Source organism: Marinobacter sp. CA1, from assembly GCF_020546665.1.
In the GTDB taxonomy this organism is placed as follows: Bacteria; Pseudomonadota; Gammaproteobacteria; order Pseudomonadales; family Oleiphilaceae; genus Marinobacter; species Marinobacter xestospongiae.
Window position 1 is genome coordinate 2,909,775 of record NZ_CP071785.1, and the last position, 461,373, is coordinate 3,371,147.

Annotated in this window: 404 protein-coding genes, 8 tRNA genes, 3 rRNA genes and 3 pseudogenes (2 of these 418 running past the window's edge); 174 read left to right on the plus strand and 244 right to left on the minus strand. The window is 60.1% G+C overall.

Features of this window, described 5'->3' with window-relative positions; all coding sequences use genetic code 11:
- The 8 genes from J2887_RS13290 to J2887_RS13325 all read left to right on the plus strand — a co-directional run.
- Positions 1-31, plus strand: the end of a protein-coding gene (locus J2887_RS13290; RefSeq protein WP_227171598.1) for a PolC-type DNA polymerase III. Its footprint begins 674 nt before the window's first position; the window shows 31 of its 705 coding nt (coding positions 675-705); its start codon lies off the left edge, out of view; the stop codon is at positions 29-31.
- Positions 32-271: 240 nt separating this feature from the next.
- Positions 272-535: a DUF4212 domain-containing protein gene (locus J2887_RS13295; protein ID WP_227171599.1), complete on the plus strand. Its 264-nt coding sequence runs from the start codon at positions 272-274 to the stop codon at positions 533-535.
- Positions 536-541: 6 nt separating this feature from the next.
- Positions 542-2,308: a sodium:solute symporter family protein gene (locus tag J2887_RS13300; RefSeq protein ID WP_227171600.1), complete on the plus strand. Its 1,767-nt coding sequence runs from the start codon at positions 542-544 to the stop codon at positions 2,306-2,308.
- Between the two features lie 99 nt (positions 2,309-2,407).
- Positions 2,408-2,911: a hypothetical protein gene (locus J2887_RS13305; RefSeq protein WP_227171601.1), complete on the plus strand. Its 504-nt coding sequence runs from the start codon at positions 2,408-2,410 to the stop codon at positions 2,909-2,911.
- A gap of 93 nt (positions 2,912-3,004) precedes the next feature.
- Positions 3,005-6,523 carry a NahK/ErcS family hybrid sensor histidine kinase/response regulator gene (locus J2887_RS13310; RefSeq protein WP_227171602.1) on the plus strand — a complete coding sequence of 1,173 codons (3,519 nt, stop codon included), beginning with the start codon at positions 3,005-3,007 and terminating at the stop codon, positions 6,521-6,523.
- 3 nt (positions 6,524-6,526) lie between these two features.
- Positions 6,527-8,167 (plus strand): response regulator, encoded by a 1,641-nt coding sequence (locus J2887_RS13315; protein ID WP_227171603.1) that lies wholly within the window; start codon positions 6,527-6,529, stop codon positions 8,165-8,167.
- A complete protein-coding gene (locus J2887_RS13320; protein ID WP_227171604.1) occupies positions 8,160-8,888 on the plus strand; it encodes a sensor histidine kinase in 729 nt (242 codons plus the stop codon). Before J2887_RS13315 ends, J2887_RS13320 begins: the two co-directional genes overlap by 8 nt.
- 177 nt (positions 8,889-9,065) lie before the next feature.
- Positions 9,066-9,818 (plus strand): response regulator, encoded by a 753-nt coding sequence (locus J2887_RS13325; protein WP_227171605.1) that lies wholly within the window; start codon positions 9,066-9,068, stop codon positions 9,816-9,818.
- A 109-nt stretch (positions 9,819-9,927) separates the two neighbouring features.
- Here J2887_RS13325 and rrf read toward each other — a convergent pair.
- The 9 genes from rrf to J2887_RS13370 all read right to left on the minus strand — a co-directional run bounded on the left by rrf (position 9,928) and on the right by J2887_RS13370 (position 18,499).
- A 5S ribosomal RNA gene (rrf, locus tag J2887_RS13330) occupies positions 9,928-10,043 on the minus strand.
- Between the two features lie 77 nt (positions 10,044-10,120).
- A 23S ribosomal RNA gene (locus J2887_RS13335) occupies positions 10,121-13,010 on the minus strand.
- Between the two features lie 296 nt (positions 13,011-13,306).
- Positions 13,307-13,382, minus strand: a tRNA-Ala gene (locus J2887_RS13340).
- A 127-nt stretch (positions 13,383-13,509) separates the two neighbouring features.
- A tRNA-Ile gene (locus tag J2887_RS13345) sits at positions 13,510-13,586 on the minus strand.
- Positions 13,587-13,830: 244 nt separating this feature from the next.
- A 16S ribosomal RNA gene (locus J2887_RS13350) occupies positions 13,831-15,370 on the minus strand.
- Together the 16S, 23S and 5S rRNA genes with 2 tRNA genes alongside form the textbook arrangement of a ribosomal RNA operon.
- A gap of 497 nt (positions 15,371-15,867) precedes the next feature.
- The gene (gene purT, locus J2887_RS13355; RefSeq protein ID WP_227176126.1) at positions 15,868-17,061 is read right to left on the minus strand and encodes a formate-dependent phosphoribosylglycinamide formyltransferase; all 1,194 of its coding nucleotides are present in this window, start codon (positions 17,059-17,061) and stop codon (positions 15,868-15,870) included.
- 54 nt (positions 17,062-17,115) lie between these two features.
- The gene (locus J2887_RS13360) at positions 17,116-17,298 is read right to left on the minus strand and encodes a DUF1289 domain-containing protein (protein ID WP_227171606.1); all 183 of its coding nucleotides are present in this window, start codon (positions 17,296-17,298) and stop codon (positions 17,116-17,118) included.
- 1 nt (position 17,299) lies between these two features.
- Positions 17,300-17,827, minus strand: a complete 528-nt coding sequence (locus J2887_RS13365) for a gamma carbonic anhydrase family protein (protein ID WP_227171607.1) — start codon at positions 17,825-17,827, stop codon at positions 17,300-17,302.
- Positions 17,828-17,914: 87 nt separating this feature from the next.
- Positions 17,915-18,499 carry an NUDIX hydrolase gene (locus J2887_RS13370; RefSeq protein WP_227171608.1) on the minus strand — a complete coding sequence of 195 codons (585 nt, stop codon included), beginning with the start codon at positions 18,497-18,499 and terminating at the stop codon, positions 17,915-17,917.
- A 99-nt stretch (positions 18,500-18,598) separates the two neighbouring features.
- Here J2887_RS13370 and J2887_RS13375 point away from each other — a divergent pair, with 99 nt between their 5' ends.
- On the plus strand, positions 18,599-19,144 hold the full coding sequence (locus J2887_RS13375; protein WP_227171609.1) for an NUDIX hydrolase: 546 nt from the start codon (positions 18,599-18,601) through the stop codon (positions 19,142-19,144).
- 17 nt (positions 19,145-19,161) lie between these two features.
- On the opposite strand, the gene J2887_RS13380 is transcribed toward J2887_RS13375, so the two are convergent.
- Together J2887_RS13380 and purL are read right to left on the minus strand one after the other, a co-directional pair.
- Entirely contained in the window at positions 19,162-19,476 is a 315-nt protein-coding gene (locus J2887_RS13380; protein ID WP_227171610.1) for a YqfO family protein, read from the minus strand.
- Between the two features lie 477 nt (positions 19,477-19,953).
- Complete coding sequence (purL, locus tag J2887_RS13385; protein WP_227171611.1) at positions 19,954-23,856, minus strand: phosphoribosylformylglycinamidine synthase; 3,903 nt, start codon at positions 23,854-23,856, stop codon at positions 19,954-19,956.
- A 514-nt stretch (positions 23,857-24,370) separates the two neighbouring features.
- On the opposite strand from purL, the gene mltF reads away from it, so the two are divergent.
- Positions 24,371-25,828, plus strand: a complete 1,458-nt coding sequence (gene mltF, locus J2887_RS13390; RefSeq protein ID WP_416381918.1) for a membrane-bound lytic murein transglycosylase MltF — start codon at positions 24,371-24,373, stop codon at positions 25,826-25,828.
- A 39-nt stretch (positions 25,829-25,867) separates the two neighbouring features.
- Here mltF and J2887_RS13395 read toward each other — a convergent pair whose 3' ends face one another.
- Positions 25,868-26,374, minus strand: a complete 507-nt coding sequence (locus J2887_RS13395; protein WP_227171612.1) for a regulatory protein RecX — start codon at positions 26,372-26,374, stop codon at positions 25,868-25,870.
- Between the two features lie 310 nt (positions 26,375-26,684).
- Between J2887_RS13395 and J2887_RS13400 the strand changes: the two genes are divergently transcribed.
- The gene (locus J2887_RS13400; protein WP_227171613.1) at positions 26,685-29,105 is read left to right on the plus strand and encodes a DUF349 domain-containing protein; all 2,421 of its coding nucleotides are present in this window, start codon (positions 26,685-26,687) and stop codon (positions 29,103-29,105) included.
- 5 nt (positions 29,106-29,110) lie between these two features.
- On the opposite strand, the gene J2887_RS13405 is transcribed toward J2887_RS13400, so the two are convergent.
- Complete coding sequence (locus J2887_RS13405) at positions 29,111-29,389, minus strand: late competence development ComFB family protein (RefSeq protein WP_227171614.1); 279 nt, start codon at positions 29,387-29,389, stop codon at positions 29,111-29,113.
- A gap of 247 nt (positions 29,390-29,636) precedes the next feature.
- On the opposite strand from J2887_RS13405, the gene J2887_RS13410 reads away from it, so the two are divergent.
- The 4 genes from J2887_RS13410 (at position 29,637) to J2887_RS13425 (ending at position 36,373) form a co-directional block, all read left to right on the plus strand.
- A complete protein-coding gene (locus J2887_RS13410; protein ID WP_227171615.1) occupies positions 29,637-30,845 on the plus strand; it encodes an acetyl-CoA C-acetyltransferase in 1,209 nt (402 codons plus the stop codon).
- Between the two features lie 32 nt (positions 30,846-30,877).
- Complete coding sequence (locus tag J2887_RS13415; protein ID WP_227171616.1) at positions 30,878-33,028, plus strand: 3-hydroxyacyl-CoA dehydrogenase NAD-binding domain-containing protein; 2,151 nt, start codon at positions 30,878-30,880, stop codon at positions 33,026-33,028.
- Between the two features lie 370 nt (positions 33,029-33,398).
- Complete coding sequence (locus J2887_RS13420) at positions 33,399-35,573, plus strand: carboxy terminal-processing peptidase (RefSeq protein WP_227176128.1); 2,175 nt, start codon at positions 33,399-33,401, stop codon at positions 35,571-35,573.
- A gap of 20 nt (positions 35,574-35,593) precedes the next feature.
- Entirely contained in the window at positions 35,594-36,373 is a 780-nt protein-coding gene (locus J2887_RS13425; protein ID WP_227171617.1) for a helix-turn-helix domain-containing protein, read from the plus strand.
- Positions 36,374-36,440: 67 nt separating this feature from the next.
- Here the strand turns inward: J2887_RS13425 and mtnA are convergent, their stop codons facing one another.
- Complete coding sequence (gene mtnA / locus J2887_RS13430; protein ID WP_227171618.1) at positions 36,441-37,547, minus strand: S-methyl-5-thioribose-1-phosphate isomerase; 1,107 nt, start codon at positions 37,545-37,547, stop codon at positions 36,441-36,443.
- Positions 37,548-37,952: 405 nt separating this feature from the next.
- Between mtnA and J2887_RS13435 the strand changes: the two genes are divergently transcribed.
- The 8 genes from J2887_RS13435 (at position 37,953) to rdgC (J2887_RS13470) (ending at position 43,948) form a co-directional block, all read left to right on the plus strand.
- Positions 37,953-39,311 (plus strand): TRZ/ATZ family hydrolase, encoded by a 1,359-nt coding sequence (locus J2887_RS13435; RefSeq protein WP_227171619.1) that lies wholly within the window; start codon positions 37,953-37,955, stop codon positions 39,309-39,311.
- Between the two features lie 51 nt (positions 39,312-39,362).
- Positions 39,363-40,112 carry a bifunctional 2-polyprenyl-6-hydroxyphenol methylase/3-demethylubiquinol 3-O-methyltransferase UbiG gene (gene ubiG, locus J2887_RS13440; RefSeq protein ID WP_227171620.1) on the plus strand — a complete coding sequence of 250 codons (750 nt, stop codon included), beginning with the start codon at positions 39,363-39,365 and terminating at the stop codon, positions 40,110-40,112.
- Entirely contained in the window at positions 40,109-40,774 is a 666-nt protein-coding gene (locus J2887_RS13445) for an HAD family hydrolase (RefSeq protein WP_227171621.1), read from the plus strand. Before ubiG ends, J2887_RS13445 begins: the two co-directional genes overlap by 4 nt.
- Positions 40,775-40,835: 61 nt before the next feature.
- Entirely contained in the window at positions 40,836-41,588 is a 753-nt protein-coding gene (locus J2887_RS13450) for a YciK family oxidoreductase (RefSeq protein ID WP_227171622.1), read from the plus strand.
- Between the two features lie 13 nt (positions 41,589-41,601).
- Entirely contained in the window at positions 41,602-41,838 is a 237-nt protein-coding gene (locus J2887_RS13455; protein ID WP_227171623.1) for a glutaredoxin family protein, read from the plus strand.
- 37 nt (positions 41,839-41,875) lie between these two features.
- Positions 41,876-42,646: a peroxide stress protein YaaA gene (gene yaaA, locus J2887_RS13460; protein WP_227171624.1), complete on the plus strand. Its 771-nt coding sequence runs from the start codon at positions 41,876-41,878 to the stop codon at positions 42,644-42,646.
- Positions 42,647-42,687: 41 nt separating this feature from the next.
- On the plus strand, positions 42,688-42,888 hold the full coding sequence (locus J2887_RS13465) for a DUF2788 domain-containing protein (RefSeq protein WP_227171625.1): 201 nt from the start codon (positions 42,688-42,690) through the stop codon (positions 42,886-42,888).
- Between the two features lie 130 nt (positions 42,889-43,018).
- Positions 43,019-43,948: a recombination-associated protein RdgC gene (gene rdgC, locus J2887_RS13470; RefSeq protein WP_227171626.1), complete on the plus strand. Its 930-nt coding sequence runs from the start codon at positions 43,019-43,021 to the stop codon at positions 43,946-43,948.
- A gap of 11 nt (positions 43,949-43,959) precedes the next feature.
- Here the strand turns inward: rdgC (J2887_RS13470) and J2887_RS13475 are convergent, their stop codons facing one another.
- On the minus strand, positions 43,960-46,704 hold the full coding sequence (locus tag J2887_RS13475) for a GNAT family N-acetyltransferase (protein WP_227171627.1): 2,745 nt from the start codon (positions 46,702-46,704) through the stop codon (positions 43,960-43,962).
- Between the two features lie 258 nt (positions 46,705-46,962).
- Here J2887_RS13475 and J2887_RS13480 point away from each other — a divergent pair, with 258 nt between their 5' ends.
- Complete coding sequence (locus J2887_RS13480) at positions 46,963-47,889, plus strand: histone deacetylase family protein (RefSeq protein WP_227171628.1); 927 nt, start codon at positions 46,963-46,965, stop codon at positions 47,887-47,889.
- A 46-nt stretch (positions 47,890-47,935) separates the two neighbouring features.
- Here J2887_RS13480 and J2887_RS13485 read toward each other — a convergent pair whose 3' ends face one another.
- Positions 47,936-48,844, minus strand: a complete 909-nt coding sequence (locus J2887_RS13485) for a flagellar protein MotY (protein WP_227171629.1) — start codon at positions 48,842-48,844, stop codon at positions 47,936-47,938.
- Between the two features lie 259 nt (positions 48,845-49,103).
- On the opposite strand from J2887_RS13485, the gene pyrC reads away from it, so the two are divergent.
- From pyrC to J2887_RS13510, 5 genes are all read left to right on the plus strand, one after another.
- Positions 49,104-50,144, plus strand: coding sequence for a dihydroorotase (pyrC, locus tag J2887_RS13490; RefSeq protein WP_227171630.1), 1,041 nt, complete (start codon positions 49,104-49,106; stop codon positions 50,142-50,144).
- Positions 50,145-50,203: 59 nt separating this feature from the next.
- A complete protein-coding gene (rnt, locus tag J2887_RS13495; RefSeq protein ID WP_227171631.1) occupies positions 50,204-50,860 on the plus strand; it encodes a ribonuclease T in 657 nt (218 codons plus the stop codon).
- 114 nt (positions 50,861-50,974) lie between these two features.
- On the plus strand, positions 50,975-53,746 hold the full coding sequence (locus J2887_RS13500) for a hypothetical protein (RefSeq protein ID WP_227171632.1): 2,772 nt from the start codon (positions 50,975-50,977) through the stop codon (positions 53,744-53,746).
- A gap of 11 nt (positions 53,747-53,757) precedes the next feature.
- Positions 53,758-54,456, plus strand: a complete 699-nt coding sequence (locus tag J2887_RS13505; protein ID WP_227171633.1) for a helix-turn-helix transcriptional regulator — start codon at positions 53,758-53,760, stop codon at positions 54,454-54,456.
- Between the two features lie 97 nt (positions 54,457-54,553).
- A complete protein-coding gene (locus tag J2887_RS13510; protein ID WP_227171634.1) occupies positions 54,554-55,183 on the plus strand; it encodes a glutathione S-transferase family protein in 630 nt (209 codons plus the stop codon).
- A gap of 509 nt (positions 55,184-55,692) precedes the next feature.
- Here the strand turns inward: J2887_RS13510 and J2887_RS13515 are convergent.
- Positions 55,693-56,235, minus strand: a complete 543-nt coding sequence (locus tag J2887_RS13515; protein ID WP_227171635.1) for a flavodoxin family protein — start codon at positions 56,233-56,235, stop codon at positions 55,693-55,695.
- Between the two features lie 182 nt (positions 56,236-56,417).
- Here J2887_RS13515 and J2887_RS13520 point away from each other — a divergent pair, with 182 nt between their 5' ends.
- Entirely contained in the window at positions 56,418-57,056 is a 639-nt protein-coding gene (locus J2887_RS13520; RefSeq protein ID WP_227171636.1) for a glutathione S-transferase family protein, read from the plus strand.
- A gap of 105 nt (positions 57,057-57,161) precedes the next feature.
- On the opposite strand, the gene J2887_RS13525 is transcribed toward J2887_RS13520, so the two are convergent.
- Together J2887_RS13525 and J2887_RS13530 are read right to left on the minus strand one after the other, a co-directional pair.
- Positions 57,162-57,764, minus strand: a complete 603-nt coding sequence (locus J2887_RS13525) for a peroxiredoxin (RefSeq protein WP_227171637.1) — start codon at positions 57,762-57,764, stop codon at positions 57,162-57,164.
- 278 nt (positions 57,765-58,042) lie between these two features.
- Positions 58,043-60,028, minus strand: coding sequence for an SDR family oxidoreductase (locus tag J2887_RS13530; RefSeq protein WP_227171638.1), 1,986 nt, complete (start codon positions 60,026-60,028; stop codon positions 58,043-58,045).
- A gap of 487 nt (positions 60,029-60,515) precedes the next feature.
- Here J2887_RS13530 and J2887_RS13535 point away from each other — a divergent pair, with 487 nt between their 5' ends.
- Together J2887_RS13535 and J2887_RS13540 are read left to right on the plus strand one after the other, a co-directional pair.
- Complete coding sequence (locus J2887_RS13535) at positions 60,516-60,815, plus strand: hypothetical protein (protein WP_227171639.1); 300 nt, start codon at positions 60,516-60,518, stop codon at positions 60,813-60,815.
- Positions 60,816-60,835: 20 nt separating this feature from the next.
- Positions 60,836-63,697 carry an insulinase family protein gene (locus J2887_RS13540; RefSeq protein ID WP_227171640.1) on the plus strand — a complete coding sequence of 954 codons (2,862 nt, stop codon included), beginning with the start codon at positions 60,836-60,838 and terminating at the stop codon, positions 63,695-63,697.
- A 63-nt stretch (positions 63,698-63,760) separates the two neighbouring features.
- Here J2887_RS13540 and J2887_RS13545 read toward each other — a convergent pair whose 3' ends face one another.
- Both J2887_RS13545 and J2887_RS13550 read right to left on the minus strand, forming a co-directional pair.
- Positions 63,761-64,432, minus strand: a complete 672-nt coding sequence (locus J2887_RS13545; protein ID WP_227171641.1) for a TIGR04282 family arsenosugar biosynthesis glycosyltransferase — start codon at positions 64,430-64,432, stop codon at positions 63,761-63,763.
- Positions 64,419-65,117, minus strand: coding sequence for a TIGR04283 family arsenosugar biosynthesis glycosyltransferase (locus J2887_RS13550; RefSeq protein ID WP_227171642.1), 699 nt, complete (start codon positions 65,115-65,117; stop codon positions 64,419-64,421). The genes J2887_RS13545 and J2887_RS13550 overlap by 14 nt, the downstream gene beginning before the upstream one ends.
- A gap of 91 nt (positions 65,118-65,208) precedes the next feature.
- On the opposite strand from J2887_RS13550, the gene J2887_RS13555 reads away from it, so the two are divergent.
- The 3 genes and pseudogenes from J2887_RS13555 to J2887_RS21855 all read left to right on the plus strand — a co-directional run bounded on the left by J2887_RS13555 (position 65,209) and on the right by J2887_RS21855 (position 66,955).
- A tRNA-Arg gene (locus J2887_RS13555) sits at positions 65,209-65,285 on the plus strand.
- 356 nt (positions 65,286-65,641) lie between these two features.
- Positions 65,642-66,559: pseudogene (locus tag J2887_RS21725) on the plus strand (potassium channel family protein).
- A 3-nt stretch (positions 66,560-66,562) separates the two neighbouring features.
- Positions 66,563-66,955, plus strand: coding sequence for a DUF4236 domain-containing protein (locus tag J2887_RS21855; protein WP_227171645.1), 393 nt, complete (start codon positions 66,563-66,565; stop codon positions 66,953-66,955).
- Here the strand turns inward: J2887_RS21855 and J2887_RS13575 are convergent.
- Positions 66,865-68,027, minus strand: a protein-coding gene (locus tag J2887_RS13575) for an IS3 family transposase (protein ID WP_227171646.1) whose coding sequence is annotated in 2 segments (ribosomal slippage) — positions 66,865-67,772 and positions 67,772-68,027 — 1,164 coding nt in all. Because the reading frame shifts where the segments join, the coding sequence is not laid out codon by codon here. The two genes, J2887_RS21855 and J2887_RS13575, sit on opposite strands and share 91 nt — an antisense overlap.
- Before the next feature lie 221 nt (positions 68,028-68,248).
- Here J2887_RS13575 and J2887_RS13580 point away from each other — a divergent pair.
- Positions 68,249-68,779: a hypothetical protein gene (locus J2887_RS13580; RefSeq protein WP_227171647.1), complete on the plus strand. Its 531-nt coding sequence runs from the start codon at positions 68,249-68,251 to the stop codon at positions 68,777-68,779.
- Between the two features lie 293 nt (positions 68,780-69,072).
- Here the strand turns inward: J2887_RS13580 and J2887_RS13585 are convergent, their stop codons facing one another.
- On the minus strand, positions 69,073-69,918 hold the full coding sequence (locus tag J2887_RS13585; RefSeq protein ID WP_227171648.1) for a DUF547 domain-containing protein: 846 nt from the start codon (positions 69,916-69,918) through the stop codon (positions 69,073-69,075).
- Between the two features lie 232 nt (positions 69,919-70,150).
- On the opposite strand from J2887_RS13585, the gene J2887_RS13590 reads away from it, so the two are divergent.
- Both J2887_RS13590 and rhtB read left to right on the plus strand, forming a co-directional pair.
- Entirely contained in the window at positions 70,151-70,798 is a 648-nt protein-coding gene (locus J2887_RS13590) for an MBL fold metallo-hydrolase (protein ID WP_324197213.1), read from the plus strand.
- A 12-nt stretch (positions 70,799-70,810) separates the two neighbouring features.
- Complete coding sequence (gene rhtB, locus J2887_RS13595) at positions 70,811-71,431, plus strand: homoserine/homoserine lactone efflux protein (RefSeq protein WP_227171649.1); 621 nt, start codon at positions 70,811-70,813, stop codon at positions 71,429-71,431.
- Positions 71,432-71,445: 14 nt separating this feature from the next.
- On the opposite strand, the gene J2887_RS13600 is transcribed toward rhtB, so the two are convergent.
- Together J2887_RS13600 and J2887_RS13605 are read right to left on the minus strand one after the other, a co-directional pair.
- Entirely contained in the window at positions 71,446-72,501 is a 1,056-nt protein-coding gene (locus J2887_RS13600) for a lipid A-modifier LpxR family protein (protein WP_227171650.1), read from the minus strand.
- Positions 72,502-72,734: 233 nt separating this feature from the next.
- Complete coding sequence (locus tag J2887_RS13605) at positions 72,735-74,063, minus strand: alkane 1-monooxygenase (RefSeq protein ID WP_227171651.1); 1,329 nt, start codon at positions 74,061-74,063, stop codon at positions 72,735-72,737.
- Positions 74,064-74,241: 178 nt separating this feature from the next.
- On the opposite strand from J2887_RS13605, the gene J2887_RS13610 reads away from it, so the two are divergent.
- On the plus strand, positions 74,242-75,471 hold the full coding sequence (locus J2887_RS13610) for a hypothetical protein (RefSeq protein WP_227171652.1): 1,230 nt from the start codon (positions 74,242-74,244) through the stop codon (positions 75,469-75,471).
- Here the strand turns inward: J2887_RS13610 and J2887_RS13615 are convergent.
- The 4 genes from J2887_RS13615 to J2887_RS13630 form a co-directional block, all read right to left on the minus strand.
- Positions 75,435-76,676 carry a hypothetical protein gene (locus J2887_RS13615; protein WP_227171653.1) on the minus strand — a complete coding sequence of 414 codons (1,242 nt, stop codon included), beginning with the start codon at positions 76,674-76,676 and terminating at the stop codon, positions 75,435-75,437. The genes J2887_RS13610 and J2887_RS13615 overlap by 37 nt on opposite strands.
- Positions 76,673-77,869 carry a methanobactin export MATE transporter MbnM gene (locus J2887_RS13620; RefSeq protein ID WP_227171654.1) on the minus strand — a complete coding sequence of 399 codons (1,197 nt, stop codon included), beginning with the start codon at positions 77,867-77,869 and terminating at the stop codon, positions 76,673-76,675. The genes J2887_RS13615 and J2887_RS13620 overlap by 4 nt, the downstream gene beginning before the upstream one ends.
- A gap of 12 nt (positions 77,870-77,881) precedes the next feature.
- The gene (locus tag J2887_RS13625) at positions 77,882-78,808 is read right to left on the minus strand and encodes an MbnP family copper-binding protein (protein WP_227171655.1); all 927 of its coding nucleotides are present in this window, start codon (positions 78,806-78,808) and stop codon (positions 77,882-77,884) included.
- Between the two features lie 136 nt (positions 78,809-78,944).
- The gene (locus J2887_RS13630) at positions 78,945-79,361 is read right to left on the minus strand and encodes a hypothetical protein (RefSeq protein WP_227171656.1); all 417 of its coding nucleotides are present in this window, start codon (positions 79,359-79,361) and stop codon (positions 78,945-78,947) included.
- Positions 79,362-79,569: 208 nt separating this feature from the next.
- On the opposite strand from J2887_RS13630, the gene J2887_RS13635 reads away from it, so the two are divergent.
- Positions 79,570-80,205: a hypothetical protein gene (locus tag J2887_RS13635; protein WP_227171657.1), complete on the plus strand. Its 636-nt coding sequence runs from the start codon at positions 79,570-79,572 to the stop codon at positions 80,203-80,205.
- A gap of 31 nt (positions 80,206-80,236) precedes the next feature.
- Here the strand turns inward: J2887_RS13635 and J2887_RS13640 are convergent, their stop codons facing one another.
- On the minus strand, positions 80,237-80,860 hold the full coding sequence (locus J2887_RS13640; protein WP_227171658.1) for an L-threonylcarbamoyladenylate synthase: 624 nt from the start codon (positions 80,858-80,860) through the stop codon (positions 80,237-80,239).
- Positions 80,861-80,870: 10 nt separating this feature from the next.
- Positions 80,871-81,203, minus strand: coding sequence for a BolA family protein (locus J2887_RS13645; protein ID WP_227171659.1), 333 nt, complete (start codon positions 81,201-81,203; stop codon positions 80,871-80,873).
- 250 nt (positions 81,204-81,453) lie between these two features.
- Between J2887_RS13645 and J2887_RS13650 the strand changes: the two genes are divergently transcribed.
- The 5 genes from J2887_RS13650 (at position 81,454) to J2887_RS13670 (ending at position 89,514) form a co-directional block, all read left to right on the plus strand.
- The gene (locus J2887_RS13650) at positions 81,454-83,607 is read left to right on the plus strand and encodes a DNA topoisomerase 3 (RefSeq protein ID WP_227171660.1); all 2,154 of its coding nucleotides are present in this window, start codon (positions 81,454-81,456) and stop codon (positions 83,605-83,607) included.
- A gap of 196 nt (positions 83,608-83,803) precedes the next feature.
- Complete coding sequence (locus J2887_RS13655) at positions 83,804-84,526, plus strand: response regulator transcription factor (RefSeq protein WP_227171661.1); 723 nt, start codon at positions 83,804-83,806, stop codon at positions 84,524-84,526.
- A gap of 1 nt (position 84,527) precedes the next feature.
- On the plus strand, positions 84,528-86,186 hold the full coding sequence (locus J2887_RS13660; RefSeq protein WP_227171662.1) for a FecR family protein: 1,659 nt from the start codon (positions 84,528-84,530) through the stop codon (positions 86,184-86,186).
- Between the two features lie 38 nt (positions 86,187-86,224).
- Positions 86,225-88,822: a CHASE2 domain-containing protein gene (locus J2887_RS13665; RefSeq protein WP_227171663.1), complete on the plus strand. Its 2,598-nt coding sequence runs from the start codon at positions 86,225-86,227 to the stop codon at positions 88,820-88,822.
- 56 nt (positions 88,823-88,878) lie between these two features.
- Positions 88,879-89,514, plus strand: a complete 636-nt coding sequence (locus J2887_RS13670; RefSeq protein WP_227171664.1) for an FMN-binding negative transcriptional regulator — start codon at positions 88,879-88,881, stop codon at positions 89,512-89,514.
- 197 nt (positions 89,515-89,711) lie between these two features.
- Here the strand turns inward: J2887_RS13670 and J2887_RS13675 are convergent.
- Together J2887_RS13675 and J2887_RS13680 are read right to left on the minus strand one after the other, a co-directional pair.
- Positions 89,712-89,788, minus strand: a tRNA-Met gene (locus J2887_RS13675).
- Positions 89,789-89,937: 149 nt separating this feature from the next.
- Entirely contained in the window at positions 89,938-91,284 is a 1,347-nt protein-coding gene (locus J2887_RS13680) for an acetyl-CoA C-acetyltransferase (RefSeq protein WP_227171665.1), read from the minus strand.
- Between the two features lie 291 nt (positions 91,285-91,575).
- Here J2887_RS13680 and J2887_RS13685 point away from each other — a divergent pair, with 291 nt between their 5' ends.
- A complete protein-coding gene (locus J2887_RS13685; protein WP_227171666.1) occupies positions 91,576-92,985 on the plus strand; it encodes a 3-oxoacyl-ACP reductase in 1,410 nt (469 codons plus the stop codon).
- Positions 92,986-93,172: 187 nt separating this feature from the next.
- Here the strand turns inward: J2887_RS13685 and J2887_RS13690 are convergent.
- The 6 genes from J2887_RS13690 to J2887_RS13715 all read right to left on the minus strand — a co-directional run bounded on the left by J2887_RS13690 (position 93,173) and on the right by J2887_RS13715 (position 95,991).
- Positions 93,173-93,248: transfer RNA gene (locus J2887_RS13690), tRNA-Val, on the minus strand.
- Between the two features lie 14 nt (positions 93,249-93,262).
- Positions 93,263-93,339: transfer RNA gene (locus tag J2887_RS13695), tRNA-Asp, on the minus strand.
- A gap of 58 nt (positions 93,340-93,397) precedes the next feature.
- Positions 93,398-93,473: transfer RNA gene (locus J2887_RS13700), tRNA-Val, on the minus strand.
- Between the two features lie 191 nt (positions 93,474-93,664).
- Complete coding sequence (locus J2887_RS13705) at positions 93,665-93,940, minus strand: hypothetical protein (protein ID WP_227171667.1); 276 nt, start codon at positions 93,938-93,940, stop codon at positions 93,665-93,667.
- 106 nt (positions 93,941-94,046) lie between these two features.
- Positions 94,047-94,907 carry a DUF2846 domain-containing protein gene (locus tag J2887_RS13710; protein ID WP_227171668.1) on the minus strand — a complete coding sequence of 287 codons (861 nt, stop codon included), beginning with the start codon at positions 94,905-94,907 and terminating at the stop codon, positions 94,047-94,049.
- Between the two features lie 124 nt (positions 94,908-95,031).
- A complete protein-coding gene (locus tag J2887_RS13715; protein ID WP_227171669.1) occupies positions 95,032-95,991 on the minus strand; it encodes a hypothetical protein in 960 nt (319 codons plus the stop codon).
- Between the two features lie 289 nt (positions 95,992-96,280).
- On the opposite strand from J2887_RS13715, the gene purE reads away from it, so the two are divergent.
- The 6 genes from purE to J2887_RS13745 all read left to right on the plus strand — a co-directional run bounded on the left by purE (position 96,281) and on the right by J2887_RS13745 (position 103,887).
- Positions 96,281-96,772: a 5-(carboxyamino)imidazole ribonucleotide mutase gene (gene purE / locus J2887_RS13720; protein ID WP_227171670.1), complete on the plus strand. Its 492-nt coding sequence runs from the start codon at positions 96,281-96,283 to the stop codon at positions 96,770-96,772.
- 60 nt (positions 96,773-96,832) lie between these two features.
- Positions 96,833-97,939 carry a 5-(carboxyamino)imidazole ribonucleotide synthase gene (locus J2887_RS13725; RefSeq protein WP_227171671.1) on the plus strand — a complete coding sequence of 369 codons (1,107 nt, stop codon included), beginning with the start codon at positions 96,833-96,835 and terminating at the stop codon, positions 97,937-97,939.
- A gap of 182 nt (positions 97,940-98,121) precedes the next feature.
- Complete coding sequence (sodB, locus tag J2887_RS13730) at positions 98,122-98,700, plus strand: superoxide dismutase [Fe] (protein ID WP_227171672.1); 579 nt, start codon at positions 98,122-98,124, stop codon at positions 98,698-98,700.
- A 487-nt stretch (positions 98,701-99,187) separates the two neighbouring features.
- The gene (locus tag J2887_RS13735) at positions 99,188-101,248 is read left to right on the plus strand and encodes a putative bifunctional diguanylate cyclase/phosphodiesterase (protein WP_227171673.1); all 2,061 of its coding nucleotides are present in this window, start codon (positions 99,188-99,190) and stop codon (positions 101,246-101,248) included.
- 53 nt (positions 101,249-101,301) lie between these two features.
- On the plus strand, positions 101,302-101,889 hold the full coding sequence (locus J2887_RS13740) for a LemA family protein (protein ID WP_227171674.1): 588 nt from the start codon (positions 101,302-101,304) through the stop codon (positions 101,887-101,889).
- 30 nt (positions 101,890-101,919) lie between these two features.
- A complete protein-coding gene (locus J2887_RS13745) occupies positions 101,920-103,887 on the plus strand; it encodes a M48 family metallopeptidase (RefSeq protein WP_227171675.1) in 1,968 nt (655 codons plus the stop codon).
- 113 nt (positions 103,888-104,000) lie between these two features.
- Here the strand turns inward: J2887_RS13745 and gspD are convergent, their stop codons facing one another.
- The 6 genes from gspD to J2887_RS13775 all read right to left on the minus strand — a co-directional run bounded on the left by gspD (position 104,001) and on the right by J2887_RS13775 (position 110,546).
- Positions 104,001-105,968 (minus strand): type II secretion system secretin GspD, encoded by a 1,968-nt coding sequence (gene gspD / locus J2887_RS13750; RefSeq protein ID WP_227171676.1) that lies wholly within the window; start codon positions 105,966-105,968, stop codon positions 104,001-104,003.
- Positions 105,969-106,079: 111 nt separating this feature from the next.
- Positions 106,080-106,919, minus strand: coding sequence for a type II secretion system protein N (locus J2887_RS13755; protein WP_227171677.1), 840 nt, complete (start codon positions 106,917-106,919; stop codon positions 106,080-106,082).
- The gene (gene gspN / locus J2887_RS13760) at positions 106,919-107,713 is read right to left on the minus strand and encodes a type II secretion system protein N (protein ID WP_227171678.1); all 795 of its coding nucleotides are present in this window, start codon (positions 107,711-107,713) and stop codon (positions 106,919-106,921) included. Before gspN ends, J2887_RS13755 begins: the two co-directional genes overlap by 1 nt.
- Before the next feature lie 148 nt (positions 107,714-107,861).
- On the minus strand, positions 107,862-109,514 hold the full coding sequence (groL, locus tag J2887_RS13765) for a chaperonin GroEL (protein ID WP_227171679.1): 1,653 nt from the start codon (positions 109,512-109,514) through the stop codon (positions 107,862-107,864).
- Positions 109,515-109,603: 89 nt separating this feature from the next.
- Complete coding sequence (gene groES / locus J2887_RS13770; RefSeq protein ID WP_227171680.1) at positions 109,604-109,891, minus strand: co-chaperone GroES; 288 nt, start codon at positions 109,889-109,891, stop codon at positions 109,604-109,606.
- Positions 109,892-110,057: 166 nt separating this feature from the next.
- On the minus strand, positions 110,058-110,546 hold the full coding sequence (locus tag J2887_RS13775) for an FxsA family protein (protein WP_227171681.1): 489 nt from the start codon (positions 110,544-110,546) through the stop codon (positions 110,058-110,060).
- Between the two features lie 174 nt (positions 110,547-110,720).
- On the opposite strand from J2887_RS13775, the gene J2887_RS13780 reads away from it, so the two are divergent.
- The 4 genes from J2887_RS13780 (at position 110,721) to J2887_RS13795 (ending at position 113,353) form a co-directional block, all read left to right on the plus strand.
- A complete protein-coding gene (locus tag J2887_RS13780; RefSeq protein ID WP_227171682.1) occupies positions 110,721-111,482 on the plus strand; it encodes an SDR family oxidoreductase in 762 nt (253 codons plus the stop codon).
- 10 nt (positions 111,483-111,492) lie between these two features.
- Positions 111,493-112,332: a helix-turn-helix transcriptional regulator gene (locus J2887_RS13785; RefSeq protein WP_227171683.1), complete on the plus strand. Its 840-nt coding sequence runs from the start codon at positions 111,493-111,495 to the stop codon at positions 112,330-112,332.
- 74 nt (positions 112,333-112,406) lie between these two features.
- Positions 112,407-112,976, plus strand: a complete 570-nt coding sequence (locus J2887_RS13790; protein WP_324197214.1) for a YbhB/YbcL family Raf kinase inhibitor-like protein — start codon at positions 112,407-112,409, stop codon at positions 112,974-112,976.
- Positions 112,977-113,044: 68 nt separating this feature from the next.
- Positions 113,045-113,353, plus strand: a complete 309-nt coding sequence (locus tag J2887_RS13795) for an MGMT family protein (RefSeq protein ID WP_227171684.1) — start codon at positions 113,045-113,047, stop codon at positions 113,351-113,353.
- On the opposite strand, the gene J2887_RS13800 is transcribed toward J2887_RS13795, so the two are convergent.
- Together J2887_RS13800 and J2887_RS13805 are read right to left on the minus strand one after the other, a co-directional pair.
- Complete coding sequence (locus tag J2887_RS13800; protein WP_416381864.1) at positions 113,350-114,726, minus strand: AmpG family muropeptide MFS transporter; 1,377 nt, start codon at positions 114,724-114,726, stop codon at positions 113,350-113,352. The genes J2887_RS13795 and J2887_RS13800 overlap by 4 nt on opposite strands.
- Before the next feature lie 33 nt (positions 114,727-114,759).
- Entirely contained in the window at positions 114,760-115,242 is a 483-nt protein-coding gene (locus J2887_RS13805; protein ID WP_227171685.1) for a YajQ family cyclic di-GMP-binding protein, read from the minus strand.
- A gap of 237 nt (positions 115,243-115,479) precedes the next feature.
- On the opposite strand from J2887_RS13805, the gene J2887_RS13810 reads away from it, so the two are divergent.
- Together J2887_RS13810 and J2887_RS13815 are read left to right on the plus strand one after the other, a co-directional pair.
- The gene (locus J2887_RS13810; RefSeq protein WP_227171686.1) at positions 115,480-116,448 is read left to right on the plus strand and encodes a response regulator; all 969 of its coding nucleotides are present in this window, start codon (positions 115,480-115,482) and stop codon (positions 116,446-116,448) included.
- Between the two features lie 471 nt (positions 116,449-116,919).
- Entirely contained in the window at positions 116,920-117,957 is a 1,038-nt protein-coding gene (locus tag J2887_RS13815; RefSeq protein WP_227171687.1) for an AraC family transcriptional regulator, read from the plus strand.
- An 81-nt stretch (positions 117,958-118,038) separates the two neighbouring features.
- Here J2887_RS13815 and J2887_RS13820 read toward each other — a convergent pair whose 3' ends face one another.
- The 7 genes from J2887_RS13820 to J2887_RS13850 form a co-directional block, all read right to left on the minus strand.
- The gene (locus J2887_RS13820) at positions 118,039-119,253 is read right to left on the minus strand and encodes an argininosuccinate synthase (RefSeq protein WP_227171688.1); all 1,215 of its coding nucleotides are present in this window, start codon (positions 119,251-119,253) and stop codon (positions 118,039-118,041) included.
- Positions 119,254-119,420: 167 nt separating this feature from the next.
- Complete coding sequence (locus J2887_RS13825; protein ID WP_267461602.1) at positions 119,421-120,068, minus strand: substrate-binding periplasmic protein; 648 nt, start codon at positions 120,066-120,068, stop codon at positions 119,421-119,423.
- A 190-nt stretch (positions 120,069-120,258) separates the two neighbouring features.
- A complete protein-coding gene (fliS, locus tag J2887_RS13830; RefSeq protein WP_227171690.1) occupies positions 120,259-120,654 on the minus strand; it encodes a flagellar export chaperone FliS in 396 nt (131 codons plus the stop codon).
- A 24-nt stretch (positions 120,655-120,678) separates the two neighbouring features.
- Positions 120,679-122,091, minus strand: a complete 1,413-nt coding sequence (gene fliD, locus J2887_RS13835; protein WP_227171691.1) for a flagellar filament capping protein FliD — start codon at positions 122,089-122,091, stop codon at positions 120,679-120,681.
- Positions 122,092-122,247: 156 nt separating this feature from the next.
- Positions 122,248-122,697, minus strand: coding sequence for a flagellar protein FlaG (locus tag J2887_RS13840; protein WP_227171692.1), 450 nt, complete (start codon positions 122,695-122,697; stop codon positions 122,248-122,250).
- 86 nt (positions 122,698-122,783) lie between these two features.
- A complete protein-coding gene (locus tag J2887_RS13845; protein ID WP_227171693.1) occupies positions 122,784-123,614 on the minus strand; it encodes a flagellin in 831 nt (276 codons plus the stop codon).
- A 174-nt stretch (positions 123,615-123,788) separates the two neighbouring features.
- On the minus strand, positions 123,789-125,858 hold the full coding sequence (locus tag J2887_RS13850) for a 6-hydroxymethylpterin diphosphokinase MptE-like protein (RefSeq protein ID WP_227171694.1): 2,070 nt from the start codon (positions 125,856-125,858) through the stop codon (positions 123,789-123,791).
- A gap of 408 nt (positions 125,859-126,266) precedes the next feature.
- Between J2887_RS13850 and J2887_RS13855 the strand changes: the two genes are divergently transcribed.
- Positions 126,267-127,430: a flagellin gene (locus J2887_RS13855; RefSeq protein WP_227171695.1), complete on the plus strand. Its 1,164-nt coding sequence runs from the start codon at positions 126,267-126,269 to the stop codon at positions 127,428-127,430.
- Between the two features lie 26 nt (positions 127,431-127,456).
- On the opposite strand, the gene J2887_RS13860 is transcribed toward J2887_RS13855, so the two are convergent.
- Positions 127,457-128,359, minus strand: coding sequence for a methyltransferase domain-containing protein (locus J2887_RS13860; RefSeq protein ID WP_227171696.1), 903 nt, complete (start codon positions 128,357-128,359; stop codon positions 127,457-127,459).
- Positions 128,360-128,470: 111 nt separating this feature from the next.
- Between J2887_RS13860 and J2887_RS13865 the strand changes: the two genes are divergently transcribed.
- Complete coding sequence (locus J2887_RS13865; RefSeq protein ID WP_227171697.1) at positions 128,471-129,277, plus strand: hypothetical protein; 807 nt, start codon at positions 128,471-128,473, stop codon at positions 129,275-129,277.
- 4 nt (positions 129,278-129,281) lie between these two features.
- On the plus strand, positions 129,282-130,472 hold the full coding sequence (locus J2887_RS13870) for a class I SAM-dependent methyltransferase (protein WP_227171698.1): 1,191 nt from the start codon (positions 129,282-129,284) through the stop codon (positions 130,470-130,472).
- 4 nt (positions 130,473-130,476) lie between these two features.
- Here J2887_RS13870 and J2887_RS13875 read toward each other — a convergent pair whose 3' ends face one another.
- The 13 genes from J2887_RS13875 to pseB form a co-directional block, all read right to left on the minus strand.
- Positions 130,477-131,754 carry a polysaccharide pyruvyl transferase family protein gene (locus J2887_RS13875; protein WP_227171699.1) on the minus strand — a complete coding sequence of 426 codons (1,278 nt, stop codon included), beginning with the start codon at positions 131,752-131,754 and terminating at the stop codon, positions 130,477-130,479.
- Positions 131,747-132,709: a class I SAM-dependent methyltransferase gene (locus tag J2887_RS13880; RefSeq protein ID WP_227171700.1), complete on the minus strand. Its 963-nt coding sequence runs from the start codon at positions 132,707-132,709 to the stop codon at positions 131,747-131,749. Before J2887_RS13880 ends, J2887_RS13875 begins: the two co-directional genes overlap by 8 nt.
- Positions 132,710-133,693 (minus strand): mandelate racemase/muconate lactonizing enzyme family protein, encoded by a 984-nt coding sequence (locus J2887_RS13885; protein ID WP_267461603.1) that lies wholly within the window; start codon positions 133,691-133,693, stop codon positions 132,710-132,712.
- A 111-nt stretch (positions 133,694-133,804) separates the two neighbouring features.
- Positions 133,805-134,773: an NAD-dependent epimerase/dehydratase family protein gene (locus J2887_RS13890; RefSeq protein ID WP_227171702.1), complete on the minus strand. Its 969-nt coding sequence runs from the start codon at positions 134,771-134,773 to the stop codon at positions 133,805-133,807.
- Positions 134,770-136,623: a cytidylyltransferase domain-containing protein gene (locus J2887_RS13895; protein ID WP_227171703.1), complete on the minus strand. Its 1,854-nt coding sequence runs from the start codon at positions 136,621-136,623 to the stop codon at positions 134,770-134,772. The genes J2887_RS13890 and J2887_RS13895 overlap by 4 nt, the downstream gene beginning before the upstream one ends.
- Complete coding sequence (locus J2887_RS13900) at positions 136,620-137,132, minus strand: GNAT family N-acetyltransferase (RefSeq protein WP_227171704.1); 513 nt, start codon at positions 137,130-137,132, stop codon at positions 136,620-136,622. The genes J2887_RS13895 and J2887_RS13900 overlap by 4 nt, the downstream gene beginning before the upstream one ends.
- Positions 137,125-138,225, minus strand: a complete 1,101-nt coding sequence (locus J2887_RS13905) for an N-acetylneuraminate synthase family protein (RefSeq protein ID WP_227171705.1) — start codon at positions 138,223-138,225, stop codon at positions 137,125-137,127. The genes J2887_RS13900 and J2887_RS13905 overlap by 8 nt, the downstream gene beginning before the upstream one ends.
- 60 nt (positions 138,226-138,285) lie before the next feature.
- A complete protein-coding gene (locus J2887_RS13910) occupies positions 138,286-139,374 on the minus strand; it encodes a Gfo/Idh/MocA family protein (RefSeq protein WP_227171706.1) in 1,089 nt (362 codons plus the stop codon).
- On the minus strand, positions 139,371-141,011 hold the full coding sequence (locus J2887_RS13915; RefSeq protein ID WP_227171707.1) for a M20/M25/M40 family metallo-hydrolase: 1,641 nt from the start codon (positions 141,009-141,011) through the stop codon (positions 139,371-139,373). The genes J2887_RS13910 and J2887_RS13915 overlap by 4 nt, the downstream gene beginning before the upstream one ends.
- On the minus strand, positions 141,008-142,792 hold the full coding sequence (locus tag J2887_RS13920; RefSeq protein ID WP_227171708.1) for a PIG-L family deacetylase: 1,785 nt from the start codon (positions 142,790-142,792) through the stop codon (positions 141,008-141,010). Before J2887_RS13920 ends, J2887_RS13915 begins: the two co-directional genes overlap by 4 nt.
- On the minus strand, positions 142,789-144,027 hold the full coding sequence (locus J2887_RS13925) for an ATP-grasp domain-containing protein (protein WP_227171709.1): 1,239 nt from the start codon (positions 144,025-144,027) through the stop codon (positions 142,789-142,791). The genes J2887_RS13920 and J2887_RS13925 overlap by 4 nt, the downstream gene beginning before the upstream one ends.
- Positions 144,024-145,178 carry a UDP-4-amino-4,6-dideoxy-N-acetyl-beta-L-altrosamine transaminase gene (pseC, locus tag J2887_RS13930; protein WP_227171710.1) on the minus strand — a complete coding sequence of 385 codons (1,155 nt, stop codon included), beginning with the start codon at positions 145,176-145,178 and terminating at the stop codon, positions 144,024-144,026. Before pseC ends, J2887_RS13925 begins: the two co-directional genes overlap by 4 nt.
- Positions 145,175-146,176, minus strand: coding sequence for a UDP-N-acetylglucosamine 4,6-dehydratase (inverting) (gene pseB / locus J2887_RS13935; protein WP_227171711.1), 1,002 nt, complete (start codon positions 146,174-146,176; stop codon positions 145,175-145,177). The genes pseC and pseB overlap by 4 nt, the downstream gene beginning before the upstream one ends.
- Before the next feature lie 284 nt (positions 146,177-146,460).
- Between pseB and J2887_RS13940 the strand changes: the two genes are divergently transcribed.
- On the plus strand, positions 146,461-148,461 hold the full coding sequence (locus J2887_RS13940; protein WP_227171712.1) for a tetratricopeptide repeat protein: 2,001 nt from the start codon (positions 146,461-146,463) through the stop codon (positions 148,459-148,461).
- 5 nt (positions 148,462-148,466) lie between these two features.
- On the opposite strand, the gene sbcB is transcribed toward J2887_RS13940, so the two are convergent.
- Positions 148,467-149,912 (minus strand): exodeoxyribonuclease I, encoded by a 1,446-nt coding sequence (gene sbcB / locus J2887_RS13945; protein WP_227171713.1) that lies wholly within the window; start codon positions 149,910-149,912, stop codon positions 148,467-148,469.
- A gap of 173 nt (positions 149,913-150,085) precedes the next feature.
- Positions 150,086-150,955 (minus strand): DUF6160 family protein, encoded by an 870-nt coding sequence (locus J2887_RS13950; protein WP_227171714.1) that lies wholly within the window; start codon positions 150,953-150,955, stop codon positions 150,086-150,088.
- 547 nt (positions 150,956-151,502) lie between these two features.
- Between J2887_RS13950 and J2887_RS13955 the strand changes: the two genes are divergently transcribed.
- The 3 genes and pseudogenes from J2887_RS13955 to J2887_RS13965 all read left to right on the plus strand — a co-directional run bounded on the left by J2887_RS13955 (position 151,503) and on the right by J2887_RS13965 (position 154,249).
- The gene (locus tag J2887_RS13955; protein ID WP_227171715.1) at positions 151,503-152,603 is read left to right on the plus strand and encodes a response regulator; all 1,101 of its coding nucleotides are present in this window, start codon (positions 151,503-151,505) and stop codon (positions 152,601-152,603) included.
- Between the two features lie 48 nt (positions 152,604-152,651).
- Positions 152,652-153,116: pseudogene (locus J2887_RS13960) on the plus strand (PAS domain-containing protein); the annotation flags it as partial.
- A 137-nt stretch (positions 153,117-153,253) separates the two neighbouring features.
- Positions 153,254-154,249 (plus strand): CobW family GTP-binding protein, encoded by a 996-nt coding sequence (locus J2887_RS13965; protein WP_227171716.1) that lies wholly within the window; start codon positions 153,254-153,256, stop codon positions 154,247-154,249.
- 291 nt (positions 154,250-154,540) lie between these two features.
- Here J2887_RS13965 and J2887_RS13970 read toward each other — a convergent pair whose 3' ends face one another.
- The 6 genes from J2887_RS13970 to J2887_RS13995 all read right to left on the minus strand — a co-directional run bounded on the left by J2887_RS13970 (position 154,541) and on the right by J2887_RS13995 (position 161,389).
- Positions 154,541-154,909, minus strand: coding sequence for a histone-like nucleoid-structuring protein, MvaT/MvaU family (locus J2887_RS13970; protein ID WP_227171717.1), 369 nt, complete (start codon positions 154,907-154,909; stop codon positions 154,541-154,543).
- A gap of 290 nt (positions 154,910-155,199) precedes the next feature.
- Complete coding sequence (tviB, locus tag J2887_RS13975) at positions 155,200-156,462, minus strand: Vi polysaccharide biosynthesis UDP-N-acetylglucosamine C-6 dehydrogenase TviB (RefSeq protein ID WP_227171718.1); 1,263 nt, start codon at positions 156,460-156,462, stop codon at positions 155,200-155,202.
- A gap of 133 nt (positions 156,463-156,595) precedes the next feature.
- Complete coding sequence (locus J2887_RS13980; protein ID WP_227171719.1) at positions 156,596-157,597, minus strand: MraY family glycosyltransferase; 1,002 nt, start codon at positions 157,595-157,597, stop codon at positions 156,596-156,598.
- A 20-nt stretch (positions 157,598-157,617) separates the two neighbouring features.
- Positions 157,618-158,643 (minus strand): NAD-dependent epimerase/dehydratase family protein, encoded by a 1,026-nt coding sequence (locus J2887_RS13985; protein ID WP_227171720.1) that lies wholly within the window; start codon positions 158,641-158,643, stop codon positions 157,618-157,620.
- A complete protein-coding gene (locus J2887_RS13990) occupies positions 158,607-159,407 on the minus strand; it encodes a glycosyltransferase family 2 protein (RefSeq protein ID WP_227171721.1) in 801 nt (266 codons plus the stop codon). The genes J2887_RS13985 and J2887_RS13990 overlap by 37 nt, the downstream gene beginning before the upstream one ends.
- Before the next feature lie 29 nt (positions 159,408-159,436).
- Complete coding sequence (locus J2887_RS13995) at positions 159,437-161,389, minus strand: polysaccharide biosynthesis protein (protein WP_416381865.1); 1,953 nt, start codon at positions 161,387-161,389, stop codon at positions 159,437-159,439.
- 549 nt (positions 161,390-161,938) lie between these two features.
- Between J2887_RS13995 and J2887_RS14000 the strand changes: the two genes are divergently transcribed.
- The 7 genes from J2887_RS14000 (at position 161,939) to J2887_RS14030 (ending at position 171,989) form a co-directional block, all read left to right on the plus strand.
- A complete protein-coding gene (locus J2887_RS14000; protein WP_227171723.1) occupies positions 161,939-165,517 on the plus strand; it encodes a glycosyltransferase in 3,579 nt (1,192 codons plus the stop codon).
- Positions 165,514-166,320, plus strand: coding sequence for an ABC transporter permease (locus tag J2887_RS14005; protein WP_227171724.1), 807 nt, complete (start codon positions 165,514-165,516; stop codon positions 166,318-166,320). The genes J2887_RS14000 and J2887_RS14005 overlap by 4 nt, the downstream gene beginning before the upstream one ends.
- 67 nt (positions 166,321-166,387) lie before the next feature.
- Complete coding sequence (locus J2887_RS14010) at positions 166,388-167,635, plus strand: ABC transporter ATP-binding protein (RefSeq protein ID WP_227171725.1); 1,248 nt, start codon at positions 166,388-166,390, stop codon at positions 167,633-167,635.
- Positions 167,632-168,546 carry an NAD-dependent epimerase/dehydratase family protein gene (locus J2887_RS14015; RefSeq protein WP_227171726.1) on the plus strand — a complete coding sequence of 305 codons (915 nt, stop codon included), beginning with the start codon at positions 167,632-167,634 and terminating at the stop codon, positions 168,544-168,546. Before J2887_RS14010 ends, J2887_RS14015 begins: the two co-directional genes overlap by 4 nt.
- 77 nt (positions 168,547-168,623) lie before the next feature.
- Complete coding sequence (locus J2887_RS14020; protein ID WP_227171727.1) at positions 168,624-170,540, plus strand: hypothetical protein; 1,917 nt, start codon at positions 168,624-168,626, stop codon at positions 170,538-170,540.
- Complete coding sequence (locus J2887_RS14025) at positions 170,540-171,598, plus strand: glycosyltransferase family 2 protein (protein ID WP_227171728.1); 1,059 nt, start codon at positions 170,540-170,542, stop codon at positions 171,596-171,598. The genes J2887_RS14020 and J2887_RS14025 overlap by 1 nt, the downstream gene beginning before the upstream one ends.
- The gene (locus J2887_RS14030) at positions 171,585-171,989 is read left to right on the plus strand and encodes a GtrA family protein (RefSeq protein ID WP_227171729.1); all 405 of its coding nucleotides are present in this window, start codon (positions 171,585-171,587) and stop codon (positions 171,987-171,989) included. The genes J2887_RS14025 and J2887_RS14030 overlap by 14 nt, the downstream gene beginning before the upstream one ends.
- A gap of 30 nt (positions 171,990-172,019) precedes the next feature.
- Here J2887_RS14030 and J2887_RS14035 read toward each other — a convergent pair whose 3' ends face one another.
- The 13 genes from J2887_RS14035 to J2887_RS14095 all read right to left on the minus strand — a co-directional run bounded on the left by J2887_RS14035 (position 172,020) and on the right by J2887_RS14095 (position 192,039).
- Positions 172,020-172,820, minus strand: a complete 801-nt coding sequence (locus tag J2887_RS14035; RefSeq protein ID WP_227171730.1) for a SapC family protein — start codon at positions 172,818-172,820, stop codon at positions 172,020-172,022.
- Positions 172,821-172,916: 96 nt separating this feature from the next.
- The gene (locus tag J2887_RS14040; RefSeq protein WP_227171731.1) at positions 172,917-173,612 is read right to left on the minus strand and encodes a DUF1566 domain-containing protein; all 696 of its coding nucleotides are present in this window, start codon (positions 173,610-173,612) and stop codon (positions 172,917-172,919) included.
- A gap of 314 nt (positions 173,613-173,926) precedes the next feature.
- Positions 173,927-174,682 (minus strand): SapC family protein, encoded by a 756-nt coding sequence (locus J2887_RS14045; protein ID WP_227171732.1) that lies wholly within the window; start codon positions 174,680-174,682, stop codon positions 173,927-173,929.
- Positions 174,683-174,772: 90 nt separating this feature from the next.
- On the minus strand, positions 174,773-176,395 hold the full coding sequence (locus tag J2887_RS14050; protein WP_227171733.1) for a DUF4214 domain-containing protein: 1,623 nt from the start codon (positions 176,393-176,395) through the stop codon (positions 174,773-174,775).
- Between the two features lie 311 nt (positions 176,396-176,706).
- Positions 176,707-178,323 (minus strand): DUF4214 domain-containing protein, encoded by a 1,617-nt coding sequence (locus J2887_RS14055; RefSeq protein WP_227171734.1) that lies wholly within the window; start codon positions 178,321-178,323, stop codon positions 176,707-176,709.
- 153 nt (positions 178,324-178,476) lie between these two features.
- Complete coding sequence (locus tag J2887_RS14060; protein ID WP_227171735.1) at positions 178,477-179,577, minus strand: DUF4214 domain-containing protein; 1,101 nt, start codon at positions 179,575-179,577, stop codon at positions 178,477-178,479.
- 566 nt (positions 179,578-180,143) lie between these two features.
- Positions 180,144-183,500, minus strand: a complete 3,357-nt coding sequence (locus J2887_RS14065) for a DUF4214 domain-containing protein (protein WP_227171736.1) — start codon at positions 183,498-183,500, stop codon at positions 180,144-180,146.
- 452 nt (positions 183,501-183,952) lie between these two features.
- Positions 183,953-184,972 carry a GDP-mannose 4,6-dehydratase gene (gene gmd, locus J2887_RS14070; RefSeq protein ID WP_227171737.1) on the minus strand — a complete coding sequence of 340 codons (1,020 nt, stop codon included), beginning with the start codon at positions 184,970-184,972 and terminating at the stop codon, positions 183,953-183,955.
- Between the two features lie 189 nt (positions 184,973-185,161).
- Positions 185,162-186,496, minus strand: coding sequence for a glycosyltransferase family 4 protein (locus tag J2887_RS14075; RefSeq protein WP_227171738.1), 1,335 nt, complete (start codon positions 186,494-186,496; stop codon positions 185,162-185,164).
- Between the two features lie 531 nt (positions 186,497-187,027).
- Complete coding sequence (locus J2887_RS14080; protein ID WP_227171739.1) at positions 187,028-188,341, minus strand: TolC family outer membrane protein; 1,314 nt, start codon at positions 188,339-188,341, stop codon at positions 187,028-187,030.
- A gap of 4 nt (positions 188,342-188,345) precedes the next feature.
- Positions 188,346-189,851 (minus strand): HlyD family type I secretion periplasmic adaptor subunit, encoded by a 1,506-nt coding sequence (locus J2887_RS14085; protein WP_227171740.1) that lies wholly within the window; start codon positions 189,849-189,851, stop codon positions 188,346-188,348.
- A 2-nt stretch (positions 189,852-189,853) separates the two neighbouring features.
- The gene (locus tag J2887_RS14090; protein WP_227171741.1) at positions 189,854-191,605 is read right to left on the minus strand and encodes a type I secretion system permease/ATPase; all 1,752 of its coding nucleotides are present in this window, start codon (positions 191,603-191,605) and stop codon (positions 189,854-189,856) included.
- Positions 191,606-191,778: 173 nt separating this feature from the next.
- Entirely contained in the window at positions 191,779-192,039 is a 261-nt protein-coding gene (locus J2887_RS14095; RefSeq protein WP_227171742.1) for a hypothetical protein, read from the minus strand.
- 190 nt (positions 192,040-192,229) lie between these two features.
- On the opposite strand from J2887_RS14095, the gene J2887_RS14100 reads away from it, so the two are divergent.
- Both J2887_RS14100 and J2887_RS14105 read left to right on the plus strand, forming a co-directional pair.
- Positions 192,230-192,433, plus strand: a complete 204-nt coding sequence (locus J2887_RS14100) for a hypothetical protein (RefSeq protein ID WP_227171743.1) — start codon at positions 192,230-192,232, stop codon at positions 192,431-192,433.
- A gap of 38 nt (positions 192,434-192,471) precedes the next feature.
- Entirely contained in the window at positions 192,472-192,816 is a 345-nt protein-coding gene (locus J2887_RS14105) for a DUF6447 family protein (RefSeq protein WP_227171744.1), read from the plus strand.
- Between the two features lie 214 nt (positions 192,817-193,030).
- On the opposite strand, the gene J2887_RS14110 is transcribed toward J2887_RS14105, so the two are convergent.
- The 6 genes from J2887_RS14110 to J2887_RS14135 form a co-directional block, all read right to left on the minus strand.
- Positions 193,031-193,270 carry a fibronectin type III domain-containing protein gene (locus tag J2887_RS14110; RefSeq protein WP_227171745.1) on the minus strand — a complete coding sequence of 80 codons (240 nt, stop codon included), beginning with the start codon at positions 193,268-193,270 and terminating at the stop codon, positions 193,031-193,033.
- A gap of 287 nt (positions 193,271-193,557) precedes the next feature.
- Complete coding sequence (locus J2887_RS14115; protein WP_227171746.1) at positions 193,558-195,324, minus strand: SLC13 family permease; 1,767 nt, start codon at positions 195,322-195,324, stop codon at positions 193,558-193,560.
- 27 nt (positions 195,325-195,351) lie between these two features.
- Positions 195,352-195,951, minus strand: a complete 600-nt coding sequence (gene cysC / locus J2887_RS14120) for an adenylyl-sulfate kinase (protein ID WP_227171747.1) — start codon at positions 195,949-195,951, stop codon at positions 195,352-195,354.
- A gap of 142 nt (positions 195,952-196,093) precedes the next feature.
- Positions 196,094-197,377 carry a fibronectin type III domain-containing protein gene (locus J2887_RS14125; RefSeq protein ID WP_227171748.1) on the minus strand — a complete coding sequence of 428 codons (1,284 nt, stop codon included), beginning with the start codon at positions 197,375-197,377 and terminating at the stop codon, positions 196,094-196,096.
- Positions 197,378-197,789: 412 nt separating this feature from the next.
- Positions 197,790-198,569 (minus strand): 3'(2'),5'-bisphosphate nucleotidase CysQ, encoded by a 780-nt coding sequence (cysQ, locus tag J2887_RS14130; RefSeq protein ID WP_227171749.1) that lies wholly within the window; start codon positions 198,567-198,569, stop codon positions 197,790-197,792.
- 77 nt (positions 198,570-198,646) lie between these two features.
- Complete coding sequence (locus J2887_RS14135; RefSeq protein WP_324197215.1) at positions 198,647-199,081, minus strand: pilin; 435 nt, start codon at positions 199,079-199,081, stop codon at positions 198,647-198,649.
- A 180-nt stretch (positions 199,082-199,261) separates the two neighbouring features.
- Between J2887_RS14135 and J2887_RS14145 the strand changes: the two genes are divergently transcribed.
- Positions 199,262-200,485 (plus strand): glycosyltransferase, encoded by a 1,224-nt coding sequence (locus tag J2887_RS14145; protein ID WP_227171750.1) that lies wholly within the window; start codon positions 199,262-199,264, stop codon positions 200,483-200,485.
- Positions 200,486-200,513: 28 nt separating this feature from the next.
- Entirely contained in the window at positions 200,514-201,668 is a 1,155-nt protein-coding gene (locus J2887_RS14150) for a glycosyltransferase family 4 protein (protein ID WP_227171751.1), read from the plus strand.
- Positions 201,669-201,702: 34 nt separating this feature from the next.
- Here the strand turns inward: J2887_RS14150 and J2887_RS14155 are convergent, their stop codons facing one another.
- The 9 genes from J2887_RS14155 to J2887_RS14195 all read right to left on the minus strand — a co-directional run bounded on the left by J2887_RS14155 (position 201,703) and on the right by J2887_RS14195 (position 211,457).
- A complete protein-coding gene (locus J2887_RS14155) occupies positions 201,703-203,046 on the minus strand; it encodes an oligosaccharide flippase family protein (protein ID WP_227171752.1) in 1,344 nt (447 codons plus the stop codon).
- 36 nt (positions 203,047-203,082) lie between these two features.
- Positions 203,083-204,288 carry a CDP-glycerol glycerophosphotransferase family protein gene (locus J2887_RS14160; protein ID WP_227171753.1) on the minus strand — a complete coding sequence of 402 codons (1,206 nt, stop codon included), beginning with the start codon at positions 204,286-204,288 and terminating at the stop codon, positions 203,083-203,085.
- Complete coding sequence (locus J2887_RS14165) at positions 204,289-204,705, minus strand: adenylyltransferase/cytidyltransferase family protein (RefSeq protein WP_227171754.1); 417 nt, start codon at positions 204,703-204,705, stop codon at positions 204,289-204,291.
- The gene (locus J2887_RS14170) at positions 204,699-206,228 is read right to left on the minus strand and encodes an asparagine synthetase B family protein (protein ID WP_227171755.1); all 1,530 of its coding nucleotides are present in this window, start codon (positions 206,226-206,228) and stop codon (positions 204,699-204,701) included. Before J2887_RS14170 ends, J2887_RS14165 begins: the two co-directional genes overlap by 7 nt.
- 29 nt (positions 206,229-206,257) lie before the next feature.
- Complete coding sequence (locus J2887_RS14175) at positions 206,258-207,088, minus strand: glycosyltransferase family A protein (protein ID WP_227171756.1); 831 nt, start codon at positions 207,086-207,088, stop codon at positions 206,258-206,260.
- A 49-nt stretch (positions 207,089-207,137) separates the two neighbouring features.
- Positions 207,138-208,022, minus strand: a complete 885-nt coding sequence (locus J2887_RS14180; protein ID WP_227171757.1) for a glycosyltransferase family 2 protein — start codon at positions 208,020-208,022, stop codon at positions 207,138-207,140.
- A gap of 36 nt (positions 208,023-208,058) precedes the next feature.
- The gene (locus tag J2887_RS14185; RefSeq protein WP_227176133.1) at positions 208,059-208,913 is read right to left on the minus strand and encodes a glycosyltransferase family 2 protein; all 855 of its coding nucleotides are present in this window, start codon (positions 208,911-208,913) and stop codon (positions 208,059-208,061) included.
- 45 nt (positions 208,914-208,958) lie between these two features.
- Positions 208,959-210,884, minus strand: a complete 1,926-nt coding sequence (locus J2887_RS14190) for a hypothetical protein (protein WP_227171758.1) — start codon at positions 210,882-210,884, stop codon at positions 208,959-208,961.
- An 84-nt stretch (positions 210,885-210,968) separates the two neighbouring features.
- Complete coding sequence (locus J2887_RS14195; protein WP_324197216.1) at positions 210,969-211,457, minus strand: pilin; 489 nt, start codon at positions 211,455-211,457, stop codon at positions 210,969-210,971.
- Between the two features lie 336 nt (positions 211,458-211,793).
- On the opposite strand from J2887_RS14195, the gene pilB reads away from it, so the two are divergent.
- The 12 genes from pilB to J2887_RS14260 all read left to right on the plus strand — a co-directional run bounded on the left by pilB (position 211,794) and on the right by J2887_RS14260 (position 225,843).
- A complete protein-coding gene (gene pilB, locus J2887_RS14205; protein WP_227171759.1) occupies positions 211,794-213,512 on the plus strand; it encodes a type IV-A pilus assembly ATPase PilB in 1,719 nt (572 codons plus the stop codon).
- Between the two features lie 2 nt (positions 213,513-213,514).
- Positions 213,515-214,732: a type II secretion system F family protein gene (locus J2887_RS14210; protein ID WP_227171760.1), complete on the plus strand. Its 1,218-nt coding sequence runs from the start codon at positions 213,515-213,517 to the stop codon at positions 214,730-214,732.
- Between the two features lie 6 nt (positions 214,733-214,738).
- Positions 214,739-215,608: a prepilin peptidase gene (locus J2887_RS14215; protein ID WP_227171761.1), complete on the plus strand. Its 870-nt coding sequence runs from the start codon at positions 214,739-214,741 to the stop codon at positions 215,606-215,608.
- On the plus strand, positions 215,605-216,222 hold the full coding sequence (coaE, locus tag J2887_RS14220; protein WP_227171762.1) for a dephospho-CoA kinase: 618 nt from the start codon (positions 215,605-215,607) through the stop codon (positions 216,220-216,222). The genes J2887_RS14215 and coaE overlap by 4 nt, the downstream gene beginning before the upstream one ends.
- Complete coding sequence (locus J2887_RS14225; RefSeq protein ID WP_227171763.1) at positions 216,200-217,354, plus strand: hypothetical protein; 1,155 nt, start codon at positions 216,200-216,202, stop codon at positions 217,352-217,354. The genes coaE and J2887_RS14225 overlap by 23 nt, the downstream gene beginning before the upstream one ends.
- Entirely contained in the window at positions 217,351-218,187 is an 837-nt protein-coding gene (gene tsaA, locus J2887_RS14230) for a tRNA (N6-threonylcarbamoyladenosine(37)-N6)-methyltransferase TrmO (protein WP_227171764.1), read from the plus strand. The genes J2887_RS14225 and tsaA overlap by 4 nt, the downstream gene beginning before the upstream one ends.
- A gap of 91 nt (positions 218,188-218,278) precedes the next feature.
- Positions 218,279-220,618, plus strand: coding sequence for a response regulator (locus J2887_RS14235; protein WP_227171765.1), 2,340 nt, complete (start codon positions 218,279-218,281; stop codon positions 220,616-220,618).
- Positions 220,619-220,680: 62 nt separating this feature from the next.
- Positions 220,681-220,875: a DNA gyrase inhibitor YacG gene (gene yacG, locus J2887_RS14240; RefSeq protein ID WP_227171766.1), complete on the plus strand. Its 195-nt coding sequence runs from the start codon at positions 220,681-220,683 to the stop codon at positions 220,873-220,875.
- 116 nt (positions 220,876-220,991) lie between these two features.
- Positions 220,992-221,549, plus strand: a complete 558-nt coding sequence (locus tag J2887_RS14245; protein ID WP_227171767.1) for a YfaZ family outer membrane protein — start codon at positions 220,992-220,994, stop codon at positions 221,547-221,549.
- Between the two features lie 163 nt (positions 221,550-221,712).
- Positions 221,713-223,845, plus strand: coding sequence for a hypothetical protein (locus J2887_RS14250; protein WP_227171768.1), 2,133 nt, complete (start codon positions 221,713-221,715; stop codon positions 223,843-223,845).
- 120 nt (positions 223,846-223,965) lie between these two features.
- On the plus strand, positions 223,966-224,853 hold the full coding sequence (locus J2887_RS14255; protein WP_324197217.1) for a glucosaminidase domain-containing protein: 888 nt from the start codon (positions 223,966-223,968) through the stop codon (positions 224,851-224,853).
- A gap of 39 nt (positions 224,854-224,892) precedes the next feature.
- Entirely contained in the window at positions 224,893-225,843 is a 951-nt protein-coding gene (locus J2887_RS14260) for an acyltransferase (protein ID WP_227171770.1), read from the plus strand.
- 30 nt (positions 225,844-225,873) lie between these two features.
- On the opposite strand, the gene J2887_RS14265 is transcribed toward J2887_RS14260, so the two are convergent.
- The 5 genes from J2887_RS14265 to zapE all read right to left on the minus strand — a co-directional run bounded on the left by J2887_RS14265 (position 225,874) and on the right by zapE (position 234,992).
- Entirely contained in the window at positions 225,874-228,573 is a 2,700-nt protein-coding gene (locus J2887_RS14265; RefSeq protein ID WP_227171771.1) for a LuxR C-terminal-related transcriptional regulator, read from the minus strand.
- A 373-nt stretch (positions 228,574-228,946) separates the two neighbouring features.
- Complete coding sequence (locus J2887_RS14270; RefSeq protein ID WP_227171772.1) at positions 228,947-230,308, minus strand: DUF1329 domain-containing protein; 1,362 nt, start codon at positions 230,306-230,308, stop codon at positions 228,947-228,949.
- Between the two features lie 31 nt (positions 230,309-230,339).
- Positions 230,340-232,205 carry a DUF1302 domain-containing protein gene (locus J2887_RS14275; RefSeq protein ID WP_227171773.1) on the minus strand — a complete coding sequence of 622 codons (1,866 nt, stop codon included), beginning with the start codon at positions 232,203-232,205 and terminating at the stop codon, positions 230,340-230,342.
- Between the two features lie 431 nt (positions 232,206-232,636).
- Positions 232,637-233,818 carry a thiolase family protein gene (locus J2887_RS14280; RefSeq protein ID WP_227171774.1) on the minus strand — a complete coding sequence of 394 codons (1,182 nt, stop codon included), beginning with the start codon at positions 233,816-233,818 and terminating at the stop codon, positions 232,637-232,639.
- Between the two features lie 76 nt (positions 233,819-233,894).
- The gene (zapE, locus tag J2887_RS14285) at positions 233,895-234,992 is read right to left on the minus strand and encodes a cell division protein ZapE (RefSeq protein ID WP_227171775.1); all 1,098 of its coding nucleotides are present in this window, start codon (positions 234,990-234,992) and stop codon (positions 233,895-233,897) included.
- A gap of 463 nt (positions 234,993-235,455) precedes the next feature.
- Between zapE and J2887_RS14290 the strand changes: the two genes are divergently transcribed.
- Complete coding sequence (locus J2887_RS14290; protein WP_227171776.1) at positions 235,456-235,890, plus strand: YhcB family protein; 435 nt, start codon at positions 235,456-235,458, stop codon at positions 235,888-235,890.
- Positions 235,891-235,971: 81 nt separating this feature from the next.
- On the opposite strand, the gene J2887_RS14295 is transcribed toward J2887_RS14290, so the two are convergent.
- The 11 genes from J2887_RS14295 to J2887_RS14345 form a co-directional block, all read right to left on the minus strand.
- Positions 235,972-236,715: a Nif3-like dinuclear metal center hexameric protein gene (locus J2887_RS14295; RefSeq protein WP_324197218.1), complete on the minus strand. Its 744-nt coding sequence runs from the start codon at positions 236,713-236,715 to the stop codon at positions 235,972-235,974.
- The gene (hisC, locus tag J2887_RS14300) at positions 236,715-237,770 is read right to left on the minus strand and encodes a histidinol-phosphate transaminase (protein ID WP_227171777.1); all 1,056 of its coding nucleotides are present in this window, start codon (positions 237,768-237,770) and stop codon (positions 236,715-236,717) included. Before hisC ends, J2887_RS14295 begins: the two co-directional genes overlap by 1 nt.
- On the minus strand, positions 237,763-239,091 hold the full coding sequence (gene hisD, locus J2887_RS14305) for a histidinol dehydrogenase (RefSeq protein ID WP_227171778.1): 1,329 nt from the start codon (positions 239,089-239,091) through the stop codon (positions 237,763-237,765). The genes hisC and hisD overlap by 8 nt, the downstream gene beginning before the upstream one ends.
- Before the next feature lie 32 nt (positions 239,092-239,123).
- On the minus strand, positions 239,124-239,777 hold the full coding sequence (gene hisG, locus J2887_RS14310) for an ATP phosphoribosyltransferase (RefSeq protein ID WP_227171779.1): 654 nt from the start codon (positions 239,775-239,777) through the stop codon (positions 239,124-239,126).
- A 59-nt stretch (positions 239,778-239,836) separates the two neighbouring features.
- Entirely contained in the window at positions 239,837-241,099 is a 1,263-nt protein-coding gene (gene murA / locus J2887_RS14315) for a UDP-N-acetylglucosamine 1-carboxyvinyltransferase (RefSeq protein WP_227171780.1), read from the minus strand.
- A 30-nt stretch (positions 241,100-241,129) separates the two neighbouring features.
- A complete protein-coding gene (locus J2887_RS14320; protein ID WP_227171781.1) occupies positions 241,130-241,372 on the minus strand; it encodes a BolA family protein in 243 nt (80 codons plus the stop codon).
- Positions 241,373-241,434: 62 nt separating this feature from the next.
- Positions 241,435-241,812, minus strand: a complete 378-nt coding sequence (locus J2887_RS14325; protein ID WP_227171782.1) for an STAS domain-containing protein — start codon at positions 241,810-241,812, stop codon at positions 241,435-241,437.
- Entirely contained in the window at positions 241,809-242,405 is a 597-nt protein-coding gene (locus J2887_RS14330; RefSeq protein ID WP_227176136.1) for an MlaC/ttg2D family ABC transporter substrate-binding protein, read from the minus strand. Before J2887_RS14330 ends, J2887_RS14325 begins: the two co-directional genes overlap by 4 nt.
- 164 nt (positions 242,406-242,569) lie before the next feature.
- Positions 242,570-243,019, minus strand: a complete 450-nt coding sequence (mlaD, locus tag J2887_RS14335; RefSeq protein ID WP_227171783.1) for an outer membrane lipid asymmetry maintenance protein MlaD — start codon at positions 243,017-243,019, stop codon at positions 242,570-242,572.
- An 18-nt stretch (positions 243,020-243,037) separates the two neighbouring features.
- The gene (gene mlaE / locus J2887_RS14340; RefSeq protein ID WP_227171784.1) at positions 243,038-243,820 is read right to left on the minus strand and encodes a lipid asymmetry maintenance ABC transporter permease subunit MlaE; all 783 of its coding nucleotides are present in this window, start codon (positions 243,818-243,820) and stop codon (positions 243,038-243,040) included.
- The gene (locus J2887_RS14345) at positions 243,817-244,620 is read right to left on the minus strand and encodes an ABC transporter ATP-binding protein (protein WP_227171785.1); all 804 of its coding nucleotides are present in this window, start codon (positions 244,618-244,620) and stop codon (positions 243,817-243,819) included. The genes mlaE and J2887_RS14345 overlap by 4 nt, the downstream gene beginning before the upstream one ends.
- A 195-nt stretch (positions 244,621-244,815) precedes the next feature.
- Between J2887_RS14345 and J2887_RS14350 the strand changes: the two genes are divergently transcribed.
- From J2887_RS14350 to yjgA, 12 genes are all read left to right on the plus strand, one after another.
- The gene (locus J2887_RS14350; protein WP_227171786.1) at positions 244,816-245,784 is read left to right on the plus strand and encodes a KpsF/GutQ family sugar-phosphate isomerase; all 969 of its coding nucleotides are present in this window, start codon (positions 244,816-244,818) and stop codon (positions 245,782-245,784) included.
- A complete protein-coding gene (locus J2887_RS14355) occupies positions 245,784-246,341 on the plus strand; it encodes a KdsC family phosphatase (protein ID WP_227171787.1) in 558 nt (185 codons plus the stop codon). Before J2887_RS14350 ends, J2887_RS14355 begins: the two co-directional genes overlap by 1 nt.
- Entirely contained in the window at positions 246,341-246,940 is a 600-nt protein-coding gene (gene lptC / locus J2887_RS14360) for an LPS export ABC transporter periplasmic protein LptC (protein WP_227171788.1), read from the plus strand. Before J2887_RS14355 ends, lptC begins: the two co-directional genes overlap by 1 nt.
- Positions 246,941-246,977: 37 nt before the next feature.
- A complete protein-coding gene (gene lptA, locus J2887_RS14365) occupies positions 246,978-247,460 on the plus strand; it encodes a lipopolysaccharide transport periplasmic protein LptA (RefSeq protein WP_324197219.1) in 483 nt (160 codons plus the stop codon).
- Positions 247,461-247,472: 12 nt separating this feature from the next.
- A complete protein-coding gene (gene lptB, locus J2887_RS14370) occupies positions 247,473-248,198 on the plus strand; it encodes an LPS export ABC transporter ATP-binding protein (RefSeq protein WP_227171790.1) in 726 nt (241 codons plus the stop codon).
- A 290-nt stretch (positions 248,199-248,488) separates the two neighbouring features.
- A complete protein-coding gene (locus tag J2887_RS14375; RefSeq protein ID WP_228752882.1) occupies positions 248,489-250,003 on the plus strand; it encodes an RNA polymerase factor sigma-54 in 1,515 nt (504 codons plus the stop codon).
- A 117-nt stretch (positions 250,004-250,120) separates the two neighbouring features.
- Entirely contained in the window at positions 250,121-250,429 is a 309-nt protein-coding gene (gene hpf / locus J2887_RS14380) for a ribosome hibernation promoting factor (RefSeq protein WP_227171792.1), read from the plus strand.
- Positions 250,430-250,516: 87 nt separating this feature from the next.
- Entirely contained in the window at positions 250,517-250,981 is a 465-nt protein-coding gene (gene ptsN, locus J2887_RS14385) for a PTS IIA-like nitrogen regulatory protein PtsN (RefSeq protein WP_227171793.1), read from the plus strand.
- A 31-nt stretch (positions 250,982-251,012) separates the two neighbouring features.
- Positions 251,013-251,891: an RNase adapter RapZ gene (gene rapZ / locus J2887_RS14390; protein WP_227171794.1), complete on the plus strand. Its 879-nt coding sequence runs from the start codon at positions 251,013-251,015 to the stop codon at positions 251,889-251,891.
- Positions 251,888-252,157: an HPr family phosphocarrier protein gene (locus tag J2887_RS14395; RefSeq protein WP_227171795.1), complete on the plus strand. Its 270-nt coding sequence runs from the start codon at positions 251,888-251,890 to the stop codon at positions 252,155-252,157. The genes rapZ and J2887_RS14395 overlap by 4 nt, the downstream gene beginning before the upstream one ends.
- A gap of 220 nt (positions 252,158-252,377) precedes the next feature.
- Positions 252,378-253,739, plus strand: a complete 1,362-nt coding sequence (gene mgtE, locus J2887_RS14400) for a magnesium transporter (RefSeq protein ID WP_227171796.1) — start codon at positions 252,378-252,380, stop codon at positions 253,737-253,739.
- Between the two features lie 29 nt (positions 253,740-253,768).
- Positions 253,769-254,296: a ribosome biogenesis factor YjgA gene (gene yjgA / locus J2887_RS14405; RefSeq protein ID WP_227171797.1), complete on the plus strand. Its 528-nt coding sequence runs from the start codon at positions 253,769-253,771 to the stop codon at positions 254,294-254,296.
- A 5-nt stretch (positions 254,297-254,301) separates the two neighbouring features.
- Here the strand turns inward: yjgA and J2887_RS14410 are convergent, their stop codons facing one another.
- The 7 genes from J2887_RS14410 to J2887_RS14440 form a co-directional block, all read right to left on the minus strand.
- Positions 254,302-255,150 carry a carbon-nitrogen hydrolase family protein gene (locus J2887_RS14410; protein WP_227171798.1) on the minus strand — a complete coding sequence of 283 codons (849 nt, stop codon included), beginning with the start codon at positions 255,148-255,150 and terminating at the stop codon, positions 254,302-254,304.
- 71 nt (positions 255,151-255,221) lie between these two features.
- On the minus strand, positions 255,222-259,280 hold the full coding sequence (locus tag J2887_RS14415; RefSeq protein ID WP_227171799.1) for a YhdP family protein: 4,059 nt from the start codon (positions 259,278-259,280) through the stop codon (positions 255,222-255,224).
- Positions 259,281-259,309: 29 nt separating this feature from the next.
- Positions 259,310-260,788: a ribonuclease G gene (rng, locus tag J2887_RS14420; RefSeq protein ID WP_227171800.1), complete on the minus strand. Its 1,479-nt coding sequence runs from the start codon at positions 260,786-260,788 to the stop codon at positions 259,310-259,312.
- Positions 260,789-260,856: 68 nt separating this feature from the next.
- A complete protein-coding gene (locus J2887_RS14425; RefSeq protein WP_227171801.1) occupies positions 260,857-261,462 on the minus strand; it encodes a Maf family protein in 606 nt (201 codons plus the stop codon).
- 9 nt (positions 261,463-261,471) lie between these two features.
- Positions 261,472-261,948 carry a rod shape-determining protein MreD gene (gene mreD / locus J2887_RS14430; RefSeq protein WP_227171802.1) on the minus strand — a complete coding sequence of 159 codons (477 nt, stop codon included), beginning with the start codon at positions 261,946-261,948 and terminating at the stop codon, positions 261,472-261,474.
- Positions 261,948-262,829, minus strand: a complete 882-nt coding sequence (gene mreC, locus J2887_RS14435) for a rod shape-determining protein MreC (protein ID WP_227176137.1) — start codon at positions 262,827-262,829, stop codon at positions 261,948-261,950. Before mreC ends, mreD begins: the two co-directional genes overlap by 1 nt.
- A 154-nt stretch (positions 262,830-262,983) precedes the next feature.
- Positions 262,984-264,024: a rod shape-determining protein gene (locus tag J2887_RS14440; RefSeq protein WP_227176138.1), complete on the minus strand. Its 1,041-nt coding sequence runs from the start codon at positions 264,022-264,024 to the stop codon at positions 262,984-262,986.
- A gap of 264 nt (positions 264,025-264,288) precedes the next feature.
- Between J2887_RS14440 and gatC the strand changes: the two genes are divergently transcribed.
- From gatC to gatB, 3 genes are read left to right on the plus strand one after another with little or no spacing between them, the layout of a single operon-like run.
- Positions 264,289-264,576, plus strand: coding sequence for an Asp-tRNA(Asn)/Glu-tRNA(Gln) amidotransferase subunit GatC (gatC, locus tag J2887_RS14445; RefSeq protein WP_227171803.1), 288 nt, complete (start codon positions 264,289-264,291; stop codon positions 264,574-264,576).
- 44 nt (positions 264,577-264,620) lie between these two features.
- Entirely contained in the window at positions 264,621-266,066 is a 1,446-nt protein-coding gene (gene gatA / locus J2887_RS14450) for an Asp-tRNA(Asn)/Glu-tRNA(Gln) amidotransferase subunit GatA (protein WP_227171804.1), read from the plus strand.
- A 26-nt stretch (positions 266,067-266,092) separates the two neighbouring features.
- Entirely contained in the window at positions 266,093-267,541 is a 1,449-nt protein-coding gene (gene gatB, locus J2887_RS14455) for an Asp-tRNA(Asn)/Glu-tRNA(Gln) amidotransferase subunit GatB (protein ID WP_227171805.1), read from the plus strand.
- Positions 267,542-267,610: 69 nt separating this feature from the next.
- Here the strand turns inward: gatB and J2887_RS14460 are convergent, their stop codons facing one another.
- Positions 267,611-268,558 carry a LysR family transcriptional regulator gene (locus J2887_RS14460; RefSeq protein WP_227171806.1) on the minus strand — a complete coding sequence of 316 codons (948 nt, stop codon included), beginning with the start codon at positions 268,556-268,558 and terminating at the stop codon, positions 267,611-267,613.
- Between the two features lie 212 nt (positions 268,559-268,770).
- On the opposite strand from J2887_RS14460, the gene J2887_RS14465 reads away from it, so the two are divergent.
- From J2887_RS14465 to J2887_RS14475, 3 genes are read left to right on the plus strand one after another with little or no spacing between them, the layout of a single operon-like run.
- Entirely contained in the window at positions 268,771-270,186 is a 1,416-nt protein-coding gene (locus J2887_RS14465) for an acetyl-CoA carboxylase biotin carboxylase subunit (protein WP_227171807.1), read from the plus strand.
- A 19-nt stretch (positions 270,187-270,205) separates the two neighbouring features.
- The gene (gene oadA / locus J2887_RS14470) at positions 270,206-272,011 is read left to right on the plus strand and encodes a sodium-extruding oxaloacetate decarboxylase subunit alpha (RefSeq protein WP_227171808.1); all 1,806 of its coding nucleotides are present in this window, start codon (positions 270,206-270,208) and stop codon (positions 272,009-272,011) included.
- A 15-nt stretch (positions 272,012-272,026) separates the two neighbouring features.
- A complete protein-coding gene (locus J2887_RS14475) occupies positions 272,027-272,692 on the plus strand; it encodes a carbonic anhydrase (RefSeq protein ID WP_227171809.1) in 666 nt (221 codons plus the stop codon).
- A gap of 80 nt (positions 272,693-272,772) precedes the next feature.
- Here J2887_RS14475 and rimO read toward each other — a convergent pair whose 3' ends face one another.
- The gene (gene rimO, locus J2887_RS14480) at positions 272,773-274,119 is read right to left on the minus strand and encodes a 30S ribosomal protein S12 methylthiotransferase RimO (protein WP_227171810.1); all 1,347 of its coding nucleotides are present in this window, start codon (positions 274,117-274,119) and stop codon (positions 272,773-272,775) included.
- 430 nt (positions 274,120-274,549) lie between these two features.
- Here rimO and J2887_RS14485 point away from each other — a divergent pair, with 430 nt between their 5' ends.
- The 5 genes from J2887_RS14485 to J2887_RS14505 all read left to right on the plus strand — a co-directional run bounded on the left by J2887_RS14485 (position 274,550) and on the right by J2887_RS14505 (position 279,770).
- On the plus strand, positions 274,550-274,948 hold the full coding sequence (locus J2887_RS14485) for a PilZ domain-containing protein (RefSeq protein WP_227171811.1): 399 nt from the start codon (positions 274,550-274,552) through the stop codon (positions 274,946-274,948).
- Between the two features lie 153 nt (positions 274,949-275,101).
- The gene (gene cysD / locus J2887_RS14490; protein ID WP_227171812.1) at positions 275,102-276,010 is read left to right on the plus strand and encodes a sulfate adenylyltransferase subunit CysD; all 909 of its coding nucleotides are present in this window, start codon (positions 275,102-275,104) and stop codon (positions 276,008-276,010) included.
- Positions 276,011-276,021: 11 nt separating this feature from the next.
- On the plus strand, positions 276,022-277,680 hold the full coding sequence (cysN, locus tag J2887_RS14495) for a sulfate adenylyltransferase subunit CysN (protein WP_227171813.1): 1,659 nt from the start codon (positions 276,022-276,024) through the stop codon (positions 277,678-277,680).
- A 107-nt stretch (positions 277,681-277,787) separates the two neighbouring features.
- On the plus strand, positions 277,788-278,801 hold the full coding sequence (locus J2887_RS14500) for a nucleoid-associated protein (protein ID WP_227171814.1): 1,014 nt from the start codon (positions 277,788-277,790) through the stop codon (positions 278,799-278,801).
- A gap of 177 nt (positions 278,802-278,978) precedes the next feature.
- On the plus strand, positions 278,979-279,770 hold the full coding sequence (locus J2887_RS14505) for an enoyl-CoA hydratase (RefSeq protein WP_227171815.1): 792 nt from the start codon (positions 278,979-278,981) through the stop codon (positions 279,768-279,770).
- Here J2887_RS14505 and trmH read toward each other — a convergent pair.
- Positions 279,767-280,471: a tRNA (guanosine(18)-2'-O)-methyltransferase TrmH gene (trmH, locus tag J2887_RS14510; protein ID WP_227171816.1), complete on the minus strand. Its 705-nt coding sequence runs from the start codon at positions 280,469-280,471 to the stop codon at positions 279,767-279,769. The genes J2887_RS14505 and trmH overlap by 4 nt on opposite strands.
- A 289-nt stretch (positions 280,472-280,760) precedes the next feature.
- Between trmH and miaB the strand changes: the two genes are divergently transcribed.
- From miaB to lnt, 5 genes are all read left to right on the plus strand, one after another.
- Positions 280,761-282,107 carry a tRNA (N6-isopentenyl adenosine(37)-C2)-methylthiotransferase MiaB gene (gene miaB / locus J2887_RS14515; protein WP_227171817.1) on the plus strand — a complete coding sequence of 449 codons (1,347 nt, stop codon included), beginning with the start codon at positions 280,761-280,763 and terminating at the stop codon, positions 282,105-282,107.
- A 91-nt stretch (positions 282,108-282,198) separates the two neighbouring features.
- Positions 282,199-283,182 carry a PhoH family protein gene (locus tag J2887_RS14520; RefSeq protein ID WP_227171818.1) on the plus strand — a complete coding sequence of 328 codons (984 nt, stop codon included), beginning with the start codon at positions 282,199-282,201 and terminating at the stop codon, positions 283,180-283,182.
- On the plus strand, positions 283,179-283,667 hold the full coding sequence (gene ybeY, locus J2887_RS14525) for an rRNA maturation RNase YbeY (protein WP_416381868.1): 489 nt from the start codon (positions 283,179-283,181) through the stop codon (positions 283,665-283,667). The genes J2887_RS14520 and ybeY overlap by 4 nt, the downstream gene beginning before the upstream one ends.
- Positions 283,664-284,509 (plus strand): HlyC/CorC family transporter, encoded by an 846-nt coding sequence (locus tag J2887_RS14530; RefSeq protein ID WP_227171819.1) that lies wholly within the window; start codon positions 283,664-283,666, stop codon positions 284,507-284,509. Before ybeY ends, J2887_RS14530 begins: the two co-directional genes overlap by 4 nt.
- Positions 284,499-286,028, plus strand: coding sequence for an apolipoprotein N-acyltransferase (lnt, locus tag J2887_RS14535; RefSeq protein ID WP_227171820.1), 1,530 nt, complete (start codon positions 284,499-284,501; stop codon positions 286,026-286,028). Before J2887_RS14530 ends, lnt begins: the two co-directional genes overlap by 11 nt.
- Positions 286,029-286,042: 14 nt before the next feature.
- Here the strand turns inward: lnt and J2887_RS14540 are convergent, their stop codons facing one another.
- Positions 286,043-286,594, minus strand: coding sequence for a zinc ribbon-containing protein (locus tag J2887_RS14540; protein WP_227171821.1), 552 nt, complete (start codon positions 286,592-286,594; stop codon positions 286,043-286,045).
- Positions 286,595-286,779: 185 nt separating this feature from the next.
- Here J2887_RS14540 and leuS point away from each other — a divergent pair, with 185 nt between their 5' ends.
- The 5 genes from leuS (at position 286,780) to J2887_RS14565 (ending at position 292,060) form a co-directional block, all read left to right on the plus strand.
- Positions 286,780-289,368 carry a leucine--tRNA ligase gene (gene leuS / locus J2887_RS14545; protein WP_227176140.1) on the plus strand — a complete coding sequence of 863 codons (2,589 nt, stop codon included), beginning with the start codon at positions 286,780-286,782 and terminating at the stop codon, positions 289,366-289,368.
- Positions 289,369-289,956: an LPS assembly lipoprotein LptE gene (lptE, locus tag J2887_RS14550; protein WP_227171822.1), complete on the plus strand. Its 588-nt coding sequence runs from the start codon at positions 289,369-289,371 to the stop codon at positions 289,954-289,956.
- Positions 289,953-290,954 carry a DNA polymerase III subunit delta gene (gene holA / locus J2887_RS14555; RefSeq protein ID WP_227171823.1) on the plus strand — a complete coding sequence of 334 codons (1,002 nt, stop codon included), beginning with the start codon at positions 289,953-289,955 and terminating at the stop codon, positions 290,952-290,954. The genes lptE and holA overlap by 4 nt, the downstream gene beginning before the upstream one ends.
- A gap of 149 nt (positions 290,955-291,103) precedes the next feature.
- On the plus strand, positions 291,104-291,370 hold the full coding sequence (locus J2887_RS14560) for a hypothetical protein (protein ID WP_227171824.1): 267 nt from the start codon (positions 291,104-291,106) through the stop codon (positions 291,368-291,370).
- A gap of 60 nt (positions 291,371-291,430) precedes the next feature.
- Entirely contained in the window at positions 291,431-292,060 is a 630-nt protein-coding gene (locus tag J2887_RS14565; protein ID WP_227171825.1) for an endonuclease, read from the plus strand.
- 97 nt (positions 292,061-292,157) lie between these two features.
- Here the strand turns inward: J2887_RS14565 and J2887_RS14570 are convergent, their stop codons facing one another.
- From J2887_RS14570 to thrS, 8 genes are all read right to left on the minus strand, one after another.
- Positions 292,158-292,523, minus strand: coding sequence for a MerR family transcriptional regulator (locus J2887_RS14570; RefSeq protein ID WP_227171826.1), 366 nt, complete (start codon positions 292,521-292,523; stop codon positions 292,158-292,160).
- The gene (gene ihfA, locus J2887_RS14575; protein WP_007151838.1) at positions 292,504-292,806 is read right to left on the minus strand and encodes an integration host factor subunit alpha; all 303 of its coding nucleotides are present in this window, start codon (positions 292,804-292,806) and stop codon (positions 292,504-292,506) included. The genes J2887_RS14570 and ihfA overlap by 20 nt, the downstream gene beginning before the upstream one ends.
- Positions 292,807-292,809: 3 nt before the next feature.
- Complete coding sequence (pheT, locus tag J2887_RS14580; protein WP_227171827.1) at positions 292,810-295,182, minus strand: phenylalanine--tRNA ligase subunit beta; 2,373 nt, start codon at positions 295,180-295,182, stop codon at positions 292,810-292,812.
- 57 nt (positions 295,183-295,239) lie between these two features.
- Positions 295,240-296,238 (minus strand): phenylalanine--tRNA ligase subunit alpha, encoded by a 999-nt coding sequence (pheS, locus tag J2887_RS14585; RefSeq protein WP_227171828.1) that lies wholly within the window; start codon positions 296,236-296,238, stop codon positions 295,240-295,242.
- A gap of 172 nt (positions 296,239-296,410) precedes the next feature.
- Positions 296,411-296,764 (minus strand): 50S ribosomal protein L20, encoded by a 354-nt coding sequence (gene rplT, locus J2887_RS14590; protein WP_091814168.1) that lies wholly within the window; start codon positions 296,762-296,764, stop codon positions 296,411-296,413.
- Between the two features lie 34 nt (positions 296,765-296,798).
- Positions 296,799-296,987, minus strand: a complete 189-nt coding sequence (gene rpmI / locus J2887_RS14595; protein WP_227171829.1) for a 50S ribosomal protein L35 — start codon at positions 296,985-296,987, stop codon at positions 296,799-296,801.
- A gap of 93 nt (positions 296,988-297,080) precedes the next feature.
- Positions 297,081-297,620 carry a translation initiation factor IF-3 gene (infC, locus tag J2887_RS14600; protein ID WP_227176141.1) on the minus strand — a complete coding sequence of 180 codons (540 nt, stop codon included), beginning with the start codon at positions 297,618-297,620 and terminating at the stop codon, positions 297,081-297,083.
- Between the two features lie 15 nt (positions 297,621-297,635).
- A complete protein-coding gene (thrS, locus tag J2887_RS14605; protein ID WP_227171830.1) occupies positions 297,636-299,549 on the minus strand; it encodes a threonine--tRNA ligase in 1,914 nt (637 codons plus the stop codon).
- Between the two features lie 205 nt (positions 299,550-299,754).
- On the opposite strand from thrS, the gene J2887_RS14610 reads away from it, so the two are divergent.
- Complete coding sequence (locus J2887_RS14610) at positions 299,755-300,501, plus strand: ParA family protein (RefSeq protein ID WP_227171831.1); 747 nt, start codon at positions 299,755-299,757, stop codon at positions 300,499-300,501.
- 93 nt (positions 300,502-300,594) lie between these two features.
- Here J2887_RS14610 and J2887_RS14615 read toward each other — a convergent pair whose 3' ends face one another.
- The 11 genes from J2887_RS14615 to J2887_RS14665 all read right to left on the minus strand — a co-directional run bounded on the left by J2887_RS14615 (position 300,595) and on the right by J2887_RS14665 (position 316,735).
- On the minus strand, positions 300,595-303,192 hold the full coding sequence (locus J2887_RS14615; protein WP_227171832.1) for a TRAP transporter permease: 2,598 nt from the start codon (positions 303,190-303,192) through the stop codon (positions 300,595-300,597).
- An 80-nt stretch (positions 303,193-303,272) separates the two neighbouring features.
- Positions 303,273-304,256 (minus strand): TAXI family TRAP transporter solute-binding subunit, encoded by a 984-nt coding sequence (locus tag J2887_RS14620; RefSeq protein WP_227171833.1) that lies wholly within the window; start codon positions 304,254-304,256, stop codon positions 303,273-303,275.
- A gap of 186 nt (positions 304,257-304,442) precedes the next feature.
- Complete coding sequence (locus J2887_RS14625) at positions 304,443-306,827, minus strand: efflux RND transporter permease subunit (RefSeq protein ID WP_227171834.1); 2,385 nt, start codon at positions 306,825-306,827, stop codon at positions 304,443-304,445.
- Between the two features lie 48 nt (positions 306,828-306,875).
- On the minus strand, positions 306,876-308,021 hold the full coding sequence (locus tag J2887_RS14630; RefSeq protein ID WP_227171835.1) for a WD40/YVTN/BNR-like repeat-containing protein: 1,146 nt from the start codon (positions 308,019-308,021) through the stop codon (positions 306,876-306,878).
- Between the two features lie 149 nt (positions 308,022-308,170).
- Positions 308,171-309,559 carry a DUF1329 domain-containing protein gene (locus J2887_RS14635; RefSeq protein ID WP_227171836.1) on the minus strand — a complete coding sequence of 463 codons (1,389 nt, stop codon included), beginning with the start codon at positions 309,557-309,559 and terminating at the stop codon, positions 308,171-308,173.
- 158 nt (positions 309,560-309,717) lie between these two features.
- Positions 309,718-312,363 carry an aminopeptidase N gene (gene pepN / locus J2887_RS14640; RefSeq protein WP_227171837.1) on the minus strand — a complete coding sequence of 882 codons (2,646 nt, stop codon included), beginning with the start codon at positions 312,361-312,363 and terminating at the stop codon, positions 309,718-309,720.
- Between the two features lie 65 nt (positions 312,364-312,428).
- On the minus strand, positions 312,429-313,226 hold the full coding sequence (locus J2887_RS14645; RefSeq protein WP_228752883.1) for a DUF2797 domain-containing protein: 798 nt from the start codon (positions 313,224-313,226) through the stop codon (positions 312,429-312,431).
- A gap of 47 nt (positions 313,227-313,273) precedes the next feature.
- The gene (locus J2887_RS14650) at positions 313,274-313,534 is read right to left on the minus strand and encodes a YeaC family protein (RefSeq protein ID WP_227171839.1); all 261 of its coding nucleotides are present in this window, start codon (positions 313,532-313,534) and stop codon (positions 313,274-313,276) included.
- Positions 313,535-313,968: 434 nt separating this feature from the next.
- Positions 313,969-314,829: a rhomboid family intramembrane serine protease gene (locus J2887_RS14655; RefSeq protein ID WP_227171840.1), complete on the minus strand. Its 861-nt coding sequence runs from the start codon at positions 314,827-314,829 to the stop codon at positions 313,969-313,971.
- A gap of 2 nt (positions 314,830-314,831) precedes the next feature.
- Complete coding sequence (locus J2887_RS14660) at positions 314,832-315,848, minus strand: metallophosphoesterase (protein ID WP_227171841.1); 1,017 nt, start codon at positions 315,846-315,848, stop codon at positions 314,832-314,834.
- 2 nt (positions 315,849-315,850) lie between these two features.
- Positions 315,851-316,735 (minus strand): NAD(+) kinase, encoded by an 885-nt coding sequence (locus tag J2887_RS14665; protein ID WP_227171842.1) that lies wholly within the window; start codon positions 316,733-316,735, stop codon positions 315,851-315,853.
- A gap of 112 nt (positions 316,736-316,847) precedes the next feature.
- Here J2887_RS14665 and J2887_RS14670 point away from each other — a divergent pair, with 112 nt between their 5' ends.
- A complete protein-coding gene (locus tag J2887_RS14670) occupies positions 316,848-317,825 on the plus strand; it encodes a DUF1853 family protein (protein ID WP_227171843.1) in 978 nt (325 codons plus the stop codon).
- On the opposite strand, the gene J2887_RS14675 is transcribed toward J2887_RS14670, so the two are convergent.
- Complete coding sequence (locus J2887_RS14675; protein WP_227171844.1) at positions 317,716-319,002, minus strand: DNA repair protein; 1,287 nt, start codon at positions 319,000-319,002, stop codon at positions 317,716-317,718. The two genes, J2887_RS14670 and J2887_RS14675, sit on opposite strands and share 110 nt — an antisense overlap.
- Positions 319,003-319,226: 224 nt before the next feature.
- A complete protein-coding gene (locus J2887_RS14680) occupies positions 319,227-321,299 on the minus strand; it encodes an FAD-dependent oxidoreductase (RefSeq protein WP_227171845.1) in 2,073 nt (690 codons plus the stop codon).
- Positions 321,300-321,419: 120 nt separating this feature from the next.
- Here J2887_RS14680 and J2887_RS14685 point away from each other — a divergent pair, with 120 nt between their 5' ends.
- Positions 321,420-322,472, plus strand: coding sequence for an AraC family transcriptional regulator (locus tag J2887_RS14685; RefSeq protein ID WP_227171846.1), 1,053 nt, complete (start codon positions 321,420-321,422; stop codon positions 322,470-322,472).
- Positions 322,473-322,881: 409 nt separating this feature from the next.
- On the opposite strand, the gene J2887_RS14690 is transcribed toward J2887_RS14685, so the two are convergent.
- Both J2887_RS14690 and J2887_RS14695 read right to left on the minus strand, forming a co-directional pair.
- Positions 322,882-322,958: transfer RNA gene (locus J2887_RS14690), tRNA-Asp, on the minus strand.
- A gap of 235 nt (positions 322,959-323,193) precedes the next feature.
- Positions 323,194-324,225 (minus strand): AraC family transcriptional regulator, encoded by a 1,032-nt coding sequence (locus J2887_RS14695; RefSeq protein WP_227171847.1) that lies wholly within the window; start codon positions 324,223-324,225, stop codon positions 323,194-323,196.
- A gap of 285 nt (positions 324,226-324,510) precedes the next feature.
- Here J2887_RS14695 and J2887_RS14700 point away from each other — a divergent pair, with 285 nt between their 5' ends.
- A complete protein-coding gene (locus J2887_RS14700) occupies positions 324,511-325,380 on the plus strand; it encodes a MaoC/PaaZ C-terminal domain-containing protein (protein ID WP_227171848.1) in 870 nt (289 codons plus the stop codon).
- Positions 325,381-325,507: 127 nt separating this feature from the next.
- Here J2887_RS14700 and J2887_RS14705 read toward each other — a convergent pair whose 3' ends face one another.
- From J2887_RS14705 to J2887_RS14715, 3 genes are read right to left on the minus strand one after another with little or no spacing between them, the layout of a single operon-like run.
- A complete protein-coding gene (locus J2887_RS14705; protein ID WP_227171849.1) occupies positions 325,508-327,079 on the minus strand; it encodes a response regulator in 1,572 nt (523 codons plus the stop codon).
- A 45-nt stretch (positions 327,080-327,124) separates the two neighbouring features.
- Entirely contained in the window at positions 327,125-327,751 is a 627-nt protein-coding gene (fixJ, locus tag J2887_RS14710; RefSeq protein ID WP_227171850.1) for a response regulator FixJ, read from the minus strand.
- Between the two features lie 20 nt (positions 327,752-327,771).
- A complete protein-coding gene (locus J2887_RS14715; protein WP_227171851.1) occupies positions 327,772-330,183 on the minus strand; it encodes a Lon protease family protein in 2,412 nt (803 codons plus the stop codon).
- Between the two features lie 291 nt (positions 330,184-330,474).
- Between J2887_RS14715 and J2887_RS14720 the strand changes: the two genes are divergently transcribed.
- Entirely contained in the window at positions 330,475-330,759 is a 285-nt protein-coding gene (locus tag J2887_RS14720; RefSeq protein ID WP_227171852.1) for a hypothetical protein, read from the plus strand.
- 150 nt (positions 330,760-330,909) lie between these two features.
- A complete protein-coding gene (locus J2887_RS14725; RefSeq protein WP_227171853.1) occupies positions 330,910-331,284 on the plus strand; it encodes a PilZ domain-containing protein in 375 nt (124 codons plus the stop codon).
- A 57-nt stretch (positions 331,285-331,341) separates the two neighbouring features.
- On the opposite strand, the gene J2887_RS14730 is transcribed toward J2887_RS14725, so the two are convergent.
- The gene (locus J2887_RS14730) at positions 331,342-332,028 is read right to left on the minus strand and encodes a DUF6901 family protein (protein WP_227171854.1); all 687 of its coding nucleotides are present in this window, start codon (positions 332,026-332,028) and stop codon (positions 331,342-331,344) included.
- Between the two features lie 187 nt (positions 332,029-332,215).
- On the opposite strand from J2887_RS14730, the gene J2887_RS14735 reads away from it, so the two are divergent.
- From J2887_RS14735 to J2887_RS14745, 3 genes are read left to right on the plus strand one after another with little or no spacing between them, the layout of a single operon-like run.
- Positions 332,216-334,912 carry an EAL domain-containing protein gene (locus J2887_RS14735; protein ID WP_227171855.1) on the plus strand — a complete coding sequence of 899 codons (2,697 nt, stop codon included), beginning with the start codon at positions 332,216-332,218 and terminating at the stop codon, positions 334,910-334,912.
- Positions 334,913-334,939: 27 nt separating this feature from the next.
- Positions 334,940-336,280 (plus strand): HD domain-containing phosphohydrolase, encoded by a 1,341-nt coding sequence (locus J2887_RS14740; protein WP_227171856.1) that lies wholly within the window; start codon positions 334,940-334,942, stop codon positions 336,278-336,280.
- A gap of 11 nt (positions 336,281-336,291) precedes the next feature.
- A complete protein-coding gene (locus J2887_RS14745) occupies positions 336,292-336,831 on the plus strand; it encodes a response regulator (RefSeq protein ID WP_227171857.1) in 540 nt (179 codons plus the stop codon).
- A gap of 16 nt (positions 336,832-336,847) precedes the next feature.
- Here the strand turns inward: J2887_RS14745 and J2887_RS14750 are convergent, their stop codons facing one another.
- From J2887_RS14750 to J2887_RS14780, 7 genes are all read right to left on the minus strand, one after another.
- Positions 336,848-337,264: a hypothetical protein gene (locus tag J2887_RS14750; protein WP_227171858.1), complete on the minus strand. Its 417-nt coding sequence runs from the start codon at positions 337,262-337,264 to the stop codon at positions 336,848-336,850.
- Positions 337,251-339,500, minus strand: coding sequence for an EAL domain-containing protein (locus J2887_RS14755; protein WP_227171859.1), 2,250 nt, complete (start codon positions 339,498-339,500; stop codon positions 337,251-337,253). The genes J2887_RS14750 and J2887_RS14755 overlap by 14 nt, the downstream gene beginning before the upstream one ends.
- Positions 339,501-339,639: 139 nt before the next feature.
- On the minus strand, positions 339,640-340,110 hold the full coding sequence (locus J2887_RS14760; RefSeq protein WP_227171860.1) for a flavodoxin family protein: 471 nt from the start codon (positions 340,108-340,110) through the stop codon (positions 339,640-339,642).
- Between the two features lie 114 nt (positions 340,111-340,224).
- Positions 340,225-341,277 (minus strand): recombinase RecA, encoded by a 1,053-nt coding sequence (gene recA / locus J2887_RS14765; protein ID WP_227176142.1) that lies wholly within the window; start codon positions 341,275-341,277, stop codon positions 340,225-340,227.
- 479 nt (positions 341,278-341,756) lie between these two features.
- Positions 341,757-342,251 carry a CinA family protein gene (locus J2887_RS14770; RefSeq protein ID WP_227171861.1) on the minus strand — a complete coding sequence of 165 codons (495 nt, stop codon included), beginning with the start codon at positions 342,249-342,251 and terminating at the stop codon, positions 341,757-341,759.
- A gap of 37 nt (positions 342,252-342,288) precedes the next feature.
- A complete protein-coding gene (locus J2887_RS14775; protein ID WP_227171862.1) occupies positions 342,289-343,026 on the minus strand; it encodes an enoyl-CoA hydratase-related protein in 738 nt (245 codons plus the stop codon).
- Positions 343,023-344,624 carry a fatty acyl-CoA synthetase gene (locus J2887_RS14780; RefSeq protein ID WP_227171863.1) on the minus strand — a complete coding sequence of 534 codons (1,602 nt, stop codon included), beginning with the start codon at positions 344,622-344,624 and terminating at the stop codon, positions 343,023-343,025. The genes J2887_RS14775 and J2887_RS14780 overlap by 4 nt, the downstream gene beginning before the upstream one ends.
- 204 nt (positions 344,625-344,828) lie before the next feature.
- Between J2887_RS14780 and J2887_RS14785 the strand changes: the two genes are divergently transcribed.
- Entirely contained in the window at positions 344,829-345,881 is a 1,053-nt protein-coding gene (locus J2887_RS14785; protein WP_227171864.1) for an AraC family transcriptional regulator, read from the plus strand.
- A gap of 555 nt (positions 345,882-346,436) precedes the next feature.
- Here the strand turns inward: J2887_RS14785 and J2887_RS14790 are convergent.
- The 20 genes from J2887_RS14790 to J2887_RS14885 form a co-directional block, all read right to left on the minus strand.
- A complete protein-coding gene (locus J2887_RS14790) occupies positions 346,437-346,745 on the minus strand; it encodes a hypothetical protein (protein WP_227171865.1) in 309 nt (102 codons plus the stop codon).
- 1 nt (position 346,746) lies between these two features.
- Positions 346,747-346,968, minus strand: a complete 222-nt coding sequence (locus J2887_RS14795; RefSeq protein WP_227171866.1) for a hypothetical protein — start codon at positions 346,966-346,968, stop codon at positions 346,747-346,749.
- Entirely contained in the window at positions 346,961-348,946 is a 1,986-nt protein-coding gene (locus tag J2887_RS14800) for a hypothetical protein (protein WP_227171867.1), read from the minus strand. The genes J2887_RS14795 and J2887_RS14800 overlap by 8 nt, the downstream gene beginning before the upstream one ends.
- A gap of 6 nt (positions 348,947-348,952) precedes the next feature.
- A complete protein-coding gene (locus J2887_RS14805) occupies positions 348,953-349,801 on the minus strand; it encodes a LamG domain-containing protein (protein ID WP_227171868.1) in 849 nt (282 codons plus the stop codon).
- A gap of 3 nt (positions 349,802-349,804) precedes the next feature.
- Positions 349,805-350,278 (minus strand): hypothetical protein, encoded by a 474-nt coding sequence (locus tag J2887_RS14810; RefSeq protein WP_227171869.1) that lies wholly within the window; start codon positions 350,276-350,278, stop codon positions 349,805-349,807.
- A gap of 16 nt (positions 350,279-350,294) precedes the next feature.
- Positions 350,295-353,624: a hypothetical protein gene (locus tag J2887_RS14815; RefSeq protein ID WP_227171870.1), complete on the minus strand. Its 3,330-nt coding sequence runs from the start codon at positions 353,622-353,624 to the stop codon at positions 350,295-350,297.
- Positions 353,625-353,627: 3 nt separating this feature from the next.
- Positions 353,628-354,023: a hypothetical protein gene (locus J2887_RS14820; RefSeq protein WP_227171871.1), complete on the minus strand. Its 396-nt coding sequence runs from the start codon at positions 354,021-354,023 to the stop codon at positions 353,628-353,630.
- Entirely contained in the window at positions 354,020-356,887 is a 2,868-nt protein-coding gene (locus J2887_RS14825; protein WP_227171872.1) for a phage tail length tape measure family protein, read from the minus strand. The genes J2887_RS14820 and J2887_RS14825 overlap by 4 nt, the downstream gene beginning before the upstream one ends.
- A gap of 26 nt (positions 356,888-356,913) precedes the next feature.
- Positions 356,914-357,846, minus strand: coding sequence for a hypothetical protein (locus J2887_RS14830; RefSeq protein ID WP_227171873.1), 933 nt, complete (start codon positions 357,844-357,846; stop codon positions 356,914-356,916).
- Between the two features lie 3 nt (positions 357,847-357,849).
- Entirely contained in the window at positions 357,850-358,305 is a 456-nt protein-coding gene (locus J2887_RS14835) for a hypothetical protein (protein ID WP_227171874.1), read from the minus strand.
- Positions 358,305-358,919 carry a phage tail protein gene (locus J2887_RS14840; RefSeq protein ID WP_227171875.1) on the minus strand — a complete coding sequence of 205 codons (615 nt, stop codon included), beginning with the start codon at positions 358,917-358,919 and terminating at the stop codon, positions 358,305-358,307. The genes J2887_RS14835 and J2887_RS14840 overlap by 1 nt, the downstream gene beginning before the upstream one ends.
- Positions 358,916-359,212 carry a hypothetical protein gene (locus J2887_RS14845; protein WP_227171876.1) on the minus strand — a complete coding sequence of 99 codons (297 nt, stop codon included), beginning with the start codon at positions 359,210-359,212 and terminating at the stop codon, positions 358,916-358,918. The genes J2887_RS14840 and J2887_RS14845 overlap by 4 nt, the downstream gene beginning before the upstream one ends.
- On the minus strand, positions 359,196-359,465 hold the full coding sequence (locus J2887_RS14850; protein ID WP_227171877.1) for a hypothetical protein: 270 nt from the start codon (positions 359,463-359,465) through the stop codon (positions 359,196-359,198). The genes J2887_RS14845 and J2887_RS14850 overlap by 17 nt, the downstream gene beginning before the upstream one ends.
- An 8-nt stretch (positions 359,466-359,473) precedes the next feature.
- On the minus strand, positions 359,474-359,779 hold the full coding sequence (locus J2887_RS14855; protein WP_227171878.1) for a hypothetical protein: 306 nt from the start codon (positions 359,777-359,779) through the stop codon (positions 359,474-359,476).
- A gap of 25 nt (positions 359,780-359,804) precedes the next feature.
- The gene (locus J2887_RS14860) at positions 359,805-360,128 is read right to left on the minus strand and encodes a DUF2190 family protein (protein WP_227171879.1); all 324 of its coding nucleotides are present in this window, start codon (positions 360,126-360,128) and stop codon (positions 359,805-359,807) included.
- Positions 360,129-360,168: 40 nt separating this feature from the next.
- Positions 360,169-362,178: a ClpP-like prohead protease/major capsid protein fusion protein gene (locus tag J2887_RS14865; protein WP_227171880.1), complete on the minus strand. Its 2,010-nt coding sequence runs from the start codon at positions 362,176-362,178 to the stop codon at positions 360,169-360,171.
- A gap of 132 nt (positions 362,179-362,310) precedes the next feature.
- Complete coding sequence (locus J2887_RS14870) at positions 362,311-362,535, minus strand: hypothetical protein (protein WP_227171881.1); 225 nt, start codon at positions 362,533-362,535, stop codon at positions 362,311-362,313.
- 63 nt (positions 362,536-362,598) lie between these two features.
- On the minus strand, positions 362,599-363,462 hold the full coding sequence (locus J2887_RS14875; protein WP_227171882.1) for an antA/AntB antirepressor family protein: 864 nt from the start codon (positions 363,460-363,462) through the stop codon (positions 362,599-362,601).
- A gap of 131 nt (positions 363,463-363,593) precedes the next feature.
- Positions 363,594-364,403: a KilA-N domain-containing protein gene (locus J2887_RS14880; protein ID WP_227171883.1), complete on the minus strand. Its 810-nt coding sequence runs from the start codon at positions 364,401-364,403 to the stop codon at positions 363,594-363,596.
- Positions 364,400-364,552 carry a hypothetical protein gene (locus J2887_RS14885; protein WP_227171884.1) on the minus strand — a complete coding sequence of 51 codons (153 nt, stop codon included), beginning with the start codon at positions 364,550-364,552 and terminating at the stop codon, positions 364,400-364,402. Before J2887_RS14885 ends, J2887_RS14880 begins: the two co-directional genes overlap by 4 nt.
- A gap of 87 nt (positions 364,553-364,639) precedes the next feature.
- On the opposite strand from J2887_RS14885, the gene J2887_RS14890 reads away from it, so the two are divergent.
- Complete coding sequence (locus tag J2887_RS14890; RefSeq protein WP_227171885.1) at positions 364,640-365,065, plus strand: Arc family DNA-binding protein; 426 nt, start codon at positions 364,640-364,642, stop codon at positions 365,063-365,065.
- 271 nt (positions 365,066-365,336) lie between these two features.
- Positions 365,337-365,852, plus strand: coding sequence for a recombinase family protein (locus J2887_RS14895; RefSeq protein ID WP_227171886.1), 516 nt, complete (start codon positions 365,337-365,339; stop codon positions 365,850-365,852).
- 5 nt (positions 365,853-365,857) lie between these two features.
- Here J2887_RS14895 and J2887_RS14900 read toward each other — a convergent pair whose 3' ends face one another.
- The 17 genes and pseudogenes from J2887_RS14900 to J2887_RS21860 all read right to left on the minus strand — a co-directional run bounded on the left by J2887_RS14900 (position 365,858) and on the right by J2887_RS21860 (position 377,335).
- The gene (locus J2887_RS14900) at positions 365,858-367,378 is read right to left on the minus strand and encodes a phage portal protein (protein ID WP_227171887.1); all 1,521 of its coding nucleotides are present in this window, start codon (positions 367,376-367,378) and stop codon (positions 365,858-365,860) included.
- The gene (locus J2887_RS14905; RefSeq protein WP_227171888.1) at positions 367,378-367,608 is read right to left on the minus strand and encodes a hypothetical protein; all 231 of its coding nucleotides are present in this window, start codon (positions 367,606-367,608) and stop codon (positions 367,378-367,380) included. Before J2887_RS14905 ends, J2887_RS14900 begins: the two co-directional genes overlap by 1 nt.
- A gap of 34 nt (positions 367,609-367,642) precedes the next feature.
- Positions 367,643-367,972: a Mor transcription activator family protein gene (locus tag J2887_RS14910; RefSeq protein WP_227171889.1), complete on the minus strand. Its 330-nt coding sequence runs from the start codon at positions 367,970-367,972 to the stop codon at positions 367,643-367,645.
- Complete coding sequence (locus J2887_RS14915; RefSeq protein ID WP_227171890.1) at positions 367,969-370,053, minus strand: phage terminase large subunit family protein; 2,085 nt, start codon at positions 370,051-370,053, stop codon at positions 367,969-367,971. Before J2887_RS14915 ends, J2887_RS14910 begins: the two co-directional genes overlap by 4 nt.
- Complete coding sequence (locus J2887_RS14920; RefSeq protein ID WP_416381869.1) at positions 370,053-370,517, minus strand: DUF1441 family protein; 465 nt, start codon at positions 370,515-370,517, stop codon at positions 370,053-370,055. The genes J2887_RS14915 and J2887_RS14920 overlap by 1 nt, the downstream gene beginning before the upstream one ends.
- A 337-nt stretch (positions 370,518-370,854) precedes the next feature.
- Positions 370,855-371,250: a DUF2570 family protein gene (locus J2887_RS14925; RefSeq protein ID WP_227171891.1), complete on the minus strand. Its 396-nt coding sequence runs from the start codon at positions 371,248-371,250 to the stop codon at positions 370,855-370,857.
- Positions 371,247-371,477 carry a hypothetical protein gene (locus J2887_RS14930; protein WP_227171892.1) on the minus strand — a complete coding sequence of 77 codons (231 nt, stop codon included), beginning with the start codon at positions 371,475-371,477 and terminating at the stop codon, positions 371,247-371,249. The genes J2887_RS14925 and J2887_RS14930 overlap by 4 nt, the downstream gene beginning before the upstream one ends.
- On the minus strand, positions 371,477-371,746 hold the full coding sequence (locus tag J2887_RS14935) for a hypothetical protein (RefSeq protein WP_227171893.1): 270 nt from the start codon (positions 371,744-371,746) through the stop codon (positions 371,477-371,479). The genes J2887_RS14930 and J2887_RS14935 overlap by 1 nt, the downstream gene beginning before the upstream one ends.
- A gap of 1 nt (position 371,747) precedes the next feature.
- The gene (locus tag J2887_RS14940; protein ID WP_227171894.1) at positions 371,748-372,062 is read right to left on the minus strand and encodes a hypothetical protein; all 315 of its coding nucleotides are present in this window, start codon (positions 372,060-372,062) and stop codon (positions 371,748-371,750) included.
- Positions 372,059-372,448: a nuclease domain-containing protein gene (locus tag J2887_RS14945; protein ID WP_227171895.1), complete on the minus strand. Its 390-nt coding sequence runs from the start codon at positions 372,446-372,448 to the stop codon at positions 372,059-372,061. The genes J2887_RS14940 and J2887_RS14945 overlap by 4 nt, the downstream gene beginning before the upstream one ends.
- Positions 372,445-373,278, minus strand: coding sequence for an ATP-binding protein (locus J2887_RS14950; RefSeq protein WP_227171896.1), 834 nt, complete (start codon positions 373,276-373,278; stop codon positions 372,445-372,447). Before J2887_RS14950 ends, J2887_RS14945 begins: the two co-directional genes overlap by 4 nt.
- Complete coding sequence (locus tag J2887_RS14955) at positions 373,259-374,368, minus strand: HNH endonuclease (RefSeq protein WP_227171897.1); 1,110 nt, start codon at positions 374,366-374,368, stop codon at positions 373,259-373,261. The genes J2887_RS14950 and J2887_RS14955 overlap by 20 nt, the downstream gene beginning before the upstream one ends.
- Positions 374,368-375,120 (minus strand): hypothetical protein, encoded by a 753-nt coding sequence (locus tag J2887_RS14960; protein WP_227171898.1) that lies wholly within the window; start codon positions 375,118-375,120, stop codon positions 374,368-374,370. The genes J2887_RS14955 and J2887_RS14960 overlap by 1 nt, the downstream gene beginning before the upstream one ends.
- Before the next feature lie 67 nt (positions 375,121-375,187).
- The gene (locus J2887_RS21780; RefSeq protein WP_324197266.1) at positions 375,188-375,433 is read right to left on the minus strand and encodes a DNA translocase FtsK; all 246 of its coding nucleotides are present in this window, start codon (positions 375,431-375,433) and stop codon (positions 375,188-375,190) included.
- Positions 375,425-376,348 (minus strand): annotated as a pseudogene (gene rdgC / locus J2887_RS14965) (recombination-associated protein RdgC); the annotation flags it as partial. The gene J2887_RS21780 and the pseudogene rdgC (J2887_RS14965), both read right to left, overlap by 9 nt.
- Before the next feature lie 13 nt (positions 376,349-376,361).
- The gene (locus J2887_RS14970; RefSeq protein ID WP_227171900.1) at positions 376,362-376,796 is read right to left on the minus strand and encodes a hypothetical protein; all 435 of its coding nucleotides are present in this window, start codon (positions 376,794-376,796) and stop codon (positions 376,362-376,364) included.
- 293 nt (positions 376,797-377,089) lie between these two features.
- Entirely contained in the window at positions 377,090-377,335 is a 246-nt protein-coding gene (locus J2887_RS21860) for a YdaS family helix-turn-helix protein (protein ID WP_227171901.1), read from the minus strand.
- On the opposite strand from J2887_RS21860, the gene J2887_RS14980 reads away from it, so the two are divergent.
- The 3 genes from J2887_RS14980 to J2887_RS14990 all read left to right on the plus strand — a co-directional run bounded on the left by J2887_RS14980 (position 377,334) and on the right by J2887_RS14990 (position 379,609).
- A complete protein-coding gene (locus tag J2887_RS14980) occupies positions 377,334-377,882 on the plus strand; it encodes a helix-turn-helix domain-containing protein (RefSeq protein WP_227171902.1) in 549 nt (182 codons plus the stop codon). The two genes, J2887_RS21860 and J2887_RS14980, sit on opposite strands and share 2 nt — an antisense overlap.
- Positions 377,833-378,702, plus strand: coding sequence for a hypothetical protein (locus J2887_RS14985; protein WP_227171903.1), 870 nt, complete (start codon positions 377,833-377,835; stop codon positions 378,700-378,702). Before J2887_RS14980 ends, J2887_RS14985 begins: the two co-directional genes overlap by 50 nt.
- A 178-nt stretch (positions 378,703-378,880) precedes the next feature.
- Complete coding sequence (locus J2887_RS14990) at positions 378,881-379,609, plus strand: hypothetical protein (RefSeq protein ID WP_227171904.1); 729 nt, start codon at positions 378,881-378,883, stop codon at positions 379,607-379,609.
- Here J2887_RS14990 and J2887_RS14995 read toward each other — a convergent pair whose 3' ends face one another.
- From J2887_RS14995 to J2887_RS15010, 4 genes are all read right to left on the minus strand, one after another.
- Positions 379,610-379,987: a helix-turn-helix domain-containing protein gene (locus J2887_RS14995; RefSeq protein ID WP_227171905.1), complete on the minus strand. Its 378-nt coding sequence runs from the start codon at positions 379,985-379,987 to the stop codon at positions 379,610-379,612. It abuts the gene before it with no gap.
- Entirely contained in the window at positions 379,984-380,241 is a 258-nt protein-coding gene (locus J2887_RS15000) for a type II toxin-antitoxin system RelE family toxin (RefSeq protein WP_227171906.1), read from the minus strand. Before J2887_RS15000 ends, J2887_RS14995 begins: the two co-directional genes overlap by 4 nt.
- A gap of 96 nt (positions 380,242-380,337) precedes the next feature.
- Positions 380,338-380,643, minus strand: a complete 306-nt coding sequence (locus J2887_RS15005) for a BrnA antitoxin family protein (protein ID WP_227171907.1) — start codon at positions 380,641-380,643, stop codon at positions 380,338-380,340.
- Entirely contained in the window at positions 380,627-380,911 is a 285-nt protein-coding gene (locus J2887_RS15010; RefSeq protein WP_227171908.1) for a BrnT family toxin, read from the minus strand. The genes J2887_RS15005 and J2887_RS15010 overlap by 17 nt, the downstream gene beginning before the upstream one ends.
- 152 nt (positions 380,912-381,063) lie before the next feature.
- Between J2887_RS15010 and J2887_RS15015 the strand changes: the two genes are divergently transcribed.
- From J2887_RS15015 to fdxA, 18 genes are all read left to right on the plus strand, one after another.
- Positions 381,064-381,453, plus strand: a complete 390-nt coding sequence (locus J2887_RS15015; protein ID WP_227171909.1) for a response regulator transcription factor — start codon at positions 381,064-381,066, stop codon at positions 381,451-381,453.
- A gap of 29 nt (positions 381,454-381,482) precedes the next feature.
- Entirely contained in the window at positions 381,483-381,785 is a 303-nt protein-coding gene (locus J2887_RS15020) for a hypothetical protein (RefSeq protein WP_227171910.1), read from the plus strand.
- The gene (locus J2887_RS15025) at positions 381,782-382,087 is read left to right on the plus strand and encodes a hypothetical protein (RefSeq protein ID WP_227171911.1); all 306 of its coding nucleotides are present in this window, start codon (positions 381,782-381,784) and stop codon (positions 382,085-382,087) included. The genes J2887_RS15020 and J2887_RS15025 overlap by 4 nt, the downstream gene beginning before the upstream one ends.
- Positions 382,081-382,263, plus strand: a complete 183-nt coding sequence (locus J2887_RS15030; RefSeq protein WP_227171912.1) for a carbon storage regulator — start codon at positions 382,081-382,083, stop codon at positions 382,261-382,263. Before J2887_RS15025 ends, J2887_RS15030 begins: the two co-directional genes overlap by 7 nt.
- A gap of 383 nt (positions 382,264-382,646) precedes the next feature.
- The gene (locus J2887_RS15035) at positions 382,647-382,985 is read left to right on the plus strand and encodes a hypothetical protein (protein WP_227171913.1); all 339 of its coding nucleotides are present in this window, start codon (positions 382,647-382,649) and stop codon (positions 382,983-382,985) included.
- Complete coding sequence (locus tag J2887_RS15040) at positions 382,982-383,299, plus strand: DUF7673 family protein (protein WP_227171914.1); 318 nt, start codon at positions 382,982-382,984, stop codon at positions 383,297-383,299. The genes J2887_RS15035 and J2887_RS15040 overlap by 4 nt, the downstream gene beginning before the upstream one ends.
- Entirely contained in the window at positions 383,296-385,017 is a 1,722-nt protein-coding gene (locus J2887_RS15045; RefSeq protein ID WP_227171915.1) for a DNA cytosine methyltransferase, read from the plus strand. The genes J2887_RS15040 and J2887_RS15045 overlap by 4 nt, the downstream gene beginning before the upstream one ends.
- A complete protein-coding gene (locus J2887_RS15050) occupies positions 385,014-385,370 on the plus strand; it encodes a hypothetical protein (protein WP_227171916.1) in 357 nt (118 codons plus the stop codon). Before J2887_RS15045 ends, J2887_RS15050 begins: the two co-directional genes overlap by 4 nt.
- Positions 385,367-385,708 carry a hypothetical protein gene (locus tag J2887_RS15055; protein ID WP_227171917.1) on the plus strand — a complete coding sequence of 114 codons (342 nt, stop codon included), beginning with the start codon at positions 385,367-385,369 and terminating at the stop codon, positions 385,706-385,708. The genes J2887_RS15050 and J2887_RS15055 overlap by 4 nt, the downstream gene beginning before the upstream one ends.
- Positions 385,701-386,222 (plus strand): hypothetical protein, encoded by a 522-nt coding sequence (locus J2887_RS15060; RefSeq protein ID WP_227171918.1) that lies wholly within the window; start codon positions 385,701-385,703, stop codon positions 386,220-386,222. The genes J2887_RS15055 and J2887_RS15060 overlap by 8 nt, the downstream gene beginning before the upstream one ends.
- 63 nt (positions 386,223-386,285) lie before the next feature.
- Positions 386,286-386,552, plus strand: a complete 267-nt coding sequence (locus J2887_RS15065) for a hypothetical protein (RefSeq protein ID WP_227171919.1) — start codon at positions 386,286-386,288, stop codon at positions 386,550-386,552.
- On the plus strand, positions 386,552-386,842 hold the full coding sequence (locus J2887_RS15070) for a hypothetical protein (RefSeq protein WP_227171920.1): 291 nt from the start codon (positions 386,552-386,554) through the stop codon (positions 386,840-386,842). Before J2887_RS15065 ends, J2887_RS15070 begins: the two co-directional genes overlap by 1 nt.
- The gene (locus J2887_RS15075; protein WP_227171921.1) at positions 386,842-387,186 is read left to right on the plus strand and encodes a hypothetical protein; all 345 of its coding nucleotides are present in this window, start codon (positions 386,842-386,844) and stop codon (positions 387,184-387,186) included. Before J2887_RS15070 ends, J2887_RS15075 begins: the two co-directional genes overlap by 1 nt.
- A 49-nt stretch (positions 387,187-387,235) precedes the next feature.
- A complete protein-coding gene (locus tag J2887_RS15080) occupies positions 387,236-387,739 on the plus strand; it encodes a hypothetical protein (protein WP_227171922.1) in 504 nt (167 codons plus the stop codon).
- A gap of 194 nt (positions 387,740-387,933) precedes the next feature.
- Positions 387,934-388,119: an excisionase family protein gene (xisR, locus tag J2887_RS21865; protein ID WP_227171923.1), complete on the plus strand. Its 186-nt coding sequence runs from the start codon at positions 387,934-387,936 to the stop codon at positions 388,117-388,119.
- Positions 388,092-389,354: a site-specific integrase gene (locus tag J2887_RS15090; protein ID WP_227171924.1), complete on the plus strand. Its 1,263-nt coding sequence runs from the start codon at positions 388,092-388,094 to the stop codon at positions 389,352-389,354. The genes xisR and J2887_RS15090 overlap by 28 nt, the downstream gene beginning before the upstream one ends.
- Positions 389,355-389,356: 2 nt before the next feature.
- Positions 389,357-391,987 carry a DNA mismatch repair protein MutS gene (gene mutS, locus J2887_RS15095; protein ID WP_227176144.1) on the plus strand — a complete coding sequence of 877 codons (2,631 nt, stop codon included), beginning with the start codon at positions 389,357-389,359 and terminating at the stop codon, positions 391,985-391,987.
- Positions 391,988-392,258: 271 nt separating this feature from the next.
- On the plus strand, positions 392,259-392,582 hold the full coding sequence (fdxA, locus tag J2887_RS15100; protein WP_227171925.1) for a ferredoxin FdxA: 324 nt from the start codon (positions 392,259-392,261) through the stop codon (positions 392,580-392,582).
- Between the two features lie 128 nt (positions 392,583-392,710).
- Here fdxA and J2887_RS15105 read toward each other — a convergent pair whose 3' ends face one another.
- From J2887_RS15105 to J2887_RS15150, 10 genes are all read right to left on the minus strand, one after another.
- The gene (locus J2887_RS15105) at positions 392,711-394,180 is read right to left on the minus strand and encodes an IS1182 family transposase (protein ID WP_227171926.1); all 1,470 of its coding nucleotides are present in this window, start codon (positions 394,178-394,180) and stop codon (positions 392,711-392,713) included.
- Between the two features lie 131 nt (positions 394,181-394,311).
- Complete coding sequence (locus tag J2887_RS15110) at positions 394,312-394,791, minus strand: hypothetical protein (protein WP_227171927.1); 480 nt, start codon at positions 394,789-394,791, stop codon at positions 394,312-394,314.
- Positions 394,792-394,794: 3 nt separating this feature from the next.
- Entirely contained in the window at positions 394,795-395,436 is a 642-nt protein-coding gene (locus J2887_RS15115; RefSeq protein WP_227171928.1) for a hypothetical protein, read from the minus strand.
- Between the two features lie 306 nt (positions 395,437-395,742).
- Positions 395,743-396,456, minus strand: a complete 714-nt coding sequence (locus tag J2887_RS15120) for a cation-transporting P-type ATPase (RefSeq protein ID WP_227171929.1) — start codon at positions 396,454-396,456, stop codon at positions 395,743-395,745.
- 213 nt (positions 396,457-396,669) lie between these two features.
- The gene (locus J2887_RS15125; protein WP_227171930.1) at positions 396,670-397,308 is read right to left on the minus strand and encodes a LysE family translocator; all 639 of its coding nucleotides are present in this window, start codon (positions 397,306-397,308) and stop codon (positions 396,670-396,672) included.
- 49 nt (positions 397,309-397,357) lie between these two features.
- Positions 397,358-398,395 carry a hypothetical protein gene (locus J2887_RS15130; RefSeq protein WP_227171931.1) on the minus strand — a complete coding sequence of 346 codons (1,038 nt, stop codon included), beginning with the start codon at positions 398,393-398,395 and terminating at the stop codon, positions 397,358-397,360.
- A gap of 99 nt (positions 398,396-398,494) precedes the next feature.
- Positions 398,495-399,445, minus strand: a complete 951-nt coding sequence (locus tag J2887_RS15135) for a DegV family protein (protein ID WP_227171932.1) — start codon at positions 399,443-399,445, stop codon at positions 398,495-398,497.
- A gap of 156 nt (positions 399,446-399,601) precedes the next feature.
- The gene (locus tag J2887_RS15140; RefSeq protein ID WP_227171933.1) at positions 399,602-400,468 is read right to left on the minus strand and encodes a metal-dependent hydrolase; all 867 of its coding nucleotides are present in this window, start codon (positions 400,466-400,468) and stop codon (positions 399,602-399,604) included.
- Positions 400,469-400,671: 203 nt separating this feature from the next.
- Positions 400,672-402,051, minus strand: coding sequence for a solute carrier family 23 protein (locus tag J2887_RS15145; protein ID WP_227171934.1), 1,380 nt, complete (start codon positions 402,049-402,051; stop codon positions 400,672-400,674).
- A gap of 108 nt (positions 402,052-402,159) precedes the next feature.
- Complete coding sequence (locus J2887_RS15150) at positions 402,160-403,788, minus strand: acyl-CoA synthetase (RefSeq protein ID WP_227171935.1); 1,629 nt, start codon at positions 403,786-403,788, stop codon at positions 402,160-402,162.
- A 228-nt stretch (positions 403,789-404,016) separates the two neighbouring features.
- Here J2887_RS15150 and J2887_RS15155 point away from each other — a divergent pair, with 228 nt between their 5' ends.
- A complete protein-coding gene (locus J2887_RS15155) occupies positions 404,017-405,864 on the plus strand; it encodes a PAS domain-containing sensor histidine kinase (RefSeq protein ID WP_227171936.1) in 1,848 nt (615 codons plus the stop codon).
- 27 nt (positions 405,865-405,891) lie between these two features.
- Positions 405,892-406,554 carry a response regulator transcription factor gene (locus J2887_RS15160; protein WP_227171937.1) on the plus strand — a complete coding sequence of 221 codons (663 nt, stop codon included), beginning with the start codon at positions 405,892-405,894 and terminating at the stop codon, positions 406,552-406,554.
- Positions 406,555-406,570: 16 nt separating this feature from the next.
- Here J2887_RS15160 and J2887_RS15165 read toward each other — a convergent pair whose 3' ends face one another.
- A complete protein-coding gene (locus J2887_RS15165; protein ID WP_227171938.1) occupies positions 406,571-407,986 on the minus strand; it encodes a PLP-dependent aminotransferase family protein in 1,416 nt (471 codons plus the stop codon).
- 176 nt (positions 407,987-408,162) lie between these two features.
- On the opposite strand from J2887_RS15165, the gene J2887_RS15170 reads away from it, so the two are divergent.
- A complete protein-coding gene (locus J2887_RS15170) occupies positions 408,163-408,504 on the plus strand; it encodes a hypothetical protein (protein WP_227171939.1) in 342 nt (113 codons plus the stop codon).
- On the plus strand, positions 408,501-409,313 hold the full coding sequence (locus J2887_RS15175) for a PhzF family phenazine biosynthesis protein (RefSeq protein WP_227171940.1): 813 nt from the start codon (positions 408,501-408,503) through the stop codon (positions 409,311-409,313). Before J2887_RS15170 ends, J2887_RS15175 begins: the two co-directional genes overlap by 4 nt.
- Here J2887_RS15175 and J2887_RS15180 read toward each other — a convergent pair.
- Entirely contained in the window at positions 409,298-410,647 is a 1,350-nt protein-coding gene (locus J2887_RS15180) for a sensor domain-containing diguanylate cyclase (protein ID WP_227171941.1), read from the minus strand. The genes J2887_RS15175 and J2887_RS15180 overlap by 16 nt on opposite strands.
- Positions 410,644-411,738: an ABC transporter substrate-binding protein gene (locus tag J2887_RS15185; protein ID WP_227171942.1), complete on the minus strand. Its 1,095-nt coding sequence runs from the start codon at positions 411,736-411,738 to the stop codon at positions 410,644-410,646. Before J2887_RS15185 ends, J2887_RS15180 begins: the two co-directional genes overlap by 4 nt.
- Before the next feature lie 128 nt (positions 411,739-411,866).
- On the opposite strand from J2887_RS15185, the gene J2887_RS15190 reads away from it, so the two are divergent.
- Positions 411,867-413,072 (plus strand): NAD(P)/FAD-dependent oxidoreductase, encoded by a 1,206-nt coding sequence (locus tag J2887_RS15190; protein WP_227171943.1) that lies wholly within the window; start codon positions 411,867-411,869, stop codon positions 413,070-413,072.
- Positions 413,073-413,118: 46 nt separating this feature from the next.
- On the opposite strand, the gene J2887_RS15195 is transcribed toward J2887_RS15190, so the two are convergent.
- Together J2887_RS15195 and J2887_RS15200 are read right to left on the minus strand one after the other, a co-directional pair.
- Positions 413,119-413,487, minus strand: a complete 369-nt coding sequence (locus J2887_RS15195) for a helix-turn-helix domain-containing protein (protein WP_227171944.1) — start codon at positions 413,485-413,487, stop codon at positions 413,119-413,121.
- Positions 413,477-413,626, minus strand: a complete 150-nt coding sequence (locus J2887_RS15200; RefSeq protein ID WP_416381870.1) for a type II toxin-antitoxin system CcdA family antitoxin — start codon at positions 413,624-413,626, stop codon at positions 413,477-413,479. The genes J2887_RS15195 and J2887_RS15200 overlap by 11 nt, the downstream gene beginning before the upstream one ends.
- A 252-nt stretch (positions 413,627-413,878) precedes the next feature.
- Between J2887_RS15200 and J2887_RS15205 the strand changes: the two genes are divergently transcribed.
- Complete coding sequence (locus tag J2887_RS15205; RefSeq protein WP_227171945.1) at positions 413,879-414,487, plus strand: GNAT family N-acetyltransferase; 609 nt, start codon at positions 413,879-413,881, stop codon at positions 414,485-414,487.
- Between the two features lie 55 nt (positions 414,488-414,542).
- Here the strand turns inward: J2887_RS15205 and J2887_RS15210 are convergent, their stop codons facing one another.
- Complete coding sequence (locus J2887_RS15210) at positions 414,543-415,292, minus strand: choice-of-anchor E domain-containing protein (protein WP_227171946.1); 750 nt, start codon at positions 415,290-415,292, stop codon at positions 414,543-414,545.
- Positions 415,293-415,513: 221 nt separating this feature from the next.
- On the opposite strand from J2887_RS15210, the gene J2887_RS15215 reads away from it, so the two are divergent.
- On the plus strand, positions 415,514-416,794 hold the full coding sequence (locus tag J2887_RS15215) for an MgtC/SapB family protein (protein ID WP_227171947.1): 1,281 nt from the start codon (positions 415,514-415,516) through the stop codon (positions 416,792-416,794).
- Positions 416,795-416,819: 25 nt separating this feature from the next.
- On the opposite strand, the gene J2887_RS15220 is transcribed toward J2887_RS15215, so the two are convergent.
- The 4 genes from J2887_RS15220 to alkB all read right to left on the minus strand — a co-directional run bounded on the left by J2887_RS15220 (position 416,820) and on the right by alkB (position 421,770).
- Positions 416,820-418,004, minus strand: a complete 1,185-nt coding sequence (locus J2887_RS15220; protein ID WP_227171948.1) for an SO2930 family diheme c-type cytochrome — start codon at positions 418,002-418,004, stop codon at positions 416,820-416,822.
- An 80-nt stretch (positions 418,005-418,084) separates the two neighbouring features.
- Positions 418,085-419,575, minus strand: coding sequence for a parallel beta-helix domain-containing protein (locus J2887_RS15225; protein ID WP_227171949.1), 1,491 nt, complete (start codon positions 419,573-419,575; stop codon positions 418,085-418,087).
- A gap of 217 nt (positions 419,576-419,792) precedes the next feature.
- Positions 419,793-420,920 carry a helix-turn-helix transcriptional regulator gene (locus tag J2887_RS15230; RefSeq protein WP_227176145.1) on the minus strand — a complete coding sequence of 376 codons (1,128 nt, stop codon included), beginning with the start codon at positions 420,918-420,920 and terminating at the stop codon, positions 419,793-419,795.
- Positions 420,921-421,116: 196 nt separating this feature from the next.
- Positions 421,117-421,770 carry a DNA oxidative demethylase AlkB gene (gene alkB / locus J2887_RS15235; RefSeq protein WP_227171950.1) on the minus strand — a complete coding sequence of 218 codons (654 nt, stop codon included), beginning with the start codon at positions 421,768-421,770 and terminating at the stop codon, positions 421,117-421,119.
- 169 nt (positions 421,771-421,939) lie between these two features.
- Between alkB and J2887_RS15240 the strand changes: the two genes are divergently transcribed.
- Positions 421,940-424,792, plus strand: coding sequence for an HD domain-containing phosphohydrolase (locus tag J2887_RS15240; RefSeq protein WP_227171951.1), 2,853 nt, complete (start codon positions 421,940-421,942; stop codon positions 424,790-424,792).
- 128 nt (positions 424,793-424,920) lie between these two features.
- Entirely contained in the window at positions 424,921-425,715 is a 795-nt protein-coding gene (djlA, locus tag J2887_RS15245; protein ID WP_227171952.1) for a co-chaperone DjlA, read from the plus strand.
- Between the two features lie 52 nt (positions 425,716-425,767).
- Here djlA and J2887_RS15250 read toward each other — a convergent pair whose 3' ends face one another.
- On the minus strand, positions 425,768-427,645 hold the full coding sequence (locus tag J2887_RS15250) for a sensor domain-containing diguanylate cyclase (RefSeq protein WP_227171953.1): 1,878 nt from the start codon (positions 427,643-427,645) through the stop codon (positions 425,768-425,770).
- Positions 427,646-428,086: 441 nt separating this feature from the next.
- Between J2887_RS15250 and J2887_RS15255 the strand changes: the two genes are divergently transcribed.
- Positions 428,087-429,955 (plus strand): putative bifunctional diguanylate cyclase/phosphodiesterase, encoded by a 1,869-nt coding sequence (locus J2887_RS15255; protein ID WP_227171954.1) that lies wholly within the window; start codon positions 428,087-428,089, stop codon positions 429,953-429,955.
- Positions 429,956-429,981: 26 nt separating this feature from the next.
- Here the strand turns inward: J2887_RS15255 and J2887_RS21730 are convergent, their stop codons facing one another.
- The 15 genes from J2887_RS21730 to J2887_RS15335 all read right to left on the minus strand — a co-directional run bounded on the left by J2887_RS21730 (position 429,982) and on the right by J2887_RS15335 (position 445,351).
- On the minus strand, positions 429,982-431,010 hold the full coding sequence (locus tag J2887_RS21730) for an AgmX/PglI C-terminal domain-containing protein (RefSeq protein WP_267461604.1): 1,029 nt from the start codon (positions 431,008-431,010) through the stop codon (positions 429,982-429,984).
- A complete protein-coding gene (locus J2887_RS15270) occupies positions 431,010-431,510 on the minus strand; it encodes an ExbD/TolR family protein (protein ID WP_227171955.1) in 501 nt (166 codons plus the stop codon). Before J2887_RS15270 ends, J2887_RS21730 begins: the two co-directional genes overlap by 1 nt.
- 9 nt (positions 431,511-431,519) lie before the next feature.
- Entirely contained in the window at positions 431,520-432,020 is a 501-nt protein-coding gene (locus tag J2887_RS15275; protein WP_227171956.1) for an ExbD/TolR family protein, read from the minus strand.
- 27 nt (positions 432,021-432,047) lie between these two features.
- A complete protein-coding gene (locus J2887_RS15280) occupies positions 432,048-432,746 on the minus strand; it encodes a MotA/TolQ/ExbB proton channel family protein (protein ID WP_227171957.1) in 699 nt (232 codons plus the stop codon).
- A 139-nt stretch (positions 432,747-432,885) separates the two neighbouring features.
- Positions 432,886-433,260, minus strand: a complete 375-nt coding sequence (locus J2887_RS15285) for a hypothetical protein (protein ID WP_227171958.1) — start codon at positions 433,258-433,260, stop codon at positions 432,886-432,888.
- A gap of 14 nt (positions 433,261-433,274) precedes the next feature.
- On the minus strand, positions 433,275-433,859 hold the full coding sequence (locus tag J2887_RS15290; RefSeq protein WP_227171959.1) for a tetratricopeptide repeat protein: 585 nt from the start codon (positions 433,857-433,859) through the stop codon (positions 433,275-433,277).
- Positions 433,846-436,803, minus strand: coding sequence for a tetratricopeptide repeat protein (locus J2887_RS15295; RefSeq protein ID WP_227171960.1), 2,958 nt, complete (start codon positions 436,801-436,803; stop codon positions 433,846-433,848). The genes J2887_RS15290 and J2887_RS15295 overlap by 14 nt, the downstream gene beginning before the upstream one ends.
- Positions 436,796-438,766 (minus strand): tetratricopeptide repeat protein, encoded by a 1,971-nt coding sequence (locus tag J2887_RS15300; RefSeq protein ID WP_227171961.1) that lies wholly within the window; start codon positions 438,764-438,766, stop codon positions 436,796-436,798. Before J2887_RS15300 ends, J2887_RS15295 begins: the two co-directional genes overlap by 8 nt.
- A gap of 7 nt (positions 438,767-438,773) precedes the next feature.
- Positions 438,774-439,322, minus strand: a complete 549-nt coding sequence (locus J2887_RS15305) for an AraC family transcriptional regulator (RefSeq protein ID WP_227171962.1) — start codon at positions 439,320-439,322, stop codon at positions 438,774-438,776.
- Between the two features lie 37 nt (positions 439,323-439,359).
- The gene (locus J2887_RS15310; protein ID WP_227176147.1) at positions 439,360-440,466 is read right to left on the minus strand and encodes a DUF3570 domain-containing protein; all 1,107 of its coding nucleotides are present in this window, start codon (positions 440,464-440,466) and stop codon (positions 439,360-439,362) included.
- Between the two features lie 28 nt (positions 440,467-440,494).
- Positions 440,495-440,722, minus strand: coding sequence for a DUF4266 domain-containing protein (locus J2887_RS15315; protein ID WP_227171963.1), 228 nt, complete (start codon positions 440,720-440,722; stop codon positions 440,495-440,497).
- Positions 440,723-440,774: 52 nt separating this feature from the next.
- Positions 440,775-441,272, minus strand: coding sequence for a TlpA disulfide reductase family protein (locus J2887_RS15320; protein WP_227171964.1), 498 nt, complete (start codon positions 441,270-441,272; stop codon positions 440,775-440,777).
- A 24-nt stretch (positions 441,273-441,296) separates the two neighbouring features.
- Positions 441,297-441,947 (minus strand): outer membrane beta-barrel domain-containing protein, encoded by a 651-nt coding sequence (locus J2887_RS15325; protein WP_227171965.1) that lies wholly within the window; start codon positions 441,945-441,947, stop codon positions 441,297-441,299.
- Complete coding sequence (locus J2887_RS15330) at positions 441,917-442,753, minus strand: SH3 domain-containing protein (RefSeq protein ID WP_227171966.1); 837 nt, start codon at positions 442,751-442,753, stop codon at positions 441,917-441,919. Before J2887_RS15330 ends, J2887_RS15325 begins: the two co-directional genes overlap by 31 nt.
- Before the next feature lie 9 nt (positions 442,754-442,762).
- Positions 442,763-445,351: a hypothetical protein gene (locus J2887_RS15335; protein ID WP_227171967.1), complete on the minus strand. Its 2,589-nt coding sequence runs from the start codon at positions 445,349-445,351 to the stop codon at positions 442,763-442,765.
- 435 nt (positions 445,352-445,786) lie between these two features.
- Here J2887_RS15335 and J2887_RS15340 point away from each other — a divergent pair, with 435 nt between their 5' ends.
- Genes J2887_RS15340 through J2887_RS15350 form a run of 3 tightly spaced genes read left to right on the plus strand, consistent with a single transcriptional unit; the run spans position 445,787 to position 451,168 of the window.
- Positions 445,787-447,058, plus strand: a complete 1,272-nt coding sequence (locus J2887_RS15340; protein WP_228752817.1) for a hypothetical protein — start codon at positions 445,787-445,789, stop codon at positions 447,056-447,058.
- Positions 447,059-449,602 carry a LamG domain-containing protein gene (locus tag J2887_RS15345; protein ID WP_227171968.1) on the plus strand — a complete coding sequence of 848 codons (2,544 nt, stop codon included), beginning with the start codon at positions 447,059-447,061 and terminating at the stop codon, positions 449,600-449,602.
- 12 nt (positions 449,603-449,614) lie between these two features.
- Positions 449,615-451,168 (plus strand): general secretion pathway protein GspF, encoded by a 1,554-nt coding sequence (locus J2887_RS15350; protein WP_227171969.1) that lies wholly within the window; start codon positions 449,615-449,617, stop codon positions 451,166-451,168.
- A 9-nt stretch (positions 451,169-451,177) separates the two neighbouring features.
- Here J2887_RS15350 and J2887_RS15355 read toward each other — a convergent pair whose 3' ends face one another.
- Positions 451,178-452,161: an FAD:protein FMN transferase gene (locus J2887_RS15355; RefSeq protein WP_227171970.1), complete on the minus strand. Its 984-nt coding sequence runs from the start codon at positions 452,159-452,161 to the stop codon at positions 451,178-451,180.
- Positions 452,158-452,922, minus strand: coding sequence for a pseudouridine synthase (locus J2887_RS15360; protein WP_227171971.1), 765 nt, complete (start codon positions 452,920-452,922; stop codon positions 452,158-452,160). The genes J2887_RS15355 and J2887_RS15360 overlap by 4 nt, the downstream gene beginning before the upstream one ends.
- Before the next feature lie 185 nt (positions 452,923-453,107).
- Between J2887_RS15360 and J2887_RS15365 the strand changes: the two genes are divergently transcribed.
- The 6 genes from J2887_RS15365 to J2887_RS15390 all read left to right on the plus strand — a co-directional run.
- Positions 453,108-453,881 (plus strand): ABC transporter ATP-binding protein, encoded by a 774-nt coding sequence (locus J2887_RS15365; protein WP_227171972.1) that lies wholly within the window; start codon positions 453,108-453,110, stop codon positions 453,879-453,881.
- The gene (locus tag J2887_RS15370) at positions 453,871-454,893 is read left to right on the plus strand and encodes an ABC transporter substrate-binding protein (RefSeq protein ID WP_227171973.1); all 1,023 of its coding nucleotides are present in this window, start codon (positions 453,871-453,873) and stop codon (positions 454,891-454,893) included. Before J2887_RS15365 ends, J2887_RS15370 begins: the two co-directional genes overlap by 11 nt.
- Positions 454,883-456,892 carry a Fe(3+)-hydroxamate ABC transporter permease FhuB gene (gene fhuB / locus J2887_RS15375; protein WP_227171974.1) on the plus strand — a complete coding sequence of 670 codons (2,010 nt, stop codon included), beginning with the start codon at positions 454,883-454,885 and terminating at the stop codon, positions 456,890-456,892. Before J2887_RS15370 ends, fhuB begins: the two co-directional genes overlap by 11 nt.
- The gene (locus tag J2887_RS15380; RefSeq protein WP_227171975.1) at positions 456,879-457,679 is read left to right on the plus strand and encodes a (2Fe-2S)-binding protein; all 801 of its coding nucleotides are present in this window, start codon (positions 456,879-456,881) and stop codon (positions 457,677-457,679) included. The genes fhuB and J2887_RS15380 overlap by 14 nt, the downstream gene beginning before the upstream one ends.
- Before the next feature lie 390 nt (positions 457,680-458,069).
- Positions 458,070-459,695, plus strand: a complete 1,626-nt coding sequence (locus tag J2887_RS15385; protein ID WP_227171976.1) for a methyl-accepting chemotaxis protein — start codon at positions 458,070-458,072, stop codon at positions 459,693-459,695.
- A gap of 268 nt (positions 459,696-459,963) precedes the next feature.
- Positions 459,964-461,373 carry the 5' portion of a neutral/alkaline non-lysosomal ceramidase N-terminal domain-containing protein gene (locus J2887_RS15390; RefSeq protein ID WP_227171977.1) on the plus strand. 318 nt of this gene lie beyond the right edge of the window, so only the first 1,410 of its 1,728 coding nucleotides appear in the window; its start codon is at positions 459,964-459,966; its stop codon lies beyond the right edge, outside the window.

Genomic DNA, 461,373 nt, shown 5'->3' on the forward strand with positions numbered 1-461,373 from the left:
CCGCCGTCTGAACGCCCTGTCACGTCACTGATTCCACCCGTAAACGCCCCTTCGTCAGCGCGCTTTCCCGCCTGATCCAAATCAAATTTTTTGCCAGTTTTTGTCATTCCATCTACGGCGAAAGTAGGTATAGACCTTTTGCCAATAGCTCGCGAACGGTTGACCAGTAAAGTTAGATAAGACAACAGTCGAAAAAACGAACAACAACAAACCATGCCTTTTAAAGCACCGAATCCAACGGTATCTACAAAAACAAAACGGGAGTGCTGTTATGTCTGGTCATAGCTACGATTCCGAGAAGTACTGGAAAGCGAATCTAAGGCTGATCATCGGAAGTCTGGTGGTCTGGGGACTCGCGTCCTACGGCTTCGCAATCCTGCTCCGCCCCATGCTCGCCGGTATCCACCTGGGTGGCACCGATCTGGGCTTCTGGTTCGCCCAACAGGGCTCGATCCTCACCTTCATCGCGCTGATCTTTCACTACGCCTGGCGTATGAACAAGCTCGACAAGAAATTTGACGTCCACGAGGAGTGATCGGGTATGAGCCAATTTGCAGTCAATCTCATTTTTGTGGGGGGCTCGTTCCTCCTCTACATCATGATTGCGGTGTGGGCCAAGGCCGGTAGCACCAAGGACTTCTACGTCGCCGGCGGCGGCGTTCATCCGATCACCAACGGTATGGCGATCGGTGCCGACTGGATGTCTGCGGCATCCTTCATTTCCATGGCGGGCCTGATCGCCGCCGGCGGTTATGCGAACTCCACCTTCCTGATGGGCTGGACCGGCGGGTATGTGCTGCTGGCAATGCTGCTGGCGCCATACCTGCGGAAGTTTGGCAAGTTCACGGTACCGGAATTCATCGGTGACCGTTTCTACAGCAAAAGCGCCCGACTGGTGGCAGTGGTCTGTCTGATCGTGGCCTCGGTCACCTACGTTATCGGCCAGATGGCCGGCGCCGGTGTCGCCTTCTCCCGCTTCCTGGAAGTGGACGCCACCATGGGCCTGATAATCGCCGCCGTTGTGGTGTTTGTGTACGCGGTACTCGGTGGCATGAAGGGCATCACTTACACCCAGGTGGCTCAGTACTGTGTGTTGATTGTGGCCTACACCATCCCTGCCGTATTCATTTCACTGCAATTGACGGGTAACCCGCTGCCTCCGCTGGGTCTGTTCTCCACCCACGCCGATTCTGGCCTGCCGCTGCTGGAGAAACTGAACCAGGTCATCACCGAACTGGGCTTCAACTCCTACACCGATGACGTTCACAACAAGCTGAACATGGTGCTGTTCACCCTGTCACTGATGATCGGTACCGCCGGTCTGCCACACGTGATCATCCGCTTCTTCACTGTACCCAAGGTCGCAGACGCCCGCTGGTCCGCTGGCTGGGCCCTGGTGTTCATTGCCCTGCTGTACCTGACCGCACCGGCGGTTGCCTCCATGGCTCGCCTGAACCTGATGACCACCATCTACCCGGAAGGCACGGCGGCCCAGCCGATCGAGTACGATGAGCGTCCCAATTGGGTGCGTGAGTGGGAAGTCACCGGTCTGATCAAGTACGAGGACAAGAACAACGACGGCCGTATCCAGCTCTACAACGACACCGAAGCCTTCAAACCGCAGGCTGACGCCCGTGGCTGGAACGGTAACGAGCTGGAGGTCAACCGGGACATTCTGGTTCTGGCCAACCCGGAAATCGCCAATCTGCCCAGCTGGGTCATCGGCCTGATCGCAGCCGGTGGTCTCGCCGCCGCCCTGTCGACCGCCGCCGGGCTGTTGCTGGCGATCTCGTCGGCGGTGAGTCATGACCTGATCAAGGGGGCCATCAACCCCAGTATCTCGGAGAAAGGCGAACTAATGGCGGCACGGATCTCCATGGCCGTCGCCATCGTGGTGGCCACCTATCTGGGGGCCAATCCACCCGGGTTTGCCGCCCAGGTGGTCGCCCTGGCCTTTGGTATCGCGGCAGCATCGCTGTTCCCGGCGCTGATGATGGGGATCTTCTCCAAGCGCGTGAACAATACCGGCGCCATTGCCGGCATGCTGACCGGTCTGGGCTTCACCCTGGTGTACATCTTCGTTTACAAGGGCTGGCTGTTCATTCCGGGCACCAACAACCTGGCTGATACCCCGGAAAACTGGGTGCTGGGCATCTCCCCGCTCTCCATCGGTGCGGTGGGTGCCATCATCAACTTTGCGGTCGCCTTTGGTGTCTCCTACGCCACCGAAGAGCCGCCGGAGGAAATCCAGGACCTGGTGGAAAGCGTGCGCTATCCCCGCGGTGCTGGCAGTGCCTCTGATCACTGAGCGATAATGCAGCCTGTTGCAGAGAAGGTTCTGTAAAAGGTTGTCCCAAACGGGCTTCCTCAATGAGGAAGCCCGTTTTTTCGTTAAGGAAACAAGCTTATGTTCTGGAACTTCGTAGCCACGGTTTTCGCCGGGCTCGGCGCCGCCGGCATTGCCATGGGTATCCGCACGTTGACCATGAAGCGTGCGCCGCGCTGGATCATTCCGGTCGCCGGGGGCCTGGGAATGCTCGCCTTTCTGGTGTTTCGTGAGTACACCTGGTTCGATGAGAAACGCGCGGAACTGGCTGAAGGCATGATCATCGTCAGCCAGGAAGAAAAGCAGGTACCGTGGCGGCCCTGGAGTTACCTGGTCCCCCAGGTGATGGCCTTCACGGTGCTGGACACCAAGGAGATCAAACCCAATCAGGACAACCGGGATGTGCTGGAGTTTTACCTGTACCGTTTCGAACAGTCCTATACTGATACCGTCAACTACCAGCATCACCTCCTGAACTGCGCCACCCAGGAACTGGTGCCACTGGATGACGACAAGACACCGGTCATGTCAGGACTGCGCACACTGACGGACGATGATCGACTGTTTATTGCCGCCTGTTTCTAGGCGCCCGACACAGCACCACATACCATTGGCCGGACGGGCACTCGCCCCGTGCCGGCCTTCATTCATTTCACAGGGTCATGAGAACGCCACACTATGCTCAGCGGTTGGCTACTGGTACTGATATCCATCACTTACATTTCGCTGCTGTTCGCCATTGCCTGGGCGGGTGACCGGCACCCCACCCTTTACCGCCATCGAATCGCCCGTACCCACGTCTACGCCCTTTCACTGGCGGTGTATTTTACGTCGTGGACGTTCTACGGCGCTGTTGGCCGGGCGACCCAGGAGGGTATCGGTTTCCTGCCCATCTACCTGGGCCCGCTGCTGGTTTTCCTGTTCGGTGCCTCGCTGATCCGTCGCATCATCTATATCAGCAAACGCAACAACAGCACCTCCATTGCCGATTTCATCGCCTCCCGTTATGGCAAGTCCCAGTCCCTGGCCGCGCTGATCGCTCTGGTCGCGCTGATCGGCAGCGTGCCGTACATCTCGCTCCAGCTGAAGGCCATTTCCATGGGCTTCAATGTGCTGGCCGACAACCACCAGGTCGGCATCGGCTCGGCCCAACCCGCCTGGACCGACTCCGCCTGGTACATCACCCTGGTGCTGGCGGTGTTCACCGTACTGTTCGGCACCCGCCACCTGGAGTCCACCGAACACCACCGCGGCATGATCCAGGCTGTGGCGTTTGAATCGCTGATCAAGCTGACCGCCTTCATCGCGGTGGGCCTGTTTGTCGGTTTCGGACTCTACAATGGCTTTGGTGACCTGTTCCGGGCCGCCAGCGAGGCTGACCTGGTGGGCGTGCTGACCACCGAGAATTTCGAACCCATCCCGTTCGTGACCCAGACCCTGATCGGGATGCTTGCGATTATCTGCCTGCCCCGCCAGTTCCACGTCATGGTGGTAGAGAACACCGACCACCGGGATTTCAACGTCGCCCGCTGGGCCATGCCCGCCTACCTGATCATTGCCAGTGCGTTTGTGATTCCCATTGCCGCCGCCGGCATGCTTCACCCGGGCGTTCAGGGCAGCAATCCGGACATCATGATTCTCAACCTGCCGATCCAGGCCGGCGAATACTGGCTTGCGATTCTTGCTTTCCTCGGCGGTGGCTCGGCCGCCGCGGCGATGGTCATTGTCTGCTCCGTGGCCATCGCCACCATGGTCAGCAACGAGATCATCATGCCGGCGCTGCTGAAGTTTTTCCGCCCAAGGATGAACCAGCAGGAAGACCTCAGCCACCTGCTGCTGAGCATCCGCCGGGTCGCCATCTTTGTGGTGATGCTGACCGCTTATGGTTTCTATCGGCTGGCCAGCGAGGATTACAGCCTGACTGCGTTCGGTCTGCTCTCCTTCGCCGCCGCCGCCCAGTTCGGGCCGGCCCTGGTGGGAGGCATCCTCTGGCGTCGTGGCAATCATACCGGCGCCTTCTGGGGGCTGGTGGTCGGTTTCGTGATCTGGATCTATACCCTGCTGATTCCCGCCCTGGCCTCCACTGGCTGGCTCGACCCGGGACTGATTGAACAGGGTCTCTGGGGCCTGAGCTGGACCCGTCCTACGGCACTGATGGGGCTGGAGATGGACACGGTCAGTCACGGCACCATCTGGAGCCTGGGCCTGAATACACTTACCTACATCTGTCTGTCGTTGCTGACCCGCCAACGGGTACGGGAGAAGATCCAGATCGCCTCGTTCTTCCATGATCCGGAGCCAAAAGCCGAAACACCCCAACAGCAAGCCTGGGAAGGTGAGGTCCTCACCGCCGATCTGCAGGCCCTGGCCGACCGGTTCATGGGTGAGGAGCGCGCCGACGCGCTGTTCCGCAACTACGAACGCCGCAATGCCATCCGGTTATCACCGCAACGCCCAGCCTCTGCACACCTGATGAAGTACATCGAGCGACAGCTGGCATCGGTGATTGGCGCGTCGACCGCCCGGGTGGTGCTGGAATCCACCCTGACCGGCCGGGACATGCAGATAGAAGACGTCGTCAGCATTGTCGATGAGGCCTCGCAGGCCATGACCTTCAGCCGGGAATTGCTGCAATCGGCAATCGAGAACATCAGTCTCGGGGTGTCGGTGGTGAACCACCAGCAGCAGTTGGTGGTGTGGAACCAGAACTACCTGGAGCTGTTTTCCTATCCACGGGGGTTTGTGCGGGTGGGTCGCCCCATCGAAGATCTGATGCGTTACAACCTCACCAGCTCCAATCTCCCTGCCCGCAAGATCGACGAGATCATCGACGATCGCTGTAGCAGCATGCGCAAGGGGGAGCGGATGTCCTATGAGCGTCACCGGCCCGACGGTACCGTGATCAAGATCGACGGCAGCCCCATTCCCGGCGGTGGTTATGTCACCACCTTCCAGGACATTACCGCCATGCGCCGCACCGAAAAGGCGCTCAAGGAAACCAACATCTACCTGGAACAGCGGGTCAAAGAGCGCACCCAGGAACTGCAGATCATCAACGAGCAGATGCTCAAGGCCAAGTCGGTGGCGGAACAGGCCAACCAGAGCAAAACCCGCTTTCTGGCTTCCGCCAGCCACGACCTGCTGCAGCCGCTGAACGCCGCCCGTTTGTTCACCTCAGCCCTGGCCGGCAAGCCTCATGACCAGGAAACCAACGAGCTGGTAGAGCACATCGACAGCTCACTGAGTGCGGCGGAGGAGATCATCAGTACCCTGCTGGACATTTCCAAGCTGGATGCCGGCGCGCTGGAGCCCCAGATCACCCGCTTCCCTATTAGCGATCTGTTGCGGACACTGGCCAACGATTTCTCCGCCATTGCCGCGGATTCGGGACTGGAGCTGCATGTAATCAACAGCTCCGCCTGGGTACGGTCCGACATCAAACTGTTGCGGCGAGTGATCCAGAACTTTCTATCCAATGCCATCCGTTACACACCCAAAGGCCGTATTCTAATGGGATGTCGGCGATTACGGGGTTTTCTGCGGATTGAGGTCTGGGATACCGGGCCAGGGATCCCGGAGGACCAGCTCGCTCAGATCTTCGAGGAATTCAAACGGCTTCAGCACAACCAGGATAAGAAAGGCCTGGGGCTGGGCCTGGCCATCGTCGATCGGATCAGCGGTATGCTGGACCACCCGGTGAACGTCAATTCCGTACAGGGCCGAGGCAGTGTATTCAGCATTACCGTTCCGCTGGCGCCGGCGGATACCAGCAAACCTGCCGATACCACACCACGGCGCAGCGCCCGCAGTGTGTCCACTCTTCGGGATCTGCATGTGCTATGTATCGATAATGATGCCAAGATTCTTCAGGGAATGGAGGCTTTGCTGAACAACTGGCAATGCCAGGTAACGGCCGCCGCCAGCCTGGAGGACGCCGTGGCCAAGCTTGAGGGGCGACATCCCGCAATTATCCTGGCGGACTACCAGCTTGACGATGACAAGAATGGACTCGATGCCATGGACGCCATTCGCCAAACCTGCGATTCGGCGATTCCAGGTATCCTGATCACCGGCTACCTGGGCGCCGAGGTCAAGGAGGATGCCCTGGAACGGGGCTATCAGATCCTCTATAAACCGGTTAAACCAGCGGCCCTCAGGGCGCTTGTCAATAAACTGCTGAAACAGCGACGATCATGAACCATGACTGCCAATAGCGCCCATGACAACCCGTTCAGGAAACTCCGATATCTGATAGTCGACGACTTCGAGAGTTTCCGGCTCTCCATGCGGCAGATGCTTCGCAGCTTCGGGGTGGAGCACATCGACGTGGCCAACACTGGCGCCGCGGCGATCCAGCGCTGTACTTATGAGCACTTTGATGTGGTCCTGTGTGACTACAACCTGGGCGATGGCAAGAACGGCCAGCACGTACTGGAGGAGCTACGCCACAAGAAGCTGCTGAAGCGGGCCTCCCTGTTCCTGATGGTCACAGCCGAAACGTCCCGGGAAATGGTCATGGGAGCGCGTGAGTATCAGCCCGACGCCTACCTGACCAAACCGATAAACCGGGCAATGCTCGAAAAGCGCCTCGGCAGTCTGGTGGAACAGCGCAAAGCGCTGCTACCAATCAACCGGGCCATCGATCTGGAGAACTACCCCGAAGCCATATCCCTCTGCCTGCAGGCCCTTCCCAAGCAGCCCCGTTACAAGACCTGGCTGCTGAAAACCCTGGCGGATCTCTACCACCGGGTGGGCGATTTCAGCCATGCCCAGAAGATCTATGACGATGTGCTGTCGCAGCGGGACCTGTCGTGGGCCAGATTGGGGCGGGGCAAAGTGCTGCTGGCCCAGAAACACTACGATGACGCCGTGACCGAGCTGAAATCTCTGGTTGAGGATCATCCGGACTTTATGGAGGGCTACGACCTGCTGGCGGCCGCCCTGGAGCATCAAGGCAAACTCGCCCAGGCCCAGCAGGTGCTGGGCAAAGCGACAGAACTGTCGCCAAATGCGCTGTTGCGCCAGAAGCACCTGGCGAGTGTGGCAGAAGCCAACCAGGACCTGGAGACCGCCTCCGGCGCCTGGAAGCGTACCGTTCAACTCGGAGTTCTCTCCATTCACGACAATGCGGACAACTACCTGGCCCTCGGGCGAACGCTGAGTGACCTGAGTGATGGTGATCAGACGGACACCGGCAAGCAGCGTGCCGAGGAGGCTCTGAATACCCTCTCACGCATGGAACGGCGTTTTGACGACGATCCCGAGTTGGTGGTTCGCAGCCGCCTGGTACAGACCCGGGTTCATGCCGGTCAGGGTCGGGCGCGAGACGCCGAGCGCTGCCTGCAGGACATCAGCGCAGAACTGGAAGGCAATGAGGGAATGAGCGCCGACACCGGGCTCGACTATGCCCGCACCCTGTTCCGTCTCGACCGACAGACCGACGCCAAAGCCGTACTCGCCCAGCTGGCGCAGGCGCACGAAGACGATTCCGATGTTCTGCAGCAGATCGAAACCCTACTGGATGAACCGGTGAGTTTCCGGCAGCGGATGCAGGCTCGTAACCTCAACCGGGCCGGCATCAAGGCATTTGAGGACGGTCAGTTGGAGGAGGCCGCCAGTGCCTTCCGGGAGGCTCTGAACGTCGTGCCCAACCATACCGCACTGAACCTCAACCTGGTCCAGGTACAGATGAAGCAGTACCACAACGACACCAGCCGACGAGCTCTGCTGGCCGACTGCCGGCGCCTGCTTAACAACCTGGCAGGCCTGCCCGAACAGCATCGCCAGTATCGTCGCCTACTTGCCCTCAAGAAAAAGCTGGAGAGCCTGCAGCATGACTGATGCCCAGAATCCATCTGCCTTATCTGCCAAGAACACGAGCCAAGCGGATCAGTCCATCGACTTTTCGATGGTGATCGCCTCGGCGGTGCACGACATGAAAAATTCGCTGGGCATGCTGCTGAATTCCCTCGATGAACTGCGCCAGGAGCACGGTGAGCAGCTCAGCGGTACCCGGGGATTCAATACGCTCCAGTACGAAGCTGAACGCGTCCACAACGACCTGGTTCAGTTGCTGGGCATCTATCGTCTGGGGGAGCAGACACTGTCTGCACACATTGAGGAACACTTTGTCCCTGACTTCCTGCAGGAGAACCTGGCTCGACACACCCCGTTGCTGGACGGACTGGGCATCCAGTGCTCCGTTGCCGCCGACGACCTGCTGGGCTTCTTCGATGAAGACCTGTTAACCGGGGTGCTCAACAACACCATCAATAATGCCATTCGCTATACCCGAAGCCGCATCCATCTCACGGCGCGACAGCAGGATGACTATCTGGTGATTGGGGTAGAGGATGACGGGCGAGGCTATCCGGAAAGCATGCAGCACTCCGGCCCGGTCAGCTTTGGTTCTCTCGATTTCAACAGCGGCAGTACCAGCCTGGGGCTGTTCTTCGCCTCGACGGTGGCTCAGCTCCACAACCAGGGTGGCCGCAAGGGGGAAATCCGGCTGCGCAATGGCGGCCAGTTTAGTGGCGGCGTTTTCGAGATCTGGTTGCCCTGAAACCCTTGTCGGGAAAACCTCGGGAGCGATTGGGGAACCCTATCCAGTACCAGGTCTCATTTCCCTTCCTGGTGCCAGGAAGTGACTTGAATCTGTCCGCCCGGGACGTTAGTTTTCGATACTAATTATAATCGCACGGATGTTGAGGGGTCGCCGTGATCAGTGCAAGGAGACCCCATGTCCCGTGGACGCGCCCTGATAGTTGAAGACTCCGCAACCGCGCGGATTATCCTTACTCGCCTGCTGGAGCGAGCCGACGTCGCCGCCATCGGTGTCGCAACCGCAGAAGCCGCTCTACCCCTGTTGAAACAGGACGTCTTCAATGTGGTCTTTATGGACCATCTGCTACCTGGTATGAACGGACTGCAGGCCCTCGCTGAAATCAAGCGTCATCCCGAGACCCGGGACATTCCGGTCTTTATGTACACCTCCCAGTCCGCCGAACGGTACCTGCAGGAGGCAAAAGCGCTAGGGGCCTCAGGGGTGATTCGCAAGCAGGTCGACCGCCATCAGCTGCTTCACGCCCTCGACACCATCTTCACCCGACAGGATGCCCTGCCCGCCACAGCGGACCCGGTAGCGACGCAGGAGCCTGCCCTGACAATACCGATGCCTGAAGACTCAAACCATAGCTGGTCCGGGCGACTGGCAACCCTGGAGGTCGCCTACGAAGAAACCGACGATGCCCTGACCCAGCTGCGCCGGGCGATGTTGAGTCTGGAGCTGCGTCACCAACAGCAGATTCAGCAACTCCAGAAACGCCATCGTCGATTGACCTTGTACGGCAGCCTGGCGTTTGTGGCGGTGCTGGTACTGACCTTCTGGCAGTACCAGGCAACGTCCGATCTTGGTCAGCGCTTGGACAGCCAGGTAGCCTTGATACACCGGATCCTGGGGGGCGTGCTGGAATGGATGAATGGCGTACAGTAGCCGGTTTCAGTCCGTTCGCTCAGCCTGCCTTGATGGCGTTATGTCGATGGATTTTTGCAGGCAATAAAAAACCCCAACATCAAAGATGCTGGGGTTTTCGGTATTAAGAGCCTGACGATGACCTACTCTCGCATGGGCAAGTGCCACACTACCATCGGCGCAGGTCTGTTTCACTTCTGAGTTCGGGATGGGATCAGGTGGTTCCAGACCGCTATGGTCGTCAGACAAAAAGGTTGATCACTGGGAAGGATGAGAAAGCGAGATATTGATTTCAGGTTATCCGCAATTGTCTTGGGTGTTATATAGTCAAGCCGCACGAGCAATTAGTACTGGTTAGCTCAACGCCTCGCAGCGCTTACACATCCAGCCTATCAACGTCCTGGTCTTGAACGGCTCTTTAGGAGGCTCGAGGCCTCGGGGAGATCTCATCTTGGAAGGGGCTTCCCGCTTAGATGCTTTCAGCGGTTATCCTGTCCGAACATAGCTACCGGGCAATGCTTCTGGCGAAACAACCCGAACACCAGAGGTTCGTCCACTCCGGTCCTCTCGTACTAGGAGCAGCTTTCCTCAAATCTCCAACGTCCACGGCAGATAGGGACCGAACTGTCTCACGACGTTCTAAACCCAGCTCGCGTACCACTTTAAATGGCGAACAGCCATACCCTTGGGACCGGCTTCAGCCCCAGGATGTGATGAGCCGACATCGAGGTGCCAAACACCGCCGTCGATGTGAACTCTTGGGCGGTATCAGCCTGTTATCCCCGGAGTACCTTTTATCCGTTGAGCGATGGCCCTTCCATACAGAACCACCGGATCACTATGACCTGCTTTCGCACCTGCTCGACGTGTCTGTCTCGCAGTTAAGCGGGCTTGTGCCATTACACTAACCGCATGATGTCCGACCATGCTTAGCCCACCTTTGTGCTCCTCCGTTACGCTTTGGGAGGAGACCGCCCCAGTCAAACTACCCACCACACAGTGTCCTCATCCCCGATAAGGGGACCAAGTTAGAACCTCAAACATGCCAGGCTGGTATTTCAAGGTTGGCTCCACCAGAACTGGCGTCCTGGTTTCAAAGCCTCCCAGCTATCCTACACAAGCATGCTCAAAGTTCACTGTGAAGCTATAGTAAAGGTTCACGGGGTCTTTCCGTCTAGCCGCGGATACACCGCATCTTCACGGCGATTTCAATTTCACTGAGTCTCGGGTAGAGACAGCGCCCCCATCGTTACGCCATTCGTGCAGGTCGGAACTTACCCGACAAGGAATTTCGCTACCTTAGGACCGTTATAGTTACGGCCGCCGTTTACCGGGGCTTCGATCAAGAGCTTCGCACGAGTGCTAACCCCATCAATTAACCTTCCGGCACCGGGCAGGCGTCACACCCTATACGTCCACTTTCGTGTTTGCAGAGTGCTGTGTTTTTAATAAACAGTCGCAGGGGCCTGGTATCTTCGACTGGCTTCTGCTCCACCCGCAGGGGTTTCACATACAACCAGCGTGCCTTCTCCCGAAGTTACGGCACCATTTTGCCTAGTTCCTTTACCCGAGTTCTCTCAAGCGCCTTGGTATTCTCTACCTGACCACCTGTGTCGGTTTGGGGTACGGTCTCGAATCACCTGAAGCTTAGAAGATTTTCCTGGAAGCATGGCATCAATGACTTCATTCCCTAGGGAACTCGTCGTCGCATCTCGGAATTGAGGACCCGGATTTGCCTAAGTCCTCTTCCTACTTGCTTAAACCGGGACAACCGTCGCCCGGCTCACCTAGCCTTCTCCGTCTCTCCATCGCAGTGATCCAAGGTACGGGAATATTAACCCGTTTCCCATCGACTACACCTTTCGGTCTCGCCTTAGGGGCCGACTCACCCTGCGCCGATTAGCGTTGCGCAGGAACCCTTGGTCTTCCGGCGTGGGGGTTTTTCACCCCCATTGTCGTTACTCATGTCAGCATTCGCACTTCTGATACCTCCAGCATGCTTCTCAACACACCTTCGCAGGCTTACAGAACGCTCCCCTACCCCGCATACAAAGTATGCAGCCGCAGCTTCGGTGACCAGTTTGAGCCCCGTTACATCTTCCGCGCAGGCCGACTCGACTAGTGAGCTATTACGCTTTCTTTAAAGGGTGGCTGCTTCTAAGCCAACCTCCTAGCTGTCTGAGCCTTCCCACATCGTTTCCCACTTAACTGGTACTTGGGGACCTTAGCTGGCGGTCTGGGTTGTTTCCCTCTTCACGACGGACGTTAGCACCCGCCGTGTGTCTCCCGGATAGTACTCACTGGTATTCGGAGTTTGCATGGGGTTGGTAAGTCGGGATGACCCCCTAGCCCAAACAGTGCTCTACCCCCAGTGGTATTCGTCCGAGGCGCTACCTAAATAGCTTTCGGGGAGAACCAGCTATCTCCGGGCTTGATTAGCCTTTCACTCCGATCCACAAGTCATCCCCTGGCTTTTCAACGACAGTGGGTTCGGTCCTCCAGTGCCTGTTACGGCACCTTCAACCTGCTCATGGATAGATCGCCCGGTTTCGGGTCTAATCCCAGCAACTATACGCCCTATTAAGACTCGGTTTCCCTACGGCTCCCCTAGACGGTTAACCTTGCTACTGAAATTAAGTCGCTGACCCATTATACAAAAGGTACGCCGTCACAGAACAAGTCTGCTCCGACTGCTTGTACGCATACGGTTTCAGGGTCTATTTCACTCCCCTCACAGGGGTTCTTTTCGCCTTTCCCTCACGGTACTGGTTCACTATCGGTCAGTCAGGAGTATTTAGCCTTGGAGGATGGTCCCCCCATGTTCAGACAGGATATCACGTGTCCCGTCCTACTCGATTTCACTGAACTCAGGTTTCGGATACGGGGCTATCACCCACTATGGCGGCTCTTTCCAGGGCCTTCTCCTACCAGTCGTCCAGCTTAAGGGCTGGTCCCCGTTCGCTCGCCGCTACTTAGGGAATCTCGGTTGATTTCTTTTCCTCGGGGTACTTAGATGTTTCAGTTCCCCCGGTTCGCCTCTTACACCTATGGATTCAGTGTAAGATACCGACCCGAAAGTCGGTGGGTTTCCCCATTCAGAGATGTCCGGATCACAGCTCGTTTGCCAGCTCCCCGAACCTTATCGCAGGCTTCCACGTCTTTCATCGCCTCTGACTGCCAAGGCATCCACCGTATGCGCTTAGTTGCTTGACTATATAACCCCAAGACAACTGTGTTCGTGCTATCGATCTGTTGGCGAACCAGCAGAGGACATAACGAGACAGTTTCCTTGAAGCGATAGAACAACCACTTCAACGACAACACCGGATAACGCTTGAAATCGCTATCACTTTGAGCGCATTGATCCTGGAGATAAATTGGATCAATACATCTCGATATTGCTTTCTCATCCGAATTGTTAAAGAGCAATTCTGACCCAGTGATCAGAAAGAAGGATTTCATCAAAGTGAAACACTTGTTTCTGCACACTGACACAAGTCAGTAGGTTATGGTGGAGCTAGGCAGGATCGAACTGCCGACCTCCTGCGTGCAAGGCAGGCGCTCTCCCAGCTGAGCTATAGCCCCATCTAATGTCACCCAAGTTCGCTAGTGCACGACGCATCAGGCTATAGAATTTTACTGATCTAGGCGTTTCAAGGTGTAGCGTGCGACAAGCACGTGAGCCTTGGAACAACGACGAGCAGTGAAATTCTGGTGGGTCTGGGTGGACTTGAACCACCGACCTCACCCTTATCAGGGGTGCGCTCTAACCACCTGAGCTACAGACCCGGTTTCGCTTGTCTTCGGCTCACCTGGACGGCGTTGCAGCTTTCGCTCAATTGGTCACGTACGTAAGTACGCTCCCGCTTTCGCTCAATCTGCGCCTTGCCAGCTGATCCGAATCCGGCGCCAAACCCTGAGACTGTCTCAAGTGATTGACTAAAACCGACATCGGGTCTGAAAGACCCAATTGCTCTCTTCGCAAGTTAACCAAGTAATTCGTGTGGACTCTGACCGAGGCTTCGGTTTCGTTTAAGGAGGTGATCCAGCCGCAGGTTCCCCTACGGCTACCTTGTTACGACTTCACCCCAGTCATGAACCACACCGTGGTGATCGTCCTCCCGAAGGTTAGACTAACCACTTCTGGTGCAATCCACTCCCATGGTGTGACGGGCGGTGTGTACAAGGCCCGGGAACGTATTCACCGCGACATTCTGATTCGCGATTACTAGCGATTCCGACTTCACGGAGTCGAGTTGCAGACTCCGATCCGGACTACGATGCGTTTTGTGAGATTAGCTCCCCCTCGCGGGTTTGCAGCCCTCTGTACGCACCATTGTAGCACGTGTGTAGCCCTGGCCGTAAGGGCCATGATGACCTGACGTCATCCCCACCTTCCTCCGGTTTGTCACCGGCAGTCTCCCTAGAGTTCTCAGCCGAACTGCTAGCAACTAGGGATAGGGGTTGCGCTCGTTACGGGACTTAACCCAACATCTCACGACACGAGCTGACGACGGCCATGCAGCACCTGTCACTGCGTTCCCGAAGGCACCAATCTATCTCTAGAAAGTTCGCAGGATGTCAAGGCCAGGTAAGGTTCTTCGCGTTGCGTCGAATTAAACCACATGCTCCACCGCTTGTGCGGGCCCCCGTCAATTCATTTGAGTTTTAACCTTGCGGCCGTACTCCCCAGGCGGTCTACTTAGTGCGTTAGCTGCGCCACTAAGACTTCAAGAGTCCCAACGGCTAGTAGACATCGTTTACGGCGTGGACTACCAGGGTATCTAATCCTGTTTGCTCCCCACGCTTTCGCACCTCAGTGTCAGTGTTGGTCCAGGTAGCCGCCTTCGCCACTGGTGTTCCTTCCTATATCTACGCATTTCACCGCTACACAGGAAATTCCACTACCCTCTACCACACTCTAGCTTGCCAGTTCGAAATGCCGTTCCCAGGTTAAGCCCGGGGCTTTCACATCTCGCTTAACAAACCACCTACGCGCGCTTTACGCCCAGTAATTCCGATTAACGCTTGCACCCTCCGTATTACCGCGGCTGCTGGCACGGAGTTAGCCGGTGCTTCTTCTGCGAGTGATGTCTTTCCTAGCGGGTATTAACCGCTAGGCGTTCCTCCTCACTGAAAGTGCTTTACAACCCGAAAGCCTTCTTCACACACGCGGCATGGCTGGATCAGGGTTGCCCCCATTGTCCAATATTCCCCACTGCTGCCTCCCGTAGGAGTTCGGGCCGTGTCTCAGTCCCGATGTGGCTGATCATCCTCTCAGACCAGCTACGGATCGTCGCCTTGGTAGGCTCTTACCCCACCAACTAGCTAATCCGACTTAGGCTCATCTAATAGCGCAAGGTCCGAAGATCCCCTGCTTTCTCCCGTAGGACGTATGCGGTATTAATCCGGGTTTCCCCGGGCTATCCCCCACTACTAGGCAGATTCCTAAGCATTACTCACCCGTCCGCCGCTCGTCAGCGGGTAGCAAGCTACCCCTGTTACCGCTCGACTTGCATGTGTTAAGCCTGCCGCCAGCGTTCAATCTGAGCCATGATCAAACTCTTCAGTTTAAATCAAGCAGATGCCGAAGCATCTAATTTTTGCTCAAGACAAAACTCAAATTCATCACTCTCAAAGAGAGTTCTGACAGGTCACTGTCTCGATATTTCGTATCCGAAATACCTCAGCCAGCGCCCACACGAATTACTTAGTTAACTTTTTAAAGAGCGTTGGGCCGTTGCCCGATCAAGGCCGCGTATTCTACAGCGAACCGCGAGCTTGTCAACCGTTTATTTTCAGTGGCTTTCGAAGCTTTTCGAAACCGCCGAAACCTCCCGGCTACCTCATCAAGGTGGCGCGCATTTTACAGCGTTGAACCACCTTGTCAACCGCTTATTTGAAGATCTCTCAAAGCCGAAAACTTCAACAAAACCAAACAGTTGCCTTTCGATTCTGAGCCCGCCTGACCGGCCTGCCCCTCGAAAGAGATGCGCATTCTACAGACTTCTCGGACGCCGTCAACAAGGTTTTTGAAGAAATCTCAAAAACCTTGTTGAGTGAGCATGCCTCAGCCCAACGAGACCTTAATAGCGGCGGCGCTGCGCATCGCTTTATCCTTGGCCTCCTCTACGGAATCCCCTTTCGCCAGGGCCACTCCCATCCGACGACGACCAGACAGTTCCGGTTTACCAAACAGCCGCAGTTGTACATCGCTTTCGCTCAGCGCCTGCTCAAGCCCGGAATAGGCAGGAGCCGTCGACTCCCCTTCGGGCAATACCACCGCAGACGCCGCCGGCCCAAGCTGGCGAATCGACGGAACCGGCAACCCAAGGATCGCCCGGGCATGAAGCGCAAACTCCGACAGGTCCTGGGACACCAGAGTGACCAGGCCAGTATCGTGTGGTCGCGGCGACACTTCAGAAAAGTAGACATTATCGCCCTGCACAAACAGTTCAACCCCGTATATCCCATAGCCACCGAGGTTCTCTGTTACCGCTGCGGCGATCTCCCGGGAACGAGCCAGCGCCTTGTCGCTCATGGGTTGAGGCTGCCAGGACTCCCGGTAGTCGCCATCTTCCTGACGATGGCCGATGGGGTCGCAGAAGCTGACGCCACCACGATGGCGCAACGTCAACAGCGTGATCTCATAGTCAAAAGGCACAAACCCTTCCACGATGACCCGTCCTTTACCCGCACGCCCACCGGTTTGAGCATAATCCCAGGCGACCTTGAGCTCACCTTGGTTCTTTACCGTACTTTGTCCCTTACCGGACGAACTCATCACCGGCTTAACCACCAGAGGCAGACCAATGGCTTCCGCCGCTGCCATGAAGCTCTCTTCGGAATCCGCAAACTGGTAGGGCGACGTCGGCAGTCCCAGCTCTTCCGCTGCCAGCCGGCGAATGCCTTCACGGTTCATGGTCAGGTTCACCGCCCGGGCGGTGGGCACAACGTTGTAGCCCTCTTCCTCCAGGCGCACCAGTTCGGGTGTTGCGATAGCCTCAATCTCCGGCACGATCAGATTGGGCCGCTCCTGCTCGATGACCTTCCGAAGCTGCTGCGCATCGAGCATATCGATCACATGGCTATGATGGGCCACCTGCATGGCTGGCGCATTGGCGTAGCGATCCACCGCGATCACTTCCACCCCCAATCGCTGCAACTCGATGACCACTTCCTTGCCGAGCTCTCCGGAACCGCACATCAGTACCCGATAGGCGTTGCCTTTCAGTGGCGTTCCCAGGCTGACCGTTGAATCCATGCTCACGATGCTTACTCCCCTATTGATAGATGATCTGTTGCCGGACTGACGCGATCAGAGCGAGACCGCCCGCTCCCGCTGGGCGACCTTGACCAGGACTTCCCGCTTTTCGTCATTGCTCATCTGGGTCCAGCGCAGGATTTCATCGCCAGTGCGATGACAACCAATACAGACGTCCTGCTCATCCAGCGCGCAGATACTGACGCAGGGTGAAGCCACCCGGTCCTGTCGATTCACTTCAGTCTCCTATTACCTTCAAGCTGGAACGATAACGCTCACCATTCTGAACATAGTGGGCAGCGCTCAGTTCCAGCATTTTCTTCTGGTTATCGTTAAGCTCTTTTTTGATTCGCCCCGGTGAACCAATCACCATCGATCCATCCGGCACGACCATACCTTCGGGAATCAGGGCGTTGGCACCGATCAGGCAGTGCTTGCCAATCCGGGCCCCATTCAACACCACCGCATTGATGCCAATCAGCGAATAATCGCCAATTTCGCAGCCATGGAGCATGGCCTTATGGCCAACCGTGACACCACGACCCAGCGTCACCTTGATGCCGGCATCGGTATGGATAACGGTCCCGTCCTGCACATTGCTTTCAGGTCCGATGGTAATCAGATCGTTGTCACCGCGGATCACAACGTTGAACCAGACGCTGCTGCGCTCCTCCAACACTACGCTACCAATAACGGTGGCGTTCTCCGCCACAAACTGCCCTTCGCCGCGAAACTCAGGACGGCGATCCGCCAGTTCGTACAACATACAGTCTCTCCTCATCGTTATTTTTATGACGCGGGAACCCCCGTGGCCGCCCGAGCTGGCCAAACCATGCCGATTGGCAGCCGCCGGTCAGGGGCGCCTTGGCTCCAACAGGTCGATGCCGGCATCGTACACAGCATTCAGGAAGTCGACCAGAATGATCGCTGACAACCCCCAGATCTGATAGCGATCCCAGCGGTAGCAAGGCACATGAAGGGTGTGATTCAAAAAGGTAATGACGTCGGTCCGCTCACGCTCATCAGCAAGGAAGAACTCGATGGGCACCTGGAAGATGCTTTCAATCTCCGCCGGGTTGGCCATCAGCTCCGAGTGTTTGGGAATCACGCCGACAAACGGCGTCACCAGAATGCCATGACGGGACATCACCTGACTCAAGGGCGCCACAACCTGCACCAGATCCGGAGCCAGCCCGATCTCCTCATGAGTCTCCCGCAACGCGGTCGCTGTCAGGGAGGCGTCATCGCTGTCCCGTTTACCACCGGGGAAAGCCACCTGACCGCGGTGGGTCTTGAGGTTGGCAGAACGCAGCGTAAACACCAGCTCGGGATTGCCGGGGTTATCCGTTACCGGGACCAGAACTCCAGCTTCAGGGTAGTCCAGCGCCAGCTGTCGGGGGGCATAGCCAGCCAGGCGTTCGGTTAGAAGGTCTCGCAATTCACAACTCCCTAATGCAGAAAAGGAACAGATGAGACAGCGGCGGATGAGGGGGATACACTGTTCCGGCATCCACCGGAACAGTATACGAGGAACTCAATGAAATACTGCAGCAGTTGCGGCCATACCGTCGAGCACCGAATTCCGGAGGGCGACAACCGTCCCCGCTACGTATGCCCCAGCTGCGAGACCATACACTACCAGAATCCCCGTATCGTCGCCGGTACCGTGCCCATCTGGAATGGCCAGATATTGCTGTGCCGACGGGCTATCGAGCCCAGGTACGGTTACTGGACCCTGCCTGCCGGTTTCATGGAGAACTCGGAGACCACCCTGGAGGCGGCGGCGCGGGAAACCTGGGAAGAGGCCCTGGCTGACGTCAATATTGACGACCTCTACACCATCATCCACGTTCCCCACATCGACCAGGTCCATATGTTCTACCGGGCCACGCTGAAGAATGGCGAATATGGGGTGGGAGAGGAATCCCTGGAAAGCCGGCTATTCGGGCTGGACGAGATCCCCTGGGATGACATCTCGTTCCCCACGGTCAAACGGACTCTGGAGCTGTTTATTGCCGATACCGACAATGAACACTTTCCCGTCCACGTCAGCGATATCCGCTTCCGTCTGGGCAAAAAGTAATCATCGCAGACCGACGATCAGGGTAACTCTTCCAGACGATACACTTCGTAGGCCGGTTCCTCGTAAGGGTGCGCGGCCTTCAGGGCCTCAACCGCGCGCGCGATCAGCCCATCCTCACAAACCAGCTCAACCTTGTACTCGCTGACGACTTCCAGCTCGCCGCGCTCGCCCAGAAACGGCTGACTACCATCCAGCGGCCGAAACTGGCCCTGCCCCAGAGTTTGCCAGGCGCAACAATCGTAATCGCCAATACGACCCGCCCCCACCTCAAACAATGCTCGCTTGGTTTGTTCCAGGTGAGATTCCGGCACAAAGAAACACAGCTTGAACACACACGCCTCCGTTGGCTGCCTGGACGGTTCGCATCCGTCGTCTATATTTTGTACAAACCAATCAACCAGAGAGTTACCCACAGATTCTGTGGATAAGTCTGTGGGAAAATTTGGGGTAGAGCCTCTAATCCCCCAGAATTACTGGCATCAAGACAAATTGGCGACAAATTCACCTAATACAATAAACCCATTATTTTCAATAGGTTACTTGATCGCCCCCGGCGATGACCAGAAACGGGCGCAATCAGGCGACAGACGCCCTAACGGCGGGATGGAATGTGCATAAAAATCGCGAGTCAAGTAAAAAATCAACGTTTATGACCAATTTTTCTATTGATTTTTGACGCAGGACTGCATCAAACCGCGACACATTTCCTCTCCCTGGTAATGAAAACAAAAAAACCGGTCATGGAAGGTGCCTTGCCCGCACCGCCCATGACCGGTTTTAGTTCAACCGCCGGAATCCGTCAAACCGGATCAGCCAAGCCAGCGCCGGGCATTGCGGAACATCCGCAGCCAGGGACCGTCTTCACGCCACTCGTCTGGACGCCACGAGAACTGAGGTGCCCGGAATACCCGCTCTGGGTGGGGCATCATGATGGTGACCCGACCGTCCTGGCTGGTCACACCGGAAATACCTGCCGGCGAACCATTGGGGTTGTACGGATAACGCTCGGTCACCTGGCCTCGGTTATCAACGTAACGCAACGCCACCAGTTGGTCGCCGGCCAGCTGTTCAGCCGACCCCGAGGCAAACTCGGCACGCCCCTCACCATGAGCCACAGCAATCGGCATGCGGGAGCCGACCATGCCATCCAGGAACGCCGAGTTGGACTCTGCCACCTCAACCATCGCCAGGCGCGCCTCGAACTGCTCAGACTGGTTACGCACGAAGCGCGGCCAGCCGTCGCTGCCGGGGATCAGCTCGTGGAGGTTGGACAACATCTGGCAGCCATTGCACACACCAAGGGTCAGGGTGTCATTGCGATCAAAGAACGCAGCGAACTGGTCACGTACCCGATCGTTGAACAGGATCGACTTGGCCCAGCCCTCGCCCGCGCCCAATACATCACCATAGGAGAAGCCGCCGCAGGCAACCAGAGTCTTGAAGCCGTCCAGACTGACCCGACCGGACAGCAGATCGCTCATGTGAACGTCGACTGACTCGAAACCGGCCCGATCAAAGGCCGCGGCCATTTCAACCTGCCCGTTGACACCCTGCTCTCGTAACACGCCCACCCTTGGACGCTGTCCGGTGTTGATGTATGGCGCTGCCACGTCTTCGTTGACATCAAAAGTCAGCTCAGCGTGGAGACCCGGGTCTTCGGCATCCAGCAGATTATCAAACTCTTCCTGGGCGCAATCGGCGTTGTCTCGCAGCGACTGGATGCGATAGCTGGTCTCTGCCCACAAACGCTGGAGCTCAGCACGGGGTTCGTCAATCACCGGATCGTCGCCGAAGGTAAAGCGCACCCGGTCATCCACATTCAGCGTGCCGATCACCGAGGTATGCTCCCCCAGACCCGCTCCAGAGAACTGCTGCAGCACAAATTCGGTGTCTTCCCGACGAACCTGAATCACCGCGCCCAGTTCCTCGTTGAACAGCTCACGGGCAAACTGGGACGATTCTTCCGCCAGACCATCCAGCTTGGCATCAATGCCAACGTGGCCGGCGAACGCCATCTCCGTCAGGGTGACGAACAGCCCGCCATCCGAACGGTCGTGGTAGGCCAAAAGCTTGCCATCACTGTTGAGACCCTGGATCACGGCAAAGAAGGCTTTCAGGTCTTCAGGATCGTCCAGGTCCGGCGCAACCGCACCCACCTGGCCGTAGACCTGCGCCAACGCGGAACCACCCAGACGGTTCTGGCCGGCCGCCAGGTCCACCAGGATCAAATCGGTTTCACCAGCGTCAGAGCGCAGCTGCGGAGTCAAAGTACGACGCACATCAGTCACCGGCGCAAAGCCACTGACGATCAGTGACAGCGGCGAGGTCACGCTCTTCTGCTCACCGTTGTCCTCGTCCCAGACGGTCTTCATGGACATGGAATCCTTGCCGACCGGGATGGCAATTCCCAGCGCGGGACACAGTTCCATACCAACCGCTTTTACGGTTTCGTAGAGGTTTTCGTCTTCACCCGGGTGACCGGCCGCCGCCATCCAGTTGGCTGACAGGCGAATATCGGCAATCCGCCCAATAGGCGCTGCCGCCAGGTTGGTGATGGTTTCACCCACCGCCATGCGACCGGACGCAGGCGAATCAATCGTCGCCACCGGTGTGCGCTCACCCATCGCCATGGCTTCCCCGGTGGTGACATCAAAAGATGTCGCCGTAACCGCCACGTCACTCACCGGCACCTGCCAGGGACCAACCATCTGGTCACGGGCGACCAAACCGGTGATGGTGCGATCACCGATGGTGATCAGGAAGCTCTTGCTGCCCACCGAAGGCAGCCGCAACACGCGCCGGATGGCGTCGCCCAGATCAATCTCGGAACTGTCAAAGATCGGCTTGGTAAACGAAGAACGAGCGACACTGCGGTGCATTTTCGGCGGCTTGCCGAACAGCACGTCCATGGGCAGGTCGACCGCCTTGTCGTTGAAGTAGGAGTCGGCCAGTTCCAGATGATGGGTCTCGGTTGCCTCACCAATCACCGCGTACGGGCAACGCTCGCGTCGACAGATGGCGTCGAAACGCTCCAGCTGGTCTGGAGCCACCGCCAGCACGTAGCGCTCCTGGGACTCGTTGCACCAGATTTCCAGTGGTGACATGCCAGGCTCGTCGTTGGGAATATCCCGCAGCTCGAACTTGCCACCACGGCCACCGTCCTTCACCAGCTCAGGCATGGCGTTGGACAGACCGCCGGCGCCGACGTCGTGGATAAAGCTGATCGGGTTGGTCTTGCCCATCTGCCAGCAGCGGTCAATCACTTCCTGGCAGCGACGCTCCATTTCCGGGTTGTCCCGCTGGACCGATGCGAAGTCCAGGTTCTCATGGCTGGAACCGGAATCCATGGAGGACGCGGCGCCGCCGCCCAGGCCGATCAGCATCGACGGTCCACCCAGCACAATCAGCTTGGCGCCAACCGGGATGGTGCCCTTCTCAACATGGTCGGCACGGATGTTACCCATGCCACCGGCAATCATGATCGGCTTGTGGTAGCCACGCACTTCCTCGCCTTCCGGTCCGGCCACCTTCTCTTCAAAGGTACGGAAATAACCAGCCAGAGCTGGACGACCAAACTCGTTGTTGAACGCAGCGCCCCCAATCGGCCCCTCGATCATGATATCCAGGGCCGAAGCGATGCGGTCCGGCTTGCCGTAACCGCCTTCCCAGGGCTGGGGATCGTTTGGCAGATTCAGGTTGGACACGGTAAAGCCAGTCAGACCCGCCTTGGGTTTGGCGCCACGTCCGGTTGCGCCCTCATCACGGATCTCACCACCGGAACCGGTGGCAGAACCGGCAAACGGCGAGATAGCGGTGGGATGGTTGTGGGTTTCCACCTTCATGAGGATGTGAACATCTTCCTCATGGTAGCGATAAACACCGGAATCGGCTTGCGGGTAGAAGCGCCCCGCGCGACTGCCCTCGATCACCGCGGCATTGTCCTTGTAGGCCGACAACACGCCTTCGCCGTTCATTTCATGGGTATTGCGTATCATCGCAAACAGCGACTTTTCCTGAGCCTCGCCATCAATATCCCAGGACGCATTGAATATCTTGTGACGACAGTGCTCCGAATTGGCCTGGGCAAACATCATCAGCTCGACGTCGGTCGGATCACGCTGCAGGCCCGTGAAGGCCTCAACCAGGTAATCCACCTCATCGTCCGCGAGTGCCAGTCCCAGCTCACGGTTCGCCTGCTCGAGCGCCTTGCGACCGCCAGCCAGAATACTCACCCGATTGAGGGTCCGCGGCTCCTCACGATGGAACAGCAACTCGGCGCCGCCCATTTCATGGAACACCTTCTGAGTCATACGGTCATGCAGCAGGGTAGCGATCTGCTCACGCTGCTCCAGTCCCAGCTTGGCAGACGCCTGAATATAGAACGCTGTGCCCCGCTCAATACGACGAATCTGCTTGAGGTTGCAGTTACGGGCGATATCGGTTGCCTTGCTGGACCAGGGTGATACCGTACCCGGCCGCGGAACAACCAGGAACAGAATACCCTCCGGCTCTTCCACCGCCACGCTCGGGCCGTAGGTCAGCAGTCGGGTCAGAACCTGCTCTTCCTCGGGCGCCAGCGGCGCATCGAGGTCTGTGAAGTGCATGAATTCCGCATAGACATGAGCCACCTCAGGAACAGCAGCCTGGAGCTGGGCAAGGAGTTTCTGAGAACGGAAAGGCGAGAGCGCCGGAGCGCCGCGAAGTTCCAGCATGGTTTAAACCTGTATCGCGCGAGTCTGGGAATCAGGCGTGTCCCGCCAATTGAGCCGGAACACCTGTCGATCTGAACGGCGGCCATAATACTGGAAAGCGCTGCGTGGATACAGAGACCAACGGCGGGGAATCCGACCAATGCAGGATTTGTAAATCGCCGCCCAGCCCCCACACTGGTGTTATCAACTGGCCACGCGGACCAAACACGTCAATGCAGCCACTTCAGTACCGTGGATACCACGTACAATACGCCAAGTTTTGCACAGTTTTTAATCAGCGCAATTGACCCGACGTGACAGCTGGGCGAGTATTCAGTCAGGCAAGGATCGCCTACCCGCGTGCTGTCCGGGGCGACCAACCAGGCATCCGTGAGGAAACCAGGGGTTGGACATCACGATCGTTTCGGCCTGAGTGAGGCACCATCACCTCGGTACCGTCGTACGGGAGACTATGGATTTGGCAACAATTCAACACCTGCTGAGCGGGCAGTACTGGCAGGCGCGCCTGTTCTGGCTGACGCTGTTCAGCTCGCTGCTGATTGGTGGCTGCTCACGCCCCACGACCCTGGCTGAAATCCGGTCCGAGGGTGTGTTGCACGTCATTACCCGCAATGCGCCCTCCATCTATTACGAAGACCGGGATGGCCCCGCAGGCTTCGAGTACGAGCTGGCCAAGCGCTTTGCCGATCACTTGGGTGTGGAACTCCGGGTTCGGGTCGCCGACGACAACACCGAGATCCTGTCGGTGCTTGATCGCAACTACGCCCACATTGGCCTCGCCGGCTTTGCCGACAACCCGGTATACAGCGACCGATTCCGAGCCGTGCCCATTGGCCTGAGCGCGGAATCAGTAGTGATCTACAATCGCGATACCCCGCGCCCGGAATCCGTGGCTGATCTGGCCGGCACGCCGCTGCATCTCATTGCCGACAGTAATCACTTGCCTCACCTCGAAGCACTGAAAGCCGAGGTACCTGGGTTGGAATGGCAACAGCACCCTGAGCTGGATGCCGCCGGTATCCTGGAACGGGTGGAATCGGGAGAGTTGCCGGTGGCCGTGATCGCCTCCAACGAATTGGCGATCAACCATGTGTTCTTTCCTGCCGTGAAAAAAGCGTTCAGTCTCAATGAGCCCGAGAACCTGGCCTGGCTGCTGCCAGCGGAGCAGGACCCATCCCTGGTCGAGGCGGTTGAAGGCTTTCTTGGTGAACTGGCCAGCGATGGCACCCTGGCCCAACTGAAAGAGCGCTACTACGGCCATCTGGATCGTCTCAATTACGTCGGCGCCCGCACCTTTGTTCACCACGTGCGCAACCGGCTGCCCCGTTATGAAGACCTGTTCCGGGAGTTCGCCGGTCGTCACGATCTGGACTGGCGACTGCTGGCGGCCATCGGCTATCAGGAATCCCACTGGCGCCCCAATGCGGTCTCGCCAACGGGCGTTCGAGGCCTGATGATGCTGACCCGCAACACCGCCAGCTACGTTGGCATCGACAATCGCCTGGACCCAAAACAGAGTGTGGAGGGTGGCGCCCGCTACTTCACCATGGTTTACAACCGCATTCCCGATCGCATCCCCGAGCCGGACCGGACCTGGTTTGCGCTGGCATCCTACAACGTTGGCTTTGGCCACCTTGAAGATGCCCGCCGCCTCACCGAGGGCGCCGGCAAAGATCCTGATCGCTGGATGGACGTGAAGGAGTTCCTGCCATTGCTGGCCCAGAAAGAGTGGTACAGCAAGACCCGGTTTGGTTACGCCCGAGGCTACGAGCCGGTGATCTATGTGCAGAACATTCGCCGCTATTACGACGTGCTGGCGTGGATGCGGGACCCGGCCCAGAACACGGAACACCTGGCCAGCCAGGAGGTGCCCTCGCTGTCGGAAGACATGGTGATCGGCGAGGGCCAGACACTGGATGACAGCCATCCCAGCCTGCCCAAATCCCTTGGGGTGACCCCTCCCACGCTGTAGTCGGCACTGGTTGCCAGTACTGTTCGCCGGTATCGGCAGTCAGTGTGGGTAGTCAGCCAGGCCCAACTCATCGTCTTCAGGCCCGGTGATCTCCAGCGCCTGTTCCACCTGCTCGCCGCTGAAGCCCCGCTGGGAAAGGAACCGGGCCTGGCGCCCCTTCTCTTTCCAGTCGTCCCGAAGGTCCGTCAGCCCAAACCGTCGCCGCCGGACAGCAATTGCCTGTTGCCGCCAGCGGTGCTCGGACACATCGTTTATACACGCCGGAGTGAAACGGATGCCTCGCTGTTGCAGTTCGCTGCGAATCCGTAATGGTCCATAGCCCAGTTCAAAGCGCTGACGAGCGTACACATCGGCGAATCGCTCGTCGCTGAGCCAGCCTTCAGCCTCGAATTCATCCAGAACCGGATCAATCACACGGCTGTCCACCCGCCGTTGTCGCAGCTTGGTGGCCAGCTCGAACCGACTGTGTTCACGCCGCGCCAGCAGGCGCAGGGCGATGGATTTTGCCAGCTGTTCCGGATCCTCCGGTTTACCCCGATTTGCCAATTGACTCTTCCCGCCCGCACGAACAAAGCGCTAGACTAGCGCGCGATCACTCCCCCAACCGGACTCCGGCGCAGCCGGCAGGACCGATGAGTGGTGCCGGCCACAATGGCCGGACACCGATGTCTGGGGAGCCTCTGAACCATCCCGGATCGTCCTGGACGATCAGCGCGGTTCACCAATAAGCCGCGACTTTGCAGCAATGGCCGAGGCCTTTCAAGCAGTTGCGACACAAGCGTGAACGAGGCTGGTTATCCGCGGGCAATGTGGTGTGGCGCAAGGGCTCCCGGGTTTCAACATTAAGGATACCGCTATGGCCGCATTCATCCAGAAGCTGTTCAAGAGTCGCAAACAACCGACTGCCCCGGCCCCCAAGGCCGCCGTACCAGAGGCCGAACCGCAACCGGATCGACAGGATGAACTCAGGGCCGAGCAACAACGCCAGTTATCGGCCTCTCCGTCAATTGAGCAATTGGAAACACTGGCCAGTCAGGGGGTGACAGCGGACATCCGTCGTCAGGCTGCCCAGGCCATCGACTCTCCGGACGCCCTGCAACGCCTGCAAAAACTGGCCAAAGGGAAAGACAAAGCCGTCTTCCAGATTGCACGCCAGAAATTGCAGGACCTGCGCCAGAGCGAAGAGGCGGAAGCCAGGCTTCAGACCCGCATTCAGGCACTGATCCAGAGTGCCCGGGATCAGGCCCGCAGTGATGATACCAAGCTGTTCCAGGCCCGGCTCGAAGCACTGCATCAACAATGGCAGGAGGTTAACCAGCAGGCCAGCCCCCAGAACAATACCGACTTCCTCAGCGCCTTCCAGGCATGCCGCGAACGTGCTGACGCCCTGAAGGCGGAAGCGGCAGAGCAGGCACGCCATATCGACCAGGCCCGCGAGCGGGCGGATACCCTGGGCCTGCTGGAGGACACCCTTTCAGGCCTCCGCCAGCCCGGCGAATCCTCTCCCTCCGTTGCGTCACTGGATGCGCTGCAGAAAACCCAGGAGAACCGCTGGCTGGAAGCGACCCGGGAGACCAGCGTCGACAAGACCGAACAGAAGCGCTACGAATCCGCAATGCAGGCTCTCAAAGCCTACCTGGCAGCAGCCCGACGGTTGAGCCAGAAAACCGCCGACATAGAGGCCCTGACCTCCCGCGAGGATGGCGATGAGCAGAGTGATGCCATCAAGGCGCTGCTCAACGAGATTGACTGGCCGACTGGCTTCCCTCGCCCGGAACCTATTGAGACCTTGGTGGCTCAGCTTCGGGCCCGCCAGCCAGCCCCGGCCCCGGTGCAGCCCGCCGATGACCAGAAAGCCCTGGTAAAGGAGCTGAAGGCCACTCTGGATACCCTGGAGCAGGCCCTGGAAGCGGACTGCCTGAAGGACTCCCGCCAACTGTTCAAGAAAGCCCAGCAACAACACAAAACGCTGTCTCAGCACAATGGCAGGACACTCAACGCCCGCCTGCAGCTACTTGGCGGTCGCCTGCGGGAACTCAATGACTGGCAGGGATTTGCAACCCAGCCCAAGCAGGAAGCACTCTGCGAGCAAATGGAATACCTGGCGGAACAGCCCATTGAGCCTGAAGCCAAGGCTGAGCGTATCCGCGAACTGCAACACGAATGGCGCAACCTCGGCGGTTCGTCAGATCGCAACCTGTGGACCCGGTTCAAGCAGGCTTCTGATCGTGCCTATGAGCCGTGCAAGGCCTATTTCGCGGCCAAGTCCGGCCTGAAACAGAACAACCTGCAGAAACGGGAAGCCATTTGCGACGAGCTGCAGGTATTCGTCGACAACGCCGACTGGCAGAGCGTCGACTGGAAAGCCGTCGACCAGATCCTGCGGACCGCCCGCAACGAATGGAAAGCCGCCTGGCCGGTGGAGTTTCGCGACAACCGGTCGGTGCAAAAACGTTTCGATGACCTGATCCAGCGTATTGAAGCGCCACTGAACGAAGAACGTGGCCGTAACGAAGCCCTGAAGCAGGACATCGTTGACCGCGCCCAGGCACTGATCAGTCACGAGCCCCTGCGGGATGCCATGGATCAGGCCAAGGCCCTGCAAACCGAGTGGAGTGACATTGGCGTTACCCGTCACCGCGAGGACCGCAAGCTCTGGCGCGCCTTCCGCCAGGCCTGTGACGACATTTTTGCCCGTCGCGAAGCTCAGCGCAATCAACAGGAACAACAGTCCCGGGAAGCGGAAGACCAGTTGGAAACCCTGCTGACAGAGACCGCTGCCCTCGATGGCCTGGCGCCCGAATCTGCGCTGGTGGACGCCCGCAACCGTCTGCAAACCCTGCAGCAGTCGCCACTGTCGAAGGCCATGGCTGAACGCGCCCGTTCGGAACGGGATCGGCTCACGGTGCTGCTGGAGTCCGCCAAATTCAGGGCTCGTGTGGAGCAATGGATGGATCTGGTCAGCGGCGACGGCGAACCGGAGCAGCAGAAGAAAGACTGGCAGAAACGCAGTACGGAGCTGCAAGCACTGTCGGCCCAGGACATCGTGATCCGCGCCGAAATCCTCACCGAGACGCCGTCACCGGACAGCGATCAGGCCCAGCGCATGGAGATCCAGGTACAGCGCCTGTCCGAAGGACTCGGCGGTGGTTCCAACTCCGGCAGCACCAGCGACCAGCTGGAATCTCTGGTCGCCGCCTGGTGCCTGACCCAGGCCTCGGAACAGCGAACGCCTGAGCTGCAACAGCGCCTGTTGCAGGCACTGAAGAACCTCTAACGCCCCTACTCGTCCGTGCCCGGCTCCCGCTGGTTGGTACGAACGAACGCGTAGGCCCGGTCAACCTCGGACCGGGCCCGCTCCTTCATTTCCTCCAGCTCCTGGTCGGACAGGTAAAATCTCATGTCAATGGTGTGACGGTAGTAACGCGGCGGCAGCTGGTTAAGCGCAACACACATGACATCGGCCAGAAACGCCGGATCATCCTCCGGCTGTCGCGCCGCCTCAAGCGCATCGGCGACCAGGCGCTCGTTAAAGTTATCTATCGCATCAAGTAACGACATCGGCTTGCTCCTCCCGACCACACCACTGGTTAACCTTCTCAGCTGGCCAACCTACCGGAATCGCGCATCTCGCACCGGAATGTCAACGCAGCCTCCCTAACCATAGCCTCCAGACCCCACCGCAACCAGTGCGGACTGCCCGACCTGAGCGCTTTCGCCAATTGGATTGGCAGAGCCTGTCATTACACAGCCAAGGAACGAACCGCTATGGTTAGCGACCAAGACTAACAACACCAGAGGAAACAACATGAGCACCGAGGCCTACATCTTCGATGCAGTGCGCACGCCCCGAGGCCGTGGCAAGAAAGACGGCGCCCTCCACAGCGTCAAGCCCATCACCCTGATGACCACCGTCCTCAACGCGTTGCAGCAGAGAAACAGCCTGGACACCGCTCAGGTTGATGACATCGTCCTGGGCTGTGTCACCGCTGTGGGTGACCAGGGTGCCGATATCGCCAAGACCGCCGCACTGGCCGCCGACTGGGACGAGGCGGTTGCCGGCGTCACCCTCAACCGTTTCTGCGCCTCTGGACTGGAAGCCGTAAACCTGGCGGCGATGAAGGTCCGCTCCGGCTGGGAAGACCTGGTGGTTGCAGGCGGCGTGGAAGCCATGTCCCGGGTGCCGATGGGCTCCGACGGCGGAGCCTGGGCAATGGACCCGGCCACCAATCTGCACACCGGCTTCATGCCCCAGGGCATTGGCGCCGACCTGATCGCCACCATCGAAGGCTTCAGTCGCGAGGATGTCGACCAGTTTGCCGTGCGCTCCCAGCAGAAAGCCGCAAACGCCTGGGAAAAGGGTTATTTCAGCCGCTCCATCGTGCCGGTAACGGACCAGAATGGCGTCACTATCCTGGATCGCGACGAACACGTCCGTGGCAACACCACGACGGAGTCCCTCGGCCAGCTCAAACCGTCGTTCCAGATGATGGGAGAGATGGGCTTCGATGGTGTCGCGCGGGAAAAATACCACTACGTTGAGCATATCAACCACGTCCACCACGCCGGTAATTCCTCCGGCATTGTCGATGGCGCGACAGCCATGCTGATTGGCAGCGAGGCCAAGGGCAAGGAGCTTGGTCTCAAACCCCGCGCCCGGATCGTCGCCACCGCGGTCACCAGTACCGACCCCACCATCATGCTCACCGGTCCGGCCCCCGCCGCCCGCAAGGCGCTGGCAAAAGCCGGCATGACCGCTGACCAGATTGACCTGTTCGAGGTCAACGAAGCCTTCGCATCGGTGGTCATGCGGTTCCAGCGGGAACTGTCCGTGCCCGATGACAAAGTCAACGTCAACGGCGGCTCCATTGCCATGGGCCATCCCCTGGGCGCCACCGGCGCCATCATTCTCGGCACCCTGCTCGATGAGCTCGAGCGACGCGATCAGCGTTTCGGCCTGGCCACCCTGTGCGTGGGCGGCGGCATGGGTATTGCCACCATCATCGAACGCTGCTGAGCCGACGACCGAACCTGACAGGAGAACCGATTATGAGCGCTATTCGCTACGACTTGGGTGCTGACCAGATCCTCACCCTGACCATCGACATGCCGGGCCAGTCTGCCAATACCATGAACGCGGAGTTCCGCACCGCCCTGACCGAGACCGTAGAGCGTGTCCGCGCTGATCTCGAAGGCATTCGCGGCATTATCATCGCCTCCGCCAAGAAGACCTTCTTCGCCGGCGGCGACCTCAACGAACTGCACCAGGTAACCCGCGACCAGGCCCGGGAATTCGAGGCCATGGTGGACGGACTGAAGGGCTCCATGCGGGCACTGGAAACCTGCGGCAAACCAGTGGTCGCCGCCATCAACGGTACTGCCCTGGGCGGCGGACTGGAAATCGCCCTGGCCTGTCACCACCGGGTCGTGCTGGACGATGACCGCATCCAGCTGGGTCTGCCAGAAGTTACCCTGGGCCTGCTCCCGGGCGGTGGCGGCACCCAGCGTCTGCCGCGAATGATCGGTCTGGAAGCGGCTTTCCCGTACCTGATGGAAGGCAAGAAAGTGGCTCCCAAAGCGGCCCTTAAAGCGGGCATCGTCGATGACCTGGCCACCTCCGCCGATGAGCTGATCAGCAAGGCGCGGGCCTTTATCGATGCCAATCCCAGCTGCCAGCAGCCCTGGGACAAGAAAGGCTTCAAGCTGCCCGGCGGCGCCCCCCATCATCCGGCCATGGCCCAGAAACTGGCCATCGCACCGGCCATGCTGAAACAGAAAACCAAAGGCTGTTACCCGGCACCGGAACGTATCCTGTCGGCCGCGGTAGAAGGTTGCCAGGTTGACTTCGACAATGGCAGCCGAATTGAAACCCGCTACTTCGCCGAACTGGTGATCGGCCAGGTTGCCAAGAACATGACCGGCACCTTCTGGTTCCAGCTCAACGCCATCAAGGCCGGAGGCAGCCGCCCCCAGGGCATCGACCTGGCTCGCTTCAGCAAGGTGGGCATTCTGGGTGCCGGTATGATGGGTGCAGGAATTGCTTACTCCACCGCCACCCGCGGCATCGACGTGGTGCTGAAGGACATCTCCGCGGAGAACGCCGAGAAAGGCAAAAGCTACTCTGAACAGTTGCTGGCCAAGAAAGTCAGCCGCAAGCGGATGACCGAAGACCAGAAAGCGGAGGTACTGGCGCGAATCACTGCGACAGCCGCAGCCGACGATCTGGCCGGCTGTGACCTGATCATCGAAGCCGTGTTCGAGGACAGCGACCTGAAAGCCAAGGTTACCCAGGAAGCTGAGCCTCGACTCACCGACAACGGCATCTTTGCTTCCAACACCTCCACCATCCCCATCACCCAGTTGGCAGAGGCCTCCGGCAAGCCGGAGAACTTCATTGGCCTGCACTTTTTCTCACCGGTGGACAAGATGCAACTGGTTGAGATCATCGTGGGCGAAAAGACCTCCGACGACACCCTCGCCCGGGCCTTCGACTATGTGCTGCAGATCGGCAAGATCCCGATCGTGGTGAACGACAGCCGTGGTTTCTTCACCTCGCGGGTGTTCGGCACCTTCGTCAACGAGGGCATCGCCATGCTGGCGGAAGGCGTTCACCCGTCCAGCATCGAGAATGCCGGTGTGCTGGCAGGCATGCCGGTCGGGCCCCTGGCGATTTCCGACGAGGTCAGCCTGACGCTGATGCAGCACATTCGTGCCCAAAGCCGCAAAGACACCGAGGCCGCCGGAGGCACCTGGGTTCCCCACCCCGCGGAAGCCGTGATCGACCAGATGGTCGAGAACCAGGGCCGCAAGGGCAAGGCCGCCGGTGCCGGCTTCTACGAGTACCCGGAGAAAGGCAAGAAGTTCCTCTGGCCGGAACTGGAAAATCTGTTCGTCGACCAGGAAAAGGCTCCTCAGGTCCAGCTCCAGGACCTGAAAGACCGCATCCTCTTCATCCAGGCCATTGAAACCGTTCGCTGCCTGGAGGAGGACGTGCTGCGCTCGATCGAGGACGCCAACATCGGCAGCATCTTCGGCATTGGCTACGCCCCCTGGACCGGCGGTGCCATTCAGTTTATTAACCAGTACGGCCTGCGTGATTTCGTCAACCGGGCCCGCGAACTGGCCGACCAGTACGGCGACCGCTTCAGCCCTCCGGCGCTGCTGGTGGAGAAAGCCGAGTCCAACACCCCCTTCAAGTAATCTGATCCCTGCCAGCTTCCCGACCGGGGAGCTGGCCCCTTCCCTCCCCAATTTGCAACCCCTTGTTTTCACGAGATCTCTCTGTATGCTCGGGGGCGGCGACAACCGTCACCATTGATGTACAGATTGTCACCTGACAGCCGTTGTCGACTATGGCAACCGGGTAGGCGCTTGCCTACAATGAATGAAGGGTCTTTGAATATCCCCAACCGTCTGTGCCTGGTGCCAGCGGACATCCCGGGGGTATCCAAAGGCGTCTTCAAAGATTGTCGCTCGGGGTCGTGGCGTGGCATCTGAAACAGTCTCAGGAGCGTAACGGTCAAGGAAGCTCCCCGGCGGGGTCCACCCCCAGAATCAGGTAATTACAATGATGAAGATTACGGAACGTAGCAAAGCCCGTCGCGGATACACCCGGTCAGGAGGACTGGGCAAACTGGGACGGGGCGTGGCAATTGCACTGATGACCGGCATCGCCCCGCTGGCGTTGCATGCCAGCATTGATCGCGAAGCCAGTTATGAGCCCGTCTCACCGACGGTGGATCAGGCCCGCGCCAACATTCTGATCGCCCGCCAGCTACAGTTCACCCACTTCCGTGATCTGTCCATCGACGACAGCCTGTCGAGTGAGGTCTTCGACGCCTACCTCGACTATCTGGATGGTCAGCGGGTCTATCTGACCCAGCAAGACCTGGAGCGTTTTGAACCCCTTCGTTATGGTCTGGGCGCAGCCCTCAAGACCGGTCGCCTGCAACCGGGTTTCGATATCTACAACACCGTGCAGCAACGTGTGATCGAGCGGCTGGAGTTCGCACTCGAGCTGGTGAATCAAGGCATTGACCAGCTCGACTTCGACCGAGACGAATCGCTGCTGCTGGACCGCTCCGAGGCCAACTGGGTCGCCAATCAGCAAGAGCTCGACGAACTCTGGCGCAAGCGTATCAAGAACGCCGTGCTGGCACAGCGCCTTTCCGACAAGAGCGATGAAGACATCGAGAAGAGTCTCAAGCGTCGCTACGAGAGCCAACTCAACCGCTCACGTCAGGCCCGCAGTGAAGACGCCTTCCAGGCCTACATGAACGCCTTCGCTGGCATGTGGGACCCGCACACCTCCTACTTCTCGCCACGCACCTCGGAGAACTTCAACATCAACATGAGCCTGTCCCTTGAGGGCATCGGCGCCGTGTTGCAGGGCGACAACGAATACACCAAGGTGGTTCGCCTGGTCCCCGGTGGACCGGCCTCCAAGCAGGGCCAGTTGCAGCCGGCAGATCGCATTGTCTCGGTGACCCAGGAAGACGAAGACACCCCGGTCAACGTCATCGGCTGGCGCCTGGACGAGGTGGTGGACCTGATCCGTGGCCCGCGCAATTCCGTGGTCACCCTGGAAGTCATCCCCGCCAGCGCCTCCGATGACAGCATGACCCGCACCATTGCCATCAAGCGTGACCAGGTCAAGCTGGAGGAGCAAAGCGCCAGCAGCGAGGTGATTCAGCTCCAGCGCGACGGCAGCAACTACCGTATCGGTGTGATCACCATTCCCACCTTTTACGCCGATTTCCGGGCCATGCAGAAAGGCGACCCCAACTACAAGAGCACCACCCGCGATGTCCGTCAGCTGATCGATGAGCTTGAAGACGACGGCATCGATGGATTGGTGGTGGACCTGCGCAACAACGGCGGCGGCGCCCTGCACGAGGCCAACGACCTGGTGGGCCTGTTCATTGATGAGGGTCCGACGGTACAGATCCGCAACGCCAATAACGACGTGCAGGTGCTGACCGACCAGGACCCGACCGTGTCCTATGACGGCCCCATGGTGGTTATGGTCAATCGCATGAGCGCATCCGCCTCGGAGATTTTCGCCGGCGCCATCCAGGACTACGGCCGCGGCCTGGTGGTGGGCTCCCAGACCTTTGGCAAGGGCACCGTACAGGCCGTGCGACCGCTCAACCACGGCCAGCTCAAGATCACCCAGTCGAAGTTTTACCGGGTTTCGGGGGGCTCCACCCAGCACAAGGGCGTGGTGCCGGACATTGAGATTCCGTCCCGCGTCGACTTCTCCCGCATCGGTGAGGACGCCCTTGATCACGCCCTGCCCTGGGACCAGATCGAGGCGGTGCCCCACACCCGCTACTTCGATTTCAGCGGAATCATTGACCAGCTTCGCAAGAATCACGACGAGCGTTTTGCCACCGATCCGGAGTTTCAGCTGCTGCAGCAGGAGATCGACTTCCTCACCGAGCAGCGCGCCCAGGACTACGTCAGCCTGAATGCCGACGTGCGCGCGGTTGAATTGCAGCAGATCGAGGATACCCGCCTGCGCATCGCCAATGCCCGCCGGGAGATTCAGGGCGAAAGCACGTTCGAGACCCTGGAGGAGCTGGAAGACTGGCAAACCGCCCAGGCTGCCGATCCGGACGGTCAGGAAGACGAGCTCGACTTCATCCTCCGCGAAGGGGGCCACATCATGGCCGACATGCTGGAACTGGATCGCCGACTGGCTTCCATTGGCGCCATGGAAACCATAGCCGCCCAGGCCAACTGACCGGCTCGGGGAACCGACTCATGGCCAAAGACGACAGCCGGAACCGGGCCCGTGCCATCGAAAGCCTGCTGATGGACGCCATGCACGCCATGACGTCCATGGAACAGGTGGAGCGCCTGGACGATCCAGCGCTGTCACCGCCCCCCACCGGCCCGGATCGTTCCGGGCCGGCCTCCAGCCACGAAGACTCCCTGTTTGATCGGCTCGCAGGCCTCACCGGTTCGGCCCTGCGCTTTGCCTCCCGATCCACCGATACCTCCATCCGCCTCGGCAAGGCGCTGATGAAATCCCAGGACCAGCTCCGCATGATGCTGGCAGCGGGTCAGTCCCTCAGTGATATCCGTCAGGTGCTTGGGCTGACCCTCAACGAGATGAGCGACGCCCTCAACCTCCGGGACAAGTCGGTGCTGGAGGCGATCGAAAACGGCACCGCCACCCTGTCGTTCGAGCTGATTCTGCGACTGGCCGCGTTGGTAGCCCGTAACGACCCGATTCCATTCATCCTGCGTACCGCACGCACCTACAATCCGGAAGTCTGGCAACTGCTGAACGACTGGGGTGTGGGCCGGCTGCCATTGCAGTTCGAACGGGAACGCCAATTCATCAACATTTTCCGCAGCCACGACGATGCCAGAAACCTCTCCGACGAGGGGTTCCAGAAGGTACTGGAATTCACCCGCCAGAGTTTCGAGATGTCACTGCATTTTGTCGAAGAGCAGGAACAGGAAATGGCCCGCTGGCGGAACGCTCAGGGCGGCGAAGACCCGTCCGAGAACAACGAGCCCCCGACGGGAAAATAGTCCCTAAAAGCCCCCTTAAAGCAGACGCCTGAAGCAGTTCCCAAGAGGCGTTTTCAGCAAACGCCGGTCAGTGTGCCCCGAATACCGCCGCCATGGCGGTCGGGCCAGGCTGCTCGATCACCCCCTTCTCGGTAACGATGGCATCAATCAGCCCCGCGGGTGTGACGTCAAACACCGGATTGAACACATCCACCTGCGCTGGCGCCAGCGGCTGCCCCTGAACCTGACGGACCTCATCGCCCCCGCGCTCTTCGATGGGAATCGATTCTCCGGACTGCAACGACATGTCCACGGTGCTCGACGGTGCCACCACCATAAACTTCACGCCGTGATGGCGCGCCAGCACCGCCAGGCTGTAGGTGCCAATCTTGTTGGCGACGTCGCCATTGGCGGTAATGCGGTCAGCGCCCACCACCACCCAGCGGACGTCCCCCCGGGCCAGGACCCAGGCGGCAGCCCCATCGGCATTGAGCGTGACCGGAATGCCATCGCGGGTCAGCTCCCAGGCGGTCAGCCGACTGCCCTGAAGCCAGGGACGGGTTTCATCGGCGTACACCCGTTGCAGCCGGCCACACTCATGAAGGCGACGAATCACCCCCAGCGCGGTACCGTAGCCTCCGGTCGCCAGGGCACCGGTGTTGCAGTGTGTGAGTACTGAGAACGGAGCCTCCTCCGCCATCACCGAAAGGGCGTGATCCGCCATCGCCAGGTTCGCGGCCAGATCTTCCCGATGGATGGCCTCGGCGGTCTCGGTCAACCGTGCCCGGGCGGCGGCCAGATCCTCACAGTCATCCAGTACGGTGGCAATCCGCTTCAAGGCCCAGAACAGATTAACGGCGGTCGGGCGTGACGCCGCCAGTACCCGCGATGCCTCGGCCAGGTCGTGGCGCCACTGGTCCGCCCGCGCCTGTTGCGCGGCCAACGCCATGCCATAGGCCGCGCTGATGCCGATGGCCGGTGCACCACGCACCACCATGTCACGGATACAGCTGGCCACCTCGACGGCGGAAGCCAGGCTCAGCCACTGCTCCTGTCCCGGCAACAGACGCTGATCCAGCAGTTCCAGGCGATCACCAAACCAGCGGATGGCCACGGTACCCAGAGTACGGTTCTGGGCATCGCTCTGCGCACCGCCCTGGGAAGCGAGGGCCAAGGCGGGATTGAATTCGGACATGGGCAAACTCCAGCTCTGGGGGAAAGCCGTCAGTATACGCTAGTGTCCCGTCTGGTTGATTCGTTGACTTACTGAGCCACTGACAACCCGAAGAGCTAGGCGTACTGGTGAAGGTTTGGTGGTTCCAAATCGAGACAGTACAACGACGCTATTCGGGTTGTCAGTGGTTCCCTAAGGGCTTGTCTCTGAGGGCTCTGAGCCTATGTTGCCACTGTTTGATGTGGAACCACCACATCGGCACAGCGGCGCCTTGGTCAGAACCCTCAGAGACAAGCAGTAAGTCAACGAATCAACCAGACGGGACACCAGGCTGGAGGCCATTCCCCGCGACCGTTATACTTTCCAGCCTGATGACGGACAGGCCACGGTGAACTCGGCCGGCACGCGACAACAAAAGGGTATGCAATGACGTCAGACTCCGGAGTCTCCCCCAAAACCATCCATGCCGCCGATCTGCGCATCGACGCCCGCTGGGTAATCCCCATCGAGCCGGCCGGTGTGGTGCTGGAACATCACGCCGTGCTGATTCAGGGTGATCGCATTGCCGCGGTGATTCCCCAGCAGGACGCCGACACCGGGTACCGCGCCAAGGAAACCATCCGCCTGGACAGCCACGTGGTGATGCCGGGGCTGATCAACCTTCACGGCCACGCCGCCATGTCGCTGTTTCGGGGGCTGGCGGATGACCTGCCGCTGATGACCTGGCTCAACGACCACATCTGGCCCGCCGAGGGCCGCTATGTGGACGAGTCCTTTATCTTCGACGGCACCCGGCTGGCTATCGCCGAAATGCTGCGTACCGGCACCACCACCTTCTCAGACATGTACTTCTTTCCCGAGGTGGTGGCGGAACTCGCCCACGATACCGGCATCCGCGCCCAGGTATGCTTCCCGCTGCTGGATTTTCCCACCATGTGGGGCAGCGGTCCTGACGACTACCTGGCGAAAGGCACCGCACTGATTGAGCGCTGGCAGGGCGACGACTACGTCGCCCCGGCCATCGGTCCCCACGCCCCTTACACCGTTTCGGATGAGCCCCTGAGACAGTGCCTGGCGCTGGCTCAGGACAAACAGGTGGCCATTCAGATCCATCTTCACGAAACCGCCTTTGAGGTTTCCGACGCACTGGCCAAGACCGGTCGACGACCGACCGAGCGCTTGGCGGAACTGGGGCTGCTGGGCCCGGGGCTCCAGTGCGTACACATGACCCAGATCGACGATACGGACGTTCGCCTGCTCCGGGAGTCTGGCGCCCACGTGGTTCATTGCCCGGAATCCAACCTCAAACTGGCCAGCGGGCTTTGCCCGACCGAACGCCTGCGTCAGGCTGGTGTCAACGTCACCATCGGTACCGACGGTGCCGCCAGCAATAACGATCTGGATCTGTTCGGCGAAATCCGCACCGCCGCCATGCTCGCCAAGGTGGTGGCGGATGACGCCGCCGCACTGTCCGCCCACCAGGCCCTGGCCATGGCCACCCTGAATGGCGCCAAGGCGCTGGGGCGGGACCACGAACTGGGCTCACTGGTTGCCGGCAAACGTGCGGATCTGATCGCCGTCGACCTGGGCGATCCGTTCCTGCAGCCAGTGTATGACCCGGCTTCACATCTCGTATACAGTAACCACAGCCGCCAGGTGAGCCATAGCTGGATCAATGGCGTACCTCAGGTTCAGGATGGCCGGTTAACCCGGATCGATGTCCCGGACCTGATGTTCAAGGTCCAGGCCTGGGCTGACACCATACGCTCCGGCCAGACCGGCTGACACCGCTATCCGAATCGCGGCCCCGGCCCGATCGCCCGACTGGAATCGACCATGACCAATCAGAACGTAGACCGCAACGAAGTCGCCAAGTTTGAAGCCCTGGCCAGCCGCTGGTGGGACCCCGGCAGCGAGTTCAAGCCGTTGCACGACATCAACCCGCTGCGCCTCAATTACATTGACCAGAAAGCGCAACTGGCCGGCAAGAAAGTGTTGGATGTTGGTTGTGGTGGTGGCCTGCTTTCCGAAGGCATGGCTCGGCACGGCGCCCACGTGACCGGCATCGACATGGGCGAGGCGCCCCTGTCGGTGGCCAAACTCCATGGCCTGGAGAGCGGCGTCAAGGTTGACTACCAGCGCATCACGGTGGAGGAACTGGCCGCCGATCCTGCCCATGCCGGCCAGTACGATGTGGTCACCTGTCTGGAAATGCTGGAGCACGTGCCCCAGCCGGACTCGGTGATTCGGGCCTGCGCCGCCATGCTCAAGCCCCGCGGCCACCTGTTCGTCTCCACCATCAATCGCAACCCGAAGTCGTTCCTGTTTGCGATTGTGGGCGCCGAGTACGTCCTCAACATGCTGCCCAAGGGCACCCACGAATGGCGTAAGTTCATCCGGCCATCCGAGATGTCCGACCACCTCCGCCACGCTGGTCTGGAGATCCGTGATCTCACCGGCATGACCTACAACCCGATCACCAAAAGCTACCGCCTGGGACGGGATGTCGACGTCAACTATCTGATGCACGCCGTCGACCCGCGCGATCCCGCTGCCGACAGCAACAACCCGGAGGCCTCGGCGTGAGCCGCCGGCCGTCCACGGTGCTGTTCGACCTGGACGGCACCCTGATCGACACCGCGCCGGATTTTATCCGCTGCCTCAATCTGCTGCGTCAGCAGCGGGGGCTCCCCGCGCTGCCGGCGGAGCAGATCCGCCGCTCGGTCTCCAACGGTGCTCGGGCAATGATCGACGTGGGCTTTGGGCTTGGCCCCGATGATCAAGACTATCTGGAACACCACAGCGCGTTCCTGGACCTCTACGAGGACGGTGTCGCCGAGGAAACGACCCTGTTCCCCGGCATGGAGGAACTGCTGGTCTGGCTGGAGGGGGAAGGCATCCCCTGGGGCATCGTCACCAACAAGCCCGCCCGCTTCACCACCCCCCTGCTAGCAGCCCTGGCGCTGGATGACCGCTGCGCCGCGGTGGTCTGCCCCGACCACGTCAGCCAGCGCAAGCCCCATCCGGAGTCGATACTGTTGGCCTGTCGCCAACTGAACGTGGTGCCGGATCACGGCATTTACGTAGGCGACCACCGTCGCGACATCGAGGCGGGCCGCAACGCCGGTATGACCACCATTGCCGTGCGTTATGGCTATATCGAGCAGCCTGAGGAGGTTGATCTCTGGCAAGCCGACGAGGTGGCCGCCACGGTCGACGAGCTTGCAAAGCTGATACAATACCGCTGATTGACGGTGGGACGTTGACCGGACGGCCCGCTTCACCGAATTCCGACCACGGAGACCCTCTATGCACGACTACCAAGCGCCGGCTGACCTGCTGAAGGATCGAGTCATCCTGGTAACCGGCGCCGGCAGTGGCATTGGCCGGGCCGCCGCCCTGGCCTACGCCGCCCACGGCGCCACCGTCATCCTGCTGGGCCGCACTACCTCGAAACTTGAGGAGCTCTACGACGAGATCGAGGCTGCCGGTTACCCGCAACCCGCCATCGTTCCGATGAATCTGGAGGGCGCGGCGGTCAAGGAATACGAAGAGATGGCGATGACCATCGAGGAAACCTTCGGGCGCCTTGACGGCATCCTCCACAACGCCGCCATCCTCGGCACCCGCAGCCCGGTGGAACTGTACGATCCGGAAACCTGGAACCGGGTAATGCAGGTGAACGCCACCGCCCCCTTCCTGCTGACCCGGGCATTGATTCCACTGCTGCGCCAGTCCGACGGCGCCTCGGTGATTTTCACCTCCTCCGGTGTGGGTCGTCAGGCCAAGGCCTACTGGGGGGCCTACGCAGTGTCCAAGTTTGCACTGGAAGGGCTCAGCCAGCTGCTGTCCGATGAGCTTGACGATGAACGCCACAACGTCCGCGTCAACAGCCTGAACCCCGGCGCCACCCGCACCAACATGCGAGCCCACGCCTACCCGGCGGAAAGCCCCCAAAAGAACCCGGCACCGGAAGAGCTGATGCCGATCTATCTTTACCTGATGGGTGCGGACAGCAAGGGCGTCAACGGCCAGCAGCTGGACGCCCAGCCCAAGCCGTAACACCAGATCGCCCATGGAAATCACGTTCTACACAACTGCCCAGTGCCACCTGTGCGAGCAGGCCGAAGCGCTGCTGGTGGCCACCCCGCTGCCGGGTCCGATCCCGGTGGAGGTGGTGGACATCGCCGAATCCGCCGAGCTGGTGACGCGCTATGGCACCCGCATTCCGGTGCTCCAGCGCAGTGACACCGGCGCCGAGCTGGGCTGGCCCTTCAACCAGGCCCAGTTGATCACCTTCCTGCAATCCTGACGCCCACGCTACCGAACGATTGAGGACTCTGTTTCCCATGTTGATGGTTATTTCCCCGGCCAAGACCCTGGACTACGACAGCCCACTGGCCACCGATCGCCATACCCAGCCGGACTTTCTCGACGACGCCTGCGAACTGATCGATCAGCTCAAGGAACTGGAGCCCCATCAGGTCAGTAACCTGATGCACATCAGCGACAAACTCGGCCAGCTCAATGCCGAGCGTTTCCGCAACTGGCAACTGCCATTCACTCCCGATAACGCCCGCCAGGCGGTCCTCGCCTTCAAGGGCGACGTTTACACCGGGCTGCAGGCGGAAACGTTCAGCGACGACGATTTCGACTTTGCCCAGGATCACCTGCGAATGCTGTCCGGCCTCTACGGCCTGCTGCGACCGCTGGACCTGATGCAGCCCTATCGCCTGGAAATGGGCACCCGGTTCGAGAACCGGCGCGGCAAGGATCTCTATGCCTTCTGGGGAGACCAACTGACCGAGGAAGTGAACCGCCTGCTGGCAGCCGATGACGGCGTACTGGTCAACCTGGCCTCCAACGAGTACTTCAAGAGCATTCGCAAGAAAGCCCTCGACGGCCGCCTGGTCACGCCCCAGTTCAAGGACTGGAAGAACGGCCAGTACAAGATGATCAGTTTCTACGCCAAGAAGGCCCGCGGTCTGATGTGCCGCTACGCCATCCAGAACCGCATCCGCCAGGCGGAGGACCTCAAAGGCTTCGACCTCGAGGGTTACCGTTTCAGTGAGGAACAGTCGGATCAGAACAACTGGGTATTCCTGCGCAAGGAAGACTGACCCTTTGATGTTTCAGAGCTTAGCGTGCAAAAGGTGACTACATGAGTGAAGCAGTATTCTCCCAGATCGCCATGGTGGTGATGCTGACCGGCCTGATCGGCTGGATGGGCTTCATCGTCTGGGATCTGGCCAAGAAATCCCAGGCCGGCCGTTTCGGCACCATCGCCCTGTTCATTGTGCTCGGCACCGGCGTCATGGGCTTTCTGATCAAGACCGTGCTGGTCGAAGTCATGAATCTATAGTTAGCTTTTTCCTTTCCCTTTACGGTCACCGGTGGTGGCCGTATCATCCTCCCCCCAGTAAATTTGCCAACCCAGCTACCGGCCAACCCCGGTTGCGGCTCGGCCGCCAGACCGATGAGGACCCGATACCATGTGGTTTCGTAACGCCCGTGTATACCGTTTCAGCAAACCTTTTGAGATCAGCGCCGAGTCGCTGGAAGAGCAGTTGCAGGCCGACGCCTTTCAACCCTGCGGCCCCCAGGAGATTTCCCGCCAGGGCTGGGTTGCGCCCCTGGGCAAGCACGGCGATCAGCTGGTCCACAGCGCCGGCGGCTATCACCTGATTACCCTGCGCAAAGAAGAGAAGCTGCTGCCAGGGCCGGTGATCAAGGAGCTGGTGGAAGAGCGGGTGGAGGTGATCGAAGCGGAACAGCACCGCAAGGTCCGCCGCAAGGAAAAAGACGAAATCAAGGAACAGGTCACCCTGGAAATGCTGCCCCGGGCATTCTCCAAGAACCGTCGTTGCTACGCCTACCTGGCGCCCCAGGACGGTCTGCTGGTGGTGGATGCCAGTTCCGCCAAACAGGCGGAGGATCTGGCCTCGTTCCTGCGCAAGAGCCTGGGCTCACTGCCGGTGCGGCCGCCGGCGGTAGAACAGGCACCGGCCTTTACCCTCACCGGCTGGCTCACTGAAAGTATCGATCTGCCTGCCACCCTGACACTGGGCGACGAATGCGAACTCAAGGACCCGTCCGAAGACGGTGGCGTGGTGCGCTGCAAGGGCCTGGACCTGCAGGGGGATGAGATTCGCAGCCATCTCGACGCCGGTATGCAGGTCACCAAACTGGCCCTGACCTGGGAGGACAGCCTGTCCTTTATCCTCGACGAAGAACTGGGCATCCGCCGGCTCAAGTTTGGCGATACCCTGCAGGAAAAGCTCGACGACGTGGAAGCCGACGACGCCGTGGCCCGCTTTGACGCCGCCTTCTCGCTGATGACCCTGGAGGTTTCACGGCTGGTGCCGGGCCTTCTCGAGGCCCTTGGTGGCGAGGACCGCTCCGCGATCATCGAATCGGAGTAAACGGTCCGATGTCAGTGGGAGTCGCTGCTCAGGCGCTCCCGCTGCCAGTCTTTCTCCGGCTCGTTGAGCACCAGCCGCAGGTCCATCACTTCCTCCTCCCGGTTGTAGCTCACCTCAAAGCCCAGATGTTCCGCCAGCGCCAGCATTGGCCGGTTGTCCGGCAACACGTTGCCCACCATTTCCATGGTGCCCCGGGAACGGCAGTAGTCGATCATCTTCTGCATCAACGCCACTCCCAGGCCCTCGCCTTTCATCTTGTCGTGCACCATCACCGCGAACTCGCAGCGCAGGTTGTCGGCATCAGTCCAGACCCGAACAGTACCGAGAGTTTCCTCGCCCTCGCCGTCCTCTTTCGGCGCGTTGGCGATGAACACCATCTCCCGGTCGTAGTCGATCTGTACCATCTGCGCCACATCCTCGCGGGAGAAGTGCTTGCGGAACTGGAAGAAACGATAGCGGATCGACTCCGGTGACTGGATCTCGTGGAAGGCCCGGTGGGCCGGTTCATCTTCCGCCAGTACCGGTCGGATAATCACCCGGCGACCAGACTTGGGCAGAACAATCCACTCCTCAAGCTCACGGGGATAGGGCTGAATGATCGGGCGTCCCGGGGTATCGGAGACATCGATGGCCACATCCACCGCGACCGTGCCCTGCTCGTTGAACAGCAGTGGTGAAATCTCCAGTCCCTTGATTTCCGGGTTGTCGATGACGATCTGGGACAGCGTCACCAGGGTTTCCGCCACCGCCCGGATGTCCTCTTCCGGTCGCAGGCTGTACTCCTGCAGCAACTTGTACATATAGGTGCGCTGCAACAACTGCCGCGCCAGCACCATGTTCAGTGGCGGCAACGCAATCTGCCGGTCGGTCATCACGTTGATCTGGGCACCGGCGGCACCACACACCACCAACGGGCCAAAATTGGCGTCCCGGGTGATGCCGACGCTGAACTCAATGCCCCCCACATGCTGGTAGGAGTGCTGGACCGCAAACCCGAGGAAGCCGCTGTCAGCGTAGAAACGCCGGTACTCCTCCATCAGGATCTTGCAGGAATCCAGAATCGCTCCCTCACTGTTCAGGCCCTGGATGGTGGATTTATAGCGCCCACGGCCGGTGCGCTGCTCCATGAAAGGGTGACAGGACAACTCGTGAATCAGGGTGACATCCACTGGACGCCGCTCGACAGCAAAGGCTTCCAGCACCTCCTCAACGTCATCGCAGTAGTAGGTCTCGATGGTGTTAAGACCATAGTCACGGATCACCTCCCGCGCCTCCCGGTTGGACAGGTGGCGACGTTTTGATCGCAGCGTGCGCAATACCAGCTTGCGGGTGTGGCTGTGATCAGCGAAGTGATCGGTAAACGACTCCGGAGTCTCCGACAACAATCGTTGTACCCGCTGGTGATTGACGTGCTGCATGAAGGCCTTGACGGCCTTCTCCGGAGAAAAGAACGATGGGATGCCAGCGCGATAGAACTCATCCCGGGCTTCCATCACCGTGCTCTGCCCCAGCCAACAGGTGAACACATTGAGCCGGGTGCCCTTCACCGCCTGCACCACCGCATCGGCAATCTGCAGGTTGTCTTCGGTCAGGCTGGGGGAATACATCACCAGTACATTGGCCACTTCCGGGTCCCGGGCCAGAATCTTGACGGCCTTGGCGTAGAGTTCCGGCGATGCATCGTAGTTGAGATCGATGGGGTTGCGGCGGGTCCAGTACTGGGGCAGCAGGTCGGCCAGTTCATCAATGGTGCGATCCGACAGCTTGGCCAGCTGGCCGCCGGAACGGGCCAGCCGGTCCACCGCCAGTACGCCAGGGCCAACGCCGTTGGACATGATCGCCAGGGACTCCTGGCGCAGCGGCCGCATCCGGGTCAGGGTTTCCAGCGCGTCGAACATCTGGCCCAGGCCATCCACCCGCAACACACCGGCCCGCTGCAGCACCGCGTCAAAGATCGGGTCAGTACGGGTCAGCCCCACCGGCAGGTCATAGGGGAACCACTCTGATTCCGGCACCCGCCCACTCTTGACCGCGATCACCGGTTTGGTACGTGATGCCACCCGAACCGCCGACATGAAACGGCGGGCATTGGGGATGTTCTCGATATGCAGAAGGATCGCCCGGGTCTTGCTGTCCTGGGCCAGGTAATCGATCAGGTCATCGTGATCGATGTCCATACCATCACCCAGGGTCAGGAAGTAGGAGAAGCCGACACCGCGGGCAAACGCCCAGTCGATCACCGAACTGGCGATGGTACCTGACTGCCCCACGAACGCGACCTTGCCGGGAATCGCGCCCATGTGCGCGTAGGTGGCGTTAAGGCTCCTGGCCGGCACCATCAGCCCGATGGTGTTGGGGCCAAGCACCCGGATACCGGTATCCCGGGCAGCATCGCGCACCGAGTACATCAGCGGCTGACCGGTCTTGCTGTGGGCCCGGGACATCCCCCCGGTCATCACGATGGCGGTGCGCACGCCCTCCTCCCCCAACCGGCGGATCATCTTCGGTACCGTGTCCGGCGGCGTACAGACGATGGCCAGATCCGGCGTGAAGCCCATGCGTGATACTTTCTTGACGCAGGGCACACCGTGAACATCGTCGTAATCGCTCTGGTTGATCACCAGCAGGCGGCCGGGATACCCGCCCCCCATCAGGTTACGCAAGACCATACCGCCCAGGCTGTCGGCCCGCTCTGAGGCCCCGACAACAGCGATGGATGACGGATTGAACAGGTTTTCCAGATAACGGGTACCCAAGCTCGGGACTCCTTGCGGCGATGACTTCAAGGCGTTGTTTTACACTATCTTAGGCGCTCGGGATTTGATGTAAAACGGATTTATGCGTGATTGCAGATGAATGGCGGAAAAGCCGCCGACAGGCGATGCCAGAACGGTCCGATTGCGCTGGCCAGGTCATGACAATGCGACGACCGATTACGACCAAAGAAACAGAGCAGGCTATCGATATCCTTGATAACATGAGATAAACAAAACCGCCGGCAAGCCGGGACAAACATGACCACAGCCTTCTTCTCACACGACGATTGCGCCAAACACAACATGGGAGCGGAGCACCCAGAGTGTCCTGAGCGGCTTTCGGCGATCATCAGTTATCTCGGTGACACCGAGCTGATGGGTACCCTGGATTGGATCAAACCCGAAGAAATCACCCGCGACCAGTTGCTGTCCGTGCATCCTGATCGCTACGTCCAACAGCTCGACATGATGCAACCGACACACGGCCGCATCTTCACCGATCCGGACACCGCGATGATGCCCGATACCCTGCGCGCTGCCCGGCTGGCCGCCGGCGCCAATGTGCAGGCGGTGGACATGGTGATGAGCGGACAGGTCACCAACGCCTTTGTCTGCGCCCGGCCCCCCGGTCATCACGCGGAACGCTCCAAGTCGATGGGGTTCTGTTTCTACAACAACATCGCCCTGGCGGCGATGCGGGCTCTCAACTTCCATGGCCTGGAACGGGTTGCCATCGTCGACTTTGATGTCCATCAGGGCAATGGCACGGTCGACATTGTCCAGGGCGATGAGCGCATCCTGATGTGCTCCAGTTTCCAGCACCCCTTCTACCCTCACTCCCACGTTTACCGGCAGGCCGACAACATCATCAACACCCCGATTGAGGCGAACACTTCAGCGGTGGAGTACCGTAAGCGGGTGGAAGCCGACTGGCTGCATCGGTTGCAGGACTTTCGCCCCCAACTGGTGCTGGTATCGGCGGGGTTTGATGGCCACCGGCTGGACCCGATGGCCGAACTGAACCTGGAAGCGGAAGACTACCGCTGGCTCACCGACCTGCTCACCAGCGTCGCAGCGGATCACGCCAATGATCGCCTGGTGTCGACGCTGGAAGGTGGCTACCACCTCAAAGGTCTGGCTGAAAGCGTAGCCGCCCACCTGGAAGGTCTGGCCAGCATTCGCTAGCGCCGCAGCCCTTCCAGTACACCGACATCAATTCGAGGACCGGCGATCAGCCGTTGCTGGGGCTACCGCCGTAACCGTTGGCCTGCTGCAACTCAGGCCGGTCGCCCTGACGCTGCAAGCGGATGGTGGTGCGGCGGTTTTCAGACAGTCGTGACCCCGCCGGGAAGCGGTCGCCGTGGGCACGGGAGGTAATCATGTCCTCGGGCACACCGCGGGCCTTGAGGTATTCCACCACCACCTCGGCGCGTTCTTCCGACAACGCCCGGTTGTGGATACGACGACCGGTGTGGTCGGTGTGACCATCTACAAAAATCCGCTCGACCGTGGGATCGGCCTGGATATAGATGGCAATGTTATCAAGCAGGGTGCGATCAGCCTGGGACAGTCGGGCACTGTCCACCGCAAACGGAATTCGCGAGCGCTTGATCTGGTCATAGTTGACCGGCAGCAGCCCGCCCGCACAGCGGCGATAGCCATCGTACTGGTTGGCAAAATTGATGTTGGACACCCGTACCCGAACCGGGTCCGGACCATACCAAGCCTCACGGGTGACCGTGGGTGCCATACCCCGCAACAGTCCCTGAACCAGCTGCATGGTGTGGCGAGGCCCCAGCGACAGCGGCCGCTCACTCTCCTCCACCTTCACCCGGGCGACTGGCATTGGCCGCGCGCCCGGTCGCCAGGACGGCGCTTCCACCGACACCGAGGCCAGTCCCGGCTTCATCATCGGCAGCTGCGGTTCCAGGTAGAAACGCAGGGATTCGCCGGCACGATGCTGGAAGATGGCCTTGCCATAGCCCGGCACATCGTGGCTCAGGGTGCAGTCAAAGACCGACTCCGACAGATACCATTGGCTGTTCTCGATGCCGGCGCCAAAGCTGCCCGCCGATACATTTCCCGACACCCCAAGGGCGGTCAGGGCAATGGCTGCTGTGATGGTGGAAATCCTGAGCATGGTCGTATCCGCTGGATGCCTGTCCGTTGTCCTTGTACTCGTATCGGCTGCTGACCCGCGTTCTTTAGCCATCCATCACCAGGATTTTGAATAATGTCTCAAGGAGTACGTGGCAGTGGAATCCCAGGTTGAGCAAGGCGCCTCCGGTCTGTTCTGGTATACTCCCGCCCACGAAGTAATCAACACACATGGGCATCGATACCCACGGCTCCATCCGCCAGGCCTGGCGGAAAGGCGCCCTGCGACCAGGACACCGGACATGACCAACACCCTCACCCTGACCCGTCCCGACGACTGGCACCTGCACGTACGCGATGGCGACATCCTGAACGACGTGGTACCGGCAACGGCGCGCTGTTTTGGTCGAGCCATCATCATGCCCAATCTGGTACCGCCGGTGGTCAATGTCGAACAGGCGATGGCCTACCGGGATCGTATCCTTGCCGCCAGCCCGGGTGACAGTGGTTTCGATCCTCTGGTGACCCTGTACCTGACCGAGACCACCAGCGCCGAGGACATTCATGCCGCCCGGGCCGCCGGCATTGTGGCCGCCAAGCTCTACCCGGCCGGCGCCACCACCAATTCCGCCTCCGGGGTCACCGACATCCGCAACATCGACCCGGTGCTCGCCGCGATGGCGGACTGTGGCATGCTGCTGCTGGTGCACGGTGAAGTGACCGACGCCGAGATTGATATATTCGATCGCGAGAAGGTATTCCTCGACCGGGTACTGGCCCCCACCCTGGAGCGGTTCCCGAACCTGAAGGTGGTGCTGGAACACATCACCACCGCCGATTCCGCCGAGTTCGTACAGCAGCACAGCGGCGACAACCTGGCCGCCACGCTGACCCCCCAGCACCTGATGTACAACCGCAACCACATGCTGGTGGGAGGCATTCGCCCGCACCTGTACTGCCTGCCAATCCTTAAGCGCAATCGCCATCAGCAGGCACTGCGGGACGCGGTGGTCAGTGGCAGCCCGCGCTTCTTCCTGGGCACGGACTCCGCCCCCCACGCCCGTGACCGCAAAGAAGCAAGCTGCGGCTGCGCCGGTTGCTACTCCGCCTACGGCGCAATCGAGCTGTACGCCGATGTGTTCGAGGAGTTGGGCATCCTCAACCAGCTGGAAGCCTTTGCCAGCTTTAACGGCGCTGACTTCTACGGCCTGCCCCGCAACACCGATACCATCACCCTGGTGCGGGAACCCTGGAACATGCCGGAACGTCTGCCTCTGGCCGGAGGTGAGATCGTGCCACTGAAAGCCGGTGAGACCCTGAACTGGCGCCTGGCCGAGGCCTGAAGACGGGGCGAGAAGGACGCCCCATATTCGTCAACGACATTTGAAACCTAGGAGTCCCAGTGACTGACGACAACAACGCCCCCCACCCCCTGTCCGCCCGATTTCGCGGATTCCTGCCCGTGGTGGTGGATGTGGAAACCGCTGGCTTCAACGCCCGCACCGATGCCCTGCTGGAAGTGGCTGCGGTTCTGCTGACCATGGATGATGACGGCACCCTGCGACGGGGCGAAACCCACGTCCAGCACCTCGACCCCTTCGAGGGCGCCAATCTGGAGCAGTCGGCGCTGGACTTTACCGGCATTGATCCCTGGGATCCCAACCGGGAAGCCGTGCCGGAGCGGGAAGGTCTGAGCGAGATCTTCAGCCCGATCCGCAAGGCGGTGAAACTGCACGACTGCAAACGTGCGATCCTGGTTGGTCACAACGCCACCTTTGATCACAACTTCCTGTTTGCCGCCGCCGCCCGTGCCGACATCAAGCGCAATCCGTTCCATCCGTTTTCCACCTTTGACACTGCTACCCTGGCCGGCCTTGCCTACGGCCACACGGTACTGGCCCAGGCCTGCAAGCTTGCCGGCATTGCGTTCAGCAACAAGGAAGCCCACGCAGCGGCTTACGACGCCGAGAAAACGGCCGATCTGTTCTGCGGTATCGTCAACCGCTGGCGTGACCTCGGCGGTTTCCCACCGCCCACCCTGGATCCGACCGACGTCTAAACTGAACACCGCGGCGTCCCATCCGACGGGGCGTTGCGGTCATCCTTCCCGGTCAATGCCACGCGCTGCTGCTTGTGTGCTATAACAGGCCTTTTCAGCCAGGGAGGGAGTTCCATGGGGGTGCAGTTCCCGGCACGCCGGTATTCACCGTTTGTCGCCTTGTTGGCCAGCCTGTCCATCGCCACCAGCCATGCCGCCCCACTGGTCACGCCAAATCCTACCGTGGTGGCCGGCGATCAGCCCTATTACACCCTCGACGTGCGCAACACCCGGCTGATCTACACCGAACAGAACCAGGCCTTCGCGGCCCGGGTGGCGGAACTGCAAGCCACGCTGCAACCGCGATATGAAGCCAGCTTCGGTTTCTCCCTGGGGGAGCGGCTCTACGTCGCTCTGGCGTCGGATTACAACCAGGTTGCCAACGGTTTTTCGACCCAGTTTCCGGTCAACCGCCAGGTCAATTACGGCGGTGGTGCGCTCAGCGTCGACCGGTTCGCCACCACCTCCTGGCTCGATACCCTGATCCACCACGAGACCGCCCACAACTACCAGACCAATGCCCGTAATAACCCGGTATCCCAGGGGCTCTACGAATTACTGGGCGTCGGAGCCCTCTACACGCCAGTGGTGCCGGCAATCACCCCCAACCTGTTCGAGTCCTCGTTCATCCTGGAAGGCAACGCGGTGCTGAACGAATCCTGGCACGGCAATGGTGGCCGACTCTACAACGGCCGAATGAAGGCAATGACCCTGCTGCAGGCCAGGGCCGGTCAACTCACCCCAGAGCGGCTGTACAACGAACCGCTGGCGTTCCCCTATCGCGAGGCCCACTACGTCTTTGGTGGTTATTACCAGTACTATCTCGCCGAGCGATTCGGGCTCGACCGTACCAACCGCTACTTTCTAAACCGCTCCGAGTACTGGCACTGGCCGCTGCTGGTCAATGCGCCCACCCGGGACACCTTTGGCCACAGTTTCAACACCCTGATCAATGACTGGAGCCGAACCCTGGCCAACGAGGCCGCCACCATGAACCTGGTGTCTGGTCCTCCCCTGGCCCACTCGCAAAGTGCCGGCTACCTCAACCGCAACGACAATGAGGTGTTCTTTCTCGCTCAACCCGACGGTGTCAGGGCACCGGAGCTGGTGACCATCAACCGCAACAGCGGCGCGGTTCGCAAGCAGCGTCAGTCCTATGCCCTCGGCAAACTGATCGAGCATCAGGGTGAGCGCTATGTCCAGGGCAGTCGCCACACCTCGCCCAACCGCATTCACCAGGGACTGTTTGATGCCAGTGCGCAGCTCCTTGCTGGCACCGAGGGCCGTATCGTTCAGGGCTATCTATCCGATGGCCGGGCGGTGTACTTTGATGTTCCCAGCTCTTTCAGTAAGCCCCAGCTTTACGTTGGTGACCGTTTCTACCGCGAAGTGAATTCCTCGGTACTGATCGGAACCGATGACGCGCTCTACTACTTTGTGCAGGATGGCCGTGAGCGAACGCTTTACCGTAATCACGAGCCACTACTCAGCCTGGACAGTTACTACGGCCGCCTGGCAGACATCGACAGTCGCGGGCGGATCTACTTCATCACCAACACCAGGCACGGTTCCGGGCTGTTCCGCACCGACGGCCGCCAAATTGAACAGGTCCTGGCCGGCGACAACGTGGCCGACGCCCGGCTGCTGGACGACCACAATGCGGTGGTCATGGCCGTGGCCCTGGACGGTTACGAGTACACCCGCCAGCCACTGCGCCCCGTGGCAGGACAGCCACATACACCAAAGCTGTTTTGGGACCGCCAGCCAGTGCCAGAAACTGACAACGTGGCCGCGACATCCGTCACCAATGGCAGTAATCCGGGGGTTGAGCATCGCTACCATCCCCTCGGCAACCTGCACTACCAGGGCACCGAAATCTATCTCTCCACGGTCTCCACCCGCCATCGGGATGGCGAGGACGACGACCACTGGCTCTACACCCTGAACGCCCAGTTTGCCGACCCACTGACCCAGAATCGCCTTGGCGTGTTCGCATTGCGGGACGGTGACCTGTCTCACCTGGCCGGCGTGAGTTACACCAACAGCCAGTATCCGGTGCTGGCGGGCGTGCGCGGCTACGGCGTGCTGGACGAACAACTGGAAGACCTGGACGTGCCCGACGATTCCCGCGGCTTTGGGGTACGGGCGGAACTGCGCTGGCCGTTCCTGCGAAACGGCTACTGGTACGGCGAAGCCAGCGGCTTCCATTATCTGGACTACCGCAAGCGGGAACGGGAGCCAACCGGCGGACAGCTTCAGGTCAGCCGCACCGAACAGTTCGGTCACAGCTTCTACCCCAACAGCCGCAGCTTTATTCAGGGCTTCGCGGTGAACGACCGCGGAGACAGCGTGAGCGGCGGTGCCTTGGCTCTGGCCACCGATTTCCCCGCACAATTCTATGCCGGTGTCAGCGGCAAGTACGCCCGCAGCGACGCCAGCGTGGACCATGGCCAGCGCCGCGGGGTCTTTCTCGACAACGCCCCCGATACCCTCAGTGACGACCCCAGCCTGCTGGTTATCCCCGGCCTGGTGGGCGCCACCTATGCCCGGGAGGCCAACTATGGTGAGGCTCACTTCGCCAAGGTCCTCAATCTGGACGCCTATTCCTTCCATTTTCCCCTGAGCCTGCGGCGGGAGGCCCTGTCGCTGCGTTACCGCCATGTTGATACCCGCGACGCCACCCGGGGCGGAGACGTCAGCTTCAACCAGTTTGGGGTGGGCCTGACGCTGGAACTGGTGGCATTCAATATCGCCCCGATCCGGGTGGGGGTGGAGTACACCCGCAGCGACGATACGCCGATGACCGACCGGGACAGTGTCAGCGCCCTGCTGCAGTTGGGATTGTAAAGGTCTTTGCCATGTCACGAACGGAGCGCCTGCTCGACATCCTGCAGATCCTGAGACGCCACCGCAGGCCGGTGAGCGGGGAGGTATTGGCGCAGGAAACCGGCGTATCCCTGCGCACACTCTACCGCGACATCGCCACACTGCAGTCGATGGGCGCGGAGATCGACGGCGAACCCGGTATGGGCTATGTCCTGAAACCGGGGTTTCTGTTGCCACCACTGATGTTGTCACCCACAGAAATCGAGGCCCTGGCCCTGGGTCTGAAATGGGCCAGTCAGCGAACCGATGCCCCCATGGGCGAAGCCGCCCGCAACGCCATGGCCAAGGTCGGGGCGGTGCTGCCACCGGAGCTGCGCCATCGCTTCGAAGATGACGCCCTGGCGGTAATTCCCCGCTGGGAAGCCGCGGAGCGGGAAGACCTGCCAGTGATCCGTCAGGCCCTGGGCGAGGAGCGCAAGCTGTTGCTGGGCTACGCTGACCAGCACGGCGCCCGGAGCGAGCGCGTGGTCTGGCCGGTCACCGTTGGCTACATGGACGCCACCCAGATCCTGGCCGCCTGGTGCGAACTGCGTGGTGACTACCGCCACTTCCGGGTCGACCGCATTGAACACGTCACCCTGTTACCGGCAAGGATGCCAAGGCGGCGCCGGGACCTGCAGAAAGAGTGGCGGGACACAATCCTGCAGAACCATCCTGCAGAACCGTCCTGAAACACCCTACTGACAAAAACTGACAGTAGGCCAGAGTACAGTCTCTCCACACAAGCGGCGTCAGTCACCGACGCCCAAACACCGCAAGGAGACCGACATGACCAAGGAACTGCAGTTCTATACCAACCCTCAATCCCGCGGCAACATCGTGCACTGGATGCTCGAAGAGCTGGGCCAGCCCTACACCACTCATGTGCTGCACTATGAAAACACCATGAAAGCACCGGAGTATCTGGCCATTAATCCTATGGGCAAAGTCCCCGCCATCCAGCACGGCGATGTGGTGGTCACCGAAGCGGCGGCTATCTGTGCCTACCTGGCAGACGCTTTTCCAGAGGCTGGGCTGGCTCCCGCCAACCGCGGCGAGTACTACCGCTGGCTGTTTTTTGCCGCTGCCTGTGGCGAACCCGCGATGAGTGACCATGCCACCGGCTGGGACGCCAACACGCCGGAACTGCAGAAACGCTTTGGCTACGGCAGCTTCGAGCAGACGTTTGAGGTCATGGCAGACTGGCTGAGCGACCGCACCTACGTGGCAGGCGACCAGTTCAGCGCCGCCGATGTCTACGTGGCCTCACTGCTCAACTTCGGCATCCTGTTTGATCTGATTCCCAGGAAGCCGGCGTTTGAGGCCTATCTCAAACCCCTGCTGGCACGCCCCGCCAAGCAGAAGGCGGAAGAACAGATCCTGCAGTTGATGGCGGCTGAAGCCGACGTGGCCGGTTAGAAAAGGAAAGATGCCAGGACGGCACGGCAGCGAGCCGTCCTGCTCGTTCAAACAAAGCCTGGCGTGTGAATACCGAGCAGCAGGCCGGCTGCTTCAGTCCGAGTTTCCGGCACTCGAAGGTAGCCGTCTGAACAACGCGACCAGAAGCAACCCAATTACCAGCCCGATGAAACTCCAGGGGTAGGCATCGCCAACAAAATAATCCCCGAGCACCGCACCAAAACAGAAACCACCAAACCCGAACCGGAAGCACTGACGCCGGAGTTGTCTGGCTCGTTTCTTTCTCTGCCTCATCGCCCGCTCACGACGGTAGGGCTCCAGTATCGCTTCGGCAACGTCGTCTGCCTGTTCTCTGGATATCACTACCACCTCCCTGCTCTCTTGCATGATGATCGAACGCTTTATCGGATCTAATGCCGGCACCTACCCTGTGGCGGCGATGACGTCTGCATTGTAATGCCTAAGAGCACGGACTTCCTGCAACAGCCGCGCCCCATTCCACTTTGGCTCTACTCCACCCAGGCCGCCCTGCGGTCAACCAGCGCTGGGAGCTTCCGCCACCAAGCCTGCCCGGGAGCCGGTTGTCGACGAACCTCATCAGGGGTTTTGTCGCGGGCGTGATAGTGGTGTACGAACTCCATTCCCAGATAATTTACGGTATGGATGAACGGGTCCACAAAGGCATGGGGCGCATGCTTGGTGTAGCTGGTTGACAGCAAAGACGCCTGTTTTCGGCGCAGTTGCCTCAGTTGCTCCCGCAGCTCGGGCTGATCCATGTACTCGGTCAGGCGGTCAAAGAAGGCCTTCATCTGCGGTGTGGTGTTGTACCAGTAAACCGGGGAGGCAAACACCCAGTGCTTGAAAGCCAGCAACTCGGTGACCAGGGGCCTGAAATCATCGGCCTGGTCCGGCAGGTCGTAACGGTAGGGATTGATACGATAGTCGTTGAGCACAATGACCCTGGCGTCCAGTTTGCCAGCCAGAATCTCTGCGGCCTGGCGGGTATTACCATCGGGTCTCGCGCTGGAAAAAATGATGACATGCGGGTTCATTTCGCCTTCCTCTCAGATCAAGTCAGGCACAGCCTAGGGCCTCAAGCCAACTTGAGGTCAAGAGCCTTTATCAGCATGCCCGCAGATCGGGCAAGTACTCCAAATCCGCCTGGCCCGCCAGCGAAATTCCAACCATACTGCCGGAACGTCAACAAAACGGTTCAAGCGAAAGGAGACGCTGTATGACCGAACTGATTCTGACCACCTTCGACTGGGTGCCCGACATTCCCCGTGGGTATGTTCGGGATCTACGCGTGCGTTGGGCACTGGAAGAGGCCGGACTTCCCTATCGGGTGGAATCCACATCCTTCAGCGAACGGGGAGAGGCACATTTCGACCACCATCCGTTTGGTCAGGCTCCCTGGCTGACCGATGGCAATCAGTCGATCTTCGAGACGGGCGCCATCCTGCTCCACCTGGGTGAACGCAGTGAAACTCTGCTGCCATCCGACCCGGCCGCTCGCAGCGATGCGATCCAGTGGGTATTCGCCGCTCTCAACTCGGTTGAGATGGCCACCCTGCCCTGGTCCCTTTACAAGTTCTCCGGTGACGAGGAAAGCACCCCCGGACGCGACGCCCTGGAGGGATTTCTGGCATCTCGCCTGGAGCATCTGGAAGGCATTCTGGCCAACCGTGACTGGCTTGCTGGTGGCTTCTCGATTGCCGATATCCTGATGGCCGATGTGTTACGACTGGTTGACCGGTTCGATGGCCTGGCCGAGGCTCCACACTGCCACGACTACGTGTGCCGGGCCACGGCGCGGCCGGCCTTCAAGAAAGCCTACGCCGACCAGATGGCACACTTCGCAGCGGCGGACTGAGTCGCCAGATTGGTGATCCCCGTGTGACTGAAAGCTCAGCCCTGTTTCTGACGCCATAAAAAAACCCCGCCGAAGCGGGGTTCTCTGAGTCAGCCGAAACCTGTCTTACAGGCCTTCAACTTCCTCACTCAGGTACTTGGCCACGCCTTCGGGAGACGCGTTCATGCCCTTGTCGCCCTTGTTCCAGCCAGCCGGGCACACTTCACCGTGCTCTTCGTGGAACTGCAGGGCATCAACCAGACGCACCAGCTCGTCAATGTTACGGCCCAGCGGCAGGTCGTTGATGATCTGGGAACGTACGATGCCGTTCTTGTCGATCAGGAAGGCGCCACGGAACGCCATGCCACCTTCGGATTCCACGTCATAGGCCTTGCTGATGTCGTGGTTCATGTCGGCGGCCATGGTGTACTTCACTGGGCCGATGCCGCCATTGTTGACCGGGGTGTTACGCCAGGCGTTGTGGGTGAAGTGGGAGTCGATGGACACGCTGATCACTTCCACGCCACGCTCTTTCAGAGCGTCCATACGCTTGTCCAGGGCAATCAGTTCAGACGGGCACACGAAGGTGAAGTCCAGTGGGTAGAAGAAGATGATTGCCGGCTTGCCCTTGATGGTATCCGCCAGGTTGAATTCATCGACGATGCTGCCATCGCCCAGTACGGCAGGAACGGTAAAGTCGGGAGCCGGTTTGCCTACGAGTACGCCCATGGTGTGATCTCCATATGATCTGAGTTGGGGTGTTGCCGGGTCCAGCCCGGCGTAATGATCTGTTGCTACGGGGATATTGCGGCAGACGACTGCAAATTCAACCCGTCATCGGCGCACTATACCGAGGGTTTTGTCACAGCGTGATGAACGTCAGGCAATGGTCACGAACGTCCGGCGTACTCCCCGGTTTCTGGTCGTTCTGGCAGGCAGCAAACAGCCAATAAAAAACCCCGACGCCAGCGCCGGGGTTTCTTTACAGCCGGTTGAATTGCCCGCCGTTACCAGTAGATTCCGCGCATGATGGCCGCAAACGCCACCTGCTCGGTGGACACCTTGGGCTTCTCGCCGGATTTGGTGCCAGCCGCCGCGGCGGTATCCGGGAACATCCGGTAACCGGTGTTCATCACAATCTCACCCATCTTCGGCGCCAGGGCGTGGAGCACCTGGGCGAAGATCCCCAGCCGGGTAGCGATGCGCTTGGGCCGATAGACGATGGCGTCTGCCACCATCTGCGCCGCTTCCTCTGGCGTCAGGGTGGGCACCGAGTCATAGATCTTGGTGGGCGCGATCATCGGCGTCTTCACCAGCGGCATGTTGATGGTGGTGAAGGTAACGTTGCGATCCGACCATTCCGCCGCCGCACAGCGACTGAACGCATCCAGCGCCGACTTGGAGGCGACGTAGGATGAGAAGCGGGGCGCATTGGTGAGGACACCAATGGAGGAAATGTTCACCACATGGCCCCGGTTGTGCTCCAGCATCGACGGCGCAAAGCCCATGATCAGCCGCACGGCCCCGAAGTAGTTGAGCTGCATGGTGCGCTCAAAATCGTGGAAACGATCAAACGACAGCGCCAGCGAACGACGAATGGAACGGCCGGCGTTGTTCACCAGAACGTCCACCTTGCCGTGGTTGTCGAGCACGGTTTTAACGAACCGGTCGCAATCATCCATGTCAGCGAAATCACACTGGTAGGCGTGGACGTTGCCACCCAGCTCTTCCAGTTCCGCCACCACTTCATCCAGCTTTTCCTTGGTGCGGGCACCAATCACCAGCACCGCACCGGCTTCGGCCAGCTTGCGGGCCGTGGCCAGACCAATACCGGACGTGGCACCGGTCACCACACACACCCGCCCTTCTACCGTGCCCTTGAGGGTACGGTCCTTGAACAGGTCCGGGTCCAGGTGACGTTCCCAGTAGTCCCAGATCGCCGGTGCGTAATCCGGCAGCCGGGGCACCTCGATGCCGGAGCCCTTCAGCACCCGCTCGGTTTCCCGGGCGTCAAACCGGGTGGGGTAGTTGATAAAGGACATCACCGAAGGCGGAATGCCCAGATCGTCCAGCACCGCGCCCGTCAGGCGTTTGACCGGCGGCAGATTTTTCAGGCTCTGGCGGATAAACGGCGGCACAAAGCCAAACATGCGGGAATCGATCCGCATCGCCATCCGCGGTGCATGGCCGGCATCGGAGAAGATATTGAGAATCTCCCCAACCTTGTAGGGGTCGGTGTCCACCAGATGGAAACACTGGCCATCTTCACCTTCGGCATGGGCAATGTAATCCAGCGCATCAACCACAAAGTCCACCGGCACAATGTTCAGGCGGCCACCTTCAATGCCAATGGTCGGCACCCACTGGGGAATGGCATGGCGGATTTTCTGGATCATTTTGAAGAAGTAGTAGGGGCCGTCCACCTTATCCATTTCACCGGTGCTGGAATGGCCGATCACCATGCCCGGGCGGTAGATCCGGAACGGCACCTTGCAGCTTTCCCGCACCACCCGTTCGGATTCGTGCTTGGTCAGCAGGTAAGGATGGTCAAGCTTTTCCGCTTCCTCGAACATGTCTTCGCGGAAGGTGCCCTTGAAAAGCCCGGCCGCAGCGATGGAGGAGACGTGGTGGAAGCAGCCGGCCTGCATCTGCTCGGCCGCCTCCAGGGCATGACGGGTGCCTTCAATGTTGGCCGTGCGCTGGGCATCTTCGTCGGCGCCCATGTCGTAGACTGCCGCCAGATGGAAAAAGTGATCCACCTTGCCCCGCAGCGCTTCCAGTTCGGCACTGGCAATGCCCAGACCGGGACGGGAAAGATCGCCAATCACCGCCTTCACCCGATCCGAATCGGCACCCCAACGTTCCCGCAGACGCTCCAGCTTGTCCTGGGACTGCTCCCGCACCAGCACGTGCACCGTGCCACCCCGGGCAAGCAGTTTTTCCACCAGAAAACGACCAATGAAGCCGGTACCACCCGTCAAAAAGTAATTCATAGCTTGTCCATCCTGCTTGGGGAGTGCGGGAAGGTTCGCCTGGGCAGCTTCCGGCTCGGACGCCCTCAGGCCTCACCACCTCACTCCATTGATTCTGTTGTTATGTCCTTGCTGTTCAGGGCTGCCATGGCGTCACGCGTAGCCGGCACCAGTGCAGCAACCGGGTAAGGCGCCCCAAAACGAGTAGGATTGTACTTTAGTATGACTGACAAGTATTCCACTTTATTAGAGTCTTTACTCTTTTATCTTATTGATTTGAATAGAGTATCTGCTCTACATCCCTGTGACACACTGCACACTTCCAGAGCCTGGGATCATCGCTGAAACGGTGACATCCACCAGGCACATTGCCAGAGACTAGCACAGCAGCTGGCGCTGACCGCAGCCACCCGCCACGCCATTACAAACCAGACATGCAAGCCCCCGCCGGCAGTGCGATAATCCGGAGCATCACATTCCCGATTACCTGCAACCGACGGATACCGACATGTCCCAGCAAGATCCCAACGCCCAACGTTATATCGCCATCGCCCGGGCCTGCCTGAAAGCCATCAACGACACCGCCGCCGGAGACAGTTCCCGGGAGCAGAAAATCCAGGCGGTGTACCAGGCCATCGACGACGCCTTCCAGGCCGAGTTCGCCGAGTATCGCCAGTCTGTCGCGGTGATGGCTTCAGTGCTGGAGCGCATTGGTTCCGGCCAGTTGGACGCCGATGCCGCCGCCAAGCTGGCGCGCAAGACCCTGGACCAGCAACCGGAAAGCACCCGCAACGCCATCATCCACTGACCCGATCGCGAGAGCCGAGCATGCCGAGAACCGCCTCTTTCACCCCGGGCCTGCCCCGGGCCCTACGCTGGCTGCTGTTGACCCTGACCATGACTCTGTTGACCTCCCCTACCCTGGCCGCGCAAACGCCGGTCAAAAGCAGTAACGATCGCAACCACTACCGTCACCTGAGCCTTGAGAACGGCCTGCAGGTACTGCTGGTTTCCGCGCCAGGTTCAGAGAAGGCTGCCGCCTCGCTGAACGTGGCCATCGGCAGTGGTGATGATCCCGCAGATCGCGCCGGCCTCGCCCACTTCCTTGAGCACATGCTGTTCCTGGGTACCGAAAAATACCCGGAGCCGGGCGAATACCAGCAGTTCATCAGCAGCCACGGCGGCCATCACAACGCCTTTACCGCGTTCCGGGACACCAACTACTTCTTCGATGTACAGGCCGAGCACCTGCAGCCGGCGCTTGACCGCTTTGCCCAGCAGTTTTCCGCACCGCTGTTCACCGCCGATCTGGTGGAACGGGAACGGCGGGCGGTGCACTCCGAGTTCACCGCCAAAATGCGGGAAGACGGTCGCCGCTTTCACGCCGCCAAGAAAGAGGCCTTCAATCCGGACCATCCCTACACCGGTTTTTCCGTTGGCAACATGACCACCCTGGAAGACACCGAGACCAACCCGCTGCGGCCGGACCTGGTGCAATTCTGGCGCGAGCACTACTCCGCCGACCGGATGACCCTGGCGGTGTACGGCCCCCAGTCTCTCGACCAGCTGGAGGCCATGGTCCTGCCACGCTTTGGTGCCATCGAGAACCGTCAGCTGGGCAGCGGCCGTGACCACCCACCGATGTTCCGGGACGGCGACCTGCCAGCCCTGCTGCAGGTTGAGGCCCTGCGGGACCTGCGCACCCTGACCCTGTCTTTCCCGATTGCGTCACAGATCGCCAACTACCGCACCAAGCCTGCCAGCTACGTCGCCTCCCTGCTGGGGCACGAAGGTCCGGGCAGTCTGTTCGATGTGCTCAAGACCGCGGGCTGGGTGGAGTCCCTGTCCGCCGGTTCCGGTACCGATGACGGTCACCAGGCCACCCTGGAGCTCAACATGTCGCTGACGCCCAAGGGCCTGGAGCATCGCGATGACATCCTCGGCCTGACCTTCGCCTACATCGACCAGGTGCGGCAGCACGGCATCTCCGAACAGCGCTTTGAGGAAATGCAGCAACAGGCCACCATCAATTTCCGTTTCCAGGAGAAACAGGAGCCGATACACCGGGTCACCCGGCTGTCGATGGAATTACGCCACGTTGCCCCGGAAGATGTCTTGCGGGCGCCCTGGATGATGGAGCGCTATGACCCGCAAGGGTACCGCGCCGTACTGAACCAGCTGACCCCGAACAACGTGCTGGTGTCGGAGCTGTCGCAGCAGGACCTGGGCGACGATGCCCCGACCACCGCCTGGTACGACACTCCCTACCGACTGGTTCCGCTGGATACCGAAGCACTGACCACACCGGCCGGGATGGCCGATCAACTGGCACTGCCGGAGCCCAATCCCTTCCTGCCGGAGAACCTGGAACTGGTGGCCGGCGAGACCATGGACCAGCCGGAAATCATTGCCAGTGACGATCTGCTGACCACCTGGTACGCCCGCGACACCCGTTTTGATACGCCCAAGGCCAACGTCTTTCTCAGCCTGCGCTCGCCTGTTGCCCGGGATACCGCCCGCGACGCGGTGTTGTCGAAGCTGCTGGTGGACGCCATCAAGACCAACCTCAATGCCTGGGCCTACCCCGCCCGGCTGGCCGGGCTCGACTACAGCCTGTATGCCCACCTGCGGGGATTGACGCTGCGGATTGGCGGCTACAACGACAAACAGCATCGCCTGCTCACCCGCATCCTGCCCCAGATCGCCAACCCCACCCTGGACCCACAGCGGTTTGCCATTGCCCGGCGCAACCTGCTGGACGCCCTGCGCAACAAGGCCCAGGCCCGGCCGGTTCAGCAACTGGCAGACTTCATCCAGACCAGCCTGATCCAGGGTGCCTGGCCCACCGACGCCCAGATTGCCGCAGCAGAATCGGTCACCTTTGAGGAACTGCAGGCCTATGCCCAGCGCTTTACTCAGGCGCTCGATCCGGTGCTGATGGTGCACGGCAACGTCACCGAAGCCTCGGCCCTGAACCTGGCGGCGCTGGTGAATGCCCTGCTGCTGACCGATACCCGACCGGCGCAGGTTGCCAGCCGTAACGTCCGAGCCCTGCCCGACGGTGAAACCCGGGCTGCGGTGGCCATCGAGCACCCGGATACCGGCTACACCCTCTACAGCCAGGGCGAAGACAGCAGCTTCCGCGAGCGCGCCCGCTTCCGCCTGCTGGCCCAGGTGATCGGCAGTCCCTTCTACGAGGAAATCCGTACCCGCCGACAGCTCGGCTACATCGTCTACGCCACGTCGTTTGAGATGCTGGAAACCCCGGCTCTGGGGCTGGTGGTGCAGTCACCGGAGGCCTCGGCAGATGACATCGAGGTGGCCGTCACCGACTTCACCGAAGCCTTCGATCAACAGCTGGCGGAACTGACCGAAACCAAGTTGGCGCGGGAGAAACAGGCGGTGATCAGTGGCCTGCTGGATCAGGACCGCAAGCTGGGCGATGCCTCACAGCGGTTCTGGCGGGAAATTGACCGGGAGCAGCTGAGTTTCGACTCACGTCAGCGCCTGGCCGATGCGGTGCGGGCCATTTCAGCTGAGGAGTTGCACCAGACCTTCCGTCGGGCCTTGCTGGAGCGCGCCCGGGCCCTGCGGGCGGTCTCCACCGACCAGCCCAGCGACGACCAGTCCAAGGCCATCCAGCAACTGGTGGAGCAACTCACCAGTCAGCCGGCGGTGCCTGCCAGCTGATCGACATACCGGGGCGTCCCAGGATGACGCCCCGGTATCACCAACCGCTCTTCCCCGAAACGCTCACCTCTCCGGGGCTTCCGCCAGCTCCCGCAGAAATCGCTGCCAATCCTCCGGCTCGTCCACATCCCAACGCGGCTCCAAACTGGCATGGCTCAGCCCCAGCCGGTCGAGCCGGTCACGGGTCTGCGCCAGAACCCGCCCGCTGCCCCACTCAATGTCATCGAGCATGGCCGGTACCGTCCGTTTCGCCGCCAGCAAAACATAGCCACCGTCGTCCGACGGCCCCATGACCACATCGTGCCGATCCAGCAGCGCCAGAGCCGCCTGCACATAGCGGGCCTCCACCGACGGGCAGTCACTGCCCACAATCACGGCCTTATCATGCCGCTGCAACGCCAGTTCCAGGGCGCCATGCATTCGCTGCCCCAAGTCATTACCCTGCTGGATGCACTGGCTGACTCCCAGGGTTTCCAGGTCGGCCAGAATCGGGCCGGCCGCCACCGGAGGCGTCACCAGAGCGCGGTCCCACCAGAATTGCAGGGGCAGCCCGGCCTCCGCCAGGTTCGCCAGCACCCGCCGCGACAGCCGGACATGGGCGTTCATCGCGCCCTCATCCCCCAGCAGGGGGCTGAGTCGGGTCTTTACCCGGCCGGGCACCGGCCACTTGGCAAACTGCATGACCACCGCTTCGGGCGAAGCGCATTCAGGACGGGGGTTCTCAGTGTCGGACATCGGATCGGTAGGCTCGTGCAAGGGATTCCGGCGATTCGCCGCGCCAGTAGCGCCAGCGCAACCGCCACATTAACAGGATGGTCCGCCAGGCGCCCTGCTGTTCCCAGCGGCGACTGTCGGTGATCACCGGAGGGCGGACACACCGGGGACGGGACACCAGCCGCAGTCGCCGGCTCAGTTCCACGTCTTCCATCAGCGGGATCTCCGCATAGCCGCCGAGCGCCTCAAACACAGACCGGCGGACGAACAGCGCCTGATCCCCGGTGGCGATGGCTGTCAGCCGGGAGCGCAGGTTCATCAACAACGCAATTACCCGGAACAGGGCACGCTGGCCGCTGAGGCGGACATCAAACCGACCCCAGACCTGCTGACCCGCAGCCACGGCAGCCGCCTGCGTCAGCGCACCATCGGGAAGACAGGTATCGGCATGGAGAAAAAGCAACACCTCGCCGCAGGCCACCTTCGCGCCGGCATTCATCTGCCGCGCCCGGCCCGGCTCAGCAATCAGCAGCCGGTCGCACCAGGGCTGCGCCAGCGCCGCCGTATCGTCATCGCTGCCGCCATCCACCACAATCAGCTCATGACCTTCGGCACGAAGAGGTTGCAGCAACCGCAACGTCGCCTCAATCCCGGCGGCTTCCCGCCAGACCGGCATCACCACACTCACCTTGCAGCGTTGCGACAAACCTTTCTCCAACCTCCGCACCGACGATCATTCACCGGGCGCCTTGAGACCCAACGCCGGTATCGCTATCATACCGCGGACTTTCCCCAATGCCCCCGTAGCTCAGTAGGATAGAGCGAGCGCCTCCTAAGCGCTAGGTCACAGGTTCGATTCCTGTCGGGGGCACCAAAGATTCTTGAAATTCCCCTCAATACCAACGACTTGACTGATACCAAATAGGCTCACTGTGAAACAAAACGGTAACGGAGTGTGGCACAACCACGCCTTTACCGGTTCCCTACTTACAGTGGGAAGTCCAAGACACCTCCTGAATCGCTCTGCTGGACCCGCGATTGAGTAAAAACAGCTCTCAATCAGGGCACAAAAGTCTCCTTTCTTATCGAGTCGTTCAACCCCGCCCAACTCAGGCTATTTGCCCCTTACGAACTGCTCCGGTAACCTCAATTTGAACATCACATCCCAGCCACACCCTTAGCCCAAGACCTTTGGCTGAAAAGCGACTGGCACTTCCGGAAAATACAACAATGCGCCGACTTCTCTACAGGCATGTAGACGCCACTGCTTGGAACCGAAAGGGACTATCCCCCTTCAACTTCGTAATATGCGCCCTGATTATTGTCTCAGTTTTGCTGGCAGTTATTGAGACCGAGCGCCCCATCAGAGAGGCCTACCCGTACATTTTCTTGATATCTGAACGGGTTCTGTTCGTTTTTTTTGTCATTGAGTATGGTCTTCGGGTGTACGTCGCTCCGGAGAATCCAAAGTACTCCGGTACATTCGGACGACTCCGTTACATTAAATCCGGATGGGCCATTTTTGATTTACTAATGCGAAACTTTGTATCCGAACACAGCTCAACACAATGGCCGATAAAGGCAGGATAACCATAAGTAATTGATATTTTTTGACTTTATTTTTTGATTGACGATGCATTACCGAAATATTTAAGTGTTCGACTACTTTGTTCCCCATTAGTACTTGCACTCCTATCGTTCATGGCACCTTTCGTCTCCAACTCCCTGGCTTTCTATATCCGGCTGACGAGAATATTCAGGATACTTCGAGTATCCCGACTCGGACGTTTCACACAGGCTTGGGACCTTCTCTGGGAAGCTACAGCCAGACGCAAGTTCGAGCTACTTATGAGCGCAACGATAGCCTTTATTCTGTTGCTAGTCTCCAGCGCTTTTCTTTATCTGTTCGAAGCTGATTTGCAGCCGGAGGAATTCGGAAGCATCCCCAGGGCTCTGTGGTGGAGCGTGGCCACATTAACAACGGTAGGGTACGGAGACGTCACGCCAATCACTGCTGCCGGTAAGTTTTTTGCGAGCTTAACAGCCATTTCAGGTATCGGTATTGTGGCAATGCCGACCGGGATACTTGCTGCTGCTTTCAGTGATGCCTTCCAAGCACGACGGGACGTAGATCAAAACAAGGAGTAACTCATGGCTTTTCGATTTCAGCGTCGTCTCAAGGTTGCCCCCGGTATTCGCCTGAACGTCAGCAAAGGAGGAGTTGGGCTCTCTGCAGGGCCGAGAGGTGCGTCAGTAAGCATGGGTCGCCGTGGCGTATATGGGAACATGGGCGTCCCAGGCACTGGGCTGAGCTTCCGGGAAAACTTGAACAAGGGCCAGAAAAATAATACTACGAGAAATAAAGTGTCTCCGGGTGGACAGGTCAATTTACAGATCAGCATAGATGATGATGGCCAAGTTACCCTTTTATACCCTTCAGGGGAGTGTAGTGGTCAACTAATCCCGGACAGTATTTTAAGTTTTTCCTCTGCAGCAACCGGAGACATGCCACCGTTGAATGAGTGTGGTCGCTGCTGGTTGTAGTAGCCCATCAGATAGCCACCAACATCCTTCTCTGCCTCCAACCGGCTTCGATACCCCAAGACTGGCACCCACTCCGATTTCAGGCTTCGGAACAGCCTTTCCATCGGAGCATTGTCCCAGCAGTTGCCACGCCGACTCATGCTTTGGGTCATCCGGTAGCGCCAAAGCCGCTGACGGAACTTGCGGCTGGCGTACTGGCTTCCCTGATCCGAGTGGAACATGACTTTTTCTGGTCGACTACGCTGTTCCCAGGCGTGATCCAGAGCTTTTACAACCAGATCAGCATCCGGATTGGAGGACATGGCCCAGCCAACAACCCGGCGAGCGTACAGATCCAACACGACCGCCAGATAGCTCCAGCGTTGGCCACTCCAGATGTAGGTGATATCACCACACCAGACCTGGTTGGGTTGGTCTACCGCAAATTCACGAGCCAGATGGTTCGGGATATCCGGACGTTCAACAGTGGCCTGTTTGTAGGCGTGAGGGCCTGGTTGCTTGCAGATCAGCCCCAGTTCGTTCATCAGGCGGCGAACCTTGAAGCGGCCAACGGGGATGCCTTCGTCGCTGAGCATATCCTTAATCGTCCGGCTGCCAGCAGAGCTGCGGCTCTTGGTGAACAAGCGGTTTACCTGAGCCTTCAGGGCCAGACGCTCAACGTCAATGTGGCTCCGCCGTTGGCGGTACTCGTAATAGCTGGAACGACTGATATCAAACGCTTCACAGACCAATTCCGTAGACTCCTGCTCCCTCAATCGGTCTATCAGCGCGTACGATTCATCTCGTCCGACATCAAGAGAGCGGTAGCCTTTTTTAGTATGTCCTTCTCCCGTTCCAGCCGATTACAGCGGGCTTCCAGCTCTTGGATACGGCGCTGCTCCGGGGTTAGGGCCTTGCCCTTCGGAGTGATCCCTTCGCGCTCATCCGTTAGCTGTTGAACCCATCGCCGGAGGGCACTTTCACCCACGCCCAGGGACGTACTCGCCTGGGCAATGGTGTAACCTTGATCCAGCACGAGACTGGCTGCTTCCTGTTTGAATTCAGGAGTAAAGGAACGTCGTTTTCTGGTCATCAGACACCTCGTTTATGGTGGCGATCTTACCACCTACGTTGGTGTCCGGAATCATTGAACCACTACAGCTTGCCAAACTCTGGGCATTGATCTTTCCTCCCTTCCGCCGAAAGCTTAAAGAAGCGCACGATCATTAGCGCTCTGCCAAAGCTGCCCATGATCAGCCCGAACAGGAACGCAAGACTCTCGAAGAGACCCAGGTCCTCTCTGATATAGATGCCATGGAGCGGGTGCTTGAGACATATCTTGGAGATATAGAGTGGCCCAAGGCGTCAGCAATAGACTTTGATATCGGCGAGAACAATACAACCCTGGCGCTCGATATCCAGTTCCCAGATGAAGACGAGATGCCGGACAAGGAGTGGTCTGTCCCAGCCACCCAATATAAGCTCACACTCAAGAAAGTGAGCGCAACCAAAAAGCGGCAAATTTACCGGGACTATACTCACTCAGTCATGATGAGAGTTGCCGGAGAGACCTTCGCACACCTCCCCTCAGTGGAGCATGTGCTAATTTCTGGATACCGAGAGGTCATCAATTCATCAAATGGTCACACAGAAGACCAATACATCATCAGCATCATAATCCATCGGGATCAATGGGCCTCTATGGACTTCGCTCGGCTCCGGCAGATCGACCCCACGGAAGTCTTCACCGGTCACACCCTCGCACGATCAATGACTAAGACGGGGGTTTTCAAAGGGATCTCGCCTTTCTCGCCCAGCGACCTTGAAGAACGCAGCGGTGCTTAGGATTACCCCAGTACTTCATGGAGGGGTACGGGGGTTATAGGAGAAACGTCCTCCACTCAGATGGGAGACAAAAATGTTGCCCGATATATTCACCGATACGAGATTACTGTCGTCTTGGCTTGCGGGCTGAAGGGGCTCCCGTGCGGTACAAGCTGTGATAGCAAGTGTGATGCATTCACCTCAAGCAGTCACCGGGAACTCTTATTAATTAGAAGGTTAAGGAATACCAGGGAGTAGACCAAATCCTGTCGGGGGCACCATCAATATTCTTGTATCCATTTGCTCCCAGTATCTCACTGCAAAACCTCAAAATTTTCCGGCCGGTTCAAGCGCCAGTCGTAGTCGATGTAGCGGATGGATTCGGTTTGCTTCACTGCCTCGGCTACGGCAGGGGTAGCCCACTGACTGATGAAGGCCTGCTCGGAGCCGGCGGCCTGGATGAAGTCGTCTTCGTACCACTTGAACAGTTCGGTCAGGTAGAGCGTGCCCCCCTCTACCCGCAAGTGCCGGCCGGTGTTGAAAGCGCGGCGGGTGTTCTCCGCGAGCAGGGTTTCCAGGTTGTCGGCAGTGTAGACACGGGCTCTGAGTGGCGGGCAACCAACCGAGGCGCAGTTGACGGCGAAATGGACCCGGGCATCCTTCCAGCCTTTGTCGGCGTAGGCCTGACCCAGCAGGATGCCCTTCTCGATGTCGTTGAGGCTGTAGTTTTGGCCACCCACATTAAAGAGCTGCCGCTCAAACACGTTGTCAACAAAGGGATTCAACCGGCCACCGTAATCCCAGACGGATGACACCAGAGCCCCCTCCGGCTGCTCGCTCAGGATCTGGGCCAGCATGAAGAAGTTGTAGGCGTTGATCCAGAACGCCACTGACGCCTCACGGCCTTCCAGCTCACCTGGGTTGAACTCCCTCAATGCCTGCTTCTGAGCCGACAGCCGCTCCATCAGCCCCTCGCCAGTCAGGGCCGCGTCGTAGTCGAAGGCCGACACCAGACCGTTTTCCGGAAGGGTTTTCTCCACCAGATGGTCCGACAGCAGAACCTGGTAATGGCGGTAGACCGTGGCGTTCACATCGGCTGCGCTCACAGCCGGCCAGGCCAGCAGCACGGTGAGCAGGAGCAGAATCTGTCGATATCCCATTGGAATTCCTTTCGCAGGTGCATAGACGGCTTGAGTGAGCCGTGGTTTAAGGTGTTTGGCGATCGCAGACGCGCCATCACGCTCCGGATTCGTCACTTCAGACACGGCCAGACAGCGAATGTTACACCGACTGGCGTCGGATGCCCCATCGCCGGTTTTCCACCGCTGCGCTTGGGAGTACCATAATTGGTCCCCTACCGTTAACACTGCATCACAACACCGGGTTTTCGTTATGTCGCTGAAGTACCGCATTATTCCTGTCACGCCGTTCCAACAGAACTGTTCCCTGCTATGGTGCGAGGACACCCTGAAAGCTGCCGTTGTCGACCCCGGTGGCGATCTGGAACGGATCCAGGCGGCGATCAACGCCGAAGGCGTGACGGTGGAGAAGATCCTGCTGACTCACGCCCACATTGATCACGCCGGCGGCACCGCCGAACTGGCGCGGGAGCTCACCGCGCCGATTGAGGGTCCGCACCGGGAGGACGAATTCTGGATCAAGGGTCTGCCGATGCAGAGCCAGATGTTTGGTTTTCCCGAGCCGGATGTGTTTACCCCGGACCGCTGGCTCGACGATGGCGAGGAAGTGACGATCGGCAATCAGACGCTCAAGGTATTGCACTGCCCCGGCCATACCCCGGGGCATGTGGTGTTCTATCACCCGGAGTCGCAACTGGCACTGGTCGGCGACGTGCTGTTTCATGGCTCCATTGGGCGGACCGACTTTCCCAAGGGTGACCACCCTACGCTGATCCGGTCGATCCGGGAAAAGCTGTTCCCGCTGGGGGATCAGGTCAGCTTCATTCCGGGCCACGGCCCAATGTCGGACTTTGGCACTGAGCGACAAACCAACCCATTTGTGGCCGATCACCGGGGATAACGGAGGCGAACAATGACAACAAGCGTATGGCTGGCATTCCTGGTGGCAGCGGTGCTGATCAGCATCTCCCCCGGCGCTGGCGCGGTGAATACCATGAGCAGCGGCCTGCGTTACGGTGTCCGCAACAGCCTGCCGGCAATCCTCGGCCTGCAACTGGGCTACGGCGCCCAGATACTGCTGGTGGGGTTGGGACTTGGTGCCATCATGGCCTCGTCCGCCTGGGCATTGGTCGTCATCAAATGGCTGGGGGTTGCCTACCTGGTGTGGCTGGGCTGGAAGAAATGGCACGAGAAACCGGTGACCTCCGGCGATACCGAGAACGCCAGCGAGGCTGCCAGCCGCCGGTTCTGGCAATCGGCGCTGGTCAACCTCACCAACCCCAAGGCGACGGTGTTTCTGGTGGCGCTGTTTCCCCAGTTCCTGCACGCTGGAGAAGCGCACGGGGAACAGTTGGCGATCATGGGGCTGACGCTGATCGTCGTGGACTGTATGGTCATGCTGGGGTACGCCCTGCTGGCCAGCCAGTTGTTCGGCTGGATGACCACCCCGGAGAAACAGCAGTTGATGAACCGAGTGTTTGGCAGCCTGTTTGTGGCCGCCGCCGTCGCCCTGGCCAGTTTCCGCCGCGCCTGAGGGCCGGCGGTCATCTACCGCAGGGTATGGCTGAACACCAGTCCGCCCCACAACATCACCCGATCGGCCTTGCCACCTTCCACTTCCGATGACTGCGCCCGCAACACGTAACTCAGCCGCCAGTCCCGGGCGACCGACAGGGTGTACCCTACCCAGGCTTCCATCAACGTCGACCGAACCCGGCTGCGATCGATGGTATGGCGACTGTCGCGAAACTGACCTTCCAGGAAGACGTTGTAGGCACGGGCCTTTAGCGCCACGCCTGCCCACAGATAACTCTCATCACCCGAAGCCACGCCCAGGCTGGATTCATTGAGGCGTTCGCCGTAGGCCGTCAGTTCCGGATTGAACCGGTGGTCCGGTGACGAAATCAGGCCGTTGCGGTAACTCAGTGCCATGCCCGCCTCGGTGAGGTATCCCAGCGAGAGGTAATAGGTGGTCTTCCACCGTCCCCGCCCCTGGTTGCGACCGTGAAGATCGTGGTAGCCGAGGTGGTAACGGAAGGTTGGCTCGCCACCGTCGGACACCTGGTTGTTCCATCCTTCGGCCCGGAAGTTACTGAGAACTCTGTGGGTCTGGCGCTGCCCGGCCTCAAACAGGTCCAACCCCAGCAGGCCCAGGGTCAGGGACGAGGTCCAGGCATCACCACTGCGCGGGTCCCAATAGATGCGCCCGGCCGCGAGATACAGCAGGCTGGCGTAAGGTCGGTCGTTCAGGACCACCCGGGACGTGGTGATCAGGTCCGGGGTAAAGCCATAGATACCTAGCTCGATGGAGGGCACATTGCGCGCCTCCTTCGGCAGGTAGCTTGCCAGTGGCCCGGTACGATCGAGCCAGCCCAGGCCATCATCGAGTGGCCCCCAGAACCGTCGTCCACGGTGGCCGGTGTAGGTCAGGGCCATGCCTGCGGTGAAGTCCCGATCGTCCTGATCCGGCCCAAACAAGTCGTTATCCATCGACAGCGCCCACACCGAGGTATCACCGTCCTGGCCGGCAGCAATAGCGCCGGCGGATGCGGCCAGCAACAGCCAGATCCCCCCGTGCCACAATGCCTTAATCGCTGCCTTCATCGCCACGCTCTCGCCGCGCTCCTGCCGCCTTTCTGCCGCACGTCTGCCACCCCCTTGCCGCCAGCCTGCCACCGGCCGGCCGGCCGGCCGCATCCGCTGCGGCCGGTCAGTCACCACTATCGAGTCCCGGAGAACCCGCTGTCCCGTCTGGCGAACGCGACGGCGTTACTGTCACTATGGTTGAGGGTGGCGAGGCTGTCACGACAGCGACTCGGCCGAGAGCGCAGCCAACGTCAGGCCGCCTGCGAACCGTCCTCCTCGACACTGGCGTTGTCCGTATCCCCGGCCTGATGGCGGGCGGCCACTTCGGCGGCAAAATCGCGGTACTTGGCCATCAGTTCCTCCTTGCGGTCCGGGTCCCAGTTGATTCGGCTGAGGTCGCCCTTGTAGTGCTCGATCACCCGCTTGTCCATCATCTCGTACCACCAGGTCGGCACGTAGGCCGGCATAATCATCGACGCGTAGCCACCCGGCAGCTCCGGCACATTCTCGAAGTTACGCAGCGCCTGGAAGCTGCGGGTCGGGTTGGCGTGATGGTCGGAATGACGCTGCAACTGGTAGAGGAACAGGTTGGTCACCACATGGTTGCTGTTCCAGCTGTGTTCGGGACGGGTACGCTCATACTTGCCGTTGTCGTCCTGCTGACGCTTCAGGCCGTAGTGCTCCAGGTAATTGACGGTCTCCAGCAGGCTGGCGCCATAAACCGCCTGGGCCGCCAGGAACGGCACGGCGCGTGGGCCGCAAAGCAGTGTGGTGGCACCAAAGAAGCCGGCACTCATCGCCCACCCCTGCAACAGCTCGTTGTCCGTTGACCAGAACGACTTGCCACGGCGCTTGAGGCGGGCCTTCTCGATCTTCACCGCGGATTTCATACCGCCCAGCACAGTACGCGGCAGGAATTTCCAGAAGCTCTCTCCCATCCGGCTGCTGGCGGGGTCCTCCGGGGTGGCGACACGGCGGTGGTGGCCATAGTTGTGTTCCACCACAAAGTGGGTGTAACCGGTGGGCGCCAGTGCTGCCATCGCCATCAACTTGTTCAGCTTGCTGGATTTGTGGCCCAGTTCATGGGCGGTGTTGATACCGACGCCATTGATGGCACCAACGGTCAGGGTCAACCCCACCTTGTCCGCCAGCGGTGTTTTCTTGCGACTGGCCAGCCAGGCCCCGAGAACGGTCATGGCGTACTGGGTGGGGATGAAGGCCTTGACGATGCGGTCGTAGTACTTGTCATTTTCCAGCACCTTCACCGCAGCCTCTGGAGGATTACTGGAGTCCTCGCCGATCAGCTGGTCCAGCGACGGAATAATGCCGTGCACCAGCGCCGGGCCGGTCCAGGCCAGGGCCCTCAGCTTCTTCGGCGCAATGGCATAGCCCGTCAGCGCAGCCAGCCCAATCACCGGCAACCCCGGCCCCAACAGCCACAGGTAGCGTTTGGGGTCCTTCCAGTCACTGCCATCCTGCGATTCAGCCCGCGAAGACGGCGCCGGCCCCGGCTGAAACTCGTCGGGCTGGAGGGTTTCGGCCGTTGGCTCAACGGATGATTGGGACACCTTGGCATTCATGATTTCTCTCCCATTATTCAAAATTGACCTATTGTCTGACAATATTACAGTAGATCAATAAATCAGCCCCTGTCCAGTGGTCGATGCCACTTTTGCCAACCAATACTCCCAACGCCCTTGCCAGGAACACCGCTATTGCTGACTATGCCGGTCTCCCCCACACCAGACCCGTGATCTGATGCCAACCTCATCCGTGATGCCAGTACTGCTGGCGCTCTACATCGCCCAGGGCCTGCCCTCCGGGCTGTTCGCCCATGCCCTGCCAGTGTTCTGGCGACAGGCCGGTGTCGATCTGGCCTGGATCGGCGCACTCAAGCTGCTGGCTCTGCCCTGGGTGCTGAAGGCGCTATGGGCACCGATGGTGGATCGTCGGCTTCAGCACGGCAGCCCACCGGGCCGGTGGGTGGGCGTCCTGCAACTGACCGCCGCTTTGCTGCTGGCCACTCTCGCCCTCTATGGCATTGCGCCATCAGGCCCGGGCATTGCGCCGGTGCTGATGCTGATACTGGCCATCAACCTGCTGCTTGCCACCCAGGACATCGTCACCGACGGTCTCGCCGTCCGCGCCTTGCCCGCGCGCTGGCGCGGGTACGCCAATACCCTCCAGGTGGCAGGCTACAAAGTGGGGATGCTGGCCGGCGGTGCGCTGTTACTGGTACTGGCGGATGTGCTGCCAACAACCCAGGCGGTGTTGATGCCCGCACTACTGCTGGTGGTGCTGTTTCTGGCGATCCGCAACGGTCGGCTGCTGACACAGCCGGTGCCTCGCCAGGACAGTGAATCCGGTTGGCGGGCTGGCCTGGTGGGCTTGGTGAGTATGCCCGGCATGGTGACCTGGCTGGGGCTGATGGCCAGCTACAAGGTAGCGGACGCCCTAGGCTCAGGCATGGTTCGCCCGCTGCTGACCGATGGCGGCTGGAGCAGTGCGGCGATTGGCGAATTCACGCTCTGGACATCGCTGGTGGGTCTGTTGGGCGCAGCCCTGGGTGGCTGGCTGTATCAGATGCTGGGCAGCCGCCGCAGCTTGATCGCAGCCGGGCTGGCCCAGGCCGTGACCATCGCCGGCTGGGCGCTGGTGGATCAGGCCAGTGCGGACCCGCTGCGGGTCTATACCATCGGCATGCTGGAGCAGTTGGCCGATGGTGCCTCCACCGTGGCCCTGTTCGCGGTGATGATGAGCCTGTGCCGGCGGGGCTGGGAGGGCACCGACTTTACCGTGCAGGCGTCGCTGCAGGTGGTGGCAGCCGGTCTGTTCGGCGTTGCCGGCGGTCTGTTGGCGGAGGTTGCCGGCTACAGCACGCTGATGCTGGTCGCCGGCGGTTGTGGCGGTGTGGCCGTCGTTGCCCTGGCCGTGTCTGGACGCCGACTGGATCAGTTACCCGCCGGCCAGAGCGCGCCGGACCAGTAGAGCCCGGCCGCCAGGTAATTGACCGGGGCTGCCGTGGCACGATTGCGGGTCCATTCCAGCCGCAGACCGAGGCCGTCCTGCAGTTGGTAGCGGTAGCTCACGGCCCATTGGTCAGGGTCATGGCCGGCGTGATTGAGTCCGGCCAAGGCCGCCAGATCCGGGCCGGCCACTCCGGTCAGATGGTTGTCCAGTACCAGTTTGGTGTAACGCAAGGTCAGTGCCTGACGCCGCCAGCGCAGCTCGGGCTGCAACCACCAGCCCCGGTAATCCCCTGACAACGCTGCCTGGCGGGTTGTGTCCCGCAGCGTACCGGACACATCCACCCGAACAAATTCCGCGGCCAGCCCCGCAAACCAGTCACCACTTTGCCAGGCCAGTCTTGCCCCGGCACCCTGGCTGTCCTGATCACCATCAAACCGCAGCGCATCGGCGGCGGTGTCGCTATCACCACCGTGACTGTGACCGCCGGTGTAGCGGCTGTCGCTCCGGTCCCGGGCCTCCGCCCACTGCGCCCAGGTGCCCAGCTCCACCTGCCAGGCGCCATCTTGCCAGCGCCATTGCAGGAAAACATCCCGGGCACCGCCATCGTCTCCCGCCGTCGCCGGGAACTGGCTGCCGCGCCAGCCTTCCACCCCCAGGGTGATTCCCGCCCACGGCGTCACCATCAGGCGCGCGCCCTCATCAACAACGTGGCCGCCGTAGAAGGCGTCGTACACCAGGTTGTTGTCACTGAAGGGCCGGGCGTAGGCATGGCTCAGGTTCTCCGTTGAAAAGCGGGCTTTCATGCGGCCGGCCTCGATCTGAAGGCCCAGGGAGTCCGCCAGCCGATAGCCCACCAGGGCCTCTTCCAGTTCGATCTCACCGGCATGATGGGAACCGATATCCAGTCGGACATGGGTCCGTTCCCCCGCGCGCCAGTCCAGATGGACGCTGGCGGCATCCAGGGTAAATCCCTGCTCCGAGCCCAAAGCCTCGCCGCCCATCAGCACGCCTGGCACCTGCCAGCGGCCGCTGTCGGCAATCACCGAATCCCAGCGATGACTGGCGGAGACACCAGCGCCAACACTGAGCGGGGAATCCTCCCGCTCGCTGGACACGATGCCATGAGCCGTTGCCACGGCAGGCAGCGCCAGAGCCATGGCAGCCACCAGGCGACCGCGTCGACAGCGGCGTTTGGACAGGATGGAGAACACGGGTGTGGTCATGGGGTCGCCTCCCAGGGATTGGAGAATCGGGGGTCTGCGATGAAGCTGAAATCGGTCAGGCTGTTGAGAAAAGCGATGAGATCCTCCTGATCCTGCTGGCGCAGCTCAAAGCCGTTCACAAAGCTGTCCTTGAACGGGTTCAGGCGGCCATCGCCCGCCTCGGGGCCAACGGCAATCTGGCGCCCACCGGCGGCGTAGAATTCAATGACTTCAGCCAGATCCGCCATGCTGCCATCGTGCATGTACGGCGCCGTGAGGGCGATGTTACGGAGGGTGGGAGCACGGAACTTGCCCATGTCCGAAGGATCACCGGTAATCTCGAACAGTCCCTGGTTGTCCTCCGGATAATCACCGCGACCGCCGATGTTGAACAGCCCGGTGTTGTGAAACGGCCGCTCGATAAAGCTCATGGTGCGATCCAGGGTGGAATCGCTTAGGTGGTAGCCGCCATGGCAGTGGAAGCATTCGAGCTGTTCGCTGAAAAACAGCGCCCGCCCCCGCCGTGCACTGGCGTCCAGGGCCTGCAGGTCCCCACGCTCATAACGATCAAAGGCGCTATCGAACGACACCATACCGCGCACAAACGACGCCAGCGCCTTGACCACGGCGGCCATGCCAATCACTGAGCCCCGCCCCGGGAAAGCCGCCTCGAACAGCGGTGGGTACACCGGATCGTCCCGCAGCCGCGTCAATACCGTTTCCAAGTTGTCGTCGTTGATACCCTGCTCTACCGGCGTCTCACCAAACAGCGGCACCAGGATCTGCTGTTCCAGCGTCAGCAGCGACGGGTTGGCCCAGGTCAGCGTGGCATGGTAGGCCACGTTCAGCAGCGGCTGGGCATTGCGGGGATGGACCTCGCCGGTGGAGCCCGTAGGCGTCACCAAGCCGTCACTGAACCCCTGAGCCTGCAAGTGACAGTCGGCACAGGCCTGCGTGCCATTGCCGGATAACCGGCGGTCGTAGAACAGGTGACGACCAAGCTGGAACTTGGCCTCGGTCATGGGATTGTCCAGGGGCTCCAGCGGCAACGGCGTGCCGGCTGGCAGGTGCCAGTCGAACGCGGTGTCGGTGGCCCCCTGGTCGTCAAACGTGGTTTCGCCCTCGCCGCCACAGCCGGCCAGTGCCAGCAGCCCGCAAGCCGCCAGCACCATGTTCAGCCATGGTCGACGATGGCGACGGATACAGCGCCGCATCGTCCGGTTCCCCTACTTCAGGCGGAAAGCCACCTGGTTGAGTTGGGAATCCGGTGTCCCGGACGCCAGATCCAGCCCCAGAGCGGCAAACACCCCGGCACACTCCGGATCACTGACTCCGGACATACAGCCCGGCGCACCACCATCGTCAACACCATCCAATGCGGTGGCCACCATCGCCGCGTAGTCGATCACGATGGTGTCCTGGCCCAATGTGAAGGTGTCGAACCGGACCTCGGGTCGGTTGCCCCGGTCGCAGCTCACGCTGTCTCCGGCTTCCGGATCGCCCGCACAGTCGGTACTGCCAAGGTGCAGTTTGAAATCGTCGCCACCGGCAACGGTGACATCCAGCCGCATGAACTTGTAACCGCTCTGCCAGCTCCAGTGCATGGTCGGCACGTTCAGCGGCGTGGCGGCATCTACCAGGTTGGTGTGGTTGAGCGACTCCGGCAGGCCGATCTTGAACTGGACGCCGTCGATGCGCTCACCCTCGTTCAGCGCCACGGTGCCCGTGACGTCGGTGTTGGGCGTCTGCGGCACCGAGCCGCAGGAGACAAAATCGCGGAAATCGAGCAACGCCACGCCACTGCCCTGCCACAGGGTATCGTCCAGGGTCAAGGGCAGCTCACGCTGCTGGCTGGTGGTTACCCGGACGTCGTGCAGGTAAAGCCGGAAATCTTCCAGTTGCACATCCACCCCGGCACCCAGTCCGCTCAGCGTACCGTCACAGGTCACCGGGTCGTTGCTGCTGTTGTAGACCGCTTCAAACGGCAGCGACACAGTGGTGTCGGTGGGACCGCGATCGTCGGACGACGACGATGAAGAACCACCACAGGCCGCGAGCGTGCCGGCCAACGCCAGCACAGCAGTGACCGGCAGGCGGCCTCGGACAGCGTCAGATGGTTGGCAAATGGCGTGGACAAAGGTCATTTTTTTCATTGGGTTATCCTGATGCTTTGATTTTCTGGCCCGTCGCCAGCGCCGCCAGGCCTGAAACCCCAGACCCGGGGCGGCTTAAACGGCAGATTGGCGAACACTCGGGCAATGGCGAACCCACACACAAGCAGGGTTCGGACTAGCCAATCAGGATGGCAGGTGGCGCTCGGCAGTCCGGCAACAGGCGGTCCGGCCTGGAGGCGCTTTGATGAAACGCTGGCGGCAGCCGCAGAGACTGGCCAGCGGCGTGCTCAGAGAACGCCGGCAGGGCCGCCAAAGCCGCCACCTGGCCGCCCACCGAGAACAGGCAGTGAGTCTGGCTGTGCTCCGGGTCTGCCGGGGCGTCGGACGGGGCAGCGGCGAAGTCCGCCAGATTGAACAGTTCCGTGGCCCCCGGGATGGGGTCACCACAAAAGCCCAGGGTTGGCAGCCCGTCGTCCCGGGCCATGGGCATATAGCCCCTGGGAGCCAGGCTCTGGACCAGAAAACAGCACAACACCAGCAACAGCCAGAGACGCTGTCGGTTAAGCAATGGTGTGAGTGAGTGCGATTCCATGCCACGGCTGTCCATTCAGCGGCCGCCCACTCAGGGACAAACCGTTCAGGGTTGGAATAATGAGCGGATTAAGCCACAACCACTGGCCATCGGCAACCGTCGGCCGGCGGCGCCAGCTCCCCCGGAATTGGCCGGCACGGAGTTTGCTTAAACCCTTCTCAGTACTGTTTTTTGGCAGGATTTCCGTCGACACCGGAGGACAATTGCCGTGTCCCTACTCACATCCCTGGCGCGGATGAGCGCCAGCCTGCAGCAGGCCGCCAGCCAGCGTACCCAGCCCCAGGCCAGCGCACCGGCCGAAGCCAAAGGCGCGGAACGCGACAAATCGCCGCAGGACGACGTTACCCTCACCGGCGGACCCTTGCCGCGGGCGTCCAGCAAGCTGGCCATTGCCCAATACAAGACCAGTATCAGTGAGGATTCGGGATTCGTGAAAGAGACGCTGCGGCATAAAGTTGCCGAGTACGGCATTCACCCTGGCACCCGGATTGCCGTCAGCAGGGGCGACGATGGCCGGCTGCAGCTACAGGCGGCCATTCCGGCGGAAAAACGCCAGCAGATTGAGCAGGACCTCAACAACAACCGCGGCTTTCGCGAGGCATTCCAGCGACTCAGCACCCAGGAGCCGACGGTGGCCTTCGTTGACACCGCGCTGAAGCTCAATCAGGCCTACGGCGTCAACAACCCCCTGCTCGATTCTCTGGTCAGCGAAAACCAGCAGTTCAACGGTCTCAACGATCTGGTGCACCGCTATGACAAGCTGCGCCAGACCGTCAGCGCGCAGCAACTGGAAGCCGCCGGTCAGCGAGCCGATGCGGGCTACAGCCTGAATACCCGGGCCTGAAGCACCGCACTCCCCGGCAACGGCTGATGATTCAGCTCTGGAACGGCGCCGGGTCCCCTTTGCCAACCCGGGTGACTTCCGGCACGTCGTCCTGCATGTTGACCACCGTGGTGGCTTCCAACCCGCAAAACCCGCCATCAATGATCAGATCCAGCTCATGCTCCAGGGTATCCCGGATGTCGTAGGGGTCGGTCAGCGGCTCCGATTCCCCAGGCAGGATCAGCGTGCTGCTCATGATCGGCTCGCCCAGCTCACTCAGCAGCGCCTGGACGATGGCGTTGTCCGGCACCCGCAACCCGATGGTGCGGCGTTTGGGATGCAGCAGCCGGCGCGGTACTTCGCTGGTGGCATCAAGAATGAAAGTGTAGGGCCCGGGGGTGTAATTCTTCAGCAGACGGTACTGGGTATTGCCGACCTTGGCGTAGGTACCAATATCTGACAGGTCACTGCACACCAGGGTGAAGTTGTGTTTGTCGTCAAGACGGCGAATCCGTTTGATGCGATCCGCTGCCTGCTTGTCACCCAGGTGACAGCCAATGGCGTAGGCGGAATCGGTCGGGTAGACGATCACCCCGCCTTTGCGAAGAATCTCCACCGCCTGGTTGATCAGCCGCTTCTGCGGGGTTTCCGGGTGTATCTGGAAAAACTGACTCATAATGATTGCCCTATTCCTTGAAGGCCGGATCGCGCTTGGACCCACCCATACAGTTTGGCGATGCCGGTGACACGCCATCCTGGGCCGCCCATTCGTCGGGGGTATACAGGTGCAGCGCAAGGGCGTGGACGCCTGCCGCCATTTCCTCCGCCAGCAGGCGGTAGATGGCCTGGTGCCGCTTGACCTTGCCCTGACCGGCAAAAGCCCCGGACACCAGGGTCACCTTGAAATGGGTCTCCGAGTTGGCCGGTACACTGTGCATGTGGCTTTCGTTCTCGACGCTCAGCTCCTGAACGTCAAAACCCTGCTGCAATTTCTCTTCGATGGTCTGCTGAACGGACATGGACCGTCTGCCTCCTCCCTCGAACTCAGTTAAATCATTTACCCGATCGGTGTTCGGGTTAGTCTACGTTCTTCCCGTCAGTCTACTACAGCGGCCCCCTTCCCGGCTTGACAGTTTCCGGCCAAGAGGCCATCTTCCCTCCCCCAGACAGCTTCCGATCCCCCCGTGAACAGCGCAATGGCGCGGTTTTCGCCATCGCCGCACGGATCGGCAGCCAGCCAATCCGTCCTTACCCTGGTCCATCACGCCCATGCGCCTCTACATCGCCGAAAAACCCAGTCTTGGCCGAGCCATCGCCGACGCCCTGCCCGGGCCGGTGGAGAAAGGCCCTGGCTGGTTGCGCTGTGGCAATGGCGAAGACCGGGTGACGGTGAGCTGGTGCATCGGCCACCTGCTGGAACCGGCAGAACCGGGAAGCTACGACCCGCGCTGGCAGGGCTGGCGCCTAGAAGCGCTGCCGGTGTTTCCGCAGCAGTGGCAACTCAGCCCCCGGGAATCGGTCGGACAGCAGCTGAAGGTGCTTGGCGCCCTGATCCGCAAGGCCACCACCATCGTCCACGCCGGTGACCCGGACCGCGAGGGCCAGCTGCTGGTTGATGAGGTCCTGCGTTACTTTGGCGCCCAGTGTCCGGTAGAGCGGGTGCTGATCAACGACCTCACGCCCAAAGCTGTTGCACGGGCCCTCGCCAGCCCCCGGGACAATCGCGAGTTTCGTCGTCTGTCCCACTCGGCCCTGGCCCGACAGCGGGCAGACTGGCTGTACGGCATCAACCTGACCCGCTTCTATACCCTGTCCTGGCAACAGCAGGGCGAGAGCGGTGTTTACTCGGTGGGTCGGGTGCAAACGCCGGTGCTGGGGCTGGTGGTGCAGCGGGACAAGACCATCGCCGAGTTCGAACCCAAGCCGTTCTATCGCCTGCAGGCACTGGTGCGTCACCTCGATACCGAGCCGGGCAGCCCCACCTTCGCCGCCCGCTGGCTGCCGGATGAGCGCTACCGGGACCACCTCGACGAAGAAGACCGGCTGCTGGACGAAGGCATCGCCCGCACCATCGCCAGCGAGGTGGAGGGCCGGCCGGGCCGGATCACCGAATCCCGCTTTCGCGACCGCAAGGAATCGCCGCCACTGCCGCTGTCGCTGTCGGCGTTGCAGATCGAGGCCGGCAAGCAGTTCCGCATGGGCGCCAAGGCGGTGCTGGATACCGCACAGGCCCTCTATGAGCGCCATCAGCTGATTACCTACCCGCGCTCCGACTGCCGCTACCTGCCGGAGGAACACTTTTCCCAGGGGCCTGCGGTCATGCAGGCGATTGGTCGGGTACAGCCCAACCTGGCAGATGCCGTCTCAGGTGCCGAGGCCAGCCGTCGCTCCGCCGCCTGGAATGACGCCAAGGTGGATGCCCACCACGCCATCATTCCCACCGCCCGGGTGGTGCAGGCATCACGGCTGACAGACGCGGAGCAGAACGTCTACAACCTGATCGCCCGTTATTACCTGATGCAGTTCTACCCGGCCGCGGTTCACCGGGAAGGCCGCCTGACCCTGGCGATCGGCGACCACCGCTTCCGCGCCACCGAAACCGCCGTGGCAGAGCCTGGCTGGAAAACCCTGGAGCTGCGCCAACAGGAGGCCCGGGGCGAATCGCCCAAGGCGCCGCTGCCAAGGTTGCAGGAAGACGACCCGGTGATCTGTGACAGCACCGACATCAAGCAACGGATGACCCAGCCGCCGCAGCACTTTACCGACGCCACCCTGCTGTCAGCGATGACCCACATCGCCCGCTTCGTTAGCGACGCCGAACTGCGCAAGACCCTACGGGACACCGATGGCCTGGGTACCGAAGCCACCCGCGCGGCGATCATCGAAACCCTGTTCAAGCGGGACTACCTGCACCGGGACAAACGCCACATCAAGGCCACGGAAAAAGGCCATAGCCTGATCACAGCGCTGCCGGAGGCCATCACCCAACCGGACATGACCGCCACCTGGGAAGCCACCCTGGACCAGATCCGTCAGGGCGAAGGCGATCCACGACAGTTTCTGGAACAACTGAAACAGCAGATCCAGCAATACCTCAATACTCCCCTGGCTCCGGAGGGCGACCAGATCGGCACTGCGGTACACTGCCCGAAATGCCGGGCACCGATGCGGATTCGCGAGGGCAAGTTTGGCCGTTTCCACGCCTGCAGCCGCTTTCCCCGCTGCCGGGGCACTCGTCCCATCGAAGACAGTCAGCCCCAGGACGGCACCGGTGAACGACCTATCCCCTGCCCCCACTGTTTCTCGCCACTGGTGCGTCGCAAGGGTCCGAAAGGCTGGTTCTGGGGGTGCAGCAACTACCCGGCCTGCCGCCAGACCGTCAGTGACGACAATGGCAAGCCAGCGCTGCCGCAACCATCCTGAGCAGTCTTCAATTGGCTCTCAAGGGCCGGGCATGAAAAGATTGCGCTACAGCAAGCTGGACGCGCTTTTTAACGCAACTCTACACTTTGCAACTGACCCGGAAGTAACAATTTGTCAGAATACAGTCAGGCTGAGGGCATCCGCGTCCATATGATGGCGCCAGCCACCGGCCTGACGAGCAACAGGAGATACAACAATGCACATCGCTCTGCTGGAAGATGAGCAGGAGCAGGCCCAGCATATCCAGGCCCTGCTGACCGAGAACGGCCATGCCTGTGAGGCGTTTGGTACTGGTCAGGCGTTCCTGAGTTCGGTGCTGCACCGGAGCTACGATTTGCTGATCCTCGACTGGCAGATTCCGGACATGACCGGCATCGATGTGCTGCAGAATGTGCGGGCGCAGCTCAACTGGCGTATCCCGGTGGTGTTTCTGACCCAGCGGGACAGCGAGCAGGACATCGTGCGGGCGCTGGACGCCGGCGCGGATGACTATCTGTCCAAACCCGCCCGCCAGGCGGAGCTGCTGGCCAGAATCAACGCTCTGGCCCGGCGCACGGGCCCAGAGTCCGAACGGGAGAGCCTCCAGTTCGGGCCATTTACTATCAATACACAACAGCGGACCATCACCCTGCACGGTGAAACGCTGACACTGACCGACAAGGATTTCGACCTGACCCTGTTCCTGTTTCAGAATCAGGGCCGGCTGCTGACTCGAGAAATGCTGCTGGAAAGGGTTTGGGGGCTGACCAGGGATATCAACACACGCACCGTGGATACCCACATGAGTCGGTTGCGCCGACGCCTGGGCCTGAATCCGGACAATGGCTTCCGGATCAAGACCATTTACCAGCGCGGTTACCGCCTGGAGGCGCTCGATCCGGCATCAGGGGAGCCCACGGTACAACCTGAGCAGAGCTAGTATGACCGCCAAGTCGGCGTCCTGGAATCGATCACGTGTTGCCACCCTGACCCTGCTGGGTAGCCTGCTGATGCTGGCCGCCGGACCATTGCTGGCAGAGTGGTCCATTGCCCGCGGCTCAAACGTGCAGGGCGCCACCAATGCGGCCCCAGCGCCCCGCGGCACCGACTGGCTGTATACCCTCAAAGCCGGCGAGCAACTGGATACGCTGGTGAGTGAGCTGCTCAAGGAGCGCTACACCGCCCGCCAGCTGATGCGTCACAACCAGCTGACACCGGATGCCCGGCTCGCCCAGGGCGACACCCTGCGTATTCCCCTGGCCTGGCTCAAACAGCAGCCCGATCCGGCAAGGGCCCTCGCGGTCAGCGGCAATGTCGGCGTAGTCTCTGCCAGTGACGGACGTCAGCGTCCGCTTTCGGTCAACAGCCTGATTCGCGCCGGCGATGAAATCGTCACTCGCAATGGTAACGCCACCGTGGAACTTGCCGATGGCTCGGTGATCCGCATCAGCCCCAACTCACGGCTGATCTTCAACAAACTCACCCAGTACGGCAAGGCCGGCATGGTGGACATTCGTCTGCGTCTCGACCACGGCGGTATCAGCACCCAGGTGGAACCGCTGCTGGAAGGCGGTGCCCGCTTTGAAGTGGAGACCCCGTCTGCGGTCGCCGCTGTGCGCGGCACGGTCTTCGCCATGCAGTCCCGTCCGGGGATGACGGCGCTACAGGTTACCGAAGGTACGGTGACCTTTGGCCCCCATGGCCAACCCCAGAATATCCCGGCCGGATACAGCGCATCCGTCGACAGCACCAGCCCCGGCCAGGTCCAGATCCGTCGACTGCCTCCGGCGCCGCAGGCGGAATCCCTGCCGCCCAACCTGCAAAGCCTGCCGGCGGAGCTGCGCTGGGCCAACAATGGCGCCAGCCGCTACCAGGTTGATGTCTTTGACACCGACAGCGGCGAGTGGCTCAAGAGCACCACCGTAAGCCAGACCACCTACAACCTGGATTATCTCGACAACGGCAGCTACGACATACAGGTCGCGGCCCTCGATGCCCGCGGCATTGCCGGTATGCCGGCCAGCCAGACCGTCGACATCGACCTGCAGGCCCGCGCCGCCCAACTGCTGAGCCCGGAAACCGGCACTGCCATCGATGACGACATGCCGGAGTTCAGCTGGCAGTATCGAGGCAGCAACGAAGTCGCGCGGGTCGAGATCTCCGGCAGCGAGGACTTCAGCAACCTGATCGCCACCAGCGAGTGGGCGCCGGACAGCACTGCCCTGGCCAACAAGCCATTGCGCCCGGGCCAGTACTACTGGCGGGTGGTGACCGAAGCCGGCGGCAACTCTGTGGCCAGCAGTGACGCGCGTCAATTCGTGATCAACGGCACCCTGCCGCCAGTGCGCATCCTCAGCGTCAACTACATCGACAGCCAGGTTCGCATCTTCTGGCAGTCGGTGGATACCGCCACCGGCTACCTGCTGCAACTGGCCGAAGGTCCCGAATTCCGCAACATCGTCAAGGAAGCCTCGGTGGACGACACCACCGCAGCCTTGCGCTTGATTCCCGGTAGACGGTATTTTGTCAGACTCAAAGCCCTGTCTGACGGCCCGCTGGCCAGCCGATGGGGGCCGGGCAGAGAGCTGTTTATCGAATAGCTCGTGCTGACACTCACACCGCTCGATACCCACGCTACATGACGAGAGACAGGCTTCCGCAACGTAACGCTTTCTGGACCCTCAGCCTGTCTCTGCTTCTAGCCCTGCTGCTGCTGCAGACCACCACCATTCCCCAGCGCATCAATTTCTGGCTCTACGATGCGCTGATAACCACCACACCGCTGGCGGCAGACCCCAACGTTGCCATTGTCGCCATCGATGAGCACAGCCTCGACCAGTTGGGCCGGTGGCCCTGGCCCCGCCGGCGCCACGCCGAACTGGTGCGCCAGCTCACCGCGGCCGGCGCCGACGCCGTGGTGTTTGACGTGCTGTTTCCGGAACCCTCGGCGGATGATCTTGCCCTGGCCGACGCCCTGCGCAATCACGGTCGGGTGGTACTGCCCGTACACCTGTCGCCACCAGCGGAGGACGATCCCATTGCCGAGCACCTGCCGACCTCCCGACTGGCGGGCGCGGTGGCGGCACTGGGCCACGCTCACGTTGAGCTGGACACCGACGGTCTGGCCCGCGGGCTCTACCTCTACCACGGCCTGGGGCGGTCGCTGTGGCCCAGCCTGGCGCTGGCGGCGGCGCAGCTTCAGGGCCAGGGGCCCGACCCAGAACCCGGAGATGCCGGCAACGCCGCCCCCTACGTCAATGTCCGGGCGCAATTCGTCGCCGTGCCCCTGGCCGGCGGTGCCGGCACCTTTCCCACCTATTCCTACGCCGACGTCCTCAGCCAGCCTCCGCAACCGGGCCTGTTCCAGGGCAAGACGGTGTTCGTGGGCGCCACCGCCTCCGGCTTCGGCGACATCCTGCCGACGCCATTCTCCAGCCTTGCCCGGCCAATGCCGGGCGTGGAGTACCACGCCAACAGCTACTCGGCACTGACCCAGGACGCGATGATCCACCCGGTCACCGAGCTGGTTCCCAACCTGCTCTGCCTGCTGGTACTGGTTGGCGTCGCCCTCACCCTGCCACGCCTGAGACCGGCCCAGACCGTCGCCTTCACCATTGCGCTAACCGCCATGCTGGTGGGGCTCTTTGCGCTGTTTCTGCTGGGGCCCCGACTGTGGCTGCCGGTGGCCAACAGCCTGCTGGTGCCGATACTGGCGTTTCCGGTCTGGAGTGCCCGCAGGCTGGCCATGACCAACCGTTTCCTCAACCGGCAACTCGACGAGCTCGGCCACAGCCCACAGCTGTCACTGTCAGAACCTGCGACCCGTCACCCGGCGACCCTGCTGGACCAACTGAAAGCCCTGCTGGCTCCTGATGGCTGGTATCTGGCCCACGCGGAGTCAGCGGAAACCCTCAGCGCCCACAATCTGGACGCCAGCCAGCGGCCACCACTGACGGCTCCGGGGCAATGGGTGCACACCAACAACCAGAGTTGGGTACGACTGGTGCGCGGCGACCAGGCCTTTGATCTGGGGCTCAAGCTGCCGGAAAACCTCGGCCGGGGCGCCAGCCAACGCTACCTCCGCCGGCTGACACTCGACCCGAACTACACCCCCAAACCCATCGCCGGGCCCAAGGAAAACATCTCCGCCCGCATCGAGCGGGTGCGGCAAGCCACCGAGCGCATGAACACCATGCAGCAGTTCATCCGTGAAAGCTTCGAACGCATGCCCGACGGCGTGATTGTGACGGATGAGCTGGGAGTGATTGTTTTCGCCAACGGCCATATCGAGGAGTGGTTTCACGAACCCCGCCCCAGTCTCGACGGTCTGCCTCTGGCCCGGTTGCTGCAAGGCCACGACCCCCGTGACAACCCACCCTGGCAGGAAACCGTGTCCGAAACCCTGACCCAGCGTCAGAGCCGGACGGTGGATTTGCGGGTGCACGGGCGGGATTTCCTGATCCACTTTGCCCCCTTTGAGATTGACGACACCGCCCAGAACGGCATCATCGCCAATATCTCGGACATCTCCGAACTGAGGGAGCAACAGCGCCAGCACCGCGAGGCCATCGACTTCATCTCCCACGACGTTCGCTCGCCGCTGGTGTCACAGCTGGCGCTGATCGAACAACTTAAACGCAATCCCAGCGAAATCCAGCCGGAACAGCTCGACCAGTTGGGTCGCCTGGCCCGTCGCAGCTATCAGTTGGCGGAAGAGTTCGTACAACTGGCCCGGGCGGAACAGCTCTCAGAGACCCGTTTCTATGAATGCGAGTTTCTGGCCATTGTCGAGAACGCCCGGGACAGCGTCAGCGAACAGGCCTTCGACAAGGGCATCCGACTGGCCCTGCAGGGCAGTGAGGATCTGTGGCTCAACGGCAACCCGGAACTGCTGGAACGGGCCGTGATCAACCTGCTGACCAACGCGGTGCAGTACAGCCCAGCCAACTCTGTCGTAACTATCCAGGTGTTCGAAGCCGGCCACCAGGCCTGCCTCACAGTCAGCGATGAGGGCTGCGGCATTGCCCCGGACGAACTTCCCCACCTGTTCGATCGCTACCGGCGCCAGAAAAGCAGCGAGCTGTCAGGCAATCGTGGTGCAGGGCTAGGCCTGTCGTTCGTTCACGTGGTGGTGGAAAAACATCGCGGCCAGATCGAGGTGCAATCCAGCGTCGGCCACGGCTCCACCTTCACCATTCGGCTGCCGGTTGCCAATCCGTTGCCGCACGGACCCTAGTGACTCAAGGACCCTAGTGACTCAAGGACACTAGCGACATAAGGACCCTACTAACGATGTATGTGCCGGAGCATTTTCAAGAGAACGACCAGTCCCGATTGCTGGAACATATCGAAACACTGGGCTTTGGCATTCTGGTGCTGGCGGACAGCCAGGGCATTGAGGCCAATCACCTGCCGTTTCAGCTCGACCGACCACCCTCAGGAGGACCGGTCAGGCTTGCCTGCCATGTCGCCCGCAACAATCCGGTCTGGCAGCGACTGACACCTGAGATGAAGGTGCTCGTAGTCTTTCAGGGTCCTCAGGCCTATATCTCGCCATCCTGGTACCCAACCAAGGCCGAGCACGGCAGAGCTGTTCCCACCTGGAACTACCTGGCAATACATGCAGAGGGCCCGGCGAGAGCAACCACCGATCCATCCTGGCTCCGCCACCATCTCAGTCAGCTCACCGATCATCATGAGCGCCACAGGAGCACTCCCTGGCAGCTCAGTGACGCACCGGAGGCCTTTACGAACCGGCTTATGCAGAACATTGTCGGCATCGAGATTACCATCGACACCCTCGTCGGCAAGACCAAGGCCAGTCAGAATCAGCCAGAGAAGAATCACGCCGGGGTAATGGCGGGTCTGAACCAGGAACCATGCAGCAATGCCCACGAGATGGCTCGGGTGATGGCCGATGAGAACTGATTGCGGGTAAAGCAGTCACTGCAGGAAAGCAGGGTTGATCGCAGGAGAAGCATTAGAACTTATGACGCCGGGAGCAAAAGCGCCTCAGCTGCACCTTCTGCAGCGGCAACCCGCCCCGGCTGGCACAAATAAAGGGTCGATCATAACGCCCCAAGCAGGAACGAAAAAAGCCGGTCAGAGACCGGCTTTTTTCAAATTGGTAGCGGGGGCTGGATTCGAACCAACGACCTTCGGGTTATGAGCCCGACGAGCTACCAGACTGCTCCACCCCGCATCAAAACTTGTTTCGCCCTGTTGTGAGCCAGCGGCATTTGCGCTGATTCGGGGTAGGCGTCACCCCATCGAGGACGCGCATATTAAGGAGTAACCCGGCAAAAGTCAAAGCTTTTTTGGTAGAGAATCCATTTATTTATGGCGACGCGGTCAATCGCGCTCCAGGATTGCCGTCACCCCCTGCCCGCCGGCCGCGCAGATGGAGATCAGACCACGGCCACTGCCCTTCTGCTCCAACAGTTTGGCCAGAGTGGCGATGATTCGTCCACCGGTGGCGGCGAACGGATGTCCGGTGGCAAGGCTGCTGCCCTTGATGTTCATTTTGGCGCGATCAATGCTGCCCAGCGGCGCCTCAAGTCCCAGGCGCTGCCGACAGAACTCCGGATCTTCCCAGGCCTTGAGCGTCGACAGCACCTGGGCTGCGAAGGCTTCGTGAATCTCGTAAAAATCGAAGTCCTGCAAGGTCAGGCCGGCACGCTCCAGCATGCGGGGTACTGCATAGGCCGGCGCCATCAGCAACCCTTCCTTCTTCTCCACGAAATCCACCGCGGCAACCTCGGAGAACGTCAGGTAGGCCTGCACCGGCAGATTGTGGGCCTTGGCCCAGTCCTCACTGGCCAGCAACACGCAGGACGCGCCATCGGTCAGGGCCGTGCTGTTGGCGGCGGTCATGGTGCCATTGTCGCGATCAAAACAGGGTTTGAGACCGGCAAGCTTCTCCAGTGAGGAATCCGGCCGGAGGATATTGTCTTTGTCAAGACCTGCCAGCGGGGTGACCAGATCGTCGAAGAACCCCTCCTCGTAAGCGGCCGCCAGCTTGTGGTGACTCTCCACCGCCAACTGATCCTGCTCGTCACGGGGGATGGCCCACTCGTGCGCGGTCACCTGACAGTGATCTCCCATCGACATGCCCGTGCGGGGCTCACCGTTCTCGGGAATCGTGGGTACCAGGTGGCTGGGCCGGAACCGGCTGAGAATTTTCAGACGCTCGCCGTTGGTCTTGGCGCGATTCAGATCCAACAGAATCTCACGCAGCCCCTCACCGAGACCGATCGGGGCATCCGAAGTCGTATCAGTGCCGCCGGCAATACCACAGTCAATCTGGCCCAGGGCAATCTTGTTGGCCACCAGAATCGCCGCCTCGAGGCCAGTCCCGCAGGCCTGCTGGATATCATAGGCACTGGTCTCCGGGGCCAGGCCGGAGCTGAGCACTGCCTCCCGGGTCAGGTTGAAATCACGCGAGTGCTTGATGACGGCCCCAGCTACGACCTCGCCGAGACGCTGCCCCTGGAGCTCGAATCGATCCACCAGTCCCCGTAAGGTGGCGGTCAACAACTCCTGGTTACTCAGTTTGCTGTAGGCGGTGTTGGAGCGGGCGAACGGAATGCGATTGCCACCGATGATCGCCACCCGGCGCACCGCCCCATTAGCGGCCGATGTCTGGCGGCGGTTCGAGGTGGATGCCTTGCGGGAAGTCGTTCCTTTGCTTTGAGCCATGATCAAGTCCTGCGTTTGGAAACGTTCGAATAAGATAGCAGCCAGTCTAGCGCCCACCCGCATCGCCTCATTGGCAGGCCTGACACCCCCCGGGTCCGGTTGAGTCAATCCAAAAAAAGTCAGGAGCCTTAACCTACGGGGCAAGCACGGCGACCAATCTGGCCAAACCGGTGACCGAACAACGCTCCGGCGATCACCAGCCAGCGCCGCAATCCGGCTGTCCGGTGCCATAATGGCGGAAAGCCGTTTCACTCTGATCATCCATCGCAAGTCACGGAAGAGGAAGACTCCATGTCCGACCTGTACCTGAAGTTCGTCAACACCCCGGTGGGCAAGACCGCCGCCCAGTCTCTTGGGCTGCCCTCCCCAATCCCCCTGAAACGCTGGCAGCGGGCCGACCAGCCTTTCCTGGAAGGCGATGTGCTGGTCGGGGCAGCCAATGGCGGCAAGGCAATTGCCGATCTCGGCGCCATTCTCAACGCCAGCCCGGCCCGGGTATTTCACGTCTCTGGCGCCGAGCGTCTGGAGGATTCTGCCAAGGCCGGCAACAAGGCCAAACCCCTGGCGCTCGATGGCGAAACGGACACCCGCTTCAGTGCCCTGGTGTTCGATGCCTCCGGCATCAAGGACACTGCCGATCTGCGCGCGTTGTATGATTTCTTTCACCCCAGCATCCGCAAGCTCGGCCGCAATGGCCGGGTGCTGATTGTCGGCCAGGACCCGGCGAGCTGCCGGGCCGCCCCCTACGCCGCCAGTCAGCGTGCACTGGAGGGCTTTACCCGCGCCATCGGCAAGGAAATCGGCAAGAAAGGCGCCACCGCCAATCTGCTGTGGCTGGCCCCCAATACGGAGCATCAGCTGGAATCGAGCGTTCGCTTTTTCCTTTCGCCCCGCTCAGCCTATGTGTCCGGTCAGGTGGCGCGAATTGGCAAGTCCACCGTCACCGCCAGCGCCACCAACCCCGTGGCCCCTTTAACCGGTAAGGTTGCGCTGGTGACCGGCGCATCCCGCGGCATTGGCGAATCCATCGCCGACACCCTGGCTCGCGATGGCGCCACCGTGATTGGTCTGGACATCCCCGCCGCGCAGGAAGAACTGCAGAAGGTGGTCAGCCGGATTGGCGGCAAGGCACTGACCTGCGACATCACCGACAGCCAGGCACCGGCCATGATTGCCGGGTTCATTCAGGAGACGTTTGGCGGGATTGACCTGGTGGTCCATAACGCGGGTATCACCCGCGACAAGACCCTCGGCAAGATGCCCGAGCACTTCTGGGATATGGCCATTGCGGTCAACCTCACCGCCGAGGAACTGATCGACGAAGCACTGCTGAAGCAGGATTTGTTGCGGGAGAACGGGCGGATCGTCTGCGTCTCGTCCATCAGCGGGATCGCGGGCAATTTTGGCCAGACCAACTATGCCTGCGCGAAGTCCGGCGTGATTGGGTATGTGGAAGCCATGGCCAAGCAACTGAAGAAGGGCATCACCATCAACGCGGTGGCCCCCGGTTTCATCGAAACCCAGATGACCGCAGCCATGCCCCTGACCATTCGCGAGGCCGGGCGGCGGATGAACAGCCTGTCCCAGGGTGGACTGCCGGTGGACGTCGCAGAGGCCATCGCCTGGTTCTGCAACCCGGCGTCGGTCGGCGTTAACGGCAACGTGGTGCGGGTCTGCGGCCAATCACTGATTGGTCGATAACGCGCTCGCCATCACAGGCCAGCCGGGAGTTCGCCTTCTAGCTGGCCCAGTGTTTACCGGCCACTCAGACCCTTAAGAGACGCTGGAAGCGATCTTTCGGCGGAAAAGTGAGGAAAACAGAAAACCCAGACACGACAAAACCCCGCCAAAATCATTCAGGCAGAGTAAGTAAAGAAATGCGGGAAAATGGTGGGTGGTACTGGGATCGAACCAGTGACCCTCGCCTTGTAAGGGCGATGCTCTCCCAGCTGAGCTAACCACCCAGACAACAAGGAAATGGCGGAGCGGACGGGACTCGAACCCGCGACCCCCGGCGTGACAGGCCGGTATTCTAACCAACTGAACTACCGCTCCGCAGCGATACCAAATTGTGCTTGCCTTTGAGCTCAGATGAACTCAAAAGCTCCGGAATTGGTGGGTGGTACTGGGATCGAACCAGTGACCCTCGCCTTGTAAGGGCGATGCTCTCCCAGCTGAGCTAACCACCCAGTCCCGGAATCACCCGGTTGAGATGTGTTGTCTCAACCAGATGAGTTGCGCATTCTAAGGATTTTTTCGGGCCTGTCAAACCTTTTGCCAAACTTTTTTCAAAAAACTGAAAAAAAGCCAAAATCGTCTATATTTCAAACACATCGAGCAAAAACCAGACAACCAGAACCGCTCCGAACAGCATCAACAGCTACTCGGTCGCCGACCTCCCCGTATGCACCTGCCGGCGCACAACCTTCATGCCATTGCGCCGCTGGGCGGCCAACCGGTTCTTACGCTCCAACACCAGCCGGCTCACTCGTGCCCGCCGGGCGTCCGGCAACGCCTGACTGGCGAGGGCGCGATTCCACTCGTCCAGCCGCTGACGCAACGACTCGGCATTTTCCGTTACCTGTTGCTGCCATTCCGGCAGCCGGGCTTTCAACCAGTACCGCAGCTCATCCCAGCGGGAATGTCTCTCAAACATGCTGTGTTCCTTGCCTTACTTCAGCATGGGATCAGTCTAGTCACAGATCTCCATGCCAACAACGTTCCCTGTCATCTACTAGCAGGTGCCTCTTGACCCTCGGTCTTCAGAATGGCCACCAGCCCCCGGACTGACGGGCATCCTCACGCTCCCTTTCTGTTTCCAGCCGGGCATAGGCCTCCTCACGGGCTTCAATACGCTGATCCGCCTCCAGTTCGGGCTCATCGCCTCCAAACGGCCAGTACCAGGGCGCAGGCTCATAAAGGCCGGTGGACACCAGACGGGCGAGTTCCTCGTCTCGCTCTTCCTCAAGTCGGGCGAGATCACGCTCAAAATCGGTGTCCTCATTCTCCCGGACAATGGACGTCGCTGCGTGATTGGGAGCCAACAGATCGCTGTTCAGGAAACGGGTGGAGACCAGTTCATCCGCCGCCATGGCGACCTCTCGGGTGACCAGCTGCAGGTCGCCGTTTGCCAGTGGGTGCTCCGGATCAAGATCGGGGTGGCGGGTCTCAGGCTCGGTCAGTTCGTTGTAACGCAGGTAATAGATGCGGCCGGGTTCGACCGTCAGGGTGGCGTCGGCGATCAGACTCAGACTGAAGTGGCCCAGCCCCTCCAGTCCGAGCAAGGGACGTCGCATCGCGATATGACGCTCTCCCGGGCTCACCTCCAGCCAGGTAAAGCTGTCATTGCGAATGTTGAAGTAGTGCTGGTTGTCAACGTAAACGCTGGGCGCCTCAATCTCGTCCGCCGCCCACTGGGAATGGGTGCGATAGAAGTAGATCAGCGCGTTATTCTGGCTCCAGGCGTCATTGTCGATATGCACGAAGTCCGGTCCAGATACCGGATGCAGAAAGGCTCCGGTGCTCTTACCAATGGACTGGTACACCTGACAGCCAGAAAGCAGGGTCAGCAGCAGGGCAAGGGAAAGCGCTGAGGCGGCGCGGGTCAACCTGGGCATATTCATTGTTATCAATCTCTTGTGCCAGTTTGCGTGCCCCGACATGGTAGCAGCACCGGGGTCCGGGAACTGAGAGCTACCGCAAGAGATGACTACGTTTTGTTACATGGCCCAGGATGACACGGTTAGGCTATGGCTGTGCCACCTGTGCCCGCAGGGAACTGACCTCGTCCGACAGTCTCACCAGCCGCGACGTCAACTGAGCACGGGAAGCATCAATTGCCTTGACGGTCTGCTCCAGCTCCGCGATCCGTGCTTGCGCACGCGACAGGTCGCCAGCGCCCGCCTGTTGCTGGCCCTGACGCTCCAGCGCCTGAAGCCTACTCTGGACTTCGGCATCAGCTAACTGGCGCTCCTGCCGGAAGCGCTGCAGACGCTGCTCGATGGCCTGGGCCGTCTCGCCCTCGAGTTCCGACACCTGCTGCGCCACGGCAGCGAGCTGCTGCTCCAACGCTGACTGCTGACTGGCCAGCTGCGTTTTCAGTTCCTTGAGCTGATTGGTAAAACGCTGTGAGGCCGTGTTGGCCTGCTGCTCCAGATCGGTCAGTTGGTCATGCTGGGACGCGAGCGTTCCTTTGAGGCTGTCGATGGCAGTGCTGTGTTCAGCCAAAGTTGCCTTGTTACGCTCATTGGCGACCACCCACAGCTTTCGGATCTCGCTGTCGGTGGTGTCCAGCCGCTCGCCATGGGAAGCCAGCTGCTCTTCCATGGAAGCGCCGGTCTCCGCCAGGCTCTCGCCGGTTTCACTCAGTTCCCCTTCAAACCGGGCCAGAGCCAGCTTGCTTTGCCGGGCCCAGTAATCCGCCTCCTCCAACTGCCCTTCCAGGGCCGCAATCCGTTGTTGCTGCTGCCAGCCCAACGTCCCGCCTGCCGCGATCGAGGCCAGGACCAGCCCCCACAGCACCAACGGTCGTCCGGCCGGTTTTGTCGGAGACGCTTTGGTCTTGGCGGCAGGTTTTGCAGACTTGGCGCCCGCCTTGGCCGGCTTTTCACTCTTTACCGGCTCGCCTTCCCGCAGTGTCGGTGGCGACTCAGCCTTATCGGGTTGCTTGCCTCTGAGTTCATCGTCATCGGGACGAAGGGATTCCATACGGGCCTCGGCTCCAAAATTTCAACAGCTTGTGGGCTTCTGATGATACCCGCCGACCCGCCACCAACCAAGCAGCATGGAGAAGCGCTAATAAATGCGGGATGCTCTAACCATCAGCCGTGATCGCAATGTCACATGGATGCACTAGTGTCTGGTCCTTCTATTACCGCCATACTTTTCACCGCCGGCATCCAGGTACCGCCAGCGCCGCCGCTCAGTGCTATTTGCAAGCATTCACGGCAGTACCTACAATGGCCGGCTTTCTTGACAAGCTTCGGGACTGCTTCTTATGCAACCGCTGGTAGGACTGATCATGGGTTCCAAGTCGGATTGGCCGACCATGGAACACGCTGCTGTAATGCTCGACAAACTGGGCGTACCTTACGAAACCCGTGTGGTATCCGCTCACCGAACCCCTGACCTGCTGTTTGAATACGCCAAGACAGCCGCCGACCGTGGCCTCAAGGTGATTGTCGCAGGTGCCGGGGGAGCAGCCCACCTGCCGGGTATGGTTGCCTCCCAGACCGCGCTGCCGGTGCTGGGCGTCCCGGTACAATCGAAGGCGCTGAACGGACTCGACTCGCTGCTGTCCATAGCCCAGATGCCGGGCGGAATTGCCGTCGGTACGCTGGCCATTGGTAAGGCAGGCGCCACCAACGCTGGCCTGCTGGCCGCGCAGATTATCGGAACCCAGGACGACGAGGTTCGTCAGGCCATTGAGGCATTCCGGGCAGACCAGACCCAGACGGTACTGGACAACCCGGACCCGGCGGCCGACTGAGTCACGCCCGGGTATCCAGTTTACCGACTTATTGGATACTGATAACTGTTGGAGTCCCCAATGCGTATTGGAGTGTTAGGCGCCGGCCAGCTCGGCCGTATGTTGGCCCTGGCTGGCTACCCGCTGGCCAAGTCCTTTGTGTTCTATGATCTCTCCGGTAGCCCCAGCGCCGGCCTCGGAGAGGTGATTGTCGACCGTGAAGGCGACTACCTGGATGACTTCCTGAACCGGGTTGACCGGGTTACCTACGAATTCGAACACCTCCCTGTAGACGTCGCCGAACAGATAGCCTCCCTCAAACCGGTACATCCATGTCCCCGGGCACTGAAAGTGTGCCAGAACCGGGAAGCGGAGAAGACTCTGTTCGGCGAACTGGGCATCCCCACCCCCCAGTGGCGCATTGCCGACAGCGCGGACAGCTTGCGCCAGGCTGCCGAAGAACTGGGATGCCCGGTGGTCGCCAAGTCCAACACCGAAGGCTATGACGGCAAGGGCCAGGCGGTGCTGCGGGATCCCTCAGACGCGGAATCTGCCTGGACTGGCATTGGCCATCCGCGCCTGATCGTGGAGAAGTTTGTCGAGTTCTCCCGCGAGGTATCGATCATCGCAACTCGCGGTGAAGATGGCGAAGTCGCCTACTACCCTATTGCCGAGAACAGCCACCACGAAGGCATCCTGCGCTATTCCGTGGCACCGGCGCCAAAGATGGCCGCCGATATCGATGATCAGGCCAAAAGCTACATCCGCGCCCTGCTCAACGAGCTCAATTACGTTGGCGTCCTGACGCTGGAACTGTTCCAGACTGAGGACGGCCTGGTGGCGAACGAGATGGCCCCCCGGGTTCACAACTCCGGTCACTGGACCATCGAAGGCGCCATGACCAGCCAGTTCGAAAACCACATCCGAGCCGTCAGCGGCCACCCCCTGGGCAATACCGATGCCCGCGGCTACAGCTGCATGATCAACATCATCGGTGAGCATGGTGACCTGGACGCGATCATGCGGTTGCCCTATGCCCACCTGCACCTGTACAACAAGGCGGAGCGGCCTGGCCGCAAACTGGGGCATGTCAACATACTGGCCGACAGCTATGACGAGCTGCGCTGGCGCGTCAAAAACTGCGCCAGCTTCCTGCCGGGCTGTCCGGAGTTCGACGTCGACCTTTGAGGGAGATGAGCCGTTTTTGACCAAACGGGTTGAAATGGTATTTTTCATCCCAATATTGCAGCCTTAGAGGGCCCACCAGCTGTATCTGGAAGGTTGGGCCGCTGACTGAATGGCTAATAATACCGTTGTCGGTGACCCTGGATGTCGCCGATCCATTGAGAGAAACCTGGGAGAACGACCTCATGGCATTTGAACTTCCTGCACTGCCTTACGAAAAAAACGCACTGGAACCGCACATCTCCGCAGAGACTCTGGAATACCATTACGGCAAGCACCACGCCACTTACGTCACCAAGCTGAATGGCCTGGTGGAAGGTACTGACGATGCCAACAAGTCCCTGGAAGACATCATCAAGACTTCCAGTGGCCCGCTGTTCAACAACGCAGCCCAGATCTGGAACCACACTTTCTACTGGCACTGCCTGAGCCCGAACGGTGGTGGTGAGCCGACCGGCGCCGCCGCGGACGCCATCAACGCCGCGTTCGGTTCGTTCGAGAACTTCAAGAAGGAGTTCAACGACAAGGCCGCCAACAACTTCGGTTCCGGCTGGACCTGGCTGGTCAAGAAAGCCGACGGCAGCGTCGCCATCGCCAACACCAGCAACGCCGAAACTCCGCTGACCACTGCGGACAAGCCGGTGCTGACTGTCGACGTTTGGGAACACGCCTACTACATCGACTACCGCAACTCCCGCCCCAACTACCTGGAGGCATTCTGGAACCTGGTGAACTGGGATTTCGTTAACGAAAACCTGGCCTAATCCCCACGTTCCAGCCGATCGTTGATCGGTTGTCGTGACAAACGCCCGCCTTTGCGGGCGTTTTTTGTTTTATTCGCCCCGTTTATCCATCCGCTCCGCCTCACCCGCCCATCCAGACGACCACTGTTACTACAAAGCTACAATTTGAAATATGCTTCCGCCCCAAAATCTGGCACAAATACCCCTCTATTATGTATGGGGAATCAAGTGTCCCGCCTGGCCGGGCTATCGCTGTCACTTATTTGTGCGATGCGCTAAAGTGCTTTAATGAACTTTTTCTGGTTATTCAGGCGTCTTTGGTCAACCAATGGGGCCTCTGACTAACCGGCAGGGGGTTCCGGGGACGCAATGATCCGCCCCACCCTGGACCTGAAAATCACACCGACTCTCTGGGACGACACTTGACTGCAAACCGGCTCATCGAATTTCATGTGTTCCGTACGCCAGTCTTTATCGGGCGGGAAATAACAACAATGAACGGTACTCGATGAACACTTCCTTCAAGATCGAACATCGTCTCGGCTACCGCATCCTTCGTTGGGTACTGTCTATCGCCCTGGTCTCAGGCATCCTGCTGAGCGCCAGCCAGATTGTTTTCGATGCCCAACGGGTCTCGGAAGACCTGGATCGTCAGGCGGAACAGACCATGGCCCTGGTCCGGGACGCCGCCACGCAGGCGGTTTTCAGCATTGACGACGACCTCGCCCAACAGGTGGTTGACGGCCTGTTCCAGCAACAGTCAGTGCGACTGGCACGTATCTGCCATCCCGACGGCGAGCCGCTCGGCGCCCACAGCCGACCACTACTGAAAGCGCCCTATCGACCACTGACCGACACCATCTTCCAGAACGAGCGCACCTATCGTATCGATCTGGCACGCAGCGAAGAGCCCGACATCAGCTACGGCTATCTGGAACTGCGTTACGACACTGGCCCCACGGCGGCCAGTTGGCTGGAACGGGCCACCATGACCTTTGGCTCTGGTGTCGCCCGCGCCATTATTCTGTCGTTGGTGCTCTACATGGTGTACCACCTGTTGCTCACCAAACCCCTGCTGAAGATCATCCATTCCCTCACCCAGGTCGACCCCTCCCAGCCCGATGACCGCCTGATCGACCCGCTCCCCGGCCACCGCCGGGACGAGCTCGGCCTCTGGGTGAATGCCACCAACAACCTGCTGGTGGCGATTTCAGACAGCCAGAACAAACACCGGGAAGCCGAAGAGCGGGTTAATCGACTGTCGCGATTCGACCAGTTGACCGGCCTGCCAAGCCGGGAATACATGCTGGGCCTGCTGCAGTCCGCCATTGAGGAAACCCGTCAGCAGGGCAAGGTCCTGGCGGTGTTCTGTTTTGGTATCGATGACCTCAAGGGCATCAACGAACAGTATGGGTACGACTCCGGTGACCAGATTCTGCAGAGCATAGCCGACCGTCTCGAAGGCAGCTTCAGTGACGCCCGCTTCCTCAAGGCCCGGCTTGGCAGTGACCAGTTTGTGGTGATCGAGAAGAACCTGCGCGATGACTACCAGGCTACCATCACTGCAGATCGACTGCTGAGCCTGTTTGCCCAGCCCATTGAAGCCAACAACCAGCGCATTCCTGTCACCGCCACCATCGGCGTGGCGCTGTTCCCCGACGACGCTTCCGAACTGGATCGCCTGCTCCAGCTGGCGGAACAGACCATGACCCTGGCCAAGACCGGCACCCGCAACAGCTTCCAGTTCTACGTCGCCAGCGTCGACCAGGAAATGCGGGCACGGAAGAAACTCGAAAAAGACCTCAACATCGCCCTGCAGAAAAACCAGTTCTACCTCGTCTACCAGCCACAGGTGAACCTGGAAACCGGTCGGGTGATCGGTGCCGAGGCGCTGATCCGCTGGCAACACCCCGAGCGCGGTCTGGTGCCACCCGACGACTTCATCCCGCTGGCCGAACTGAATGGTCGCATTGTCCCCATCGGCGAATGGGTGCTTGATCAGGCCTGTCGCCAGGCCGCCGAGTGGGCCGATCAGGGCACACCGCTGCGCATTGCCGTCAATCTGTCCGCGGTGCAACTGCGTCAGGACACCATTGTCGACACCGTTCTCAGCACCCTGGTGCGTCACCAGATTCCACCCGGTCGGCTGGAGCTGGAAGTCACTGAAACCAGTGTGATGACCAACCTCGAGGATGCCATCGGCAAGCTGCAGCAGTTCAAGCGCGAAGGCATCCAGATCGCCGTTGACGATTTCGGCACCGGCTACTCCTCACTGACCTACCTCAAGCGCATGCCGGTTCAGCATCTGAAGATCGACAAGCAGTTCGTGCGTGATCTACTGGTGAACGAAGAAGACACCCGCATCGCCAATACCATCATTGATCTTGGCAAGAGCCTCAACCTGTCGGTTATCGCCGAAGGCGTGGAAACGGCCGAGCAGGAGTACTACCTGCAACAACGGGGTTGCCAGCTCGCTCAGGGCTACTACTTCAGCAAGCCATTGCCAGCCGGGGAATTCCAATCGTTTGTCGCGAGCTTCCACGGTAAGATGGCGGAAAGTAACGGTTAGGGTGGCCCGGTGGCGCCCTGCCCTGTCCACTCCCAACGACTCGAGGACCGCCTATGACTTCCACCCTGATTGGCATTGCCGTCATCGCCCTGGTGGTGTTCTACCTGGTATTCATCTACAACCGCCTGGTCGCCCTGCGCAACGAATTCAAGAACGGTTTCGCCCAGATCGATGTGCAGCTCCAGCGTCGCCACGACCTGATCCCCAACCTGGTGGAATCCGCCAAGGCTTACCTCAGCCATGAGAAAGAGACCCTCACCAAGGTCATGGAAGCCCGTAACGGCGCCGTGGACGCCCAAAAGGTAGCCGCACGGGACCCTGAGAACGGCGGCAATATCCAGCGTCTGGGTGCGGCGGAGAACATGCTGACCAAAGCCCTGGCCAACTTCTACGCGGTGGCTGAAAACTACCCGGATCTGAAAGCCAACGAAACTATCCAGCAGCTGATGGAGGAGCTGACCAGCACCGAGAACCGAGTGTCCTTTGCCCGTCAGGCCTACAACGATGGCGTAATGACCTACAACACCTTCCGCGAACAGTTCCCCAACAACTTCATCGCCGGCTTCTTTGCGTTCAAGCCGACTGCGCAACTGCAACTGGAGAACCCGGAAGCCCGTCAGGCACCGACTGTTTCATTCTGAGCAACCTGACTGGAACGGAGTTCTGCTGACATGGCCAGTCCCGGCTTTTTCCAGCGCCAGGCTCACGCCCGGCGCAATACCCTGCTGCTGGTATCACTGTTTCTGGTGGCGGTGGTGCTGATCACCCTGGCGGTGTGCCTGGTGGGTTACCTGGTGACCAGCGGTGAAGGCGCTCGCCCATCCCTGCTGTCCTGGTTTGGCAGCGTCCACGGCGTGGTCACAGCCGGCACGGTCTCCGGCCTGATTCTGCTGGTGTCGCTGTTCCGTTGGCTCGATCTGTCCCGCGGCGGTGCCCGGGTGGCAACCATGGTCGGCGCCCGCGCGATCGACCCATCGACCCGGGACGGCGACGAGCGCCGTTTCCGTAACGTGGTGGAAGAAATGGCTATCGCCAGCGGCGTGCCCGTTCCCCAGCTTTACGTGATGGATCATGAAACCGGCATCAATGCGTTTGTCGCCGGCTACAGCCCCGGTGAAGCAGTGATGGTGGTGACCCATGGCGCCCTGACCCAGCTCTCCAGGGATGAACTCCAGGGCGTGGTCGGCCACGAGTTCAGCCACATCCTCAACGGCGACATGCGTATCAATGTTCGCCTGATTGCGATCCTGGCGGGCATTCTGATGATCGGTCAAATCGGCAGTCACCTAATGCACAGTGCCAGCTTCCGTTCTTCCAGTCGCAGCAATGAACGTGCCGCCATCGGCATTTTCGGCCTGGCGCTGCTGGTCATTGGTTACGTTGGCGTGTTCTTTGGTCGGCTGATCCAGGCCGCGGTCTCCCGGCAGCGGGAAATGCTGGCGGATGCCTCCGCGGTGCAGTTCACCCGTAACCCGGAGGGCATTGCCTCCGCCTTGTTCAAGATTGGCTACAAAGGCAGCTTTCTGGAAACCACCAGCCATGCCTCCGACATGAACCACATGTGTTTCGGCGAAAGCGCACGGATGAAACTGACCAGCCTGCTGGCCTCTCACCCCCCGATTGACGAACGCATCAATGCCATCGAAGCCGGCATGCTGGCACGACTGAAGAGTCGCCACCGCGATACCCGACCATCCGCCAGCCTGGACCCGACCGCGCAATCCGGCGCAGCAACCGAAGGTACGGCCGCCCTGGCCGGGTTCCAGCCCGTCACTCCGAGAACCGGTCAGCGCAACCTGTCCGCCATCGCCACAGCATCCGTGGCCGCCCCCGTCGAGCCGTTATCGAACCAGGTCGGTACCGTCACCACCGGCGGTGAGCAGTTTGCCGAAGCGCTGCTGAAACAGCTGCCCGCCACCTTCCGGGAACTGCTCTACACCCGTTCGGGAGCGGTTCAGCTGTGCTATGCACTGCTGATTCACGCTCGGGATGAGACCGACCGAAGCAAGCATCTGGCGGCATTGCCTACCCATCCTCTGTTCGGAGCCCAGCCCGATCTGCAGGACAAGCTGATACCAACCCTGAACACACTGGGGGCGGTGGTCCGCTTTCCGGCCCTGGAACTGGCCATGCCCGCCCTGCGGCGACTCGATCCCCAGGAGCGCCAGGAGCTGATCCAGGCCGTCAATCTGCTGGTTCGTCAGGATGGCCGGGTCACCCTGTTCGAGTTCGCCCTGGTGAGTTTTCTCCAGCGCCACCTGGCCAACGATGCCGAACGACTGGTGAAAACACGCTTTCGCAGCTATCGTCCGGTGGAAAATCACTTGCGGACCCTGTTCGGCCTGCTGGCACGGGCCGGAACCGCTGACGCCAACGAAGCAAACCGGGTCTACCGGGAAGCCATGGCCGGGTTCGTCTCCGTGAACGAAGACGAGACGCCGGAGTCCAAAGTGTCCATCCGCGACCTGGCCAGCGCCCTTACCCACCTCAACGGCCTCTCGCCGCTGCTCAAGCCGGCCATTATCGATGCCTGCGGCCACTGCGTTACCTTTGATGGCGAGGTAAAAGCCATGGAGTACGACATGCTGCGGCTGGTGGCGGATCAACTGGACTGCCCCATGCCGCCCATCCAGATCTGATCTTTCGGGACTGAAAAGGCGACTCTCCCAGAACGACAAAAGCCGCACAGGTTACCCTGTGCGGCTTTTTGCTGTCACCGGCAGCCCATTGTGCAGACTGCCACAGCGTCACCTCAGTCGGTGGCGGCCTCAGTTTCCAGGCGGGCCCGACGGGCCGGATCAAACAGGCTCTCAATGTCTGGCGACTCCACCTCAGGCAGGCCCATCTTGCGACGGATTCCCAGATCCACTTCCCACAAGCTGTTGAACTTGTCGGCCGTGGCCTCAACCGCTTCCTGTTTGTTGAACATGATGGTTGGCCGCAGGAACACCAGCAGGTTGCGCTTGACCCGCTTCTCAGACTCGGACGAGAACAGACGACCGATGAAGGGAATATCTCCCAGCAGGGGCACCTTGCTGCGATTGACGGTGTAGTCGTCCTTGATCAGACCACCCAGCACGATGGTCTCGCCATCGTCGGCCAGCACGGTGGTCTTGATCTCACGCTTGTTGGTGACGATGTCGGAGGCGTCGTCGATGCTGTCCCCAACATTTTCCGTGGTCTGCTCGACCACCAGACGCACCAGGCCGTCACCACTGATGGTGGGGGTCACCTTGAGAGTCAGACCCACGTCGCGACGCTCGATGGTGGTGAACGGGTTGGCACTGCTGTCGCCGGCGACAACAGACTGACCGGTTCGGAACGGCACGTTCTGACCAACAATGATCTCGGATTCCTGGTTATCCAGCGTGATGATGCTGGGCGTGGACAGCAGGTTGGCCGCTGCCGAAGACGACAGCGCCTGGATCAGAATCCCCCAGGACAGGCCATCCTCGTCCCGCTGGCCACCCCCGATGGTGATGCCACCTGGCGCCGGGCCAATGAAATCATCATTCACGATGCTGCCAATGACGTTGCTCAGACTCACGCCAAGGTTGCTGAAGTTGGTCCCCAGCACCGGCGTGGAGTTGCCGGATTCATCAGCCACCGCCAGCTGCACGCCCAGATCTTCGCCAAGCTCGTCGTTGATCTCCACGATGGCCGCTTCGATCAGCACCTGGGCGCGGCGCACATCAAGTTCGCCAATGATCATCTCCGCTTCCTGCATCATCGAGGGCTCACCCCGCAGGACCAGGGCATTGAGCCCTTCGTCGGCAAACACCGAGAAGCTGCTGTTGCGACTGCTGGTATTGCCCGATGCATTGCCGCCCGGCGCTTCCGCCGCGACGTCGCCCATCACCCCCTTGATGATCTCCACCAGATCCTTGGCCACCGCATGGTTGAGCCGGATCACCTTGGTGGTGCCGCCAGTGGCAGAGGGCTGGTCAAGCTGCTGGATCAGGCCGCGAATCTTGTCCCGGAACGATTCGTCACCACGCAGGATCAACCGGTTGCTGCGCTCGTCGGCAGTGACGCTGTACTTGCGAGAGGCATCCTGGCCACCGGCATTGCCAAGCTCCGCTGGCGCCAGCTCCTGCAGCAGGGTCACCATGTCACCGACCCAGGCTTCCTGCAGCTGGATCACTTCCACTTCGTATTTGGAGGGGCTGTCCAGCTCCTGGACGATCTGCTGGATACGGACAATGTTGGACTGGTGATCGCTCACGATCAGCGCGTTGGCGGCCGCCACCGCCGCCAGGTGACCATACTTGGCGACCAGGGGGCGCAGGATGGGCACCAGCTCGAGGGCATTGGCGTTGTCCACCTGGATAACCTGGGTCACCAGCTGTTCCGACGGTATCTCGGTGAAGCCATCCAGATCCTCCGCCAGCTGTTTGGCGTCCACCTGCTGCACCACCTTGATCACTTCCTCGCCGGGAATGGCGGTGAAGCCATGAACGTGGAGCACCGCCAGGAACAGGTCGTAGATCTCGTCACGGTTCATCGGGGCACTGGAGAGTACCGTCACCTTGCCCTTGACCCTGGGGTCCACCACAAAACTGTAACCGGTGATGTCGGCTACCTGGGTGACAAATGCCCGAATATCGGCGTCCTTGAGGTTCAGCCGCCAGGTTCCCTCCTGACCATGGGCCACCGACATCAGTGGTAGCAGCAGGACCAGCAAAAAGGCCCGAACGAAGGGAGTCTTAAGCTTGTTCATGCAACGATCGCATCCTGTACCGATGAAACCCGATCCCGGGCCCCGAAAAGTTTCCTGTTTTCATTGCCGGACCATCCTGGCCAACCCTTGCCTCAGGCACCGGTTGGAGGCTCAACGCCACTGCGCCGGCAACGCATAGCTGACGGTAAACCGGGCACCGTCCCGCACAATCTCGATTTCGACCTGGGACATACTGCGCCAGCTGTCGAGCAACGCTCGATCCTGCTGATAGTTGCCCAGGGTCTGGCCGTTTACTGCCGTGATAATGTCCCCTTTCTTCAGGCTGGCTGCTCGCAGCATTGGGTTGGAACCATCGAACTCGTAGCCCGGGGCGCTCCCATCCTGTACCGGTCGCAGACCGAAAGCAACCAGTGCCTGGGCTCCCTGGGCGTCCAGCCTGGACTGCACATCCGCCATGAAGCGATCGGGAGAGGAGGTATTCACCGGCTCGGATTCGGTCACCAGCTCCTGCTCGGACTCTTCAAAGGTCAAAGTCTCAAACAGACCGTTACGCTTGATCAGAATACGCTGGGGTTCCACCTCCACCAGCTCGGCATTGCCCGGCAGGGTATCCCCCACCCGGTAATGCTCTGTCGTGCCGTCCGCTCCTGCAACTATAGCACCGGAGTCCTCGGCACGCTCTGCCACCAGAACCCCCTCCAGGCGCAGCCTGAGCCGGGTTTCCGGGGCGGACTTACGTACCGATTCGGCCACCGGCTCGGCGCGGGAAGCACGGCCAAACAGGTCAAACGCGGCCAGGGGCTGGGACATCAGCTGGCTATCCTGCTGCGACGTCGCCCCGTCCATGGTCTGAACGCCGGTATTGACCGGGTCCTGCCAAAGCACCAACCAGGTCATTCTGGCCAGCACCCAGGCGAAGTACACCACCAGCGCCAGCAACAGCAGATTAGCCAGCCGACGACTCCAGCGTTCCGTCTTTGACGCTACCATCAGAACCGGCCTCCAGGCAGCAACGGTTGCTGCACCTTGAATACCACATCGCCAGGAGCCGCTGCACCGGACCAGGGCTGGCCCGCCAGATCGATCAACCGTTTGTAGACCTGAACCCGCAACTGACCATTTCTCAGAATATCGGCTTCAGCCGCCGGAGCCTGTTCGCCCTGCTGGCGAATCTTCAGCGACACCCCAGCCTCGGACTGGTTGAGATCCGCCTCCATGGCCGGGAACTGGGCGCTCTGCCGCGTGTCCCCCATGGGCCAGGTCACCTGACCACCAGGCCAATATCCCATCCCACGCGCTTCGGTGAGGCGATTATCAGCCCAGGCCAGTTGCAGCCGATTAATGCGGACATCGCCCTCCAGAATGGCACCACCGCTCTGACGGATAAGGTCTTCGAATTCAGCAATATGGAGACGGCCTCGGGCATCCAGCGACGCCGAGAGTGGCCACCCCAGGGTGACATCGCCACTGAGCTCGGAGGCGGCGGTCGCCAGCTCCAGACGCACCGGCAGTGCCATTGCCGAAAGGCTTGGCAATCCCAGGGCCCAGTCTGCACTCAGCGCCCGCCCCTGAAAACGAAGGCTGACCTGACCATCCCACACCGTGCCGGTGACGGCCTGTACTTCTAGCCCCCGGGGCAACCGGATCTCCTGGCGAGCCTGCTGCCACACCCAACCGGCCGGCACGGTCAGGACCAAGCCAATGCCGTAAACCAACAACGCCAACAGCACCAACAGCACGACTTTGCCGGGACGCAGAAAGGAAGACGGGCGGGATGAGGACATAGTCTATGGGACGGAGCTGACAGATGGCCCCCGAGTCTAACAAAGCCTGTCGGTAAGTCCATGGACAAGATACAAAAAACCCCGCGTGAAACGCGGGGTTTTTCAGGGTGTGAAGCCCGGCACACCGGGCTTCGGATGGCTGGCGAGCTTACATCATGCCGCCCATGCCGCCCATACCACCCATGCCGCCCATGTCAGGCATGCCGCCACCGGCTTTCTCGTCTTCCGGCTCGTCGGTCACCATCGCTTCGGTGGTGATCATCAGACCAGCTACGGAAGCCGCTGCCTGCAGGGCAGAGCGAGTCACCTTGGCAGGGTCAAGGATACCCATTTCCAGCATGTCGCCGTAGGTTTCCTTGGCCGCGTTGAAGCCGAAGGAGCCTTCGCTTTCGCGGATCTTGGCGACAACCACAGAGGCCTCACCACCGGCGTTGGTGACGATCTGGCGCAGCGGCGCTTCCATCGCACGACGCAGGATGTTGACACCGGCCGCCTGCTCGTCGTTTTCGACTTCCAGGTTTTCCAGAGCGTTCAGGGCGCGAACCAGCGTCACACCACCACCGGCAACGATGCCTTCTTCAACGGCAGCGCGGGTAGAGTGCAGCGCATCTTCAACGCGAGCCTTCTTCTCTTTCATTTCCACTTCGGAACCGGCACCAACCTTGATCACGGCAACACCACCGGCCAGCTTGGCAACACGCTCCTGCAGCTTCTCCTTGTCGTAATCGGAGGAGCTTTCTTCGATCTGCTTGCGGATCTGCTCAACACGCGCTTCGATGTCGTTCTCGGCACCAGCACCATCAATAATGGTGGTGTTTTCCTTGGTGATGTTGACACGCTTGGCGGTGCCCAGATCGTCCAGGGAAGCGTTTTCCAGGGTCAGACCCACTTCTTCGGAAATCACAGTGCCGCCAGTCAGAATGGCGATGTCCTGCAGCATTTCCTTGCGACGATCACCAAAGCCCGGCGCCTTCACGGCAGCGACCTTGACGATACCGCGCATGTTGTTGACGACCAGGGTCGCCAGCGCTTCGCCTTCGATGTCTTCGGCAATGATCATCAGCGGCTTGCCAGCTTTGGCAACGGCTTCCAAAGTCGGCAGCAGCTCGCGGATGTTGGAGATCTTCTTGTCCACCAGCAGGATGAACGGATCTTCCAGTTCAGCGGACATGTTGTCCTGGTTGTTGATGAAGTACGGAGACAGGTAGCCACGGTCAAACTGCATACCTTCAACCACGTCCAGCTCGTCTTCCAAGCCACGACCTTCCTCAACGGTGATCACGCCTTCCTTACCTACACGCTCCATGGCGTCAGCGATGATCTTGCCGATGGTTTCGTCGCCGTTGGCGGAAATGGTGCCAACCTGAGCGATGTTGCGGCTGTCGTCGCAAGGCTTGGACATGTCACGGATGGCCTTAACGGCGGCCTGGGTGGCCTTGTCGATGCCGCGCTTGAGGTCCATCGGGTTCATGCCGGCAGTGACGGCCTTGATACCCTCGTTAACGATGGACTGGGCCAGTACGGTAGCGGTGGTGGTACCGTCACCGGCGGTGTCGTTGGTCTGGGAAGCAACTTCCTTGACCATCTGGGCACCCATGTTCTCGAACTTGTCTTTCAGCTCGATTTCCTTGGCGACGGACACACCGTCCTTGGTCACGGTCGGCGCGCCGAAGGACTTGTCCAGTACCACGTTACGGCCTTTCGGGCCCAGGGTTACCTTGACGGCGTCTGCCAGGATGTTAACGCCCGCGACCATACGCTTGCGTGCACTATCACCGAATTTAACGTCTTTAGCTGCCATAGTTCCTAATTCCTGTTCGTAAAACCGAATTGTCTGGTTTCAGCGGGCCCCGGCTGTGGGGACCCGGCAACGTCAGTTAGCTGTGCGGATCACTCAATAACGCCGAAGATGTCGTTCTCGCTCATGATCAGCAGATCTTCGCCGTCAACCTTTACGGTGTTGCCGGCATACTGACCAAACACCACGGTGTCCCCTACCTTGACGGCCGGTGCACGGGTTTCGCCGTTATCGAGAACACGGCCCTCACCCACGGCGATCACTTCACCCTGGGAAGGCTTTTCCTTTGCGTTACCCGGCAGCACAATGCCACCCGCAGTCTTCTCTTCTTCTTCCTTACGGCGCACGACGACTCGATCGTGAAGCGGACGAATTTTCATTGCTCGATATCTCCAATAGTCAGGTTGTCTTTGGCAATGACATTTGCGTTAAAAACCGGAGTGCATAACCAACTGTTTTTCCAGCAGGATTAAGCACCCGCGGTGATCTTGTGGAGTTTATCTGGGGGTCAGGCCACGGTTTTCAATCCCCCCAAATGGAAAAAAATCACTTTTTTTCGATGTAGTCACGGTCGCGCTCGGTCTCATCGCGGAACTCACCCTCGATGATGTCACTGTCATCCGGTCGGCCAGGACCAAACGGACCCGGACCCATACCGAACTGAAATGTCTGGGCCTGACCACGAACCTGCATGCGCTTGAGCGCCTGGGCAGCGAGCCAGTGGCGGGAGCCTGGCAACAGGCAGAGAAAACCAACGGTGTCGGTCACAAATCCCGGCGTTAACAACAAGGCGCCGCCAACCGCCAGGATCAGGCCCTCAGCAACCTCCCGCGCCGGCAACTCACCACTATTGAGGCGCTGATTGGCACGCAACAGCGTTGCCAGCCCTTGCTGCTTCAGCAACGCCGCACCAACGACCGCCGTCAGCAACACCAGGGCAATGGTGTTCAGCGCGCCAATGGCCGCCCCGACCTTGATCAGTATCGCCATCTCAACGATCGGCATAATGATGAAAAGCAAAAGAAAAACGCCCATAGATCGGCCTTTGGTTGGAATAGGAAAGGGGGGTGGGTCTGATATACTGCCAACACCCCGTTTGTTAGGGAGCTTCCGAATGCACCCTGGAACCATGCCGTCCAACGACACGACCGGGGCCGGTAATAAGGGCACATTCGGAGACTCTCTCCATTTCTACAGTTAGGGCGAACCATGAAACTTCAAGATTCCGTGATTGCAATTACCGGCGGCGGCCAGGGCCTTGGCCGCGCCATGGCTGAGTACCTGGCCGCCAAAGGCGCCAGGCTGGCACTGATTGACCTGATGCAGGACAAGCTGGACGACGCTGTTGCTGCCTGCCAGCAGGCCGGTGGAGAAGCCCGGGCCTATGTCTGCAACGTCGCCCGTGAAGAGGACGTCGAGAAGACCTTCGCCGCCATCAGTGCCGATTTCGGTCAGCTTAACGGTTTGATCAACAACGCCGGCATTCTCCGCGATGGCCTGATGGTCAAGGCCAAAGACGGCGAAATCACCAAACGCATGAGCCTGGCCGAGTGGCAGGCCGTCATTGACGTCAACCTCACCGGCGTATTCCTGTGTGGCCGGGAAGCCGCCACCCAGATGATCCAGAACGGCGACCAGGGTGCCATCATCAACATCTCCTCCATTTCCCGCGCCGGCAACATGGGTCAGAGCAACTACTCGTCGGCCAAAGCCGGTGTGGCGGCGCTGGTTCCGGTTTGGGCGAAGGAACTGGCCCGCTACAACATTCGGGTGATGGGCATCGCACCGGGCTTCATTGAAACTGAGATGACGGCCTCGATGAAACCGGAAGCTCTGGAGAAGATGACCGCGGGCATTCCCCTCAAGCGCATGGGCAAACCCGAAGACATCGCATCGGCCGCAGCCTTCATCTTTGAGAACGACTATGTCTCGGGCCGGATGATTGAAGTCGACGGGGCGTTACGCCTGTAAGGAGCACGTCATGCGGACAGCGCTCGCCAACTGGCTTCATGACACCCTGGACCGGGGGCAGCAACCGACGTTGCCCCCACCGGTGGCTCTGTTTCATTGCCAGCAGCCCCAGCACATACACAATGTGCCCCTGCACTACCCTTCGCTGATCTTTGTTCTGGACGGCGTCAAGCAGCTGCATCTGAACGGCGAGCTGCAGGAGGCGCAGGCGGGCGAGGTCATCATGCTACCGCCCGGCCACATTGCCCTGGCCAATCTGCCACCGGCCGATGGTCGCTACCTGGCGCTGACCCTGGCCCTGCCGGAGCCTCCGCCAGCCGCCGAACCACAGGTCCCCCAGCAGGCCCGTTGGACTCACCCCGCACCGGCTCCCATCTGGTTGATGCTGCAGCAATGGATTGATGGCCACCACCAGCACTCTTTGCCGGAGAACTGGCACGCCGGGCGCAGCCGCGAGATCCGCGATCACTTGCTTGCCAGTGGCAACGCTGACCACCTGACCCGCTACCAAACCTCCGCGCCACAACAGGTGCTGTCACTGATCTACGGTAACCTTAGCAAACCCTGGCGGCTGGCAGATGCCGCCCGCCAGCTCTGCTGCAGCGACTCCACCCTGCAACGGCAACTGGCCCGGGAGGGCACCAGCTTCAGCGCCCTGCTGGAAGAAGCGAGAATGGTGTCAGCATTGGGCATGCTGCAAGGCAGCCAGCAGCCGATCCAGTTGATTGCCGAGAACGTCGGTTACCAGTCCGCCTCCCGCTTCGCGGAACGCTTTCGCGACCGCTTTGGCCTCCTGCCCAGCACCCTGCGGGACACTCATCAGCGCCAGGATGAGGTGAACGAGCGATAACATGAGGTCAGCAGGCGACTGAACGCCGGCAACAACCGGCACACTGTCTTCCTCACTCACCAAGGGAGACCGTCATGACTGACCGATCACGCTTTTTCCGTCACCACCGCCTGCTGCCGCTGATGCTTGGCAGCGTGCTGTCCACATCCGCCCTCGCCGACAGTTTCCAACTGCACAGCCCGGATCTGGGCGAGCCGGCCACCATGCAGTCCCGATTCGTCTTCAACGGCTTTGGCTGTCAGGGTGACAACGTCTCGCCGTCCCTGCGCTGGGACAAGGCGCCAGACGCCACTCAGAGCTTTGCCGTCACCGTATACGACCCGGACGCCCCCACCGGCAGCGGCTGGTGGCACTGGGTCGCCTTCAATCTGCCCGCCGACACCCGCTCTCTGGCCAGTGGCGCCAGCAGTCAGGGCGCCTTGCCGGAAGGCACAGTGCAGAGCCGAACCGATTACGGCAAACCCGGCTATGGCGGCCCCTGCCCGCCCGAGGGCCATGGTCCTCATCGTTACCAGTTCCGGGTCTACGCCCTGAACGTTGAAAACCTGCCGCTGGATGAAAACGCATCTGCTGCCATGGTCGGGTTCATGCTCAACCATCACGCTCTGGCCACCGCCGAACTGGAAGTCACCTACGAGCGGTAGCACAATGACACACCGCTGCCGCCCAACGCCGCAGCGGTGTGTCATCAGCAGAGAATCAAGAGGAGAGGATGGAACCCAGTCGCGAAGAGAAGATCTGGCAGGTTGTATTTGCCATTCCACCCGGTTGCGTTGCCAGCTATGGCCAGGTGGCCGACATGGCGGGTCTTGGACGACAGGCACGACTGGTGGGACGGGTCCTCAGCCAACTGCCGGATGGTCACGCCCTCCCCTGGCACCGAGTGCTCCGCAGCAATGGCCAGATCGCCTTTCCAGAAGGTTCGGAACGCCATCTACAGCAGGTGGCACTGTTACAGGCCGAAGGCATCGACGCGGGCCGCGGCCGGGTCACCATGAGCCAGTATCGGTGGCAACCCTAGGAGGTCTCAGCCACCGCTGCCCCGGACTTGTCTGGCGCCATGGCATCCAGTATTCGGCCGTGGCGAATCAGGTACAGCGCCAGCAGGATGGCCGGGATGCCCATCACGCCCGCCAGCAGGAAGAACTCGGCGTAGCCATAGCCCTCCACCACCAGCCCCGAAAACCCGCCAAGGAACTTGCCGGGTAACGTCATCAATGAGCTGAACAGGGCGTACTGGGTCGCGGTAAAAGCCGCGCTGGTCATAGAAGACAGCCAGGCAATCAGTGCCACGTTGGCAATACCACCACTGAGATTGTCGGCGCTGATCACCAATGCCAATGCGCTGACGCTGGGAGGATATTGAGCCAGCACCACAAACAACAGATTGGTGGCCGCCGTCATAACCGCCCCCACCAACAGAATTCGCCGCACGCCATACTTCACCACCAGGATGCCACCCGCCATGGAGCCGGCAATGGTCATAAAGAAGCCGAACAGCTTCGACACATTGGCGATCTCCACCTTGGTGAAGCCCATGAAGTTCAGGTAGAACGGGTTGGCCATCACCCCCATGGCGATGTCGGAAATGCGATAGACCGCTACCATTACCAGGATGATCAACGCAAACTGGCGATAGCGCCGGAAGAAATCCAGGAATGGACCTGCCACCGCTGCGGAAAACCAGCCAGCCGCCCGCGCCAGCCAAGGCTGCAGGTGAGCGCGCTGGAGAATCTCTTCCTGCACCCGCTCGGCGATGTCCTCCGCCGCCGTAAAGTGATTGACCCGGGGCTCCGGCACACTCAGCACCGTCACCACACCAATCCCCATCAGCAGCGCCATGACTTCGTAGGACACCTGCCAGGACCACAGCTCGGCTATGTAGAGCGCTCCGGCCCCCGCCACCAGCAGGGCCAGCCGATAGCCAAAGATATAGGTTGCCGCCATGGCGGCCTGAAGGCGCTCACTGGCGATCTCAATGCGATAGGCATCGATCGCAATGTCCTGGGTGGCGGAGGAGAATGCCACCACCAGACCAAACAGCGCCATCATCTCCGGAGCCCTGCCTGCATCCACCTGGGCCATACCATAGAGTCCGGCGGCGATCCCCGCCTGGGCCAGCAGCATCCAGCTGCGACGTTTGCCGAACCAGCGATCCAGTAACGGTAATCGCAGCCGGTCCAGCACCGGTGCCCAAAACACCTTGATGGAATAGGTAATACCAAGCCAGCTGAAGAAGCCGATGGTGGCGATCTCAACCCCGATGTCGGCAAGCCGGGTATTCAGCGTCGAGAACACCAACAGGAAAGGCAGACCCGCGGAAAACCCAAGGAACAGCAGGGTAAGGACCTGCCAACGGGAATAGATCTGGAACCAGGCCTGGACGTCAGGCAAGCGGGCCTTGATGCGGATAACGGTGTCTCCGGGTCAGTCGCGGAAGTTGTTGTACTGCAGCGGAATGTCGAGCTCGGCTTCCTTGAGCAGGGCAATGGCGGTCTGGAGGTCGTCCCGCTTCTTGCCGGTTACCCGGACCTTGTCGCCCTGGATGCTGGCCTGCACCTTCAGCTTGGCGTCCTTGATCATCTTGACGATCTTCTTCGCCATGTCCGTTTCAATGCCCTGTCGCAGGGTGAAGTGCTGCTTGACCAGCTTGCCGGCCTTGCTGTCACCATCCTCGGCGAGGGCTCGACTGTCGATGTTACGTTTGGCAAACGCCATCCGCACCATATCCTGAAGCTGCTCCAGCTGGAAATCCTGCTCCGCGCTGATGGTGATGCCCTTGTCGTCGTGTTCAATCTCGGCTTCGACGTTCTTGAAGTCCCAGCGATTGCCCAGATCCCGCCTGGCCTGATCGACCGCGTTGGTCACTTCGTGCATGTCGATCTCGGAAACAACGTCAAAAGATGGCATAGTCCTAACTCCCAAAATGCGGAGACCGTCACGCTCAGGAAAGCCGACCCGGGTCGAATCCGCAGGTTTTACAATTGTGCACAGCAGGGATGCGGCGATTGGCTATAATGGCGTCTTTAATTTAATGCGACCAGCAACCGCGACCGGCGGCGCCCCTAGGCTCTGTGCAAAGGTGCCCAAGCATAGCAAGACCAGCCGGGTACCGCATCTGAACAATGGATTGGTGAGCCGTAAACAATGCCTAACCTAGAACTTCCGATTCTCGTCGTGGACGACGCCAAGTTCAGCAGCATGGTGGTCAGTCGCGCACTCCGCCAGGCTGGCTATCGTGACGTCCGTGTCGCCAACAACGCCCCCGCAGCCATCCAGCTGATGGAACAGCGTCCGGTCAGCATCCTGATCGCCGACTGGCTGATGCCTGAAATGGACGGACTGCAGCTGACCGATCGGGTCCGCCAGCTGGATGAACAGACCAATCATTACACCTACACCATCCTGCTGACCGCCAAGGAAAGCATGGAGGCCCTGACAGAAGCATTTGATCGCGGTGTCGATGATTTCATCTTCAAGTCCGACATGAGCAAGCAGCTGATCCCCAGAGTGTTTGCCGCCGATCGGATTGCCGATCGACAGAACGCCCTGCTGAGGGCCAACTCACTGTTGGTAGAGAACAATCGCGAGCTGGAAGCCAGCAACATCATCGATCTGGAAACCGGCCTCTGCAACAATCGCTACGCCCGCGAACGACTGGGCAAAAGCCTGCGCCAGGCAGAGGCCCGCGGCGGAGCCTCAGGTTATGTGCTGTGCGGCATCCGCAACTGGCAGGAACTCAAACGCCGGCACACCCCAGCCATCATGAGCGAGCTGGCTGTCGGCATCGCCCGGCGCCTGGGCCACCTTATCCGCCCGATGGACGCGCTGTGCCGCGTCGGTGACAACCAGTTCGCCATCGTTGCCCATTTCAGCAACGGCGATCAGTGCTCAACCACCACCTTTCGTCGCATCTTCGACGGCATCAACCACAAGGCGCTGAAAACCACCACCGGCTACCTGTCGGTTGAAGCGGGCATGGTGCTCTGCAAGGCCGATGCGCAATTTGGCACGCCATCGGTGCAGGACATGGAGCGCGCCGCGGTCCAGGGTCTGATGGAAGCCTACGAGACCCGGCGCTTTACTGAGACCCGCCCAGACGCCATCGCCCCCTGACCAACGGCCTCGAGCCAAACTAACGGCAGCCGGTACCGGGCAACATCACGACAGATGACGCCACATTCTGTAACAGTGGGACACAGATCACACACAGACAGTCAGCCCCACCCGACGTATTCTTAAATTGTGGATTCAAGCAGTATCCCCCCATGGCGAGGGAGTTCGAAGTCCCCTCGCCGCATTATGGGCGGCGCTTCCACAGAATTCAGGATTTTCAGGCAAATTTTGTTTATCCTTATTGGATTGAGGCCGGCCACGTTGTCGGCCTTTTTGTTTTGCCTGCCGCCCTCCACATCCCCATCGACACCACCCTGAATTCGCTATACCCTTAGCCGACGCCCTCAGAAAGACAATCATTATAATCAGTGGGTTAAGAAGTCTTGCACGGCTCTTGCGCAGTTGGCATACCGACACACTTTCGCGCATTAAAGCGTTTCTGAAACCCACAACCAGCACAAGTGGTGTGGTATGAACCCTCTTGGAACCGTTTCTGTCGCGGCCTTGCGCCAATACGTCCGCGCCGCCCAGGCCCACCAGCTGCCGGTGGAAGACCTGCTGCAGGCTGCCGGCATCCCCTCAGCCACCCTGGACAGCGATGACGGCCGAATAGACGGCACCCAGTTGCAGGAATTCCTGTACCGGCTATGCCAGCACAGCCGCGACCCTCTGCTGGGACTGAAAACCGGCGATTTCGTGCAACCCGGCTCCTACAGTGTGCTTGGCTACATCACCATGAGCTGCGCAACCCTCGGGGAAGCCGTCCAGCGCATCGCGCCCTTCGAAAAACTGGTGGGCGACATGGGCACGACCACCCTGGAAGATCGGGGCGAACAAATTCGCCTGACCTGGCACTGCACCTACCAGAACCCCATCGTCCGCCCACAGCTGGTGGATAACGTCTTTGCCTCCTGGATCAACTACGCCCGCTGGCTGGCGGAACCCACCCAGGCCTCCCCAACCGCCGTGTATCTACAGCGCCCGGAGCCGCGCGGGGATTCTCTGCGGGAATACCAGCAGCGCTGGGACTGTCCGGTGTTTTTTGAGACCGGCGAGGATGCCATCGAGTTTGACAAAAGCCTGCTGAAAACCCCATTGCGCCAGCCCGACCCGGTGCTCCGCAGCACCCTGGAGCGACATGCCCAGCAGCAATTGGCCAGCCTGCAATCGGCGAGCGAACTGGTCAACCAGGTGCGCAACAGCATCTACCAGAACCTGCTTGAAGGGATTACCCGACAGGACATGGTGGCAGGCAGCCTGGGGATGACGAGCCGGACACTGCAACGCAAGCTGAGCCAGGAGGACACCTCCTACCAACAGCTTCTGGACGACGTACGACAGGACATGGCGGAAGACTACCTGAGCCGCACGACGCTTCCGATACCGGACATTGCGTTACGCCTGGGTTTCAGCGAAACCACGTCGTTTCACCGCACCTTCAAGCGCAGGGTCAACATGACACCCGGAGAGTATCGGCAGAAAACAGCAGAGCAGAAAGGAAAGGATTGAAGAATGGGAGGGAAGAAAAGTGCCACTCAAGAAGCGAGCGGCACAGGGCAGACCAGCCACCCTGCGCCATGATTCACCGCGTTACAGCAAGTTACGTCCTTTGCCAGCGGCAATCCGCAGGCGCAACGCGTTCAGCTTGATGAAGCCTTCGGCGTCTTTCTGATCGTAGGCACCCTGATCTTCCTCGAAGGTAGCGATCTTCTCATCAAACAGGGAATCCAGAGACTTACGGCCAACCACTTCCACGTTGCCCTTGTAGAGCTTCAAACGCACGGTTCCGTTAACGTAGGTCTGGGTCTGGTCGATCAGCGCCTGCAGCGCTTCCCGCTCCGGTGACCACCAGTAACCGTTGTACACCACCTCGGCGTAGCGCGGCATGATGCTGTCCTTCAGGTGCGCGACTTCACGGTCCAGGGTGATGGACTCGATTGCCCGATGGGCACGCAGCATGATGGTGCCACCCGGGGTTTCATAACAGCCACGGGACTTCATGCCAACATAGCGGTTCTCAACAATGTCGATACGGCCGATACCGTTGTCTCCGCCCACCTTGTTCAGGTGCGCCAGAACCTCATGAGCCTTCATGGCTTGACCGTCGATGGCGACGATGTCACCCATCTCATAGGTAAGCTCAATGTAGGTCGGCTGATCCGGCGCCTTCTCGGGCGACACACTCCAGCGCCACATGTCTTCTTCGGCTTCCGCCCACGGGTCTTCCAGGACCATACCTTCGTAGGAGATGTGCAGCAGGTTGGCGTCCATGGAGTAAGGCGACTTGCCTTTCTTCTTCTCCACCGGAATGTTGCGTTCCTCACAGTACGCCAGCAGCTTCTCGCGTGAGTTCAGATCCCATTCCCGCCAGGGCGCAATCACATGGACGCCAGGCTTGAGGGCATAGGCACCCAGCTCAAAGCGAACCTGGTCGTTACCTTTACCGGTGGCACCGTGGGAAATCGCATCTGCGCCGGTTTCGTTGGCAATTTCAACCAGTCGCTTGGCAATCAGCGGACGGGCAATGGAGGTGCCGAGCAGGTATTCGCCTTCATAGATGGTGTTGGCACGGAACATCGGGAAGACGTAGTCACGCACGAACTCTTCGCGCAGGTCTTCGATGTAAATCTCCTTGACGCCCAGCGCTTCCGCTTTGGCGCGTGCCGGTTCCACTTCCTCGCCCTGCCCCAGGTCGGCAGTAAAGGTGACCACCTCACAGTTGTAGGTGTCCTGCAACCAACGGACGATGACGGAGGTGTCCAGGCCACCGGAATAGGCCAACACAACCTTTTTAATATCAGACATACCTTGCTCCAGACTGAACAGGATGGATTATTTGAAGCCACGCTCACCGTTCCTGACCGACAGAACAGCGACCAGGAAACGCAGGGCTTTAAACATAAGGGGCATTATTGTACGGCAGTCAACGGCTTCCGGCCAGACAGCCAAAGGGGGAAGACCAAGCCAGCCATTTAAGGAAGGTGGAAGATCTCGGCCAGATCGCCATTCCGCCTCATGGTTTCCACCGCGCGGCGTAGCTCCGGCACCAGATCATCCCGGGATGAAGCCCGCGACAGGTAGAGCGCCCCATCCTGCTGCTGCAAGGCCACGCTCAGCCGAAACCGCTCAGCCCCCAGCCCCATCTCATGCAACGTGCTGAAAAATGACTGATCACTGGCGACCAGGGCATCCACCCGCCCCCGCAGCAGCATTTCAACCGCCTGCCGCAGATCCTTGACGGCCACCTTGCGGATGCTGTCATCCCGCTCGAAAGCCTCGCCGTAATAGGTGCCACGAATGTAGGCCACGGTCCGGCCGGCCAAGCCGCCCCCCAAGGACAGACTCAACTGAGAATCAGCCAGCCCCGCAAGCAATACCCGAACCTGGATGACAGGCGCCACCAGAATGCCCGCTTGTTCTGTGGTCGGGCTTTCATACAGCACCGCAAGATCCACCCGCCCGGATTCCAGCTCCCGGATCACTCGACGATGGGGTCTTAGGACGTTGTGAAAGGTCTTGCCGATCAACACAGACAGTCGATCGTAGAAGGTGACGAGGGTTCCGGCCAGTTCGCCGGATTCGGTGCGGTAGCCCCAGGGCCAGACATCCGCGGAAGCCACTCGTAAATCGATCTGGGATGCGGCATCGCCGGGAAGATCCCCATACCGCGCCGAGTCGTCAGCCCTCGCCTGTGAAAAGGGCAGGGCCAACATAAGTGCAAAGACAAGCGTACCGATCAGGCTAAACACAGTACCTCGAATTGCCGAGGCGCGCCCCGGGCAAAACGACCCTGGGCACGCCAATCCCTGTTCAGACGGCCTGCTGCTGTACCACTTCCTCGCGAATGCCGTCCCATCCTTCCTTGATGGAGCGTAACAGCTCAATCACCTCATCCAGCCGGGCAACATCGTTCGTCAGACTGGCGTCCAGCAGGGCCCGCTCCATATACTCGTAGAGCGAATCCAGCCGCGGGGCGAGATCACCGCCCTGATCAAAGTCCAGAAAACTGCGCAGACCACCAATGATCTCAATGGCTTTGTTGATCAACCGGGCCTTGCCCTCGTAATCCTTGACCTGAATGCGGGCCTTGGACATGTTGATGCGCTCGATGGCGCCATTGTACAACAACTGGATCAACCGGTGCGGATCAGCATCGGTGATGCTGGTCTGGGTATTGATACGCTGGTACTGTTGAAGCCCCTTCATCGTTACCTCTCCAAATTCACTCGGTTAACCGTTGCCGCCGCTTTGCTGGGGCGCAAGGGACGCCAGCTGCTGACTCACAAAATCACCGGTACTGTTAAGCTGGGCAATCAGCGAGTCCGCTGCGGAAAACTGGGAAACCAGTCGCTCCCGATAGGTTTCCATCCTTAGATCCAGATTCAGCCGCTTGTCCTCAATGTCTTCCAGAGACTTATTCAGACCGTCGGTACGGCTGGCCAGTGTGCCATCACTGCCCAGATGGGTCTCCAGAACATCCAGTGCCTTGGTAGCGATCCCATCAACACCGTCTTCCGCACCAAACAGTGCAGCGACGGAATCGGGGTACTCGTCCAGCTTCTCCTTGAAGACCTCTTTATCAAATTCCAGTTTACCGCTGTCCGGGTCGGTCTTGATACCGATATCCGCCAACATCCGCACCGGGCTGTCCTCTAGGCCTTCTGGCACGTCCACCAGCAGGTTACGCAGGTCCCGCTGGATGGAGCGGATCGCCGAGTCCCCGGTTAACACGCTGCCCTGCTCAGTTTCAGCGTTATAGCCCGATGCCTTTTTAACAATATCCTGAAAGGCGTTGTACTTGTCGACAAACGCCTGCATCCGATCAGCGACCTCATCCGGGTTCTCCGTCACGCTGATGGTGGATGTGCCCGTTGACTTCAACTCGAACGTCGCCCCGTCGACGACCCCCTCCACCGAATTGCTGGAACGGCTGATGGCAATGCCGTTGACTTCCAGCAGCGCGTCCTTGGCCGCCACGGTTTCATTCATGTTGGACGCCGAGCCGTTGAAGGCGAGCTGGGACAGCCCACTGGCGTCGGTGTCGCTGCCGTCACCGTCACCGGAAACGGACACTTCGATGGCATTGTCCAGCCCGGACTCCTCAGAGGACATTACCAGGCGGAAGCCTGACCCGGTGTCGACGACGCCTGCGGACACACCGGCGCCCGCATCGTTAATGGCTTCGGCAATGCCTTCCAGGGTGTTGTTGGAGCTGTCTATGGTGATGTCGGTGGACTCACCGCCAACATTGATGGTCAGCGTACCGGTACCAACCGCGGTAGTATCCCGATCAGCAAAGTCATTGGAAGCGAGCGATTGCGCCTGGGCCAACTGGGTGACGTTGATGTTGTAGCTGCCGCGGATGATTTTGCTCTGATCGACATCGAGACCAACCACGTTTTCGTCACTCGACGCCGCCGTAAAAGCCCGAAGACCATCCGGCTTGCTAAGCGCCTCCAGAGGTGATTTCAGGCCTTCCAGAGCGCTGCGAAGGGCACCGTAGGCGGAAATCTTGGTTTCATACAGCTGCTGGTTACGATCCAGCCGGGCCTGTGTCGGCGTGCGCTCGGCAGCGACCAGCTGGTCGACCAAATCCATGCTGAACAGCCCGGACCCGGCTCCCAGTGAAGTGATACCTGCCATGCCTGTACCTCCCGACGTCGTCGTCTTCTTGATCAGCTAATCCGTGTATCGGCACCTGGCGGCAAAACTTTACCGCCCCAACTGCATTCCTTGCCGTTCCATGTTGTGCGCCGTTGAGCAGGCCGGCAATCTCCCGCCCATTTTTCGGCGGATTGGTCAGACCTTGATGTCAAACAGCGTCAATGGTTCGTCCTGCTGCAATTTCTCGGCCAACCTCATAGCAACTTCATCCGGAATCTGCCGGATAACCTCATCGGTCTGCCGGTCCATGACTTTCACCACCGTCTTGCCGGAATCGTCATCGACAGAGAACCGCAGGTCACGCTGGACACTCTGCACGTAATCGTTCAGTCGGGAGACCGCTTGGTCGACCCGCTCACTGTCCTGTTCCTGCTCTGCGGCCCGCTTCTCCTGCGCGACAGCCTGCTCGCGTGCAACGGCAGCTGCTGACGCCGCTGATGCATTTGAGGGTTGCTCTGAAGCCGTCGATCCCTTCTGAGGCGACCTCACACCAGCTTCCGCCGTACCGGCATTGCTGGCGCGGGAAGACTCCCCGGAGGACTGAACCATCTTCAGATCCAGGTTGTTTAAACCCACTTCGTTCATAGCACACCCCGCTATTCCCTAACGGCAAAAGACCGGCCTATCCCACTGGACAGGCCGGTCAATTTTAACCCGTTACCCGGCCTCGATTACTGAAGCAGGGACAGGACCTGGTTCGGACGGGCGTTTGCCTGTGCCAGAACCGAAATACCAGCCTGTTGGAGCACGTTCGCTTTTGCCAGCTTAGCACTCTCGGCGGCAAAGTCCGCGTCGAGAATTCGGCTGTTGGCAGCGCTGGCGCTCTCGATGTTGGTGGCCAGGTTGTTAATGGTACTCTCGAACCGGTTCTGCAACGCACCGAGGTCGGAGCGGAAGGAGTTTACGGTATCGATGGCAGTGTCCAGGGTTGCCAGCGCACTGGAAGCGCCAGATGCGTCGGAAATATCAACACCGTCAACACTAAGGCCGGTGTCACTCATATCCTGGTTAAAAGCGAAGGTAATGGTCTCGCCAGACTGGGTACCGACCTGGAAGCTTACTGCGTTACCACTGTTCAGACTGCCATCGAGTACGGACTGACCGTTGAACTTGGTTTCAGAGCTGATCCGACCAATCTCACTCAACCGCTGAGTCACCTCATCCTGCAGCAACGCACGATCATCATCGGTCAACGAGCCGTTGGCCGCCTGCACCGCCAGCTCACGGATACGCTGGAGGTTGTTGATGGTTTCATCCAGACCACCTTCAGCGGTCTGCGCCATGGAAATGCCGTCGTTGGCGTTACGCTGGGCGACTGTCAGGCCACGAATCTGGGTATCGAACCGGGTCGAAATAGCCAGACCAGCAGCGTCGTCCTTGGCTGAGTTGATACGCAGGCCGGAAGACAGACGGGTCAGAGACTCGTTGGACAGGCTCTGGGAACGGTTCAGCTGGTTCTGAGCACTGATGGAAGCAATGTTGGTGTTGATACCGAGAGCCATAATGCATCTCCTCAAACAATTCAGGTATTGGTAAGAGGTCTGGCGCCCTGTCAATGTTTGGGGTACGCCGCCCTGCTGTAATGCTTAACGGCGCCCCTGAGAATTCCTTTAGAAAAAAGTACTGCCAGATTTGTTAACAAATGTAATATCCATCAAACTCGCTGGCACCCGCCCTCAACCAAGAGCCCTGTTCGACGATTCAGGTTCGGGATCGATCAGTTGAGCGGATACCCAGGGATCATCAGTAACCGATGGACGCTGAACGAGAACCTGATGGAAGTGATCTGGTAACTTAACCAGAAAATCTAGGAATCCCTGCTTCCAGATCTTCAGATATGGCACGAGATCCTGCTCCTCACATGCCATACCATGACATAGCCCGACATAGATGAAATGCAAAATACTGCCGCCCAGCAATTGGTACACATAATATTGGATCGCCGTGGGCTGCGCCTGGCCGCGGGGAGGCCTTAAGGATGTCACTGCACTACGCAGCCGATTAGCCTGAAGGCAGAGATCCTTGCGCCCCCCCATCCGAGCCTCTCGCAACAGCTTGTTGAACTCCTGAACCCGCCGCTTGAGCTCAGCCTCAATCTCTGGCACCTGATCTTTAAGTATGTTGCCAGGAGCGGGTGCTGACAGGGTCCTTAGCAGCATCTCCAGCAGGGAAGGCTCCACAACCTGACTTGCCGCGACTTTCGCCATGAATTCCTCCGAAGACAGCCAACCAGCGCCTTCAATTACCGCACCGTCTGAACAGTTGGAGACAGCTAACTGCGCCGACTGTGCTTGTGCAGATTGAATAAACACCTCAACAGCCCGCTTGGCAGCGTAGTAACCGTTGATGGTGCGCACCGTTCCGCCATCCACTGCTGGAATCTCAAACTCACTCCGACGTTTTAGCTTTCTCCGTTCCTGGATAACCCTCGAGAACTCTGTCTCCGCTTTACGACCGTAAACCGATGTTTCGGCATGGTCGTGCTCTGAATCTCGGAAACCGTAGTCAGTGCCGAACAGGTAGAGATCGCGGAAGCCCAGACTAAAGGCAATCGAAAGGGCAGAGTTGGTACAGGTCGGGTTACAGTGATTAAACGCGTCACTGGTTACCTGCCCTAATGCCGAAAGATTATGGTCGGTTTTGAAAAAGTAAAAGGTTTCGCGAAACAGCTCACTGACCAATGGGTTAACTTCATGGACCGCGAGCAGGCGAATTTCGCTCAACGCTTCTTTATCAAGGTCGTTTAGAAATTTATAGACAATATAGTCTGGGTCCAGCTCAACATGGAAATCTGGCCGAATACCTGCCGCAAGCAGAGGACGAAGCCCAGTACCGGAGCTCACAATGACCACCTTGTCCCGAACCGCTTTCAACCCTCCTATTCTGCCATCCAGGGACGGGCCACTACCCACCACCACCAGCGGTCGAGCATGCTCTGGCTGCATGATATTGCGCAGGTATCGAGCATCCTCATCAAGGTTGTGCAGCGTGTATAGCAGGCGCCGGAGCTCATTGTCGTAGTTACTCCAATGCGAGGCCATAACGGCAATATCTTTACTGACCTCAATCGCTGTCCTGGCCAGCTCAATGTCAGCCAAGTGGTTATAGTAGGTCGTAAAAAACGGATGGAAGGGAATGTTCTTGGAGAGGTTGCTTGAAAGCAGGTTACGAAGACTCTGCGGGTCCTGACCTGAGCCTATGGCAAACTGGAGAGTGTGACCTTTCTTCTGGAACCGGGAACAGATCTTTTCCCAGTCCACGGTAAACAGACTGACCGCGAACTTTTCCGGTTCACGCTCGACAACAATGGCATTGATGATGGTCGCTTTTTCAACCAATGCCTCAATGTGGTAACCGAGACCACAGCCAAGGAACACCACTGAAGGGAACACATTCCCGCGCTCATACCCCTGGAAATTGTCACGATTGATGGGGCTTTTTTCCGCCAGCGAGCGCACCGCCAGAGTTGCAAACCGTGGGTGACGATAGGACTCCGGCCAGGGAGGCGCAAAAGTATGGATCTTTTTGCCTGGCGGGTTCTCCTTGAGAAACCGCTCGGCTTCATCCACTGAATATTCTTTTGCCAGCCCCCGATAACAGGACTTGCCATCGACGGTCATATCCACATCCGTCGCGCCCGGGGTAACAACCAACTCCACCCGGGACAGCATCATATTGGCAAAAATCTGATAAATGGCCGGCTGCGTGCGCTTGAAAAAATTCAGGTTCTTTTCTTTGCGCTTCAAGAACGCCTCTGCGGGGTCAATTTCTCGCCTGGCCACAAATCGTCTCCCATTCCCAATCATTTTTACTGAATGCTGCAGCGCCCAAACCCAGGCAGCAGCCGACATTCCGGCATGTTAGCAGAGAATTCAACAACTCGGGCAGCCAGATGCCATGAGATGAGGCCGGCAAAAAAAACGGCAATCCAATGCCACACCTCGCCGCCAAGTATTTGGCAGAACACACCTAAACACCGCTCCCAAACGAAATATTATTCTTTAATTTTCAAAAAGATAAAACAGCAATTGAGTTTCTGGCACAGACTTCGCTTAACCCCGGGAAACTGAACGTTTGCGTATTTTTGCCGGCACTGTGTGTCTCTGGAAGACAGGGCTCTGGGGTACCGGCTCCTCTAAGCAGGGAGAATCAACATGCCGCAGATCATCAATACCAACATCGCGTCACTCAACGCGCAGCGAAATCTGAACGCTACCCAGCGCGATGCCGATACCGCCCTTCAACGCCTGTCATCCGGCCTGAGAATCAACTCTGCCAAGGATGACGCCGCTGGCCTGGCCATCTCTGAGCGTTTCCAGTCCCAGATTACCGGTCTGAACATGGCCCGACGAAACGCCAACGACGGCATTTCCCTGGCACAGACCACCGAAGGTGCGCTGGATGAAATCACCGCCAACCTGCAGCGGATTCGCGAGCTGGCGGTACAGGCGGCCAACGCCCCCAACAGCAATACCGACCGCGTCGCACTGAACCGGGAAGTGGAACAACGCATTCAGGCGATCAACCAGATTGCCAGCCAGACCTCCTTCAACGGTCTGCGGGTGCTGGATGGATCGCTGCCAACACAAACATTCCAGGTTGGCGCCAACACCGGTGAAACCATCAGCGTCAACGGACTGGATGCGCGGGGCAGCCAGCTCGGCTCCATCATCGGCGCAACCTCGGGCCTGTCCGCCGCTCTGGTCAGCGGCCAGAGCGTTGCCGACATTTTTGCCAATGGTGGCACCGTCGACTTCACCGTCGACCTGCCAGTGCCACCCTCTGGTACCACGACAGTACAGATAAACGACGCTTCGTCTCTTGAAGATGTGCTTGGCCAGGTCAATGCCGTCAGTAGCGAAACGGGTGTTCGGGCCTTCCTGGACAGGGGCAATAATGAGATTTTCTTCTCATCCGAATTTGATCAGGCCTTCAGTGTCGATATAACCGTGGCCAGTGGTGCTACATTTAACGTGGCGACGACGGTGCCTGGAGACCAGGTGTCCGTGAACAATCTTGACGTCTCGACCCAGGATGGTGCCGACCTGGCAATGATCTCAGTGGACTATGCGTTGGATCAGATCAACAGCCTGAGGGCTGAGCTCGGTGCGGTGCAGAATCGATTTGAGTCCACCATTGCCAACCTGTCGACCACTGCAGAAAACCTGTCGGCCTCAAACAGTCGAATCCGGGATGCAGACTTCGCGGCTGAATCGGCAGAACTGGCTCGAACACAGGTGCTCCAACAGGCTGGCCTCTCGGTCCTTTCGCAGGCAAATGCCCGACCTCAGCAGGTATTGCAGCTTTTACAGGGTTAAACGGAACTAAGGTCTTCGGGGGCTGACTAGAGCCCCCCGACCACTTCCTCAAACTTGCTCGCAAGTATGCCATTCTCGATTCGCAGACAGGGAATGCCATCCAGAACCGGGTAGACCCGCAAGGCTTCCCGGCTGAACAGCATTCCACCGATGCTTTGCAGTGGTGACCGGAATTGCGGACAGGCAAGAATGTGTTCTGGAGTACCTTCACCACCTTGCTTCTGGACGATGGTTATTGCAGTTGGATTCAGCGGGTTGGACGAATGCGGAAAGCGTTCATTAACCAGCATGGGGTAGCCCAACTCCCGGATATACCCAGGAATGTTCCGGCAGTAGCCATGGCTAGTCATTCTCTGACGAGCCTCGTCATCGGCAAACTCGTATCCCGGCTCGAGTAGCACCAGATAACGCCGGGCGACCCGGTACAATTCCTTCAAAATGGCTGGCTCCTGGCCACCATTGGGCTCTATGGCGTGGGAGGTAAAGACCACATCAACCGAGTTATCTGCAAAAGGAATGTTGAACAGATTGCCCGTACACAGTCTGACCTCATCGTGACCCCGCCCGTCCAGCCAGCGCCGGGCATAGGCAACCCGGGACCAGCTAAGATCAAAACCATAGGACTGAACGCCCGCAGGAAGTGAGTCCAACACACCAGAAAGGGTCGTCCCCTCCCCCACACCAGCTTCCAGAATCGACTCGGGACGACACAAATCCAGGATCGTTCTGGCCAGCTCACCACTGTACAACCGTTTATGCTCCCTCATTTTTGGCCGTTGAGCGGCTCGTGTATAAGCTCCGGTTTGCAGGTCATAGGACAGCTCAATGATGTCCTCGGTATTACCTGTTACCCCATAGGCCCCCCTCAGATAGGCACTGATGTTGGTTCCCTTACGATAGAGGGTCTGCAGTTCACGGGGGCTTTTCAAAATCGGGACTTCCTTTGGGTCTGTATCAACTGGATATTCACCATACAGTGGCGGTGTCAGAACTCTGTTAGCATAGATTCTAGTTTGCAAGATTATTCAGCAGGAAATCCTATGACGTGGCATGCTCCCCCAAACAGCTGTGACCACCGCACAGCGGCTATTCACTTTCTGGATCGGCTTGAAAACGCCAGGATCGCACTCAAACCCTATCCGCACTTCTACATCGATCAAGTCTTCCCTGACGAGTACTATGCCACCATGCTCGAGCTGTTACCCACGCAGGATGCTTATCGCAAATGGACAGACGTAGGCAAGGTAAAACTGGAGCAGTATAGTCGACGCGACCAGTGCTACCTTGAACCAAGCTGGTTGGAAACGCAGCCTCCCCGGCATCGACGGTTCTGGCAGGGATTTGCCGAATGGTTTCTGAGCGAGGACACCGCACGGCGCGCCATGACAAAATTCGAGACTACTCTGACTGAGCGCTTCCTGTGCCAACGGGAACTGTGGCCTACCGTTTACCCTCAAGCCCTTTTTCTGCGCCACCGCTCCGATTACTTTATAGGCCCGCATACGGATATTCCGTCAAAGATCGTGAATATACTGCTCTATCTGCCAGAAGACGACCGCCATGAAGAGCTTGGCACTTCAATGTTCGCACCCAAACAAATGGATTTCAGTTGTCCCGGCACCCAGCACCACCAGTTTGAGGACTTTCACGAAGTCGATTTCGCGCCCTATCGACGCAACACTGCCTTTGGTTTTGTCAAAACGGATAACTCCTGGCATGGCGTGAAACCAATCAGCGAAGCCAGTGCCAGTCGCAGCCGTCGTGATGTCATTCAGTACATGGTGTATGACAACCCGATGCGCGCTCCCCGGAAAAACCAGACTCCCAATTCAGCGGCAGAGCAATAGACTCATGGAAGCCTGTCATTGTGACCTGTGCAGTGCCAACGACTTTGATGTAGTTCGAATGGATCGCTGGAATGCGCCAGACGGCAGCCACTGGTACCCGGTACTAACCTGTCTGTGCAATCGATGTGGGCACGTATTCAACAACCCAACCCTAACCTATTCCGAAATAAAGGCGTTCTATCAGGGGCAAAAACGGGAGTCTTTCCAGGTCGCCAGAGGGGAATCAAAGGGGCTCAATGCAGCCGATGTGGAGCACCTTACCAGCCTCACCGGTCCGGGCAACAGACGTCGAGCTCTGGAGATCGGCTGCTATACCGGCTACCTCTCCAGCCGCCTCATCAAGGCTGGCTGGCAGGTCGAAGGATTGGAACCCAACCCTGAGTCAGCACAAAAAGCCCGAGAGCTGCATGGCATTAAGGTCCACGAGAGTCTGTTCGAATACTATCAACCCAAAGCTTCCTACGACCTGATTTTCCTAGGCGGAGTACTGGAACATGTGCGTAGTCCTACGAACTTCCTGCTCAGAATCAACCAGCAACTGTCGCTCCAGGGACTGGCATACATCAGGGTCCCCCGCCTAGATGACCTGGGCTACGACACCGCTGCCGACTTGTTTATCCTTGAACATCTGCATAATTTTTCTGCAGCCGCCATGTCGATGCTATTGGAGAAAACAGGATTTCAGCTCCTTGACAGCCACGTTCACAAGCGCTTTCCGCGCTCGTTCGTAAGCATCGCCCGAAAAATTGCCCACTGCGACACACCGAAGCCATTCACGATCACCTCCCAGACGGACCGGCTACGTGCCGACATCCAAGCGTATTCGGCCATTGTTGAGCATCAAAGGGCCAGACTCGATGCCATATTCCAGGCCCTAGCTCTGGAGACGCCCCCACCACGCACCGCAGTCTACGGGGTCGGCAGCCATACCGACATGCTGATGCAGCACACTCTGATGAATCAACTGCATATCACCGCTGTGATCGACTCCAACCCATCCAAGCACGGTGAGCTGGCCTTTGGCCACACAGTCCAAAACCCCGAGCAGTTGGATCTAAGCCAGATCGATGCCGTTGTGATTTCCAGTCGCGCCTTTCAAGAAGAAATCTATCAAAGAATCCAACACTGGGAGCAACGAGGGGTAAAACTGATCAGACTCTATGACCTAACCCAATCCCGTTACGCTCATGAGTAGATGCCTAACCGAAGAGTGATCTGGCCCAGCATTGCCGCTCGCCGGCACCTCCTCCCTGCGTCAGATGGGCAAGCGCCTTTTTCGCATACTGTCGACTGGTCGCTTGGTTTTCGGCGATGGAGGTCCTAATGTCGGCGGCCAGCTCACTGCGATTGCGGAGAAAGTGTTCCAATTGGTCGGCAATCTCAGCAGCATTGGCGTCAAGGTCTATCAGACAGTTTTCCTGGCCGATGCGCCGAAAAAAGCCCCGTGATTTATCCATAAATGCCAACATAACCGGGGGCGTTCCCTGCTTACAGGAAAACACCGCTCCGTGCAGCCGAGAACTAAGCGTCACGTCTGCCAGACCGTATATGCTTTCCAGGGCCTCCGCTGGGTATTTTCCTTCGATGGGATATATACGCTTGCGCAGCGAGTCCGGTAACTTCGCCAGGATGCGTCTAGCCTCAGCACGGTCATCGTCACGGTCACCATCTACGTCATACACATTCTGTGGCACCATGATGATATCCCGTCGAATATCCGCTTCCAGCCATAATGCCATTGTATCGGCCATTTTCTGGCGATGGGTTTCCTGATCCAGGCCAAGCCAGTATATATTCCGTGCCGCCACAGCAAGCCGGTCTCCGGCCCTTGCTGGAATTCCCTCGTTGTCCAGCAAGTCCCGAGCTGCCGAGGCCGGAGCCGGATCCCCCGCGAGCGCCAGATCACCCAACACCTGATAGCTTGGCAGTTGAATCCCAGCGCGAATCAGGTTTTCAACACTACGAGGGTCCCGAAACGTCCGTTCACACATTCCCTCAAGCAATGACTGAGCAACCAACTTAGCCCAGGGTGACTCCAGGTCTTCGCACGCGAGAGCCAAACCGTAGACCGGGGTATGGACCAGGCGTGCAGCAGCCACAACCGCGAGAGCTTGGCCAAGGGCGCCTTTGAGCATACCGGCGGTTCCAGTTTCAACCAGAAACTGTCCCGGCCCAAGCACAACAAGATCCACTTCGGCCACTTGGCGAACAAACGCCAGGTAATGCTCTGAGTCGTCAGGATTCAAGCCCCGAAGCCAGCGACCGGCCGCCTGCTGACGGCTTTCGTATTCAAAATTAGGAACGGTGGTAACGCCATAGCTGGCATTGTATTCACCGTCTGGGTGCCGGGATGCCACGACAAACTCTACATCACCTTTGAGGGCTTGCCTGATCGGCTCGCAAAATGCCCGTAACATCGCCTCGTTGCCAGCATTGGCGATGCCATAGAATCCATACAGCAATATCCGCTTAGTCATAGTCGTCCCCAGTTTCAGTCACCACTCCAGCCACTCGAGGCTGTTTTCTGGCAACGACGGTTGCATGCCGCCCCAGGCCGCAGCCCGCCAAGGCGTCATACAAGTCCTCAAGGGCTTTTCCATGCCCGCTTCGAGTCAGACTGTCTTCAAAAGCTATGCGTTTTTTATGGACCTCTCGACCAAGTTCGGGATTACCGACGTAAACATCCCCAAAGTGCAGAAACATCTCCAAAGGAAACTGAGTGGACCGGCCGACGGGCTCGCAACCGACACTCCGACACAACCGCTCCAGAGCCTCGAAATCAAAGTAATTGATATGGAGCGGACTGATCCACCACATCGGAATATCCTGTGAAACGACTGCTGCCAGCTGAAACTCATTGAAATCATTTGGGCACTCAATCACCAACAGACCACCTGGCCGCAATGCCTTCTCTACAGCGGACAGAATTGCACGAGGGTCGCGCACATGCTCCAGGAACTGGGACATGTTGATCACATCAAATTGCCCTAACTGGGACCAGTCATCGTCACTGATATCTTCCACCAGTTTCGGCAACACAGGCACAGAACGCTGAGCAAGTTCTCCATGGAAAGACTCACTGGGTTCGATACCATAGACCTCCCAGCCTTGGCCACTCATAAAAGCGAGATAATCTCCAACACCGCATCCGACATCCAGAATCCGTCCTGGCTTTTGCCCTCGGTGTTCTCGGATCTGGCCGAGCCGACGTTGGAAAACCCTTTGCCAATGCTCTGCATCCTCACGCTTTTTCTCCACAAAGTGCGACCGGATGCTACCACCGAACCTTCGCTCGTAAGTCTCGCGTACTTCCTTTTCAGAAGGTATTGGCCAGAGATGTCGATAACCGCAACACTCACAATCAATCACTTCCAAGTTGCCATTTCGATAGCTGGCCATGGCTTTATGGTTACTGGAATGGGCAAAACTCATTCAATCAATCACCTTTTTTCGATAGCGTTCAATCACGTCCATTGCCAATTGAACGCCCAGGCCCGGGGCGGTCGGCACCTGAATTCGCCCTTGTTGGATCACGAACGGCTCAGCGATGATGTCTGCTTCCAGTCCGTGATACGTGGTATCACTAGCAAGCGAAAATGCCGGTAACGCGCTGACAAGGTGAGCCATCGCGGCGGTCTTGACCCCAAAATCATGCCAACAGTGAAAGGCGCAGGGCAGTCCAACTGCCTCGGCCACAGCGGCCAGATCCTGTACCGCTAGAATTCCGCCGGCGTCCGGAATATCGACAACCAGGGCATCGGCCGCAGACTGTCGGGCGATTGCCAGTACGGACGCTGCGTCGGTGACACTCTCATTCAATGCGATTGGCACGCCACTCTTCTCTCGCAACTGACGATAGGACCCCAACTGTTGCCGCGACACCGGCTGCTCAACGTACTCTAAATTGACCTGGCGGTACGTTGCGGCCAGTGCTATTACGTCTTCAGGCTGATAACTCTCATTGGCATCAAATCTCAGTAACGCTTGGAGGCCAACGCGCTTATGTATTGCCTGAGCGATTGCCACGTCCTCATCGACACTGCGTCCGGCTTTGGTCTTGATGGAAGCAAACCCCCATGTCCGGACATACTGCTCGGCAGTGTCGGCCGCTCCATCCGGCGCTTTTACCCCCATAAGTCCGCATAACTTCACCCGATCACGTATACAGCCGCCCAGCAACTGAAACAGGGGAAGACCACATGCTTTTCCTAAAAGATCCCACATTGCCATCTCAACACCTGAAATGGCTGCCGGCCGCTCTCCCCTCGCCTTAAGCTTCGCAACATTCTGTCTAATGGCAAGTGGGTCACAGCCAACCAGCGCTTCCGCACAGCGTCCATGATGTTCAAGAGCTTCACGCCCGGCTGTTTCACCAATTCCTACCAGACCTTCATCAGTATGCATCTCGATCAACACACCATGGGCTCCGTAGCAGGGCGCCTGCCATCCCCAATATGGGGCCACCGGGGCAACGTAAGGGACGTAAACGTAGTGACGGACAATTTGTGTAATTCGCATCTCTATCCCTCAAACCTCCGACAATAGTTCAGGCCCGAGAAACCAGGATGCATAATCACGAATGCCCGCTTCCAGGTCGAAGGCAGGAGCCACCCCCAGTTCCTCTATCATTCGCCGGTTATCCAAAGGGAACTGCCAACCGCCCCGATCACAGTGATCCAGAGTGACCCGATTTCCCGGATACAGTCGATCAAGCGCTGCCTTTATGTCATATATGCCCATACATTTTCCGTAGGACACGTTGTATGCAAAACTTGGCAGCGAATCTGCCATCAATGCAGTAACTGCCGCCCTAGCAACATCTTTGGCGTATACCCAATCCAGTCGGTGTTCAGGATGCCCCACCAGTGAAAAAGACTCACCAGACATCGCTGCATTAAACATGGCCTGCCAGTAAATCGGCTCTTCTCCCGAACGGGATGCCACTGGGCCAAAAATTTCTCCAGGTCGAATCACCCTACCATTGATACGGCCTGCCAATGTCAGCTCCTTCAAAAGGTATTCAGCCGCTGCTTTTGAGTTGCCATAGGAGTTATGAACCCCCAACCCTGTCGGATAATTCTCCGACACCGGCTCAGTGACGCCATACTCCCGGAACTGGTAAACCCCATTGGTGCTGAACATCACGAAGGTATCCACCGCTTGCTCCAACGCCGCAAACATCACCTGGGAAGCACCGTGAACGTTCACCTCAAAAAAACCAGGATGCGGAGCGTGTCCTACCCTCATGGGCAGTATCGCAGCACTGTGGGAAATCCTACGCACACCATAATCGCCCATTACCTGCCGTAATAGCTGGCTGTCGAGGACAGAGCCCTCCACCGCAATAAAGCTGTCACGATCCACCACCGTATCGAGGTACGACCAATCGAACTGAATGTCCAGGACCACTGGTTTAATGCCATAGTCACGGTTCAGAAGTTGAATCATCTGAGCGCCTACCTGTCCTGCACCAGTCAGTAGCACTTGGTCCGTCATTGTTTTACGCCTTTGTTAGTCATCAGGTCTCTGAAAGCCTGGACAATTTCATCTTTGCCAATACCGACCACACGGTCAGCAGACTTGCCGTCCCGTTCGTCGAAATCTGCCGAACTGTTTAGCGACATAGCATCCCGAACCGCCGAAGCAATCTCAGCCACTGTCACCGAAGGCCAGAAGCCTACCAGTCGCGCTCCGGAATACTGACGGCAATAGCCTGCGGCGACCTCTGCGTTGAAAGGAGAATTGGCGACTATCACGGTGGGTAGTTCAAGGGCGGCCATTTCGTAAGTGGTCAATCCCAGAGCACTCAACCCTATATCCGCCATCCGCATACGCCTTGGCAGGTCAGAAACATTAACACTGACTTCGCCGCACAGGTTAAGCCTCTCCAGCGATTGCTGCAGTTGCTGAACTGTCCCAGCTGGCGCGGCCAGTCCCACCACAATATCCACAAAACCACCGACTCCAGACTCTGCAAAAGCCTCCAAAACCCTCTGCGTAAGACCATTGAGGTTTCCACCGCCCATAGCAACCAGTATCCGGGGGCCTGATCCATGGTTCGTCTCCAGCTTTTCATCACCAGGGACTTCGTTCGGCCTGAGAAAATATTCCAGGCCGTCCAAGCAATTGGGATGGTGCCCGGGATCGTACCCCGGATAATCCGGATGCGGTAACGCGTTGATCAGCAGGTCTGATTCGTAGCACCCTGGCGGCAACGGGTTATCCATGAATACCAGCGGCAAGCCGGCCTTGCGTATGTCGGCAAACATTCCCTGGCGGTTTTCCAGGCCCTGACGGTCGAAGTTCATGACCACAGCGGACCAGTCGGATTCAGAGGCTTTCTCGATCAGCCTCCGAAAATCGTGAGCCACAGACTGGCCGGAAGGCAACTGCTCGACGGCGAAGCCTTCACTCTGGATCAGTTCCCTGACCCCCGGCTCCTCATAAACCAGAAATTCTGCGCCCCAACCGAGCTCGTCCGCCAGCAGGCGAGCCAGTCGCAGGCACCCCACCACATGCCCCATCCCCAGTGAGGCGCCCCCGTCACAACGAAAGCCGATTCGCACCGGCTCGTGCAGGGCGCTCTTGCGGCCGCTATCTGCGTTGATAGCCGGTAATTCCGGACAACCGGCCAGAATGGCAATCACCTCCGGCAATGGGGTGTTCATCAACCCATTTGGGCACTTATCTGCCAGCGCCCGAAAGAACGCCAAATCCGCCGGGGTATCCACAGTCAACCGCAGATCACCACGTCTCAGGTCGGGATCACTGTCGATGTAGGCAATCCGGTAGTGTTGCGGGGACCGATAGAATGCACTGGTGACATGTTCAGCATCGTGCGCTGTCAGCGTGGAGTCCCTCGCCAACGCCTGCAACGCGGCCGCAGCCACGACTTCAACGCCCTTGTCGACGTACTCGAAGCCAGGGCGGTAGTTCACGATGTCGGCACCTTGCTGTTGCTGAGCCAACAACATCTGTCGGATTCCGTTCAGGTTGATCACCGGGCAGTCGCCCGTCACCCGCACCACGACATCAGCCGCCGTTCGTTGAATGGCATCGACAAATCGCAGCAACACGCGCTGTTCCTGCCCCCGGACCAATGTGACGTCTGGCCAACGCTCGGCCACGTGCGCCGCCAACGGGTCATCCGCAGCCTCGTTGGATGTCGCCAGTACAACCGCATCCAGCTCGCCGGTCCGACGAAGCATCATCAGCCGGTGTAGCGCATGATCCACCAACGGCGCGCCATCCAGTTCTGCCAGCATCTTGCCCGGCAAACGACTGGACCCCATACGCGCCTGCACCACGGCCACAACCCTGGGCGTGCCAGCCATCACCGTAGTCATTCTAAGCCTGCCTGGCCGAGCACAACGCCCATGCAGTAGTGGGTCAATCCCCACCAGTGCTGCGGATGCACTCCTTCGCAGGTCATGCCACAACGCTCGTAGAATTGGCGTGCGCTCTCAGTCTCGGTATACAACACCACCTTGTGAGCCCCCCGATTCCGATAACTGGTCAGAGCGCCTGCCACCAGTTGCTGGCCCAGGCCCTGTCCCTGATGGCCTGGCGCCACCACCACCCAGTCCAGCGATGCCACACCGCCGTTGGGAGCCCCGCCAATCACCAATCCGATCACCTGTTGATCCAGTATCATCGCGGCGATGACCGCGTCATGAGCAGCGACCCGTTGCTCGAACAGTGCCCGATCGTATTTCTCCCGGTAGGCCTGGATCGCGTCTGCCGAAAAAGTGGAAGAGAACTGCTCGGTCAGCATACGGCAAAAGAAGTCATCGGCCTGTACCGCCTCAGAGGCGGATGCCAGTTCCTGATAGTGGGGGGATTGAAGATCAGTCATCACGTTCACCCGAACGCGGCAGAATGTCATCGGCGACCAGTGGCTCGCCGGCCGCCAGATCCCTCGCCGCCGTTGCCCCCACCGCTTTGCCCAAGGCACTGGCCGGCAGCCCCTGCGACGGTCGCAACACCGCCAACTGATCCCGCCTTATCACCGAGCCAGCGGTAATCGGCCCGGTGGTCCAAAGCCCTCGCCGCACCCAGTAACGTTCGATTTCCTCCGCGTCCGCCCACTGCTTAACCCCCGAGCCAAGAGCCAGTTCGGCATGCCGGATATCCCTCACCAGTTGCGCCAACTCCCCCATTTCCAGAGCGAAATGGTGGTCCAGACCAGGCTGCTTTCGGTCCAGCGTTACATGCTTTTCAACCACACAGCATCCCAATGCCAGGGCCGCAACAGGCAAGATCGAGCCCGGAGAGTGATCAGACAGGCCCACGGGCACCTGAAAACGCTCCGCCAGGGCAGTGATTGCCAACAGGTTGGCGTCCTCCCAGCGGGGTGGGTAGTTCGACACACAGTGCAACAGGATGATCTGGGTACAGCCAGCCTCCCGGGCCTGGACAACAGCTTGCTCTACCTCCTCCAGGTCGGACGCACCGGTGGAGATGATCAGCGGCTTTTTGGTTGCGGCTGCGGTTTGAACCAGTTCATGCCAGGTGAGGTCACCTGAGGCGATTTTCCAGGCTGGCACTCCCACATGATTCAGTCTCGCTACCGCCTCCAGGCTGAATGGTGAACACAGGAAATCGACGCCTACCTCGCTGGCCAGCTCTGCCAGCTCCGGCCACCAGTCCGGGTTCGCGGTATAGTTTGGCAACAGTTTCCAGCGTTTGGTCAACAATGCCTGACGCGCCTCCCACTCCGGTGTTCGCTCTGGCGGTAACGCCGGCACGAAGAGATCCTCCCGGGAGAAATCCTGGAACTTGACGGCATCAACCCCAGCTTCGGCGCAACGCTTGACCAGATCAACCGCCACCCGATAGTCGCCATTGTGGTTGGAGCCGATTTCAGCAATGACATAGCACGGCTGACCGGGGCCTACCGGCCGACCACCAATATGGAGTTCAGTATGCGTGCACGCGGGTTTGGTCATCTGAAAAATCCTGAATAACACGTGTTTCCGGGCTGGGAAGGGTCATCAATACACATGGTTTCATCCAACCACCTCACCCGGTCGCTGAACGGTAACACTGCGGCCACCGTTAGCCAGTGACTGGTCCACGGCCGAAGCCAATGCCGTCGCCCACCAGGCGTCCGCGAGATCGGCCAAAGGCACGGAGGGCCGGTAGTCGTCCATCAGCAGACTGTAGATCGCATCCTCCAGGTAGCTGGCGCCGTATCCCTGGAGCCCCTGATCAGTGCTACGCATGAAATAGGGATTCACATCCCGGTACTGGCCAACGCCAAACTCGGCGAAGCCGCGGCGAGTACCATCCAGCTCGAGTTCACCCCGCTCGAAATGCAACTGCATGGCCTGCTTGGTCAGTGAGGTGGACGGATCGGGAAGGTTCCAGGACAGCATCAATGAAACCGACGCCACCTCGTGCTGACCGGGTCTCTGAAACAGCACGTCGGTTTTCACCGAGTCCAGAGTATCCACACCGTGCTCGGGCAATACCTTGCGGTGGCCGTAGGCACGGACTTCCACGGGATCGCAACCGGTCATGTACCGGAGCAGGTCGTAAAAGTGGGTTCCCAGAAACCAGTTTGGACTGCTCTGGGCGGCCAGCTCCGAGCTGAAATAGCCGCCAGCCGGAACGGCCAGCGGGTTCTGGATACTCGCCAGGGCCATCTGGAGGTGACCATACTGGCTAGCAAGAATGCGCTGCCGAGCCTCCGCCCACAATGGGTCTGACCGTTTGTGGAACAGGGTCAGCACCTGGCGCTGACTGCTTTTTGCTGCCTGATCGATGCGCTGGCAATCGTCCCACGACAGTGCCAGGGGCTTCTCGACCAGCACATGGGCCCCAGCCTCCAGGGCCATCACAACGTATTCAGTGTGGGCGTGGTCCGGGGTGGTGACGGCCACAAAGTTTGGCTGAATCTCCGCCAGCATCGCAGCGAAATCATCGTAACCCTTGGCAACCCCAAATCGCTGACACCACGCTTTCGCCCTGCTGAGATCCCGACTGCACAGGCCGGCGACCTCCAGGTACGGTGCCAGGCGAGGGCCCTGATACACCGGCAGATGCCCCTGCGCAGCCCAGGTACCCAGGCCTACCAGTGCCAGTCTCGCTTTCAACGCGTCTCCTCCCGATCCTGAAGAACCGCATGGACAACCGTTGCCGCCATATCCAGGATGTCCTGCAGCTCTATGCCCTCCCGATTGCTGTGGGCAACCTCAAGAGCACCAGGGCCAAAGGTCGTGACGTCGGGACAATGGCGGGCAAAAATACGGGCATCGCAACTCGCCTTCCAGCCCTTGAGACTTGGCGCCTCACCACCGTTCAGAGACGCCAACGCCGAACGCAGCCGGTGGCCGCCAGGTGCATCCTCCGCGCTACAAAACGCCGCGTTGTGAAGTTTGTCGAAGGTGATGTCAGCATCGATGGCACTTTCGTCGACACCGTAATGCAACGCGGCCCGGGCAACACCGTCCTTGAACGCCGATCTCATCCGTTGTTGCAGATCCGCAAGCGATCGATCGGGTAGGAACCCCTGGCCACCCTCAAGTACGATTTCGTCATAACCTTGCGGCCACTCAGGCTCGCCCCAACCGGCGTCCATCATCGCCAGGATGATGCCGCTTGCCTTGGCCAGGGCATCACTGTCCCGTTCATGGGACCCCATGTGCCCGCCAATCGCAGAGATGGTTGCTTCGATGAAGCAACGCCCCTGCACCTCCACCAGCTGGATCTCCGGGTCCCGGGTATCGTGACTCAGGCGCCCCTCGAGAATGGCGGAAGCCATGGTGGACTGGATCACCTGCTCAGCCCGCTCCAGGTCCTCGGTCTCAGCCCCGCTACCCGGCAGGGCCCAGCGCAGGGTGACCTCATCGCAGGCCGACGAGGGATGCAGCCCAAACGGCCCCAGCATGCCAAAACAGGTCTGGGCATCCTTGTGGGCGTTGAACATCGGGTGCTCGCTTTCTTCTCGCAATGCCTGCCCTGCCGCCATTAACGCCTGCGCAACAAATGCGAAGACACCGTATCGTCGTTGCTGCAGAGCCGGGTGCCCGGTCGCCAACCGGGCTGCAAACCACACCGCGCCACGATTGGCCGGGTAAGGCAGCAAGCTGGATGGCTCAGCAACCACAATATGGGCTTGAGCCAGTTCAAGCTGGCGTACCGCTCCCAGGGTGCCGTTGCCCCCCATCTCCTCATCAATAGAAACCAGGTAACGCACCGGCCAGGCTGGACGCTCCCCGTGCTGCTGGTACCATTGATGCAACAGCTTCTGAACCAGTGCCATCGCCACCAAACCGTTTTTGTCATCCGCGGTGCCACGCCCATTCATTCGCTCAGGTGATGGCCTGGATGGCGGTATATGGGGCGGGACCGTATCAACATGGGCATTCAGCAGCCAATAATCCCCCGGTTCACCGGGCTGAGGGTCCAGCCACCAGTTGTGCCTTCCCCGATAAACCGCTTCGACATCGCCAGCCAATTCGCCCGCGTAGTAGGGCTGGGTATAGTAAGGGTCCTCGGCAATCTCACCTGGCACCGGCAATCCAGCTTGCTCTGCGCCTGCAGACAGGTCCTCCCGCATGGCATCGTGAAGCAGTTCAAAGCAGCGCTGTTCGTTCCGCCGCAACCGTTCCAGGTCATCACCGAGAGACGTGTCCTCCTTACACAGCGCCCACAGCAGGTCGCCAGCCCAATCCCTGAGTTCTGAGTCCTGTCGGCGTTCGTTCAGCCATGTCACTAGCTCGGACGTCATGATTCACCTTGTCGTTCTGAATGCTTTTGCCCGCGGGGAGTCGCGGCGAGATGTCGCTGCAGGACGAACGCTTCGGCACTGGGCACACCAATGCGTCGTCCCCAGTAGCGCGCCTGGTCGGCCACTGCAGCCAATGATCGCGGATGCGGGTCGTCGCGAAGTTCGGACTGGTATAACTCAAGCAACGCCAGCTTGCGTTCCAGGGTGGATGCCACTGGCTCAAACCAGTTGGGCTGGAAAACACCATGCCCCAGGGCACTGCCCCAGTCAGTGGAGGACGGGGTTTCAATACTGTAAACCGTAGTCACCGGACACTCCGGCTGCGGCCGTGTTGCCGTGATAACTGCTTCAAAACACAGTCGGTGGTCAATGTTCAAATCGGCGGGGTGATGAGTGTAAACCGTGTGGGGACAATGCCGTCGAATCACCGACTCCACAACTTTAACGAGGTCCAGGCGATCATGGCCGTCAAACCGGTTATCCTCGAAACGGTAGTAGTACCAGGCACTGAGACCCAACTGATCGGCCACCTGCTGCAATGCGGTTTTCAGGCCGCGCTGGGCCAGCTCACGATCCTGGCTTGGGCCGGGCTCGTTCCAGCGGCTGGCGCTCCCCTCGCCCAACACTACCAGACCAACCCGCAAACCTTCATCGATCTGACGTATCAGGGTGGCGCCAGCGCCCATCAGTTCATCGCCAGGATGAGCAACCACGTAAAGCAGATCCAGCTGGCGATCACGGGTTTCCTGAGCGTAAGTCTGGAGGAGATCCGCCACCCGGCAGGCCCCCCGGCCATCCACCAGGGCCTGGCCCTTCTTTGCCATGGCAGCCATAGCGTCTCGGTCAGCCAGCAGCTGACGTACCTGCTCCGCAATCCGGCGGCAGGACAGCACCGACTCGGCACACCCGAGATACCGGATCGCCCCCAGCGACTCGAAGCGCTGCGCCGACGCTTCCTGCCAGCTGTAATGGGTAAAGGCTGCTGCAACCCGTCCTAATGCCATCAACTCGTACGCGGTGGTGCCGAAGGCCACCAGGGCCAATGTGCTCTGCCGCATCAGGCGAGCCATATCGTTGGCCCCCAAATCACGATGCACCGTCAGCTCCAGCCCCGCCGCAGTCGCTTGCGTCTGCCAAGCCTGAAGATCACCGCAATAGCCACTTCCGATGACCAGATCGACAGACATCGTCACCCCCGTGTCAATGAGCGCCTTGATCGCGGTACCCGTCAGATCCTGGGGATCACTGCCGCCCATGGAGACCAGTACGCGGTTCGCCTCACACTGATCAGAGAAAGCGCCATCAGCAATATCGGATGCCGCGAACTCCGGCCGCAGAATCAGGTATTCCGGCCCCTCCAGGTAGTTCACCGCGTGAACGGTGCGAGATGGGTAGAGATCGATCACCGCCCGAAAACAGTCAGCACTGGCGGACACATGACCGAGGGAAACCACTGAAACCCCGGCACGGTCCGCCTGGCGAAGCTGGCCAATCCAGTCGGGATGCAGGCTGAGCTGCTCGTCGGTTTTCGGCATATCAATAACGACAACCGCAACGTCATCGATTAAGTCGGCAAACAGGCACCCGGGGGCCACAAAGTGGACGGACAGGTTGGCACTGCTGAACGCCAGCGAACGGGCGAGAGGGTTGCCCTCTGTCACAATACCGACCGAGGCACCGCGCGCCACCAACTCCCGAGCCAGAGTGAGACAACGGCGTAGGTGTCCGGTACCTTCCTCACGGCTACAGGCAGCACGAAACAGTACGCGAAACCCCGTCATGAGACGCCCCGGGTTTCAATGCGAATGGTGGCCACAGCCTGTTCGGCACGATGGACCGCCTCTTCGCGGTCCCTTCCCCAGGCCATCACCGACATCACCCGTTCCCCCATGGACGTGGCCGGTTGTAGCCTGTCGCCAGGCGCCAGTCCCTGCCAGCGAGGCTCCAGTCGGACAAAGTGAATTCCTTCCTGGGCCCGGGCATCTTCAACCCCGTTGATGGCCGTGACGATGCCGGGTTCCGGCCAGACATACCGCAGCGCCACGCCCCTGGTGCTGGTCGCTTGCAAACGCTCAGCCGAGACAGTCTGCCCAACCGCCATGTCCATCACGATATCCAGCAGATTGATGCCATTGTGCAATGGGATGGTTTCATAGCAGAAGTAGTCGCCGGAGAGCCTGGCTGCCATTTCCAGAACCAACGGTCCCCGGTCAGTTACAATCAGATCGCCCTTCACCGGTCCCCACTGAATCCCCAACGCTCGAACCGCCTGGGCCGCAGCCTGCCTCATCGATGTGGCAACAGCATCGAAAACCAGCGACGGCAAGGTATCGCCGTCCTCCAGAAAGTAAGGGGGATGGCGGTGCTTGTTATCGTAGTTACGATCAGAAATGGCCGCCCAATGAATCTGGCCATCAAGCACCACACCTTCAATACTGTGCTCACTGCCTTCGAGGTACTCTTCCACCAGATACTCGGCCCGGTCACTGACGCCCCGGATTTCGGCAACGGCAGCTTCCAGTTGATGCTCATCCTGCACCAGCTGGACGCCTCGGGAGCCAGCGCTGTCTACGGGTTTGACCACAACGGGCCAACCCAGGGCCCTGGCAGCGGTCAGGCCATCCTCAAGCGCCGACGCGGAGCGAAAGTGGGGAGCCGGCACCCCGGCCTCCCGGAAGGCTCGCTGTCGATCAACCTTATGGGTCGCCAGCCACGCCGATTCGACCGAGATCCCGGGCAATCCCAGGGCTTCGGCTACCGCCGCCACCGCCAGCGCGCTTTCCGATGCCAGAGTCATCACACCGTGAATAGGCCACTGTTCGTGCGTCCGTTGTGCAAAAGCCACCGTTCCATCCGCATCGCGGGTACTGATCACGCCATGGTGATCCGCTTCGGCAAAGCCCACCGCCTCAGGATCAAAATCCGTCACGGTGACCTGGTAGCCCTTTTGCCTGGCCAGACGAATAGCCGGTAGCTGATTGGGCCCCGCCCCAATGACCAGCAGATGAGGGGTCATGTAAGAGCCTCCACGTGGTAAAGCAGGCGCTCAATCACCAACCCCTGGTCACTGTCCGAAAGACGAGTGTGCAGGGGAATACTGAGCTCCGACTGATAGAACGCTTCCGCACGGGGGCAATAGCCTGGCGGGAACCCCAGTTGCTGGTAATACGGTTGTCGATAGATTGGCAGGTAATGGACGTTCACCCCAATACCGTCCTGCCGCAGGCGACGAAACACCTCGGCCCGAACACCCGCAGGAACCAGGACCGACATCAGGTGCCAGGCACTACGAGTCGCAGCCAATTGGTGCAAGGTCGAAACCGGGGTACCTTCAAACGCACGCTGGTATCGCTGGGCCCGTTGGCGGCGCTCGGCCAGGAATGCATCAAGCCGTACCAACTGCGACAGCCCCAGGGCGGCCTGCAGATCCGTCATCCGATAGTTGAAGCCCAAGGCATGCTGCTCATACCGCCAGGGCTCCGCCTCCAGGTTGTCCACGCGTGCGGGGTCCCGCGTCACACCATGGCTACGCAGCAGTTTGGCAGACTCCGCCAGCTCAAGGCTGTTGGTTAACAACGCACCGCCTTCGCCACAAGTGATCATCTTGACAGGATGGAAGCTGAACACGGTGATATCGCTGTACCGGCCGCATCCCACGGGAGTGTCTTCATAGTCTGCCCCCAAGGCATGGGATGCATCTTCAATAATGCGAACGCCGTAGGGGTTGACCAGTCGGGCAATCGCCCGCATATCACAACTCTGACCGGCATAGTGAACCGGAATCAGTACCGTCGGCAGGCGACCATCCAAGGCGGCATCCGCCAACCGGCGCTCAAGCGCCTCGAGGTGAAGGTTGCCAGTGCGGGGATCGATATCGACGAAATCAACCTCGGCACCGCAGTAGCGAGCGCAGTTTGCGGATGCAACAAAGCTGATCGGCGATGTCCAGACCCGGTCTCCGGGTCCTACCCCAAGCGCCAGACAGGCCAGATGCAGGGCCGAGGTCCCACTGTTTACCGCAATGGCTTCACGGGCCTGCACCCGCCGCGCCAGGGCACTTTCGAAAGCAGGCACCTGAGGTCCCTGGGTCAGGAAATCGCTTGCCAGTACCTGCGTTACTGCCTCAATGTCCGTCGAATCAATATCCTGACAGCTGTAGGGAATCAAAAACCGGCCTCTTTATTCAACGAACGGATGTCATCGGTACTCAGGAACCAGCTGTTGTTACCGGAGTTGTAGGAGAAGCCCTGTTTCACCGGCTGGCCGGTTTCGCCCAACCCATTGGTGGTGTAATCCATATTGCCGCCATAGAACTTGATGGTCGGTTTGATCACATAATGGTCGTCAAAGGCCAGGGTCACATGGCTGTCATCCCGGGGACACATGGTTTCATGCAGCTTCTCGCCAGGCCGGATACCTACCACCTCCTGGGGCAGGTCAGGCGCCATTGCGGTCGCAACATCAGTGATCCGAACCGACGGAATCTTGGGCACGAATATTTCACCGCCCTGCATGCGCTCAAAACTGCGCAGCACAAACTCCACCCCCTGCTGCAGGGTGATCCAGAACCGCGTCATTTGTGGATCGGTAATGGGCAGCGCCGTCGCGCCCTCCGCAATCCGCCTGCTGAAAAATGGCACCACCGACCCCCGGGAGCCCAGTACGTTCCCGTAGCGCACAACCGAGAATCGGGTCGGTCGATGGCCGACGATGTTGTTGGCGGCCACAAACAGCTTGTCTGATGCAAGCTTACTGGCGCCATACAGGTTCACGGGGTTTGCAGCCTTGTCCGTTGACAGCGCCACTACCCGGCGTACCTCATTGGCCACTGCCGCCCTGGTAACGTTCTCTGCCCCATGAACATTGGTGCGGATGCATTCCATCGGGTTGTATTCCGCCGCAGGCACCTGCTTCAGGGCTGCCGCATGAACAACGTAATCTACATCCCTCAGAGCAAATGCCAGGCGCTCCCCATCCCGAACATCGCCCAGGAAATAGCGCATACAGGACTGTCCGAACACCTGCTGCATATCAAACTGCTTCAACTCATCCCTTGAGTAAATGATGACCCGCGCTGGCTGGTACCGTTCCAGCAGGGTCTTCACGAACGCCTGGCCGAAGGAGCCGGTACCGCCAGTGATCAGAATGGATTTGCCATCAAACATCGCTATCGCCGCTGTCAGGAAAGCCGGGGCGGAGTGCTCGCACACGCCCGGAGCTTGTTATGAGTCAAAGTGTTGTATTTCCCAAAGATACTCTCCCAAAGATACTACACAGCCGGTGGTCCTTCACCTAAGTCCTGGTAACAGTGGGTTTCGGGCAACCTCGGAGTAGCAGCACCATGTTCTGGCACGGCTTTCGCAACCCACCGATTCAGACCGTATTTTTGCAGCAACCCTGCAGAGTTTTGCCGCCCCATTGCCGCGGCTCTATACAACGAGGTGGAACCATGCACGCAACGCAGTCTTCCCAGCATTCCGCAACCAACCGGGCCGACATCGCCAGGCAGCTGCTGGCGGCGAATGAAAGCTACCGCGATTCCAACAATCCACGCTGGTCGCTGACGCTGCGGTTGGAAGCCCGTGCCGAATGCCGGCAAAAGCTGGAAGCACTGCTGACGGAGGTGCCGGAACAGCCGGCGGCATTGGGGTTGCTGGGCCGGGTGGCGATGGATGAAGGAGACTATGACCAGGCGCAGGTACTGTTCAATCGCAGCCTGGATCTGGACGACCAGCAGCCCCAGCAATACACCAATCTCGGCTACTGGGCCCTGGCCACGGAACGCCCGGTGCTGGCGGAACAGTACTTCATCGAGGCGCTGGAGCTGGACCGGCAATCCGCCGCCGCCTTCTGCGGCATTGCCCATGCCAAGCGTACCCGCGGCCAGTATGACCTGGCCTTCCTGCATTACCGCAAGCTGCTGGCCACCGGCCTGGAGTGGCCCTCAATCTACAGCGGCATGTTGGCCTGCGCCGAGCACCTGGCCGTCGACAAGGCTGATCCAGAACTGATACGCGATGCCACCGCGCTGTTGCGCCGGGACGAGCTACCCCACCAACAGATCGGCCGTTTCGTCGGCGCCATCATCCGCGAGCACTACCAGCTCACCGCCGAGGACACCCGTATCGACCTCGACGTCGCCAGCCAGGACGAGCTGCTGGTGCTGGCCCTGGAACAGACGCTGATGCCGGAACCCACCGTCGAGGAACTGGTGACCCTGCTGCGCCGCGCCATCCTCACCGAGGTGGCCCATACCGCAGAACTGCCGGAGCAACGCCAACGCCTGGCCATGGCCATCGCCCTGTACGCCGACCGCTGTGGCCATGCCCTTGCCGCTGAAGATGATGAACTGCGCCTGATCACTGCAATCAACCACAGCATTACCGGCCAGTTGGTGATGGCGGAATCTCTGGAGTCCGTTGCCGGCTCGCTGATTATCAGCGCAATGTATGGTGCCCTGTTCCACCAACGTTTTGCCATGGAACTGGGCCGCTGGAGCCTGATGGACTGGCCCGTAGCGACCCAACCGATGATGGCCGCGAGCTATTACGACCGCGCCACCGAAGAGGCCATCAAGCAGAACTTCGAGGAGAAGGCCGAGGAACTTTGCCTCGACAAGCCCGACGTACCCCAGGCCTGGCCAAGCTGGTCCCAACTGGCCTACCGTAACCAGACCAGTCTGAGGACACTGATTGCCAAGGAGCTGGGCCAGCCCACCGAGCACCTGCTCGACACTCTGCGCATCATGATCCTGGGCGCCGAATCCGGCCAACGGGCACTGGAACTGGCGCATTACCTGGAAGACGTGGAAGTGGTGGCGGTGGACGAATCCCTGGCCAACATCGCCAAGGCCTCCCGCCGGGCCGAAGAGCTGGGGATGACCAACGTGGTGTTCTGGCCCTGGTCCATCGCCCGCTGCTTCATCGACGATGGCCAGACGGTGCAGTGGATTGAAATCGGCCGCCTGCCTTCTCCGGCCATGACCGATGTGAATCTTGCGGATGTGGTCCGGCGGGCCAGTCACGCCGGCTCAGTGGTGCACCTGCATACGGCGGTGGCGGAGCAAACCCCGGGCGACCGTCAGATTCGCCGCCTTATCGACGAACACGAGCTTCAGCCTACCCGCAACAACCTGCTGAGACTGCGCCGGATGGTGCTGAACAATCGCCAGGACCCGATCTGGCGGGAACTGCTGAACGAAGCCGATTTCTACGGTCTGGGTGGCTGCCGTGATCGCTGGTTCAGCCCCCAGGACCCGCAACAGCTCAAACGCCTGATCAGCCTGATGAGCAGCGAGGTGAGCTGGAAACTGGTGAAGGCCAAGGACAGCGACGGCCACTCCCTGGCCACCGCCCCGGTGCAGCAACAGCTTCAGGCGGAGGCCCTGGGCAACGAGGTTCAAAGCCTGATGGGGCAGACCCTGAGCGTCTATTTCGTCAAGCGCCGCTGAGTAGGTCAGGCGTACGGAATCAGCGACTCGCCGTACAGGTGTAACTCTTCCAACAGATGTCGCCTGGCGGGCGTCAGATTGGGGTCTGCAGCCAGCTGCTGCAGACTCTGGAAGTAAGCTTCCATCGACCGCCAGCCGGCCTTGGGGCTCATCAGCCGCTGCTGGCGAAACGCTTCCCACTGCTCCTGCTCTTCCGCCAGCAGCGTGGTCGGATAGTTCCTCGCCCGATAGCGGAACAGCAACGTCTCCAGGCGATCATCTTCAAACCGCGGCGCCTGCTCACCCAAGGTTTCGACCGGCTGCTGCAACAGCCAGTTGAGCTTCTCCCGGTCAGTGCGGCTGATAAATCCACCGGCGTAAAGCTGCTCATCAGGGTCGCTCAAATCGGATTCATGGGGCTGATCGAACGCCGCCGCAATACGGGCGGGCAGCCCATCGGCCTGACGCAGCATCGCCAGGTTCGACCGCAACCGGTCACCGTCCAGCTCCAGTTCCTGCAGCCGTTCGGGACTCAGGGTCTTGAGCATGGTGGCAGGCGCCAGAACCGGGCACTTGTTGAGCTGGATACCTTTCAGTGGAAACCGGGCACGATCCTCCCCAAGCTCTGCCTGGGCGGTAAACACCCGCTCACGAATCTCCTCCACCGACGCAGCGATGAGTTCCGACGGATCTTCCCGCAGGTCGTAGGCAATCACCAGATTCTTGTTGCTGCTGTGCTCGGCAACCGGCGCGATCATCGCGCAGCAGCCCCGGGTCGCCGGGTACTTGGAGGAAACGTGGAACACCGGCTTCATCGCAGCCGTGTCCAGCATCGCCCGGGCGGAGTGCTTGTCCTTGTTCTGCAGGACAAAATCGAACAGCTTGGGCTGTTTCTCCCGGATCAGCCGCGCCAGGGCGATGGTGGCTTCCACATCCGACATGGCGTCGTGGGCGGCCTCATGGCTAATCCCATTGGCGGCGGTCAGTTCCTCAAGGCGGAAGCTGGGACTACCATCCTCCTTGCGGGGCCATTCGATCCCTTCCGGTCGCAGGGCGTAGGTCAGCCGTACCATATCGATGATGTCCCAGCGGGAATTACCGTTCTGCCATTCCCGGGCGTAGGGGTCTCGGAGGTTTCGATAGAGGGTATGGCGGGTGACCTCATCGTCAAAGCGGAGGCTGTTGTAGCCGACCACGCAGGTGCCTGGCTGGCTGAAGGCTTCGTTGATCTGAGCGATGAACTCCGCCTCCGGGAAACCGTCGGCCAGGGCCTTCTGGGGCGTGATCCCGGTGATCAGACAGGCCTCCGGCGACGGCAGATAGTCGTCCGTCGGCTGGCAGTAGATCACCAGCGGGTCTTCGATGATATTAAGCTCGGCGTCTGTGCGGACACCGGCAAACTGGGACGGTCGGTCGTGGACCGGGTCCACACCGAAGGTTTCATAATCGTGCCAGTAAAAGGAACGGATCACAGCATCTCCTACGCTCTGGGCACCGTCCCCGTTACCGGCCCAGGCGGATCTGCGGGCCTGGACGGGAGGGCGGGCACGGTCTGCCTGCCAAAATCCCGAGCAGTCTAGCAGATACCGCGCCGTCGTTGACCCGTCCCCCGCCGCAACGCCCTGGAGCGCTTCCGCAAGGGGCCTCAGAACAGCCCCATGCCCCGATCAATGTACTCTGTCCTCGCCCGGGGGATGCCCTGCTGCAGCGTGGGCAGGTCCATCGTCATGCTGGTGGGCAGATTGAAGTGGACGCCGGGGCCGGCCTGGATCATCCGGCTGCCATCCAGCGACTGCCAATCCACCGCCTGCTCCTGGAAGGACAGGAAAAAGTCCTTGGCATAGTCCACGCTGCCATCGGCCTGGGCCTCGCCGACCGCCAGGGTCTGCAGGTTCGACAGCGGTGCGCACTGGACACCGGCGGCACAGTCGGTGGCGGCGTCCTGAAGCCCGATATGGCTGGCGCGATAGCCAGTGGCCTGGGTATTGGCATCGAACAGGGTCGCCGCCGTGACGTTACCGCTGCCGTCGTCCAACTGCAGGCCCAGATTGCCGGAAAACTGGTGAATGTTGCCGGAGACGGTGCCGCGAGCCTGGTTGAGACCAACTCTGATACCAACGATCTCACCGTTGGATTCCGCCAGCTCGAAATAGGGATCCATGGCCTCGAAGGGGACGATGTCTCCCACCGCATAGGTGTTGCCGTCCAACTGTATGCGGGCGGCATCTTCCGAGATGTGGCCCAATGCCATCTGTTCAACGTCCAGGTCGGCACCGGCGGCCCCCTCCCCCAACGCCATCCGGTCGAGGTTGGTCTGGATTTCTGAATCCATGCCCATGGCGATGCGGGTAAACTGCTGGTTGGCCCCCACGGTTCGATCAACCGCTATCATGGCCTGACCTTGCACCTGTCCCATCTCCCGGTCGGAAATGGGCTGCAACTCGGCGTGGACCTCGAGCGGTCCGGCCAGGCAGCAGGCGGCAAGGACGGCGCTTCCAATCGCATCCTTGTTCATGTGTTGATGTGTCTCTGAACCAGTCAGTGTCTGCTGGCAGGCGACAACGCCCCGCAGGGCCTGCCAATGCCAGCGCGTGTGCCTGCAAGCCATCCCCGTGGTTATTGTTTTTGGGGTGACCTGCTTTGTTGTTTTTGACTGCGACTGCTTGGGTCAGGGGGTCTCTGAGGTCCCCTGGAGATTTCCGGACGCACACGTCTGTGTCGCGCGGCTGTCCGGCTGCAATACTGCTTTCTTTCTGTTCCGGTGAAGGGCGCTGCCCCGTCGGGGAAACAGCATCCTGCCCGGTTACACAAAGCGACTGTTTGTAATTTTTTGTTGCCGCAGGCGCACTATACCCAGGTCACCAGGGCCAAATGAGTGAGGCAGATCACAGCAAGCCTGCTCGTGACGGTTTTCCGTCGAAATCATGACTCACGTCTCATTCCCCATAAGTTTCATGGACTTGGCACATATGTACCGTTGCGGGCAGAATCCTTTCAGGAGCACCCGCAGGCACGGCTGCTATACTCGGGAGAAATTCAGACAGTCACCGGCGTGGGTGGGTATGGCGCTTCGAATCCTGATATGTGACGACTCCGCAATGGCCAGAAAGCAGATGGCCCGGGCCCTGCCCGCCGACTGGGCAATGGATGTGCACTTCGCCAAGCACGGCGTCGACGCTCTGTCGCAATTGCGGGGCCAGGAGTGGGATCTGCTCTTCCTGGATCTCAACATGCCGGAGCTGGACGGCTATGGCGTGCTGGAAGCCATCGCACAGGAAGACCTCCCGGTGATGACCGTGGTGGTCTCCGGGGACATCCAGCCCGAGGCGCGGGCAAGGGTGTTGAAACTGGGGGCGCTGGAGTTTATCCGCAAGCCCACCGACCCTGAACGTATCGCAGCCCTGCTCCAGGATTACGGCATCTACCGGCCTGACGAGGACGCTCCGGAGTCAGCACCGGAGATACCTTCGCAGCCAACCCCTGAGTCACTGTCCGCCGAGGCATCGTCCACCAAGACATCCTCCAGCGAGACAACAGCCCCCGAGATACAACCCAACGATGCGGATGGCGCCGGCTCCGTCGACCTGAACGGCTACCTTCAGGAGATCGCCAACGTTGCCATGGGTCAGGCGTCGGACCTGCTGGCGCGATTACTGGGCACCTTCATTCGCCAGCCCATTCCCAAGGTTGACCGTCTCGCCCGTTCAGAGCTGTACATGGCCATCTCCGCCGCTGACGACAGCGACACCTATTCCGCGGTGTGTCAGGGCTTTACCGGTGCCGGACTTGCAGGCGAAGCGCTGCTGCTGTTTTCAGACAGCAGCATCCAGAACATGGCGTCGCTGCTGGGCTACCGCGACAGCGGTCAGACCGTTGCCGTAGAGGTGTTGATGGACCTGTCCGGCATTCTGTTCGGCGCATTTCTGAAAGGCTTTGGCACCCAGCTCAACCTGTCACTGGGGCTGGGCCACCCGACACTACTGGGCCAACACCAACGGATCAACGAACTGCTGGAGTATCACGGCCAGCATCAGGAGCACCTGCTGTGCATTGAGATCCGCTACGAGATCGAAGGCCATGATCTGCACTGCGATCTTCTGGTGGTCCTGACCGAAGACTCGGTACCGTTTCTGGAACAATCCCTGCAGTACCTAAGCGATTGAACCGCAAGACAGCCAAAATACAGCCCCAGAACAACGACGAGGCGCATCATGACCACACCTTCATCTGAACTGCAGGACTTCCACTGGCTGGCAGACATGGTGGAATCGATTGAAGTGGGACTGGTGGTGGTGGATCTCGCCGGTCAGGTTCAGGCCTGGAATGGATTCATGGAGCATCACAGCGGCTTTACTGCCAGCCAGGTTCACGACCGCAGCCTGTTCGAGCTGTTCCCCGACCTGCCGGAAACCTGGCTCCGCCGCAAGATTGATACCGTGGTCACTCTGCGCACTCGGGCGTTCACCTCCTGGGAGCAGCGGGCCTGGGTCTTCCCCTTCCGCAATCCCCGCCCCATCACCGGCACCGAACCGCTGATGTACCAGAACCTCACCATCAGTCCCCTGTCCGGCACCGATGGCCAGGTCCAGAAAGTCTGTCTGATGGTGTACGACGTCACCGACGTGGCCTCCACCAAACTCGCGCTGCAACAGGCCAACGAGAAACTGGCGGCGCTGGAGAGCCGTTGATTCGGGAGCCACGTATGACGAGCCTCTGATTAACTCCAGCTCGATTCCTTGAAGCGAGCCATACTACTGCACCCACGAAAATGTTATAACGTTTCAGTTTTAGTGATAGGCGCAATAGAGCATTCATGGCAACCTCCCCCATTCCAACCAATCTGATCTTCGGCACCCTCGGTGTTGGCAAGACCACCACCATCCAGCATCTGCTGAAACAGAAACCTGATGACGAACGCTGGGCCGTGCTGGTCAATGAGTTTGGCGAAGTCGGTATCGACGGCAGCCTGCTGGCCGAGCAAGGCGCCCACATACGCGAGGTGCCTGGCGGCTGCATGTGCTGTGTCGCAGGCCTGCCTATGCAGATCGGCCTCAACCGGCTGATCCACGAGGCACAACCAGACCGGCTGCTGATCGAGCCAACGGGCCTGGGCCATCCCCATCAGATTCTGCAGATTCTCGGCAACGAGCATTATCAGGATGTGCTCAGGCTCGGCCCGGTGATTACGCTGGTGGACCCGCGCAAACTGGATGACCCACGTTTTCAGGACCACGAACTGTTTCAGGCCCAGGTGCAGGCAGCGGATATCCTGGTCGCCAACAAAACGGACCAGTGCACGCATCAGCAACTGAACAGCTTCGAACGTTGGGCAGCAGATCAACTCCCCGCCAAACGCCAGTACCTGAGCACTCGCCAGGGACAGCTTCAGCCACACTGGCTTGAGGGGCGCCACGGCGATGCCTTGCTGCCGCCCCCCAGCCCACACCACCACGGACACAGCCATCACAACCACCACGAACCCGAACCACTTGCCAGTTTGCAGGTGCAGCCCTGGCAAGTCCGACACAACCAGGGGCAGGGTTACTTCAGTGTGGGCTGGTACATCGCCCCCGAGATCCAGTTCCGCGAAACCGAGCTGCTGGCCTGGCTGCGGCAAGCCAGGGTTGAACGCTGCAAAGGCCTGCTACACACCTCCGGCGGCTGGTGCAGCATCAATATGGCGGATGGGGCTCTGTCAGTGGCACGCCTGGAACAGTCCAAGGCATCGAGGCTGGAATTGATTACCCATCAGCAACTGGATGCGGAAGCCCTGGACAAGGCTCTGCGGGCATTGAGCGTGCCAAACTGACAACCCTTACGGGGTCAGGGCAAAAGATCAGAGAAGAGAAGAACAGAACAGAACAGAACAGAATAAAAAAAGGGCGCCCTCAACAGACGCCCCTTTTTCGTTTAGCTCGCAGAGTCAGTTCGGCTTGCTACCTGGTTGAACCTTACCCGGGTATTGCACAAATCGGTGCTCCGGGCTGCAGCTTCCGAGATCGGAACGCTGCTTTCAGGTTATAGCACCCAAGCCACAGAGCCCAGGTTCAGGCGCCAGGCAAGCCAAACCTTCGGCAATGCATTATTGCCGATCTCACGCTCAGGCTTCCTGCCAGCTGTGAACCGCGTCTTTACCGTACTTGTCACGCCATTCATTCAACGTCTTGTGGTTACCACCGCGGGTTTTTACGGTTTCGCCAGTGTGCGGGTTACGGTAAGTCTTCATCGGACGCTTGGCACGGGTGCCGGTACCAGCGTCTGCTTTACCGCCGCCAATGGCCGGATCGATGGCGTTGAGAATCTGAAGTACGTGCTTCGGTGACTTTTCATATTCCTTCATGAGATCCCGAACCTTGTCTTCGAACTCCAGCTCTTTTTTCAGAGCCTGGTCCTGTTCCAGTTGACGCAGTTCTTCGGAGAGCTTTTCCATAAGCTGTTTCTTTTGATAGTAGTCGTTAATCTTAGCCATTGAAGGAAACCTTATCCAAAGTGATTATAGAATTTACTCTCAACGGCAGTAATTATAGAAAGACTTTCTTGAAATAAAAGTCCTAAGGTTCAAAAAAATGAAGATTGGTAGATTAAATTCTGTAAATCGGTAACACAAAGTATCTGGTTGTACGTAGTTAGGCGCATATCTGAAATCCCATTTCACGGGACAAATCCAGTCAGCCTGATCCAGCACCATCATTCTCAATTGGCACCAAACTGGGCGGACCGACTGAAACGGTCGATCCGAAACCAGTAGCGGTTGGCTGATTACAAACGCAGATCCGCCATACCTAACGGGTAGATGCCTTTCATATCATACAGAATGCCATCGTTCTTTAGCAGCCTACGCAATGACTTCGGTGACATCTCTGCGTAATCCTGATGGGGGACCGCAACCACCACGGCGTCATAGTCTGCCTCGTCAGGCAACGGCTTCAATTCGATGCCATATTCCTGCTGCGCCTCATCCGCATCGGCCCAGCTGTCAACAACATCAACCTGACACCCAAATTCACGGAGTTCATTAACCACATCAATAACACGGGTATTACGAAGATCGGGGCAATTTTCCTTGAAGGAAAGTCCCATGATCAATACCTGCGCATTGGCTACGGCCTGCCCAGCACGAATCATGCTCTTTACCAGAGCCGATGCCACATAGGCTCCCATGTTGTCGTTAACACGTCGTCCGGCCAATATGATCTCGGGATGGTAACCAACCGCCTGGGCTTTGTGGGTGAGGTAATAAGGGTCAACCCCGATGCAGTGCCCTCCCACCAGGCCCGGCTTGAAAGGCAGAAAGTTCCACTTGGTGGCGGCCGCAGCGAGGACTTCCTGGGTATCAATGTTCAGACGGGAGAAAATCATGGCCAGCTCATTCATCAGGGCAATGTTGAGATCACGCTGGGTATTCTCGATAACCTTGGCTGCCTCGGCGACTTTAATGGAGCTGGCTTTGTGGGTGCCCGCGGTAATCACACTGGCATAAAGCGCGTCCACTTCCTCAGCTATTTCTGCGGTAGAGCCAGAGGTCACTTTGAGGATATTGGTAATACGGTGTTCATGATCACCCGGATTGATGCGCTCAGGACTGTAACCGACAAAGAAATCCTGATTGAACTGAAGCCCGGATTCCCGCTCAAGTACCGGTACACAGACTTCCTCCGTCGCACCCGGGTATACCGTTGACTCAAAGATCACAATGGCACCTCTGGGCATGACGGCACCAACGGTTTCACTGGCACGTACGAGCGGGGTCAGATCAGGCGCTTTGAACTCATCGATGGGGGTAGGCACCGTCACGATGAAAATATCGCAGTCAGCCAGCTCCTGAACCTGATCGGTAAACGTCAACTGATCCGCAGCGGCCAATTCGGCGGCAGCAACTTCGAGGGTGTGATCCTTACCGGAGCGGAGTTCGGCAATACGCTGCTGGTTGATGTCAAATCCTACCACCGGTCGATGGCCACCAAACGCCACGGCCAGGGGCAGGCCCACATAGCCCAGCCCGACTACCGCAATCTTCTTCATGAAACGCCTCTACTGTCTCAGCCCATTGCCCACTCCAGGTTCGGGGAGACTCGAAACACAGTCAGACGTTCCCCGGGAATGGCATCAAAGCGCGAATCATAGCATGGGCCTTAAACAGACGGGAAAGCGCGTTTCAGGGAGCTTCCGGCATCTCCTGTGCGGCTTCATTCCCTGCCTTCAACAGCCAGGCCAGCACCAACAGCGGCACGTACGCCAGAGCCAGAGCGACCGGCCCGGTCAACCACTGCAACTGAACCGCGGCCGCCAGGGGCAGCAACCAGACAAAGTTGATGACCAGCACCGCCACCACCACTGGGCGGTGGCCACCAAAGCGGCGGGACGCGTACTGATAGGCATGGCTGCGATGGGCAACGTGGGGCGGCTTGCCGGCCAGCACACGGCGAGCGAGGGTCAGGCTGGCATCGGTCGCAAACACTGCCGGCAGGATCAGACAGGCCCAGAACAGCGACTGGCCGAACAGCGGGACGCCGAGGTCCAGCTCCCGCAGCAGCAAAGCGCCCAGCACCAACCCCAGCAAGCCACTGCCAACGTCGCCAAGGAACAGCCGCGCAGGCGGCGCATTCCAGGGCAGGAAGCCACCGACACAGAACCCCACCAGAAACGCCACCAGCGCCAACTCCGGGGCTCCTGACAGCAGCCCCAGAAGCCCGATTCCACAGCACAGGAACACCGCTTCGGATGCCGCCAGGGCATCAATACCATCCATGAAGTTGTACAGGTTCAGGAACCAGACCAGCGCCACCACCGCCACCAGTCCCTGCCCCCAGGACAGCAGGGATGAAGGCGGGGCCAACCCGGCAACCAGCCAGATAACTGCGGAAAAGTGAACCAACAACCGCCAACGGGCCGGCACGTGGTGGTGATCATCCCACCAGCCAATCGCCGCCACGGCAAACGCCGGTGGCAACAGCCACCGCAACCAGGCAACATCAGCACTGCCCTGCCACACCAGCCCCGGCAACCCCAGGAACAGGCCTGCCAGGATGGCAACGCCTCCACCCCGGGGCGTGGGAATCGCGTGGGAGCTGCGTTGGCCGGGGATGTCGATAATATTGCGGGTCAGTGCGTAATGCCGGACAAGGCCGGTCAGCACCACCACAACGAAGGCAGACATCGTAAAAAGCGTAACCACACTCAACATTCCGATCCCTTGTCGTTACTGCCCAATGCCAGTAATGCATTTTCCTTGGTTATCGGAGGAGTCCACCGCAAACATTCCCGGAAGTAACTTCCATCCACTTCAAGTGACCCAAGCAACTGCTCCGCCTGCCCGGATTTACCCAAATAAGTCAAACCACCACGTATCCACTTCGGAGGGAATGGAAATAGCGCAAACCTGCGTTCACCAGCTAAAGCTCGCACCAGGTGCGCCGTCGATAGAGTAAGATCATCGGCCAGAAGAAAAGAACGGTTATCCGCGTTACCATGCACCAACGCCAACATTAGGGCATCAACGAGATTGTCGATGTATATAAAGCTGCGCCGGTTCTTTACCGTCGCCAGTGGCAGAGGCAGGCGGCGGTGAATCCAGGTCCGCAACAGTCGAATGTTGCCTGGCGCTTCAGATCCAAGAACCAAAGGCGATCGGAGGACAACGAACCGGGTTGACGAGCCCCGACAGGCCGCACGAACACATTGCTCCGCCTCCCATTTGGACACTGAATAGGGATCATCCGGTGCTGCAGCGTCAGTGTCTCTCAGCACATCACGATGACGCCCCAGAACCCCCACGGTACTCAGCAGAACAAACTTGCGCACGCCGGATTGCACACAACTTCGAATTAATCCCTCCGTTGCATCCCGGTTCACAGCCTGGCATAGACTGGCATGGTTTACGCCGACTTCGCGACCAATCCTGTGTGCACGGGCGGCCAGGTGCATCACCCCATCAACGCCTGAGAGCACAGCTGCCCAATTGGTATGAGCGTTGAAGTCGCCGACAACCACCTGCTCAATCTCCGGGGAAAGCCCAGAGATAGTGCGCCGGACGGCTACACGGATTCGGGTCTGCGGGAAGGCGTGCTGCAACGCTTGCAGCAACCGACGACCAACAAAGCCGCTGGCACCAGTGACAAGAAGGCTTGAAAAAGCCTCAGCATCGTCCAGCGACAGCGCCGACCACCTCACAGAGCCCGGCGATACTTGTTGCGGGTGTTCCATGCATATCTCAAACAATAGAAAAAGGACGTTGCCACTCCCAACTTCTCCTGGTCACGATAGATCCGCCAGAAGAACCCCAACACCCGCCAGGCAGACGAGGAAACCGATCCAGCACGTACGCAATATCGCGCCAGTGGCTGCGAAATGCCCCTGATCTCGTGGCCTTTGGATGTCAGGGACAACCAGAGCGCATAATCTTCATGGCCACACACTGGAAACCGCGCATCGGCAAACAGCGAGCGATCAAACATGACCGTCAAACACCCTGCGGTGTTTTCCGAAAGCAAATCAGAATGACCTGCCTTGTCCGGCGGCACAAAACACCCGGTCTGGTTACCGAAGGTACGATAGGCCGTACAGCTGATCGCCCACCCTTCCCTCTCCATCGCGGCGACTTGCGTGGCCAACTTCTCAGGGAGCCACTGGTCATCGGCATCCAGAAACGCCTGATAGCGTCCGGAAGATTCCGCCATGGCATGATTACGAGGAATCGCAGGCCCTCCCGAGGGCGACGCCAGAGCAATGACTCGAATGCGCTCATCTTGGCTGGCCTGGGCCTTGGCTATCGCAAGGGTCTGATCGCTGGAACCATCATCAACAATCAAAAGCTCCCAGTGAGGATAGGTTTGCGACCGCACCGACGCGACGGCCTCCGCCAGAGTCTCCTCAGCGTTATAGGCCGGCATGGCGATGCTTACCAGAGGCTGTTGTTGGGATAGGGGTTTGGGAGCGGCGTTCATGGCCGCAAGGATATCAGCAGTCAACCGACAAGTTCACTCCCGGCATTCACACGTTAACCGGCCGCATCGCGCCCAGCTTTAAACGGTCGCACATTGTCGGGTAATCCATTCGCCAGCGCTGCCAGCTCAGAGGTCGTACTTTCAGCGGAATCGGGTCTGGACGCTGGTGCATACCCCAGAGGTGCATCCACCAATAACTGAATGATTCGCGCCACATCAAAGCCATGGCTGGCCTTACTCAACTGCTCCAGCAGATCAGCCACAAAGTGCCAGGACTCTGCGTGCTCCCGAGCCATCATAATTCGGGGATGGCGGGTTCCCTGGGGGTCGTTGCCGATGAGCAGCTCTTCGAACAGTTTTTCCCCGGGACGCAGCCCGGTGTAGACCACCTCGATATCGCCGCCAGCGTTGGCCAGTGAGACCTCGGTCAACCCCATCAGGTGAATCATCTTGCGAGCCAGATCCGCAATCTTGACCGGCTCGCCCATATCCAGCACAAAGACTTCCCCTCCGTTGGCCATGGTTCCGGCCTGCAACACCAACTGGGCGGCCTCGGGGATGGTCATGAAATAACGGGTAATATCGGGATGGGTAACAGTGACTGGGCCACCTTCGCGAATCTGCTCGCGAAACAGCGGCACCACGGAACCGGACGACCCGAGCACGTTACCGAACCGCACCATCGTAAACACCGTGCTCTGCTGCCTGGCCGATAACGCCTGCAACACCAGCTCCGCCAGTCGTTTGGTGGCCCCCATCACATTTGAGGGTCGTACCGCTTTATCCGTGGAGATCAGCACAAATCGCGACACGCCAGCTTCAATGGCCGCCTCCGCCGTGTACCAGGTACCGAACACATTGTTCTGCACCCCTTCAATCACGTTCTCTTCCACCAGCGGCACATGCTTATAGGCCGCTGCGTGATAGACCACCTCAACGTCATATTGACTCATCACCGACACACATCGGCGTCGGTGCAGGACACTGCCGAGCACGGGCTTGAGTTCAATATCCACACGCTCGGAGTCCGCCAGCCCCTGCAACTCCCGCTCAATCTGATACAACGCGTACTCAGACTGCTCAAACAGCACCAGGGTTCGCGGACGCTGTCGAATAATCTGCCGGCACAACTCGGCACCGATGGAACCTCCCGCCCCGGTTACCATCACCGAGCGCCCCTGCAGGCCTTCGGAGAGCAGCGCTTTATCGACGGCCACCGGTGATCGCCCAAGCAGGTCCTCAATGTCCAGATCCCGGATGTCGCTGACCCGAACTCGCCCCGACACCAGGCCAGACACGGAAGGCACCGCCTGAACCGGCACCGAAAGCGTTTCCAGACGATTGAGGATTTGCTGCCGGAACCTGAGGCCACTTAGGCCGTCTTTCTCGGATGGGCTGCGACGCTCTGCGTCTTCCGAATCCAACGCCAGCAGAACCTTTTTCAGGCCAAGTTCACGTACCACACGTTCTGCGTGGCTGATATTGAACACGGGAATGGCAGATACCAGGGAGAAATGGCCGGATGGTTCAAGCGTAAAAAACGCCGCCGGCCGAAACTCGGTGCCGTGCGCCAACGCGGATGCCAACTGCCGTGCGGTTTCACCGACGCCGACGATGCCTACGGGCTCTTTATTGCGATTCCCGGGCCGGTTGATCAAAGCTCTAACGCCCAGCCTGGTGCCACCAACAAACAGAAACGCCAGGGCTCCATATACCACCAGCACAATCGAAGGTAGCGGCGTGCCAACAACCTTGCTGAATGCCCACAGCCAAGCCACGGATGTCAGGGCGCCGGCACTGATGGTGAGGATGGCACGATCGCTGAGAAATCGCAGAACGGCCCGATAGAGCCCGAGCCTGACAAACACCAGCACAGTAGCAATGACGGTCAGACCATAGACGGCCGCACCTTCCCAGTCGGGGGGCAAGTAGAAAATGCCATGATGAAGAGAAACCGATGCCCAGAGAGCAAAGCCCAGAGCCACCGCGTCGGATGCGACCGTCAATAACCTTTTGGTCAGCCTGGGGAGCTGAAGAAACCGTTCGAACATGGATACCCTTGTAGACCCGCCTCGTTCCTGACGACAAACGCTGCCGCTCTCAGTTGCAAAAAACTGACATCAGAGAAAACAGCGGGGAAAACGCATTTTTGGGAATATTATCACAAATACCCCCCAAAACATCCGCAAGGTGATCAAACTACAGCCAATTTAGTTACATTTCAGCAAGATTTCGAGAAATTTCTTCAAAATGACTGATGTTTTCGTCGCAATCGCAGCGATTTATTTCACACGGTCAGCCTCACTCCCTTCCCCCTGCAGCCTACCGCCAGGGTCATCAACCTGTTGGTCAGGAAGTCATTTCCTGAAACCGGGCGGTCAACGCCATCAATAGTGGATTAAACGTCATTATAGCAACTTACCGAAACAACCTCGGATCATCGCCTGTGCCGCCAGAAGCGGTTATCGCCGGAACCGCATCAATGGTAATATGCACCGCTTTTCAGCCCCCTAGTTTCATATGGCTGCAACATCTTTGGAGTAACCGGAATCCCCATGACCACTGGCTTCTACAGGCAATTCGAAGAGTCCCATCGCGGAAGCGAGGATACGATTACCGAGAAACTTTCGGTGTATGCGCCAGCGTTGGAGTTACTGGAGGAGCTACTTCCAGGTAGCGCTGCGGTTGATCTCGGATGCGGTCGTGGGGAATGGCTTAAGTTAGTTGGGCAATATGGATTAAAGGCCCGGGGTATCGACACAGACCGCGATATGCTTGCAGCCTGCAAACAAAAGGATCTCGACGTCGTAAATGCTGATGCCATCGATTTTCTTAAGAGCACAGAGGACAATTCTCTTGGTCTGGTTTCAGCTTTCCACCTGGTTGAGCACATACCCTTCGATGCGCTGAATGACCTGCTCCAACAAGCCCACAGGGCTCTGAAACCCGGTGGTTTACTGATTCTGGAAACGCCTAATCCGGAAAACCCGCTGATTGGGTCCTGCTATTTCTACATGGACCCGACTCATATCAAGCCCCTCCCGCCCGCACTACTGAAGTTCGCAACAGAGTTCAGCGGGTTTGAAACCACCACGGTTTGGCGCCTGAATGAAGCAGACAACCTGAGGCACCAGGCACCCTCGCTATACACAGTCATGCGAGATGCCAGCCCAGACTATGCCATCCTTGCCCAGAAACCCGGCCATGAGGGAGCGGAGAACGCCTTTCTGCCATTAGCTAAAGAAAGTAAAGGCATCACACTTGAAGAGCTCGCAACACGCTTTGATAACCATCACCGCGAAACAACTGATCGACTCGCCAAGGAAACCACGCATCTGGGCCATCAATTAACGGCCAGCCTCGAGGGTCTGCTGGAACGACAGAACCAGCAGACCAAGCGAGACGAGGAACACAGGCTACTCACCGCAGAGCACCAGAAACTGATGGCGCACCATGCGCAGCTGCTGCAAGACTACCGTCACCTGTTGGATAGCCATGAACAGAAATTGCGTGCACTGTCGGTACTGACACGGATACTGCAGCCCCTGCATTACCGATATGTCCGGGAGCGTGAACGGTTTCGTCAGCTTCGCCACTCTGCCAGGACCAGGCTTTTCTACCAGTGGCAGTTGATCAAGCTCATGCGCCTGTTCGGCATGACACATCAGGCCAGTCGCATGGCCAAACGTATCGGACTGACAGCGAGCGGCGACTCACTTGGTGGCTTCGGTGGCAGCGATGAGACCCCCACGGGCCCGATGCCAGACAGTCTCAAACCCGCTACGATTCGGTCAATCACCCATGAATTTAGCGACAGAACAGCGCCTTCATCAGATCAGAAGCTGGCCATCTGCATAGAAGGCCACTTCAGTGGCTCCTACAGCCTGGCAGCAGTCAATCGTCACCTGGCAGTAGCGTTGCTTGAAACCGGCCACACCAAGTTGTGCCTGCTGCCCAGGGAAGGCGAACGCACCGATGCCATCCAAGATGCTCCAAGCCAACAACTGAGCCGATTGCAGCCTCTGGTCAGCACATCCGGGTGTGAGGGTGATGTGGCGATCTACCATCACTTCCCGGTCGTGGAGAATCCCGACCCTGCTCAGGGCCTGCCAGTTCTGGTGTTCTTCTGGGAGGAGTCTCGCGTCCCTCCTGAGACCATTGAACAGATCAACGAGAATTATCGAGGTGTGCTGGTGATGAGCTGGCTGGTGCGAAAAGCACTGATCGACTCCGGATGCTATCGTCCAATTGCCTTGGTACCACTGCCACTGGACGATGGCCGCGCGCAACCGCTGCCGGCGAAGACCGATGCTCCGCTGCGATTCCTGCACGTCTCTTCCTGTTTTCCACGCAAAGGGGCCGACGTCCTGCTGGACGCTTTTGCCACGCTGCTGGAGCGCCACAAGGATCTGGAACTGGTCATCAAAACCTTTCCCAATCCCCACAACGATACCGAGGCGCAACTGGCCGAACGGGTACCGGCGGCGCTTCAGTCCAGAATCACCCTGATTCAGGAAGACTACGACGACAACGCCATGGAGTCCCTGTATCAGGAGGCCTCAGCGATGGTATTGCCAACCCGAGGCGAGGGCCTGAACCTGCCGGCGATTGAGGCTATCCGGCATGGGCTGCCGGTTGTTACCACTGGCTATGGTGCACACACCGACTTCCTGACTGGCGATGGCGCCAGACTGGTCAATTATCGCTTTGCCCCCTCCGGCTCACACCTCAAAACCCCAGGCTCGTTGTGGGTGAACCCGGACGTCAACGACCTCATTGCACAGTGCGAAACGGTCATTGAACAGCTTCGAAATAATCAGTTGCCAGCGTCAATGGCCGAAACCCAGGCACGGATCACCGAGCAATTCTTTAGCGACAATGCCCGCCACCGACTGCATGCTGGGCTGCAACACCTGCTGGATTTTGACGCCCAGGCAGAAGCACCAAATCCATCCGTCACCCTCATCAGCACCTGGGGCGAAGCCTGCGGAATCGCGGAGTACAGTCGCTATCTGGCACAGACCCTGATAGCACAGGGAACGCCGGTATCAGTCCTCGCTCCCAGCCATCTGCTGGCACCCGGTGAAGCCCCGCTTGCCGACCAGCTCCAGAGCCTGAGGCCTGCCTGGGAACAGCAAGGCACCTTGCGCCTGGCGGAACTGTCCCAGGCACCAGAAGCCCTGTGGCTGCAGTACCACCCCGGCTTCTTCCCGCTGGACGAGAGCGTCAGCCGGGCGATCGCCGAGGCGACCCGGCAAGGCCGCGCTCGCTTTATCACCCTGCACGCAACCCTGCCGCTGCTGGACTTGCCAGAGGAACGCCGTCGCCAGACCGCCGACACCCTGAATCAGTTTTATCGGGTGATCGTGCATACACCTTCTGACATGAACAACCTCAAGCAGCTCGGCGTTATAGACAACCTCGCCCTGCTACCCCAGGGCGTCGCGCGAGTCACCAAAACCCGGGAAGAATCCAGCGACGCACGTCCCTTTACCGTGGGCGGCTTTGGCTTCCTGTTTCCCCACAAGGGCATTCTTGAGCTCATCGATGCTTTTGCAGCTTTTGTGAAGCAGACTCCCGATGCCAAAGATGCTCGCCTGCTGCTGCTGAACAGCGAACACCCCAGCCCAGGTTCGGGCCACTATCGCCAACTTTGCCAGCAACGATTGCAAAAACATGGCCTGGAAGATCGAACAGAATTCTGCACAGAGTTTCTGGAAGAGGCCGACATGACCCAACGGCTGGCAGGCTGCGACCTGCTGATTCTGCCTTACCGCGAAACCCCGGAGTCCAGCAGTGCCGCAGTTCGTACCGCGGTTGCCAGTTGTGACACGGTTGCGGTCACCCCGGCGCGGATATTCTCGGAAGTCCGGCAGGCAACTCTCACGCTGCCCGGATTTGACAGTCACGACATCACCCAGCTGATCCAGGCTACCTGGCATGGCGATAACGCAGATCAACTGAAAGGGGTCCACCAAGCCCGCGCCAACTGGCTTGCCGAACACGACTGGCACCGGGTAGCCGGCCGCCATCGCGCCTTGCTGCAAGCGGCTGACACCGACTGCCGCTGGCTCACGGGGCTCCGCGACGTGAGCGTTTCCACCGCAACCGAAATCGAGGATACCGGCGCATGACGGACCGTTTGTTCGCCGTCGCGCGCTACTGGTGGAGCTATCGCTACTTCGTCCGCAGCGCCATTCGAAATGACCTGAAAGCACGGTACGCCCGCAGCAAGCTGGGTTTGCTGTGGGCACTGGTGCAGCCGCTCGCGATGGTACTGATCTACACCCTGATCCTGTCGCATCTAATGGCGGCCAAGCTCCCGGCAACTTCAACGGTTTACGCCTACCCCATCTACCTGATGTCCGGCATGTTGGCATGGACATTGTTCTCAGAGTCGCTGGCGCGCGGGCTTGGAATCTTCGTTGAGCAGGGAGAACTGATCAAGAAGGTCGCATTCCCCCGAGCCTTGCTGCCAATCATCGCCTTCGGCAGCGCCAGCATTAATGGACTGGCCCTGCTTTCGATGATGCTGGTGGTGTTCCTTTTTCTTGGCCACTGGCCAACCCTTCACAGCCTGTGGATACCGGCAATGTTCGTGCTCACCGTCTGGTTTGGCCTGTCCATCGGGCTATTGCTGGGCCTGATGAACGTGTTCTTCCGCGACATCAACCAGGCAGTACCCGTTATCCTGCAGTTTCTGTTCTGGCTGACGCCCATTGTCTACGCCGTTCCCATGCTCCCGGTGGAATACCACGGCTATTTTGACTGGAACCCTGTCGCCAAGCTGACCGCCGCCTTCCAGGAGGTGATTCTTTACCAGGGCAACCCGGCCGAATGGCACCTGCTCATGATTGCCGGAATCGCCTTGCTGTTCACTGCCCTCAGCGCGGGCCTGTACCTGCGGGTACGCCATGAACTGGCGGACCACCTATGAGCAGATTGTCAGCACCCTACGGCCGCAGAACGACAATGGCATTTCAGAACCATCAGGCACTAGAAGCATGAGCGTACTCATCAGCGTTGAAAATCTCGGTAAGGCCTTTCGTAGCTACCCCAACGCCAGGCAGCGCATCAAAAGCTGGCTGGGCCTGCCCACTCACAATGTGCAGGATGTGTGGGTTCTTCGACACCTGAACTTTGAGGTCTACTCCGGGGAAGCTGTCGGCCTGATTGGGGAAAACGGCGCGGGTAAAAGCACGTTACTGAAAATGATCGCCGGCACCCTGGCGCCAACTGAGGGGCAAATTCAGTTGTTTGGTGAGGTTCGGGCCATTCTGGAGTTGGGCATGGGCTTCAACGGCGAGTTCACCGGTCGCGAAAATGCCCGCCATGGCCTGAGCATGATGGGGCTGAGTGCCGAAGAGGCTGAGGCTCTGGTACCTGAGGTTGAAGCCTTCGCCGAGGTTGGCGAGTATTTCGACCGCCCCCTTCGCACCTACTCCAGCGGAATGCAGATGCGGGTAACGTTCGCAGTCGCCACAGCCCGACGCCCCCAGGTGTTGATTGTCGATGAGGCCCTGGCGGTAGGTGACGCCTATTTCCAGCACAAAAGCTTCGAGAAGATTCGGGAGATGCAGCAGGCTGGCACCACCCTACTGATCGTTTCACACGACCGTGGCGCCATCCAGCGGATCTGTGATCGGGTGATCCTGCTGGAGAACGGCCAGATCAGCCGGGAAGGCGAGCCAGAAGCCATCATGGACTACTACAATGCCATGCTCGCGAACAAGGGAAATGAACGCCACAGCGTCGAGAGCGAGATGCGGGAGGATGGCCGTGTCGCCACCACCTCTGGTACAGGGGAGGCTGAGATTACCACCGTCGAACTGCGAGACGCCGACGAGGGAACGCCAGTGGAAGTGGCAACCGTCGGCCAGACCCTGGAACTGGTGGTGACTGTGGCCATCCATGAACCCGTGGAAGAACTGGTCATCGGCTACGTCATCAAGGATCGCCTGCGCCAGGACGTGTTTGGGACCAATACCCACTACCTCAAGGCGGTGCGTTCAGACCTGAAGCCAGGTCAAACGCTCAACTACCGCTTTCGCTTCCCCTGCCACCTGGGCGAAGGCAGCTACTCGTTCTCGGTTGCGGCTCACGCCGACGATACTCACGTCCGCCAGAACTATCACTGGCGTGATCTTGCCTGCACCTTTGAGGTGGTTAACGCCCAGCAGGACCGATTCCTTGGCGTGGCCTGGCTACCTCCGGCATTGAGCATCGAGCAGAACCATGGAGACTCACAATGACTGACGCACCCCATGTAATGGTCACCGGCGCCAGCGGTTTTACCGGTGACCACCTGATACCCGCCCTGCAACAGCGTGGCTACCGGGTGACCGGCACGGGCCATCACGATCTGCCTGCCGCGCAGATTCGGGCAATGGACCTGACCGACCCGGCGCAGGTCCGTGAGGTCGTCAATGAGGCCAAACCGGACTATGTGATCCATCTCGCGGCGCTGTCATTTGTTGCTCATCCAACCCCGGAGGATTTCTACCGGGTCAATACTCTGGGCACCGAACACCTTCTGGCCGCATTGTCAGAGCTGCCAACAGCTCCTCGCAAAGTCATTCTGGCCAGTACCTCCAACGTCTATGGCAACCGCGACCTGCCGGTGCTGGATGAAAGCCTGTGCCCTGCCCCGGTCAATCACTACGGCATCAGTAAACTGGCCATGGAACATCTGGCGGCCAACTGGTTCTCGCGATTGCAGATCCTGATTACCCGACCATTCAACTACACCGGGCCGGGACAACACCCTCGCTTTCTGGTGCCCAAGATGGTCCAGCACCTGGCCGAAAGAGCCCAGACCATCGAACTGGGGAACCTGGACGTCGCCAGGGACATCTCCGATGTACGCGACATTGCCCAGGCCTACATCGCCCTGCTGGAAAGCGACGCCCACAGCCAGGCCGTCAACCTGTGCTCAGGACGGACAATCCAGCTGCGCCAGTTGATGGAGACGTTATGCGGGCTGGCAGGCTACCAGATCAACATTGAGGTCAATCCGGCGTTTGTTCGTCGCAATGAGATTCCCAGCCTGCAAGGAGATCGTCGTCGGCTGGAATCGCTGATCAAAGCGCCCTCACTGCGCCCGCTGGAAGACACGCTCAAAGATATGCTGCACACGGCCATCAGCAAAAACACAACCCCATAACCCAAACCGGTTTATCAGAACCGCCCAGAATCCAGGCGATTATGGGGCTACCCGCAGACTCGTAACAGGTACATCAGGTGTTAGGTAAAGGAAAGGACGCTCGCTGGCCAATCACCGGCGGCATATTGCTGTTGGTTATTGTTCAGGTCACCCAGTTTGCCATTGGCTATCGGCTCACCGCCGACGATGCCATGTTCCTGCAGTATGTCTGGCAGGGATGGGACCATGTCTGGGCTGAAGCCGCACGGATGGCCGAATTCAGCGGTCGAATTGGTCACTACCTGATGACACCGCTCAATGTCCTGGGCGCCCTCTGGGCGGGAGATCCGGTCAGCCGCTGGCTGATGGTGCTGGGGCATTTTGGGGTGATGGCCCTGTTCGCCTGCTATTTCAGCGCCTTGGTGGCGCGAGGCAGTTGGCGCGTCTGTGCATTGTTGATGCTCACCTTCCTGGCCCTGCACCCGCTGGCCTATGAGCACATGCCGCCAAACGCCTATCCGCTCCAGAACACGGTCCCGTTTGTGACTGTCCTGTTTGCACGGTTACAACTCTGGCGAAGACCGAACCTCTCACTCGGTGCGCAGTTCGGCCTCTGCCTTGTCAGCGGTCTCGCCATGCTGGTCAGCGAGTTCGTGTTCCTGTTAACAACGGCCTTGCTGGCCGCCGAGCACCTTGCCAACACGGCCTTTCCCCAGCCGGCCTCACCACAGCAACGCCTTTTGGGGATTCCTGTGCGAACTCGCGCCCTGGTCCGGGACCTCGTCCTGGTCATCACCGTATTCGCCATCTATCTGGGCTACCGCTTCCATCACCCATCCCAGTATGAGGGCAATACCCCGAGCGGACTGGCCCATCCCTATCGGTTCTGGCTGACCTCGGTCTATCACGTTTTTGCCGGTACCGCCTTCTTCCGACTGCCAGATATCGAACTGGCCTCCGTGGCCCGGTTCAGCTGGGCCATCGCCACTATCGTGGGCATTGTCAGTGCCACCTGCTCAGCCTGGCTGCTCCGCCGGCTGCCACTTCGCTCGGCCAGGGCAGCCTTGGCAATGATGATCATTGCCTGCTGCCTGATGCTTTACATCGCGTTTCCTTTGGCTTCAACCGCACGCCAACAACTCTGGTGCCTGGAGCTAGGTACCTGTGGCTATCTGGATAGCCGGGTTTCCTATCTTGGCATTGGCGCCATTGCCTATGCCCTGGCGATCTTGCTGCTCAGAACCGCCGATGGCCATCCCCGGCTCAGACGGGGAATCATCGCCCTTATGGCTCTGTTCATTGGCGTTGCCGCGGCCATGAACCACGCGGCCAATTCGCGGATTGCCGAAAGCATGGCCCAGCGAGTCCAGCCCTGGCAGCAGGCCAACCAACTGGCCTGCCAACCACGTAGCAACACGGCCCTGACAACTCAGGAAATGGCTGCCATTGACCCAAACAACCACGTAGCCATGCACACGACCATGAATCCGAGAGTATTCTGGCTGCAGTACATCAATGACCGAAGGGCCTCAGGCGGCTGCGAAGTCGATCAAGACCGATTACCGGCACTCACCGATCCCTCCTACATCAGCTTCGGTGAGGGATCGCCTGTGCCCGACGGTACCTTGGCCAATGGCTGGTCTCACCGCGAAAACTGGGGCGTCTGGAGCGACGGTCAGGCCTCGGTGCTAAGACTGAAGGCCGGCCAGGCTCGCCCTCGAACGCTACGTATTCGCTTCCAGCTCTACTGGGGCCCTTCAATCGACGAACAGCACCTGCAAGTGGACATCAATGGCCAGCCCTTTGCTCAATGGCCAATGACCCCCAATGCCCAGAACTGTTGTGTTCGGGACATCCCGTTGTCAGAGGAACAAATAAACAGTGAATCTGGCCACCTGGATATTCGCCTGAACTACAGCAAAACCCGTAATCCCGCGTATCCCGGCGAGGGAGCAGACCCCCGACACCTTGCGCTGGGACTCCACTCCCTGGAATGGATAGAAGAGGAACCATAATGTCGGCAACGAGCCCAGACTCGGTCACCATCAGTCTGGTGGTACCGGTATTCAATGAAGAAGCCTCCATCCCGCTGTTCATTGACGCCTTCCTGAACGCCCGCAGCGCCTGGCCGTTCCACAGCGAGGTCACCTTCGTGAACGACGGCTCATCAGACAGCTCACTGGCCCTGATGCGGTACTTTGCCGCACAGCATGAGTTTGTCCACTATGTGTCGCTGTCGCGAAATTTCGGCAAGGAAGTTGCCCTTTCCGCCGGCATGGACCATGCCCGAGGCGACGCTGTCATCCTGATGGATGTGGATCTCCAGCACCCGTTCAACGCCATTGAGAGCTTTGTGGATGTGTGGCAGAACGAAGGCGTTGAAATGGTCTACGGCGTGCGCAATCAGGACAACGAAGAAACGCCACTGAAACAATGGACGTCCCGCCAGTTCTACCGGTTCTTCAACATGATGGCACACACTCCCCTGCCGGAAGGCGGTGGCGATTTCCGGCTGTTGGACCGCCGTGTGGTCGAAGCGCTGCGCAGTCTGCCAGAACGAAACCGCTTTATGAAAGGCTTGTACGCCTGGGTTGGTTTCACGACCCGTGCCGTACCCTACCAGCAGCCCGCCAGAGTCGCTGGCACCACCACCTTCAACTACTGGAAACTCTGGAACTTCGCCCTCGATGGCATCGTCAGCTTTTCCACCTGGCCATTGCGGGTCTGGTCCTACATTGGTGTTGGTGTCGCCCTGCTGGCTTTCCTTTACGGACTCTACGTGGTGCTCAGCACCCTGCTCTGGGGGAGCGACGTGCCAGGCTATGCCTCACTGGCCGCCGGCGTGATGTTCCTGGGGGGGATGCAACTGATGTCCATTGGGGTGCTGGGTGAGTACCTGGGACGGCTCTTTATTGAATCCAAGGCACGCCCTCTTTACATCGTGGCGGAAAGCAGCCCTGCCAATCATTCAACCCCGGTTTCTACGGATGACAACCGCCACGCCCAACCAGCCAGCCCAGCCGGCAAGCAACCTGTCGTTAACAACAGTGAAAAACAGCATGCAACTGAGTAATCTGCGTGAAAGATGGCAACCTCTGGCCGCGCAATTGATGCGCTTTGGCCTGGTTGGCCTGGCCGCCACGGCAGTGCATCTTGGCATGGCCTGGTTGGCCCTGTGGCAGTGGCCGGGCGCCTCCCCCTTCCTGGTCAACCTGGTGGCATTCCTGGTGGCCTTCCAAGTGTCGTTCTGGGGGCACTCCCGCTTTACCTTTCGTCAGAGTGGAAGTCCCTGGCGATTCTTTGCGGTCACGTTGGGGGGATTTGGAATCAATAACGGATTGCTCTGGGTATTTCTGAGCCTGGGGATCACATCCGCGTTTGTGTCGATTTGTCTGTCGGTACTGCTGGTACCGCTGTTTGTGTTTGTGGCCTCGCGCATGTGGGTATTCTCAGGCGCCCGGTAGAGTCGGGCGCCTGAGAAGGCGACGTCCGGATTAGAACGTCAGATCATCGTCATCGTCGTCAGCAAACAGGCTTTCTACATCAAGTTCGTCTGCAGCAGCGCTCTGACGCTTGGCTTCCCCACGTAGATTGTGAAGACGGGCGACGGTCTGCAGCCGATGCTCTGACAAGAGCTGTGAAAAAGCTATCGAAAGTGCACCACTCCTAAGCAGTTTAACAACCCGCTCAGGCTCCAGAGCTTTCAAAGCAGCCTCATCAATATGATAAAGCCCCTGCACATCGTAACCGGTTTCACCTTTCGCCTTCCTCGCTGAAATTTCCCAGGGCACGATCAGGCCCTGTTCGGCAAGCAGGGCAACGGCCGCATGGGTTACTTCCTTACCTTTCTCGAGTTGCTCAAGAAAGTTAACAAGGTGACGGGTTTTCTCGGTAGGCTCTCCATCTGGACCAAACAGGGTTGGCGTATCCGGACCAGCCTCATTTTCGAACGCTTCGGCCTCTTCATCAACGCAAACAACCCGCCTGGAGCCACTCTCATCAGGAATCAAACGGAACGGATGAGCACGGTACCAAGCAGGCTTATAGCCTCCAATCCAACGTCCGTCCGTATGAACGTATACGTTCATGCCTGGTTGCAACGCCTGCAATGCCACAAGCTCAAAACCTTGACCACTGGGCGCATTTACGAAGGCCAGAGGCATGGTAGGCAACACCCGCGGTACTTCTTCGGCAACTACGGGCACGACTGCCTGTTCAAGCGCATAAGCCGTATTGCTGGGGCGCACTCCAGCACTGCGATGGGCCGATTTACTCAATGCAACGTAATGGGGCATGACTACCTCTATCCTTCATTAAATTGGCGCAGATCATAACATATTCGCCCAGGCTCCCCCTGACGGCATAAGTCAACGGGAACCCGGGACCGCACTCTATGATTCGTTCTGTTTACGTGGGCGAACCCCGTTAGCCGCGCTGGGCTCGTCGCCATCCGCAGGATCACGCACAACGATCAACCGGTATGGAGAAGACTCACTATTGAAATCACTCGCCACACCACTGACGAAGTTCAGGCCCAGTTTGAGCGTCTCTGAGTTGGGGCTGTCGTCGCTGGTCCATACCGTGACCTGGCCGATGTCCGGGAATGCCTGAGGATCGATGGTTGGGCTAAGTGTAGGTGCACCGCAGCCTTCAAAGATATCCAGCTCACCAATCTGATCCGGCCCATTGTGCAGGTTGTTGCAGTAGACCAGGGACTTCAGCTCATCCATCGAGGCCAGACGAAACCCGTCGTCGTCCACCAGCCCCATGGAAGCATCCCAGGTCACCGGCTTGGCACTGCCCTCACAGCGTCCCAGGTCTGCACTCCAGGTCTGACCGTAATGGCAACGCTTCCACGCCAGGTTGGTTTTGGTATCCAACACAATGGCACCGTCTTCTCCCAAGACCTGGTAGCGCTCACTGATCACCTCTCCAGTAGCGTCCGGTAACGGGGGAAACTCCTTGAAATCACTGTCGTCACTGGACGAACTGCCGCCACCGCCACAGCCAGCCAGAGCTAACGAGCCAACCAAAGCACCCAGCAGCAGCGGACGCCCGGGCAAAGAAAACGCACGAACTTCAAACATCGGAAAATCCTTTCTGGAATAGTTATCAGGTTTTTATTCCTCAGTAACCGCAGAACCCCAAGGCCAGGAAAAAGGTCACAGAGTGAAAATCGCGCGGAAAGCATACCCTCTACAAAAAGCGGCTGTCGCTTACAGAGTCTCCATTGTCTTCACCGACTGAAGGTAATCCTATCTCTCCGAGAGTACTTTAAGGCCCAAATTTAGAAGCTACAGAGATTGCTGACTCAAGAACGGCGGTGCTTTCGCATTTGCAAAAATGCTGTGTGTCAGCAGTATGTGCAGCCAAACAAAGTCAAACTTCTGCAACTTGCAGCCTATGAGTCAAAACTCAGATTTCCGTCCTCTTCACCAAACAGGTCATCCAATGAGAACCGTTTCTCGTTAACCGCATTCATGGGAAGCGAAGCCCGTTGGGAAAGCTGTTTAACCTGGGACATTGAGAATAACTGGGCGTAAGCGATCTGGATCGGCGCCCCCCTTAACGCCGCAAAAGCGCTTTCATCCAATGCATTCAGCGCGCGTTCATCGATACGCTTCAGGCCCCTCACCTGCCGACACACCCCACCAACTGGAACGTCCAATACCCAGTCCGTCAACACACCGGCCTGCTGAAGCGCTTGACAGGCATTTCCGGTGGCCTGCCGATCAGAGTCACAGTGCGTAAGAAAGGTGACGACATCCGACACCTTCGCACTCAATACACCTTCCTCGAACAGAGGCTCACCCTCTGTACTCAGATGCCCCCTATCAATGGCCAAGACCTTTCTACCCATCCCATCGTCAATCAACGCAAAGGGGTGAGAGCGAAACTCCGCTGGCACATAACTGGCCAACCAGCGGCCATCGCTGTTCAAATAAAGGTTCTGGTTATTCTCAATACCCAGTATCGCGACGGGAAAGACAGCGTCCTCAAGCGCCAAGAAGCCAATCACATAGTGTGGCAACATCGCCGCCAACTCAGACAACAGTGCCACCGAAACAGCACTCCGCTCCGTATGGTAGAACCCTTTTCGCGGAACATGCGCCATATCGCCATGAAGACTCCGAGATACTGCCACCCACTCAGACATTTAACCTCCGTCTTATGCAAAAAACCCCTGGCCTAGACCAGGGGTTTCTCGTTACCTATACAGAATAGGCTGGAACCAAACCAACTCAGATCAGGCGATCGTAAAGTCAGCGGCAACCAGGGTGTCTGCATTGACGGTACCAACCGTCACGACGCCGCCCGTCCAGTCGCCGTCGGCATCGTAGTAAACGGTTCCGGTGTCAGAGGCCACAGCCCAGTTTGCATTGGAAGCTCCGCCAATATTCATCGCCGATGCCCCCAAGGCCGCAGCGGTATCAAGCACCAGTGTTTCGCTGCCATCCTGGCCAGCGACACTCAAAGCGATTGCGGCAACGGCACCTGCAACACCTCCGAGTGCCACGGTATCTTGTGCAGACACAAAGCTGTTCACCGTTACACCGGTATCGGAACTCAGCAGCGCGAAGGTGTCATTCGCACCATTACCTGTGACCGCAGCACCGTTCATTGTATCGACAATGATGTTGTCACCACCGCTCGTATCAATCGACCCTGTCAGAGTGTTGTAGTCTGCAGCACTCAGGGTTGTTTCGCCGTCAAAGAAAGCGATTCGGGTAGCAGCGGCATCAGCGCCCAACTGGTCAAAGGTAACGACCTCATTCAAGTCTGTCGCCGTGATTGTTGCAGCGTCGTTAAGGCCATTTTTATTTGCAGCGCTAGCATCTTGCGCCGCAGTAATAAGGTTAGCGGAAGTGCCTTCGACACTGTAAGTCGTCGTGCCGGTGTTGGTCGCGTCCGCAATCGTTTCAGCTTGAGCCAAATTTGCAGCATCGCTAGCAGTAACATTGGTAGCACTATTCAGAGTGCCTCCCGCGGCTGCCAGTGCGGCGGCCGTGTCGTTCAGATTGTATGTCGTGGTACCGGTGTTAGCTGCAGCAACAAGGATGTCGCCTTGAGCGACAGTGGCAGCATCAGTAGCCGTCACGTTTACAGCACCATCAACGGTATTGGCGGCTCCAGCGTCAACCAAATTGGCCACAGTGTCGCTCAGGCTGTAGACATAGTCAGCGGAATTCTCGGCGCCCGCGATAACAGTCATCGTGTTGGCATCGGTTACGTCCGCAATAGTCGCTGCAGCGTGAACAGTCGCGATGTCAGAGATTGTGTAAGTATCAGGCAGATCCGTCGCGGCCAGTGCCTGCTGCAACGTAAAGGAATTGTCATCCCCGTTGTCGTCGCCGCCATCCCCTTGATCATTCGGATCGTACAGATCGGATGGTTCTTCAGCGGAATCCGCTACAGAACCACGAGTAACCGCACTAACGGCAGCGGCGGCGGCGGATGCACTGTAGTTGTCATCACCGTCCAGGCCATCCAGGTACTGAGTGGCAGCCAGAAGACGACCATTGATCACCAGAGCGTCATTGGAGTTGCCGGTTTCAGCACGGGCACCGGCCAGCAGGCTCGGGATCAGGTTGCCCAGATCAACACGACCGGCGTTCATTTCATTCAGCCAGTAATTCAGGCCAGTGTTGTCCGGCAAGCGGCCGAACAGGTTCTGGTAGGCATTAACCAGAATAGCCGTGTTATTCACGCCAGCGATGCGTCCAACACCACCCAAATCAAACATGATTTCTTCAGCGATAGCGGACAGCTCAGTGCCGCCCTCCAAGTCTGCCAGCCAATTTGTCAGCTCTTCCGGGGACGGGGCCCGGCCAAGGGTTGCGGCTACCAGTTCAATCAGCTGCGCTCTCATAATCTCTCCTAGACATTCAATAAACCGGGACTAAGCCACCCCCGGCGAACAGGTTGGTGATGACACCAAAATTAATCAATGTACGGTCTCAATACAACCGGGACAACAGCGATAATTGTGATATCTCTGTAAACATTCATGGTTTTGGCGTTCAATGACCCTGGTACACAGGCGACAGGGGCTTGTGTCACCAATTCAGGGCCTTATCGGCAACATTGTACACACTACAGGAAAATGTGTCCCCAAGTTACGACTCAGGTCATCCCAAAGCCTAAGCGGTAGATGGAGTGTTGTCGAACAATGATCTGCGCTCACCCCAGCCCGGCACTGGCTTCCGCTAACCATTCTGTGGAGCCAACCAGCGAAGCTTCCATATCCAACTCATTGGTCGACAGCGGTGCGCCAAAATCCAGGACACCGATCAACTGGGCATCGGCATCGAAGGCCCCGGCCTCCCCTTCGTCGGCGCGAGTCGACGTCACATGGAAAATTTTGTAGGTGCCTGCATTATCGTCACTTTCCACGAGGAATAGGTGGTTGTTGGTGTCGCCGTAAATGCCACCCAGATAGCCCGCCATTGTCGAATCGCTATTCCCGGCATCGTAACCACCAAACTCGGCAATGTTGGCGGTATCACCGTATGCAGCCGTCCCATTGAGCAAAGCAACCAGATCCATTGCATCCAGCCCCTCCCAGTCTTGCCCGGCATTCTCCCCGGCGCCCTGGAAAGTAATGACAGACACTGTATTGCCGATCAACTCTTCGGTCTTGCCAACAAACTCCACGGGAGTACGAGACATGGGCTGACAAACAGAGTCCAGCTCACCCCGGGTAACCAGGTAATCGCTAAAATCCAGGTGATCGATCCCTGGCACGCTGTTGCCAGCCTGACCATCGGTGTCCTGTACGAAATTTCTGATGGCGACCTCACCATTGCCGTAACCTTCATAGACAAGCCTGATCTGCTCTCCCCGGCCGAAGTCCAGATCCAACGCCTGATCGACAAACTCACCCAGATACAGGGTATCTTCAGCAGGATGCTCTGGCAGTGGATCATACACTGGCCCAAAGATCTCGCCGGTCGGTTCAAGATCAAAGGTACCGTCAACCAATCCATCCTCAGAAGCCGCGTACAGTACAGCGGTGTTCTGGAAATGCATCGCCACGGCTCCCCTGCTAAGCCCCTGTACACCGTCTAGCTCCAGATAATGACTCCAGAAATCCAGGCCATCAGGATCCGGCTCACGACTCAATAAGTTTTGGTAAAGCATCTTGACGAACTCGGCATTACTGAGCTCGGAACTTCCAGCCGCTAGATCATAGCAAAGGCTCTGCAGACCAGAGCAATCATCAAACACGGCTTCAAGCTCGGCCTGGGTGGGCGGTTCGCCAGTCAGGGCAACGTACGACCGAATTACCGCGCGCTCATCACCACTGAACTCGACCACATCGCCATCGCTGAGCATGGTTTCGATTTCAACAGAATCGTCGTGAAGCGATCTGAGACCGCTTTCGGTATCTTGACCACTTCTGAGGTCTGCCATGGCCGAATCAATATAGCCAACAAACGCCCCGTCAACGGGGTTCAACCCTGGCGTTCCGTCCACCAGCCCTGGCTCATTGGCTGCATTGAGTGCGGCTGAATTCTGAAACTCAGTCGCCAATTTTGATTGACTAAGCTCGCCCCCATTCATCAACGCTGTCCAATACTCAAACCCTTCCGCGTCAGGCGCTCTATTCAGCAACTGTTCGTAAAGATCGGTCAAAAAGGCACTGTTGCTCTGCGCGGGCCTGGCACTGATCAACTCTGAGGATAACGCCCTGAGCCCGGTATGACTAAACGCAGCCTCAAACTGCGCTTGAGTGGGGGCTTCGCCTGTGATGGCAATATAAGTGCGGATAACCGCGTGTTCACCAGGGTTAAACATCTTTGGTTCCCTCCTTTAAGCCGCTAATCCCGGCTATCGTTCATTCGTCCATTGATGACGGTAGGTCTTTTGTTCGAAAAGAGCGTCCAGTTACTCTGAACGCTCAGATCCGACTTCTCTTTGAACAATTCAATCAAACAGCGAGCGCATCTACTACCAACTGCTGGAGCCCATCAACGAGTCTTCCATATCAAATTCATTGGTTGATAGCGCGCTACCGAAATCCACGACACCTATTTTATGGGCCCGCGCGTCGAAATCACCGGTCTCATTCTCTGCCATTCCGGTTGAGGTGACGTGGAAAAGCTTGTACTCGCCAGCATTCGAATCGTTCTCGACCATAAAAATGTGGTTGCTGGCGAACCCGTCACCCAAGGCATCGTTATCCGCATCATAAGCATCAAACACCACCAAATTGGCAGCATCACCGTAACCAGCCACTCCGTTCAACAGCGCGACAAGATCATCAGCGGCCAGGTTGTCCCAGGTTTGGCTGTCGCTTTCACCCGCCCCCTGAAATGTCACGATTGAAACGGTATTACCCTTTAAACTGCTGGCTGAACTTTCGAACTCCACCTGCATGAACTCGACCCGACCTTCACCACCCGGCAGCAGAGTCTCGGAGGTAAGGTAGTCCAGAAAGTTCAGGTAGTTCAAATCAGACCGGTCGCTTCCGGCCTCACCGTCAGAGTCCTGTACAAAGTTGAGAATTGTGACTTGGTTTTCGTGATCACAACCACTGAAGCTCAGCCCAACCCGATCATCCAGGTTTCTATAGTCTGCGAGGTCAACCACCTGTTGGCCCGCTTGAAATACCTTGACATCTCCCAACCCCGGCCCTGGGTCAACCGCTATGTCCCCGTAATCAAGCCGAGTGGGGTACAACCAATCGGTATCTACCACCAACCCCGGTTCCTGATTCGCGTTCATCGCAGCGGAATGCTGAAAGTGAACAGCCAACGTCGCCTGATCCAATGAATCAGAACCCGATGCCAGCAACGAAGACCAGTAGGCCAGGCCCTCAGCGTCCGGAGCCCGATTTAGAAGATTCTGGTACAACTGGGTGACAAACTCGTCGCGCCCCATACCGGCACTGCATTTGGCCAGATCCTGGGCACGACTCCATAGATCATAGAACCCAAAAGAGAATTCTAGCTGGGTTTGGGTTGGCGGTTTACCGGTGAGCGCAATGAAGGTTCGAATGAGTGAAAGCTCGGGGTGACTGAACTGTGGATCAAGACGGCTAGATAGCATTGGGGTCCCTCCCTGGGTGCCCAGTGTTTTTGTCGGGGTTAACTCCATTGATTAATGAAACAATCTGTTACGTATTAAACATCCTGATCTTACACCGTTACGAATAACAGATTCAACGGATCAGTCAATGAGAACTTCCTAGCCGTCAATCGCTCAGTTAGATGCCCTCTTTAGCCGCAGTTCGGCGCAATTCCCATTGGATTCTACGAATCAAGTAGGATGAGTAGTTTCCTCCCTCGCCCTCTCGCACCACCAGGCATGCGGTTCCGTATAGAGGCAGTTAACGATTAGCGTTGAAGCCGAGCTATTGTATCCAGCCATCCAGCGCCTCCTGTGTTTTCCTTCAGATTCCACCTCGCGATAGACATCCTTGCCGACCGGTTAGTGGTTTCTTTTTGGGCTTATAGGGGGCTTCCCCCCAAAGTCGTCCAGCCAACTGGAACAGCGCCCGTCAAGGCGCTACGCGCCATACCTGGCGCACCAACAAAAAAGGCCCCAGCTTACGCTGAGGCCTTTCGGAACACTAACTCAATGGAGGAAAGATCTCCTCACATTACCTCAGTAGCTTAGGCCACCAGGTTGTTAGTGAAGGTAGCTGCATCAAGCTCATGACCGAAGTCGATGACACCCAGCAGAGTGGCTGAGCCGAACTGATCTTCAGTCGCAGCACCAGCAGTAACAACGTCAGTAGTAACTTCGTACACACGGTACTCACCGCGGTTGTGATCGCTATCAACCAGTACGATGTTCTTCATGCTGTTGCCAATGAAGGTCGCGCCTGCAGTCTGTGCGTTAGCGTAGGCATCAACCTCGGTGCGGGTGTTGTTAGCATCAACAGCAGCGAACCCGCCGAGAGCAGCCCAAGCATTCGCATTGCCGTTCAGAGCGTTGATCAGGTCAGCACCGCTCAGTGCATCCCAGGTCTCGTTCTGTGTAGCGTCTTCAGCGAAAGTCAGGATAACCACCTGATCCGCGTCGATAGCATTTGCCTGTGCCACTGCATCACCGAGGTCAGCAGTCGAAGCACCGCCAGCGGTACCGTTAGCGCTCACATCGATCTGGCCAGTCAGGTAGCTGTTGAAGCTCACGAAGTCGCGACCGGTTTCAGCGCCATCAACGAAGTTCACAACAGTGTTGTGGCCAATCGAAGAGCCGGTTACAACCAGCGTGTCGTTGCTATCAACACCGGTGCCCATGACAACGACGTCGTTACCAACGCCCAAGTCGATGACGTTGTTACTCTCAACACCACTGTCCGCACCGGCCAAAGCGTTGCCGCCTACGTCAGCCAGATCAGAGTTGTTGTTGCCAGCGCCAGTGCCACCTTTGCTCAGGCCTTCATAACCAGGCGCAACACCACCGTTTACTGCAAGGATTGCGTCAATCTGGCTATCAACCTCAGCTAGAACAGCAGCTCCGTCGGCAAAGGCTGCAGAGCTATCGCCGCTGAAGGCCTGCCACGCAGTGTTGATCGCGCTTACCTCGGTGCCGGTCGGTGTAGAGTCCGGGTTATTCAGGTCAATACGCAGATCGCTGTCGGCAAACGCACCGTCGATTTTGGAACGAACAATCAGAGTATCGTTCGGACCATCAATGGCTTCCAGCAGCTGGCTCAGAACGGCGTCGCCGTTGATCGCAGTTTTGATCGCTTGGTTGATATGACGTTCGGTGGCTGCGTAGTTCGCGCCAGTCGGCACGTCAACAGTGGCCTCGAAACCATTTTCCAGAGCCAGAGCCTCACCTGTGGTGATGTTCATGGCAGCAGCCAGAGCAGCACCAGACAGAGTAACCGTCAGCGTGGTGTCGTACAGGAAGTAAGGACCAGACTCGCCGGTGGTACCCGGCAGCGGGCTACCAGTACCACCCAGCAGTTGACCCAGCTCTTGGGTTTCTGAGTTGAATGCCCAGATAGCTTTGCTGGAACCATCAACAGTACCAACCGGGGCACCCGTCGCATCGCGCGGAATGTCCAGACCCAGGAACTCAGCGGTTTCAAGGCCAGCAGCAGTTGTTACGTCGAGGGTAAAGTTCTGAACACCAACGTTGTCAGTGTACACAACGTCGTTGCCGGCACCGGTCAGAATGGTAGCGTCGCCAGCACCCTGAGTTTCAACAACGTCATTACCGGAACCAGTGTTGATCACGATGTTCTTCTGATCCTTCTGGTTGGAGTACCAGTTGCCAGGTGCCACATCGTCATTATCCAGAACCAGAACAATCTTATCATTGCCGGAGCCGGAGGTGATGCTCAGCGCAACGTCTTCGTGGGCAATAACCTGCTCGCTGAAAGACAGGAACAGCTGGTTGTCACCGTTACCCAGGTTGTAAGAGAAGGTCTGGTTATCGCCAGCCGGGTTGTCCTGGCCGTCACCCAGGTTCAGATCGCGAGCTACAACGTTGTCAGTTACTTCAGCGTTGATGCGAACGTTCTGGGCGAACTGAGAAGCGTTGAAAACGCGTACGTCAGTGATACCAGCGAACTCTTTACCGGCACGCACGGAGCCGCCATCAACATTCTCGGCAGACGTCTGCTCGATACCCACGTGGAAGTAGTCAGCAGCACCGGTCAGGTTGATCACTTCCAGAGTGTTCAGAGCGCGGTTCTTGAGCGGCTGGGAGGACAGCTCAGTCAGCCATACACCCAGACCCAGTGCGTGGTCTTCTGCTTTGATGTCAAACTGCTCAACACCACGGTCAGACAGAGACTGACCAGAGACGTTTACGCTACCGCCCTGAGAACCGTAACCAACGTTCTTGAATTCCAGGTTGGTGGTAACCAGGTCAGTTTCGGAACCCAGTACATTGGTGTCCTGACGACCAGAGGGGTCAACGTTACGGTCAGAGCCTGTGCGCTCACCGAAGGAGAAGCCGCCACGCTCGATCTGGTTGGCACCAGTTGCGGTGATGACGATCTGGGTACCCAGTACGTTTGCGCCTGTGGTTTCCAGAGTGTCGGCATCAACCTGTTGACGGGTGAAGTCAGCACCCAGATCAACCGATACGTTTTTCAGGGCTTCGTTGTCTTCTGCCAGCTCAGTGATACGAGCTTCGATAGCAGCTTCCAGCTCTTCGTAGGTAGTTGCGTTCAGAATGTCATCGGAACCAACAACCACTTCCTCACCGTTCAGACGGAAGCTGAAAGACTGGATAGCAACCAGGCTCAGAGCCGCGTCTTTGTTGTTGGCCTCAGCCATACGGTCGATAACTTCGATGGTCAGCGTGGTGCCCAGGTTGGTTGTCACGTTGTCCAGGATCGGAGACAGGAAGTAGGCTTCGTAATGGCCGTGGTCTCCCAACTGGTTCTCAGTGCGGAAGGTGTAATCACGGGAGATGGAAGCAGTGCCCTGATCAATTGCGTTCATACCCACGTTGTAGATTTTGTGGGTGTTGGACATGTATGTGTCGGCACCGGTCTCATCGCTGACTTCACCAGTCTCGTCGGACTTGGTGTGAGTCCAGCCCGTAACGTCTGACGCACCCTTGGTGGTGTCAAAATCGAACCTGAAGTCGAGGACAGGCGGCGGCTCAACGATAGGACCGTCAAATACACCATCAACAGAGGTAAGCCCAGGAGTACCGTCAACCAGACCTGGCTCGTTCTCAGCGTTCAGCGCCGACGCATTCTGAAACTCAACAGCCAGACGGGCTTTACTCAGCTGAAGCTGACCAGCGCTGGCACTCAGCAGAGAGGCCCAGTATTCCAGTCCTTCCTGGTCCGCTTCACGGCCCAGCAGGTTCTGATAAAGACCTTCAACAAACGCTTGGTTGCTCTGCTGAGGACGACCTTCCAGCAGCTCAGTAGCCAGAGAAGGCAAACCTGAATTTTCTTCGAAGGCTGCGGCAAACTCGGACTGAGTCGGCGCGTCGCCTGTGATTGCAATGTAGGTGCGGATAACACCAAGCTCTGCACTGTTAAAAGCCATGTGCTTTCTCCATCTTTGTATTGCTAATAAATTGATCAATTTATAGCAGGTAAAATAACACGAACCAGCGACACGCTGGGGCCGTGCCATTCTAGCCACTTCACAACAATTGCGCAGATCCCACTGCGCAAGCCCGGATTCTAATCCGTAGCCTTTCTCCCTGTAAAGCCTGAAGCCTTACAGCAATCCGGTGATCGGGTCATGCTAGTGACCGCAGGTGACACTTCCATGACACCTGTAAAGGCCGGCAACCTAACCAACCACCGCAGTTGTCACCTACCTGAAAACGAAAAAACCTGCCATACAGACTACGATGGCATTCATTTCTCAGGCCGATTCCAACCCATATCGCCCAACCACCACCAGTGAATGGCGGGCAATCAGGGAAGCTCCTGTATAATACATACAGGCTGAAAAATCTACAACATACCCCTACTAGCTCATACCGCAATTTAATTTGTAAGGTTATGTAACTCTTTCGGGCGCCATTTTGCTTGCGCAGACAGCCTTTCAAAATCGGCCTTGTACATCTCCTGAATCATCGACTCCAGCGATGTCTCCGGCTCCCAGGCCAGCTTTTCCCGGGCCTTGCCGGCATTCCCCAGCAGCACATCCACCTCTGCAGGGCGGAAGAACGCGGGGTCGATCACCAGGTGCTTGTCCATCTCCAGCCCGGCAGCATCGAACGCAATCCGACACATGTCCCGCACGGTGGTGGTACGGCCGGTGGCGATCACAAAGTCGTCGGCTTCGTCTTGCTGCAGCATCAGCCACATGGCCTTCACGTAGTCCCGGGCATGCCCCCAATCCCGCTTGGCATCGATGTTGCCAAGTCGTAGCTCATCGGCCAGCCCTAGTTTAATGCGAGCCACGCCGTCAGTGACCTTTCGGGTCACAAATTCCAGCCCGCGCAGTGGAGACTCGTGGTTGAACAGGATGCCGCTGCAGGCAAACATGTCAAAACTTTCACGATAGTTCACCGTCATCCAGTGGGCGTAGAGCTTGGCGGCGGCGTAAGGAGAACGGGGGTAGAACGGGGTAGTCTCGCTCTGCATCGGCTCCTGGATCAACCCGTACATCTCAGACGTCGAGGCCTGGTAAAAGCGCGCATTGGGCTTGGCGATTCGCAAAGCCTCCAGCATATTAACCGCACCCAGACCGGTTGCCTGGCCAGTCAGTATTGGCTGGTCCCAGGAGGTTTTGACGAAGGATTGGGCGCCGAGGTTATAGACCTCATCCGGGTCTGCGAACTGCACACAACGAATCAGGCTGGCCAGGTCGGTCAGATCGCCATCCATCAATTCCACTTTGTCGGCGACACCCAGCCACTCCAGGCGGGCAAGGTTGGTATCCGTCGAGCTGCGGCGGGGGGCAAGGCCAACCACACGATAGCCTTTCTCGAGCAACAACTGGGCTAGATAGGCCCCATCCTGGCCGGTAATACCGGTAATGAGCGCGCTTTTGGTAGTCATAGATGTGAGGAATCCGGTTAGAAAAGATACAGACAAGAATCAAGCGCGAGAGCATAGCAAATTTGGTGAGCCGTTAGCAGCATTGCCAACCAAATCTCCCCTTACCATCCTTTTACTAAAGATTAATGACGCCACGCGACACATCCGCCCCAAACCCCGTCGCCCAAACTGATTCAAAGTTGCGCCAGGTCAATCCCGGGACAGCGCTTCCCAGAGCGTTTTCGCGCTTTCTTCCCAACTCACCAGCCCCGGTGGTGCTGGTGCAGGCACCCGGCCAGTCTCTCTCAAAGACCGCCAACGCAAAACCACCTCTTTGATGGATTCCGGCTTCATGCCTGAGAAGTAGATCGCGCCGCCCCCGGCCACTTCCCGCAAGACAGGCAGGTCACGGGAGATGATCGGTAAACCCTGCCGGGCGGCTTCAATCAGCGGCAAACCGTAGCCTTCGCCCTCGCTGGCGCACAGTAGCGCATCGCAAACCTGATACAGCCACGCCAACTGGGCGTCGCTGACGTGCTCAAGCCAGTAAAGTCTGGCAGCAGGCCCGCAGGCCGCCTTGTGTTCCCGCAGCGTTTTAGCCAGCCCGCCCATTTGCGCACCGGCCCGACCGACGATCACCAGCCGGACATCGTCACCGGCCCGCCACAGTTGCTCGAACCCCTGGAGTACCTGCTGATAACCTTTACGACCATCCAGCGTACCGACCATCAATAGGGTCAACGGCGATGAGTCGTTGACTGTCAACTGCGGCAAGGGCACCAGAGCTTCTGAAACGCCTTCCGGATCAGCCCCCAAGGGGAAGTGCCGAACCCAGGGCCTGCCCCCTCTCAGCAAATTGTTTGCAACCAACCATTCACTCACCTCTTGAGCAACTGTCCGGGAAATACAAAGCAGCCCTTCTCCTAGGGTGGCGATGTCGTTCAGCCAAACTTCCATCTCATCCTGAAAGTCTCTCGGAAAATACTGAGGGATCTGGAGGGGCAAGAGGTCATAAACCACAAAAAACCGCTCAACTCCAATCGTCTCCCAGTGCTCGAGTGTCTCCCTCGCCCGATGCACCATCGGCTGGGCCCAATCGAGCCCAAGGAATCGATCACCAGACACGGGCTTCGCTTCTGCATCAGGACGCCAATTCGGCTCCGGCAACGCCAGTCCCAGCAGGTCATGGGTAAATCGGCGGGCGAGGAAGTACCGCCCTTCCCGCTCGTACACGGGCTCCACACGCCAACCGGGAGGCGGCGCCTTCAGGAACTCCTCGGTGATTCGTCGCACGACCCTCTGTATACCGGTTTTTAGGTCCATTCGGACAATGTCCGAGACATCCACAAACAGTGTTCGCAGCACAGGACAACTCCTGCACCGGGGATTTAACAGGCTCTCCAGAACGGCGTCGGCATCTTCGGCGAAAACTGACGCCAAGTGCCCTATCAGGAAGCGAACGGCTCTGTCGGCCTGCAACGGGTCATCAACCAACAAACCACTGGCGCCAGATGCCATGAAGCGGACATCATCCAATGTCGGCACAGAGACATCCTGAAAGCCAGCCTGCCGATCAAACTGCGACCACTCACCTGCCCAGTCGCGCTCAGCCGATAGCGCCAAAACAGGAATACGACGAGAAATAAGTACGCGAACAAGCCAGGATGAATACTGGGACGAATCACCCAGGCAAACCACCGCGGACGCCGTCAAAGGACTGGCAAGAAAGGCCTGTGGTGATATCCACTCAACGCTAACGCCTCTTGTCTCCAATTCATTACGGAGACGCCGAAATGGTGCTGAGTCCCGCTCTTGCGAAGAGCAGCACTGAATGAAAACACACTGGGCGAGGGGCAGATCCGGGGTCCTCTGGGCCGAGAGCAGCTGCTCCACCCCATCCAGATTACTGCCCGAAGGAAAAGGTGCTGTGGCGGACTCCACCCAATCGCGGAGTCTCGCCCTCAGCCATGGAAGCCGATTCACGACCCCCATCAAGGCAGGAAACAGCCAGGGATGGCTGCGAACCCATGTTAAGACCTTTTTTAACATGGCTTGAGATTACGATAACCGGCCAATCTAAAGCGTCAGCCCCTGAAGATCTTCCTCGCTCAGAACCCCGGCAATTTGCTTCAGTTCGAACTGCATGCGCAGGTTCCTGTAGACTTCCCGAACCAGATCCCTTTCTGTACGGGACAGGCGGTTTCGCGCTTCAAGCAGGTCGGTAAGGCTGCGTACGCCACCCTCAAATCCGCGCTCGGCCGCTTCCAGAGACTGGCCTGCCGACGTTCTTGCCGTTTTCAACGCATTGATCTGCTCGTGACTGCCCTGAAGCCCTTCTACGAGGCGGGTAATCTCCACTCTGACCAACTGCTCTTGATGCTGCAGAGCCAGTATGGAGGCCTCTTTACGATAGGCCGCCTGCCGGGACCGCGCAGACGTCGCGCCGCCCTTATAGATCGGGAGACGGAACTGCAACTCAACCCGAGTTTCTTCACGCAGATTGGTCGCGAAGGTGTCGTTTTCGGTGTAGCGCGCGTTCAAATAGAGCTCCGGAAAATGGCCGGCCCGCTCATAATCCTGGGTCTCTTCATTGAACTGAACGTCCGCCCGGGCCACCTTAAGATCGCCCGAATTCTTCAGTGCAACCTCCAACCAGTCGGTTTTCAGCAAATCAGGCACTTGCTGCCACTTGCTTTCATCAACTGGCGCCAGGCTTGATTCTGAGAGATCCAGCCCCGTCACCGCCACAAACTGCTGGCGAGCCGCCAGTAACTCCGTGCGAAGCCCTGCCAGCTCAGCAACGGTCTGGTCCACCGAGGTCTGCGCATCCAGGACATCCGCCCGGGTAGCAAACCCTCGTTCCTGTTTCTTCTGCATCTGCAGCAGTCGACGACGGTGGCTCTCCAACTCCTGCTCGAGCACCGTGGTTTCTCGCTTGATGGATGCCGCAGCAAGGTACGCCTTAACGGCATCGAAACCGGTGTTCACAACACTCAGATTGAACTGCGCCCGAGTTCGATCTTCCCCGGCACTGGCACGACTGATGTTATTGAAGCTCTTGTGAGAGTAGATAACCTGACTGAGACTCACCTCATAACGGGTATGCTCGTCGGTATCTGTTACGGACGTATTAACGTTGAAATCCCGAGTGAATCGGGACTCACCGTAACTGGCTGTTGCAGTAACCTGAGGCAGCACACCCGACCAGGCCTCTCTTGTGGCTTCGCCTTCCGCGCTCAGGGATGCCTGCTCACTGCGGAGTTGGTAGTTATTGAGCAAGGCACTCTCATAGGCCTGAGGCAAGGTGATCACCCCTTGCGCCACCCCCATGCCCGGGGCGGCAGCCAATCCCAGGCACAATAGACTTCTCTGTACGGCATTCTTGAACATCACTTCACTCCTCTCGGAACGCCCGCAGGAACATTCTGGTCATCGGCTCCATCAGGTACTGAAGCATAGTCCGCTCGCCAGTTTTGATCAGGACACTGGCCGGCATGCCTGGCACAAGGTACATGCTCTGCTCTTTCATTCGCTCCATGCCCTTTTCAGTCACTCGAACTCGAGCCTCGTAAAAGCTCTCTCCACTCTGCTGATCAGTAATTGCATCCGCCGAGATTCGCGTCACCTCGCCTTCAATAACCTGGGCCATCTGCTGATTGAATGCTGACAGCTGCAACGCAGCCAACTGCCCCACCGCAACACGGTCGATATCCTGCGGCTGCACCCGCGCCTTGATAGCGTATTCCTGATCTGTAGGCACCACCTCAAGCAGTGGATCGCCTGGGCGCACAACACCACCTATGGTATGAACAGTCAAACCAACCACCGTACCGGTTGCCGGCGAAGAAATTGTTGTGCGTTTTAACGTATCCTCCAACGCAACCTTGCGTGCCAGCAGGTCAGACTTGCTCTGCTGTGCCACCCGAAGTTCCTTGGCAACCTCTTCCGCGTACTGCTGCTTGGCAACCAGCATCTCTGAGCGAGTTTCACCAACCTTGACTTTCAGTTCACTGATCTGGGCAGCAGTAGAATCTTTCTCGCCCTGGAGGCGGAACAACTGCCTTTGCATCTCATTGATTTGCGTTCTATCGGCCAGTTCCTCATCGTAAAGCGCCTGCCAATTCGCCAACTCGTCCTCGTAGCTTGCAATCCGGTTTCTGAGGTTATCCCGCAGCGACTCCAGGCCTCGCATTTGCTCGTTCAGCGCATCGACCCGCTGATCGTAGATGGCAAGCCGACCTTCCAAGCCTTCACGTCTTGACCTGAACAGCTCTTTCTGCCCTGAAATGATGCTGTTGATTGTCGGCTGATCCTGCCTGCTCACAAGGCGCTCAGGAAAGTTGATGGACTCCGCCCCAACACGCTCAGCCAGGAGACGAGCCTCTTTACCCAGCACTTCATCCAATTGAGAATCGACGATCGCCAGATCCGCTTTCGGACGAGTGTCCGACAACACAATCAACGGCTCACCAAGCTGAACCTGATCGCCATCCTGCACGCGAATATCCGCTACGATGCCGCCTTCAAGGTGTTGAACCACCCGATTCTGTGATTCCACCATTACCTGGCCCGTCGCAATCGCAGCGCCATCCAACGGTGCAAAAGCGGCCCAGCCCCCAAAACCGACAAAGGTCACCAGGAGAATAATAATCCCTGTGCGCACCCGAGCCGACCAGCCAGTCGGAATGGCCTTCAATGCATCTTGATCGAGGCCATCGTTCTCACGACTGAACTCCCCAGGCAGGTCAGTTGACTCATCAACCTCTTCCCATTCCTGTTCTTCCGACGCGGCAACTTCGCCCGGCTGCAACTGACCTTTGTCTGCAGAGCCAGAGCGCACTTGCTTCTCGCTTTCACCCACGCCCTCTACACCTTTTCCTGTCTTTTTCTGATCTGACACAATTACGCTCCCCCGCCCTGAAGTGCCGCACGACCGGCAGGCTTATTGCCAATGGCGATTGAACCATCCTGAAGCCCGCGCATGACATCGTCGCGCCCACCAAAGGCAACTGCGCGACCGCCGGAAAGAACCAGCATCTTGTCTACAAGCCGGAGAATTGGCTTACGGTGGGAGATAAGAATGACGGTCACTTTACGGCGCTTAAGCTCCTGCAACGCCGTCAACAACGCCTGTTCACCCTGATCATCCAGGTTGGAATTAGGCTCATCCAGTACAATCAAACTGGGATTACCGTAAACAGCGCGGGCAAGACCGATACGCTGACGCTGGCCACCAGAAAGAACACCGCCAACCACGGATATCTGAGTGTCATAGCCGTTCGGTAGCTGGAGGATCAGTTCGTGAACACCCGCAAGCTTGGCCGCTTCCACAACCTTCCCAGGATCTGGCTGCCCGAAACGGCTGATGTTTTCGCTGATGGTTCCCGAGAACAACTCGATATCCTGAGGGAGATAACCGATGTGCGGCCCCAGCTGGGATTTATCCCATTGATGGATGTCGGCACCGTCGAGCCGTACCGTACCGTTGGCCAAAGCCCAGATGCCCAGCACCGATCTTGCCAGGGTGGACTTGCCAGCCGCACTGGGACCCACAACCGCCAGCATGTCACCTTTCTCCAAAGCGAAACCGACGCCAGACAACGCTGCACTCTGTCCACCCGGAGGTACTACAACCATGGACTCAACGCTCAGATGACCCTCTGGCGCAGGCAGCGGCATGCCAGGCTTTTGGGTGTGATATAAGTCGAACAAGGAATTCAACCGGGTATAAGCGGAACGTGCGCTGCTGAACCCTTTCCACGACGCGATCATCAGATCCAGTGGCGCGAGTGCCCGCCCCATCAGAATGGAGCCAGCGATAACCATACCCGGGCTAATTTCTTGCTGAATCGCCAGATAGCCGCCGAGCCCCAGCATCAGGGACTGAAACAGCATCCGCAGGGTCTTCGAGCTGTTGCTCAGGATACCGGCCCGGTCACTGGCATTGGCCTGGTTGTTCAGGAAACTGAGGTGACGCTGAAGCCATTTGCTGCGGAGGTTGTTTTCCATCCCCATCGCATGAACAACCTCGGCATTACGCAAGCAGGAACCGGCATACTCGGTTGACTGGATGTTCGCCTGGCCGGCTTCCGTCAGCAATTTGCCAGTGAACTTCTCATTGGCATACGCCAGAGCCACTAGGATGATGGCTGCTATGATGGCAAACACGCCATACCAGACGTGAAACATGAACATCACCGCGATGTACACTGGCAACCAGGGCCCATCAAAGAAAGCAATCGGCCCCTGTCCGGTCAGGAACTGGCGAAGTGACGTCAGGTCATTGAGAGGCTGGGCGCTTTGCCGCTCCGGCCTATCAATGGCCTGTCGAAACATGGCGGAGAAAATTTTCTGGTTCATGCTTTGGTCAATGTTGTTACCAACCCGAACCAGGATGGCAGAACGCACCATCTGCAAAAGCGCCAGCGTGATAAACAAGCCCACCAGGATCACGGTCAGCATGATCAGGGTTTCAACGCTGCGACTACCCAACGCCCGGTCGTAGACCTGGAGCATGTAGATCGCAGGAACCAGCATCAACAAGTTGATGAACAGACTGAAGACGCCCGCAGAAATGAAGCCGCTTTTGCAGGCCTTTAAGGCGTCCTCCAGCTCTGTGGCGTCACCTTTCTGGGTGGGTGCTTTCTTAAACATTGGAAGCGATACCGATATGGTTGGTTATAAAAGGCATGAACAAGCCGCCAGGAGGCCCGAGGATTGGAAGGCAGCCATTCTAGGCACCGCCAGAAGGGGTGTCAAACCCGCTTGTGACGCGGCCTGCAGGCACCTGAGAATTACAACCAAACGGGCAAAACCTGACAGAAAATTCATAGATAGGGCCAGAGCAGAATCACACCGAGGCCAATCCCCAAACAGTTGGCGACAATGTCGCCCCAACTGAACCCGGCGCCATAGAGAGCGTCCCAGGTTTCCTTGACCAGACCGATCAAGAAAGTGACCAGCACCGATAGCCAGATTGAGGTCCAGGGCAACATGCTTTGTACCAGAGCGAGACTGATGATGATGTGCTGCAACTTGTCTGGCTCATGAAACCAGGCGATCAACCGGTCTCGAATGGCTCTACTCATAGTACTGCGCCTTGTCGATTGGAACCCCCTACGTGGTTGCCCCACGCCCTGATTGCAACCCCGGCGGAGAAAATTTTGTTTTGTTAATGGGCCCGCACGCCTTGTGGTACTGACCGCTGCATTCTGTATAATCCTTGCTTTTCGGCACGACCCGGCACAACAGAAACCAAATCAGCGGATTTGACGTTATATGGAAAAGTTTACTCTTGATGGCAAGACGTACTCCCTGAGCGACCTTCCAGAGGAAGCCCAGCGCCTTGCCCGGCAGGCCGCGATGACCAGCGAGTTGATCCAGAAGCTGGAAGCGAGAACCGCAATTGCCAAGACCGCACAGGCGCGCTACCTCGACAGCCTCAAGGCCACCATCGAAAACCAGCCTGGCAACAAGAAATAATTGCAGCGCCGACCATTTTTACCAGGAGTCCCTAGATAATGACCGACACCAAGAAGTCCGCATCCACCACCAAGAGCACGACTCGCAAAACCACCGCCACCAAAACTGCCGCGAAAAAGGCTCCGGCCAAAGCTCGAGCCACCAAAGCGGCAGCTAAAGCCGCGCCGAAGGCCGCAGAGTCTCAGAAGGTGACGATTGACGGAAAAGAGTACGCGCTGGATGCATTGAGCGAAAACGCGCAAGCGCAGGTACGCAACCTGCAGGCAACCGATCGCATGATCGAAGAACTGGAACTCGAACTCTCAATTGCCCGCACGGCGCGCAGCACCTACGCAGGCGAACTGGAGCGCGAGCTGGAAGCTCTGAACACAACGCTTCAGTGAAAGATCCAGTGAAAGCAACGCGTTAACAGAAAGGCCGGAAATTGCAGATCAATTAACGAATCTGCTTGACCACCAAGCAGACTATCGGTAGCATGTGTCTTGAATTGATCAATTTTAAGCCAGCTCGATTCTGTTAATTGCTAGAAGGTCGGCATTCGTGTCGGCCTTTTTTTATGCCTATTTTCCCTCAGGCCAAGCCAATCGGCGCATCCAGTTAATTAGCCACGATCTCCTTGCCCACAATCTCGGACCACGGTCCTGCCCGCCCTCGACGATCAACCGCGCGGATTGAAAAATACCACGTTCCCGGCGGCAACCCCGTCACCCGAAACGCCATCCCCTGCCCGTCCTGAATCATCACATCGGTGGACGAGGTCTCAGAAAGATCGCTCTCCTGACCATACCTCAAGCGATAGGACTCGATATCAGCCATTTTCAGTGACTCGCCACTCATGCGCTGTCCCGGTGCCTGCCAACGAAGCGTAGCAACACCCTCTCCCTTCCCGGAAGCGCCAGCTACATGCTTATGCTGAGGTATGCCAGATGAACCGCCTCCGCCACAAGCTGCGAGCAGCATGGAAGCCAACACCCCAACCCCAATGACCATCTTCATGAGTTTCAACCGAGCCTAATCCAAACGCCTGCCAGCACACGCCAGCGAAACTGAAAAATGACAAAGTCAGTTTACCAGCTTTCCTGCCGCTCAAAACCCGAAGCCCGCCAGGATTAACTAGGTCGCCCCTAAAAAGGCCATATCCAAGGAATCAACGAAACAACCACCACACCCGCCAAAAGGCTCAATACGCTCCCCAAACGAACATAATCCATGAACCGATAACGCCCAGGCCCATACACCATCAGATTGGTCTGGTAACCCAGCGGCGTAACAAACGAAGCGGAAGCGGCGAACATGACCGCAACCGCAAAGGGCAACACACTGACTTGCAATTCATGGGCCAGAGCAGCGGCGACCGGAAACATGAGCACCGCGGCAGCGTTGTTGGTAATCGCTTCGGTAAAAAGCACCGTCGCCAGATAAACCAGAGCCAGTGCCAGCCACGGTGCCGCTACGCCCAAATCCGCGATGTTGCCTGCCAGCCACTGTGCTGCACCTGTTACCGCCATCGCATTGCCCAGAGCAAACGAGGCCGCAATCACTACCAACACCGGGAGATCGAGACTTCGTCGGGCACGGCTTGCCGTTAATGCACCAGAAAGGATCATCCCGCCCGCTGCCAGAAACGCCGCCTGAAGAATCGGCAGCAATCCGGTCGCACTGAGCAGCACCATTACTGCCAGAATCGCAAGGGCACGAGGCGCGCGGTGAAAATCCGGCGGCGTGGAGTCGTTCAACGCGCTGACCAGGAGAAAATCCCGTCGGAACCGGTACTGCTCCACAAACTGATGGCTCGCCTCCAGCAACAGGGTATCCCCCATGCGAAAGGTCAGATCCCCTAGCTTGCCGGGCACCCGTCGCCCCTCCCGGGACAGGGATAAAATAACTGCGTTGAAGCGGGTACGGAAACGGCTGTCGCGAATGCTTTTACCAAGCGCCGGAAACTCCGGCCCCAGCACCACTTCGACCAGACAGCGCTGGTGGTTGGCCACTTCCAGTTTATGGATGCTACCGGCCGTGGGCTTCAGTCCCTGGATGCGCCGCAATTCACTGGCACACTCAGGCGCTCCTACAAAATACAACCGGTCCTTTTCCTGCAGGGTTCGATCAGGCTCGACTGCCGTGATCAATCGGCCCTGGCGATCGATTTCCGTCAGATAGCCATAAGCCAGTGCCCGAAGGCCGGCTTCCGCGATGGTCTTGCCAACCAGAGGGCCGCCGGGAACCACCTCCATTTCCACACCGTACTCGCGAACCTGACTGAGCGCTTCGTTAACGTCACCCCGATCCGGCAACAGCCGGTCCGCAAAAATCACCAGGTACACGGTTCCGACCAACAACAGCGGCACCCCAACCCAGGCCAGCTCGAACAGCCCCAACTGGATACCCTGAGTGCTTTGCAGCATGCCGTCCACCACCAGATTGGTACTGGTTCCAATTAGCGTGCAGGTGCCGCCCAGAATGGCGGCGTAACTCAGAGGCAGTAGCAGCTTGGACGCCGGTATCCCGAGACGCTGCGCCCAACCCTGGACGGCCGGTATAAACATGGCAACCACCGCGGTGTTGTTCATGAAACCGCTGAGCAGGCCCGTTGGCAGCACCAGGCGCAGTAAGGCCGATCTCTGGGTGGGCGGATGCCCCAACAAGTGTCGCGCAATCCATTGCACCGCCCCGGTCTCTTTGAGCCCTGCGGCAACCACGTAAAGCGCCGCAACGGTAATAACACCCGGATTGGAGAAACCCACCAGGGCCTGCTCAGGCGTCAGGACGCCGGAGATCAGCAAAACCGCGAGCGCGGCCATCAGTACCAGGTCTGCGGACACCCGGGTACACACCAGGGTCGCCAACACCAGCACCAGCAGCAGAAGGGTAAAAAGCGCGGGAAATTCCATTGCTAATAGGTCGGGACGAAAGGAGCGTTAATGCGCAATGAGGCCACGCTCCAGCAAGTAAGCCAGCAGCCGCTCAACACAGGCATCCACCGACATGACCGACGTGTCGAGCCGCAGCTCCGCGCGGGCCGGCACTTCATACGGAGAGTCAATGCCGGTGAACTCCTTGATCACGCCTTCACGGGCTTTCTCGTAGAGCCCCTTGGGGTCACGTTCCTCGCAAGTGGCCAGAGGGGTATCCATGAACACTTCGATAAACTCGCCGGCAGGGAACAGATTGCGGACCAGGCGCCGGTCGCTGGCGAATGGCGAGATGAAGGCACTCATCACGATCATCCCGGCATCACTGAACAGCTTACAAACTTCACCAATTCGGCGAATATTCTCTACCCGGTCCTGTTCTGAGAAGCCCAAATCCTTACACAGGCCATGACGGACATTATCGCCATCCAACAGGAACGTGTGGTAACCGCGCTCAAACAGCGCTGTGTCCAAGGCATTGGCAATGGTGGACTTGCCTGAACCGCTTAACCCTGTGAACCACAGCAGGCACGGCTTCTGCTTCTTGATAGCAGCCCGTTCTGCCCGCGTCACCCGATGCTGATGCCAAACGATGTTGTCGTCCAATGCCCTGTTCCTTTATGTGGTTATTCCTGCACTGAAGGGTAGGACAACTCGCGGTGATCCCGCAATGTAAACCGAGACCTTGGGGACCGGTTCCGGCAAAAAGATGAAGTGCGGCACCAAGCCGCACCTCTACCTCTCTAGGCTAAAGCAACTCCGTGCTGACCAACTCTGACCAGGGCCCGTATTGCCCCTGTGTATCGAGCGTCCGGATGGAGAAGTACCAGGTACCGCCATCCAGGCCGTCCAAAGTAACGCTCATGGCCTGACCATCCGTCACCTGTTCGCTGTGGAGCATATCCTCCAGGAACGGCACCTGACCATAACGAACCTCATAGCCCGCAATCTCGCCCATTGCAATGGAGTCACCGTCCGTTCGGGTACCCGGCGCCGTCCAGCTCAACCTGACGTCCTGATCAGGCTCCGGCTGTGGCTCGGGATCTGGCCTTGGCTCCGGTTGCGGGTCTGGGTCTGGGTCAGGTTCGGGCTGTGGATCTGGCTCCGGTTGCGGGCCTGGTTCCGGTTGGGGGTCTGGTTCCGGTTGGGGATCAGGTTCCGGTTGCGGGTCTGGTTCCGGCTGTGGATCTGGCACTGGAGGGAGGCCGGGATAAGGATTCGGGATTGGCTGTGGCTCGAAGTTTCCGGCGTAACCACCAGCAAACAGCGTATCAACGATCTCCCCACCAGCAACTTCAAACCCCGCTCCATTCCGCCCATCCGCGGCAAGACTGGACACCTGATCTTCCGCCTGTACGTTGGCAGCCAGCAACAGCAATTCAGCGCTGACGCCGAAGGAGTAATCTGTCAGGAACGGCAGTTCACCGGAGACCACCAGCTCACGCCGAAAGGCGTCAAACACCTGCCCCATCGTATTCCAGCGCTCATCGCCCACCAACGCCAGGAAGGCTACGTTCAACAACGCGGATTCCAGCAGAGACTCTGACACCGTAGCTGCAGTATCGACCGAGAGATCCACCTGGGGCTGTGAGAGCACCCCACTCTCCAGGCCGAATTCGTTCTCAAGCAACCGAAGCGCCTGGGAGTAACTGCTTTCAGACACCGCGCCACTCTGACGCAACGACAGATCGTAGGCCAGCGAGCCCAGTGGGCTCAGAATGACGCTGACCTCAGACGCGCTTGCGGTACCAACCACCGACGTCAGCCGAAGGTCGTTCCCCGGCCAGAACCATTGACCAAACGCCACCTGGCCGCCGCCCGGTGTATGGCACGCTGGTCGTACGTCACACTTCATTTGGGTGGCGCTGTCGGAAGTCAGAACGACTTTCAGGGTCTCGGCATCCACATCGTCAGGCAGCCGAACCCGGAACCGGCCATCCGCCCCGGTGCGAACCGGCTGACCCATTGCCACCCAGCTGTTGCCCTGATTGCCGGAGGCCTGATAAAGCTGGACTCGCCCATCAAAAACCACACCTTTGACCGCGCTGCCCTCGATCCAACCGGGCCGGACGTCGCCTCCGCCGGAATCACTTGATGAAGAGCCACCACCCCCACAAGCCGTCAGTACGGCGCACAAGGCAGCCGGGAGTAACCCACGAGGGAAAACAGATAATGCAGATGGTTTACAGCGAACGGCGGAATGCTGTTCCGACAACGTGCCTGACAGACCGCTGGGGCCGTCAGCCTGGCAACATTCCCCGTTTGCCGATGGGACACGGGCGTTTGAGAACACACGGGACATTCGGGGAAACATAGTGACTCCATTCAGAGAAGACTCGAATGGTATGTTAACCACGGTGAATGTCAAAAAATGTTATATGCGTCGACTTTCTGCCGGAAATTACGACCAAAAAGTGACGCTACGCCGTCACAAAAAGACAAACTCAACCCCGATACCACGCTGCCGAGGCAATAAAGTGTGGATTCAGCACATCCTCCTTGCCATACCGCAGCGGCGAACCGTCCAAACGCGTCACCTTGCCACCAGCTGCACTGAGCACAGCATGCGCTGCACCGGTGTCCCATTCACAGGTTGGCCCGAGGCGCGGGTAGATATCCGCCCGCCCCTCCGCGATTCGACAGAACTTCAGCGAACTGCCGGCCTGCACCAACTCATGATCACCAAGCGACTCGATGAACGCTCGGGTGTCATCGTTCAGATGATTCTTGCTCGCCACCACGCGCCTGCGGACCGGAGGCACCACCACCGAGAGGCGCCTTATGCGCCCATCTGCCTCTCGCTTCCAGGCACCTTCACCTTTAACACCCCAATAGGCTTCACCCAGAGCCGGCGCCGTAACCACACCCAGAACGGGCTCGCCATGCTCAATCAGCGCAATATTGACGGTGAACTCACCGGAGCGTTGTGTGAAATCGCGGGTACCATCTATAGGATCAACCAGCCAGAAGCGGTGCCAGTGACGGCGCGTGGACCAGGGAATCGCCGCGGCCTCTTCGGACAGCACGGGAATATCTGGCGACAACTCGGCCAGAGCCTGGTCGATGACCCTGTGGGCAGCCAGGTCGGCGGCTGTGACAGGTGACTCGTCTGCCTTAAAGTTGACCTCGAAGTCAGTTTGGTAGATTTTCATAACCGCCTGACTGGCGCAATCAGCCACACTCAGAACCTGCTGGACCAACGCCATGCTGGGGTGGGTAACCATACGACCTCCAATAAGTGATGCAGATATCTATGGAACGGGCCCGCATCCTACCACGCAGTGCGAGCACCAAGTCCAAGCTACCGACAACTGCTTGGGACAAATAGATCCGCTCCGCTAAAAGAGCAGGACCAAGCTATCCCGCGGTCAGAAACTGTTGCCGGAGTGAACGTCACACGATCACCAGTGATGAAGGTGTTCGCCCGGTTACCCATCGTAACAATCACCACTCCATCCTGAACATCAATACGAGTAACATAGCTGCCGGACATACTGGTTGGTGCAGGCAATTGAAGCGCAGTGTTGTCCAGGCCAGTAAACGCGTTACCATTTGCGGAATAGCTTTCCACAATGTGAGCCTTGAGTCCCGAACTCAGATTGAAAGCCTCGGAGAACTGGGCTTTTGAAACGTATACGTAATAGCTTGGAATGGCCACGGCGGCCAGAATGCCGATGATCGCAATGACGATCATGAGCTCGATGAGGGTTAAGCCGTTTGCTCTAGATAGCTGCATATCAATACCTGCTAAGTAGTCGATCAAACCGCAAAAGCAAGAACTACGCCAAAAAATAATGTTCAAAAGTATCAACAGGATAGAAAGCTAATCCGATACGCTCTAAACAGATGGATCGGCAGATCAGGACTAATTTTCGTCAGCTTGTGACGCCATTCGCGACTTATTCATGGCCAGCGCATGACTAACAGCAGTAATCGCAATTATAGCAACCAAAAACCAACACTACTGGTTCTAGCTTCAACCTATCCCAGGTGGAAAAACGATCACGAGCCAAATTTCGTTCACAAGCTATGCCAAGAGCTTTCAGAGCAATACGACATAACAGTTGTAACCTCTCGCTCACCCAGAGCAGAGAAGTTCGAGCAGCTTGATAATATTAACGTTAGGCGTTTCATCTATGCTCCCGCCGGGCTGGAAACTCTGGTGTATGGGGGAGGAATTCTAACCAACCTACGACGCCGCCCATGGAAATGGATCTTGGTTCCGTCCTTCCTGGTAGGGATGGGGCTTTCCACTCTAAAAACGATTGCTGAGATAAAGCCACAAGCGATACATTGTCACTGGCTGATACCGCAAGGCCTGGTTCTCTGGGCACTCTCCCTTTTCAAGAAATTACCTCCAGTACTACTAACATCACACGGAGGAGACTTGTTCAGTCTGAGGGGGAAATTAGGAAGCAACCTAAAGCGAAAGGCGCTTTCCAAAGCATCAGCGGTCACGGTCGTCAGCACACCGATGAAGCCCATCGCGTTGGATTTGGGCGCGTCCAACAACAGCACCTACGTGGCTCCAATGGGCTTTGGCTTCCGCAACAAGGGGCAAACAACACAGAAGGAGAGAACTCCAGGACAGATCCTATTCGTTGGTCGCTTGGTAGAAAAGAAAGGTGTGGAACACCTGATAAAAGCCCTGCCAGCCGTATTACAGTCAAACCCAGCCTGCGAACTGGTGATTATTGGCGACGGCCCTGAGCGAGAACATTTAGAGCGCCAAGCCAAGGAGCTGAGTATAGCCTCTTCAGTACACTTTCTAGGCGCCCTTCCCCAAGACGAGCTTCCAAAGTTCTACCAAACCGCAAGCCTGTTCTGCGCCCCCTTTATCGAAGCAAAAAATGGTGATGTTGAGGGCCTTGGTCTGGTCACCGTTGAAGCCATGAGCTTCGGTTGCCCAGTACTTATTGGCAATGTTGAAGCAGCGCTGGATGTGATTCCGGAGAAGTACAGAGCATCCTGCCTTATTTCACCCAAGGACTCAGTGTGTTTCTCAGAAAAAATCATTGAAGCACTCAACACCCCTATTGACGATGAACAGCAGTTGGAACTCCAGAATTTTGTATATACCCGCTTCTCTTGGTCAGAAGTTAAGAATAATTACTCAGAAATCATTAAAGGCCTGAAGTAATGAACTCGAGATTAGAGATGTATATTAAATGAAGATACTAGTACTTTCTAAAAGGCTGTATACCGGGAAAGATCTAATAAATGACCGTTACGGGAGATTATTTGAGATTCCCTCCGAGCTCTCAAAAGTAGGACATGAAGTTAAAGGCGTAGCACTTAGCTATAGACTCATAGAGCAAGGGGTATTCGAGTGGAGCGAATATCCGAATATGGAATGGCATTCCATAAACGCGATTCCCTCGGGCCTTGTAAGATACTACAAAAAACTAGACCGCTTAACAGATAACTGGAAACCAGACATTGTATGGGCCAGTTCAGACGTATTGCACATTTGCCTGGCATATCAGTGGACGAAAAAGAACTTAGTGCCATTGGTCATAGATCTTTACGATAACTATGAAAGCTTTGGCATGGCTAAACTGCCCTTGCTAACATCGAAGTTTAGAGAAGCCTGCAAAAACTCCGCCGGTCTTACGGCGGTTACGCAAACTCTAATAGACAAAGTGGAACGTGACTCTGGCAGGAAGAAAAGCTCCCGATTGATTAACAATGCTGCAAGAACAGATATCTTCTTCAAAAAAGATAAAATTCAGTGCAGAAAAATGCTAAACCTACCACTAAATGCAAATATCATTGGTACAGCCGGTGCAATAACAGAGCACCGGGGAATCAACGATCTCTTCAGAGCTTTTGAGCACCTGTCTCAACAAGATCCTAACCTCTGGCTTGTCGTTGCGGGACCCAAAGATCGGGTATCGATGAACTTCAAGCATCCTCGCTTTATTGATTTGGGCACGCTAGATCTGAAAGGGGTCTCGCTTTTACTTTCATCTCTGGATGTTGGGATTATTTGCAATAAAGACTCTAGCTTTGGTAGATACTGCTTCCCACTAAAGTTGGCAGAGTTTCTAGCCTCCCAAACTCCATTCGTCGCCGCAGATGTTGGGGAGGTTTCCGTACTTCTTAGTGCTCGTAGAGATTGTCTTTACGAGCCAGGTAGCGCTATTCAGCTTGCACGGAAAATTAGTAAACATCTGGGTCATTTTGATGGAAAGAATCTACCTCCTTCATTGAGCTGGAAAAATGTAGCGAATGAAATATCGAAGTATTTTCATCAAACAAATGATAACACTTCATATCAAACATCAAGCCATCTAAATAAACCGAACATCAATCTTAAGTAGCCAAAACCGTAACGCACTGCCGTAAAAAATTACGTTATATTTTAGGATATATTATGCTCTTTAGCTTAGCAACAACCTTTCGCACCTCAAGCTTGGAAGGGACTAATAGACGTAAAACCGATACTTTCTCAAACCTACAATAAAGAAAGTACCTCATTATAAATGTAACACTGTAGGTAAAGGACGTTGCAATCGCAGCTCCATGCACACCAAGCTCTGGTATAAGCATAACATTTCCCAAGACATTCATAACCAAGGCCGCCAAGGAAACATACAAATTATATTCTGGCTTTCCTCGAGAGGCGATATCATTTGCAATAACTCGCGATGGTGCTCCGAAAATAATCCCAGGAATAAGAAGAAGCAAAATTAAATATGATACAGCATACTCTTCTCCAAAGACCAAGGTTATGAAGGGGTAACCCAAAGCTATTAAAGCAACTGCACAAAGAAGCGTTAAAACAAAAACCCAGCATGATACTGTGACTGTTATATCCCTTCTCCCCTTCTCAAATTCGTCAAGACTGGATAGCGTAGGAAGAAGTATCGTTCCGGAAGATTGGGATATCATCCACAACCGTTCACCAATTTGAACAGCTACAACATATAGACCTGCTTCTAACGCACCTAAAAAAAAACCAATTAAAAGCAAATCGATTTTGTAGTTAAGAAATGTCACAATACTGCTCAAATGTGATTTCAAACCATAGAATAATAAATTCTTTCGGTAGGCGAGAGAGTGCTGGCTTTTCGTGCATTTCCTAGATGAACGCATGAGATCGGCAATCATAACCAACCCCAACAATGAAGAAATAGAAAACGAAGAAAAATATATAAAAAGCACAACCAGAAAATTAGACTCAAATAAAAAATGAAAAATAGACAAAGAGAAAAAAGCAACAGCAGGAGAGACCAAAAGAATAACATTCAATCTATTGAATAGTTGCGCCCCTTGAAGAAAAGAGGAAACAAAGCTAACAAACAGCATTAGTGGAAACAAGAATATCGAAAACACCAAGTACTCATAATCGATACCCCTAAGTAAGTAATCAAAAAATAACAGAGGCACGACTTGAAAAACACACCCCAAAAACACCAAAATAAAATAGATCTTTTTCGTCAGCTGCCATGCGTTTTGAACGCTAACTCGCCCGGAGCTTATATAGTATACATTTGCAGAACCGAGACCTAGATTTAAAAAGCTAGTCAGCAGCTGCGGTACAAGCAGAGCCATCGCTAAAGTCCCGCTACCCTCAGGCCCGTAGACACGAGCAATTAAAACTATGGTTAGCAGCTGAAGTCCACCTTCTAATAGCTGACGGCCCAAGTTAGTAAACGATTTTCGAAAAAAATCTGAAAGGCGAAAATTGCCATTCATCATCTCTTCCTTAAGGGTATGAGTTTTCAATATCTATTAATTCACTAAACTTCTCAAAACACTTTCAACTCTTTCACAGGATTTCTCATCAGAATATCTAAAAAAAAGTTTTCTAGTTTGCTCTCTCTGCGTACTCCAAGCTTCCATTCCAAATCTGGCCGCATTGATGCCGGCAACCATTTCTTGAAAATTGAGCACTTTAGGCCCTGGAGCAACTAGATCATAATCTAACACAAAGCCTCTCTCAGTTAGATACTCCTCATAATCAAAGGAGACAAACAAACACGGAACATCCGCAAGCAGTGGTTCAAAATGAATTGAGGAATAATCTGAAATCACCAAGTCAAATATATGCAAAATGGAATCGATATCATCCAACTTATCCGACGATAAGTCCACTACCCTGCCTGGAAAAACTTCTGCCAATGTTTTAACTTGAGAAGAAGACTGTATATCATTTGGGTGAGGTCTCAGATAGAAAATGATATCAGGTTTCTCTTCCAAATAGTTTTGAAAGTCCTCAACATTAAAATCCTCAAAAGGAAAAAAAATTGGAAATTTCGTTTTCTTACCCCTAAACGTTGGAGCATAAAGAATATTAAATTCGCCAGTTCTGGCCTGCAAAAAAGACCGTCTACTGGACAGATAAAGATCAATTCTTGCATCACCCGTCACATGAATCTTTCTAGCATCTACCAAGTGGCTAGCGCAAAAAATATATCTAAAAATATCAGAAGCCACCGTTACCGCATCATAATACGAACTCTCACGCTTTATATAGTGATCCCCCTCTTTTATATTAATACTATGATCTAAAAGCATTACACCTTTAATTCCAGACCCATGCCATACATTAAGTACAAGCTTATGCTTTACTAAACTTGAAAAAACACCGAAATCAGATAGGCCATGTGAAATAACAACAGCCTTACAGAAGAGGTGCAAGTATAAAGATTTTAATGTTTTTCTATATACAGCTCTTTTTCTGTAGCGAGCGGGGATTTTTTCTAACTGGCTTGAAGATGCACATATCCAATAGACTTTCCAATCCGAGTCAAAAAGGTACTGATATAAAAACTTTGAATTCCCGCAATATCGACTATTAGCCTGAGAGAAAAGAATATATTTTTTCTTTGATGGAAGGAATTTAAAAAAACATCCCAAAACGTCAAGAAGTCCTTTAAGGAAAGTCTTTACTGTTAAGGGAGTCTTAAGCGAAGACCAACATGAAAAACCAAACAATTAGTCTTCCCTCAACTTTTCAAGCGTGGAGTTAATTATTGTCGAAGATGTATTTTTTGTATACGGAAAGTAAATTATCCTCACACCCTCATTTTTTAGCTGTTTCTCATACACAGCCCATTTTTCTGTTCGATACCAATCATCGCCGACAAACATAACGTTAAAACGATAACGACCAAATGCATCCAGTTTATTCATCGACTCCTGAGGAACTGCCAAATCCACGTATCTACATGAACGGACAATCTCGATTCGTTCCTCGAAAGGTATCACCGCCCGCTTATTCTTGTACATTACCAAATCATCAACGGAAACACCTACAATCAGCCGGTCGCACATCGACTTAGCGTTACGAAGAATATTAACATGTCCGATGTGAAAAAGATCAAAAACACCAGAGGTATAGCCAATTACCATCCTAACGCCTCCTTAATAACTGATTGAAATACTTCGTAGTCACCTAAACGACTACTGTTGGTGGTCAGCTTTGTACTAAACCCAACTTTTTGTACTTTAAGCGAGTTTTTTATACCCAAACTCCCAGCTAATGTTCTCACCGGTATTTTAGAAACATTTGAATCAATCTTTATGGTAGCGGGTTTTCGGTAAAGATAAGCTATTAGGTGCTTTTCAACAAATGGGACTCTCGCTTCCTTAGATGCTGCCATAGAAGCAAAGTCCATTCGACGTAGCAAGCCTGGGAGGTGCACCCTAAGAAAAAAATCTTCTAATGCATCGACTGCTTTTTTTCCAAACACCAGATCAGCAAAGAAGCCCTCCAGTCTATTTGAACGAACATTAGAAGAATAGCCATACTGGGCCATAAATTCATTATAATTTAAATAATTTAGCGTAAGCCCCCACCTAAATAGTCTATCATAACCAAACAATATCTCATCTGCGCCTTCCCCAGTGAGAATGACCTTTTCAGAAGGCAGCATTTTTTGACAAACCAAGTATATTAACGCTTCGTTCGGAACCGAAATAGGTTCACCTTTTAGCTTAGTCAGTTCACGCCAAGCGGTTTTGACCTCATCCGGTTTAAATTCGAAAGACTTTAGACTAGCACCAATTTCTTTTGCAGTTATTTTTGCAGGCACGCTCTCATTATCGTTAATTAGCCCCACCGTATATGATTTCTTTACCGTCTTTGCTAGTGAAGTTATAATAGCACTGTCAAGCCCACCGCTTAGCAAAGAAACAGTGCTGAAATCATTTAATTCATGTTTACGAATAGAGTTTAACAATAAGCTTTCGAAAGCTTGTTGATTAAACGAACTCTCTTGGTCTTGCCAACTCCAGAATATCTTTTTTTCGCCAGAAGATTTTATTATTTGCCCTGGAAGTGCTTCATAAACACCTTCAAAAAAGCTGAAACCAGGAACCGGCCGACGAATGACTTCCCACTCACGAATAGATTCCTCACAATAGGGTGCCGATATAATCTTAGCTATAGCTGATGCCTCTGATGCAATCGCTTCACCCTTAGGTCCGGAGTAGAAAAACAGAGGCTTTATACCAAAGGCATCCCTTGCTAGAACCCAGTCATCGCTATTTTTATTATAAATAAAAACAGAAAACATACCATTAAGCCTAGAAAAAACCTCATCGCCTAATAATAGGTAAGCCTCTCCCAAGGTTTCAGTGTCTGACATAGTCTTGCACTGAAGACCTAACTCCGCTCTTAGTTCAAGATGATTATAAATTTCTCCATTAAATAGAATAAAACTTTCTTTATCACTCAACAGCATTGGCTGATTGGCGAGTTCGCTGGCATCGAGAATTGATAATCGATGATGCCCCAGAAAAACCCCTCTTTCTTCTATCTCGATGACTGAACTGTTATCAGGTCCTCGCCATGAAAATGAGTCAAAGCAACTGTACAAAGATTCGTTATCTATACTTAGGCTTTCACTCTTATAGAACAAAAATCCACACATACACAGCAGCACCTAACCTAGAAATTTAGTTATCTAATACCAACTTTACTGAACTTCTTTGATATAAGTTTCCAAACTCGGTCATTTTCTGTTACGGAAATACCAAAATAGCACTTGGAAAAGTAAATTAAACGCTCAATGAACGTCATCAACACTTGCCCCTTTGAAAATTTCCAAGCTTGTTTGGCATTAATGTCGTATAGTTTCGCTGGAGCATCTATAGCGAAAATCTGCTGATTCACACCAGGAGCAACGAACACGTATGTATCCATTCGATAGCTGCTCAATTTGAACCACAAATCATCTTGCTTAGGGGCATATTTCAGATAATATTTACTATTGAGCAAGTCGGAGTCCAAAAGAGATTTCCGATAAACTACCCCTGCAATCCCTATGGGTAACGACTTTAAACTTCTAGAACCCTCGTCACAAAATATCCAGTTATTGTATGATTGAGTCAGTCCAAAAAAATTCTTTACTGGCCGTCTCGCCCGGCCACAAATGATACAGTCCGGATTCTCTCTCGCGAATCTCAATAAAACTCCCAACCACTCAGGCCCATATATAACATCATCATCACAAGTAACTATCAAATCATCAAACTGTGCCATTCCAATAGTAGGTATAAGCTTTCTGTACGGCCCCTCATTAGGGACCCAGTTTATCGTCACCTTTGTAGAATCGATATTTTTAAGCCAATCAGGAAGGCTTTCTATACCTTCATCAAAAAGGTAAGGCTCTGAAGATAGGTTTAAAACTATCTCGTCCGGCGGGCAGTTTTGATCCAACAGTGATATCAGCGTATACTTCAATATTGGAAGACGAACCCTAGTGCTTGTTAGTGACACAAGTACCCTCATCTTTTCTCCAACTAATATTCCCGGAACCATACTACTAAAAGCTACCTAATCATCGTCGCTCTCTCTCAAAGCCTAGATTTAATCTGACTTTCTCGCTGAGTCGTATAGAAAAAAGCACAATAGCCACACAGAGCACTTTTAGCCTCATCGTTAAAGAGAATCTTTGATCTTTCAGAATTAAACCTAGCTTTTCTGAGATACCTTTTGGGGGCAACAAGCTATCCTTTTTGTTATTTACTATATTGATATCCTCCATAAGCGAAGAGCGCCCTCCTACAACCCTTCGAGTTTGAATAATCGCCGCTTTTAGAGAGTGTCGGGGAGAGGTAAGAACTACTGATTTTTTGGCAAAGTGGGTTGGGTACCCTTTCTTTGCGGCTCGCCAACACCACTCTCGATCACCACCGGACAATAGCGTGTCTTCGAACGCTCCTACGCTCTCAAATACAGAGCGCCATACAAAGAGGTTCGCAGTGGCGGAAAAACCTCTACTATAGATATTAAGCTCTTGTCCAAAACCAATCATCAGTTGGTATGCCTCGGTCGGCGTTGGCATCTCCACAGTATGGAAAAGCACTTCTCCCCCAATGTTTACCCTCTCAGAAGTACTTGTAAGCACTCCAACTCCCTTATCCAACCAATCGGGTTCCGGAACACAATCAGAGTCAAGAAATACGAGCACATCAGCTACTGACCTAGAAGCTCCTGCATTACGCGCTGCATATGAACCTGGCGTACGACAATATACCGTAGAGGCAAAGGGAAACTCTGAGGAAAGATCAGGCAATTCAGGGGAGGAGCCATTATCTACCACAGTAACGGTCAGAGGACATTCATCAAAGGTTTGTCTACCAACTGCCTCCAAGCATTGACGTACTCCCTCTGGATTATTATAAACAGGGATAATTATTTCAATGCTAGAAATATCTTTCATGCAGGCCATACCAGTAGATGATAAATTGTTAGTTAGTTATCTTTTCTCAGTATCCCGATACATCAGAGCTGTTATTTGCTCTGAAACAAGCCCCACCATAAAGATAACTAACGATGTAGTAAACATTAACGCGCTCATATTCGTAAATCGGCCAGCTAAAAAGTACGTAAAAGCATAGTAACCTAGACCTATTGAAAATATAAAAAGAGCTATTGGAAGAAAGAGCTTTAATGGTGAGTATAACGTTCCAATTTTAAAGATAATCAATAAAAAGCGTATCCCATCTTTAAGAGGACGAATATGGCTAACACCTACTCTTTCATGAGCAGTGATTGGTACGTAGGCCACTGAGTAACCGGCACGGAAAAATGCCATTGTACTTGTCGTTGGATAAGAAAAACCATTTGGAAGCAGATACAGAAACTCCAGAAACTTGTCTCTTCGGACAGCCCGAAACCCAGACGTTAAATCCTTAACCGGATGACCTGTCATGTAGGAGGCAAGCTTATTATACAATCCATTGGCTAGGCCTCGTCCTACACTCGCCTGTGACTCACGTCCTCGAGCTCCGACAACAAGGTCATACCCCTCTTTAATTTTCTCTAATAAACGAGGAATATCCGCTGGATCATGCTGCCCATCACCATCCATAAAAATGATGATATCGCCCTCCGCGGCCCTGGCACCCGTTTTAATGGCTGCTCCGTTGCCCTTGGAGTAAGGGTGGCTGACAACTTTGGCTCCAGCTTCGCTTGAGATACGAAATGTATCATCTTCAGAGCCATCATCAACGACAATAATTTCATCTATGCACGCTACGGATCGTAGTTTGGGAATCAAGCTCTTTAAATTATTGGCTTCATTTTTTGCCGGGATCACGACACTAATCATATTAATCACTACCCTGTATCACGTCGGCAGGGCTACCCTGTCATTCTAGAAGCGGTTTTCCTCACTCAGCTCCTTAAATCCGGATAGCTCTTGTTTGGTCAGGCTTAGCTGGCGCAGTTTCTCAAATACCTCCGGCTCTTCTTCTTCCTTACCCGAGAGCAAAAGAAGGTATGCGAAATTAACAATGTTCTGTCGATCATCAGGTCGATACTGATAGGCCGTGTAGGCATAGAATAGAGCCATTTCCAGACTATTGAACTTCAGCGCTACCCCTGATGCAGCCCCAGCAATGGCGGATTTATGGGTCCTGCTAAGATCTGGATTTCCCAATGCCGATGCCACCAATTCGCTAAGATCGTCTGATTTTAGTTCACAATTCCCTTTTGTTTGGCAAATCAGAATATCGACAAAGGCTCGCCAATCGTAGGGACGTCCTTTTCCACTACTCAGCTTTTGCTTAAGTGATGAGAGCAATAGTGGCTCTGGATAGAGGCCCACATCCTGCCTCAGAATAATGAGATGAGACCAACCAGCCACACCGCCCTGAGGAACAATGGACGCACGATTCAGGAAATACTCAGCAGCTTTGTAATCGTCATTAGACGGAACGGCCTGTCCTGTAGAATTCATTCGATCCGCAAAATACGCACCAGCATCGAGATTGGCACGCGGGGATAGAGGGTGGCGCTCTACTTCAGTCAGTAGCAAGCTTTGCATGGAACGCCATTCATAGGCTCTTTGATATGTCACTGTCCCGAGGTACGCGATGGCTACAAGCGCGACCACGACAACCGCTCCCTTTCTGGAGGCATTTCGGGCCTTAAGAAGACTGACAATCCCAAAGGCAATCGCTATATAGAAACCGATCGATGGGAAGTAGTTCCGATGCTCATGGACCAACTCCAGCCCAATGAATGTCGACTCTATAGAGTGGGCCGCAAAGAACCAGAAGACGGCCATTGTAATCATAGGCAATTTTCTTTTGGCAAGAAAAGCAATAAATACCAGACAGGAAATCCCAACCAGGGAGGCAAGTACAACAGGATCAAAGGCAGATGTTCTGACTACCTGATCGTCATGATACAAAGCATACTGACTGATTTCAGGTATCAACAATAGTCGGAGATACCCTATTAGAACCTCACTCTCCGTAAACAAACGCCCATACATTGTGAAAGGACGGCTTGGAAAATCCACATCCCCCCCTCCGACTTTAAACAATGCATAACACAGAGCGATTAGGGCATATGCGACCAACCCGAAACGGAACAATCGGCCAAGGGTTGAGCACGCAGCCCTCTGTACTTGCGACACACCAGCCACCCATACCCTGTCAATGAGCAATGAAACCAGGGGAAGAACCAGCGTGTTCTCTTTAGAGAACATGCCAAGTACAAAGAAACCGCCATACCCAAGAAGCCAGTAAAACGGCTTGCGAGAGGCCTCTATTGGCTGGCGGTAGAACTGCATCTGACAATACAGGGCCAGTAACATGAATAAACAGGCTAACGATGTCATCCGCTGAACAACATACAGCACTGAAGTCAGATTAAGTGGATGAATAGCAAACAGTAATGCAGCCAACAATGAGGTGAAGAATACCGAGCGAGTAAGGTCGTATCGATAACGAAGAAAGGCGAAGCAGAACAACCCAAGCGCCATTGAACACAACCAGTGTATGATGATGTTCAACCACTTGAATGAATATGGGGAACTACCGAATAGCTGGACGTTCGCGATAAAAGAAGCAACCGCAATAGGTCGCTTTAAGGGACCTGCATTTCCTGAAAACGCATTAGCAATAAACTGCTCGGCAGAGTGAGGCGATTCCAAGACCGCATGCGATTCTACGATGTTTGAGAAATCGTCGAAAACGAACGGGCCATTTGCTCCGGGAGCGTACAGGAAAAATATAACAGTTCCTAAAAGGGCCACGCCAGCTATGTAACTTACCGTCCAGTTCTTGATCATCGATTATCGTCAAGGCTAACAAAACAAAAGAGCAGCCAGAAGGCTGCTCTTCACATTACATACGAAGCGCTAGAAAAGTAGCGTTTAGATGCGGCAGTTGGTCGGCAGGTACTTGCCTTCGATGGTATTGCTAGCGTTGCTATCCGCTGTGGTGTTTTTGGTCACACCATTTGGAGTCGCTGCGGTACCACAAACCCATACCAAGCTACCAGCTTCGTTTGTACCGGGAACCAGCGACAGCTGATCACCAGCAACAGAGGCATTCACACGATTGCCAAAGGTGATGGTAATTACACCGGACTGAGCTACGGAAATAGCTGACACATAATTACCTTTATAGCTACCGGCCTGTGCCACTCCGAAATCGCCTTCGTTGTCGCCCAAGAACCCACGAGCCGCATGGAAGTCCTGGACGGCTGTCTTGATGCCAGACGCCATGTTCAGACCTTCAGAAACCTGCGCACGGATGGTGTAGTCCTGGTACGCGGGGATTGCGACTGCTGCCAGAATACCAATGATCGCCACAACGATCATCAGTTCAATCAAAGTAAAGCCCTGTTGTACTCGTTTCATAGTTCATCTCCACAATTTTTAACAGTCACACCCATCTCCATGAGCGGCCTGCGGGAACTTTAGCATTGACCATGCCAAATGCAAGAGAAAGTAAAATTTGGCTATTATTCCAATCACTTGAGATTTTCGACGATTCGTCGAAAAGCTTACGAAAGGGTCACCGAGTTACCCAAAAGGGCAAGAGCTGACGAATTTTGTCACCGCGCCCTAATCTAGACTCGAGAGCGCGCCAAGCGAAGCCCATGGGCGCGCTTTCAAATCTCCGCCCGGCCAACTAAACTCTGCAGATCGCAAGGAAAATGGTTTCAGCAACTTAGGGCGGCTTTTTGAACTTCTATGGCTACTAGCACTCGCAACATCACCCTCACAGGCCTCGCCCGTCGCTTCGTAGACGACGAATTGATCGATGAGGAAATGGCCAAAGAGGCCTATCTGCAGGCCTCCGAGAACAAGATCCCGCTAATTTCCTACCTGGTGCAAAACGATCTCGCTGACAGCCAAGGGCTTGCGTTTTCGGCAGCCATGGAGTTTGGGGTATCCGTCCTGGACCTAGAGGCATTCGCGCCAGAGATGATGCCCGACAAGCTAGTTGACGAAAAGCTCATTAGAAAGCACAGCGCCCTCCCCTTGTACCGACGGGGTAATCGGCTCTTCATTGCGGTTTCTGATCCCACCAACATCCAGGCACTTGATGAAATCAAGTTCAACACGGGCCTCAGTACTGATCCCATTCTGGTAGATGACCAGAAGCTCCGCAATGCCATTGAGCGCTTCCTTGAGTCTCAAGACACCACAATGGGAGACTTGGAGGATTCGGACCTAGAGGCAATAGACACCGATGGCGGAGAGAGTGACGATGAGGAAGGAGCTACCTCAACGTCCGAGGTTGACGATGCACCTATTGTCAAATACGTAAACAAGCTCCTGCTTGATGCCATTCGCACCGGCGCCTCTGATATCCACTTTGAACCCTATGAAAAGGTATACCGAGTGCGGTATCGCACCGATGGCATTCTGAAAGAAGTTTCAAAGCCTTCGATCAAGCTGGCGCCGAAGATATCTGCACGGGTGAAGATTATGGCCCAGTTGGATATTTCGGAACGCAGGGTTCCTCAGGATGGCCGCATCAAGATGAAGCTATCCAAAACGAAGGCCATCGATTTCCGAGTCAACACCCTGCCAACACTCTGGGGCGAGAAAATCGTGCTTCGGATTCTTGACCCCAGCCAGGCCAAACTCGGTATCGACGTGCTTGGTTACGAAGAGGGTCAAAAGCAGCTGTACCTGGATGCTCTCGAGCAACCTCAGGGAATGATTCTTGTCACGGGCCCCACAGGGTCCGGCAAAACGGTTTCTCTGTACACCGGCCTCAACATTCTCAACACAGCCGAGCGCAACATTTCGACAGCGGAAGATCCCGCCGAGATCAATCTTGAAGGCATCAATCAGGTGAACGTGAACACCAAGGTTGGCCTTGGTTTTGCCGAAGCGCTCCGAGCATTCCTCCGACAAGACCCGGACATCATCATGGTTGGGGAGATCCGAGATCTCGAAACCGCCAATATCGCCATTAAAGCGGCTCAAACCGGTCACCTGGTACTTTCTACTCTCCACACCAACAGTGCCGCAGAAACGCTTACCCGGATGATGAACATGGGGGTTCCTTCGTTCAACATTGCGACATCCGTCAGCCTGATTATTGCACAGCGACTAGGTCGCCGGCTCTGTAGCAATTGCAAAGAACCCGCAGATGTCCCCAAGGAAGCACTTCTAGCGGAGGGGTTCACAGAGGCACAAATTGAAACAGGCTTCACGTTGTACCGCCCTAAAGGCTGTGATAAATGCAATGGAGGCTATAAGGGCCGCGTCGGTATCTACGAGGTGGTCAAGATCACAGACAAGCTGGCGAACATGATCATGGAGGAGGCAAGCTCCATCGCGATTGCCAAGCAAGCGCACGAGGAAGGCTTTGCGAACTTGCGGCAGTCGGCGTTGGAGAAAGTCATTCAGGGGGTCACCAGCCTTGAAGAAGCGAACCGAGTAACGAAGGATTAAGCATGGCAGAGAAAACTCAAAAGCTGTCCACTTTCACGTGGGAAGGCAAGGATCGCAGGGGCAGCAAGGCCAAAGGTGAAATTGCGGGCGTGAGCACTTCGCTTGTGAAAGCCCAGCTCAGAAAGCAGGGGATCACACCGGAAAAGGTCAAAAAGAAGGCCAAACCGTTATTTGGTGGCTCCAGCAAAATTACGCCCTTTGACATTGCGATGCTGACACGGCAAATGGCAACAATGATGAAGGCCGGGGTACCGCTGGTACAGAGCTTCGACATTGTGGCGGACGGCCTGGATAACAAGGGGCTTCAAGACCTGATACTGACGATCCGAAACGACGTTGCCTCCGGCGCCAGTTTTGCAAGCGCGTTGAGTAGGCACCCAAAGCATTTCAATGAGCTCTATTGCAACTTGGTTGACTCCGGTGAGAAAGCTGGTGCTCTTGAGCAAATGTTGGACAGAATCGCGACCTATCTTGAGAAGACAGAAACTCTCAAGAAAAAGGTCAAGAAAGCAATGACATATCCAATTGCAGTGATCGTGGTCGCAATTATTGTGACGGCCATTCTGCTGATCAAGGTCGTGCCACAGTTTGAAGATCTGTTTCACGGCTTCGGCGCCGAATTGCCGGCGTTCACTCAATTCATTATCAAAATATCGAACTGGCTCCAGGAATGGTGGTTTATCGTTCTGTTTGCTATTGTGGCTTCCATTTTCCTCTTCCGAGAAATGAAAGCCCGATCCAAAAAGTTTTCGGACCTTGTTGACAAGTATGTACTGAAACTACCTGTCGTAGGTGAGATTCTTGATAAATCCGCAGTTGCGCGATTTGGCCGCGTACTTTCAACGACCTTTGCGTCAGGGGTGCCGCTCGTTGATGCTCTCGAATCGGTCGCAGGTGCGACCGGGAATGCGGTCTATCGAGATGGTATTACCCGAATTCGCGATGAAGTTTCCGGTGGTACCCAGCTCCAGGCATCGATGCGCTCGACCGGTATTTTTCCCGTAATGGCAGTACAGCTTACAGCTATCGGGGAAGAGTCCGGTAACCTCGACGCGATGCTCGAGAAAGTTGCCGACCATTATGAATCTGTCGTTGATGACATGGTCGACAACCTGACCGCGCTGATGGAGCCCATGATCATGGCAGTCCTGGGCGTACTGGTCGGCGGTCTCATTATCGGTATGTACCTCCCAATCTTCCAGATGGGTCAGGTGGTCTAACTCCTGATGCCCGTCGTCGACCATATCCTGTCTACCGCATGGCTGGTTTATCCAGCCATTGCTGTTCTTGCCCTTTGCATCGGCAGCTTCCTGAACGTCGTTATCCTTCGGTTACCGAAGATGATGGAGCAGGAGTGGCGGTGCCAGTGCGAGGAGTTTCTTGAACTTCCCGAAAAGGAGCGCAAGGACGCCCAACGCATCACACTGGCCAGCCCCAACAGCACTTGCCCCAGCTGCGGCCATGAGATCAAGCCCTGGGAGAATATCCCGGTGGTGAGCTATTTGCTGCTTCGGGGTAAATGTTCGTCCTGCAAAACGCCGATCTCGCCACGCTACCCCATTATTGAGGCGCTGACGGCGATCCTGTCGGTAGCGACCCTTTGGCTCCTGGGCCCATCCGTGGCCACGCTGTGGACGCTGGTGCTGGTGTGGACGCTGATTGCGCTGACCGTGATTGATCTGGATACCCAACTGCTGCCAGACAGCATGACGCTGCCACTGATGTGGCTTGGGCTGATCCTCAATCATTTTGGCCTGTTCACCGACTTCAGCAGCGCGTTCTGGGGGGCAATTGCCGGCTATCTGTCCCTGTGGTCTGTCTACTGGCTGTTCAAGCTGGTCACCGGCAAGGAGGGCATGGGCCATGGTGATTTCAAGCTTCTGGCGGCACTCGGTGCCTGGCTGGGCTGGCAGATGCTGCCCATCATCATCCTGCTGTCCTCCGTGGTGGGCGCGGTTGTCGGCATCGCGCTGATCCTGTTCCGCCAGCATGGTCGTGAAGTGCCCATTCCCTTTGGTCCCTACCTCGCAGGCGCTGGTCTGCTGGCGCTGTGGTTTGGGACCACGCTGCAGGGCTGGTGGCTGGGTTACCTATGACAGCGATCCTGGGCCTGACCGGCGGCATTGGCAGTGGCAAATCCACCGTCGCCCGGATGTTCGCCACACACGGCGTGCACTGGGTGGATGCGGACGATGTTGCCCGCGAGGTGGTGGAACCCGGTACGCCGGCCCTCGCCGCCATTCGCGACCACTTTGGGGACGAGATCATCACCCCCGAGGGCGCCCTGGACCGCGCCGCCCTGCGCCAGATCGTGTTCAGTGACGACAGCCAGCGCCAGTGGCTGGAGGCCCTGCTGCACCCCCGCATCCGCCAGGAACTGGTGCGCCAGCTAACGCCGGATCACTATGCCCTGCCCTACGCCCTGCTGGTTTCTCCGCTGCTGCTGGAAACCGATCAGCATCAACTGGTCGAGCAGGTGCTGGTGGTGGACGTGCCGGAGGAAGTCCAGATCGAACGGACCATGGCCAGGGACACCAACGACCGCGCTCAGGTGGAACGGATCATCGCCGCGCAGATGCCGCGCCAGGAACGGCTTAACAAAGCGGACCGGGTGATCGACAATAGTGTAGGTGTCGATCAGGTCCAGCATCAGGTCGATGAGTTACACAGACAGTTCCTGGTGGCGTTTGAACCGTATTCCAAGCCGTAGACGGCTTCGCTTTTCTGATCCTTCAGCAGCTCAGCAACCGGCAACCGTCAGCACCTGCAACCGCAGGCGATGTTCCGGCCTGCTGGCGTTGCCGCTGCTGCTCGCCCTAGGTAGCGCCCGCTGCCTGGGGGACAGCATCATCGACACCCACGAGGTGCCGCTGAGAGAACAGCTCTCGGTGGAAGCCCTGCCGGCCGACTTCTATACCTTCAAACGCGACGAGTACTGGCGCGAGCCCAACGATACCTACTGGTTACAGTTTTCCAACTGGGTGCTGGGCAACCAGCGTCGCAATGCCGAACTGGTGCGGAAGTTCGGCGAGTGGGCCGACCGCACTCTGTCTGGCAGCGGTCAGGTCCTGCCGGCCAACGAGAGCTACCTGCGCCTGGGGTTCGTAGCAGCCTCGGAATACGGCGACGCCCTGCAATTCAAACCCGAAGCCAGGTTCCGGCTCGACATCCCCACGGTGGAAGAGAAACTGCGGCTGATCGTGGAAAGTGAAAGCGACGAACTCATCCCGCTGCAGGAGCGCCGGCGCAGCCGCCAGCTGTCCGCGGACGAGCGCTCCGACACCGATGCCACCGGTGCCCTGCGGCTGCTTTCCCAAATTGGTGATGCCATTAACCTCAGCAATGACGTCGGGGCACGACTGCGATTTCCTACCGACGCGTTCTGGCGCGCTTCGGCACGCAAAAACTGGGAGCTGGACGCCGAGTGGAGCCTGATCCTCAACCAGCGTTTTTATTACTTCCATCGCCGCGGCTGGGGCGAGCGGACCTGGCTGGGGCTGACCCGATCCTTCAACAGTGGCTGGCACCTGCTCTCCGCCACCGAACTGGAGTGGGTTCATCGGGATCGCGAGTTTGTGATGTCCCAGACCCTGAATACCTACAAGGAGCTGAACAACCGCGCGTCCGTCAACCCCCGCATCGGCGTCGTCGGTGAGAGCCAGCCCGGCTGGCGAACCACCAGCTATTTTGCCGACATTACCTATCGCTACCGGCTCTATCACAACTGGCTCTATGGTGAGATCATTCCCGCCATTGAGTATCCCCGAGACAAGAGCTTCAAAGATCAGGCGTCGATTGTGGTGCGCCTGGAAATGTACTTCTCCGGAAATCTGGACCGATGATCCGCCATCGCGCAAAGCCCGCCGACGAGGCTCTCACCCTGACGCCCATCGCCTTCACCCGCTCCTGCTTTCAAGATAAGTTCGGTGTGCCTCGGCAACCGGGGCTGACCCGCCACGCCTGGGCTGACCTGGTGATCTGCTCACCGTTTGACCGGGAGGATGCCTTTCGGGGCCTGGAGCAGTGCAGCCATCTCTGGCTCACCTTCCAGTTCCACCAGGCCGTACGTGCCGAGTGGCGACCAGTGGTGAGACCGCCCCGGCTCGGAGGCAACCGCAAGATGGGAGTCTTTGCCAGCCGCTCGCCGTTCCGCCCCAACAGTCTTGGTCTGTCGGTGGTCAGCAACCAGGGGTTACACCGGGAAGGTGATCGACTGATCCTGCGGATTCGCGATCACGACCTGATCGACGGCACGCCGATTCTGGACATCAAACCGTACCTGCCGTTTGCGGATTCGGTGCCGGACGCTCACCTGGGCTGGGCCGACTCGCCGCCTACGGATCGGTTGCCGGTCTGGTTCAGTGAGGAGGCGGAACAGCAGTTGGCCGCCCTGGACCCGCAACACTACCCGGACTTTCGTGGCTTGATCACAGATGTGGTGGGCTATGATCCCCGCCCTTCTTTCCGGCGCGGACGCCAGGAAGAACGCATATACGGCGCCCACCTCTACGACTGCAATGTGCGCTTCCGTTTTGTATTCGATGATGCTCTGCCCCATACTGCCGCCTGCGACGACACTCCATCTCAGGCGACAGACCAGGCTGGGCATTCACCCGCACAGGGGAATCAGGCCAAGGTCGCCGGCTATGGTGTCGAGGTGCTTTCTGTCTGCTAAACTGCGGCGACCCCTGATACGGTCGTTTTACCCCTTGCTGGCGAGACTGTAATCGCCCAAGGTACATTCACAGGGAACTAGTGCGTACCACATGACCAGGATGCTGAAAAAGCTGGGTGTCAGACCCCTCGCGGCGCGATTGCTGATCTACGTGCTGCTGTTCAGCGTTGTCCTGTCGCTGTTGGCCACCGGACTGCAACTGGTTGGCGAACTCGACGCCCGCACAACGGAGCTCAACGCATCCCAGAAAAGGGCCGCGGATCTGGTCAGTGGCAGCCTCGCCAACAACATCTGGCTGCTGAACTACAGCGAGGTCTCCAACACCCTGGACACCCTGGTTCGGTTGCCGGACGTTGCTCATGCCCAGGTCACAGTGACCGATGGCGAGGTCTACTCCGCAGGCCAGCACCCTAATGGGCACGCGATCCAGAACAGCTTCCCGCTGACCTACCAGCGCCCCGACAGCCGCGAGAACCTTGCCCTGGGCACCCTCACCCTGGTCACCTCGGCAGAGTACGCCTACCAACAGTTGATGGATCGGGCCAAGCTCACCCTGCTGTTTCAATCCATCGTGGTGATGTTTGGCACTCTGGGCCTGCTGATGATCGTGCGCCTGACCCTGTCCCGGCATCTGGAAACCATGGCCCGTTACGCCTCCCGGCTGAACCTGGACGCCCTGATCGAACCACTTCAGCTCAAGCGCAAGCCCCTGCGTGAACCCGATGAGCTGAGCGAGATGGAAAACGCGCTCAACACCATGCGGCTGCAGCTGCTGGAAGACACCCGTAATCTCCGCCAGAACTCGATCCGGACCCGGGACGAGCGGGACGAGGCGGTCAAGGCCAACCACGCCAAGAACCAGTTCCTGGCCAATGTCAGCCACGAGCTGCGGACGCCTCTGCAATCGGTGCTGGGCTACGCCAGCCTGCTGTCCGACACTCACTTGGACCAGGAGCAGCGGGAGTATGTCCAGACGTTGCAGAACGCCTCGGAAAATCTCTCTGCCATCATCAATGACCTGCTGGACATTTCCAGCATCGAAGCCGGCAAGCTGATCCTCGAGCCCGTGCCCTTCAATCTACGGGACACCCTCAACGACCTGATCAACATGCTGGGCAACCGTGCCCGGGAAAAGGGTCTGGCTCTGGAGCTGCGGGTCGACGAAAACCTGCCCTTCGGGCTGGAGGGCGATCCGGTGCGTATCCGCCAGATCCTGCTGAACCTGGCCTCCAACGGCATCAAGTTCACCGATTCCGGCCATGTGCTGATCAGTGTTGAGGTACTGGGTCGGCAGAACGACAAGGTTCGGCTACGGCTGGCGGTGGAGGACACTGGCGTCGGCATCAACCCGGACGAGCTGTCACTGGTGTACGAACCCTACGTCCAGCTGGGCCAGCGGTTCCAGCGCCAGTCGCCAGGCGCGGGGCTTGGCCTGGCCATCTGCCATCAACTGGTGACGCTGATGAATGGCACCCTGGACGTCGAAAGCCGGCCCGGGGAAGGCAGCACCTTCTGGGTTGAGCTGTCGCTGCCGCTGGCGCCGGACGGTACCACCCGCATTCACCCGGACACCCGCCAGGTCCATGGTCGACGCATCCTGGTGGTGGACTCTTACGAGCTGTCCCGCAAGATCACCCTGGAAATGCTGTCCCGTCACGACACTGACATAGAGGCCGTCAAGTCCGCCGGTGAAGCCCTGACGTCACTGCGACTGGCAGCCGATGCCCATCGCCATTTTGATGCCGTTGTGCTGGATGGCTTTGTACCGGATATGGACAGCGACCTGCTGTGCCGACAGATTCGCAGCAACCCGGACTGGACCCGCACCCGTTTGCTGATTCTGTCCTCCAACCCCCAGCGGGGCGATGCCGAACATTTCCGACAGGCAGGCGCCGACGCCTTCCTCAGCAAGTCCCTGCGGGAATCCTGCCTCACCCCCATCCTGCACCAGCTGTTCGCAGACGCAGACCACGACAGTCGCCAGTTCCTTACCCGCTTCTCGCTGCAATCCGGCAAACCCACCGCCCGGGACCAGAGTCTGCCCTGTGGCCGGATGCGAGTGCTGCTGGTGGAGGACAACCCGGTCAACCGTACCCTGACCCGCCGCCTGCTGGAGAAGCTCGGCTGCGATGTCATGACCGCCAACGACGGCGAAGCAGCCAGCAGCCTGTGGATGTGGCACCCATTTGATATCATCTTCATGGACTGTGTGATGCCCAAGGTGGATGGCTTCGAGGCCACCCGTCGCCTGCGGGCCTGGGAACTGGCCGAGAATCGTCCCGGCATTCCGGTGGTGGCGCTGACAGCCAGTGCCATGGAGAAAGATGAAGAACGGTGTCGCCAGGCCGGCATGAATGCGTTCGTCGCCAAGCCGGTCAATCTGGAGATGCTGCGGGCAGTGCTGGAACAGCACTGCAAGGTCGCGCCCTGACGGTCTGGCTCAACACCCCCATCACGCAGTCGCCGAATTCACCAAGCGGATACCACTGCCCAATGCAAGTCCAATGCCCCACCTGTAAGAAATCCCTGGAATGGGACGAAGCCAACCCCTATCGCCCCTTTTGCTGCAAACGTTGCCAGCTGATCGACCTTGGCGCCTGGGCCAACGAGGAATACCGTGTACCAGCGGAGAACGCCGATCCGTCCGATCTCGATCAGGGAGGCCATCGACACGACGACGAAGATTAAGGGCCGGAGCGGCATAACACCCTTGTAAGTTGAGGATTTCATCGCTCCCCGGCTAACATGGAGCGGCTTTGGCCGAAACCCATCAGCCGTCCAATCACCCCTGCTGAGGTACCACCATGAAGTTCAGCCGTATCCCGCTTATTGCCCTGGCCCTCGCCACAGCGCCCGCCATGGCGGCGGACGTTGAAGTGAGCCTGACGGACGACTCCGTCAAGGGCCAGTACAACGCTTTTGGCGCCAATTCCGACATCCAGTTTGGGGTTGGCCACACTTACCATGAAGGCAGCCGCCACATCACCAACCTGGATCTCCACGCCCAGGGACGCACCGCCATCGGCAATCTGCCCACCACCGCCGGCCTGGGTATGCGGGGCCTGTACTGGGACGACGATCATCTCGACGGCGGCGCCCTCGGCCTCGGTGGCTATGCCATTGTCAACGTACCGAAGGTGCCCGGCCTGTCGTTTACCGGCTCGGCCCACTACGCTCCGGACATCCTGTCCTTCAGCGATTCCGAGAGCGTGTTCAATGTCGAGGTCCGGGCCAGCTATCGGGTCATCCGCAATGGCGAGATCTTTGCCGGCTACCGCTACCTCAACACCGATCTGGAGCAGTACCACGGCGACATCGATCTGGATGAAGGTGTGCTGGCGGGCATGAAGATCTATTTCTAGGGAGCCCAACTGAGCTTCCGTCATCGGTGATGGGCACGGATGCCCTTCCGCTTTGGCCTCAACATCCCCGTTCCTGCCACGATTTCGTGGGATCTTTCACTATTCACGCCGATTCCAGCTGATAGACTGAGGCTTTACAGTCTTCGCCAATGGAATCCAGTCTATGCGGTTTACAGGCCTCCTCGCCCTCGGCAGTCTGCTGGGTACAGCCCTGCTCACCGGTTGCGGTGACGGCAGCAAATCGATTGATAACGTCAAGGGACAGCCCAATTCGTTCCCGCCTGCCACCAATGCCCTCGACGATTTCCAGCCCGGCTCCACCGGTGATTCCAGCAACAGTACCGACCTCGGCGACAAAGAGGTTCTGGTCACCCTTGAAGTCCCCGGCAACCTGGCGCCAACCGCAGAGCTGACCCGACGCAACCTGCGTATCGTCGCTCCCGACCAGATCTCGGTCTACCGCTCCGACAATACCCTGCGCCAGTTGGCTTCGGTCGACTACGAGGTCCGCAATGGCGAAGACGGTCGGCGCATCGTCAATTTCCCTGAAGGGGTGCCCCAGGGCCCGGATGTGATTATCGAGGCCCGCTACGGTAATGCGGTGCTGAGGGCCCTCGCCGCCGATTCCGATCGCGACATCAAGATCAACCCGTTCTCAGAGTACCTGGTCAGCAAGACCCTCGCTGGCTACACCGGCACGGAGTTTGACCAGGTCATGGACTGTGTGGACAGCAACCAGTCCGATCTGTGCATCAACAAGTTTGTCTGGCCCAGCCTGGCCGACCTGGTGCACGACTTCGAGATCGACATCCCGGCCAACCTGTCGGTGTCCGGCGCCGTTGATTTGCTTGCGGCACGCACCGATTTCGCCGGTTTCGTCAACAGCATTGCCCAGTACGCGCTATTCGACAGCAGCGCCTCCGGCTCGGTCAGCGCCGCCTCCATCGATTACAACAGCGTCTTTCTGGGCATGGAACTGGGTCGTAGCTTCCTTGAAAGCAGTCTCGGCGGCCCCGGCCAATGGGGCGTTCGCATCGCCAAGGAGGAGCGGCTGGAAGACGAAAACGGGGTGTCCTACATCTACCCGGGACTGACCCTGACGTCCTTCGAACTGCTGGGAATCAACGTCACCTCGCTGGCGGGTGATATTCCCTACGATCGCGAAACCCTGCTGCACACCGCCGATCAGTCGTTTTTCTCCCGTGGTATCGAAACCTGGCGCCGCAACAGCCATGCCTCCGCCCCCGGCGCCGCCACCCTCCAGGACGACACCCGCCTGGTAGGGGGAAGGGCACTGTTCCAGAGTGTGACCGGACGGGGTAGCTCCCGGGTCATTGGCTGGACCCGCAACCCCTACTACCAGGATGCCTACGTTGGCGGTGGCGACGACGATAACGATCAGGTGCTGATGGGCTACTTCAGCGGTGGCAAGGCGATCCGCCTGAAAGCCGTTGGTGAGGAACTCAAACGTCAGGACACAGTGGAGAACCACTTCCTGTCGGCGCTGGAAATCAACCTGCGCCGAACCACCGGCTTTCAGCTCAGCACTCTGGATAGCCGCAGCTACAATACGGTGAGCTTTGTCAGCCGATTTGACCAGAACCGGCTACAACCCTTGCTGATGGAGGCCGGCACTGGCCGCTGGTCTGTCAACGGCGGCACCGTCGCCGAAGAGTTGACCACCCGGCAGATGACGCGGGACAACAATGGCCAGGCCGCGCTGGATACCGGTAACCGCAGCCAGGTCCGTACCCTGGCGCTGAAGGAATCGATTCGCCCCTCGGGCCCCGAACAGACCGGCCGTCTCAGCCTGGACAGCGTCGGTGTCGGCGCCAGCTCGCCGGACGGCGCGCTGCTGGCGTTCAACCTGGATGACAGCCCCCAGGGCGATGGACTGATCATTGCCGGGCGCCAGATTGACGGCTCGGCGCCATCCAGCGGCCGCTACCGGTTGCAGGGATTCGTCCTCAGCCTGGGGGCGGACGACAACCGCCTGCGCCACTTCCAGAACAGTATTTTAACCATCGCCAGTCCCATCCAGGCCCGCCTGGCAATGGCAGGCGTGGATGTCAGTCAACGCATCTCCAGCGGCACACTGAACAGCCCGGTCGCCATCGATCAGCCTCTGCAGGTGTTCGACTACACCGATCTGGGGGATGGTCAGGTCCGCTTCCGCAACGGCGACCTGGTGCTTGAGGGGTTTGTCACCGAGAACCACGACAGTCTCTTTCTGACAGTACAGGACAGCCGGGATGGCGTTGCCCTGGGCCTGGTAATCGCTACCCGGCAGCCTTGACGGCAAGACACGGTGCCAGAACCGGCATGACGTCGTTCTGGCTGTTTCGCCGGACCTGTTATACTGCTTCTCGAACCCTGGACGATGTGAGGAGTTATGACTGTCGGAGTACGAGCGCTGATGTTGCTGTTTCCCCTGCTGGCTGCTGCCATCAGTGGTGGCCTTCACACTCCACAGCCACTTCCCGACAGGGACAGGGCCACGACCGTGCGGGCCCAGACCAAACTGCCGCCACTGCCTGACTGGGCCTTGAACGCCCTGCCCGATTTCAGCGATTACCGGGATACCACCGAGAAGAAAGCGGCCTTCTTCAGCTTTCTCTACCCACGCATTGTGCTGGCCAACTCCCGTATTCTGATGGAACGCCAGGTGCTCCAGTCGCTGCGCCAGAAGACGTCCCTGTCGCCAGCCGAAACCGCCTGGCTGCAACGTCAGAGTGAACGTCTGCGGGTCAACGAGGACCAGCCAAGAGCCCAGCAGCTTGAGAAACTGGCGACCAAACTGGACGTGGTGCCACCGTCCCTGGTGATGGCCCAGGCTGCCAATGAGTCTGCCTGGGGCACCTCCCGCTTCGCCACCCAGGGCAACAACCTGTTCGGCCAGTGGTGTTTCAGGCCCGGCTGCGGCCTGGTCCCCAGGAACCGTGGCGAGGGCCGTAGCCACGAGGTGGCCCGGTTTGCTTCGCCCTACCAGTCGGTCAGCGCCTACATTGACAACCTCAACCGACACCCGTCCTATCGACAGCTTCGTGCCATCCGCGCCCAGGCCAGGGAAAGCGGTCGTATGGCCGATGGCATCTTGCTTGCCACGGGACTGGAGTCCTACTCTGAACGCGGCACCCACTACGTTGAAGAAATTCAGGCAATGATCCATTTCAATAACCTGGCGTTCTATGACCGCCAGTTTGCCGACACCCTTGGTGACCGTTCCCGGCAGCGCCTGAACCAGCTTGCCCTGGCCCGGGATGCCGCAACCCTGCTGCCCTCAGTTGGAGGCAGTGAAGGCTGACAGCCGGCTGCCGTCCATGATTTCGGAGACTCCAAAACCATGTTGAATTTCCTGCCTCCGCCCCTCAAGGGGGTGCTTGCGATTGTGCTGATTCTGGCGAACACCCTGATCCTGTTTCCGGTCCTGCTGCTGTTCGCGCTTCTCAAACTGGCCTTGCCCGTCACCGGTGCGCGCAAGGGCTGCACGGTGGTGCTCAACCAGATTGCCGGCCTGTGGATCTCCATCAACAGTGGCATCAACAATCTGCTTCACCGGGTTGAGTGGGACATCCGCGGTGTTGAGGGCCTGGCCACTGATCAATGGTACTTCGTAACCTGCAATCACCAGAGCTGGGCCGATATCCCGGCGATCCAGCACGCCCTGCACCGGCGGATACCGTTCCTGAAGTTCTTCCTCAAGCAACAGCTGGTATGGGTACCATTCCTCGGTGTGGCCTGGTGGGCACTGGATTTCCCCTTCATGCGGCGCTACACCCGCGAGCAGATCGAGAAGAACCCGGCACTCAAAGGCAAAGATCTGGAAACCACCCGCGCCGCCTGTGAGAAATTTCACTACACCCCGGTCACGGTGTTCAACTTTATGGAAGGCACTCGTCTGACACCGGCCAAGCACGCAGCCCAGAAGTCGCCCTACCAGCACCTACTGAAACCCCGCGCGGGTGGCACGGCCTTTGTGCTCGGCGCTATGGGCGAGACCCTGCACACCATGCTGGACGTGACCATCGTCTATCCGGACGGACGGCCAAGCTTCTGGCGCTATCTGTGCGGGCAGATCCCACGGATTGTCATCGATGTACGCAAACTGGAGATTCCAGCGCGCTTCCTGGGCATGGACTACCAGAACGACGATGCCATCCGCACCGATTTCCAGCAGTGGGTCAGTGCACTCTGGGAAGCCAAGGACACCCTGATAAGCAAGATCCTGGCGGAACAGGCCCGCAGCGCGGAGACCTCAGACAACACTGGCAAGCTGGACTCGCTGCCAGACTGACCGGCCTGGACTGGCTCCGACGCCTGTTTGCTACAGGAGCCCCAGTTCCCGGGCCTTGACGATGGCCTGGGTTCTGGATCGCACGCCCAGCTTGGCGTTGATGCGGCGGGCATGGGTTTTTACGGTGTGCAGGGAGATGTGCAGACGGTCGGCAATCTCCTGGTTCGACAGTCCCATGGCAATCAGTTCCAGGACTCCAAACTCGCGATCACTGATGGGTTCCGGCAAATCCACCACCGGTGGTCGCGTAGCCGCTTCGGCCTCCAACCCAAACAGAGTCCGCAGGGCGTCCACCAGCGGAGACGCCTGTCGACCAGCCAGACCTTCCCGAACCACCTCGGCAATCTCCTCCCGCAATTCAATGAACGGGCTGATGTAATGCTCCGGCGCCGCCATTTCCAGTGCCTTCTGGAAGAACGCCAGGGCTGCTTCGCTCTGCCCCAGCCGTTGATGGGCCTGGGCCTGGAGCAGCACCACGTGTAGTTGATGGATATAAGGGTGACGGCTCAGCTCGTCCTTGCCGTACTGCTCCTGTAGTTGACTGATGGCCGCGGACTCGTCGCCGGCGACCAGAGCCACCCGGGTTTCCAGCGTATCCAGCAGCCCCGGCATCATCGGGAACAGTTCAAGCACCCGATGCTGCTTACGGAATGGCGCCAGTCGAACCATCGCCTGACGAGCACTCTCAAGTTGTCCCTGGGCCAGCCAGCAGCTGGTCTTGAGTGCTTCCAGCACTGGCACGTACACCAGCTCATCCACCTGCCAGGCCTGCATGGTACGCTCAGCCTGTCCGATCCAGGCGAATGCCTCGTCGACCTGCCCCTGGGATTTGGACAGCAGCGCCCGCAAAGCCAGGGCCAACAGCAGTGCCAGATCCCGGCCCTTTTCGGCATGACGAATGAACCGGGTCAGTAGTCGATCGACCTCGGCAGCGCGTCCCTGGTGCCACAGGATCAGGGCCAGGTTCAGCATCAGCCGTCCTTCGCCCACTCGCGGCGGCCGCGCCGGTTCACTGACCGACGTATCCAGCCCGGTCCGCAGCAGCTGCTCAGCGTGACGCAATGCGCCCTTACTCATTTCAATGCGGGCATGGGCATAAACCGTCAGGATCTCAGCCCCGGGATCTCCGGCCTGACGCGCCAGCTTCGACGCCTCACGGCTCGCGCTGCGGGCGTCGGCAAATCGTCCAAGGGCGCACCAGGCACCGGATCGCACCAATTGAGCCACCAACCGGGCATGAGTCGACAGATCGTCGGTCGCCAATGCCTGATCAGCCTCTTTCAGTGCCGCGCGGACATTGCCCTCGCCACTGAGCAGAAACGCCCGCAACGCCGACAGACGACCTTGCAGTAAACGCTGGTCTTCGGCGGACATGCCATCGATGAGCACGCAGGCTTCGGTGAACTGCCCCCCGAGGGCATGAACCCAGGCATAGACAATCTGCAAACGCGGGCTACGCTGGATCAATTCCGCCGGCAGTGATTGCCTCAACCGCAACAGTGACGCGGTATCCTGACCAATCAGCAACGCCTCGGAGCCCTCAGAGGCCACCCGAATGGCCCGTTCGGTATCGTGGCACTGCAATGCATAACGCAGGGCCTCGGTAAACTGACCTTCACGGGCAAACCAGTCACTGGCGAGAGTGGCGCGGGCCTTGCGGCCGGCGAGGGTGGTGGACAGCAGCCACTCGCGAACCAGCGGCAACAACCGGAACCAGCGCCCGCGGTTGCCTGCGCTGCGCAGTGGCAAGCCCCGCGCCATGGCGGTGGAAGGCAGGAACGAGGTGTCACACTGGCTGTCGGCAATGGCCAGGAACAGGTCGTCCGACACCACGTCCATCTCCGCCATCACCGCCAGTGAGCGCACTTGAGTTGGCGTCAGTTCGGCAGTGACGGCACTGCGGAGAAACGCCACGACGCTTCGGGCTTCCTGAACCGGCAGGCGGTCTTCACCCCGCTCTTCCACCTCCAGGCGATAGAGCGCCAGCGGTGTCAGCCAGCCTTCGGTCAGATGATACAGGTGTTCAACGGCAATCTGGGTGACCTGTTGACGCTCAAGCAATGGCTGGTAGAAAGCTGCCGTTTCACTGCGAGACAATTCCAGGGTATCGGCGGTGAGGCGAGTGAAGCGCCCACCCAGTTCGTAACTGTGGGTCTCGAAGGACAGGGCCCGCCGCGAAAGCAGCACCAGCGCAAGCCCCGGGGGAAGTCGATCCAGCAGCTGGGTCAGCAGAGCTGTGCCGTCCTGACTCTGGACCCGGTCTACCCGATCCAGCACCAGCACCTCGGTGGCCTCGCCGCTATTCGCGAGATTAGCCAGCAACCATTCCAGTGCATCATTGAGGGATTGGCCGCGCCCCGGCGCGGGTACCGAATCGACATCGGATACCCCCAATGCCAGTGACAGCAACATGAACAGGCGCTGGGGATCATTGTCCTGGTCCTGCAGTGATACCCAGCGAACCCGCGACAGCTCGCGGCCGGAACTTAACAGGGCCGACTCCAGTTCACGGGATTTGCCGTACCCGGCAGGCGCTTCAATGTGGAGAATACTGCCCGGCTCAATGGCCTTGCAGATGCGTTCGGTCAGGGCCGGGCGCGGAAAGATATCGGCACCAGGCCGGGGAGACTGCACCCGGTGTCGGAGCAGGTCCCAAACCAGTCTGCCCTTCTCTGTTCGCTCAGCCAGGCCTTCGTCGTTGGCCGCCGGATAGTTGTCGAACGCCTTCACTGGATACCCGCCCCCAGCTCCACTACCAGACTGCAAACTGGCTGTCGAAGCAAATCGTGTTGATTCCGGGGAAACCCTGAGAGGTGCAAAAGGATGGTGTGGCCGATGCCCAGCACAGCCCGTTCGTCCGGCTGATTCAGCGATTCCCCAGGTGTGACTTCTGAACGGCGACCTACGTCGGGTACGCCTTTAGTATGAGTGCGACAGAGATTAAACCAGAAAAAGTGTGAACTGCAAAATAATTGACAGCTTGTCAGGCTTGCGGTGACAAATATCAAACAGTTGTTTACGCGAAAAAAAACGGCAGGGTCTCCCCTGCCGTTGGTTGTTGCGATGGGTCAAGGTGCCTCACTGAGCCACCCTGAACCCGGTCTTAGCGTGTTCCAGCGCGACGCAATGCGCCTGGTGTGTACTCACGGGAAGAGCGCTCAACACCGAAAGTGTACGGGTCGTTCTCTTCATTGGTCAGGCCCAGCGCCAGGTAGCGCCCGGACAGCAGGTCGTACAGGACTTCAATGGCGTACCAGGGCACTTCCTGATCGTAGAAGTACATGCTGTGGGCTTCAGCCACACGCCACAGCTCACCACGGCCGTCGTAATGATCGATCACCGCCGCCTGCCAGGTGTCTTCGTCGATGTAGAAGTCACGGCTGGCGTAGATGTGGCGCTCACCCTCTTTCAGAGTGGCACGGACGTGCCAGACCCGGTGCAGCTCGTAACGGGTGTACTGCTGGTTGATATGGCCGGCCTTGACCAGCTCTTCATAGCTCAGGTCACGGTCCACTAGCTCGTAGGAGTTGTAGGGGATGTACATCTCCTTCTTGCCCACCAGCTCCCAGTTGTAGCGATCGGGTGCACCGTTGAACATGTCAAAGTTGTCAGACGTCCGCATGCCGTCTGCCGCGGTACCCGGACCGTCGTAGGCAACCTGGGGCGCGCGACGTACACGACGCTGACCGGCGTTGTATACCCAGGCACGACGGGGCTCGGCGACCTGGTCGATAGTCTCGTGAACCAGCAGTACGTTACCCGCCAGACGGGCCGGCGCAGTGATGGCCTGCTTGAAGTAGAACAGCACGTTCGGATCTTCGTTGGGATCGTAATCCTTCAGGCCGGCACGCCAGGTCAGCTCGTCCTGGAATTTGACGACACTGTAGGCACCGTTCTCCTGCGGGGTAACCTGGCCCACGTTACGCTGGACCGAACCACCCCGGTAACGGGTGATGTGGTTCCAGATCACTTCCAGGCCGTTCTGGGGAATCGGGAATGGCGTAGCGTCCTGGTAGTTCGCCAGACCGTTACCACCTTCCACCAGCTCTACCGAGGTCGCATTGGCAATGGTTTGCTGCTCAATGGACTCCGGGTAGGCCGAAGTGCGATGGGTCGGATACACCGGCATCACGTAATCGTCGTATTTCTTGATCATCGCCACCTGCCCCGGTGACAGACGATCTGAGTACTGCTCGACGTTGCTCTGGTCGATGGTGAACAGCGGTTCCTCGTTGGCGAATGGATCAACGTAGATACCGTCGCCTTTGTAGCCCGCCGGTACGGACTGCATGCCACCGTCCCAGGCCGGGATTTCATCGCCGTTACCGGCCTTCTCGGCACCGATCGGCGTCAGGGTGTCACCCAGTTTCGCGGCTTCGTCGGCAGAAACCTTGCCATAGGCATTGGCGGTCAGCAGTGATGCCGCCAGGATGCCGGAAACCAGAAGTTTTTTGTTCGTTCTCATTGTCATACCTCTTTAGACGAATGCTGGCCGATCAAAACGAGTAGGAGATGCTTGCGCTGACAAAATCCCGATCAGTAATCTCGTTGTAAGGCTTGCCACCAAAGAAGTTGGTGTAGCCGATCGAACCGGTGTACTTGTTCTGGTAGGTACCACCCAGGGACAGGCCAAGCGCCTTGCTGCCTTCGTTGAAGTTGCCACCCGGCTGCGGCGCATAACCCTGAACGTCGTGACTCCACGCCAGTTGAGGCTTCAGGTTGATACCGGCGATGGCATTGGGGTAATCCCACACCAGACGGGCACGGTAGCCCCAGGAGAAATCAGTGGTAAAGCCATCGTTAGTGCAGTAGTTGGTGTTGATGTTCAACGCCGCACCAGTCGCGCCAGAGCCATCACAGGCGCCACCTGGCAGCTTACCAATACCGAAGGTACCGGAGCGCCCGAACCTGGCTTCATCCGTGTCCGGCAGGTCATGCACGTACGTTGCACCAAACTCGGTAATGAACGACAAACGACTGGCACCCATCACCTGATCGAAGAACTTGACCAGGGTGAACTGTGCCTGGGAGACCTTGAAGCGGTCCCAGCCTTCAATGGCCTGACCACTCAGGTCGGCGCCACCGGCTTCTGCCTGACGCTGCTGCTGCAGCAGACTGACCGGCAGGCCGGTTTCGGGGTTGATCACCTGGCTACCGCCCAGCAGCAGCTCGAAGGCGTTCCACTGCAGCGGCACGTTGTCGCGGAAGCTGTACTCCGCACCCAGTGACCAGCCACCCGGCGTGGTGGTGTTGATACTGACGCCATAGAGGTTGATGTTCTCCGGGTACTCGATGAAGTACGACGGGAACCGGCGGCCGTTGGCCGGATCATTCACGATGCCGCTGATGTAGGGGAAGCGGCTGTTGTACTTGATGTAATAGAAACCCAGCTCAGAATCGTTCAGTTCCGGAATGTACCAGCGCATGGCAACCCCGAACTGATCTTTCTCATCCGGCTCGCGGTCGCCGACTCTCGGTGCGATGAAGCCCTGGTTGTAGGCGTCAAAATCCGGCAGCTGGCCAGCCAGCAGCACCGGGCCACAGCCATCAGCGGCAAAATCCGAGGTGGAGAAGAAGGTGCCGCAGTCGTCCGGACGCACTGGCTCCCAGTCGGTCTGAACAAAGGCTTCGAGAGTAATGTTTTCGGTGACACCGGCCGACAGGTAGAGCATTTCCACCGGCAGCAGGGCTTCCTTGACCTCAGAGCCCGGTGCGCGGAAGGCCTGCACATCCACCGGGTTGATGGTGTTGATACCACCCCGGATAAAGGTGCTCTCACCCCAGCTGACCACCTGGTTGCCGTAGCGCACGCTCAGCGGCACATTGCCCAGATACCAGTCGGTGAAGATGTAGGCGTCGAGGAATTCGCCGCCAGAGGCATTGGCCTTGGCCTGGCTGTTAAGTTCACGGCGGTTGCCCACCGGGTCCACCGCACGCATTTCATCCTTGAGCTCAAAATCGTACCAGTACTTGCCACGAACGAAGCCGCCAACGCGAGTGAGCACATCGCTGTCGACGTCGTAGCTGAGGAACAGCTCACTGGTGCCCTTGACGATCTTGGACACCGTGTCGCCTTTTTCAAAGTTCAGGTTGCCGTCGTCATAGTTATTGGTGGAAGCACCGATATTGGCCATGGAGCCGCCCGGAGCGTATTCCGGTCCAAGGTTGCCCTGAGCGATCAGTCGACGGTCCCGTTCTTCCACGCGCCAGGTGGCGCCGGCGGACAGGGTGGTGTCAAAAGAGGCTTCCACATCCCCTACATAGAATGAAAACGCTGACGCCTGACCGGACATGCCAGCTGCAACAGCTACGGCCAAAGGCAGTTTGGCCCAGGTTTGCCGTTGATGAGTTTTTCTTGTCATTGGAAGGCTACTCCATTGTTGTTCTGAGTCGCTACTCGATACTTCAGTGCTCTCGGATGATTGGTGCTCACGATCGGAGACTTCACGCACAGTGCCCGTGATGTTGGCACTATAGCTAAGGGGGCTGGGGGCTTTGATCAGTCAAAAGTATGATTTTCCATTCATTCTGGCAGTCCCGGCCGTACTCCTGGCGCGCTTGCCCTACCACTGCACGGCACTTTCCGGCGGGCTCGCACTGCCTCACTATAGCCAACAAACCCAGAGCCAACCAGCTTGCCAGGCTATTGAATCAAAAGGCGCAGGAGCGCTACGGCAACGTCGGCTACAGGCAACCGGCATAGGTCTGTACGGAGAACACGGTCGGGCATCAGCCGCCCACGGGGACAATCGGGGAGTGAACCCCGCCGGAAACATCCGACGGGGCTGAGGGATTACAGCAGTTCGATGGCCATGGCGGTGGCTTCACCGCCACCAATGCACAATGCGGCCACGCCTTTTTTCTTGCCGTAGCGCTGCAGCGCGTACATCAGGGTCACCAGCAGCCGTGAGCCGGTGGAGCCAACCGGATGGCCCTGGGCGCAGGCGCCGCCGTGGACATTGACCTTTTCCGGGTCCAGACCAAGCTCACGGATCGGCATCATCGCCACCATCGCAAAGGCCTCGTTGATCTCATACAGATCCACCTCGTCCTGACTCCAGCCGGTTTTCTCGAACAGGGTCTTGATAGCACCTACCGGTGCACACGTGAACTCGGACGGATGCTGGGAGTGGGTGCTGTGGGCAACGATACGTGCCAGCGGTTTGAGCCCCCGACGCTCGGCTTCCGCCTCGTTCATCAGCACCAGGGCCGAGGAACCGTCTGAAATGGAGGATGCGTTGGCGGCCGTAACCGTGCCGTCCTTGCTGAAGGCCGGACGCAGAGTGCGGATTTTGTCCAGGTTGGCGGTCATGGGCTGCTCGTCATCTTCCACCACGGTCTCGCCCTTACGGGTCTTCACCGTCACCGGCACAATCTCGTCTTTCAGCAGACCTTCCTTGATCGCCCGCTGCGCCCGCTCCAGGGACTGGATGGCGTAGTCGTCCATCTCTTCCCGGGTGTAGCCTTTCTTGTCGGCCATGTCCTGGGCGAAAGCGCCCATCAGGCGGCCGGTTTCCGCATCCTGCAGGCCGTCAAAGAACATGTGGTCCTGGGCGGCATCACCGGCGCCCATACGGTAGCCCTTGCGGGCATTGAGCAGCAGGTAGGGAGCATTGGTCATGCTCTCCATGCCCCCGGCGACCATGACGTCGTTAGTGCCGGCCTTGATCAGGTCATGCGCCAGCATGGTGGCCTTCATGCCAGAACCACACAGCTTGTTGATGGTGGTGGCACCGGTGCTGTCCGGCAGGCCAGCCTGACGCATAACCTGGCGGGCGGGGCCCTGTTTGAGGCCAGCCGGCAGGACGTTGCCCAGAATAATTTCCTGCACATCCGCTGCATCAATACCGGCGCGTCGGACCGCCTCGGAAACGCTGGCCGCGCCCAGATCAATCGCGGAAAGCGGACTCAGGCTGCCCTGAAAACCACCCATTGGGGTACGCACCCCACTGACAATTACGACGTTGTTGCTCATTTTCTGTGGACCTCTCGTTGTCTGGTGACCGAAATAGCCGGCCACTCGTTATTCTGTGCTTGCAGTTGGAACCAGCTCAGGGTTTATGAGGTGCTTCCAGGTACTCCCGGGACTGCATTTCCAGCAGGCGGGATTCCGTACGTTCAATCTCGAAACTCAGCCGGCCCCCGGCATAAAGCTCGGTAATGGGCGCCTCCGCCGAGATAATCACCTTGACGTTGCGGTCGTAAAACTCATCAATCATGTTGATGAAACGGCGGGCCTGGTCGTCCTTATCACCGCCCAGCACCGGCACGTTACTGACAATGATGGCGTGAAACTCTCGCGCCAGCTCGATGTAGTCGTTCTGGCTTCGTGGACCGTCGCACAGCTCATTGAACTCAAACCAGACCACATCGTCGGCGTGGCGGCGAGCCTGAATTTTGCGGCCGTTCACTTCCAGCTCCAGGGTATGGCTGGCGGCATCAAGGGCCAGCGCCTCGTAGCTGCGGGCCAGACTGGCTTCAGCCAGCTCGCCAAGCGGCGAATGGTAGAGCTCCGCCTGTTCCAGGGTCCGTAGCCGGTAGTCAACACCGCCGTCCACGTTCACCACGTCGGTGTGTCTCTTGACCAATTCAATGGCGGGCAGAAAACGGGCCCGCTGCAAACCGTCCTTGTACAGCCCGTCCGGCACAATGTTGGAGGTGCATACCAGGGTGACACCGCGACTGAACAACCCATCCATCAACGTCGCCAGGATCATGGCGTCACCAATGTCGGAGACGAAGAACTCGTCAAAGCAAATTACACAGGTTTCGTCGGCAAAGCGGCGTGCCACCAGTTCCAGCGGATTCTTCTCGCCCTTGAGGGTTTTCAGCTCGTTGTGAACGCGCTGCATAAAACGGTGAAAATGCACCCGCATTTTGCGCTCGAACGGCAGGGCCTCAAAGAAGGTGTCCATCAGGTAGGTCTTGCCACGGCCAACCCCACCCCAGAAGTACAATCCCTGCACCGGCTCCTGACGGCCGCCCCGGAGCTTGCGACGCAGCTTGGCCATGGCCGAATTACGCTGCTCCTCAGCGTCGACCAGTTTGTCGTAAAGCGCCTGCAGACGTCTGACCGCGTCTTCCTGGGCGGCATCGGGGTGAAAGTCAGGACGGGTAAGATCGTTCTGGTAGCGTTCCCAGGGTGTCATCAATGGTTCCCAGCGTTGTAGAGCCCAAGCGTTGTAGTACCCAAAGGTTGTAGTACCCAGATACTGTGGTGCCCAGGTGTTGTTGCATCAGGAGCCTGACGGGCTCCCCGGCATGTTAAGCGGCGTGTGTGCAGGCCATTTGACGGCCCGTTGCCACACACGGGATGAATCTGGAGGCCGGCTATTTTCCACAATTTTGCCGTCCTGCGCCAATCGGGGGTGACGCCTGTTGCGATATACGACGTTTGGCGCAACGCCTCCCCATGGGCGGACGGCGACTGCGGCGCTATACTCTGTAAGCCACCGCGCGCATAATCGGATCAACAATCAGACTGCCGGCCCATCCCTCAAGTCTGACAGTCCGGCACCAACGCTGAGAACGTCAGCGCTTCGGGTCAGGACGGTAACGGCAGCGGTTAGCTATTCATGACACAGGCATTCACGACAAAGGACAGCATCACCTATGACTAACCTGATTCTGGCAGCGATCGCCGCGCTTATCGTCGGCATCGTCATCGGCGTGTTCATCGGGCGCTCTGGACAGGGCTCCACCCTGCGGCAGCGTCGTGCCGAGCAGCAGATTGATGAGGTGCGCAACGAATTCACCCGTTACCAGGCCCAGGTCAACGAGCATTTCATGGAGTCCGCGCACCTGCTGCGTCGCTTCAACGATGCCTACCGCGACGTGAATCAGCACATGGCTCGTGGCGCCAACCGGCTGTGCAATGACGAGGACTGGCTGGAAGGTCTGGACGAAGACAGCCGGGCACGGCTGGAAGATGATCGTGAGGACGGCGTTGAGCCGCCACGGGATTACGCACCCAAGAGCGACCCGAGTGAGAAAGGCACCCTGGCCGAAGATTACGGCCTGTCGGCGAAATCCCGGGAACAGGCCTGAGCAGGCACAAGTTCAGCCGAGCAATAGGCCCGGACTAGAAACCACCAAGCAGGGCAAGCCTGCTTGGTGGTGGCAAACCGGTTACACCGGATTGTCGCAATCCACAAAACGATGTTCCAGGCCGAACTTGTCCGCCAGCGCCTGCCCCAATGCCTTCACCCCATAGCGCTCCGTCGCATGATGACCGGCCGCGTAGTAGTGAATGCCGCACTCCCGCGCGGTATGGGTGGTGGGCTCTGAAATCTCGCCACTGATAAACGCATCCAGCCCCGCATCCAGCGCCTTGGCAATGTAACCCTGGGCCGCACCGGTACACCAGCCGACACGGCGGATACGCTCCGCTCCCATGCCGACGTGCAACGGCTGACGCCCCAACGCCTGACTTAGGTGGGCCGCCAGCGCCTCCGGGGTCATCGGTACAGCCAGCTCTCCCTGCCACACCAGCCCATCCAGCGGACGCGGATTGCCGATACCCAGCACCTCGGCCAGCTGTCGATTGTTACCGTATTCCGGGTGGTCATCCAACGGTAGATGGTAAGCCACCAGATTGATGTCGTGGGCCAGCAGCGTTTTCAAACGGGCCCGCTTCATGCCGGTGACCGCCTGGGGCTCCCCTTTCCAGAAGTAACCGTGGTGGACCAGGACAAGGTCGGCCCCGTCAGCCACGGCGGCATCCAGAAGAGCCTGGGACGCCGTCACACCGGAGACGATCCGGTGTACCTGGGCGGAGCCCTCCACCTGCAGGCCGTTGGGGCAGTAGTCCTGGAACGTCTCGGGAGTCAGCCACTGCTCCAGAGTTGCCATGAGCTCCGCGCGTTCTGCCATTACAGCACCTCCTTCAGCGCCCCCAGCAGGGCGTCTGTCTGAGCCCGGGTGCCGATGGTAATGCGAAGGAAATCCTCAATCCGCGGCTTGTTGAAATGCCGCACAATGACCTTGCGCTCCCGCAGACCGGCGGCGAGCACCTCGCCACGGTGGTCGGGATGACGCGCCAGCACGAAATTGGCCATGGACGGCAACACCTCAAACCCCAGGTCTGTCAATGCCGCGGTCAGGCGCTTGCGCTCGGCCATCACACCGTCACAACTGTCGCGGAACCAGGCCTCGTCTTCGAATGCCGCCACAGCACCTGCCTGCGCCACCCGATCCAGGGGGTAGGAATTGAAGCTGTCCTTGACCCGGCGCAGCCCTTCAATCAGTTCCGGGCTGCCTACGGCCAGACCAACCCGCAACCCGGCCAGGGAACGGGACTTGGACAGGGTCTGGGTCACCAGCAGGTTGGGATAGCGGTTGACCAGAGTGATGGCGGTATCGCCACCGAAATCCACATAGGCTTCATCGACCACCACCACCCGCTCCGGGTTGGCCTTGAGGATTTCCTCAACCTGCATCAGGGGCAGGAAGCACCCGGTTGGAGCGTTGGGGTTGGGAAAGATGATACCGCCGTTGTCACAGCGGTAATCCGCCGGATCAATCTCAAACGCGCTGGTCAGCGGAACCGGCTTGGCCTCGATGCCATACAGATTGCAGTAGACCGGATAGAAGCTGTAGCTGATGTCCGGGAACAACACCGGCGCGTCGTGCTGGAACAGACCAAAGAAGATGTGGGCCAACACTTCGTCGGAACCGTTGCCGACGAACACCTGATCCCGGCCCACGCCGTAATAGTCGGCAATGGTCTGGCACAGGCGCTCAGATTCCGGGTCCGGGTACAGTTTGAGCTCGTCTGCCACCACCGTTTTCATGGCAGCGACGGCCTTCGGCGACGGGCCGAAGGGGTTCTCGTTGGTGTTGAGTTTGACCAGGTTGCGAACCTTGGGCTGCTCACCCGGCACATACGGCGTCAGCTCGTGTACCCGCGGGCTCCAGAACTTACTCATCGCCCTGCCCTCCTTCGCTCTGAATGCGGTACTCGGCGGAGCGGGCGTGGGCGGTCAGCCCTTCGCCTCGAGCCAGTACCGACGCCACCTTACCCATCTCGCTGGCACCGGCGGCAGAAAAACCAATCAGCGACGATCGTTTCTGGAAATCGTAGACTCCCAACGGCGACGAGAACCGTGCAGTGCCGGATGTGGGCAGTACGTGATTGGGGCCGGCACAATAGTCTCCCAGGGCTTCGGCGGTGTAACGCCCCATGAAGATGGCGCCGGCGTGACGGATCGCCTCAACCAACGCCTCCGGGTCGGCCACCGACAGCTCCAGGTGTTCCGGCGCGATGCGGTTGCTGACCTCGGCGGCCTGCACCAGATCAGCCACCTCAATCAACGCCGCCCGGTCATTCAGCGAACGGGCAATGATCTCAGCGCGCTCCATGGTCGGCAGCAACCTGTGAATACTGGCCTCGACCCGATCCAGATAGTCGCCATCCGGGCAGATCAGGATCGATTGCGCCTGCTCGTCATGTTCGGCCTGGGAAAACAGGTCCATGGCAATCCAGTCCGGATCGGTCTCGCCATCGCAGATCACCAGGATCTCAGACGGGCCGGCGATCATATCGATACCGACGGTGCCAAACACCTCTCGCTTGGCCGTCGCCACGAAGATGTTGCCCGGTCCCACGATCTTGTCCACCGCCGGAATGGTCTCAGTACCGTAGGCCAGCGCAGCCACGGCCTGGGCACCGCCGACAGTGAACACCCGGTCGACGCCGGCGATGGCCGCCGCCGCCAGCACCATGTCGTTCTGCACGCCGGCCGGCGTCGGCACCACCATGATAACTTCGGCAACCCCGGCCACCTTGGCTGGAATGGCGTTCATCAGTACCGATGACGGGTACGCTGCCTTACCACCGGGCACGTAGAGGCCCGCGCGATCCAGCGGCGTGACTTTCTGGCCAAGCACGGTGCCATCCGCTTCCTGGTATTGCCAGGAGTCCTGGCGCTGGCGCTGGTGATACCCGCGGACGCGCTCTGCCGCCTGCTCCAGCGCCTCCCGCTGATCGGCGGGAATGGCCTCAAGGGCCTGCTGCAGGCGCGCCTGGGAGATTTCCAGTTCCGCGAGCGACGCCACGCTGACCTGGTCAAACTTCGCGGTGAACTCCAGTACCGCGGCATCCCCACGGGTCCTCACCTGATGCAGGATATGACGCACCGACTCATTCACCTGATGGTCCACACTGTCTTCCCAGGCCAGGAGGCGGGCAAGTTCAGTATCGAAGTCAGCCTGGGCGGCCGACAACCGGGTAATGGCAAGGTCTGTCATAACGTAATCCTGCTGTGAGGAGTGGTTGGTGTTTACGCGGGTTCCGCGTTTTTGCGACGGGCCACCGCAGCGCCCATCTTCTCGATGATGGGTTGCAGGCGGTCGTGTTTCATTTTCATTGAGGCCCGGTTGGCCACCAGGCGGGTACTGATGTGTTCAATCAGCTCCCGGGGCTCCAGGCCGTTGGCTTTGAGGGTGTTGCCGGTATCGACAATGTCAACAATCTCATCCGCCAGCCCGAGAATCGGGGCCAGCTCCATAGCGCCGTAGAGCTTGATGATATCGGCCTGGCGGCCCTGGGCGGCGTAATAACGACGAGCCAGGTTGACGAACTTGGTGGCTACCCGCACACGCCCCTGGGGGGCTTCCTGCCCCTTGGGGCCGGCCGTCATCAGCCGGCAGCGGGAGATATTCAGATCCAGCGGCTCGTAAAGGCCGTCGCCACCGTGCTCCATCAGTACGTCTTTGCCGGTCACGCCCAGATCGGCGCCGCCGTACTGGACGTAGGTGGGCACATCAGTGGCCCGGATAATGAGGATACGGACGTTGGGGTCGGTGGTCGGAAACACCAGCTTGCGGGACTTCTTGATGTCGTCGACCAGCTCAATGCCGGCCTCCTTCAACAGGGGCAGGGTCTCCTCAAGAATACGCCCCTTGGACAGGGCGATGGTGATGCTGTCAGTCATTGTGCCTTCCGCTTGTTTGTTGTCACGCCTGGCCACAGCCTTTGACCGCGGCCAGGTTGTCACGCTGGCAGGCGACGAATGCTACCGCCCAACAGTTGCAGTTTCTCTTCAATACACTCGTAACCACGGTCGATGTGGTAGATCCGGTCTACCACGGTATCGCCGTCTGCCACCAGGCCGGCAATCACCAGGCTCGCCGATGCCCGCAGGTCGGTCGCCATAACCGGTGCACCATGGAGGTGGTCAACGCCCTTGATGATTGCCGCGTTGCCTTCCAGGGTAATGTCTGCGCCCATGCGAATCAGCTCCTGCAGATGCATGAAGCGATTCTCAAACACCGTCTCGACGATGGTTCCGGTACCCTCGGCGACGGTGTTCATGGCGGCGAACTGGGCCTGCATGTCGGTGGGAAACGCCGGATACGGTGCGGTCCGCAGGCTGACAGCGCGGGGCCGGTTGCCCTTCATGTCCAGCTCGATCCAGTTGTTGCCGTGGCAGATGGTGGCGCCCGCCTCTTCCAGCTTCAGCAGCACCGCTTCCAGCAGGTCTTCACGGGTATCCTTGAGCTTGACCCGCCCGCCGGTCGCCGCTGCGGCCACCAGGTAAGTCCCGGTTTCCACCCGATCCGGCAGAACGTCATAGTGGCAGCCATGCAACCGCTCGACGCCATGAATCTCGATGGTGGCAGTACCGTGACCACGGATATCGGCGCCCATGGCAATCAGGCATTCCGCCAGATCCACCACTTCCGGTTCCCGCGCCGCATTTTCAAGGATGGTTTTGCCGTCAGCCAGCGCCGCAGCCATCATCAGATTCTCGGTGCCGGTCACGGTGACGGTATCGAGGAAGATGTGGGCACCTTTCAGGCGACCGTTGGAGCGCGCCTTGATGTAGCCATTCTCAACCTTGACCTCGGCGCCCATCTGCTGGAGCCCGTGGATGTGCAGGTTGACCGGCCGGCTGCCGATGGCGCAGCCACCAGGCAGCGACACTTCCGCCTCGCCAAAGTGGGCCACCAGCGGTCCCAGCACCAGGATCGACGCCCGCATGGTTTTAACCAGCTCGTAGGGGGCGTGGAAATGCTTGATGGTGTTGGCGTGCACCTCGACGCTCATTTTCTCGTCGATCATCAGCTCCACCCCCATACGACCGAGCAGCTCGATCATGGTGGTGATGTCATTGAGGTGCGGCAGGTTGCCTACGGTGACAGGTTCGTCCGCCAGCAGGGTCGCGGCCAGGATCGGCAATGCCGAGTTCTTGGCACCGGAAATGCGGATCTCGCCATCAAGCGGCTTGCGGCCACGAATCAGTAGTTTGTCCAAAATCGTCTTCCTGTTGCACGTGGGCCAGAATCAGGCCTGGCGGGCGGCCCATTGAGCGGGAGTAAATGCTTTGATGGTCAGCGCGTGGATGGTGCCTTCGGCCAACTGCTGCTCAAGGGCGCCGTAGATCAGCTGTTGTTTCTTAACCGGCGACAGACCTTCAAATCGGTCTCCCACCGCCACCACCAGGTAGTGATTGCCTTCACTCTGAACGTCAATCTCACAATCCGGCAATGCCTGTTTTACCAGCTCGGCGACTTCGCGGGCTTCCATAGAACGGTCCTCGGGGGAAAATCAATACAAGGCGGGAATTGTACCCAATAATCGAACGCAGGTCAGCCGGCGGCTGGATGGGGAGCAGCAGGATGGCTGGCGGTATCGGGAGCGGGTTCAGGCGTGCTGTCCGGCTGCAGGCCGGCAAGGCAGTGATCTACCCCGCCCAGGGCTGCCAGCGCGACCAAGTCATCCGGGGCATTACAATAGCGCAACGGTCGCTGTTGCGCCGCTGCCAATCGCTGCCAACACAGCAGCAGCGACAACAGCACACTGCTGGCGCCGGTCACACCAGCAAGGTCCAGCTCCAGCAGGCCCTCACCCTGACGAATGCGGGCGTCGCCGTCTCGGCGCAGGGCCAGCACGGAGTCGGGCGTGATCACACCGCTCAACGCCAGTGCACCGCCCGCTCCTGTGAGTTCACAAGGGGCTCCGGTCACGAACCGGCGGCCTCGTCTTCCAGCTGCTCGACAGCGCCAGTCCAGCCATCAATCACCGCCTGCACATCGCCGCGGTTCTGTTCCATTTCCTGGCTGAACCGGTCGCGGAACGCCAGACCGATGTTGATGCCTTCCACAATGACATTTTCCATCATCCAGTCCTGACCTTCCTTGCGATACATGGAGTAGGTCACCGGGTACCGGTTGCCCTCGGCGGTGATGACTTCCATCAGCACCGAGGCCCGCTCGTCATTGCTGGGATTGATCTGGGCTTCCTTGATCTCGATCTGGAAATCCTGGGACTGCACCAGAGCCTGGGCGTAGCTGTCGAACAGGCTGCGCTTGAACTTCTCGACGAAGGCATCCCGCTGCTCCGGTGAGGCCTGGCGCGCGTAACGCCCCATCACCCGTGCCGCGATCCGACGGAAATCGACAAAGTCGTCCAGCGTGTCTTCCATATTGTGGTAGAACGCCTCGGGATCACTGTCGTAGAGGCCCTTCTCAGCGTTGAGTTTGGACACCAGTTTCTGGGTGCTGTCATCGACATACTGACGCAGCGCCTCGTCGGCACTGACCGTCACGGAGAACATCATCACCAATACCGCCAGCGTCCATCTGGATACGGATTGCGCCATCACTTGCATAACCTACTCCCTTGTTTCAATAATCTTGTTTCTTGCCTTGGGCCCGGGCATGGCCCGAGCCTTGCCGAATCGGTCGACTCTGATTCTGGATGGCCCTCACAACCATCGGGCAATCAGCGGCCGGAGGCAAAGTTGCTGATTACCCGCTCCAGGTTCAACGCGGACTGGGTTGAATAGAAGACATCACCATCTTTCATGGGGTCTTCCTCTATACCCACCGAAATATCAATGTACTGCTCCCCCAGCAATCCGGATGTACGTATTATCGCGGAACTGTCGCTGGGAATGTTTTTCACCGACGCATCGATTTCCAGCGTTGCCTTGGCCTGGAACGTCTCCGGATCGAGCACCACCTCGCGGATGTGCCCCACCGTGACCCCTGCCATCGACACCCGCCCGCGGGCCGACAAGCCGCCGGCGTCATTGAAGCGGGCGTAAACCGTGTAGGTATCGGCCCTCGCCCCCGGTGCCAGTCCGCTGACCTGCAGGGCCAGGAACAGCAGCGCCGCACACCCCGCCACCATAAACAGCCCCACCAGGATTTCCGTAGTCCGTGTCGTCATGACGCTCCCAAAGCCCCCTTAAAAGCCGCCGAACATCACGGCGGTCAAGACAAAATCCAGCCCCAGTACCGCCAGCGAGGAATACACCACTGTGCGGGTGGTCGCCGCACTGATACCCGCCGACGTGGGCACACAATCGTAGCCCTGGAATACCGCGATCCAGGAGCAGACCACTCCAAACACCAGACTCTTGATCAAGCCATTGACCACGTCATCCAGGAATGCCACGGAGGACTGCATGCTGCTCCAGAACGATCCGGCATAGACGCCCAGCCAGTCGACGCCAACCAGCATGCCGCCCCAGATGCCCACCGCAGAAAAAATCATTGCCAGCACCGGCATAGCGATGAAGCCTGCCCAGAGCCGCGGGGCCGCGACTCGTCGCAATGGATCCACGCCCATCATTTCCAGACTGGCGAGCTGTTCGGTGGCCTTCATCAGACCAATCTCGGCCGTGAGCGCCGAACCTGCGCGGCCAGCGAACAACAAGGCTGTCACCACCGGCCCGAGCTCCCGCACCAGGGTCAGTGCAATCATCTGGCCAATGGCCTCTTCGCTGCCGTAGTCGCTGAGAATCGTGTATCCCTGCAACCCCAGCACCATGCCAATAAACAGTCCGGAGACCACTACGATCGCCAGTGACAATACCCCGACGGCATACAACTGTTTGATCAACAGGCGGAAACCGCCATTCTGGCCGGGCGCGCCCCAGAGCGCGCCAGACAGAAACAGACCGGCGCGCCCCCAGGTCGACAGCAGCGTCAACCCATAGCGGCCCAGCCTCGCCAGGGCATCCGTCATTGGCCATTCCCCCAGTCGGTGGCCCGATCCGGCGCCGGATAATGGAATGGCACCGGCCCATCGGGCTGCCCCTGAAGGAATTGCTGCACCTGCTCCGAGCCATGCTGGCGCAGCTCGTCCGGTGTGCCCTCACCGATCACCCGGCCATCGGCAATGATGAAGGCGTGATGGCAGATGCTGAAAGATTCCGGCACGTCGTGGGATACCAGAACGCTGGTCAGACCCATGGTGCGATTGAGGTCACGGATCAGCTTCACCAAGACCCCCATGGCAATCGGGTCCTGGCCGGCAAAGGGTTCGTCGTACATGATCAGCGCCGGATCAAGGGCAATACTGCGGGCCAGTGCGACCCGTCGGGTCATACCGCCGGACAGCTCTGCCGGCATCAGGTCCCGGGCACCGCGCAGACCAACGGCTTCCAGCTTCATCAGAACGATATCGCGAATCATGTCGTCCGGCAGCCGGGTGTGGACCCGGAGGGGAAAGGCGACATTCTCAAACACCGACAGATCGGTAAACAGGGCGCCGCTCTGGAACAGCATGCCCATGGTCTCCCGCAACCGGTAAAGCGCCTTACGACCCAGTTTCGGCACTTCCTCGCCATCCACCAGAACCCGGCCTGACGACGGCTTCAGCTGGCCACCGATCATTTTCAGCAGGGTGGTCTTACCGGTGCCGCTGGGGCCCATGATGGCTGAGATTCGCCCCCGTGGGATCGACAACGACACACCGTCAAAAATCGTGCGACCGTTGCGGGCGAAGACAACGTCTTCCAGGACAATATGGGGAGAAGGGTCCATGACAGAATCTGGCGGCTATCCAAGCTGGAACGGTTGGCGCTTACAGTATGCCAAGGCTGCCGCAAGCTCAATCGCCGGATCGCAAAAATATCCTGATGGCAACGATCAGTTAATCTGAATAAGCCCGCCCCGGACTTCGCTCAGCCCTGAAAGTGGTATACTGCCGCCACATCCGCCAGAACACCCGGACAGATTATGACCAGCAGTTTCAGGGACGCCGCCCTACAGGCCATCGCCATTGAACGCGACGCCATCGACGCCCTCACCGACCGGATTGACCAATCGTTTACCCTTGCCTGCGAAATCATCATGGCCTGCCAGGGCCGGGTGGTGGTGACCGGCATGGGCAAATCCGGACACATTGGCAAAAAGATCGCAGCCACCCTGGCCAGCACCGGCACTCCGGCTTTCTATGTTCATCCCGGCGAAGCCAGCCACGGCGACCTGGGCATGATCACCGGACAGGACGTGGTACTGGCGATCTCCAACTCCGGCAACACCAGTGAAGTGCTCACCATCCTGCCCCTGATCAAGCGCATGGGCGCGCCGCTGATCAGCATGACCGGCAACACCGACTCGGTGCTGGCACGGGAGGCCGAAGCCAACCTGGACATCAGCGTCGATCAGGAAGCCTGCCCCCTGGGACTGGCCCCCACCTCCAGCACCACCGCCACCCTGGTGATGGGCGACGCCCTCGCCGTAGCACTGCTGGATCGGCGCGGATTCAGTGCCGAAGACTTTGCCTTCTCCCACCCCGGCGGTAGCCTCGGTCGTCGCCTGCTGCTGCGGGTCAGTGACATCATGCATACCGGCGAACGCATTCCCCGGGTGGGCGAAGACACCCCGCTCAGCGGCGCGCTGCTGGAAATCTCCCTCAAGGGACTGGGCATGACCACCGTCATCGACGGCCAGGGCGGACTCAGTGGCATCTTCACCGATGGCGACCTGCGTCGCACCCTGGATCGCCCGGTGGACATTCACGCGACACCGATTGCCGACGTCATGACCCGCAACGGCAAGACCATTCGCGACGACCAGCTCGCCGCCGAGGCCCTCAACATCATGGAAGAACTCAAGATCAACGCCCTGCCAGTGGTCAACCGTGACGGCCAACTGACCGGCGCCATCAACATGCATGACCTGCTGCGGGCGGGGGTAATCTGATGACCACGCAAACACCCACCTGGCCTGTTGAACTGATGGCCCGGGCCGCCGACGTCCGCCTGCTGGCCCTGGACGTCGACGGCGTCATGACCGACGGCACCCTGCTGTTCAGCGCCGAGGGCGACGAACTCAAGGCCTTCAACATTCTCGACGGCCTCGGCATCAAACTGCTGATGCAGGCCGGCGTGACCGTTGCAGTCATCACCGGTCGCAGCTCGCCGCTCACCGAACGACGCATGAACAGCCTGGGCATTCCCCACCTGATGCAGGGCCGGGAGGACAAACTCACCGCCCTGAGGGAGCTGGCCGGCCAATTGCAGATGCCGGCGGCGCACATTGCCTATATGGGAGATGACCTGCCCGACCTGGCCGCCATCCAGCACGCCGGCCTGGGCCTGACGGTACCAAACGGCCACTGGTATGTGCGCCAGCACGCCGACCACTGCACCACGGTGCCGGGCGGCGCCGGCGCGGTGCGGGAAGTCTGCGACCTGATCCTCGCAGCCCAGGGCCAGCTGGACCAGTGCCTGGCCCACTATCTGGAGCCGACCGCCTGATGCTCAATACCCTGCTATTCAATAGCAAGGTGCGCTCGCTGGCGCTGCTGACCTGTGCGCTGGTGCTGGCCTCCCTGCTCTGGCGCTCTGACCAGCCACCGGAGCCACTGCAAGCGGAAGGGCTGCGCGGCCCAAGCGAACCGGACGGTTTCGTAATCAATGGCGACTATCGCTCCTTCGACAGCAATGGCGATCTCGCCATTCGCCTCAGCAGTCCCCGCATCGAGCAGTTTGAAGCCAGTGAACGCGCCACCCTAGTGGAACCCGAGGCGATTCTCCAGGATCAGCCATCAGACAGCCCCTGGCAACTCACCGCCCGGCGTGGCGACTTTCATCAGGCAACCGGCCAGCTTTCGCTCAACGGCAATGTGGTTGTCACCCGACCGCTCCAAGACGGCCAGGCCGCCACCCTGAGCACCGAACACTTGACGCTGGACAACCGCAGCCGCACCGTACACACCAATGCACCCGTCACCCTCACAGACGCGTTTGGCACTACCCGTGCCACCGGTATGACCGCCTGGATCGACGACCGGGTGCTGGAACTGACGTCAAAGGTAGAAGGACACTATGAGCCTGCCCCAAACCCGACCCCTTAAGCGAGTGAGCCGCACGTGCACAGCCGTCCTTGCCAGCGTGCTGCTGGCATCCCCGGCGGCGGCCTTTGATCTGGACTCCGACGCCCCGATCACCGTCAACGCCGCCCACGCCCGCCTGGATGACAGTCAGGGTGTGGCCACCTACACCGGCGATGTCGTGGTCGCCCAGCAGGGCACCCGCCTCAGCGCCGACAAGGTGGTGCTGTACCGGGACGACCAGGGCCTGAGCCGCATCGAGGCCACCGGCACCCCCGCCCGCTACTCCCAGGCAACCGCAGGCCAGACCGCCGCCACCGAGGCCAGCGCCGAGCGCATCATCTACAACGCCACCGAAAGCCAGCTGACGTTCGAGCGCAACGCCATGATTGAGCAGTCCGGCAACCTGTTCCGCGGCAACCGCATTCTCTACGACACCCGCAATCGGGTGGTCACGGCCGAGGGCGATAACGGCGGCAATGGCGAGGGCCGGGTGGAAATGGTCATTCAGCCCCGCGGCCGCGCCCAGAGCGACAGCAACTAGACAGGAACCAAGATGGCAGTGCTCCGCGCCAGCAACCTGGCAAAAAGCTACAAGCAGAAGAAAGTGGTCCTCGACGTCTCCCTGGAGATCCGCAGCGGGGAAATTGTCGGCCTGCTGGGGCCGAACGGTGCCGGCAAGACCACCTGCTTCTACATGATCGTCGGTCTGGTACCGTCGGACAAGGGACGCATCACCCTGGACAGCCAGGACATCACTCCCCTGCCGATGCATGGCCGTGCCCGCAAGGGCATTGGCTACCTGCCCCAGGAAGCCTCGGTGTTCCGCAAGCTGAGCGTGCGGGACAACATCATGGCGATTCTGGAAACCCGCAGCGACCTCAAGCGCGCCGACCGCGAGCAAAAACTGGAGGACCTGCTGGCGGAGTTCCACATCACCCACATCCGCGACAGCCTGGGCATGGCCCTGTCCGGGGGCGAGCGCCGGCGGGTGGAGATCGCCCGCGCACTGGCGATGGAGCCGGCCTTCATCCTGCTGGACGAACCGTTTGCCGGTGTAGACCCCATCTCGGTCAGTGACATCAAGCAGATCATTCGCCACCTGCGGGATAAGGGCATCGGCGTACTGATCACCGACCACAACGTGCGCGAAACCCTGGATATCTGCGAGAACGCCTACATCGTCAGTGGCGGCCACATCATCGCCTCCGGCTCGTCCGAGGACATCCTGGCCAACCAACAGGTCAAGGAAGTTTACCTCGGTAACGAATTCAAACTATGACCCTCCCCAAATGCATTGATTTCTGACGTCAGTTTGTCGACCATCAAGTCTTCGCAACGCTGCCTGCTGGTATCTTGAGAACGTGGATTGCGGATAAACCGTCTACACTCGATACAGGCCAGCGGCAGCCGGCCAGATTGTCTTGCCCACCACAAGCAAGTACACTCGGCAGAAAAATTGCTTGTAAAAGCAACTTCGCATGACGCAAGACTTTTTAGGCTCACCAGGCATGACCGGTTGGTGATATCCCGCCTGCCAGGCACACCGGTGACGGAACTGACATCATGGTAATGAAAGCCTCACTTCAGCTAAAACTGGGCCAAAGCCTGACCATGACGCCCCAGTTGCAACAGGCGATCAGGCTGCTTCAACTCTCCACCCTGGATCTCCAGCAGGAAATCCAACAGGCGCTGGATTCCAACCCCATGCTGGAAACCCAGGAAGACGACGACCGCGCCGAGGCAGAGCAGAACGACGACCGCAACGACGCTGAAGACGGTCAGGACCAGGACGCCAGCGCCACCGCAGATGACAGCTGGGATGACGACAGCAGCCAGGAGTGGGAGGCCGACAACAACGGCTCCGAGAACATTCCCGACGACCTGCCGGTCGATACCGCCTGGGACGACATCTACCAGCCCTCTCCTGCCCCCGCCAGCCGCGGCGACGATGAGGGTGACAGCGATTTCGAGTCCCGCAACTCGGTCTCCGAGACCCTTCACGATCATCTGGAATGGCAGCTCAACCTGACCCCCATGGGTGACCGGGACCGGGCCATTGCCCACGCCCTGCTGGACGCAGTGGACGAGCGCGGCTACCTGACCTCCCCGCTGGACGAAATCCACTCCGGGTTGATGGACGACGCCGACGAGGACCCGGTGGAGCTCGACGAGATCGAAGCGGTACTGCGTCGGCTGCAGCATTTCGACCCCGCCGGTGTGTTTGCCCGCGATCTGCAGGAATGCCTGCTGATCCAGCTCAACCAGCTGCCACCTGACACCCCCTGGCTGCCCCAGGCTCGCCTGGTGATCACTCACTACATCAACCTGCTGGGCAACCGCGACTACGCCCAACTGCTGCGGCGCAGCCGGCTGAAAGAAGACCAGCTGCGGGACGTTCTGGCCTTGATCACCCAGCTCAACCCGCGCCCGGGCAGCGCCATTGATCAGGCTGAGCCGGATTACGTCATTCCCGATGTCATCGTGCGCAAGCACCAGGGACGCTGGCGGGTGGAACTGAACCCGGAGATTGCGCCGCGCATTCGCGTCAACGCCAGCTACGCGTCGTTGATCCGCCGGGCCGACAGCAGCGCCGACAACACCTACATGCGGGACCAGCTGCAGGAAGCCAAGTGGTTCATCAAGAGCCTGCAGAGCCGCAACGAAACCCTGCTCAAGGTGGCCACCCGCATTGTTGAGCACCAGCAGGGCTTCCTCGATCACGGCGAGGAGGCGATGAAGCCACTGATCCTCTCCGACATCGCCCAAGCGGTGGAAATGCATGAATCCACGATTTCCCGGGTCACCACCCAGAAGTACATGCATACCCCCCGGGGCATCTTCGAGCTGAAGTACTTTTTCTCCAGCCACGTCAGCACCGATGAGGGCGGAGAATGCTCGTCCACCGCCATCCGGGCGATGATCAAAAAACTGATTGCAGCAGAAACCCCAAAAAAGCCATTGAGCGACAGCAAAATTGCCGCCATGCTAGGGGAACAGGGAATCAAAGTGGCCCGGCGCACCGTCGCCAAGTATCGGGAGGCCATGCACATTCCCCCGTCAAACGAACGGAAGAGATTGGTGTAGGCCAGGGAGCGCTCACCAGCGCGGCTCTGGCCCGAAGGGATCTACCGCCGCGGGGAAACACCGCGGCAACCCCGCCAGTGATCGTAGTCGCTGGCAAGCCGACAATAGGAGACGCCTATGCAACTCAATATTTCAGGTCATCACGTCGAACTGACAGCTCCCCTCAAAGAGTACGTCTCTGGCAAGTTCGAAAAGCTTGAACGGCATTTCGATCACATCAGTAACTGTCAGGTGACTCTGGAAGTCGAGAAGGTCCGCCAGATGGCGGAAGCCACGTTGCATGTAATTGGCGGTGAGATCCACGCCAAGGCCGAAAACGAAGACATGTATGCAGCCATCGACGCTCTTGTGGACAAGCTGGATCGACAGATCCTGAAACACAAGGAAAAAAATATTGATCGTATGCATGGAAACGGCGCCCGCTAAACGGTAGCCTTGCCCACACCTGAACTGATCGAGCTGCGGTACGTCTGACGTATCGCAGCCTTTTTTTTACGGAACCACTGTCTATCCATGACGGACACATCACTCACCATCGAAACCATCCTGACCCCGGAGCTTGCCCGCTGCCGTGTTGCCGGCACCAGCAAGAAGCGGGTTCTGGAATTCATCTCCGAGAGCATCCACCAGCAGTATCCCGATCTGGATGCCGGGCAGATTTTCAACAACCTGGTTGCCCGCGAACGCCTGGGCAGCACCGGTATTGGGCAGGGCATTGCGATCCCCCACTGTCGGCTGGATGGCTGCAGCCAGGTCATCGGTGTGCTGGTCACCCTGGAGGAAGGCGTTGGTTTCGATGCCATCGACAACCAACCGGTGGATCTGCTGTTTACCCTGATCGTCCCCAAGGAAGCCACCAGCGAGCACCTGGAACTGCTGAGCCAGCTGGCCGAGAAGTTCAATGAACAGTCGTTCTGTAACGAACTGAGACAGTGCAGCGACAACGAGACCCTGTACAATCGAATGATAGGCGCCTAACAGCAGACTGATCACTCAAGGGTGATGGACTATGAAACTGATCATCGTCAGCGGCCGCTCCGGCTCGGGTAAGAGTACCGCGCTGCATGTACTTGAAGACCTTGGTTTCTACTGCATCGACAACCTGCCCATCGGACTGCTGTTCCCTCTTACCCGGGAAGCCACCGCTCAGGAGAGCACCGGGCGGCTGAAGAAAATCGCCGTCAGCATCGATGCCCGTAACCTGTCGGATGAGATCGCCAACTTCGAGGACATCCACCACCAGCTGACCCAGACCGGCGCCACCATCGAGACCATCTTCCTTGATGCCACCGACCAGGCACTGCTGCAGCGCTTCCACGCCACCCGCCGCAAACACCCCCTGAGCAACGACCGCACCTCCCTGAAAGAGGCCATCACCAGTGAGAAACACCTGCTGGAACCCATTGCCAGCCTGGCGGATCTCTACGTCGACACCACCGAACTGTCGATCTACGAGCTGCGGGACATGGTCAAACAACGGGTGATCGGCCGGCGGGAACAGGAAATGGCGCTGCTGATCCAGTCCTTTGGCTTCAAGCACGGGGTGCCGGTGGATTCCGATTACGTCTTTGATGTCCGCTGCCTGCCCAATCCCTACTGGGATGCCAGCCTGCGCAAGTTTACCGGCATCGACCAACCGGTAATCGACTTCCTCGAACACGAGGCCATGACCACCAAGCTCACGGACGATATCATTCAGTTCCTGGATTCCTGGCTGCCATCATTCGGCCAGAGCAACCGCAGTTACATGACCATTTCCATTGGCTGTACCGGTGGCCAGCACCGCTCGGTGTACGTCTGCGAGAAAGTCGGCGCCTACTTCGCGGAACGCTACAACAACGTCCAGGTCCGTCATACCGAACTGCCACACCTGAAACGCAGCCTATGATTCGCCAGCAAGTCACCATCATCAACAAGCTGGGCCTGCACGCCCGCGCTGCCGCCAAACTGGTGGCCACCGCCTCGGAATTCGAAAGCAGTATCCAGATCTGCAAGGGCAGCCAGCAGGTGGACGCCAAGAGCATCATGCCCGTCATGATGCTGGCCGCCAGCAAAGGCACCGACCTTGAACTCAACATTGAAGGTCCCGACGAGCAGCAGGCGCTCGATCAGCTGGTCGCCCTGATCAACGACTACTTCGGCGAGGGCGAATAGCGCCCCGCCCCGCCAGCACGCAGGTTTCTACGGCATTCACCTACAACGCTTTCTCACCACTGCAACGTAAGTCCGCTATACTACGTAAGTTTATCAGCTACGCCCGGTAGCCTGGCTGCTGGAGACCCTGGCCGCATAGCAGATGGTCGTGGGCACCTCCCCAGCGCAGGATTACCGTCGGCAGCGCTGATGGTCATTTGGGCAGAAAGTTGGGTGATCAATGACGGACATTCTGGAACAAAGCCAGGCTCGCCAGCGTCTCCGCTCCCTCGGAGAAGCTCTGGACAGTGGTGCCCTTAAACAGGTTGCCCGCATCCTCAATGGCGGCCTCAGTCCCAGTGATATTGCCCACCTGCTGGAATCCTCCCCGCCCCGCCAGCGCGCCCTGCTGTGGAACCTGGTGGACAAGAACCTGGAAGGGGAAGTCCTCCAGTACCTGAGCGACGACATCCGGGGTTATTTCCTCAGCCAGCTGAACGCCCAGGAACTGGCCAACATCATTGAGGACTTCGAGTCCGACGACCTCGCCGACCTGCTGCAGCAGTTGCCGGACACGGTGATCCAGGAAGTCCTGGACACCATGGACGAACAGGACCGGCAACGGGTCGAGGAAGTCCTAGCCTACCCGGAGGACACCGCCGGCGGCCTGATGAATACGGACACCATCACGGTGCGTCCGGACATCAGCATCGACGTGGTTCTGCGTTATCTGCGCCGTCACCGCAACCTGCCGCCAATGACCGACAGCCTGATTGTGGTCAGCCGGAAAGACCAGTTCATCGGCATGCTGCCCATCACCAAGATGTTGGTGAGCAATCCCGCTACCACGGTGCGGGAAGTCATGGACACCGACATTGAGCCGATTCCGGTCACCCTGGCGGACACCCAGGTCGCCACCCTGTTCGAGCGCTACGACCTCATCTCCGCGCCGGTGGTTGACGACGACGGCAACCTGCTGGGCCGGATCACCATCGATGACGTGGTCGACGTTATCCGGGAGGACGCCGATCACTCGCTGATGAGCATGGCCGGCCTGGACGAAGACGAAGACACCTTCGCCCCGGTGCTCAAGACCACCCGGCGCCGGGCGGTGTGGCTCGGCATCAACCTGATTACCGCATTCATCGCCTCCGCCGTTATCGGCCTGTTCGAGGATACCATCGAGAAGGTGGTGGCGCTGGCGGTGCTGATGCCCATTGTGGCCAGCATGGGCGGCATTGCCGGCAGCCAGACCCTGACCCTGGTGATCCGCGGCATGGCCGTGGGCCAGATCAGTGGCGCCAACGTCAAATGGCTGCTGAACCGGGAGTTTCTGGTGGGCATGCTCAACGGTCTGTTATGGGCCGTGGTGGTCGCTACCGCCGCCACCGCCTGGTTCCGCGATCCGGTGATCGGTGTGGTGATTGCCGCAGCGCTGGTCATCAATCTGCTGGGAGCGGCCTTTGTCGGCACCGTACTGCCGCTGTTCCTGAAGTCGCGGAACATCGACCCGGCCCTGGCCGGGGGCGTGATACTCACCACCGTAACCGATGTGGTAGGATTCATGTCCTTCCTTGGGTTGGCCACGGTGTTTTACGCCTGAGCCCGCCCCGGCCACACCAGGAACCGAGCATGACCGAACAGCCATACGACGACAGCGAACAGGAATGGGGCAAGAGCAAGTCCCAGCTTAAACGTGAGATGCAGGACCTGCAGGATCTGGGCAAGCAGATGCTGGCCCTGTCCAACGAGCAGCTCGCCACTCTGCCAATCGGCGACACCCTGCGCCGTGCGATCGAGGAATCCCATCGCATCCGTCAGAACGAGGCCCGTCGCCGCCACCTGCAATACATTGGCAAGGTCATGCGCCAGGAAGACGATATCGATGCCCTGCGTCGCGCTATCGGCGCGTTTCACGCGGGCAGCGAGGAGCACACCCGGCGTCTGCACCTGGCGGAGCGCTGGCGGGATCGCATGGTTCAGGAGGGCGACAGCGCCGTTGGGGAGTTTCTGGACTACTGCCCCGCCGCCGACATCCAGCACCTTCGTAACCTGGCCCGCAACGCCCGCCGTGAAGCTCAGCAGGAAAAGAACACCGGCCAGGGCAAGAAACTTTTCCGCTACCTGCGGGAATGCATCGACGAGGGCGAACGCGACTAGGTACGCTATAGCCGCCGGTGATCCCAGACCGGCATGCGCTGGCGCACCTCCTGCAACCGCCGGGGGTCGAGCGCAGCCATGACCCAACCCGGGCCCTCCTCCTGCCGCTCTGCCACCACCGATCCCCAGGGATCGACAATCATGGAGTGGCCATAGGTCCGGCGCCGGGGGCTGTTGTACCCCCCCTGCCCGGCAGCCACCAGCCAGCACTGGTTCTCAATGGCCCGGGCACGGATCAGCGGATGCCAGTGAGCATCCCCGGTGGTGTAGGTAAAGGCACTGGGCAAGGCCACCCAATCCGCCTGTTGCTGACGCAGTGCCCGGAACAGCTCCGGAAACCTCAGGTCGTAGCAGATTGCCAGCCCCAGACGACCGGCAGGCGTGTCGATGGTGACCACCCGTTCGCCGGGCTCGAAGGTGTCTGACTCCCGGTAGCGGCCCTGGGCATCCGCCACTTCAGCATCAAACAGGTGAATCTTGTCGTATCGCGCCACTTCCCGGCCCTGGTCATCCAGCACCAGACAGCAGGCGCGGACACGGTCGGCCACGGAACTGCCATCCTCCCGTTCCGCCAGTGGCAGCGAACCACCAACAATCCACAACCCCAACGACCGCGCCTGCTCCGCGAGAAAGTCGCGAATCTCACCGCCACCGATTTCCTGCTGTCCCTGCGCCACCATTTGTGCGGTCTTGAGGATGGCGAAATTCTCCGGCAGCACCGCCACCGAGGCGCCCGCCGCGGCCACCTCGGCCAGCAGCGTCGCGGCCTGGGCCAGGTTGTCCTCCAGACGCTCGCCACTGACCATTTGCACCGTGGCGACACGGACACCCTCAACGTCGCGTGGTTCCGTCATTTCAGTCTCTCCTGCGGTTGGAATCGGTGTGCGTCTCTTCTCTTCAGACCAGGCCTTTCGGGAACCTCTGATCAGTCACCAGTATCGAAGACGTTGCGCAGTTCCACCACCGGATTGTCCCAGCGCCCCCGCACCGTGTAGGTGGCGCTGGTCAATCGGCTCAACGGATCTCCCAACACCTTGTCGAGGACAAACAGGGCCCCACCGATGGGAGGTGCCGCCCCCAGCAGCAGGGCCGCCAGAGGCAGGTTCTGGGTCAAGGGCAGCACAACCACCATGCGCATGTCCAGGGTCTCAGTGACCAGGTCGGTGGAGCCAGACAGTTTGAAGGCACCCGACGGCCCGACAATCTGCAGCTCCGGCGCCCAGCTCAAGGTGCCGTCGGACAGTTCGGCGGTGCCGGAGATTGCATCGAACGCCACGCCACGCTCATACAGGTCGGAAAAATCCAGCTTCAGGCGGCGCCAGAGGGTGTCGGCATTGAGCACATTGAACAGCCGGAACAGCAACGCGGTGTTGTTGCGCTCCAGAATCACCCCTTCATCCAGCCGCACACTGACCTCACCATCCAGCCGGGTCAAGGTGAACTCATCCGGACGCCCCGGCCACTCCAGGTTCAACACCAACTGGGTCTGCTCGTTTCTCAGCGGTGCTTCCGAGCCCATCATCTGCGCCAGATCCCCCAGATCCTGACCGTGAAGGTCCCCCTGCAGCCGGGTCAACTGGCGACCGTCGTGAATGTCCCAGTAGAGATCGCCATCGAACGACAGCGACCCGAGCACGCCCGACAGCGACTGCACATGTACGGCCTTGGCATCGGGCACCAGCAGGAACGACCAGCGCCCCAGCGAGCGATTGTCCATCGCCAGCTCATCGATCACCACGCTGATGTTCGGCCATCCTTCCATGGCCATGGCGCGGAAGGCATCCACCTGTTCGGCCGACGTCAGTGGCGCAGGAATCGCGGCAATGGTCTCTTCCTCCGGGCTGGCCAGACGCAGGTAGGGAAAGCGCACCGACACGGTCTGCTGCTTGTCCATGGGCAGTCGCAGTTCACCGACCGCCCGATCAGAGCGGGTATCGATGAACCACACGCCATCGCTGAAGGTGGCGGCCACATCCAGTTCCGGAAATGCCTGACCCAATACCCTCAGTTGCCCCACCGATAACTGGATGCCGTAAAGCCAGCGTTCAATCAACGCATTGGTGTCTGCCGGCACCGTGCCCGATGCCGCCGTATCTGCGGTTGCTCGCGCCATCTCCGGCCTCGGGGGCCCGACCAGTTCAGGGTCAACGTCAGGTGGTGAGGGTGAGAGTGAGCTGGTCAGGCGCTCCACCCGATCGACCCAGGCGTCTATCGGCACTTCCTCAACCCGGCCCACCACCTCAATCCCCTCACCTGGGGGCAGCTCTGCCTGTTCCGACCCCATGGCCAGCTGACCACGGTCGAACTCGCCATCCTGCCAGGCCAGCCGGAACGCCAGCCGGTCCTGCCACACCCCGGCAAGTTGCAGACGACCCTCCGGCGTCCAGTCCAGCATCGCCTGCAGGGGCGCCATGACATCGCTGGTCTTGCCCAGGGGCATGGGCCAGTCTGACGCCAGCCCGATCAGACTGGAGTAGAGCGACAGGCCGGGCGCGGCGTCCGACGCCAGATTCAATCGCGCCGTGTAGTTGAAACGGCCGGCCAGGCCAGTGTCCAGGCTTGCGGGCAGCTCCAGCAAACCCGACAGTTCGGTGACCGAGAGGGAACCACTCTGACTCACCACCAGCGCGTCATCCGCCTCGCGGTACTCCAGGCCGACCGTCACCGGCATGCCATTGAGGTCTGCCAAAAACGGTTCCCCGACAATGCCCTCTCCGGTCCGGTAGGTCACATCACCGCGCAGCTGCCGCCAGACCAGACCACTGTCCGGGTGGGCTACCTCACCATTACCAGTTTGCACCCGGGCGATCACCTGCGGCTCACCTGGCCCGGTCAACGGCAACGTCAAATCCAGATCCAAGTGGTAGTCCCCGGCCACCTCAATAGCGTCTGGCGCCTCTCCGGCCAGCTCTCCCAAGGGGCTGTTGGCAAGCCAGTGACGAATATCCGGGGCAGTCACATCGGCTGCGGTGCTGACCTCCAGCACCAGTTCATCGCCGTCCGGCACCAGCTCCACCCGACTGGGTTCCAGCGCCAGCCCCCCGCTGCGGGCGCGATCGACCGCCACCGTGGCGCGATCATCGTGCACCTGGACCCAGCCACTGACACCGGTGACCTCAGGCCAACGGCTGTCATAGCGAACACGGGCATCGCTGAAGCGGTAGTACATGGAGGATGTAAAAGAGTAATCAGGCGCGCCGGAACTGACGGTGCCATGGCCATAAAACACCCCTTCTTCTATCCGCGCTTCGGGAATGGCGGTCGCAAGCCATTGATACAGCTCAGCATCAATCACCTTGGCGGGAACGAATTCCGGCAGCATGTCCGCCGTGCCCTCACGAACCGCTACCCGCAACCCAAGGTTATCTTCGCCCTCCTGGTCGAGACGAAGATCGAAGGCACCTTCCAGCTCAGCCTGCCTCCCGGGCGGCGTCGTCGGCTCGCCATAGCGCAGCGACAACCCCTCGGACCAGACCCGGGTCAAGGGTCCATCCAGCTGCCAGGCAACCTGCGCCCGGGCATCGGTGAACGACCAGCGATCAAGGAACAACTCCGGAAACCCCAGTTCCAGGTCGTCCGACGCCAGCACTACCCGGCCCCAGTCACGGCCAACCTGCAACTGGCCGTTGACGCCGGCAAGCGCCGGCGCGCCATCAAACGGCTGCACCGCAACCTGCCGCAACTGCGCCTGGAGCGTAAATCCGGCAGCACCGTCCGCCAGCGGCAAGCGCATCGACACGTCATCCAGGAACCCGGTCGGCCGGTAGTTCTCCAGCGCATGGGACGCCTCCACCGGCAACAGCCCGATACCGGCACTGAAACGGGCAAGCGGGCCTAACGGCACCCCCTGCCCCTGCAGCGACAGCTCGCCATCCCGACGCTTGAGCCGGAGATTGAACCCGGAGACGGTTTCCCCCAACCAGTCCCAGCGCACATCCTGCAGATGCAGTTCACCACTGAGCAGACTGTCCTGGCCGGGAACCACCGTGCCCCGCCAGCCAAAGGCCAGCGACAGGTTCTCCACCGGCGCCATCGACTCTTCCTGGGCCCGCAGCTGCAGAAATGGCACCTGTAACCGCCCGTTCAGCTGCTCCAGGGTGCCATCCCGAAAGGTCAGCCAGGCCTGGCCGCCCGCGTCAAAACCCTCAACCCCCAGCCCTCGCCAGCGGTAACGACTGACCAGGGAATCGAACAGTCGGCCGGAATTCACATCAACGTAAAGCTGGCCGGTAAAATCCCCGCGAAAGAAATGCCGGCCCAGCAGATTGAAACTGGCAAGCTGGTGGGTGGTACCCAGCCGCATGGCACGGCCAGTGGCGGAGAACAGACCGGCGTGGTAGGTCAGGTCGAGCTGCGGTATTTCGATGTGGCGAACCGGCTGATCTGCGGTGCGTAGCCCCAGATTGACCCGTGTCACCCGGATCGCGGGGTCCGACAGCCAGCGCCCCAGCACCGGCAGCCAGTCCTGACTGCCGCTGGTCAGGGCGTCAGCGGGAATTGGAACCCGGACGTCGTCCTCCACGGTTGCGTCCGGCAGACCATCCAGGTGCAGCCGGCCAGACGCGGCCTGGGCCAGGGTCAGGTCCAGCCGATCCGCCTCGAACTCCTCGAACACCACCCTTAACCGCCACAACGAGCTGAGGGTGTCGAGGCGGATACGCAGGCTGTCGAGTCGAACCAGAGGTGCATCGGCGGCGTTCGGCGCAGCCAGGGCCAGCTCACGGGCTTCCAGTACCGGGTCCAGCAGCCGCCAGCGCCCCTCCAGCTCACCGATGGTGACCGGATAGCCCACAGCCTCGGACAACTCCGCCTCCAATTGGGAGCGGAACTCGCCGATGTTCTGCACCAGCTGGCGGCCAATGGCGGCATAAAGCGCCAGCAGCACCAGTACAGCCACCAACAGCCAGCCAACGAGGCTGCTCAGCCGCTGCAACAGCCGGGACAGGAAACTCACAGATTCGGTGCTGTCATCTCGCCGGGCCATAACAACCGACAGACCTCAGGACGCCAACATCACAGCAGCACCACATCGTACTGTTCCTGGCTGTAAAAAGGCTCAACCTGGAACCGGATGCTCTTGCTGATAAACGTCTCCAGGTCAGCCACGTTGTCGGACTCCTCATCCAGCAGTCGATCCACCACCGCCTGGGAGGCCATCACCAGATAGCTTTCGGCCTCATAGGCCCGATTGACCCGGAGAATCTCCCGAAACACCTCGTAGCACACGGTTTCGGGGGTCTTGAGAAAGCCACGGCCGTCGCAGATCGGGCACGGCTCACACAGCACCTGCCCCAGGCTCTCGGTGGTGCGTTTGCGAGTCATCTCCACCAGTCCCAGTTCGGACACTCCGGTAATCTTGGTCTTGGCGTGATCCCGCTCCAGCATCTTCTCGAGCATCCGATGGACCTGGCGCTGGTGCTCCGAGTCTTCCATGTCGATGAAATCGATAATGATGATGCCACCAAGGTTGCGCAGCCGCAGTTGACGACTGATGGCGCGCGCCGCTTCCAGGTTGGTCTTGAAGATGGTCTCTTCAAGGTTGCGGTGACCAACGAACGCCCCGGTGTTGATGTCGATGGTGGTCATCGCTTCGGTCTGGTCGATGATGACGTAGCCCCCGGACTTGAGCTGGACCTTGCGGCTGAGAGCCTTCTGGATCTCATCCTCGACGCTGTAGAGGTCGAAGATCGGACGCTCGCCGGGGTAATACTCCACCTTGTTGGCGAACTCGGTCACGAACTCATCGACGAACTCGATCACCCGCTGGTAGCTTTCGCGGCTGTCGATGCGGACTTTCTCGGTCTGCGGACGGATCAGATCACGAATGGTGCGGATAAACAGCGGCAGGTCCTGGTACACCACCGCCGGCGCCTGAACCTTGCTGATGCGCTCGTGGATCGACTGGTTGAGCCGGTGCAGGTAGCGCATGTCTCCCAGCAGGTCTTCACTGGACGCGGACTCCGCCGCTGTACGGATGATGTAACCGCCCTGCAGCTCCCCCTGTTCGGTGGCGCCTTCTTCGATGATCGCCTTCAATCGCCCCCGTTCAGCATCATCCTCGATGCGCTGGGAGATACCGATGTGACTGACGCCGGGCATGAACACCAGATAGCGGGAGGGGATGGAGAGCTGGGTGGTCAGACGGGCACCTTTGGTGCCGATCGGGTCCTTGGTGACCTGAACCACCAGCGACTGGCCTTCCCGCAGCAGTGAGCGGATGTCCGGCACGGTTTTTGGCGAATCGACGCCATCATCACTGGACTGGTCGTTGACCACGTCGGACGCATGAATGAACGCGGCGCGCTCCAGCCCGATGTCGACAAACGCCGCTTCCATGCCCGGCAGCACCCGCACCACCTTGCCACGGTAGATATTGCCCACGATCCCCTTGCGACTGGTGCGCTCGATGTAGGCTTCCTGCAGCATACCGTTTTCGACCAGCGCCACCCGCGTTTCCACTGGCGTGACGTTGATCAGGATTTCTTCACTCATGGGGACTCTCCACGCTGGGCACGCCGGACGTTCTCTGCAACCGCCCGCCGCACCGGCTGTTTTCGTTATTATGCGTCTCGCCCGCTGCCATTCCAGGCCTGCCAGACCGGTTGACCGGCCTCGGCCAGCAGCTCGGCGGTTTCCTTCAGCGGCAGGCCAACCACCGCGCTGTAGCTGCCCCGGATCTGGTCGACAAACACGCCGCCCAGACCCTGGATACCATAGCCTCCAGCCTTGTCCATGGGCTCACCGCTGGCGACGTAGGCTTCAATCTCCGCCTCCAGTAGCGGACGGAAAGCCACATCCGTCATCACCAGCCGGGACTGACAACGACCACCGTTTACCAGTGCCACCGCCGTCATCACCTGGTGGTGCTGGCCGGACAGGTCTCGAAGCATGGCACCGGCTTCGGCCGCGGACGCGGGCTTGCCAAGGATGCGGCCTGCCCGCACCACCGAGGTGTCCGACCCCAGCACCATCACGCCGTCGTGGCCATCGGCCCGCCAGCCGGCCAGGGCCTTCTCTTCGGCCATCCGCAGAACGTAATGATCCGGCTGTTCGCCAGGTTTGGGGGTTTCATCAATGTTGGCCGGGCTGACGGTGAAAGTCAGCCCCATCTGGGTCAACAGTTCGGCACGACGGGGAGAGGCCGAAGCAAGAACAAGTGACGGCACGGGAACTTCCTATCCCAGTTTTCGATTGAGTCCATCCAGCAGTACACACAGAGGAGGCCAGAGAATGGCGCTGGTCAGCGCCGGCCACAGGTAACTGAACCCGGCGTCTTCGGCTCCCAATGTCTGCTTGATGAAGTGCACCAGCATCTGATTGATGCCCAACAAGAGAAATACCATGACACATTGCTGCAGCATGGGGAACATACGCAGGCGCTGGTGGATGGTCAGCACCAGAAAAGCGACCAGCGCCATGGCCAGGGCATTCACCCCCAGCGGCGTCGCCTCCAGCACATCCAGCAGCAGCCCCAGAATCCACGCCAGCAGGATGCCGAACTGCGCCGGCGCCCGGAACGTCCAGTAGAACACCAGCAAACCAATCCATTCCGGCCGAAACTCAAACCATCCCAGCGGGAACAGTGAGATACTGAGCACCAGCCCCATCAGAATGCTGATACCAAACACCGGATAACTGATCACCGACAGCATCAGCCTTCCCCTCCTGCGGTGTCATTTCCAGCCGCTCCGGACGACGCATCCACTGGCGCAATGCCGGAAGCGGGCAGGTCCAGGTCCTGGCGCTCACTGAACACCACCAACACCATCTCACTGCGGCTGAGTTCGGCTTTGGGGCGGGCATCAATCTGCACGAACGGCTCGCCCGGGTCCTTGTGAATGCCACTGACTTCCGCTACCGGATAGCCCTTGGGGAAACGTCCGCCCAGACCCGAGCTCACCAACAGGTCGCCCTCCCGTACATCGGCAGTATCCGGCACATGCACCAGCTCCAGGGCATCGATATCGCCATTGCCCAGCAGGATCGCCCGCAGGCCATTGCGCACCACCTCCACCGGAACCGCGTGGCTACTATCAGAAATCAGCAGGACCCGCGAGGTAAAGCTGCTGGTCTGCACCACCTGCCCCATCAGGCCGTGGGCATCCAGAATGGCCTGGCCGGCGCTCAGGCCATCACGGCTGCCTTTGTTGATCACCACTTCATGGGAAAACGGGTCGGGGGAAACGCTGACAATCTCGGCCACCACCACCCGATCGTCCAGCAACTCAGAGGAGTTCATCAACTGCCGCAGCTCGTTGTTTTCTGCCGCCAGCGCAGCGTACTTCAGTGCCCGGCGCTCCAGGATCAGCAACCTGGCCTTGAGGGCATCGTTCTCTTCCAGCAGGTCTTCCCGGGTGGTCATCAGACCGGCCACCCAGTCCTGGAACTGGGAGGGGGCATTGCCCAACCAATAGACCGGCGCCAGACCGGTGGCGATGGTGCTGCGCACCTGCTCCACCCGCTCAAAACGGGCCTCGGCGACAAACAGACCAACCGACAGCAACACCACCAGCAGGAGGCGGAAGCCGGGAATCGGCCCTTCAACGAAGATGGTTTTAATGGATCGGCCCCCCGTGCGCCAGGCTACGAGGCCTTAACACACACAAACGACGACCGCCGCCGTGCCAGGGCACAAGCGGCGGTCGATGGAGCCAGTCAGCATGGCGGGGGCTGATCCAGTACACGAATCAGCCCTCCTGGGAGAACATTCCGATTCCGCTGCGATCAATCACTTCCAGGGCTTTACCGCCACCTCGGGCGACACAGGTAAGCGGGTCTTCCGCCACAATCACCGGCAGACCGGTTTCTTCACTGATCAGTTTGTCGAGGCCACGCAGCAGCGCGCCACCGCCGGTGAGAACGATACCGCGCTCGGCAATGTCCGAGGCCAGTTCGGGGGGCGACTGTTCCAGCGCGCTCTTCACGGTCTGGACGATCTGTGCCAGGGATTCCTGCAGGGCGTCGAGGATCTCTTCGCTGTTGAGGGTGAACGCGCGGGGCACACCTTCGGCGAGGTTGCGGCCGCGGACGTCGATCTCACGGATGTCCAGGCCCTCGTAGGCACAGCCAATCTCGTGCTTGATGCGTTCGGCGGTGGTGTCACCGATGAGGCTGCCATAGTTGCGGCGAACATAGGTAACGATGGCTTCGTCGAACTTGTCACCGCCAACCCGCACGGACTCGGCGTAGACAATGCCGTTCAGGGAGATGATGGCGATTTCTGTGGTACCGCCGCCAACGTCAACGATCATCGAACCGCTGGCTTCTTCCACCGGCAGCCCGGCACCGATGGCGGCCGCCATGGGTTCCTCAATCAGGAACACTTCCCGGGCACCCGCACCCAGTGCCGACTCACGGATGGCCTTGCGCTCCACCTGAGTGGACTTGCTGGGGACACACACCAGTACCCGCGGGCTCGGGGTGATAAAGCTGTTCTCGTGCACTTTGTGGATAAAGTGCTGCAGCATCTTCTCGGTGACTACGAAGTCGGCGATAACCCCATCTTTCATCGGACGAATCGCAGTGATGTTGCCGGGAGTACGCCCCAGCATCCGCTTGGCCTCGGTACCGACCGCCGCCACCATCTTCTGGGCGCCATTGATACGTATGGCAACCACAGAGGGCTCATCCAGGACTATGCCGCGATCCCGTACGTAAATCAGCGTGTTGGCGGTGCCCAGGTCGATGGACAGATCGCTGGAAAATAGACCTCGGATTTTTTTGATCAACATTCGTGTAATTTCAACCTGAGAAGTGCAGTCGCGGAAATGATGCGGCAACTTTAGCAGCGCCCCCCCACTCAGGCAAGGCACGATAAGGCCTGCGGCGCGGTGTGGACGCCAATCCACCCTCGCGCGTTACAGCGAATCTGTTAACATAGCCCCTTTGTTTTGGCGGGCGCGCGCAGGCCAGTCGCCGGACGGTCGCCGTTCCTGAAAAATGCGCCCAATCACCGGACCTTACAGACATTTCATGATACTGGGAGACACCTTGTGAGCATTTCCCGCGACGATATTGAGAAAGTCGCCCTGCTGGCCCGGATTCGGGTCAACGATCAGCAGGTCGCCGAACTGGAACAGGATCTCGGCAATATCCTTGACCTGGTGGATCAGCTTCAGGCCGCCGACACCAGCAATACCGCCCCCATGGCCCACCCGCTGGATGCGGTCCAGCGGCTGCGCGCTGACGAAGTGACCGAAACCAACCAGCGTGAGGCCTACCAGGCCATCGCTCCGGCAACCGAAGCCGGGCTTTACCTGGTGCCCAAGGTCATTGACTGAGCCCCGCTTGATCCCATCCCAGGAACCATCCGCAGGAATCCGCGATGCATAACAAATCCGTAGCCGAACTCTCCCGCGCTCTGGCGTCCGGCGAAGTCTCCAGCGTCGAGTTGACCCAACACTTCCTCGACCGCATCCAGCAGCAGGACAGCCAGTACAACAGCTTTATTACCGTTTGCGAAGAAAACGCCCTTGCCGATGCCCGTCAGGCCGACGAGCTGCGCAGCCAGGGCAAAGCCACACCCTGGACCGGGGTGCCCTTCGCCCACAAGGACATCTTCTGCACCAACGGCGTTCGCACCACCTGCGGCTCCAAGATGCTGGAGAACTTTGTGCCGCCCTACGATGCCACCGTCACCGCCAATTTCCGCCAGGCCGGCGCGGTGTGTCTGGGCAAAACCAATATGGACGAGTTCGCCATGGGCTCGTCGAACGAATCCAGCTACTTCGGTGCGGCCACCAACCCCTGGGGCAGCAATCGCGTCCCTGGCGGCTCCTCCGGCGGCTCCGCAGCCGCAGTAGCGGCCCGACTGACGCCGGCTGCCACCGCCACCGACACCGGCGGCTCGATCCGCCAACCGGCGGCCCTGTGCGGCATTACCGGGCTGAAACCGACCTACGGCCGGGTATCCCGCTACGGCATGATCGCCTTCGCCTCCAGCCTTGATCAGGGCGGCACCATGGCCCGCACTGCGGAAGACAACGCGCTGATGTTGAACGTCATGGCCGGCTTCGATGCCAAGGACTCCACCTCCATCGACCGGGAGGTGCCGGACTACACCGCCACCCTGAATGAGTCCCTGAAAGGCCTGAAAATCGGTCTGCCGAAAGAATACTTCAGCGACCAGCTCAGCCCGGCCATGGAACAGACCGTTCGCAACGCCATTGCCGAGTACGAGAAGCTGGGCGCCACCGTCAAGGAAGTGTCACTGCCCAATGCCAACCTGGCCATAGCGGCCTACTACGTGATCGCGCCGGCGGAAGCCTCCGCCAACCTGTCACGGTTCGACGGTGTGCGTTACGGCTACCGCTGCGACGATCCCAAAGACCTGATGGACCTGTACACCCGCACCCGGGAGGAAGGTTTTGGCGATGAAGTCAAACGCCGCATCATGGTGGGCACCTACGCCCTGTCGGCGGGCTATTTCGATGCCTACTACCTTAAGGCCCAGAAGGTTCGCCGCCTGATCCAGCAGGATTTCGTCAACGCCCTCAAAGAGGTGGACGTGCTGATGAGCCCGACCTGCCCGTCGCCGGCGTTCGTCAAGGGTGAAAAGACCAACGACCCGGTCCAGATGTACCTGGAAGACATTTTCACCATCGCCGTCAACCTCGCCGGTCTGCCCGCCCTGTCACTGCCGGCCGGGTTTGTCGATGGCCTGCCGGTGGGCCTGCAGGTCATTGGCGACTACTTTGCCGAAGCCCGGCTGCTGAACGCAGCCCACCAGTACCAGCAAGTGACCGACTGGCACCAGCGGACACCGGAATAAGCGGGCGAATCAGGAGACCAAGCACCATGCAATGGGATGTCGTAATCGGGCTGGAGATTCACGTTCAGCTCGCCACCAACAGCAAGATCTTTTCCGGCTCCAGCACCGCCTACGGTGCCGAGCCCAACACCCAGGCCAACGCCGTTGACCTGGCCATGCCGGGCACCCTGCCGGTGCCCAACGAAGGCGCGTTCCGCGACGCGGTGATGTTCGGCCTGGCAATTGACGCCGAGATTGGCCGTCGCTCGGTATTCGAGCGCAAAAACTATTTCTACCCGGACCTGCCGAAAGGCTACCAGACCACGCAACTGGAACAGCCAATTGTCGGCCCCGGCCATGTCGAAATCGACCTGCCGGACGGCAGCAGCAAGACCATCCGCATCCACCACGCCCACCTGGAAGAGGACGCCGGCAAGTCCCTGCACGAGGACTTCCACGGCATGTCCGGCATCGACCTCAACCGGGCCGGCACACCGCTGATCGAAGTGGTCACCGAACCGGACATGCGCAGTGCGGAGGAAGCGGTGGCCTTCGCCAAGAAGCTGCACAGCCTGGTCACCTCGCTGGGCATCTGCGATGGCGACATGTCCCAGGGATCGATGCGGTTCGACGTCAACATTTCCCTCAGGCCCAAGGGCCAGGAAGCGTTTGGCACCCGCACCGAAACCAAGAACCTGAACTCGTTCCGCTTTATGGAGCAAGCCATTGCCCACGAAGTTGAGCGGCAGATGGACATCCTGGAAGACGGCGGCGAGATCATCCAGGAGACCCGCCTCTACAACGGCGACCGGGACGAATCCCGTTCCATGCGGAGCAAGGAAGAAGCCAATGATTACCGCTACTTCCCCTGCCCGGATCTGCTGCCGGTGGAAATCGATGACAGCTTCATCGACGACTGCCGCAGCCGCCTGCCGGAACTGCCAGATGCTCGCAAGGCGCGCTTCAAAGAGCAGTATGGCCTGAACGACTACGACGCCGGCCTGCTCAGTGGCGACGCCCGCCTGGCGGCCTTCTTCGAAGAGGTTGCCGAGCATGGCAAAGACGCCAAACTGGCCGCCAACTGGACCCTGGGCGAATTCTCCGGACGACTGAACGCGGAAGACAAGGCCATCAATGACGCCCCCATCAGCGGCGCCCAGCTGGGCAACCTGATCGTGCGTATTGCGGATGACTCGGTCTCCTCCGCAGGCGCCAAGAAAGTGTTCGAGGCTCTGTGGAGCGGTGACGGTGACAACGTCGATGCCATCATCGAGGCCAAGGGCCTGAAACAGGTGTCCGACACCGGTGAACTGGAGAAGCTGGTGGACGGCGTACTGGCCGGCATGGCCGACCAGATCCAGCAGTACCGCGAAGCCGATGACAAGAAGCGCAAGAAGCTGATGGGCGGCTTTATGGGCCCGCTGATGAAAGCTTCCAAGGGCCAGGGTAACCCGAAACTGTTCACCGAGATTCTGAAAAAGAAACTCGAGGACTGATCGCCCCCTCTGCCTCCCTCTCCGCCTCATGCAGTGCTCCACAAGGGCCGCTGCATGAGGCGGTGCAGCTTACCCGCTACGGCGCAGGAACATCTGCTCGAACTGGCGAATGTTCTGCTGAATATATTCCAGGAACGCCCTCATGGCCGGCGTCGGGTGGCGCGCCTGGGGATACACCACGCACCAGCTGCGACGTAACGGAAACCCCGCCACCGGCACCGCCTGCAAACTCCCCAGCGCCAACTCCGACAACACGCTCAGTTTCGGCAACACCGCTACCCCCAGCCCGGCCATCACGCCATGCTTGAGGGCATCGTTGGAACCCAGCTCCATGCTGGGATCGACCCGCAACCGCTGTTGCTGGCAATGCAACTCCATCGCCAGGCGGCTGCCAGAGCCGGATTCCCGCACCAACAGCTGGCTGTCCAGGAACTCCTGCGGGCTCACCGAGGCCTGCCGTAACAGCGGGTGCCCCTCCGGTGCCACCGGCACCAGCTCGTTGTCGAGAAACGGCAGTGACGCCAGCGGCCGCTCTGAGGGCACCATGCCCATGATCACCAGGTCATCACGGTTCTCATTAAGTCGTTGCAGAGCGGCGGCACGATTGACCACCGTCACCGACACCGTCACTTCTGGATTCAGATTCAGGAACGCCCGCAACAGGTACGGCACCACGTACTGGGCACTGTTCACCGCTACCAGTTTCAGCTCGCCGGCCACCCGTCCCTGCAGCGCCGCCAGGCTGTTCTGCACCCGCTCCAGCTCTCCAAATACCGAGCTGACACAGGCCGCCATCTCCTCCCCTGCCGCGGTGCAGTAAAGCCGCCGCCCGACATACTCGAACAGTGGCATCCCCAGCGCCTGTTCCAGATGCCGCACCTGGCTGCTCACCGCCGGCTGGGTCAGCCCCAGCAGTTCGCCGGCGCGGCTGTAGCTTTCCAGCTCGTAGACCGCCTTGAACACCTGCAGCTGGCGAAAGGTCAGGCGGCTGGCGAGTTTCTGGATACTGAGGGGCATGATCGGCCTCCGGGGCTGGGTTCAACACACGACGGACTGAAAGCGTCAAATAAGGGCAAAGCCTCCATCCATAAGGAATTACTTATATATAAGCAAAATAATATCAATTTCTCGTTAGGGATCTACCCCGCTACTCTCTCTGCAACCTTACCTGGCGACCTTCATTGGGGATGAATAAACGAGGAACCTCCCATGCTGAAGAGGAATTTCCCATGTTAAAGAAAGTCTTGATTGCCAACCGGGGCGAGATTGCCGTCCGCATCGTGCGGGCCTGTGCCGAAATGGGCATTCGCTCGGTGGCCATCTACACCGAGCCGGACCGCTACGGCCTTCACGTCAAACGCGCAGACGAATCCTATTCCCTTGGCGAAGACCCATTGGCCGGCTACCTGGACCCGGCGCGCATCGTCAACCTGGCAGTGGAGACCGGTTGCGACGCCATCCACCCGGGTTACGGCTTCCTGTCCGAGAACGCCGAGTTCGCCCGGCTGTGCGAGCAGAAGGGCGTCACCTTCATCGGCCCCAAGTCCAGCGTGATTCACAAGATGGGGGACAAGACCCAGGCCCGGGACAGCATGCGGGCTGCCGGCGTCCCTATCACTCCTGGCTCCGAAGGCAACCTGGACAGCCTGGAAGACGCTCTCGCCCTGGCCAACGACATCGGCTACCCGGTGATGGTCAAGGCCACCTCCGGCGGTGGCGGGCGCGGCATCCGTCGCTGCGACACTCCCGACGAACTGAAAGCCCAGTACCCCCGGGTCATTTCCGAGGCCACCAAGGCGTTCGGCTCGGCCGAAGTGTTCATGGAAAAGTGCATCGTCAATCCCCGCCACATTGAGGTCCAGGTGCTGGCCGACAGCCAGGGCGAAGCGGTTCACCTGTTTGAGCGCGACTGCTCAATCCAGCGTCGCAACCAGAAGCTGATCGAGATTGCACCCAGCCCACAACTGACGCCGGAGCAACGCCAGTACATCGGCGGCCTGGCGGTCAAGGCCGCCAAGGCGGTGGGCTACGAGAACGCCGGCACCGTGGAGTTCCTGCTGACCGGCAACGAAGTCTATTTCATGGAAATGAACACCCGGGTGCAGGTGGAGCACACCATCACCGAGGCGATCACCGGCGTCGACGTGGTCCGCGAACAGCTCCGCATCGCCTCCGGTCTGCCGCTGAGCTATCGCCAGGAGGATATCCAGTTCCGCGGCTACGCCCTGCAGTTCCGCATCAACGCCGAGGACCCAAAGAACGACTTTCTGCCCAGCTTCGGTCGGATCACCCACTACTACGCCCCGGGCGGCCCCGGTGTGCGGGTCGACACCGCCATCTACACCGGCTATGAGATTCCGCCCTATTACGATTCCATGTGCCTGAAGCTGGTGGTCTGGGCGCTGACCTGGGAAGAAGTGATCGCCCGCGGCAAACGGGCCCTCGATGACATGCGCCTGCACGGCATCAAGACCACGGCCACCTACTACCAGCAGATCCTTGACCACGAGGATTTCCGCAGCGGCACCTTCGACACCAGCTTCGTGCCCAGCCACCCGGAACTGCTGAACTATTCAACCAAGCGCGACCCGGCCGAAATTGCGCTGACCATTGCTGCCACCATCGCCGCCCACGCCGGCTGGTAACTCGCAGGAGGAACGAGAAATGAGCAACGCCAAAAAGATTGAAGTCACTGACGTCATCCTGCGGGACGCCCATCAATCGCTGATCGCCACCCGCATGCGCACCGAGGACATGCTGCCGATCTGCGACAAGCTCGATCAGGTCGGCTACTGGTCGCTGGAAGTCTGGGGCGGCGCCACCTTTGACGCCTGTGTCCGTTTTCTGAAGGAAGATCCGTGGGAGCGACTGCGTCAGCTCCGCAAGGCACTGCCCAACACCCGCCTGCAGATGCTGCTGCGAGGCCAAAACCTGCTGGGCTACCGCCACTACGCTGACGACGTGGTCGAGGCGTTCGTGCAGAAGGCCGCCGACAACGGCATCGACGTCTTCCGGGTATTCGACGCCCTCAACGACCTGCGCAATATCGAGACCGCCATGAAGGCGGTGAAGAAGGCCGGCAAGCACGCTCAGGGCACCATCTGCTACACCACCAGCCCGGTCCACACCCCGGCGCTGTTCGTCCAGCAGGCCAAGGACATGCAGGCCATGGGCGCGGATTCCATTGCCATCAAGGACATGGCCGGCCTGCTGACCCCTTACGCCACCTACGAGCTGGTCAGGGCCATCAAGGCGGAAGTGGACCTGCCCCTGGTGGTCCACAGCCATTCCACCTCCGGCCTGGCGCCGCTGTGCCAGCTCAAGGCCGTTGAGGCCGGGGCCGATCGCATCGACACCGCGATCTCCTCCTTTGCCAGTGGCACCAGCCACCCGGCCACCGAGTCACAGGTCGCGGCGCTGAAAGGCACCGACTACGACACCGGCCTGGACCTGGAGCTGCTGAGCGAAATTGCCGACTACTTCCGCGAGGTGCGCAAGAAGTACCACCAGTTCGAAAGCGAGTTCACCCGCGAGGACGTGTCGGTGCAGATCAACCAGGTACCCGGCGGCATGATGTCCAACCTGGCCAACCAGCTCAAGGAACAGAACGCCCTCGACAAGATCCGCGACGTTTTCGATGAGATTCCACGGGTGCGCGAGGACCTCGGTTTCCCGCCCCTGGTGACCCCGACCTCGCAGATTGTCGGCACCCAGGCGGTGTACAACGTCCTCGCCGGCCAGCGCTACAAGACCATCACCAACGAGGTGAAACGCTACCTGCAAGGGGGCTACGGCCAACCGCCGGCTGCGGTCAACGCCAACATCCAGAAGAAAGCCATCGGCAACGAGTCGGTCAATGAGGGTCGCCCGGCCGACCTGCTCAGCCCGGAGCTGAACAAATTGCGAGAAGACATTGGTAGCCTGGCGAGCAGCGAGGAAGATGTGCTTACCTATGCCATGTTCCCGGACCTTGGCCGCGAATTCCTGCAGCAGCGCGCCGACGGCACCCTGCAACCGGAGGAACTGCTGCCACCGGAGCAGCAGGGCAAGGATCGCATGGGTACAGCGATAGCCACCGAGTTCCGTATCGACGTCCACGGCGAGACTTACGAAGTGGCGGTCACCGGTGTCGGCGATTCCGGGGCGGGCAAGCGCAAGCTGTACCTGTCGCTTGACGGCATGCCGGAAGAAGTGGTGTTCGAATCCCTCAACGAGTATGTCGCCGAAGGCGCCAGCGGCCGCAAACGGGCCAGCGAGCCGGGCCACGTCACCACCGCCATGCCCGGCAACGTGGTGGACGTACTGGTGAGCGAGGGCGACACCGTTTCCGCCGGCCAGGCGGTACTGATCACCGAAGCCATGAAAATGGAAACTGAAGTGAACAGCAGCGTCGATGGCACCGTCAAAGCGGTGTACGTGAGCAAGGGCGACCGGGTCACCCCCGGCGAAGTACTGATTGAGATTGGCTGACAGAAGGAGTCATCAATGGACCATATTGTTCGCGGCGTACTGGACTTCCGCAAGAACGTCTACCCCGAACGCAAGGACCTGTTTGGCGCCCTCGCGGGCGGACAGAATCCGGAAGTGCTGTTCTTTACCTGTTCGGACTCGCGCATCGACCCCAACCTGCTGACGGGGTCCAGCCCGGGTGACCTGTTCATCTGTCGCAACGCCGGCAACATCATCCCGCCCCACAGCAACGAGACCGGGGGCATGACCGCCTCTATCGAGTACGCGGTGGCGGTGCTGAAGGTGCGCCATATCATTGTCTGCGGCCACACCGACTGCGGCGCCATCAAGGGCGCCCTGGACGTGCCGGCCCTCAAGGGGCTGCCCCACGTCAAGGAGTGGCTGGGCCACTGCCGCTCGGCGATGGAGATTGTGCGGGAACGTCACAGCATCCCCACCGACGCCTGTCTGGACAGCGCCTACCTCAACGAGGCAATCGAGGAAAACGTGCTGCAACAGGTTCAGCATCTGCGCACTCACCCTGCGGTGGCTGCCAAGCTGGCCACCCAGAAGATCCAGATCCACGGCTGGGTGTACGACATTGAGTCCGGCGAAATCCGTTGCTGCGGCCAGGACAGCCTGGAATTCCGGGCGTTCGACGACTTCTATTCGGACGTGATTGACAGGGTCAAGGAAGACTAAAAAAGCACGCCAGGCCAGGAGGCAGCTTACCCCTGGCCTGGCGTTCTCAATGTTGAGTCAGCGCCAGGCTTGAGGTGGCGTCAGTCCGCCAGCGTGGCCCAGAGGTCGTGCTCGTCGGCGTGCTCAACTACCGCCTGCACCACCTGCCCCGGCTGCAGCGCGGTTTCGCCATTGAGGTAGACCATGCCGTCGATCTCCGGCGCATCGGCCTTGGAACGGCCAATCGCCCCTTCCTCGTCCACCTCGTCAATCAGCACATCGATGGTGGTACCGATACGGGCCTGAAGCCGGGCTGCGGAGATTTCCGCCTGCTTGGCCATGAACCGCGCCAGACGTTCCTCTTTCACCTCTTCCGGCACCGCACCGTCCAGTTCGTTGGCCGGCGCGCCGTCCACCGGGCTGTACTTGAACGCACCGACCCGATCGAGCTGGGCCTCATCCAGCCAGTCCAGCAGGTACTGGAAGTCCTCCTCGGTCTCCCCCGGGAATCCGACGATAAAGGTGGAGCGGATGGTCAGCTCCGGGCAGATCTCCCGCCACTTGCGAATCCGCTCCAGCGTCTTGCTGTCGTGAGCCGGCCGCTTCATCGCCTTGAGTACCCGCGGGCTGGCGTGCTGGAAGGGGATGTCCAGATACGGCAGGATCTTGCCCTCGGCCATCAGCGGAATGACGTCGTCCACGTGGGGATAGGGGTAGACGTAGTGCAGCCGCACCCAGACCCCCAGCTCGCCCAACGCCTCGCACAGCGCCAGCATCCGTGTCTTCAGCGGTCGCCCCTGCCAGAAGCCGGTGCGGTACTTGATGTCGACGCCGTAAGCGCTGGTGTCCTGGGAAATCACCAGCAACTCTTTCACACCGGCATCCACCAGCCGCTTGGCCTCGTCCATCACATCGCCGATTGGCCGGCTGACCAGGTCACCGCGCATGGAGGGAATGATGCAGAAGGTGCAGCGATGATTGCAGCCTTCAGAAATCTTCAGATAGGCGTAGTGCCGAGGTGTCAGTTTTACCCCCTGGGGCGGCACCAGGTCGACAAACGGATCGTGCTCCTTCTTCGGCGGCACGTACTGGTGTACCGCACCGACCACTTCCTCATAGGCGTGGGGGCCGGACACCGCCAGCACGCCCGGATGGGAATCACGAATGCGATCCTCCTCCACCCCCATGCAACCGGTTACGATCACCTTGCCGTTCTCACTGATGGCTTCGCCAATGGCGTCCAGGGATTCCTGCTTGGCTGCGTCAATGAAGCCGCAGGTGTTAACCACCACCACGTCGGCATCCTCGTAGGTGGGCACCACGTCATAGCCATCCTGCCGCAGCTGGGTCAGGATGCGCTCGGAATCCACCAGCGCCTTGGGACAACCCAGGCTGATAAAGCCGACTTTGCCGTTACCGGCCTCGGGGGTTTCGGTTTTTTGTGTCATATCTCATCAGGGTATCGTCGTTGGAATTACGACGGAGTTTACCGCAGCGGTGAGACACATCCCAAAGAAACTGACCCAGGTCAGTTCCAGTGCTTGCCGGCCATGCCGCGAAACAATACACTTCAGTAAGTTACCGAGGGAGCCTCTGATTAACTCCGGATCACCTCTGGCCTTCAGAGCGGTTCACACTCAAGGAGCGGCTTTGCAGGAAGGCTGGTTGCCTTTCAAAAAGGCGCAACGCCGAGTGTGGATCGCTCTGAAGGCCCCGAAGGGCGCGCTCTGAGGGCTGCATCTGCGGTGTTGCGGCCCTTGCCAAGGGCTACGGCCATTGGCTGCGAACCGCGCCTTGCAGCTACAGCCCTCAGTTCGCGCAGAGGTGATTCGGAGTTAATCAGAGGCTCCCGAGACCACGCAGTCACCAGGAACCGTCATGAAAACCGCTTCCGCACGACCCAACCTCCGTCACAATCAACGCGCCGATGTGGATATGGAGGTTCAGGTGTGTACGACAAGCGGCGACCAGTGCAGCTGCGCCACCGCCAACCTGTCCCGATCCGGCCTGCTGCTGAAGTGCGACATGGCCACCGTCAGCCAGTTGCTCCCCCACCAGCGCCCCCCGGTGCCCGGCGAATGGATTGAAGTCACCACCCGCTTCTCGGTACCGGTAGTCGCCAGCCAGAAGGTAGCGGTGGAAGCCCAGGGCCACATTGTTCACCTGCGTCGGGTGTCCCGCGACGAATTCCACCTGGGTATCCAGTTCAAGGCCATCGAGAACAACGGTTACGACTACGTCGACCGCTACGTCAGCAGGCTGCTGGGTAGCCACTGATCCCGCCCTTCAAGGCCGGCAGCTTATTCACCCGCCCCCTAAGCCGGCATATTCTTATGCCAGTAAACTCTAGTTGCTCGCCTTCTTATGCCTCAGCCCAGTCTGATATAGTTGCGGCATTCACACGCCCACGGCAATCGGTACACGCTCACCATGACCAGTTATAACCTGACCCACCTCAAACAGCTGGAAGCGGAAAGCATCCATATCATCCGCGAAGTCGCCGCCGAGTTTGACAACCCCGTCATGCTCTACTCCATCGGCAAGGACTCCGCGGTCATGCTGCACCTGGCCCGCAAGGCCTTTTACCCGGGCACGCCGCCCTTCCCGCTCATGCACGTGGACACCACCTGGAAGTTCAGGGACATGATCGAGTTCCGCGACAAGCAGGTGAGCAAGTACGGTCTCGATCTGATCGTCCACATCAATGAGGACGGGGTTAAGCAGGGCATCGGTCCCTTCACCCACGGCAGTGCCAAGCACACCGACGTGATGAAGACCCAGTCCCTCAAGCAGGCCCTGGACAAGTACAAGTTCGACGCCGCCTTCGGTGGCGCCCGCCGGGACGAGGAGAAATCCCGCGCCAAGGAGCGGGTGTACTCCTTTCGCGATGAATACCATCGCTGGGACCCGAAGAACCAGCGCCCGGAGCTCTGGAACATCTACAACGGCAAGGTCAACAAGGGCGAGAGCATCCGCGTGTTTCCGCTGTCCAACTGGACCGAGCTGGACATCTGGCAGTACATCTACCTGGAAAACATCGACATTGTGCCGCTCTACTACGCCGCGGAACGGCCGGTGGTGGAGCGCGACGGCACCCTGATCATGGTGGACGACGACCGCATGCCCCTGAAGGAAGGCGAAACCCCGATGATGAAATCGGTTCGCTTCCGCACCCTGGGCTGCTACCCGCTCACCGGCGCCATCGAGTCCGAAGCCAAGACGCTGCCGGACATCATCCAGGAAATGCTGCTGGCCACCAGTTCCGAGCGCCAGGGCCGGGTCATCGACCATGACTCCGCCGGCTCAATGGAACAGAAAAAGCGTGAAGGTTATTTCTAAGGAACCCGGATATGTCACATCAATCAGACCTAATCGCTGAAGACATTCAGGCCTACCTGAAACAGCACGAAAACAAGGAACTGCTGCGGCTGCTGACCTGCGGCAGCGTGGATGACGGCAAGAGCACCCTGATCGGCCGGCTGCTCCACGACACCAAGATGATCTACGAAGATCACATGGCCAGCCTCAAGAGCGACAGCGCCAAGATGGGCACCACCGGCGAGAAGCTGGACCTGGCGCTGCTGGTGGACGGCCTCCAGGCGGAGCGGGAACAGGGCATCACCATCGACGTCGCCTACCGCTACTTCTCCACCGACAAGCGCAAGTTCATCATCGCCGACACCCCGGGGCATGAGCAGTACACCCGCAACATGGCCACCGGCGCCTCGACGGCACAGCTGGCGATCCTGATGATCGACGCCCGCCACGGCGTCATGACCCAGACCCGCCGCCACTCCTACATCGCGTCGCTGCTGGGCATTCGCCATATCGTGGTGGCCATCAACAAGATGGACCTGGTGGATTTCAGCGAACAGCGTTTCGAGGAAATCAAAAAGGACTATCTGGCGTTCGCCAACCAGCTCGGCCTGCAGGACATCCGCTTCGTGCCGCTCTCGGCCCTGGAAGGCGACAACGTGGTCAACCGCAGCGAGAACACGCCCTGGTTTACCGGGCAGCCGCTGATGGAAATTCTGGAAACCGTCGAAGTTGCCCGCGACAAGAACCTGGAGCACTTCCGCTTCCCGGTCCAGTACGTCAACCGGCCAAACCTCGACTTCCGCGGCTTCTGTGGCACCATCGCCTCCGGTGTGATCCGCCCGGGCGATACCGTGATGGCACTGCCGTCCCGACGCACCTCCACGGTCAAGGAGGTGGTGACGTTCGAGGGCAGCCAGGACGAAGCCTACATCGACCAGGCGGTGACCCTGACGCTGAACGACGAGATCGACGTCAGCCGCGGCGACATGCTGGTGAAACCGGACGACGAGCCGGAAGTGGGCAACCGCTTCAACGCCAACATTGTCTGGATGACCGACGCCCCGCTGGAAACCGGCCGGCTGTACGACATCAAGCTGGGGCCGACCTTCACCTCCGGCACGGTCAAGCAGATTCATCACCAGACCGACGTCAACACCCTCGAGCAGCAGGCCAACCCGAGCCAGCTCCAGCTCAATGAGATCGGCCTGTGCGAACTGACCCTGAGCCAGCCGGTGGCCTTTGACACCTACCAGCGCAACCACGCCAGCGGCAGTTTCATCGTCATCGACCGGCTGACCAACGTCACCATCGGCGCCGGCATGATCGCCGGACTCGCCGAGGACAGCGATCTGCTCACCCCGGTCTCTGCCGAGGAGCGTGCCCGCCGTCTGGCCCAGCAGCCGGTCATCATTGGCTGCAACGGCAAGCAGGCCCCGGCGCTGGCGATGGCTCTGGAGCGGGCACTGTTCGATCAGGGCAAGACCGCGGTGGTGGTCTCCGAAGAGAACGCCGGCGATGCCGATGAGCGCCGACGGGTCGCCCAGCTGCTGACGGCCCACGGCCTGATTGCGCTGGCGGTGAATCTGGGCTCGGACGTTGCATCCGCCTCCCTGGCCGTCGACAATGAGCAGGACATCGCGGCAGCGGTCTCCAGCCTGGTTCAGGAGCTGGTGCGGGATCAGCGCATCTGACCCCAGCGCCCGGACCACGGCCAGCAGCCGACCGTTCGACACCGCAGAAAGCCCCGCAGGCCATGAGCCCCGGGGCTTTCTCCGTTTCATGAGTGAGAGAATCCAGCATGGCCATCAAGCAACTACGCACCCTGTTCGCCAGCCAATACCAGCCCGGCCAGCCGGCGCATGTCCGGCCCGGACCAGCACTGCAGGAACCCGGCGGCGACTACGAAGCCCTCCACAAGCAGATGAAACGGCTGTTTAACAGCAAGCCCGGCAAGAAGTACGGCCGCTTCTCGGAAGATCTGGGGGAGTGCCCCTTCAGCGCCTGGCTGAAGGACTACCAGGAAGAGAAGCAGACCTTCGCCGCCCTCACCGATCGCCTGTTCGGCCAGTGGCAGGAGCTGCTGAACGGCTGCCAGGAAGAATTCGACGGCCATCTGATGATCGTCCATGAGGCCCTGGCGGATGCCGAGGTGATCTACCTGCTGATTGTCGAGAATGACAGCGCCATGCGCTTTGACAGCCAGCAGGCCCTGGACGCCACCGATGTCCTGAGCCTGTCGCGCCTCAACCTGGCGGTCCGTATCGAGCTGGACGACTGGCTCGGCGATAACGCCGGCGACAACTACCTCACTCTGGTGCATGGCCGTGGCACGGGCGAACCCGGCGAGCTGTTCATCAAGCTGTGCGGCTTTACCAACCAGGTGGATGTGGAAAAGGAAACCCTGACCTTTCTCGATGCGGTCGAGGCGTTCGCCAAGACCAGCGCACCGGAGGAAGCCGGGGCGGTGCGCAATCGCGCCTACGAGTTCTGCAAGGAGCAGCACGCCCTGGGCGAGCCGGTGGAAATCGAAGCGCTGTCCGGTTACCTGGATGAGAACCAGCCCGAACGTTTCAAGGAGTTCGCCGCCCAGACCGCCGAGTTGCCCGAAAGCGGCGTCCTCCACCCCGACCACCGCAAGGTCAAGAAACTGGTCCGGATCGCCGGCTCCGGCGGAGGCATGAGCGTCTCGTTCTCCTCCGACCTGGTCAACCAGGCGATCTACTACGACCGCGACAGCGATGCCCTCACCATCACCCGCCTGCCCAAGGCGCTACGGGAACAGCTGCAACGGTATCTGGAAGAGCGGGAGTAGTCTTCCCGCCACACTCTCCAGAGCTGCTTCCCGACAACTTGCTTCGCCTCCTACTTTTGTCGTTTCGACAGTCTCACAGCGGTCACCGATACTGTCCGGGGCCGCTCTGTGGCGGTCGCAGACAACAAGAACACCCCAAAGCGCGTCGGGCCGACGCCAGGGGCAACAGGAGGCTCCATGACTGACCAGGCAACCCCATTGATCACCCTCGAACGGGACGAGGGCGTAACCACGCTTACCCTCAACCAGCCGGAACGCCGCAACAGCCTGTCGATGGCGATGCTGGAAGCACTGTCGGAACAGCTTGAACAGGTGGCCGCGGACAACGCCACCCGGGTGGTGATCCTGGCCGCGAGCGGGCCGGTGTTCTGCGCCGGCCACGACCTGCGGGAAATCCGCGGGCAGCTCGACCATCACGCCGCCCAGTTGGCGCTGTTCCAGCTGTGCAGCAAGGTGATGCAGCAGATCGTGCACTTGCCCAAACCGGTGATTGCCCGGGTCGCCGGCGTCGCGACCGCCGCCGGCTGCCAACTGGTGGCCTCCTGTGACCTGGCGGTCGCCGCAGACAGCGCCCGTTTTGCCACCCCCGGAGTCAACATCGGCCTGTTCTGCTCCACCCCCATGGTGGCACTGTCGCGCAATGTCTCCCGCAAACACGCGATGGAAATGCTGCTGACCGGCGAGCTGATCAGCGCGCCCCGGGCCGAACAGATCGGTCTGGTCAACCGGGTGGTGGACGAGCAGGTGCTGGAGCAGGCCACCACGCAGCTGGCACAGACCATTGCCGGCAAATCCAGCCACACCCTGACCATTGGCAAGGCGGCGTTTTACCGCCAGCTTGAACTGCCGCTGGCGGACGCCTACGACTACACCGCCAAGGTGATGGCGGACAACCTCCAGGCGGAGGATGCGCGGGAGGGAATCTGCGCGTTTCTGGACAAACGCGCACCGAGCTGGTCAGACCGTTAGGGAGCCAGGTGGGGGTGTCGCTGACGGCGCACCCCTTCCATCCAGCCAACGCCATCGATCAGCTCTCCGGTCTCGGGATCAAACGGCGGGTATGGCAGGTTGCGGTCATCGCAATAGCGCTTCACCGTCGGCTGGCACCAGCTGAAAAGCAGCCGCAGGTAGTCTTCCTCGGGCAGCCGGCGCCGGTCGAACAGCCCTGCGGCTTTGCGCTGACGCTGGGCTTCCGCCAGGATGATGGCGCAGGCCGCTGACACATTCAGCGACTCCACCATCCCCATCATCGGGATCACGATGTGCTCGTCCGCCTGCTCAGCGGCGCCGGCACTGACACCATCCACCTCGTTCCCCATGATCACCGCACAGGGCACGGTGTAATCCACCTCCCGGTAGTCCAGCGCCCGCTCCGACAGCTGCGCCGCATAGAGCTTCTTGCCCTGACCACGGAAGTGATCCACGGCGTCCGCCATGGTGGCGTGGGTTTGGGTGCTGACCCAGTTGAAGCTGCCGCCGGCGGTCTTGCGAAATGCCCGGTAGCCCTCGGAAGGCCACACCGCGTGCATGCTGGCCAGCCCGAAGGCGTCGCAGGAACGAATGATCGCCGAGAGGTTCCGGGGCTTGTGGACCTGATCCGTCAACACCGTGATATCGGGCTGGCGGGTATCCAGAATCTGCTTGATGCGGGCAAGGCGTTCCGGGGTCATGGCGGTGTCTCGATGTCTGTAACGGCTGGAGGATCTGATACGGATAAAAAGCAGCGCCGAATGGTACCACAACCGGCAATCGGGGTTTGCCGCAAGTCGCCAGCGCAAATGCTGGTTGCGCTTTGAACAGGGCGGTATAATGGCCAGTTCGATTCTGATCCCGGACTAGACACCCGCGCGCGCCACCTCCCGCAGAGGAACTTTTGGCGCCCCGGGCGATCTGTGAACGGGGCGATCGCCCCCGGCTTAAACCGGTAACGCGACCATTCACCTACCCACGTTGAGAACCATGGCCAAGAAGCTCTATATCAAGACCCACGGCTGCCAGATGAACGAGTACGATTCATCCCGCATGGCGGACCTGCTGCGCACCGGCGAAGACGTCGAGATGACCGACACGCCCGAGAACGCAGATATCCTGTTGCTGAACACCTGCTCCATCCGGGAAAAAGCCCAGGAGAAAGTCTTCCACCAACTGGGTCGCTGGAAGAGCCTGAAGAACAGCAAACCGGACCTGATCATCGGCGTCGGCGGCTGTGTCGCCAGCCAGGAAGGCCAGGCCATCATCGACCGGGCGCCCTACGTGGACATGGTGTTCGGCCCCCAGACCCTGCACCGCCTGCCGGACATGATCACCGAGATCAAGACCAAGGGGAACGGCGTGGGCGTGGTCGACGTCACCTTCCCGGAAATCGAGAAGTTCGACAATCTGCCGTCACCGGGCGCGGACGGCCCTTCGGCCTTTGTCTCGATCATGGAAGGCTGCAGTAAATACTGCACCTTCTGCGTGGTGCCCTACACCCGCGGCGAGGAAGTCAGCCGCCCGGTCGACGACGTGATTGCCGAGGTGGCCCACCTGGCCGACCAGGGCGTCCGCGAGATCAACCTGCTGGGCCAGAACGTCAACGCCTACCAGGGCGAAACCTTCGACGGCGACACCATGGACCTGGCGGAGCTGATCACCCTGATCGCCACCATCGATGGCATCGACCGCATCCGCTACACCACCTCTCACCCGGTGGAATTCTCCGACGCGCTGATCGATGTCTACGCCCAGGTGCCGGAACTGGTCAGCCACCTGCACCTGCCGGTTCAGAGCGGCTCCGACCGTATCCTGGCGCAGATGAAACGGGGCCACACCGCCCTGGAGTACAAATCCAAACTGCGGCGGCTGCGCAAGATCCGGCCGGACATCAGCTTCTCCTCCGACTTCATCATCGGCTTTCCGGGCGAGACCGAGAAGGATTTTGAGGACACCATGAAACTGATCAACGACATCGGCTTCGACGTGTCGTTCAGCTTTGTCTACAGCGCCCGTCCCGGCACGCCGGCGTCCGACCTGCCGGACGACACGCCGATGGAGATCAAGAAACAGCGCCTGAGCATCCTGCAGCAGCGCATCAACCAGCAGGCCATGGACATCAGCCGCAAGATGGTGGGCACCACCCAGCGCATCCTGGTCACCGGTCTGTCAAAGAAAGACCCGGGAGAATACGCCGGCCGTACCGAGAACAACCGCATCGTCAACTTCCGCCATGACAATCCCGGGGTGGTGGGCCACTTCGTTGACGTGGAAATCCGCGAAGCGCTGCCCAATTCCCTGCGCGGCGTGCCGGTCGACAACGAACTGCATTGAGTTATGGCGTCACGCCCCCATATTGGCATCAGCCAATGAGATCACTCCCGCTCCGGCCTGGCCGGAGCGACACTGAAAGCAAGAGGACTGATTGAATACCACCGACAGCAAACAGTTCGACCTCCATCCCGTGGACCAGCGTCGCCTGGCAACCCTGTGTGGCCAGTTTGACGAACATCTGAAACAGATCGAAAAACGTCTGCAGGTGCGCATTGGCCGCCGCGGCCACCACTTCCGGGTGGAAGGCGAGAGCAGTCACGTCGCCGCCGCGGTGGAGGTGGTTCGCCACCTGTACCGGGAAACCGAAGCCAACGACGACATCGAGCCGGACACCGTGCACCTGTTCATTCGCGAATCCGGCCTCGAACGCCTGCCGGAAGACGTGCCCTACGCCGGCGGCGTCACCGTGATCAAGACGCCGAAACTGCAGGCCAAGCCCCGTGGCGGCAACCAGCAGAAGTACGTCCACAACATCCGCAGCCACGACATCAACTTCGGTATCGGCCCGGCCGGTACCGGTAAGACCTGGCTGGCGGTGGCCTGTGCCGTGGAAGCCCTGAAGGATGAGCAGGTCAAACGCATTCTGCTGGTGCGTCCGGCGGTGGAAGCCGGTGAAAAACTCGGTTTCCTGCCCGGAGACCTGGCGCAGAAGGTAGACCCTTACCTGCGCCCGCTGTACGACGCGCTATACGAAATGCTGGGCTTTGACCAGGTCACCCGGCTGATCGAGAAAAGCGTGATTGAGATTGCCCCGCTCGCGTTCATGCGCGGCCGCACCCTCAACAACTCGTTCATCATCCTCGATGAGAGCCAGAACACCACCCGTGAACAGATGAAAATGTTCCTGACCCGTATCGGGTTTGGCTCCACCGCGGTTATCACCGGTGACACCACCCAGGTGGACCTGCCCCGGGGCCAGAATTCCGGACTGATTCACGCCGCCGACGTGCTCAGCAAGGTGGCGGGCATCGGCTTTACCCGTTTCGAATCCAAGGACGTGGTGCGCCACCCGCTGGTGCAGCGCATTGTGGAAGCCTACGACGACTTTGATGACGCCGGGGGCGAACGCCGGTGAGCGGGCTAACCGTTGATATCCAGCGGGTGTTCGACGCCCCGGATCTGCCGGACGATCAACAACTGACGCGCTGGGCCAATGCCGCCTGGCGCCAGTCCCACGATTCTGAGGTCACCATCCGCATCGTCGGAGTGGACGAGATCGCCGAGCTCAACGAGACCTACCGCGGTAAAGCCAGGCCGACCAATGTGCTGTCCTTCCCATTTGAGGCGCCAGCCGGTATAACGGTGCCATTGGCGGGTGACCTGGTGATCTCCGCCGAAGTGGTGGCGCAGGAAGCCGGAGAGCAACGCAAGACCCTCGACGCCCACTGGGCCCACATGGTGATGCACGGCATCCTGCACCTGCAGGGCTATGACCACATCGACGACCAGGACGCCGAGGTTATGGAAGGCCTGGAAATCCAGCTGCTTGGCCAGCTCGGGTACGCCAATCCCTACGAGGACTTTTCCTCAGAGAACAAGGAAACGGAACAAGACTCATGAGCGACGATCAGTCGAGTCGCAGTCAGGGCAACAAGTCCTGGCTGGAACGCATATCGCAGGCTTTCTCCAGTGAGCCTGAGTCCGCAGAGGACATACTGGAAATCTTACGGGACGCCGAGTCCCAGGACATCATCGACACCGACGCCATGAGCATCATCGAGGGTGCCATGCAGGTGATCGACATGCGAGTCGAGGAAATCATGATTCCGCGCTCGCAGATGGTGACGGTCAAGGCCGCCCAGGACCCCAAACAGTTCCTGCCCGCCATCATCGACTCCGCCCACAGCCGCTTCCCGGTGATTGGCGACAACCAGGACGACGTCATCGGCGTACTGCTGGCCAAGGATCTGCTTCCCCTCGCCCTCAACAACGAGCTGAACTGGAACCGTATCCGCGAAATCCTCCGCCCCCCCACCTTCGTGCCGGAGAGCAAGCGTCTCAATCAGCTGCTCAAGGAATTCAAGGAAACCCGCAACCACATGGCCATCGTGGTGGACGAGTACGGCGGTACCGCCGGGCTGATCACCATTGAGGACGTGCTGGAGCAGATCGTCGGGGAGATCGAGGACGAACACGACTTCGATGAAGAGACCCACATCAAGGCTCGCGGGAACGGCACCTTTGCCGTCAAGGCCGTCACCCCGATCGAAGACTTCAACGAGTTCTTCAAGACCGAACTGGATGAACAGGAATTCGACACCATCGGCGGCGTGGTGCTGAAAGAGTTCGGTCACCTGCCCCGTCGCGGTGAGACCATCAGCTTCGGTGGCCTGACCTTCACCATCGCCAACGCCGACAACCGAGTGATACGCCTGCTTCAGGTAACCCACAGTGCCGAATGATTTTCCAACCCTGAGCGGACGGCGCTGGCTGTCCGCGCTCCTGCTGTTGGTGGCTGGTGCCGCCCAGACATTGACGTTTTCACCGTTCCAGTGGTGGTGGCTGGCGCCGTTCACCATTGCGCTGATTGTCTTCATCACCCTGCCACTGACACCCAGGCAACTGTTCCGTGCCGGCTGGCTGGTCGGCTTCGGGCTGTTTGGCAGCGGCGCATCCTGGGTGTACATCAGCATCAGCCAGTACGGCAACACCTCGGTGCCGGTATCGATCCTGCTGACCCTGCTGTTCGTGGCCGGACTGGCCCTGTTCCACGGCCTGACCTTCTGGGCCTGGGGCAGGCTCGCCACAAACAGCGCGATCCGGCGACTGATCCTGTTCCCCGCCCTGTGGCTGCTGGGGGACTGGCTGCGGGGCTGGTTGCTGACCGGTTTTCCCTGGCTTTACCTGGGTACCGCCCAGGTCGATGGCCCACTGGCGGGCTTGGCGCCGATGGTCGGCGTTCACGGTCTCACCCTGTGGATCGTTGGCAGTGGCGCCGCGCTCTACGCCGCAGGCTGGTTGCTGCTGCGACAGCGCAGCGCCAGTGCCGGCGTTCTGGTCACCGCCTTCCTGCTACCCTGGCTGATAGGCCCCTGGCTGAAGGATGTGACCTGGACCGAGAAAGCCGAACAACCGCTGTCGGTGGCTGCGATGCAGGGCAATGTGCCGCAGTTGATCAAGTGGGACCCGAAGTTCCTCCAGGATCAGATTGCCACCTATCTGGAACTCACTGAGGACAACTGGCAGAAAGATCTGATCCTGTGGCCGGAAACTGCCATTCCCCTGCCCCAGGACCAGGCAGGACCGATCCTGGAGCATATCCGCGAGCGGCTGGCGCCCGGCAGCACCCTGATCACCGGCATCCCCTGGTACGGGTTCAGTGACCGCATCGAAGACTTCACTTTCCACAACAGCATTCTGTCGGTAGGCAATGGCGACGGCATGTACCACAAACAGAAACTGGTGCCCTTCGGCGAGTATGTGCCGCTGCAGCAGTGGTTGCGGGGGTTGATCGGATTTTTCGACCTGCCGATGTCGGAGTTTTCCCGAGGCCCGGCCAACCAGTCACCGTTGACCGCCGGGGATGCCAGGGTTATGCCCTACATCTGTTATGAGGTGGCCTATCCGGATTTTGTCGCCATGAACGCTCACCGTGCCGGCCTGCTGATCACCATCAGCAACGACGGCTGGTTTGGCGATTCCATTGGCCCGTTGCAGCACCTGCAGATTGCCCGGATGCGGGCCCTGGAAACCGGCCGCTACATGATCCGCGGCACCAACAACGGTGTGACCGCGATCATCGATGACCACGGCCAGATCCAGGACACCATTCCCCAGTTCACCCGCGCCACCCTCCATGGAGAGGTCTACGAGGCCGAAGGCAGTACGCCTTACATGCAGAGCGGTTCCTGGCCGGTGCTGACGCTGGCGGCGATCCTGATTGTGTTTGTGCGCGAGCGGGTCATTCCGAAACCGGCCTGACCCGCACCGGCCAACTACTCGCTGGCCTCTTTCGGCCAGCGGCTGGTCACCCGCTCGTAGTAGTGGGAGCCACAGGCATCGCAGGGGGCGATGTGGCTGGTTGCGGTGAGACAGCTCATGTGGCCACAGTTCAGGCATTTGAACATGCCGGCGGTGGCCACTTCACCACTGATGTAATGACTCGCGTCGTCGTTATCCAGCTTCTGGTTCAGCTCCAGGGTGTCCAGCCGGGTCTTGTCCGCCACCGAGAACAGCATGTCCGCCAGCTGGTGCTCAATGAGTGAGAGATCCAGCTGGAGCCACTCGGTCAGCCCCTCTCCGGTCTCATCGACGAAGTGCATCAGGTGTTCCAGGTCCCGCGCCAGGTACGCCGACAGCAAGTCGACCTCCTCCCGGGTCATGTCCTCGAGTGCGTACTCGAACTCCACGGCCTTGCCAATCTCATTGCGCAGGCCTTCCAGGGTGATCTCCTCGGCATCCGCCAGGCTATCCTGGACCCGCTTGAGCATCCGGTCGTAAGTGGCCAGGGCCTGGCCAGAAAGGTGCTTGCGTTCTTCGTCGGTCATGGTGACTCCTCTCGTACAGCTGTCCACCGGTCCATGGTGCTGGCGCCAATGGCAATCCGGTGCCCTGTATTGATTCTGGCACAGCTGGCCGTAAATGGCAGACTACCTGTTGACGCGCCCCTGCGTTAGAATGTCCGGCCGCTCAGTAAATCTTCAAATACAGGGTACACACCGCAATGGCAGGAATGGACGAGCACTACCGCCCAAGCGACGTCGAACAACAGGCGCGCACATTTTGGGAAGACAACAACACGTTCACTGTGCAGGAACAACCGGACAAGCCGAAGTACTACTGCCTGTCCATGTTCCCCTACCCGAGCGGAAAGCTACACATGGGGCACGTTCGCAACTACACCATCGGCGACGTGATCTCCCGCTACCAGCGCATGCAGGGCAAGAACGTGATGCAGCCCATGGGCTGGGACGCCTTCGGTCTGCCGGCGGAGAACGCCGCCATCAGCAACAAGACTGCCCCAGGGAAGTGGACGCGCGCCAACATCGAGTACATGAAGAACCAGCTCAAACAGCTGGGCTTCGGCTACGACTGGAGCCGCGAACTGGCCACCTGTGACCCGGACTACTACCGCTGGGAGCAGTGGTTCTTCGCCCGCCTGTATGAAAAGGGGCTGGTGTACAAGAAGATGGCCACCGTCAACTGGGACCCGGTTGACCAGACCGTGCTGGCCAACGAGCAGGTGGTCGACGGCCGTGGCTGGCGCTCCGGCGCCCTGGTGGAACGCAAGAAGATTCCCCAGTGGTTCATTCGCATCACCGACTACGCCGAAGAGCTGCTCAATGACCTGGACCAGATGGAAGGCTGGCCGGAGCAGGTCAAGACCATGCAGCGCAACTGGATCGGCAAGTCGGTCGGTGTGGAGCTGTCTTTCCCGCTGAAGGGCCGTGACGACGAGGCCCTGACCGTCTACACCACCCGGCCGGATACCCTGATGGGCGTCTGCTACATGGCGGTGGCCGCCGAGCACCCGCTGGCGCGGGAAGCGGCCGAGCGCAGCAGCGAAGTGGCGGAATTTGTCGAGACCTGTCGCAACCAGAAAGTGGCCGAAGCCGACATGGCCACCATGGAGAAAAAGGGCATCGACACCGGCTTCCAGGTCATCCATCCGCTGACCCAGGAAGCGATTCCAGTCTGGATTGCCAACTTCGTCCTCACCGACTACGGCACCGGCGCGCTGATGGCGGTCCCCGCCCACGATGAGCGCGACCACGAGTTTGCCCTCAAGTACCGGTTGCCCATCAAGCAGGTGATCTCGCCCAGCGACAACCGTGAGATCGATACCCACGAAAAGGCGTTCACCGAAAAGGGCACCCTGGTGTCTTCCGGCAAGTACAGCGGCCTCACCAGTGAGGAAGCCTTTGACGCCATCGCCGACGACCTGGAGCAGTCGGGTATCGGCAACCGCACCATCAATTACCGGCTGCGGGACTGGGGTGTATCCCGTCAGCGTTACTGGGGTGCGCCGATTCCGATGATGACCCTGGAAGACGGCACCGAACGCCCGGTACCGGACGATCAGTTGCCTGTGGCGCTGCCGGAAGACGTCGAAATGGACGGTGTCCGCTCCCCCATCAAGGCCGACCCGGAGTGGGCCAAGACCACCGTGGACGGCCAGGCGGCGACCCTGGAAACCGACACCTTCGACACCTTTATGGAGTCGTCCTGGTACTACGCCCGCTTCTGCAGCCCGAACTATGACAAGGGCATGCTGGACCCGGCCGCAGCCAACTACTGGCTGCCGGTAGACCAGTACATTGGCGGCATCGAACACGCCATCCTCCACCTGCTGTACGCCCGCTTCTTCCACAAACTGCTGCGGGACGTGGGCCTGGTGACCAGCTCCGAGCCCTTTAACCGTCTGCTGTGTCAGGGCATGGTGCTGGCCGACACTTATTACCGCGAAGACGACAACGGCGGCAAGATCTGGATCTCGCCGGCCGATGTCACCATCGAGCGGGACGACAAGGGTCAGGTCGTTCGGGCCGTGCACAAGGACGATGGCGAGCCGGTGATTGCCGGTGGCGTCACCAAGATGTCGAAGTCCAAGAACAACGGCATCGATCCCCAGGCCATCATTGACCAGTACGGTGCCGACACCGTGCGCCTGTTCATGATGTTTGCCGCGCCACCGGAGCAGTCCCTGGAGTGGTCCGACAGCGGCGTGGAGGGTGCCCACCGTTTCCTCAAGCGCATGTGGCGCCTGGTGAGCGAGCAAAAGGCCGGCGGCGATGTCCCCGTGCTCGAGCCGGACGCGCTCAACAGCGACCAGAAAGCCCTGCGTCGCAAGACCCATGAGACCATCACCAAGGTCAGTGACGACATCAGCCGTCGTCTGACCTTCAACACCGCCATCGCGGCGGTGATGGAACTGCTGAACGACGTCAGCAAGCTCAACGACGGCGAGCCCCAGAGCCGGGCCGCCATCCAGGAGGCGCTGGAAGCCGCGGTACTGATGCTGTCTCCGATTGTGCCCCACATCTGCCACAAGCTGTGGCAGGCCCTGGGCCACGACACCGCCGTGGTGGACGCGCCCTGGCCGGAAGCCGATGAAAAGGCCATGGTGAAGACCGAGATCCAGGTAGTCCTGCAGGTGAATGGCAAGGTCCGCGCCAAGCTCGACGTGGCAGCCGACATCGACAAGGCCAGCCTGGAACAGCAGGCCCTGGCGAACGAGAACGTCCAGCGCTTCACCGAAGGCAAGACCGTGCGCAAGGTGATCGTGGTTCCCGGCAAACTGGTCAACGTGGTGGCCAACTAAATGCGTCAACCGGTCCACTGGCGGGTACTATTGCCTGTCCTGCTGGCAGCGGCGGTGCTGAGCGGCTGTGGCTTCCAGCTACGCAGCTCGGCCCCGGTGCCCGCCGCCCTGCAGCCATTGGCGGTGAGCTGTGCGGCCGCCATCCCGGCCCCCCTGTGCCAGGCGGTGGAGGACAACCTTCGGCTGGGCGGCGTTGAGCTGGCCAGTCGCGACGAGGCGCACTACCGCCTCAACCTGGGCCGGTTTGACCAGAGCCAGCGGACCAGCGCCGTTACCCTACAGGGCGCGGCGGCCGAGTACGATCTGCGACAGCGGGTCTGGATCGACGTGATTGGCGTCAGTGAGGGGCCGCTGCTGGCCGGCGTCGAAATTCGCAGCAGCGAAACCTTCCGTTATGACGAGGACAACGTGCTGGCCAAGGAACGTGAGCAGCGCAACCTGGAAAGCACCCTCTACCAACGGCTGGCGCAGCAGATCCTGTTCCGCCTGTCACCGCTAACCGAGGCGCGGATTCAGGCGCTTCAGCAACAGCGCGGCGCCAACGCTGCGGACGATACCACCCTCCCAGAAGACACCCCCGCACCATGAAAGCACAGCCGGCCCAGTTACCCCAGCTGCTGAAAAAGGGACTGGCCCCGGTGTATCTGGTCTCCGGTGATGAGCCTCTGCTGGTTCAGGAATGCTGCGACCAGATCCGCCAGGCCGCCCGCAAAGCCGGCTATGGCGACCGGGTCACCTACCATGCCGACCAGCAACTGGACTGGAACACGGTGGGTGAGGAGTTCGGCGCCTTGTCCCTGTTCGCCGAAAAGCGGCGGATCGAGATCCATCTGCCCAACGGCAAACTGGGGGACGGCCGCAAGATCCTGGAGCAGGTGCTGCCGGAACCACCGGACGATATCATCCTGATCCTCATCAGCGCCCGGCTCGATGCCGCTGAGCTGCGCCGCAAATGGTACAAGCTGCTACAGGACAAAGGGGTTCACGTTACCGTCTGGCCGGTGGATAACGACAAGTTCATCGGCTGGCTGCAGCAACGGGCCCGCAACCAGAACCTGCACCTGACCCGCGGCGCCCTCGACATGCTGGCGGAGCGCCTGGAAGGCAACCTGCTGGCAGCGGCGCAGGAGCTTGAGCGACTCGCACTGTTCGCCAATGGCGAAACCATTGACGAAGACACGGTGGAAAAGGCGGTCCAGGACAGCGCCCGCTTCAATGTTTTTGAGCTGGTGACGGAACTGTTGCAGGGTAACGCCCAATCCGCCCAGCGCATCATCGGCTTCATCCAGCACGAGGGAGAAAACCCGCTGGGATTGCTCAGCATTCTCAGCCGTGACCTGAACTTGGTGCTGGAGCTCCAGCAGGCGGTCAGGCAGCGGGAGACGCCGGGCAGCTTCCTGAAGCAGCGCGGCATTCGCCAACCCCAACGCGCCCGGGCCCTGGAAACCGCCGCCCGCCGGCTATCACGCCCAACCATCTACCAGGCCCTGGCGCTGTGCAGCGACGTCGATCGCACCGCCAAAGGCTTCGGCAAGCTGCCGCCCTGGCACCACCTGCGAGACCTGGCCAGCCTGATGGCCAAGTAGGCAAAGGCACGCCGGGCGACCCGCTCGCCCAAACCTTGCGCCAGATCACATAACTCCTGCCTTCACTTGACAAATTTTCGTCACTGGCGGCATCTTATGGGTGTCTGCCTGCAGACATCCATCTGTACAGCACCCATCAGGAGGACCGTATGAACCTTCAGGATGAGCTCAAACAGGCGGCGGACAAACTCCGCCAATACCGCGACGAAGCCCGCGTGCAACTTCACCTCGCCCGCGAAGACATTCGTGATGAATGGGACGACCTCGAGAAAGAGTGGGAGCAGTTCCGACACAAACTCGATGACGTGCTTCACGATGCCAATGATGCCGGCCAGGAAGCCCGCGAGAAAGCCAGCGAGGTGACTCACAAACTGCGGGACCGTTATCAGGACCTGCGGGACAGGCTGAAGAAATAGGTTGTCGCAATGGCCTGCTTAGCAAGGGACGGAGCGCCTATGGCAAGGTATAACTCAGTCATGACGACCCGAACGATCGCTCTGTTGTGCCCCTTGCTCTGGGCCGGCCCGCTTCCGGCGGCGGATGTCACCACACCGTCGCCGGAGACGGTGATCGAAGAGCGTTTCTGGGGCCAGCTCCACGCTGAAGGCGGCAAAACGTTCTTCTGTGACACCCCATTTACCAGCAAAGGATTTCTGATCACTCAGGGCTACGTCTACCCCCTGTCCCATGTCCGCACCGCGCTGCGTTGTGGCACACCCCGCCAGTGCGAGAAGGACGAGCGCTATCGCCGAATCGCCTCGGACCTGCACAATATGGTGCCAGTACAAAGCCGGGTCGAGATGCGGCGCCGCAACGCCAAGTACGAACAACTGACGGAAAGCACGCCGGTTGGCGAGTGCGAGATTCGGGAAAGCACCCAGTTCATTGAGCCCCCGGGGCGAATCAAGGGTGATGTGGCCCGGATCGTCGCCTATATGGTGGATACCTATCACTTGCCCTGGCTTGGCACCGCCGTCACATTCCAGAGCTGGAATGAACTGGACCCACCCGATGACACCGAACTGACCCGTCACCGCCGCGTCCGCGACCTTCAGGGCAATGCCAACCGGTTTGTCACCTCTCCGGAGCAGATGGCTCACCTGTAGCCACGCTGGCAGGCCAGAGCAGATCTGGTCACCGTCAGCCACAAAAAAACCGAGGGCCAGCCTCGGTTTTTTTCACTTCCCTGGCGAGAGTCACACCCTACTTCACAGGCGCATTGAGTACATCCAGCACGTCTTCCAGCTCAGTGATCATTTGCCGGATCAACTGTTTGTACTGGGATGTGTCATCCTTGATCTCATGGCTGCTCAGCTTCTGCTTGGCGCCGCCAATGGTGTATCCCTGATCGTACAGCAGGCTGCGGATCTGGCGAATGGTGATCACATCCGAGCGCTGATAATAGCGTCGGTTGCCCCGTCGCTTGACCGGCGACAACTGGGGAAACTCCTGCTCCCAATAGCGCAGGACATGGGCCTTGACGGCACACAGATCCGCCACCTCACCAATGGTGAAGTAGCGCTTTCCCGGGATCGCAGGGAGTTCGTTATTATGACTGGGTTCCAGCATATGCTTCCACTTTCTGCTTCAGTTTCTGACCCGGACGAAACGTCACCACCCGGCGTGCACTGATGGGAATCTCTTCTCCGGTTTTAGGGTTCCGGCCGGGACGCTGCTTCTTGTCCCGCAGATCGAAATTCCCGAACCCGGACAGCTTGACCTGTTCGTTATGGCTCAGCGCACCCCGAATCTCATCGAAAAAAGCTTCAACCATTTCCTTGGCTTCACGCTTATTGAGACCCAGTTCCTCATAAAGACGCTCAGCCATCTCCGCTTTCGTCAATGCTGCCATTCATCAACTCCTCAGTGTCGCCCCCAACTCTTCTTTCAGCGCATCAATCACACCGTTGAAGAGCGTGTGCACTTCTTCTTCGTTGAGTGTCCTTTCCGGGTGCTGCCAAAACAGACTCAGTGCCAGGCTGCGATTGCCCTCACCCAGGCTCTCGCCTTCATACACGTCAAACGCGCGCAGCGCCGTCATGTGCTCGCCGGCAGTCTGCTTCACCACACGCTCAACATCCGCAAAGGCGGTGTCGTTGCCGATAATGATAGCCAAATCCCGTCGTACTTCCGGGAATTTTGAAACATCTTTGAAATTAGGCACATAACCGGTCACGATCGAATTCAAGGATAGCTCAAACATCAAGATCGTGCCATTAAGTTCAAGGTTTTTCTGAACTTGCGGGTGCAGGCTACCCAACCAGCCAACGAAGGCGCCGTCACGGGTAAGGCGGGCGCACTGTCCCGGATGCAAAGCCGGATGAGCTCCACGCTCGAACTGGACCTCAATGCCCAACAGCTGGAACAGACCTTCCAGTTCACCTTTAACGTCGAAGAAATCGGCCTCACGGCGACCGTTGGTCCAGTTCTCCGGCACCTGGGGACCGGCAATCACGCCACTCAGCATCGGCTGCTGCTCAATCTCGCCATCCCGACGAATAAACCGCAGACCACTCTCGAACAGCCTTACCCGGGGCTGTTGGCGATTCTGGTTATAGGCCACCGTCTTCAGCAGACCACTCCACAACGAGGTCCTCATGATCGACAGATCCGCCGAAATCGGGTTGGCCAGCTCAATGCCCTCGTGATCCGGGTCCACCAACGCCTGGGTTTTGGGATCGACGAAGCTGTAGGTGATGGCTTCCTGGTAGCCACGGTCAACAAAGTAGCGCTGGATGGCGGACAACGGCCGGGTCGCCTCTGCCACCGGACGCAGCCCCATTGGCGCAACCGGCTCGGTCACCGGCAGGTTGTTGTAGCCAAAGATGCGACCGATCTCCTCAATCAGGTCCTCTTCGATTGCCAGGTCCGGACGGAAGCTGGGCACATGCACCTGCCAGCCTTCTTTCAGCAGCTTGTCGACGTGCAGCCCCAGTCGGGTCAGAATTTCCTCAATTTCAGTGCGGTCGATAGCCAGCCCCAGCACATCGGTGACCCGCTGATGACGGAGATCAATCACCCGATCCTCAGGCAACTCCTCGTCATGGGTGACCTCAACGATCTCGCCCGGCTCACCGCCAACAATCTCCATCAGCAGGGCCGTGGCACGCTCCATAGCGGTGCGGGCCAACTGGTGATCGACACCGCGCTCAAAACGATGGGAGGCGTCGGTATGAAGGCCATAGTGGCGGGCCTTGCCGGCCAGGGTGATGGGCTCAAAGAAGGCCGATTCCAGCACCAGGTCACGGGTCTTGTCGTTGACACCGGAATGCTCACCGCCCATCACACCGGCAATGGCAATGGGCTTCTGGCGATCGGCAATCACCAGGGTGTCGGGTGTCAGCTCCACTTCCTGGCCGTCCAGCAGTACCAGCTTTTCACCGGCTTCCGCCATACGTACCACGATACCGCCGATGATCTCCTCGCGATCGAAGGCATGCATCGGCTGCCCCAGCTCCAGCATCACGTAGTTGGTCACGTCGACAGCGGGATCGATGGAGCGGATACCGGAGCGACGCAGTTTTTCCTGCATCCACAGAGGTGTATCCACCGACAGATCAACGTTCTTCAGGATACGAGCCAAATATCGCGGGCAACCTTCCGGTGCGGATACTGTGACAGCCACCTGTTCCTGGTGACTGGCCGCTACCGGCTCAATCGCCGGACCTTCCACCAACAGGCTGTTCAGTACGCCAACTTCCCGGGCGATACCGCGAATTGACAGACAATCGGCGCGGTTGGGAGTCAGATCGACGTCAATGGTGACGTCGTCCAGGCCCAGATATTCAGTGATGGACTGGCCAACCGGGGCGTCGTCCGGCAGCTCCATCAGACCATCATGGCTCTCGGACAGCCCCAGTTCGGATTCGGAGCACAGCATGCCGTGGGATGGCTGCCCCCGCAGTTTGGCCTTCTTGATCTTGAAGTCACCAGGCAGGACCGCGCCAACCATGGCGAACGGTACTTTCAGACCTTCGCGAACGTTGGGCGCACCACAGACCACCTGGACCACTTCGTCACCACCAGCGACCTGGCATACCCGCAGCTTGTCGGCATCGGGGTGGGGAGCGACGGTCCGCACCTCACCGATCACAACGCCGGTAAACCGGCCTGCCACCGATTCAAAACCATCGACTTCCAACCCGGCCATGGTGATCTGGTCCACCAAAGCCTGGGTGTCGATTGCCGGGTTAACCCATTCGCGCAGCCACTGTTCACTAAATTTCATGGTGTATGCCTTGTCCTGATGCCGGTAAGCGGAATTGATTCAATGGTTAAGGGTCGATCAACGGAACTGTCGCAGGAACCGCAGGTCGTTCTCGAAGAACATCCGCAGGTCCTTGACGCCGTAACGCAACATGGCCAGACGTTCGACCCCCATACCAAACGCAAATCCCCGGTACTCTTCCGGATCAATGCCGCAATAACTGAATACTTTCGGGTGCACCATGCCGCAGCCCATAACCTCCAGCCACTTGATGCTGCCGTCTTCCTCCCGGCCCCACTCGATGTCCACCTCAGCCGACGGCTCGGTGAACGGGAAATAAGAAGGCCGGAAACGAACCGCCAGGTCACGCTCGAAGAAGACCCGCAGGAACTCTTCCACGGTGCTCTTGAGGTCGGCAAAGCTGACGTTCTTCTCCACCAGCAGACCTTCAACCTGATGGAACATCGGGGTGTGGGTCATGTCGGAGTCACAGCGATAGACCCGCCCCGGGCAGATCATCCGATACGGCGGCTCGGAAGCTTCCATGGTCCGCACCTGCACCGGCGAAGTATGGGTGCGCAACAGGGTGCCCGGATTGAAATAGAAGGTGTCGTGCATAGCACGGGCCGGGTGGTGGCCCGGAATGTTGAGGGCTTCGAAGTTGTGATAGTCGTCTTCGATCTCCGGCCCCTGCTCGACACTGTAGCCGGCCTGGGCGAAGAACTGCTCGATACGTTGCAGGGTACGGGTGACCGGGTGCAGGCCACCCAGGTCCTGGCCGCGTCCGGGCAGGGTCACGTCAATGGATTCGCTGGCCAGACGGGCATCCAGGGCAGCCTGTTCCAGTCCGCTGCGACGGGCGTTGATGGCCTGTTCGACCTGCCCCTTGGCTTCGTTGATCTTCTGGCCGGCGGCGGGACGCTCCTCGGCGGACAGCTTGCCCAACGTCTTGGCCTGTTGGGTAATCACCCCTTTCTTACCGAGGTATTCGACACGAATCTGATCAAGCGCCTGCAGACTGTCGGCCTGTTCTACCGCAGCCAGACCGTCCTGAACGAGTTGCTCCAGGTTTTCCATTGCCCCTGCTCCACACCAGAATGGGAAATTCTCTTGACGACTCCGCTCGGCGCGCGGCAGCGCGATACCGGAGTCCATAACAAAAAATAGGGGAAGAGCGTGCCCTTCCCCTATCATCGGGTGTCAAACTGACACCCTTAATCGATCTGCAATCGATGAAAGAGCTAAGCGATCACAGGGACGCTTTTGCCTTCTCAACCACAGCGGCAAACGCCTGCTGCTCGTTCATGGCCAGATCGGCCAGAACCTTACGATCGATTTCAACGTTTGCCTTCTTCAGGCCAGCGATCAGACGGCTGTAAGACAGGCCGTTGGCACGGGCACCGGCGTTGATACGCGCGATCCACAATGCACGGAACTGACGCTTGCGGTTGCGACGGTCACGGTAGGCGTACTGACCCGCCTTGATGACCGCCTGCTTGGCAACGCGGAATACACGGCTACGAGCACCGTAGTAACCCTTGGCCTGATTCAGAATCTTCTTGTGACGACGACGTGCAACCACGCCACGTTTTACGCGAGGCATATTTCAATCCTTCTCGTTAACCAGTGAGCGTTAATTACGCGATCATACGCTTGATAGAAGCCACATCAGACTTGGCGATCAGCTTGGTACCACGAAGCTGACGCTTACGCTTGGGGCTCTTCTTGGTCAGAATATGACTGGTGAAGGACTGCTTATGCTTGAAGCCGTTAGCGGTTTTCTTGAACCGTTTGGTGGCCCCGCTCTTGGTTTTCATCTTAGGCATTTTTTAAAACTCCGCATTCTATAGTCGATAAACGCATGTGTTTCTGAACGACAAATCCCCCGCGTCAGCAGGGGATCAGCCTACGGTCCAGAATCACTTCTTCTTACGGGGCGCCACCACCATGGTCATCTGGCGACCTTCCATCTTCGGTCGCTGTTCTACCTGGGCCAGCTCTTCAATATCAGCTTCGATCCGGTTCATGAGCTGCATACCGATTTCCTGGTGTGCCATCTCACGGCCGCGGAAGCGGATGGTGATTTTGCCGCGGTCCCCGCCTTCAAGGAAACGTATCAGGTTGCGTAGTTTGACCTGATAATCCCCTTCTTCGGTTCCTGGACGGAACTTCAGCTCTTTGACCTGCGTCTGCTTTTGCTTTTTCTTGGCAGCCGCCTTGGCCTTTTTCTCTTCGAAGATCTTCTTCCCGTAGTCCATTATCTTACAGACGATCGGATCGGAATCCGTGACCTGAACCAGATCAAGAGAAGCTTCTTCGGCCCGCTTGAGTGCATCCTCAATAGGTACGATACCAACCTGTTCGCCTTCCGCATCAATCAGACGGACTTCGGTCGCCACAATGTTCTCGTTGATAGGTGCGCGTGGAGCGCGTCCACCCCGATTCGCTCGCTGTTTAATAGTTAGATCTCCGTTTTAAATTTTGCCTTTACGTTCAATTGCTTCGGCCAGAATGGCTTCGAACGCTTCCAGCGTCATGGTACCCAGGTCCTCGCCTTTGCGGGTTCTCACCGCAACGGCGCCAGCTTCAACTTCTTTGTCGCCGACCACGACCAGATAAGGCACCTTGTTTAAAGTATGCTCGCGGATTTTAAAGCCGATCTTCTCGTTTCTCAAGTCAGCATTTACCCGATATCCGAGGGATTGCCATTTTTCCGCAATATTTCGGCAGTATTCCGCCTGACTGTCAGTGATGTTCATCACCGCCACCTGGGTCGGCGACAGCCAGGTCGGGAATGAGCCTTCGTACTCCTCAATGAGGATGCCGATGAAGCGCTCGAAGGAGCCCAACACCGCCCGGTGCAACATCACCGGCGTACGCCGCTCGGAGTTATCCGCCACGTACTGGGCGCCAAGGCGACCCGGCATGGAGAAGTCCACCTGGATGGTACCGCACTGCCACACCCGGCCGATACAGTCTTTCAGGGAGAACTCGATCTTCGGTCCGTAGAATGCACCCTCACCCGGCAGCAGTTCCCAATCCACGCCTTCGCGGTTGAGCGCCTCTTCCAGTGCAGCCTCGGCCTTGTCCCAGACTTCATCGGACCCCACCCGTTTCTCCGGTCGGGTCGAGAGCTTGTAGAGAATTTCCGAGAAACCGAAGTCCGCATACACCTCGTGCAGCAGCTCGATGAAACGGGAAACCTCTGCCTGGATGGCGTCTTCTTCACAGAAGATGTGGGCATCATCCTGGGTAAAGCCGCGCACCCGCATAATACCGTGCAGCGCGCCGGAAGCCTCGTTACGGTGGCAGGAGCCAAACTCAGACAGGCGCAGCGGCAGGTCCTTGTAGCTCTTCAGCCCCTGGTTGAAGACCTGGATGTGACACGGACAGTTCATCGGCTTGATGGCAAAGTCGTGCTTCTCGGATTCGGTGGTGAACATGTCATCACCGAACTTGTCCCAGTGTCCGGATTTTTCCCACAGGGTACGGGAGACCACCTGGGGCGTCTTGATTTCCTGGTAGCCATGCATACGCAGCTTGTCGCGCATGTACTGCTCGATCTGCTGATAGACGGTCCAGCCATTGGGGTGCCAGAACACCATACCCGGCGCCTCTTCCTGCATGTGGAACAGGTCCAGTTTCTTGCCGATTTTGCGGTGGTCCCGTTTCTCGGCTTCCTCCAGGCGATGGAGGTACGCCTTGAGGTCTTTCTTGTTGCCCCAGGCGGTGCCATACACCCGCTGCAGCTGTTCGTTGCTGGTATCGCCACGCCAGTAGGCGCCCGCAACCTTGGTCAGCTTGAACGCTTTCAGCTTGCCAGTGCTGGGCACATGGGGGCCACGGCACAGGTCGATAAAGTCGCCCTGACGATAGAACGACAGATCTTCCTCACCGGGAATGTCTTCGATGATGCGAACCTTGTACTCCTCGCCCATCTCTTCAAACAGCTTGACCGCTTCGGCGCGGGACAGTACCGAGCGGGACACCGGAATGTCCTGCTTTGCCAGCTCGCCCATCCGCTTCTCGATGCGCGCCAGATCCTCGTTGGTGAACGGACGCTCAAACTTGAAGTCGTAGTAGAAGCCATTGTCCACCACCGGCCCGATGGTGACCTGGGCACCCGGGAACAGCTCCTTGACGGCCATGGCCAGGAGGTGAGCGGTGGAGTGGCGGATGATGTCGACACCGTCTTCATCGCGCTCGGTGATGATCGCAAGCTCGGCGTCGTCGGCGATTTCAAAGCTGGTATCCACGAGCTTGCCGTTAACACGACCGGCAACGGCCGCCTTGGCCAGGCCAGCGCCGATATCGGCGGCAACATCATGGACGGTTACAGATTCCGCAAAACTGCGGTGGCTGCCATCAGGCAGGGTAACTACAGGCATGGTTTACTCCCATCAGCATCAGCGGTGATCCCTACGTAAGACCACATGTTATTCGGTATGCCGCGATACAGGACGCGGTCCGGGACCGGGCATTCTATCAGCGCCTCCGGTGGGATGTCATGCACAGCCGCAGTGGTGCACAATAGCTCGTTTGTGCCGCGAACCATGGCGGCCCATCGATTCAGGGATCAGAAGGAGGAACAGGGTGCGTATTCTGGCTTTCCATAACCTCAAGGGTGGCGTGGGCAAAACCGCTGCAGCCGTCAACATTGCCTATCTGGCCGCTCAGGCGGGCATCCCCACCCTGCTCTGGGATCTCGACCCCCAGGGCGCAGCCAGCTGGTATCTGGGGGACGATCCGGACGTCAGCGGCGAGAAGGTCTCCCGCCTGATCAAGGGCAAGACCCCGGTCGGCAAGCTGATCCATGACACCCCATACGAAAAGCTGGACCTGATCCCCGCCCACAGCAGCTTTCGCAACCTGGACGTCAAGCTGGCCCAGGGCGAAGGGGACGGAGCACTGAAATCCTGGCTCGATCCGCTGTCGGAAGACTATGGTCTGGTGATACTCGACTGCCCGCCGTCGCTCTCCCATCTCGCGGAGCAGGTTCTGGCCACCGCCGATCAGGTGTTCGTCCCCACCATCCCCACCTGGCTGTCCGCCAACAGCTGGCAGCAACTGCACGACTTCATGAAAGAGAAGAAGCTGAAGCCGGCGAAACTCCACCCCTTCCTGTCACTGGTGGACCGCCGCAAGAACCTGCACCGTCAGGCACTGGAGGGAGACGTCTTTGAGCTGAAGCGAAAAATGCGGGCCTACATTCCCTACGCCAGCGACATCGAGCGCATGGGAGAGACCCGGCAGCCGGTACCGGTGATGGCTCCGCGTTCAGCGGCGGCGCATGCGTACAGACTGTTGTGGCAGGAGATGCGCCGGATAGCGCGACTGTAGGGGATGTAGGGGATGTAGGGGACGCCAAGGCGTCTTTGGCAGATTTCGCCGCTGCACCCCCTTCCCGCAACGGGAAGGGGGTGCAAGCGAGCATCAGGCCGCTTCAGCCAGCTCCTCGCGGGAGCGCCGACGCAACTGGCCGTAGGCCACCACACCCAGCAGCAACAGCGCCGGGATAAACATCAGCTCTTTCGGCGGCCGCTCCAGCTCCACCTGCACCGCGTCAACGGTCCAGCCAAAGTAGATGCCGGCATCTTCCGCCGCACTGCCAAAGCCAACGAAATCCACCACCATCTGGTCGCCGTTCTGGCTCAGTTCCAGCCCCGCCTGCATCAACCGGTCACTCGGGCTCTCACCCGCCGGCAGCGGCAGCTTGACGTAGGTGGAGATATCGTCCCCATCCACCGACATGCCGGACGCCTTGATCACCAGAGGCGCACCGTCCGGCACCTGATCGACGTGCGCCATGATCTCGGTACCGGGATAATCGGCGGTCTCCGGATAGACCATGTCCCACCAGAAGCCGGGCCGGAACAGGGTGAAAGTGATCAGCAGCAGCAGCGCGGTTTCCCACTTGTGGCTGCGGGTGAACCAGAAGCCCTGGGTGGCCGCCGAGAACACCAGCATCGCCGTCACCGCGCTGAAAATGGTCACCAGCAGGTCAAACCAGCCTGACAGCCCGATCAGCAACAACTGGGTGTTGAAGATGAACATGAACGGCAGGATGGCAGTACGAATGTCGTAGGTGAACCCCTGAACACCGGTGCGGATCGGGTCCGCCCCCGATATCGCCGCGGCGGCATACGCCGCCAGCCCCACGGGCGGCGTGTCGTCCGCCAGGATACCGAAATAGAACACGAACAGGTGGACCGCAATCAGCGGCACGATCAGACCGTTCTGGGCGCCCAGGGTCACAATGACCGGCGCCATCAGCGTGGACACCACAATGTAGTTGGCGGTGGTCGGCAGCCCCATCCCCAGGATCAGGCTGATCAGCGCGGTGAAGACCAGCATCAGCAACAGGTTGCCGCCGGAGATAAACTCGACAAACTGAGTCATCACCAGGCCAATACCGGTCAGCGTCACGGTACCAACCACAATACCCGCGGTCGCCGTCGCCACCCCAATACCCACCATATTGCGGGCACCGGTAACCAGGGAGTGCAGCAGATCACCCACCCCAGTGGAGAAGCTCTGTCCCAGCTGGCCGTGCTTGTGGAAGAAGGCCTTGAGCGGGCGCTGGGTCAGCACGATGAACACCATGAACACCGTCGCCCAGAAGGCAGACAGCTGAGGTGAGAAACGCTCGACGGTCAGGCACCACACCAGCACCACCACCGGCAGCAGGAAGTAGAGACCGGTCTTGACCGTCGGCCCCACTGGCGGCAACTCGTCCATGGCCCTTTCAGGATCATCTTCCGGCAGTTCCGGGAAGCGGGTGGCGTACCACACCAAGCCGATGTAAACCGCCAGCAACAGCGGGCCCAGCACCCAGACGGCAGCAGCGGCCAGTACGTCTTTGGTCCAGCCCACGCCGTAGTAGACCGCCAGGGTCAACACGCACAGCCCCAATGCCAGAACCACCCAGTTCAGCATGCGCTGGGCCATGGTCGGACGGTTGAGGCGCTCAACGCCCTGCATCTTCAGCTTGCACGCTTCCAGGTGCACGATGTAGATCAACGCGACGTAGGAAATCAGCGCAGGCAGGATGGCGTGCTTGATCACCTCAAGGTAGGAAATACCCACGTACTCCACCATCAGGAACGCAGCTGCACCCATGATCGGCGGGGTCAGCTGGCCATTGGTGGAAGCCGCCACTTCGACAGCACCGGCCTTGGTGGCCGGAAAGCCCACCCGCTTCATCAGCGGAATGGTAAAGGTACCGGTGGTCACCACGTTGGCAATCGAGGAGCCGGAAATCACCCCACTGAGACCACTGGAGACAACCGCCGCCTTGGCGGGACCGCCCCGCATATGACCCAGCAGCGCATAGGCGACCTGGATGAAGTAGTTACCAGCACCTGCCCGCTCCAGCAAAGCGCCAAACAGCACGAACAGGAATACAAAGCTGGTGGAAACCCCAAGGGCTACACCAAACACGCCTTCGGTACCCAGCCATTGGTGCGACGCCAGTTTTTCCAGACTTGCGCCTTTGTGAGAGATCACATCCGGCATGTAGGGGCCGGCCAGGGCGTAGGTGATGAACACAGCCGCAACGATGGTCAGCGGCAACCCCAGGGACCGCCGCGTGGCTTCCAGCAGCAGTACCAGGCCGCCCAATGCCACGATCATGTCCTGCAGGATCGGGGCGCCCGGGCGGGTGGCGAGTTGATCGTAAAATACGTAGAGGTAACTGGCGGAAAACGCCGCAGCAAGCGCCAGTACCCAGTCATAGACAGGGACTCGGTCAATGTGTTTGCCCTTGATCATGGGGAAAGCGGCAAACGAAAGGAAAGCGGCAAATGCCAGGTGGATCGAACGCGCCTCAGTGGAGTTGAAGATGCCGAACTCCACCAGATACGGCAGCGGCGACGCGATCCAAAGCTGGAATAGTGACCAGCACAGAGGAACCAGAAAGAGGATTACAGCAGCAGGTCCGGTGGCAGCCCTGCCTCCAGACTCGGTTTGCAGGAACTCGTCGACGTTCGCCTGTTCCTGGGGGTTATTGGCTCTGGGCTCACCATTGGCCATAGTTACGTCCTGTCAGAGATTTCAAACGGCTGGAAACAACAGCGGGCATCTGAAATGCCCGCTGTCTGGTTGGCAAGGGATCAGTCGATCAGGCCGACTTCCTTGTAGTATTTGAGGGCACCCGGGTGCAGAGGCGCACTCAGGGCGTCGGCAACCATTTCTTCCTTCTGCAGGTTGGCAAAGGCCGGGTGCAGACGCTTGAAGGTGTCGAAGTTTTCGAAGACCGCTTTGACCACTTCATAGACCACATCATCAGCAACGTCGGAAGAGCTCACGAACGTAGCAGCCACACCGAAGGTGGTGACATCCGCCTCATTGCCACGGTACATGCCGCCGGGGATGGTGGCGACACGGTAGTAAGGGTTGTTTTCAACCAGCTCGGCAGTGGCGTCGTTGTCCACGTTAACCAGTACGCTGTCGCAGGACGTGGTGGCTTCCTTGATCGCACCGGACGGGTGGCCCACGGTGTAGAAGAACGCATCGATGTTGCCATCACACAGCGCCTGGGACTGCTCGGCAGCTTTCAGCTCGGCGGCCAGGGAGAATTCGTCCAGATCCCAGCCCATGGCGTCCATCAGTACTTCGGCGGTCGCACGCTGGCCAGAACCGGGGTTGCCCACAGAGACGCGCTTGCCAGACAGATCCTCAAAGCTGCGGATGTTGGAGCCCTTGCTGGCTACCACGGTGAACGGCTCCGGGTGCAGAGAGAAGACCGCCCGCAGCTTCTTGTTGGCGCCATCGTCTTCAAAGCCGCTGGTGCCGTTGTAGGCATGGTACTGCCAGTCAGACTGGGCGACGGCGAGATCCAACTCGCCCTGGCGAATGGCGTTGAGGTTGTAGACAGAGCCACCGGTACTTTCCACCGAACAGCGGATGCCGTGCTCCTTGCGATCCATGTTGACCAGACGACAGATCGCGCCACCGGCCGGGTAGTAAACGCCGGTAACACCACCGGTACCAATCGTCACGAACCGCTGGTCAGCGGCGGAAACAGACATGGAGGCCGAGCCGAAACCGACTGCTGCTGCCATCGCCAAAGCGGAGAAGTTCTTTCGTAGTGCCATGAGCTCATCCTTTTTCTTCATCGTTATCATTAACCGCCCGCACACACTGGTGCAGGCAGACTACGTCTACGCATAGAACATAGACCAGTTCCCTGGGTAAATAAAGGAACGATTGCCACCCTAACCTTTTGAGCGAGCAACAAAAAAGCCCGTTAAAAACGGGCTTTTCCGGAAGCGGCGCCAAATTTACTTGGCAGACCGCGCTTTGGCAACCATCCGCTCCGGCCGGAGCAGGAAACGGGCCAGGGCCGGCAGCAGCCAGATCGCGCCCACCATGTTCCAGAGGAACATAAAGAACAGCAGGAAGCCCATGTCGGCCTGGAACTTGATGGGTGAGAAGATCCAGGTCACCACACCCAGTCCCAGGGTCACGCCGGTGAAGATAACCGCCTTACCGGTGGACCGCAGGGTCTCAAAGTAAGCCTCCTGCAGGGTCTTGCCTTCGAGCAGGAACTTCTCCAGCTTGCTGTAGATATAGATGCCGTAGTCGACACCGATACCCACCCCCAGGGCGATAACCGGCAGGGTTGCGACTTTGATGCCGATTCCGGACACCGCCATGATCGCCTCACACAGAATGGAGGTCAGGCCCAGCGGCACCACAATACACAGAACCGCACGAATCGACCGGAAGGTGACGAAACACAGCACACTCACTACGCCGTAGACGAACAGCAGCATCATGTTCTTGGCGCTGGAGATCACCTCGTTGGTGGCGGCTTCCACCCCGGCGTTACCAGTCGCCAGCAGGAAGTTGTGTTCTTCATTGCTGTTCTGAGCGGCAAAGTCCTCCACCTCTGCAACCACGGTCTGCAGGGTTTCGGCTTTGTGATCTTCCAGGAACACCAGCACCGGCGTCAGACTGCAATCAGTGTTGATCAGGCCCGGAGGTGCCTCACGGATGGACGCATTGATGATGGTCTGGTTGCGGGAGATCTCGTACCACTTCCAGTTACCCTCGTTGAGGGCCTTGGTCACGGTCTTGGAAACATCCGCCAGCGACGCCGTGGACTGAACGCCCGGAGTGTTCTGCAGCTCCCACTGCAGACTGTCCATCGCCCTGAGCACATTGTACTGAGTGCACTGCTCAACCGGCGTCTCCACCATCACCACCAGAATGTCGGCACTGGTGGAGTAGTTGTCGATAATAAAGGCGTTGTCCTGGTTATAGACCGAGTCGGGCCGCAGTTCTGGCGCGCCCTGATCCAGGTCGCCCACTTTCAGGTCCTGCTTGTAGTACAGACCCAGCCCCAGACCCAGCAAGGCAATCAGCAGGGAAATCGGCGCCACTCCCGGATGGGAGAAGTACGACATGATCCGCCATTTGCGGTCCTGCTTCTCGCCGTGGTTCTGAACATGGCGGACACCGCCTTTGGTAATGCCGATGTAGGACATGATCAACGGGTGCAGAACCAGGTTGGTGACAATCACAATCGCCACGCCCAGGCCCGCGGCAACCGCCAGGTCCTTGATCACATCAATCTGGATGAACAGCAGGGTCAGGAAACCGAAGGCGTCCGAGATCAACGCCAGCATGCCCGGAATGTACAGAGCGCGGAACGCCAGCCGGGCCGCCGTGATCGGATCAAAGCCCTTGGCGGCTTCCAGCGCCATCGCATTCACCACCTGAACACCGTGACTGATCCCGATGGCAAACACCAGGAACGGCACCAGCACCGAATAGGGGTCGAGGCCATAGCCCAGCAGGCGCAGCGCCCCCAGTTGCCAGAACACCGCCACAATGGAGGAGAACACCGGTACCAGGGTGCCGGCGATACAGCGGGAGTAGCCGTAGAGCAGCAGCGTGGTCAATACGATGGTGATGCCGGCAAACCAGGCTATGGAGCCAATGCCCTCGATCAGGTCACCGACCTTCTTGGCAAACCCGACAATGTGGATTTCGACGTTGGGATTCTGACCTTCGTACTTGGCGCGGATCTTCTCTTCGAGCTGGCGGGAGAAGGCCGCGTAGTCCAGTGGTTCACCGGTTTCAGGGTTGGTCTCATACAGCGGCGCGTAGACAATGGTGGACTTGAAGTTGTCCGCCACCAGCCGGCCCACCTGATTGGAACGCAACACGTTCTGGCGCAGATTCTCCAGGCTGGCCGGCGAGCCGTCATAACCATCGGGAATCACCTCACCGCCCTGGAAGCCCTGCTCGGTCACCTCAACCCAGCGGACATTGGGAGTCCACAGAGATTTCAGCCCGGAGCGGTCCACACCATCGAGATAGAACATCTCGTCGGTGATCTGCTTCAGGGTATCCATGTACTGGGGATCAAAGATGTCCCCATCCTTGGCCGCCACGGCCACCCGCACGAAGTTGCCCAGATTACCGAGGTCGTCCCGGTGCTCGAGCATGTTGATGATGTAAGGATGCTCCAGCGGAATCATCCGCTCGAAGCTGGCATCCGGCTTGATCTTGACGGCGTTGTAGCCCAGAAACAGGGTCAGGATCAGGAAACCGAACAGGATAATTGCCCGGTTGTTGAAAATAAGCCGCTCCAGGAACGGCTCGGCCTTGGGCGTGGTCAGGTAATGCTCACCCTTGTCATGCATCCGGTTGGACATTCAAAAAGCCCCTCTTCCTTTTATTCAGTTATGTCGCAGCAGGGCGAGTTACAGATCTCTTCCACGGGCGTCGGTCCGGTGTACACCGTCCTCGCCCACGATCAGAATGTCGGTGTCCGATACCGGCACCACGCTCATCACCCCTGCCCGCTCACTGCGGAAGTGTTCACGGAAGCTCTCGGCACCGTTTCCGCTGACCAGCACGGCACCGCCATTGCCCACCAGGGTAATGCGGCCGTCTTCGGCCACCGCGCCATCGTTGAGGGTGGCCTTGGCATCGTTGGGGACAATCTTCCAGCTTTTGCCAAGATCGGTTGACAGCAGGATGTTACCCCGCAGGCCAAACGCCAGGATTTCATTGACCTGACCGGTGCTGATCACGCCAAACAGTGACCCCTCATAGGGACTGGTGCGCAATTCCCAGGTTTCGCCATTGTCCACGGAGACATGAATCTGGCCGGCCTCACCCACAATCACCAAGGCCCCGCCGGTAATGCGGGTAATGGCATTGAGGTGAAAACCGGTGGGGTTTTCCAGCTGCCCCGACCAGTCCTGCCAGGTCTCACCGCCGTCCCGGGTGCGCAGAATCATGCCGTAAGCGCCAACTACAAACCCGTGCTGATCGTTCTCGAACCACACGTCCAGCAGCGGGTTAACCGGCCCGATGTCCAGATCTGCGCGGAGGTTATCCAGCGAGAACAGCAGGTCGTCCAGCGCCCACTCCAGATCTCCCTTCTCTTCTTCCGGCGCTTCTGCAATCCGCGCTTCCAGGGCTTCAGCCCGCGCTTCTTTGCCCTCGATGGCCAGCTTCGCCGCACCGATGCCCGTCAGTTGCACCGACCAGGTGTCGCCACGGTCATCACTGTGCAGCACCACGCCGCTGTGCCCAACCACCCAGCCTTCATTGGCCGTTGGGAAGTCCACACCGGTGAGGGTGACCGACACCGGCACCTGCCCCTGGGACCAGTTGGCGCCTTCATCGTCGGAAACGATGATATGCCCCCGCTCCCCCACCGCAATGATGCGGTCGCCCGCTGTCGCAGCGTCGGTGAGCAACTGGGAGGGAGCCAGGCTGGTTTCCCTGGCCGGTGTTTCAATCACATCCGCTAGAGCAAACGCTGCCGGGGCGGACAGTGCCATGGACAGGCCAAAGCATGCCGCGCCGAGAGCCTTGCACGTTACACGTGTAGCCATTCGATACGCCTATCTTGTAGTAATAATTAGTAATAATGATCAGTGTCTCTGTTGCGATCCCCTTGATCGCGATTCAGCTACCCACGCCGGCACCGTCACTGGTGCCGATCACGCTCACTGCTGGGCAGCCGCAACAACTCCGCTGGTGATCAGCGGACACTCCGGCGACGCAGTGAGGCGGGAGAGAAATAACGCCGGTTTGGCACATCGTCCGTGAAGACACGGGTTCCCGATTCCTCGGTATCCAGTCCCAGCACGTGGTAACGGCGGGCCTGCAAGTCATGGTAGACATCGAGCACAGTCCACACACCCGGCAGCTCGTAGTAGTTCTTCGCCAGGCCCATGGTCACCCGCCACAGCTCACCGCGGCTGTCGTACTGGTCGACCAGCAACACGTTCCAGCTGTCGGCATCGACATAGAACCGTCGCTTGGAATAGATATGCCGGGCGTCATCCTTGAGCGTAGCTTCAACCACATGCACCCGGTGCAACTCCCAGCGGGTCAGATCCGGGCTGATGTGGGACACCCCGAGAATGTCCTCGTAGGGCGTACCGGCCTTGCTCACCAGGTAGTTGTTGTAGGGAATGTACATTTCCCGCAGGCCCTCGTAGCGCCAGTTATAGCGATCGAGTGCACCGTTGAAGATGTCGGTATCGTCGGCAGTACGCAGGTTGTCCGACGCCGCAATGGGGGAATCGTAACCCAGGTTCGGAGCCCGCCGGACACGCCGCTGACCGGCGTTGTAACCCCAGCCATAGCGGGGATTGACGATCTGGTTCAGGGTTTCATGAACCAAAACCGCGCCACCGGCCAACCGTGGTGGTGACTGAGTAAACGAGAGGTAGTAGAAGATGATGTTGTCCAGCTCATCTTCCCCCCCCTCGGGGTTGTAGAAATTGAAGAACACTTCCTGCTGGGACGTCACCAGCGAATAGTCGCCATCGCTCTGAACCGCCACTTCGCTGGAACGACGGGTCGCACTGATGCCCCGCCAGCGGGTCAGGTGGTTCCAGATCACCTGCCAGGCTTTCTCTTCGTTGTTGCCATGGAGAATGGGGAACGGATAGCCACCGAAGGCGCCTTCAAGGCCGGCGCCCTCGCCCACGATGCGGGCGCTGGTGGCATTCTTGCGAATGTTGTCTGCCACCCAGTCCGGTACCGCGTGAGTACGCCGGCTGATGTAGACCGGTAGCCGGAACGTGGTGGGGTAGGTTTCCAGCATCGCCTTGACGCCATCCGGCAACCGCTCTTCATACACCGCCATGTTGCTGGCATTGATGGTAAAAAGCGGCTTGTCCTGAGGGAAAGGATCGATGTGATGCTGCCCGGAGCCCTCATAACCTGCTGGCGGCGTTGACAGGCCGCCGTCCCAGGCCGGGATGGTGCCAGCTTCGTTACCGGCTTTCTCCGAACCGAACGGAGTCAGGTCGCGGCCAAGCCGCGAGGCCTCGCTGGAAGAGACCGCGCCGAATGCCGGTGCGGCCGCTACGGTAAGCGCTAAAAGACTGCCCAGAAGAACGTTCTTGTTATTTCTCATTGTCTTTCACCTTAGGTGCGTCTGGAAGACCAACAGGTGGTGGGAGCCTTTAGCGGCTCCTCAGGTTTTTATCATGGACTACTGACTCATAGCATCGAAGGTTAGCCGAAGAGCCCTCTGGGGGCATCGACCGAAAGTGCGATTTTGCCGACCGGGTCTCAGGACCCGGCCAGGCTCTTGTGGACAACTTCATAGACATCCCGCGACAGACCGTCCTTGTCCCGGATCATCTCCAGCGCAGTTTTCATGCCCTCGCGGTAGACCGGCGCAAACTTGCGCCAGCGGGTCAGAGGCGCTACCAGGCGGGCAGCGATCTGCGGATTCAGATCATCCAGGCGCCGAACCTGCTCCGCCAGAAAGCGATAACCGGAGGCGTCGTCCTGGTGGAATTCCGACAGGTTCTGGCCAGCAAAGGCACCGATCACCGAACGCACCTTGTTGGGGTTGGTCCATTCGAACGCCGGATGGGTCAACAGCGCCCGGATCTTGCCAAGATGCCCCGCTTCAGTACTCGCGGCCTGCACCGAGAACCACTGCTCCACCACCTGGGGGTCGTCCTGCCAGCGCTGGTAGAAACCGTCCAGCACTTCACCACGTTCTGCAGCGAAACCGGAATTTACCAGTGCCCGCAGCGCGCCCATCTGGTCGGTCATGTTGCTGGCCCGGTCGAACTGGACCCGCGCCAGATCACAGGCCTCGGCATCGTCGATGTGCAGCAGCCACGCCAGTGCGGTATTGCGGAGGCTACGGCGGGCGATGGCCTCTGGCGTGAGTTGGTAATCGCCACTGTCGTCGTTGCGGTGGTAGCAAGCCAGCAGGTCTTCCCGCAGGGTCTCGGCCAACGTGGTCAGGACCTTTTCCCGGGCGCGGTGCAACGCCTGAACATCGGCCTCTTCGGCCAGTTCGATCAGATAGGCCAGGGACGGCAGATTCAGCATCTTGGCCACCAGCGCCTGATCCAGCGTGGCGTCATTCAGCAGCTGTCGGTATGCGTCGATCAGGCGGGCATCCACCTCTCCATCATCCGCCTGCCCCTCGAGTGCCTGGATCACATCAACCGCCAGGCGCTGGCCGGCATCCCAACGATTGAAGCCATCACTGTCGTGGCTGGCCAGGAACATCAGCTGGTCCCGGGTCCATGGGTAGTGCACCCGCACCGGCGCGGAGAACCCCCGCAGCAGAGACGGCACCGGCCGCTCCGCCAGGCCATGGAACTCAAAGGTATGCTCGGTATCGGTCAGCTCCAGAACCCGGGAAGCCGGTGCTTCGGTGTCACCATCCGCCAGCGCCAGCGGTAGGTCCGCGCCATCCGCTCCCAGCAGCCCCAGAGCAAAGGGGATGTGCTGGGGCTGTTTGTCGGTTTGCCCCGGAGTGTCCGGGATGCGCTGCTGCACCTTGAGACGATAGACGCCCTTGTCGGCATCGTACTCGTCGCTGACATCCAGTACCGGCGTACCGGCCTGCTCGTACCAGCGACGGAACTGGCTCAGGTCGCGGCCGCTGGCATCCTCCATCGCACGGACAAAGTCATCGGTGGTAACGGCCTGGCCATCGTGACGCTCAAAGTAGAGATCACTGCCCTTGCGGAACAGCTCCGGCCCCAGCAGGGTGTGGATCATCCGCACCACCTCGGCGCCTTTCTCGTAGATGGTCAGCGTGTAGAAGTTGGAGATCTCCATGTAGGACGCCGGCCGCACCGGATGAGCCATGGGGCCGGCATCTTCGGCAAACTGGGCCGTCCGCATCAGGGTGGCATCCTCGATCCGTTTGACAGTGGGCGATCCCATGTCCGCTGAGAACTCCGCATCGCGGAAGACCGTAAAGCCCTCCTTGAGGCTGAGCTGGAACCAGTCCCGACATGTAACCCGGTTGCCGGACCAGTTGTGGAAGTACTCATGGGCGACGATGGCTTCAATGCGCTGGAATGCCGCATCCGTCGCGGTATCGGGGCTGGCCAGAACGCAGGAGGAGTTGAAGATGTTAAGCCCCTTGTTCTCCATCGCCCCCATGTTGAAGTCGTCCACCGCCACAATCATGAAGATATCCAGATCGTACTCCCGGCCGTAGACCTCCTCATCCCAGCGCATGGAGCGCTTGAGGGAATCCATCGCGTGGTCGCACTTCTGGGCATTGCGGGATTCAACGTAGATGCGAAGATCAATGTCCCGGCCCGAGCAGGTGTGGAAGGTGTCGCGCTTCTCCACCAGGTCACCGGCGACCAGAGCGAACAGGTAGCAGGGTTTGGGGAACGGATCTTCCCAGGTGACGAAATGCCGGCCATCCGCCAGCTCACCACGATCGACGTCGTTGCCGTTGGACAACAGCACCGGATAGGCGGCCCGGTCCGCCTCAATGCGGGTGCGGAATCTGGCCATCACATCGGGCCGGTCGGGGAAGAAGGTGATACAGCGGAACCCCTCCGCCTCGCACTGGGTACAGAACATGCCGGACGACTTGTACAGTCCCTCCAGGCGGGTATTGTTCTGGGGCTCAATCCAGGTCACCACTGTCAGCTCAAAGCGGTCCGGCACCCCCGGCACCACCAGTTGCTCACCCTTGAGCTGATAGTCGTTTTCCGGCACCGCTTCGCCGTTCATCTGAACCGACTCCAGCACCAGGCTGTCACCATCCAGCACCAGCGCCTCGCCCTGATCCGGGAACTCCGGATTGCGGCGGATGCTCAGGGTGCTGTGAACCCGGGCGCCGTCTTCGAACAGCTCAAACCGAAGGTCCACATGATCGACCAGGAACGCCGGGACCTGGTATTCGCTCAGGTAGATGGTTCGTGGCTGATTCGTTCGCATTGCGTTCTCCCTACAACAGGTGCGGCCGACCGCCGCACGGGATGTGATTCTTCCGACACCGGCGCTCAGTCCTGTACCCGGACGCGGACCTCATAGGCGGTGTACTTGCGGATATTGATGACGCCGGTATCCAGCATCAGGTACTGGCCCTTGATGCCCTCGAGACGACCGGTCACCAGCGGGGTTTTGTCAAGATTATGGCTTTTCACCTTGTCCGGCCAGACCTGGACCGGATAACTGAGACTCACGCACTCCTCCGTCACCTCGCGGATCGCGTCGTCACCATGCTGCTGCCTCAGGGCAGCCAGCTCCTCCTGGATCACCCCCAGCAGATGGCGCTTTTCCGCCTCCAGGTCGATCGGCGGCGCCTCCCCCTTGAGCATGGTGCGCCAGTTGGTGCGATCAGCCACATGCTGCTTGCAGGCCACCTCGACGAAGCCGGCCAGTTGCCGAGTTGCCACCCGCAGCATTGGCACCGCGGTAATCGCACCCTGGTCGACCCAGCGGGTAGGAACCTGGGAGGCCCGGGTGATACCAACTTTGACACCGGAGGAGTTGGCCAGGTACACCACGTGTTCGGTCATGCAATGGGTTTCACCCCATTCCGGCTCGCGGCAGGTACCTTCGTGATAGTGACACTTCTCAGGATTGACAATGCAGGAGTCACAGGCAGCAAGCCGTTTGAAGCAGGGGTAACAATGGCCCTGACCGAAACTCTTGCGGGTACTGCGGTCGCAGTGGATACAGCGGATGGTACCGGTGAATTCGAGGCTGATGGGATGCCCTATCAGGGCATTGAGGGCAAGACTCTCGTCCCCCACCCGCAACACGTATTCGACGGGATCGGAGGCGGTAACGGGCATCTTGCGCAGACGCCCGGTGACATCAATAGCGGTCGACAAGGGGCACCTCAGCTCAGGATACGGATCGGAGCCGCGTCATCGGAGCTGCCACAGGTCTCCCCCTCTGCCTTCTTGCCGCGATCGATGTAACCAACCCGTTCTTCCTCCGGGACATTCTTGCTCTCATAGTGAAGCACCGCCTCCATACAGAGCTCACGCTGCTCGGCGCTCAGAACCCGACCGTCCGGCCATTTGCCCAGTTCCACCGCCTGACGCAGGCTCTGGTACACCGTCGGGTCCATGCGTTCAATCAATTCTTGGTACGTCATCACAGTTTCCTGCTTCGCATCGAAAAAATTTGGAAAAAAACCGTGTCAGGGGTTGAACAAAACAAATGATAACAATTATCATTACTTCACCAAATGACGACGGTCGTTAGCATTTGGTCTCTCTCATCAGGAGCTTAACTGCTCATTCACGCCCCACCTTTTGGTGGGGCTTTTTTTTGCGTCTGTCTCAGGCAATTCTCCAGACACTCCTCAAGCTGTCCCTGCCGTAATACGTTTTCTGCGAACGTTTTTTTCGAACTTTTTTCCGATTTCTGGAGGAATCGGCTTGACCCATTAAATGATAACGATTATCGTTAACTCACCAAATGACAACGGTCGTTTGCATTTGGTCTCTCTCATCAGGAGCTTAACCGCTCATTTACGCCCCACCCTTTGGTGGGGCTTTTTTTTGCCTGGATGCTGTCAGATAACCGTCAGTGACGGGGCTGACGTGCTGGCAACACCAGGCCCAGCAGCAACCCGGCCAGCAGACCACCAAGATGGGCAGCGTTTGCCATACGGCCCAGACCCAGCAGCTCCGGCAACGGCGTAAAGCCGAACAGCACCCAAGCCACAGCCAGAACCGCCAGGGCGGAGGGGAACTGGAACCTGGGCTGGCGTCTCTGGCTCAGCCAGCAATAACTCACCAGGGCATACACCACCCCGGAGAGTCCACCAAACAGCGGCCCGGTGGTGAAATACTGCAAACCATTGGACAGCAGACTGCCCACAACAAACAGCACCAGCAAGCGGCCACGACCGTCAATCCACTCCACCTGACTGCCCAGGAACCACAGCATCACCGAGTTGAAGATCAGATGCGGCCAGCTGAAATGCAGAAAATCCGGCGAGACCAGCCGCCAGACTTCCCCGCCGGCCAGAGTCGAGGTCAGCGCCGTCAACCGTTCCGCCATGGTATCCCAGGGGTAGATTCTCGGATCGACCACCATCAGGGCCGCAGAAAGAATGCTGCGCCCCAGGTCGGTGGCAAAAGCCACCATGATCGCTACCCCGATCATCGCCATGACCAACGGTGCGTGGCCCGGTGACGCCTGCCACCGGCCACTGGGGTGAAACGGCGATCCCGGCTTGCGATCCGGACGACTGTGACTCTGGGGCGAGGCCAGGAACTGCCGCAACGCTTCCAGCACCGGCTCGGCCTGGTCGGGGTTTTCCAGCCACAGCACCTGGTGGTTGCCTTCCGCAGTGATGCGGTGACCAACCCCCTGCTGCTCCAGCCACTGGCTGAAGGCCGCCAGGTTGACGTCGGTTTCCAACTGTTTGATGCGGTACAAGACTACCTCGCCACGCTGTCTTCGGTATAAGGGTCTTCCGATTGTTCCGGTCGCTCCACTTCCACGTAGACAAACTTGTCCTTCGACAGTTCGCGCTCATCGTCCATGCGATAGGCCACCAGCTTGCCGTACTTGACCGCGCTGTAGTCGATGCAGGCCACATTGGGGGTGATCGGAGCCGGGTCGCCGTCCATCCAGTAATGGCCGACGAACACCGGCGGCTCACTGGTGGGGTAGCTCAGCAGCTGACCCCGATCCCGCTCTGACAGCGGCCGACTGGCCACCTCCGGCGGCAGCGGGTCGGGCTGGAACACCACATCCTGATAGGTCTGCGGGTTCTGGGCCCAGAACTTGGTGCGGAAAAATTCCCGCACGTAGCCATCCTTGCCGGTGATCGCCATGCCCTCCGGCAACTTGAGGTCGGTTCCCCTCAGCAGCGTATCCATCACCTGGCCGGCGAAGGATTCCAGTGCCGAGGAGGCGTGCAGGAAGTCCTCATCAATGCAGGCGCCATGCTGGCTGTCCTTGAACTGGCGGATCAGGTGGTCGTCCCAGCAGGCGTGGACAACACGGAAGTGGTCTTCCTCAATGAACAGCGGCACGGTGTAGAACCACTCCAGGAACTCGTTCCACTCCTGGGGGTAGTGCTCAAACTGTTCCAGGGTCTCGTGAATCAGCCGGTCGTGCCGGGGGTTGTGCTCCCGCAGCCACTTCTTGCCACTGCCAGCACGGGCCCGGGTGCAGTAGCCCAAAGCGTTGTATTCGTGGTTGCCCATCACCATCCGGGCCGAGCCGTGCTCGACCATATCCCGCACCAGGTGCAGGGCTTCCCGGATACGGGGGCCCCGGTCGACGATGTCGCCAATGAATATCGCCTGCCGGCGGGGATGCTCGTAGATGCCGTTAACCTTGCGGTATCCCATCTGCTCCAGCAGACGCACCAGAGTATGCGCACAACCGTGCACATCCCCGATGATGTCGTAACCGCGGCTTGCGGACTTGTCGTGTTGTACCGCCATGATCAACTCGCTGCTATCTCACTCGCCCATCCCAGTTTGTCCCGGCATGTTGCGTAAAAGTTGTGGTCCGTCGGATGAATCAGGCGGATCTTGAAGGGTTTCTTGGTGATGCGGATGATGTCACCGGGGGCACAGGCAATGTTCATCTGGCCATCAAAACTGACCTGGGGATAAGCTTCGTTGGTCTCGCCAATCACCAGTTTGATCTCACTCTTGCCGTCTACCACGATGGGGCGGCTGCTGAGGGTGTGGGGGAACATCGGCACCAGCACAATCGCATCCAGTTTGGGGTGCATGATCGGGCCACCCGCTGACAGTGAGTAAGCCGTGGACCCGGTCGGAGTGGAAACGATCAGGCCATCTGAGCGCTGGCTGTAAACAAAATGACCGTCAATGAACAGGTCAAAGCCGATCATGCGAGTGGATTTGCCCGGATGCAGCACCACGTCATTCAGCGCTGCGCCAAACCCCAGGGCCTGACCGTTACGCTCAACACTGCCATCCAGCAGAAAGCGCTTCTCCTCGATGTAGTCACCTTCCAGCACTTTGGCAAGGCGCTGTTCCAGATCCGACGGCGAGATATCGGTGAGAAAGCCCAGCCGGCCACGGTTGACCCCGAGCAGTGGCACGTTCGACTTGGCCAGCTCCCGCGCCGCGCCCAGCAAACTGCCATCGCCTCCCACCACAATCACCAGATCACAGATCTCGCCGATCAGCTTCTTGCTGGCAACCTGCAGACCGTGACCAGGCAGCATGCCGGCGGTATCTTCCTCAATGATGACGTGATAGTTTTCGGCCATGAGGTACTGTTTCAGCTGACGCAGGGACTCGACAACCTTGACGCTGCCCATTCGTCCGATAACGCCGATGTTCCTGAATTGATCCATGTAGATTCCTGTGGCTGGCAAGGGAAACACGGACACCCCGGCGCGGTCGCTGGTGCCCTGGAGAGATGGCTGCACAGCAGCCGCCTGTTCACATCTTAACGAATTACCCGGGATGAACGAAAACGCTTTGCCCGATCACCAGGCCCTGGACCTGCTCCAGCAGCCCTGGCAAACCCCGGCGGTTCGCCATCTGGCCTGGCTGTGCCAGGCCGCACCGCTGGTGGATACCGGCCCGGTGGCTTGTCCTCGGGACTGGTTGCCGACAGATACGTCATCGCGCCTGCAACGGCTCGACGCCGCCCCGGCCCCTCTGCTGGCGGCCCTTGGCCAGTGCCAGAGCCGCCGCCTGGGACACTACTTCGAAACCCTGTACCGGTTCTTTCTGGAGCAGTTTCTGGGCTGGCGGGTGTTGCTCAGCAATACCGCCATCCGGGCGCACGACGGCCGCACGCTGGGGGAACTGGACCTGGTGGTGGAGAACCCGCTCAGCAATCGCCTGGAACACCACGAAATTGCCGTCAAGTTCTACCTGGGCCACCCCCAGGGCGGCGTTAACCAATGGCTGGGCCCCAATGCCCAGGATCGTCTCGACCTCAAAACCGAACGCATGGTGACCCACCAGTGCACCCTCGCCCAGCGCCCCCTCACCCGGGAATGGCTGGCCGGTCAGGGTATCCAGGGTCCGCTGGCCCCGGTGCTGGTAATGCCGGGCATGCTGTTCACTCCCCTGACAGGGCAACCTCAACCGACACTGCCAGACTGGGTAAACCCGGGCCATGACCGCGGGCAGTGGCTCTATCACCACCAGTTGCCCGGCCTCGAGACCGACCACTGGGTGCACTTGGACAAACCCGACTGGCTCGGCCGCTACCAGCAACCGCAGCCCCCCGAGCCGGAGTCCACCCGCGCCGCTCTGGCCAGTGTGGCCGCCCAGTCGCGGCCACGGCCCTTCGCCCTGATGATCGCCAAGGGTGATGGCTTTATCGAGACCCGTCGTTTTTTTGTGGTGCCGGATCACTGGCCCGGGCCGCCGGACGATGCTGGTCGCAGCGATCATCCAGCCCCGCACGAAACTCCGCCGGCTGGCTGACCCGCATCACCGGTTGACCACAAAGCCGGCCCTGATGCTGATGCCGGCACACCGGCTGCTCGTAGTGATCCAGCCAATCCAGATAGGCCGGCTCGTTCAGACCGCACTTGTTGGCGGCAAAGCCGGTGGGGTTGAGGAAATAGCGCTCAATATCATCGAAGGGCAACGTCATGTGACCAAGCCCGGCGTGATAGGCCACCAGAAACACCGACTGATCCTTCAGATGCCGCATCAGCGTGTCTTCCGCCGGCTCCTGCTGCTGAATTTCTTCCAGTTCCTGCTCCAGCTGGGCAATGCGCTCATCCCGCAGCGCCAGCTCTCGTCGCCGGCGTTCCAACTGCTCGTTGAGCAGCACCAGTTCCGCCCCCCGGGTCTGGGCGCCTGCTTCGGTGGCGGTGGCCTGCTGCTGTAACTGCTCCTGAAGATTGAGGTACTGCTGGTTACGCTCTGCCAGCCGCTCCTTGAGCTGCTCATTGACCAGACGCTGCCGCTCCCGGCCCTGCTCCAGTTCAGCCACCTCGGCCCGCACCCCCTGCATCTCCAGCCGATGCTCACGGCGGATCTCGGCCACCGAGTCCCGGTGGACACTCTGCAGGGTCTTGATCCGCAAACGTTGGGCCCGAATCAGCCGGGCCAGGCGGGTTCGGTCTGCCCGTTCGCTGTCTTCCTGGCCGCCGGAGGCTTGCGCACGGAGCACCGGCACCTGTTCATCCGGCACCTCCGGGGCAAGACGACGAAAATTGAGGGAATTGGCCTCGATGGCCTTGCGGATGGCCTGGAACTGGTTCTGGCCGGGCGACATGTCCGGGTCCCAGAGTTCGTCTGCCAGCGCCGGGCGCGGGCACTGACTGCGACACACCAACCGGATCGGTCCAGCCCCCAGATCCGGCCCGGACGCTCCTTCCAGCGCCAGTTCCTCCACCGGCAGATTCCAGTGGCTGTCAGCACGTCCTTCCTCGTCGAACCAGATCCGGAAGAACACCAGCGAGCGCACCTGCAGCTGGCCATCCAGCAGCACGTAGACGGCTTTTACATCGGTATCCGCCAGATCCGACAGGCCCACGTAGCCGTCCAGAAACGCGCCAAATTCCTGGGCACGCATCTGCCGCGCCACCTGTGCCCCCTCGACGAACAGCACCGCTGCGTAACCGTCGTTCCCTGGAAGCGCTGAATCCACTCTCCACTCCTGCTGGTTGCCATGGCCGACGGTCGTCACGTCGACACTGATTAAGTCATGCCCCTATTGTAGCCTCGCCAACCGCCAATCGGCAGGGTATCGGGGCCAGGTGGCCCGGGATTGTGCAGTCGGTCGCCCGCCAGTTTGCCGATCCGTCGCCGAAACCGACACAAAAAAACCCGGTCGGGATAACCCGACCGGGTCTGCATGACCACCGCGGCGGCTCAGAGTTCCGCGGCCAACCGGCTGCCCTGGTCGATGGCACGCTTGGCGTCCAGTTCCGCTGCTACATCAGCACCGCCAATCAGGTGCACCGCCACACCGGCGGCTTCCAGCCCCTGCTGCAGCTCACGCAGCGGCTCCTGGCCGGCGCAGACGATGATGGTGTCTACCGGTAACAGCCGGTCTTCACCCTGCTCCGCGCCTTTCGGCGTGATGGTGACGTGCAGTCCCTCGTCGTCGATTCGGCGATAGCTGACGCCAGGTACCATCTGTACCTGCCGGTTCTTGAGGGAGGTGCGATGAATCCAGCCGGTAGTCTTGCCCAGATTCTTACCGACCTTGGAAGCCTTGCGCTGCAGCAGGTAGACCTCACGGGCCGGCTTGGGCAGCTCAGGGGTCATCCCCTTGATGCCGCCACGGTGTTCGGCGGTCAGGTCCACACCCCACTCCCGCATGAAGTGTTCGGTGTTGAGGGACGGCGATTCGCCCTCATGCACGATGAATTCCGAGACATCGAAACCGATACCGCCGGCGCCGATCACCGCGACCTTCTGGCCCACCGGTTTGCGACCCAGGATGGCATCCAGGTATCCAATCACCTTGGGATGGTCGATGCCGTCGATCTCCGGAGTGCGGGGCACGATGCCGGTGGCCAGCACCACATCGTCGTACTCACCGGCGATCAGGTCATCCACGTCCACCCGGGTGTTCAGACGGACATCCACCCCGTGCTTGTCGAGCATGACGCGGAAGTAGCGCAGGGTTTCATAGAACTCTTCCTTGCCCGGAATCCGCTTGGCCACATTGAACTGGCCGCCCACTTCACTACCGGCATCAAACAGGGTGACCTGGTGCCCCCGCTCGGCCGCCACCGTCGCCATGGCCAGGCCTGCCGGACCGGCACCAACCACCGCAATCCGCTTCGGCTTGGCGGTCTTGACGTAGGCCAGCTCGGTTTCGTTACAGGCCCGCGGGTTCACCAGGCAGGAGGTGAGTTTGCCACTGAAGGTGTGGTCCAGACAGGCCTGGTTACAGCCGATGCAGGTGTTGATCTCATCAGCGCGATCCTCTGCCGCCTTGGCCACCAGGTCGGCGTCCGCCAGGAATGGCCGCGCCATCGACACCATATCGGCGTGACCGTCGGCCAGCACGGATTCCGCCACGTCCGGCATATTGATGCGGTTGGTGGTCACCAGGGGAATGCTCACTTCGCCTTTGAGACGCTTGGTCACTTCCGTGAAGGCCGCCCGCGGTACCGAGGTGACGATGGTCGGCACCCGCGCTTCGTGCCAGCCGATTCCGGTGTTGATGATGGTGGCACCGGCCTGCTCAATGGCCTTGGCCAGTTGCACCACTTCATCCCAGGTGCTGCCGTCCTCAATCAGGTCCAGCATCGACAGCCGGTAGATAATGATGAAGTTGGCCCCGACACGCTCCCGAACCCGACGCACAATCTCCAGCGGGAAGCGAATCCGGTTCTCGTAGCTGCCGCCCCACTCGTCGGTGCGGTGGTTGGTGTGACTGACGATGAACTGGTTGATCAGATAGCCTTCCGAGCCCATGATCTCAACGCCGTCGTAGCCGGCCTGCTGGGCCAGTGCGGCGCAGTTGACGTAGTCCTGGATCTGCTTCTCAACGCCATCACCGTCCAGCTCTTTGGGAGTGAAGGGGTTGATGGGCGCCTGAATCGCGGACGGCGCAACCAGCTGCGGGGTGTAGGCATAGCGACCGGCGTGGAGAATCTGCATGCAGATCTTGCCACCTTCCCGGTGTACCGCCTCCGTCACCACCTTGTGCTGCTCGGCTTCTTCCTCGGTATCCATCTTGGCCGCATGCTGCATGACGCTGCCTTCGGCATTGGGGCCGATACCACCGGTCACGATCAGACCTACGCCGCCACGGGCGCGTTCGGCGTAAAAGGTTGCCAGCCGCTCAAAGCCGTTCTTGGCCTCTTCCAGCCCCGTGTGCATGGACCCCATCAGGGTCCGGTTACGCAGCCGGGTAAAGCCCAGATCCAGGGGCTCCAGCAGGTTGGGGTACTTGGTCAGACCGGGTGTCGCTTGGTTCTCGCTCATCTTCATCTCCGTGAATCGGTTCACGTTCTTTTAGTGAGCCTAAAGTAGCCGCTGGTCTTGCCAGCCTCAATATCCTGAGATAACCTTTTATTATCTTCAAACAACAATGAGTCGTCGATCATGCCCAAACCCAACGCCCCGATGCGCCGCAACACCCTGGGCGACATCAGCGTCCTACACGTCGACGTGCTCGCCCGGGCAGTCCAGCACCAGGGCTGCGGCCCGGCGCCGCTGCTCGCCCAGTTCAATCTGTCGCCGGCCATCCTGGCGTCGACGGACGCCCGCATCAGCATTCCCCGCTTCATGCGCCTGGGTCACGCCGCCATCGAACACACCGGCAACCCCAACCTGGGCCTGGTGATGGGGGCTCTCAGCCGGCCGGTGGACGCTGGCCGCGCCGGTCTCGCTGGCGCAGCCGCAGCCACCGCGAGTGACGCACTCGCCACCCTGATCCGCTTTGCCCTGCTCACCAGTCGCAACAGCCGGGGCCAACCCAGCATGACCCGAACACCCGACCTGGCCCGGTTCTATTCGATCCGCCCCTACAACCGCTTCAACTTCTTTGTGGTGGATTCGGTCCTGGCCACCTGGGTGCAGTTTCTCCGCACCGTCAGTGGTCAGCAACAGGTCGCCGAAGAGGTATGGATCGAATACCCGAGCCAGGGGCAGGAGGCCGCGTTCGAAGCCTGGTTTGGCTGTCCGGTGCACTTCGGCGCTCTGGAGAACCGAGTGCAGCTCGACAGCCGGATGGCCGATACCCGCTGCCAGGACGCCCAGGCGGCAGTACATCAACTGCTGGTGGAGGAATGCAGCCAGGACCTGAAGCGGCGCCAGGCGGGCTGGAGTCTGGGGGAGAGAATCAAGGAAAAGCTTGCTGCCCAACTGGCGGAGCGGCCACCTGAGCTGTCGGCCATGGCGGCCGAATTCGGGCTAACGCCCTGGACCCTGCAACGGTACCTGGCGGCCGAGGGCCGGGGCTACCGCGAACTGCTCGACGACACCCGCAAGGACCTGGCCCAGGACTACCTGGCAGAAACCAGCCTGTCGTTTGCGGAAATTTCCTGGCTGTTGGGATTTGCCAACCCTGCAGCCTTCCACAAAGCCTACCGCCGCTGGTTCGGCATCAGCCCGGGCCAGCACCGTCGGGTGCTGAAAGGCGCTACTGAGATCTAGGGAGCGTCACAGCTCCATGGGGTCGCCGTAGTCTTCATCATCGTCGAAGTCTTCCAACTGCTGCTCGATGATTTCTTCTTCATAGTCGTTCATATCGTCCTCACAGAATTCCCTATCCACTGTCTGCCGGTCGCGATCCCGCGACCATCCTGATCCATTAAGCACCTGCGACTGATAGAGCGCAAGACCCATAGGCGCCAGAATCGCAGAGACAGATGACAGTTTGAATTCAGTACAGGACAAAAACGACAAAAATTCGGCGCACCCCATAAGGGCTAGGCCAAACATTCGATGCTAACAAGGAGAATTCTGAAACCCGGAAGGGAGGCGACGCTTGATCGCCTTGGGTGCGCTGAAAACCTTCGACTTTCAGCTGCGTCGCCAGATCGATTCTGACGAGAGGAAAAAGTGGCGGAGCGGACGGGACTCGAACCCGCGACCCCCGGCGTGACAGGCCGGTATTCTAACCAACTGAACTACCGCTCCGCGTTGGGCTATCATCGTATCGCTTTGAGTTGCTTGCGATATTTTCGAGAACCGCCCTGTGTGGCGTGGTGTTCTCGGTGACAACGAGGGCGCATTATATAGATCCCCGGAAAACTGTCAACGCTTTTCTCAAAAAAATGTCAGTTTTTTTTCAGCCCCTCGAACGGGCGCTGACCTGGAGCGCCTCCCCCACCCGGCAACAACCGGGATGGGGAACGTGCGTCCGGGACCATGACTACATGGCGTCTACCATCGCATCCTTGCCCTGGGCAGTCTTGCGGTACTCGATCGGGGTCATGCCTGACCAGCGTTTAAAAGCACGGTAAAAGGTGCTGGGCTCCGAGAAGCCGGTGAGGTAGACAATCTCATCAATCGACTCGTCAGTGGTGGCCAGCAGTTGGCGCGCCAGCCGGTAACGGAAATCCGCCAGCACCTGGTTAAAGCTGGTCTCGGCCTCGGTCAGCCGGGTCCGCAGCGTTCTGGGCTTGATCTGCAGGCGCTCGGCAACTGCGTCCAGGGTAACTTCGCCACTGTCCAACAGCTCCGCGACAATCCGCTCCACCTGACCCACTATGTCTTTCTTCTCCAGCCGCGCCACCTGCTCCGAAGCGAAGCGCTCGTGCAACGCCAGCAGTTCCGGTTCAGCGTGAGGGGAAGGATGGGCCAGCAGGCGCACCGGGAAGAACAGCCGGTTCTCCTTGGCACCAAACACCACCTCGCAGCCCAGGGTGTCCTGCACCAGCGCCTGACCAGTGTCACGGTGGTGTTCAAACTCAATACGGGAAGGCTGGAAACGACCGTCGGTGATGGACTTGAAGAAGGTCACCAGGCCCTGCACGAAACACTCGTTGAAGTGTTTCAAGCGGCTGACTTCCTCGGAGGCAGTGTCCAGCACCATGCAGGCTTCATCGCCCTCAACGAAGAAATCGGTGTTGGCGGCATCGCTGAGCAGGCGCTGGTAGTTCTGGGCGCGCCGGAGCCCCTCGCCAAAGGTGGGACTGCTGAGAAACAGGTATTCAAGCACCTGGCCGCGGTAGGCGGGTAACACCTGGCCCAGGTTGAGACCCACATCCGGGTCGCCGGAGACATCTTCCACCACCTGCCAGAAGTACAGCTGGGCATTGTGGGGCGTTCGGAGCTGCTCGGTGAAGACATAGTCCTCATCCACCCCCAATCGGGCGAAAATCGCGTCCGTATCTATGTCACGTGTTTTCATGGCCTGATAGATCAGGCGAAGCATCACACCCGCATCGCGAAGTTCCTGCATAACAATCCGCTTGTCGTTGTCAGGGAGCTTCTGGAGAGCCTGTGCACACTCCCGCTGGAGCTCCTTGTAGTTATTGGTTTGGCCTTACCGACTCTATCAGCGGCAGACCCGGTCATTGTCGTGACTTTGTGAGTTTGCCAGACTTTTTGTAATTACATCGCACGCTATCGGAATAGCGGCGTCACTGGATATCAATCCTGGCTATAAGACCATAGTAGCGCATATCAGGCCAGGTGAGCACAGTTGTACCAGAATTCAACCACTTCTCAACCCAGGAGTGCATCCATGGCAAGTCACTATACCTACAACAATCAGCCCCCCGGGCTCTGGCCGCTGTACAGCCGCGCCCTCACCGGCGGTTCCCGCACCTCGTCGACAGAGCAGGGCCTGCCTCCCCTGTCTGCGGAGATCATTGGTGCCCGCACCACCGGACCCAAGCTGGCCCGTTATGAAGCCGTGTGCGGCTTCCAGCCCCAAACCTCGGTGCCCATCACCTGGCCCCACATCCTCGCCTTCCCGCTACACCTGCAACTGCTGACCGATCCACAATTCCCCCTGCCACTGCTGGGGCTGGTCCATCTGCGCAACCGCATCACCCAACACCGCGCCATCGGCCGCGGCGAACTGCTGGACCTGAGCGTGCGATTGGACGGCGAGCAGCACAGTGAGCGTGGCCTGGAGTTCGATCTGGTGACCGAAGCCCGGATCGGCGGCCATCTGGTCTGGGAAGAAGTCAGTACCAATCTGTTTCGCCAGGGTGGCGGTCAGGGCAAGAAAGGCGAGAAACCCGCCCTGCCCCGCTACCCCCACAGCCTGACGGTCAAGGCACCCGAAAACCTGGGCCGACGGTATGGCAAGGTGTCTGGCGACCTGAACCTGATCCATGTCCACGCCCTGACCGCCAAGGCCTTCGGCTTCCCACGGGCGATTGCCCACGGTATGTGGAGCAAGGCTCACATCCTGGCGCTGCTGGAGCAGCAAGCGGGCTGGCACAAGGGACCGGTGACCATTACCTGCGCGTTCAAGAAGCCCCTGTTCCTGCCGGGAGAGGCACAGCTGAACTGGCAGGAAAACGAGCACCACTGGCAGTACCAACTGCTGAATCAGGCCGGCGATGCGCCACACCTGAGCGGAGACATTCGCTGGCATCGCTAAGCTTTTTTGATCGCGTCTGGGCCTCACCCCGGCACAAAGCCGGGATGGGGCCGTCAGCAGTCAGATACGCATTACTGCAGGTTTGCCGAGACAACGTTCGAGAGGAGAAACGCCAGTCCAGAGCGGATCAGGCGACAGGCTGGGTGACCTCAGCCAATGGCAGAGTAAAGTAGAAGCAGGTACCGCCCTGCTCCGGACGCTGGAAACCGATCTCACCGCCCTGGGCCTGGATCAGTGACTGACACATGGGCAGGCCTATGCCCATACCATCGGGCTTGGTGGTAAAGAACGGCAGGAACAGCTTTTCTTCGGCGTCCGCCGGTAGGCCGACGCCACGGTCAATGACCTCAACCCGGACACAGCGGTCGCCGGAACGCTCCGCCAGCACCCGCACCGGCGCCGTCGAACCGGCCGCCCGGGTAGCCTCAAGGGCATTGCGGATCAGGTTCAGCGCCACTTGCTGGACCTGCACCGGGTCCACCAGCACATTGGGAACGTCGTCTGCGATGGTGATTTCCACACCACCCTCGTTGTTGCGGGCATCCACTTCCGCAAACTGGCGGGTGTCATCCAGCAGGGTTTCCACCGACACCACTTCCTTGCCGGCGGCCGGCTTCTTGACGAACTGGCGAATCCGGCGAATGACCTCACTGGCCCGTAGCGACTGGGCCTCTATCTTGCCAAGGGTCTCCCCAAGCAACTCCTGATCCAGACTGTCTGCGCCCATCAGCCGGTTAGCAACGCGGGCGTAGTTGCTGATGGCGGTCAGCGGCTGGTTCACTTCATGGGCAAAACCGGCTGCCATCTCGCCAATGGTGGACAGCCTTGAGGCGTGGGCCAACTGTTCACGCTGCTCCTGCACCAGCTCCCGTGCGGCTTCCAGCTCGGACTCCTGCTCCAGCTCAACGGTGATATCGCGGAACACCACCACCGCGCCCAGCAACTCGTCCCCCTCCAGCTTGGGAGAGGACCGGTACTCTGCCGGAAACCCGGTACCATCGGCACGGAACATGGTGATGTCACGACGGTGCTCAGGCAGCCCCAGGTTGCAGGTCGCCTTTACCGGCGTGTCCTCAGCATCCTGACTGTCATCGCAGTCGCAATCCTGATTGAAGTGCAGCTGGAAGAAGTTGCGCCCTACCAGCGCTTCGGCAGAACTACCGGCAATGCGTTCGGCGGCGGGATTGGCAAAAATGATGTTGCCGTCAGCGTCGAGGCCATAGATGCCTTCACTGATGGCGTTGAGAATGCGCGACTGGTCGCTCTCGAGCTGCCGGTTACGCTGCTGCAGCTGGCGCTCGAGACGGATGACCCGAGCGTGGGTCTTGACCCGGGCAATAACCTCCGCGGCCTGGAACGGCTTGGAGATATAGTCCGCACCACCCAGTGAGAAGCCTTTGACCTTGGCCTCCACATCGTCCAGCGCCGACAGGAACACCACCGCACTATCGGCGGTGGCCGGGTCTGCCTTCAGGCGCTCACACACCTGGTAGCCATCAAGCTCCGGCATCATGATGTCCAACAGGATCACCTCTGGCCGGTCTCGCTGGGCCAGTGTCAAAGCCTTGGCACCGTCATTGGCAATCAGCAGACGGTAGCCCTTGTCCTTGAGGGTCTCGTACAGCACCTTCAGGTTCTGGGGATTGTCATCGACCAGCAGGACGGTGGGCTCGACGCTCGCGCAGACTTGTTCGCTCATAGAGTTACTGCCCATAGGAAACATAACCGCATCATGACGCCCCGGTTATCGGGCGTCGATACGGTCCTTTACGGACAGCACCATCCGCACCAGATGGGCCAGGGAGTGGGTGCCCATCTTGTGCATCACCCGCGAACGGTGGATCTCCACGGTGCGCTGACTGATCTCCAGCTCAATGGCAATCACCTTGTTGGCCTGCCCGGCGATCATCCGTTCCATGATCTCGGATTCACGAGGTGTGAGGGTGTTCACACGACGCAGGATCTCCTGCTTTTCGCCCAGGGTCTTGCGTTGCTCCAGATCCTGCTTGAGGGCCGCCTCAATCTTCTCCAGCAGCGCCTCCTCGCGGTAGGGCTTCTGGATAAAGTCCACCGCCCCCTCTTTCATCGCATCCACCGCCATTGGCACATCGCCATGGCCGGTCACAAAGATGATCGGCAGAATGGAATGCAGCTCGTTAAGCTTTTTCTGCAGTTCCAGGCCATCCATGCCAGGCATACGGATATCCAGCACGATGCAGCCCGCCATCGCTTCGGAATAGTCCTTGAGGAAGGCGTTGGCGCTTTCGAACGAGGCCACGGTACGGCCCTCGGATTTCAACAACAGCTCCAGGGAATCCCGGACCGCTTCATCGTCCTCAACCAGATAGACGGTTTGTTGGGTATCGCTCATGGTGTTCTCCCGTTCCCATTCTAATGAACCGAAGGTTCCTTGTTGTCCTGCTGGGCAGCCTGCTGCTCCTGCCGCTCATGTTCTCGCATTTTTTCCAGACGTTGCTGAATCGCACCGTAGACACTGCCCCGGGGATACAGGCCATCGCGGTCAGGTTCACCAGCGGGCCGCCCCATCAGCAGACTCACGGCGTCGTCCACCGACGCCACCGCATACACCGCAAACTGCCTGCGCCGGACCGCATCCAGCACCTCAGCATCCAGCATCAGGTTCTGGACGTTGATGGTGGGCACAATCACCCCCTGGTGGGGGCGGGCGCCGGTCAACTGACAGGCCTGATAGAAGCCTTCCACCTTCTCGTTGACGCCACCGATTGGCTGCACCTCACCGAACTGGTTCACCGAGCCGGTGATCGCCAGGTCCTGACGGATCGCAATGCCCGACAGCGAGGAGATCAAGGCGCACAATTCCGCCAGCGACGCGCTGTCGCCATCCACCTCACCGTAATTCTGTTCAAAGGTAATGCTGGCCGACAGGTGCAGGGGGTCGGTAACCGCGAAACGGCTGGCCAGCCAGGCACTGAGGATCATCACACCTTTGGAATGCAGGTTGCCACCGAGCTTGGCGTCGCGCTCGATATCGAGAATATCGCCGCCGCCGTAGTAGGTGGTCGCGGTGATCCGGTTCGCCAGGCCAAACTCAAAACCGCCGGTGGACAACACCGACAGCGCGTTGATCTGGCCCACGCACTCGCCGCTGGTGCTCAGCAGCGTGGAGCCATCACGGATCGACTCGTAGAACTGGTCACGGATTCGGCTGCTGCGGTACCGGGCGCTGGCGAGGGCCTGCTCGATGTGGTCGGCATCGATCAGCTTGGCGCCGGCCTGGCGGGCCCAGTAGTCAGACTCCCGCAGCAGGTTGGCGATGTCCGCCGCGTGCAGCGACAGACGATCCTGATGCTCCGCCATGCGGGCACTGTATTCGATCACCCGGGCCACCGCCTTGCGATTGCAGTGCAGCAGTCCCTTCTCCTTCACCAGGCTGGCGATGAACTTGGCGTACTGCAGCTGGCTCTCCGGGGTGCGGTCCATTTCATTCTCGAAATCGGCGGTCACCCGGAACAGCTCAGCAAACTCGGCGTCGTACTCCTGCAGCAGCATCCAGGTTTCCCGGTCGCCAAACAGCACAATCTTGACGTCCAGCGGGATCGCTTCCGGCTCCAGGGAGATCGTACCGGACAGCGTCATTTCCCGCTCCAGGGAATTGATCTGCATGGACCGGGAGCGCAGTGCACGCTTCAGACCATCCCACACAAACGGCTGCTCCAGCACCTTGATCGCGTCCATCAGCAAATAGCCGCCATTGGCCCGGTGCAGGCTGCCAGGCCGCACCAGGGTGAAGTCGGTAAACACGGTACCTTTGTAGGTGACGTTTTCCACGTAGCCGAACAGGTTGTGATAGGTGGGGTTGTCTTCCACCACCACCGGCACGTCGCCGGTTTTCTGGTGAACCAGCACGTTGATCTGGTAGCGCCGCGGCAGCTTCTTGTCGAGCGAGGCATAGGCAATGGCGGCCTGCTCCTCGTTCTCGTCCAGGAAAATATCCAGGTTGTCCGCCAGGTCGGTCCGCACCGCCTCCAGGTAGGCCACCACATCAGGCTGATCGCCGTAGCGCGCGACCAGTTCATCGAGCTGATGCCCGGTCACACTCTCCAGGGTTTCCTGATTCAGCAGTTGCTGACGCTCGGCGTACTCCTGCTCCCAGTCAGCTACCTTACGCAGCGTCTGGCGCAGCTTTTTCTCCAGTTTGTCGATGTCCGCCTCAAACTGGTCCCGTTGCTCGGGCGTCAACGCTGCAAAGGTCTCGGCGGTGTGGGGATCGTCCCCGTTCATCGCCACCAGCCGGTACCCGCCGGGGGTAGTGACCGTGAGACTGATCTTCTTGCGCTTGGCCTGGCGGGCCACTTTTTCCAGCGCTTCGTCCTGCTTGCCGGCGTACTCGTTCTTGAGCTGCTCGGCCCGCTCCAGGAAGCTGTCACTGTCAAAGGTCTGGGGCACCACCTTGACCAGCCGTCCCATCAACCGGTCCATGTCCTGACGCAATTGGCTACCCCGCCCCGCAGGCAGTTTCAGCACCTTGGGTTCCCGCGGCTCCTCAAAATTGGCCACGTAACACCAGTCATGACATTGCTGGTTGGTATCGGCGTGATGCTCAAGGTAACGCAACATCATGGTGCGCTTGCCCAGACCATTGCGGCCCACCGCGTAGACGTTGTAACCACCGTGGGGCATGGCCAATGCAAATCGCACCGCTTCCTGGGCCCGGTTCTGGCCCACTATCTCCGCCAATGGCTCGAGCTGACGGGTGGTTTTAAACGGAAATTCCTTGAGCACGCAGGCCTTGTAAAGCTGATGCAGGGACAGTGACTTCAAATTCTTGTCCTGTTGGGGCATTGGTTGCAGAGACTGACCCTACCCATCCGTAGGGACACCGGGACCGCGTTCCCTGTGCCGCCCGCCAGCCTGCTCTGGCTGGCCCGACGGCCACTGGTTCGGTCTGGCAACGCTGTGGACGCGCGCCTGAAGTGAGTCATTGTAGAATCTGCCTTGTCTTATGTCTCGCTCTGGCTCAAGTTTCGCATGGGATTGCCGATATATTAGTCAGTAAGGTCCCGGTCATGGACTGCCGGATCGCTACCGGATGACATTTACGAGGTTTACGTCATGGACATCTATCGCAACGCTTACCCAAAGCTGGGGGCGGTGGATCGCCCCCGGGTTGATACCGGGCGACGACCGGCCGCCGCCGATGGCAGCCCCGCCCCCGAGGGACAACGGATTGCCGATCGACGGCTGCAACCAGACCGCAGACGGCGCCAGGAAAGCTTTGATGGGCCCGACCGACGCCGGCGCAACAGCCGCCGTCGCCCCAATCTGCTGGACCCGAAAACACGGCAGGCCGCCGCTCTGGAAGATCGCCGTGGGCGGCTGGTGGACGCCCAGGCCTGAGCTGACAAGGCAAGGCTATGGAATGAGAGCAGCATCACATTCTATAGTCTGGTTGTTTTTAACCCAGCAATGCTGGGACTAGACTTCGTTCCCCGACCGGTGGTTTCGACCGTACCGGGACAAAACCAATAAAAACACGGTTACCGAGACATGATGTCCGACTCTGGAGACCGCAGGATCAAGCAGCGTTTCGCCGCCCCCTGCCTGAAAGTCCAGCTTCATGAACGGAAGCTGTTTGGCGCTCGCTCGGCGGTGGACACCACCTGCCTGGACCTGAACCGCTATGGCCTGGCCCTGTTGTCGCCCCGCCCCATCGCGGCCGGAACCCGGCTGTTGCTGGATTTCGAAGGCCGTTACATTTCCGAGTCCCGAGTGGCAGCCCGGGTCATCAGTTGCCGTCCCTACCAGGCGGGCTACCGGCTCAGCATCCAGTTCAGTTACTGCCGCGACCAGAAAGACTACTCCCGCGGTGTCGATAACGCCGTCTCCCGCATCGAAGGGATCTACAACCGCTACGCCAGCTGACATTCGTTACTTGGTACGTTGCTGCGTCCGTTAGTGACTGCGTCGCCAGGTAAACCATTACGGTGCAGATGGCAGGAATTCGGCAAACAGCTTGTCCAGCTCGCCCTCATAGCGGTCCAACGTATACTCCACGTCCGTGGCCAGCACATCCAGCAGCACCATGCTGTTGGCGCTGGCATCGTCCGTGGCGATCTCCCGCAAGCGGGCGCTGATGCCCCGGTTTACCTTACGGATATCCCGATACAGGTCCCGCAACCCCTGCAATTGCCAATCAGCATCCAGGCCGTGCTGGGCCCGCACGAACTGGCCGGTGAGGTAGCTGCCAATCACCCGCATCACCGTTTCATCGGAGGAACTGAACGGCAGGTGCACCCGCCCCAGCGGTCGCAGCAGCGCCAGCCGCGGACACCCGGAAAACACACTGACCACGCCAAACAGGGAGCCGATCGCCCGCTGCATGGAGGTAACCTTGACCACATCCCGCTCCGGCGTCACCACCCGGACCCGCACCGGCTGATAGGACGACGAGTCCGCCACGTTCCGCAACACCGGCTGCAACGCCCGGGCCAGGGGGCAAAAGGTATAGTCCCGGGTCGACAACGGGCAGTGCTCGCACTGATGGCACGCCAGCCGGGTCCACGCCGGACCGTCGCCCCGGTCATCAATGCGGCCATCGGCGCTGCCATCAACACAATGCTGCCAGGATGGCTGATCCTGGGGGTCTACTTCGTAGCGGATATCCATAGTCGTTGGTCCTGAAATGCACACCATCCGTCGATTCCCAGTCGGCCATGGCAGGTCGCTCCATGGTCTACACTTGCCAGTGTAGCCGCTTCAGGATGAGGGTGTGTGACGATGGCAACCAAGGACAGCCCCACCAGGAATTCCCGGGATCAGGACGAGAACGTTCAGCCAGCAGGAATCAGGCATCATGGATGATCAAGACAATCAGGCACTCACCGCCCTACTGATCAGTCACGACGACGAACCGGCACTGGATGCCCTGCTGGCGCGACGCCCTCCTGTGCGCCGACAGCTGGTTGAACTGCTGGTCTTCAACGGCGCGTCGGTGCCTTTGATCGACACCCAGGGGCTGGCCACACTGGCCCTCGGACCACAGCCCGAGCTGGGCTGGCTGGCCCATCAGCTACGGCAGAAAAACGCCAACGCTCCAGAGCTGGTCCCCACCAGTCTGTCGGACGACACCCGGACCCTGCTGGATCAGCTGCCGGACGCGATACTGGTCTCCGATACACGAGGCCGGGTGCAATACGCCAACGCCGCGGCGTACACCCTGCTGGGCGCGGACCTGTCCGCACTCACCAACGTGCACACCCTGCAGGACGCCGCCTCGGAATCCAGCGTGGAATTCAACATCGAGGGCGCGTCCGGCGATCCGCGCACCCTGGAACTGCGCTCGATTACCACCCAGTGGCGCGACCGTCCCCACCGCCTGGCCGTGGTTCGCGATGTCTCCCGCCGGGCCCAGTCCGAAGCCCGCCTGCACCTGCTCCAGCGCAGCATCGAAGCCTCCTCCAACGGCATCATCATCACCGGTGGCGCCGAGGACGACTACCCGATCCTGTACATCAACCCCGCCTTCTCCCGCATGACCGGCTACAGCCAGGACGACGTGCTGGGAAAGAACTGCCGCATCCTGCAGGGGCCGGACACCGAGGAGGAGAGGCGCCGGAAAATCCGTGAGGCGCTGGAGGCGCAACGGGAAGTCAGCGTGGTCATGCGCAACTACCGCCATGACGGCGAGCCATTCTGGAACGACCTCTACATTGCCCCGGTGCCGGATGAACAGGGCGAGGTCGCCCATTTCGTAGGCATTCTCAACGACATTTCCGTTCAGCGGGCGGCGCAATCGGAGATGGCCTTCAACGCCAGCCATGACGTACTCACCGGCCTGCCCAACCGCTCCCTGCTGGAGGACCGGCTGGAACAGGCCCTGCGACTGGTGGTCCGCCACCGCCTGTCGCTGGCGGTCCTGGTGATCAACCTGGACGGCTTCAAGCCTGTTAACGACTCCCTCGGCCATCGCACCGGTGACCAGTTACTGGTTGCCGTTGCTGAGCGCCTGGGCCAGAGCCTGCGTCCCGGTGATACCGTGGCCCGCCTCGGCAATGACGAGTTCGCGGTGCTGCTGCCTGATCTTGCGGTGCCGGAAGACAGCGTCGGTATTGTTGAGAAGCTGCTGGCGCGGCTGTCTGAGCCCTACCCCATCGATCAGCACCAGCTCTACATTACCGCCAGTATCGGCATTGCCCTGTCAGATGAGCAGGTGGGCGACGCCATGACCCTGGTGCAGCATGCCAACCTGGCCATGGGCCAGGCCAAGCGAGCGGGCCGAAATACCTATCGCTGGTACACCTCCCGCCTGATCCGCGACGCCAATCACCGGGTAGCCCTGCGCAACAGCCTCGAGCAGGCCATCATCCTGAACAAACTGCAGTTGCACTATCAGCCTCAGGTGAATTGCCAGGACTGGCGTTTTTCCGGTTCCGAAGCCCTGGTTCGATGGGTTGAACCAGAACGGGGCATTATTCTGCCAGGCGAGTTCATTCCGCTGGCGGAGGAAACCGGGCAGATCATCCGACTGGGCGCGTGGGTCCTGGAACAGGCCTGTCGCGATAACCGCTCACTGATTGATGCGGGCTTTACCCATCACCGCATGGCGGTGAACATCTCGCCCCTGCAACTCCGCCAGCCCAACTTTGCCGACACCGTACGACAGGCCCTGGATCGCACCGGCCATCCGCCAGAGCTGCTGGACCTGGAGATCACCGAATCGGTGCTGAAAGCCGATGCAGAGCAGATCGTCGCCACCCTGGAGGCGATTCGGGACCTGGGCGTAGGCATCGTCATCGACGATTTTGGGAGCGGCTACTCCAGCCTGAGCTACATCAAGCACTTGCCCGCCACCAAGCTCAAGATCGATCGGCAGTTCATCCGTGACATCATCAGCAACCGGAAAGATGCCTCCATCACCCAGGGCATCATCGCCATGGTCGAAAAGCTGGGGCTGACGCTGGTGGTGGTGGGCGTCGAGACCGAGGCCCACGCCCAGTTCCTTAAACGCAATCACTGTGACGTACTCCAGGGCCAGCTTTTCGCTCACCCGGTACCGTTTGATGAACTGAAACCCTTGCTGACAAAAGGCCCACCGAAACTGGAGCAGGACCCGGAGTCCACCACGCCGACTCTGCTGATCATCGACGATGAACCCAACATCCTGCGCACACTCACCCGGCTTTTACGGCGGGACGGTTACCGGATTCTGTCCACCACCGACCCGCAGGAGGCCTTCAGCCTGCTGGCGGAAAACCGGGTACAGGTGATTCTGTCGGATCAGCGCATGCCCAGCCTGTCTGGGACCGAGTTCCTGAGCCAGGTCAAGGACATCTACCCGGAAACCATCCGTATGGTGCTGTCCGGTTACACCGATCTGGACACCATCACCCGGGCCATCAACGAGGGCGCCATCTACAAGTTTCTGACCAAACCCTGGCAGGACGATGAGCTGCGCCAGACCATCCGCCAGGCATTCCAGCGCTATGACCGCCAGCCCCGAAATGGCCGACCTGACGGGGCATCCGACACCAACACAGGCCTTCAGTCCTGATGACCAGCCACAACCCAGGAAACGTACATGGACTCGCAAGTTCTCGCCGAAACCAACCAGAACAGCAAGACCAAGCCGTTCCGGCTGCTGTTTGTCGATGACGAGAAAGCCATTCTGTCTTCCCTCAAGCGACTGATGCGGCGACAGGATTACGACTGCTACTTCGCGGAAGATGCCCAGGAAGGACTCGCCATTCTGGAGCAGGAACACATCGACCTGATTGTCTCGGACATGCGCATGCCGGGCATGGACGGCGCGGCCTTTCTGACCGAAGTCAAACAGCGCTGGCCATTCAGCGTGCGCTTTCTGATGACCGGTTTTGCCGACATGCAAGCCACCATTAACGCCCTCAACCATGGCGGCATCCATCGTTACATCAGCAAGCCCTGGGACGAGGACGGCTTGCTGGAAGCAATCCAGGAAGGTCTTCGCATCATCCGCCTGGAACGGGAGAAAAAGCGGCTGCTGGATACCACCCGACGACAGAACCGGGAGCTCAAACAGTTCAACGAGGAGCTGGAGCAGCGGGTTCAGGAGCGGACCCGGGAAATCGAACACAAATCGGCCCTGGTCAAGAAGGCCTTCCAGCAGCTGGAAAACAGCTACGACGCCTTCGTACGGGTTTTCTCCACCGTGATCAATAGCCGCCCCCAGTTGCAGAAAGGGCAATCCCGCCAGGTTGCGGATGTTGCCCGGGCGCTGGCCCGCCAACAGGGACTCGATCGCGCTCAGGTTGCCTACATCTACTACGCCGGACTGCTGCACGAGATCGGCAAACTCAACCTGCCCGACGACCTGCTGTCCCGGGCCGAGGTCCACCTCACTCACCGCGACCGCCCCATCTATCGCCAGTACCCGGAGATGGGGGAAATGTACCTGACCGCCATTACCGCCCTGGCGCCCACCAGCCGGCTGATTCGACACCACATGGAAGCCTGGAACGGCAGCGGCTTTCCAGACGGGCTCCGGGGTGAGGCGATTGACATCGGCGCCCGCATTCTCCGGGTCGCCTGTGACTTCGTCGGCCTGCAGAGCGGCCTGATGGCCGAAGAGCCCCTCACCAAAGAGCAGGCGCTGGCTCACATCGAGCGCCACGCCGGCCAGCGGTACGACCCGGAGATCGCCTCCCAGCTACAGTCCATCAGCGACTCCCTGGTGATGGCCATGCCCGGCGCGAACGAGGCGGTATGCACTGCCATTGAGCTGCAGCCCGGCATGACTCTGACCCGGGACCTGGTCAACCGCAGCGGCATTCTGTTGCTGTCCTCCGGTACCACCGTCAACAAGCACATCATCAACAAGTTGTTGCAGATTGAGAGTCTGGAGAGCCACAAGGTAACGGTCTACGTCTCCAAGCAAACTTCTTAGGGAGTATAGCGATGACAACCATCTTACTGGTTGATGATGAACCGATGATCATCAAGTCCCTGACCCGCCTGCTGACCAGGCAATCCTGGCAGGTGCTGGGCTTTACCGATCCCCGCAAGGCCCTGGACGAGGTGGCCAACCGCGCGGTCGACCTGGTGATCTGTGACTACCGGATGCCGGGCATGGATGGCATCGAGTTTCTGGACCACTTCCGCAGGCAGCATCCGGACACCCCGCGGATCATTCTCAGTGGTCATGCCGATATGCAGGGCGTGCTGAAAGCGGTGAACCAGTCCGAGGTCTACCGCTTCGTACTGAAACCCTGGGACGACGAGGAACTGCTACACACCCTGAAAACCGCGTTACGGTTCAACGAACTGATCCGGGAGAACGCCAGACTGGCGGAACTGGTGCGAGCGCAGCGCAACAAGCTGAAACGACAACAGACCGAACTGCACCGACTGGAGCGGGATAGCCCCGGCATCACCCGGATCCAACTGGACGACGAGGGCATGATTGACCTGAGCGATGAAGCCGGCGACATCAACTGAAGAAACGGTGTCAGGATCAATGACCGGCCAGGCGGATACCCATTGCTTCCAGCCTGGCACTGCGCTGTCCCTGCATCAGTTTCAGCAGTTCCAGGCGCCCCACCTCAGGGTTGAGCCCTCGATGCTGTAACGTCTCCAGCATGGTGGCAAACAGCGCTCGGCGTTTAGCGGCAACCGGGGAAGTCCCACGCCGGTCGTTAAAAAACTCCATCAAGGTGGACCCGCAAACGCAGTTTCGAAAGAGCTCCACGACCGGCAGATCGTCATCATCCAATGAGACCTTCAGACCGCTGCTGCCATTGAGAGCCCTGGATTCAGCAATAAACGCCTCCGCCGAACCATACTGACGGCCGCAATTCATACACTGCTTGGGGAATGCCATATCAGATAGCGCCTGAAGACCGGCATAGAGTGATTTCTCATCGCTGTTCATCGACACCGCCCCCGCCCATCGTCACATCGCCAACAATTCGCTGGACACCACCGGCCCGGCTCAGATAATCGTAGCGCTGAAAGGCTTGTTCGAGCGTTGCAATCACCTGATCGCTGTACCAGGGTTTGGCAATAAACCGGAAGGCCTCTGCCTGGTTGATCGTATTCTCCAGGGTGCCACGATCAACATGGCCGGTCATAAGAATGCGAATGCTGTTCGGGTAAAGCCGTTTAACGTTACTCAGAAACTGGATTCCGTCTTCACGGGGCATACGGTAATCGGAAACCACGACACCAATATCCTGCTGGGCCAGAACCTCATAAGCCTCTGTGGGGCCCTCCACGGCAATCACATGGATGTCGTGGTTGCGCACCATACGCCTGAAACTGTTCGCCACCTGCGGCTCATCCTCCACCAGCAACACGGTCCGGAGCTGGAACGGCCGGGCCAGCAGCTCCGGGCTGACGCAGACTTGGCGCTGCAACAGATCCTCAATGTCCGGGGCCGCCAGCGCCGGCCGGAACTGGTGCCCCTGGAACATGTCACAGCCACCTTCGGCGAGCAGCCGAACCTGGCCCTCGGTTTCCACCCCCTCCGCCACCGCTCTCAGCCCCAGGCTGTGGGCCAGGCGAATAACCGACAACACGATCGAATTGTCCTGGGGATTGCTGATCATGCCCTCAACGAAAGTACGATCAATCTTGAGCTTGTCCACCGGAAACCGTCGGACGTAACTGAGGTTTGAAAACCCGGTGCCAAAATCGTCAATCGCGAGAGAGACGCCGATCTCTTTCAGCCGATGCATCATCGCCAGGGAAACCTCCGGATCGCTCATCGACATCGACTCGGTCAGCTCCAGTTCGAGGTAGCGGGCATCCAGCTCCGACTCCACCAGGGCCCCTTTAAGCAACTGATCCAGCGTTGGGTCGGCAAATTGCGCCGCCGCAAGGTTGATCGCCACGGGAACAAAGGGGACGCCCCGATTCAACCAACGCCGCAACTGGATGCAGGCACTTCGCAACACCCATTCCCCCAACGCCAGAATCAGCCTGCTCTCTTCCGCCAGTGGTACGAAATGCCCCGGCAATACCAAGCCATCGTTCGGGCTCTGCCACCGCACCAGAGCCTCCAGGCTGCAAATACGACCGTTCCGGAGATCAATCTGGGGCTGGTAATAGAGAACGAACTCATCCCTTTTGAACGCCTCGCGGAGCTGACGTTCCAGGCTGACGCGGCGATTCAGGGTTTCCTGCATGGAGGCTTCAAAGAACCGGTAGGCATTCCGTCCCCGGTCCTTCGCCTGGAACATTGCCAAATCCGCATGCTTCAGCAGAGTCTCTGCGGTCTCGCCATCTCTGGGATACCGGCTGATCCCGATGCTGCAGGTCACCGAATGCATCAACCCGGCAAGCAATACCGGCTCCACCAGCTTACTGGACAGCCGCTCAATAAGGGTTTCAATGTCGGCTACGGCGCTGGTGTTTTCGGCCAGAACAACAAACTCATCGCCCCCAAGACGCCCGAGGGTGTCGCTCTTCCGGGCACAGTTGCGCAGGCGCTCGGCCACACTCTGTAGCAACTCGTCGCCGGCGCCGTGCCCCAGGGTGTCATTAATGATCTTGAACTTGTCCAGATCAATGAAAAGTACCGCCAGTTGGGACTGGTTGCGACGTGCACGTTCAATCGCATGGGTCAGGCGATCCATGAACAGCGTTCGGTTTGGCAACTCCGTGAGCATGTCATGAGTTGCCCGGTACTCCAGCTCCTCCCGCTGCAGACGTTGTTCACTCAATTGCTCCTGCAACTGCTGATTGCGAGCGTTGAGCAACTGCTGCATGGCCCTCAGGCTCAACTGGGTATTAACGCGGGCCAGCACCTCTCCGACCTGGAAAGGTTTGGTGATATAGTCAACACCGCCCGCTTCGAATGCGGTGACCTTGTCGGAGACATCAGTCAACGCAGTCATAAAAATAACGGGAATATCCTGGGTACTGGCCGTTGCTTTCAGTCGCCGGCAAATCTCAAAGCCGCTGCTTTCCGGCATGACGACATCCAGCAAGATCAGGTCTGGCTGGACAAACCCGGCCCGTTCAATGGCTTCCTCTGCCTCCCGGGCCACCACCACACGGTAGCCCGCACGCTTAAACTGCTTACAGACAACCAACAGGTCGGCTGGGTTATCATCTACCAGCAGGATTGTGGCCGTTCCCTGCGGAAGCTCCTCCTCATCAGACACAGTTCCTCTCCTCCAGTCCCTGGCAGATGCGCTCACGAATGGGGGGCATTCATCTCCAGAACTATAGTTGCCCCTTCAGGTGATGTCAGTGTCAGTCTCTGTAACTTTTCATCACTAAGCTGTTGACGAATCCAACAATCTAAAACAGCCCCGCGTCGAGCCCCGCCGCAAGGTAGAGCCCCAGCTCCCGACACTGATCCTCGAACGCCGGATCGTAGTCGCCACGGCAGATCAGCGGGTCCTGCACCAGGCGCCAGCGCAGGCCGGTGGTGATGGACTCGATGGCCCGACGGGTGCCGGTGCCATCATGGCCGGCGCGAATATAGAAGGCAAAGGGCAGGCCCTGGGTCTGTTCCAGGCAGGCGTAGTAGCTGCGGTCAAAGAAGTCTTTCAGCGCGCCACTCATGTAACCGAGGTTTTCGGTGGTGCCTAGCAGAATGGCATCGCAGGCCAGCACGTCGTCCGGGCCAGCCTCCAGCGGGGGTTTGACCGTAACCTCCACGGCCTCGAGATCGGGGTGACGGGCGCCGTCGGCCGCCGCATCGCGCAGGGCCTGGGTGTTGGGGGATGGGGCATGGGCAACAATCAACAAACGCTTGCGCTCGGACATGAGCGACTCCTGCTGGTTGAATGTGGCGCGAAACGACGTACGGGCCGATGCCCTTGCCGGCATTGGCCCGTACGTCGTATCCGCTAAATCGGCGTCAGATCAACACGGCCTGATTTACAGCAGCTCGCCGTTGGTCTCGCTAGGTGCTTCGGCGGCAGCCTCTTTCTCTTTCGGGACCGGCTTGGGCATCAGCTTGTCACGAACCTTGGCTTCGATCTCGTGGGCCATCTCCAGGTTCTCTTCCAGGAACTTGCAGGCATTGGCCTTGCCCTGGCCAATCTTGTCGCCATTGTAGGCGTACCAGGCCCCGGACTTGTCAACAAAGCCTTCCTTCACCCCCATATCCAGCACTTCGGCCATGTGGTAAATGCCCTTGCCGTACATGATCTGGAACTCAGCCTGACGGAACGGCGGTGACACCTTGTTCTTGACCACCTTGACCCGGGTTTCGTTGCCGACCACTTCGTCGCCATCTTTCACCGAGCCGATACGACGAATGTCGAGACGGACCGACGAGTAGAACTTGAGCGCGTTACCGCCGGTGGTGGTTTCCGGCGAACCGAACATGACGCCAATCTTCATCCGGATCTGGTTGATGAACACCATCAGACAGTTGGCGTTCTTGACGCTGCCGGTGAGTTTACGCAGGGCCTGGGACATCAGACGGGCCTGCAGACCAACGTGGGAATCCCCCATCTCACCCTCGATCTCCGCTTTCGGTGTCAGCGCCGCGACTGAGTCGACAATGATCACATCCACCGCGTTGGAGCGTACCAGCATGTCGGCGATTTCCAGCGCCTGCTCACCGGTATCAGGCTGGGACACCAGCAGCTCGTCAACGTTGACGCCCAGTTTTTCGGCGTAGACCGGATCAAGGGCGTGCTCGGCATCCACAAACGCACAGGTCTTGCCCTGCTTCTGGGCCTCGGCAATCACCTGCAGGGTCAGCGTGGTCTTACCGGAGCTTTCCGGACCGTAGATTTCCACAATCCGGCCATAAGGCAGGCCGCCAATGCCCAGCGCCACGTCCAGCCCCAGGGAACCGGTGGACACCGCCGGGATCGCTTCCCGCGGCTGGTCGCCCATTTTCATTACAGCGCCCTTGCCGAACTGGCGCTCAATCTGACTCAGCGCCGCACCCAGTGCTTTCTTGCGGTTGTCTTCCATTGTTGCCATGCCCTCTTTGAACTGGTGACCAAACGATAACAGCGGCAGGCGCCCTGAGTGCTCTCTACGTCGAGCTAGATCGAGCATCGATCCGGACCGAACATCGACCCAGCGCCAAACCTGTATATTTGCACAGTATTAAAACACACCCCGGAATCCAGACCAACCCCCGCTACTTTCCGATGCAAGCTGTCTTTCCCGAGGTGTTTGATCAAGGAGCCTCTGATTAACGCCGAATCGCCTCTGCGCGATCTGAGGGCTGTAGCTGCAAGGCGCGGCTCGCGGCCAATGGCCGTCGTCCTTGGCAAGGGTCGCAACGCCGCAGATGCAGCCCTCAGAGCGCGCCCTTCGGGGCCTTCAGAGCGATCCACACTCGGCGTTGCGACTTTTTGAAAGGCAACCAGCCTGTCTGCAAAGCCGCGTCTTGAGTGTGAACCGCTCTGAAGGCCAGAGGTGATCCGGCGTTAATCAGAGGCTCCTTAACCTTGCAAAAATTCAGTCACTGACTGCAATACATACAACACCGACTGGCGACGAACCGCCTCGCGGTCGCCATCAAACCGGCATCGGGCGGTTCGGATATCATCCCGGGTCCCCCAGGCAAACCAGACCGTGCCGACCGGCTTCTGCACCGAGCCACCACCCGGGCCGGCCACCCCGCTGGTGGCCACCGCCAGATCAGTTCCGGTGACCTTCAGGGCGCCGGCCACCATTTCCCGAACGACCGGCTCGCTGACGGCACCGTGCGCCGCCAGACTGTCCGAGGTCACCCCCAGCAGACGCTGTTTGGCATCATTGCTGTAGGTGACCAGACCACTGTGGAGGTACACCGAGGACCCGGGGCGGTCCGTCAGCACCTTGGCAACCCAGCCGCCGGTGCAGCTCTCCGCAGTGGCGATTGTGAGTCCCTGATGTTCCAGCACACCGGCGAGGGTTTCCCCGGCCAGCCAGAGCTGTTGGTCGGTTGCGGTCATAGCCACCTCCTGAGTACCTGGATGGCCACATCATGCGTTATCCGACCAGCGCTGCCAACCGGGCCTGAAACGCCCGGGTCTGCTGGCAACGCACCAAAGCGGTCAGCTCCTCTGCCATGGCGGAATCGAACGTCGCCCGCGCCGATCGCCGCAGCAGCGCCTTGGTGGCCAGCAGCGCTTCCCGAGGGGAGGCCGCCAGTTGCTGCGCCGATGCCATCGCCGTCGCATAAGCGTCGCCCTTGTCGACCACATCGTTGAGCAGACCAGCGGCCAGTGCTTCCCTGGCATCAAAGGCGCGTCCGTGCAACAGCCACTCGCTGGCTTTCGGCAGACCAACCAGAGCCGGCAGCAATGCCGTCGCCGCGAATTCGGGACACAAACCGAGCTGTACAAAAGGCATCTGGAAGCTTGCCCCCTCACCGGCATAGAGCAGGTCACAATGCAGCAACAGGGTGCAGCCGATGCCCACCGCAGCGCCTTCGACCGCCGCAACCACCGGCTTGGGAAACGCCGCCAGGGCGTACATAAAGCGATAGGCCGGGTGCTGGTCATCCCTGATCGGATGGCGAACAAAATCATCCAGGTCGTTACCGGCGCAGAACCCCTGGCCCACGCCGGTCAGTACCAGCACCGCCACGTCGTCATCGTCCGCGGCCTGGTGCAGGTACGCCGTCAGCGCCCGGTAACTGGCCACATCCAGGGCATTCCGGCGATCCGGGCGGTTCAGCCGCAGCACCCCCACACCCTCGGCCCGATGGTATTCAATGGCGGTCATGGCTGCTGGCTCCCGGCATACTGATCGCGAAGGGCGCGCTTGAGCAGTTTGCCGGAGGTGTTCTTGGGCAGTTCGGTCACAAAGTGGACCGACTTGGGCACCTTGAACGGCGCCAGATGACCGCGGGCATGCTCGATCAGGGCGTCGGCGTCCGATTCCACACCGGGCCGGAGCACCACAATGGCGGCAATGGCCTCAATCCACTTGGCGTCCGGCACGCCGATCACCGCCACCTCATCGACATCCGGATGGGTGTAGAGCACTTCCTCCACGTCCCGGCTCGCCACCAGCACCCCGCCGGTATTGACGATGTCCTTGATCCGGTCAACGATCCAGATAAAGCCCTGTTCATCCCGGTAACCCAGGTCGCCGGAATGGAACCAGCCGCCGGCAAAGGCCTCCGCGGTCTCTTCCGGCTTGTCCCAGTACCCCACCATCAGCTGCGGCGAGCGATGGACCAGTTCCCCCTGCTCGCCCGGTCCGCAGTCCTCTCCGGTGGCCGGATTGACGATACGGGTCATCACATGGATTACCGGACGGCCACAGGACGCCGGACGCTCGCGGTGTTCCTCCGGCCGCAATACCGTCGCCAGGGGCGCAATCTCGCTTTGGCCGTAACAGTTGTACAGCCCGGACGCCGGCAACCGTTCCGCCAGCTCCCGCACAATCGGCTCCGGCATGATTGAGGCGCCATAGTACAGCTTCTGCAGATGCTGCAACTCCGCCTCCACAAACTGCTCGTGCCGCAGCAGTGAGATCCACACCGTGGGCGGGGCAAAGAAGCTGTTCAGCCGCTCATCCTTGAGCAAGCGCAGGATGATCTCCGGCGTTGGCGTGTCCAGTACACGGCTGAACGCTCCCACCAATAGCGAGGGCATGGCAAAGACGTGCATCTGCGCCGAGTGGTATAGCGGCAGCGCCGCCAGGCTGCGATCCCCGGCCTCGATGTCCAGGTGGTGAAGGCAACTGGTGTACTCCGCCATCAGCGAGCGATGGGTATGCATCGCGCCCTTGGGGTCGGAGGTGGTGCCGGAGGTGTACAGGATCTGCACCACATCGGTGTCGCTCAGGTCCACTGCCGGCGCCTCGTCATCACCCTCGTCATCACCCTCGTCATCAACCCCGGCGCCGGCCACCGCCAGCACATCCAGATCGGCGGCGTCGCCATGGAGGCTTCCCAGCACGCGCAGCGACTGGCGATCACAGGCCGCCTCCAACTGCGCTTCCAGCACACCATCGAAGAACACCGCGGCAGCACCGGACTGCTGCAGTACATAGGTCAGCTCACGCCGGGTCAGCGAAAAGTTCACTGGCACATGAATCAGCCCGGCCCGGGTGCAAGCCAGCCACAGGATCAGATAGGCGTCTGAGTTCTTGCCATAGGCCGCGACGCGGTCACCTTTCACCAGGCCGGCGGCCAGCAGCCGGTTGGCGACACGGTTAACGGCCCGGTTGAGGGCCAGATAGCTCCAGCTGCGGGACTGGAATGCCAGCGCCGGCCGGTCCGGACAGGTCTGGACGATCCGTTCCAGGGCATCGCCAATGGTGTTGCGGGTGGCGCCCTGGATCAGGGCTTCAGTGGACGTGGGCTGGTTCATTGCTTGCCTCAATTTGTTGTTGTTGTCATCGGAAGCGCCAGCCAGAGAGCTGGCGTCAGGAACGCAATAGACTCATTAAAGAGGGAGTTGAACAGGGTTTGAATGACAGCGGCGGTCGTTTTTATTGATCAAATCGGCCAGCCAGACCACACTGGCGACAGATAACGCCGGATCTGGCCAGGCACAGAACCAGGACCACCAACCATGACATCACTGCCATACAGCCCCCAATCCAGCAGGGCTCACATTGCCAACCACTACCTTCGCGCCAGTATCAGTGGCGCCCTGGCACAGGGTGTTTCGGCCGCTGAGCTGCTGACGCAGGCCCATATTCCGGAAGACTGGCTTGATCAACCCGGCCACCCGGTCACCGAGCGCCAGCTGAGCGATCTGATCAAGGCGGTGTGGCGCTCCACCGGGGATGAGTTCATGGGGCTGGCGTCAAACCGCTGCAAACGGGGAGCCTTCTCGCTGATGGCAGAACTGGCCCAGAGCGCCAGCACCCTCGGCGGCATGCTGCACCAGTCGGCGCGGTTCTATTCCGCCATCGGCGATGACCTGGACATCGGCCAGGACGATCCCGGGACCGGCTCGCAGCTGTTCTACCGGCTGCACCTGCGCCATCGCGGCGAAGATCGCCACCACTTCCTGCAGGAGTTCATCCTGCTGATGTGGCAACGTTTCGCCAGCTGGCTGGTGGGCCAGCAGATTCCCATCGCCGGCACTCGGCTCGCCTACCCGGCGCCACCCCACGCCGCGGAATACCACAGCATGTATCCCGGCGAACTGAGGTTTGATCAGCCCCGCTGCGGCTTCGTACTGCACCGGCGCTGTCTGCAACTGCCAATCGTGCGCACCAGTGCCGAGTTGCAGGCGTTCCTGGTCGATTGCCCGGCGGTGATCCTGCACCGGCCGCACCGGGACAATCGCCTCCACACCCGGCTCCAGGCCCTGCTTCAGCGTTACGATTTCGAGCACCTGCCCAGTCTGGAGAGCCTCAGCGACCAGCTACTGATGGCACCACGCACCCTGCGTCGACGGCTACGGGAAGAAGGCACGTCCCTGCGGCAGATCAAGGAAGCTCTGCGACGGGACTTCGCCCAGAAGCTGCTGGCCAACGAGCATCTCAGCGTGCAGGACATCGCGCTGCAGACCGGCTTCACCGAAGCCGCGGCGTTCTGTCGCGCCTTCAAGCGCTGGACCGGCCAGTCCCCGGCCCGCTGGCGACAGGGCGTTCGAACCGTCGAGAACGGTTGACGGGTAAAACGGTGAAACCCCCTGCTCGTTTCATCCCGGCCGCAATTTTCTTACAATCCGCGGAGCCTTGACCGTCGCATCCCATCGCCTCGGTTCAGGAGCAGGCACCACAACATACATTGCGTCCGGATACCTCCATGTCAGCAGCCCAGAAAGACCTTCCCAAGCACACCCCGATGATGTTCTGACGTTGTATGTCCATACAGCTCAATGCCTTCTATGGCGCAGGGTTTGGGGCTTTCTTTATTTGTGAATGATTCTCAACGGGTGTATTTGAGGGGTTATCAGGGGGCGCGTTTGCCCCAAATTTGCCCCAAGACCGCCGGGCAAGTTCGCGCACCGGAAGACCAGGCGGAACATCCTAATAGTTCCATGTGCGATATATCCTACAAAGATCGCCAGCAATCTCTCATAGTGAGAACAACTCGCATCTGTAGAATGCACCCCGAGCTACGAATACAGGACGTACCGGCTCACCGGCTGACAGCAGGGATGTCTGGCCAAGCGCGACACCTGCAGAGTGGTGTGACTACCAGGGAGAGGTCTGGGCCAATCTTAGTCTGAGCGGTCGGTGTAGTTGAAGTGCCGCCATCCCCCTACCCTGACCAGGGCAAAGAACGTTACCGCCATTACCCAGCACACCAGCCGCAGAATGCCGCGCTGCCGTAGCGTGTCTCGCCGCATGGCCTGGAAGAACTTCCAATCGCACTCGAACCGGCGGATCTCGTCGCCGCCCTGTTGGTAGCCCTGGTCGTGCTTGTTGCAGCTCGCCTCAAAGAACCAGTTGAACAGCAGGTGCTGCAGTTTGCGGGTGAGCCAGAGCCGGCTCATCCAGGCTGGGCCGCAGCCGTTGGGGTGCTCCATTTCAGATCTCCTGGGTTAATCCATTCAAGGCCGGCGCTGGGCCTTCGATTCGGTCGCCGCGAATGAAGACGTGGTCGTCGATTGCAGCGGTACCCCTTACCCGCCGGTGGTCACCGGTGACCAGTTCCACCGTCACGCCGTCACTGTGTACCGCGATCACCCGGCCTTTGTCCCGGGGTTCGTTGGGGAGGATGCTGGCGAAGCGTCGGTACAGGTTACTCATGGGTTTCTACTCCGATGGTTTGCCACAGTTCCGGGAAGGCATGGCGCACGCTGAGGGAGCGCACCAGGCCACGGTGGGTCTGGCCCTGCTCGTGGTACTCGATGAACTGGCCCGGGCGGATCAGCCCGGTCTCTGGCAGTACCGGTAGCCGTAGGCTGATGCGGGCCTGTTTGCCGGTGTCACCGAGGACGGCCGCGCCGCGCTGCCGTGTCATGGCCGGGTCGGTGGCCAGGGTGTCCACCACGGTGGGTGCGGGGTGGTTGCCACCGCTGCCGGCCCGGACGATCTGGTCCGCCCTGCCCTGGTCCGCACCGTGAATCCACACGGCGTTGTAGTCTGGCCGTTCCAGCCATTCGATGCCTTCCACTTCCACCACGTCTTCCGGCAGTTGGATGTCCGGGGTTGTGGTGGCCCAGTGCCACGGCAGTGTCGGGTACCGGGGCAGGATGCGCAGCACCTGGTTGGTGTCGTGGGCCTGCACGTAGGCGCCGCCGGCTTCGGCGATGCGGGTGGCGGCGCTGATCCAGGTGCCGCTGTGGGACCACAGGCCGGCCGGGACCAGCCAGTCTTCGATCTGCCAGTCCAGGGTCCAGCCCAGGGGCACGCCGTTGGTGGTCAGGGCGTCGTTCAGGCATTGCTGGGCGGTGCGTTCGCTGGGGTTGTTGAAGGCCATCACCGGTGCCACGGGCTCCGCCAGTACGTCGGCCCGGCCTCGCCCACTGACCCGTAACCAGGCCTCGCCAAAGCGGCGGTCACGCTGGATGGTGGCCACGGTGAGGCGCAGGGGTTCGCCGTTGAGGGTCGCCAGGATCTCGGTGCGGTTGGTGTTGCCAGGGGCGATGAGGGGCAGCACGTTGCCCGGGAGGCGGGCCGACCAGGACCAGGTCCAGCTGTCGACGTCGATGGACGCACTGAACTCCGCCGCCGGCAGGGGCGTGCCGTCCAGCAGCGCGAGTGTGACGGTGTTGAGCACGTAGTATTCCTCCCTGACGGGGATGATGAGGGTGTCGTCGCCCGGCTCCACCGGACACGGCGGCTGGGGCGGGTAGTCCGCGCCCAGAATGACCGGGCAGCGCAGTGGGCGTGGGGTGTAGTCACCGGTGCACGGGATAACCACCCGCAGCCCGGGCGGCTGGTAGACCGGCCACCAGTAGCCGGGCGCGGGGTCGTCAGCTTGCTGCCAACGCAGGCGGATGCGGGCACCGGTGGGCCAGGCGGTGCGGGTATCAATGCCCAGCGCCCGCCGGAGGAACTGGCCCTGCTGTTCCGCCAGTCGCCAGCCACGCCGGACTTTGATCGTGTCTGCCCAGCCCGACCGGGCATGGCCATTGGCCGGTACCGCCTGCTGGTGCCTGGCAGCCACCCGCTCCCGGCTCCGCAGGGCGTCGGTGTGGCTCCAGCAGGCCACTGCGTTGAGGGCCAGGCCGTGCTGGTGTGGCGCGGTGAGTGGCCGGCGCAGGTGGCGTGTCTCCGCGTATCGGCCCGTGAGCCGACCTGCCCGGGCCAGGGCCTGCTGGTGCAGCCAGCGGCTTGGTACCCGGATGGCGTTGGCCTGCTGTTGCTGGAGCCGTTGCGCCAGGGAGAGCCGGGGCATGTTGGTGTGATGCGGTGCGCGGGTGCGGGCACCGTCGGTGTCTGGCAGGTCCAAGTCTTGAGCCAGGCTTGCCGTCAGATCGGGTGCCGGTACTGATGGTGCCGGGAGGCTGGCTACCAGAGACCCGACCCACCCCACTTCGCCCTGGATAGTAGGCACCAAGGTGGGCTGAGGCGTGGCCAGGGTGGTTGCCAGTTGGCCATCGAGGGTCTGCTGGCCGGAGGCGGCCAGGGTGATGGCTGGTGACGGGGTCGGCAGGTTGGCCTGCAGGTGGCCGCCTGGGGTTTGGGGGGTGCCCAGGACGACGGGGAGGGTTAGGTCTGGTGGGGTGTAGTCGGGGCTTAAGGTGACCGGGTTGGTTAGGGGGGGTGGGGTGTAGCTCACTAGAACCTACCCCTCACCTTCCAGCTTTAGCCATTGCCGCTCAATGTCTGCCAGCACACGGCTGAATACTCGGAACTGACAGATGTCCATGCTGGCGTAACGAATGGCCGTAATATCTGCTCCAATCACCAGATCCAGAGCTTCACCGCCGATCCCTCCGGGCGGACCGGCGTGATCGACGACGGTAATGTCGTCAATGAACATACGGAAACGCCCGTTCTGGTGGTCGATAATCAACGTAAAGTAGTCCCCCTGTTGGAACGCCTCCCCGATATTGAAGGTGCTCTGATTGCCATCCGATTCCGTGCACCAGAGCCTAAGCGATCCATCCGTCTCTAGTGACACGGTGAGGTTGTAACGGCTACCGACTTCGTCCTGCAGTCCAAACAGAACCACTCGATCATTACTCGGCAAGGTGTTGATCGATACCTTGGCGCTCAATGTCACGGCATCCGTAATGCCAACATCACCGACTACGACTCGATCTCCCGCGCCGTCGAGTCTGAGTGACGTGCCCACCGGGCCCCCAACAATCTGAGGATCACCGTCAATGGCGCCCTGAAAATTCCCGACCTGATCAACAACAACACCGCCGTCAATCGAGTCCATCGTATAGAGTAAAACCAAACCATCGACGGCACCGGCAGGCACATTGTATGGTCCCTCCGTCATCGGCCTGCAGCCTGCGGCGATGTATGTAACACCGTAATCGCCAGCAATTGGCACCTCAAACGACCAGTCTCCATTGACTGCTGGCCTAACAGCGCCCACAGCGAATTGATCAGGCCATAGAAAAATACGGACATAATCCGCGGTTATCCCCGCTACTGTCGTGACATTTCCAGCCAGTGGCATCGATTATCCTCCAAATACCGCCGACGACAGCCGCGCGGTTGCCCCGTTAAACAGTCGCGCCACGGGCTGGCCACCTTCGGTGCCGGTCTGTGGCATCTGGATTTCTCCGCCCTCGCCTTCCACGGTCACGCTGGCGTCGGACCACCAGCCGCCACCAGGGGTCTTGATGCGGGCCCACAGCGGGATGGTGCCGGTGGTGGGATCGGCACCGGTGATCTGGCCGGCGATGGGCGTTGCCAGTTGCAGCTCGATGGCGGCCTCATCGACCGAGCCTGCGGATGCGGTGAGCGTCATCACCACGATGGGTGTGCCGCCGGGTGGATCACCCGCGGCGGGCCGGGCGGTGCCATAAAGCTCAATGCGGGCGCGGTCGGCGGACTGCGGGTCGGTCTGTTGCAGCAGCGCCAGGCTGGCTGCAAGCGCGGGTACCCGGGCGGCCTCGAGGCGGGCGGCCAGGTGTTCTGGTGAAAGATCCATTGCGATCGCCTCTATCTTACGGCCGGTTGATGTTGCCCTGGGCGTACAGCTCGGTGCCGTCTTCGCCGTCGCCCACCGGTACGTCGCTCTGCTGAATCGAACGAGCCACCCAGAAATCGGCGATGGCGCCCACGGTGTTGATGCGCACCACGTTGCCGGTCTCCCAGCCACCGCCATTGGCCTGGCCCGGGATCAGCATGTAGGGCACCCCACCCTGGCCGTCGGTACCCCGGGTACGGGGGTTGATGGGGGCCACGTCGTCGCCTCCGGGGGCGTAGCTGCCGGACCACACCAAGCCCCGTTTTTCGCTGATCAGCTCCCACTGGTCAGCGGCAGCGTTGGTGCAACGCAGCACCCAGCGGTCGGTGTCGCAGCCTTCGTTGGTCACGGTGATGGGGTGATCGATCAGGTTGAGGGTGGCGGTGGCCTCTTTGCCCTGAGGGCTGTCGGACCAGGTTTCGTTCCAGGTCTCCTGATCCCAGGTTGCACTCACCCGTGCGCGTCGGTCGCCGAACAACAGGCAACTGGCGACGATGGTTTCTGAGGCCGGGAAGGGGTGGCTCAGGGGGCGGGACAGTTCCAGGTAGCCGTTGATCTGCGCGTCCGTCAGCAGCCGCAGGTCGGCCACCGTGTGACGCACGGTGATCGGCATGGCGACACCGGCAACGTCATTGAAGGTCAGGTTTCCGGTGGCACGGTCCAGGCTGTAGCCGTCCACCACCGCGTCGCCGTTGGCATCCAGTACCCGCACCCAGGCTACGCGTGGCCGGGTGGCCACCACATCGCCAGTGGCCACGGTCTGCGGTGCTTCATCCTGAGGGTGCATGATCATCACCAGGTCGCCCGACCGGTAGGTGGGTACCCGGCCATCGGACGGCAGACGGACGGCATCGATACCCACGATGTCCGCATCCAGTGGGATGTAGCGGTAGGCCACCGCGTTGTAGCGCAGGGTGCTGGGCAGCATGGGGCGCGGTTGGTAGATGTTGCCGTCGCCATCCACATTGGCCGGGTCATACCAGGGCTCGGCTTTCTGTTCCGGCGTCAGGCTGCTGTCGGGCACGAGTTTGCCGAAGGTCACCTGGGCGACACCGATGGTGTAGTCAGCGGTGCCCTGGATGTACTCGGCCACAAAGTCGCCATCCGGGTTGGCGGTGGCGATCAACTGCTCACCGTCGACGGCGGTACCTGTGATCTGCAGGGCTTCGGGTTTGAGCGGGGCGGACGCTGTGCGGAAGAAGCCAGCCGTCGTCGTCCATGAGCTATACGCCGTCAGCATACTGGTCACGCTCAACGCAGCGGCCTGACCGTCAATCCAGTAACTCAGGGTCGCTTCACTGAGGCCGTAATCAAGAGTGCCAGCATCCAGGGCGGCGCCCGTCGCCGGATCGATATCTGTGACCGCTCGACCCGCTCGATCCTGATAGACTTGGCCACCCAGCGTAAACTCAATCGACTCCGGAACCGCATCATCAGCAGAGGTTGGTGCCAGCGGGACGATTAGGGTGTCGATCTCCAGAGTCTCGGTCACCGATACCGGCGTCGTTTGGGCACCGGCAACGGTGTACTCTGCAACAACGGCCCCCGAGGAATTCAGGGAAGCGTCGTATTCCTGATTCTTATCGTCGACCCAGACGACCTCCCCTCCCTGGGCGACCATACCGATGTACTGATATCGAGCCCTTACACTCAAGGCGTCCAGTGTGATCGTGTTACCGGAAATCACCCCTATCTTTTGCTCCAGCACTCGCCTTGACGTGTCTGTCCAAATCTCACCCCCTCTAGCTCTGGCGATCACTGATGAGGACCCGAGCGGGAGTCTCAGACGCAGGGTCTCCAGATCCGGCGTCTGCGACAGCACCAGAGTGAGCCCGACGGGTAGAGTGTCCTGGCCACGCACGACATCGCCGGACGTTTGAGGCTCCAGCTTCGACGAGGTCACCAACAACTGAGCGCCACGATCTGGGAGATTCGCCACTTGCAGACTGTATTCGCCGGTGGTTCCGTCAACCGAACCAGTCGCGTCACCACTGATGTCACCTGACGCATCGGCAGTGGCCGTCTTCGTGGCGCCACCAGACGGCCACTCAAAGGACACCGAGCCCACATCCACTGGGAGGTTGTTGAGCGTGCCACGAATTTCCGGACGAGATGCATTGATCGCATCGGGACCCGACAGGCGCTGATACAGCACCTCTGTACCCCAGATAATGAGGATCATCGAGCCCGCATCGGGCAGTGCCCCCAGGGTGACGGACAGGGCCTTGGTCACATAGTCCAGGGTGCCGGTGCCGAACGCCGGATCGCTGCCCGCGAGGATGCCCGTACCATCGTCGGTGAGGGTGTACCAGTTGCCCTGGGCCATGTAGCTCAGGGACAGGGAACCCGGGGCCGGCGCTACGGGCAGGGTCTCGATCCAGTTCAGCCGGCGATTGGCCGCGGTGACCTGCCGTGCCAGGGTCTGCGCCTGTTGGGGAATCTCAACCGACCGGGTACCGGCGTTGATCGTCACGCTCAGCTCCGGGTTGAGGGGCTGGTTAACCAGGGGGGTCTCGGCCTGGGCGGAGGGCACCAGCTGGGAGAAGATCGACTCCACCCGGATGGTCCGATCACCGATACCCGCTGGTTCCGCTGTGCGTTGGGCGCTGTGGTAGCGGGTTGCATCGGCGACCGTGGTGTCCCGCAGGCGAGCCCCGGCGTTGTAGTCGTAATCGTCCTTCAGATTCACCTCGTGGCCCTCAAAGTCATGGCGCAGAGCGTCTGACAGGGACAGGGTCACGATCCACCGCACGTACTCCTGGCCGTAGCTGTGAGTGAAGGTCTGCTCCGACACTGAGACATCGGTCACCCGGACGTACTGCTCCACCTCCCCTTGCTGGTCTTCGTGCTGGACCAGGCACAGGGTTTTACCGATCGGCGGCAGCTCACTGCCCACCCGCTGGATCACCCGGATCTGACGCATGCCGGTGATGTGCTTCTCATACAGCGCACCGGGCCACATGCCGGCCTTGAACAGATAGGCCTCTACCCGGCTCGCCGCCTGGTCGCGGACATCAAACGGGTCGTTGGTGGAGAACAGGGTGTAGCCCACCGCTGGGTCGTCGGGCAGCGCGGTCACCACCATGCGGGCACTGCCGAACCGGTCGGTGCTCAGGGTACGGACCGCCAGGAACAGCTTGCGTAGCTGGAACCGCCCCATGGCCCGGTCCTGGTCGCTGACGTCCGGGAACACGTTGTTCATCGCGCCGTCGACGATCTCCAGGCCCGTGGCGGCACCGCCACCCTCTGGCACATCGTCCATCTGCTGGCTGGCGAGGATCTTGATGTTTTGCTCTTGTATGGGCATCGACTACGGCTCCACGGTGATGAATCGGAAAGTGGGGATGACCAGGTGGTCTGGACCAGGATCGACCTGGTATCGGACAGGGGTGCTTTCGTAGCCCAGGCCGTTGTGGTGAGCGAATCGCACCGTGTGGGTCTCGCCATGAAAATCCAGAACGAGCTTTAGGCCAGGTTCGTTGTGCCAGGCAATGATCTGCGCTTCGTTGCTGACCAGCATCCAGCCGCCGCGGGCTGGCGCCTGCAGGGTGATCGGCCGGCCATACAGGCTGGAAGCCGCCATGATGATCGCCGCGCCGGTCACGCTGCGGGTAACGGATTGGGCAACCGGCGACCAAGTGCGGTCGGTCCATGCCAAATCGTAGGGAATTTCTACGGTGGCTGTGCCATCGGATAGCGTAATCATTGGACCGTCCCTCGCGCTTGCTCCAATGCCCGCACAAAAGCGTCCTCATCGTCTTCAAGAAGACGAAAGGTCTCACCGTTCAGGTTCACATTTATCGTGCGAACGGTCTCGACTTGGCGCGTTGCGGAAGTGACGGGCTGATTGATCTGACGCTTCTCCTCCCGGCGCTCCCGGGCTGCTCGCTCCTGCTCACGCTGTCGATCAGCCGCCGCACGCTCCCGGGCGTTGTCTTCCTCGCGCCGGTTCTTCTGCTCGATGGCGTTGATCTTCTCCAGGGTGTCCAGGGCTTCCTGGTAGTCGGCTGCGGCGGCATCGGCGCCGGCCTGGCGCGCTTCTTCCAACTGCTCCTGCAGTCGCTTGCGCTCAGCCTCAAACTGCAAACGCTGGGCCTCTTCGGTATCGCCGCGAATGTCCGCCAGCCGTTGGCGAAGGCTATTTAGGGTGCTGTCTGCTGAATCGCTGAGGCTTTCCAACTTGCGCTTGGCGGCGTCGATGGCGCCCTGCAGGGCGCTGAGATTCTGGTCATCCAGCAAGGAGAACTTGTTCGCCGCTGTTTCACTTATGCGCGCCAGCTCCTCCATGGAGTAAGCCCCGGCATTCACGCGGTCAGTCAGGCTTTCTAGTTGCACTTGCTGCTCGTAGAACTCCTGTCGAACCCGGGCCGCCTGCAGGGCCACGTTGTTGAACCAGTCCGCGAAGGAGTTGCTCATCAGGCGTTGGCCGGCCTGAGACAGCTCGTATACCTCCTGGTTGGCTTTCTGTAGAGCGGCGGCGGCATCTTCCGTTTCTTCCACAAACGCATCGCCGCCAATCCGGACTTCCAGCAGATTCCGAGCTTCTTTACTTAGAGAAGTCACGGACTCTCTGGCCCTGGTCAAAGCTGCACCAAAGCTGTCGAATGCTCCCTCAACCTTGGTGGCAGTTTCCGAGGCAACATCGCCGGTCTCTTTCAGTTTCCCGCCGAGCTCCCGGGCCTTGTCGCCAGCATCGTCCGCGCTGTCAGTGGCGGCACGAAAGACTGCGGGCAGCGTTACTCCCAGCTCTTGCGCGGCGCGCTCGATTTCGCCGAGTTCCTCGCGATATTCGCTGGCCGTTATCTCACCACCAGAGAACGCTTTGGCAGCTTTCTCCGCCTCAGCCGACAGCCTCCCGGTCACCCCTTCCAGGGCGCCCTCAAACTCCTTGGCGGAGATCTTCCCGCTGTCCAACGCTTTCTTGAGGCTCACACCCAAGACTGGAATCGCATCGCTGCTGAGACGCCCGAGCGACGCGGTGAATGACGCTGCCAACTGCTCACCGGTGGCGCTCGGGTTGCTCGCAATTCGCTGGAATGCCTGAATTGTCTCGGCCTCAATAGTGCTCAGGCCACTCCGGAATCGCTCCGGATCAACTCCCAGCTTTCCGAGATCGTCATTCAGATCTTGTACAGCCTTCCGGGCCCGCTCCTGAATCACCTCCTGAAGCGCGTCATCAAGCTCCATGAAGTCATTGGACAGTTCGCCGACCTTCTCGCCGGTACGATCAAGCTCATTCCCAAGCTCCGCCTGGGCGCCAGTTACCTTCCCTGCATTGGCGAACATCTCGCCATAGATCTGATCAATCTCTGTCAGCTTGACCTGCATCCGATCGTAAGCTGCTGAGATGTTCTCGAGCGTGTTCGAGTCGACCGGTGTGGATAGCACCTCAAACGCAAACCGTGCCCGCTCCGCCAGCTTGGTCAGCCCCGCGGACAAGGCAATGCCAGCCTGCTCGACTTCGACAAACTCGTCTTTCAGGTAGGAGCCAATCTCCCATCCAACAAAAGCCGCACCCACCAAGGACACCGCTTTCTGCAGCTTCGACATGCGCTCGGTGACACTGTTTATCTGCGCCGGCATGGCTTTTAGCGTGGCGGACATCGTCAACAAGCTGACGTTGGCCGTCGCCACAGCCCCTGCCATTCGCACTGCAAAAGCGGTCAACGCCACAGAGCCAACCACCTTGGCAGTGGCGGCAATCTCATCGAGGTTACCGGCCATAAGCTCAAGGACGCCGGCCAGGTCGTCCACCAGGGACGTCAGTGCAGGGTTGATCGCTTCACCGGAAGCGACCTTCAATTCTTCGAAACGCTGGCCCAGGGTGTCCAATGAGCCAGCCAGCGTGCCGTCGGCCATCGCTCTGGCAACACCGCCAACCTGGTTGGCAACCTGCTCCAGGATTAACTTCTGAGCCTCTGCAACCCGGCCGGTATCAACCAGCGACTTAATGACTTCGCGCTGGCTTTCCGTGAATGAAACACCGGATCGCCGGAGCATGGACAACCCCTGATCGGGATCTTCCAGGGCGCGGCCGAGCTGCCGAGCGGCGGACTGCGCATCACCACCCATGACCTCTGCCAGATCTTTGGAAAGCTCCAGAGCCTGGCCAAACGCATCACCAGAGATGCTCTTGAACGTCAGGAGTGCAGCAGCGGCGTTCTCGAACTCTTCAACGCTGCCGAGGGTCCCCAGGGCCAGCTCCTGGGACATGGTGCGAATTTCCTGCGCGGTAAACCCTGCAGCGCCTCCGGTTGCCCGGACGACGCCTTCCAGCTTCCGCATGCGGGTTTCGTACTCTGCGGCTTCACCACTAACAGACTTGAGCGTTGCCGCGATCCCTCCAAGGGCCGCGCCGGCGGCGACAACCTTACCGATGTTGGCCCGCAGCCCCTCCATCGTGCCGCGGGTCTCATCAGCGCCTTCACGCAGGTCCTGCGTGTTGTCGGGCACTTGATCCTGCCCAGCCTTCTCCAGATCCCGAAGCTCGCCAGACAGGGCTGCTACATTCTCCAGCCCATCGACAAGCGCCGAGATCAGCAGATTGACGCGTTCATCATTACCGGCCACCGGTTACCCCCTACCCCAAACCCTGATCAGATCATCGCCATTTCGACGAACTTACTCAGGCCAGCGCCGGTGCGATTTTCATCCGCAAGCACGGTACCTGACAGCGTCAGCTCGGCGAAGTCGTCACCGCCATGGCGTTGGAAGCCAGAGGTGGGAGACAGCTTCACGCGGAAGTAAGTCGCATGGAGAGGGTTGCCGCTGTCCACCGAGTTGAGGCCTTCCCAGCGCAGCTCGAACAACTGCTGGGATGCGGCCAGCGCCTGGATCAGATACTGCGGGTTACGCTCGTAGGTGGCCTTGAGCGGCACCATGGTTTCATCGTCTGGGTAGGCGATATTCACCGGGACGTCTTTAACGCGGATGCCGTGCGGGGTGCGATCGTAGTCATCACCAGCAACGAGAGTGGCTGCGCCGATGTGTTGCCAAACAACGGCGCCATCGGTAACTGTGCCGTTTCCGCCGGGCCATGTGGGCTCGGTTGCGCCCGTTTCACCGCCAGTGGTCGCCAGGTAGGCCTCAGTGGTGTCAACCAGCACAGCACCTGCCGCAACTTCAGTTGTGGCCGTCCAGGTGGTGTCGTCGGCAACGGCAATGGTTACCGCTTGATCCGGATCGGGTAGATACCGGAAGCCCACGCGAGTGCCAGGCCAGGACTCGACCACCTCATCAGCAACCGACTGGGCGCCGATCTTTTCGAGGTTGGCCAGGAAGCCAGCTGCGATGTTCTTCGGTGTGATGTCGTTACAGGTAGCCTCGAACGTAAAACTCGATACGTTCTCATCAACATCCAGCTCACCGCCAGCAGCGGTGGTGTAATCCTGTCGGGACTGACGATCCACCTCTATGGATTCAGTGAAGCCTGTAACGTTCCCCAGCTCGAACGGCCGACCACCGCCGATGGGCTTGAGAATGAATCGTCCGCGGCCTTTGTAACCGCGCGTGGTTGATTGCAATGCCATGGTTTAGCCCTCGTTCTTCTTCAGCGCGTAGCTGATGGTGATGGTGTGGGTGATGCCAGCGGTGTTTGAGCCACCCTCCGGATGGATGTAGTCACCGCCAGTAATCGTGATCTCCGTTGTACTGGGCAGGGCATACATACCCATCAATGCCAGCAACGCCATGGTGATGTCCTCGTCCAGCTCATCCAGGTCGGGCTCGTAGTCCCGTTCGTTGGCATCAACCAGACCGGTGACCAGAACTTCGCGAGCCTTGATCACGGCACGGGGCTTGGCTGTAACGGGGTCGCTGGCCGACGTGCTCACAGAGATCAGTGGCAATCCCGCCTGTTGCAACTCGAGGGATTCAGGGCGACCTCTAGTGACGCGGCTACCTGCGTCTGTGTGGAAACCGTTGGCTGGGCTGATGCGCTCCAGTTCCTGGATGATTCGATCCACCAACTCCGTTCCTCGAGCAGGCATTACTTGATCTCCTTTCTGGCTGCATGGGCGAACTGCCGGCTGTACTCTGCTGCCAGGTTTCGCCGGATCTCCGGCTTCAGGCCCTTGCGTACACCACGGAACACCTGATCCACGGACGGACCATACCGATGCCTGATATCGCCTCGGCCAGACCCGTTCCGGGTAAACACGCCCATAACGCCAGCGCTTTTCAGAGGGATCAGGAATGCTTTGCGCATTTTCTTCCGGCCACCACGTCGGCTGACTGAGACTGAAACGCCGGCCTGTTTTCGGCCAGGCGCGATACCGCGAACAGAATCACCAGAAGCGTTCTTCGACTTCGCCGCGCGGGCCAGTTGCTTGGCGCCATAGCGGGCAAGGCGTGTTGGACGTTTGCGGCCAGTGATTACAGCTTCTGGATCATTGATACTCGCCTTCTTGGTTACCTTCAGGTTCTGGTTGATGTAGGCGGCTTTGAGACGTACTTCTTCTCGAATCTTCTTGCTGGCCAACGTTCGGGTTTTGGAGGTGACACGGTTGACGGCCCGAAACTGCGCTTTCTCAACCGCCCGGATAGCTCCACGAACAACGCCCTGCGCCCGCTTCAGGTCTTTGGTGTTGGTATGGATGCTCATCGCAACACCACCTTGACCAGAACATCCGGGTCATCCTGGGCGGCCATCAGCTGATCGACTTGGTAGGTCTTGCCCCGGGCGATGATCGGGACCCCCTTTGCAATCGGGGGCACCTCATCCACCAGCACAGCTACCGTCACACGGCTTTCGACAACCGCGTCGTAGCTGCTGAGCTCCACCAGCTCAGTTGAAACAATGCCGCGAGCCGGCTGGCCCGCGATCGCAATGTCTTCGCCAAACAGGTCGATGGAGACTTCCGCCGTTTCCCGGGCCAGATCAACGTCCACTGCCATCCCCTTCTATCAACCGGTCCAGCTTTCCGTTGATGAGCCGCAGGTCTGTCTTGAGCTCGTCGAACTTCTTCTCGCTTCGCTGCTGATCGGAGATCCGGGACTGCTGCAGCATCTGGATGGAGTTCTCCACCAGGCTGATCCGTTCGTCCTGCTTGGACTGGTCCCGGGATACCTGGATCACCATCACCACACCCATGGCGATGACAGCCAGAGGGATGCTTCGATCAATGTGCCAACTGCGTCGATCGCTCATCGCGTCACTCATCGCTTGGGCTGGTACTCGACGTGGATGTGGTTACCTTCCAGCACCACGTCGTAGTCATCGCCCAGCGCTTCCTGGAGATCATCGGTAATGGCCTCGGCCTGGCCGGCGTCCAGGTGACGCGTCCGCAGGTCCAGGGCGTTGCCGCTGTAGTGCAGGCTGGTCGCGCTGTGCTGGCCATCCAGTGCGGAGGTGATCACGCAGTCCTTACCGTGTTTGGCGTAGACGGATTGCGCGACAACAGCCGCCAGCAGCGTTTCCGTTCCAAGGCCCTGAACGACGACTCCCTCTTTAATCTTCAGCATGCTGGGCTCCTTTACCGCTGGCGTCTTACGGCTGCAGGCGCACGAGGCCCGTTGGGGCGTCTGCGTCAGCCACGGCAGCCGAATGACCGATCAGGTGGTTGTCCGTGGCGACAGTGGTGGCCTGGGTGCCATCCCAGTAAACCTTCACGCCTTCGCCCCACGGATCAGAGCTGGCCTTGGGCAGATCCCAGGCGCCAACCGCATTACCTTCGAAAGGCTCACCCTCGGCAGCGTTGTGCACCGCGATCACGAACAGGTCGCCCACCACATAGCCGCCGCCAGACACCACGCCACCAGATGGAGCGGTCAGGGTGAGAACGTTGCCCGGCTTCACGTAATTTCTAGCCATGATTCTTTCCTCTCAGCTCTCAGGCTGGGTGATGCCGGCCTTACTGGCCGGCGTTGGTTACGGCGCCACGGTAGTCCACGGCAGTAGCGCCGAAGTCCAGGCGCACCTTGTAGCGAGTGCCGTCCACGCTGAAGCCTTCCTGCATTTCGAGGTACGGGGTTTGGTTGCCGTCCAGGAAGGAGACTTCAATCACCGGCGCTTCGGCTGCGGAGGCAAAGCCGTAGAACCGGGTACCGGTCAGGCGCGGCGTGTCGATGATGTCGCTGAACAGGCCGCGCACCTTGTTGGGCTTCTGCAGCTTGCCGGAGGTGTCCGGGTCGTACTGGGCCTCATTGATCACCCGGGCGTCACCACCCAGGCCCATGGGGACCAGCAGGCCGGAGGGGCGAATGTCCAGGAAGTCTTCGTCGCTGATGTCCTTCTGGCTGGCCATCAGAATCCGCAGATTCTCGATGGTCTCTACTGACAGAGCGCCGGCAGTTCCGATGTTGCCGTGGTCGGCATGGAACAGGGGCTTGCCATCGTCCATGGTCGGGCCAAGGCCGTTGTTCTCGTTCAGCAGGGCGTAAACAGTCGCCTCAACGGTACGAGCGGCAGCGCGGCCCAGCATGCGGGACAGGCCAATGAAGGCCCCCAGGTCGTCGTTGATGATGGCCTGGCGAGTCAGGTTGATGATGTTGCCCACGGTATCGGCCTGAACGCTGGCTTTCTCGCCGTCCGGGATCGGCTTATTCTTGAACTCGCCGTTCTCGTTCACGGGGTCCAGATTGCCAAGGCTGCCCAGGCGGTACCGGTTGTGCGCCCGGAAGTCGCTCACGGAGCCGGTGGCACAGAAACGGGACCAGGTGTCCGACGCGGTGTCGTAGGCGGATTCCAGGGTGCGGTGCATCGCCTCTTCCAGCAGCACCGGGAAATCACTGGTGGATTGGGTGAAGGCACTGCCAACCAGCTTCATCTGGTCCATGCCACGAGTGTTGGTGCCCGCGGCCTCCAGGCTGTCCCGGGCCATATCGAGCAGCTTGTAGCCGCGATACGGATTGTTCTGATCGGCTTTGATGCCTTCCACGCCGGCACGGGCCAGCAGGGCTTCGACACCTGCGGCGCGCTTTACGTCGCGCTCATCTTCAACCACAACCACGCGGCCCTGCACGGGCTCGGCGCCGGCAGCCAGCTTGGCGAGGATCTTCTCGCCCGCCTGCTCAGGGGTGCAGTTCATATCGCCCAGGCAGGTGGCCATCAGGTCGTTCAGGTCCTCACGGCCCTTGAACAGGTCAAACTTGGCTTTCACGCCATCACGGCGGGTCTGTTCTTGCTGCACAAATTCAGCGCGCAGCTCCGCTTCGCTTTTTGCCTGCGGTTCAGCCGCCGGCGGATTCACGGGATCAGGCATAGCTGGTTCCTCTGGTTTCGGTGCGGCGGCTGCCGCTGGCTTGGGTGCAAATCGGGGGAATCGGGACAGGTCGAACGTATTCTCAATGCTTGCGGCAATGGGCAGTTCAGCGGTGACCTGGTTTACGTAGCCGGCGGCCTCGGCCTCCTCGGCTGTGTACCAGTGGTCTTCGCCATCGTTCATCAGGTCCATGAACTCGCTGGCGTCCTTACCGGTGCCCTCGGCGTAGGCGTTGGCCATCGCCTGGGCGTGCTTGTCCATCACATCAGCGGTTTTGCGCATCTCAGTGGCGTTGCCGATGGAGAAGCCCCAGGGGGCGTGGATCATGAACAGAGCGTTGCGGGCCATGGAGATGTTGTCGCCCGCCATGGCGATCAGGCTGGCGATGCTGGCCGCGATGCCGTCGATCTCGACGTTTACCGTGGCCGGGTGGCGCTTGAGGGCATTGAAGATGGCCAGGCCGTCGGTAACGGAGCCACCAGGAGAGTTAATGCGCAGAGAGATGGTTTCAGCATCCAGTGCCGCCAGTTCGCGGACGAACTTGGCCGCTGCGACGCTTTCATCGTCCCAGCTGTCGCCGATGTCTCCATAGATGAAGATCTCAGCACTTTCAGCTTTGGCTGCACTGGCTTTGATTGAGAAAGGCGATGGGGTCGGCATATCTGCATCCTGGTGTTCGAATGCAGATAGCCTCTCAGGCGGGGCGCGACATTTTTACCCGGGGGATGTCGCGGATTCGTGCAACCCAATAGGCCAGCAAGCCAGTAACGGTGCTGGCTGCGGCAAGTATGGTCAGGTGTGTTTCTTCAGGTATTTCTGAGCAATGCCCACAGCCGCCCCGCCCAGCAGCGCCGACTGTACAAGGCCGATCTGGGAGGCGCTCAAGAAGTGGTAACTCACCGGGGCAAGCAGGTGGAAAAGCAGAACCACTACAGCAGCAGCCAGCCCCAGACTGACCGCAACAACAAATAGCAGGGCCAGCTGATTCAGCAGGCCCTTGACGGTTTCAGGAAACATGCAGTCACCACGCTCTCGGTAAACCCAGTCAGGCACAGCCCCGCAAAGCGGGGCTTCACGGGATCAGCTGTGCAGATGGCGCCGGCCCACCTCGCCAATCTGGTGGAGGTAGCTGGCTTCAAGCGCCGAACCCAGGCTGTTTACCAGCCCCAGATAGGATGGCTTGCCTTCGTGTAGGTGGTCCCACACCCTCAGCAGCGGCTTTGACTCCAGGGCTTGATAAGCGATGTAGAGGTTATTGAGATCGCGGATGGCTTCGCGGTAGTGTGCCAGCAGCACATGTAGCTTCATCTCATCCGCAGGCGCAAGGGTAATCCCTGGCGCTGGCTTTCCGGCCTCAATGAACTCGCCCTCGATGGCGTAAGCCGCAACGAAGTTCCGGGCGCTGTCCAGTTGATCAGCCGGGATATCGGCAGCGGACCGAACGCCGAAGGCGGAATGGGTTTGTGACCAGAGTTTCGCTGTGGCGCTGCGCCGGGCTGCTGCCGGCAAATTGGCAACCTTGCCTCGAACAAGAGCTTTTAACTTCTGAAGCCCAGCTACCCCTATGGTCTCTTCGCCGATAGATGCAGCATCCTCAGGTGCAACTTGGCGCAGCCGCTTCTCGCACTCGATGAAATAGCGGCGGGCTTGCCGACCTCTATCGTTCCGCTCAACCATCGAAAGTTCCTTCGCCATATCCAGTGTGACGCAAAATTCGCGGCGCCGGCGGCCGCCAGTGCTTTTACTCAACTCAGAGTAAAAGTCCTCGCCTGCCGAAAACCCGTATTCGGCAATCCGGCGAGAGATCCAGTCGTTGAAGCGGGCGTCCACCTCAAGAAATCGGTGCAATGCCCGGGCGTCCACCATCTGCTGCTTTTCGTTGTTGATGCTTCCGGCGAAAACCGGAATCACCTCAATTGTGCTATCCTCAACATGCGTTGACATACGCGTACTCCGATGTGCCTGCGCCAACAGGCGGTTGGGTTAATCGTGGCCTTGGCCAGCAGCCTTGGTCACGATTTTCAATTCTACCGACTTTTTTGGCCCGTGATCGGGGTCTGCACCTCTCATCAAAATCACGCAGCCTCCCCTTTCCGATACTTTCCCAACAGCTCCCGATCCTGCATAAGTCTGCGCCCCAACTCGTTGATAGCGCTGATGTGGTAAGCCTTGATGGTCCCGTACGACGAATCCTCTACAGCCTCAACCTCCAGCCCCAGCTCGTCCGATATCGCCCTGAGCTTCTTTCCAACCTGCTGGTACATAGATCGGGATATCAGGAACTGATCCTCCAGCCACGGAATTGCCTTCACAGTCTTCCAGTCCGTCGCCACGCCGAGTTGCTGCTGCAGCTGATTGGCCCTGCGCAACTCAGCAGAAGCTTTCGCCATGGCTGTCGCCTCACGCTTGCTGCCGATCCAGGCTTTTGTCCGCGTCGCCTCGTCCAGCTCGGCTGTCAGGCGCTCCCGCTCTTCCTCTGCCTGAATGACCATTAATGCGAGGTCTTTTCTGCTGGGCTCCACCGCCTTTAGGTTGCCGGTGCGGTAGTCCATGAACACCTGATTCACCTTCAGCTGGAATGCAGCACTAATCCACCCAGCGTACGAGATGGCCAGCAGTTCGTGAGCGAAAGTTCCCGGTGCCTTGCCGCCCTTAACCACATTGACTGATTTCTGAGCTAACCCCGAATTCGGGGTTTGAGTTTCGAGTTCTACAACGAGATCCCTTGCAGCCGCATTCTCCAGCCACTTATTAGGGGATTTGTGTTTTCCAAGGCCGCTGGCCCGATGAATCGCATTCAGATTAAACCTGCCATGCTCATCCACAGCGATCTCAACGCCGGCCACTACCGGTAGCCCTGTCCTGATGTCAGTTACGTTGGTCATGACACTTGCCCCTCGTTCTGAATTGCCTTGCGAACAAGGTCGTTAATGATCCAGGTCTGACTGCGCTCCTGATCCCTGGACTGCCGCTCAATCCACTTCTTGCACTCAGGCTGGAATCGCACCTTCACTTGATTTTGGTCTTTTTTCACAGCTCTCTCCTCAACAAATTGGACCTAATTGGTACCGTACCTTTTAGGTCCATTGTCGTCAACACCTAAATGGTCCATCATTCCGCCATGAAACAGACCGACCCCCAGTACAAGTTGAGGCTGCCGCAGGCGCTCAAAGAGAAAATCGAGCAAGCATCCAAGGCAAATAACCGCTCTATGAATGCGGAGATTGTCGCGCGATTGGATGCATCATTTGCGGCCGAACTCTCTCCAGATGAAGACCTTCCGGATGCTGAGTCGCTCAATGCGACCGCAAGTGCAGCAATTGAAAACATGAAAGCAATCATGTGGAAGGCGGTGGTCGAGAGGATTATTGAAGCCTCTAAGGTGGGGCTAGACTCCGTCTATATGGGGATAGAGGAAGTGCCTGGCGCGAACTCAGAACGCCCGCAGCATCAAGAAATTTTCGCCAAAGTTCGACAGCAGCTCGAGGCAAAGGGGTACAAGGTGCTGATCCATGATTTGAATTACTTTGAGATCATCTGGGGCTAAGCGCCCAAGTTTTTCAGTTCGGGCCCGCCAGGCTTATAGGCTTCTCTAGAACCCTGGCGTCCCACTTCAGCCTAATCGCACCAACTGATGTGCAACCTCCAGTTATCAACTGACCGGCTCCTTAATGTCGGGAGCTTTCTGACTTTTCCGCCATGACGCTGAGGCTGAAGCACTTGATCCAACTGCATGCTTTTACATAGTTTTGCACACAGCGCTTAGGTTATTGGATACTTTGTCACGAACTCAGGAAGGAACCACAGAGGAACAAGAAGTGGCAAAATCGAACGGTACACGTTATCCCGCACTAAGAACTATTGCTGCCTGGTACAAAGCTTTTGGCTACCTTGTGGGCGGCATTCTCGCGCTATCTGGCGTCATTTCTCTCGTTAAGAGCGACGGTTTCGCCGTAGGTATTGGCTTGGTAGTAGGCGGCGTTGCATTCGCGATTCTGTCGATCGCGGTAGCTGAGATAATCGCCGTGTTTCTGGATACTGAGAGCAGCACCAGAAGCAGCGCTGAATCATTGCAGAAACTGGTTGAGCTTCAATCGGCGCCACCCAAACCGCCAGCCCCAGCGGCGCAGCGCCCAGCACCAAAACCAACACCGCCACCACGGAAGGCCACCGCCTCTCAAGAAGAGAGCATCCGCAAGCTAATTCGAAATCTGAGCGCCGACGGTCGCAGCCCAGACCAAATCGCCTTCGAACTGCGCAAAGAAGGGATGCCGACGCTTGGTTCCTCCACCTGGACAACCGAGGCCGTTGAGGCCGCACTGGCCGGAAGCTGACCGTTTCACTCTGACGAGGGCGGATCGCCGCCCTCATCCGCATACTCTGCCATAGCCCCTTTCCAAGCCGCGTTCGAGTCGAACACCAGCCCTTTGCTTTCGCAGTCTTTGCGGTGGTTCTCGATCTGGTTGATCACGTCGGCCGGGTTCACGCCCCGCTTGCGCATCACTTCCACTTCTGAGGCGAAGCCGGCACGGACCAGTTTCACCCAGGCGTTGGCTTCCTTCAGCGGATCAATCCACGGCAGCTGTTGCCCCACGTAGAGCGCGTCATCTGCTGTGCCAGGCACCACGTCGTCAGGCATTGGGACCACGCCCGAAAGGTGGGCAGTACGAACGAAGGATTGCCAAGATGGCTCGATGAAGTTGCCCACGAACTCATCCGTCAATGCGGCGTAGTGCACAAACTGCTCGATCAGCTCCTGGCGCTGGGCGGAGAAGTTGCCGTTGTAGTCCCGGGCGATGCTGCTGTAGGTTGCGCCAACCCCTGCTGACAGCGCTTTGAGCTGGCCTTGCCGGAAGGTGACCAGGTTGGGGTTGGGCCGCTTTGAGTCGATCAGCCCGATCTCTTCCCCGATCTCCAGGTTGTCGATGATCGCGCCCGGCTCCAGGCTGATCTCCCGCGGCTGGATGTTGCCCTCGCTGTCTCTCGGCAGCTCATCCGCTTTCAGGGAATCCGGGTTGCCTCGCTTCACGTAGGCCGTGAGCATCGCCGCGATCTTGGCGGCCACGCGTTCGCTTTCCTCATAGTCCTTGATGTCTTCAAGGCGGGTGATCACGCTGGCGAACTCAGACACGCCACGCAGCTGGCCGATGCGGTCCGCCACGGTGATGTGCAAGATTCGATTGGCGGCAATGCGTTTGACGTCGTTGCTGGAAGCGAGCATCAGGCCGTCTGTGGGGTGGTGCTTGTGAACCCAGTAGGCCCGGGGCCGGCCCCAGTCATTCAGCTCAATGCCCTGGCGAATGCCGCGGCGCGGATCGTTGAGCGAGTACGGAACCATGTCCGGCTCGAAAAGCTCCAGGGAGTATGGCACCAGGCTGCCATGATCGAGGCGCGGTACCGGGCCGATCAGCTCCTGGGCGAAGCCTTCGCCGTCCCGCAGCCAGGTTCGGCACATCAGCCGCTGTACTCGGGCCCAGTGAAACTGGTGGGTGACCTCCGGCCGGCGCTGCCAGTTGCGGTGGGCTTCCAGCAGGGCCTTGGCGTAGTCGGTATGGATGGTGCCGTCTGAGCGGCGGGGCTGGGGCTCAATACCAATCCCCTTGGGGCCAACCACGTTGTTCACCAAGGTGCGCATGATGCCCTTGGCGATGTCGTGGTTTTGCTCCAGGTGCCGCGCCTGGGTGCGGATGGCAACGGCTCCCTGCTGGGTTTGCACGTTGGGGCCGCCGTTATCCCGGTAGAACTTCCGCTTTCGGCTGGGCTTTGCCGCCTCGTAATAGGCGATGAGCTTTCGGGCCTGGGCACGGCGCATGCCGGCTACGGGGTTCCACCACGACACCATTTTATCAATGGCGTTCATCAATCAAGCCTCGCCACTGAGAACGACAGCCCGCCAATGGTTGGGGCTCCCGCCTGGCGCGCCCGCTCGGCAGCAACCTTGCGCTCCCACTCCTTGCGGCCGGCGATGATCTGGGCCAGGTCGGCCCGGCCCACCTTGCGGCCTTCGAACTGGATCTCCTGCCCCCGAAGCACGGCGGCTTCGGCGGAGAGGTATTTGGCGAGCATTTCGGCGGCGGTTGGCGTGGTCATGGGTTCCTACCTGGTGAAAGCAGCCTTCACGCTACTACCCGGCGACCGACATTTTTAGGGGCCGAATGTCGCGATTTGAGACGATGCGCTCCACCTGGCGACGACTGAGGCGGAACTGCTTGGCCAGCTGCTCGTGGTTGTCTCCGGTGAACTGCTCGCAGATCAGCCGGTTTCTGGCTGTCCGGCTGGGGCCGGGGATGTAGAGCTCAGAACCCCCGACTTCGTTACGGATCTCCACGGCGATTTCATCCGCCAGCACGGCGGCGGCCACCTCGGTCATCTTGAAGCGGCGGGCCAGTGATGCCGTCAGAATTCGGTGGAGTTCGACGGCGGTGTCCAGGTCTCGGTTCAGTGTAGTGATCATAGGCGCTCGCTCCACTCAGATCGGCCGATGCTGGATCGGCGGGGTTTTCTTGCAGGCGCAGGCTTTCTGGCCCGGCGTTCGTCTGCGCTCTCGCGCTCGCTGTTGGATAGGATTGGTCTGGCCCAGGGTTGCGCCGGTTTCTCCCAGTTGATGCGGTCCGCGCCCAGGTAAAGGGCACCGGCCCAGATCATGGCGCACAGGTCGATGGCCTCATTCCGCTTGCGGACTTTCTTCCATCTGCCGGTGGGCTCCCGAACCTCGGCGCGCATCTCGTCCCAGAATGCCGCTCCCAGCCAGACGGGGAAGTGAATACGGGCAGCACCATCGGTGGCCCGACGGGAGGCGTTGTAGACGGCATCCTTCAGGAGGTTGGGGTTACAGAGAAGCTGGGGAACGTCCTTGCGGTTCTCGTCACCGATGCGGGTTTCCTTGAGGATCGGGCCCGATAAAGAGCTGCCGCCCTTGTACAACCGGATGTGGCTTCCCTGCCCCTGCTTGCGCAGCGAGCGCCAGAACTTCTTGGCATTCTCGGAAACGCCATCCTCACCGCCCAGGTCGCAGACCAGCAGCCGGGGGCGCAGCTCCTGCCCTTCGATCTGGGTTCGATATGTTGAGGCCAGCACGCGCTGGTTCAGCATGTCCCAGTCTTCCGGGTAGCTGGCCGGATCAATGGGCGCCTTGCCGCCATCAACACCGGGCCGGTCGCTTTCGGTGATCTCATAGCGATCCACCAGCCATTGCTCCATCGCAGGGCCGAAGGCGTGCACCTGGACCACAAAGCGAGCGTTCTGGCCGCCCTGCACGTCGGCCGCCGCGATGAGGAACCGGGCCTGCTCGGGCACCACGAACCGCGGGAAGTCTTCCGCCATATCGGCCAGATCCCGCTTTCTGACTTCCTCGCGAAGCGCCATGGGCAGGTACGGCATGGCCTGGTCGGTGTTCACCGTCACCCGCAGTGATTCTTCGTCGCCGGCGGTGGCGTACCCGCGCAGCGCCTGCAGGTAGCGCAGGATCAGGTTCTGCCAGCCCTGGTATGCGGCAGCGGCTCCGCCCAGCCAGTAGCTGGCGATACTGGACTGCAGGCCGTCATCTGACTTGATACCGGACCGGCTGATCTGCTGGCCATCTCGCAGCCAGGCACCGGCATCGTTCATGCGCTGCTTGTGCTTGGGCTCAATCCCACAGCCGCAATGCGGGCAGAACACCACCGCATGCTCGGTGGCCAGGGCCGACAGGTCCGCAGTGCGGACAGCGCTGAGCAGCTCCAGCTCATCGGGCAGACCGGCGAACAGAGCCAGGCCCGGCTTCACCTGGAAGTACTCGCCGCAGTGGACGCAGGGCCAGTAGTAGCGGCGGCGGTCCCCGCGGTTGTAGATGCCCAGAATGCCGCCGGTGGGCGGGGCCTCGTGCTCGGTGGCCGGCCGGTGGTTCGGGTCGGTGATCGGCTTGCCCGGTGACGACTCCACCATGCACATGCCCCGGCTCAGGAACGTGGTGGTTCGTTTGAGGCCCAGCTGGTAGGCGCTGCCTTCGCCATCGACGTTGTCTGGCATGCGGTCGTAGTCTGTCAGGGCAACGTACCGGTAATCGGAGCTCGCCAGCTGGGTGGCTGACGGCCAGCCGATCTTCAGCCACATGCCGTGGCGAAACAGTTTGTCGTGCGTGTTGTCGTCAGTCGCTCGGGCACTGAGCAGCGCGCTGAGGTCCGGGCTATGGCGTATCGCTCGGTCTATCCGGGTTTTGGAATAGTCGCGGGCCTTGTCCTGGGTCATCTGCACTATCAGCATGTCGCCCGGGTCGCATGTGATCGTGTGGCTCATCCAGCCATCCAGCAGACCCATGGTCTTTCCTGATCGAGCGGGGCCGACGAACACCACGGCTTCATGCTTCCGGCTGGCCAGGGTATTCATGGGCTCAACCATGTACGGTGTCTCGGCTGCCGACCAGAAGCCGGTGTAACCGCCCGGCTGAACGATCTTCAGGCTCTGCGCCGCGCCTTCCGCCACGGTGACCCGCCGCGGTGGCCGGAAGGCCTGGGCGGCTCCGGATACGATCGGCAGTGCGGTTCCGTAACAGCCCATCAGGCGGTCTCCTGCTCTTGTGTTTCCAGCGCGCCCAGCTCCACCAGCTTGTCGGCCAGCGCTTCCATTTCAGCATCCAGGGTGTGCTCGATGGCCTCGACAATCTCCGGGGTGCAACCAGTCCGGCGCTCGATGTTGTCCGGCAGGCCACGCAGGCCCTGGGCGATTGCACTGAACGCGGTGGCCACCACTCGTTCCACTTCCGCGCTGGGGATCAGCTCCCGGTCCTGCACCTGCAGCTCCCGGCGCTTGCTCTCTGATTCGTACCAGGCTTTGCGGTCCTGGGGCGTCATGGTGTCTGGGTCTTGCCCCTCCGGCTGGTCCGCCTTGGAGAAACGCCAGTCCGCGACCCGCAGCGCATCGAACACCCAGGGACGGCCAGGCGCTCCGCGCTCTTCCACCGGGCAACCGCGGCGGCACCAGCCATCCACGGCCTGCACTGATACGCCGAAGAGCTCAGCCAATTCAGATTTGTTCAGCCTGCGAAGCTGCTGAACCTTGGACAGCTTAACCACCGAGCTCAAAGGCAGACCCCAACAACAACCCCATGCACACCGAAAAACTCTCGAAACCTGCGGTTCCGCGCCCCCGTACGGCTCTCGCTCCCGGGAGGACCCATCCCGATTTTCGAGAGCACCTCACCGATCACTCGACCACTCGCGCAGCGCCGACTTGTCCGCATCGCACTGACGCAACTGGCTCTGAAGCTCAGCACAGTATTCGGGCAGATCGCCCCACGTCTTGCCGGTGTACTTCGGAACCGGGTAACCCTGCAGCAGGCTGGCTGGTGGATAGACATACTCAGTCCTTTTCTGAATCACCGGGGCCGGCGCGCAGGACGTCAGCAACCACGCCAGGGTGACGGGTATCAGCGCACACATCTTTCGCGAGTGCGTTTCGTAGTCGTTCGATCTGATCACGGGCGTACCTCTCTGCTGCCTGCCTTTCCTGCGCCGCCTTGCTGACGGCTTCGTCACGTCGTTTCAGCTCAGCCTTGAGCTCTGTGTAATCCTCAGACTGCTGACGGATAACTTCCGCGTGCTGTTGGTTAAGTGCCTCCAGCTCTCCCGCCCGCTGGTTCAGCGAATCCCGCTCCTGCATCAGGAACCAGATCGCACCGCCCATCAAAGCCAGTACCAGGGTGATACCGCCGGCAACCCATGGCAGCGCCTTGGCTGAGATCAATTTGCCGATCATCGCTTCCCCTTACTGAATGACTCGATCGCGTTGTTGCCGAAGTAACCGAGAATGATCACGGTGAACGTCCAAGCGAGCCCCTCGAGCAATGGGATCACCGGTTCACGGATTGGCGCGAGCAGCGCGGCAGCCAAGGTGACCAATAGGGCCAGCATGGCTGCGTAGGCCAGTCGGCGGCGGTGGCGCCAGTGCACTGCTGGGTCTGGATGCTCAGGCCCGGTCGTCATCACGCACCTCGCATCTCGTTGAACATCGCCCTGATCTCCTGCTCGTCGCCGCCCTGCTCTTCCAGCCAGGCTTCCAGGTCGTCCCTGCTGATCGCCTTGGCCCGATACTCAGCCCACTTCGCCCGGGCTTTCGTTGCCGTCGGTATTGGTGCGAAGCCCTGGAAGCGCTCGCCGACGCGATCCCTGCAGCTCCGTTCAGCTTCCTCGATGGAGTTGCTGGTCAGCATCGTGCAGCGCTTTCCATCTACGATTGCGGTCAGCTGGTTCATGTCAGTCCCCGTGATACCGCTTGCCCATTGGCCCATGCCCGCGATCATCGGCAGCCAGGAAGCGCTTCCCAGCCGCCAGCTGGTTCCTCAGTCGGGCATTGCGATCACGTTCAGCCCGCCAGCGCATGCCCAGCTGGATCACCAGGTCCTCAACCGCCAGCCCCTGGCCGGTCTCTTTGTCTACCAGGCCGGAGCCGTGGCAGTGGTTGCACGGCAGGTCGTGGAAAAGGCCGGTCACCACGCCGTCCTTGCACTCAGTGCAGGCCTTCAGCGGCTTCGACTGACGCCGGAACGCCGGGCCCGCCCGCTTCTTCATGCCGCCACCTGCACGAACCGGTAGCCCTGCTCCATCAGTCGGTGCTGGGTTCGAATGACGCCCTGCAGGTGCAGAAGGTCACGTTGCTCGCGGGTGTGGGTTCTGGCGTAGCCGCCATCCAACCACGCATGGCAGGTTCGGCAGGCATAGGCGCCATGGGCATCCGGTGCCTTAGTGGCCATGCCTGCGCCATTCAGATGAGCGAGCACCACAGTTTCCGGATCGCCGCAGCAGATGCCCGGGACACGCACCAGGCACTGCTCGCCCGCAGCGCTCTGCCGAACCTTGGTTGTGCGCCGGGGCTTGCTCTTCAGTCCCTGGCCCGACTTCAGGCCGGTCTTGGCCTTCAGTGGCGTCTTTCGTTGGAGTGGCTGGCCTCGCTTCACGCTGCGTCGCCTCCCTGCCTGTAGGACAGCCAGTCGAAGCCCAGCGCCTTGCCGCCGTTCTCCCTGAGGCGATCAACGACCCGCTCGCCCAAGCACTTATTGAGATCAGACGCCGGCAGGTTGGTAATGAGAACGGTGGGCTTCTCCAGCAGATACCGGGCGTTGATCGCTTCATAGGCCACGGTCTGCTCGAACTCCGTGAAGTTTTGCATGCCCACCTCATCCAGAATCACCAGCTCAGGCTTGGCGAACTGATCGTAGACGTCCTGCTCGCTGTAATCGGATGACTTCCTCCAGCTGCCCTTCACCTCGCGGATCAGCTCCGCAAACGTCCAATACTCGCCGGGCTTGCAGGTTCTCAGGATCACGTCGCGCAGCAGGGCGCAAGACAGATGCGTCTTCCCGTTGCCCACGTTGCCCAGCAGAATCAGAGATCGCCCCTCGTGCTTGCCCGAGGCCAGCAGGTCGCCATATTCCTGAATCTTGCGCAGCACACTGGCAGACTTGCCGCTGACAGGCCGGTATTCGTCGAAACCCTTGTCGGCAAATCGCTTCGGGATTCCGCTCTTCGCCACGAATCGAACAGCACGCTCGCGCATCATCTCCAGCTGCCGCTGCCGCTCTTCCTCCCGCATCCGGGCCTGAATCGCTTCGTCAGCGCACTCAGGGCACCCCTTCCAGCCTTCCGACACCCGCCCCTTGCCGCTGTAGTGGATATCGATGAAGTTGCCATGGCGGGAGCATTCGCCCTTGCGGCGCTCGTCGATGCCAAGCATGTGATCCATCTGCTCGTCGGGCTGTCCCATCAACTCAGAAATTAGCGACCCCATCGGGCACCTCCTGCTTCAGGCCTTGGCTGTAATCGATCTCACTGAACCCGGAATGCCTGGGGCGATCCGGAAAGGGCTCTGGGGGCGACCACTCGCTTTCGAACTCACACGACGGCCCGAAGAACCGCTGCGCCTGCATGACGAATTCGGTGTTGGTCTTCCCGGTGCCTTGGCAGAACTTCGCGTAGCGGACAACGCCAGCCAGGATCTGAGCCGGGTCGTGGCCCTCCTTGGTCCTCGCCTTCCAGGCTTTGAACGCTTGGCGCTTCGGGTTGCTGCCGGGGCGTTTGGGGTATTTGCCCCACGCCAGTTCGAACTCCTGGGGGTAGGGCGGTTTTTTCTCAGGGCCGTCAGCGTTGGCCGAATCAGTCTGCGTGGGCGCATCGCTTGCCGATGTGCCAAGTGTGTTTATGGATTCAGGATTCAGAGAATCAGGATTCAGAGAATCAGATGGACAACGAGCGCCTTCGTTGATTCTTTGTTTGTTTAACGTTGGCTCAACGTTGGGCTTTTGTTGATTTGACGTTTTCCCAACAACGGTCTTTCTATAATCCTTCGTTGCCCTTCCTTTTGATGAATTACAGCTCTTGCACAGGGTTTGCAGGTTGCATTCTTCATTTGTGCCACCGTCAGCCAATGGTTTTATATGGTCTAACGAAAGCCCTTCATTGGCTCCGCACTTCAGGCACTGGCCTCCATCACGCTCAAAGATTGCTTCGCGAAGACCTTTCGACACATCGTAGGCGTGGCGACTAACTGCTTTTGTGCCTTCAGGAGGCGGGATCTTGCTGGCCACTTCTTTGTGGTGAGGCATTTGGTGCTTAACGAAGTTTTCAACCTGCACATACTTCTTGCCGTCGACTTCGTATCGCTTAATAAGGCCCATATCCGCCAGCGCTGAAAGCCCGGAGTCGATTTCCACGTCATCGCCAGGGAACAGCTCCATTTTGATGCGCTTAGGGCGATCCTCGAGACGACCCTCACGGTCCGCCAGCATCCACAGCCCAATGAACAGCAGCCGGTGCTCAAATGCGAGATCAACCAGATCTTCGTTCTTCCAGAACCCCGGTTTGATGTTTCGTGCTCGCATTACGCCACCTTCTCGATTGCTTTGTTGTGAGTGAACAGTCCGTCCCAGGTCCGCTTCATGGGCAACTGACCGTCCAGATAGATCTTGTGAAGGGCGACAGCGCCCTTACGCAGCAACACCGGCGTTGCGCGGAGCATGACCTGGCCGCTGCTGCGGGGAACATTGCTATGCCGCTCGGTGAGGTATCGATCCCGGGCGTATGAGGTAACCCGCCAGCCAAAACCGTCGTGATAGAGCCAGTTCCGCCGGTGAAGCTCGTGACTGATCTGCTGGCAGTTCACGCCATTCAGCCGCTTCGCAAACGCCGCGGGGGTCATCCCCTCGTCGAACAGGTTGTGCAGGGCCTCCACCTCGCCGGCCAGCTGCTCATTGGCGACGCTCAGCTGGGCGTTTTTTTCAGCCATGTCCGCCGCCAGACGCAGCGCCTCCGGCAGGGATTGCGGAACACTTGGGGAGAGCCCCTTTAACTTCTCCAGAACAACTCGACGGACGCTTTTGCTCTCCCGCATGGCCACCAGCATGCATTGCTCCTGAGTGAGCTCGTACGCCTCGGTGGTCGTTCTGTTCGAATTTTGAACTACAATTTTTTTGTAGTAGTCCCCATCCAGCTCATCAGCCACCCGGGCGTGAAACACGTTCCGCCGTAACACCGGCTCGCCATGGCTGGCCCGGGCCTCATTGACCCAGTCCAGAAGATGGAGAGTGCTCAGATTTGCTCCCGGCTGGTTGCCGGCTAAGATCAGGTCAGCCATAATCACTCCTGTCTCGTGTATAGAACCCCGGCAGGCCTGCCAGCCTTTGACCCGGGGTTTTCCTTTTTCAGGCGGTTGCTTCCGCCGGTTCCCCTATCAGTACTTTTCGAAGCTTCCGAAAACTCCCTGGGCTTGGTCCGATCACGCCGTGATCCTCCAGCGCATCGATCAGGTTGTGCGCCCGATTGAAGCCGATGCCGAAGTGCTCCTGCAGCAGCGTCACGGAAACCATCCCGGTCTCAGTCGCATGCGTAATGGCGGCCTGGAATAGCTCGTCGTCCTCTCCCTGTTGGGAAGGTGGCGGCTCATCCACGATTGCGGAGTCATCTTCTCCGCCCAGAGCATCCAGCAGAGCTGGGATCAGCCGGGACAGCTCCAGGGTCATCAGCGAGAAGGCGGCGTCAAAGCGGGCCACGGCGTCGTCTGCTTCCACGTCGTCCAGCTTCTCCTGCAGGGTGTCGCCGAACTTCAGCTGGCGAATGGCCAGTTCCTCATCGAGCGTGAAAGACAGGTTGTTGTCCCAGGTGATGGCCAACTTGGTTACCTGCATGCCGGCGTCCAGGTGGCTGCGGATCTCGTCGCCCTGCAGATCCAGCCCCTTGCAGCGCACCACGCCACCGTCTTCGGACGGGTCCTTGAGTTCGCAGGCATCGCCCAGGGCCACCACCGAAGGCAGATCGATTGACTCGTTGAGCCAGCCAGTGAGGGTGAACGCCGGCGCCTGCTCCACGGTCGGTGGCCGCACTGGCAGCGAACCCAGGCTCTTGCGCAGGAACGAGGCCAGATCCTCCGCCTGTTTGGCGGAACTGGCATCCACCACCAATATCCCGTCTTTTGGCGCCAGGTAGGCGAAGCAGCGACGGTTCTTGGAGAACGCCCGGGGCAGCATCTCCAGGGTGACCTGCTCCTTGATCTCGTCTTTTTCCTTGCGGCGGACCTTCCGCAGCTGCTCCGCCTCAATGGTCTCAACGCGATCCTCAACCAGCTCATTGATCACCGACGGTGGCAGCAGCTTCTCTTCTTTGCGCAGAGTAATCAGGTGATAGCCGCCAGCGCTGTGCACCAGCTGTTCGCCGTGCTTGCCCAGGGGCGCAACCCAGCCCTGCCGAGAGATCTCCTGCGGCCCACATGGCTTGAAAGCGTCGGCTTGCAGCTGCTCTTCCAGCCACTCGGCGGTGATTGGGAACGGTTTTGCAAACCGGAAAATTCTGGCGTTCTTGAAAAACATGGCGCGCTCTCCGTTATTGGTTGGCCAGGTGGCGGGCTGCTCCAGGGCCGCTGGTGATGCTTACCCGAATCATCCTGCCATCTACTGGCTGGTCCCGGTGAACGACTGGGTGAATGCGGAAATGTCGGTCGTCGATGTTCAGTGCGTCCGCCAGCCCGTCCCGGCCAGCCTTGAACGCTGCAATGATGTTGTCGTCATCCCGGGGGCGGCGGTCCGGCGGGTAGATGTCCAGGAACAGATGGACCCCCTGCCCGGCTTCCACCACCGCTTTCAGCTGGTCGATCCGCCAGCCGTTGGTGGCGATGGCTTGGCGGGTCAGAATGAAACACTCGTAGCGGTACCGCTTGGCCGGCCTCCTTCGTTTCGCCCAGTGCCCGCGGGCGTTGTTGGGGTTCAGCTCCTTCGGTGGGTATGAGAACTCCACCAGCCACTTGTCATCGGTACCCACGGCGGTCCCTCTACGTTGGTTGAATGCGGCCCGTTACGGGGGCCAGGCGGCATGATCGACGGGGCGGCGGTTCGATACCTTCGCCTCATGCGGCTGGCGTTCTATCGCCGGGACCCAATCCCCAGCTGCAATGTCGGCACCTCGACGGGCGTTCGCCCTGCCTGGCCAGCGTTACCGGCTGCTTCTGAAAGCGCTGCAGCACGCGCCACTGCCAAAACTCAAAACACTGGATGTTTATCCACCCACAGTCAGCCGGGTATTCCGCCAGCCTGGATGTGGTCCAATAGGAACTGTCAGGCGGCCTCCCCCGAGCTTCCCGCCGGCAGCCCATCCGTTGGATTCGGGTAGATGTCTGGGCGCAGCTCGTGGGGGGTTACCTGCCATCTGGAGCCTTCGCAGATGGCGAGAACCCGCTTTGGTGAAATCGGTCGAATGCCATTCACCATCTGATAGAGGTAAGCGGGAGCCACGCTGACGCGCTTGGCGAAATCTGAGCGCCCGCCCGGGGGCAGCTGATTCAAATACGTAGAGAGCTTCATGAACGGAAATGTAGCTTTTGCTATATCTAAGGTCAATAGCCAAAGCGATATTAGCAGGCGCTATACTCGGCCAATGGATAGACGAGAAGCAGTAAAACGCTTAATTGACGAGCGATTTGGCGGCAAGCAAGCCGATTTTGCGAGAGCTATAAATCGATCTCCCTCTCTTGTATGGCAGTGCTTAAACGGCCACCGAAATATTGGTGAGAAACTGGCACGCGAAATCGAGAACAAGCTCCGGCTCAAGCCCGGATGGCTGGACGGACCATCGATAGAATCCACCCTTCCCGGACAGCTGGGCGCCCTGGACTCCGATGACAATCCGCCAGCGGCATCGTCCTCAGAAATAGATTTGCTCCTGGCAAGCGCCTCTCCCCGTTCGCGGCAGCAGTTATTGCGAATTGCGCAGGCTGCAGCAGACGGCAGGCTCAGCGAGGCCGACATCAAAATGCTGAGCGATATCGCCAAACGACTGGAAAAAGGAAGTACCGACCACCGTGACGACTACCCAAACTTCCAGCCAGACCCGGCTGATCAGGATACTTGAGCCCTCAGCTTACCGAGGCATGCTACATTGGGTAGACCCAGGTGACGGTCACATTTCCGATGTTCATGTGGCACGGTACTCGGTAGGCCCGGAAACCTCTGTAGAGGCTTATTCGAAGATTTATCCGTACGACGACGGCAAGAACCGGGGCATGGTGAACGAAATCACCGGCTACCTGGTGTGCCATGCCCTCGGCATTCCCCAGCCGGCCCGCGCCTTTGTGGCGTTCGTACCTCTGCGGCAGATTTGCACACCGGATGCTTCGCCCATGATTCAGGCGCTGGCGGAGCAAGTGGAGCACTACCCGGCGTTCTGCACTCAGCGGCTGGACGGCAAGAGCGCGGCCTACCGGTTACCTGAGATTGCATTGCCCGGCCTGATCAAGGATGTACAAGGATGGAGCAAGTTGCCCGCCGCCATGGCGCTGGATGATCAGATTGCCAACGTAGACCGGCACCTGAACAACCTGATCCGGACGGGCAAAAACTCCTTTGCCGTGATCGACAATGGCATTCTGGCTATACCGCCCGCGAGTGACACACACCACTGGAAAGTTGAGCACCTGGACGCCCTGGCATTGTTCCGAAACAGGCTCTGCGAGCACCTATTCGACGGCGTACCGCCAAACAAAACCGTAAGCGCCACCCTCGGCGTGGCCCAAAATTGCTTGCCTGCCGTAGACTCTGTGATCGATGAACTTGAATTCTGGTGGGGGAAACTGCTCACCTCTGAAGATTGCGAAAAGTTCAGGGCGTTTATTCTGGAAAGGACGTCTCAGATTGAAGCGATCCTGAGACGCAGATACAACCGGCTGCTATAATCGGCACATGATGCTCGCTTCCCTTATTGAACATGCAGACACCGTGGGCGCCCCCAGTGTAGTGGGGCGTTACAGGCTTTTGCGTGTGTGCCCAGACCCAGTTACCGACGAATGGTTTAACGTTGGCGTTTGCTTTCAGGCAGCCGACGGCAGCCACCATTATCGGTTGCTGGAGAGCATGAATGCCTTCAAATGCCTGTACGGTAACCACGCTGTGGGGAACCTGAACAACCTGCTTTCCGTGGTTGCAGATGCAGCTGAAACGGGCAATCTGGACCAGCTAGGCCCTCATATCCGGGCAGGTCAGGAACATTACGCCGCCGGGGATTCCGCAGACGACATTCTGGCACAGATGTTCGATACGTTTGTTACCCTCAGTCGCCGGACCGGCGAGGAAGTCGAACTCAAAGAAAGGACCGAAGGCCTGAGCACCACCGATTTACGAAAGCTCGTGCTGGGGGAGGTGAAAAACCGGTTCAGAGGCCTCTATAACCAGTCGTTTCATGACAAGCCCATCTCCCTGACAGACCCTGTTAACAACGAAAAGCGCCGGTACGACCTACCGATATTCCGCCAGCCAAAGCTGGGGAGCGGCACAACCCGGTTTGCCTCGATCATATCGGCCTTCGTGAAAACCGATATCAACCGCGCTTATCACCTGGACCGGGGTGCGCTCACGCTATTGAATGCCCGCGATGTGCTCAAGCAAACCGGGCGCTCAGAAGGCGCTTTCTTCATCTTGCGGCCCCACGAAGGGGCGCCGGGGTTTGATGAGCCGGTGATGAACAAGATCGACGACGACATCGACACCGCCATATTCCACTTCCGGCACGACAAGCACTTTCATTTTGAGGTCTTCGACGATCCCAAGATTCTGACCGAATACGCTATCGACTACGCCAGCTGATCACTCGATAAGATCGTCGACATCCACAGACAGCGCTTGCGCCAGGGCTTTCAGAACCTTGGTGGAAGCGGTTTTACCAGCGCCCTCAATCTGGCTGATGTAGGACTTCCCGACACCAGCGGCGGCACCCAAGGCTTCCTGGGTCAAGCCGCGATACTCCCGCCAAACCTTCAGCGGATGCTCGTCACCGGCGATCAGCCGATCAGCGACCACGGCGGGCACCACCTCATCCTCACCATTCTTCAGCTCGCTCATAGCCTGCCTGGCATCCGCGGCATCCTTCACTTCCTCCGCCAGCGCGAGCAATTCCAGGTATTCGCTGTAAGGCAGCACGGCATATTCCGGCTTGCCCTCTCGCTCAATGATTTGCGCGCTCATTTGTAAACATCTCCCCTTGGCCCGACCTTAAGCACCAGCACTAACAACTCCCCGTCATCAATACTGCAGACGGCCCGGTAACCCCCTTGCCTTAACCGCCAATAGGGCTCCCCTTTCAAGGGCTTCCAGTCGCCGCTGTATGCGTACGGGTCTTTCGCAATAACACTCAGCTCACACTGCAACTTCTGCGCCTGCGGGCGCGGCATCTTTCGAAGCGCCTTCAGCGCCGACTTCTTGTAGGTCAGTTTGTGCATGAAGAAAGTTTACCACAAGTTTACTGTCAGGCAACCGCCGTGCGCCTGGCAGCACTCTCCTGAGATCGCGGCCAGGATCATCAGCCCCGCCCCGGACTACCCAAGCCGCTCAATATCCGACTGGCTGTGCTCTTGCACGTACTCACGAAGCGCCTTATCCATTCGAGACTGCCAGCCCTTGCCGGTCGCCCGGAAGGCTTCCACCACATCCGGCGATAGCCGAATGGTGATCCGCTCCTTGGTTACCTCAGCCTTGGGCCGCCCCATCGGCCGCAGGCGCTTGAAGTCTTCGTCTGACAGCTCGTAGGTGTCCGGATCGGCGGCAATGCCGGCATTGATCTCGGCGTCTTCCTCGTCGGTCGGCAGCTGAATCACGCGGCCACTCTTAGTTTTTATCTGCATAACGCTTCACCTCTCTGCTGTTGGCTTTGCGAAGGCTGATGATCCGTCGCACCCCCGCCCTGTCGGTAAAGACCACGCAATACAGGCGGTCGCCCCTGAGCGCAAAACCGACATAGCGCTCTTCCCCGTAGTCGTGCCGCGTGTCCGGCTCAAACACCAGAGTGTCCCACTCAAGCCCTGCCGCCTCGGATAACGACACGCCGTGCTTTTCACGGTTGGCGGCGTCCTTGGCTGAGTCGAAATCAATGTCCATTGACTTACTGTACATACACTAAGTCCGTCCGGCAACGCCTACCTGCCGCCCAGAGTCTCTGAAGTAAAGCTGGAGGCACCCCCGCAAAAATATATAGCTTTTGCTATTGACCTAAAAATATAGCTGCTGCTATTGTTTGCCCATAACGCAGATCAAGGAGCAGACAAGTGTCCCGCAAACAGAAGCCACATTACCCCCGAATGGAAGTCGAGCTGGCGGATGAGTCCCTGCTCCCGCCTCGCCGGGCCGAAGTCGTCATGCTGGCGGCGCGGGGCATGAGCGCCAAGGAGATTGGTCGCTTGCTCGACATCTCGCCAGACACCGTTAACTGGCACCTCGATGAGGCCAAGAATCAGTTTCACGCGCACAGCCGGGTCGATCTGATCTCCCAGGGCTGGATGCAGGGCCTGTTCCGGGCCCGGATGTTGGCCTGGGCGCTGATGGCCTTCGCCATGGTGCCGGCAGTCCGCAGCCGCCCCGCCCCGGTTAACGGCACTCGCCCGCCTGTCGTGCGAAACATCATCGGCCGGACCCCGGTTCGATCCATCTACGGATAAGAGTTGGCAGCGCCGCTGGGAGAATACGCATGAACCTGATTAACACCCCTTACAAATTGTCCGTTGTGCACTCGGCACGGAAGCCACGCTCGGGGCAGATCGATGTCGCCCCGCTTTTTTCCCACGCAGAGCTTGAGCACTACGACATCCCGACCTATTTGCGGCGCCGGGCAGAGCGCCTGAACAGCGGGCGAGACGCGGCAAACTCGGAGCGGCTGCAGGCATACACCAACAAGCTGGCGGACCAGTTCGCAGCGCAGAAGCAGGCAGAGTTCGGGCGAGTTATCCGCTTCCCGGCCCAGCTCCGCAGCATCGATGGTGGTGCGGCGTGAGCGCCCTCAAAGCCGGCCAGGAGCTGGCGCACATCGTCGAGCTGGCGGAGGACATCAGCCGCCGGCGGATCGCGGATGCCGATGTCCACTTCTTCGGCAGCCTCCACAAGATCATCGTCGAGGTGCGCTCGATCCCCTGGGCCCCAGCCACGGCCAAAACCCTGCTGCTTGAGGAAGCCCACATCGACAGCGCCGAGGCCTGGGCCCGCCTGCACTCAATCCGCCAGCGTCTGGAGCAGATCAACGCCCAGGGCGCCGGCACACAACCGGCAAACCGCCAGCAAGGAGAGACAGCATGTTGATACTTACACGCCGCGTCGGCGAAACCCTGGTCATCACCCCTCCCGGGTGCGAGCCCATCGAGGTAACCATCCTCGCGATCACTGGCTACCAGGCCCGCATCGCCACCAAGGCTCCGGCCGATGTGGTGATCGATCGCCTGGAAATCCACGAGCGCAAGAAAGCGAACGCAGAGTAGACGATCTGCGGCCTTGCCCCAGGGTGTAGTCGGGGCCTTTTCGAATGGAGTCAGAGCATGTCAGACACCGGGAAGAACCCAAGCCCGTCCGGGGCTTTCAAGATCACTGAGGATGTGATCAGCCACCTTCGCGATTGCGCCGCCAGAGGTATGAACCTGGATGCCGGTGCCCGGGCGTTCGGTTGCGCGCCCACTACCCTGCGCCAAGCCGCCCAGAGACAAGGCATCAGCGAGGAAATCCGGGGCCTATTCAACCGCCAGCGAGAGACTGGCAAAGGCCAAGTGCGCCACCTTACGCCCGACCAGGTGGCCGGATGCCCCCTGATCATCGATAAGAGTCAGCCTGCCGTGCGGTGGCTGACCAAGGCATGGAGGAGCGCGGCGTGATCGAGGAAGCGAAGCAGGAGCTGGGCATGATCGTCGGTTTGGCGGTAACCCTGAGCACCAACCGAACCAAGTTGGCAGAGGTTCAGTATCTCGGCGATGGCCAGGTGGTAGTTGTTATGTACCGGTCCGCCAGTAACGGAAAGCTCCAGTACCACGAAGCGGTTTGGCTCGATAACGGCGAGGCCTGGCCAAAGCTCCGAAAGATTCGGAATGACCTTGAGCAGCTTCTGCCTCAGCCGAAGGGTATGGCGATGCCATGGCGCGGGCAAAGGATCTGGAAAACCGCATCCGCGGAGCAGGATTTCAGCATGATCAGTAGGAGGGATTCGAAGTGACAACCCCAATCCAGAACAACCCGCCAGCAGCCGCGCAAGCCCTGCTGAGCATAGCCGCCGGAGACACCAGCGGCAGCCGGGCAGCGGCCGGGGTATTGCTTTCACTTTGGGACGAGAGCTACGGCGCCGGGCTGATCGACGCCATGCGCACTCTGGACGACCGGCTTACCCGGGCAGCACTGGGGCTGATGCTCCACACCGCTGCAGGCGGCCGGCTGTATGAGCTGCTGACCGATGCGCAGATGGCACCCGTTATCGATGCATGGGGTGATTACTGGGAGCTGGAGAGAGCGGAGCGGGAGCGCGAATCATGAGTCAGTTGGGATTGAACCTGGGCCACGAACTGGTGGTTGATCTGTTCGCCGGCGGCGGCGGTGCGTCCTGCGGCATTGAGCAGGGTATCGGCCGGCCGGTGGATATCGCGGTGAACCATGACCCCATGGCGATCACAATGCACGAAGCAAACCACCAGCAGACCCGGCATTTCTGTGAAAGCGTGTTCAGCGTGAACCCGGTGGAGGTCACCGGTAACCAGCCGGTCGGGCTGCTGTGGGCTTCTCCGGACTGCACCCATCACAGCAAGGCCAAAGGCGGCAAGCCGGTATCAGCCAAGCGTCGGGGCCTGGCCTGGGTAGTCGTGAAATGGGCCCGGCGGACCCGGCCCCGGGTGATCATGCTGGAGAACGTCGAGGAGTTCGAGGATTGGGGGCCGGTCATACCGAAGAAGGGCCCGGACGGCCAGGTGCTGCGGTTCCCTGACGGCAAGCCCCAGCTTGTGCCCTGCCCTGAGCGCAAGGGCCAGGAGTTCCGCAAGTTCGTCGGCCAGCTGGAGCGTATTGGCTACCAGGTAGATTGGCGCCAGCTCCGAGCCTGCGACTACGGCGCGCCGACCATTCGCAAGCGACTGTTCCTGATCGCCCGGCGTGACGGCCGACAGATCGTCTGGCCGGCTGCCACGCATGGACAGCCCGAGTCGCTGCCAGTGCGCCGCGGCAAGATGAAGCCCTACCGCACGGCAGCAGAGTGCATCGACTGGTCGATCCCCTGCCCGTCCATCTTCGAGCGGAAGAAGCCGTTGGCAGAGAACACCATGCGCCGGATCGCCCAAGGCATGAAGCGGTTTGTACTGGAAACGGAAGAGCCGTTCATCGTGAAAGCGAACCACTGTGCGCCGGGTTACGACCAATTCCGGGGTCAGGGTCTGCTGGAGCCGCTGCAGACGGTTACCGCATCCAACGGTTACGCCCTGGTGACTCCCTACGTGACCAAGTTCCGCAACGGGGCCGTTGGTCACCGGGCGGACGAGCCCATGCACACCGTCACGGCCAACAGCTTCGTAAAGCGCCCTGGTGGCGCCGCTCCAATCGGCCTGGTCGCGCCAACCATGATAGCGATCGACCACGGCAGCGCACGTAGTGGCTGCAACTGGAGCGCCCAGGAGCCGCTGACGACAATCACAACCGAGAACCGGCACGCCCTGGTAACTGCCTTCCTGGCCAAGCACTACGGCGGCGTGGTGGGCATCCCTGCCAACGTACCGACAGGAACGGTGACCACAGTTGATCACCACTCAGTGGTTGCTGCTCACATCCAGCGTCAATTTGGCAGCAGCGTTGGCAGTGATCCCCGAGATCCAATCGGCACGGTCACCGCCGGTGGCGGCGGAAAATCAGCACTGGTCGCGGCGTTCATGGCCCCCTACTACAGCAGCGGATCAGGCGAAACCGGGCGCGATCTTCGCCAGCCAACACCAACGGCCACCACCAAGGACCGGTTGCAGCTGGTCACCGTCCAGATCGACGGCGCCACCTACGTCGTCACCGACATCGGCATGCGGATGCTGCAGCCACACGAACTCTTTCTGGCCAACGGCTTCCCCGCGGATTACCAGATCGCGCCCGAGTTCAACGGTAAGCCGCTGCCGAAATATGCCCAGGTTCGCATGTGTGGGAACTCGGTACCACCGGTATGGCCCCGGGCCCTGGTCCAAGCCAACTTCGCACACGAGAAACAGTTGGAGGCTACGGCATGAACGCAGTCGCCCCAACACTGATTCAGCAGATGAACATGCAGTTCGTTGATATCCCGCCAGCCCCAAAGCGCGGGCGACAGGATGACTCCGATCTGTCCGACATTCAGCGAGTAGTTAGGCGCATCGGCGGGATCTACGCCCACCAGAGCATGACCTGGCTGGAGATTTCGACCAACTGGCGGCCGGGCACCCAGACCGGCTACCGAAAGCGGTCGTTCTGGTCCCTGCGCCGGCTTGGCAAAGCTATCGATCAGGCGGTTGCTGAAGGGTTAATTGAAGACACCGACGGCAGCGATTGCGAGTGGCGCCTGACCGAAGCAGGGAAACGCTACTTCATGGAGGCTACATCATGATCATCGCGACATTCGAGCAATGGAAAACAGCGTCCATCGAGCACCTGGAAGCGGCGAACCCTGAAGTTGAATGCCCTACTTGTGAGGGTGACGGCGTGTTCTATGAGGATTGTCACTGCTGCGGCCAGGAGACAGAGATTGATTGCGCTCTGTGCGATGGCGCCGGCGTGGTTCTGTACAGCGACGCTTCTGGTCTCTGCCGTGATCAGTTCAACCGTCGGGAATATTTCAGGGCGGTCATTCGCGACCTTCGCAAGTGGTGTGCCTTCACCCGCCAGGACTTCTTGGAAGTAGCAGGCCACTTCGTCAGCGAGTTTCGGGAGGGCCGTTATGTCTAAGCCCAAAATCCGCAAGAAGCGTCACAACGGCATGAAGCGGGCGCAGCGGTTCTTCAACCGCACACGCATCTGGACCTGGGAAGCTGACCGCGATCCCCGGGACGATACCCAGCGGGCCATTGCCGAGGCGAGGACCATTCGCGGCTGGGAGCGTCTGGACGGTGACGTGGCCAACGCCCTCGTGCGCCACCGGCACAACTGGATCATCTGCGTTCGCGCCCTGTGCCAGAACATCCATGGCGCGGAGTGGGTCGAGGAAGAAGTCAGGATCGCTCGAAATGTCGTGCTCAATGACTTCCAAGATCTGTACCTGGGGCTGCGAGCCGAAGTGCTCAAGGCCCAGCGCCTGGACCAGGTGATCGACGTCGGCTGGATCTGCGGCACCTTCGGCGATAACCGGACACCGGATGATGAAGCGCTATCTCTCCACGGTATCGGCAAACCCAGCAAAGAGCGCCAGGCAACTTGGCGCCAGGTCCATGAAGCGAAAGCGGGTCAGCGGGAGGCGGCATGAGCAATTGCGAGTACGCGCAGAAGTACTACGCCCTTCCGGAACGCTCATGGAATGGAGGGGCCCATGCCTAGCAAACCACCACTGGTAGTCAATGACAGCGTTATGGCGCACCTGCGGGCCTGCAAAGCTCAAGGGCTGACGAAGACTGAATCAGCTGAAGAGTTGGGCGTTCATTTGATGACGCTGAACAAGGCCATCAAAAAAGCGAGCCCCCGGGTTCAGCAGGAACTGGCACGGATGTGGCCGCATGGCGGCTACCGGCACGGAAATCGAACAACAGAGAAGCCGCAGGTTAAGTGGCTGACACGACCCTGGAGGACAGCAGCGTAATGAACACCCGACGATTCAAACTGAAAAACAACACCTCGGTCAGGTGCTGCCCGCAATGCGGAAATAACCAGGTTTTTACAGCCCACTCTGACTATTGCGCTGAGGACTGCTGCGAGGTCTGGGTAGTCTGCAAGTGCGGGTACGACCCAACCTCAGAGAAAAGCGGATTCCGTCTTGAGGACGTCTGGGGCGGCGTAGATGACGCCAATATCATGGATGCTCTGTCTTGTTGGAATGACGCCTTATCTGCCGAGGAAAAACAATTGACGGAAGAGCGGGAGGGCGCGTGATGAAATGCTACTTCGGGGGCGCAAGAAGCCCATCAGAATTCCCGTTTCTCGCAGCCTGCTTTGCCCCGGACATCAAAGAGGCTAAGCGCCTGATCTGGAACTCTGGCGAAGTCGCTGAGGACTGCGACCACGAGTATTTCGAAATGCGCGTGGTTCGCTCCAAGGAGCACGACAATCTGTTTGGCCGGGACGGCAGAACCGACGCTCATGTCATTCAGGACGCAGCAGTGCTAAGAGATATGGGCTGGATGTGCTACTGCGATGAACACTGCGCCTGTTGCGGGCGAGCAACCATGGACGGCGAATTCCCTGTCTGTGAAGAGTGCGACAGCTGCAGTGAGTGAGGGCACGATGATGACTGCTCGATGGCAGAGAATGAGGAGGGCTCTGGCGATGAGTGACTGGGATGTAAACGACCCTGGCGTAGCTGCTCGGGCAGCCATTGCAGACGAAATGAACGCCTGCATGCATCGGTCAGAATGCCGACGGCTTGCTGGTGAGAATAAGTCCCTGCGCCAACAGCTCGCCAGCGCCGAATCAGACTGCCGCCAGCGGATCAGACGGGATCGAATGTACTGCATGAGCCATGGCAATGAGGCGGTTCAGCAGCTGGTGGCGGAGAATGCGGAGCTGCGGCAGCGTGTTCAGGATTGCGAGAGTGCGATCTTGCGACGAGAGCTGATGATCAGCCAGGTCGAGGCCGAGCTGGAGCAGACCAAAGATCGAGTGACGGAGCTGGAAAACGAAACCTTCGCGGCGTGCGCCGAAATCATAGCGCGCGAAGCTGAAAAGCTGGGTCGGACACAAGGCCTTGGCAAAAGAATGGCCAGGCTTCGACTGCTTGCCGCCGCCAGCAAACTTCGGCAAGCGCCGCAAGAAAGGGAGGGCGTTCAGTGAGCCTGAGAGAACACGTAATTGAGGCCCGGGACAAGTTCGAGCCCGACGACACTGGCTTCGGCTTTGATTTCCCATGCAGCGCATGTCGGCACCGCTTTGCGCCCGATAGCGCCGAGCCATGCCGGACCTGCGACTACAACATGAATGCTGTTCGTGAGCATGCCAGCGAACAGAAGCTGATTGGGGGGTGAGTGATGGCTTTCACGCGATGGGTTCAGGAACGCAGACTGAGAGAGCTGACCGGCCTGAGTCACGACCAAATCAAGGGGCGTCGGTCGATCTGGGTGGAGAATCGGCACTGGAAATGGGCGGCTGACGGGACGATCTGGTACAACACGGAGGAAATCGACAAGTGGGTCGAGCGCGAACACGCGGCGTAACGCCAGAGGAAGAAGCAGCGAAGCATCCAGGCGTTGAGATCCACGGCCAAGCCATTCGCATCAACTTCCAGTATCAACGGAAACGGTGCCGGGAAACGCTCAGTATCCCGGTGACCGCCGCCAACATCCGACTGGCCGCCAACAAACGGGCGGCCATTCTCCACGAAATCAGCATCGGATCATTCGACTACGCGGCGCACTTCCCGAACTCGCCCCGGGCAAGAACTGAATCATCAAGCCGACGGGCAACGCTGCAGGAGGTCCACGACCGGTATGTGCCAATCAAGGCTGCAAACATAACGGCGGCCACCGAGCGGCGGTACCGGGTCGCGCTCGACGTTTGCTGCAGCGAAATTGGCTGGGGGCTGATGACCGACTCGATTATGCCGGAGGACATCGACCAGCTCCGGGCCAAACTGATTGGCACTCGGAAGCCGTCAACGGTGAATCACTACCTGGCATGCTGGAATGGCCTGGCCGCCTGGGCGCTTAAGAATGGCTACGTGACGCGGGATCTGGGCGCGGACTTCTTCAAAAACACTCCGGACAATCCGGACCCACTGTCTTTCGAGGAATACCAGGCGGTGATCGAGAACGGGTGCCTGCACCCCCAGGACGTGGCCCTGGTCACCCTGGCCGTGTACACCGGTTTGCGCCCGGGGGAACTATGCGGGCTTGCCCGGGAAGACGTGGACGGAAGCCAGCTTCACATCCGTCGATCCATGACCGACGGTCGGGTGCTGAAGGTGCCCAAGACAACGAAGGAACGGACAGTGTGGCTGGTACCGCCGGCACAGGAAGCGATCAGGGTTTTGCTGGAGCTCACAGCAGACCAAGAACCCCAGGACGAGGTGGTCGAGATCAGCCGTCACCAGAGCAGGACAGAGCGGATCACGCCGCTTGTGACCCCGGTGCAGGCTCGGAACAAGAAAACCGCTGGCCGGCGCCTGGTGCCGCTATCCTGGGCGACCAAGTGGGGCAAGCTGCTGAGCAGGGCAAAAGTCCGGTTTCGGACTTGCTATCAGACCCGTCACACTTATGCCTGCTGGTCCCTTACGGCTCATGGTAACATCGCGTTCATCGCGAATCAGATGGGCCACCAGGACTTCTCGATGCTGGTGAAAGTGTACGGTCGCTGGATGGATTCGGAATCCAAAAAGGAATCGGAGTTCGTCTGGACACAAATGCGAAAAGCCGGTGCATTTGCCCCAACCATGCCCCAGAAATTTGAGTGACAATGACGAAAGCCACGCCTCGCAACGCTGACAGCGCCATAGATAAACACACCCCGATGATGCAGCAATACCTCAAGATCAAAGGGGAACACCCCAATGAGCTGGTGTTCTATCGCATGGGGGATTTCTATGAGCTGTTCTACGACGACGCCAAGAAAGCCGCCGATATCCTCGACATCACCCTGACCGCCCGCGGACAGTCCGGCGGCCAGCCGATTCCCATGGCCGGCATTCCCTACCACGCGGCCGAGAACTACATCGCCCGCCTGGTGCGTACCGGCCAGTCCATCGCCATCTGTGAGCAGATTGGCGACCCGGCCACCAGCAAGGGCCCGGTCGAGCGCAAGGTGGTGCGGGTGGTAACCCCAGGCACCCTGAGCGACGACGCCTTCCTGGAAGACCGCCGCGACAACCTGCTCACCGCCATCTACAGCTACAAGGAGCGGTTCGGCTTTGCCACCCTGGACATCTCCAGCGGCCGCTTCGCCATCGCCGAGCTGGACGACCTGGAAGAACTGCGCGGCGAGCTGCAACGGCTGCAACCGGCGGAGATCCTGATCAGTGAAGACTTCCCCTACGATGAAGTACTGGAAGGCTTCAACGGCATCCGCCGCCAGGGCCCGTGGCTGTTTGAGGCCGACAGCGCCCTGCGGGTACTGACCCAGCAGCTGCAGGTGAAAGACCTCACCGGGTTTGGCTGCGAAGACCTGCAACTCGCCATCTGCGCCGCCGGCTGCCTGCTGCAGTACGCCCGCGAAACCCAGCGCACCGCCCTGCCCCACATCCGCAAGCTGACCCGGGAGACCCGTGACGAGGCGGTCATCCTCGACGCCACCAGTCGCCGCAACCTGGAAATCGACACCAACCTGATGGGCGGCAGCCAGCACACTCTGGCCTGGGTGATGGACCGCACCGCTACCGCCATGGGCGGCCGCCAGCTACGACGCTGGCTCAATCGCCCGCTGCGGGACGTACACACCGTGGAGCAACGGCAACACGCCGTCGCCGCTCTGCTGGACGGCTTCCATTACGAGCCGGTCCACGAAAGCCTGAAGGCGGTAGGCGATATGGAGCGCATCCTCGCCCGGGTGGCCCTGCGTTCCGCCCGCCCCCGCGACCTGGCCCGGCTGCGGGATGCCTTTCAGGCCCTGCCGGCGCTGCAACAAGCGCTGCAACCAGTCAACTCCGACCATGTGGTCAAGCTGGCCACCATCATCAGCGAGTACCCGGAACTGGCCGATCTGCTGGAACGGGCGGTGATCGATAACCCGCCGGTGGTGATCCGTGACGGTGGAGTGATCCGCGAGGGCTTCGACGAAGAGCTCGACGAGCTGCGCAACATCAGCGAGAACGCCGGCCAGTTCCTGCTGGACGTGGAAACCCGGGAGCGCGAACGCACCGGCATCAGCACCCTGAAGGTGGGCTATAACCGGGTCCACGGCTACTACATCGAGATCAGCCGGGCGCAGTCGGACCAGGCGCCGGTGGACTACATCCGCCGCCAGACCCTTAAGAACGCCGAGCGCTTCATCACCCCGGAACTGAAAGAGTTTGAAGACAAGGCACTGAGCGCCAAAAGCCGTGCCCTGGCCCGGGAAAAGGCACTGTACGACCAACTGCTGGAAACCCTGGCGGACAACCTCGCCAGGCTGCAGGACACCGCCCAGGCGCTGGCCGAACTCGACGTACTGGCCAACTTCGCCGAGCGGGCCACCAGCCTGCGCTTCTGCGCACCGGAGTTCCGCAACGATCCCGGCTTCGACGTGGAAGACGGCCGCCACCCGGTGGTGGAGCAACTGCTGAGCGAGCCCTATGTGCCCAACAACCTGCTGATGGACACCAAGCGCCGCATGCTGGTGATCACCGGCCCCAACATGGGCGGTAAGTCCACCTACATGCGCCAGGCGGCACTGATCGCCCTGCTGGCCTACACCGGCAGTTTCGTGCCCGCCAACCGGGCGGTGCTGGGCCCGGTGGATCGCATCTTCACCCGCATGGGCTCCTCCGACGACATTGCCGGCGGCCGTTCCACCTTCATGGTGGAAATGACCGAAACCGCCAACATTCTCCACAACGCCACCGAACACAGCCTGGTGCTGATGGACGAAGTCGGCCGCGGCACCAGCACCTTTGACGGCCTGTCACTGGCCTGGGCGACCGCCAGCCACCTGGCCCAGGACATTCGCTGCTACACCCTGTTTGCCACCCACTATTTCGAGCTGACACAGCTGGCCGACCAGCTGGAACACGCCGTCAACGTCCACCTCACCGCCACCGAGCACGACGACAGCATCGTGTTCCTGCACAACGTCCACGACGGCCCCGCCAGCCAGAGCTATGGCCTACAGGTGGCCAAGCTGGCCGGCGTGCCCCAGGGCGTCATCAGCAACGCCAAGGACCAGCTCAAACAATTGGAGGGCAGCGCCTCCCCAGCGCCCGTAGCCGTATCAGAACCCGCGCCGGCAGCAGCACCCAAAGCGCCGGTGGAAACAGCTAAAAGCATCGTGCAGGGCGACATGTTCGCCAGCCTGGAACCCAGCGAGGCCGAACAACTCCTGGCGGCACTGGATCTGGACAACCTGACCCCCCGCGAGGCCCTGAACCAGCTTTATGAGCTCAAAAAGTTGATTTAGGCCACCTGCGCATATACTTATAGCGTCCCGACGCTTGCGACAGCGCGGGCCGCTCCCTACAATATCGCGCAATTAAAAGAGCCCTGGCGCAGTGGTCACTGCGCTTTCTCCACCCGGCCAAGCCTCAACGGCCTGCCGGCGCGAACCACGGGCTCGCAAATAATGGAGTCACCCTCCCCGGCCCCAGTGGCAGCTTCGGTTACCCAATGTTGACCGGGAGATGGCAGACCTCCAGTCTGATGAGATAGACCACCGAACCAGGGAACCGACTATGGCGTTTGTCGTTACTGATAACTGCATCAAGTGCAAATACACTGACTGCGTTGAAGTATGTCCGGTGGACTGCTTTTACGAAGGTCCGAACTTCCTGGTCATTGACCCGGACGAATGCATCGACTGTGCCCTCTGCGAGCCTGAGTGTCCCGCCGAAGCCATCTTCTCTGAAGACGAGCTGCCGGAAGATCAGGTCCAGTTCGTGGAAATCAACGCCGATCTGGCCGCCAAGTGGGACAACATCACCGAGAAGAAAGACCCGCTGCCAGACGCCGCAGAGTGGGACGGCAAGCCCAACAAGCTGCAATACCTGGAGCGATAAGGGTTTGCAGGCGGCTTGAAGCCAGCCAGCAATACAGAAAAGAAAAAGGGGTCAGAACCACGGTTCTGACCCCAGACTGCTGACAAACCCCGGTTTTCCGGGGTTTGTTGCATTTGGTCGTTCTGTTTTCAGCCGACGGTCGCTTGAGTCAGCCTTCCTCGTCGATACTTCCTATCAACCCGTTTTTGAGTCCATGCCAGGATTGATGCCTGTAAGACCAGTGCTGCAAGCGATTTCAGCCCCAAAATACGCGCCAGGAGCTGCGCGATCTTCTTCATGTTCTGGGCAGTCGCAGCCAACAGACATTGCTCGCGGACCTTTGACAGCCCTCGCAATCGAGCATAGCGATGGCCACGCAACTGCTTGGCATCCGCGAACGAGCGCTCCACCGTCTCTTGCCGTCGTTTGTACAGCGCCTTGCCCCAAGGCGTTAATCGGTTTTGGTCGACTCGTTCTTTGCAGTCCTGCCAAACATGGCGGGTGAGCACCTTGACGTGGTTAGCGCTGCGCGTGCACTGACCAAGTAGCGGGCAGTCTTTGCAGTGAACCGGGTTGGACTTGTACTCCCGGTAGCCCTGCCGGTTGGTGGTGGCGTAGATCAGCAACTGTCCCTCGGGGCAGCGATAGGTATTGGTTTCCGGGTCATAGGTGAAGGCGCGCTTGGAGAGATAGCCCTTGGGCTTGTTGGGGCGTCGGTAGCCCATCACGCCATAGATGCCCCGGTCTTCCAGGCCCTTGCAGAGACCTGCCGTGTAGTACCCCGCATCCAACCCCACACCCCAGACGTCAAAACCGAAGCGTTCTCGCTGGCGGTCCAACCGATCGAGGTAAGGCCGGCTGTCATGGAGGTTGGCCGGGGTCGCGTAACTGTCTGTGATGATGGCATGACGCCCATCCACCGTCCGGTGGTCCAGATAGAAGAAGCCCTTGGGTTTCCCTTCCCGCACCATGTAACCGCTGTCCGAGTCGGTACGACTCACCTTGGTGTCCTTCATTTTGGGCGGCTGCTCGGACAACTTCGTTTTCAGCGGCTTCTTGCCATGAGCCTTGCGGTCGCTCTCGATCGCCTGCTCCAGACTCTCCAGGTAATCCACCACCTTCACTTCCGCCTGTGCCAGGTCGTACTTGTTCTTGTTGGCGTTGGCCTTGAGGTGGGTGCTGTCGGTGTAGAGCACTTCGCCACCAACCAGGCCGTACCTCATGGCCTGAAGCACGATCTCATCGAAGATCTCCTGATAGATGTGGCTGTCATGAAAGCGACGACGGCGGTTCTGGCTCAGCGTGGAGGCATCTGGCACCTTGTCGGTCAGGTTGAAACGCAGGAACCAGCGGTAGGCCACATTGACCTGAATCTCCCGCACCAGCTGCCGCTCACTGCGGATACCGAACAGGTAGCCCAGAAACAGCATCTTGAACAACACCACCGGATCAAGGGCCGGGCGGCCGTTGTTTGCGCAATACAGGTGCCGTACACGCTCACGAATGAACTCGAAATCAATGGCGTGATCGATTGAGCGAAGCAGATGGGTTTCAGGAACCAGGGACTCGAGACAGACCATCTCGAGTTCGTGTTGTTGCGGGGAGGGCTCTTTGAGCATGGGGCAGCCTCTGGAAAGTCGCTGGCCCAATTACAACAAACCCCCGCTACCATGGCGAGGGTTTGTCAGCAGTCTGGGGTCAGAACCACGGTTCTGACCCCTTTTTCTTTGTTCTGAAACTCAGCAAGAGATCAACCTTGCATATGTTGCCGACGGTACTCCCATATCCTTCGATAGTACTCCACACACTCAGCGTGGGCTACTGTTCTGTACAGCCAGCAGGCAATCAAAGAGAAAGACAGACCGACGGCAGTCGTCCCGGCAAGGTTAGTAGTGCCAAAAAACAGAGACACGGCGCCAGTGACGGCAAGCATTCCTACGACACAAAGATTCAGCTGCTTCAGGAAACCATGCCATCTAGCACCACCTCGAGTAAGCAAGAAGGTTGGTGTTACCAGTGAAAAAACCGCCAGAGCAGAAAGAAAAAGCCCAATACCAAGTACAGCCTGCACACTAATCCATTGGGAAACCAACAAGGCTATCGAAGCAAGCAGGATGCCCAATGAGGCCGTCATGCAGACCACAGCACCGATCACATGCCACATTCCTCGAGGGAAAATCTGAATCTCGATGCCTTCTTCATTGGTTACACTATGATCATTCACCAGCATGACTTATTCCTCTGCCACTACGGCCACAGCAAGTGACCGGATCGAGCCACCCAAGGCACTGCCGGCAACCGTAAGACCCGCTCCAATGGCGTCCTTAATTTGACGCAATGTCGTGGTTCGAATGGCTTGATTCGACCAGCGTTTTTCAATCTGTCCAGCGCGTTCGAAAAACTTGATCATACTATTGGAAATTCCCGGCGCGTTTGATCTCGCGATTTCACGTGACAATTGCTTTCGTTGCTGCCGGTTGAGACCGTTTAACGCTTCTCTGAAAGTAACACCCTGACTTTTTAGCAGTTTTACGCCTCTGACCGTCATCAGGCCCGCCGTACCGGCGCCACCCAAAGAGATCAAATCCACAGCGACTGTGGCGTTCTGGTACCACTCCTGACTATCCAGCATATCGTTCCATTCAGGCTTTTTTGTCTCAAACGTCGTACGGGCAAGCCCATTGAAACACTGCACAGTGCTTGCCGTCGCTGCGCTATAGGCCATAACAGTGAGAACTGCACTGGCTCCACCGCTAAACGAAATAGCAGTGCCAGACGTCAGAACAACAACCCACCCGAGGACCATCGCTCCGCAAGACAGTGCGGCACCTGCTGCTTCCAACACAATCTGGCTTTCCCGCTGATTCGACTTCACCTCACCCACATACTCAGTCGCTGGTATTTCGGGCGGAGGTTCACGGAGAATCACTTTGACAGGCTTGGTAAAACATATGGGCTCAAACTCACGAAGAGTAATGGCAGTGCCCTGGCTATCGATGTATACGACACCAGCCCCGATCAACGAGGGGTCATCATCAATCGCCTTAAAGATCTTTTCTTGATCGAGGACGATCTTCAGCCGAGTCCGAAGCCGCTCTTCAGCAAACGTTGTCTGGTTGAAAAAAGAATGATATAGAGGAGATTGATCTCACGGTTCCTTGTGAAATTTCAGAATCCTAGCCTAGTAGCAGGCATTGCTTGGGCTGTTTAATATAACAACAATAAGCTTACAGCCCCTGACCACCTTTTGCCAATTGATTCGCGAGAATCCAGAAGCCCCCTGGCCGCTGGTTACGGTGGTGCCGCTGAACGCCATACACGTGCGCTCGGCCAGCGACGACTCCCCAGCCACCGGGTCGATTGCCTTTTCCACCGCAATCGACTCCCCGGTCAGAATGGCTTCCTGAATCTGCAGGCTGTGGGCTGCAACCAGTCTCAGATCGGCCGGCACCCGATCACCCGCCTCCAGCAAAACCAGGTCGCCCGGGACCAGCTGATCGCCGGCCACGGACTGGCGCCGGCCAGCGCGGATCACCGATGCCTGCGGCGCCAGCATGTGACGGATCGCGGCGATCGCCCGGGCGGCCTTGCCCTCCTGAAGGTAACCGATGGCGGCGTTGAGCATTACGACCGCCAGGATCACCGAGGTATCCAGCCAATGCCCAAGGGCCAGGGTGATCGCGGCGGCGCCGAGAAGAACGTAGATAAGGATGTTGTGGAACTGGAGAAGGAATCGGGTAAGTGGGCGCTGGCGTTGTGGCTCCGGCAGGCAGTTCAAGCCATGTTGCTGCTGCCGGGCCCGGACCTCCTGGCCTGACAGGCCACCAGACGTGGTCTGCAACGCCTCAAGCACCTCAGCCACTCCCTGCTGATGCCAATCCCGCGTCTTTTCCATGGCCGGATCTCCTGACTGTTAAACTCGCCGCTTGGCGTACTCGCCCGGTCACAACTGACCCAGCTTGCTTGGCAACGCCAAATTGCATTGTGCAGCAGTGGCTCAACATCGGTTTGATCCAGGCCAAGACTCTGCGCCATGACCTGCTGAGCTATATGCAGTACAACTCTGGAGAAAACACGCTTCTCGGAACCTGGCTAAAAGCCTGAGCGCTCAGGCCTGGGTCATCGCCACCTTGGCGCCGATGCCGACAAAGACGCAGCCGGTGAGGCCGTTCATGGTGCGCCGCAGCCAGCCGGGGGTGGCCAGGCGGTTTGATCTGGCGACCAAAGCCGCCACGGCGCACTGCCACACCATGGCCAGCAGAAAGTGAATGGCCGCCAGCATCAGCGACTGCAGGAAGACGTTGCCGGCGGGGTCAACAAACTGCGGCAGGAACGCCATGTAGAACAGCGCGGTTTTGGGGTTGAAGACGTTGGACAGCAGGCCCTCGCGGAAGTCCCGCCGGAATCGTGGCGGGACCGTGGCCGACGCGACAGGGGGGGAGTCCATAGCGGGCTTGCGCCAGGCCTGGCGCAGGCTGGAGACGCCCAGCCAGATCAGGTAGCAGGCGCCAGCCCATTTCAGCAGGGTAAAGGCCCAGGCGGTCTGTACCAGGATCACCGAGATGCCCACCGCTGACAGCGTGGCGTGCACAAACAGCCCGCTGCAGATCCCCAGACTGGTGACTGAGCCGGCCCTCAGCCCGGAGCGGGCGGTGTTGCGCACCACCAGCAGGGTGTCTACCCCGGGGGTGATGGTCAGCAGGAAAATGGCCACCAGGTAGGCGCCAAGCAGTTCGATGGACGGCATAACTCACCACAAGCACAAACGGCCCGGGCAACCGCCCACCGCAGGGTGATCAGTCGTCCCGAGCCAGGAGTTTCTTGACCGCCGCCGACTTGTAGAACGGAGACAGGCGGCGGCGCAACACCTCTTCAAGATACCCCTCCTCCCGGAGCACGTCCACAATCGGCAGGGCAAAGGCGTCCAGCTCCGCCATCACCATGGCTTCGTCCACCCCCACATCCTCCAGCAGCGCCGTTAACGGCTGATCGCCGTAGCGTTCAAACAGCTTCTCCACCACCGCCCGGCAGCAGCCCTCGAAGTAGGCGGTCTGGCGGAAGCTGAGCCAGAATTCGTAGCCCAGCACCACAAACTCCTGCAGCTGGATGTCACCAAGGCCTTCCTGCAGCTCGGCGATGGTGTGATCTTCCAGGCTGACCCAGGCCGCCATCACGGTGTCCCGCAGTTCGTCGTCGGTCAGTGTCTTGTGCAGGAAGGCCTCACTGCGGCTGATCAGCCCCGGCAGGCTGTCTGACAGCCAGCCCTTGATGCGGCGTTCGAAGGTCTCGTCCAGGCCGGGCACGGCTTTGTTGGCCATCTTCTTGCCAAACTTCATCACCGAGCCCACCCCCGGCACCGATTTGGTGATCAGGTTGTCTTCGTAGAGGTAGTTCACCAGCCCCTGGTACACCACGTTGGACACCAGCTCCTGATAGACCGGGTGCGCCATGATGCTGCTGATCACCCGCTCCCGGTGGTGCTTGAGCTCAAGCGCCTCCTCCAGAAACGCGGTCGCCTGCTCCCGCGACAGCACGTCCTTGAGCCGGGTCTGTTCCTGCACGTCGGCATTGAGGACCTCGGTCGCCATCTCCGCCGCCAGTTCCGGGATGCCGGCATCGAGTTCCATATCCATCACCAGCCGCTGGATTACGCCCATCACCTGTTCGGCGGAGCAGACCCGGTTCAGGGTCAGCTGGCCGGCGTAACCAAACAGCGCCCTGACCTCCCGTTCCAGGGATTTGCGCAGCTTGGCCCCTTTCAGGGCCGCCAGCTCGTGTTTGACGTGCTGCTCCAGCAGCTCGGTGGCGAGATCGAGGGTTTCGACTTGGGACATGGACAGCGTTCCTGCTTGATTGTTTTGCGCAGGCTAGCACGAAGCGGCCGGCAGGCCCTTTGCCCAATGGGACGGCCACCGCCTGCGCCGCGGCCAAGCCTACTGGAAGTCGTTGAAGTGATGACGCTCGGCGCCCAGGGCGAGACAGACGCTGCCGGGCCCCAGGTAGATGCTGCTGGTAATGCCCATCTGCGACAGCAGCAGTTCCACGCCCTGGCGTTCACAGGCGTCGCGCAAGCGGTTGATGCCGGGCAGCTCTTCGATCTCGGGCCAGGACAGACCACAGGACAGGCTGACGTAGGGCGTCAGCAGCCCCGCCTCAACCCGGCCAATGGCATAGTTGATGACCTTCTCCACCGCCACCTCGAAATTGCGGGTCTTGGCCACCGGCTGGCCCTCGGCGCCCTGGCCGAAGATCACCGGGGTGATGTTCAACGCCCGGCCGAGGAAGGCCACCAGTGCGGATACGCTCTTGTCACCCCGACGCCGGGCGCGCTCGCGGATGTAATGCAGGTCCCGGGGGATCACACAGGTGTAGATGCGGTCGGTAAACGACTCCACCTCATGGCGCAGGGCGTTCTTTGATAGTCCCTTGTCCAGCAGGCTGAGGGTGTAGGCCGCCAGCAGGCCCTGGCCGGCAAAGATCTGTTTGCTGTCGATCACCCGCATGGAAAAGCTGCCCTCAACGCCAGCGGCATCCCGTACCTCGCGGTACTGGGCCATCACCGTGTTCATTGCGGCGGAGGCGTTCTGATAGATCAGGCTACGGGAACGGGTAACGGTTTCGCAGATGGCGACGTCAAACTGGCTGACGATCCGCTCCATGAACAGGTCGTGGATCTGCTCGGCGGTAAAGGCTTGGGTCTCCGCATGGTGGCCTTTCTGCAGCAGGCCACTCTGGTAGAACTCCTGGGTGCGCACCGGATCATGCTCATCGATGTAGGTCTGGTGGTCGATGGTGGCGGTGATTGGCAGCACAAACAGGTCGTGCTTGCGCCTGAACTCAAACGGCAAGTCGCAGGCTGAGTCTACGATCAGACCAACGCGCATCGGGACCTCCGGGTCTCTCCAGCCGGTTGTCCGGCTGCTGTTGTTATCATTGTTGTGAGGGATGCCATGTGTACCACAAACTGGTCACAAATTCAGCACCCCTGCCCGGCCCCCACCACAACGGCTATCCGGATGTCAAACGACCCGGATATCAGCCTACCCGGATTTCAGCGCGCTGAGGTTCTGGCGCAGCAGCTCGCGGTTGTCCTGCTGCCAGGGGTGGAAATCCCGCCGCAGGTAGCCGAGAAACTCCGGCAGACAGCGGCGCAGCACCCCGGGCCTGCCCCAGAGAAAGTTCAGCCCGCCGAGCCAGGTTTTCAGGCTCCAGAGCTTGCCATCCCGCTTCAGCAGGCTGCAGGTGTTGAGGAAGGTGTACTTGAAGAAGTTGAAGGTGACGAACAGGAACACCACCCGCCGCAGCCGCTCGTTACCGACACACTGGCGATACACATCAAAGGCCACCGACTTGTGCTCGGTCTCTTCAATGGCGTGCCAGCGCCACAGCCGCTGCATGGCCGGGGTCGCACCTTCCATCCACTCCGGGTGGCTGAGGATGGCGTTGGCCAGTACAGCGGTGTAATGCTCGGCGCCGCAGGTACCCGCCAGCTGACGGCTGGCCGGCAAGCGGCCGACCCAGGCCATGTGGCGATGGAAGCGGGCGTCGATGGCGTCGATGTCATACCCCCGCGCCTTGAGGCCCTCGTTGTAATCACGATGCTCGCGACTGTGCAGCGCTTCCTGGCCGATAAAGCCACGGATTTCAGCCTTGAGCTTGGGGTCGTCGATGCGGTCACGGTACAGCCGCACCGCATTGATGAACTGCTGCTCGCCCTCGGGAAACTGCAGCGACAGAGCGTTGAAGAAGGCGGTACGAAACGGATCGTTGCTGTGCCACCAGGTCTTGAGGTCCGGGGACACATCGAACTTGAGGTTGCGTGGCGCCACGGTGACGCCGTCAGGCGTAGTACTGATGGACGTAGTGCTGATGGACGTAATGCTGGTGGACGTAGTGTTGATGGACATGGCAGCCTCCTTATTACACTTATTGTTGTTGCGGAGCCTTTCCGGATAACAAAGCCTCTACTGGCAACTTAAAACACCCCTCCCCACTTGTACATTCCCTGATCAACAATCGTCCCAAAGTGACCAGCGCACCCCAACCAACAGACATAAAAAAGGGGAGCCTAAGCTCCCCAAAGCACACACAATGGCTCATCGCAGGATAATCAGTGCTCTTCCGCAGCCGCGCGGGCGCCGGGCGCTTCCGGGTCCGGCGTAAACCCAATCAGCTTGCTGCGCTCAATCAGCAGGTACAGCACCGCCCCGGTCGCCAGGCCCCAGCCCGCACCGTACACCGCCAGGACTACGCCCATGGTGCCGGCAATGCCGCGCTCGGTGTTGTTCTCCAACTGCTCCAGACCCACCATCAGGCAGATGTAACCGGTCAGCAGCAGGGTCAGTGACAGCGCGATGGGCAACACCGGCTGGAAGAAGCTCACCAGCGGCAACACGAACAGCGCAATGAACCCGGTAATCCAGAAGGTACCGCCGCCGCTGTAGATGGAGTCCATCGCCTTGCGGCCGTACTTGTAACGTTCCGCCATGGTGGCGGTCACCGCCGTCCAGATCGGCCCGGCCAGCCCCGGATAAGGCGCGAAGAACGCGTGCATGCCGTTGCGGATGGCGGTGACCAGGTGTACCCGATCGATGCTGCTGTCGATGTCTTCGTCCTTGCGCAGGTGGTCGACACGATCCATCAGCGACTTACCGACAATGATGTCCCCGAAGGCAATGATGTAGGCAATCACCGCCGTGGGCACCGCCAGCATGAACACCTCGGCGGACGGGAAGCCAACGGTGAACGGCAGGTAGTTCCAGAGCTCCCCGAAGGCCGGCTGGGTAATGCCCCACTGCACGTCCGGCACGTCGTACTCGCCGGTGGCAAAGCCCACCAGGATGGCAACCACCATCCCCGGCACCATGCCGTAGTTGGCGATCTTGCGGGCAATGGTGTTGGTCTCGACAAAGCCCTTGAACGACAGCGAGAACATCAGGTACAGGCACACCAGACCACCCAGAATCAGGGAAATCGGCGTCTCCGCCAGCCGGCCACCGGCCTCAATCTCTCCCATCAGCGCCGCAATACCGGCGCCAATGATGATGCCGCCTTTCATCGAGCGGGGAATCAGCTGTACCAGCTTGTTGCCCATGCCGGTCAGGCCCAGCACCAGAAAGATCAGGAACACCAGGAACTGCAACGCGAACAGCGCCTGAATCGCTTCCGCCCCCGGTTCGAACTCACCAAGGAACAGCAGCACCACGGGAATCCCCGGGGTAATCCAACCGGGTACCAGCGGCACCCCCAGCAGGGCCGGCAGCATGAAACCGATACCACACACCACCACATAGGCCAGGGCAACGTCGTAAGGCACGCCCAGGTACTTCTCCAGCAGCGGGATCATCGCCAGGCTGACCACAAACATGATCAGTGCCTGGACCATCTCCGCCACTTCCCAGCGGTAGTGAACAAAAGGCAGGCGGATCTTGAACGGTCCGGCCGCCCAGTAGGGCTGCTCGGCGCCCTCATTACGGTGATACATTTGCATAGCGAAACCTCCTGGCACCTCCGGCGGGAGGGCCTGATGTTGTTTTTGTCAGGGATTGAGAGGTGATGCGGCGGGGCGAGCCGGGACCGGCCCGTCCCCGCGCCGTCATCAGTCGAGCTGGCGAGCCTGGTCGCGCAGCACGAATTTCTGGATCTTGCCGGTGGACGTTTTCGGCAGATCGGTAAAGACAACCGTCTTGGGCACCTTGAATCGGGCCAGACGCTCACGGCAGAAGTTGATCAGGTCTTCCTCGCTGATCTCACCGGCTTCCGGTTTCAGCGCCACGAAGGCGCAGGGTGTCTCCCCCCACTTCTCATCAGGACGGGCCACCACCGCCGCCTCCAGTACCGCCGGATGACGGTAGAGGGCGTCTTCCACCTCGATGGTGGAAATGTTTTCACCACCGGAAATGATGATGTCCTTGAGGCGGTCCTTGATTTCCATGTAACCGTCCTCGTGCCACACCGCCAGGTCGCCGGTGTGGAACCAGCCGCCGCGGAAGGCTTCCTCGGTAGCTGTGGGGTTCTTGAGGTACCCCTTCATCACAGTGTTGCCGCGCAGGAAGATCTCACCAATGGTCTTGCCGTCCTTCGGCACCGGCTCCATGGAGTTGGGATCACCCACCATCATCCCGGCCAGCGTCGGATAGCGCACACCCTGGCGGGCCTTGATCGTTGCCCGGTCGTCCAGGCTGAGCTCATCCCAGCGCGACTTCCAGGCACACACAGTGACCGGGCCATAGACTTCGGTCAGGCCGTACACGTGAGTAATGCGGATGCCCATTTCCTCCACCGAGCCGATCACCTGGGCTGGCGGCGCGGCCCCGGCCGTCATCGCGTTGACGGTGTGATCGATGCCACCCTTGGCGGCTTCCGGCACATTCAGCAGGGCATTGAGGACAATCGGTGCGCCGCACATGTGGGTGACCTGGTGATCGCGGATCAGCCGCAGGATCTTTTCCGGATCAACCCGGCGCAGGCAGACGTGGGTGCCCGCCAGCGCAGTGACGGTCCAGGGAAAACACCAGCCGTTGCAATGGAACATCGGCAGGGTCCAGAGGTACACCGGGTGCTGCCCCATGGACCAGACCGCCTGGTTGCCAAGGGCGTTCTGGAAGGCGCCACGATGGTGGTACACCACGCCCTTGGGGTTGCCGGTAGTACCGGAGGTATAGTTCAGGGAAATCGCGTCCCACTCGTCCGCCGGCAGGTGCCAGTTGAACGCCGGGTCACCCTCCTGCAGGAAGGCCTCGTAATCCAGGTCACTGACCGCGGTGCCTTCGCCATACTCGGGATCATCCACATCGATCACCAGCGGCGCGTGCTCCAGGTGGGCAACCGCTGCCCGAATCACCTCGCCGAACTCGCGGTCGGCAATCACCACCTTGGCTTCGCCATGCTCCAGCATGAAGGCGATGGCCTCCGCGTCCAGCCGCACGTTCAGGGTGTTGAGCACCGCGCCGATCATCGGCACACCAAAATGGCACTCCACCATCGCCGGAATGTTCGGCAGCATCACCGCCACCGTGTCACCCTTGCCGATACCACGCCCGGCCAGGGCGGACGCCAGCCGGCGACAGCGGTCGTAGGTCTGCTGCCAGTTGTAGCGGATATCACCGTGGATGATGGCGGGGTAGTCCGGATAGACGCTTGCCGTGCGGGCAATGAAATCGATCGGGGACAGAACGGCGTAGTTGGCGTTGACCGGCTCCAGGCCGGACTCAAAGATCGAGGTCATGGGACGTTTCCTCTTTGCACCCTGTAGTTTTTATAGAATGTTTTTATGGAACGTTTTGTGGGACATCGCTCCAGGAAATCATTTGTTTTTATGAGTCTGCTATTGGTAGATCTATGAGAACCCACTAAGGTAACTTTTCTACCATTGGGTACGGATACTATTTCAGCCAGAGCAATCTAGCAATAGACCCGTAGTATTATAGAATAAATACTATATTGCGTTGTCAGCATGACAGAAATCCCCCAGATTCCCGGCTCACTGCCCCGGGACCCCGAGGCCTGCCTGGTCGTTGATCACCGCGCACGGGTGCTCGCCTTCAACGACACCACCCAGCGCTGGTTACGCCAACATGACCACGCATCCGGTGGTGGTCGCCCCGACACCCTGTTACCGGTAAACCTGGCCGCGCTGGTGCGGGCCTGCCTGCAACAGGATCGCGCCATTGAGGACGTCGAAAGCCGCCTCGGCGACCACACCTACCTGTGGCTGCTGGTGCCGGACCAGGCCCACCAGCAGGTGATGATCCGCGGTCGCGACGGCACCGCCACCCTGGCGGCGCTGGACGAGGCCACCCGCGCCAGCCGGCTGTACCGGCTGATTACCGAGAACACCACCGACCTGATCTCCCGCCACGCACCGGACGGCAGCTTCATCGACGCCTCGCCTGCCTCCTGGCGACTGCTGGGCTACTGGCCGGAGGAACTGCGCGGTCAGCGGCTGGACCAGGTGGTACTGGCCGACTCCCTTGACCAACACCTGGAAGAGGCCCGGGTACGCCTGCGGGACACCGGCTACGCCACCCTGACCGTGCAGATGCGACGGCGCGATGGCGAACTGCGTTGGTTCGAGACCGCCAGCCGCGCCATCCGCGAGACCTACACCGGCGCCGTGATCGAGGTGGTCAGTGTGTCCCGCGACATCACCGCCCGGGTCAATTCGGAAGAGAACAACCGACGCCTGGCGCAGGTGGTTGAGGCCAACACCGACCTGGTGCTGTTTGTCAGCCGCAGCGGCGACATCAGCTACATGAATCCCGCCGCCCGCTCGGCACTGGGGGTGGAGGGCCAAAGCCTGCCGCCGCTGAGCGCGTTCTTCGATGCCAGCGAACTGCAGCGAATGGTCAGTGAGGGCCTGCCCCGGGCCAACGAAAGTGGCGTCTGGGAAACCGAGACCCGGCTGCACATCCACGGTGGCGGCGACACCCTGCCGGTGTCACTGGTGCTGCTCTCCCACCCTGCCGCCAGCGGCCAGCCCTATTACTCGCTGGTGGCACGGGACATGACCGAACGGGAACTGCGCGAGCAGGAACAGCGACGCCACCAGGAAGAACTAGCCCACACCGCCCGCCTGGCCACCCTGGGGGAGCTGGCCTCCGGCATCGCCCATGAGATGAACCAGCCCCTTGCCACCATCGTCAATTACGCCAACGCCAGCCAGCGCTACCTCCAGCAGGCCGACGACAACCCCGACGCCCTGGCCCGGGTGCAAGATGGCCTGAAACGGATCACCCAGCACGCCAACCACGCCTCGGAAGTGATCAAACGGCTGCGGGCGTTCCTGCGCAAGGGCCAGAAGCGTACGGCGGCGATCGATCTCAACGACGTGGTCACCACCTCGGTTCGCCTGTGCCAGTGGGAAGCCGACAAGCACCAGGTGGCGATCCAGTGCCAACTGGCGCCGGACCGCCCCAGCCTGACCGCCGATCCGGTGCTGCTGGAACAGGTGCTGATCAACCTGATCCGCAACGCCATCGACGCCAACCGCGAGCGCCATGCCGGCCAGCCTTCCCGGATCACTCTGATCACCCGCCACCGTGCAACCGGCGAGGGCCAGACCGAGATCCTGATCGAGGTGATCGATCAGGGGCCGGGGCTGGACGAGGAAGGCCTCAGCCAGATGTTCGCGCCGTTCTACACCCGCAAGCAGGACGGCCTGGGCCTGGGGCTGTCCATGAGCCGTTCCATCGTCGAGGGCTTTGGCGGTTACCTGGAAGCCAGCCCCGACGACGGCGGCGGCCTGAGACTCTACTGCCGCTTTCCAGTACGATTGGCCAGCGCCACGGATACCGACGACTGAGGACCGAACCTTGAAGGAGCACACGCTATGACCACCCCGGAAACCGCCCTGGTGCATGTGGTGGACGACGACGCCGGCATGCTGGAATCCACCCAGTGGCTGCTGGAATCCGTGGGCCTGCGGGTGCGTGGCTACGCCGATGGTCGCCAGTTCCTCAATACCGTCGACCCGGCTGCCGGTGGCTGCGTGATTCTCGATGTGCGGATGCCGGGCCTGGGCGGCCTCAATGTGCAGGAAGAAATGGACAAGCGGGGGCTGACTCTGCCGGTGATCTTCGTCTCCGGCCACGCCGATGTGCCGATTGTGGTTCGCGCCTTCAAGTCCGGCGCGTTCGACTTCATCGAGAAGCCGTTCAACGAACAGTTGCTGCTCGACAGCGTGCAGCAGGCCCTGGAGCAGCAGCGGGAACCGGTCGCCCAGCAACGCACCAGCGGTGCCGGCCAGGCTGACACCGAGGCCCGTCTGGCCAGCCTGACACCGAGGGAACGGGATGTGTTCCTGCCCCTGGCCCAGGGCTACACCAGCCGGGAAATCGCCGAGCAGCTGGACGTCAGCGTCAAAACCATCGATCTCTACCGCGCCCGGGTAATGAAGCGACTGGGCGCCGAGCGGCTGCCCGACGTCACCGGTCTGGCAATTGCCGCCGGCCTGCTGGATCCGCTGGCGCTGCGGCCACCGTCGTCAGACTGACCGGCGAGGACTGTTATCAGGGCGCCTCCCGGGCCAACTGTGTCGCCCGCTCCCCGAGGCGCAGGATCGCGCCGGCCACGGTGTCACTCCAGGGATTGGCCCCGTTCAGGCGCAGGCAGTTCTCGTATTTGTCACTGGTGGAGAACATCGGCCCCGGGGCAATGTTGATGCCTTCATCCCAGGCCTGGTGATACAGCTGGGTTGCCGACACCCCCGCCGGCATCTGTACCCACAGCACAAAGCCGCCCTGGGGATCACTCACCGCCGTCCCCTCCGGGAACGCCTCCGCCACTGCCGCCCGCATCCGCACCAGCGCTTCCTTGTAGCGGGGCCGCACCGTCCTCAGGTAGCGATCGTAACTGCCCTGCTCCAGCATGCGGGCCACCGCCAACTGGGGAATCGTGGCCGTCGCCAGATTGCTGAAATACTTCTGCTGACGGGCCTGGGGCAGGAAGCGGCCGGGAATCATCCAGCCCAGCCGCAGGCCCGGGGAAATGGTCTTGGAGAAAGAGCTGCAATAGATGACCTGCCCGGTGCGGTCAAAGGCCTTGGCCGGACGTGGCCGCTCGCCTTCGAACTGCAGGTCTCCGTAGATGTCATCCTCAATCAGCGGCACACCGGCGTCCGCGAGCATCGTCACCAGCGCCTGCTTGCGCTGATCGCTCATCCGCGCGCCCATGGGATTACTGTGGTTGGTGACCGTCAGGCAGGCCTTCACCGGCCACTGCTCCAGCGCCAGTTGCAGCCCTTCCAGACTCATGCCATCGGTGGGATGGCAGGGGATCTCCAGCACCTGCAGCCCGACCACTTCCAGCGCCTGAAGGATGCCGGGGTAGGACGGCGATTCCACCGCCACAATGTCACCGGGCTCGGTAACCGCCCGCAGGGCGAAGATGATGGCTTCCTGGGCGCCGTTGGTGGCAATGATGTCGTCCGGAGCCACCAGACAGCCCAGAGCGGTCATTCGCTGGGCAATCTGGCGCCGGTACACGGTCTTGCCGGGGTAGGCATAGTCCAGCGCCTCCAGACCGTGGCGGGCGGCCCACAGGGTAGCCTGCTGAATCTGCCGCACCGGCAGAAAATCGGGGTGGGGAACCGCCCGGGCCAGCGGTATCAACGACTTGTGGGCATCGGAGCACAGATCCAGCGCCATGTCCCGGGCGGATGCCGGCACCGGGCGGGCACGGCCCTGGCTCATGGTCAGCTCCGCCAGCAGCCGCTGCGGTCGCCGCACGAAGTAACCACTACGCTCGCGGGGTTCCAGGAAGCCACGGCCTTCCAGAGTCTGGTGAGCCTGCAGGATGGTGGAAATACTCACCCCGAACTGACGGCTGAGCACCCGCACGCCGGGCAGGCGATCCCCGTCCCGGTAGACGCCATCCTGAATCAGGGCCTGAAGCTGGTCGGCAACACGATTGTATAAAGATCCCATGGTCCTATCCTGCCAGACGACAACATGGAGCCAGCAGTACAGTTGCCGGCCATCTATACCGGTACAGTAGCACCATATCGCAATCTGTACCGGTTCATTTGCCAGGCGGCTGACTCTGTGCCGGCCCGTGGCCGAGCGTCACAATGGTTATCCATCCCCGGATGAGGACCAAAATCATGACCTCCTACCCACCACCGGCACTGCCGACCGCTGCCATCGCTGGCGCTGCCAGCCGCAAGGATCTGTTGGGCCTGTACCGCACAGCCCCGGCGATCACAGCCCAGGCCGGACAACACCACAGCGTTGACAGCGGCCTGGCGAAGCTCCATAAACTGGGGTTCCAGGTACGGCAATCCTCGCCCGGACACTGGCTCGTCAGCCCGGCCGGGCAGTCAACCGCCATCCACCTGTACGGTTCTGCCGAACTGTGCCGGTTTACCCAGGGCCCGGCTCAGCGCTACGCCCGAAAAACACCACACGATTCACAAGCACCAGAGCACGACAAGGAACCCACATGACCACGCTTCCTATCTATCAGGTTGATGCCTTTACCAATCGCGTTTTCGGCGGCAACCCCGCCGCCGTGATGCCCCTCGAACGCTGGCTACCGGATCAGCAACTGCAGCAACTGGCGCTGGAGAACAACCTGTCGGAAACCGCTTTCATCGTGCCCGAGCCGGCTGACAGTGAACTGGACTACCACATCCGCTGGTTTACCCCCGGCGCCGAAGTCGCGCTGTGCGGCCACGCCACCCTGGCGACCGCCTGGGTGCTGTTCAACCGGCTGGGGTTTGATGGCGAACGGGTCAGCTTTCGCTCCCTGAGCGGCCCGCTCCACGTCGCCCGCAAGGACGATGGCTGGCTGACCCTCGACTTCCCGCGCCTGGGCTACGACGCCGGCCCTACGCCAGCGCTGCTCAAACAGGCACTGCCGGAAGCCGGCGACACCACCTATTTCGTGTCCAACGACCGCAACCAGATGGTGATCCTGGACAGCGAGGAAGCGGTACTGAACGCCCAGCCGGACATGCGTCTGCTCAAGCAACTGGACCGCCAGGGGGTGATCGTCACCGCCCGGGGCAACAACAGCGACTTTGTCAGCCGCTACTTTGTGCCCGCCGTGGGCATTGATGAGGACCCGGTCACCGGCTCCATCCACTGTGCGCTGACCCCATACTGGGCCGAACAGCTGGGCCGGGAGAAACTGACGGCCCATCAACTGTCAGCCCGCGGCGGGGTGCTGGAATGCGAACTGAAGGGTGATCGGGTGGAAGTGTCCGGTCAGGCCGCCTTCTACATGGAAGGCCAGGTTCAGCTACCGGATTGAGAGGCGTTCTCCTGAACCTCGGCATCGGCGGCCACCACCTGGTTGCGGCCGCTGTGTTTGGCCTGGTAGAGGCGTTTGTCCGCCAGACTCAGCAGCCGGTCAAACAGCTCTCCCCCGGCTGGCAGTGATACCCCGGGCTGCCAGGTGGCGCAGCCGATGCTGACCGACACCTGGCCCAGGGGGGAACCCTCGTGGGGCAACCGGGCATCCAGCAACGACTGCCGCAGCCGCTCGGCCAGATCCCGGGCGCTGTCGGCGTCCTGCCCCGGCAACAGCATGGCAAATTCCTCACCGCCCAGCCGGACGGCCAGGTCGCCGGCACGGCGGCAATGATCCTTCATGATGGTCGCCAGCTGAACCAGGCACTCATCACCGCGGGCATGGCCATAGCGGTCGTTGTAGGCCTTGAAGTAGTCCACGTCGATCATGATCAGTGAGATTGGCAGGCCGCTGCGACGGGCCCGTCGCTCCTCAATGCCCTTGGCCTCATCGAAGTAGCGCCGGTTGGCCAGGCCAGTGAGGTGGTCGGTGCGGGACAGCAGGAACAGTTCCCGGCGATTGTCCTCCAGCTCCCGGGTGCGCTCCTCGACCCGCTGCTCCAGCTGGTCCCGTTCCCGCGCCAGTTCTGCCGTTACCTTGTCACGCTCCGAGCTGTAGCGGGCAATGGCCTCCCGCAGCGTCTCGAAGCCCTCCAGCACCAGATCGATTTCGTCCCGCCACTGCCGTTCCGGCCGCCGGATCACCAGTGGCGGGTTGTCCCGATCCGGCGACAGCTGCTGGCTGTATTCGGCAATCTGCCGCAACGGCCGGTTGAGCCGGAACACCATGACCCGGTAGACCACCGCACACACCACCAGGATGAAGGCCACAAACTTGGCGGTTGCCATCACCACAGACATCAGGATGTTGTGCTGCAATTGCTGACGGTCGTAGCTCAGGGCCAGCTCCCCCAGGGTCGCGCCCTCGGTCCGGGGGTGGGGAATCGGCACCACCAGATCCGGCACCATCGCCACCACGTCCTCGCCGGCCGACACGGTTTGCCCGGTCAGGGTGGACAGTACCACGGTACGGATCTCCGGATGGCGGGCAATCATATCAATCTGCCGCGCCAGCACCTTCGGCTCAATATCCCAGATCGCCACGGTCAGCAGCGGCACATGGCTGTTGGTCACCGTGGTCACCAGCTGATGCACCCTCGCCACCTCGGTGCGATACTGCAGCCAGGTCTGGGTTGCCGCCACCAGCAGGACGGAGATCGCCGCAATGGTACTCACCCGACGCAGGATGTCCCGGGTGATGGAGCGGAACGGCCGCACTGCAGGCAACAGGCTCATGGTTCAAGCAGCTCTTTGAAGTCGAAAGAATAACCATCCCGCTGCTGGTTCAGGTGGCGGCTATAGCGGGTGAAGTCGATGTCCGGCACCGGCTCGCCAAAACGGTCCAGATAACGCCGGGCCAGCTCCGGGGTGAACAGCGTGAACATTGGTCGTTGCATTTCCACACCCTCGGTGGCGGCAAAATCCAAACCGTGGTGATAATCATAAAGCAGTACCAGCGACCAGCCCCCCGCCATAAAGTGGCCACCGGCCAACGCCGTCAGCTCTCCCCGGATACGCCGGTGCATCGCCTCCTCGGAGGTATTGATGGCCGAGAACAGCACATCCACACCGGGGGTTCGCCCCCGCTCCCGCAGCGCTTCCATGGCGCCAAAGGCGATGAGGTCATTGCCGGCCCACAGCAACGTCGCCTGCGGGTAGCGCTCGAACAGCAGAGAAGCCTTGAGTTTGCCCAGATCCCGGCGCCAGTCGGCATGGACGATCTGGTCCAGCACCAGATCGGGGTTGGCATCCACCACCGCCTGCATCGCCCAGTTGCGGCGGATGGAGCTGTCGGTGGAGCGATCACCGGAGATCGCCAGCATGTGAATCTTGCCGTCGCTGCCATAGAGGCCCCGGCGCCGGGCCTCCTCCAGCAAGGCTTCGGTGGTCAGCCGGCCGGCGGTTTCCGCTACCGGAATCAGCGATCCCAGCAGTTCACTGAAATGCTCCCGGGGCGCGCCATGGCGAGCCCGCTCTTCCGGGCGCAGGCCGTTGTAGGCAAGGAATACCGGCACACCGGCCGACTCGGCAATCCGCATCTGTTCGGCGAACGAGCCTTTCTCCACCGAGAACAGCAGATAATCCGGACGCCGTTCTTCGGGACGGCCCGCCACTTCCCGGGTCAGTTCAATCTGTCGCAGCGGATCACGGCCGGCGTACACCACCTCAAGCTCGACCCCCAGACTCCGGGCAGCCGCACGCATACCGTTGGCGGCGTCGTTCCAGTAGGGCTCCAGGCGGGTACCGGGATTAATGAAGGTGACCGAAAATGCCCAGGCGCTGAGAGGCAGCCACAGCAGCAGGGCGGTCAATAGAATTCGAAACACGTTTCACCTTGAACAGGTTGGAGGGCCAACTAAGCCGGCCACATTCTAACCAATCCGGAGTTTCCGAACCATGTAAAACCGGCCATGGGTCGTTATACTTCCGTGCCAATTGACTCGGCAAGGCTGTTATGAGCGTACCCACATCCCTACCCCGGAACCGTCACGTCGATGTAATCATTATAGGCGCTGGCGCCGCAGGTTTGATGTGCGCCGCCACGGCCGGATACCGGGGCCGACGGGTACTGGTGCTGGACCACGCCAACAAGGCGGGCAAGAAGATCCTGATGTCCGGTGGCGGGCGCTGCAACTTCACCAACCTCAACAGCACCCCGGCCAACTTCCTGTCAGACAACCCCCATTACTGCATCTCCGCCCTCAAGCGCTACACCCCGCAGCACTTTCTGGAGCTGGTGGAACGTCACGGTATCGAGCATGTGGAGAAGGCCGCCGGCCAACTGTTCTGCCAGGACAGCAGCAAGGACATCGTCAACCTGCTGTTGACGGAATGTGACTGGGCCGGCGCTGACATACGGCTGAACACGGATATCAAGACCATTGAGGCGATGGCCGACGGCTACCAGCTCACCACCAGCGCCGGCGCCTTTCGCTGCGACTCCCTGGTGGTGGCCTGCGGCGGGCTGTCAATTCCCACCCTGGGCGCCAGCGGCTTCGGCTACGACATCGCCCGACAATTCGGTCTGGAGGTGCTGCCCACCCGTGCCGGGCTGGTACCATTCACCCTGCAGCCAGACCTCAAAGAACAGCTGGCTCCGCTGTCCGGCGTCAGCTGCCCGGTGGAAGTCAGTTGCAATGGCATGAGCTTCCGCGAGCCCATGCTGGTCACCCACCGCGGCCTGAGCGGGCCGGCGATGCTGCAGATCTCCAGCTTCTGGCAACCAGGCGACGCCCTGGCCATCAATCTGCTGCCCGGCGAAGCCGTCCAGCAGACACTGCTCAGCCTGCGCAAACAGCAGCCCCAGAGCACCATGGCCAAATACCTCAACCAACACCTGCCCAAGCGCTTTGCCCAGGCCTTCAACGACCTGAATCACTGGCAGGGACCGTTACAGGCCTACAAGAACAGCGACCTGAAAGGCGTCGCCAACACCCTCCAGCGCTGGCCCATCAAACCCGCCGGCACCGAAGGCTACCGCACCGCCGAAGTCACTCTCGGCGGTGTCGACACCCGCCAGCTTTCTTCCAAGACCATGGCCGCAAACGACCACCCCAACCTCTATTTCATCGGCGAAGTGGTGGATGTGACCGGTCATCTCGGCGGGCATAACTTCCAGTGGGCCTGGGCGTCCGGGGTGGCGGCGGGTAATGAGATTTGAATCTTGGGAGCCTCTGATTAACTCTGGATCACCTCTTTGAGATTAATCAGACATGAGCTTGTGGCGGCTTGATTAACGACTCGGCCGGAATGCCCAAGCCCTCGTGCAGCTTCCAGATCATTTTCAAGGTCAACGAGCGCTTGTGATTCAAAATCTCGTACACATGGTTGCTTTTTCCGATCATCGGTTCCAGATCTTTGACGGTCAGGCCTTTACGCTCCATTTCAAACTTGATGGCCTCGACAGGGTCAGGCAGATCCATCGGGAAGTGCTTGGCCTCATACGCCTCGATCAGGGTCACCATGACGTCCAGCATTTCGCCTTCTGGTGTATCGGGTGCGGCCATCATCAGGCTCTCAACGGCTTTTAATGCCGCACGGTAGTCGGCATCGGTCTTAATCGGCTTAATGTCCATCGCGAATCCTCCGACAACTTGCCCATTCCAGGGTCGCAGAAAGGTTAAAGTTGAGGGCCCGGGCTTTTTGCAGAAGATCACTGTTAATGGAGAGGTTCGCCGCTTTCTTGGGAGCGGCTGCGTCGCACAGCTCATCCATCGGAGCCTCCGGTCAGCGACTTGAAAGACCTCTTCAGTTTATGCGCGGGCCTATGGGCACACAAGAACAGCAAAGGCTTGTATGAAGCGGTCATCGAGTGGATGGATGCCGCGGCTATCGGGGACCTGTTCTTCTTTCGCCGGTAACATCCGCATCACATCACGCCTCCTGAACAGCTCAGCTAAACACGCCCTTAAGACCCGGCTCGCTAAACTGAGACCTTCGCCAAACGGAGAAGGAGCGAGCCAAGCCGTGGACATTCACATTCAGCAGGGCTGGTCGCCGGAGCAGGCTGACCTTGTCGCCGGTCTTTATGACGAGGCCTTTGGCGCCAAGTTTGAGCGCGCGATTCCCGACAAAGCGAAGCGTCTGGTGCTGCTTGCCAGGAGCTTTGAGCCGGACTTTTCCTTCGTCGCGCTCCAGGGCGACCGGATCGTTGGGCTGGCGGGGTTTCAGGAGTCGGCCGGTTCACTGACGGGCGGACTGAGCGCCAGCCAGTTGATTGACACACTGGGCGTGATACGGGGGCTGTGGGCCTGCTGCGTCTTCGCGTTGTTCGAGCGCCAGCCGGAGCCGGGGGAGCTGGTCATGGACGGGATTGCCGTCGACCGCAGCGTCAGGGGCCAGGGTATCGGCTCAGCTTTGCTGGATCGGATTATTGGCTATGCCGCTGACAACGGCTTCCGTTCGGTGCGGCTGGATGTCATCGACAGCAACCCCAGGGCGAGGAAGCTGTACGAGTCGAAAGGGTTTGTTGCCACGAGAAGCGAGCGCTTTCCGTATCTGGCGTGGCTGATCGGTTTCTCCGGTGCCACAACCATGGTGCTGGATGTTCAGGCGCCCAGCTCGCGGAACATCTGAACCAGGTGCCGATTGGCTCCGGAGAGTTGCTCCGGGGCCAATCGATGCTCACGCTTCAGGCAGCAATGGCCTGGCGGCGACGACGGAGCGCACCCAGACCGAACAGTCCCAGCCCAAGCAGGGCAACAGCGGAAGGCTCGGCGACGGCGTATTCTTCATAGTCGTAGGTGACGGTTACCGAACCCTGCCACCAGTTTTTCTTGTTGTAGGCATACACCCAGGTATCGTGATCCGAGGTATCAGCTTCGGCCTTCAATACGTTCTTGATGTCGAAGGTCAGCACGGTATCCAGGAAGTCGGCCAACGACAGGCTGGACAGATCCAGCAGGCCATCGAAGGAGCCGGTCTTCTGGTTGCTGTCTGAGCAGCTGGCGCCCCACCACCCCTTACCACTGCAGGACGCGGATTCCTGCGTCATTGACGCGGATACCGGCGCATTGGGGTTGATCATATCGATGTAGAAGTAGCTCTCAGCCTTGGCATAGCCATTGGTGTACTCGTGGGACAACCAGGAGTTGTGGTTGTCCTGGGCCGCGACCTTGGACTTTAACGACCAGTCGCTTTCGAACTCGATCGAAACTCCGGTCAGCATGCCCATGGAGCTGTCGAAGCCATTCAGGGCCAGACCCTGATTGCGAGTCCGAACCTCCATCGGATCGTTATTGATACCTTCCTTGTCATAAAATTCCAGGCTTCCGAACCCAAAACTGGATGTGTCCGAGATGGACAGGGCGCTGGCAGCGCCAGAAAAGGACATCAATGCAATGGCAGCTGCCATTCCGGTAAGAGCTTGGGACTTCTTCATGACCACGACCTCTGCGTGTGTGGGTTCGCTTCGAGCTAAGCAATCCCTTTACCGATCTCCCAAAATACCCTAACTTTCATCATATTATCGTGGCCTTTCTGAATCGCTTCCGGCACGACATGTAAAGCATCCCGACAGGGCGCCTCTGGGCGTAAAAATACCTGACAACTCCAGCAGTGTTTAGGGCGCCAGGCCCCGTCCCAGGCGCAACAGGACCAACCATGGACGATGTAACCCAGCAGTTTCTGAGCAACAACCAGACCACCGTCGATCTCACCATCGCCCTGCTGCTGGGCGCCCTGATCGGTCTCCAGCGCGGCTGGAAGGCGCGGGACCGCAAGTCCGGCGAGCGCATTGCAGGCATCCGTACCTATGCCCTGATTGGCCTGCTGGGTGGTATCGCGGCGTTGCTGGCAAAGGAACTGACGGTGTGGGCCTGGCCGGCCATCCTGTTGAGTATGGTGGCGGTCACCCTGGTGTCCTACCGTCGACGCCTGGAAGAAACCCGCAACTTCAGCATCACCGGCATCGTCGGCCTGGTGTTAACCTTCTGCTTCGGTTCGGTGGCGGTCGCCATTGATCCGGTGCCAGCGGCAACAGCAGCGGTGGCCACGGCGATCCTGCTCGACAACAAGACCGAGATCCACGCGCTGATCCGCAAACTGCGGGCACGGGAACTGGACGCCGGGCTGAAGCTGCTGCTGATCACCGTGGTGATGCTGCCGCTGCTGCCAAACCAGCCGATGGGACCGGGCGACCTGCTGAATCCCTACGAGATCTGGTGGATGGTGGTGCTGATCGCCTCGGTATCGTTCGTCGGCTATTTCGCCATCCGCATGGCGGGCGCGGCCAAGGGCATCCTGTTCACCAGCCTGTTTGCCGGCCTGAGCTCCTCCACGGCCCTGACCTTGCATTTTGCCCGCCAGTCCCGCCAGGCCCCGGAGCTGAGCCCGCAGTTCGCCTCCGGCATTCTGATTGCCTGCGGCACCATGTTTCCCCGCATCCTGATCTACTGCCTGCTGATCAACCGGGAACTGTTGCCGGCACTGGTGACACCGGTGATCGCCATGACCCTGTCGCTCTACCTGCCAGCGCTGGTAATCTGGCACATGAACCGTGGCTCGCTGGCGGTGGAACAGCCCCGTCTCAACCAGAACCCGCTGGACCTGAAGACCGCACTGGCCTTTGGTGTATTGCTGACGCTGATCCTGCTGGTGGGGGAAGCCCTCAAGGGCTGGTTTGGCAATACCGGGATCTATTTCCTGGCCGCCACCTCGGCGGTGGCGGACGTGGACGCCATCACCCTGTCCCTGACCCGTATGTCCCAGGGGTCCATCACCCTGGAAACCGCAGTCCTGGGCATCATCATCGCGTCCGCCGTCAACAACCTGGTCAAGACCGGCCTGGCTGGCGGCATCGGCACCCGCGCCCTGGGGCTGCGGGTGGCGGTGCCGATGCTGCTGTCCATGGTCGCCGGTCTGACCGCCATCTGGCTGGGGTGAAGGATCGCGCCGTCACCCTGCCGGCTCAGGGCTGGCAATCACCAGTCATCCGGTTGATCCAGGCGGCCACCAGGGCGACCCCTTCTCCGTGGCTGAGGGCGCGACCGATCTCTGGCATGCGGTCCCCGGGCTCGGTGGACACCATGCGGGCGTGAAGGATGGACTGCTCCGCGTCCCCGGGCACCACATCCCAACTCCGGCTACCACCACCGTAGGCCACGGGGCGCTTGCACACCCCGTGTTTGCTGGGCTCCGTCGCCAGGCTACGCCAGTATTCCAGATGCAGGCCGGTGTTGCTGGCGCCACCTTCCGGGCGATGGCAGTGGGCGCAGTTGATGTCCAGGTAGCCCTTAGCGAGCGCCTCCAGTTGCTGGTCGGATTGCTGCGCCAGGCCCTGTTCATCGCCGTCCCGATAGGTCGGCACCGCCGCCACGGCCCCCAGGTCTGTCGGTAGCCCGGAGAGCACGCCCCGTTGCTGCCAATAAATCAGCTGGTTGACGTCTGCATCGCCGTAATCCAGCGGTCCATTGAGGTTGCGCGCCTTGGGGCCGATGGGGGTGATGCGACTGGTGTCACCGGCACTGAACTGGTGGCATTGCTTGCACTGGTTCTTGTCCGGTACCTGGTAATCGAAACTCATCTGCTGGCCATTGTGCACCAGTGTCGAAGGCACCGACGCTCCGGCAACCTGCAGGGTGGCATCGCCGCCCTCGGCGTCCCAAACGTACGGCAGCGCCACCCAGCCATTGGGGCGATGGATCAGCAACCGGGTCTCGATCAGGGTTTCATTGGCCAGCCCGCGAAACGCGGTGTCCGCCGGCAGCGCGAAGGTCTTGCTGATGACTGTTCCCACCGGGAACTCAAAAGCCTCCAGGGGCTGATAGTCCGCGTGCGTGCCCTCGGGCACGAAGACAAAACGGTACTTGCTGGCGTAGTCGGTGAACAGCGGAGTGTTCAGCTCAAAAGCCAGGCCACCACCGTTGGCGCCGGTAGTGGGGTCAGTGGCGTCGGCAAACAGCCGGTAGCTGCTCAGATACTGGCAGTCCGCGGTCTGCAGCGCCTCCTGGTTGATGGCGCCGGCAGACTCGCCGCAAACGCCGGCTTCCTTGGGGCCAGGTTCGGGATCGGCGCTGCTGCCCCCGCCGCCCCCGCAGGCCGTCAGCAACAACAGGATGCCCAGGCCCAGGCTGGTCTTAAAACGATGTGTCATGGTACCTCCCACTCAGGACTCCACCAGCAGCACGGCTGGCGGAGTCCTGATCCACAGTTAACGTCAAAGGCTGGTCGCGGTTACAGGTTGCAGGAGGCGGCACTGGGGTCGCCGGTCTCGGCGCTGCCACAGCCATAAGCCTGGCCAGCGATGGTGGCGGATGACGCCGGCAGCCGGCCGTGGGGCTGGTCGCAGGCCAGAATCTCGGCCTGGGCAGCTTCATACAGCAACTGCGGCGCAGGTACCGGGTTCTGGGGATCGGTGGTGTCGAAGGCATCAGGGTCGGTGGGATCGGTCAGGTAGATCTGGCCATGGCTGACACCGCCGTTGTCGCGGGCGCAGATGGCATCTTCTGCAGAAAACGGCGCGCCGGTGGTGGTGCTGTCCGCGCCGGCATTGGCCAGCAGCTCGCCGATGCCGTCGTAGAGAATCGCCGGTACCGTCACACCGCCGGCCTGGTAACCCAGGATGATGTCTTCAATCAGGTCGCCCCGGGGATTGGCGCCGGAGTTGCTGATCTGGTTGTCGTGGATGCTGACGTTGCGGGGCACTGGCTCCCAGCCGTCATCGATGATGTCGGTGTAGGTGGGGTTGGCGTAGTTCAGCTGCTCGTCTGCGATGAAGTAGCTGGCGATGGTGACCGACGTGGTGTCGTGGTCGGCAATGGTGTTGTGGTAAACCTCGACATCGCTGCTGGACAGCAGAATCACCCCGGTACCCGGCGGCACGATATGCACGCCCGCAGCAAAGTCGCTGGAGTTGGCGAAGTTGGTGGTATTGTTGGCGGTGATGTCGTTGTCGAACACCCGCACCGTGGAGCCGTAACGCTCGTTACCGATCGGCAGGTCAAAGACCAGGATACCGCCGGTATTGCCGGTGGCGACATTGTCGTAGACATCGGCGTTGACCGAGTTTTCGATCTCGATGCCGGCGACATTCTCCACCGCCGTGTTCCGGCGCACCACAATGTGGCTGGACTGGCCGACATAGACCCCGGCATCGGCGGAGCCCCGCACGTAGGAGTCCTCGATCAGGATGTTCTCGCACTCCACCGGGTACAGCCCGTAGGCACCGTTCTCCTCATTCAGCTCCCCTTCCCAGACCGTTGCCACTGATTTGATATGGATACCGTTGGTGTCCTTGAGTTTGATGGCGTTGTTCGCCGCCTCGTAGACCCCCAGGTTCTTGATGGTCACATCCACCCCATTCTGGATGAACAGCCCATCCCCGCCAGCGGACGCGGAGAAATCAAGAATCGTTTCATCCTTGCCGTAGCCGAGGATGGTGATGCCCTGTAGCGAACTGCCGTCGCCGTCCGGGTCACCATCGAAGGTCAGGGTATCGGCGAGCTCGAAGCGGCCTTCCGGGAACACGATCACATCCCCGGATTCGGCATTGATGAAAGCCTCCTTGGCGGCCTGGGTAAGATTCTCCGCCGGCAGCATGATCGCGCCCGCCGGGAAAGTCGGGCCATCGTTGCTGTCGGAACCGCCACCGCAGCCAGCCAGCAGGACACCGGTCAACAGACCAGTGGACATCAGGAACAGGGTTCTGGAATTGGGTTGTCTCATCGCGAGGGTTCTCCGTATTGTTGTTATTGACTTGTTGCTATCGATACCTTCACGGAAACCCTATGGCGCCCGCCGCCGGCTGGCGAGCACTACCGCCGTGCAGAATCCTCCGACGACTTTGCAGATCCTTGAATTGCTTTTGAATCAATCAGCTGGCAGGGCTGAAATCGTCCTTTGTGCAAATCCTGCAATCCCCGCAATTGCCACTTTTGCACAGTCAGACGTGGTGTTCGGCAACCCTGGCCAGCGAGGCCTGGCGGGTTGACGGGGAAGGCACAGCCGGCGATATCAGGCCGGCTTGCCGGTAGTCGGTGGGGGTCGTCGCCATGATCTCGCGAAACGCGCGATTGAACGAACTGAGGGTCCGGTAGCCGACATCCAGGGAAATGTTCAGCACCGGCAAATCGGGTTCTGCCAGCAGTCGCCGGGCCGCATCCGCCACCCGCAGCTGGTTGATGTAGTCATTGAAATTGCGATAGCCCAGGTGCTGGTTGATGGCCCGGCGCAGGCGGTATTCCGGCAGGCCGCTGGCGTCCGCGAGCTTGCGCAGGGTCAGCCGTTCGGTGCGATAGAACCCGCTGGCCATCAACTTGCCCAGCTGGTCGGCATCGGCACTGGCTTCATCGGCCCCGGGAGCGCTCAGTGGGCAACGCTGGCTCGCGGCCACAGTTGTTGCTGGCAGTGGTTCCGATGGAGGTATTGCGGGCTGCGGCTGCGGCTGTGGCTGTGGCTGTGGCTGCGCCAGGGCCAGCATGCCATCCCGGGCCTGGACCAGACACAGCAGGGTAATGAACGCCGCTGGCGCCGTCAGCAGACTGCGCAGGCTGTCGGTGTACAAGCCGGTGTTGAGGCAAACCGCGGCGACGGACACGGTGCTGCCGACCACCAGCAGGAAGCCGAGCCGGGCCCGACGCCGGGTTTCCACCAGGTCATCCCGCCAGTGGCTCACCACCTGCAACAGACCATGAGCCAGCAGGGCGTATTCGCAATACTGACCCAGCCGGAAACCGACAAACACCACCCAGGCCTCCGCCTGCCCGGTAGCCACCAGCGGTCGCGCCAGAGCCGGTGCCAGCACGCTGTAGCACGCCACCGCCGCCCACAATGGCCGCCAGCGCGGGCGGCGGGCGAAGATCAACAGGCACAGCCACCAGAACAGCGCCGGCAGCGCGGTTTGCAGGTCTGCCATCAGCCAGCGCCAGGACGGCGCCACCCGCGGTTCCAGCAGGAACGCCACGGACGTGACAATCAGCAGCAGGAACACCTGCCCCACAGGCAGGCGTCGATAATCCCTGACGGCAATGGCGAACAGCAACGCCAGACAGCCCAGGGCAAAACCAGTCATCAGGAGCACAATGGTCGCCTTATTCTTGTTCGATGCGTACTGTCTAAGATGAGTACTATCTAAAATGAGTACTGTCTGAGATACGTACTAGCTGAATAGTGGCCAACCGGTTTCGGGTCTGTCCATGTCGGCGGCAGGTCTTTGCCAGCAAAACGTGAACCAGTGCACGAGGCAGGATCGGTTGCGGCGCCCGGGATCAGCGCCCCGCCCGCCGCAGGGTCAGGTTGTAGCGGCAATCCCCGGTGACCGGATGGGTGCCCGGCTTCAGCGTCAGAACCCCGTGATAGCGCAACCGGGAAGGTCCGCCCCACACCACCACATCACCATGGTTCAGCGGCACCCGACGCGGCCGCTCGCTGCGTTTCAGGCCACCGAACTGGAACACCATCGGCAACCCCAGGGACACCGAGACAATGGGCTGACTCAGGTCCTGCTCATCCTTGTCCTGGTGCAGTCCCATTCGAGCCCCGGGCTGGTAGCGGTTGATCAGGCAGGCATCCGGGGAGAAATCCGCAAACCCGGCCAGGGCAGCGGCCTGTGTCGCCAATCGGGCAATCGCCACCGGCATGGCGGGCCAGGGCCGACCGGAAACCGGGTCCGTCGCCTGGTAGCGATAGCCGGCCCGATCGGTGACCCAGCCCAGTGCGCCGCAGTTGCTCATCTGCGCCGACATGGTCTGGCCGCCCGGGGTCACCATCCGCCGTAGCGGTGCCTGCGCAACCACCGAGTCGATCGCCGCCAACAACTGATCGGCAACCTCACAGGCATACGCCGGCAACACCACCGCACCGTCCACCAGCGGCAGCTGTTCAGGCCCGGAGCCTGGCTCTGCAAACAGATCCTCCTGCATTACCTCACCTGTCGTTGGGGGGCGTTTTGGCGATCCCGATGTCCCGTGCGGTTAATCCATCAAACCAGCGCATTGCCGTCTATGGTAAAGGGTACGGAGCCTCAGGGAACCTCTGATCAAGTTCAATCCATTGCCATCCTTTCTCCCCGGCGCCGAGAAGGAGCGTATCGTGCCGCTGCCCAATCGCCAGTCTGCCCAGATCTCCCTGGCTCTGCTGGTGGCCATCACCGTCACCCTGGCCATGCTGATCCTTACGCTGGTGCTAATCGCACAGAGCTACCGGGGCCTGGAGAACGCCAAGCTCGCCGCAGCCGAGGAGTCAGCGCAGCAGCTGGCAGTGAACATCAACGACCGCATTGAGGCCATCACCGCACCGTCGCGGCTTGCCCTGTCGCTGCTGGAGCACGACCCGCTGATGACCACCCCAGGGCTGCCCGCCCGCCTGCAGCGGCTGTCGGCGCTGGCCGCGGTACTGGAGCAGAATGACATCGTCAGCGCGGTGTTTGCCGGCTACGACAACGGCGAGTTCTTCCTGCTGCGCCAGGTCACCCGGCACACCCGCCCGTTGTTTCCCGACGCACCACCGCAGACCGCCTTTCTCCTCCAGGCCCGCAGCCGCGACGGTGGCAGCATCAACGGTAGTTGGCACTATTTTGACAGCAACCTGATCCAGCTTGCCGAGATCCCCCGGCCGGACTACCGCTACGACCCCCGCAACCGGAGCTGGTACCAACAGACCACCGAACCCGGACGCACCCGGTTGTCGCCACCCTATGTGTTTTTTACCACCCGGGACATCGGCCTCACCCTGTCGCGGCGGGTTGCGGAGGGCGTGATCGGTATCGATGTCACCGTCACCGCGCTCAGTCACCAGCTCGCCGGTTTTGAGCACACGCCGAGCACCCGCATTGGTATCGTCAATGCCGACCGCCAGGTGATCGCCTATTCCCGCCCCGAGGAACTCAAGGCGCCAGGCCCCTACCCCAACCAGATGCGCGAGCTGGACACCCTGACCGATGACACCCTGGCCCAGATCAGCCAGCTCGATCCGGCCCAGGGTATGGTGCCCTTCGACCATCAGGAACGTACCTGGTTCGGCCTGGCACTGCCGGTCGCCGGTCTCGACGACGGCCCCCTGCGCATCCTGCTGGCCATTCCGGCAGACGAACTGCTTGTGGAGGTGTGGGATTCCCTTGCCCACCAGACCCGCATTGCGGTGGCCATTTCCATGTTTCTGCTGGTGCTGGGCTGGTTCCTGGGACACCAGGTGGGCAAACCCCTGGCTCAGCTTGCCCAGCGGGTGAGCGCGCTGTCGCAGTTTCGTTTTGACACACCGGTGAGGGTGAACTCCCGTATTCTGGAAGCATCCCGGCTCAGCTCCGCGCTGGAAGGCATGGCCGGCACCATTCGCAGCTTCCAGAACATTGCCCTGACCCTGAACCGGGGCCGCAACCTGGAGGAATTGCTGGACGACGTGCTGGCCCAGATTCTTCATATCATCGGCCAGCAACAGGGCGCCATCTACCTGTACGCACCCCGTCAGCAGCGGCTCAACCTGGCGGTCAATGCCGGCATGCCGGTGCCTGCCGGGGTGCCGGATATTGATGTCGCCAGCGATGACAGCGACCTGGTCCGTCACCTGCGGCCGATGATGCCCGGCCACCCGCTGATCGCAGTGCTGCGCAATCGCCGCCAGGACCTGGTGGGGGTGCTGGTGATCGACATGGCCAACACCGATCCCGGCAAGCTCAGCGACGACCTGGTGATCTTTGTCGAGGAAATTGCCGGCTCTGCTGCGGTGGCCATCGAAACCCGCGAACTGATTGAAAGCCAGCAGGCGATGCTCGATGGCATTATCCGGCTGGTGGCCAACGCCATCGACGCCAAGTCTCCGTACACCAGCGGCCACTGCGAGCGGGTGCCACAGTTGGCCCAGCGACTGCTGGACGCGGCGGTGGCCAGCGACCAGCCACCATTCCGCGACTTCCAGATGAGCGAGGATGAGGCCTACGAGTTCAAGCTGGCGGCCTGGCTGCACGATTGCGGCAAGATCACCAGCCCGGAGTACGTGGTGGACAAGGCCACCAAGCTGGAGACCATCCACAACCGCATTCACGAGATCCGCACCCGCTTTGAGGTGCTGCACCGGGACGCCGAGATCCAGTGCCTTCGGCGTCAGCTGGCGGGCGTGTCCGCCACCGATGCCGAACGCCAGAGGGATCGGGAGCAGGCCCGGCTGCAGCAGGAATTCGCCCAGGTGGCCACCGCCAACATCGGCGGTGAAGCGATGTCCGATGAAGCCATTGCCCAGTTACAGCGTATAGCCGGCCGCACCTGGCAGCGGCATTTCAGCGACCGCCTGGGGTTGTCCCGGGACGAGATCGAGCGACTGCAGGGCCAGCAGGAATCCGCCCTGCCCGCCACCGAGACGTTACTGGCGGACAGGCCCGAACACCTGGAGCCCTGGGGCGAGCGCCTGCCACCGGTCACCCGGGACGATCCCCGCAACCGCTGGGGTTTTGATATGCCGCTGCCGGCCCATGCCTACAATCGGGGAGAGCTGCACAACCTCACTGTGCGCCGCGGCACCCTGACGCCGGAGGAGCGCTTCAAGATCAACGAACACATCGTCCAGACCATCTGCATGCTCGATGCCCTGCCGCTGCCCGACCGGCTTGCCAACGTGCCACGACTGGCCGGCACCCACCACGAGCGTCTCGACGGCGAAGGCTACCCCTGCCGGCTGGACGCCGCGGCCCTGGGCATCCCCGAGCGAATCATGGCGGTTGCAGATATATTCGAGGCCCTCACCGCGGCCGACCGCCCCTACAAGGATGGCAAGACCCTGACCGAATCTCTGTCGATCATGGTGAACATGGCGAACGAACGGCACATTGATGCCCAGGTGCTGGAGCTGTTCATAGAATCCGGGGTCTATCGCCAGTACGCCGAGGCCTGCCTGTCTCCGGGGCAAATCGATACGGTGGACGAAGCCGCCCTGGTGTCCCGTCTGGCCAAGTGAACGTCATGGCCGCGGCCCCCGGAGACTTTTGTCATCGAACGATTGCGGCTAATCTAGGGCAAATTTGCAGCACGCCAGAGCAAGACGCTGCTGGCTGATATCGTAGTCACCCTCCCAAGGATCACACCATGTTGTTCCCGATGATCATCGGTGGCCTGATCGGCTACCAGTTTGGACGATTCCCCGGTCTGCTGATCGGCGCCGTTGCCGGCGTTATCGTGGCCGGATTCCTGCGCAATCGGCTGCGGGCCACCCTGCAGTCGCGACTGCAGGATCTGCAGGCCTCCTTCATTGAACCGGTGTTTGCGGTGATGGGAGCGCTGTGCAAGGCCGATGGTGTGGTCACCCGGGACGAAATCCAGGTGGCGGAAGCGTTCTTTGACCGCTTTCGCCTCGCCGGCCAGCAACGCGAGGCGGCCAAGGCGGCTTTCAACCGGGGCAAGGCGGCGGATTTCGACCTGGACGCGGAGTTGAACCGCTTCCTGCAGGTGACCCGCGGCCAGCAGATGATGCTGCAGATGTTCCTGCAGGTGCAGGTCTCGGCGGTGGCTGCCGACGGTCAGGTCCACCCCGCCGAGCACGACATGCTGGTGAAGATCGCCCGCACCCTGGGGCTGCCGGAAAGCCAAGTGGAACAGCTGGAAGCGATGTTGCGGGGCGCCCATGCCGGACGGGCAGGCGGCGCGGGTGCCGCCAGCAGCGGCCAGCAGCTGGAGGATGCCTACAAGGTTCTGGGGGTGTCAGCCTCCGCCACCGACGCCGAGGTGAAGAAGGCCTACCGCAAACTGATGAGTGAGAACCATCCGGACAAGCTCGCCGGTCGTGGTCTGCCGGAAAGCATGCGGGACATGGCCGAGGAGAAGACCCGGGAAATCAGCCACGCCTACGACATTGTGACCGCTGCCCGCAAAGCGTCGGCCTGAGCCGCCCGCGCCTTTCCCGGTGCCAGTCCCTTCGGGGCAATCGAACCAACCGTCAGCGCTTGATCGACGTGACCACCGGATCGGCCTGGGGCGTCCGCTCCACCTGCACCCGATTGCGGCCCTGGGCTTTGGCCCGGTACAGGGCCGCATCCGCGCGCTCGAACAGTTCCTTGGTCTGCTCGGCGTGGTCCGGTCTCAGAGTGGCAACGCCAATGCTGACACTCAGGCGGATACGGTCATCCGACACCCGGAATTCCGCCTGCTCCACCACCTTGCGGATACGCTCCGCCACCCGCACGGCCCCTGCTTCCGGGGTGTCCGGCAGCAACACCACAAACTCCTCACCACCATAGCGCGCCGCCAGGTCCTGGGGCCGGGTCACAATCTGGCGGATCTGCTCCGCAACGCTCTGCAGACAGTCATCCCCCACCAGGTGGCCATAGGTGTCGTTGAACTGCTTGAAGTGATCGATATCCACCACCAGCACGGACAGCGGCTGCCGGAACCGGTAGGCGCGTACGCACGCTGATTGGAACGCCGAATCGAAGTGGGCCCGGTTCTTCAGCCCGGTCAGGGCATCGGTGGAGCTGAGTTCCAGCAACTGGGCGTTGAGTCGCTCCAGATCCCGGGTGCGCTCCTGCACCCGCTCCTCCAGCTGGGCGTTGGCCTGCTGCTGAATCCGCAGCGACCGTTCCTGGGTCAGACGAACCTTGCGTTCTTCCCGCAACAGCCGCTGCTGGGCCTGGAACGCGGCCCGCTTCTCACGGTTGAGCCGATCGGCCAGGGCAATGGACAACAGAATCACCCCAAGCGCGGAGCCGAGCTGGGTGGCGTTCTCGGTAAACACGTTACGCGGCAGCATGGTGAACTTGCTGAGCGCCAGCACGATGCCCCCGGACAGCATGAACACCCAGGCGCCGGTGTAGTAACGCGCCGCCGTGTCCCGGTGCCACCAGCGGTACACGCCGAGGAACAGCATCAGCGAGCAGGTCAGCGTGGCCAGGGTGATCGTAGGCACAATCAGCATCCGGTACGGCAACAGCACGCTCGCGACTACCAACAGGCCCGCCATGGCGATGGCGGCGATGGTCACCACACTGAGCCGGGGATGGGTTCGCGGTACCACGGTCAGGAAGCGCATGGTGAATACCGCGCCAAACACGATCACCAGATTGAGAAACGCCACGATGGCCTGATCGTTCCACCAGGTTGCCTCGGGCCACAGGTACTGGAACGACAGCCCCCGCAGAGAGGCCAGAAACAGCGGCATGGCGGTAATGTAGCCAACGTAGTAGAGGAAGCTGCGCTCCCCCACCGCCAGGTAGACGAACAGGTTGTAGAGAATCATCACCAGGATGATGCCAAAATACAGCCCCTCGGCGATGCTGCCGGCCTGGTCGGAGGCGTGAAAGGCCGCCTCGTCCCACAGTGTCATCGGTACCTGCATCGAACTGGTGGTCTCCACCCTCAGGTACAGCTGCAATGGCTCATCGGCGGTCAGTGCCAGCGGCAGCAAAAAGTTGCGGTGGTGCACCGGTCGCTGGTGGAACGGCAGCTTGTCCCCCAACACCTGGTGCTCAACCACACCACCTCCCCGCACCAGGAACGCATCGATGCGATCCAGCACCGGGTAGGCGATTTCCAGCAACGGGGTGAAGGTCTGCGATCCGGGATTAATTGTCAGCCGAAACCAGAACACCTCTTCGCCGTAGCCGAAGTTGATGCTCTCAGCATGATTGTCCATCCAGGCGGACGGCGGCAACGCCCGGATCTGTTCAATGCCCAGGCCATCGGGTGGCTCGATCAGGTAATCCAGGTAGCGGGTCAGATCCACCCGCCGATCCTGGTCGGACCAGGTCAGGGTGTCTGCGTGAGTGCCGGTGGTCACCAGCAGCCAGACGAGCACGGTGATGAGTGTCAGGAAACGCATGGTTTGGCGACAGCCTTGTCATTATTGTTTGAAAAGTGTCCGACCAAAGTATGACCGAAGGGCCCGCTGGGTGCGCCGCCAGGACATAAAAAAACTCAAATAGATAACAAATGGCTACACATCACAGAATTTGACATTCCCTAAAGGGTTACAGCCCGTTAAGGTTCGCCCGCAACTTATTGTGTGGTCAGGACGCTCGCCCCTTGAATACCCTCAACCACGACAGCAACCAACCATCGGACCCTGCCCGGAATCCAGGCCGAAACCACGGTTGCGACCTTGGTTGGTTGGACAGCTCAGGGGGCTGTTGCCATTATTGATTAGGCTTCCTGGTTGCCATGGGCCCCAGGTTCGGGCGCGAGATGAAGCCGGGAATGCCCGTGAGCGGGCCCTGACGACACGACACCGCCCGACGCGATACAGGAAACAGGCGCATAACCGATGTCAGACAGCAGACTGTTTACCGACTTCCACGAACGACTGATGAAGCTCAGCCACAGCACCGAGTTCATCAACGAATCCAGAGACCGCAAACTGGCTGCACTCACCACCATGTGTGCCACGGCCCTGGACGTGGAACGGGTCAGCGTCTGGCACCTGAGCCATGGTCATGATCGCCTGACCTGCGAACACCTGTGCGTCGATGGCGACACGGTGGTCCAGCAGCAATCGCTGGAACTTCATGCCCAAGAACATCCCCGTTACTTCGAGGCCCTGGGCAGGGCCAGACTGATTGACGCCATCGACGCCCCCCACGACAAGCGCACCGCCTCCTTTGCCCGTGACTACCTGATCCCAATGGGCATCCAGTCCATGCTGGACGCACCGGTGTTTGATGGCGCCCGGCCCAGTGGCGTGATCTGCCTGGAAGCTCTTCAGCACCGGGAGTGGACCCTGCCGGAGCTGTCGTTCGTGGTCGCCATCGCCGACACCATCAGCCTGATCAATACCCACACCGCCTGGCTGGAATCGAAGCGCAAACTGGACTACCTGACCCACTACGACAGCCTTACCGGACTACCCAACCTGCACAGTCTGCGGGACCGGGTGGAATATCTGGTGAGCAAGGCCAATCGTCGGCGCCAGGGCCCCTTCGCCCTGCTATGGCTGGATCTGGACCGACTCAAGACCATCAACGATGGCCTGGGTCCACAGGTCGGCGATCAGGTGATTACAGAGACCGGTGAGCGCCTGAGCAACCTGCAGATCAATGGCAAGTACCTGCTGGCGCGAATTGGCGGTGACGAATTTGCCCTGCTGCTGCGGGCCAGTGGCGATGGTCATGGCCTTGATGGGCTAGTCAAACAGGTCCAGCAGTCGATACAGGCCCCGTTCATGCTCCAGGACCAGCAGCTCAGCCTCACCGCGTCCCTCGGTATCTGCCGTTACCCGGACCACGGTCATGACGCCGAAACTCTGTTGCGCAGTGCCGAAGCTGCCATGTACCACGCCAAGAAGCGGGGCCAGGGCCAGGCCTGCTGGTTCGACTCGTCCATTCAGGTGACCGCCCGCTCCCGCTTCGCCCTGGAACGGGATCTTCGCTACGCCATTCTCAACGATGAACTGACGGTCCACTACCAGCCCATCTTCGACAGTACCGGCAAGCTGATGGTCAGCGCCGAGGCGCTGGTGCGCTGGCAACACCCGGAACGGGGAATGCTGCCTCCCATTGAGTTCCTGGAAGTGGCCCGTGGCGCGGGCCTGATGAATGAACTCGGAGACAGCGTGTTGCGGCAGGTCTGTCGCGACATCCAGGTCGCACGGGAGCGTCAGCAGCCACTGCCCGTGATCAGTGTCAACCTGGCCGCGGAGCAGGTGCTGACGGCGGAACTGGCGGAACGGGTGGCAGCGGTGTGCAAGAACTTCGGGGTGCCACCCCAGGCGTTGCAGTTTGAGGTCACCGAGGACGCCATCCAAGGGGATTCCCAGATCCTGCGAACCACTCTCAACCGACTGGTGGCCGCCGGATCGGAGCTGGCCATCGACGACTTTGGCACCGGCTACTCCTCCCTGGCCCGGCTCAAGAGCCTGCCGTTCTCACGGATCAAGATCGACCGCTCGTTCATCCGCGACATTCCCACCGACGAGGACGACTGCGCCATCACCCTGTCGATCATCGGGCTGGCCAAGGGCCTGGGGCTGTCGCTGGTCGCCGAGGGGGTGGAATCCCTGGAGCACGAACAGTGGCTGCAGTCCCACCACTGCGATTACCTGCAGGGCTACCGCTACAGCCGTCCGGTCTGTTTCGATGACCTCTGCAACCGCTTTCTTGACGACCTGCCGCGACCGGCTCAGGACTACCAGATCTGAACGCCAGTGCAGTGTGGCGCCGCCGATCAGCCGGAAAGCAGCTCGATGGGGTAGCGGATGGTGGTCTGGCTGACCCCAGGCTCAGCGCCAAAGTTCACCAGCTTCAGACGGTTGCAGATCTTCAGTTCCAGCATCGGCTCGTTGAGGGTCGATTCCACCACCTCACAGCTGGACACCACACCACTGGCTTCAATCACCAGCTCCGGCGTGATCTGTCCCTGCAGCGATGGCTTACGCCGTAACGCCCGGTTGTAGATGCTGTAGATCGCCGATTTGTTGGCGTCCATGGTACGCCGCAGGGCTTCCCGTGAACGCTCCCGGTTGTCGCGGCGTTGCTGGGTTCTGACCTCTTCCGCCGCTGCAGCGGCCACCACCTGTTCGGCCTGCTGGACCTCCGCCTGCTCCCGCTGTGCCAGTTCGCGGCTCTGGCTCTGCTGGTTCAGGCGGCTGTCATCCACGCCGCTGCTGCGGCTGGCGGTCGCCCGGGCAGCGAGGGCGTCGGTCTTCTCCCGGGCGATGGGTCTGGCGGTCAGATTGGCCTCGGGCGCATCCAGCTGGATTGAGTCTGCGGCCGCACTGAGCTGGGCCAGCTCGCCGCTCATCGCCAGCACACCGCTTTGACTGGCCTTCTCCCGGGCCTGCGCCACGTCCGCCGGTGTCGGTTCCGGCTCAGTCGCAGCCACCGGTTCCGGCGCAGGCTCGGGCTCCGGTTCGGGTTCCGGCTGAGGCGCCACCAGTCTTGGCTTGGGCGGTGTCGGCGCGTCCGCCACTTGCGGTTCAGGTTCGGGCTCAGGTTCGGGCTCAGGTTCCGGCACCGGGGCCGGTTCTGGCCTGACCGGCTCCGGTGGCTCCGGCGGCTTCTCCTGGATCAGCCGTGCCAGTTGCGGTGGCAGCGCCTCGCGCTCTTCCCGCGCCTGTTCAGGCAGGTCTACCCAGGTCACGTAGCCGGCAATGGCCAGGAACAGGGGCGTCACTACCGCCGCGATCAGTCGCAGGCGGCGCTTCTCTCCGGGTTCGTCGTTCCAGGGCAGGCCCAGTCGTTGAGAGTTCGCCATTACGCCCCCTGCTCCGCCTGCTGGCTCACCGCCAGGGAAATGCTGGCATAACCGGCGTCCACACAGGTGGACATGATCTTCTTCAACAGCTCATAGGGCAGCTCCCGGTCCGCGACGATGGTGATCGGCCGGCCAGCCTCCGGTGCCGGGGCATCGGAGCGCTGGGCCTGGTAGTCCAGCTCGGCCTTCAGCGACGGTTCCACCGTGCCCTCATAGGCCAGCAGGTCCGCCCGTTTGAGCACGGCCCGACCATTGATGACGATGTCCTGCTGGGTCACGGTCAGCGCCAGCACGTCCGCCGGCGGGGTGTCCGCACTCGACACCGGCAGCTGGATGCCTTTGTCCGGGTTGATCACCTGAACGTCGCTGGACGAGTTCACCATCAGGAAGAACACCAGGATGGTGAAAATGTCCATCAGCGACACCAGGTTCAGCTTGCTCTGCTGCTTGCCCCGGCGCTGGTGGCGCTTGAGGCGCTTTGCTTTGGCTGATTCTTTCATGCCCGTTCCTTAACCCGATTCACGCTCGGTCTCCGGTGCATCCCCAATGGAAATCTCCGGAAACAGCTCGGCGTCCACCACACTGCCCGCCACCACCGTTTCATAGGACCGCACGGTGTCCATGGTGGTGACCAGGGTCTGGTAGGAGGTCTGCTTGCGCGCCATGATGACGATGTCCCGCTTGTCCGGTACCCGCGATTTGATCTCCTGCATCACCTGACCCAGCAGGTCGAAATCGTGACCACCGTCGCGGTTGGGAATGCGCTTGATCACCCCGGCGCGGTTGTCCGATACCACCAGGGCGTCGTCCCCCAGCACCACCTGCAACTGCAGGGTTTCGGCCGGGTCACCGGCCTGGCCGCCGGACTCGGGAAAGTTCAGCTCCAGCACGCTGGTATGGGCGAACACCATGTTCAGCAACAGAACCGGCACCAGCACGATCATCAGATTCATGAACGCGGTGATGTCCAGATCGGCGTCGCTGCGCAGGCGACGATGTTTCCGCCTCATAGTGAGACTCCTGTGTCGTCGGCGTGATCAGGCAACCGAGCCAGCATTGGCCGGATTGTCCGCAGCGGCCGGTTTCTGGGAGCCGGTAGCTGGCGCCGGGGCGCGACCGTCGGCAACCAGGTTGAGCACCTTCACCCCCGCCATCTCGAAACTGTCGACAATCTCATTGGTCTTGGTCTGCAGAACCGAGTGCAACAGCAGCAGCGGGATGGCGGAAATCAGACCGAAGGCGGTGGTGTTCATCGCCACCGAAATACTCTGGGACAGCAGGCTGGCCTTCTCGGCGGGATCGGCCGAAGCCACCGCGGTGAAGGCGGCAATCAGGCCGATGATGGTGCCGAGCAGGCCCAGCAGCGTGGATACGTTGGCCAGGGTGGAGAGGTACTGGGTCCGTTTCTCCAGTCGCGGCATAACCTCCAGCAGGCCCTCTTCCATGGCGTACTCGATGTCCTCGCGGGACTGGCGGCGGGCCAGGCGCTGCAGGCCGGCGCCGATCATCGCCGACATCGCGCTGCCGGATTCGCTGGCGTAGTTGAGCGCGCCCCGCAGGTCACGGTTGGCCAGCTTGTGGTGCAACTGGCGGAAATCCCGGCGGTTGGTGACCTTCTGGGCGGACAGGTACACGTAACGCTCGATGGCAACAATCAGCCCGATCACCAGAATGAAGGCGATCGGAAACATGAAAAAGCCACCTTCCTGGAAGAAGCGAATGGCGGTTTCAATCATTGGAAGTCACTCCCGGTTGGATGGTTCTGAATTTTCGTCATGGCTACTTTTGAACACTCATCTGTTTTCAACTATTCATCGTTTCCCGAACACACATTTAGCTCCGGGCATTTTTCTGGCGTTTCTGAACAAAAGCTTTCTAAGGCATTTGCTTTGCCGGGGCTGCGGCGCCCTCCTCGGGGTTGGCCATCGCCGCCTGGAAGCGCCGGTGGTAATCCAGCAACCGGCGAAACTCCGCCCGCTCCAGTGGCGCAATACCGGTGCCGACCATCAGCTGCTCGTCGGCCCGCTTCAGCGCCTGCACTTGCGGGGGCTGCCAGGGCACCAGGTACATCACCGTCGGCAGCTCCTGGTCAGCGCGAATCCGGGTGCCCTCAATGGTCACGACGCCGGCATCCCCTGGCTGGGCCTGGGCAATACCGGCCAGCACCAGCAGTAGTACAGCGGCAAGCGAGGGCAGCCCCAGGGGGCGCGTAACGGCCGCGGCCATTCGGCGGGGTCGATGTTTTTGCATGCGCTCTCCCGACATCATTCAATCCGACGGTCCAAATCAAAGATCCATTCACTGACCTGGGGATCTTCCTCCGGCTGCAACGCCTGATAGCGCTGATACAGCGCCAGCGCCTCGGTCAGTTCGCCACGGTACAGTTCCAGCAGAATGCCCAGGTTGCGCAGCGCCGGCTTGAAGTCCGGATTCACCGCCAGGGCCTGGCGGTAATAGCGTTCCGCGGCCTCAAAGTCGGCGTCTTGCCGGGCCAGCACTCCCAGGGCATTGAGGCTGTGCAGATGCTCAGGGTGCGCCGCCAGTGCCTGCTGAAAATACCCCCGGGCCTGATCCCGCTCGCCCTGGCGCATGGCAATCAGCCCCAGGTTGGCCACCGGGCCGGCCAGAGACGGATGGGCCTGATGGATCGACTGCAACTGCGCTGCGGCGGCATCAAGGTCCCCCGCCGACAGCTGCGACAGCGCCGCCTGGTAGGCGGTGCGGGTGGCCTCATCGGGCTGCCAGGTGGTGCTGTCAGGCGCGGGTTGCCGGGCGGCACACCCGGCCAGCAGCAGCAACGCTGCCAGCAGGCAAGAGCCGTGGTGACGCCTGCGGTTACCGCAATTCATTGATCACCTCCGCAGTCTGCTCGGCTTTGTTGTAGCGGGCAGGCAACAGCTGCGCCAGGGCCTCGAAACTCTGGCGAACCCAGTCATCGTAGAGGCCGTTCCAGCTGCGTCGGGCGTTCTGCTCATGAATGTCGATGGCGTTGTCTTCAAACGGGTAGGCCTGCTCCTCCAGCAACAGCTCGTACTGCATCAGCTCCAGTTCACTCAAGCCCTGGGGCCGTTCCGAGTCCATCAGAGCCGCGCCCAGCTGGGCGTAAAGATCGGCGATCCGGTAGCCGGCTTCGGTGGCAAAGTCGGCAACGCCATAGCCGCTGGTTTTCCGGTAGGCCGCAACGGCCGTCTCCAGGGTGCGGATCTTGGCCGGCAGGGTCTGCTGCAGCGGCAGCGTCAGTTCAATGGCCAGGAACGCCTGATAGGCTTCCTCCGCCAGGGCAGCGGAGGCTCCCGCTGCCTGGTAGCGCAGGTAGTCGTCGACGCTTCCGTTTCGGGCTTCGCGGGCATCCACCGCCGCCACTTGCCGCTGCAACCAGTAGCGGCGTTTGTCGACATCGTCGCGTTCGGCGTAGAGCTCTGCCAACCGGTCCGCCGCCGTCATGTAAGCCGCCAGCGGTTGCGGGTAGCGATTGGCATAGCGACGCCAGGTCACGATGGCCTCGCCGGTGTTCCCGGCGCGGTCGTACAGCTCCGCCACCAGGATCAGGGTCTGACGTCGCTCGTCCTCGCTGTCCGCCAATGCCAGCAGACGCCGGGTTTCGTCAGCGGCCTGTTGCCACTGGCCCGTTTCGCGGTAGGCCAGCGCCAGTTTGGCGGGCAGTTCGTCGTTCAGTTCATGGTCAGGGTAGTCGCGCCGGAAGCCGTCCAGCACCGCGATGGCCCGATCCCAGTCGGCCAGCTCGATCAGATAGCTGGCGGCGTCGTACTGGGCATTGGCGCGCAGGGCCGCCCCCGGCGCCACCTGGCCCACCCGCAGTAACTGTTCGACCGCCGCCACGGTGTCGCCGGCAGCCAGCAGATCGTCGGCCTGACGGTAAACGCTGGCGGCCAGGTTCTCGGTGATGTCGGCGCGACGCCGGTCCTGCGGCGCCATCACCAACAGTGCCTCCTGATAGGCCTGTTCGGCGGCCGCATAGGAGCGCAACTGGTAGAGACTGTGGGCCTTCAGCAACTGGGCTTCCGCCATCAGCTCCGGTTGCTGCAGCGGCTGCCAGTCGATCAGGCGCTGGGCATGACGCAGGGTCTGCTGATACCGCTGGTGCTCAAATTCATGCCGGGTCGCCACGTACAGCACATCCAGCGCCCGGGGATCGCTGGCAAACCGGGTCACAAACCGCAGCCGGTTGCGCTGCTGCCGCTGCACCAGTGCTCGGCGCTGTTCCGCCGCAGGCTCAGCCGTCGCCGCGAGCGCCGCAACGTAATCCCGATAGCCCAGGATGATCGCATAGCCTGCCTCGGCGGCACGGGGGTGTGCGTCAAAGCCATAGGCCACCTGCTCAAACGCGGCGATTGCCTCGGGCCACTGGGCCAGCGCCAGGTGCGTCTCTGCCAGCAGGAACAGGATTTCCGGGGTACGGGCGTGATCCGGGAAGGTCGCCACAAACTCGCCATAGTAGAAGGCAGCAGACTGGTACTGCGCCCTCGCCTGCTGCCGCTTTCCGGAACCCTCGGCCCGTTGGGCCAAGGCGTAGTGACGATTGGCCAGTTCGGTCAGCAGGGGTTCCAGCTGTGTCCGCAATTCGTCGCGCTGGGGCGCTGAAGCCTGTTGCCAGTAGCCGCTGGTGATGCCGTAGTTGAGGATGAAGTCCGCCTTCCAGCGGCCGATGTCGCTGCTAAAGCCGGCGCGCTGCAGGGTATCGATAATGGCCAGGTGGTAGCGCGGCGACCAGCGGCTGTCCGGGTGGTTGGCAATGTAGCGCTGGAACACCTCAATGGCATCGGAGTAGCGCTCGTTGGCCAGCAGCTGCTCGCTGTAGCGGTCATAGACCAGGGTTTCGTAGGGTTTGCTGCCGATGTCCCGGAACAGCCGCTCGACGCTGTCGGCGCCCCCGAGATGGGTGAACGCCAGTCCCATGACCCGGAACAGGTCCTCCACCATGGTGCGATGGCGCTGGTCGACGCCGGCAATCCGGGTATCCGCCGGTAACACCCGGTCCAGCACCCGGGTGAAACTCATCAGGCTGTCCTGATACTGAGCCAGCTTGAATGCGCACCAGCCGATCATGAAATGGGCATCCGCCAGGAAGCGCTGGTCCTCGCCATCGGCGCCGGCGATCACCGCCCCATACGCCTCAGCCGAGGCGCGGTAACGCCCTTCGGTAAACAGCTGCTCGCCACGACGAAACTGGGCTTCGGTCACCAGAGCCGACGCCGGGTAGTCGCGGATCAGCCGCTCCAGGGTCTGCAGGTGCGCCTCCCGTTCGCCCTTGAGATCGTAGGCCTTGGCCAACTGGTAAAGCACCTGGTCATTGCTGGCCCGATCCGGGTACTGGCGCAGCAGGCGCTGGTAGGCCGCGATGGCCGGCGCCAGGTCATCGACCGCCTGGTCCGCCAGCCGCTCCTCTGCCTGCTGAAAACGCAGGTCCGCCAGCCGGTGCCGTACCTGCACCAGTCGTTCTTGGTCCTCTGGCTGCCGCGAGGCCTGCAGCAACGGCAACAGCGCTTCGTAGCTGGCGATCACGTCGGCCAGCGCCAGGGACTCGGTTGTGCGCCCGGGATCGCTATTTCCGGTTCCGGGGGCCCCGTTCCCACTCGTCTCATTGGTCGAACCAACCGCTGACAGGTTGCTCAGATCGGCGGGCTGGAGCGTTGCCAGGGTGTGGGGCTGAACCTGCGGCTCATCGTCGCCAAACCAGTCGTCCGGGGACAGGCTCTGGCAGCCACCCAGGCTGGCCGCCATGGCCAGCACCAGCCAGGACCGGCGCGGGGTAAAGGCAGACTGTCTAATCATCGGTCTGCTCCTCTGGGCGGTCATCGACACCACTGAACACCGCATCCGCCAACCGGGCCTGGGCGTGGCGGCTGGCCACAAGGTAGCGTTGCACGGTCTGCTGCTGGCGGTCGAAATCCGCCTTGACCCGGGCCAGCAGTTCCGCCCGGGCCTGGCTCAGGGCCAGCTCCAACTCGCCAGCCAGGGTCTCAAGACGCTGGCCGCTGGCGCTGATCCGCCGGGCCAGGCTGGCGTTGCCGCCGGTGCCGGCCATTTCCCCGGCCAGTGCCGTCCGGCGCTGGCGGAACTCGGCCATGGCCTGGTTCAGTTGCCGCAGCTGTTTCTGCGCCGCCCAGCGATTGACGCCGTAATCGTCAGCCACCTGCCAGTCAAAGTAAGCCTGGATGCGAGCGATCTTGCGGCGCTGGGATGCGGTGCGTTCATCGTCGGGCAAGGTTTCCAGTGTCGCCAGTACCCGCTGGATACGCCGGTGAGCGGCCCGCTGCGGCTCACTCATGAAGAAGTCGGCGTCTTCCGCCGCCAGCGCCGCGTCGATGCGACGCTGGAACCGCTGCTGCTGGCCGAGCCACTGATCAGCCTGCTGCGCCTGCAGGGCGGCGCGGGTGTCGGCGATCTTGCGCTGACGCTGGCTCTGGCGGGTTACCAGCATGGCGTCGAAGGACGCCAGTTTGTCCTGCCAGTCGGTCATCAGACGCTGCAGCCGGTAGAGCTCGTGCAGATCCCGCAGCGCCAGCTGGAACGGTTCCTGTGACAGCAACTGGGCCAGAGCAGGGTCGCCCGGCTGGAGTTGCAGCCGGCCATAGGCGTCGCTGCCCAGCGCCGGGTCGCCCAGAGTCACGACACTCTGGCCCGGTGGCTGGCCGTCAGCGACCGACGCCAGCGGTTGCAGGGCGCCGACAATGCTGGCCTCGGTCAACTGGGCCCGGGCCTGCGCCAGCTGCTGCTGCAGGGTCTGGTAGCGCTCTGCTGCATTGCGATAGGCCACCATGGCCTGTTGCGGCCGCTGCAGCTGTTCCAGCACATGGCCACGGGCATAGGGCACCTGCTGTAACCAGGGCGAAAACAGAGGCCGCTGTTGCAGGGTATCCAGAGCCTGCAGCGCCAGTCCCCAGGATTCGGTCCCGGCACTCGCCAGGGCATAGTGGTACAGCGCCTGGTCGGAGAATGGGCTGTCCAGGCGGATGGCGGCCAAACGGGACTGGGCATCGCGGTGTCGCGACTGCTGCAGATACAGTTCCCCCAGGCTGAGCTGAGTGCGTTCCAGCAGCGCCCGCGACTCACCGTCCTGCGCCGGTGCCGTGGCCTGGAGCTGCGACGCCAGCTGCTCCAGTGTCGCCAACGCCGCCTCACGATGCCCCGCCGCCAGCCGTGCGCTGGCCAGGTTGTAGCGCAGATAGTGACGGTACAGACTGCCGGACGGTAACCGCGCCACCAGCGCCTCCACCTTGCTGTCAGCACCGGCCCCGTCAACCCGCAACGCCAGCTGGCCTTGCAGGTACAGCCACTGCTCATGGTCATCCGGAGCATCCGCCGCCAGCACCTCTGCAGTCACCCTGGCCAGGGCCTGCTGCGAGCGTGAGTTGTCACCTTCGAGGTAGTACACCTTGCCGAGGTAGAACCAGGCCAGATTGCGGCTGAGCGCATCAACCCGGCTGTCCTCCAGCAACGCTTCGAACAGGGCCTGGGCCTGGCGGGTCATGCCGTAGGCCAGCATCACGCTGCCGCGGATCAACTGCGGATGATCGCCATGGCCCTGGATGCCATCGCGGGCCTCGGCGACCGCAAACCCGGTCAGCGCGTCCAGCGACCGACCCTGATAGTGATCGTACAGGATGGTGCCGTAGCCCAGGTCCTGGGCCCGCTGCGGCCAGTCATCGCTGGCGGCAGCGGCCACGGACGGGGCACCGGCCAGAGCCAGACCAAGACCGAGTAATTGGAGGGTTCGGGACAGGGTCCGACTCACAGCGCGCTCACTCCCACTCGACAATCTCGACATGGGGCTGGTAGTCCGCAGCGCTGTCCTTAACCCGGATTTCCAGCGAAGCGATGTCCACCCCCTTGTCAAAATCCAGGGTCGCCGCTTTCTTGTAGGCGCGCTGGTCGGCGCCCACGCCCTCAACGAAGACGGTGACCTGGTGGCTGCCGCTACGCAGGTTGCCGATGTACAGCCGCTGCATACCACCGCGCTGGAGCGCCGCTACCTGGCGGTCGGTGTACAGGTGCGCCGCCACCACCTCGTCGTCCACTTTCAGCTTGACGCTGTCCAGGGTGAGAAAGCGGCCCGTGTCGACACTCAGGAACACAGCAAACTGGGTGCTGGCGGGAAACAGCAGATCCTCCTCCAGAATGAACAGATCCCGGTTGAGTTCGATCACCCGCCGCTTCAGCTCCTCCACGCTGACCGCTGCCCCCGCCTCTGGCTCGGCAGTCTGCTCCTGCGCGGCCCCGGCCAGCGGCAGTGCCAGCAACAGCCCGCTGAGCAAGAGCCGGGTCAACCCTGAAACGGTGTTCTTTGTCATAGCCATAACCTTGTTCGCGAGGCCCGTGACGCCGGGCTCAGTACTCAAGAATCAACGAAGCCCGGGTGACGAAAGCGTCGAAGGAATACAACGGTTCCTCACCGGGCAGGTAGTTCCCGGGCGCGGTCACGTCCCGGAAGTTGTCGTAACTGAAATCGAGGTAGTCCAGCAGCAGGCTGAACTGCAGCCGATCGACACCGGGCAGGCCGCTCTGGCGCCATTCGTAGCTCACTCCGGCGCCCAGGGTGGTACCGGAGAAACGGCTGAGTTCCTTGTCCCGGGCCAGGTGGGTCAAGGCGTTCTCATAGGCATACAGGTCGCTGTAGAAATCCGCCTGGTCCTGGGTGTAGTAGCGGACCCGACCTTCCACAACCCAGCGCGGCCCCAGCGGATGCACGTAGGCCATCTCGACGGTGTGGGCCTGGATACCCCAGCTGTCGTTGAAGAAGCGATATTCGCCCCGCAGCGAGGCCCGGTACGGCAGGTAATACAGCGCCCGACCGGCGACCGCCAGGCTGGTGCGGGTCTGCGGGTAGCGTTCCGGCTGGTAGAGGAAACTGCCCGGGTCCGCCGGGTCCAGGTAACGATTCTGGCGATAGGGGTTCTGCAGGAAGCCCTCATCGGTGACCGCTTCCAGATCCAGCCCCAGCAGGCTGTTTTTGGTGAGCACCTGGGAAATTCCGAGCTGGTAGTTGCGGCGGTCGGCGTCCTCTTCAAAGCCGTCGTTTCCGGTCATGCCGACCTCATCCCAGCCCTGGGCGTAGCCCATCTTCAGGGTGGTGAGACCGCCGAAGAACTCCTGGTTGACCGACAGGTAAAGAGTGTTGGCCTCGTAGTCGTTCTCAGAGCTGTTGGTGTAGCCCAGGCTGAGAATGGCCTTGTCGTAGAGGTAGTCCACCCCGGCGGTGTACTCGGTGCGTTCCTCGGTGTACTTGCTGGCAGTGGCCAGCACGTCCACCGAGGCGGCAGACACGGAATCGACGTAGTACTGGCCGGTGAACGACAGCTGGGGGCCGGCACTCTTGCGCACCAGCACCGACGGGCCATCAATCATCATGCCGCCGCCGTCGTAACGGTGGTACAGCACATCCACCTTGTCCACCGGCAGGGTGGCGGCCGATGCAGTGGTGGCCAGCAGCGTCATCGCCAGCAGCAGCCAGCGCGAACCCCAATCAGTTACAGCCACAACCACCTCCGGAGCCGCCTTCGGCACCACGGGCCGATTCCCGCGCCTGATACACGTGGTGCATGTAGGCATCGGCGTAGCCATGGCGACTCGGACTCATGATCGGGTCTGCCAGGTTGGCCCGCTCATAGGGTTTGACCCAGGGCTCGATGGCGCTGCAGCCAGACACCACAAGCAGGGCCAGCAGGGAAGCGATTATCAGCGGTTTCGTCATTTTGCGTTACTCATGTCACGACCAGCGGGTCACAGTGCGTCGATCTCAGCGCTTACTCCCGCACCAGTTCTCGTACCTGCTCGGCGTAATGGTCTTCATAGCCCGGCTGGTAGCCCCGGTGCAGGTAGCGGGCGTTGCCGTCACGGTCGATCATCACCGTGGTGGGCATGGCGTCGACCTCGTACAGCTCACTGACCCGGCTTTCGGTGTCGTACAGGACCGGATAGGACACCGGTACCGCCTCCAGAAAGCGATTGGCATCGGCGGAGTCGGCATCCACATTCACCGCCAGCACGGTGAAGCCGAGATCCTTGTAGTTCTGGTAGATCTCATTCATCAACGGCATTTCCTGGCGGCAGGGGCCGCACCAGGACGCCCAGAAGTTGAGCATCACCACCTGGCCGCGGTAATCCTCCAGGCGCAGGTTCTCGCCCTGATTGCTCTTGAGGGTAAAATCCGGCGCCGGCTCACTGGCCCGGCCCGCCAGGCTGAACAGCACCAGCAGCAATGTCAGGCCAGTGCGGCCGGCTGCAATGAGGGTTCGGTTCATACGCTGAAAACTCCTGTTGATAACCTAGAAAAAGACCGACAGAGCACAACGGATTTCAGTATTGAAGGCGGTTTTCTCGTCTCCCAATACATCGATCTTGTACATGTGTTCACGCACCCCCAACTCCACCGCCAGACTGTCGGTGAACAGCACCTGGTAACCGAAACCGACGTTGGTGGTGAAACGGCTGTCCCCCGCAAAATCGGTCGCACCGGCGCCGGCCACCAGGTAGAAGTTGGTGTTGAAGGCGTGATCGGGACCGAAGAAAGCCTCACCCGGCAGCAGCCGGTAACCGAAGTTCAGGTTGTAGTAGACATACTCCCGCTCACTGTCGGTGAGCAGCTCCACATCGCCTGCCAGCTGCTCGAAACTGGTCTCCCCGCCCTCGGCAAAACCGATGTTGGACTCCACGAACAGCGATTCGCTGAGGTTGTAGCCCAGACGGGCGCCGTAGACGAAGGACGAACCGAAGTCCTCGATGTTGAGGACACCGGTGAAGGCGCCGACCTCGAAGTTCTCGGTGTCGATCAGCGCCTCGTCTACCGCCACCGGTCTGACGTCCGGCTCGATCAGGGTGGGTTCTTCCGCCGCCCAGGCCGGAGCCGCACACAGCAGCAATGGCAGCCAGGCTCGCCGCGACAGGGTCAGAAAAAGATGCTGAGTCCTAGTTTCCATTCGGTTGCTTCTTCGTTGGTTTGTCGATCGGTGAAGGTCTTGTAGTCCTTCACCTCGGCACGCAGAAAATAGCGGTCGGTCATGTAGAAGCGGACCCCCAGGCCGGCATTGGCCATCGGGTTGTCGCGGTTCTCGGTGTCCGCCAGGGTGGTCTTGGGTCGGATGGCGATATGGCCATAACCCAGGGTAAAGAACGGCGACACCCGCCAGTCCGGGAACGGCTGGTGCACCAGGTTACCGCTCACCATCAGGATCTCCGACGCGGTTCCCAGCGCCTGGGAGCCCCACAGCTCCAGCGACAGGTTCGCTGTCATCCAGTAGCCGGCGTAAACGGCGGTGACCGGGGCACGGTCAAATTCCCCCATCATCAGCCCGGCCTCCCAGCGGCGGGTGCTGAAATCGTCGAACCGCGGCTCGGTCAGCGTCACCGGCTCACCGGCGCCGTCCAAGGTCAGCAGCACATCGTCCACATGCACCCAGCCTTCCCGGCCCCGACGATCCCGCACCCGGAACCAGTCGGTCTTGCGCCGCACCAGGGTCAGCCACTCCCCTTTCTCACTGACCCGCACCACCGGATAGGCCGCCGCCGGACCGGTGTGCCACGCCACGTAAGGTTCCGCCACCTGAACCCGGGGCAGATCCGCCGTCGCCCCCCGGCCATCATCAGCCAGGGCCGGGGATACCAACAGCGGCAGCACACAGGCCAGCAGCCATGCCACTATCCTCAACCTGGCAGCGCCAGGCTTGCTGTCGGGGGCTGTGCTGAGCGCCACGCTGTTATCAAACCCTGAGTCGATATCACACATCGGCAGCCGTCAGTCCTCAGGGGTGTCGAAAGGGTTGTTGTAGTACTGGCCGCCCAGATCCAGCCATTCGGCAATCAGTTTCAGCTCCACTTCGGTCAGAAAGCCCTGGTGACTGCCGCCGCTGCGGAACCGGTCCAGGAACCGGCTGCTGGCGCGGGCCCCGGCGGTGTTCATGGACGCCGGAACATTGACGGTGGTGAACACCGGGATGGTGTTGCCCTCGGCATCGAGAATGGGAACGCCGTCCTCATCCCGTTCAATCTCTCCGGTGTCCACCAGCACGTCCGTCAGCGCGCCATCGATAATCTCCTGCTCGTTGTCGTTGAACAGCAGCTCACGGTAGGCGTTGAAGTGATCCGGCTCGTCCGGCGACGGCCCGTCGGACAGGTCCAGCTGGCTGTCGGGCAGCCGCAGGGCACCATCGGCGTCCTGATCGGAATGGCAACCGGTGCAGGTGTAGTCGTCCAGCACCGTTACCCCATCGGCAGCGATGATCTGCCGATCCAGCCCCCAGAGCGGGTGAATGTGCTGCTCGTAGTGAATCACCGTGCGGCAGAAGCCGGACCAGCTGGCGGCGCAGGCCGCCGATACCGGTGAGGGCGTGCTCAGATCGGCGTAGCGATAAGCGAACGGCGCCGCCTTGGCCACCACCGCGTCATTGCTCCACTGGTCCTCGAACACCAGGTCGGGCTGCAACTGGCGGATGCCGTTGATGCGGCTGTAGGTCTGCGCCATGGTCTCGCCCATGTCGGCCACCAGGGTGGGGTCGGTGTTGGGAAACTCCAGACCGGTGGTGCGGGCGCCACTGTAGACCGAAGCGGGTCCGGCATCGGGCCGGCCGTGGGGCACGTCGCTGCCGGGGTCGTGGCAGCCATGGCAGCTCAGGGTCTCACCAGGGCGCACCTGCAGCCAGTTCTGGTGACGGGCAGACAGCCGCTCGCCGTTGCCATCCAGCACACTGATGGCGAAGGCCACGTTGGCAGGCACCGCCGCCCGCACCGAGCCATCCGGCTCCACCGGCGCGTAACCGAGAATCTCCCGCATGCCCTGGGCGGCGCTGCGGCCAAAGGCGGAACGGTCAACCTCCCGGACCTCGTCATCGGGAATCGACACCGGTTTCTCGAACCGGACAAACATCGCAGGTCGCGCCGCCGGCTCGGTCTGTAGCGGGTCCGCCAGTGTGCGGATGCCACCGGGTGCGGTGTCCGTACCGTCTACGTCGTACACGCTGCGGATGTGCACGGCGCCGTAGCCGCTGTTGGCCAAGGTGGCGCCTTCACTGTCCAGTATCGCTGGTGCCAGGTGGGTCGGCAGCGGGCGATCAATCATCAGCACCGCCTCATCCACCTGCACGCCTTCCTCCGGCGCCTGCACCGGCAGTTGGGTCACGCTGCTCTTGTCCAGCAGCCAGAGCCCGAAAATCGGCAAGGCACGGTCGTAATCGTCCGGCGCGGCCAACCGTTCCTCGGTGCAGTTGACGATGCGGTCGTCGCCCTCGGTAAATGCCTCCCGCAGACGACAGGGGCTCCAGCTCACCAGGTAGCGGTCGGTGCCGTCGAACAGCGGCGAGGCAGCGCCATAGCTGCCGTTGAGATTCGGCTCGCCAGAGCCATCGTAGCCTGCCACCACGGCAACCTGGCCATCGCCTTCGCTGCCGTCGAGCCGCTGGTCCGCCTCCACAAAGGCGGTGGTGTCGAGCAACGCCGGCAGCGCCGCCAGGCTCTGGCTGGCGAACGGTCGCACCTGGGCCAGCACCTGGCCGTTGTACGCCAGTGGACGGAAGTAATGCACCGTCTGCCCCTCAACGGAATCGTGGGAGTGACGGCCGAATACGTACGCCAGGTCAGTGCCATCCGGGTTGACCTGGTAAAGGTTGAAACCGTTGTTGCGGGTCTGGCCGGCGTTGTCCCAGCGGCTGAACAGGATCTTGCCGTTCGCCAGCACGGTGGGGTCCAGATCGTGGCTCTGGTTGAAGGTGATCTGCTCGATGTCGCTGCCGTCGCTTGCCATGACATGGAGCACAAACGCCGGGGCATCGAGGTCCTCGTCCAGGGCATCAAACTGGGGTTTGCCCTCGTCCAGCAGAATCGCCTTGGCGGTGCGCTGACGGGTGGAGGCAAACACGATACGGCCATCCGGGAGATAGTCCGGGGCGATGTCGTGGCCCGCTTCGGCCTGGGTATCGGAGGCAATCACCCGGCGCAGGAGATCGTTGGCCACGTCGTATTCCCAGATGTTCCAGGTCGACGCCTGGTCGTCCACTTCCGGCGCCCGCAAGGCAAACAGCAGGCGGTTACCATCGTAGGAGACCGCCAGGTCCTTGACGTCGTAGCTCAGCTCGCCCTCGTCATCGAGGAAGCGGTCATCGGCAAACAGCGACGAGGTAATGTCCCGTAAAGCCGCACTGGGGGCGGCCCGGTCCTTCAGGTACAGGCGGGCACCGGGACGAAACGCGTCAGGCTCACGGCGGTCATCGCGCAGTTCGTTGCTGTCGGGGTCAACGTTGAGGGTTCGCTGGACGAACGCCACCGGCTGCTCCGCCACCACCGGGTCCGGCGCCTGGCCGCTGCCACCTCCGGGTCCACAGCCCGTCAACACGGCGACCAAAGCGCACAGAGAGGCCCGCAGAGTGAGCGTACAACCGATCGGGTCACGGCTGGAATATGTCGTTGAGCGGGCCAATGAACTAAACCTCAAGGCGCATTGTGATAAGGGGCCAGATAGTACAGGATGCACAGAGTACGTTTAACACTTGTTTACATTCCAAACGCTTCGTGTAAACAAACGTAACCATAAGCGACAGGTCTCAAAACTGAACAAAGAGCCAGTGAATTTCTTCCGGATTTCACCGCCCCCACCCTAAGATGAGCAACCCTGAAAGCCCCGCCAGGCCTTGCGTGACAAGCTGTCACGTTATGATGACAGCGTCGTGGAAGCGGACCTGAACACCGAAAAATACTCCGGGTCCCTGCCATGAGGGGACGAGGCATGAGAAGGGCAGGGAGGGCATAAGAGAGGCACGAGGAACAAAAGATGACAGCCAACGGCAGTAACTGGCCCGTGGGACAGCACACCCACCGGATTCTGATGCAATCCGGCCGCCTGATCGGAATGGGTTGCCTGCTGGCCTCCCTGGCGCTGCCCTGGCAGTCCGCCCACGCCGGCGCCCGCGAGCAGGCCCAACGCATGCATGAACGCCTCACCGGGGTGCGGCCGTCGGCCGGAGTGCTGGAGACCATGGCCCTGGAGATTCAGGGTGGCAATGCCCAACAGGCTGCCTACACCGCCATGGACGACCGCGCCTTCTACGATGTCACCCTGAAGAATTTTGCGGCGCCCTGGACCAATGAGGCCCAGTCCAGCTTCGTGCCGCTTAACGACTACACCGCAACGGTCATTGGCGTGGTTCGGGACGAACGGGATTTCCGCACCATCCTCTATGACGACATCCTCTACGTCGGTGACGGCGCGCTTAACCTGCCCCCCTACGCCATCGACAACAACGATCACTACCGGGAGCTGGAAGCCGGCGGGTACAGCCTGCAAGACCACCTCGATGCCACCACCCAGTCCAGCCGCAACGGCCTGCCGTCCACCGCCACCGCTGGCGTCATGACCTCCCGCGCCGCCGCCCAGGCCTTCTTCAGCGCAGGCACCAACCGGGCGATGTTCCGCTTCACCCTGATGAACCACCTGTGCAACGACCTCGAGCAGGTGAACGACGTCACCCGTCCGCCGGACCGCATCCGCCAGGACGTGTCCCGCAGCCCCGGGGGCGACAGCCGGGTATTTCTCAACAACTGCGTGGGCTGTCACAGCGGCATGGACCCACTGGCCCAGGCCTTCGCCTACTACGACTTCGAGTACGACGCCGACAACGATCCGGACGGCAACTTGGGCCGCCTGGTCTATAACACGGTGGGCGCGACGGACCCGGACACCGGCACCCGGGTCCAGGGCAAATACCTGATCAACGCCGCCAATTTTGAACCCGGCTACATCACCCGCGACGACCGCTGGGACAATTACTGGCGTGCCGGCCCCAACCGGCGACTGGGCTGGGATAGCGCGCAGAATCCCGAGGGCGGAGGCTATGGTGCCAAGTCGATGGGACAGGAGCTGGCCCACTCCGACGCCTTTGCCGAATGCCAGGCCAAGAAGGTGTTCCGTACCGTGTGCCTGCGTGATCCGGTGGATAGCGCCGATCGCAGCCAGATCGCCACCATGGTGTCGAACCTGCGAGCCAGCGGCTTCAAGCTCAAGCGGAGCTTCGCCGATTCCGCCGTCTACTGCATGGGAGACTGAATGATGCGGTATCTGTCGACCCCGCCCCACTCTACTGCCACCGGCACTGGCCACGGCACTGTCCACCGCACTGTTCACGGCACTACACGCACGCTGGCGGGGCTGGCCGTGCTGATGCTGGCCGGCCTGACCGGCTGTGGCGGCGAAGCCACCGAGGCGCTGCCAAACACCGGCACCCCACCCCCCAACAGCAACTACAGCGGTCCGCCACCGGCCACCGATGACGTCCAGAACTTCAAACGTACGGTCTGGGACAACCTGGTCGCCAGCAACCGTTGCGGCACCTGCCACAACGTTGGCGGTCAGGCTCCCACCTTCGTCCACGAGGGCGACATCAACATCGCCTACGCCCAGGCCAACACCGTGGTTGACCTGACCGATCCGGGCCAGTCGGTGCTGGTCAGCAAGGTGGCCGGCGGTCACAACTGCTGGCTGGCCAGCGACCAGGCCTGCGCCGACACCATCACCAGCTACCTGGAAGACTGGGCCGGCGACGCCAGCGGCAGCGCCAAGACCATCGACCTGGTGCCGCCGGTGATTCGCGACCCCGGCGCCACCAAACGTTTTCCACAAACCAGCGGCAGCTTCGGCACCCTGGTCTACCCGGTGTTGCAGACCTATTGCGCCGACTGCCATGTGGAAGGCGTGCAGACGCCCTACATCGGCAGTGCCGACGTCGACACCGCCTACGCCGAGTCCCAGAGCCGTATCAACCTGGGCAACCCGGCGGCGTCGCGCCTGGTGGAGCGGTTGCGGGATGATTTCCACAACTGCTGGGACAACGATTGCACCACCTCCGCCCTCACCATGCAGATGGCCATCGAAGACTTTGCCAACAGCCTCACCGCCAATGCCCCCGATGGCGACATGGTGACCAGCAAGGCCCTGGCGCTGCTGGGGGACGGTCTGGCGGCGAACGCCAGCGGCCGCTTCGAGGACAACGTCATCGCGCTGTACGAGTTCAAGGCCGGGGAAGGCCGCACGGCTTTTGACACCAGTGGCGTGGAACCGGCCCTGCACCTGAATCTGATCGGCAATGTCGACTGGGTCGGCGGCTGGGGCATCAACGTGGGCGCCGCCTACGATGACGATTCCGGCAACCGCGTCCGCAATGGCAAGGCCCAGGGTTCAACCATGGCCAGCCGCAAGCTGCATGATCTGCTGACCGCCTCCGGCGAATACAGCATTGAAGCCTGGGTCGCCCCGGCGAACACCAGCCAGGAAGACGCCCGCATCGTCACCTACTCCGGGTCGGCCACCGCCCGCAACGTCACCCTGAGCCAGACCCGGCAGAACTACGAGGTGCTGCACCGCAGCTCCACCACCGACCAGAACACCGCCTTCGCCACCGCCGATGGCGACAACCGCCTGCAGGCATCGCTGCAGCATGTGGTGGTTAACTTCACTGCCGGCGAAGGCCGCAGGATCTACGTTAACGGCGAGTTCACCGGCGATCTGGACCCGGCGGAGGCCGGCCTACTCAATGAGTGGGACAACAGTTTCGCCCTGGTGCTCGGCAACGAGACCGACGGCAACTCCCTGTGGGAGGGCACCCTGCGAATGGTGGCAATCCACAACCGGGCCCTCAGCGACGACCAGATCCAGGCCAACTTCGAGGTGGGTGTGGGCCAGAAATACTACCTGCTGTTCAGCGTCGCCCACCTGATTGACGTGCCGCAGAGCTATGTGGTGCTCGAAGTCAGCCAGTTCGACAGTTACAGCTACCTGTTTTCCGAGCCCTTCTTTATCAGCCTGGACGAAGACCAGCGCCCCGATGGCATTGAACTGGCGGGCATGCGTATCGGCATCAATGGCCGGGAGGCCGCCGTCGGCCAGGCCTTTGCCAATCTCGACGTGGTGCTGGACGCCGACCGTTACAGCCCGGGCAGCGGCCAGCCGCTGTCCCGCCTGGGCGCGCTGATTGCCCTTGAAAACGGCCCCGCAACCGACGAGTTCTTCCTCACCTTCGACCGCCTGGGTCACCATGAGAATGTCCGCATCGAGAGCCCGTTGCCGCCGCAGCCAACCCCGGCAAACGGCGCCCCGGCCTCCCATATCGGCCTGAAGACGTTTGATGAGATCAACGTCTCCATGTCCCGCATGACCGGCGTGTCCACCAACCACCCGGCGGTGGCCGACACCTTTGCCACCGTGCGCCAGCAATTGCCGACGGTGGAGAACATCAACGGCTTCCTGTCGTCCCACCAGATGGCCATCACCCAGCTGGCGATCCAGTACTGCGATGCCCTGGTGGAAGACAGCACTCTGCGGAGCAGCTTTTTCCCCGGCTTCAACGTCAGCGCTGCCACCAGCAGCGCGTTCGATGCCGCCGGCCGCAGCCAGGTGATCACGCCGCTGATCAACGAATTTGTCGGTCAGGATCTGGCCAGCCAGCCATCGGTGGCCGACATCGAAAACGAACTGAACGACCTGATCGACCGGCTCAGCGCCTGTGGCGGCAACTGCGCCAGTGATCGCACCGCCACCATCGTCAAGGCCAGCTGCGCCGCCGTGCTCGGCAGTGCGGTCACCCTCGTTCAGTAAGAGGAACTGCCCATGTTTATCAAACGCTCGCGCAACAAGGCCCTGGCCAATCATCAGCCGCTGCACCACCCGGACCACCGCCGACCCATCACCCGGCGCGAGTTCATCGCCCAGGGCTTCCGCGCTGGTACCGCGACCGTGTTCGGCGCCTCCGCCCTGAGCCTGTTTGCCAACCCGCGGGCAGCCCAGGCGGCACTGTCGTCGGATCTGGAAGCACTCAAGAGCAGCTGCAGCCTTGGCGTCCAGGGGGCTGGCAAGATTCCCTTTATCTGTTTTGACCTGGCCGGCGGCGCCAACATCGCCGGTTCCAACGTGCTGATGGGCAAGAGCGGAGGGCAGCAGGATTTCCTCACCACCGCCGGCTACAACCGCCTGGGGCTGCCCGGCGACATGCTGCCCAATGATCCGGCGTTTGTGAATCAGGAGATGGGACTGGCGTTCCACACCGACAGCGGCTTCCTGCGCGGTATCCAGGCCCGCACCGGCGCCGGCACACGGGCCGCCACCAACGGCGCCATCATCGCGGCGCGTTCGGAGAACGACACCGGCAACAACCCCCATAACCCCATGTACGGCATCTATCGGGCGGGCGCCGACGGCTCCCTGCTGTCACTGATCGGCTCACGCAGTTCCGATTCCGGCGGCAACTCGCTGGCACCGATGGATCTGATCGACCCGGAGGCCCGCCCCACCAAAGTGGACCGCCGTACCGATGTCACCGGCCTGGTGGACGTGGGGGATCTGGTGGGGCTGCTGGACCAGAGTGACGCCGTGGCGGTCATGGAATCCATCCAGCGGATCAGCGACGCCAAGATGAACCGGGTGAACACCCAGATCACCGCAGACGAGGTGATCAAGGACCTGGTCCGGTGCGGGTACGTCAAAAGTGCCGACCTGGCGGATCGTTTCGGCGATCCCAGCACCCTGGACCCGGATCTGGACCCGGACATCGTTGGTCCCGGCGGCATCTTTACCAGCGCCCAGTACAACGGCGAATCGGAGTTCCGCAAGACCGCGGCGGTAATGAAGCTGGTGGTGAACGGCTTTGCCGGCGCTGGCACGATCACCATGGGCGGCTACGACTACCACACCGGCGAGCGGGGCACCGGCGAACGCCGTGACTTCCTGGCCGGCGAGTGCATGGGGGCGTGTCTGGAGTACGCCGCCCGCCGCAACATGCCATTGATGATGTATGTCTTCAGCGACGGCTCGGTGTCCAGTAACGGCCGCATCGATGACTCCGCCGAAGGCCGTGGCAAGGGCGAATGGACCGGCGACAACCAGCAGACCGCTGCCTCGTTCTTCCTGGTCTACAACCCCAATGGCCGCCCTGCGGCCATCCGCAACCAGATCGGTTACATGCGCGCAGACGCCTCGGTGGAAACCGCCTCCAGCCCGGCAGCCAACAACGTTAACCAGTTGGTCCAGACGGTGCTGCTGAACTACATGGCGCTACATGGTGAACAGGGCAACTTTGGCACCACTTTCCCCGGCCATGGGCTCGGCAACGCCACCCTGCAGGACAGCCTGATCGCGTTGCCCGGGATTGTCAGTGGTACGATCTGAGCCGGCCCCCTAAGGCCCCTCCGGAGGCATCAGGCCTTCGGAGTAATGCAGCTGGCGCTGGTCGTCGATGATGATGGCGTCGATCCCCGGCAGCCGGTTGATCATCGCCAGCCCCTGCTCGGCTCCGAGCACGAATACCGCGGTGGACAGGGCGTCGGTCACCAGCGCCTGATCCCCAAGGATGGTGACGCTCTGCACGCCTTCGGCGGGCCGGCCGCTGGACGGCGCGATGATATGATGCACCCGGGTGCCGCTGTCGTCTATGAAGAAGCGTTCGTAGTCCCCGGAGGTGGAAATGGCGACATCGGCCAGGGGCAGCCGCACCACCATGGCCTCTTCCCGGCGCGGGTCGCGGACCCCCACCACCCAGGGCCGGCCCCGCCGGTCGCCCAGCAGGCGCATGTCACCGCCGGCACTGAGGCGGGCGTGGCGAATGCCACCGGCGCGCAGCAGCTCAATGCCCCGGTCGACAGCGAAGCCCTTGGCGATGCCCCCCAGATCGGTCAACAGGCCGTCTTGGCGGAAATGCACCGACCGGTCTTCGGGGTCCAGTTCAATGTCGCGGTAGTTGATGCGGGGCAGATTGTGGGCCAGCTCCTGCTCGCTGGGCTGAATACCCCGACGGTAATCGTAGAAGTACCCCACCGACCCGAAACTGATGTCGAACGCGCCGTCGCTCAGTTCCGACACCCGCCGGGCCTGCTCAAACACCCGGTACAGATCGTCGCTCACCACCACCGGAGCGTCCGCCGCCTGGCGATTGACCCGGGACAGCTCGGAATCCTCCCGGTACCGGCTCATCCGGTGGTCAATCCGATCAAACTCGGCAAACACCTGCCTGCTCAGGCGTTCGGCCTGGTCCCGGTCCGCCGCCCAGAACTCCATCTCGATGGGCGTGGTCATGGCGCTGCCGCTGAAGCGGAACCACTCCGCCCGGGCGCTGGTGCTGATCAGTCCGACCAGGACCAGCAGGGTCATGGCGCGCAGGGTCATACCACCACACCTTCAAGGTCGGGCAAAGGCTGCGGGAAAATCGACAGCACCTCGCGGAAACTCGCCTCCAACGGCGCTTCGATGGTCAGCGGCTCACCGGTGCCGGGATGCCGGAACCCCATCCGGGTCGCCGCCAGCAGCAGCCGTCCCTGGCCGAAGCGCTCGGCGAAGTAGCGGTTGTGGCGGCCGCGACCGTGGTTGGCATCGCCAATGATGGGGTGACTGATGTGCTTCATGTGGCGTCGCAACTGGTGCTTGCGCCCCGTCCTGGGGGCCAGCGCCACCAGGGCGTAACGGCTGCTGGGGTAGGTTTCGATGGCCACGGCAATCTCGGTGGTGGCCAGGGTGCGATAGCGGGTCTGGGCCTCCCTCACCGGCTGCTCCTGGCCTTTCAGGCGGCGATCCTCAGGCTCTTCCCGCAGCGGGTGATCGATCAGCCCCTGGGCTGCAGGCCAGCCCCGAACCACCGCCAGGTAAGTCTTCGCCACCGCACCGGCCATCATCTGCTCCCCCAGCACCCGGGCCATGGCGGCGCTGCGGGCAAATACCAACACCCCGGACGTGGGACGATCCAGCCGGTGCACCGGGTAGACATGACGGCCGTCATTGAGCGCGCGGGCATACTGCAGGGCGAACTCGGTTTCGTGTCGGTCAATGGGGCTGCGGTGTACCAGCAAACCGGCGGGTTTGTGCACCACCAGCAGGTCATCGTCACGGTAGAGTTCGGACAGGGGATTGGGGGTTGGCTGACAGGCGTTCATTGGCGGATATTCTACGGCCTCGGACCGGGCTTGTCCCCTCCCGCCTCTTTTTCATCTTCATTCTCCCTACTCTTCCCCCATCCTCCCATCCTCCTCCAGAAGAAGGTGAACACGCCTTCACGTTGATAATCGTTCGTATTTTTTTTACCCTCTCAGTCCGCAACTTTCCCCTTGTTGGAACCCTCATGCCCAGTTTCTTCCAGATTCGTCATCTGGACGTCGAGATCGCCTCGACCTCCATCCTCCGGGACATCAGCCTCGATTTCCACGATGGCGAAGTGACCGCGCTGCTGGGCCATAACGGCTCGGGCAAGTCGACCCTGCTGAAAGTGCTGGCTCGCCAGCTCGAGCCCAGCGGCGGCGAACTCGCGCTTCAGGGCGACGCGTTCGGCACCCTTGGCCAGCGGGACTTTGCCCGCCAGGTCGGATTCCTGCCCCAGTACACCCCGGCCACCGACGGTCTGACCGTGCGCGAGCTGGTGGCGCTGGGACGCTACCCCTGGAAGGGCCCGCTCGGTCGCTATCGCGATGAGGACCAGCGGCTGATCGACCAGGCCATCGACGACACCGGCCTGCAGGCCTTTGCCCAGCGCTCGGTGGACACCCTGTCCGGCGGTGAACGCCAACGCGCCTGGATCGCCATGCTGCTGGCCCAGCAGACCCGCTGCCTGCTGCTGGACGAACCGATCTCCGCGCTGGATGTACTGCACCAGGTCGAAACCCTGCGCCTGATCCAGCGCCTGGCAGAGCAGCGCGAGCTGACGGTGGTCATGGTGCTGCACGATGTCGACCTGGCGGCCCGGTTCTGCGATCGCCTGGTGGCCCTGAAAGCCGGCGCGGTAACGGCCGACGGCACGCCGGCACAGATCATGAACGAGCAGGTGCTGGAATCCATCTACAGCGTGCCCATGGGGGTGATGGAACGCGCGCCCGGCCAATGGGTGTCCTATGTCCATTAGAGATATGTCCACTAACGATATGTCCATCAACCATTTGCCCTTTGAACAGGCCCAGGTCGTCATGTCCGTGAACCCGATCCGCCATTTTTGCGCCCGCCTGGCCCTCGCCGTCACCACCTGGCTGTGCCTCAGCGTCAGTCAGCTTGCGCTGGCCGACACCTGGCAACACGAGCGAGGCTCGATTTCCTTCGACAGTCCGCCGCAACGGGTGGTTGCGCTCAACTGGGCGGCCACCGAGGCGCTGGCCCTGCTCGGGGTGACGCCTGTGGGTGTGGCGGATCTGGAGTACTACAAGGTCTGGGTGCAGGACCCGGCCCTGCCGGAAGGCGTCGCCAACGTCGGGGCCCGCAGCGCCCCCAGTCTGGAGGCCATCAGTGAACTGGCTCCGGACCTGATCGTCACCTCCGGCCAACTGGCGCCCGCCTACGAGCAACTGGCGGCCATTGCCCCGACCTATGTCATCAGCGTGTACGACGAGGGCACCCAGCCCTATCAGCAGGCCCGTACCATGCTCACCACCCTGGCCCAGATGCTGGACCGGGAATCCCGGGCGGAGACCGTGCTGGCCGACATCGACGCCACCCTGGCCGACAACCGCGCCCGTCTTGAGGCCGCCGGCCTCACCGACCGACCGGTGGCCATTGTCGGCTTTATGGACGACCGCCACGTTCGCATCAACACCCCCAATGGCCTGCTCCAGGCCGGCATCGAGGGCCTGGGGCTGACCAACGCCTGGCAGCGGGAAGGCAACTTCTGGGGCTTCTCCCTGGTCGGGTTGGAGGAACTGGCGCCACTGCAACAGGCCCGGCTGGTGGCCATTTCGCCAACGCCTCCGGGCCTGAAGGACCAGCTTGCCGGCAGCCCGTTCTGGAAACACCTGCCGATGGTGCGTCAGAACCAGGTCTACCAGATCGACCCGGTGTGGACCTTTGGCGGCGTGCACTCGGTACGCCGGCTGGCCAACACCCTGACCGAACAACTGCTGTCCGGCGGCAGTGACAATGTCCGCTAAGGCGCCCTCACTGCCCCTGCGGCTGCCTTCGAGCACCGTACTGATCTGGCTGCTGGCGTTGTTCGCCAGTGCCCTGCCCTGGCTCGGCAAATTGCCGGTCGACGCCTTGCTCGCTGCAATCTGGGCCCCCAACACCGACGACTTCTCACAGGTACTGGTGCATTACAGCTGGGCCCCGCGGCTGGCCATGGCGCTGCTGATCGGCAGCGGCCTGGGCCTGGCCGGCGCGGTGCTGCAGCAGATCCTGCGTAACCCGCTGGCATCGCCCACCACCCTTGGGGTGGAGTCCGGCGCGCAACTGGCCATCGCCATCGCCACCGTCTATATCCCCGGCCTGATGGCCCTGAGTCCGGACCTCACCGCGGTCACCGGCGGTATCCTTGGCACCGGGCTGGTCATTGCCCTGACCTGGCGCCTGGGCTTCTCTCCGGTCACCGTCATCCTCGCCGGCATGGTGGTGAGCTTCTTCCTGGGGGCCATCAACGCCGCCTTCATGCTGTTTCACGGTGAGTACCTGGGCAACCTGTTTATCTGGGGCGCCGGCTCGCTGGTACAGAACGACTGGAACCAGTTCCAGACCCTGTGGCCGCGGGTGGTGGTGCTCGCCATCGCGCTGGTCCTGCTAATGCGGCCACTGCAGCTGCTGCAACTCGGTGCTGACTCTGCCAAAGCCCTCGGTGCCCGGGTTACAGCGCTGCGATTGCTGGCAATGCTGCTGGTGATCCTGCTGACGGCCTCGGTGGTCAGCCGGGTGGGCGTGGTGGCGTTCGTTGGTCTGGCGGCGCCGGCGCTGGCCCGCCTGCTTGGCGCCCGCACCCTGGCCCAGCACCTGCTCTGGAGCACCCTGCTTGGCGCCGGCCTGCTGTTGCTGGCCGATGCCCTGGCACAATGGGCCACCGCCTGGGCTGACGGCAATCTGGTTCCCACCGGTACCGCCACCGCACTGATCGGCGGACCGATCCTGCTGCTGGCCCTGCGGGGCATGAAGAACGACCGCCACATGCCCGGCCAGGCCTCCGAGCCGGCCAGCTTCACCCCGGAACGCAAGCCTCTGGCGCTGCCGCTGATTGCGTTGCTGGTGGTACTGGCGCTGGTGGTGGTGTTGGCCATCGCCTGGTCACCGACGTTGTCTGGCTGGCAATGGACCGCAGTAAGCAACTGGGACCAGGCCTGGGACTGGCGCGGTCCCCGTTTGCTGGCAGCGCTGGTTGCCGGCGTGGTACTGGCCATCGCCGGTACCCTGATCCAGCGTCTGACCGGCAATGTCATGGCCAGTCCGGAAGTACTGGGAATCAGCGGCGGCGCCGCCCTGGCGATGGTGGTGCTGTCACTGATGGGTCTGAATCCGGGCCGTGCCGGGCAACTGCTCGCCGGCAGTCTCGGTGGCGCTGCGGTGCTGACCCTGTTGTTCGCACTGTCACGGCGACATCGGTTCTCTGGCCATCAACTGTTGCTGGGCGGGGTGGCTGTGTACGTCTTCATGGACGCAGGCATCCGCATGGTGCTGTCCGGCGGTGGCACCGAGGCCAACAAGCTGCTGACGTGGCTGTCCGGCTCCACCTGGCTGGTTACTGAAACCGAAGCGCTGGCACTGGCGCTGGTGGCCGCTGCTCTGGTGGCCGTCACCGCGCTGGTCAGTCGGGTGCTGACAATCCTGCCGCTGGGAGAACCCACCGCCTTGTCACTGGGCCTGCGGGTGCCTCTGGCCCGTGCCGGGGTGCTGCTGATTGCCGCCCTGCTGACCGCGGCGGCGACCATCATCATCGGCCCGCTCAGCTTCGTCGGCCTGATGGCTCCTCACCTGGCCCGTCTGCTGGGGCAGCAAACCGTAGCCCGCCAGATGCTGCTGGCAGCAATCATCGGTGCGGCCCTGCTGACCCTGGCGGATTACCTGTCTCGGGTGGTGATGTACCCCAATCAGCTGCCGGCAGGCATTCTCGCCGCGATCGTGGGGGGGACTTACTTCCTGTGGGGACTGAGTCGTCATGACCGTCGCTGAGTATCGCCCGGAGCACCATCAGGACGAAGGGCCGGCCTTCTATCCCCGGCTGCTGGCCCAGGCCGGTAAGCAGCCGGACCAGCTCCGCCAGTTGCTGCCGCAACCCAAAGCCCCGGACGCGGCCACCGGCGCCCTGTCACTGTCCCAGATCCTGGAGAAGCCCGACGCCTTTGCCGATCTGCTGGCCGGCATCGCCCGGCTGCGGGGCGGCGATGTCCGCTCGCTGGCATCGGTGCTTCACCAGAACCTGGCCCTGCAGGTGCTTGGTCCCTGTACGGTGACTCTGTTTCTGGACGGCCACACCCGGCTGCCAGCGGCAGACGCGATCTGGCTCGATACCGCAGATCCGGAGGGGCAGTGGTATCTCGCCCCCGACACCGGCGCCGATACCGTGGATGAGGCATGCTATATCCGGGAAATGGCGACGCTCAGCCGCCAGTGGTATGAGGTGTTTCGTCGCCAGCTGGGGGTAAGCGCCGGCGCCTATTGGAGCAGCACCGGGCTGGCGCTGTGCGCGCCCTACTCCGCCCTTTACGATAGCGCCCGACCGCAGGAGCTGTGCCACCAGGCCAGCCACTGGCTACAGCGCTTCGACTGCGACGCCCGGCGCTTTATCGACTGGATTCCCTTCACCTTCGGTGAGCTGGACTGCGCGATTCCACAACGCCGGGGCTGCTGCCAGAAGTACCGGCTGCCGGATGGCGGCTATTGCGGTACCTGCGGCATCTACCGCAAGGAGCGGCTGGCTCTGGTCGCCAGCCAGAGTCCCGAAGGTGCGGTTGATTAAAACAGACCGCTCAACACAGTGCCGCCGGCCACCAGCACCGCAACGCCCAAGGCAATACCGGCAAGCTTGAGTCCTTCCAACACTTCAGTATCCGCGTGCATCCCTTGTCTCCTTGCTGGGGGAAAATCGCTGTCTCACTTCCCCGGGTCTTGACCATGGCATTTGCCACTGGAAAATCGCCTCCCGTGATGTCATCCGCTCGGGAGGGGCTTGGTCAGTTTGCAACCGACAGGACCAATATAAACGATAAGAGTTCTCATTTGCAACGTTGCCAGCGCCATTCCCACCGTCATTTCACTGCAACAAAAGTGTCATGTTTAAAAGCTTGTTTCTTCTATACTTGTTGAAGCACGTTCACGTAATTTTCAGCGTCTCAGGAAATCTTGCGCTATGAACTGGTATAAACGCAGTATTCTCAATCGAGTATTGGCCATCGTGGTGGTCGCCAATCTGGCGATCGCCATCGTGGCGGCGATCTATTTCGCCTTCTCCCTCGACTCCAAGGATGAATACGACCAGCTGGCCGGCACCGAAATGGTAACGGCTCTGGAAGCGCAGGATGTGCTGATCACCTTCAAGACCCAGGTCCAGGAGTGGAAGAATGTGCTGATCCGTGGCTCCGATCCGGACCAGCTCAAGAAGTACTGGGGCCGGTTTCAGGAGCGGGAGGGCGATATCCAACAGGCGCTGGATGACCTGATACCACGTCTGCTGAACCCGGAAGCCGTCAGTCTGATGAAACAGTTCCAGCGGGCACACCGTTCCATGGGCGAGGCCTATCGCGAGGGCTACCAGGCCTTCGTTGCGGCAAACATGGCAGTGAGTGCCGGCGACCAGGCGGTGCAGGGCATCGACCGGGAACCGGCACGACTGATTGACGAAGCGGTGCAGAACATCCGCGAGCAGGCCATCGACCATGCCGGCAGTCTGAGCAACGACGTCGACACCAACACCAAGGCCGTCGGTTCGCTGCTGCTGATCACCATCATCCTGGGCACCCTGGCGTGCATGTGGGTGCTGGTCCGCGCCGTCATCCGTCCGACCCAGACCATCATTGGTCAGTTGGAGAAACTGGGGGACGGTGACCTGTCCGATCCGGTCACCATCCAGCGACCGGATGAACTTGGCCGGCTGGCCGGCGCGGCCCGCAAGCTGCACGAATTCCTCAGCCACACCAGCCGACAGATGTCGGCCACCGCCGATCAACTGCACCAGACCCGCAGTGTGATTTCCGACAACGCCACCCGGGTGTCCGACCAGTCGCAGCAGGCCCATCTGCGCATCGACCAGATCGCCACCGCGATGAATGAGATGTCGGCCACGGCCCAGGACGTTGCCACCCATGCCGCCTCGGTGGCCAGCCAGGTGCAGGAGACCTCGGAGAAAACCGACCAGGCCGATGACCAGATCAATAGCGCCACCAGCAGCATGAATCGGCTCGCCGAGCAGATCCGGACATCGTCGGAAACCGTCAGCAAACTGGCCAGCGATGGCCGCCGTGTAGGGGATGTGATGAAGGTGATCCGCGAAATCGCCGAGCAGACCAACCTGCTGGCGCTCAACGCCGCCATTGAGGCCGCCCGCGCCGGTGACGCCGGTCGCGGTTTTGCCGTCGTGGCAGACGAAGTCCGCAACCTGGCGGCCAAGACCCAGGATGCCACAGTGGAGATTGACCGCATCATTGAGGCCATCGCCTCCGGCTCCCAGGACGCCACAGAGTATATGCAGGCCAGCGAGGTAGTCACCCAGGAGACCTCGGAAGCCGTCGCCACCGTGCGGGAAACCCTCGCCAGCATCAACCGACGCATGGCCAGTGTCAGCGACGCCACCACCCAGGTGGCCACAGCGGCTGAGGAGCAGACCAGTGTCAGCGAAGACATCAATCGCAACATTACCGACGTGGCGGAGATCTCCGAGTCGATGAACCAGGCCGCAACCGAAAACCGGGAGACCGTGCCCGAACTCGATCGCATGGCTCAGGAAGCCGAAGCAATCGCGGCCCGCTTCCGCCGCTGAGCGGCCCTCGCCCTACCTATTCCGCAACAAAACCCGGACACTCACCCGCCACGGACGGCGGTCCCCAGTCGGTTCGGGCCAGCACCAACGGACGACGTGACAACCTGTCCTGTCTTTCCTAGACTCAGAAACCACCTTCTTCTGACGAATCTCAGACGGCCCTGATCAGCAACACTCTGATCACAACAGCTAAACCAACAACAGTCAGACCAACAACAATAAGGGCCCCGACCGTCCGGAGCGCCCCACTGAGTAACTGGATTCGCCCATGTATACTGCTGGCTGGGCCCGTCGCCCGATTGCCATCGAACCCCAGGGGTACGCCATGCATGGCTACGGCCAGTGGCACCACCGCGCCCGCGGTGTCGAAACCTCGCTATACAGCCGCGCGCTCACCCTATCCTGGGGCGACGACCGTCCACTGCTGTTCTGCTGCCTCGACCTGGGCTACATCACCCGCGCCATGCGCAAGGGCGTGTGCCAGCGACTGGCCAATTTCCTCGGCTCGGCGTTTGATCCGCAACGGCTGGTACTGACCTGTACCCACACCCACTCCGGTCCCGGCGGCTGTGCCCAGGAAGGCCTCTACAACCTGGTAACGCCGGGCTACGTGCCTGAGCATGTCGACGCCATCATCGAAGCAACCTGCGAGGCCCTGCTGGCCGCCCTGGACAGCGCCCAACACGGACGGCTGCTGCTGGCGGAGGGACGGTTCGGGGAGCCGGTCGAGGTCGCCTGGAACCGCGCCCTCAAGGCCTACAACCGCAACCCGGAGGTGATCCCGGTGGATCGTCGCCACAGCCACCGGGCACTGGACCGGTCGATGCCGGTACTGGCGGTCGAACGGGACGGCCAGATCCAGGCCCTGCTCAGCCTGTTCGGTGTGCACGCCACCTGCGTCGGTAATCAGCAGGGTCGCTACGACGGCGACAACAAAGGCTATGCTGCCCTGGCAGCGGAAGCCAGCCTGGCGGAGGCAGGTGCCACCGAGCCGGTGGCGATCTTTGCCCAGGCCACCGCCGGCGATGTCTCCCCGCATTACCATGGCCCCGGCCAGAATCGTCGCCGTCGCCGTCTGCGGGGGCGGGCCGAGTACCGCTACGCCCGCCGCAACGGCCAGCACCAGGCCAGCCTCGCCCTCGCCGCCCTGGCGTCCGACAGCGTCGAGATTCGCGGCCCGATCGATGGCGTGCTCAGCTACCTAGACTTCAGCCACCGTCGCGCCGCACCGGCCTTTGCCAACGGCGAGACCGACGCCTGCACCAGCGAACCCTGCCACGGCGTGGCGTTCTTTGCCGGCACCCCGGTGGATGGCCCCGGCATGCCCCGAGCGCTGGCGCGGATGGCGGCGCTGCTCAGTCGACGGCTAAAGCGGCGCCGGCTCAGCAGGCCGTCCCCGTCTGACAGCCCGCACTACCAGCGGCTGTACCGCAGCCAGGGCAACAAGGACATCCTGCTGGAGGCTGGCAGCAAGCGGTTGCTGGGTCAGCCGCTGCGCCAGCTGCGACTGCCGGACGTTGCCGATCCCGCCGTTGCGGAACTCAAACGCCAGGCCCGTGCCGGCGCCCTGGATCACAGCCCGCTGGTGCCTTCGGTGCTGCCGCTGCAGATCATTACCCTGGGCAACGTCGCCATGGTGTGCTGTCCAGGGGAGTTCACTACTGTGGCCGGTCAGCGC

Excerpts from the sequence above, each read along its gene's own strand:
- J2887_RS15320 (WP_227171964.1), bottom strand. The coding sequence starts at position 441,272 with ATGAACCGAACCCTCATTGCAGCCGGCCGCACTGGCCTGACATTGCTG.
- J2887_RS13605 (WP_227171651.1), bottom strand. The coding sequence starts at position 74,063 with ATGAATGCCAAGGTGTCCCAATCATCCGTTGAGCCAACGGCCGAAACC.
- J2887_RS14180 (WP_227171757.1), bottom strand. The coding sequence starts at position 208,022 with ATGAAAGATATTTCTAGCATTGAAATAATTATCCCTGTTTATAATAAT.
- J2887_RS14260 (WP_227171770.1), top strand. The coding sequence starts at position 224,893 with ATGTTGAATTTCCTGCCTCCGCCCCTCAAGGGGGTGCTTGCGATTGTG.
- thrS (WP_227171830.1), bottom strand. The coding sequence starts at position 299,549 with ATGCCTGTAGTTACCCTGCCTGATGGCAGCCACCGCAGTTTTGCGGAA.
- J2887_RS13775 (WP_227171681.1), bottom strand. The coding sequence starts at position 110,546 with ATGGGCGTTTTTCTTTTGCTTTTCATCATTATGCCGATCGTTGAGATG.
- J2887_RS14725 (WP_227171853.1), top strand. The coding sequence starts at position 330,910 with ATGATGTCCGACTCTGGAGACCGCAGGATCAAGCAGCGTTTCGCCGCC.
- J2887_RS13915 (WP_227171707.1), bottom strand. The coding sequence starts at position 141,011 with ATGACGTCCGAGCTAGTGACATGGCTGAACGAACGCCGACAGGACTCA.
- J2887_RS14665 (WP_227171842.1), bottom strand. The coding sequence starts at position 316,735 with ATGGATCAATTCAGGAACATCGGCGTTATCGGACGAATGGGCAGCGTC.
- J2887_RS15155 (WP_227171936.1), top strand. The coding sequence starts at position 404,017 with ATGACAGAAATCCCCCAGATTCCCGGCTCACTGCCCCGGGACCCCGAG.
- cysQ (WP_227171749.1), bottom strand. The coding sequence starts at position 198,569 with ATGGTTACCCACCCCAGCATGGCGTTGGTCCAGCAGGTTCTGAGTGTG.
- J2887_RS15060 (WP_227171918.1), top strand. The coding sequence starts at position 385,701 with ATGTCTAAGCCCAAAATCCGCAAGAAGCGTCACAACGGCATGAAGCGG.
- J2887_RS13630 (WP_227171656.1), bottom strand. The coding sequence starts at position 79,361 with ATGGAATCGCACTCACTCACACCATTGCTTAACCGACAGCGTCTCTGG.
- J2887_RS13645 (WP_227171659.1), bottom strand. The coding sequence starts at position 81,203 with ATGTCCGTTCAGCAGACCATCGAAGAGAAATTGCAGCAGGGTTTTGAC.
- groES (WP_227171680.1), bottom strand. The coding sequence starts at position 109,891 with ATGAAAATTCGTCCGCTTCACGATCGAGTCGTCGTGCGCCGTAAGGAA.
- J2887_RS14150 (WP_227171751.1), top strand. The coding sequence starts at position 200,514 with ATGAAGATACTAGTACTTTCTAAAAGGCTGTATACCGGGAAAGATCTA.
- J2887_RS14010 (WP_227171725.1), top strand. The coding sequence starts at position 166,388 with ATGAGCGTACTCATCAGCGTTGAAAATCTCGGTAAGGCCTTTCGTAGC.
- J2887_RS14105 (WP_227171744.1), top strand. The coding sequence starts at position 192,472 with ATGACCGACACCAAGAAGTCCGCATCCACCACCAAGAGCACGACTCGC.
- J2887_RS14250 (WP_227171768.1), top strand. The coding sequence starts at position 221,713 with ATGCGGTTTACAGGCCTCCTCGCCCTCGGCAGTCTGCTGGGTACAGCC.
- J2887_RS14875 (WP_227171882.1), bottom strand. The coding sequence starts at position 363,462 with ATGTCAACGCATGTTGAGGATAGCACAATTGAGGTGATTCCGGTTTTC.
- J2887_RS13620 (WP_227171654.1), bottom strand. The coding sequence starts at position 77,869 with ATGCGGCGCTGTATCCGTCGCCATCGTCGACCATGGCTGAACATGGTG.
- J2887_RS13310 (WP_227171602.1), top strand. The coding sequence starts at position 3,005 with ATGCTCAGCGGTTGGCTACTGGTACTGATATCCATCACTTACATTTCG.
- fdxA (WP_227171925.1), top strand. The coding sequence starts at position 392,259 with ATGGCGTTTGTCGTTACTGATAACTGCATCAAGTGCAAATACACTGAC.
- pyrC (WP_227171630.1), top strand. The coding sequence starts at position 49,104 with ATGACCAACACCCTCACCCTGACCCGTCCCGACGACTGGCACCTGCAC.
- J2887_RS13610 (WP_227171652.1), top strand. The coding sequence starts at position 74,242 with ATGCCAACCTCATCCGTGATGCCAGTACTGCTGGCGCTCTACATCGCC.
- J2887_RS15370 (WP_227171973.1), top strand. The coding sequence starts at position 453,871 with ATGTCCATTAGAGATATGTCCACTAACGATATGTCCATCAACCATTTG.
- J2887_RS13965 (WP_227171716.1), top strand. The coding sequence starts at position 153,254 with ATGGCAACCTCCCCCATTCCAACCAATCTGATCTTCGGCACCCTCGGT.
- J2887_RS14870 (WP_227171881.1), bottom strand. The coding sequence starts at position 362,535 with ATGTTTCCTGAAACCGTCAAGGGCCTGCTGAATCAGCTGGCCCTGCTA.
- J2887_RS13315 (WP_227171603.1), top strand. The coding sequence starts at position 6,527 with ATGACTGCCAATAGCGCCCATGACAACCCGTTCAGGAAACTCCGATAT.
- J2887_RS15280 (WP_227171957.1), bottom strand. The coding sequence starts at position 432,746 with ATGATTGAAACCGCCATTCGCTTCTTCCAGGAAGGTGGCTTTTTCATG.
- J2887_RS13435 (WP_227171619.1), top strand. The coding sequence starts at position 37,953 with ATGACGTCAGACTCCGGAGTCTCCCCCAAAACCATCCATGCCGCCGAT.
- J2887_RS15120 (WP_227171929.1), bottom strand. The coding sequence starts at position 396,456 with ATGGAAAAGACGCGGGATTGGCATCAGCAGGGAGTGGCTGAGGTGCTT.
- J2887_RS14820 (WP_227171871.1), bottom strand. The coding sequence starts at position 354,023 with ATGATTACGCTATCCGATGGCACAGCCACCGTAGAAATTCCCTACGAT.
- J2887_RS13305 (WP_227171601.1), top strand. The coding sequence starts at position 2,408 with ATGTTCTGGAACTTCGTAGCCACGGTTTTCGCCGGGCTCGGCGCCGCC.
- J2887_RS15190 (WP_227171943.1), top strand. The coding sequence starts at position 411,867 with ATGAGCGTACCCACATCCCTACCCCGGAACCGTCACGTCGATGTAATC.
- J2887_RS13400 (WP_227171613.1), top strand. The coding sequence starts at position 26,685 with ATGGCCGCATTCATCCAGAAGCTGTTCAAGAGTCGCAAACAACCGACT.
- J2887_RS13405 (WP_227171614.1), bottom strand. The coding sequence starts at position 29,389 with ATGTCGTTACTTGATGCGATAGATAACTTTAACGAGCGCCTGGTCGCC.
- J2887_RS13785 (WP_227171683.1), top strand. The coding sequence starts at position 111,493 with ATGCGGACAGCGCTCGCCAACTGGCTTCATGACACCCTGGACCGGGGG.
- J2887_RS15010 (WP_227171908.1), bottom strand. The coding sequence starts at position 380,911 with ATGTACAGTAAGTCAATGGACATTGATTTCGACTCAGCCAAGGACGCC.
- J2887_RS13680 (WP_227171665.1), bottom strand. The coding sequence starts at position 91,284 with ATGGCTCAAAGCAAAGGAACGACTTCCCGCAAGGCATCCACCTCGAAC.
- J2887_RS14815 (WP_227171870.1), bottom strand. The coding sequence starts at position 353,624 with ATGCCCATACAAGAGCAAAACATCAAGATCCTCGCCAGCCAGCAGATG.
- J2887_RS14330 (WP_227176136.1), bottom strand. The coding sequence starts at position 242,405 with ATGATGTTCTCCGTGACGGTCAGTGCCGACGAGGCGCTGCGTCAGTAT.
- J2887_RS14775 (WP_227171862.1), bottom strand. The coding sequence starts at position 343,026 with ATGACCGCCATTGAATACCATCGGGCCGAGGGTGTGGGGGTGCTGCGG.
- J2887_RS14145 (WP_227171750.1), top strand. The coding sequence starts at position 199,262 with ATGACTAACAGCAGTAATCGCAATTATAGCAACCAAAAACCAACACTA.
- J2887_RS14050 (WP_227171733.1), bottom strand. The coding sequence starts at position 176,395 with ATGAGAGCGCAGCTGATTGAACTGGTAGCCGCAACCCTTGGCCGGGCC.
- J2887_RS14080 (WP_227171739.1), bottom strand. The coding sequence starts at position 188,341 with ATGTTCAAGAATGCCGTACAGAGAAGTCTATTGTGCCTGGGATTGGCT.
- J2887_RS13870 (WP_227171698.1), top strand. The coding sequence starts at position 129,282 with ATGGAAGCCTGTCATTGTGACCTGTGCAGTGCCAACGACTTTGATGTA.
- J2887_RS14030 (WP_227171729.1), top strand. The coding sequence starts at position 171,585 with ATGCAACTGAGTAATCTGCGTGAAAGATGGCAACCTCTGGCCGCGCAA.
- J2887_RS14905 (WP_227171888.1), bottom strand. The coding sequence starts at position 367,608 with ATGACCACGCCAACCGCCGCCGAAATGCTCGCCAAATACCTCTCCGCC.
- J2887_RS14295 (WP_324197218.1), bottom strand. The coding sequence starts at position 236,715 with ATGGCAGAACGCGCGGAGCTCATGGCAACTCTGGAGCAGTGGCTGACT.
- J2887_RS14880 (WP_227171883.1), bottom strand. The coding sequence starts at position 364,403 with ATGACCAACGTAACTGACATCAGGACAGGGCTACCGGTAGTGGCCGGC.
- yjgA (WP_227171797.1), top strand. The coding sequence starts at position 253,769 with ATGACCGAACAGCCATACGACGACAGCGAACAGGAATGGGGCAAGAGC.
- J2887_RS14185 (WP_227176133.1), bottom strand. The coding sequence starts at position 208,913 with ATGATTAGTGTCGTGATCCCGGCAAAAAATGAAGCCAATAATTTAAAG.
- J2887_RS15225 (WP_227171949.1), bottom strand. The coding sequence starts at position 419,575 with ATGAGACAACCCAATTCCAGAACCCTGTTCCTGATGTCCACTGGTCTG.
- J2887_RS13895 (WP_227171703.1), bottom strand. The coding sequence starts at position 136,623 with ATGACTACGGTGATGGCTGGCACGCCCAGGGTTGTGGCCGTGGTGCAG.
- J2887_RS14350 (WP_227171786.1), top strand. The coding sequence starts at position 244,816 with ATGACCAGCAGTTTCAGGGACGCCGCCCTACAGGCCATCGCCATTGAA.
- J2887_RS13655 (WP_227171661.1), top strand. The coding sequence starts at position 83,804 with ATGCACATCGCTCTGCTGGAAGATGAGCAGGAGCAGGCCCAGCATATC.
- J2887_RS13820 (WP_227171688.1), bottom strand. The coding sequence starts at position 119,253 with ATGTCTGATATTAAAAAGGTTGTGTTGGCCTATTCCGGTGGCCTGGAC.
- cysN (WP_227171813.1), top strand. The coding sequence starts at position 276,022 with ATGTCACATCAATCAGACCTAATCGCTGAAGACATTCAGGCCTACCTG.
- J2887_RS13920 (WP_227171708.1), bottom strand. The coding sequence starts at position 142,792 with ATGACGGGGTTTCGCGTACTGTTTCGTGCTGCCTGTAGCCGTGAGGAA.
- J2887_RS14170 (WP_227171755.1), bottom strand. The coding sequence starts at position 206,228 with ATGTGTGGATTTTTGTTCTATAAGAGTGAAAGCCTAAGTATAGATAAC.
- lptC (WP_227171788.1), top strand. The coding sequence starts at position 246,341 with ATGCTCAATACCCTGCTATTCAATAGCAAGGTGCGCTCGCTGGCGCTG.
- mgtE (WP_227171796.1), top strand. The coding sequence starts at position 252,378 with ATGACGGACATTCTGGAACAAAGCCAGGCTCGCCAGCGTCTCCGCTCC.
- J2887_RS14670 (WP_227171843.1), top strand. The coding sequence starts at position 316,848 with ATGAACGAAAACGCTTTGCCCGATCACCAGGCCCTGGACCTGCTCCAG.
- J2887_RS15000 (WP_227171906.1), bottom strand. The coding sequence starts at position 380,241 with ATGCACAAACTGACCTACAAGAAGTCGGCGCTGAAGGCGCTTCGAAAG.
- J2887_RS13685 (WP_227171666.1), top strand. The coding sequence starts at position 91,576 with ATGTCCGACCTGTACCTGAAGTTCGTCAACACCCCGGTGGGCAAGACC.
- miaB (WP_227171817.1), top strand. The coding sequence starts at position 280,761 with ATGGCCAAGAAGCTCTATATCAAGACCCACGGCTGCCAGATGAACGAG.
- J2887_RS14540 (WP_227171821.1), bottom strand. The coding sequence starts at position 286,594 with ATGACCGACGAAGAACGCAAGCACCTTTCTGGCCAGGCCCTGGCCACT.
- J2887_RS13600 (WP_227171650.1), bottom strand. The coding sequence starts at position 72,501 with ATGAAGGCAGCGATTAAGGCATTGTGGCACGGGGGGATCTGGCTGTTG.
- J2887_RS14680 (WP_227171845.1), bottom strand. The coding sequence starts at position 321,299 with ATGAGCGAGAACCAAGCGACACCCGGTCTGACCAAGTACCCCAACCTG.
- gatB (WP_227171805.1), top strand. The coding sequence starts at position 266,093 with ATGCAATGGGATGTCGTAATCGGGCTGGAGATTCACGTTCAGCTCGCC.
- mtnA (WP_227171618.1), bottom strand. The coding sequence starts at position 37,547 with ATGTCCGAATTCAATCCCGCCTTGGCCCTCGCTTCCCAGGGCGGTGCG.
- pheT (WP_227171827.1), bottom strand. The coding sequence starts at position 295,182 with ATGAAATTTAGTGAACAGTGGCTGCGCGAATGGGTTAACCCGGCAATC.
- rapZ (WP_227171794.1), top strand. The coding sequence starts at position 251,013 with ATGAAACTGATCATCGTCAGCGGCCGCTCCGGCTCGGGTAAGAGTACC.
- J2887_RS15230 (WP_227176145.1), bottom strand. The coding sequence starts at position 420,920 with ATGACTGGTTTTGCCCTGGGCTGTCTGGCGTTGCTGTTCGCCATTGCC.
- gatA (WP_227171804.1), top strand. The coding sequence starts at position 264,621 with ATGCATAACAAATCCGTAGCCGAACTCTCCCGCGCTCTGGCGTCCGGC.
- J2887_RS14805 (WP_227171868.1), bottom strand. The coding sequence starts at position 349,801 with ATGCCACTGGCTGGAAATGTCACGACAGTAGCGGGGATAACCGCGGAT.
- J2887_RS14730 (WP_227171854.1), bottom strand. The coding sequence starts at position 332,028 with ATGGATATCCGCTACGAAGTAGACCCCCAGGATCAGCCATCCTGGCAG.
- J2887_RS15310 (WP_227176147.1), bottom strand. The coding sequence starts at position 440,466 with ATGACGCTGCTGGCCACCACTGCATCGGCCGCCACCCTGCCGGTGGAC.
- J2887_RS14830 (WP_227171873.1), bottom strand. The coding sequence starts at position 357,846 with ATGGCATTGCAATCAACCACGCGCGGTTACAAAGGCCGCGGACGATTC.
- J2887_RS13795 (WP_227171684.1), top strand. The coding sequence starts at position 113,045 with ATGGAACCCAGTCGCGAAGAGAAGATCTGGCAGGTTGTATTTGCCATT.
- yacG (WP_227171766.1), top strand. The coding sequence starts at position 220,681 with ATGCAAGTCCAATGCCCCACCTGTAAGAAATCCCTGGAATGGGACGAA.
- J2887_RS14940 (WP_227171894.1), bottom strand. The coding sequence starts at position 372,062 with ATGAAGAAGCGGGCGGGCCCGGCGTTCCGGCGTCAGTCGAAGCCGCTG.
- J2887_RS15385 (WP_227171976.1), top strand. The coding sequence starts at position 458,070 with ATGAACTGGTATAAACGCAGTATTCTCAATCGAGTATTGGCCATCGTG.
- J2887_RS15215 (WP_227171947.1), top strand. The coding sequence starts at position 415,514 with ATGGACGATGTAACCCAGCAGTTTCTGAGCAACAACCAGACCACCGTC.
- purT (WP_227176126.1), bottom strand. The coding sequence starts at position 17,061 with ATGGATTCAACGGTCAGCCTGGGAACGCCACTGAAAGGCAACGCCTAT.
- J2887_RS15130 (WP_227171931.1), bottom strand. The coding sequence starts at position 398,395 with ATGTCCCAAGTCGAAACCCTCGATCTCGCCACCGAGCTGCTGGAGCAG.
- J2887_RS14395 (WP_227171795.1), top strand. The coding sequence starts at position 251,888 with ATGATTCGCCAGCAAGTCACCATCATCAACAAGCTGGGCCTGCACGCC.
- J2887_RS14000 (WP_227171723.1), top strand. The coding sequence starts at position 161,939 with ATGACCACTGGCTTCTACAGGCAATTCGAAGAGTCCCATCGCGGAAGC.
- J2887_RS14865 (WP_227171880.1), bottom strand. The coding sequence starts at position 362,178 with ATGCCGACCCCATCGCCTTTCTCAATCAAAGCCAGTGCAGCCAAAGCT.
- J2887_RS13295 (WP_227171599.1), top strand. The coding sequence starts at position 272 with ATGTCTGGTCATAGCTACGATTCCGAGAAGTACTGGAAAGCGAATCTA.
- J2887_RS14660 (WP_227171841.1), bottom strand. The coding sequence starts at position 315,848 with ATGGCGGTACAACACGACAAGTCCGCAAGCCGCGGTTACGACATCATC.
- J2887_RS15285 (WP_227171958.1), bottom strand. The coding sequence starts at position 433,260 with ATGCAAAAACATCGACCCCGCCGAATGGCCGCGGCCGTTACGCGCCCC.
- rpmI (WP_227171829.1), bottom strand. The coding sequence starts at position 296,987 with ATGCCTAAGATGAAAACCAAGAGCGGGGCCACCAAACGGTTCAAGAAA.
- J2887_RS14280 (WP_227171774.1), bottom strand. The coding sequence starts at position 233,818 with ATGAGCAACAACGTCGTAATTGTCAGTGGGGTGCGTACCCCAATGGGT.
- J2887_RS13710 (WP_227171668.1), bottom strand. The coding sequence starts at position 94,907 with ATGAATATGCCCAGGTTGACCCGCGCCGCCTCAGCGCTTTCCCTTGCC.
- J2887_RS14790 (WP_227171865.1), bottom strand. The coding sequence starts at position 346,745 with ATGGAGCACCCCAACGGCTGCGGCCCAGCCTGGATGAGCCGGCTCTGG.
- leuS (WP_227176140.1), top strand. The coding sequence starts at position 286,780 with ATGGACGAGCACTACCGCCCAAGCGACGTCGAACAACAGGCGCGCACA.
- J2887_RS14685 (WP_227171846.1), top strand. The coding sequence starts at position 321,420 with ATGCCCAAACCCAACGCCCCGATGCGCCGCAACACCCTGGGCGACATC.
- J2887_RS14960 (WP_227171898.1), bottom strand. The coding sequence starts at position 375,120 with ATGGCTGACCTGATCTTAGCCGGCAACCAGCCGGGAGCAAATCTGAGC.
- rplT (WP_091814168.1), bottom strand. The coding sequence starts at position 296,764 with ATGCCTCGCGTAAAACGTGGCGTGGTTGCACGTCGTCGTCACAAGAAG.
- J2887_RS13505 (WP_227171633.1), top strand. The coding sequence starts at position 53,758 with ATGTCACGAACGGAGCGCCTGCTCGACATCCTGCAGATCCTGAGACGC.
- pilB (WP_227171759.1), top strand. The coding sequence starts at position 211,794 with ATGGCTACTAGCACTCGCAACATCACCCTCACAGGCCTCGCCCGTCGC.
- purL (WP_227171611.1), bottom strand. The coding sequence starts at position 23,856 with ATGCTGGAACTTCGCGGCGCTCCGGCGCTCTCGCCTTTCCGTTCTCAG.
- J2887_RS13855 (WP_227171695.1), top strand. The coding sequence starts at position 126,267 with ATGCCGCAGATCATCAATACCAACATCGCGTCACTCAACGCGCAGCGA.
- J2887_RS15125 (WP_227171930.1), bottom strand. The coding sequence starts at position 397,308 with ATGCCGTCCATCGAACTGCTTGGCGCCTACCTGGTGGCCATTTTCCTG.
- J2887_RS13585 (WP_227171648.1), bottom strand. The coding sequence starts at position 69,918 with ATGGGATATCGACAGATTCTGCTCCTGCTCACCGTGCTGCTGGCCTGG.
- J2887_RS13810 (WP_227171686.1), top strand. The coding sequence starts at position 115,480 with ATGCCTAACCTAGAACTTCCGATTCTCGTCGTGGACGACGCCAAGTTC.
- J2887_RS13625 (WP_227171655.1), bottom strand. The coding sequence starts at position 78,808 with ATGAAAAAAATGACCTTTGTCCACGCCATTTGCCAACCATCTGACGCT.
- gspN (WP_227171678.1), bottom strand. The coding sequence starts at position 107,713 with ATGTCCTCATCCCGCCCGTCTTCCTTTCTGCGTCCCGGCAAAGTCGTG.
- sodB (WP_227171672.1), top strand. The coding sequence starts at position 98,122 with ATGGCATTTGAACTTCCTGCACTGCCTTACGAAAAAAACGCACTGGAA.
- J2887_RS15255 (WP_227171954.1), top strand. The coding sequence starts at position 428,087 with ATGTCAGACAGCAGACTGTTTACCGACTTCCACGAACGACTGATGAAG.
- J2887_RS13670 (WP_227171664.1), top strand. The coding sequence starts at position 88,879 with ATGTATGTGCCGGAGCATTTTCAAGAGAACGACCAGTCCCGATTGCTG.
- J2887_RS15165 (WP_227171938.1), bottom strand. The coding sequence starts at position 407,986 with ATGGGATCTTTATACAATCGTGTTGCCGACCAGCTTCAGGCCCTGATT.
- J2887_RS15305 (WP_227171962.1), bottom strand. The coding sequence starts at position 439,322 with ATGACAAAGAACACCGTTTCAGGGTTGACCCGGCTCTTGCTCAGCGGG.
- J2887_RS14925 (WP_227171891.1), bottom strand. The coding sequence starts at position 371,250 with ATGATCGGCAAATTGATCTCAGCCAAGGCGCTGCCATGGGTTGCCGGC.
- ubiG (WP_227171620.1), top strand. The coding sequence starts at position 39,363 with ATGACCAATCAGAACGTAGACCGCAACGAAGTCGCCAAGTTTGAAGCC.
- J2887_RS15160 (WP_227171937.1), top strand. The coding sequence starts at position 405,892 with ATGACCACCCCGGAAACCGCCCTGGTGCATGTGGTGGACGACGACGCC.
- J2887_RS14040 (WP_227171731.1), bottom strand. The coding sequence starts at position 173,612 with ATGTTTGAAGTTCGTGCGTTTTCTTTGCCCGGGCGTCCGCTGCTGCTG.
- J2887_RS13535 (WP_227171639.1), top strand. The coding sequence starts at position 60,516 with ATGTCCCAGCAAGATCCCAACGCCCAACGTTATATCGCCATCGCCCGG.
- J2887_RS14095 (WP_227171742.1), bottom strand. The coding sequence starts at position 192,039 with ATGAGTAGAGCCATTCGAGACCGGTTGATCGCCTGGTTTCATGAGCCA.
- J2887_RS13510 (WP_227171634.1), top strand. The coding sequence starts at position 54,554 with ATGACCAAGGAACTGCAGTTCTATACCAACCCTCAATCCCGCGGCAAC.
- J2887_RS14705 (WP_227171849.1), bottom strand. The coding sequence starts at position 327,079 with ATGAGCGAACAAGTCTGCGCGAGCGTCGAGCCCACCGTCCTGCTGGTC.
- J2887_RS13735 (WP_227171673.1), top strand. The coding sequence starts at position 99,188 with ATGAACACTTCCTTCAAGATCGAACATCGTCTCGGCTACCGCATCCTT.
- lptB (WP_227171790.1), top strand. The coding sequence starts at position 247,473 with ATGGCAGTGCTCCGCGCCAGCAACCTGGCAAAAAGCTACAAGCAGAAG.
- J2887_RS15200 (WP_416381870.1), bottom strand. The coding sequence starts at position 413,626 with ATGGATGAGCTGTGCGACGCAGCCGCTCCCAAGAAAGCGGCGAACCTC.
- pseB (WP_227171711.1), bottom strand. The coding sequence starts at position 146,176 with ATGTTTGATGGCAAATCCATTCTGATCACTGGCGGTACCGGCTCCTTC.
- J2887_RS14195 (WP_324197216.1), bottom strand. The coding sequence starts at position 211,457 with ATGAAACGAGTACAACAGGGCTTTACTTTGATTGAACTGATGATCGTT.
- J2887_RS14045 (WP_227171732.1), bottom strand. The coding sequence starts at position 174,682 with ATGTCTGAGTGGGTGGCAGTATCTCGGAGTCTTCATGGCGATATGGCG.
- J2887_RS13985 (WP_227171720.1), bottom strand. The coding sequence starts at position 158,643 with ATGGAACACCCGCAACAAGTATCGCCGGGCTCTGTGAGGTGGTCGGCG.
- J2887_RS13515 (WP_227171635.1), bottom strand. The coding sequence starts at position 56,235 with ATGAACCCGCATGTCATCATTTTTTCCAGCGCGAGACCCGATGGTAAT.
- J2887_RS13950 (WP_227171714.1), bottom strand. The coding sequence starts at position 150,955 with ATGAACAAGGATGCGATTGGAAGCGCCGTCCTTGCCGCCTGCTGCCTG.
- J2887_RS15345 (WP_227171968.1), top strand. The coding sequence starts at position 447,059 with ATGATGCGGTATCTGTCGACCCCGCCCCACTCTACTGCCACCGGCACT.
- J2887_RS15070 (WP_227171920.1), top strand. The coding sequence starts at position 386,552 with ATGAACACCCGACGATTCAAACTGAAAAACAACACCTCGGTCAGGTGC.
- J2887_RS14090 (WP_227171741.1), bottom strand. The coding sequence starts at position 191,605 with ATGTTTAAGAAAGCACCCACCCAGAAAGGTGACGCCACAGAGCTGGAG.
- J2887_RS13465 (WP_227171625.1), top strand. The coding sequence starts at position 42,688 with ATGAGTGAAGCAGTATTCTCCCAGATCGCCATGGTGGTGATGCTGACC.
- J2887_RS15055 (WP_227171917.1), top strand. The coding sequence starts at position 385,367 with ATGATCATCGCGACATTCGAGCAATGGAAAACAGCGTCCATCGAGCAC.
- hpf (WP_227171792.1), top strand. The coding sequence starts at position 250,121 with ATGCAACTCAATATTTCAGGTCATCACGTCGAACTGACAGCTCCCCTC.
- mreD (WP_227171802.1), bottom strand. The coding sequence starts at position 261,948 with ATGCTGTCGGTGATCAGTTATCCGGTGTTTGGTATCAGCATTCTGATG.
- J2887_RS14700 (WP_227171848.1), top strand. The coding sequence starts at position 324,511 with ATGGCAAGTCACTATACCTACAACAATCAGCCCCCCGGGCTCTGGCCG.
- djlA (WP_227171952.1), top strand. The coding sequence starts at position 424,921 with ATGTTGTTCCCGATGATCATCGGTGGCCTGATCGGCTACCAGTTTGGA.
- J2887_RS13970 (WP_227171717.1), bottom strand. The coding sequence starts at position 154,909 with ATGGCTAAGATTAACGACTACTATCAAAAGAAACAGCTTATGGAAAAG.
- J2887_RS13665 (WP_227171663.1), top strand. The coding sequence starts at position 86,225 with ATGACGAGAGACAGGCTTCCGCAACGTAACGCTTTCTGGACCCTCAGC.
- J2887_RS14735 (WP_227171855.1), top strand. The coding sequence starts at position 332,216 with ATGGATGATCAAGACAATCAGGCACTCACCGCCCTACTGATCAGTCAC.
- J2887_RS14025 (WP_227171728.1), top strand. The coding sequence starts at position 170,540 with ATGTCGGCAACGAGCCCAGACTCGGTCACCATCAGTCTGGTGGTACCG.
- J2887_RS14035 (WP_227171730.1), bottom strand. The coding sequence starts at position 172,820 with ATGCCCCATTACGTTGCATTGAGTAAATCGGCCCATCGCAGTGCTGGA.
- J2887_RS14635 (WP_227171836.1), bottom strand. The coding sequence starts at position 309,559 with ATGAGAAATAACAAGAACGTTCTTCTGGGCAGTCTTTTAGCGCTTACC.
- J2887_RS13545 (WP_227171641.1), bottom strand. The coding sequence starts at position 64,432 with ATGTCCGACACTGAGAACCCCCGTCCTGAATGCGCTTCGCCCGAAGCG.
- J2887_RS14465 (WP_227171807.1), top strand. The coding sequence starts at position 268,771 with ATGTTAAAGAAAGTCTTGATTGCCAACCGGGGCGAGATTGCCGTCCGC.
- J2887_RS14915 (WP_227171890.1), bottom strand. The coding sequence starts at position 370,053 with ATGGGCTGTTACGGAACCGCACTGCCGATCGTATCCGGAGCCGCCCAG.
- purE (WP_227171670.1), top strand. The coding sequence starts at position 96,281 with ATGCAACCGCTGGTAGGACTGATCATGGGTTCCAAGTCGGATTGGCCG.
- J2887_RS14005 (WP_227171724.1), top strand. The coding sequence starts at position 165,514 with ATGACGGACCGTTTGTTCGCCGTCGCGCGCTACTGGTGGAGCTATCGC.
- J2887_RS13980 (WP_227171719.1), bottom strand. The coding sequence starts at position 157,597 with ATGTCTGCCTTCGTTGTGGTGGTGCTGACCGGCCTTGTCCGGCATTAC.
- J2887_RS15355 (WP_227171970.1), bottom strand. The coding sequence starts at position 452,161 with ATGACCCTGCGCGCCATGACCCTGCTGGTCCTGGTCGGACTGATCAGC.
- J2887_RS13845 (WP_227171693.1), bottom strand. The coding sequence starts at position 123,614 with ATGGCTCTCGGTATCAACACCAACATTGCTTCCATCAGTGCTCAGAAC.
- J2887_RS14210 (WP_227171760.1), top strand. The coding sequence starts at position 213,515 with ATGGCAGAGAAAACTCAAAAGCTGTCCACTTTCACGTGGGAAGGCAAG.
- J2887_RS14270 (WP_227171772.1), bottom strand. The coding sequence starts at position 230,308 with ATGAGAACGAACAAAAAACTTCTGGTTTCCGGCATCCTGGCGGCATCA.
- J2887_RS15135 (WP_227171932.1), bottom strand. The coding sequence starts at position 399,445 with ATGCGCGTTGGTCTGATCGTAGACTCAGCCTGCGACTTGCCGTTTGAG.
- J2887_RS14110 (WP_227171745.1), bottom strand. The coding sequence starts at position 193,270 with ATGAGTGGCGAGTCACTGAAAATGGCTGATATCGAGTCCTATCGCTTG.
- cysD (WP_227171812.1), top strand. The coding sequence starts at position 275,102 with ATGACCAGTTATAACCTGACCCACCTCAAACAGCTGGAAGCGGAAAGC.
- rimO (WP_227171810.1), bottom strand. The coding sequence starts at position 274,119 with ATGACACAAAAAACCGAAACCCCCGAGGCCGGTAACGGCAAAGTCGGC.
- J2887_RS15030 (WP_227171912.1), top strand. The coding sequence starts at position 382,081 with ATGTTGATACTTACACGCCGCGTCGGCGAAACCCTGGTCATCACCCCT.
- J2887_RS13905 (WP_227171705.1), bottom strand. The coding sequence starts at position 138,225 with ATGACCAAACCCGCGTGCACGCATACTGAACTCCATATTGGTGGTCGG.
- J2887_RS14840 (WP_227171875.1), bottom strand. The coding sequence starts at position 358,919 with ATGAGCATCCATACCAACACCAAAGACCTGAAGCGGGCGCAGGGCGTT.
- J2887_RS13875 (WP_227171699.1), bottom strand. The coding sequence starts at position 131,754 with ATGACTAAGCGGATATTGCTGTATGGATTCTATGGCATCGCCAATGCT.
- J2887_RS13725 (WP_227171671.1), top strand. The coding sequence starts at position 96,833 with ATGCGTATTGGAGTGTTAGGCGCCGGCCAGCTCGGCCGTATGTTGGCC.
- J2887_RS14850 (WP_227171877.1), bottom strand. The coding sequence starts at position 359,465 with ATGAGCGATCGACGCAGTTGGCACATTGATCGAAGCATCCCTCTGGCT.
- fliD (WP_227171691.1), bottom strand. The coding sequence starts at position 122,091 with ATGGCAGGTATCACTTCACTGGGAGCCGGGTCCGGGCTGTTCAGCATG.
- J2887_RS15365 (WP_227171972.1), top strand. The coding sequence starts at position 453,108 with ATGCCCAGTTTCTTCCAGATTCGTCATCTGGACGTCGAGATCGCCTCG.
- J2887_RS14770 (WP_227171861.1), bottom strand. The coding sequence starts at position 342,251 with ATGACCGCAACCGACCAACAGCTCTGGCTGGCCGGGGAAACCCTCGCC.
- J2887_RS13865 (WP_227171697.1), top strand. The coding sequence starts at position 128,471 with ATGACGTGGCATGCTCCCCCAAACAGCTGTGACCACCGCACAGCGGCT.
- J2887_RS14900 (WP_227171887.1), bottom strand. The coding sequence starts at position 367,378 with ATGAACGCCATTGATAAAATGGTGTCGTGGTGGAACCCCGTAGCCGGC.
- J2887_RS15170 (WP_227171939.1), top strand. The coding sequence starts at position 408,163 with ATGACCTCCTACCCACCACCGGCACTGCCGACCGCTGCCATCGCTGGC.
- mutS (WP_227176144.1), top strand. The coding sequence starts at position 389,357 with ATGACGAAAGCCACGCCTCGCAACGCTGACAGCGCCATAGATAAACAC.
- J2887_RS13705 (WP_227171667.1), bottom strand. The coding sequence starts at position 93,940 with ATGTTTGAGAGACATTCCCGCTGGGATGAGCTGCGGTACTGGTTGAAA.
- J2887_RS14780 (WP_227171863.1), bottom strand. The coding sequence starts at position 344,624 with ATGAACCAGCCCACGTCCACTGAAGCCCTGATCCAGGGCGCCACCCGC.
- J2887_RS14845 (WP_227171876.1), bottom strand. The coding sequence starts at position 359,212 with ATGGCAGTGGACGTTGATCTGGCCCGGGAAACGGCGGAAGTCTCCATC.
- J2887_RS14785 (WP_227171864.1), top strand. The coding sequence starts at position 344,829 with ATGACATCACTGCCATACAGCCCCCAATCCAGCAGGGCTCACATTGCC.
- J2887_RS14615 (WP_227171832.1), bottom strand. The coding sequence starts at position 303,192 with ATGGCCAATGGTGAGCCCAGAGCCAATAACCCCCAGGAACAGGCGAAC.
- J2887_RS13420 (WP_227176128.1), top strand. The coding sequence starts at position 33,399 with ATGAAGATTACGGAACGTAGCAAAGCCCGTCGCGGATACACCCGGTCA.
- oadA (WP_227171808.1), top strand. The coding sequence starts at position 270,206 with ATGAGCAACGCCAAAAAGATTGAAGTCACTGACGTCATCCTGCGGGAC.
- J2887_RS15315 (WP_227171963.1), bottom strand. The coding sequence starts at position 440,722 with ATGACGAAACCGCTGATAATCGCTTCCCTGCTGGCCCTGCTTGTGGTG.
- recA (WP_227176142.1), bottom strand. The coding sequence starts at position 341,277 with ATGGAAGACAACCGCAAGAAAGCACTGGGTGCGGCGCTGAGTCAGATT.
- J2887_RS14930 (WP_227171892.1), bottom strand. The coding sequence starts at position 371,477 with ATGACGACCGGGCCTGAGCATCCAGACCCAGCAGTGCACTGGCGCCAC.
- J2887_RS14620 (WP_227171833.1), bottom strand. The coding sequence starts at position 304,256 with ATGGCACTACGAAAGAACTTCTCCGCTTTGGCGATGGCAGCAGCAGTC.
- J2887_RS14460 (WP_227171806.1), bottom strand. The coding sequence starts at position 268,558 with ATGCCCCTCAGTATCCAGAAACTCGCCAGCCGCCTGACCTTTCGCCAG.
- J2887_RS14750 (WP_227171858.1), bottom strand. The coding sequence starts at position 337,264 with ATGAACAGCGATGAGAAATCACTCTATGCCGGTCTTCAGGCGCTATCT.
- J2887_RS13590 (WP_324197213.1), top strand. The coding sequence starts at position 70,151 with ATGTCGCTGAAGTACCGCATTATTCCTGTCACGCCGTTCCAACAGAAC.
- J2887_RS13540 (WP_227171640.1), top strand. The coding sequence starts at position 60,836 with ATGCCGAGAACCGCCTCTTTCACCCCGGGCCTGCCCCGGGCCCTACGC.
- J2887_RS14630 (WP_227171835.1), bottom strand. The coding sequence starts at position 308,021 with ATGGCTACACGTGTAACGTGCAAGGCTCTCGGCGCGGCATGCTTTGGC.
- J2887_RS15210 (WP_227171946.1), bottom strand. The coding sequence starts at position 415,292 with ATGAAGAAGTCCCAAGCTCTTACCGGAATGGCAGCTGCCATTGCATTG.
- J2887_RS21855 (WP_227171645.1), top strand. The coding sequence starts at position 66,563 with ATGGCTTTTCGATTTCAGCGTCGTCTCAAGGTTGCCCCCGGTATTCGC.
- xisR (WP_227171923.1), top strand. The coding sequence starts at position 387,934 with ATGGCTTTCACGCGATGGGTTCAGGAACGCAGACTGAGAGAGCTGACC.
- J2887_RS13480 (WP_227171628.1), top strand. The coding sequence starts at position 46,963 with ATGACCACAGCCTTCTTCTCACACGACGATTGCGCCAAACACAACATG.
- J2887_RS14990 (WP_227171904.1), top strand. The coding sequence starts at position 378,881 with ATGAATGCCTTCAAATGCCTGTACGGTAACCACGCTGTGGGGAACCTG.
- J2887_RS15360 (WP_227171971.1), bottom strand. The coding sequence starts at position 452,922 with ATGAACGCCTGTCAGCCAACCCCCAATCCCCTGTCCGAACTCTACCGT.
- J2887_RS15075 (WP_227171921.1), top strand. The coding sequence starts at position 386,842 with ATGAAATGCTACTTCGGGGGCGCAAGAAGCCCATCAGAATTCCCGTTT.
- J2887_RS14320 (WP_227171781.1), bottom strand. The coding sequence starts at position 241,372 with ATGGAAGCCCGCGAAGTCGCCGAGCTGGTAAAACAGGCATTGCCGGAT.
- J2887_RS14995 (WP_227171905.1), bottom strand. The coding sequence starts at position 379,987 with ATGAGCGCGCAAATCATTGAGCGAGAGGGCAAGCCGGAATATGCCGTG.
- J2887_RS13375 (WP_227171609.1), top strand. The coding sequence starts at position 18,599 with ATGAAATACTGCAGCAGTTGCGGCCATACCGTCGAGCACCGAATTCCG.
- J2887_RS15220 (WP_227171948.1), bottom strand. The coding sequence starts at position 418,004 with ATGACACATCGTTTTAAGACCAGCCTGGGCCTGGGCATCCTGTTGTTG.
- gmd (WP_227171737.1), bottom strand. The coding sequence starts at position 184,972 with ATGACTACCAAAAGCGCGCTCATTACCGGTATTACCGGCCAGGATGGG.
- J2887_RS14860 (WP_227171879.1), bottom strand. The coding sequence starts at position 360,128 with ATGGCTAGAAATTACGTGAAGCCGGGCAACGTTCTCACCCTGACCGCT.
- J2887_RS14135 (WP_324197215.1), bottom strand. The coding sequence starts at position 199,081 with ATGCAGCTATCTAGAGCAAACGGCTTAACCCTCATCGAGCTCATGATC.
- J2887_RS15250 (WP_227171953.1), bottom strand. The coding sequence starts at position 427,645 with ATGCGTTTCCTGACACTCATCACCGTGCTCGTCTGGCTGCTGGTGACC.
- J2887_RS13485 (WP_227171629.1), bottom strand. The coding sequence starts at position 48,844 with ATGCTCAGGATTTCCACCATCACAGCAGCCATTGCCCTGACCGCCCTT.
- J2887_RS14485 (WP_227171811.1), top strand. The coding sequence starts at position 274,550 with ATGAAAACCGCTTCCGCACGACCCAACCTCCGTCACAATCAACGCGCC.
- J2887_RS15290 (WP_227171959.1), bottom strand. The coding sequence starts at position 433,859 with ATGAATTGCGGTAACCGCAGGCGTCACCACGGCTCTTGCCTGCTGGCA.
- J2887_RS14475 (WP_227171809.1), top strand. The coding sequence starts at position 272,027 with ATGGACCATATTGTTCGCGGCGTACTGGACTTCCGCAAGAACGTCTAC.
- J2887_RS14410 (WP_227171798.1), bottom strand. The coding sequence starts at position 255,150 with ATGACGGAACCACGCGACGTTGAGGGTGTCCGTGTCGCCACGGTGCAA.
- J2887_RS15045 (WP_227171915.1), top strand. The coding sequence starts at position 383,296 with ATGAGTCAGTTGGGATTGAACCTGGGCCACGAACTGGTGGTTGATCTG.
- J2887_RS14740 (WP_227171856.1), top strand. The coding sequence starts at position 334,940 with ATGGACTCGCAAGTTCTCGCCGAAACCAACCAGAACAGCAAGACCAAG.
- J2887_RS13940 (WP_227171712.1), top strand. The coding sequence starts at position 146,461 with ATGCACGCAACGCAGTCTTCCCAGCATTCCGCAACCAACCGGGCCGAC.
- J2887_RS15080 (WP_227171922.1), top strand. The coding sequence starts at position 387,236 with ATGAGTGACTGGGATGTAAACGACCCTGGCGTAGCTGCTCGGGCAGCC.
- J2887_RS14375 (WP_228752882.1), top strand. The coding sequence starts at position 248,489 with ATGAAAGCCTCACTTCAGCTAAAACTGGGCCAAAGCCTGACCATGACG.
- trmH (WP_227171816.1), bottom strand. The coding sequence starts at position 280,471 with ATGACCCCGGAACGCCTTGCCCGCATCAAGCAGATTCTGGATACCCGC.
- J2887_RS14155 (WP_227171752.1), bottom strand. The coding sequence starts at position 203,046 with ATGAATGGCAATTTTCGCCTTTCAGATTTTTTTCGAAAATCGTTTACT.
- J2887_RS14415 (WP_227171799.1), bottom strand. The coding sequence starts at position 259,280 with ATGGCCCGGCGAGATGACAGCACCGAATCTGTGAGTTTCCTGTCCCGG.
- J2887_RS15180 (WP_227171941.1), bottom strand. The coding sequence starts at position 410,647 with ATGAGCCTGTTGCCTGCAGTGCGGCCGTTCCGCTCCATCACCCGGGAC.
- J2887_RS13365 (WP_227171607.1), bottom strand. The coding sequence starts at position 17,827 with ATGTTGTACGAACTGGCGGATCGCCGTCCTGAGTTTCGCGGCGAAGGG.
- J2887_RS15195 (WP_227171944.1), bottom strand. The coding sequence starts at position 413,487 with ATGGACATTAAGCCGATTAAGACCGATGCCGACTACCGTGCGGCATTA.
- J2887_RS14190 (WP_227171758.1), bottom strand. The coding sequence starts at position 210,884 with ATGATCAAGAACTGGACGGTAAGTTACATAGCTGGCGTGGCCCTTTTA.
- J2887_RS14235 (WP_227171765.1), top strand. The coding sequence starts at position 218,279 with ATGACCAGGATGCTGAAAAAGCTGGGTGTCAGACCCCTCGCGGCGCGA.
- J2887_RS13640 (WP_227171658.1), bottom strand. The coding sequence starts at position 80,860 with ATGAGTCAGTTTTTCCAGATACACCCGGAAACCCCGCAGAAGCGGCTG.
- yaaA (WP_227171624.1), top strand. The coding sequence starts at position 41,876 with ATGTTGATGGTTATTTCCCCGGCCAAGACCCTGGACTACGACAGCCCA.
- J2887_RS13900 (WP_227171704.1), bottom strand. The coding sequence starts at position 137,132 with ATGACTGATCTTCAATCCCCCCACTATCAGGAACTGGCATCCGCCTCT.
- lptE (WP_227171822.1), top strand. The coding sequence starts at position 289,369 with ATGCGTCAACCGGTCCACTGGCGGGTACTATTGCCTGTCCTGCTGGCA.
- J2887_RS13500 (WP_227171632.1), top strand. The coding sequence starts at position 50,975 with ATGGGGGTGCAGTTCCCGGCACGCCGGTATTCACCGTTTGTCGCCTTG.
- J2887_RS15350 (WP_227171969.1), top strand. The coding sequence starts at position 449,615 with ATGTTTATCAAACGCTCGCGCAACAAGGCCCTGGCCAATCATCAGCCG.
- J2887_RS14695 (WP_227171847.1), bottom strand. The coding sequence starts at position 324,225 with ATGCAGGAACTTCGCGATGCGGGTGTGATGCTTCGCCTGATCTATCAG.
- J2887_RS13300 (WP_227171600.1), top strand. The coding sequence starts at position 542 with ATGAGCCAATTTGCAGTCAATCTCATTTTTGTGGGGGGCTCGTTCCTC.
- J2887_RS14255 (WP_324197217.1), top strand. The coding sequence starts at position 223,966 with ATGTTGCTGTTTCCCCTGCTGGCTGCTGCCATCAGTGGTGGCCTTCAC.
- J2887_RS14855 (WP_227171878.1), bottom strand. The coding sequence starts at position 359,779 with ATGCTGAAGATTAAAGAGGGAGTCGTCGTTCAGGGCCTTGGAACGGAA.
- J2887_RS15140 (WP_227171933.1), bottom strand. The coding sequence starts at position 400,468 with ATGTCCATCAACACTACGTCCACCAGCATTACGTCCATCAGCACTACG.
- J2887_RS13740 (WP_227171674.1), top strand. The coding sequence starts at position 101,302 with ATGACTTCCACCCTGATTGGCATTGCCGTCATCGCCCTGGTGGTGTTC.
- J2887_RS14560 (WP_227171824.1), top strand. The coding sequence starts at position 291,104 with ATGAACCTTCAGGATGAGCTCAAACAGGCGGCGGACAAACTCCGCCAA.
- J2887_RS13715 (WP_227171669.1), bottom strand. The coding sequence starts at position 95,991 with ATGGAATCCCTTCGTCCCGATGACGATGAACTCAGAGGCAAGCAACCC.
- J2887_RS13410 (WP_227171615.1), top strand. The coding sequence starts at position 29,637 with ATGAGCACCGAGGCCTACATCTTCGATGCAGTGCGCACGCCCCGAGGC.
- J2887_RS15340 (WP_228752817.1), top strand. The coding sequence starts at position 445,787 with ATGACAGCCAACGGCAGTAACTGGCCCGTGGGACAGCACACCCACCGG.
- rng (WP_227171800.1), bottom strand. The coding sequence starts at position 260,788 with ATGAGTGAAGAAATCCTGATCAACGTCACGCCAGTGGAAACGCGGGTG.
- J2887_RS14890 (WP_227171885.1), top strand. The coding sequence starts at position 364,640 with ATGAAACAGACCGACCCCCAGTACAAGTTGAGGCTGCCGCAGGCGCTC.
- J2887_RS15295 (WP_227171960.1), bottom strand. The coding sequence starts at position 436,803 with ATGATTAGACAGTCTGCCTTTACCCCGCGCCGGTCCTGGCTGGTGCTG.
- J2887_RS13955 (WP_227171715.1), top strand. The coding sequence starts at position 151,503 with ATGGCGCTTCGAATCCTGATATGTGACGACTCCGCAATGGCCAGAAAG.
- J2887_RS14165 (WP_227171754.1), bottom strand. The coding sequence starts at position 204,705 with ATGGTAATTGGCTATACCTCTGGTGTTTTTGATCTTTTTCACATCGGA.
- J2887_RS13450 (WP_227171622.1), top strand. The coding sequence starts at position 40,836 with ATGCACGACTACCAAGCGCCGGCTGACCTGCTGAAGGATCGAGTCATC.
- tviB (WP_227171718.1), bottom strand. The coding sequence starts at position 156,462 with ATGAAGAAGATTGCGGTAGTCGGGCTGGGCTATGTGGGCCTGCCCCTG.
- J2887_RS14950 (WP_227171896.1), bottom strand. The coding sequence starts at position 373,278 with ATGGGGTCGCTAATTTCTGAGTTGATGGGACAGCCCGACGAGCAGATG.
- J2887_RS15330 (WP_227171966.1), bottom strand. The coding sequence starts at position 442,753 with ATGTGTGATATCGACTCAGGGTTTGATAACAGCGTGGCGCTCAGCACA.
- rdgC (WP_227171626.1), top strand. The coding sequence starts at position 43,019 with ATGTGGTTTCGTAACGCCCGTGTATACCGTTTCAGCAAACCTTTTGAG.
- J2887_RS14955 (WP_227171897.1), bottom strand. The coding sequence starts at position 374,368 with ATGCGAGCACGAAACATCAAACCGGGGTTCTGGAAGAACGAAGATCTG.
- J2887_RS13780 (WP_227171682.1), top strand. The coding sequence starts at position 110,721 with ATGAAACTTCAAGATTCCGTGATTGCAATTACCGGCGGCGGCCAGGGC.
- J2887_RS14645 (WP_228752883.1), bottom strand. The coding sequence starts at position 313,226 with ATGCCCGTTACCGCCTCCGATCCCGTCGAATACGTGTTGCGGGTGGGG.
- rhtB (WP_227171649.1), top strand. The coding sequence starts at position 70,811 with ATGACAACAAGCGTATGGCTGGCATTCCTGGTGGCAGCGGTGCTGATC.
- J2887_RS13790 (WP_324197214.1), top strand. The coding sequence starts at position 112,407 with ATGACTGACCGATCACGCTTTTTCCGTCACCACCGCCTGCTGCCGCTG.
- J2887_RS14910 (WP_227171889.1), bottom strand. The coding sequence starts at position 367,972 with ATGATCACTACACTGAACCGAGACCTGGACACCGCCGTCGAACTCCAC.
- J2887_RS15380 (WP_227171975.1), top strand. The coding sequence starts at position 456,879 with ATGACCGTCGCTGAGTATCGCCCGGAGCACCATCAGGACGAAGGGCCG.
- J2887_RS14100 (WP_227171743.1), top strand. The coding sequence starts at position 192,230 with ATGGAAAAGTTTACTCTTGATGGCAAGACGTACTCCCTGAGCGACCTT.
- J2887_RS15150 (WP_227171935.1), bottom strand. The coding sequence starts at position 403,788 with ATGACCTCGATCTTTGAGTCCGGCCTGGAGCCGGTCAACGCCAACTAC.
- J2887_RS13580 (WP_227171647.1), top strand. The coding sequence starts at position 68,249 with ATGGAGCGGGTGCTTGAGACATATCTTGGAGATATAGAGTGGCCCAAG.
- J2887_RS13650 (WP_227171660.1), top strand. The coding sequence starts at position 81,454 with ATGCGCCTCTACATCGCCGAAAAACCCAGTCTTGGCCGAGCCATCGCC.
- J2887_RS14015 (WP_227171726.1), top strand. The coding sequence starts at position 167,632 with ATGACTGACGCACCCCATGTAATGGTCACCGGCGCCAGCGGTTTTACC.
- J2887_RS13660 (WP_227171662.1), top strand. The coding sequence starts at position 84,528 with ATGACCGCCAAGTCGGCGTCCTGGAATCGATCACGTGTTGCCACCCTG.
- J2887_RS14245 (WP_227171767.1), top strand. The coding sequence starts at position 220,992 with ATGAAGTTCAGCCGTATCCCGCTTATTGCCCTGGCCCTCGCCACAGCG.
- J2887_RS14835 (WP_227171874.1), bottom strand. The coding sequence starts at position 358,305 with ATGCCTGCTCGAGGAACGGAGTTGGTGGATCGAATCATCCAGGAACTG.
- J2887_RS13840 (WP_227171692.1), bottom strand. The coding sequence starts at position 122,697 with ATGAACGAAGTGGGTTTAAACAACCTGGATCTGAAGATGGTTCAGTCC.
- J2887_RS14760 (WP_227171860.1), bottom strand. The coding sequence starts at position 340,110 with ATGTCCGAGCGCAAGCGTTTGTTGATTGTTGCCCATGCCCCATCCCCC.
- pheS (WP_227171828.1), bottom strand. The coding sequence starts at position 296,238 with ATGGAAAACCTGGAGCAACTCGTTCAGGACGGTCTGGCTGCGGTAGAA.
- ihfA (WP_007151838.1), bottom strand. The coding sequence starts at position 292,806 with ATGGCAGCATTGACGAAAGCGGAGATGGCTGAGCGTCTTTATGAGGAA.
- J2887_RS13615 (WP_227171653.1), bottom strand. The coding sequence starts at position 76,676 with ATGACCACACCCGTGTTCTCCATCCTGTCCAAACGCCGCTGTCGACGC.
- J2887_RS13805 (WP_227171685.1), bottom strand. The coding sequence starts at position 115,242 with ATGCCATCTTTTGACGTTGTTTCCGAGATCGACATGCACGAAGTGACC.
- J2887_RS14115 (WP_227171746.1), bottom strand. The coding sequence starts at position 195,324 with ATGGAATTTCCCGCGCTTTTTACCCTTCTGCTGCTGGTGCTGGTGTTG.
- mlaE (WP_227171784.1), bottom strand. The coding sequence starts at position 243,820 with ATGACGGATGCCCTGGCGAGGCTGGGCCGCTATGGGTTGACGCTGCTG.
- J2887_RS13520 (WP_227171636.1), top strand. The coding sequence starts at position 56,418 with ATGACCGAACTGATTCTGACCACCTTCGACTGGGTGCCCGACATTCCC.
- tsaA (WP_227171764.1), top strand. The coding sequence starts at position 217,351 with ATGATCCGCCATCGCGCAAAGCCCGCCGACGAGGCTCTCACCCTGACG.
- hisC (WP_227171777.1), bottom strand. The coding sequence starts at position 237,770 with ATGAGTAAGTTCTGGAGCCCGCGGGTACACGAGCTGACGCCGTATGTG.
- J2887_RS14055 (WP_227171734.1), bottom strand. The coding sequence starts at position 178,323 with ATGTTTAACCCTGGTGAACACGCGGTTATCCGCACTTATATTGCCATC.
- J2887_RS14060 (WP_227171735.1), bottom strand. The coding sequence starts at position 179,577 with ATGCTATCTAGCCGTCTTGATCCACAGTTCAGTCACCCCGAGCTTTCA.
- J2887_RS13755 (WP_227171677.1), bottom strand. The coding sequence starts at position 106,919 with ATGGTAGCGTCAAAGACGGAACGCTGGAGTCGTCGGCTGGCTAATCTG.
- J2887_RS15065 (WP_227171919.1), top strand. The coding sequence starts at position 386,286 with ATGCCTAGCAAACCACCACTGGTAGTCAATGACAGCGTTATGGCGCAC.
- J2887_RS15105 (WP_227171926.1), bottom strand. The coding sequence starts at position 394,180 with ATGCTCAAAGAGCCCTCCCCGCAACAACACGAACTCGAGATGGTCTGT.
- mlaD (WP_227171783.1), bottom strand. The coding sequence starts at position 243,019 with ATGACGACACGGACTACGGAAATCCTGGTGGGGCTGTTTATGGTGGCG.
- hisG (WP_227171779.1), bottom strand. The coding sequence starts at position 239,777 with ATGACTGACAGCATCACCATCGCCCTGTCCAAGGGGCGTATTCTTGAG.
- holA (WP_227171823.1), top strand. The coding sequence starts at position 289,953 with ATGAAAGCACAGCCGGCCCAGTTACCCCAGCTGCTGAAAAAGGGACTG.
- J2887_RS14275 (WP_227171773.1), bottom strand. The coding sequence starts at position 232,205 with ATGACAAGAAAAACTCATCAACGGCAAACCTGGGCCAAACTGCCTTTG.
- J2887_RS14175 (WP_227171756.1), bottom strand. The coding sequence starts at position 207,088 with ATGAGGGTACTTGTGTCACTAACAAGCACTAGGGTTCGTCTTCCAATA.
- J2887_RS13320 (WP_227171604.1), top strand. The coding sequence starts at position 8,160 with ATGACTGATGCCCAGAATCCATCTGCCTTATCTGCCAAGAACACGAGC.
- zapE (WP_227171775.1), bottom strand. The coding sequence starts at position 234,992 with ATGACACCCTGGGAACGCTACCAGAACGATCTTACCCGTCCTGACTTT.
- J2887_RS13455 (WP_227171623.1), top strand. The coding sequence starts at position 41,602 with ATGGAAATCACGTTCTACACAACTGCCCAGTGCCACCTGTGCGAGCAG.
- coaE (WP_227171762.1), top strand. The coding sequence starts at position 215,605 with ATGACAGCGATCCTGGGCCTGACCGGCGGCATTGGCAGTGGCAAATCC.
- J2887_RS14625 (WP_227171834.1), bottom strand. The coding sequence starts at position 306,827 with ATGTCCAACCGGATGCATGACAAGGGTGAGCATTACCTGACCACGCCC.
- J2887_RS14530 (WP_227171819.1), top strand. The coding sequence starts at position 283,664 with ATGAGCGACGATCAGTCGAGTCGCAGTCAGGGCAACAAGTCCTGGCTG.
- hisD (WP_227171778.1), bottom strand. The coding sequence starts at position 239,091 with ATGACAGACCTTGCCATTACCCGGTTGTCGGCCGCCCAGGCTGACTTC.
- J2887_RS14570 (WP_227171826.1), bottom strand. The coding sequence starts at position 292,523 with ATGCTGGAACCCAGTCATAATAACGAACTCCCTGCGATCCCGGGAAAG.
- J2887_RS13745 (WP_227171675.1), top strand. The coding sequence starts at position 101,920 with ATGGCCAGTCCCGGCTTTTTCCAGCGCCAGGCTCACGCCCGGCGCAAT.
- J2887_RS14810 (WP_227171869.1), bottom strand. The coding sequence starts at position 350,278 with ATGGATCTTTCACCAGAACACCTGGCCGCCCGCCTCGAGGCCGCCCGG.
- J2887_RS14795 (WP_227171866.1), bottom strand. The coding sequence starts at position 346,968 with ATGAGTAACCTGTACCGACGCTTCGCCAGCATCCTCCCCAACGAACCC.
- J2887_RS15050 (WP_227171916.1), top strand. The coding sequence starts at position 385,014 with ATGAACGCAGTCGCCCCAACACTGATTCAGCAGATGAACATGCAGTTC.
- J2887_RS13415 (WP_227171616.1), top strand. The coding sequence starts at position 30,878 with ATGAGCGCTATTCGCTACGACTTGGGTGCTGACCAGATCCTCACCCTG.
- groL (WP_227171679.1), bottom strand. The coding sequence starts at position 109,514 with ATGGCAGCTAAAGACGTTAAATTCGGTGATAGTGCACGCAAGCGTATG.
- J2887_RS14935 (WP_227171893.1), bottom strand. The coding sequence starts at position 371,746 with ATGAACCAGCTGACCGCAATCGTAGATGGAAAGCGCTGCACGATGCTG.
- J2887_RS15175 (WP_227171940.1), top strand. The coding sequence starts at position 408,501 with ATGACCACGCTTCCTATCTATCAGGTTGATGCCTTTACCAATCGCGTT.
- J2887_RS14215 (WP_227171761.1), top strand. The coding sequence starts at position 214,739 with ATGCCCGTCGTCGACCATATCCTGTCTACCGCATGGCTGGTTTATCCA.
- J2887_RS15005 (WP_227171907.1), bottom strand. The coding sequence starts at position 380,643 with ATGCAGATAAAAACTAAGAGTGGCCGCGTGATTCAGCTGCCGACCGAC.
- J2887_RS13880 (WP_227171700.1), bottom strand. The coding sequence starts at position 132,709 with ATGAGTTTTGCCCATTCCAGTAACCATAAAGCCATGGCCAGCTATCGA.
- J2887_RS14745 (WP_227171857.1), top strand. The coding sequence starts at position 336,292 with ATGACAACCATCTTACTGGTTGATGATGAACCGATGATCATCAAGTCC.
- J2887_RS13525 (WP_227171637.1), bottom strand. The coding sequence starts at position 57,764 with ATGGGCGTACTCGTAGGCAAACCGGCTCCCGACTTTACCGTTCCTGCC.
- J2887_RS14505 (WP_227171815.1), top strand. The coding sequence starts at position 278,979 with ATGACTGACCAGGCAACCCCATTGATCACCCTCGAACGGGACGAGGGC.
- ptsN (WP_227171793.1), top strand. The coding sequence starts at position 250,517 with ATGACGGACACATCACTCACCATCGAAACCATCCTGACCCCGGAGCTT.
- J2887_RS14720 (WP_227171852.1), top strand. The coding sequence starts at position 330,475 with ATGGACATCTATCGCAACGCTTACCCAAAGCTGGGGGCGGTGGATCGC.
- J2887_RS15145 (WP_227171934.1), bottom strand. The coding sequence starts at position 402,051 with ATGCAAATGTATCACCGTAATGAGGGCGCCGAGCAGCCCTACTGGGCG.
- fixJ (WP_227171850.1), bottom strand. The coding sequence starts at position 327,751 with ATGAGCGATACCCAACAAACCGTCTATCTGGTTGAGGACGATGAAGCG.
- J2887_RS15325 (WP_227171965.1), bottom strand. The coding sequence starts at position 441,947 with ATGGAAACTAGGACTCAGCATCTTTTTCTGACCCTGTCGCGGCGAGCC.
- J2887_RS13815 (WP_227171687.1), top strand. The coding sequence starts at position 116,920 with ATGAACCCTCTTGGAACCGTTTCTGTCGCGGCCTTGCGCCAATACGTC.
- J2887_RS15275 (WP_227171956.1), bottom strand. The coding sequence starts at position 432,020 with ATGAGGCGGAAACATCGTCGCCTGCGCAGCGACGCCGATCTGGACATC.
- J2887_RS21730 (WP_267461604.1), bottom strand. The coding sequence starts at position 431,010 with ATGGCGAACTCTCAACGACTGGGCCTGCCCTGGAACGACGAACCCGGA.
- J2887_RS14650 (WP_227171839.1), bottom strand. The coding sequence starts at position 313,534 with ATGACGTACCAAGAATTGATTGAACGCATGGACCCGACGGTGTACCAG.
- J2887_RS15270 (WP_227171955.1), bottom strand. The coding sequence starts at position 431,510 with ATGAAAGAATCAGCCAAAGCAAAGCGCCTCAAGCGCCACCAGCGCCGG.
- J2887_RS13425 (WP_227171617.1), top strand. The coding sequence starts at position 35,594 with ATGGCCAAAGACGACAGCCGGAACCGGGCCCGTGCCATCGAAAGCCTG.
- J2887_RS14355 (WP_227171787.1), top strand. The coding sequence starts at position 245,784 with ATGACCACGCAAACACCCACCTGGCCTGTTGAACTGATGGCCCGGGCC.
- fhuB (WP_227171974.1), top strand. The coding sequence starts at position 454,883 with ATGTCCGCTAAGGCGCCCTCACTGCCCCTGCGGCTGCCTTCGAGCACC.
- J2887_RS15110 (WP_227171927.1), bottom strand. The coding sequence starts at position 394,791 with ATGCTGGTGAATGATCATAGTGTAACCAATGAAGAAGGCATCGAGATT.
- J2887_RS21860 (WP_227171901.1), bottom strand. The coding sequence starts at position 377,335 with ATGAAGCTCTCTACGTATTTGAATCAGCTGCCCCCGGGCGGGCGCTCA.
- J2887_RS13925 (WP_227171709.1), bottom strand. The coding sequence starts at position 144,027 with ATGACCCCTCATCTGCTGGTCATTGGGGCGGGGCCCAATCAGCTACCG.
- J2887_RS13325 (WP_227171605.1), top strand. The coding sequence starts at position 9,066 with ATGTCCCGTGGACGCGCCCTGATAGTTGAAGACTCCGCAACCGCGCGG.
- J2887_RS14290 (WP_227171776.1), top strand. The coding sequence starts at position 235,456 with ATGACTAACCTGATTCTGGCAGCGATCGCCGCGCTTATCGTCGGCATC.
- J2887_RS14500 (WP_227171814.1), top strand. The coding sequence starts at position 277,788 with ATGGCCATCAAGCAACTACGCACCCTGTTCGCCAGCCAATACCAGCCC.
- J2887_RS14980 (WP_227171902.1), top strand. The coding sequence starts at position 377,334 with ATGAACGGAAATGTAGCTTTTGCTATATCTAAGGTCAATAGCCAAAGC.
- alkB (WP_227171950.1), bottom strand. The coding sequence starts at position 421,770 with ATGCAGGAGGATCTGTTTGCAGAGCCAGGCTCCGGGCCTGAACAGCTG.
- J2887_RS13530 (WP_227171638.1), bottom strand. The coding sequence starts at position 60,028 with ATGAATTACTTTTTGACGGGTGGTACCGGCTTCATTGGTCGTTTTCTG.
- J2887_RS14565 (WP_227171825.1), top strand. The coding sequence starts at position 291,431 with ATGACGACCCGAACGATCGCTCTGTTGTGCCCCTTGCTCTGGGCCGGC.
- J2887_RS13890 (WP_227171702.1), bottom strand. The coding sequence starts at position 134,773 with ATGACGGACCAAGTGCTACTGACTGGTGCAGGACAGGTAGGCGCTCAG.
- pepN (WP_227171837.1), bottom strand. The coding sequence starts at position 312,363 with ATGCGAACGAATCAGCCACGAACCATCTACCTGAGCGAATACCAGGTC.
- J2887_RS14345 (WP_227171785.1), bottom strand. The coding sequence starts at position 244,620 with ATGGACCCTTCTCCCCATATTGTCCTGGAAGACGTTGTCTTCGCCCGC.
- J2887_RS15020 (WP_227171910.1), top strand. The coding sequence starts at position 381,483 with ATGAACCTGATTAACACCCCTTACAAATTGTCCGTTGTGCACTCGGCA.
- J2887_RS14065 (WP_227171736.1), bottom strand. The coding sequence starts at position 183,500 with ATGGCTTTTAACAGTGCAGAGCTTGGTGTTATCCGCACCTACATTGCA.
- gspD (WP_227171676.1), bottom strand. The coding sequence starts at position 105,968 with ATGAACAAGCTTAAGACTCCCTTCGTTCGGGCCTTTTTGCTGGTCCTG.
- fliS (WP_227171690.1), bottom strand. The coding sequence starts at position 120,654 with ATGAAGGGGCTTCAACAGTACCAGCGTATCAATACCCAGACCAGCATC.